This window comes from Sinorhizobium sp. B11 (genome assembly GCA_039725955.1).
Taxonomy (GTDB): Bacteria; Pseudomonadota; Alphaproteobacteria; order Rhizobiales; family Rhizobiaceae; genus Rhizobium.
The window spans coordinates 2977125-3438497 of sequence record CP091034.1 but is presented as its reverse complement, the minus strand read 5'-3'; the positions used below and the strand labels follow the sequence as shown (position 1 = coordinate 3438497).

The following is a 461373-nucleotide window of genomic DNA, read 5'->3' as shown; positions in this document are numbered from 1 at the left end:
ATTCTGGATGCTCACAAAACGATGGGGCTACCTATTGAGCTGCACGACCTCGCTGAGAGGCTGCATGAACTGAATGTAAGAGGGATATTGCGCTATTCGCCTCCCTCAGGGTTCTTCCATGGCGGCTACAGTCCGACCCGGGCATATTTCGAGATCATTGATGCGGTCGCGGACACGGTGAAGAAAACGAACGGGCCGTAATCTGAGGGGCTGACAAATTCTGTTTTCGTGTCCGAAAGCTGACGCCGATTTGTCCAGAAGGCCGCGCCGCGCCACAGACTGGAACTCTTCTTCCGTTAAATCAGCTTTTGTAATGGTATTTTTCTGCATCGCCACATAAGTGCGGATTCAGAATCATTGAATTTGCAGCTAAAAATCCCGCTTAAGCAAACCGTATTCGCGAACTGATACCGCAAAAGCGTGGACTGCCTATGGTTCTGAAAGCATAAGCGTGGACTGGAATTCCGACCTTCTAAACCGATCGGGCTCCACCCCTAAATGAGGCGCCTAAAACGATATTTTGACAACAAAAAAGGCGCGACATATTCGGTCGCGCCTTTTTTGTTGGTAGCCCAGAGCTACGGCATCTTATGCCGGAAGTGCTCGTTCAATCGTCCGAGTGCCTTCGTGATCCTGTCGACGTCTTCCAAGTTGGAAGCTCTCGTTTCGATACGGACGACATCGTCACCGATTTCCACGGAGAAGGATTCGAATATCCACTGGAAGCTTTCACGACGCGTCTGGAACGTTTTCCAGATGCGTCGGAAGTGTGGCCTAAACTCGCATTCGAGGCGGAAGCCGTCGTCGTCGAGCACGATGAAGAACGAGATTATGCGAGTGGTAGGGAAGACCGCGAACATGCCATCGCCCGGTACCTCCGGGATTATGAACGAGGGGCAGTTCTTGGATCCCAGCTCGACGAATTCACGATAAAGCTTCAGTGCAACGTCCGGGGGCGTGGCAACACGCCCCGCCAAGGATTCAAACACAGACCGCTCAACGATTTTCACTCCTACTTCAAGCTGATCGAATACCGCCACCATGTTCCTTACAATGGGCACCGCATCGGAAAAGGCCATGCCGCGTCCCTTGAGGCACCGTAGGGGACTGACAAATCGCCGGCAGAAGGCGAGGGCGCTCTCGCGAACCAGCCAGCTCCGCTTTCCGGGATGGCGTTGAAGGTGGCCGCTTTGAACCAGGAACTCTATTCCCATGTGATGGACGCCGATCATCGCATTGAATTCGCTCCATAGCATCGCGTCGTCGGGAACCCGTGTCCTTCCCTTAGGCGTTGGCAGACCGCCGACGGCGGCATAGACCTTGAGGCCGGAAAGCCCGGACTTCTCGGGGTTCGTGAAACCGGGCCTCTGTCCGAGAAGCACGTCCGACATCAGCTTAGTGGCACTCCATAGCTTTCGCCTCCTGTAGACGCTGACCACCTTGAGGTGCTTGGCGGCTGCCGGCAAGGAATTCAAAATTTCCGTCATCTTCTCCAGTTCGCCTCTTAGAAAATGACGCTCGATCTCCTTTCCGTTCCGCTTCTGGATGCCTACGGTCCATCCGCGGTGAGCTAGGTTCGAAGCGATTATATCGGCCTCCGCCGCAGTACAGCCGAGACGAACTGCCGCCTCCGTTACAGGTACGGCCGCATCAACCTCCAGCTTTGCCTTCGCTACGACATTGTCCGGGATCTCCACGAGCTTCCCGGAAAGAAGCTGCGGATCGAATCCCAGACGCAATAGGAGAACGTTCGCACTGTGTACCGTCACTCCCAGCTTCCTAGGAAGGACGCTGCGAAGAACTGGCGCATTCACACCGTCAATGTGGCGTGCCCGTCCGTTGAGCAGGCCATGGCGGGCTGAAGCAGCGAGCTGGGCCAACTGTACCTTGGCCTTCAACGAGGACGTAAAGCGATGCGTGCTCTCGGTGATGCCGAAGTGGCTAAGCCCGACACGACCGAGCTCGTCCCTCCGATAGTTGGCGACAAGCCACTCTGAAAAGGCGTCCTCCAGCTCGACGGAAGTGAACCGCATTGCCTGGAAGCCGGCTTCTGCGTCACCTTTCGAGGCGGAGGGAATCCTCTGCAGGACAGGATTCCTGATGAGCATGCCTAGATACTCGACCGCCGTCACGACCGCGCTTAGAGGTTCGTCGTCGAGAAGCGGACACGTCATGACCTGGTCGAGCGCTCCAAGGCGCTGCATGATGTAGCCCTCGAGAGAGTGGGCACCTTGCTCCGAAAGGATCGGTCGCCCTTCGAATTTCTCCACGCAGTGGCCGTACACCGGCCAACGTTCGTCGCCATCTGGTGCGATATTTCGTTCCATGGCGACGTCGTGAACAGGGCAGCGTTCGAAGCCCTTGATGTCCCACCAGACCCGATGGAAGGCTGCTTCTTTGACACAGATAGGGCACCTTCTGACACCGGGCCTGAAGTGGCTCATGCTGATCTCCTGATCTGCGAGCGACCAGTAGCGGCTCGTGGCGGCCTCTACGGGCGTCCACCTGCGCAGGCTCGCCTTCTCCCCCTCATCGAGGGGGAGGCACAGGACGGCCTGGAGGAGCCTGGAGTTTCGCTGCTCGCCAACCCAATGGCCGGAGCGAATGGCAAAGGTTTGCGCCGAGCATGCTTCGGAATCCGCGACAAGCCGCGCGAAGTAGGAGTAGTTCGGCTCCCCCCAGCAGGGCCGGATCCGCCACCGCGAGAACAACCTTTCCGCTCGAAAACGATCATGCAGCATCGCGGTCGATCCCGAAGTAAGAGAAGGTGTCGCCCTTCCGCATGCGTGTCGACACGGCGGTGCGAAGGTGTTCGAGCATCACGTGCGACGAGCCGTCGTTCAGCGCTTCGAAGGCCGCCGGCCTGATGACGTTCATCACCCGCCCGATCATGCCACCGCTGAATCTGTAGAGATGCTCGGCAATGTAGGAGTCCTCCAGTCCGCTCAAGTTTGCAAAGGGGAGGCGCCGATCGATCGAACCCAGCAGCTTCCCGAACTTCTCCATGTCCTTTCTGCCGGCCGTCAGAGGCTTGATCGGCACCCAGTTGTAGCCCCGGTTCGCGAATGCGTCGATCGAGTAGACGTAGTCGTTGATCTTCTCCTCTCCCACCAGGACGATGCTCAGAGCGTTGAAGTCGGCGATCCTCTTAACGAGCTTGAACATGTCCGTGGCGGTCTTGTCGGTGCGATCGAAGAACAGGTACTGGGCGTCGTCGATGATCAGCAGCTCGGTTCTTACCCGTAGGAGCCTGAGGATCGCATTGTCGACATAGGCGCCGATCCCGCCTCTCGTCGGCATATGGCGTGCGGCAGTGAGCCGGTTGATCTCGTGTGCGAATTCCACGGGCGTCATGCGTAGGCTCGCGGTCATATGGACTACAGAAAAGACCTCCCCTTCGTCGTCATAGGTCGGCGGGTGCATCGCCGCATAGAAGGCGCAAACCGCCGACTTGCCCGCTCTGGATTCACCGAGCATCGCACCGACGGTTCCCCTTGCGTGGGTGCCGCCCGCGACGGGCATGTGGTTGGAGGCGATCTGTTGGAACGCGGTATTGAACACCTTGTACTTGACGATCAGGTTGTCGATCATCCACTGCCTGCGGTCCGCTGGGAGGCGGGAGGCCGCCGTCCGCTCCTCCGGCGTCGCGAAGGGTTCCGTATGGAAGCGGGCGGCTACTCCGACAGCGGAATTCGGCGCCGCTGCGGGAAGGCCCTTGAGGGTGTCGCTAGGTACATTTACGGTCATTTGTCTGGTCCTTTGGTGAGTTTCAGGCGCTGGAAGATCACAGGTCGTATTCGTCGATGTCGTCTGGCGCGCCGTCGACGTTGAGGTCGCGTGCCGACAGGCGCGGATCGTTCCTCACGGTTCGGCTGACGACGGTCGCAGTGGCGACGGGACCTGAGTCAAAGGATTCGTCCTCGTCGTCACGTCGTTCGGGCATGACGCCGATCGCGCGCCTGCTGAGCTTTGTCGGCGCCGCGCGTTCCGGTACGCTTGCCAGGTCGAGCCTCCCTCCGGAATACTCGACGCGACCCATGCTGACGCGTCGGCTCCGCTCGAACTTGGTCACGTTCCGGGCATAGAACTGGGCTAGCTTGGTCGCCGTCTTGTGCTTCCGGCGGCGATCGTGCAGCTCCACGAGGGAGGCTTGCAGTTCCTCCTTGGCCTCCAGAAGCTGCAGGTCGCGATCCGCCTCCTTTGCCTGGGCGCGCATGTACTTCACGACGGCCTTGTGGACGTAAAGCTTGAGGCCGGTCGCGTAGTCGGCCAGGGCGTCGACGACGGGAACTCGGATCCACTGTTCCTTCTTCGAGTAGGGATTCTTGACCTGGATGGACCCGAGATCGTTCGGATCGCGGCGGGCTTCGTACTGTCTCCCCGCGTGGCCCGCCTGCGTCGTAAACATGGCGAACTCAGCGCAGTCGTAGTAGAGGTACTCCCACCGGAATCCTTTCGAAGAAATCACGCCTGTCTTCTCCTCGCCCGCGAGCCGGACAAAGATGTCCGGGTCGATCATAGGAGGCTCGGGAGCGTCCTTGATGCCTTCCTCCCAGATCTCGGCAGGAATGCCCTTGAGCGTCGCCAGTTCGTTCAGGCCCTCGGTCGGCTTGTAGTGATGGATGTACGCGAAGTAGTAGTCGAGAAACCCCTTCATCTCCCCGAGCGTCAGGACAGGCATGGCCTTCTGACGCTCCTCGTCGTACTTCTTGCGCTCGTCGGGTCCCATTTCGGTCGAACCCGGCATTCGATGAATGAGCTTCATGCCGAGGATTCCGTAGAGATGCTCGGTGGCGCCTTTCTCCCAGCCCCGAGCGGGACGGTAGGCGACGGTTGCGAAGCCGAACTCGCGGGCTGCCGCCTTGATGTTGAGGCCAGCCAGATGCTTGGCGTTGTCCGCTCCAAGCGCGATAGGCTTGCCGAACCACGGATACGCGACCCCGTTCATCAGGTCGGCGTCCTTCTCGAAGAGCGCGTGCTTCAGGCCGTCCAGGAAGGTGGCGAAGGACGGCGCGTTGAAAGACATCGAATAACCGATAACCACGCCGCTCTTTCTTTCGCGGAAGGTCAGGAGGTCGGGACGGCCGAAGGCGATCGGATGCTCGTCGTCGAAGACCACGACGTCGAGCGTGGTGTGGTCGATGTCGACCACCTCCAGAATGGTGTCCGGCCTGATCTGCCGCAAGGCGCGCATATGTCTGCGCTCGGCGTAGTCGGGACCGAATACCAGGAAGTCGCGCACGAATTCGTTCATCTTCCCGAGAACACGCTGGATCTTTCGATCGGGAATCTTGCAGACGCCGTCTTCGTCCACGACCAGGTCCCGGAGATGGTGGTATTCGCCACCTGGCTTCACCAGGCGGGTCATGATGCCTCGGGTGCTTTCCCAGTCGCCACTGTTCGATACCGCGAGCTGCGCGGCGTCCTCGATCAGCTTGCTGACCGCGGTTCCGTACCGCTCGCTACGGTTTCCCTTCAGGTCGGTGTTGTCGACGAACCGAAGCAACGGGTCGAACTGGTTGCCGGTACGGCTCATATTGATGAGGTTGTACCACTGGGATCGTTTCGGCGGGTTCGGATCGTTCAGCCTAGCCGCGACCTCGTCGACCACGGACTGCTTCTGCTCGTCGGTCAGCCTCCAGACGCCCAGCTCATCCAGGCGCCGTTCGAAGCCCTCGGCATATTCCATTCGTCTTAGAGCGGCATCGCGCCTGGGGCCGCTGGCGAGAAAGCTGCCGCCCGGCAGGCTCTTCGCGCCGTCCGGAGAACCGAAGACCGGCCGGATCCGCCCGCGAGGCTGCAATGCGTTGATCTGGCCCACCGACAGCATGACGAGGTCGTTCGTGTCGACGTGCAGAAACTGGTACTTGCGTGCCGCGTCGGCGGCCGGTTGGAAGACGCCCGTGTAGACGAAGATTCCGTACTTCGTCAGTGTCGGGTTTAGAAGGATCCACTGCGACCTGTTCTCGAAGTGGTGGCCCTGTACCGCGTGCGAGTGGCCGGAATCATCCGGCAGCTCCAGTTCGTGGTACTTCTTGATCTTGCGCCAGATGATGTCAGAGCCGGACATTGGACTTCTCCTTCAGGGTTACGGTGGTCGAGGGCGAGAAGGGGGCGTCGAGGTCCACCTCGACCAATCCCGCGATGGCGAGCTGCATCACGGCCGAGAAGACCGGATTGTTCTCGGTGACGTGGCGGGCAGTGTCCTCCGGCTGGTCGCTCCAGTGCGCGAAGACCGCGTTCACGGGAGATTCGCGCATCAGCTCGCCGATGGTGGTGGGAAACCGGGCGTCGAGAATCCATCGTCGGATCACCTCCATCTCCGGAAGCTCGTGGTCGCTCTTCTTGTGCTTCCACATCCGCTTCAGGTTTCCGAGAAGCGGCTCGAGGTGAAGCGACGTCTCGTCGAGCAGAAGGTAGGTGGCCCCCTGATCGAAATAGGCCGACTTCAGATCGATCGTCCGCTGCCGGATGAAAGGGATGGTGGGCTGAACGTTGAGAGGCATGACGTCGACCACGAAGACGGCGCCGTCGCGACGAAGGACTGCGAGCTCCGGGATGTGTTCGCGCACCTTGAACCCTGTCGGGGTCTTGGAGCGGTAGGTCGTCGTGACCGGGAAGTCGGCGATCGAGACGATCTCGTGGTCCGTGTCCAGATGGAACATGAGGTCTCGCGTAAGCGGCGACGACGTCCGGATCAAACCGCGCGGGTTCTTCCTCGTAGGGAACCATCCGGGCAGCGAGATGTATCGCGTACCTGGCTTGATCTCCTTCTTCGGTTCGCCGTTCTGAAAGACGTCGCGCCAAAAGGCCTCGTTTCCCATCCGTTTGGACAGGTCGTGATTGAGGAAGGGCGGCGGAGCCACAGGGGCCGGCGCTACGCGGCGGGAATTGAGCGAAGCGTTCATCGGCGATCCCCCCGCGGGCCCTCGACCACTTCCCCGGTCCGGAGATCGACGAGGGGCCTGCCGAAGCTGCCGTCCTCGTACTGGACGATGACGTTAACCTGCGCGAGGTCGTGAAGGTCGTCCCACAGCACGGACGGCGTCTCGCCGTTCCGGAGTACTGCTGCATTCCCGGCAGAGCGTTGGTGGTCTTCGAGCGCTCCGGTAAATAGGGACGTGGATGTTTTTAGGTTGGTTTTCATAGGCATAGCTTTCCTGTTCGCGCTCCAGCTCGGCCGGCGGCGCGTCGGTTTTAGATCGTTTTTAAGGGGGCCGTGGCGCTGACGGCCCACGGCCGTCAGCGGGTCTTCATATGAGCGTCAGGACGGTCGCTCGAAGAACCGGGAGGGTCATGGTCGTCTTCCTGACGAAGCCGCGGCCTCGCGTTCAAGCTGGGAGGTCAGGTGAGGGCGAGGCCCGCGGTCAGGCGACCGCAACACGCGCGAGAGCCCTTTTGCGTAGACCCAGGAGACATCCTCCTGCCACAGGATGGCGGGTGTTCGGCCGGGCGTCGTTACGATCATGTGATCCTCTCCGTACGACAGGACGGAGGCGGCCCCGGTCGCCAAGGCGCGGAAGCGGCCCTCCACGGTTCTTGCGTTCATTCTGCGAGTACTGTCTCGATATGTGCTGCTCATCGACATGCCTTTCCCGTTCGCGGCCCCGATGCTTTCTCGGGACGCCGCGTTGTTTGGATCTGTTTCCGTATGCTTGCCCCGGAGACTTCCTCGGGACGAAAGGGAGCGAAACACAGAGAGATCGAGTTGCCAAGCCGCGCCCCGGTCCGGTTAGAGAGGAGCGATGCAGACGAATCCTTTGCTTTTTCTGCGCCTTTTGGCTTTCACGGCCTGCCCTTCACCTCAAGGACTCGTAGTGAATCCGCTTGGCGAGCGTCCCTGGCTCAAGCATCATTTCAGAAGAATGGGGATGTCGAATCCTGTGCCATAGCAGAACGCCGCGACCGCGTACGATCGCAAATCATACCTCCTTAGCAGACGCGCGAAGGACTCGCGGAATGCCTCCGCGTGTGATCGATAAAGAATGGCAAAGGATTCGATGCGGCCCGACCATGCCCGATGGCTCGGGAGGACGGCCGTCAGTAGCGGCGTATTCGTCTCATCGCTGTCATGTCCGTCTCCGTCATGGACCGGGTGCCGTCGTTCGGCGCGCGCACATATGTTCACGATACGTTCGAGGCGTCAAGGGGCTCGTCAAGGTTGATTTCAGGAAAGATGCTGACGCCCTGGGCGCCTTGACGCCCTTCCGGGGGCGTCGGAAGGTGCCTTCCTATCGGATTCGTGAGAGCGGCGGAAAGAAGCGGAATAGATGACGAAGACGGACAAGGGGTACGAACTCGACGGCCTGAACATCTGGTATCACCCGTTCAGACTGGACATGTATCCCGGCCTTGCGAAGAAGCAGCGACAGAGGCTGCGGACGGCCACGATCGCGGCCCAGCCGCTAGGCGCAGACCCCCAGCCGGCCGTGTCGGCCGCCTTCAGAGAAGACGACGCCCAGAGGCGGGAGGGCGCTAGCTACGCGGTGAACCACCTCAAGCTCATCCGCGGGCATCACATCCAGAACGGTGGCGTCGTCTTCGACATGGCGAAGCTTGCACCGCACCTCGAGGCCACCTGGGCCGACGAGATCGTCCTCGATCACGTCGAGATGACAAAGGGCATCTACGTCCATTTCGGCGACACCCTCGAATACGACAGGGACAACCCCGCGTCGCTCATAGAAGGCGTGTACATCACGCACGTCGACGGCGAGGAGAGGGGCTGGATGCTCACTTTCGTCACGAACTACCCGGACTGGCAGGATGCGGAGACGCATGCTCCCTGGTTCATCGAGAGCAGGTTCGGTAGCAGCTTCTCCTTCGTCATTCCGGAAGGCTTCGACGTCGCTCAGGGCGACTACTCGAGGCTTCAGATCATCGGCGATCGCGAACTCGCTTCGAAGTCCAGCCTGTGGCACCTGGGGCGGCTGGCGACGAACGCGATGCTTTACCTCAACAGGCCGCGTCCCGACGTGTGGGGGAGCGTCACCACCTACAACATGGCGCTCGACGGCACGAACAGGACGCAGATCTACGACTGCGGCTGCGACGAGGTCGACTGGAGCGTCGACTGGAACGACGCGGTGCTGCGCCCTGGCCGGTGGCGTGTTGTCGAGCCGGGCGGCGATGGAAGACCGCCACTACTTGTGGAATGGGTGCCGCCGAAGGTCGTCTATGCTCCGGAACGGTCGTCTCTGGAAAGAGGAGCCGCGATCCTGCAGTTCAAGGCACGCCAGCGGGTCTCAGAAAGTCCCGTGTCGCCATCATGACTGCTAACGGTGGGGCGATCCCGTCATAACCGATGACGGAGACGACTGCGATCAACCGTATGCACAGCCTGGTGTTCTGGTGTCTATGCGCAGCAGGTCGACGTCTTCCCGCAACACGAGGACGCCGTCCGGGCCTGCTCCTCCAGCCAGCGGTCGCGGGGCTTGCAGCTTGCCGGTCGCGGCGATAGCTCGATCCGGACAACGCCGCCCTGCACCGAAGGCGTCGAAGCGCAGTAGAGCGCCATCGGCGCGACGCCGTCGCTGACCTCGAAGGTCAGACGCGCCGACTTCGGAAGCCCTACATGCTCGGAAACCTTCCGGACGATCGCGGAGAACTTACCCGAGGGCATGTGCGTCCGCCCGTCCTCGTCGACGTCCCAGAGCTGCACGAAGATTTCGGTCCACGATTCCGGGTTCGCGCCGCAGTCGAGCGCGTCGAACCGGCCGCTCTTTACCTCGGTGACGTGGTAGCCCGGCTTTACGTCGCGGCCGTCGTACTTGACGACGAGCGGGAGGTCTGGGTGTGCGTCCAGCGCCGCAAGGAGGACGCCCAGGTCGATGTCGTGAGATATGGTCTTGTCGATGACGTTCATATCGGCTATCCCTGAATTCAACGTTTCAAGGATTGTTGAAATATGGAAGAACGTCAAGCCCTAATGTCGTTCGCGGCGCTCTCCCAGGAGACCCGCCTGCAGATCGTCCGCATGCTCGTCGTCGCCGGCCCGGAAGGAATGGCGGCGGGAGCAGTCGCCGACAAGGCGGGCGTCTCCCCCTCGAACGTGTCGTTCCATCTCAAGGAACTGGAGCGCTCCGGACTGATCGCGCAGCGGCGGGAGTCCCGCTCGATCGTCTACAGCGCGAACTACGAAGCCCTTTCCGGTCTCGTGCAGTTCCTGATGATGGACTGCTGCGCCGGACATCCGAGGGTGGTCGGCAAGTCGGCCGAGGAGGACGGCTGCTGCGTGCCGCACGCGGAGAAGCAGGATGCGTAATGCGACGGGTTCGGCTTCCTTCGGGACGGTATCGGCACTCGGCCTGACACAGATCATCGGCTACGGCACCCTCTACTACTCCTTCTCGATCCTCGCGCCGGGAATGGCCAAGGATCTGGGCGTGACGCTCGAGCAGGTGTTCGGCGTCTTCTCCGTCTCCCTGTTCGTCGGCGGGCTGTCGGCAACCGTGATCGGCAGGCAGATGGACAGGATCGGCGCGGCGACCGTCCTCACCGCAGGGTCGGTGCTGGCGGCCGCCACGCTCGTGCTCTGTGCATGGTCGCCCTCGCTCGTCGTCTTCGCGCTCGCTGTCGCACTCCTCGAGATATCCTCGGGAATGGTACAGTACCAGGCGGCGTTCGCGGCCCTGGTGGAAATCGATCCGCGGACGGCGCCCCGGAGCATCACCTATCTCACGCTCATCGGAGGCTTCGCCTCGACGATCTTCTGGCCCATATCGGCCGTCCTGTTGGACGTCCTCACATGGCGCGAGATCTACCTCGTGTTCGCCGCGCTCAACCTGTTCCTCTGCGCGCCGCTGCACCTCTGGCTGATGCGGAAGCGGAAGGCGGCGAGGGCGGATGGCATGGCGCGGCAGCGGGAGCATGTAGTCGGGGCCGTTCCTCCGGAGAGGCGGCGCTACGCGATGATCGTCACGTCGGCTGCTTTCGCCATTCTGGGATTCACGCTGGCTTCGATCCTCGCACACATGGTTCCGATGCTCGGGACGCTGGGGTTGGGGCCGGCCGCGGTCGTGATCGGCTCGCTCTTCGGCCCGGCACAGGTCATGAGCCGTCTGATCAACATGATCTTCGGAACCTCGCTCTCGCCGCCGATGCTGGCGGTCATCTCGTCGGCACTAATGGTCGCCGGGATCGTCGTCCTCGCGCTGAGAGGAAGCTGGCTTCCGGGCGCGGTCGCATTCGCGGTCTGCCTGGGCCTAGGATCGGGCATCAACTCGATCGCGCAGGGAAGCCTGCCTTTGTACCTGTTCGGAAGCGACGGATACGGAGCAGTCACCGGCAGGATGGCGGCAGCCCGACTGGCATTGGGCGCCGCCGCTCCAGTCGCGTTCGCGATCGCTATGGAGCGGCTGGGGCTCGTGCCGTCGCTTTACGCCACGGCAGCGCTCGGGGCCGTCGGAATGGCGGCCTTCGTCAGCGTGGCGACGTCCGCCCGACGGGAAATCGTCGCCGCCTAAAAGTCAGATCGACTTCAGATTCACCCGCTGCTCCAGCTTGGTTGCGTCTTCCTTGCGCTCGCTATAGCGGTCGGTCAGGTAGTCGGAGGCGTCGCGGGTCAGCAGCGTGAACTTCACGAGCTCTTCGCAGACGTCGACGACCCGGTCGTAGTAGGACGACGGCTTCATGCGGCCGTCGGCGTCGAACTCCTGGAAGGCCTTCGCGACGCTGCTCTGGTTGGGAATCGTGATCATGCGCATCCAGCGGCCCAGGATGCGGAGCTGACCGACTGCGTTGAACGACTGGCTGCCTCCCGACACCTGCATCACCGCGAGCGTCTTGCCCTGCGTCGGCCGGACGGATCCGACCGAAAGCGGGATCCAGTCGATCTGGGACTTCATGACGCCCGTCATCGAGCCATGACGCTCCGGACTGATCCATACCTGTCCTTCCGACCACTCCGACAGTTCACGCAGCTCCTGCACCTTCGGATGGCCGACCGGCGCGTCGTCGGGCAGGGGAAGGCCCTTCGGATCGAAGATCCTGACCTCGCACCCGAGGCGCTCGAGCAGACGGCGGGACTCGTAGGCGAGCAGCCGGCTGTACGAGACCTCGCGGATCGATCCGTACAAGATCAGGATGCGCGGCTTGTGCGTGGAGAGCGCAGGGCGCAGCGCGTCGAGGTCCGGCTGGCGCAGATGGCCTTCGTCGAGAGCGGGGAATCCTTCAGACAATGCGCTTTCCCTCCGTGTCGAGAACACGTTCGCCGTCTTCCTTGGTGAAGGCACCCTTGTGCGTATCCGGGAGGATGTCGAGAACGAGCTCGGACGGACGGCTCAGGCGCGTGCCCAGCGGCGTGACGACGAACGGACGGTTGATCAGGATCGGGTCCTTCACCATCGCGGCCAGCAACTGGTCGTCGGTCAGTGCAGGATCGTCGAGGCCCAGTTCGGCATATGGCGTTCCTTTCTCGCGGATCGCCTGCCGGACTGTCAGGCCGGCGTCGGCGATCATCCTGGTCAGCTCCTCCCGCGACGGCGGCGTTTTAAGATACTCGATGACGGTCGGCTCGATCCCGGCATTGCGGATCATCTCCAGCGTATTGCGCGACGTCCCGCAGGCGGGGTTGTGGTAGATGGTGACGTCCATGATCAGTTCCTTTCTGTGGCGGTGTTTCGGGAGACGGCGGGCGCGGCCTCATACCAGCCTTTGGAGCGGTTCACGATCCAGACGACGGACAGCATGACCGGAACCTCGATGAGGACGCCGACGACCGTCGCCAGCGCCGCTCCGGACTGGAAGCCGAACAGAGCGATGGCGGCAGCGACCGCCAGCTCGAAGAAGTTGCTGGCACCGATAAGTGCCGAAGGCCCGGCGACGCAGTGCTGCTCGCCCGACATGCGGTTGAGCAGGTAGGCCAGACCGGAGTTGAAATACACCTGGATCAGGATGGGCACGGCGAGGAGGCCGATGACGGCGGGCTGCGCGATGATCTGCTCGCCCTGGAAGCCGAACAGGAGGACGAGGGTGGCGAGCAGGGCGACGAGCGAGAGCGGCTGCAGTCTCGCCAGCAGGGCGTCGAGCGCGCGCGTCGTTCCGTCGGCCGTGAGCAGCCTACGCACGAGCTGTGCGATGGCGACCGGGATCAGGATGTAAAGTACGACCGAGATGGTCAGGGTGTCCCACGGGACGGTAATGGCTGACAGGCCCAGGAGCAGGCCGACGATAGGGGCAAAGGCGACGATCATGATGGCGTCGTTGAGCGCGACCTGCGACAGAGTGAAGTGCGGTTCGCCGCGGGTCAGATTCGACCACACGAAGACCATGGCGGTGCAGGGCGCGGCGGCTAGGATGATCAGGCCCGCGATGTAGGAGTCGATCTGGTCCGCGGGCAGGAACGGCCGGAACAGCCAGCCGACGAACAGCCAGCCCAGCAGCGCCATAGAGAACGGCTTGACCGCCCAGTTCACGAAGAGCGTGACTCCGATCCCGCGCCAGTAGGATCCGACCTTGGCCAGAGAGCCGAAGTCGATCTTCAGGAGCATCGGGATCACCATCAGCCAGATGAGGACGGCGACCGGAATGTTCACCCTGGCGACCTCGGCCGCGCCGATGGCGTGGAAGACGCCGGGCATGAGATGGCCAAGCGCGACGCCGACGACGATGCAGAGAAAGACCCAGACGGTCAGGTAGCGTTCGAAGATCGACATCTCATTCAGCCTTTGCGGATTTCAGGGACGCGCCTTCGAGCCTGCCGATCTGGCGGACGTGCTGTTCGAGCGCCATGCGGTCGATCGATGCGATGGGCAGGTTGATGAAGGCGGTGATGCGGTTCTTCAGGAAGCGGGCCGCCTGAACGAAGGCCCGCTGGACTTCTACCTCGGTTCCGACGACGGCGGCCGGATCCTCGACGCCCCAATGGGCGGTCATCGGATGACCGATCCAGACGGGGCAGGCCTCGCCGGCCGCGCTGTCGCAGACCGTGAAGATGAAGTCCATCTCCGGAGCGCCGGGTTCGGCGAAGACGTCCCAGCTCTTCGACGAGAAGCCCGTCGACGGATAGCCCAGGGCGGCCAATTCCTTCAGCGCGTGCGGGTTGACCTCTCCCTTCGGCTGGCTGCCGGCCGAGAAGGCGCGAAATCGTCCCGCACCCTCCTTGGCCAGGATGGATTCGGCAAGGATGGAGCGTGCGGAATTGCCCGTGCACAGGAAGAGCACGTTGTAGGTCTTGTCGGTCATGGTCGCGTTCCGCGCTAGGTCGGTGGCCTGTTGAGTTTCATGATTGTCGCCGATGCCGGGCAGAGGCCCGATAGCTGGCGGGTCGAAAGGATCGCCGGCGGTGCGGACTCGCGTTCGATGCGCGCGAAGCCGATGGATTCGAAGAAGGGCGCGGCGTCCGTCGTGGCGAGGTAGACGTCCATTGCGCGCGACGCCTTGGCGATGGTCAGCTCGACGAGAGGACGCCCGAATCCTTGCCCGCGATGCTCCGGGACGACCACCACGGAGCGAAGAAGGACGGCGTCGTCGCCGCAGAACTCGATTCCGGAATATCCCAGGATGCGACGGTCGTCGTCGAGAAGTGCGAAGTAGCTGCGATCCGGCCCGTCCAGATCGTCGACCAGCAGTCGGGCCGAGCGCAGGGTCTCCTTCATGGCGTCGGAAACAAGGACCGGCTCCAGGCTCAGTTCACGCATTGCTGAGTCTCCGGCGGACAGCAGGGCGTGAGATCGGCGATGAGCGGCGCGCAGAGTTCCGCGTTACCACCGCAGCAGTCTTTGAGGAGGAACAGCGTCAGGGCGCGGAACCCTTCGAGATCGGCGCGGTAGATGATCGACCGGCTCTGTCGCTCGCTCTTGACGATGCCCGCGCGCTGCAGCGTCGCGAGGTGGGCGGACATCGTGTTCTGCGGCACGTCGAGCATCCGTGCGAGTTCGCCTGCGGGCACGCCGTCCGGCTCCGCCTTCACGAGCGCGCGGAACGTCTCGAGACGGGTCGACTGGGCGAGGGCGGCCAACGCCGCGATTGCTACCTTTGATTCCATATATCCAGAATGACGGATATGTCGTCGGGTGTCAACGGATTTTGTGCGGGGCTGCGCATTCGAGAGCGTCGACGACGTCTGGCGGCGTTCGGACGTGGCTACCGAGGCGCTTGTCCAGCTAGCAGAGGCTGACGCCTTCCGTCCCTCGTTGAACCTCGAACGCCGCGATGCGCTGTGGGCTATAAAGGCGCTGCGCGACGAACCGCTTCCGCTTTTCGCGGCCGCCGCCGAGCGCGAGGCAGCCGTCATCCCCGAGCAGCAGGAGCCGGAGGTCGAACTGCGCCAGATGACGGAAGGCCACAACGTCGTCGAGGACTACGGCCACATCGGCCTGACGCTGCGCGAGCATCCGATCGCGTTCCTGCGCCGCGACCTTCAGGCACGGAACATCATCACCTGCGGGGAGGCGATGAACGCCCGCGACGGCCTATGGGTCTACGCCGCCGGTCTCGTGCTTGTGCGCCAGAAGCCTGGCTCGGCCAAGGGCGTCATGTTCATCACCATCGAGGACGAGACCGGCCCGGCCAACGTCGTGGTCTGGCCCTCGTTGTTCGAGAAGCGGCGTCGTGTCGTTCTCGGAGCGAGCATGATGGCGATCAACGGCCGCATCCAGCGGGAGGGCGACGTCGTCCATCTCGTCGCCCAGCAGCTCTTCGACCTTTCGGGAGACCTTTCGGGACTCGCCGACCGCGACATCGACTTCAAGCTGCCGACGGGCAGGGGAGACGAGTTCGCCCATGGATCGCCGGGCAGCCCGGATCCTCGGGATCGGCCGAGGCCGGTTTCGGAGGCGAGGGACATCTTCGTCAGGATCTTCACATCGACACGCTGAAGGTCAAGGCACGCAATTTTCACTAGAGGGGCAGAGCGGTCGCTCCTCTAGTGAAAGATGATCAGCTATCTTTTGACGCGACGATGTACGTCGGGCCGTATCCAGACTTGGCGACAGAGACGCTCGACCGCGAAAGAGCCTCCGCCTGTCGTCGCGGCGACGTCCTGAAGTCGTGTGTCACGAGAGGTCCGGACGACGTCGTACGCCATGCACCGAAGCCCTGGTCGAATACGATGGTCGCGTTCGCTCCACCCTCGAAGGCGATGCTCATGTAACGGCCGTGTGGCACCTGAGCGAATTGAATCGTCAGATCGATCCCCTTGAGTCTGGCGTACTCGCTCATGACAGCCTCGGCGTCGGCGCTGTCCCTCCAGTCATCGAAAATGCGCGAAGGCATGTTGAGCTTCCCGCCGGGTGCGCCAGTCGAAAGCTCCACAGCGACCCCCGCTGCCCCCTTCAGCAGACCTGCCACGGTATCGATGAACATCTTCGCAACGAGGGGCGACCTGATGTATGGATCGCTGTAGGAGATGCCTCGAATGGCTTGCGCCTTTGGTACTCCGACGCTCTCCAGACGAGCCCTCAGCCGGTTTGCCATGCCTCCACCGAAGAGGGGGAGGCTTCGGTCAAGTTCTGTAGTGATCCGCTCGAAATGAGACGACGCGGCAGGCAGAAGGCTTCCCAGCTCGAGAATGATCGTTTGGATTTCAGTGGTAGCCGAACCCGCGATTATCGGTGCCGACATGGGTTGGCCCCACCCTAGATTAGCTTCCCAGGATGACGGATCTCGTGTCGCCCAGACCTTGATGCCAGACTGCGAGGCAACCGCGATACCAACGGTAAGTCCATTGATCTCTGGTGCCGCGCCAGTTCGAAGAGGGCTGCCACCCGCCTGCGCAAACCGTTGTCCGAGATCGTAGAGCGCCAGGCGGCCTGCGGTATCGCAACGCGAAGCAAAGCCGCCGGGTATGACGATCACCACGCGGTTCCCGAGGAACCGCCAACGGTCGAGATACGCGGTTGCGGACCATTCGGATAGCCGTCCAGGGTCGGTAATTTCGGGGAGAAATACGTACACGGTGGGCTTTGCCGTCTCGCGGAGGTTCCGCTCGACCTCGTCCACCACCGATATCGAAATTGCGGCGTCCGGCGATAGGCGGTCCTCTTCTTCCAACGCATCTTGAAAGGCAAGGTGGTTCATCAGGAAGCGAAGTGCTGCCGAGCGGTCCAAGCCCCCGTCTTCGAAGGGCGCATCCGAGACAAGCACGCATGCCGCGCATCCCGTAACGCAACCAGGATTCCGGCACTCAAGCACCTTGCGGGCTTCACCGAGAACTGCAGGGAGACGGCTGGCGATGGAGGCTGAAAAACCTGCGCCACCCGTAGCCCGGTCGAAAATCAATACCGACCGTGCATGTTGAGCGAGAAGCCCCTCCGATGTCTGGGTGGCGTAGCCCATTTCGTCCGCCTCGATACCCAGGAGCCGCGCGATACCCTCGCGCATCGCGATCACGAGGGCGGTCGCCGCCGGCTTCTTTAGCGATGCGGACGGTTGAAGCTCGAATACGTCGGTGGAGATCTCGTAGCCGAGTTCCAAGTTTCGCCGCACCGCCCAGGCATTGTCATTTCCCTGGCATCGGGATGCATCCTCGCCCCGTTTCCAGCGGAGGGGTGGATGCTGCGCCAGCGGCGAGCCTAGCGTGGGGTCGGCATCGCCATTATCGAGAGCCTGATGATCCGGGGCCGCGCGGCCGCAATGCAAGCATAGCGCATAGCCGTTCTTCGTCTGCCCCCTGTTGCTATAGTAGACCGCGCCTTCACGGCTGCTCCGGAAACGTCCCATCTCCGGAACCGGAAGGGAAATCCATGGACTTGCTCGTACGGAAACACTCGGTTCCCCTGGAGCGACGTACGAAATGATATCCGTTTCCGCGTGAACCTTGTCGCGGACGTCGACCGAGAACCCGGCCGGCCGGATGTACGAGCGGTTCCAGACGGTCGCCGCACAGACAGGGCACTCCGCCATACGGCTGCGGGCTGTATCGCTCGTGCCGCAACGGTCGCAAGACCAATGATACTTGAGACTCTGGACATCACGGATGTGTTCCTCGCTGGCAGGGCGCTTCCAATTCAGGAGGACGCCTGCCGACTTGTGAACGAGACCGTCGAGCACGATCTCCGACCCTGGCGCATAGTCTCTGATTGCCAGATCCAACGATCTTTGCGGCCCCGTGAGTCTCTTCATCCGCCCTCCGTCTACCGCGTCTTCCTTCCGCGGCTTGTGAGGAAGGAACGTGACCACGCCGGTCGGGAAGCCGTGGCCGGGGAGGAACCCGCGATCTGCAAGCGCGCTAAGAAGGAACTCGTCGCAAAGGCGTTTAAGCTCCATTCCCATGCGGCTCTTACCGGCTTCCTTGACACCTTCGTCCTTTGCAAGTGCGAGCAGGCCGTCCCACTCGTTTTCGAAGTTTCCCTGCAGCTCGTCGATGATGGTTCGCGAGGCATCTGTAAGGAGCGTCTCGCCTTCGAGCACGGAGTGCAGCACGAGCTTTTCGAGATCGTCCGCTACGCCGGTCGCTGTGGTCGGAGCAGCCAGCCAGTCCTTGAACATCGAGACAGGCCGTTCGCCGACTAGCGGTCGTGGATCACCAAGCCTCGCCGGCGTTCCCATGAAGGAGCCGATTGTCATTCGAAGTGCATCGCCACCGCGTTCAACCATGAAGCGGCGCAGAAGATAGGCGTTGACATGCCGTTGGACGATGGGGCGGCTGCTCAGGGCAACCTTCGGTGCCGCCATGCTCCTGTTGAGGTAACTGATCGGCGACGTGAACGCTTCGCGATCTAGTGGACGATCCCGACAGAACGTAAAGGCGAGCGAGTACGGCTGGCCGCGGCGGCCGGCACGTCCCACACGCTGCTTGTAGCTGGCCACCGACGGCGGGACGTTCGTCATCATCACCGTCGACACGGAGCCGATGTCCACGCCCATTTCCATGGTCGTCGAGCAGTTCAGAATGTTGATCTGGCCGTCCTTAAACATCTGCTCATAGCGACGCAGCAGTGAGCTGTCCTGCTGGGCGGAATGCTCCGCCGAGCGGGCGTAGTCCGCGAACATCGAGACGCGGTCGGTGATGTTGTTCCACGCGCCTCTGTTCCGAAGCGATGCAATGACGTCGGATTCTTCGAGCCATTTCTTTGTGGACGCGCGATCCCTGGTCAGATCGGGGCTTCCGATCAATGGGTGGGGATGACGCGGGAGTTCGATGGCTTCGACCTGCCGACGGGCGCCATGTCGCGCGGTCCTTCCGAGAGGAGTGATCCCGAAAGGGGCGGCGTCGAGAACCCGCCGTGTTAGAGGGCAGAGATAAGCCTGAACTACCGGAGCGATATATGCCTTGCGAAGATCGAGAGCGCGATGTGTCGGGTCGTTGCTGAATAACGGTTGGAGCTGCTGCCACGCGCGGTCGAAGCATTCGAGGATGTCCGCTCGATGTTCGGGATTCGAGACGTCAAGACCGAGGCCGGTTACGAGAAGAAACTGCGGCGTCGATATCGCCTTGCCAGGTATCCCAGGCCATGTCTGACGTCGCCTATCGCCATCGGCAGACACCCCAGGCGCTAGTAGAGACCGAAGTTTTGCGCGGGGCGTTATCCAACGCATGACGCCCTGCTGTACGTCGACGACCGCGTTGGCGCGGAGGAAGAAGGTGGTCATGGCGTATAGGAAGGCCCGCCAGTCCTCTATAGATTTTCCATACCGCGAGAACGCGGACGGCATCGTCGTCAGGTCGTCGATCTCTTTAAAACGAAGGCGGGCCAGTCCCAAAGTCTCAACTGAAAGAGCGGTTCTTGGACGCCTCGCGAATTCCCGCATTAGCAGGAAGTCTGCGAGCCGAGCGTTATCATGGAAAAGAGCGTCGTCGTCGCGCGGCTCCCAGACGTCCTTCAGCCAGTTGCTGACTTCTCTCGTCCGGCTCAGGCGTTCGACCATCTCCCCCCAACGGATGCCTTCCATGTTAGGTCCGCTCGCGTCGGCAAGCTTCTTGCGCGCGTCGTCCAGCATGGACTGTAGCGTTGGGATAGGCGTCGCGGCGACCGCGGTCTCAAGAGCCTTGATCTGCGTTTCGAGCCCGACCTTGTCTACGGGGGTGCCCGATCTCATGGAATCCTGCACAGAGTGGTAGACGAAAGAGCGCAGGAAGTTTCGTTCAGCTTCAGCCTGAACTTTAGCAGACATCCGCGCCGTGCCCTGTCGGCTGTCTGTAAACGACAGCAGGCGGCGGCCTTCGGATGGAACTGCTGCAGCGTTGCCGGAGGCGTCGACACCCTCGAGAAGGATCGGCGCGGCATTGGCGATCATGAAGGGCGCCCCGAAGCGCATGGGGCGAAGCAGCTTGTCGATACCGTTCCTGGATGGAGTGCTGCAGCAAGGGCAGGCATCGCCTTTGAGGTCAGAACCGACGGTGACCGTTTCGCTCGTCGCTGTTGCTTCGATCGTCCATGTGGTGGTCGACAGATGCAAAGGTCGAAACCGTCCGGCCGTGGAAGGACCGATTAGAATCCTCCGTCGAAGTGCCACCTCTGCCGCCTCGTCAGACTCCGCGTTTTCGTCGGCGTCGGCCTCGTCCTGCTCGCGACCAGCTTCGAATTCGAACTCGTCCCTCTCCGCCACGCGGCGCGTCGGCAGGATCCGGTCGTTGGCAGCATCTTCCTCTGCTTCCAGGACCACGTCGCCGCAGTCGACACAGCTTATGACCTCGAGGACCGGAGCTTTGCAGGTTTGACACGTATCGCATCGGTCCAGGAAGATCTTGCCGAACAGCCATCCGTCGGGGGAATCCTTGCAGGCCGGGTTAATGCAACTCCATACGCCGGGCACCGCTCGCTCGAAGCTGTGTATGCGCATCGGCGCTAGTCGCTCCTCTTCGCCTGTCCTGGGGTGAGGCCGAGCCGCGGTAGAAAGCAAGGCAAGGAATTCGTCAGCATCGAGGCCGGCTGAACGGGCAACGCGTTCGAACTCCGAAAGGTTTTGGGGGGCCACGAAAAGTTGCTTTTCGATGAAATTCCAAACCGCTTCGTCGGCGGACATCGCATCGAACAGCGACGACGGTGGCAAGTTCCTCAAGGTATCTGCAGATGGCAGCTTTCCTCGTGCACCAGGACGGACAGGGAGCTGCCTTTTTCCTTCGACTACGTGAACGTTGGCATCCTTGATCCCTGCGACGTCCGCGAGGAAACGCTTCAACTGATTCTGAACGTCGTCGCCGCTACCGATGGTCGCGGAGGTGGCTACGAAATGGACATCCTCCGGCTTGCAATCGAAGGCAAGCAGGACGCGCCGAAGGAGGAGCGCGATCTCTGCGGCCGCTGCTCCGACAAGCGAATGTGCCTCGTCCAGAACGATCCACTTCAGTTTCCCCTTGGACTTCTCGATTATAGGCTGGTCCTCGGAACGCGCCAGCATGTATTCGAGCATCGTGATGTTTGTCACGAGTACGGGTGGCGGACTTTCCCGAAGCTGCTCACGGTCGACCTGCTGCTCGGGGGTGGCTCGGTGTAGACTTGCAGGCTGCGAGTTCGGCAGGTCGCCGTTGTATAGGCAGTATCGGACCTTGCCGTCGAAAGGCCGCGTCCACGCGGATAGGCGCTCCCGCTGGCTCTCGATAAGGGCGTTGAGCGGATAGAGCATGATCGCCTGCACGCCCTCGAGCGGCGCCGACCGACCCTTCGCTTGCGAGACGAGGTCGCTGAGGATGGGGAAGAGAAAGCATTCCGTCTTGCCTGAGCCGGTACCAGAAGTGACGAGGACAGATTGAGGATTCCCCGTGCTCGACAGATGTCTCCATGCCTCCAACTGGTGCTTGAACGGCTGGCGCTTCTTCGGGAAGCGGTAGTCGCTGCCATTTGGAAGGGCGTCTATTGCAGCAACGAAATCGGGATGAAGGACCGATGGATCCACTCCGCCCATGTCGACGTCCGCCGGAACGAACGGATGCGCGCCTTCAACGATGGGCTGCTGAAGCAGGCCTCCCTCTGCCGTGGACGGCGAATTGAACATCGACCGCAGGTGGCCGAGCAACGCCGTGTTTCGTACGCTGGACTGAGAGAGGATAGCTTCTGCTGATCTGGCGCGGATGTCGGAGAGAGTGTTGAAGGGCTTCACGCCTGGACCTCATAGAATTTCAATAGATGCGGGTAGGCGCACGACACAAAGTGCGCATGTTCTCTCAGCGTTTTTCGCACGATGAGTTCTGTCGTCGCTGACAGGCTCAACCTTCCTGCCGCGATGGCGGCTAGCGCTGCAGGTGCGGCCATGCACTCGAACTCCTCGAAGCTGAAGCGGTGGAAGTCCTCAGGAAGGCTGATAGCCGACTTCTTGAGGTCTTCTAGGACGGGATTTCTCCTTACGGGCGTCTGTGTTTCGTCATCATGCATCCTCTGGCTTTGAACAAACCCCTGAAGTACGACATCAAGCGACTGCTTTTCCAGCGGAGGGAACCCGGCGCGAACGAAAACCGAGTCGAGAGCGGGCTCGATTTCAACCAGCTTTTCCCTCAATCCCGTGAGGTGCGTCATGATCATTGGCAAGCGCACGTCGTCCGGCACTTCGGAGAGGGCCGCGTGGAGAGCGTCAGACTCTGACATCAACACCTGCGACCAGGCTGTTGACGGGAGAGCAAGCCACAAAAATGGAAGCTCCTGCTGTAGGGCCCATAAGGCCTGGCGATCTTGCGCTGGTGCGCTAAGAAGAAGTCGCAGGAGAGCCTTCGGTCGCGAAGCAAGTTCCTGCAAAGCGACAAAGCCGGTAGCTGGCATGCCGTTCAAGTTGATGGCCATATCAACGAGCAGACGAACGTCGCTTGATGGAAGATTTCCCTCCGACAGGTCGTCCAAGGCCGCGCCTACCTCCACCTTCAATCGAATATATTCGGTCTGGGCTAGAGCTGCCTGTAGCGGCGTCGTGGGATTGTCGCGCATCGGGCGGTTCACTACGAGCGGCCGGGCCACGATATCTGGCCCATCACGCAGATAGACCAGGCAAGGGCCATGGCACCAATCTGGAATCTCAAAGCTCCCATCGGGTTTTCGCTGAAGTAGGTGCTCTTTGGCCGGTTGAAGAATCATCTTCGCGACGGGAAGGGCGCTGAAATTCTCGCTGAACACGACGGCCCCTCCGACCATGATCGGGCGAGCGTATCGGTACTTCCGGAGCCGTATCGGAATCCTTGTCTCGCCGAGAAACTCGAGTTCGAGCATGGCATCCTGATCGTTCATCGGCGCCATCATCTCCTGGACGGCCGGTTTCAAGGCGGCCAGAGGAAACTCCCCAGCAAATCGAAACTGCATGGAGTTCGAACGGTCGGTTCGAGAGGAAAGTGTCAGGGTCGTGGCGTGCGGAGACGCAGCGACGGCACCTCGGAGCGCGGTTACGTCAACCGTCTGCCCGCCGCTCACCACAGAGCCGTCTGCAAGGATGATGGCGGCTTCCGCGAACCTTCATAGGGACGCTGATCCTGAACGGGCGACCCATGGGAGGATGAAGAAGCGCCTCAATGCGATATCTGGGTTTTCCCGACATCGTAAATTGCAGTTCTCCCTCCGTTTTCTTCAGAGCGGTCATCTCACTCGTGACGTCGACCCGCCATCCGGGAAGCTGCTCGTGAACAATTCGCCCTTCCTGCGCGCCGATCATCTCCCCGACTATACGACCTCCCGATGGAACAATCGCTATCCTTCGGCGCTCAAGCTGGATGTCCGCTTCTGGATCCCGCCAGGAAATTTCATACGCCCCAGGCGCAGTTATCTTTCGATCCGTGATCGGCCTCCATCGATCGTCCACCGAGCGGATCAGAAGTTCTTCCGGCGCCGGGGCTCGCGTAGCACCTTCGGACAGGATGCCGAGCGTGACTGGACCTGCCAAAGTTTCGATCCCGTCTTCCGAGTGTATCGATACCTCGCCGGCGGACGACAGGATCAGGGACTCCTGACGGGCGTCCATGTTGGCCTCGATCCGGTAGCGCTCTCCCGCAGCGGCGCCCGGCTTCATGAAGTAAATGGTGCCGGTGACCTCGTGCAGAACCCCACCATCTTCGGCATTCCAAATCGGACCGGGTTCTGTTCCCTCCGCAGGAACGGCTCGCCACTCCCTGGGGACGAGTACGTAAATCTTGCTCGCAGGCAAGCTCGTGGAGCCCGTCTTGATCAGGCGCAGAGTCTTCGGCGCATCGCCCTCCGCGACTTCTATCGGTAAGAACGACAAGACTGGTGAGGTGACCCCGGCACCACCTGGCCAGGCGATCGGGGAAACCTCAGAGCCGCTCGTCAGATTGACCGTCACGGTATGCGCCAGAGGCATTCCAACAAGAAGCCTGTCGAGCGGCGTTAGCGACCTGACGCGCCATTTCTGCTGATCTTCCGTCGGAGGCTCGAAGAGCGCGATCTGGCTGGGAAGATAGTTGGCAAGTTGTCCGGAAGGGATTGCCTTCCACCGCCTGGCACTGGAGACGCCTGGCAGCTTGCCTGGCGAGACCTCGCCGTCTGCGGTAAGGGCAATCGCCGGCCGCCAGGTGCCGGCCTCAAACTTTAAGTATCGGTCCACGGTGATTCCCGAACCGCCCACCGGGCCTGCCTTTTCGACAAGGAGTCCGCTCAGCAGGCGCCTCGCGATCCGGTCGTCGTCGGCCGGCATGTAGATCGGGAGCGAATCTTTCCAGTCTGGGTGCCGGGCGTCGAGAAACGAAAGCGGATCGACGCCCGGCGGCCCCTGATCCGCGATGCGCTTCCATTCGACGAGCTTCAGGATGAGTTCACAACAGAGATCGATGAAGCCGTCTTGCCGAAACGAAATCCGAATCTCGTTCGACATGTCGCCGGCGAAGCCTCGTACATGGTCACGGTTGCCGTCCGCTAGAGCGAACCTCATCAGTTTTCGGAGATATTCTGCCAGCCACGATGAACCATATTCCGAGATCACGTGAGCCGAGATGCCGCCTTCGATCGCAATAGTAAGCAAGAACTCTGTTGCCGTCTCCGATTTGATCAGCGAGCGCTTCCAATAGTTGAGCCCAACCTCTACGAGGTTCCGACGGCGGCTATGGGGAATGGTGCTGAATACGTCCGGCGCAAGCGCATCCCAGCGGAGGAAGAATGATGTCGCTTCGCGCCGAAACCACTCCGCGCAGAAGGCCACAAACAGACTTGCCGCCGGACCATCGTCCCGATCAAGTCTGGATCTCGACGCCTTGAGAAGTAAGCGCGCGCTCTCGTACTCGGCATCCGACGTTCGATATTGATGGAGAGGACGCCCGTCGGCTGCGGACATGCGGCGGCTTAGGAGAAAAGCCTTCAGCCAGGCAGCAACAGCGTCTCCTCTCGTGTTGGTCTGCGCGGCTTTTCGGAGGTTGGTGAGGACTTGCACCACCTCTATCTGGAGGTCGAACGCCTCGTCTGTGTCGCGGCTATTAAGTTCGCGGTTCAAGGCATCGAGCTGGACTAGATCGTCTCTGTGCCGCGCGAACTCGGTCCTCAGCTCCGCGTCGGTATACCCCCTCAGACGCAACATCTTCCCCCCGGTTGCATCGTAGTTTCCTCAACAATAGTTATCTTAAGTTGAATCAGTTTCGCAATATCTTGCATCACCAATAGTTTGCGGCGTCGATCGGCCGGCGGAAAGTCGGAGAATGGGCTTAGGGGACGGAAATTCGGACTGATAATTTAGAGGGCTACGGCTGTCAGACAGACTCTCGGTTCAATATCCGCAGCGTTCTGATCTGGCCCGCCAGCGCCAGCAACGCCTTCGCCACCGTCTCGTCCGATATCTCGTCGATGTGCTGCGCGATGTCCTCGATGACCCGCTCGGCAGACTCGTCGACGGGCGAAACCTTGCCCGTCTTGACAATCAGACCTCGCAGAGCGCCGGATGCGGTCACGCCTCGTTCGAGGAGACGCCGCCGGTCGGAGAGGGCCAGCGTCTGAACGCGGTTCGCCGCACGCACGAATTCCGAAATCATGTCAGTCGTCACAGTCACAGGGAATTGACCTCCGGAGCGGGCTTGCCATCGAACTTCGAGGAGTTCACATCCCGCAATACGCGGTGGAATTCCACCTTGTCGTCCAGGTTCGCCTGCAGCAGTTCCTTTGCACGAGCAGGAGCCGTGCCAGCGTCGAGCCACTCCTTGTAAGCTTCCGGATCGAGGATGACCGGCTGCCTGTCGTGAAGCGTCTTCATCGGATCGTCGGCGGGCATCGTGACGATCGTGCAGCTCGTGACACCCAGCTTGTCGTTCCGCGCCCAGACTCCTGCGAACGAGAAAGGCTCGTCGCCCGGAAGATGGATGTGCCACGGATCCTTCTTGCCGTCAGCCTGGTTGACGGTCCATTCGTAGAAGGCCGATGCCGGGATGAGACATCGCTTGCTCTTGAACGCATCGCGAAAGGCAGGCGCGGTATCGACCGTCTCGATCCTTGCATTGAACATCGCGGCCTTCGGAAGCTCCTTCGCCCAGAACGGAACCAGCCACCATCGCGCCTCCTCGGCCATCTGCCGCCCTTCGGCGTCGTTGTGCACCACAAGCACTGTCTGGGTGGGAGCGATGTTGAAGCGCGCCGCCGTGTTGCGGCCGCGCTCGATGTCCCACGGCAAGTCGTAAAGATCGACGAAAGCCGGCCACTCGTGTTCGAACGTGAACCGTCCGCACATGTCACCGTCTCCTGAGCAGGGCGAGATCGCGTTCGACGTCTCGGTTTGCGAGAACCGCCAGCATGGCGTTGTCCGCCAGTTCGACGAGCGCCGCAGCTACCTCCTCGGGACGCCAGCCGGCGGCCATCCCGGCGAGCGCGACTTCCGACACGCCGTCGGCGCTTCCTGGCATCGGAGGAAGCGATCCGGATGGACTCCGGGCGGAGGGGGTGCGACAGCCTTCATGACAAGGAGAATGGTGCCGCTTGAGCCGTCGTCAAGGCGCGGCCCGAGACCATCCTTCGGCTTTCAGGAAATCTAGGAAGGCGCGCATGCCCGAACCGAGGTGTCGATGCCGCGGGTAGTAGAGGCATAAGCCGGGGTAGGGCGGCGTCCAGTCGTCCAGCACCTGCCGCAGCTTCCCGTCGGCGAGCGCATCGCCCGCCATCCATCGCGTCACGTAGGCAAGGCCGGCGCCGTCCAGCGCCGCCGCAAGAAGAAGTCTGGACTGGTCGACGACGAGATTGCCGGTCGTCGACACGACGACATCCTCGCCGCGGCGCTGGAACTCCCATCGATAGATCGACCCGCCCGCCATTCGAAGCTGGACGCATGGGTGAAGCGCGAGGTCCGACGGCGTCGTGATCGCAGGAGCACCATCGAGATAGGCAGGCGACGCCACGACAATGTGCTGCTGATCCGGACCGATCGGGATGGCAACCATTTCGTCAGGAACGAGTTCGGCCGCGCGGACGCCGCAGTCGAATCCTCCTTCGGCGATGTCGACCAACCTTCCCTCGGATCTGATCTCGAACCGCATTGCGGGCTGAAGCTTCATGAAGCGGGTGAGCAGCGGCATCAGCACCTGCTCGGCGGCGCTGGCGTCGCAGTTGATCCGCACGAGCCCGGACAACGACGTAGCCTGTTCGTGCAGTTCCTCGACTGCGAGGCCGATTTCCGCAAGCGCCGGCATCAGTCGCTCCGCAAGTCTACGCCCCGGTTCGGTCAGCGATACGTTCCGGGTCGAACGGTGGAAGAGCTTCACCTTGAGACGTCTCTCAAGTCCGGCGACTGCATGGCTCAACGCGGACGCCGTCTGGCCGAGCGTTCTTGATGCGGCACGAAACCCACCATGCTCGGAAACGGCAAGAAAGGCCGCAAGCTCGCCGGGCGGAAGCAAGCTCACTGTACGGATTATCTCATCATTGCGTGTAGCGTTGGTCATCTAGTTCACGAATGCCACGCGCTTATCTTCCGGGCAAGTCGAATGTCTGAAGGAGCATGATCATGACTTCACCCATCCCATTCGGGTTTTCATCGACCGCCGCCGACGTTCTGGAAGGCGTCGACCTTGCCGGGCGAAACGTTGTTGTCACCGGAGGTGCTGCGGGCATCGGACTGGAGACGAGCCGCGCTCTCGCGGCCGCAGGCGCGGCTGTGACGATTGCGGCCCGCCGCCCGGACGAGGCCGAGAGAGCTGTCGCCGAGCTACAGCGCGCAATGCCCGAGGCTCGGCTGCGCGTTCGCCGCCTCGATCTCTCCGATCTTTCTTCCGTAACGGAATTTACGGAAAGCTGGGACGAACCCCTGCACGTCCTCGTCAACAACGCAGGCGTCATGGCCATCCCGGAGCTGCAGAGGAGTGCGGAAGGGCGGGAGATGCAATTCGCAACCAATTACGTAGGCCACTTCGCGCTCGCACTCGGCCTGCGGAAGCATCTGGCCAGAGCGAACGGCGCCCGCGTCGTTTCCGTCGCCTCGACCGGCAACCTGTTTGCGCCCGTGTTCTGGGACGATCCGGACTTCCGCTTCATTCCATACGATCCGCTGCTCGCCTATGGCCAGTCGAAGACGGCCTGCATCCTCATGTCCGTTGGGATCAAGCGGGCGTGGGCATGCGACGGCATCACGTCGAACGCTCTCAACCCCGGAGCGATCGCCACGGGGCTACAGAAGCACACCGGCGGCCTTCGGACGCCCGAACACCTGCGCAAGACGATAGAGCAGGGGGCGGCCACGTCAGCTTTGCTCGCGGGATCGCCGCTCGTGGAGGGAATTTCCGGCAGATATTTTGACGACTGCCAGGAGGCGCCGGTCGTCGATGAGCGCGGAGCCGGGCCGTTCAAAGGTGTAGCAAGATACGCGGTCGATCCAGAGAATGCTTTTCGTCTCTGGGAGATGGCGACGCGGATGGTCTTATCGCCGCTGTAGTTGAAGTAACTGCCGGACCGCGAACGGACCGGCAGGTCGGCTTTTTCGGAGCGTTGCGACGCGATCAGGCCTTTGCCGCCACCGGAAGACGGAACGGCGCACCAAGCCGGTTGAAGGCGTTCATCGCGGCGATCGTGATCGTCAGATCGACGAGGTCCTTGGGTTCGAAGGCGGCCGCGGCGGCGGCATAGGCCTCGTCCGACGCATGGGTCTGGCTGACATTGGTCACTTCCTCCGCCCAGGCGAGTGCGGCCCGCTCCTGGTCGTTGAACAGGTGAGGCACCTCGTCCCACACCGGAACCAGCGTGATCTTGTCGACGGACATCGTCTTGCGCAGATCGCGGCTATGCATGTCGATGCAGTGGGCGCAGCCATTGATCTGCGACACGCGCAAAAAGACGAGGTGGATCAGCTCGGTCGGCAGGTTGGTCTTGGCTGTGACATAGTGGTGGACACCGAAAAGCGCCTTGGCACCGTCGGGGGCGACTTCGGACCAGTTCAAGCGAGACATGTATCTTTCTCCTTCATTGAGGGCACGGTTTTCCGTTCGCCGGAGAACCGCCGTTAGGTGATGTATGGTTTAGCGAATGGTTGCCGGAGGACGCGCTACGGCTTGCGCGGCGTCGTCAGGACGGTGTCGTCGGTATCGACGACGAAGACGGCGAGCAGCTTCGCCGGCTCGGTCTTGCTGGCATTGGCGCTGACGTCGTGGCGGTCGCCCGGCAGCTCGGTGAAGTTCTGGCCGGCGGTAAAGGTCTTCGTCTCGCCACCGTTTACAGCGCTCTGGATCGCTCCCTCGAGAACTGTGGCGTAGATCAGCGCGGACTTCGCATGCGTGTGAGCCGAGCTGTAGCCGCCGGGGCCGTATTCGACGAGCACGCCCTTGACGCTCTTGCCGGTGACGTCGGGCAGGGGGTGCTCGTAGACGAGCGTCACCTTGGCATCCTTCGTGTCGTATGCGAGTCCCGGCTTTGCAACGTCATGAGCTGACGCGGTGGCAAGGGAGGCCGCAAATGCCGCAGCCGCGTATGAAATGGTCTTCATGTTCGTAGGCTCCTTCTATGCCTTTAGCCATTCGGCGACCGTGACCCGGCCCTTGATGTAGTCTCCGCCGGGAACCAGGGAGCCTGTCACGACTGGAGCTCCGAAGTAGTCGACGGCGGCGTCGGCGGCCACAGGTCGGGCATCGCTCTTGGAGCCGAGATACGTCCGGATGAAGGATTCGAAGGGAGCCCGCTCCGGCCCGGCAAGATCAACTGTTCCGTTCTTAGGCTCGCCCAGCGCGGCCTCCACCAGGGCGGCGGCGACGTCGTCGGCAGCGATCGGCTGGAAGTCGATATCCGGCACCTTCACCACGCCGTCGGCTGCATATGCGCCGGCCAGGGTTTCGATAAACTCGTGGAACTGCGTTGCTCGGACGATTGTATAGGCCTGACCCGACGACGCGACGGCCTGTTCCTGCGCCAGCTTGCCGGCCATGTAAGGATTGGCCGCGAGCTGGTCGGCATTGACGATCGAGAGCGCGACGTGATGGCGCACGCCCGCGGCCCGTTCGGCGCTCGTCAAGTTCCGGCTCGACTTCCCGAAGAAGTCGGTAATCTCGGCCTTGTCGAAGGACATCATGTTCGACACGTCGATGACAGCGTCGGTGCCCGCCAGTGCGGCTTCCAGTCCTTCGCCCGTGTAAGCGTTGATCCCGTTGCGGGAGCTTGCAACGACGGCTTCGTGGCCGGCATCCTGCAGCAGCTTCACTGCCTTCGAGCCGATGAGGCCCGTGCCGCCGATGACGACGACCTTCTTCATCTTGGTCATGGTGCTCTCCTATGACGAGGCGCGATTGCCCGTCTTGCGTTCGTGGAGTTCGAGGAAGGCGCATCCGCGGGCGGCGATACCGCCGTCGTCGTCTGCGCCGAGGTCCGCCAGAAGGTCCGCGACGGACACCTTGGCGAGTTCTGCGCGATAGGCTTTTTCAGCCTTCAGCATCGCGGCGTTGATCTGGCAGGGTTTCGTGAAATAGCGCTGCGGCAGAGGGTTCGGGCCGCGCTGCCGGATCTCGGCACACCGGAAGGCGGGCGACGGCCCTTCGACAGCAAGGACGATGTCGAGGAGGCTGATGTCCTTTGGCGCTTTCGCCAGCCGATAGCCACCCTTCGGCCCCGACGTCGTCGCAACGATGCCCGCGCCGGACAGCGCCTGCAGATGCTTCAGCAGGTAGCTGGTGGATACGCCGTGCAATTCCGCAAGGGCTGCCGCCGACAGCACGCCGTCTTCCGACAGACCCGCCAGGAATGCCGTGCAGTGTATCGCTTGCTCGACGCCTTCGCTCAGTTTCATGTTGCATCTCCTAATCGTGGATATAAAATGTCTACGATTTGGATCGGTGTCAATCCCTGATCACGTAGACTGTTCGAAAATCGGGATATGAGATCAGAAAACGGAGTTTCGACGCCTTGGTGCCTCGCCATAGTCAAGACGCTCGCAGGAGCAGAACAACAACGAAGGACATCGAATGACCACCAAGCTCGCACTCTCCTCGACGCCGGAAGGCATCGTCCCGGCGCTTCTCGCCCATCTGAACTCGCTCGACGTCGAGACCATGCTCGGCTTCTACGACCCTGAAGGCTTGATCGTCGATGCCGCGGGCGTTGCTCACGTTGGCAAAGACGCGATCGGCAAGGAGCTTGCCAAGTACTTCAGCCTGGGCCTGCAGATGTCGATCACCCAGCGTCACTTGTTCGTCGCCGGCGACGTCGCCTCTCTCATCCTCGACTGGTCGTACATCGGCACCGCGAAGGATGGAACCGAGATCAACATGGTGGCCACCGCGACGGACATCGCCCGCCGCGGTCCGGACGGTCTGTGGCGTTACCTCATCGACAACCCGTTTGGCTCGATGCAGAGGAATGCAGCCTGATGGCGGAAGCGGCGGACATCGGAAATGCAGCGACAGGGCTCGTGTTCCGCGGCGTCGTCACGACGGGCGTCTACTGCCGGGCGAACTGCATCTCGCGTCCGCCTAGGCCGGAGAACATGCGCCGGTTCGTCTGCGTGGCGGAGGCGGAAGCCGCCGGCTTCCGCCCTTGCCGGAGGTGCCGCCCGAATGAGGAGGAGTTTGCGAAGAGGAATACGACCCTGGTAGCCGAGGCCTGCAGGCTGATCGATGCCGGAGACGGCTCGCCAACGGTGGCGGCTCTTGCGCACGCCCTTGGGATCAGCGAGGGGCACTTCCATAGGATATTCCGCAAGTGCACTGGAATGACCCCGCGCGCTTACAAGCAGGAAAAGCGTGCTGCCCTTCTGCGCGATGGCCTGAAGCCAGGCAAGACGATCACGTCGACGTTCTACGATGCGGGGTATGGTTCGAGCGGGCGCTTCTATGCCGTTTCGAACAAGGCGCTCGGCATGGTCGCGACCGCCTACAGGGCGGGGGGCCGTCAGGAGAGGATCAGGTTCGCTATCGGCCAGACCTCCCTGGGCTCGATCCTCGTCGCGTCGAGCGACAAGGGCGTCGTCGCGATCCTGCTCGGCGACGATCCGGGCGCCCTTCTCGTCGACCTGCAGGAGCGGTTTTCGAAAGCCGATCTGGTCGGAGGCGACGCCGAATACGAGCGGGTTGTCGCACGGGTCGTCGGCATGGTGGAGGCGCCGCAGGTCGGGCTCGACCTCCCGCTCGACCTGCGAGGCACCGCTTTTCAACGACGGGTTTGGCTGGCGCTGAGCGAAGTCCCGCCGGGCCAGACTGTAAGCTATGAGGAACTTGCCCGTAGGATTGGCAGCAGGAAGGGAGGAAAAGCGGTCGCCAGCGCCTGCGCTAGCAATCCTCTCGCCGTCGCCATCCCTTGCCATCGTGTTACGAAGAACGACGGATCTTTCTTCCGCTACACGTGGGGGCTAGACCGCAAGAGCGAGCTTCTACGGCGAGAGGGAGTGGCGGCTTCGCAGGATGGATCCGAAAACTCTTCAGCGGGTTCAAGCGCATGTAAGTCAATGTGCCGGTCGGACTGGCGGCGGCTCTAGTCAGGCTCGGCACCGCCTTCTGGGGTTTGCACGCGTGTTCTATGGGCCCTTTCGATATCGATGTGATCCATTTTTTGCTCCGATGTGCTGCGAAGACGGTCCATTACGTTCGGGCTGCTGCAGCGGTTCATTCTGAAGATGTGTTGGCCGCCGCCAGCCGGAGCTTCCGGAGGCGCTCGTTCTTCTCTTCGCGAAGCCGCCGCTCTTCGTCCGCCGCGTCGGCCGCAATCTTGTTCGTGTGTTCGAAAGCCGCCGCGCGTTGTTGCACGGTCAAGGTCTTCCTGACCCTGCTTACCATGACAATCATCCTTGAGGGTTTCCTCATATATGGGATGATTGCGAAGGCGCTTCAATGGCTTGAGGCCTCCTGTCCAGTAGCGTACGGCCGACCTGTACTCCTTGCGAAGGCCCTCCCTGCACACCATTTACTGTGAGCCACCCCATCATCACGTGAGCTTCCGCAGCGGCGTCCGCCGGCATCTGCGTGACGGCTTGCGTGTGGGGTGAGACGGCCGCTCCCTTCCTCAGGTCGAGCGCCGTCGGGCCATTTCGAAACCTTCAGGATCGTCATGTTATCTCGCGACCACCTCGTTATCTTCCTGCATGGCATCGGAGCCTCCGGCGCCCAGCTCATGCCGCTGGCATCGTCCTGGCGCAGCAGTTTGCCGAACACTCGGTTCGCCGCGCCGGATGCCCCGATGCATCACCGTTACGGCCACCAGTGGTTTTCGACGGAAGGCAACCCGCTCGATCCCGCGAAGATCGCGGCCGCCCGTGAAGCATTCGACGGACTGATAAACGATGTCATCCGTCGCGAAGGGTTCGCCGATGCTCCCGACAGGATTGCCTTCGTCGGCGTCTCGCAGGGAGCTATCGTCGCCCTGGATGCGGTCGCGTCCGGTCGCTGGAGAGTCGGGGCTCTCGTCTCCTTCGCCGGGCTTCTTCCTCCGCAGCCGATCTCGCCGACAAGCAAGGACACGCCGATCCTTCTCGTGCACGGTCAGGCCGATACGACCATTCCCGCTGCCGCATCGACGCTCGCCGCGGCGCAGCTTGGAGCCACCGGCTTCGCGGTCGAGCTGGACGTGGAGCCCGGTGTTGGACACACGATTTCGAGCGCCGGCGCAGCGAAAGCGTTATCCTTCCTGAAGAAGTCGCTCCTCTGAAAGAAACCCCGCGAGCTCCCGACCGTTTCCCTGCCATGACCGATGATCGCCACGATGAGATCGAAGCAGTCGACCCGCCTCAGGAGACGGTGTCCTTCGCCTTCGACCGGATGACCGTCGCAAGGTTCCGGGAAGTCTTCCCGAACGCCCGATGGTCGGACACGCTTCAGGCATGGACGGTGCCCGGCAAAACCGCTCGAAAGCGCATCGACCGATGGCTTGCGTCCGAGGCCGACCGCAGGACGCCCTACGAGGAGGAACGTGGCCGCGACGCGTATGAGTTTAAGCCCATCCTCAGTCCTTACCTGCAGGTCCACGACCGCGGGTTCCGCGTGAAGACCCCGTTCTCAAGGACGGTCGTCGACGAACTCCGGCATATACCCTTTGCTCAATGGAACGGAGACCACAAGGTCTGGGAGATTCCCTACGCCTCGTACGACGACCTCCAGCACCGATGGGAAGCCATCGAGGAGGCGGCGAAGAGGGCGGAGCCCGAGGAGCGTCGGAAACGTGCCGAGGCTCGGAAGGGGACCGACGAGGAGGCGAAGGCGAAGCGACGGACGACGGAGCGGAGGAAGAAGCGCTTGCCTCTCCCAAGCGACGATCTTCCGCCGCTGGGAACGCCTGTGGCGACAACCGCCTTCGGGATCGTCGTCATTACCGAGATCACAGGTGAATTCGTCAATCCGGAAGAGATCGCCGAACACCATCCGGACGCCGACGACGAACATGTCTGGGCAGGTTGGCGCGCCGCGACGCTGGACGAACTCGTTCATACATGGCCGGCGCGAGCAGACCCCGGCGACTACGAGCGGCTCCGGGGGTGGTGGCAGCCGACGCTCCAGGAGCTGAGAGAAGCTAGAAGCATCGCGAAGGGACGCGAAAGGCGGAGACGACGCTCAGCAGATAATGCGAACGAGAGTTCATCAAGTTTGAAGTAGCAGTGGCCGAATATCCGAAGAGAGGCCAGATTTCGCTTGCATTGGGGACCGCTTGGTTCCATATTCCCATCATGGCACAGCGCACTAAGACATCACCATCAGTTGGACGGCCCCGCGAGTTTGAACTCGACGATGCTGTTCGCAAGGCGATGAGCGTTTTCTGGGACCGCGGATACCACGATGCATCTCTTCCCGACCTGCTCGAAGGTATGGAGTTGTCGAGAGGTAGTTTCTACAAGGCTTTCGTTGACAAGCGAGGAGTATACCTGCGAGCGCTTGATATCTACATCGAGGATGCCATTCGCAAGACTGGCGAAATCCTCCATTCCAATTCATCGCCCAAGGCCGCAATCAAACAGGCATTTTCGCGGCACGTTGAAGAGTCCTCCGGCAACGAGGGACTGCGTGGATGTTTTGCCGTGTTGTCGGCCGTCGAAATGCTTCCTGCGGACGAAGAGGTTTCCAAACGGATCGCACGCCTGTTTCGGCGTCTGGAGGACCTTTATGCGGCGGCGGTTATTCGAGCTCAAACCCTGGGCGAGATCGATTCCGCGCTCGACGAGCGAACACTCGCGAAATTCCTCGTGTGCCAGGTCCAAGGAATGAGAGTGCTCGGGAAGGCGGGAGCTGATCCCGGCGCCACCAAAGCGATGGTCGACTTCGCGCTGAAGGCGCTCGACTGAGCTTAAATAGGAACCAAATAGTTCCAAAATACGACTATTTTTCACAAGCTGATCGATCGGTTCTGCCGATCGACATGAGAGATCCATGGAACATGTCCGTACCCTTGAGCAAGTCCCCGATCCGCGCAGATGGACCGCGTTGGCAGTCCTGTTGACAGGAGCGTTCCTCCCGCCACTCGACTTTTTCATCGTCAACGTGGCGTTGCCTTCCATAAGCGAGGACTTCCATGCCTCCGCTTCGACGATGCAACTGATAATCTCCGGCTACGCCACCACCTACGCGGTCATGCTGATCACCGGTGGGAGGCTTGGAGACCTCTATGGTCGGCGAAATGTCTTCCTTGCTGGAATGATGGCGTTTGCAGCCGCCTCCGCCCTCTGCGGTTTCGCCTGGTCTCCACTGGTTCTGGTCGTCGGCCGGATACTTCAGGGCTTCGCCGCCGCGATTATGGCGCCCCAGGCTCTGGCATCGATAAATGCCATATTTCCCGATCGAGAGAAATCGAAGGCATTGAGCTTCTACGCCCTCACGTTCGGGGTGGCGTCGATGGCCGGGCTGTTCCTGGGCGGAGCGCTGATCGCGCTAAATGTCCTTGGTCTCGGGTGGAGAGCCATATTTCTTGTCAATCTTCCCGTGATCGCCGTAGCCGCACCGTCCGCGATAATGACCCTGCGCGAAACCCGCTCGGACCATCCTAGCAAGCTGGATCTGGGAGGAGCCGTACTCATCGCGCTCGCGCTTTTCGCGCTGATCTCGCCGCTGATCGAGGGCCGGGAACAAGGGTGGCCGATCTGGTCGCTTTTAATGCTTGCCGCATCCCCGCCACTTCTCCTCCTGTTCTGGCAACATGAGCGGCGACTCGAGGCGGCAGGAAGAGATCCGATCCTGGCACCGCGCCTACTGCGGGCGCCCGGATTGAAGCGCGGCCTGCTCGCCGCCTTGTTCTTCTACGCCTTCGCCGCATTCTGGCTGACGTTCTCGGTCTTTGAACAAGCGGGCCTGGGCCGTACGCCTTTCGAGGCCGGACTAGCAGTACTTCCCGCAGCCGTCGGCTTCGTCCTCGGCCCATTCGCTAGCGGACAGATATTCCGGGTCTTTGGCAGATACTCCACTGCCGCGGGCATGTCCCTGGAAGCGGCAGGTCTAGTCGGAACGGCCGCTCTTGTCTCATTCGGAGCGCCGACGCTCCTCTCTATCGCGCTGTTTGTCGTCGGCGCCGGGCAGGGCATCGCGTTGCCGAACCTTGTTCGGACAGTCGTGCAGCGTGTCGGCCCGACGCAGTCTGGTTTGGCCTCCGGGCTGGTGAATTCGATGCTTCAGATCGGTGGAGCCTTGGCGACGGCTCTTATCGGTGGATTGTTCTTCTCGATCATAGGCTCGTCCACCTATGCGACATCCATCGGTCACGCCTACAGCATCGCAGCGATCGCTATTGCTATCTGTCTACTTGTCGCAGCTTGGCTTTCCGTCAGCCCACCAATGGATGATGACGCTCGCAGCCAGAGCGATACGCTCGATTCCTCCGGTCGGACCCATTAGGAATACCCCTGCAGGTCCAGCATAGAAATGAGGTACACCACGATGCTCAAGATAAATAACTCTCTACTCGCCGGTAAGCGAGCACTCGTGACGGGTGCCGCTCGGGGAATCGGTGCCGCCGTGGCCCAATCGACACCGACTTGAACCCTGCCGACGGCGCTCTGGCTCCCGCTATTCTGCCAAGCTTGTCGATCGCGCGATACGGTCGACCTCGGGAAGTGGCGAAGGCCGTCGCGTTCCTCGCGGGACCCGGTGCAGGCTACATCACCGGATCGGGAATCCTCGTCGACGGCGGCGTAAGTGCCTAAAAGGACTTTTGGCTGATACCGGCAGCGCCAAGGAGAGCTTCTTGGGCGACCACCCGAAAAAGCGACTGCCGGCTTGACGCCCGTGCTCTCGTTCCCTATCTGTTCCCGCATCATGTATCAGATCGCTCGCTACGCCTCGTCACGAATACGCTGACCGACTGCCGGACCTGCTCGTCCGGTGTCCGCCCATCCGTATTGTGTTCACGAGGGTGCCATGAAGAGCATTCCCTACGAGAGGCCGCCGGGCGATGTCGTCCCGCGAAATGAGCCTCCTCGCTTCTACTACCCGCTTGCCACGGTCAAATGCTTCGGGTCTCCCGTCTTCCGGAGCCAGGACGCCCGCGACTTCGCGTGTCTTCTCGATGTCGATCCGGACATCTTGCGGTGGACGTGCGAAGGCGTCGAGCTATCCTACGGCGGCGAGACCTACCGCGTCGACTTCGTCGTCACTGGCACGGACGACCGCACCTTCATGGTCGACGTCGCCGAGGACGCACCGAAGCCGCCCGAGTGGATCGAGCTTGCCGTCGGCAGGCTGGGTCACGCCTACCGGCCGGTCTCGATGCACGACTTCGTCGACAGCAACCGCCTCGCCAACGCCAAAGACCTCCTTCGATACGGCTTCTACAGATGCCCGCTCGGCGACCGCGTGCGAATCCTCGCCGCGCTCGACGAGATGGGATCGCTTACCGTGGCCGAAGCGCTTTCCGCCTTCCGGGAGGGTAGGCCCATGGCCTGCCTCGCCGCACTGATCCTGCAAGGATTCCTGGAGGTCGATCTGGACGACGCCCTGATCGGCCCCGAGACGGCCGTCCGCCGGATACGGGACTGAGACCGCCCATGTCGTCTCATCTCGTAATTCAGGACAAGTCCATGAAGAACCACATCACTCCGCGGAAGCGCTTCGGCCTTCCCGAACAGCTCGCGTACGCATCGCTCAGGAGCGCCATCAGGCCGCTGCTCAGGGCGGACGGATTCGTCGCCGTCGTCGTCGTCCCGCCCGGTGCCGACATCGGCCCATACTTCCGCGCGGCCGACGCCATGCTCAGCAGCGGCAACCGCTACAGGAAGATCACAGCCATCGTCGACTTCGACCCGAAGAGGCCGCTGAACTCCGCGAAGGAGATCGCGGGGGCGCTCGACGAGAAGAAGGTCGTCCTCCTCTTTCCGGACGAGGCCTCGATCACGGTGGCCGCCCGGCTCGCCGCGGACGTCGTCGTTCACCTGAAGCCGCCGACCATCGATCAGGCGAAGGGCGTCTTTCGTTCGCTCTACGGCGGCAGGCTGACAGACCAGCAGGCGGAAATCTTCCTGCTCCTCGACGAGGAGATGCAGCGGGCCGTCGTGCGTCCGGGACGAAGCGTCGGCCGCATGCTGGCCCAGCTCGTCATGCGTCCTGAAGCGCCGCGCGACGCCAGCAAACCGCCGCCCGGACGAGGATTCGAAGACGAGGAGGAGCTTCGCCTCGAATCCATGAGCGGCTACGGCGAAGCCCGCCAGTGGGGACTGCAGTTGAAGCAGGACCTGAAGGACTGGAAGGACGGCCGCATCCCGTGGAGCGACGTCGACCGGGGCCTCCTCCTGTCCGGGCCGCCGGGTGTCGGCAAGACCATCTATGCAGAGGCGCTGGCTAACACGTGCGGCGCGAAGCTCGTCGTCGGCTCCGCCGCCCGCTGGCAGGCGAAGGGCCATCTCGGCGACATGCAGCGGGCGATGTTCAAGGCTTTCGAGGATGCCCGAAAGGCCGCCCCGGCAATCCTGTTCATCGACGAGATCGATGGATTCACCGACCGCGAGAGCGACCACGGCCACAACAGCAGCTACGTCCGGCAGGTGATCAACTCCTTCCTGGAATGCCTCGACGGAACGGTCGACCGGGAAGGCGTCGTGGTCGTCGGCGCCTGCAACAATCCTGCCGTCATCGATCCCGCGATCCTTCGGCCCGGCCGGCTGGACAACCACGTTCGGCTGCCTCTGCCGGACGCCGAGGCTCGGGTCGGAATCCTTCGCCACCATCTGCGCGGCGACCTTCCGGACGAGGACTTCGCCCAGTTCGCCGATGACAGCTTCGGCCTGACCGGCGCGGACATCGCCCGGATCGTCCGGCTGGCCCGCCGCGTCGCCCGGCGCGACCGGAGGGCGGTCACCGGTGCGGACGTCATGGGGAGCCTGCCGGGACGCGTCCCGCTCTCGGAGAAGTTTCGCTGGGCGCTTGCTATCCATGAACTCGGCCATGCCGTCGTCGCGGTGGCCACGGGCGCCCGGAAAGTCTGGGGCGTCTCCATCGAGAGCAGGGCGTCCGCTTCGCTGGAGCGTCAGATCCTCGGCGGCGCCGTGCTCGAAGGCGGAGACCTCGCCAACAACGGCAAGCAGTTCTACCTCGACAACATCGCGATCCACATGGGCGGCATGGCAGCCGAGCAGGTCTTCGTCGGTCATCACGGCGACGGCGTCGCGTCCGACCTCGACGGGGCGACGCGTATCGCGATCATCCTCGACCGCCACCTCGGCATGAACGGCATGCTCGCCTCGTGGCCGGCGGGAGTCGACGAGAGGCTAATCGACGGCGCCCGCCGGGACGACGGCCCGCTGCTCAAGAGGATCGAACCCGTCCTGCAGGAGCAGCTAGCCCGCGCGAAGACCATCATCGAATCCTATCGCACCTCGGTCGAGGGCCTCTGGCTAGAGCTGATCGGGGCAGGGCATCTGACAGGAAAGCAGATCGTCGACGGCCTGAAGCCGGACCACAACAAGGACATGCCGACGCCGAAGACGCGCCGCAAAATCAGACAGCGGCTGCACGGGTAAAGGAGAGACAGCATGAGCATCGAATCCATGACGACGGTCGAGCCGCAGAAGGTCAGCGGCTGGAAGGGACTGAGCGACGCTGCACACTTCGAGAGGCTGAAGACGGCCCTGTCCCGATCGAAGGGCCGCGCCCGCTTCGACCGGGCGGCTGCCGACCGTATCCTGGACGACCTCCGGCACGTTGCCTATCGGCGCGGTCGCCGGGCCGCAGAGGTCTTCCAGTTCCTCGATCAGGACTTCATCGACGCGGATGAAGACCTGTCGATGGCGCAGGACGACCTGAACCGGATGTCGAGAAATCTGCCGTTCCTGCGGGAGGTTACGGCCGTTGTTGAAGAGATCGAATCCATACGGGATGAGATGACTGAGGAGGCGCGACTCTTCTTCGGGTGGAGGCCATATGCTGATAAATGGGCGTTCCCGAATCCTGTATGGATCGAGCTGCGGACGGCGTTTCAGGAGGGGCGGGATGATATCGAACCGGGATTCGCCACAAGTCATTGCCTAATATTCTGCTCATAAGGCGACCTTGATCTCCGCGACATCTTGCGACTCATCCAAGCGTTGTGGTGTTCTCTGAACACTTGCGCTGGAGGTTATATGGGCGACTTCGCTTACACAAATGTTCCGGGAAAGATTAAACCACTTCTGGATAAGATTCGAACCATTGGAATTCCTCCAAAAGTCGGCACGCCGTGGCTTAAGACGATTGGTTACACCTCCAGCAACGACAAGTCTCTTGTCGGTGTCTTGAAATTTGTAGGACTGATCGACAGCTCCGGCACGCCTACTCCGATCTGGAACGGTTTGCGTGGTTCCCATCATAAAAAAGTCCTCGGCGAGGCGATCATGAAAGGATACGCGGAATTATACGCGATCTATCCCGATGCTCACACGCGAACCAACACTGAAATCGGCCACGTCTTCACGACCAGTTCGACGGCGGGCCAGCAGGTGATTTCAAAAACAGTTGCGACCTTCAAAGCGCTGGTTGCGGAGGCTGATTTCTCGGCCGATGCGGCTAGCGCCGATACTGCCATCCATACCGGGCCACTGCATACCGCACCGGTGCAATCAGCTCCGACTTCGCCGACAATGCCGAATATGCAGAACGGGCCAGCCGTTCATATTGATATACAGATTCATATTTCGCCTGAGTCTACCGCTGAGCAGATCGACAAGATTTTTGAGAGCATGGCAAAGCATCTATACGGTCGCAAGGACGACTGATGGATGCATTAAAAAACATCATTCTGACCGGCAAGGCTATCCATTCAGAACTGACGGACGATCTTAAGCCGCCGGAAGAAGGGCTGCATGCGAAAACTCAGTCGGTCATCAACATGTCGCTGGTCCGAGGTACTCGCGGCTACATCGAGCGGATTGCAAACCAGGTGAACGGCGCCTACGAGAACGGGTGGTACGACGCAGCAGCGGTCATGCTTCGGCGACTGATTGAGACTTTGATAATCGAGGCGTTCGAAAAGCATTCGATTGCGGACCGGATCAAAAATCCGGCTGGAGACTTCTTCTTCCTGCGCGATCTCATCAACGCCACACTGGCTGAAGCGACCTGGAACTTGGGGAGGAACACCAAGCAGGCGTTGCCGAAGTTGAAGGATATCGGCGACAAGTCCGCGCACAGTCGCCGATATGTGGCGCACCGTAGCGACATTGAACAACTCGTCCCGGATGTTCGAACTGTCGTGCAAGAACTGCTATTCCTCGCAGGCTTGAAGTAGTCTCATCACTCTTACGGTCGTCCATGGTCGATAAACCTGACAACGTCGGCGAGTATTTCGAGCAGTTCCGTCCCGCCATCGTGCGATCAGAAGGGTCGACGGAGTCCGAACGATACTTGGCGACGCTCGCGGATCGAACGTTCCTGAACCTATGGTCCTACCCTAATCCCTATCGATCGCAAAAGCTGGGCGGCGCCGGAGACGGCAAGGAGATCTGCGACCTGCTGGTGGTGTGCGATCCGCACATCCTAATCTTCTCCGAGAAGGACATAACCTGGACCGACAAGCCCGTCGACGTGGCATGGTCAAGATGGTGCCGACGCGCTGTCTTCGATGCTGCCGCCCAGCTCAAGGGCGCCGAACGATGGCTCAGCGAATTCCCGGACCGTATGTTCCTGGACAAGCTTTGCGAGGTTCCGTTCCCGCTTGAGCTTCCTGCACCCGAACGCCGTCGGGTACATAGGATCGTCGTTGCGCGAGGTGCGAAGGAGGCCGGTCGTCAGTTCTTCGGCGGCGGCCTTGGGACCTTCGTCGTGCTGCCATCTCTCAAGGGAAATGATCACCACAGGCCCGACGCCGAAAACTTCATGCCGTTCTCCATAGGCGACATCGACCCTGCAGGGGACTTCGTGCACGTCTTCGACGACGTCTCGCTCGACATCGTCATGCGCGAGCTGGACACGATTTCCGATTTCACCGAATACCTCGATAAACGGGCGGCCTTCATCCGGTCGGGTCGGCTGGCGAGCGCGCATGGCGAAGAGGACCTGCTGGCCTACTACGCAATCCGTATCAACGACGAGGGCGATCATGACTTCACGCCACCCGAGGGCCGTACCTGGGACGAGATCGGAAGCCTTGCGATCGAGCACGGCAACTGGGCGCGGTTCATCAACGACCCGCGATACAAGGCGAAGAAGCTCGCCGACGAGGTTTCGTACACGTGGGATCGGCTGATCGAAACGTTTACGGGCCATCTTCTGGCGGGGACGTCCATCGTGCTCGAGGGGCACAGCTACTCGCTGACCAACAGCGAGATCGCCGTCCGACACATGGCGTTCCAGAACCGATTCCTTCGCAGGAGCCATAGTCAGGCTATTCTCGGCGCATTGGAGATCGGCCGAACCACCGACGTCTTCTTCCGCGCGATGTTGTCTCCCGCTGGTTCGAAACACAACGAGACTGGCTTCTTCTTCATGACGCTGAAGTACCTCCGCTGGATGGACGAGCGTGGAGGCTACGAACAGTACCGTCAGATGCGCACGTTCTACATTCAGACCTACGCGCAGGCATTACTCATGAAGCATCCGCATCTGCGGCAGGTCGTCGGTATCGCGATGGAACCGCCAGGACAGGGGCGGGGATCTTCAGAGGACATCATCTTCGCGCAGCAGACCGATTGGACAGAGGAAGACCGAAAGCAGAACCAGGACGACTGCGCGAACCTCAACATCATGGGGCGGGTGAGGGAGACGCCCCATCACGGGGAAGAATTTCCGGATGTGGCTTTCGCTCGCCCGAAGCGGTTCGAGGGTAACCGCAAGCAGCGGCGGGCAATGGCAGCGAAATCCAGACGACGGAGGTGATGTAAGCTGCCACGAGCGTCAGCCGCAGTCCTTCGGCGGCGTGTACTAAGGGTTCAGGGGGTCGCGCCGGTCCCGGACAGCCTTTTCATCCATCGCAAGGACTCGTGACTGGTGCTTGTGCTCTGAGACCGCCGTTTCATGCTTGGCCGCGAGCAAGATACACGCGAATCTGACATCAAGACGAATGGCGCCCCCGAGCGCTCGAACCGCGACGAGTCCTTCTCCAACTCGTGCGCGGAACTGCGGTTTTCGAGCGACTGATGCGGAATAGACGCACAGTCGCTCTGCCTACGCCACGAATACACGCATGAGAAGAGCTTCCCCGCACTGGCTCGGACCCTCGTGTCGCCCTTGAAAAACTCCGCCTGATTTAAGAACTCGTTACATTTCAGTCGGTTAAATTGTTGACAAGAGATTTCGGTCCGTTAACCAACTTCCTCTGTGGCGTGACTTAAGCTTGACAAAGTACAGCATTGTAGGAAGCTTACACTCTCTCGGTTATTACGTCAGTACACTACATACGAATAGCGATCCTGAAGACAACACCTTAAATCGGCAAGCTGTCCAAAGCATTGGCGTTAACGCTCTGTGTCGACCGGGGGCATCCGATGGAAAACGTCCATCAACTTTGGCGGGATTCCTTCTGAAACTCGGATGCCGTTTTCGAAATCCCATGGTCAACAGACAGTTAAGGAAGCCGTCCGCGAACGGGCGCAGCGGAAGCTTGAACCGGTTTCGGTTCCGAATGCGTAGGGCGAGGCACCATCAACACGATGCCGCTGCGGACGGATCGCTGATCAAAAAAGAGCTTACAGGAGGCTCGTCCGGGCGCTTTGAGCGTCGGACGCCATCTGAATCCACGGTTATGGGTTCACAGTCCACGCTTAGCGGCATCCAGTCCGCGCTTATGTGGCGATGCAGAATTTTGAAGCGGTGGCGCACCCGACAGGATTCGAACCTGTGACCTTTGGAATCGGAATCCAACACTCTATCCAGCTGAGCTACGGGTGCATGCCTGACGATGTGACTCGTCGTCCGATGACGTGGTTCTTAGCCTAGCTTTGGCTCTGCTTCAATCGCGAAGTTCGCGGAATTTCGGCTCGTTGCTGTTATCCGGGATTTTCAAGGCGATGGGGCGTGGCTAAAAGCTTCCTCTGATGGTTAGGTTTTCATTGGGGATGAGATGGGCGAAGCGGTTTTCGATCTGGCGCGGCGGGCGCGGTTTGCGGGGCTTTCCGGGAATTTTTCGCTGGGGCATGAGATCCTGGATGGAGCCGTGGCGCAGGCCGACGAGGATGCCGGGGCGCGGGCGTGGATAGCGATCGAGCGGGGGCGGCTTTTCAACAGTGCCGGGGAGCCGGCGCGGGCGCTGCCGTTCTTTAGTGAGGCATGGGAACTAGCGCAGCGGGCAGGGGACCATGATCTGGCTGTCGATGCGGCGCATATGCTGGCGATCGCGTCCGATGTCGAGGCGGCAGAACGGTGGGTGGCGGTGGCGCTCGATTATATCGAGGCGCAACGCGCAAGCCCGCATTGGCGAGGCATGCTGCATCACAATCTCGGCTGGACCTATTTCGAGGCGGGGCGCTTCGAGGATGCGCTTGGCGCCTTCCGGCGGGATGAGGCGATCCGGGAGACCTCCGGCAACGCACAGACGCTGAAGGTGGCGCGGTATGCGGTCGTGCGTACGCTCCGGGCATTGTCGCGGGTGGATGAGGCGATTGCGCTTGGCGAGAGGGTCGTGGCGCTTGCGGATGCGGCCAATGATGCGGCGCCTTATGTCGATGAAGAGTTGGCCGAGTGTTATGCGGTGAAGGGCGAGATGGAGGAAGCGCAGCGCTTTGCGGCGCGGGCGCATGCGATTCTCTCGGAGAATGCGTCCTTCGTGCGGGATGAGCCTGTCAGGCTGGCGCGGCTTGCGACCCTTGCCGCGGGTGCTGCGGCTGCGGGCTGATGCCACAAATGAAAACTCCGCCGGGCCTTTCGGGCGGCGGAGTTTCCTTGCTGGATGCTGCTTGTATCAGACTTGCATGGCGCCGGGCCCGGGGATGGCCTTCGGCGGCACCTTGCCGAGGATGATCATGCCGAGCACCTCGTCCTTGGTCACATCCTCGGTGCGGGCGTGGCCGACGACCTGGCCGTTCTTCATCACCGAGACACGGTCGGCGAGGTCGAAGACGTCGTGGATGTCGTGGCTGATGAGGAAGATGCCGATGCCTTCCTTTTTCAGCTGCTTGATGAGCTCGCCCACCTGGGCCGTTTCCTGGGGGCCAAGGGCTGCCGTCGGCTCGTCCATGATCAGGATGCGGGCGTTGAACAGGATGGCGCGGGCAATGGCGACGGACTGGCGCTGGCCGCCCGACAGTGCCTTGACCGGCTCCTTGAAGCGCTTGAAGTTGGGGTTCAGGCGGCCCATCACCTCGCGGGCGGAATGTTCCATCGCGACGTCGTCGAGCGTGCCCCAGCGGGTCTTCAGCTCGCGGCCGAGATAGAGGTTGGCGGCGGCGTCGACATTATCGGCGACGGCGAGCGTCTGGTAGATCGTCTCGATGCCGAACTTCTTGGCATCGCGCGGATTGCGGATGTCGGCCGGTTCGCCATTGATCAGGATCTCGCCGCTATCACGCTTGTAGGCGCCGGAGAGGATCTTGATCAGGGTCGACTTGCCGGCGCCGTTATGGCCGAGAAGGGCCACGACTTCACCGGGGTAGAGATCGACGGAGGCATTGTCGACGGCGTGGATACCGCCGAAGGAGATCGAGATATTCTTCAGTTCGACAAGGGGAGTGCGTTGTTCAGCCATGGTTCGTACTCCTCTTACTTCGCACGGGAGCGATAGACAGTGTCGAGCCAGACGGCAATGACGAGCACCGCGCCGACGACGACGTTCTGGATGGGCGTGTCGACATTGGCGAGACCCATGCCCGACTGCAGAGACTGCATGACGAGCGCGCCGAGCATGGCGCCGGCGATCGTGCCGGTGCCGCCTGCCAGAGACGTGCCGCCGATAACGGCTGCTGCGATCGTATAGAGTTCGTAGGTCGTGCCCTGCGAGTTGGCGGCGGCGTTGAGGCGTGCCGTGGAGATCGCGGCGGCGACGGCTGCGAGGAAGCCCATCAGCGCGAAGATGCGCACGGTGACCCAGCGGGTCTTGATACCGGCGAGCTCGGCTGCTTCCGGGTTGCCGCCGATCGCGAAGACATAGCGGCCGAAGCGGAGACGCGTGGCGATGAAGGTCATGACGATGCCGACGAGGATGGCGATCAGCACCGGCACGGCAATGCCGTAGGGGATCATCAGCCCGCCTTCCGGCATGGTGATGTTGTTGGCCTCGGCATAGCGCTTGGCGATCGCCGGCGGCCAGTAATAGATCGTCGATACCCAGATCGCGCCGAGCACCATGGCACAGCCGAGGATGCCGAGGACATATTCCGCCCAGAGCGGACGGCGCGGGAAGTTGAAGCGCCGGCGCTGGTGGCGCGAGCCGATGATCGAGACGACGATCAGCACGCAGGCAGCTGCACCGATGATCCAGCTCCAGGTGGCGCCGATCGCGCCTTCGGCACCGCCGCCCATGATGCGGAAGGTGGTGTCGAGGGGAGCGACCGTCTGGCCGCTCGTGACATACCAGGCAAGGCCGCGCCAGGCGAGGAAGCCGCCGAGCGTGACGATGAAGGACGGCACGCCGAGGAAGGCGATGATGACGCCCTGAAGCAGGCCGATGGCCGAGCCGACGAGGAGGCCGGCGACGAGCGTGATCACCCAGGTGAAGGAATTGTCGAAGCCGAGATATTGCGGCAGGAATTTCGCCTGGACCACGCCCATGATCATGGCGACGAAGCCAAGGATCGAGCCGATCGACAGGTCGATGTTTCTGGTGACGATGACCAGCACCATGCCGGTCGCGAGAACCGCGATTTCGGTGGTCTGGACAGAGAGGTTCCAGAGGTTTCGGGGCGTGAGGAACAGGCCGCCGGTATAGAAGTGGAAGCCGACCCAGATGACCAGCAATGCGCCGATCATGCCGAGAAGGCGGGTGTCTATTTCCGTTGCCCGCAGGAAGCGCGTGAAGGGGCCTTCAACTGCCGTGCGTGGGCCGGACGAGGTCGATTGGGTGATGTCTGCCATGGGTTTGCCGTTTCCCCCATTTGTTTGGGCGCAGGCCTGCTCCTGATGGGAATAGCTGGCCGATGACCGCCCTGTTCTTGTTGTGACCACCGGGACGCTTCCGAAAATAGCCGATCACAACGGCACTATTCTGGCAGGGAATCAAAGCATCCGCGATGTGCGCGAGAACGGAGAAGCGCCATCCGACGGCTTCATCCGGCATCCGGCGCCGCAGCGGAGGCCGCTGCGGCGCCGATAGTTCAGATCGTCAGGCGAGGATTAGTCGCAAGCCTTGACGGAGCCGGCCTTGACGCCCTGGCAGGCTTCAGCCTTGGAGATCCAGCCGGCGTCGATGACGACGTTCAGGTTGTCCTTGGTGATGGCAAGCGGGGTCAGGAAGATCGACTGCATCTTCACCTTCTTCGGGCCGCCTTCGAAGGTCTGCACGCCTGCAACCTTGTCGAGGGCAGTGCCGCCGGCGAGATCGAGAGCGATTTCAGCAGCGCGCTTGCCGAGTTCACGGCTGTCCTTCCAGACCGAAACCGTCTGCGTGCCGAGAGCGATGCGGTTCAGAGCAGCCTTGTCGGCGTCCTGGCCGGAAACCGGAACGGAGCCGGCGAGGCCCTGTGCGTCGAGAGCGGCGACGGCGCCACCGGCCGTACCGTCGTTGGAAGCAACAACCGCGTCAACCTTGTTGTTGTTGGCGGTCAGGAACTGCTCCATGTTGCGCTGGGCATTCTGCGGCAGCCAGCCGTCGGTATAGGCTTCGCCGACATTCTTGATCTTGCCGGCGTCGATTGCAGCCTTCAGGACTTCCTGCTGACCTGCGAAGAGGAAGTCAGCGTTCGGGTCGGAGGACGAGCCCTTGATGAATACGTAGTTGCCTTCCGGCTTGACCTTGAAGACTTCCTGAGCCTGCAGGCGGCCGACTTCCTTGTTGTCGAAGGTGATGTAGAAGGCAGACGGGTTTTCGATCAGGCGGTCGTAACCGACGACCGGGATACCTTCGCTGGCGGCCTTTTCAACTGCCGGGCCGATTGCGTCGGAGTCCTGAGCGAGAATGATGAGGGCGTTTGCGCCCTGGGAGATCAGCGACTCGACGTCGGTGAGCTGCTTTGCAGCCGAAGACTGTGCGTCAGCGGAAATGTACTTTGCGCCCTTGGCTTCCAGAGCCTTCTTGATTGCTGCTTCGTCCGTCTTCCAACGCTCTTCCTGGAAGTTCGACCAGGAAACGCCAACGACGAGGTCGGCAGCCATGGCAGCCGACTGCAGCGAAACGAGGATGGCAGCGCCTGCCATCAGCTTATAAATAGACTTCATAATGTCCTCCCGAGTGAATTGCAGCCGGCCCAGCCATTGCTCCTCCGGCCACCGCGAAAGCCTGTCCAGAAAGGTTCGGATTTTTTTCTCGACAGTCGAGAAATTTAGTGTCAGAGATTTTTTCAACTGTCAACACCGCACTACCGGCTTAATTTCCTTTGACGAAAGCGGCCGGAGATGCTGTGGCAATGAGGGGCGGAACGAACGGGGAAGAGGGCGGCGATAGATGCTGACCAAGTCGAGCACGGAGCTCGTACGGCAGAGAAACAGCGTGCTCGTGCTCGCCACTCTCCGCCGCCACGGGGCGCTTGCTCATACTGAAATATCCGATTTTACGCGGCTGTCGTCCGCGACCGTTTCTGCGATCACGGCCGATCTCGAAAAGGCACAGGTGATCGAAAAATCCGAGCAGCAGGCGGCCAGCGGGCGAGGGCGCCCGCGCGTGCTTTTGCGCCAGCGGCGCGACTGCGGCTATCTGATCGTCGTCATCATCTCCTCGGATGCCGTGCAATATTCGCTGGTCGATTATTCGGGCAAGCTGATCGATCGTTTCAGCGAAGACAGGTCGCATGATCCCGCAGGCGCAGGCCGGTTCGTGAACGGGGTGCGGCAGGGGCTCGAGCGCATCCTGTCACGCTCGCGCATCGAGCGGGACAAGGTGCTGCTCATCTCGATCAGCAGCAAGGGGCTGGTCAATTCCTCCGAGCCGGTTCTCGTCTGGTCGCCGATCTTCGGCAGCGACCAGATCGATTTCGAACTGGCGCTCAAGCCGGGGTGGAAGGCCAAGGTCATTCTCGACAACGAGACGCTGCTGGTCGCCGCGGCGCTGGGCGCGCATGAGGAGAATGTGAAGGGCGGCGATTTCCGCTCGCTGGCGGCCCTTTCGCTCGGCCACAGCATCGGGCTCGGCATTATCAGGCGAACCAACCATGGCGGGCATGACGTCTCGGCGCCCAATTTCGGGCACATGCTGCATATGGCCAATGGCGGGCTTTGCCGCTGCGGCACGCGCGGCTGCATCGAGGCCTATGCCGGTTTCTACGCCATCCTGCGTACCGCCTTCGAAGTGCCGCTCGATACGATCCCGGCAAAGTTCGTGCCGCTTGCCGAGCTCGACAAGATCGCATCCAGGGCGCGGCAGGGCCACCGTATTTCGGGCTTCGCCTTCCGGCAGGCGGGGCTTGCTCTCGGAAACGGCCTGTCGCGGATGCTGAGCCTGACCGAGCGCATGCCGATCGCGATCACCGGGCCAGGCACGCGCTATTACGATCTGCTGCGGCAGGGCATCGAGGAGGGGCTCGGCCAATCCCATGTGGTGCGCATGGAGGGCATGCCGGACCTCAGGGTCGTCGCCGACGAGCAGATTCTCGTCTTCGAAGGACATCTGAACCGCGCACTGGCGGTGATTGATGAGGATATCGTCGTGGCGGGTGTGCAGGGCGGAGATTAGTCGCTCCCCCCTTCGCCCCATCGAGGAGAAGGTGCCCGAAGGGCGGATGAGGGGGCCTAACCGCCGACAGATATTTCTTTAAGCATCCGTTATAATACCGTTTAGGCCTTGGAGCACCCCGCTAGGTTGGACCAGCCCGCCTTTATGCTCGCGGCCCCCTCATCCGACCCTTCGGGCCACCTTCTCCCCGATGGGGCGAAGGGGCAGGCACCGTGGAAATCCCCTTTTCCTTGTGGGGAGGGGGCTTTGAGCCAAACGCTTCAAACGAGAAATGGCCGGGCGGGTGCCCGGCCATTTCTCATGATGGCGACCGTCGGGAGAGGGCGGTCAGCCGATCTTTACGAGCTTGCCTTCCTTGACGGACTGGACGGCGGCGTCCGCGAGCGCGAGAGCGGCCAGGCCGTCGGCGCCCGACGGCGAGATCTTCGAGCCCTTTTCGATCGCGGAGATGAAGCTTGCGATCTCGTTGGCATAGGCTTCAGTGTAGCGGGTCATGAAGAAATCGTGCAGCGGCGGGCGGGTATAGCCTTCGCCATTTGCGACTTCGATCGAGACCGGGCGCTGGTTCTCGGCCGAGACGACGCCCTTGGAACCGTGCGCCTCGATGCGCTGGTCATAGCCATAGGTGGCGCGGCGCGAGTTGGAGATGATGGCCTGCTTGCCCGAGGCGGTCTGCAGGATGACGGAGACGCTGTCATAGTCGCCGGCCTCACCGATCGCCTTGTCGACGAGGACTGCGGCGGTTGCGACGACCGAGACCGGCTCTTCGCCGAGCAGGAAGCGGGCCATGTCGAAATCGTGGATCGTCATGTCGCGGAAGATGCCGCCCGAACGCTTGATGTAATCGACCGGCGGGGCACCCGGATCGCGCGAGGTGATCGTCACCATCTCGACGTCACCGATCTTGCCGTCGTCGATGACCTTGCGCACGGCCATGAAATGCGGGTCGAAGCGGCGATTGAAGCCGACCATCAGCTTGGCGCCGGTCTCTTCCACGACCTTGATGCAAGCCTTGACGCGGGCAACATCGAGATCGATGGGCTTTTCGCAGAAGATCGCCTTGCCGGCGCGGGCGAAGCGCTCGATCAGGTCGGCATGGGTATCGGTCGGCGTGCAGATGACGACGGCGTCGATATCCTTGGCGGCTTCGATCGCTTCGATCGTGCGCACTTCGCAGCCATAGGCGGAAGCGATTGCTTCTGCAGCCTGCGGGAAGGCGTCGGCGACGGCTACGAGCTTTGCATTGGCATCGCCGCTGACGGCCTTTGCATGGACCTTGCCGATGCGGCCGGCGCCGAGAAGACCAAATCTCACTGTCATTTACTGCCTCCCTATATTCGGAACAAATAAACCGAATTGATATAAGTTTGGAATTTTCATTCCATTTTCCATTCGCCGCGTCAAGCCCGCGGCTCTTTCACATTTGTGAATTCCATCCTAAAGACAAGTGATGTCATCGCAACAGCGAGACGGGCGTCATCACAGCAGTGAGGCGCGTTATCACAACAATGAGACGAAGATGCAGCTGATCGATCCCAACCACCCGACCTATCGACACCTTTGGGTTCGTATCCTTATCGTGGTGGTCTGCTTCGGATGGGCGATCTTCGAATTCATCGGCGGCGACCCCTTCTGGGGCGTGCTTGCGGGCGGCGCCGGCGCCTATTCCTTCTATATGCTGATCTGGACCTTCGATCCGAAACCGCCGGAGACGGCGGCGGTGGTCACTTCCGATGATGAGGAAGAGGCAGACAAGTCTGCAACGGAAGAAGAGAAGAAGGGCGAATAAGAAAAGCGCGGCGCGATCTTTCCGATGCGCGCCACGCGTTTCTTTCTTCTATGCATGTCGTCTGGCAAGACCGCTGCGCGGTCTGCGCGACTGAGCTCTCCGGTTTCGAGATGCGCCCCGGCGAGCAAGCCGGCTGCGGATCAGAGCGACAGTTCCCTGGCCTGCGCGTCGATCTTCCTGCAGGCATCCCCGAACGGGTCGCGCGCCGGCACCAGGGGCGAAACGCCAAGGAGGAGGAGCGCTTTCAGGTGCTTCCAGCCACCTTCCTCGCCCAGCACCGGGGCATAGGATGTCATCACGCCGGGCCTTTCGCCATAGAGGCGCTTGAACTCGGCGAAATTGGAGAAGGCCTCGTGGTTGTTGTCCACGAGATGGAAGCTCTCGGCCGCCGCACCTTCGGCCAGGATGGCCTCATGCGTATCGAGCAGAACGGCATAATATTCGAGCGGCATGTCGTCGGCCGGAGTGACCGGTGCAATGGTCGTGCCGTTGACGAGATCCTTCACGCGGATCAGGACGCCGTTCAGAAACAGCGCATGGCCGGATGACAGGTAGAGATCGGAGTGCGGGGTGCGGCCGTCCAGCGCATGGCGGCGAATGCGGACCGGTACGACGGCTTCCTGCCAGCGTGCGCCGTTCTTCCTGAAGGCCTGGCGGCCGACCCACCTGATCGGACGAGTGCTTCCATCCGGAAGGGCAACGCGATCGCCGGCACGCAGATCCTCGACAGGCCTTTCACCGCAATCCGTGAGGATCCCGGTTCCCCGCAGGAAGCACTGCGGACCGCCGCCGCCACCGCCTCCGCCGGAACCACCGCTCCCCCCGGAGCCTCCGTGCCCGCCGGAACCGCCGTGTCCACCCGAGCCACCGTGCCCCCAACGGCGTCCCAATGCACTCGCAGGAGATGTGGAAATTGCCGTGGCCAATGCCGCCACGCCCGCGAGCCGTACACCGGCGGCAGCGGCGACACCTAGAAAATGTCTGCGCGCGGTATTGTGCGGCAGAAGCTTCGGATCTTCCGTGGATGACATGGCGATCTCCTTTGAAAACAATCACATCGAGCCATGTTACAATAGGTTGCATTGCATACAACTTCGCCTAATAGCGCGAGGGTTAATGAAAAGGGAGTAGGGCGTAGTATGGCGGACCTGTAGAAGTTATGCCGTCACACGCACCAAAAGCTGATGAGGTATATGCAATCGCCGCGCGAAAAAATGACGACGCAGCACACCACCTAGATGCGCCGCCCGGGCCATCGGGCGAAGCAGCTTGAAGACCCATCGAAAACGCGTCGAAAGCTCCAGTCTTTCAAACGCTGGAATCTATCATATCCTCCGGTCGGAGGGGGAAGTTTCAGCTGCGCGGCAGACGGCGCGTCGCCTCGTCGATCAAGAGGTTGGCGATCATCATGCGCCTGTTGGCATTGTCGCGGAACGGCTGGGCTACGCTGTCGGGATGATTGGCCTTGGCGAAGGTGCGTCGCTTCTCATTGAGTATCTGCAGCGTGTCGGCGGCGGAAATCGCGAGTTCGGTGGCGATCTGTTCCGGGGCAATGCGGCCCAGATGCGCAGGCATGACCGGTTCGGGTTCGGGCGCCGGCGGCTCTGCGGTCGCGGGTTCGGCGCCGAGATTGTCGAAATAGGCCTCGCCGACCCTTTGCGAAGCGGCCGAGACACCCTCCATTACATCGAAGGCGAGGCCGGTCGAGAAGCCGGAGACGCGATGGACGGCCGGTTCCTGCGCATCGCCGGAGGCTTGGTCTTCCGCCTTCAGCCGTTCGAGAACGGATTGGAATATCGATTGTCCGAACAGCATGCGCCTTCCTTTTCGAGCGGCGCATTAGACGGCGCCAAGTTGGCGCAGGGCTGGATTCGAGGCAGGATCACGGGATCTCTCCGGAGCCGGCGGCGGTAGGAGGCAGATGCGGATGAGAAAATGGGGGCGTGGATGGCAGGTTGGAAGCGGACAGTGCAATGGACCGACTGGAACGGAGACGGACTTGAGACTCTTTCCATCGCCCACAATGACGAGGACGTGCTTGCGGAAGGTATCGTGAGCGGGCATTTCGAAGCCGGCAAATACGATCTGAACTACCGGCTGACGATAGATCCGCAGTGGCGGGTACGCGACGTCAGGGTTCAGATCGTCAACGGTCCGCGACTGCATATTCTGTCCGACGGCCTTGGTCGCTGGGTCAGCGAGGATGGCACGGAGCTTTCCGATCTGGCCGGGTGCCTGGATGTCGATATTGCAGCGACACCATTCACCAACACCCTGCCAATTCGACGGCTAGGGCAAAAAACCGGTGTCGCCGAGGAGATCAGCGTTGCCTATGTTTCCCTTCCGAACCTTATCGTCGAACCTGTCCAGCAGCGATATACCAAACTTGCCGGGAACCGCTTTTTCTATGAAGGCCTGTCAACCGGCTTTGCCGCCGAACTTGAGGTCGATGGCGACGGCATCGTGCTGGACTATCCTGGCGTTTATAGAAGGTTGTCGTAACGGTCGCAGTCTGGGGCTCGGCGCTAGCCCTCGGCCTGCCGGATGCTTTCTTCCAGGATGAGGTCATAGAGGAGCCGAGCGCTCGGCGGGAGGGCGCGTTCGCGGACGGTGATCAGGCTGTAGGGCTTGACGTTGATCTCGAAGTCGATCGGCAGGATGCGCACGTCCGAGGCGTTCGAACTCTGCGAGGCGAGAAACTGGGCGACATCGACGGCGACGGGGGCAATGGCATCCGTCTCGCAGATGATCGCGCAGGTCAGCAGCAGCGAAGAGGTGTTGACGATGTTTTGCGGAAGCCGAACGGCGCGCGACAGGAAGATATCCTCTATCGTGCGGCGCAGCAGCGTGCCCGGCGGCTGGAACACCCAGTCGTAATCCTTGATCTCCGCCAGGCTGCTTGGGCCTGTCTTCTTCTTCAATAGGGGATGGCGGCTGCGGACGATCAGGCAGGCTTTCTCGACGCCGATCTCGCGGACTTCGAAAAGGCGCGGGTTGAGATCGTCGGGGATGCGGCTGATGATGAAGTCGTGGCGGGCGGCGAGAAGTTCGCGCGCCAGGACATTGCTGGTCTCGACCTGGATGTTGACCTCGATGCCGGGAAAGGTCTTGCGCACCGTGTTGATGGCGGGAACGACGAGGCTCATGGCGGGTGCGGTGACCGCGCCGATGAAGACCGATCCGCCCTTGCCGCTCTTTAATTCGCCGATCTCGCGGCTTGCCTCACGAAGCTCCAGAAGGATCTTGCGCGCGCGTCTCGCGAGCGCTTCCCCGAAGGTCGTCAGCACCACGCCACGGGCAACCCGTTCATAGAGTGGAGTCTTCACGATCGACTCCATATCGGACAGCATTCGGGAGGCTGCCGGCTGCGAGATGTTGAGTACTTCCGCGGCAGCCGAAATCTGCCCGCTATCTTCGATTGCGACAATCATACGCAGGTGATTCAGCTTAAGTCCCGCTCGTAGAAAGCTGTCATCGCCAAAATTGTCGCTATGAATGTCGACATGTTCCAATGAAAAGAGCTCGGAGATAATCGTCATGGTTGCAGCCTCCCCACTGCGTTCCATCAAAAGTAATACTTTTTAACGATATACCAAAATTGTTATGCACATTACCAGTTATTCTATTTGACAGTTATAGGAATCCATACCAGTTTGCCGCCGTGTGCTGGTTGGCACTCAACACGTGTGAGATCGTGGAGGAGACCTACTTCGTTTCTCACCATCTGAAGTAACTATCCAATACGGAACCTGCCACAGTTTCGGGGCGGGCGATTTTTCGTCCGTTAATCTTTAACAAGGGAGAGAGAAATGAAATCCATTATCTCATTGATGGCTGCGGCCGCCTTTGGCGTCGCATCGTTCGTTATGCCTGCTCTGGCGGCAGACAAGGGCCTGGTTGGCATCGCAATGCCGACGAAGTCCTCCGCTCGCTGGATCGATGACGGCAACAACATCGTCAAGCAGCTCCAGGAAGCCGGCTACCAGACCGACCTGCAGTATGCTGACGACGATATTCCGAACCAGCTTTCGCAGATCGAAAACATGGTCACGAAGGGCGCCAAGGTTCTCGTCATCGCTTCGATCGACGGCACGACCCTTTCGGACGTTCTCCAGAAGGCCCATGACGCCGGCATCAAGGTCATCGCTTATGACCGCCTGATCCGCGACTCTGCCAACGTTGACTACTACGCCACGTTCGACAACTTCCAGGTTGGCGTTCTCCAGGCTGGTACGATCGTCGACAAGCTCGGCCTCAAGGACGGCAAGGGCCCGTTCAACATCGAACTCTTCGGCGGTTCGCCGGACGACAACAACGCCTTCTTCTTCTATGACGGCGCAATGTCTGTCCTGCAGCCCTACATCGACTCCGGCAAGCTCGTCGTGAAGTCCGGCCAGACCGGCATGGACAAGGTCGGCACGCTGCGTTGGGATCCGGCAACGGCCCAGGCCCGCATGGACAACCTGCTCTCGGCTAACTACACCGACGCCAAGGTTGACGCTGTCCTGTCTCCGTACGACGGTCTGTCGATCGGCATCATCTCGTCGCTGAAGGGCGTCGGCTACGGTTCGGCTGACCAGCCGTTGCCGGTCGTCTCCGGCCAGGACTCGGAAATCCCGTCGATCAAGTCGATCATCGCTGGCGAACAGTATTCGTCGATCTTCAAGGACACCCGCGACCTCGCAAAGGTCACCGTTCAGATGGTTGACGCCGTCATGTCCGGCAAGGAGCCTGAAGTCAACGACACGAAGACCTACGACAACGGCGTCAAGGTCGTTCCGTCCTACCTGCTGAAGCCGGTTACCGTGACCAAGGAGAACTACAAGACGGTTCTCGTTGACAGCGGTTACTACAAGGAAGATCAGCTGAAGTAATTATGAATGGCCGGAACCCGCGTGATTGCGGGTTCCGGTCTTCGATTCTATGATCGCCGGGCCAGTTTCGGTCGCGGCGTTGGGTTTTTAGTCATGGACAATACAATCCTCGAAATGCGGAACATCACCAAGACGTTCCCGGGCGTGAAGGCGCTCGAGAATGTGAACCTCAGGGTTCGCCAGGGTGAGATCCACGCATTGGTGGGCGAAAACGGGGCCGGCAAGTCGACCCTGATGAAAGTGCTCTCCGGCGTCTATCCGGCAGGAAGCTATGAAGGCGAGATCGTCTATGAGGGCGATGTTCGCAATTTCAAAGTCCTGAAGGATTCGGAAGAAATCGGCATCGTCATCATCCATCAGGAACTGGCGCTCGTGCCGCTCCTGTCGATCGGCGAAAACATCTTCCTCGGCAATGAAAACGCCAAGAAGGGCGTCATCAGCTGGGAAGACACATTCAATCGCACCAAGCAGCTTCTGGCGAAGGTAGGCCTTCGCGAATCTCCGAATACGCTCGTGACCGACATCGGCGTCGGCAAGCAGCAGCTCGTCGAGATCGCCAAGGCGCTGTCGAAGAGCGTCAAGCTGCTCATCCTCGACGAGCCGACGGCATCGCTGAACGAAAGCGATTCAGACGCGCTCCTCAACCTGCTGATGGAATTCCGCAGGCAGGGTATCACCTCGATCATCATTTCCCACAAGCTGAACGAGATCCGCAAGGTCGCCGACCAGATCACGGTCCTGCGCGACGGTATGACCGTCAAGACGCTCGACTGTCACAAGGACGAGATCAGCGAAGACATCATCATCAAGAATATGGTGGGCCGCGACCTCGCCGACCGTTATCCGCCGCGCTCCGTGCCGGTGGGCGAGACCATCTTCGAGGTGAAGAACTGGAACGCCTTCCACCAGCAGCATCGCGACCGCCAGGTCCTGCACGACATCAACGTCAATGTCCGCAAGGGCGAGGTCGTTGGCATCGCCGGCCTCATGGGTGCTGGCCGCACCGAATTCGCCATGAGCGTGTTCGGCAAGTCCTATGGCCACAAGATCACCGGCGACGTCTTCGTTGACGGCAAGAAGGTCGATACGTCGACGGTGCGCAAGGCGATCGACGCCGGTCTCGCCTATGTGACGGAAGACCGCAAACATCTCGGCCTCGTGCTGAACGACAACATCCTGCACAACACCACGCTCGCCAATCTGCTCGGCATTTCGAAGAACACCGTCATCGACGACATCAAGGAGATGAAAGTCGCGGCGGACTATCGCTCGAAGCTGCGCATACGGTCATCGGGCATCTTCCAGGAAACGGTCAACCTGTCGGGCGGCAACCAGCAAAAGGTCGTGCTGTCGAAGTGGCTGTTCTCCGATCCCGATGTTTTGATCCTGGACGAGCCCACACGTGGTATCGACGTTGGCGCAAAATACGAAATCTATACTATCATCAACCAGCTTGCCGCCGATGGAAAGGGCGTTCTGATGATCTCGTCAGAAATGCCTGAACTGCTTGGCACATGTGACCGCATCTACGTGATGAACGAAGGACGCATCGTCGCCGAACTGCCGAAAGGAGAAGCAAGCCAGGAAACCATCATGCGCGCTATCATGCGCTCAGGGGAGAAGAAACAATGACTCCTGTCAACCCGACATCCACAGAGGAAAGCAACGTCGTTTCGATTGCCGACTATATCCGCGGCAACATCCGCGAATATGGCATGCTGATCGCACTCGTCGCGATCATGATATTCTTCCAGTTCTACACTGGCGGTATCCTGTTCAAGCCGGTCAATCTGACGAACCTCGTGCTGCAGAACTCCTTCATCATCATCATGGCCCTCGGCATGCTGCTGGTGATCGTTGCTGGGCATATCGACCTGTCGGTCGGCTCCATCGTTGCCTTCGTCGGCGCGCTGGCGGCCATCTTCACCGTTTCCTGGGGCATGAATTTCTGGCTGGCGGGTCTGCTCTGCCTGATCATCGGCGGCTTCATCGGTGCGGCACAGGGCTATTTCATCGCCTATCACCGCATCCCGTCCTTCATCGTGACGCTTGCCGGCATGCTGGTTTTCCGCGGCCTGACGCTCACCGTTCTCGGTGGCAAGAACATCGGCCCGTTCCCGAAGGAATTCCAGGTCATCAGCACCGGCTTCCTGCCGGGCGACATGATCGACATCTTCGGTATTCCGACCCAGCTCACCTCGCTGATCCTGACCGTCATCATGCCGGTCATCCTCTTCTACCTCGCCTGGCGCCGCCGCAAGGTCAATGAGAGCCACGGCATCGACGTCGAGCCGATGGGCTTCTTCATCGGCCAGAATGTCCTCATTTCGCTCGCCATCGTCTGGCTCGGCTGGCTGCTGTCGACCTACAAGGGTCTGCCGAACGTTCTGATCGTCATGCTGGTCCTGATCGCGGCGTACAGCTTCGTCACCCGCCGCACGACGATCGGTCGCCGCATCTACGCCATGGGTGGCAATGAAAAGGCGACCAAGCTTTCCGGTATCAACACCGAGCGCCTGAGCTTTTTCACCTTCGTAAACATGGGTGTGCTTGCGGGTCTCGCCGGCATGATCGTTGCGCTGCGCCTGAACTCGGCAACGCCGAAGGCCGGTGTCGGTTTCGAACTTGACGTCATTGCGGCCTGCTTCATCGGCGGCGCGTCGGCTTCGGGCGGCGTCGGCAAGATCACCGGTGCGGTTATCGGCGCATTCATCATGGGCGTCATGAACAACGGCATGTCGATCGTCGGTCTCGGCATCGACTTCCAGCAGATGGTCAAGGGCGCCGTGCTTCTCGCTGCCGTCTTCTTCGACGTCTACAACAAGAACAAGGGCTGAGGCCTAACTCAGCCTGCGCATTCGCAGTCGTATGAAAACGAATTCCGGCTCCTCGGGGAGCCGGAGCGGCGTAGCTTTGCCGTCGCCGAACGAAAAGGATCAGGACCGTGCTTATTTCGCAGATCAAAGGCTCCAACGGAGAGATCATCGTCGCCGCGCGCGAACCGGGTGCCGCCGCCAAGGCCGTCAAGGGTGCTACGAGCGTCTACGCTCTGGCGATGGAAGCCGCAGATGGCGGCAAGTCGCTCGTCTCCGTTATCGAGGCGCATGGATATGGCGACGCCGTCGATCTTGAAAAGGCTTACGCCGAAGGCCGTTTCCTGCCGCCGATCACGCATCCGGATGCAGCACACCTGCATCTGACCGGCACGGGCCTGACGCATCTGGGTTCGGCCGCAACGCGCGATTCCATGCACAAGAAGACCACGGAAGCGGCAGAGGAAACGCTGACCGACTCCATGAAGATGTTCAGGATGGGTCTCGAAGGCGGAAAGCCGGCGGCTGGCCAGAAGGGCGTGCAGCCCGAATGGTTCTACAAGGGCAACGGCTACGGCGCTGCAGCTCCGGGCGCTCCGCTCGTCTCGCCGTCCTTCGCGCTCGACGGCGGCGAAGAGCCTGAAATGGCCGGCATCTACGTGATCGCCAAGGACGGCACGCCGTTCCGTATCGGCTTTGCGCTATCGAACGAATTTTCCGATCACGTCACCGAGCGGATCAACTATCTCTTCCTCGCCCATTCCAAGCTGCGCCCCGCAAGCTTCGGTCCGGAAATCCGTATCGGCGTAGCCCCCGAGGATATCCGCGGAACGTCGCGCATCAAGCGCGGCGACAAGGTCATCTTCGAAAAGCCGTTCCTGTCGGGCGAAGCGAACATGTCGCACACTTTCGCCAATCTGGAATATCACCATTTCAAATATGGCCTCTTCCGCGTGCCGGGTGATGTGCATGTACATATGTTCGGTACGGCGACGCTTTCCTTTGCCGACGGCATCAAGGCGGAAGAGGGCGATGTCTTTGAAATTGAGGTGGCCGAATTCGGCCTGCCGCTGCGCAATCCGCTGAAGGTTGCCGCCGAAGAAGAGATCGCCGTCAAGCAGCTCTGATTTCAACTGTGATCTCAAGGGGCCGGCCGCCACGAAAGCCGCCGGTCATTTGACATAGAGGAGGCTCCAAGGCCATGACCGTCCATCAGAATCTCATTGCCGGCGAATGGACCGGCACGAATGCCGCCGAGAATATCAACCCGTCCGACACGAACGAAGTCGTCGGTCTCTACGCTCAGGCGAGCGCCGAGGATGCGAAGGCTGCCATCGCTGCCGCGAAGGCTGCCTTTCCGGCCTGGTCGCGTTCCGGCATCTGGGAGCGCCACGTCATCCTGAAGAAGGCCGGCGACGAGATCATGGCGCGCAAGGACGAGCTTGGCGCGCTTCTCGCCCGCGAGGAAGGCAAGACGCTTCCCGAAGCGATCGGCGAAACGATCCGCGCATCGCAAATCTTCGAATTCTTCGCTGGCGAAGCGCTGCGCCTTGCCGGCGAGGTCGTTCCCTCGGTGCGCCCGAACATTGGCGTCGAGATCACCCGCGAGCCGCTCGGTGTCATCGGCATCATCACGCCCTGGAATTTTCCGATCGCCATTCCGGCCTGGAAGATCGCGCCGGCGCTCTGCTACGGCAACACCGTCGTCTTCAAGCCGGCCGATCTGGTTCCCGGCTGTTCGTGGGCGATTGCCGATATCCTGCATCGTGCAGGCCTGCCGAAGGGCGTTCTGAACCTCGTCATGGGTAAGGGCTCGGTCGTCGGCCAGGCCATGCTCGACAGCCCTGACATTGCCGGCATCACTTTTACCGGTTCGACCGGCACGGGCAAACGCGTCGCCACTGCTTCCATCGAGCATAACCGCAAGTTCCAGCTGGAAATGGGCGGCAAGAACCCGATGGTCGTGCTCGACGATGCTGATCTCACCGTTGCCGTCGAGGCCGCCGCCAATTCCGGCTTCTTCTCCACGGGCCAGCGCTGCACCGCTTCGTCGCGCCTGATCGTCACCGAAGGCATTCACGACAAGTTCGTTGCGGCACTCACCGAAAAGCTGAAGACCGTCGTCGTCGACAATGCCATGAAGCCCGGCACCCATATCGGCCCCGTCGTCGATGCCCGCCAGCTTCAGACCGACACCGACTACATCAAGATCGGCAAGGAAGAGGGCGCGAAGCTCGCCTTCGGCGGCGAACTCATCTCGCGCGACACGCCCGGCTTCTACCTGCAGCCGACGCTCTTTACCGAAGCGACGAACCAGATGCGCATCTCGCGCGAAGAGATCTTCGGGCCTGTCGTTTCCGTCATTCGCGTGAAGGATTACGAAGAGGCGCTGGCGACCGCCAACGACACGCCATTCGGCCTGTCGGCGGGCATTGCCACGACGAGCCTCAAGCATGCGACGCATTTCAAGCGCAATTCCGAGGCCGGCATGGTGATGGTGAACCTGCCGACTGCCGGTGTCGACTTCCACGTTCCCTTCGGCGGCCGCAAGGGCTCGTCCTACGGCCCGCGCGAGCAGGGCAAGTACGCCGCCGAATTCTACACAACCGTCAAAACCGCCTATACGCTGGCCTAAGACAAAGCGCGATAACCCTGATCGTACGAGGCGGTCAGGGGATATCCTGAGGGACAGAAATTATGAAGAAGAAAGCAGAATGGCCGCGCAAGTTGCGCTCGCAGGAATGGTACGGCGGCACGAGCCGCGACGTGATCTACCACCGCGGCTGGCTGAAAAACCAGGGTTACCCGCACGACCTGTTCGACGGCCGCCCGGTCATCGGCATCCTCAATACCTGGTCGGACATGACGCCGTGCAACGGTCACCTGCGCGAGCTCGCCGAAAAGGTGAAGGCCGGTGTCTGGGAAGCCGGTGGTTTCCCGCTTGAAGTGCCCGTTTTCTCGGCCTCTGAAAACACCTTCCGTCCGACCGCGATGATGTATCGCAACCTCGCGGCGCTCGCCGTCGAAGAAGCGATCCGTGGCCAGCCGATGGATGGCTGCGTGCTGCTCGTCGGCTGCGACAAGACCACGCCTTCGCTCCTGATGGGTGCTGCCTCCGTGGACCTGCCGTCGATCGTCGTTACCGGCGGTCCGATGCTGAACGGCTATTTCCGCGGCGAGCGCGTCGGTTCGGGCACGCATCTGTGGAAGTTCTCCGAAATGGTGAAGGCCGGCGAGATGACGCAGGCTGAATTCCTCGAGGCTGAAGCTTCGATGAGCCGTTCGTCGGGCACGTGCAACACGATGGGTACCGCTTCCACCATGGCGTCCATGGCTGAAGCGCTCGGCATGGCGCTGTCAGGCAATGCCGCGATCCCGGGCGTCGATTCCCGCCGCAAGGTGATGGCGCAGCTGACCGGCCGCCGTATCGTGCAGATGGTCAAGGACGACCTGAAGCCTTCCGACATCATGACGAAGCAGGCCTTCGAAAACGCCATCCGCACCAATGCGGCCATCGGCGGTTCGACCAATGCCGTCATCCACCTGCTCGCCATGGCCGGCCGTGTCGGCGTCGATCTGACGCTCGACGACTGGGACCGCTGTGGTCGCGACGTGCCGACGATCGTCAACCTGATGCCGTCGGGCAAGTACCTGATGGAAGAGTTCTTCTATGCCGGCGGCCTGCCTGTCGTGCTGAAGCGCCTTGGCGAAGCCGGCCTCCTGCACAAGGATGCAGTGACGGTTTCGGGCGAGACCGTCTGGGACGAAGTCAAGGATGTCGTCAACTGGAACGAAGACGTCATCCTGCCGGCTGAAAAGGCATTGACGCAATCCGGCGGCATCGTCGTGGTACGCGGCAATCTGGCGCCGAAGGGCGCTGTTCTGAAGCCGTCCGCCGCTTCGCCGCATCTGATGGTGCACAAGGGCAGGGCGGTCGTCTTCGAAGACATCGACGACTACAAGGCCAAGATCAACGACGACAATCTCGATATCGACGAGAACTGCGTCATGGTCATGAAGAACTGTGGTCCGAAGGGCTATCCGGGCATGGCCGAAGTCGGCAACATGGGTCTGCCGCCGAAGGTGCTCAAGAAGGGCATCACCGACATGGTGCGCATTTCCGACGCCCGCATGTCCGGTACGGCCTACGGCACCGTCGTTCTGCATACCTCGCCGGAAGCTGCCGTCGGCGGCCCGCTCGCCGTCGTCCGCAACGGCGACATGATCGAGCTCGACGTGCCGAACCGCCGCCTGCATCTCGACATTTCCGAAGAGGAACTGGCGAAGCGTCTGGCCGAATGGCAGCCGAACCATGACCTGCCGACCTCGGGTTACGCCTTCCTGCATCAGCAGCATGTCGAAGGTGCCGATACCGGCGCCGACCTCGACTTCCTGAAGGGATGTCGCGGAAGTGCAGTCGGCAAGGATAGCCACTAACGGGCCCGTCCTCCAGAGATACGCCGATGGAAAGGCGGGGTGAGAACGCCGCTATCGTGAAATACTTCTGTCGCGAAATTCCGCCCCTCGTGGTGTTTCGCGACAGAAATTTGCGGGAAGGTCAGGGCCGGCGGCTTCGTCTTGAAGGTTCCGAGTTCCGCAAAGAAGACGGAACGCGGAAAATGCGAACCGTCAATGTGGCTGCGGATCGCAGTCCCCGATCTGATCATCGATAATCGTCAGCCACGGCCATCGCTGCACGTACTGTGCGCATTTATCCAGAAATAGGCCACGCTGAGGATTGGCAGGGTTCAGGCGCAGGATGCCGTTCCACATGTCATCCAGGCCGTCAGGCGCATAAAGGCTGCCGTCATGAAGGCGGATGCCGACCCTTGTGCAAAGGGTGAGATAACGGTCGATGCCATCCTCCGCCTTTTGTAGCTTTGGGTATTCGGCTCCAAACTTGTCCCTGTACCAGAGATGGACCCGAGCCTGGTTCCTGACCTCCACCTTGACGGGCAGATCGTCGACCGCCTTCTGCACGTTGCGAATAACGAGGTCTTCGGCCTCCCATGACAGGTCGGCGTCATCGAAGTAGAAGACGTCGTAGTCCTTTATCCCGTACTGCGGATCATAACCCGATTTCAGGTTCCAGACCGTCTGCACGAGGCAGCCGGCAGTCAGAATGGCCTCGGGAACCCCCAGGGTGCGCAACCGGCTCAACAACTCGGCGTTTATCGGGTTGCGGCGGACAGACGCCATGAATTGCTGCTCGCTAAGCGACATAGCCTCTCCCTCGTCTATAGCTTCGCCAAACCAATTATCCCGAAAATGCCACCTGTGTTGGCTGAAACGCCGGGCGGAGCGAATTCTAGATTTGATCCAGAGAAGGTCTGAACGCCGATGCTGCTGCGTGAACCAGGGCAGATGATCTTTGGCCCGTTCGCATCAGGCAATCAGCGACGAGCTGGAAACCCATCGAATATCCCAGCTGGCCGGGGAAATCGGCTGTGCCGAAGAACCAGGCCTCATGGTCATAGCTGCGGCTGTCCCACTCCCCAGCTGCATGCGTCACATATTTGCGGATCTGATCCCTCGGCAGTCTTTCCCAGGGCTCAAGCGGACCGCCATAGATTTCCTGCGCAAAATGCCCCGCCAGGCCTTCAGAGACGAATGCTTCCCCCAGTGAATTTCCGTATCCGGGTCCATCCCATCGGGCAGCGTGATGCAGCTCATGCACAAACATCCGCTCCAGGGATGCGTCAGCGTTTGCAGCAAGAACCGGGTTGGCGGGGTCGACCGTGACATAGATCAAGCCGGGCTCCGGCGCATATCCAACATGACCCTTTTCAGGAAGTACGCGGGCTCCGGCTTTCACGACGACATCGACGGGCTCTATGCGCAGTAAAGCGCTCCCCTTATCGAATGCGTCGGACAGCCGGTTGTCCAGCCAATCCCGCAGGTCCGAGAGCGCGCCGCGTGCATCAAGAAAATGAAGGTTCATGCGAGACATGGCTGCACTATAGGCTCATACGGAGGATTTCGGCAATTGGCCGCCGTTACCGGCTCGCCGATCTGTCGGGAAAGCGTCGCGGAACCCGATCGGATGTCAACCGCTGGAGCGCAGGCGGTCTTCTTCCATCTCAAACTGATCGAAGAGCAGACGGATCTCCGGCCATTTGCGGCGGAAAGCCGCCACGCAAGCCGGATCGAAATGCGTGCCGCTGCAGGCGATGATTTCCCGGAAGGCTTCGTCGATCGGCCATGCCCGCTTGTAGGGGCGCTCGGAGCAGAGTGCATCGAAGACGTCAGCAACGGCGACGATACGGGCCTCGATCGGTATCTCTTCGCCCGCAAGGCCCTGCGGGTAGCCGGTGCCGTCCCATTTTTCGTGATGCCCGCCGATGATGGCGGTAGCAACGCGCGAAAGCTCGGCGGAACTGTTGCGCAGGATCGAAACGCCGATCGGCACATGCTCGCGCATCTTCTCGATCTCATCCGGCTCCAGCTTGCCTGGCTTCTGCAGGATGGCGTCGGGAATGCCGATCTTGCCGATATCGTGCAAGGGGGCGGCGAGATAGATGTTGCGGCGCTGGATGCGGTCCATGCCGAGGCCCTCGGCAATCAGTTCGGCAATGTTGGCGACACGCTCGATGTGATCGCCGGTATTGCCGTCACGCGAGGCCATGGCTTGCGCCAGGCACCAGACGATTTCCTGTTCGCGGATATCGGCCCGTTCGGTGGCGCGGCGGAAGGCCTGATCAAGCGAACGGGCACGATCGACGAGGGCAAGCTGGGCGCTGCGCAGGGCGAGAAGGTTCAGGATGCGGGCCTCGAGCTCCAGCGGATCGAAGGGTTTTGCGAGGAAGTCCGTGGCACCGGCCTCCAGCGCTTCCAGCCGCACGGCGCGTTCCGTCTGCGAGGTGATCATCACGATGGGCACGGTCTCATAGCCGCGCTGGCTGCGCAGGCGGCGGATTACGGCGACGCCGTTGAGTTCGGGCATCATATAGTCGACCAGGACAAGATCGAATTCGACGTGCGTCGTGCGCTCGAGGGCTTCCAGCGGATTGGTGAAGCTTTCGATTGCGCAGCCGGCGAAGCGGCGGACGGCGGTTTCAAGGGCAAGCAGGCTGGATTTGCTGTCGTCGATAAGAAGAAGAGACATAAAACGACCTACTGAAATCTCAAAACTGGCCGGCGCTTTGCGCCGGTGCCCACAAATGCGAGCTCATAGCGCACAGCTTCCGCCTGCGGCTTTAACATCGGGTTAGTTTGAAGTAGAGAATTGGTTGCAACAGCAATTATTGCGTGTTTGAACGCGCATAATCTCCTCGGCAACTTCGCCTGCTTTTGTCAGCTCTGGCTTTGGCTCTGCATCTGGTCGCCGTTTTCGACCTTTACCGTGACCGAGAGCTTCTCGCCCGGGGTGCCGATGCGCATGCCCGATACGGGCGCGGCATCGCGGTAGCAGAGGCCAGAGGCCATGCGGACATAGCGGTCATCCGGGCAGATCTTGTTGGCAGGGTCGAAGCCGACCCAGCCGAGGCCGGGAATATGCGCTTCGCCCCAGGCATGAGTGGCGGCCTGATCGACCTTCTCTTCCATCATCAGATAGCCGGAGACATAACGCGCCGGGATCTCCAGTGCGCGGGCGGAGGCAACGAAAATATGGGCATGGTCCTGGCAGACGCCGCTCTTCTTCTCCAGTGCCTGTTCGGCCGTGGTCTCCGTACCGCTGGTGCCGGGCTTGTATTCGACCGCCTCGTGGATTGCCGCCATCAGCGCATGCATGCGGGCAAGGTCGTTCTCACCTGTCACGCCCTTGATCAATTCCTTCACCAGCTTGCCGCTCTTCGTCAGCGGCGTCTCGCGCAGGAAGAGCCAGAGCGGGCAGAAGCCGGTATGCGGGCCGGTGACGCCGTTGCGGTCTTCGGTCTCGATCTCGCCCTCGGCGACGATGCGCGTGACCTGCTGTTCGCCTTCCAGCGAGACGAGGTTCACGTGATTGCCGAACTGGTCGTCATACTCGACTTCCGGCTTGGCGCCTTCGACATGCAGCGACCAGTTGAGCACGGTCTGGCCAACGGCATTCGGCGGCGTCAGGCGCAGCCGCTGCAGCGAAAACTGCGCCGGTTCGTCGTAGCGGTATTCGGTGAGGTGGCTGATCTTCAGTCTCATGATCTGACCCGCTTAAACATAGAACCGGTAGCCATCGGAGATTTCGTTGCCGAGCTTGTTGTTGCGCGAGACGAAATCTTCGAGGAACTCATGCAGGCCCTGATCCATGACATCCTTGATCTTCAGGGTCTGCAGCGTGGCGCGAATGGCATCCGCCGTATCGTGCGCTGCAAGGCGTTCGCCGTAGTCCTTGGCGATATAGCCGAGGTTGCTGACGATCTTCTCGTAGCAATAGGCAAGCGAACGCGGCATCTGACCGTTCAGGATCAGGAAGTCGGCGATGTTCATGGCCCGGTATTCGCCGTCATAGGCCCAGCTGTAGGAGCGGTGGGCAGAGACCGAACGCAGGATCGACTCCCACTGAACGTTGTCGACCGAAGAACCGACCTGCGAGATCGACGGCAGCAGGACGTAATATTTCACGTCGAGGATGCGGCTCGTATTGTCCGCGCGCTCGATGAAGGTGCCGATGCGGGCGAAATTATAGAGTTCGTTGCGCAGCATCGAACCATGGAAGGCGCCGCGGATGAGGCCGGCGCGATGCTTGATGACATCGATGACCTCGGGCAGTTCCGCCGGCTTCAGCTTTTTCGACAGAAGCTCCTTGAGATCGATCCAGCATTCGTTGGTTGCTTCCCAGGTTTCGCGCGTCAGCGCGGTGCGCACCATGCGGGCGTTGTTGCGGCCGAAATCGATGCAGGACATGACGCTCGACGCGTTCTGGCGGTCGCGCAACATGTAGTCGATTACATCAGGACCGGTCAGCTTCGAATGGCTCTCGGCATAGAGTTCGCGCACGCCGGCGCTTTGCAGCACGCCGTCCCAATTGTCATCACCGGCGTCGCTCCGCGTCAGTGACATGCGCAGGCCGGCATCGACAAGGCGAGCGATATTTTCGGCGCGCTCGATATACCGGAACATCCAGTAGAGCCCGTTTGCAGTTCTTCCGAGCATCAGTCCTCCAATACCCAGGTGTCTTTGGTGCCGCCGCCCTGGCTGGAATTGACCACCAGCGAGCCTTGCTTCAGCGCCACGCGGGTAAGCCCGCCCGGAATGATCTGCACCTTGTCGGAGACCAACACATAGGGGCGCAGGTCGACATGGCGGGGTGCGATGCCCTTGTTGACGAGGATCGGAACGGTGGACAGAGAAAGCGTGGGCTGGGCGATGTAATTGCTGGGCTTGGCCTTCAGTTTCTCGGCGAAATCGGCGCGTTCCTTCTTGGAAGCGGTCGGGCCGACAAGCATGCCGTAGCCGCCGGAGCCATGCACTTCCTTGACCACCAGTTCCTCCAGATGCTCCAGCACATATTTCAGGCTGCCGGCTTCCGAACAGCGCCAGGTCGGCACGTTCTCGAGGATCGGCTTGCGGCCGGTATAGAACTCGACGATCTCCGGCATGTAGGAATAGATCGCCTTGTCATCTGAAATGCCGGTGCCGGGCGCATTGGCGATGGTGATATTGCCGGAGCGGTAGACATCCATGATGCCGGGAATGCCGAGGGCCGATTCCGGGCGGAAGGTGAGGGGATCGAGGAAGTCGTCGTCGACCCGGCGATAGAGCACGTCGATCGCCTCGTAACCGCGCGTCGTGCGCATCTTCACCTTGCCGTCGATGACGCGCAGATCAGAGCCTTCGACCAGCTCGACACCCATCGTGTCAGCGAGGAAGGAATGTTCGTAGTAAGCGGAGTTGTAGATGCCGGGGGTCAAAACGGCGACGCGCGGCTTGCCCTTGCAGCCGGGAGGGGCGAGCGAAGCGAGGCTCTGGCGCAGGAGATAGGGGTAGTCCTCGACGCGCTGCACCTTGTTCTCATGGAAGAGTTCCGGGAACATCTGCATCATGGTTTCCCGGTTTTCCAGCATGTAGCTGACGCCGGAGGGTGTGCGGGCATTATCCTCCAGCACATAGAACTGGTCTTCGCCGGTTCGTACGATATCCGTGCCGACGATATGGGTGTAGACGCCGCCCGGCGGCCGGAAGCCGATCATCTCGGGCAGGAAGGCAACGTTCTTCTCAATCAGTTCGCGCGGAATGCGGCCGGCGCGGATGATTTCCTGCTTATGATAGATATCGTCGAGGAAGGCGTTCAGCGCGATCACCCGCTGCTCGATGCCCTGGGCGAGTTTGCGCCATTCGCGGGCCGAGATGATGCGTGGGATGATATCGAAGGGGATGAGTTTTTCGGAACTGTCGGCGTGGCCGTAAACCGCGAAGGTGATGCCGGTTTTGCGGAAGATGTTTTCAGCGTCGCGGGACTTTGAAATCAGGTGTGCCCGGTCTTGGCTGTTGTACCACTCAAAATATTTGTCATATGGCGCTCGGGGACTTTCGTCTCCGGTGATCATTTCATCAAATGCCAAAGGTGTGGCTCCCCTTTTTTGTTCATTTGAATACAATGCAATAGGCAATGCAAGAACCATGCACAGTTCGCATGGAAGATTCATAAAATCTTCTGCAATGCAGAAACGGGTCAAAAACTGGGCATTTATCGGCAGTTGGTGCGAGGTGTGCTTTTGGCAATCCTGACTTGGCGCACAAAAGATGGGCAGGTGATCATTTCATGCCCGGGCGACGGACCAAACTCTGCCCGCGCCTGTGACCGAGACGGTCAAAAGAAAAGGGCCGGATCACTCCGGCCCTTCCTGATATCATTGGCTTAAGCGCGTTCGCGGCGCGGGCCACCACCATTGCGGCCCTTGCGGCGGAGACCGCCATTGCCGTCACGGCGCTGTTCGCCCTGCGGCTGCTGGTCGCCGTGGTTGCGCGGCGGGCGGCCATGAACGTGCTGCTTGTTGCCGCGGTGATGGCCGGTCGCTTCCGTCTGGGCCGGGCGCTGCTGCTGATTGCGGGCCGGGCGGAAATCCGAGGTCGAGGCCAGATCATTGTCAGGGCCGAGATCCGGTGCCTGCTCGTTGCGTCGCTGGCCGCGGAAGTCCTGGTTGCGGTTGTTGCGCTGGGGGCGAGCGCGACGTTCTTCACCGCCACGCGCTTCCGAGACATCACCTTCATGGCGCGGACGGCGGTCGCCATGGCCGGCGGGACGGCCGCTGCCATTGCGGGTTTCGCTGCGGCCGCCTTCACGGCGTTCGCCACGCTGTCCACCTTCACCACGGCCTTCACCGCGACCGCCCTGGCCACGCTGCTGGCCTTGGCCGCCACGACCGCGATTGTTGCTGCGGGGTGCAGCACGCAGGTCAGCCGGCGGTTCGCCGCTGGCAACGGTAATGTCGATGCCCATCAGCTTTTCGATGTCGCGCAGCAGGCGAGCCTCATCGGGCGCGCAGAAGGCAATGGCAATGCCGTCGCGGCCGGCGCGGGCCGTGCGGCCGATGCGATGCACGTAGGCGTCAGGCACTTCCGGCAGGTCGTAGTTGAAGACGTGGCTGACGGCCGGGATATCGATGCCGCGGGCGGCGACGTCGGTGGCGATCAGCGTCTTGATGGCGCCGTCGCGGAAGCCCTTGAGCGCACGCTCGCGCTGGCCCTGGCTCTTGTTGCCGTGAATGGAGGCAACGGAATAGCCGACCTGCTCCAGATGCTTGGCGAGCTTTTCGGCGCCATGCTTGGTGCGCAGGAAGACGATGGAGCGGCCATCGGGGTTTTCGGTCAGCGTCTTCTTGAGCAGAACCGTCTTGTCGTTCTTGCCTGGGACGAAGTGGACATACTGCTCGACCTTGTCGGCAGCCTTGCCCGGAGGCGTCACTTCGACCTTGACCGGATCGGTCAGGTAATCGCCGGCGAGATCGGCAATCGCCTTCGGCATGGTGGCCGAGAAGAGCATGGTCTGGCGGCGCTTCGGCACCATCTTGGCGATCTTGCGCAGGTCATGCACGAAGCCGAGGTCGAGCATCTGGTCGGCTTCATCGAGCACGAGGTAGCGCACGGCCGTCAGCGTGATGGCGTTGCGGTTGCAGAGGTCGAGCAGGCGGCCGGGCGTGGCGACGAGGATGTCGGTGCCCTTCTCGAGCTGAAGCTGCTGCTTGTTGATGGAGACGCCGCCGACGACGACATTGATGCGCAGCGGCGACTTGCGGATGAATTTCCGGAGGTTGTCGGCGATCTGGTTAACCAGTTCGCGGGTCGGGGCCAGGATCAGCGTACGAACGGAGCGGTTGTCGGGACGCTTTTCTTCCTTGAGCAGGCGCTCGATGAGCGGCAGGCCGAAGGCAGCGGTCTTGCCGGTGCCGGTCTGGGCAAGGCCGATCAGGTCGCGGCCCTGGATGAGAAGGGGGATAGCCTGTTCCTGAATGGGCGTCGGCGTTTCGATGCCGAGCTGAAACAGGGTGGCGACGACCGGCTTGGAGACACCGAGCGATTCAAAATTGGTCAAGTCATAACCTTTTAGGGCGCGCCAAACATAAACGCCGGATCGCGACATTGCGGTCCGGTGTCAATCTGGCGTCAAGAACCCCGCGTGAAATGGGAACTTGTAAGTTGGAAAAAGCTTCCTGCGCGTCTTGCCGCTCTTGGGTCGCGGCATTGTCGAATGCGCTCTATCCTTCTTCAGCATCTGTTGCAGTGGCACGCTCACGCGGCGGCCGGAAGGTGAAAGCTGCGGTGCATGTGGTCTATTTCCCGCCGGAAGTCAAGAGCATGCGCCGCCATTCGGTGCCTCAGGGCATGGAGAGGACGAAATGACCCGAGGCCGTTTCGGCACCATTGATGAGAATGACGATGCGATGTTGGCCGGGATAATAGCGCCGCGTGGTGATCGGCCGCATGGCGTGTCGGCGCTGCAGGGCATGGTCTTGGCCTGCGGCCAGCGTGACCGTTTTCCATTTGAAGACCTTCGGCGAGAGCGAGCCGTCCGCCTTCACGTGATGGATGGCATAGTCGATCATCAGGGATTGCGCGATATCGCCGGCATTGCGCAGGCGGATTTCGAAATCCACGCCTTCTCCGAAAAGCACCGATGGATTTGGCAGCCGCAGTTCGCATTCCAGAGCGGCTGCCGCGCCGAAGCCGAAATTGGCAAGCGCCTGAGCATGGCCCTTCTTCAGCAGCGTGCGGGAGGCGTGTTTCAGTAGCCAGCGGCGCTCGGCCGAGGCGCCCTCGATACGCTCGGCGATAAAGGCCGCGACGAGATCGGGATGATCCTTGGCGATGTCGTTCAGGCTGTTTGCGACGGAGCGTCGGACATAATCTTCGGGATCGTCCATCAGCGCGGAAAGGATCGGGATTATCGGCGAGGGGTCCTTGATCAATTGCGGCAGGCGCATCGCCCAGGGCAGGCGCGGGCGGGTACCCTCGCTCGCGAGCCTGCGGACATGGTGGTTGGCGTCGTCGACCCAGCGGATGATCGTCGCCAGCGCGCGATCCTGGTCCTGATGGATGAACGGACGGATGCCGAACTCCGCCGTGAAATGCGGCGTCAGTGCTTTGAGGAGATCAAGCGCGATATCGAAATGCCCAAGGCCGCGCGCGGCGATGAACTGGTTGACGGGCAGGAGCATCCAGCCTGTCAGCCCGGCCTTGCCGGCGGCCGGCAGGCTTGCGCCGAGAATGGCTGCCGCCTCGGGGAAGCTTTCGGGTAGGGTCGCAAAAAGCGCGTCGCGGATCAGTGTTGCGCGCTCCATGAGCTCCAGCGATTCGATGCCATCCGTTGCGAGTGCGGTGAAGCGGTCGCGGTCGAAGGAGGGCGCATTGGCCGAGATAATGTCCGCCATCGCGCGTACGAGCGCTGGATGCAGAAGGTTCTTCAGTGGTTCGGGCATCGGCGCAATCTCCCCTCGGGTCATGCGATGCATGGCCCGATGAAGGCGAGAGGTCAAGCGATGCCTGGAAAGCCCTCAGCGCCTGCAGATTTCGATGCGATAGGGGTGGCCCCAGCGATTATGGCGCCATTCCGGATGGCAGTAGCGCGGGCCGTAATAGGCGGGGTAGGCAGGATAATAAGCATAGGGGCGGGGATAGTAGGCGTAAGGTGCCGGATAGGCCGGACCGGAGGCGATTGCTCCACCCACGAGACCGCCGACGACACCACCGGCAACACCGCCCCAGAAGGCATCGCCGGAGTGAGCGCTTGCGGTATCGGCCGTTGCCAGCGAGGCGCCTGCAAATGTCAGTGCAACCAGGCCCGCCGCCATTGTCTTATGAAGAACGGACATGTCGAATCCCTTTCGTGGTAGGCTCGTCATTGAAGCCATTGCCAGAATCTGCTGCGATCGCGGCGCGCTGATGGTTGCGCAAGCCGTGCCGGGATTAAATTTTCTCCATGCTCGGCCGTCGTCGGATCGCGCGTTCGCCATGTCCGGCCGGGTTTCCCCGTGAATCTTCAAGCCATTTCAGTTTCGTGCAAGCCTTTATTGTCAGTCTGATTCATCAACTTCATGAGCCGGCTTGGAATTTTTGTCAGTGGAATTTTATGGTTAACAGCTTGTTAAAAGCCTTGGCGTTATAGTTGTTGTGGGGGATATTTCGTTTCATTGCGGGAGTGAAGATTTTTTGAACTTTACCGGGGAACTCTTGGAACTGGCCTGCCGCCGGATCGCTGATCTGGATACCCCGGCCTATGTTAAAAACAGCGAACTCCGCTATGTCGCCGTCAACGAGGCCTATGCCCGCTTCTTCGGCCGCGAGATTTCCGATTTCATCGGGCGGCGCAGCCGCGAATTGTTCGATCGACCGGAAGAAGAGGAGCGCGAGGATCGCGAACGTCGTGCGCTTGTGTTCGGTACGGAAGAGAGCGCCATCTCCTTCGATGCCGCCGGCCTCAGCCATGAGCGCGTGCTGATCGAGAGTTTTTCGCCTTCCCAAGACCGGGCTTACGTGCTCGGCATCTTCGATATACGCGAACCGCGCCGCGCCATTCCCGAGGTCGCCGATACGATGGCGACCGATCTTGGCCATATCCGCGAGGCGCTTGAAAATCTCGATCACCCGATCGGCATCTTTGCCAAAGACGGCCGTCCGCTGGTCGTCAATGCCGCCTACCGCGGCGGCAGCAGGTATGCGCCTGAGGGCAGCCAGTTTGCGCCCGAGGGCAGCAGGTTTGCGCCTGAGGGCGCCACTGCCGTGCCGGCAGGTGAAGCCTCCTGGCACGAAAGCGTGCGCGAGCGCGACCTCTTGCGCACCATCATGGAGGATCTTCCGGTCGCGGCTTTCGTGCGCGACGAAGACCACCGGCTGGTCTATGCCAACCAGTATTACGAGACCTTCACCGGTCATGCCCGTTCCAGGGCACTCGGCTTGACCGAGCACGACATGTTCGGACCGGAAGCGGGTGAGGCGATCTATCGGGAAAACCTCCTCGCGCTCGAAAACGGCGTGCTGATCGAGGTCGAGAGCTATCTGCCGAATACGGACGGCGAAATCTTCCAGGTGATCTCCCGCGTCAACCGGGTCGTCACGCCTGACGGCAAGCGTTATGTCGTCGGCTCCTTCTCCGACATCACCCCGCTGAAAGCGCGTGAGAAGGAATTGATAGACGCGCGCCAGCAAGAGGAAATCCTGCATCAGGAAATCGAGAGCATCCTGCGCTCGCTTCCGGTCGGCGTGCTGATCCTCGACAACGATCACACCATTCTCTACGTCAATGATGAGTTCTACAGCATCTGGGAACTGCCGCTCGACGACCGTTTCGACGGGCGGCCGTTCATCGATGTCGTCAAGCGCAATTACGAGCTCGGCCGCTACGGCGATACGCAGACGCCGGACGAAATCTATTCGTTCCGCAAGGGGCTTTTCGAAGATGAAAACCCCGAGCCGATCCAGCTCGATTGGGCTGCCGGCAAGTCCGTCATCTTCGACTCCAGGCGCATTTCCTCCAACCGCATCCTGCTGACCTATTCCGATATTTCCGCCGTGCGCGAGCGCGAGCAGGAAATCCATGAGGCGCGCGCCGCACTGGAAAGCCTCGGCGAGATGATGCGTGACGCGACGCATGCCATGTCGCAGGGGCTCGCGATCGTCCGGGACGGCGTGATTAAGCTTTCCAATGACGGGCTTGCCGAAGTGCTGCGCATCCCGGCCGAGCTGACCGAGACGGGCAGGGAATGGATCGACCTTTTCCAGTTCTGTGCCAATCGTGGCGATTTCCACGACAATGCAGTCGAAACGCTCGAGGAGTGGCGCGCCAACATTGCCGCGCGCCAACCGATCTCGACTGTCTTCCATGTCGGCGGCGAGCGCTGGGTGAATATGGAAGCCACCATCAGCGAACGGCAGCATTGGGTGGCGCTGTTTACCGACGTGACCGAACTCAAGCAGCGCGAAGAGGATCTGACTGAGCTTCTGTCGCGCGCCGAGGCTGCCGACCGCGCCAAGTCCGAGTTCCTCGCCAATATGAGCCATGAGATCCGCACCCCGATGAACGGTGTGCTTGGCATGGCGGAACTGCTCGCCAAGACCAATCTCGATACCCGCCAGAAGACCTTTGTCGATATCATCGTCAAATCGGGCAATGCGCTCTTGACGATCATCAACGATATCCTCGATTTCTCGAAGATCGATGCCGGCCAGATGAAGCTGCGCAAGGCGGCCTTCGATCTCGTCGAGGCCGTCGAGGATGTGGCGACGCTGCTGTCTTCGCCTGCGGCGGAAAAGGATATCGAGCTTCTGGTGCGGGCAGCACCGGATCTGCCGGCTGCCGTCATCGGCGACGCCGGGCGCTTCCGCCAGATCGTCACCAATCTCGTCGGCAATGCCGTGAAATTCACCGAGCGCGGCCATGTCTTCGTCGATATCGGTTTCGAGGCTTCCGGCGGCGACGAGATCATGACCAGCATCCACATCGAGGATACCGGCATCGGCATTCCGCCCGAGAAGGTGGAGTCCGTCTTCGACAAGTTCTCTCAGGTCGATTCCTCATCGACCCGGCGGCATGAAGGCACTGGCCTCGGTCTTGCGATCACGGCGGGTCTCGTCGACCTCTTCGGCGGCTATATCAATGTCGAAAGCGAATGGGGCAGGGGTTCGGTCTTCACCGTCAGGCTGCCCTTTGCGGTCGCTGCCGCCCGGATCGACCCGAAGCCGCTGCCGATCAATGTGCAGGGTGCGCGTATCCTCGTCATCGATGACAACGAGGTCAATCGCCGTATCCTGACCGAACAGTTGGGCCTCTGGGGCTTCGACGGCGTTGCCGCGGAAGGCGGCGCCACCGGTTTTGCCATTCTGGAGGCCGCTGCCGATCTCGGCATCAAGGTCGATGCCGTCGTGCTCGATTATCATATGCCCGACATGAACGGCGCCGAAGTCGCCCGCCGTCTTCGCGCAGACAGTCGTTTCGCGGAGCTGCCGATCATCTTCCTGACCTCGATGGATATTTCGGGTACCGAGAAAGAGTTTGCGGCGCTGAACGGACATGCGCATCTGATGAAACCGGCGCGCGCCAACTTGCTGCGCAATACGGTCGTCGAGGTGGTGCGGGCAAGCCGTGTCAAACAGGCTTCCGAGGCCGAGATCACGCGGCTGCAGAAAGAGGCGGAGGCACCGCCGCCGGCACCTGCGCCTGTTCCGCAAAAGCGGGCTGCCGAATTCGTCGACGTGCTCGTGGCCGAAGACAACGAGGTCAACCAGATCGTCTTCACGCAGATCCTGCAGGGGACCGGGCTTTCCTTCCTCGTCGTCAATAATGGCGAAGAGGCCGTGGAGGCGTGGGAGCGGCATACGCCACGCCTGATCATGATGGATGTCTCAATGCCTGTCATGAACGGCCATCAGGCAACCATGCTGATCCGCGAGAAGGAGCAGGGGCAGGGCCATCGTGTACCTGTTATCGGTGTCACGGCGCATGCGCTGGAAAGCGACAGGGAACTCTGCCTCGATGCCGGCATGGACGACTACATGTCGAAGCCGATCAGCCCGGAACTCCTGGAAGACAAGATCCGCCAATGGCTTGGCGGCGAGTTGAAACCCGGCCGTTCCGGCTATTGAGGCTTTGTGCCGCAGAGCATTTCCCGCTTTCCGGCGAAACCTTGGCGCCGCTCGACAGTGAACCCGGCCGCCGCGAGATTGCGGCGCACGAAGCCTGCTGCGGCATAAGTCGCAAAGCTTCCGCCCGGAACGGTCTTTTCGCAGACGAGGCGCATCAACTCTGCCGACCACATGTCGCCGTTGCGCGACGGAGCGAAGCCATCGAGATACCAGGCGTCGAATTCGGCGGCAGCCCGAGAAACGCCGTCGAAGGCCTGGCCGCAGACGACGCTGAGCTTCGTCTGCTCGTCCAGGGCGAGTGAGACAATGCCTTCGGGATTGTCCGGCCAGAGGGCGGTCAGCGCCTGGCGCTCGGCATCGATCTCGGGCCAATGGGCAAGCGCTCGGTCGATTTCCTCGCGGCGCATCGGATAGAGCTCGAAGGACATGAAATGCAGATGCTGTCCGGGCAGGCGGTGAAGTTTCCATTGGCGCCAGGTTTCCAAGACATTCAGCCCCGTGCCGAAGCCGAGTTCGCCGATGAGAAAGGCCGAGCGGCCGCTCCACCGTTCAGGCAGGCCGTTTCCCGAGAGGAAGACGTGGCCGCATTCCAGCCGCCCGTCGGTCTGGCAATAAAAATGGTCGCCAAAGGCGGTCGAATAGGGCATATCGCCGTCGCGCCATTCGAGAGGCTGCGGCTTGCCCGCGCCGATCTGATCCGGATTGATGTCTGTCATGGAAAAAGCCGATAGTCCTGCCCCGGCCTCGGGTCAATCATCGATCGATGTCATCATCATCGGCGGCGGCATCATGGGCCTGTGGGCGGCCGTGCATGCCGAGCGCCGCGGCATGAAAACGCTGCTTGTCGATGCCGGGCGTCTCGGCGGCGGGGCAAGCGGCGGGCTGCTCGGCGCGCTGATGCCGCACATGCCGGACCGCTGGTCGGAAAAGAAACAGTTCCAGTTTGATGCGCTGGTGTCGTTGGAAGCCGACATTGCCGATATCGAAGCTTCGACCGGGCTTTCGGCCGGATACCGGCGCTCTGGCCGGTTGATCCCGCTGCCGAAGCCGCATTTGTGCAAGATCGCGCTCGGCCATTCCGAAGATGCAAAGGCGCACTGGAGAGCGGGAGGGAAGCGCTTTCACTGGCATGTGCTCGATCGGCCACCGGCTGACGGCTGGATTGATCCGGCTGCAGGCGAAAGCGGTTTCGTGCATGACACGCTCGCAGCCCGCGTCGCGCCGCGCTCGCTGGTCGCGGCACTGGCGGCGTTTCTGCGCACGGCACGGCATGTTCGCATACTCGAAAATACCGAGATAACGTCACTTGACCCGGCGCGGGGAACGGTATCCATAGGCGGCAAAAGTCTCGCCTTCGGCCGCGCCATCCTTGCTGCCGGATATCGGTCCTTTCCGTTACTCGAGTCGCTAACATCGGGGTTGCAGAAACCTCTCGGGCAGGCCGTCAAAGGACAGGCGGCACTGCTTGCCGCTGATGTCGACCCCGGCTTGCCCACGATCTTTCTCGACGGGCTCTATGTCGTTGCCCATGAGGGTGGGCATGTGGCCATCGGCAGCACCAGCGAGAACAGCTTTGCCGATCCCTTTTCCACGGACGAGCAGCTCGATGCGCTGATCGAAGCCGCCCGCGATATGGTTCCCGGCTTGCGCGATGCGCCCGTTATCGAGCGCTGGGCCGGATTGCGCCCCAAGGCGATCGACCGCGATCCGATGGTCGGCGCGCATCCGGAGAATCAAAATCTCATCGCACTGACCGGCGGTTTCAAGGTCAGTTTCGGGCTCGCACATCGGCTGGCGGAAGCGGCGATATGCATTGCAAGCGATGTAAATACAGAATTTTTATTGCCGGAAAGCTTTGCAATTTCAAACCACATTGCAGTCTCTTCACGTTAAACGTGAATTAGAAGGCGCTCCGCTTCGTTATTCTGTCATGCAAATCACCTATCTGCTTGCGCATCGATGGCGCGGGAATTGGTCCGCGCCTACTTCAGTCAGATGGAGGAAATCGCATGCGCTATGCCATTTGCTTCACGCCATCAGCGAGCGATCCGCTCTCGCATGTGGCGGCCAGTTGGCTTGGCCGCAACGTATTTTCAGGCGAGATGGTCGAACCGCCGGCAATCCGCGGGCTTGGCATCCACGAGATCGCCTTTCATACGGCTGTGCCGCGTCGCTATGGATTCCACGGCGTGCTGAAAGCCCCTTTCCACCTTTCGTCCGAGGTCTCCGAACCGCAACTCCTGCGCGACCTCATGCGCTTTTGCGGGACGTTGTCACCCTTCCAGATTCCGCGTCTGGAAGTTGCTCGCCTCGGCACTTTCTACAGTCTGTCACCGATCCGCCCCTGCGATCAGGTTCACTTTCTTTCCTCGGCGATCGTTCAGGAGTTCGACCGTTTTCGTGCGCCACTCTCCGAGGCGGATATCGAGCGGAGCGATCCTGACGGACTTTCGGCGGCGCAATTTGCCAACCTGCATCGCTGGGGCAACCCCTATGTGATGGACGAGTTCCGTTTCCATATGCCGGTTACCGGCCCGGTGAACGCCGTCGATATGCCGCGCATCGAGCAAGCGCTCCGGGCGATGTTCGATCCGGTTCTTGCCGAACCGGTAACGGTCTCGAATGTCGCGCTGATGATCGAGGAAGGGGCCGGCGGCCCGTTCCGGGTGCACTCGCTGCATCCGATGGGCAAGGTGAGCGCGCGCAAGATCGCCTGAGTTACACGCGACAAGTCGAAGGCCAAATACGCACTTTTACGCCTCGACATTCCGGTCACGGATGCTACCGTTTCACCTGTCTTTTCAAAAGGTGATTTGATGGTATCCGAGACCTATCCGCGCAATCTCGTCGGTTACGGGCGCAACACGCCCGACCCGAAATGGCCGGGCGAGGCACGCGTCGCAGTACAGTTCGTCATCAATTACGAAGAGGGTGGCGAGAGCTCCATCCTCGACGGCGATCCGGCTTCGGAGAACCTGCTGTCGGAAATCGTCGGCGCGCAGCCCTGGCCGAACCAGCGCAATCTCAACATGGAATCGATCTATGAATACGGCTCACGCGCCGGCTTCTGGCGGCTCTGGCGTCTTTTCACCGATCTCAAGATGCAGGCGACCGTCTATGGCGTCACGCTCGCCATGGCCCGCAATCCGGAAGCGGTCGCCGCGATGAAGGAGGCGGGCTGGGAGATTGCCAGCCACGGCTATCGCTGGCTGGAATACAAGGATTTCCCGGAGGATCTGGAGCGCAAGCACATCCTCGAAGCCGTGCGCCTGCATACGGAACTGACGGGTGAGCGGCCCTACGGCATGTACCAGGGCAAGCCTTCGGACAATACGCTGCGGCTGGTGCAGGAGGAGGGCGGCTTCCTTTATTCGTCGGATTCTTACGCCGATGATCTGCCCTATTGGGTGAAGAGTGCCGATGAAAATCCGTTCCTCATCATTCCCTATACGCTCGAGACCAACGACATGCGGTTTGCCACGCCGCAGGGCTTCAATTCCGGTGACCAGTTCTTCACCTACCTCAAGGACGCCTTCGATACGCTCTACGAGGAAGGCAAGGAGGGCAGCCCGAAGATGATGTCGGTCGGACTGCATTGCCGCCTCGTCGGCCGTCCGGGACGCGTGGCGTCGCTCAAGCGGTTCATGGAATATGTGCTGAAGCACGACAAGGTGTGGGTCCCGCGCCGGATCGAGATTGCGCAGCACTGGCATGCGAACCACAAGCCGGAAACGATCTGATGATTTCGCGCAACGAATTTGTGTCTCGCTTCGGTGGCGTCTTCGAGCATTCGCCCTTCATCGCCGAGCGGGCCTATGACGATGGCTTTGTCGGTGAGAAGCTGACGGTAGATCGTGTGCATACGGAGCTCGTCGCCATTTTCCGCGCGGCGAGCAGGGAAGAGCGCCTCGGTGTGTTGCGCGCTCATCCCGATCTTGCCGGACGGCTGGCGGTCGCGGGCGAGCTGACGGAAGACAGCAAGAAGGAACAGGCCGGTGCGGGGCTCGACCGGTTGAGCCCTGAAGAGCATGCGCGTTTTACCGACCTTAATTCCGCCTATACGCAGAAATTCGGTTTTCCCTTCATCATCGCGGTGAAGGGGCTGAACAACGACGATATCCTTGCCGCTTTCGAAAAGCGGATCGACAATACCAGCGACGAAGAATTCGTGACTGCGGCAGCCGAGGTCGAAAAGATCGCGCTGCTGCGCCTGACATCCATGCTTCCGGAGACCTGAATGACCGATACGACCGATACCAGCCTGCCAGCTTTCGCCACGGGTGCCATCAATCTTGCCTCGGCCCGTCTCGGCGCCAAGGGTCTCTACGCCACGGACGAATTCTTCGCGCCGCTGGAGCGCATGCTGCAGGACGTGCCGGCAAGCTTCGATCCGGATCTCTACGACGATAACGGCAAGTATATGGACGGCTGGGAAAGCCGCCGCAAGCGCGTGCCTGGCCATGACTGGGCAATCGTGAAGCTTGCCATGCCGGGCCGTATCTTCGGCTTCGATGTCGATACCAGCTATTTCACCGGCAATTATCCGCCGCATTGCTCGATCGAGGCTGCCTTTCTGGAGAGCGGCGATCCTGATGATGCGACGCAGTGGACCGAAATCCTGGCCAAGTCGCCGCTCGGCTCCAGCGCCCATCATTTCTTCGAAAATGCTGACAAGCAGAAGATCTGGACGCATCTTCGCCTGCATATCTATCCGGATGGTGGTGTGGCGCGTCTTCGCGTCTATGGCTCGGCCTATTTCGACTGGTCGAAAGTCGGCGCCGGTGAGGAGGTCGACCTCGCCTATATTTTCAACGGTGCAAAAGCGCTTGCCTGGTCGGATGCGCATTATGGCCATCCGGACAAGCTGCTCGGTCCTGGACGCGGCCTCAACATGGGCGACGGCTGGGAAACCAAGCGCCGCCGTGGTCCAGGTCACGACTGGGCGATCATTCGGCTCGGCCATGCCGGCACGATCAAGCGCGTGATCGTCGATACGGCCTTCTTCAAGGGCAATTTCCCGGACACATGCGAACTCTTCGGCGCCTATCTGCCCGATCTCGGCGATACGCTGTCTGAGGCCGATATCGCGGCTTCGGAAAACTGGAAGCCGATCCTGCCGCGCAGCAAGCTGCAGATGGACCATATCCATGAATATGGCAGCGACGCGATTGCCGATATCGGCCCGATCACGCATGTGCGTTATGCCATGCATCCGGATGGCGGCACGATGCGCCTCAGGCTCTTCGGAGTGAAGGCTTGAGTTCTTTCCTCTTTCAGTCCCGTCCCTTATATTCGCGGCATCAGGAGTGATGCCGCGATGAGACCGTCGGAAGTGCTGGAGAAGAACAGGCAGGCGATCCGCGAAGCGACCAAGCGCTTCAACGCGGCAAACCCGCGTGTGTTCGGCTCGGTTGCCCGCGGCGAGGGTCGGCCGGACAGCCATCTGGATATTCTGGTGGATGCGCTGCCAGGGACAACGCTGTTCGATCTTGGCGGGCTGCTGGAAGAATTGCAGGATATTCTGGGGGTTAAGGTGGATCTGGTTACTGCGGGTGGATTGCCGGAACGCATCAGACACCGTGTTCTGTCGGAAGCCTCCGCCATATGAGCCGCGAGCGCCTTCTTGAACATGTGGATCGCATGCAGGAGGCCGCGCAGCAGGCCTTCGACCTGACAGAGGGCATGAGCCAGGAGCAGTTTCTCCATGATATTCGTACCCAGTTGGCGGTGACGATGTCGCTGGTCCTCGTCGGCGAAGCAGCGGCGCGAATTGCGGCTGGCGACCCCGGCTTTATTCAGGATCATCAGGATATTCCGTGGACCCGGATAAAGGGCATGCGAGACCTGATCGTTCACGATTATTATCGGGCAGAATTGCCCGTCATCTGGCAGACGGCGAGGACCGAACTTCCTGCTCTGGTTTCCCAACTTGAAAATGTTCGCCACTGGCGCGTTCAGGGCGAGTAATTCCGTGTCCAAATATCTCGAAATACAGTCTCTAACAAAATCCGCCTTCGCGTCCTTCGGTGACGTGATCGAAGCCGATCCTGCGAGCATGCGCTATATCAACGGCGGCAATACCGAGCGTTTCCATGCGCTTGCAGCGCCCGAGGCTGCGGGCGAGGGGGCGCGCGTCATCATCAATCTCTTCCGCGGCCAGCCGCGCAGCTTTCCTTACGAGGTCGGCATGATGGAGCGGCACCCGTTCGGTAGCCAGAGCTTCTCGCCGATATCGGGCCGACCCTTCCTCGTCGTCGTTTCCGAAGATGAAGGCGGCCGTCCGGGGCGTCCGCAGGTCTTTCTCGCGGGCGGCGACCAGGGCGTGAATTATCGGCGCAATGTCTGGCATCATCCGCTGATGGCGCTCGGCGAGCCGAGCGACTTTCTCGTTGTCGACCGTGACGGTCCGGGCAACAATCTGGAAGAATTCTTCTTCGACAGCCCCTTCATCATCAGAGAGCCCGCGCCATGACCGGACTGACCACCCATGTTCTCGACACGGCTCTCGGCAAACCGGCCCAAGGGCTGCGAATCGATCTCTTTCACATCGAGGGGGAGCTTCGCCACCTTATCAAGACGGTGGAGACCAATGCCGATGGCCGCGTCGATGGTGGGCCGATCCTGATCGGCGAGAGCTTTCGTGCCGGTACCTACGAACTGCTCTTTCACGCCGGAGATTATCTCAGGGCAAACGGGACGCCTCTGCCGCATCCGGCCTTCCTCGATCTCGTGCCGATCCGCTTCGGCGTTGCCGACACCTCGGCGCATTATCATGTGCCGCTGCTGATCTCGCCCTATGGCTATTCCACCTATCGCGGGAGCTGAGATGCGCTTTGCTGCGATCGCCGATATCCATGGCAACTATCTGGCACTGGAAGCCGTGCTTTCCGACATCGCGGCGCAGGGGATTACTGGCATCGTCAATCTCGGCGATTGTTTCAGCGGTCCGCTGGAGGCGGGCAGGGTGGCGGATCGGCTGCTGTCACTTTCCATTCCGACCGTGCGCGGCAACCACGACCGCTATCTGATCGAGCAGCAGCCGGAAGAAATGCATATTTCGGATGCCGCCGCCTATGTGCAGCTTGGCGCGGCACATCTCGACTGGCTGCGATCGCTGCCGGTCGACCTGATCTACAGGGACGAGGTCTATCTCTGCCACGCGACCCCTGAGGACGACAATCTCTACTGGCTGGATACGGCCGTTGCCGATGGCAGCGTGGTGCTGCGGCCGCAGGCGGAGATCGAGGCGCTGGCGGAAGGCATCAAAAGCCCGTTGATCCTCTGTGGCCACACGCATATTCCGCGCATGGCAGCACTTTCCGACGGTCGTCTGGTGGTCAATCCCGGCAGTGTCGGCGGCCCGGCCTATGACGATGACAAGCCTTATCCGCACAAGGTCGAAACCGGACATGCAATGGCGAGTTACGCGGTGCTGGAAAAATTAGCCAGTGGATGGACGGCGCATTTCCGCAATATCGGCTATGACAACATGGCCATGTCGGCGCTGGCAATGGCCAATGGTCGCCCGGAATGGGCCGTGGCACTCGCGACGGGCCGGATGCCGTAAGTTACTGCCGGCCGGCAATGATCGAGGAATCGATATCCCTGATGTCGCGTTTGCCGCAGAGCGCCATGGTGATGTCCATCTCCTTGCGGATGATCTCGAGTGCCCGCGTAACGCCGTCCTTGCCCATGGCACCGAGGCCATAGAGGAAGGGGCGGCCGATATAGGTGCCACGCGCGCCGAGTGCCACGGCCTTCAGCACATCCTGACCGGAGCGGATACCACCATCGATATGCACTTCGACGCGGTCGGCGACGGCATCGACGATCTTCGGCAGCATGCTGATCGAAGAGGGGGCGCCATCGAGCTGACGGCCGCCGTGATTGGAGACGATAATGGCATCGGCGCCGGTTTCGGCTGCGTGCCTGGCATCCTCGACATCGAGGATACCCTTGATGATCAGCGGGCCGCCCCACTGTTCCTTGATCCAGGCGACATCTCTCCACGATAGCTGCGGGTCGAATTGTTCATTCGCGAAAGTCGTGATCGAGGGAAGATCGGCGAGGCCTTTGGCGTGGCCGACGATGTTGCCGAAGCTGCGGCGCTTCGTCTTCATCATCTCCATGCACCAGTAGGGGCGCGTCGCCATCTGCCAGATATGTTTCGGCGTGAGTTTCGGCGGTGCCGAGAGGCCGTTGCGCAGGTCCTTGTGGCGCTGGCCGATAATCTGCAGGTCGGCGGTCAGCACCAACGCAGAGCATTTGGCGGCCTTGGCGCGGTTGATGAGATCGAGCACGAAGCCTCTGTCGCGCATGACATAGAGCTGAAACCAGAAGGGCTTCGTCGTGACGGAGGCGACATCCTCGATGGAGCAAATGCTCATGGTCGAGAGCGTGAAGGGCACGCCGAATTCTTCCGCCGCGCGCGCCGCCAGCATCTCGCCATCGGCGTGCTGCATGCCGGTCATGCCCGTCGGGGCAAGGGCCACCGGCATCGACACCTTCTGGCCGATCATCGTGGTTTCGAGCGTGCGGTTGGTGATGTCGACAAGCACGCGCTGGCGCAGTTTGATATCGCGAAAATCGGCTTCGTTGGCGGCGTAGGTCGATTCCGTCCAGGCGCCGGAATCCGCGTAGTCGAAGAACATCTTCGGAACGCGGCGCTGAGCCATTTTCTTGAGATCGGCGATGGTCAGCGGCTTGGTCATGAGCGAACTTTCACATCTGATGACGTGGTCGAATACCACGCTTCTTCAGCCTTTGGTATTTGATTTCAGAGGGTTTTGCCGTCAGGCCACCGCCCTGCTAGAGCCCGCTTTTCAGCGCGACGCCCGCGACATAAGTTTCCGCAACGGCGCGGTCGTCACCCATGGTCTGCAGCAGGAACAGTTCCTCCGAAAGCGTCTTTACGACATCCATTTTCAGGGCCATGGCCGGTGTTGCGGCCGCGTTGAGAACGACCAGGTCGGCGTCCGTGCCCGGCTCCAGCGTGCCGATCCTGTCGGCCAGAGATAGCGCCTCGGCATTGCCGAGGGTCATGTAATAGTAGCTGTCGAGCGGGTTCAGCCGTTCGCCGAGAAGCTGCTGGATCTTATAGGCTTCGTCCATGGTCCGCAGCATGGAATAGCTGGAACCACCGCCGATATCGGTGGCAACGCCGATGCGAACGGGCTTCTCGCGGCGGGCGAGCGCCTTCAGCGGGAAGAGGCCGGAGCCGAGGAAAAGGTTGGAGGTCGGGCAATGGACGGCGACCGCTCCGGCCTCGCTCATGGCATCGGCCTCACGGTCTGAAAGATGGATGGCGTGGCCGAAGAGGCTCTTCGGTCCGAGCAGGCCATAGCGGGCATAGATATCGGTGTAGTCGGCCGCATCAGGATAGAGTTCGCATGTGAACTTGATCTCGTCGTGGTTTTCCGACAGATGCGTCTGGATGTGCAGATCGGGGAACTCGCGGGCAAGCGCTGCCGTCGCCTCCATCTGCTCCGGCGTCGAGGTGATTGCGAAGCGCGGCGTGATGGCAACGTGGTTGCGGCCCCTGCCGTGCCAGTCGGCGATCACCTGCCGCGTCTCGTCGTAGCCCATTTCGGGCGTATCGAGCAGGCCTTGCGGCGCATTGCGGTCCATCATCACCTTGCCGCCGACCATGCGCATGTTTCGGCGCATGGCTTCCGCAAAAAAGGCATCTGCCGAGGTCTTGTGGACAGAGCAATAGGCGACGGCCGTGGTCGTGCCGTGACGGATCAGTTCGTCGTAGAAATGCGTGGCAATCTTCTCGGCATGGGCGCTTTCGACGAAGCGGCATTCCTCGGGGAATGTGTAGGTATTCAGCCATTCCAGAAGGTTTGCGGCATAGGAAGCAATGACCTGCATCTGCGGGAAATGAAGGTGCATGTCGATGAGGCCGGGCATGATCAGATGCGGACGGTGATCGATTTCGGCGACCTCGGCAGGCGCCTTGGTCTTGACGTCAGCATAGGCGCCGATAGCAGCGATGATGCCATTCTCGATCAACAGACCACCGTCTGTCTCGTAGAAATAGCTCTCGCTATCGGCGAGGCTGAGCGGAGCGCGGCGGAAGGAGAGCAGGCGCCCGCGCAGGAGTGTCATGGTCATTCTTGTTTGCCTTCGACTGCGCTTTCGAACCAGGCGACGAGCAGCTTGCGCTCATCCGGTGTAATGTCGGTCACGTTCCCCGGCGGCATGGCATGGCTGCGGCCCGCCTGTATATAGATTTCCCGGGCGTGCGCAGCGATTTCTGCGTCATTTTCCAAGATTACGCCCTTCGGCGGCCGGGCGATACCTTCATAGACCGGCTCTGCCGCATGACACATGGAACAGCGCGTGCCGATCAGCTGTTTGACGGCGGGAAAATGTGGATCGCCGGCAAATTGCTGGAAGGCGGGTGCCACGGATCCGCTCTGATCCTCGCCGGTCAGGATCTTCGGTGCAGTCGACAACCACATGATGAGGATGAAGAGCACGACGGTGACGATCCAGGTCCAGGTCGGTCGTCCCTTGCGGGCATGGGTGGTGTTGAACCAGTGGCGTATCGTGACCCCCATCAGGAAGACCAGTGCGGCGATCACCCAGTTGAAGGCGGTGCCGAAGGCCAGCGGATAGTGGTTCGACAGCATGAAGAAGATGACAGGCAGCGTCAGGTAGTTGTTATGCAGCGAGCGCTGCTTGGCCATATAGCCATATTTGGCATCCGGCGTGCGGCCTGCGATCAGGTCGGCCACGACGATCTTCTGGTTGGGAATGATGATCATGAAGACGTTGGCCGACATGATCGTGGCGGTGAAGGCGCCGAGATGCAGGAAGGCGGCACGGCCGGTGAAGACCTGCGTATAGCCCCAGCCCATGAAGACCAGCACGACATAGAGCACCGCCATCAGGCCCCAGGTGTTCTTTCCGAGCGGCGACTTGCAGAGCAGGTCGTAGACGATCCAGCCGAAGCCGAGCGATGCGAGCGAGATCAGGATGGCGACCGGCTTGGAAATATCCAGCACATGGCGATCGATGAGGAAGAGGTCGGCGCCGCCGTAATAGACGATGCAGAGCATCAGGAAGCCTGAGAGCCAGGTGAAATAGCTTTCATATTTGAACCAGGTCAGGTGTTCCGGCATCTCGGCCGGTGCCACCAGATATTTCTGGATGTGATAGAAGCCGCCGCCATGGACCTGCCATTCCTCGCCGTGAACTCCGGCTGGCAGATGCGGGCGCTTCACCAGGCCGAGGTCGAGCGCGATAAAATAGAAGGACGATCCGATCCAGGCGATCGCGGTAACGACGTGGAACCAGCGCGCCGCAAAGGCCAGCCACTCCCAGGCTATTGCATATTCATACATTCAGTTCCCCTGTTCTTTTTCCCGACTCGTGAGATTGCGAGAAATTCAAGCGGGAGGAAAGGGGGAACTTGGGGTTTCTTGCCGCAGTGGACGTTGCAGTAAGAGCTTGCCGGGTGCGGCATATGTGCTAAGGCATCGCAACGACGCTAATAAGGAGCCGCTGAAACATGCAGATCGAAGTCCCTTGCCCGAAGTGCCGCAACACGCGCATGAAATTTCCGCGCCCGCAGCCGATCGACAGCGACATCATCACCTGCTTCAGCTGTAATTTCGAACTCGGCACCTACGGATCGATCAAGACCAAGATGGTGGCGATGCTGAACCGGGTTGCCGCTGCCGAACAGCAGCAGAAGAAACACTGATCTACGGTTTCGGCCGGTGCGGCTGAGCCGGACGAAGCAAAATCCCATACCCGGGGAGCGCTGGCCAATTCGCAAGCTTTTGCGGATGAAGGCAATCATTCCTGCAATCTTCGGATCGGCTGAGGCTCGAACCTCTGGCTCGGCGATGCAGTCGGCAATGTCCTCCAGAAGGCGGGCATCGAATTGGCCGACAGATCGTGGTGCAGGGGCGGGTCTGCCCTGGTCGAGTGACAGTATCATCAAGGGCGATAACATCGAAACCTCCCAAATTGCCGCGCTCCTTGCGCGGTAAGAGGAGATTGCTTCGCGGGCGTGCGCAGGGTCCTTTAGCGGCCCCCTAAAAGATCCAAAAAGTTCCGAAGCGTCCCTAAGCCTCCGGCAGGCCGGCGCTGCGTAGTCCCTCCAGGACAAGGGCCCGGCGTTCGGGAATTTTGGTCGCCTGCCCGGCTGCGATGCTTGCCAGCGTGCTGTCAGGCGCGATGCGCAACAGATGTTGCAGGAAGCGCTTGGCCTCTTCGACACGACCGAGGTTCATATTGTCGGTGATCAGGATCCAGACCGTCGGATCGAAATTCGGGTTCAACGCCAGTGAACGCGATGCCCACAGAAGCGATTGCTCATAATTGCCGCGGATCATCTCAATATCGGCGAGGCCGCAGAAGGTGATGTGAGCGTAGGGATCAAGCGGGCTCAGGCGGTGGGCACGCGTGAGATATTGCTGCCCCCGATCAAGATCGCCGCAATGAACGTGGGCAATTCCGGCTCTTACGACAACGCTCAGGCTGTTGGGATTGAGATCGACGGCGGCCTGCATGATTGCCAGACCCCAATCATATTCGCGCCCGACCTGAATGAGCGACATGCCGCAGGTGGCCATGATCGTGGCGTCGCCTTTCGCCAGTTCGATGCCCCGGCGTGCGAGCGCGACACATTTCTCCGCATCGTCGGGCCCAAAGGGCGGCCAGCCCATCGTTCTGCGGTGTTCGAGCGTATAGGAGGCGAGTGCCAGAATGCGGGCATTATCCGGCTCGCGTTCGAGCGCCTCGGTCAACAGAGCATGGGCTTCTGCATTCTGTCTGGAGGTTTCGGCAAGAATTTTCGGCAGGACCTGCAGGCAGATATCATAGACGGAGATGCTGCCGGGCCGTTCCCGGCGTGCGTGTTCCAGTTCGGCGCGCTGGACATGGGGCTCGATTCCTATGGCGACGGATTCGGTAATGCGGTCCTGAAACTCGAAGACATCTTCGAGGTCGCCGTCAAAGCTTTGCGCCCAGAGCTGCATATTGGCGGCGGCATCCACCAGCCGGGCATAGATGCGTAATCTGTTGCCGGATTTGCGCAGGCTTCCTTCCAGCACATATTTGACGCCGAGTTCTCCGGCGATCTTTCTGACGTCACCCATGCCGCGATAGACGAAGCTGGTATTGCGGGCAATGACCGCAAAGGACCTGAAGCGGCTGAGTGCGGTGATGACATCGTCGACGACGCCATCGGCAAAATATTGCTGCTCGGGGTCGCCGCTGAGGTTTTCGAAAGGCAGTATCGCGAGAGACGGGAATATGTCGTCGCCGATATCAGAGGTCGGCGTCTGGCTCCTGAAGAGGCGATAGCCGAGGCGTGGCAGCGTGACGATCCATTCCTGCCCGTCGGGTCGCTGCCCGAGCGCCTTGCGCAGATGCGCGATCTGTACGGAAAGATTGCCTTCCTCGACCATCAGTCCCGGCCAGCCCGCTTCGATCAAGGCATCCTTTCCGACCGGTCTGCCGTCTGCATTCAGCAGCGCTGTGAGCAGAGCGATTGCGCGCTGGCCAAGCGGGACTGGCTGGCCGTCCCGCCGCAGAATGCCGCTGGCGGGGTCGAGCATGAAACGGCCAAAAGCATATCGCTGGTCTTCCATGGGGATATTTATATCCGCGCAATTTGAGGTGGCAATCTGGTTGTGCATCGTGCTGCCAAGGAGACGTGTGTTTCGCGTGCCTTAAAAAACGGCCGATTTCTGCGACATTTTATCCGCCGTGAATGCGTCAATGTGGAACAGAAGGTTCCTTGAAATGTGCAGATCGAATTACAGTTGTTAAATATTGGGCCGCCGGAACGAGGTGGAAACCGCACGACACTGGCGGCGCATTCATCGACGGAGAAGATGCCCATGCGCAGCATTCTGACATGCGTGATGATTGCATATGCGTCGTTTGCGACGGCCCACGACGCCGCTACGGGTTGGAGTTACGACCCTTACTGTTGCAATGGAGATGCTCATAACGGCGATTGCCAGATGATCCCGTCCAAAACCGTGGCCATTACTCCCAATGGCTATCTTCTGACGTTAAGGCCCGGCGATCACCGGCTTGTGACGCGCGACCATGTTTTTCTGCTGCCGATGACCAAGGCGATGCATTCGGGTGACAGCGACTACCATCTCTGCCTGTTTCCGAACGAGGACACGCCGCGATGTTTCTATGCGCCCGACATGGGATACTGAGCGACGCGCATTTCTTAACGCGCTGTATAGTCAGGCTTGCTCGACGTTGAATTTCTCGAGCAGCCATTTCCGGAAATTCCTGATTTTCGGAACGTTTCGCCTGTTTTCGGGATAGGCGAGCCAATAGTCGCGTCCGTCATTGCCGGTCAGTTCGAAGGGCTGGTAAAGCCTGCCGGCCGCGACATCGTCCTGGAAATGGCCGGGATTGAGCATGGCGACACCGCCGCCGGCGATCGCGATGCTGGCATCGAGGATCTGGGTGCCGAATTCGCTTTTCGGATAGCGGGAGAGATCGGCATCCTTGACGCCGGCGGCCGCGAACCATTCCGCCCACCAGGAATCGCCGGCGCTGATCAGGAACAGTTTCAGGAGATCTGCGGGCTCGTGGATGCCGCCCATTTCGGCAGCGAGCTTGGGGCTCAGCATGGGGGAATAGTCGAGCTTCATCAGCCGGTGGCTGATGAGCCCCGGCCAGTCGCCGCGACCCCAGCGGATCGCTACATCTGCGGCCTCTTTCTGGAAATCGACGATGTTGCCCGAGGTGACCAGCCTGACGGCAATATTGGGGTATTGAAGCTGGAAGGAACCGATATAGCGCGACAGCCATTGCTGGGCGAAAGTCGCCGTCGAATGGATCGTCAGCGTTTCCTCCGTCGTCTTGCGCATCGAGGCCATGGCTTCGATCAGGATGTTGAATGCATCCGAAACTCTCGGCGCCAGGTGTTCGCCTGCTTCGGTCAGCTCGATCTGACGCGGGCGGCGCAGAAAGAGGGGCTCACCGATATTCTCTTCCAGAAGCTTGATCTGGTAGCTGACGGCCGTCTGCGTCATGCCGAGTTCATCCCCGGCCCTGGTGAAGCTGCCGAGCCGGGCCACGGCTTCGAAGACGCGCAGCGCATTCAGCGGGAACTGCTTCGACAGTTTCATGAATAAGTTCTCTTTATGGATGCAGACGATTGTTCGATTGGAATTGCAGCATTTTTCCCGACAAACTGCAATCATCTCATCAAGCCATCGAGGTGATGTCATGGATTGCCAAGCTATCGACGACAGCCGTTCTCCAGCAAGAGAGGCGCTAATCACCACCGTCATTCGCCGGCTGGCCGGCGGAATCGGCAGCCGGATACCGCGGCTGGATATGGATGCCATGCCCGATCGCATCAAGCGCGATCTCGGTTTCCTGGACGGACGCGATCCGCACTACGAGGACGATCGGTCGCGGTAGGAGGCCAGTGCGGTCAGGATCTCGGCGGCCGTCATGGCGGCGATGACGTGAGGGCGCTTGTCCTTCACTGCCGATCCGCCGATCGGCAGTGTAAGGTGATCGAGCCAGGAGCGTTCGCCGCCTGCATCACGGGAAAGCCAGTTCGCGAAGGTCGCCCGCTTGGTGGCTGAGCCGATCATGCCAGTATAGGCAAAGTCTGCGCGGGCGAGTGCTTCCCGCGCGATCAGAAAATCCAGCGCATGGTCATGGGTGAGGATGACGAGTGCCGCACCTGCAGGCATGTCCTTCACCAATGCCTCGGGCATCGGCACCAACAGGCTCTTCGTCGAGACCGGAAGATTGGCGAGTTCGTCTTTCCGGGTCTCGATAACGGTGACCGAAAGCGGCAGCGGCGCGAGTGCCGCGGCAAGCGCGCGGCCGACATGGCCGGCGCCGAAGACGTAGACTTCCAGCAGCTGTTCGGCTTCGCTTTCCCGCTTTTTCTCCAGCTCGTTCCTGACTGCATCCGTCACAGGCCGGAAGCGCAGTTGCGTGCGGCCGCCGCAGCACTGGCCGATTTCCGGGCCGAGCGGAATATCCATGACGTCGGTGCCGCCGGTGCCGGCGAGCAGGTCGCGGGCATTGCCGATCGCGATGAATTCGAACTGGCCGCCTCCGATCGTGCCCCAGAGGCTGCTGCCCGAAACCAGCATGAAGGCGCCGGTCTCGCGCGGTGTCGAGCCCTGCGTGCCCGTTATTTCGACAAGGATCACATCGGGCTGGAGGGCCAGAAAGGCGCGGAAGTCGCTGCCGGGCACAAAACCGGAAAGGATTTCGCGCCGGGTCATGGCTACACCCTCTTCATCCTCTCGACCGCCATCAGCACGCGTTCGGGCGTTGCGGGGGCATCGAGATGGGGGCAGACGCGGTAATTCGCGACGCTGGCGACGGCCATGGAGAGCGCTTCCAGCACGGAGATCGCCAGCATGAAGGGCGGTTCACCGACGGCCTTGGAACGGCCGATCGTGGCTTCCGCATTCTCGGACCATTCGGCGAGCCGCACGTTGAAGATCTTCGGCCGGTCGGAGGCGAGGGGGATCTTGTAGGTGGAGGGGGCGTGCGTGCGCAGGCGGCCCTTTTCATCCCACCAGAGTTCCTCGGTCGTCAGCCAGCCCATTCCCTGGACGAAGGCGCCCTCGACCTGGCCGATATCGATTGCCGGGTTCAGGGAACGGCCGACATCGTGGAGGATATCGGTGCGGTCGATCAGATATTCGCCGGTCAGCGTGTCGATCGTCACCTCGGTGCAGGCGGCGCCATAGGCGAAATAATAGAAGGGCGTGCCGCGGCCGGCCTTGCGGTCCCAATGGATCTTCGGCGTCTTATAGAAGCCGGCGGCCGACAGCTGAACGCGGGCGAAATAGGCCTGCTTGATGAAATCAGGGAAGGGGATTTCGATCTCGCCGACCCGCACGCGGTTCGGCAGGAAGATGACCTCCGAGACCGGCACTTCCCATTTCTCTGCTGCGAATGCGACCAGCCGTTCCCTAAGCTGGCGGGCCGCATCATAGGCGGCCATGCCGTTCAGGTCCGAACCAGAGGAGGCGGCGGTCGCCGATGTGTTTGGCACCTTGCCCGTCGTGGTCGCCGTGATCTTCACGCGGTCTATATCGACCTGGAAGCTGTCGGCCAGAACCTGTGCCACCTTGGTGTAGAGGCCCTGGCCCATTTCCGTGCCGCCATGGTTCAGATGGATCGAGCCATCCTGATAGATATGGACGAGGGCGCCGGCCTGGTTGAAGGCGGTCATGGTGAAGGAGATGCCGAATTTCACTGGCGTCAGCGCAATGCCCTTGCGGATATAGCGGTTGTCGCGATTGAAGGCGACGATGGCGTTGCGCCGGGCACGGTAGTCGGCGCTGTCTTCGAGTTCCTCGACGACGCGGGCGATGATGTTGTCCTCGACCTCCTGATGAAAGGGCGTGGTCGTGCGCCCCGAGCCCGGCTGGCCGTAGAAATTCAGCTTGCGGATATCAAGCGGGTCCTTGCCGACGGCATAGGCGATTTCTTCGATGAAGCGCTCGGCGCCGAGCATGCCCTGCGGGCCACCGAAACCGCGAAAGGCGGTGTTGGAGACGGTATGCGTCTTCAGCGGCTGCGAGATCAGATGCACATGCGGATAAAAATAGCTGGAATCGGCATGGAACAGCGCACGGTCGGTGACCGGGCCGGACAGGTCCGAGGAAAAGCCGCAGCGGGCGGAATAGGTGGCGTCGACCGCATGGATCCGGCCTTCGTCATCGAAACCGAGTTCATAGTCGACACGGAAGTCGTGCCGCTTGCCGGTGGCGCTCATGTCCTCGTCACGGTCCGGGCGAAACTTGATGGCGCGCTTCAGCTTCTTGGCTGCCACTGCGGCCAACGCTGCGAATTGATTGCCCTGCGTTTCCTTGCCGCCGAAGCCACCGCCCATGCGGCGCACGTTGACGGTGACGGCGTTCGAGGGAATGTTCAGCACATGCCCGACGATATGCTGGATTTCGCTCGGATGCTGGGTCGAGGACCAGACGGCGACCTCATCGTCCTCGCCAGGGATCGCCATGGCAATATGGCTCTCAAGGTAGAAATGCTCCTGGCCGCCGATGCGCATCTGGCCCTTCAGCCGGCGCGGAGCATTTTCCATTTCCGCTTTCGCTTCGCCACGCTGCAGCGTCATCGGGGTTATGACGAGCGGGCTGCCATTTTCAATGGCGGCGTCGATGTCGCTCCAATGGGGGAGATCGCGATATTCGATCTTTGCCTTGCGCGCGGCGCGGCGCGCGATCTCGCGGGTTTGCGCGATCACCGCAAAGATCGGCTGGCCGTGGAATTCGACCTTGGTTTCGGCAAGCAGCGGCTCATCGTTGCTGCCATTCGAGCTGACGTCGTTTACGCCGGGAATGTCCTTGCCGGTGAAGACCCAGACGACGCCGGGACAGGCCGCGACCTCGGAGAGATCCATCGAGACGATCTCGGCATGGGCGCGGTCCGACATTCCGAGCGCGCCATGCAGGAGATCTGCGGGTTCTGGAATATCGTCGATATAATCGGCACTTCCGGTGACATGCTTATGCGCTGAATCATGGCGCAGCGAGACATGCATCTGGCCGTTGATGAGCTTGCGATCCTCGAAGGTGGACTTGTCCATCAGATGGCTCCTTCGTGGGCAGATGTGGTGCCGTGTGGCCCCCTCATCCGCCCTTCGGGCACCTTCTCCCCCAGGGGAGAAGGGGGGAAGGAGACGGCGCGGCATCCCCTTCTCCCCAGCGGGGAGAAGGTGGCGGCAGCCGGATGAGGGGGCCACACGGCACCAACAAACACCATCCTTATCATGCCACCTCCTCGAACCGCTTCAGCTCGGCGGGCGCACCGACCGTTTCAAGGTAAAACCGCGTCAGCAGGTTCTTGGCCGTCAGCTGGCGATATTCCGCTGTGGCGCGCCAGTCCGTCAGCGGCTGGAAGTCGGCGTCAAAGGCAGGGCGTGCAGCCTCGATGGTCGCTTCGCTCCAGGGCTTGCCGATCAGCTCGGCCTCGACGCTGCGGGCGCGCTTGGGTATTGCCGCCATGCCGCCAAAGGCAATGTGGATCTCGGTGACGCGCTCGGCTTCGTCCAGCACCAGATAGAAGGCACCGAGCACGGCGGTAATATCCTCGTCTCGGCGTTTGCTGATCTTGTAGGCGGCGAACTTGGCGTCTGCGACCGGGTAGGGCACGAAGACGCTCTCGACGAATTCGCCCGGTTTCCGATCCTGTTTGCCATAGGTGATGAAGTAATCCTCGAGCGGCAGCCTGCGCACACCTTCGATCGAGCGCAGCGTCAGTTGTGCGCCGAGCGCGATCAGGGGCGGCGGGCTGTCGCCGATCGGCGAGCCATTGGCGATGTTGCCGCCGATGGTGCCCATGTTGCGCACCTGATCGCCGCCGATGCGCGTTATGAGGCGGGCAAAGGCAGGTATCTTACGGGCGATGGTCTCAAGCGCACGGGTATAGGTGACGCCGGCGCCGATGGTAATGCCGTATTCGCCTGCAATGATCGACTGAAGCTCCGTCAGATGATTGATGAAGATGACGGGATCTAGCTCACGCATCTGCTTCGTCACCCAGAGGCCGACATCGGTGGAGCCGGCAACGATGGTCGCCGTCGGCTCGGCGGCCAGCACCCGCGCAAGCGCGTCGGCGGAGCGGGGCACAATGAGGCGGCCCTCTTCTGACGCAATCGAGATCGTCTCGGATGCCTGCATGGCCCAGAGACGGGCAATGATTTCGGCGCGGGTCTTTTCAAGCGGATCGAAAAGCGTGCTTGGGCGCTGTAGGCTCACCTGCTCGGCGGCCTTGACGATGGGCTCGTAGCCGGTGCAGCGACAGAGATTGCCTTGCAGCGCCTTTTCGATCTCGGCACGATCCGGCTTATCGTTGGAGAGCCAGAGCCCGTACAGGGACATGACGAAGCCAGGCGTGCAGAAGCCGCATTGGGAGCCGTGGCAATCGACCATGGCCTGCTGCACCGGATGCAGCGTGCCATCCTTTGCAGCCAGGTGCTCGATCGTCACGACGTGGGTCGCGTGCAGCGAGCCGATGAAGCGGATGCAGGCATTGACGGATTCATAGAAGAGCTTGCCATCAATGAGCCGGCCGATCAGCACGGTGCAGGCGCCGCAATCGCCTTCGGCGCAGCCTTCCTTGGTGCCTGTCAGCCGTCGCTTCAGCCGGAGAAAATCGAGAAGAGTCTCCGTCGGCCGGACATTGCCCAAAGTAACGTCCTCGCCATTGAGGATGAAACGGATGCTGTCGTTCATGATATTCCCGGATGTTTTCTAAAATGGTTATGCCGCCGTCCAGCCCCCGTCAATCGAGATATGCGTGCCGGTCACCTGCCGGGCTTCCTCGCTTGCGAGGTAGAGCGCCAGCGCGCCGATTTCCTCGGCCTTGACGAATTCGTGCGTCGGTTGCGCCTTGAGGATGACTTCGGTCTTGACCTGCTCCTCCGTCATGCCGCGCGCCTTTGCTGTATCCGGGATCTGTCTTTCGACCAGCGGGGTCAGCACGTAACCGGGGCAGATCGCGTTTACCGTCACGCCGAATTCGGCGAGTTCGAGGGCGGCCGTCTTTGTCAGGCCCAATATACCATGCTTTGCCGCTACATAGGCAGATTTGAAGGGCGAGGCGACCAGGCCATGCGCCGAAGCGATGTTGATGATGCGGCCGTGTTTTTTCGCCTTCATCAGCGGGATCGCAGCACGCATCGTATGGAAAGAGCTGGACAGATTGATGGCGATGATCTGGTCCCACTTTTCGATCGGGAAATCCTCGATCTTTTCGACATGCTGGATGCCGGCATTGTTGACGAGCACATCGACCGTCCCGAAGGTCCTGGCCGCAGTTTCGATCAGATCGGCAATCTCTGATGGCTTCGTCATATCGGCCGGGTGATAGAGGGCCTTGGCTTTCGACGATGATTCAAGGCGCTCGACTATCGCCTTGATTTCATCTTCTTTTCCGAAGCCGTTGATGACGACGTTGTCGCCCCTGGCGGCAAAGGCAGTGGCAATCGCAAGCCCGATGCCGCTGGTGGACCCGGTGACGACGACTGATCTGCTCATGCTTCTTCCTCCCTGACAATGAGATGCTGCATTGCAGCGTTGGAGCGAGGTTATGCTCAAAGGCGTCGGGCTGGCAATCGGGAAGTGGCTGAGGGACGCCACTGCCAGTTACGCCCTTCCAAGCCGGGCGGACCTGCCCTATTGATTTGCCACGGCAACAGCATGCAGCGGGAGGAATCGCATGGGTGGATATGTTCTGGCGGTCGATCAGGGAACGACCTCGACGCGGGCGATCGTCTTCGATGGCGACATGAAGATCGCCGGCATGGGCCAGAAGGAATTCACGCAGTTCTATCCGCGCTCCGGCTGGGTGGAACATGATCCTGAGGAAATCTGGGATTCGGTCGTTTCCACCGTCCATATGGCGCTGCGCGAAGCCAAGGTCACGGCAAAGGATATTGCAGCACTCGGCATCACCAACCAACGCGAGACCGTCGTTGTCTGGGAGCGCGAGAGCGGCAAGCCGATCCAGAATGCCATCGTCTGGCAGGACCGGCGCACGGCGAGTTATTGCGACAATCTGAAGCGGCAGGATCTGGAGCGCACCTTCACGAAGAAGACCGGGCTCATTCTCGATCCCTATTTCTCGGGCACCAAGCTTTCCTGGATGCTTGCAAACGTGAAGGGCGCGCGGGCGAGAGCAGCGCGCGGCGACCTCTGCTTCGGCACGATCGACACGTTCCTCATCTGGCGACTGACGGGCGGCAAGAGCTTCGTGACCGACGCGACCAATGCCTCGCGCACGCTGATGTTCAATATCGCCACCAACGAATGGGACGAGGATCTGCTCGACATCCTGCGCGTACCGGCCGCCATGCTACCGGAAGTGAAGGATTGCGCCGATGATTTCGGCATCGTCGATCCCGAGCTGTTTGGTGCCGCGATCCCGATCCTCGGCGTTGCCGGCGATCAGCAGGCGGCGACCATTGGTCAGGCCTGCTTCGAGCCGGGCATGCTGAAATCGACTTATGGCACCGGCTGCTTCGCGCTTCTGAATACCGGCAGCGATATGGTGCGATCGAAGAACCGGTTGCTGACGACCATCGCCTATCGCCTTGATGGCGAGACGACCTATGCACTGGAGGGCTCGATCTTCATTGCCGGCGCGGCGGTCCAATGGCTGCGCGATGGTCTCGGGATCATCGACAGGGCATCCGATACCAACGATCTGGCGGAGAAGGCCGATCCGACGCAGGAGGTTTATCTTGTGCCCGCCTTTACCGGGCTCGGCGCACCGCATTGGGATGCCAAGGCACGCGGCGCGATCTATGGCCTGACGCGCAATAGCGGCCCGGCCGAGCTTTCGAGGGCGGCGCTGGAGGCTGTCTGTTACCAGACGCGCGATCTCCTGGAGGCGATGCAAAAGGACTGGAAGAACGGCACGGACGACACGGTGCTGCGTGTCGATGGCGGCATGGTGGCTTCCGACTGGACGATGCAGCGTCTCTCCGACCTGCTGGAAGCGCCGGTCGACCGCCCAGTCATTCTGGAGACGACGGCGCTGGGCGCTGCCTGGCTGGCCGGCAGCAGAGCCGGGGTGTGGCCGGATCGCGAGAAGTTTTCCGCGACCTGGAAGCGTGACCGGCGCTTCGAACCCTCGATGGACGAGAAGACCCGTGCCGTAAAGCTCAGGGGCTGGAAGAATGCGGTGAAGCGGACGTTGAGCGAGCTCTGATCGCTCAACTCACCGGGCTCATGTGTGCATATTGCTTGCGGTATTCCGCAGGCGTGACGCCGAGATGGCGCGTGAAGGCGCGGCGCAAGGTGTCGTCATCGGCAAAGCCGCATTCGCTGGCTACCTGTTTCGGCACATGGCCGCTTTCGAGCAGCCGGCGGGCGGCGGCGATGCGTGTGGATTCGACCCAGGCTGCCGGCGTCATGCCAACCTCGTCGCGGAAGAGCCGGGCGAAATGCCGCGGGCTGAGTTCCATCCGGCGGGCGAGTTCGGCGACGCTATGGTCGGCAGCGGGATTGGCTGCGATCCAGCGCTGTACTTCCTGAAGGGCCGAGCGTCCGGCAGGAGCAGCTTCGCCCTTGCGGCTGAACTGCATCTGGCCACCGGGGCGCTTGAAGAACATGACGAGCTGGGCTGCGATACGCATCGCCACGTCACGGTCGAGGTCCTCTTCGACAAGGGAGAGGGCAAGATCCAGTCCCGCTGTGACGCCGGCAGCGGTTCTCAACTCTCCGTCGGCCACATGGATCGCGTCCTCCTCCACCGTCACGCCGGGATAGGCCTGTCTCAACCTCTCTGCGACAGCCCAGTGCGTGGTTACCCGGCGGCCCTCTAGCAGGCCGGCGGCTGCGAGCAGGAATGCGCCGCTGCAGACCGAGCCGTAACGGCGGGCGCCGGGTCCGGCCTTGCCGAGCCATGCCAACAGCTTTGCATCATGTTCGATCTCCGCTGCATTGGGACAGCCGGCGACAAGCAGCGTATCGAGCGGGCCGGTATCGTCCTCGATCGTATAGTCGGCGATCAGGCGGATGCCGGAGGAACTGCGGATATGCCCGTGCGTGGTGGCGATGACGACGGGGCGATAGACTTGCCTGCCACTCTGCAGATTGGCTTCGGCGAAAACATCGAGCGGACCGGAAACGTCCAGAAGCTGAACGCCGGGAACGGCAAGGATGGCGATGGTCCTGGGCTTCATCTGACGGCCTCATGTCCGCAGCGGAATGGTTTTGGCAGAAAATGACGGATAGCGTCGATTGCTGACATATCCAGCCGCTTTTACGCTCCTTGGCATCCACCATCAAGGAGAAAGACGATGACATTGACGATCGGCGGCATCAGCATTCCCGACAGCAAGCTGGCACGCGACATTACCGAACTTGTCAGGGACACGGAATCGCCGCTGCTCTTTCATCATTCCAGCCGGGTCTATTATTTCGGTGCGCTCTCGGGCCAACGCCGCGGCCTGAACTTTGACCCGGAACTGCTTTATGCCGGAGCCATGTTCCATGACATGGGGCTGATGCACCAGCATAGTTCGGAGCACGAGCGCTTCGAGGTCGACGGCGCCAATGCCGCTCGTGACTTCCTGAAAAGCTACGGCATCTCGCAGGCCGATATCGACACCGTCTGGACGGCAATCGCGCTGCATACGACACCCGGCATTCCGAAGCACATGCATCCGGTCGTGGCCCTGGTGACGGCAGGCGTGGAGATGGATGTGCTCGGCATCGACTATCACGGCTTCGGCGATGCCGACCGTGACGCAGTGGTGCGCGCCCATCCGCGCACGCCGCATTTCAAGGAGGATATCATCCAGACCTTCTATGACGGCATCAAGCACAAGCCGGAAACGACCTTCGGCAATGTGAAGGCGGATGTGATCGCCGACAAGGAACCGCATTTCCACAGGGGTAATTTCTGCAGCGTGATCCGCAATTCGGCGTGGGGCGGCTAAGCCCTAGGGGGCGGTGGCAGGCGGCTTGGTAACCGCCTGCCTGTTATCGTCATTTCTTCAGCCAGGGCGTTGCCGTGCTCCAGAAGATCACGTCGGCGCCGAGATAGTCCTCTGCGAAGGCAGTGAACTCTTCCTTGGTGAAGGGCTTCTTGGTCGCGGGGTTCCTGTAGGTGAGCGTCGGCTCCTGCACGGCGAGGCCGACATAGGAGAGCTTGCCCTTGTACTTGTTGAAGAAGGGGTAGGAGTTCTTCATCTGCGCCTTGCGGTTCGGTACGATGTCAGGGCCGCCGAGGCCGACATTGTGCTTCGCCGCAAAATCGAAGAGGCGGCCCATGTAATTATGGTCGTTCTCCCATTCGCAGGGCCAGAAGTTCACATATTGCACGACGAGCGACTTTTCGAAGGCCTTGCGGGCGAAGGCGAGGTTTTCCATCTCGGCCGAGAAATAGGCATCGCAGGAAAAGCCCTTCGGCTCATGCTTCGGGTCGAGATCGATGGAGGTTTCCGGCAGGTTGATGCCATAGACCTGGCCGTCGAATTTTTCGGCAAGTGCCTTCAACAGCGCCTGATAGCGAGCTCGAACGGCCGGGTTCCATTGCTGGGCGACCCAGCCGGAACCGACCGGCTTGTTTTCGCCGGGATTGTCGAATTGCGGGGTCAGGCCGCCATCATATTCCGGTTCGGTCAGCATATAGTCAGGGATGTTGCGCGCCGTTGGACTGAAGAAGCGATCCTGCACCTGGATGAACATCTTCTTGTTCAGGCTTTTGGCGATGGCCAGGTCCTGCTCGATCGCCGAAAAATCATACTGACCTTTCTCCGTTTCCAGGCTCTTCCAGGCATAGACGACCTGTACGCCGCCGATATCGGGCCGGGCGAGTCTCGCCTTTGCAGCTGCGAGGTCGCCGGCCCCCATATAGAGGAAATTTTCCGGGGCGGACGCGGCATGGGTAGCCTGCGTCGACAATATGAGGGTGGCAAGTGCTGCGAGAAGTTTCTGAGATTTGTTCACGGCGTTCTCGAATGGAAAGGTGATGGAAAGCGCCGACAGCTCTCAGGGTCAAATCAGGCAACTCAATGGCGTGGATTTCGAAGCCCCGTCATAGGCTAACTGCAGCGCTTCGATCAGATTTACTGATTTTCTTATTCGTAATTTTTTGATGCGGCCTGTCGGCCAAACGGTTACTCCTTCGTCATTCGGAAAGAGGAGTTACCGATGCTTTACGCAATCCTTTGCTACGCCAATGAGGAAACCGTTTTTGCCTGGACCGAGGAGGAAGAGGCTGCCGTCATGGGAAATCTGCATGCCGTGATCGAGCCGCTCGCCGCTGCCGGCAAGCTTGGCCCGACCGGCCGGCTGATGCCGACGACGGCCGCAGCAACCGTGCGCAAGGGCAGGGACGAGGCCTTCGTTGTCGATGGTCCGTTTGCGGAAACGAAAGAGGCGCTTCTCGGCTTCTATACGGTTGATTTCGAAACGCTGGATGAGGCGATCGCCTTCTCCAAACAGCTTTCGGCAGTCAATCCGGGTTCCACCTCTTACGAAATTCGGCCGTTCTACACCTTCAGGCCGGGAGAGATCGCATCATGACAGACATTGCCTGGATCGACCTCGCGCTTGCCTCGGCCCGGCCGAAGGCTCTTGGCGCGCTGCTGCGCTATTTCCGCAATCTCGATACTGCGGAAGAGGCGTTTCAGGAGGCGTGCCTGAGGGCGATCCGGACCTGGCCGGAAAAAGGGCCGCCGCGCGACCCGACGGCCTGGCTGATCTTCGTTGGTCGCAACAGCGGCATCGATGCGGTGCGCAAGCGGGCGAAAATCCAGGCGTTGCCGGATGAGGATCAGATTTCAGACAAGGAGGACGCCGAAAGCGATATTGCCGATCGGCTGGACGATTCCCATTATCGCGACGATATCCTCCGGCTGCTCTTCATCTGCTGCCATCCGGACCTGCCGGCCACCCAGCAGATCGCGCTGGCGCTGCGCATCGTTTCTGGCCTGTCGGTGACACAGATCGCGCGTGCGTTCCTCGTCTCCGAAAGCGCCATGGAGCAGCGCATCACACGGGCCAAGGCGCGCGTGGCGAAAGCCGGTGTGCCCTTCGAAACGCCGAGCCCGCAGGAGAGGGCCGAGCGGCTGGTGATCGTCAGTACGATGATCTATCTGATCTTCAACGAGGGCTACAGCCAGGCGGATCCGGAACAAGAGGCGGCTGCCTTCAGCGACGAGGCGATCCGGCTGGCGCGGCTGATGCTGCATATATTCCCCGCCGAACCGGAACTCATGGGGCTGCTTTCTCTCATGCTCTTGCAGATTTCCCGCCGGCAGGCACGCTTCAGCGCCGAAGATGAGATCGTGCTGCTCGAGGATCAGGACCGTTCGCTCTGGAACCAGCCCTTGATCAACGAAGCGCTGGCTCTGCTCGACAAGGCGCTGCGTCATCGCAAGCCCGGCCCCTATCAGCTCCAGGCAGCAATTGCCGCCGTCCATTCCCGTGCAAAACGCGCCGCGGATACCGACTGGGTGGAAATCGACCTGCTCTACCGCGCGCTGGAGCGCGTCCAGCCTTCACCGGTCGTGACGCTCAACCGGGCGGTCGTAGTCTCAAAGCTGAATGGACCGCAGGAGGCGCTCGATCTCATCGAACCGCTGGGCGAGAAGCTCGACGGCTACTTCTATTATCACGGCCTGCGCGGCAACCTGCTGACGCAGCTTGGCCGTATCGCGCCGGCCCGCATTGCCTTCGACCGCGCCATCGCGCTTGCCCATTCCGCAGCGGAAGCTGCCCATATCCGCCGGCAGATCGACAAGATGCAGGAAGAAGCGGCGCAGCCGGCGGCGAAATAAGCTGTACCTTCATGGGATGCCGCCCGTAACTTTCGCGGCACGGGCGTGGAAATCATCGATCCGTGGCGGGCATCGGCCTGACGCAGCCATCAACTTTGTCGAACAATCCGTTCCAGAATTTCCGTTTGCTCCGAGCCCTGCCGGACCTTATCTCAGGCGCAAGTTAAACAGGACACCGACCATGGAACTGGGCCTTTATACATTCGCAGACGTCAACCCCAATCCGTCCCGCAGCAAGGGCGTGGAAGCGGCCGAGCGGATCAAGCATCTGATCGAGGAGATCGAGCTCGCCGATCAGGTCGGGCTCGATGTCTTCGGGCTCGGCGAACATCATCGGCCTGATTATGTGGCATCGGCGCCGGTGGTGGCGCTTGCGGCGGCTGCGGCGAAGACGAAGAACATCCGTCTCAGCAGCGCCGTCACAGTTCTTTCCTCCGACGATCCGGTGCGGGTGTTCCAGCAGTTTGCGACGCTGGACCTGATTTCCAACGGGCGCGCCGAGATCATGGCGGGGCGGGGTTCCTTCATCGAATCCTTCCCGCTCTTCGGCTACAATCTCGAAGATTATGATCAGCTCTTCGAAGAGAAGCTCGATCTTCTTCTGGCTCTGCGCGACAGCGAGATCATCAACTGGCAGGGCGAACTGCGCGCGCCGATCAATGGGCGCGGCGTCTATCCGCGGCCGCTCCAGGATCCGCTGCCTTTATGGATTGCCGTCGGTGGCACGCCGCAGTCCGTGGCGCGCGCCGGCGCGCTTGGTCTGCCGGTCGCGCTTGCCATCATCGGCGGCGAATATCCGCGCTTTGCGCCACTCTTCGACCTCTATCGGGAAGCCGCCCGCCGGGCAGGGCAGGATGCGGCAAAGCTGAAGACCAGCATCAATGTGCATGGTTTCATCGCCGATACGACCGAGGCGGCGGCAGACCAGTTTTACGGTCCGCAGGCTGAAGTGATGAACCGCATCGGCCGCGAGCGCGGCTGGGGTCCGACGAGCCGGGCGCATTTCGACATGTCGCGCGGCCCGACCGGTAATCTCTTCCTCGGTGATCCGGAACTCGTGGCCGAGAAGATCGTTGCTGCACACAAGGCTTTCCGCAATGATCGCTTCCTGCTGCAGATGGCGATCGGCCTGATGCCGCATGATCAGGTCATGCGCGGCATCGAGCTCTACGGGACAAAAGTGGCGCCGATCGTCAGAAAGGCATTGACTGAAACTTCCGAAGGCGCGAAAGCCACCGCCTGACGAAGAGCCTGTCGCTCTCGGCAAAGCCGGAACGTGTCTATGGTTATCGAGAACGACGAAGAACTTTCCAAGCTCAAAGAGATCGGCCGTATATGCGCCAATGCCATCCAGGTCATGGCGGCAGCGATGGAGCCGGGCATGACGACGCTGGAGCTCGACCAGATCGGCCGCAAAGTTCTGGAAGACGCCGGTGCGCGCTCGGCACCCGAATTCTGTTACCAGTTTCCGGGTGCGACCTGCATCAGCGTCAACGAGGAAATCGCCCACGGCATTCCCGGCCCGCGCGTCATTCGTCCAGGTGATCTCGTCAATATCGACGTTTCGGCGGAAAAGGACGGCTTCTTTGCGGATACCGGCGCCTCCTTCGCCGTGCCGCCGGTCGCATCCCGCATCGATAGGCTCTGCCGGGACGGCAGACGGGCGCTCTGGGTGGGTCTGAACCAGATCAAGGCGGGCGAGCCGCTGGCGAAGATCGGCAATGCCGTAGGCGCCTTCGCACAGAAGAACCGCTATACGCTCGTTGCCAATCTCGCGAGCCACGGCGTCGGCCGCTCGCTGCACGAGGAACCGGCCGAACTTTCCACCTGGCCTGATCCTTCAGAACGGCGCATGATGACGGAAGGCCTCGTCTTTACCGTCGAGCCTTTTCTTTCGCTTGGTGCCACGTGGGCTGAAGGCGGCGATGATGCCTGGACGCTTTACGCCGATCCCAAGGCCCCGACAGTGCAATACGAACATACGGTCGTTGCGACCCGTAACGGACCGATCATTCTGACATTGGCGGCTTGAGGGGGATTTCCCCTCGCTGTTGGAGGTCGAGATGGCAGTTGCCTTCACCAAGGAAGAGAGTGCCGAAACCGCAGCGGAAACGCTGCTACCTGACCGCGCGATTTCGCCTCATCCAAATCTCGTGACGGAGGCCGGGCTGAAAGCGCTCGAATTGCAAATGCAGGAAGCGCGCCAGGCCTATGAGGCGGCAAGCACGGTCGAGGACGTCAACGAACGGCGGCGGCAGCAGGCAAATCCTCTGCGTGACCTGCGTTATTTCGTCGAGCGTCTTCGCACGGCCCAGCCTGTTCCGGCCCCGACATCGACGGAGACGGTCGCCTTCGGAAGCACTGTCACCTTCAGCCGTGACGATGGACGCGTCCAGACATATCGTATCGTGGGAGAGGATGAAGCCGATCCGAAAGCCGGATCGATTTCCTATGTCGCGCCGGTCGCCCGGGTTCTCACGGGCAAGGCCGTCGGTGATATCGCTGTCGTCGGCGATCAGGAACTCGAAATCATCAACATTTCCTGATCGCCCCACGCGTTTCCGGCGTCGCGTTCAATTCACTGCTTTTGAGAGGGCCGGTCAGGCAGCCTGAGGAAGGCGAGCAATGACCTTGATTTCGAAATCAAAGCCTGCCAGCCAGTTCACGCCGACGGCCGTCCAGTTCGGATAGGGCGCTTCACCGATCTCCTTGAAGCGAATATCGGAGATCACGGGCCATTGCGCGGCAGGATCGGTGTGGAAGGACGTGATGTCGACAACGTCGTCGAAGCTGCATCCGGCGGCCTTCAGCACGGCTTTCAGATTGTCGAAGGCAAGCTGTACCTGCCTTGCGAAATCGGGCTCGGGCGAGCCGTCTTCACGGCTGCCGACCTGGCCGGAGACGAAGAGAAGGTCACCGGAGCGGATCGCCGCTGAATAGCGGTTGATCTCATAGAGAGCCTGCCGGCCGGCGGGAAAGATTGCTTCGCGTTTGGTCATTGCTTTTCTCCTGTTCAGGCAAAAGGGTGCCTTTCGCCGGGCATTTGCTCGTCGATGGCAACGAGCATTAGTGGGTATGGCCAGCCCATTCCGGAGCAATTGATATACGCCCCGTATGTGGATATAATCAGAGATACGACGCGTATGTCAATACACATACGGTCCGTATGTGTATTTTGGGAGATGGTGATGGTCGCAAAGACCCGGGCGCAAATGATGGAGGAGACGCGGGCGAAGCTCATCCAGGCGGGCCGAAAAGCCTTTGCAGTCAAGGGCTATGCGGCTGCTTCGATGGACGATCTGACCGCCGATGTAGGGCTGACACGCGGCGCGCTCTACCACAATTTTGGTGACAAGAAGGGCTTGCTGCAGGCCGTGATTGACCAGATCGACGGCGAGATGGGAGAGCGGTTGCGTATCGAGCGGGATCGCGCCGAGACGACCTGGCTCGGGTTGTTGGCGGAATATACCGCCTATATCGAAATGGCTCTGGAGCCGGAGATCCAGCGCATCATGCTGCTCGATGGGCCGGCGGTGCTCGGCGATCCCTCGCAGTGGCCCAGTCAGAATGCGTGCCTTCGAACGACAACCCAGACAATTCAGGCGCTGATCGATGAGCGCACCGTCAAGCCCGTCGATGCGGAAGCTGCCGCGCGCTTGCTCAACGGGGCGTCGCTTAGCGCTGCTCTCTGGATCGCCGCCGTGGAAGACCCGCACAGCCTTCTCGCCAAGGTGGTCGAGGCCTTTCGCGATCTTGCGAGTGGCCTGCTGAAGACCTGACACCGACGAGGCGGCGGTTCACGCCGCCAATCGTCGATATGGCCTCAATCCCGTTGCGGTTCGGTCTTGCCGCCCTGCAGAATTTCCATGGCAGCGCGCTCCAAAATTCCGGAAATCCTGGCTGCTTCGCTTGCCGACCAGGGATGGCGCATGCGCAGTGCCGAACGCAGCAATTGACGGGCGGCGCGGACGCTGCCGTCGTCGCGGCCGAAGTCGTCGTCCTCCTCGTCGCGCCGGCGCCGTCCACCGCCACCTCCCTGCTGCTGCTCCGGGTCGAACATGCGGTTGACGAAGGCCATGCCCTCGGCAATGCGCTCCAGCTTGGCAAGTGCCTGGTCGATCATGGCACGGTTTTCTTCCACCTTCTGGCGGCCGGCATCGGTGATCTTGTAGAGCTTCTTTGTCCCGTCGTTCTCTACTTCCGCCAGTCCTGTTTCCTCCAGGTAGGTCAGCGCCGGATAGATGACGCCCGGGCTCGGGACGTAAAAGCCGCCGGAGCGTTCCTCCAGCGTCTTGATCAGTTCATAACCGTGGCTGGGACGCTCTTCCAGCAGCGCCAGCAGGATCGTCTGCAATTCGCCCGCGGAAAACCTGCGGCCCATTCCCATGCGCATGGCCTCGCCGACGAAGCCGCCTCGAAAACCTCTCATAACGAACTCCTTTGTATCAGATGTATCGCTCACTATGTCGTAAAACATATATCGTAAGATATGTCGTTCAAGGGGCGGTGCAAAAAATCTGTTCGTGAAATTGAAGAAGCCATCAGAATTACTCACTTGAGACGACCATGCTGCGGCGCGATAAAAGTGGCATGTTGGCTCCCAATAACGACCGTCCGGTCAATCTCTTCACCACAGCGCTGGCAGGCGCCGTCGCCATGGCGGCGGCCATGGGTTTCGGGCGCTTTTCCTTCACTCCGATCCTGCCGGGCATGATGGCCGGCGTGCCGCTATCGGCGGCCGATGCCGGTTTCATCGCCTCGGCCAATTTTGTCGGTTATCTCGTCGGTGCGGTTCTCGGCGCCTATGGCTGGGCGGCAGGGCGCGAGCGGCTGGTGGCGCTTCTTTCCCTCCTTGCGACTGCGATCCTGCTGGCTGCCATGGCGGCAACGGGCTCTGTCCTGGTCTTTGCGGTCATCCGGTTCCTTGCAGGCGTGGCGAGCGCCTTCACTTTGGTCTTCACGTCTGCAATCGTGCTGAGCCACGGGGCTGTCGCAGGCAACGATCATGTCCAGGCCGCGCATTTCGGCGGGCCGGGGGCGGGGATTGCGATTTCTTCCGTCATGGTGCTTGCGCTCGGCTATGTCTTTGACGACGCAGCCGACGGCTGGCGCGCGGATTGGATCGGTGGCGCGCTCTTCTGCCTCGTCAGCTTAGGTGTGGCCTGGGCCTTGCTGCCGAAGGCGCCGGTGCATACGGGCCAGGCGAAGGAACCAGCGCTTGTCTGGAACCGCCCTATGGTGCTGCTGACGCTGTCTTACGGCTCCTTCGGCTTCGGTTATGTCATCACCGCAACCTTCCTCGTTGCCATCGCCCGCATGAGCGCCTCAGGGCCGATCGTCGAATTTCTCTGCTGGTTCATTGCCGGGGTGACTGCAACGGTCGCGCTGTTCATCTGGAAACCTTTCGTGCGGCTGCTCGGACTTGGCGGCGTCTATGTCGCGGCTCTCATCATCGAAGCGATCGGCGTGCTTGCGACAGTAGCGCTGCCGCATTCGGTGGCGCCGCTCATCGGTGGCGCACTGTTCGGGGCGACCTTCCTTGCCATCACTGCCTATGGTTTGCAGATTGGCCGCAGGCTCTCACCCGATAGCCCGCGCCGCATTCTCGCGCTGATGACAGCCGCCTTCGGTGTCGGCCAGATCATCGGGCCTGTCGTCGCCGGCTGGATCGCGCAGGTAACGGGAAATTTCGTGCTGCCGACCATTATTGCCGCGGTTGTGCTGGTTTTCTGCGCGGCTCTCGTCATGCCTGTGATGAAGAAAATCCCTTAAGTGGTTACAAGTGCGTAACAATGGCTTGAGCCCATTGCCGCTTTCTTCGAACTGCCTTAATTTCCGGGCAATCAGTGGTTCGCCACTCTTCCGTGACTCCAGTTCAGGAAAGCAAAACCTCCCGTGTTTCATTCCTTCTTTCCCCAGCCAAAGGCGTTCTTTACTTCGCTCGTAGTCTGGACGCTGGCCGCAATTTTCGGCTGGTATTTCTTCGCCGCCGGTCTCGGTGCTTCACTTGGTTTTACGGCGGTTCCCGAAGAGCAGCAGCCGATCGATCTCTCGTTCTTTCTGCTGCCGGAAAATCTCTGGTTTTACGGATACTTCCTTTTAGCGGCGCTGACCTTTTGCGGTTTCTGGCATCTGAAGGCACTCAGCCATCCGTGGAAGATGTGGTCCATCTGGGGCTCGGCGCTGATTATCTTCGTGACCTATTTTGGCGTGCAGATCACTGTCGTCATCAACAACTGGCGCCGGCCGTTCGGCGATCTGCTGCAAAATGCGCTGACGAAAAAGCCGGGTATCACCGTCGAGAATTTCTACGACCTATTTCTGATCTTCGCGCAAATCGCCTTCCTCAGCATGCTCGTGTCGATCCTGACCGACTTTTTCACCAGCCACTACATCTTCCGCTGGCGAACGGCGATGAACAATTTCTACATGGCCAATTGGGAAAAGCTTCGTCATATCGAAGGCGCATCTCAGCGCGTACAGGAAGATACGATGCGCTTTTCCCAGACATTGGAAGGGCTCGGCATCAACCTGATCAATTCAGTGATGACGCTGGTCGTCTTCCTGCCGATCATGCTGGCGCTGTCACATTACGTGACGAGCCTGCCGTTTCTCGGTGAAGTGCCGAACTCTCTCTTCTGGTTAGCCATCTTCTGGTCGGCTTTCGGTACCGTTCTGCTGGCTTTCGCGGGTATCAAGCTGCCTGGCTTGAACTTCAAGAACCAGCGCGTAGAGGCGGCCTATCGCAAAGAGTTGGTCTATGGCGAGGATCATGCCGACCGAGCACAGCCGCCGACGATGCAGGAGTTGTTCTCAAGAGTGCGAAGAAATTATTTCACGCTCTATTTTCACTATCTGTATTTCAATGTTGCCCGCTCGTTCTATCTGCAGGCCGACAATCTTTTCGTCTATTTCTTTATGGCACCGACCATCGTTGCCGGCGCCATCACCTACGGTATCTTCCAGCAGATCGCGACGGCTTTTGGACAGGTCAGCAATTCCTTCCAGTATCTCGTCAACTCCTGGACGACGATCATCGAACTGCTGTCCATCCACAAGCGTCTCAAGGCCTTTGAGGCGGCGATCGACGACGAGCCGTTGCCGGATATCGACCAGCGCTATCTGGAGCGCGAGGCCGGTGTCGTACATGTCGACGGCTGATACGAAATGAAAAAGGGCCACCGCTGCGGTGGCCCTTCTCTTTTATCATCCCTTGAAGATCTGTCAGTTCGGGCGCGTGCAGCCCGTATTTTTCCACTCCATAGCCATCAGGGCTTCCACGATATGGTCGGCAACGGCCATGTTGCCCTCCTTGATGGCGATGTCGTAGGCGGCCAGGCAATGATCGAGCAGCGGTGTCGCCGCAGGGGCTTCCTCGGGGAGGGGAAAGATGATTCCGCCGTACAGAGACGGGACGCCGTTCTTGTCGCGGAAGCACCGGCCGAATGCCATGACCTGCTGGAAGACGCCGTTGGCGCGACGGACCCGGTAGCGCTGCTGTTCCGGCTGTTGTGTCAGGACCGTATCGTGGATGACTTTGGCGGCGGCGGGCTGATCGTCCGGATGGATGCGGGCGACATAGGCTTCGAGCGGCAGGCCGCTTGCCGTCTCCGCGGCGTCGAGTCCGAAAATTTCGGCGACTGCTCCGTCGCCATAGAGAAGGTTGGCAACGATATCCCAGGTGAAGAAGCCGGTTTCACAGACCGGAAATTCGTCTTTGTCGGCCAGGCACTCCAGGTTTTCAATAAAGGTCATGACGTCACCTCCCCATGCTTGCAGCACGTTTGAGGCAATGTTTATCGAAGTGTAGCCGCGATGCAATCAATACGTGCGGTGGTTTTTGATATCCAGAGGTTTTAAGCGCAGGAGCTTACAACCCGGATGTCTCCTGCAGCTTGCCACGGGATTTGATCATCGGAATTGCTTCGGAATAGCTGACACAGGCAACATCTGATCTGTGGCAAACGTCGCTGACCAGCCTGTCGAGCGCGCGCCAGTAGGCGCCACCGTTCATTTCCACAAAGTGGAAGCCGAGCTGCAGGGGGATGCGGCTGCCTGCATATTGCTTGTCGAAGGCTTCCTTGAACGCCGCATAGGCGCGCTCTTCGAAAGCGACGCTGTCGGCTGCATCCTCCTCGCCCTTGGAGTGACGCACGAAGAGATTGTAATCCATGCCGATGATCGGCTTCTCGCCCGGGCCCTCCGGAATGAGCGGCAAGCCGAAGCGTATGATGCCGTCTTCATCAACCGGCAGGGCCGGGCCTTTGGTGACGAGGCTTGCGTCATAGGTAAAGCCGGCCTTCTTCTCGGCTGCGATCATGTCGGCGCCGCCGCCTGTCGAAAGGTAGGGGGCGCGAAAGCCGCTGATGCCGCGATCGACGAGATCCTGCCAGCCGGCCGGCTCTTGCAGGCCGACGCTTTTCCAGGCGTTCTTCAGTGTGGTCTTGAAAGTCGCATATTCGGCTGACCAGTCCGCTTCGCTCCATTGGCGGCCGTCGAAATGGCCGCAGGCGTGACTGGAAATATCATGCCCCTCGAGGTGGGCGTGCCAGATATTGCCGAGCCGCTCGCGGATTTCGTCGTCGCTCTGTGCGAAGCCGACATTGGATCTTCCGCGTTTCTGATGAGGCGCCTGGTAGGCCTGCTTCGCTTCCCGATTCATCAAAAAGGTACAGGAGAGGAAATAGGTGAAATGGGCGCCGTTCTTTGCCGCCATCTCGCGGCTCTTTTGCCAGAGCGCGTTGTCGTGTGCGCCGTCAAAGGAAATGATGACAAGCTGCTTCGGCTTGTCGGCGGCGCCCGCGACAGCAGGAAAAATCAGGGAGAGGGCGAGGGACGCAGAAAAAATGGAACGAAACATGGGCACCGCGACAATTTGCATTGCGGTTTTCCTGTTACAGAAATGCGGCGAAGCTGCGGTCTCGCTGGCATTTTTCATCTTGTGCCGGTAATTCATGGCTGACCAAGAAACGGGGAAAACAAGATCACCATGGCTCTGCTCGTCCTCAGTCTTATTCTCTTCCTCGGCCTGCACCTGATCCGCGTCGTCGTGCCGGGCTTCCGGCAGGCGATGATCGACAAGGTCGGCAAGCCGGCCTGGATCGCCTTTCATGCGATCGCGAGCATCCTGACGCTGATCTTCGTGATCTATGCCTTCGGGGCGGCACGCAGAGAGCCGATCGGCATGCTCTACAATCCGCCCATGGGCATGGCGCATCTCACCGTCACCCTGATGCTGATTGCAGTAATCTGTCTCGTCGCTGGTTTCCTGCCGGCCGGTTACATCAAGACGAAGACGAAACATCCGATCGTATTGTCGGTGAAGATCTGGGCGCTGGCCCATCTCCTGTCGAATGGCGAGGCCTATTCGGTTCTGCTCTTTGCGGCATTCCTTGCCTGGGGTGTGGTGCTGCGCATTTCGCTGAAGCGGCGCCAGCGCCGCGGCGAGATAACGCTGCCGGCTTTCGTTTCGGCCAAATATGACGTCTGTGCCGTCATCATCGGCGTGGTGGTCTGGGCGCTGATGATCTGGCGCGTTCACGAATGGCTGATCGGCGTTGCACCACTACCGATGCTTGCTTCGTGACGATTCTGCGATATCCCCCTTACAACGGCCGCAAAATGGAGTAGAAGGCCCGACAATGTGCGTTTTGCACTGTGTATGGGTATCCGCGGCCGGAGACGAGAATGGCATTCAACGACGACAGCTTCATTCGTGAAGTCAACGAGGAACTGCGTTCCGACCAGATGAAGGGCGCAGTGCGCCGGTTTGGCCGCTATATCATTGCCATTGCCGTTCTTATCGTGCTCGGAACCATCGGCAAGGTCGCCTATGAATATTGGGACAATAACGCGTCCTCCGGCGCTGGCGACCAGTTCCTGGCGGCCATGAAGCTTGCCGACGAGAACAAGACCGACGAGGCGCTTGCTGCACTCGATAAACTGGAGAAGGAGGGCCATGGCGCCTATCCGGTTCTGGCGCGTATGCGTGCCGCGACCGTCCAGGCCCAGAAGGGCGACAATGCCGGTGCCATCGCCTCTTTCCAGGAGATTGCCAAGGACAAGTCCGTTCCGGCTGCCGTGCAGGATGCCGCCAAGATGCGCGCCGGCTGGCTGCTGATCGAGAACGGCACCTACGACCAGGTTTCTGCTGCTGTCGAGGAAATGGCCGTCCCGGGCAACGCCTTCCGCCACTCGGCGCGCGAGGCGCTTGGTCTTGCCGCTTACAAGGCCGGCAACATGGCGCAGGCGCGCCAGTGGTTCCAGGCTATCGTTGACGATCCGGACAGCCCGCGCGCTGTTGGCAATCGTGCTCATATGATGCTTGATCTCATCACCGCATCCGGCAAGGCGCCCGCCGCGCAGGGTTAAGGCTTAAGGGAAAAGAATGAGTTTTACGGTCGCCATCGTCGGACGCCCGAATGTCGGCAAGTCGACGCTTTTCAACCGTCTGGTTGGGAAGAAGCTAGCGCTTGTCGATGACACGCCGGGTGTGACGCGTGACCGCCGGCCGGGTGAAGCGCGTCTTGTCGATCTGCGCTTCACGATCATCGATACCGCAGGTCTGGAAGAGGCGACTGATGAAAGCCTGCAGGGCCGCATGCGCCAGCAGACCGAAGCGGCGATCGACGAAGCCGACCTATCGCTCTTCATCGTCGATGCCAAGACGGGACTGACGCCTGTTGATACGGCTCTCGGCGAGATGCTGCGCCGACGCGGAAGGCCCGTCGTGCTCGTTGCCAACAAATCCGAAGCGCGGGGTTCCGATAGCGGTTTCTACGACGCCTTTTCGCTCGGGCTTGGCGAACCGGTGGCGATCTCAGCCGAACACGGGCAGGGCATGCTCGATCTGCGCGATGCCATCGTCGCGGCAGTCGGCGAGGATATTGCCTTTCCGCCGAAAGATGACGTCGCTGTCACCGATGTCGATCTGCCGGAGTCATCAGGCGAGGAGGACGAGGAAGACGAAGAACCCGTCTACGATGACAGCAAGCCGCTGCGTGTCGCGATCGTCGGTCGCCCCAATGCCGGCAAGTCGACGCTCATCAATCGTTTTCTCGGCGAGGACCGGCTGCTGACTGGCCCGGAGGCCGGCATCACGCGTGATTCCATCTCCGTGGAGTGGGAATGGCGCGGTCGCACGATCAAGATGTTCGATACGGCAGGCATGCGCCGCAAGGCCAAGGTGATTGAAAAGCTCGAAAAGCTTTCGGTCGCCGATGCGCTGCGTGCCATTCGTTTTGCCGAGACCGTGGTTATCGTCTTCGACGCGACGATCCCCTTCGAGAAGCAGGATCTCCATATTGTCGACCTCGTGCTGCGCGAAGGACGCGCAGCCGTGCTCGCCTTCAACAAGTGGGACATGATCGAGGATCGTCAGGCGGTGCTGGCGGACCTGCGCGAAAAGACCGACCGGCTCTTGCCACAGGCGCGCGGCATCCGCGCCGTTCCGATCTCCGGCCAGACAGGCTGGGGGCTCGACAAGCTCATGCAGTCGATCATCGATACGGATCGTGTCTGGAACAAGCGCATTTCCACCGCCAAGCTCAATCGCTGGCTGGAGCAGCAGCAGGTGCAGCACCCGCCTCCGGCCGTTTCCGGTCGCCGTATCAAGCTTAGATACATGACGCAGGTAAAGGCCCGTCCGCCGGCCTTCATGGTGTCCTGTACCCGCTCGGATGCCCTGCCGGAATCCTATACGCGCTACCTGATCAACGGGCTGCGGGCGGATTTCGATATGCCGAGCGTACCGATCCGGATCCATTACCGCTCGCCGGACAATCCCTTTGAGGGGAAGAAGAAGCGGACTTAGCGCGTTTTCCAGCGTTGCCGCGGAAGCCGGGATGAGCTGGCCCGAGCGGGCGTGGCGTCAGGATGCGCTCTTGTTCAGTGCTTCCCGCAGCGCGACGATCTCTGCCTGCAGTCGTGCGAGCTGGTCGGCGTTGCGGCCGCTTGCGTCGATGATGCAGCCCGGCACGGTCTCCGCCCTTTCCTTCAGCCGCTTGCCTTCGTCCGTCAGTCGCAACACGACGACGCGCTCGTCCTGCTTGCTGCGTTCGCGGTGGATGTAGCCGGCCATTTCCAGGCGCTTCAGAAGAGGAGTCAGCGTGCTCGATTCCAGGAAGAGCTTTTCGCCAAGGCCGCCGACGGTCTGGCCGTCTTCTTCCCACAGGCAGACCATCGCCAGATATTGCGGGTAGGTGAGGCCGAGCTCGTCGAGCAGAGGCTTGTAGACACGATTGAAGGCGTGGCTGGCCGTATAGACGGCAAAGCAGATGAAAGTGTCGAGTTTCAGCTGGTCTGACATGGCTCAATCTCCGGAACCCGCGGATATTATGTCGTGCGATAAATAATCGTATCCGCTTTTAGTGCATGGCAGCTATGCGATAATTTATATCGTGCGATAAATAATCGTGTGCGATATTAAAAGCGTGTTCAGGACGAACGCAACGAACCAAGAGGATACGACAATGTCTGGCATCAAGACCGCAGTTTCCGCAGCAGCAATCCTTGCAGCTTCCGCTGCCGGAGCGTTTGCCGATCCGGTGCTCGAACCGACAACGCAGAAATTCATCGACAGCCTGGCCGGCTCCAAGCCGATCTACACGTTCTCGCCTGCCGATGCTCGCAACATTCTGGCCGGTGCCCAGAAGGGTGACGTGAAAAAGCTCGCGGCCCAAGAAGAAGACAAGGTTATCAAGGTTGGCCCGACCGGCAGCGTCAAGCTGCGCATCATCCGCCCGGAAGGTGCCAAGGGCACGCTGCCTGTCGTCATGTATTTCCACGGCGGCGGCTGGGTGCTCGGTGATGCCGATACGCATGACCGGTTGGTGCGCGAGATCGCCAATGGCGCACAGGCCGCCGTTGTCTTCGTCGATTATGACCGTTCGCCGGAAGCCCGTTATCCTATTGCCATCGAACAGGCTTACGCCGCGACCAAATATGTTGCCGAGCACGCGAAGGAATTCCGCGTCGATGCCAGCCGCTTCGCCGTCGCCGGCGATAGCGTCGGCGGTAATATGACGGCTGCGGTGACGCTGCTTGCCAAAGAGCGCGGCGGACCTGCCATCGACCAGCAGGTGCTGTTCTACCCCGTCACCGACGCCAATTTCGATACCGGTTCCTACAACCAGTTCGCCAATGGCCCTTGGCTGACCAAGGAAGCGATGAAGTGGTTCTGGAATGCCTATCTGCCTGACGAGGCCAAGCGCAAGGAACCGACCGCTTCACCGCTTCAAGCCTCGCTCGAGCAGCTGAACGGCTTGCCGCCGGCGGTTGTCATCGTCGATGAAAATGACGTGCTTCGTGACGAAGGCGAGGCCTATGCCCGCAGGCTGTCCCAGGCAGGCGTAAAGGTCACATCGATCCGCTTTAATGGCACGATCCACGACTTCGTGCTCTTGAATGCAATTGCCGAAACGCCCGCTGTCCGAAGCGCAATTTCAGTGGCCAACGACACGCTGCGGGCCGCCCTTCACAAGTAAGGCTCAATCAGATGATGGAAGAGGCCCGGCGCTATCGCCGGGCTTTCTGCTTCTTGGAAGGGACTTGGTGGCATATTGCCACGCTTTTTTCCACTTTGGCGTGATGACGCCATTGGCGGCGCGGATGTTGTTGATGAACTGCAGTGTGGCTGCTTCCCAGGAATATTGCATGGCAAGCTCCCGCGCCTTTTCCCGTGAGCCCGACAAAGCGGTCAGGCAGGCAGTCTGCAGGTTCTCGTTGAGCGCGCCGACAAGGCTTTCTTCGCCGATGATGTCCAGCGGGCCAGTGACGGGATAGGCCGCGACGGGGACGCCTGAGGCCAGCGCTTCCAGAATGGTATTGCCGAACGTATCCGTCAGCGACGGGAAGACGAAGACATCGGCCTGGGCATAGGCTTTTGCCAGTTCCTCACCGAATTTCACGCCGGTAAAATGCACATTCGGATAGCGCTCTGCCAGCTCGGCGCGCGCCGGGCCGTCACCGACCACCACCTTCGAACCGGGCAGGTCGAGATCGAGGAAAGCCGGCAGGTTCTTTTCCAGCGCCACGCGGCCGACTGTCATGAAGATCGGGCGGGCAAGGCCGAACGGTTTTTCTTCCAGCGGCATCGGATGGAACTGCGCGGCATCGATGCCACGGCTCCACGGCATGAGGTTCTTGATACCCTTTGCGGAGAGCTCGCGGGCGAGGCTCGGGGTCGCGACCATGCAGCCGGCCCCACCATTGTGAAACCAGCGCACGAAGGCGTAGAGCCAGCTTGAGGGGATGGGCAGCCGGGCCGAGACATATTCGGGAAAACGGGTGTGATAGCTGGTGGAGAAAGGCATGCGCTTGCGAAGGCACCAGCGGCGCGCCGTCAGTCCCAGCGGGCCTTCCGTCGCGATGTGAACATAGGAAGGCTTGTGCTTTTCGATCTCGCGGGCAACGCGGCTGTACCAGGCGATCGACAGGCGGATTTCGGGATAGGTGGGGCAGGGGATGCTGGCGAAACGCTCCGGCGTCACCATCGAGACTTCAACGCCCATCCTGGAGAGTTCCCGATTCGTATTCTCAATCGAGCGGACGACCCCGTTGACCTGCGGGTGCCAGGCGTCAGTCACGATCACCAGCCGCTCCGGCACGGCTCCAGCGGCTGCGGCACTAGCCCAGCTTTCGCCGCTATATGAATTTGACGGACGTTGCAGCATGCTTTCATTTCCATCAGCGTCGCTTGGTTCTGGCAACGCACCACCCCTGGCGGGGTTCCGGAATGGCGATTCCCGCTTATCTATTTTGGCGGAAGTGCATGATGGAAATATTACAGCCCTCTGCGAGTATTTACAGGGCTTTATGGCAGGAGAAACCGGCCAATTATGTCAGCGATGGATCGCCTTTGGGCGCTGTGCCTTGAAAAAGGAACGGCGCCGACGGGGAGGTCGGCGCCGCAGTAAAACTCAGGCTGCAGCCGAAGCGAAGCCGGAGGTCGGAACTTCCGAGATCGTCTTCAGAACCTGCGAGGCGATCTGATAGGGGCAGCCCTGGGAGTTCGGGCGGCGATCTTCGAGATAGCCCTTGTAGTCGTTCTTGACGAACGAGTGCGGAACGCGGATCGAGGCACCACGATCGGCAACGCCGTAGGAGAACTTGTTCCACGGAGCCGTCTCGTGCTTGCCGGTCAGACGCTTGTCGTTGTCAGGGCCGTAAACGTTGATGTGGTCCATCAGGTTCTTGTCGAACTGGGCCATCAGCGCTTCGAAATAGGCCTTGCCGCCAACTTCGCGCATGAACTTTGTCGAGAAGTTGCAATGCATGCCCGAACCGTTCCAGTCGGTGTCGCCGAGCGGCTTGCAATGATACTCGATGTCGATGCCGTACTTTTCGGTCAGGCGCTGCAGGAGGTAGCGCGCCATCCAGATCTGGTCGGCGGCCTTCTTGGAGCCCTTGCCGAAAATCTGGAATTCCCACTGACCCTTGGCCACTTCGGCATTGATGCCTTCGTGGTTGATGCCGGCAGCGAGGCAGAGATCGAGATGCTCTTCGACGATTTCGCGGGCAACCGAGCCGACATTCGAATAGCCGACTCCGGTGTAGTAGGGGCCCTGCGGAGCCGGATAGCCGGTCTCGGGGAAGCCGAGCGGGCGGCCGTTTTCGTAGAAGAAATATTCCTGTTCGAAGCCGAACCACGCGTCCTCATCGTCGAGGATGGTGGCGCGAGCGTTGGACGCATGCGGCGTGACGCCGTCCGGCATCATGACTTCGCACATGACGAGCACGCCGTTGGTGCGGGCCGGATCCGGATAGATGGCAACCGGCTTCAGCACGCAATCAGAGCTGCGGCCTTCGGCCTGCATCGTCGACGAACCGTCGAAGCCCCAGAGCGGGAGCTGTTCGAGCGTCGGGAAATTGTCGAATTCCTTGACCTGAGTCTTGCCACGCAGGTTCGGTACCGGAGTGTACCCATCGAGCCAAATGTACTCGAGCTTATACTTTGTCATCGCGTCTCTCTCTGCTGCGAACTTGAGCAAATCCTGAGGCAAGGGCGCAAGCGCGCGCCCTCTCGCCAGGGGATGCCTATTCTAAAGCACGTAGCGTGCCAGTTCGGACGGCTGACATAAAAAATTTACGAATCACCGTGTTGCAGGCGTTTGCGAGAGAGGTTTCCGGCCCGCGAGGCGATGAGGGTTCGCGGCTATCGTCCTTGGCAGAGGCCATTTTAGAGGCAGGAACCAGTTCAAAATTCCGGCGTTGTCAGCAATGGATGAAGTTTTGACCAAATCAGCAGGACCTTAATCAGCAAATGCCGCATTGAGCGTTCATAATTGCGACATTGCATCTATTTTGTGCAATTTGCATAAACTATGTGCATTGTGCTATTGTAGCGACCGTGAATGTTGATAGGCCGAGCTGAAGAAAGGCTATCTCATGGCAATCGATTTCCATCGCGAATCCGCGACGATCTACCAGTTTCCGATCAAGGCCGTTCAGGCCTCGAACCGCTTCGAGCGCTTTCGGATGATGGAGCGTGAGGCTGCCGGAGTGTGCGATGCGCTCGACAGCTGCTGGTATCACGATGAGGCCGTCCGCACCGACGACAAGAAGCCCAATTCCTGATCTGACGATCGATATGATTGACCGCTGAGGCGGGGGCGAGCCTGCGCGGGCCGCTTGATCAAGCGACATGCGCAGGCTTCAACCTGATGTCAAAGGCCGAGCTTTTCCTTCGGCACCAGTGCGCCATGTTCGCTGACCACGCGAGCGGCGATTTTAGCCCCAAAGCGGGCGGCTGGCGGGGCGTCCCGGTTCTCCAGATAATGGGCAAGGAATGCGCCGTTGAAGCTGTCGCCGGCGCTTGTCGTGTCGACGACTTTTTCGACCTTTTCTGCCGGCACATGGGTTTTCTCGTTGGCGAAGCTCAGCGTTGCACCTTCCGCACCGTTCTTGACGACGACGTGCGAGGCGCCGAGTGCAAGATAGCGTTCAATGGTGGCGTCGATGGAGGCGTCGCCGAAATGGGCAACCTCGTCGTCGAAGCTCGGCATGACCAGCGAGGAAGCGCGGCCGCCTTCGCTGATCGTCGTGTGCATCACATCGTAGCTCGACCAGAGGCGGGGACGGATGTTCGGATCGAAGACGACAAATTTGCCGACTGCCTTGGCGCGACGGATTTCGGCAAGCAGCGTGTCGGCGTCGTCAGGGGAGAGGATGGCGAGCGTAATGCCGGAGAAATAGACGACGTCAGCACTTTCCACTGCCTCACGCAGGCGATCAGGATCGGTGGCAAGGCTGCGGGCGGCGGAACTGTCGCGCCAGTAGCTGAAGGAGCGTTCGCCGTTCCTGAGATTGATCATGTAGAGGCCGGGCGTCTTGCCCTTGATGCGGCGGATGAGACCGGTGCCGACGCCGGCCTTGTCCATGAAAGCTGCCATTTCGTCGGACATCGGATCATCGCCGAGCGCGGTGAAATAGTCGACCGACCAGGCGGGCGGCAGGCAGGCGCGAGCATACCATGCGGTGTTGAAAGTATCGCCGGCAAAGCCCTTGCGCAGCAGGCCTTCACCGGCCTGCGAGAGCTCCACCATGCATTCGCCGATCGATAGAAACCGTCCGCTCAAGCTTTCCTCCCGGATTTTTTCTGCTCTTGCGGATACGCGAAGAGGCGGGAGGAGACAAGTCAAGGAGAGTTGAAAGTCCATCGCCCTGAGGGCCGGGCGATGGAGAATATCATGTCAGGGCCGGTCCATATGATAGCAAGCGGCCGTCTGGCCGGGACGGACCAGTTCCGTCGGCGGCATTTCGGTGCGACAGACGTCGGTCGCCTTCCAGCAGCGCGGCGAGAAGACACAGCCCTTCGGCGGGTTGAGCGGCGAGGGCGGGTCTCCCTGCAGGCGGATGCGGCTGCGCAGGCGCGCGAGCTTCGGATCCGGGATCGGGGCCGCGGAGAACAGCGCCTGCGTATAGGGGTGGGCCGGATGTTCGAAGACGGTGGCGCAATCGCCGGCTTCGACCACCTTGCCCAGATAGAGAACCAGCACGTCGTCGGAGATCAGGCGCACGACCGAGAGGTCGTGGCTGATGAAGATCAGCGTCAGGCCAAACTCCTTGCGCAGCTTGCGAAGCAGCGTGATGACCTGACCCTGGATAGACACGTCGAGAGCCGATACCGGCTCGTCGCAGATGATGAGCTTCGGCTTGGTGACGACGGCGCGGGCAATGCCGATACGTTGCGCCTGACCGCCCGAAAATTCGTGCGGATAGCGGTTGATCATCTCCGGCACCAGGCCGACGGCGGTCATGATCTCACGCACGCGGTCGAGACGCTGGGCCTTCGAAAGCTTCGGTTCGAAAACGGTGAGCGGCTCGGCGATGATGTCGCCGACCGTCATGCGCGGGTCGAGCGAGGCAATCGGATCCTGGAAGATGATCTGCATGTCGCGGCGTGCGGCACGCATTTCCTCATCCGACAGGTCGAGCAGGTTGCGGCCCTGCCAGAGAATACGGCCCTTCTGCGACTTCAGGAGACGCAGGATCGAGCGGCCGAGCGTCGACTTGCCGCACCCGGATTCGCCGACGATGCCAAGCGTGCGGCCTTCGGCGAGATCGAAGCTGACATTGTTGACGGCCGTCAGCATCAGCGGCGGCTTGAAGAAGGATTTCGAGGGAATCTCGAACTGGGTCGTCAGGTTCTCGACCCTCAGAAGCGAGCGTTCAGCCATGGACCAGCAACTCCTCGCGGCGGGGGAAGGGGTGGAAGCAGGCGGCACAGTGGTTTGCCCCCTGCTGTTGAAGCTGCGGCGGGCGGTCGATGCAATCGTCCTGAACCTGCGAGCAGCGCGGCGAGAAATTGCAGCCCTTCGGCAGGTGCTGCAGGTTGGGCGGGCGGCCGGGGATGACGACGAGGTCGTCGACATCCTGATCCGGGCGCGGGATCGAAGCGTGCAGGGCTGCGGTATAGGGGTGCGCCGGGTTCTCGAAGAGTTCGTCGACCGGGGCCTCCTCGACGATACGGCCGGCATACATAACGGCCACCTTGTCGGCGAGACCGGCCACGACGCCAAGGTCGTGGGTGATCATGATCAGCGCCGTGTTCATCTCTGCCGTCAGATCATTGAAGAGATCGAGGATCTGCGCCTGGATCGTCACGTCGAGCGCTGTCGTCGGCTCGTCGGCGATCAGGAGCTTCGGCTTCGTGAGCAGCGCCATGGCAATGACGATACGCTGGCGCATGCCGCCCGAAAGCTCATGCGGATAGAGGCCGAAACGGCGCGTCGGGTCGGGGATGCCGACACGCTTCAGCATGTCGAGAGCCGCCGCCGATGCCGCCTTGGCCGTAAAGCCGCGATGGATTTCGAGCTGTTCCGTCAGCTGTCGGGAAATCCGCAGCGACGGGTTGAGCGCCGTCATCGGATCCTGGAAGACCATGGCCATGTCCTTGCCGCGGACATGGTCGAGCTCGCGCGGTTTCAGCGCCAGCACGTCCTTGCCTTCGAGCAGGGCCTGGCCGGTGGTCCTGCCGTTCTTGGCAAGCAGGCCCATGACGCCGAGGAAGGTCTGGCTCTTGCCCGAACCGGATTCGCCGACGATGGCGATGCGCTCGCCGCGACGGACCGTCAGGTTCATGTTGGAGACCGCCTTCACCTGGCCCTCGGGAGTCTCGAAGGTGATCGAATAGTCCTTCAGCTCAAGGAGGGTATCCTGCTGTTTTTCTCTTTTGTTTTCCTGGGTCATCCTATCGATCCTTCGGGTCGAATGCGTCGCGCAGCCCGTCGCCGATGAACAGCAGGCTGAGGAGCAGGGCCACAAGGAAGCTTGCCGGGAAGACCAGCAGCCAAGGCATGCTTTCCATGGCATCGGTGCCTTCGGCAATCAGGGTGCCGAGCGAGGTCAGCGGTTCCTGCACGCCGAAGCCGAGATAGGAGAGGAAGCTCTCGGTCGCGATGATCTCAGGTACGGTCAGCGCCGCGAAGATGACGACGGGGCCGACGAGATTCGGGATGATGTGCTTGGTGATGATCTTGAAGGGTTTCTGACCGGAGGCGCGCGCGGCTTCCACGAATTCGCGGTGCTTGAGCGACAGGGTCTGGCCGCGCACGATGCGGGCCATGGTCAGCCATTCGAGCGCACCGATCGCCGCAAAGAGCAGGTAAACGTTGCGACCGAAGATCACCATCAGCAGGATGACGAAGAGGATGTAAGGAAGCGCGTACATGATGTCGACGAAGCGCATCATGATCGAGTCCAGCCTGCCGCCGATATAGCCGGAAACGGCGCCATAGAGCACGCCGATGACGACGGAGACGAGCGTGGCCGTCAGCGCGACGGCAAGCGAAACGCGCGTGCCGTAGAGCACACGGGCGAGCAGATCGCGGCCGTTCGGGTCAGTGCCGAAATAATGGCCGCTTTCGAAGGACGGAGGCGCGCGGAAGGCGGCCCAATCCGGGTCTTCATAGTTGAAGGGGATGAAGTTCGGGCCGAGGAAGGCTACGATGATGAGCAGCACCAGCACGCCGATGGAGATGACAGCTGCCTTGTTGCGTGAGAGGCGACGCAGTGCATCCTTGGTCAGCGAGCGGCCTTCCGGAGACAGGCCTTCCGCTTCCAGCAGTTCGGCTGCGAGCAGCTCCCTTTTTGCGGGATTGAGGATCATCTGTTTCTCACTTTCGGGTCCAGCCAGGCATAGGCGATGTCGACCAGAAGGTTCAGGAACACGATCAGTACCATGTAGAAGATGACCGTACCAAGAACCATGCCGTAATCGCGGTTCAGCGCTGCGTTGACGAAATAGCGGCCGATGCCGGGCAATCCGAAGATGCTTTCGACAACCAGCGAGCCGGTGAGAAGATAGCTTGCCGCCGGTCCGAGATAGGAAACGACGGGCATCATGGCGGGTTTCAGCGCGTGACGCATGACCGTCAGACGCGGACCGATACCCTTGGCCTTGGCGGTGCGGATGAAATTCTGGTTCATCACCTCGATCATCGAGCCTCGGGTGATGCGTGAGATGCGGCCGGCATGCGGCAGGGCGAGAACGAAGATCGGCAGGACGAGATATTTGATCGAGCCATCACCCCAGCCGCCGACCGGAAACCACGCGAGATGGATGCCGAAGACAAGCTGCATGATGGGCGCGATCAGGAAGTTCGGCAGCACGACGCCCACCAGAATGAGAGCACTCAGAATATAGTCCGGTGCCTTGTTCTGATAGAGCGCCCCAAGACAGCCGACGGCGACGCCGACGATGATGGCGATCAGGAAGGCAGCCGTACCGATGGTGAAGGTGTAGGGCAGACCGATCGCGATCTGCTGGGCGACAGTGAAATCCTCGCTCGCGAAGGAGGGGCCGAGGTCGCCGTGCAGGAGATCACCAACGTAGATCAGGTACTGCTGGATGAGCGGTTTATCCAGATTGTAGTGAACCGCGAGGTTTTTCAGGATCACCGGCGGCAATGGCCTTTCGCCATCGAAGGGGCCGCCGGGGGCGAGGCGCAAAACGAAAAAGCAAGCTGTGACGGCGATCCACAGGACGGGGATCGTCGACAGCAATCGACGGAGTGCATATTTGATCATGGGCGTGGAGCGGCTCTTCCCGGAGTGACCGGGAAGAGCCTTTCATCCTTATTCCTTGATGGACAGCCAGCGCGTGCGGTGGATATCCTGAACGTTGTCGACGAAGCCCTCGATCTTGGGCGAGACGACGTTCTTGGAGACGTAGTAATAGATCGGAAGTGCTGCGGAATCGTCCAGCGCGAGCTGTTCGGCCTTCTTGAAGATCTCGGCGCGCTTCGTCAGATCGGTCTGAGCGTTGCCGTCCTTGATCAGCTTGTCATAGTCGGCATTCGACCAGCGACCGTAGTTCATCTGAACGCCGGTGACGAGCAGGTTCAGGAAGTTGTCCGGATCGTTGTAGTCGGCGAGCCAGCCGGCACGGCCGATCTGCACTTCACCACGCTGCAGCTGATCGTAGTGGACCTTCGTTTCAGCATTGACGAGCTCGACATTGACGCCAAGCGGCTTCCACATGGAGGCGATCGCGACGGCAATGCGCTTGTGGTTGTCGTTGGTGTTGTACTTGAGCTCGGTGGTCAGCGGGTGATCCGGGCCGAAGCCTGCTTCCTTCAGCAGCTTCTTGGCTTCTTCGACCTTGTCCTTGTAGGAAAGATCCTTCCAGGAGACATAGGCGGGCTCACCGTAGTTTGCCGTGCCCGGCGGGACCCAGGAGTAAGCCGGCAGTTCGCCGGTGCCGAGGATCTGCGGGCCGATGACTTCGCGGTTGATCGCCATGGAGAGAGCCTGGCGGACGCGCTTGTCGTTGAAGGGCGGCTTGGTCGAGTTGATGACGTAGTAGTAAAGACCGGAGAAGGGGGCGACGTGCGCCTGGCCCGGCAGGTTCTTCTTCATCCACTCATACTGGTCGGTCGGGAAGTCGGTGAGAATGTCGAATTCGCCGGCGCGGTAGCGCTTCAGAGCGGCTTCCTGGTCTTCAAGCACGAAGAACTTCGCGCCGTCGATCTTGATATCCTTGGCACCGTAATACTGGTCGTTCTTGACGGTCGTGACGTGCGAACCGGGGACCCATTCGGTCGGCTTGTACGGACCGTTGGTGACGATGTTGCCAATCTTGACCCAGTCCTGACCCTTGGCCTCGACGACATGCTTCGGCAGCGGATAGGCCGTGTAGTGCATCAGGGCGTTGGTGAAGTAGGGGGTCGGGTTCTCGAGGGTGATCTCGAGCGTCTTGTCGTCGATCGCCTTGACGCCGAGTTCGTTGAGATCGGTGATTTCGCCCTTGTTGATCTTTTCCGCGTTCTTGATGGTGAACTGCAGATAGGCGTAGTCGGCCGCGTTCTTCGGGTCGATAAGGCGCTGGAAGGCGAAGACGAAATCGCCTGCCGTTACCGGCTGGCCATCGGACCACTTGATGCCGTCACGCAGCTTGAAAGTGTAGACTTTGCCATCGGGGGAAATGGTCCAGCTTTCGGCCTGGCCGGGAACCGGGTTGTCCTTGGCGTCTTCAGTGACAAGGCCTTCGAAAATGTCGCCGGCAATACGGTTTTCCCAGTCGCCGGAGAGCTTTTGCGGATCCAGCGAGGTGGGGTCGCCACCATTATGGATATTCAGTGTGGCCGCATGGGCCGAAAATGCGAGCAATGAGCCAACCATTGCAGACGCGAGAAATTTTTTCGTGAAAAAGGACATGGAGGGTCCACCTTTCTAGGCTTTTCGCCTTTTCTTTGGTCATTTGTTCCCGGTTTGACCTGTTACGTGCAGGTCAACGGCACCTTAACGCAAAGGTTTGGCGTTGCAACCCCTAAACCAGTGGGTAGCATTCGGGTGTGGACAAGCTTATAAGCGTCTCCCTTTTGTCCGATCGCGACTAGCTGATCTTTGCTCGAGAATGGGCCATTGAACTGTTGTTTTTTGCTTCGCCGCCATTAGTCTTGCGGGCGAAATGAAGCAGGAGACGGCGGCTCATGGCGTTGCAGACAGGCGGGAATGCGGATTGGTGGCGCGGCGCGGTGATCTATCAGGTCTATCCGCGCTCGTTTCAGGATACGAATGGTGACGGGCTCGGCGATCTCAAGGGGATAACCCGGCGCCTCTCCCATATCGCAAGCCTCGGCGTCGACGCGATCTGGCTCTCCCCCTTCTTCAAGTCGCCGATGGCCGACATGGGCTATGACGTCTCCGACTATTGCGATGTCGATCCGATTTTCGGCACGCTCGACGATTTCGACGCAATGATGTTGGAAGCCCACAGGCTCGGCATAAAAGTCATCATCGACCAGGTGATTTCCCATACGTCCGACCGGCATCCATGGTTCGTGGAAAGCCGCTCCAGCCGCACGAACGACAAGGCGGACTGGTATGTCTGGGCCGATCCCAAGCCGGACGGCACGGCGCCGAACAACTGGCTGTCGATCTTCGGCGGGCCGGGATGGGAATGGGATGGCGTGCGCCGGCAATATTACCAGCACAACTTCCTGACCTCGCAGCCGGACCTGAATTTCCACAGCAAGCCGGTTCAGGACGCACTGCTTAAGACGGTAAAGTTCTGGCTCGACCGCGGCGTCGACGGTTTCCGCCTCGACACGGTGAACTATTATTTCTGCGACAAGCTGCTCCGGGACAATCCGCCGCATGTTCCGGATCCGGACCAGGCCGGTCTCGATGCGCCCGACAGCAATCCCTATGGCATGCAGAACCACCTCTATGACAAGACGCAGCCGGAAAACCTCGAATTCCTCAAACGCTTTCGGGCCCTTCTCAATCAATACGAGGGACGCACGACGGTAGGTGAAGTCGGCGATGGCGCGCGCTCGTTGAAGACCGTTGCTGCCTACACGACCGGCGGCGACAAGCTGCATATGTGCTACACTTTCGATCTGCTCGGCCCCGAATTTACCGCCACGCATGTCCGAAGCTGCGTCGAGACCTTCCAGCGCATGGTGAAAGATGGGTGGGTCTGCTGGGCTTTCTCCAATCACGACGTCAACCGCCATGTCAGCCGCTTCGCGCTAACGGAAGAGGAGCGGCCCGTCATCGCCAAGCTGGCGATTTCGGTGTTGGCAGCGCTTCGCGGTTCGATCTGCCTCTATCAGGGCGAGGAGCTGGGCCTGCCGGAGGCAGAGCTTGCCTTCGAAGACCTGCGCGACCCCTATGGCATTCGCTTCTGGCCGGCCTTCAAGGGCCGTGACGGATGCCGTACGCCGATGCCATGGGAAGCCGGCAAGGCGCATGCCGGTTTTACCAGCGCTGAGAAGAGCTGGCTGCCGGTGCCCTATGAACAGGCGGCGCTTTCCGTGGACACCCAGGAAAACGATGACAGGTCCGTGCTGCATCATTACCGGCGTACGCTCGAATTCCGGAAGACCTATCCGGTGCTGATCGACGGCAGCATGGAATTCGTTGGCAGCAATCAGGACCTGCTCGCCTTCATCAGGCAGAAGGGAGACGAGAAACTGCTCTTCGTTTTCAACCTGACGCGTGAGGCCGCGGAGTTTCAGCTTCCTGCCGGCATGGTGCTGGGCGCTCCATTGCCCATGCCCGGGTTCAAAGCCACCGCCAGCGCCAAGACAGTGCAGATCAAGGCGCTTGACGCCTTCTGCGCTCGTATCAGCTGATCAGCGCGAAGCGATCGACGTCCACCATCCCCTTGTCCGAGATCTTCAGATGCGGGATCACGGGCAGGGGCAGAAAGGCGACCTGCAGGAAGGGTTCCTCCAGGGTCGTGCCCAGGGCATAGGCTGCCTTGCGCAGATCATGCAGCGTGTCGCGCACGGTTTCATAGGGTTCCAGGCTCATCAGGCCGGCGACGGGGAGCGCAATCTCACCCGTGACCTTGCCGTCTTCGACGACGACGAAGCCACCCTTGATCTCGCCCAGACGATTGGCCGCAAGCGCCATGTCGTCCTCGTTGACGCCGACGACGCAGATATTGTGGCTGTCATGGCCGACCGTCGAGGCGATGGCGCCCTTCTTCAATCCGAATCCCTGAACGAAGCCGTTGGCGTGATTACCGTTCTTGCCGTGACGCTCGATGACGGCGACCTTGATGATGTCTTTGCCGAGATCGACGGTCGTCTGATTCCCTTTCGCCGGCAGGCGGTAACGGCGATGCTCGGTGATGATCTTGCCGGGCATGACGCCGATGACGGGCGTTTCTCCCTCCGAAACAGGCACGCCGAAATGGGCTGCATTGACGGAGCGAGCCTTGACGCTGTCGAGGCCAACTGGCGACACGGACTTGCGGGTGGCAAAAAGCGCATCGGTGACGTGACGGCCGGCCGAGAAGACCATTTCCGCCCGACAATTCTCCAGGCTGTCGATGACGACGAGATCGGCTCTCCAGCCGGGCGCGACGAGGCCACGGTCGCACAGGCCGAAGGCGCGGGCAGCCGAGATCGAGGCGGCGCGGTAAACCGCCAACGGTTCGACGCCATGGGTGATCGCCGTGCGGATCATGTAGTCGAGATGGCCCTGCTCGGCGATATCGAGCGGATTGCGGTCATCGGTGCAGAGCGCAAGGTAGGGCGAGAGGCGCTCGGTGATGATGGGCATCAGGGCGTGAAGATCCTTCGAGACGGAGCCTTCGCGGACGAGGATGTGCATGCCCTTGCGGATTTTCTCCAGGGCTTCGGCCGCGCTCGTGCATTCGTGCTCGGTGCAGATGCCTGTCGAGAGATAACCGTTCAGATCATTGCCTGAGAGCAGTGGCGCATGGCCGTCGATATGCCCGCCCTGGAAAGCATCGAGCTTTGCCATGCAGACGGGATCCTTATGGATCACCCCCGGGAAATTCATGAATTCGGCAAGCCCGATGACCTTGGGATGGTCGCGGTAGGGCAGGAGGCTTTCGACCGGCAGGTCGGCGCCTGATGTCTCCAGATGGGTAGCCGGCACGCAGGAGGACAGCTGGACGCGGATATCCATGATCGTTTCCAGCGCCGAAGCGAGGAAGAATTCGATGCCTTCCTTGCCGAGCACATTGGCGATCTCGTGGGGGTCGCAGATCACGGTCGTGACGCCATAGGGCAGGACGCAGCGGTCGAATTCGTGCGGCGTGACGAGAGAGGATTCGATATGCAGATGCGTATCGATGAAGCCGGGAACGACGATCTTGCCGGAAATGTCGATCTCGGTTTGGCCGCTGTAGTTGCCACAGGTTCCGACGATGCGGTCGCCGCCGATGGCAATGTCCGACTGGACGAGTTCGCCGGTTACGAGATCGAAGAAGCGTCCGCCTTTCAGCACGATGTCGGCCGGCACACGACCCACACCCTGATCAATAAGACGTTCGAGTTTGGCGGTCATGACTACCCTCGCGATGCAATCGATTCCGCGAGTTATAGCGCATCTGCTTGTGGATTCGATGCCCGCAAACGAAACCGGGCGCCATTGGCGCCCGGTCGCATGTTCCATTCGTTCCGATTACTCGGCAGCAACGATCTTGCCGCCTTCCCACTTGTAGAGCGAGAAGCTCTGCGAGGAGAGGTCGCCGGTCTCGCCATAGGTGAGCTTGCCAATCGCCGTCGGGATCTGCTCGCCGCCCTTCAAGGCAGTAGCAACGGCTTCTGCATCCTCGGCACTGCCGGCCTTCTCGATGCCGGCCTTCAGGACTTCAACGGCAGCATAGGCGTTGAGGGTGAAGGCTTCGGCCGGGATCTTCTTGGCGGCGAGCGCATCAGCTGCAGCCTTGGAGTCCGGGCTCTTGGTGGCGTCGGAGGCATTGGTGAACAGCGTGCCAGCTGCCGCATCGGTGCCGATCGTCCAGAATTCCGTGTTGGAAAGGCCGTCGCCGCCGATGATCTGGGCATTGACCGAAAGGTCATGCAGCTGACGGGCAAGCAGGCCACCTTCCGGGTGGTAGCCGCCGAAATAGATGAGATCGACCTTCTCAGCCTTGACGCGGGTGGTCAGCGCGGAGAAGTCCTTGTCGCCGGGCGTGATGGAGTCGTTGATGACTTCGGTGATGCCACCAGCGTTCAGCGTTGCCTTGAAGGCGTCGGCGAGACCCTTACCGTAAGCGCCCTTGTCGTTGATGATGGCGACTCGCTTGTCCTTGAAATGTTCGAGAACGTATTTGGCGGCGACTTCGGCCTGCTGGTCGTCCCGGCCGCAGGTGCGCAGAACATTGGTCAGGCCGCGCTTGGTGAGGTCAGGCGCCGTGGCGGTCGGGGTGACCATCAGCACGCCGTTTTCGGCCAGAACATCAGAAACCGGGATGGCAACTCCCGAGGTGACCGGGCCGACGACGAAGCGGATGCCTTCGCCGACAACCTTGTTCGCAGCAGAAACGCCCTGCTTCGGCTCACCGGCATCGTCAGCGAGTTCGAGCACGACCTTCTCGCCGAGAATGCCGCCGCTCTTGTTGATTTCATCGACGGCGGTCTGCGCGCCGTTCTTTACCTGGTCGCCATAGGCTGCCACCGGACCGGTCAGCGGCGCGATGAGGCCGATGACGATATCCGCATGCGCGAGCGGGGCAAATGCCAGCGAGGCGACCAGCGTCGCCGTCAGAGTCTTCAGGGTCATGTTCTGTCTCCTTGGGTAGGGTCGTCTTCGACCACCGGTTGCTTGTCGCGCAGGCCATTCTTTTGTCAGCGATCCCGTTGGGAGCGTGCCAAGGACGAGGAAAAGCTGCACGATCAATGAGCCCCGCGGCCATATTTGGCTCGCCCGGCGCATGGCAAGATTTCTAGAAATTTCGGTGAGATTCCGCAAGATGATAACAAGATCGGCGCCGATTTCGCCAAATCTGAAAAGATTGCGCCCGATTTTTTGATTTTTCAGTCCATTTCCCGCAATTTTCGGTCTGTCCTGCCCAGGCTGATCGGCGGATCACGGCACCCCTGTCAGGGCAATCTCAATCCGCAATTGTCAGAGCTGGGTTCTTCCGGCCCGATACGTTCAGTCGTGCGGACTTGTAGGGCGAAGCTGTCCTCGACAGAGCATATCGGCGGCTGAGGATAAGCCCATATCTGGTAATGGCGCCGCTGATCACTGTTTTTGCTTTGCTGTTTTAGCGAGTTAACAATTGATTCTGAGAATCCCAGTATAACTACTATTCCCTAGTATATTGTTGCGGTGCAATAAAATATTCGATTTGTCGATTCAGACATATAGCGGGAACAGATATCTGAATGCTCAAGCGTATTGAAGCTAGGCAAGTGCGGACCGGAATGTTTATCGAGATGGTCGAGGGTGTCTGGGACCATCCTCTTCTATCCCGGCGACGGTTCTTACTGCGGCGTGAGAGCGATACGCTGAAGCTCAACGAATGTGCGGATGCAGGTGTCGTGATCAACACCACCAAGGGCATCGATGTCGGAGGTACCTCCCGCAAGATCGAGATCGACATCAAGGCGGCGCGCGAGACCATTCAGAAATCCGTGGAAGTGCTGGAAAATGTCTTCGGCCGGCTGCGGGGCGGAGATGCGATCTCCGTCGACCAGGTCGAGCCGGTAATTTCCTCTGTTTCCAAATCGATGGATGACCATCCTGCCGTCTTCATCAGCGTTACCCGGCTGAAATCCAAGGATGAAGTCACCTTTCTGCATTCCCTTTCGGTCAGTGCCCTGATGATCCTTTTCAGCCGCCACCTCGGGCTAGATGAGGAAGTGGTGCAGGCGCTCGGCACGGCGGGGCTGTTGCACGATGTCGGCAAGCTCGAAATTCCGCTCGAAGTGCTCAACAAGGAGGGGCGCCTGAACGAAGACGAGATGCAACTGATCCGCGATCATCCGGAAAAGGGGCATGCGATCCTGGCGCGTCAGGAGGGCATGTCGAAAATTGTTCTCGACGTCTGCCTCAATCATCATGAACGGATCGACGGCAAGGGTTATCCGCGCAACCTGTCCCATGGCGAAATCAGCCTTCACGCACGCCTTGCGGCGATTTGCGATGTCTATGACGCGGTCACTTCGGCACGCCCCTACAAGTCAGCGTGGAGCGCGAAAGAGGCGCTGACCTGGATGCTGGCCAACGAAGGGCATTTCGATCGCCGGCTCGTCAAAAAGTTTGCCCTCTGCCTTTCGGTCGCCTCCGTCTCCTGAACGTATCCGTTTCGAGACGCAGGCCCGCGGATCTGATCCGCGGGACTATGTCTTCGTCATTCACTGCTCTCTAAGGCGCGGGGATGAGGGGCCTTGTCTACTGATCCGCGAGCGCGGTTCCCAGGAAATCCGTAACCATGCCGGAAACCTGCCGGTGAATGGCTGCGCGATCGGCGCCGGCGCCATCCCGGCAGACGATGCTCTCGCCGGGCGCCTCCTCCTCGATCAGTTCGGCGGCGCCAGGCTTGCATGTCTGCATGAAGCTGAAATGCAGCGATCCGGGGATCAGGCTGTAGGTAGTGGTTGCTGGCGGCAGATAGCGGGCAATATAGCCGGAATCCTTGTTCGTGGCGGCGATGTCCGCCTTGATTGCCGTCTCCGTATCGACGTCCGCCTGAGCACCCAGCACCATGACGGGGATGTGGATTGCCGCAAGGCTCTCCGGCATCAGCCCGCGGCCGGGGCCGAGGTCGAGTGCCACGACGGCGCGGATTCTCGCATCGCTGTGATCGGCGGCCAGTGTCGCGCTGGAGGCTGCATCGCGCCCGACCCCCAGCGCCTCGAATATCTTGCAATAGATCGGGCTGAATTCAGCCGCGCAATTCCTCGTTACCCTGGCCGCATCGAAGCGTCCGCCCGCCAGTTCGACGACCGTCCAGCCGCCGAGCGAATGGCCGATGGCGGCAATCCGACCGGATGCCACGCCGCCCGTCAGATCGGGATTGCCGAGCAGAGCATCGATCACGCGGCTGAGGTCGCCGGGGCGTTTCCACAGTTCGACGGCATCGGGTTTCCGCATGTCGAATGTCGTCGTACCCGGATGATCGGGTGCGGCAACGACATAGCCTGCGTCAACGAGGTCGGCGGCAAGCCAGGCGAGGTTGCGCCAGCTCCCGCCGTAACCATGGGAGAGGACGACCAGCGGATGCGGGCCGGTCACGGGTGCGGCATCCCGGATCACGGGCTGGCCGACAAAGGCCGGCGTTTCGCCAAGAAGAATCGGCGTGGCGTCCGATGCGGTTGGATACCAGATGCTGACATGAACAGGGCTATCGCTATTCTTGCCGGCCAGGGTGATTTCACGAAAACCGGTTCCGGCATGTGCTGCAGGTGCCAGCAGCAGGACGAGGGAGAGAAGGAAGACGAGTCTCTGCATGGGATCTCCATTGGGGTGATTTGCCCTGTTTGCAGGAAATCCGTCACACCGGAGACCGATAACGCGATCGAGGTCGTCGGCATCAAAAAGAAAGGGCGAAGCCGGAGCCTCGCCCTTGAATTCATCCAGGATGATTGAGCTCAGATGTTGTTCTGCAGGATCGTGCGCAGTTTGCCGAAGAGCTCGTCGATGTGCTTCTTCTCGATGATCAGCGGCGGCGAGAGCGCGATGATGTCGCCTGTCGTGCGGATCAGCAGACCGCTTTCATAGGCCTTGAGGAAGGCCGTGAAGGCGCGCTTGGTTGGCTCGCCGGCAATCGGGTCGAGCTCGATGGCGCCGATGAGACCCGTATTCCTGATGTCGATGACGTTGGGGCAATCCTTCAGCGAATGCAGCGCATCGGCCCAATAGTCGGCGAGCTCGGCTGCGCGTGTCAGCAGGCCTTCTTCCTTGTAGGTGTCGAGCGTTGCAAGGGCTGCGGCCGAAGCGATCGGGTTACCCGAGTAGGTATAACCGTGGAAGAACTCGATCATGTGCTCGGGGCCGTTCATGAAGGCATCGTGGATTTCCGAGGTCACGAAGACGGCGCCCATCGGGATGACGCCGTTGGTCAGGCCCTTGGCGGCGGTGATCATGTCGGGCTTCACGTCGTAATACTGGGCAGCGAAGGGAGCACCGAGGCGGCCGAAGCCGGTGATGACTTCGTCGAAGATCAGCAGGATACCGTGCTTGGTGCAGATTTCGCGCAGTTTCTGCAGGTAACCCTTCGGCGGAATGAGCACGCCGGTGGAGCCGGCGACCGGCTCGACGATGACGGCGGCGACCGTGGAGGCGTCATGCAGCGTGACGATGCGCTCGAGTTCGGTGGCAAGATCGCCGCCAATTTCAGGCTCGCCGCGGGTGAAATTGTTCTTTCCGGGCAGGTGGGTGTGCGGCATGTGGTCGACGCCGGTCAAAAGCGTGCCGAACATCTTGCGATTGGTGACGATGCCGCCGACGGAGATGCCGCCGAAGTTGACGCCGTGATAGCCGCGCTCGCGGCCGATCAGGCGGAAGCGTGAGCCATTGCCCTTCACGCGGTGATAGGCAAGCGCCACCTTGAGCGCCGTTTCCACCGATTCAGAACCGGAATTGGTGTAGAGGACGTGATCCAATCCCTCGGGGGCGATGTCGACCAAGCGGTTGGCGAGTTCAAAGGCCTTGGGGTGACCGAGCTGGAAAGCGGGGGCGTAATCGAGTTCGCCCGCCTGCTCGCGGATCGCTTCGGTGATCTTCGGGCGGCAGTGTCCCGCATTCACGCACCAGAGGCCAGCCGTACCATCCAGAACCTGACGTCCGTCATGGGTCTGGTAGTACATATCCTTCGCACTCACGAAGAGGCGCGGTTCCTTCTTGAACTGGCGGTTCGCGGTAAAGGGCATCCAAAAGGCGCGAAGGTCGTTTGGCGTTGCATTCAGGCGGTTGGACATGCTGTTCTCCTGGCCGTTGGGGAGGCCATCCCGTTCAAGGCTTGGCGCCGTTTGTTTTTACTGCCCGGTCAAATTATCAGCGCCGGGCAAGGCGTCAAGCCGAAGAAGCGCCGCCAAATGCCGTTCCCGAGACGCTTGAAGCGTCATCAATCCTTCGCCGGGCATTGCTACAGAAATCGATGGCCGCAATGGCCAAGGGCATTTCATTCATTTCCTTGAAATTCAACCGTTTTTTACCGGAGGTAGTCATGACGGACCGCCAGAAAACCAGGCCGCGCCCCAATCCGCGGCGTGCATTTGCGCCGAGCTACGGCACCATTCTCGAAGAAGGCGTTCGTCGCCGTACTATTCTGAAAGGCTTCATCGCAGCCATGGGCGCGGCCGCTTTTGCGCCGGCGCTCGAAGCTACCAAGGCAGAGGCCGCCGAGTCGACGCTCACTTTTCCAGAACTGAAGCGCGTGCGCGACACCGCCGACCACTGGCCTGAAGGCTATGAGCGCCAAATCCTCGTTCGCTGGGGCGATGCACTCTTTGCCGACAGCCCGGAATTCGACGTGGCCAAGCTCAACGGCAAGGCCGCCGAACGCCAGTTCGGCTACAATAACGACTTCACGCAGTTCCTGCCATTGCCCTGGGGCGAGAAGAGCTCGGACCACGGCCTGATGGTCGTCAGCCACGAATATGCGACGCCCTTCCTGATGTTCCCGGGCCTGACGGCGGAGAATTATCGCGAGAAGCTGACCGAGGACCAGATCCGTGCGGTCATGGCCGCTGTCGGCGTCTCCGTCTTCGAAGTGCGCAAGGACGGCAATCAGTGGCAGGTGGTCAAAGACGGCAAATATAATCGCCGCATCCACATGAGCACGGAAATCGGCATTTCCGGTCCGGCTGCCGGTGACGACCGCCTCAAGACCAAGGCCGATCCGACCGGCACGGTCGTCTTCGGCACGATCTCGAACTGCAATGGCGGCATCACGCCCTGGGGCACGATGCTCTCAGGTGAAGAAGGCGCAATGGACGTCTTTGCCGGCGACTATAAAAAGCTCCCGAACCAGGAACTGGTCGAGCGCCAGGGCTGGGACGAGGATGAGAACGACATCTATTCCGTCAGCCGCGTCGAACCGCGCTTCAAGTTCGAGGAAGAGCCGAACGAATGGATGCGTTTCGACTGGGTCGTCGAAATCGATCCCTTCGATCCCTCGGCAAAGCCGGTCAAGCGTACATCGCTCGGCCGCATGACGCATGAAGGCGCGCAATGTTGCGTGGCGCCGGATGGCCGCGTCGTGGTCTTCATGGGCGATGATGACGATTTCGAATATATCTATCGCTTCGTCACCCGCGATCCGTGGAACCCTGACGATCGTGCCGCCAACAAGGACCTGCTCGACCACGGCACGCTGTCGGTCGCCAAGTTCGAGAGCGACGGCACGATGCGCTGGATCCCGCTCGTTGCCGGCGAAGGCCCGCTGACGGCGGAAGCCGGTTTCAAGACGCAGGCCGATGTGGTCCTCGCAACGCGCGCTGCGGCCGATCTCGTCAGTGCGACACCGATGGATGGCCCGGAAGGTTTCATCCCGCATCTCGGCACCGGCAAGCTCTATGTTGCCATGACGGAGAATGAGGACCGCCTGCCGAAGGGCCAGGGTGACGACGAGAAGGAACAGGTCAACGTTGCCAATCCGCGTGGCCCCAATCCGCATGGGCACCTGCTGGAACTGGTAACCCCCGGCGGTCCGGACAAGCCTGACTACGCAGCCGAGAGTTTCAAATGGGACGTCTTCGTCCTTTGCGGGGATCCGGCAAAGCCCGAAGACCAGGCGATGTTCCATCCGGCGACCACTTCGGCTGGATGGTTTACTGATCCTGATAATCTTGCCGTCGATCCGGCAGGCCGTCTTTGGGTGACGACCGACGGTCCGCCGCCGGAAGGCATCGCCGATTCCGTCTATGTGATGGATACAGAAGGTCCGGGCCGCGCGCTGCCGAAGCTCATCTATATCGCGCCCGTCGGTTCGGAGACCTGCTCTCCGACCTTCACCTCTGATGGTTCCAGCGTCTTCCTCTCGGTCCAACATCCGGGCGAATTGCGCATGGCGGACAACGAGGATGCGACTTCGATGGAAGATGCCGGCACCAGCTGGCCGGACTTCAAGCCGGGCGTACCGGCCCGTCCGTCGCTTGTCGTGCTGACGCGCAGCAAGAACGGAGTGGTGGGCAGCTAAGCCCGCTTCTCCAACCAAACAAGGCCGGCAATTCTTGCGAATTGCCGGCCTCTAAGGCTTCACGTGCTGAAAATAGCATAAGCAGCGTCCGCGGAAACATCTCCTTGAACGTTGCTCAGACTGACATCATGTCAGCGCTAACATCAGGCTGCAGACCTGCTCCGGTTCTGAGCCACGTAGATATCCTCGAGTGTTGCAAGGATCTTCATGACCGGCTCGGAGTTGCTGGAATAGTAGATCGTCTGTGCATCACGACGGGTCTTGACCAGCTTCTGAGCGCGCAATTTCGACAGATGCTGGGAGAGGGCCGACTGGCTCAGGCCAACCTGGGTAGCGAGAACGCCGACAGGCACTTCTCCCTTTACCAGGCTGGTGAGGATCAGCAAACGCTTGGGGTTGGCCATGGCCGATAATAAAGCTGCCGCCACATTGGTGTGCTCGGCCAAATCAGAGGTTTCCATATTTTCTTCTTCCTAATGCGAAACGTACATCATCCGTACAGGCACAGGCCGTCAGACGGTTCTTTGACTGACGGCGAAAACTAGCAATTGGGTTTGAAGATTGTATATACCTAAATTTAAGGTATCAGGTATGCTATTTTAGATATGTTTGAACAAATGTGATCCAAATCCTCAGCGGGTATATCGAACTCGCAACGCAACAATAAGTCACCTGAAATCATATCAAAACCGGCGGAATCGACACCGCTTATGCGCCAGGGACCTACTTCCGGAGCCTTTAGCCTCAATGTCAGCGCTGACATCAGGTCCGGATGGCGCGCTATTAAATCTTGCACTGCGGCGTCAGCTTTTTCCGCGATGTCATCATTTGCCGCGGAGGGAATCACGAGATCACTGCCGTCCAAAATGTATGCACGACCGAAGCCGCCATTGAGGCTCGCCGATTGCGGGACAAGGCGGAAGAAGCGGAAATCCGGGAAGTCGATATAGAGGTTCGCCTTTGGGTGACGTGCGAGAAAGCGGCTGCGGATGCGCGTATGAAGGAGCGTATCCCGCTCCACCCGTTCCGCACGGCACTGGGTCGTCAACCGCGCATGGGCAAGCGGATCGCCCTTGCCGGGTTCGCCGGTCAGCAGCGAGGCTCTGGTATCGGCGGCAAGTGCTTTCGTGTGGGTCGAGAGCGCGGAAACGAGAATGACCGGAACGCCGTCTATGTCCGTGCCGAGGAGAACCCGGCTTGCGAAGGGAAAGCCGGTTTCAGGATCGAGAACGGCGAGAGCCGCATAGCGGGCAGAACGCAAAAGGGTGCGCGCCAGCTTGCGGGCCTCGTCGTCGGTTTCGCGAAGCGTTGAGGATGGCTCTTTCATATCCGCGTTGTCGCAAAGCGGAGTGGAAGGATCAAGTCTAAAGCGTGGCTCGATCTCCGAGATTTGCTCGCCGCGCTTCAGTGCTTTGTTTTCGGTGCCGTATCGCGAACCTGCTTCAGTCCTTCCGCCTGTGCCGGGTGAGGCCGGTGACGACATCCTGCGCCGAGATCGTGCCAACGATCTGGCCGTTGTCGACGACACCGATACTGCCCGGCTGCCGGGCGAGGGCATCGAGGACATCGACGAGCGGCGTCGTGGGGCGCGCGGTGGCGCTGACCGACATGCCGATTGCCGCATCGCCAAGCCCGGGCTGCATGATGTCAGAGGCCATCAGCATATTGATCGGGTTCATGTTCTGCACGAAATCGGCGACATATTGATCGGCCGGGTTCTTGACGATCTCCTGTGGCGTTCCGCACTGGATGATCCTTCCGCCCTCCATAATGGCGATGCGGTTGCCGATGCGGAAGGCCTCGTCGAGATCATGGCTGACAAAGAGAATGGTCTTCTTCAGTCGCCGCTGGAATTCCAACAATTCGTCCTGCAGTCGCGTGCGGATCAGCGGGTCAAGTGCCGAGAAAGGCTCGTCCATCAGGAGGATCGGGGCGCCGGTGGCAAATGCGCGGGCAAGGCCGACGCGCTGCTGCATGCCGCCGGAGAGTTCGTTGACCTTGCGGTCCGCCCATTTCGTCAGGTTGACGAGTTCGAGTTGCTCGCCGACACGGCTCTTGCGTTCGGCTTCCCGTACGCCCGAGAGCTCGAGGCCGAAGCCGACATTCTCCGCGACGGTGCGCCAGGGCAGAAGGGCGAACTGCTGGAACACCATGGAAACCGTATGCGTGCGCAGGTCGCGCAGCGCCTTGGCATTACATCTGTAGGGGTTTACCGGTCCCGTTGCCGCCGAGACGGCGACATCGCCGCGCACGACGGGGGCGAGCCCGTTGACGGCACGCAAGAGCGTCGATTTGCCGGAGCCTGAAAGGCCCATCAGCACGAGGATTTCGCCTTCCTGGATCGTCAGCGAGGCGTTGGCGACGCCGAGAACGAGGCCAGTCTCGGCGCTGATCTCGTCGCGTGAGCGACCTTGGTCGACCATCGCGAGCCCAATTTCCGGCCGGTCGCCGAAGATGATGCTGACGTCCTTGAAACTGACCGCGGTCATGCGCCGTCTCCTTCGCCTGCGGTGCGGAACATGCGGTCCAGAATGATCGCCAGGATAACGATGCAGAAGCCTGCCTCAAAACCCTTGGCAATGTTGACGGTGTTCAGGGCACGTACCACCGGTACGCCGAGACCGGGGGCGCCAACGAGGGCGGCGATGACGACCATCGAGAGGGAGAGCATGATCGTCTGCGTCAGGCCGGCCATGATCTGCGGTGTCGCGAAGGGCAGCTCTACCTTGCGCAGAACCTGCATCGGCGTTGCGCCGAAGGCGACGGCTGCTTCGACGAGGGAGGGGGGCGTCGAGATGATGCCGAGGCGGGTGAGGCGGATGGGAGCGGGGATGGCGAAGATGACGGTTGCAATCAGGCCCGGCACCATGCCGAGGCCGAAAAGGATAAGCGCTGGAATCAGATAGACGAAAGTCGGAATGGTCTGCATGAGGTCCAGGACGGGCCGCATGGCGGCATAGATCCAGGCGCGGCGGGCAGCCGCAATGCCGAGCGGAATGCCGATCACCATGCTGACGAAAGTCGCGGCGAGCACGAGCGCCAGCGTTTCCGTCGTCTCCTTCCAGTAGCCCTGATTCATGATGAGCAGCAGCCCAAGACAGGTGAAGACCGCTACTGTAATCGACCGGCGCAGCCACCAGGCGAGGAGACTGATGGCAAGGACCGCAATCAGCGGATTGGGCGTCTGCAGCACGAAAAGCAAAGCATTGATGACGTGCGACAACAGGGCGGAGAGTTGGTTGAAAAACCATTCGCCGTTCGATGTCAGCCAATCGACAAAGGACTTAGCCCAGGGGCCAATGGGAATTTTAGCGTCGGTGATCCAATTCACGAGGCGCGCCTGTCTTTTGAGAACGAAGATCGGGATGAAAACGAAAACGGGGCGGCAGACCCGCCCCGTTCATTTCATCAGAGGCCGAGGCCGGACTTGACGGCTGCGAGGCCGTCGCTGCTGCCATCGCGCGTCTTGACGCCGGCGAGCCAGGGCTCGACCGCGGACGGATTGGCCTTCAGCCATTCGCCCGCTGCCTTTTCCGGATCTTCGCCCTCATTCAGGATCTTGTTCATGATCTCGTTTTCCATCTTCAGGGAGAACTTGAGATTCTTGACCAGCGTCCCGACGTTCGGGCACTCGCCGAGATAGCCGGCACGCACGTTGGTATAGACTTCGGCGCCGCCGAAATTCGGTCCGAACGTGTCGTCGCCACCCGACAGATAGGTCATCTTGAAGTTGGTGTTCATCGGATGCGGTTCCCAGCCGAGGAAGACGATCGGCTTGCCTTCCTTCTCGGCGCGGGCGACCTGCGCCAGCATGCCCTGCTCGGAGGATTCGACGAGCTCCATGGCCTTCATGCCGAAGGTGTCCTTGTCGATCATGTCGATGACATGGCGGTTGCCGTCATTGCCGGGCTCGATGCCGTAGATCTTGCCGTCGAGATCGTCCTTGTGAGCCGCGATATCCTTGAAGTCCTTGATGCCGAGTTCGGCGCCCTTGGCATTGGTCGCCAGCGTATATTTGGCGCCGACAAGGTTCGGACCGTAGGATTCGACCGACTTGTCGTCCAGATAGGGCTGGATATCGGCCTTCTGGGACTGCATCCAGTTGCCGAGGAAGACGTCGATGTCCTTGTTCTTCATCGAGGTATAGGTGACCGGCAGGGAGAGAACCTTGATATCGGCCTCATAACCGAGCTTCTTCAGAAGCAGGGAAGCGGTCGCAGTGGTCGAGGTGACGTCCGTCCAGCCGATGTCCGAGAGATGGACAGTGGAGCAGCTTTCAGGATCTGCGGAGAAAGCAGCGGTCGCGACAGAGAGCGCGGCGACTGCAGTTGCGGTGACGAGTTTGAATGCGCTTGTTGTTTTCATTTTAGACTCCCAGTCTTACGTTCCCAAGCCAACCATCAATAGACCAGTTTTACAAGCGATCTCGGCGCGTTTGCGGCGTTCCGGACTATATGATTGCGACGCTCCGGCGTTTTTTGAGAAAGCTTGAATTTCAAGGCTTTTGGCGATTTCGCCGCCTGGATTTCCTGTGATTATCGATTTCTTGGGGCTTTTCTTTGCGTTCTCCAGCTTCCAAGAAGCCAGATAAGGAGAATTCGATGGCAAAGCTCTATTTCAACTACTCGACGATGAATGCCGGCAAGTCGACCATGCTGCTGCAGGCCTCCTACAATTACCACGAGCGCGGCATGCGCACGGTTCTCCTGATCGCGGCCTTCGACGATCGGGTCGGGCGGGGTGTCATCGGTTCGCGCATCGGGCTCGAGGCAGAGGCAATCCCCTTCGAAGGTGACAGCGATCTCTATGCGCTGGTGCGCAAACTCAGCAGTGAAGGGCAGGCGATCTCCTGCGTCTTCGTCGACGAGGCGCATTTCATGACCCGCGATCACATCTGGCAGCTTGCCCGCGTGGTCGACAGGCTTGGCATACCCGTCATGGTCTACGGCCTGAGAACGGATTTCCAGGGCAAGCTCTTCCCGGCCTCTCAGGAACTCCTGGCAATTGCCGACGAGATGCGGGAGGTGCGAACCATTTGCCATTGCGGGCGCAAGGCCACCATGGTGGTGCGGCTCGATGCGGAGGGCAAGGTGCTGCACGAAGGCGCACAGATCGATGTCGGGGGGAACGAGAAATATGTTTCGCTGTGCCGCCGCCATTGGGACGACGCGATGAATGGCGAATGGATTGCCGAGCCGGTCTGAGCAGGCAAAGGCCTGTTTTCTTTGGCGATGCAAATGACTAATCTGCAATCTGCAGATTCCCTGGAGTGCCCGGTGCGCAAGAGCCCGCCCTTCGACAGCCAGTATGATGCCGCCCGAGACCTTGCCGAGGCCATGGGCGGGGAGGCGGACTATTGTGCCGCTTGCATCGCCGGCTTCGATGGTGACGGGCAGCGCTCATCCGATGAGCTTTTCCTGGAGCAGAATGCGCGATTCCAGGCCTTCTTAACCGACAGTTCCACGCTTGATGTGCTGCTTGCGGAACTCGTCTTCTCGCTCGACCAGTTCACCGCCAAGGTCTCTGCGGACCTCGACAGTTTTCGCGGATTGACGCGGCGCGAAAAGATGGCCGGCTGGTTTTCGCGACAGCGCATGTGGCGTATGCACAGCGCGCGGGTGCGCGAGGCACCGGTGGTGGAACAACTGCTCGATCTCCTGGCGAAATCCGATCTGTTGGCAACGCTGCTCAAGGACCAGAGGCAATCGCTTGTCGAGCGTCACAAGAGCGCCGAACTGAGCCTCGTCGACATTGTCGAGCACCGGCGACGACTCGTCGACGAGATTGATATTGCGCGAATGCGGATGAAGGAGCTCAACGCCAAGGCATTGAACGCACAGGGTCGCATCGGCGTCTACGGCAACAAGGCGCATTGGGAGCAGATGGAGGCGGAGCGCCTCGCGCTGAAAGCGGAGGCAGAGCGCATTTCCGTCGAGGAACATGCGATGCGCGACGAAAGCCAGCGGCGCGAACGCTTCATCGGCATGTTCCAGACCTTCGTCGACAGGTTGAACGGCCGTATCGCCGGCTGCAATGCGCTCATCCGCAAGCTATCGGTCGATACGGAGGAGCGGCTCGTCATCTACCAGGCACAGGTCGACACCGACCGTCCGGGCATGAAAGTAAGGATCAAGCCGGAGCTCTTCCCAAATATCGCCGCATCCATAGCGCTTTTCGAAAAGGGCATGCTGGTGCCTCAGGATCTGGTCCAGCGAAAGAGCCGCGCAGACCAGGACTTTGCCCGCAAATTTCCGGCCTATGCCGATGAACCCTCGGATGCACCGTTGATCGACGTGGTACGAAAATCCCCCGTATTCGGCCTCGGCTTTCTGCGTTCGCTGCGTTCCTGACAGGGCGGCGAGGGCAGGCTGCCGTCCCTGACAGATCGCGTGCCACTGGCCGAAATATCCTTGTCTGTTGTTGTACTTGAGCGATCGAGCGCATATGTGGTGGGGAGGGATACCCTCATTTCGCCGCCTGACAGGAGACGACGACGATGTTCGACCGGATTGCCGGTTTTTTCAGACTGATCGGCCAGACGATCGGCCGCTGGGTTCGCCTTTTTGCCGCCTGGGCCTTCTGGCCCTTCCTGGCCGCGCACGGATGGTATGCGCGGCGGACCTGGGCGATCCGGCTGCCGATAATCGGCTTTTTCGCGCTTCTCGTCGTCCTCTATGGCTATTTCATCTGGCAGACGCAGGTCTGGTCGAATTTCAACACGAACTTTGTCGATCAATATCGTCTTTCGGATCGAAAGGTGCCGGCAGGGCAGGAAATTCCGGCGGCGGACGGGACTGCCGCCAAGAGCTGCCAGCGTTCGGCAATCGTCGATGTCGCTGCCGATCTGACGGATTTCAACGTCAACCAGAATGCCTGGATTTCGTCGATGGTGCTCTACAAGATGGGCTTCTTCGGCATCGATTGGGATCACACGCCCTTTCTCGACAACAAGGCATCCTTCCAGCGCGGCATCAATCAGGCCGTTCGCCGTACGTCCGTGGAACTGGTGGATACGCTGGGGCGCGTGCGCGGTACGTCCGGCATAAATAGCGATCTGCAGAATGCGCGCGGCAATCTGCAGTTCGATGAGTACAGCTGGTATTTCGGCCTGAACCCGTTCGGACCGAAGACACCGACGCCGGCCTATTATCGCACCGCGATCGATAGCCTGCGGAAGTTCAATACGGATCTGGCTGGCTGCAATGCCGTTTTCGACGGTCGCGCCGACAACCTCATCCAGTTCATCGACCGTATCGCCAACGATCTCGGCAGCACATCCGACATGCTGGCCGAACGCTCGGAAAATCACGATCGCGGCTGGTTCGACACGCGTGCTGACGACCGATTCTGGTTCGCATATGGTCAGCTCTACGCTTATTACGCGATTTTGTCGGCCGCACAGGCGGACTTCTCTCAGGTTGTGTCGGAGCGAAATCTCGGCGCCATCTGGTCGGGTACGACACGCCAGTTCCAGGCAGCACTTCGCATCCAGCCGGCCATCATTTCCAACGGACGTGAAGACGGCTGGATCATGCCGAGCCACCTCGCCACGATGGGCTTCTATATATTGAGGGTGCGTTCGAATCTCGTTGAAATTCGCTCGGTTTTGGACCGCTAGAGCGCGGAACGTCCATTCGGACGCACGGCAGATGCCCTGGCTTCTTAGCCGCTAGGCAGAATCGCCGTTGTCTTCGAAGCCGAGGATGCGCAGCTTCTCGACGAATTCATAGGTGATGCCGACGATGCCGCCGCCGCTGGCATCGTCGCGGAACTGCCCGACGGAGCGCACCATCTTGTAGCCGCCGAGCCCGTTGTCGACGCGATAGACATAGTGGAAGCCGACACGGTGAAGGCTCGCCTGCTCGAAGGTTTCGGCGATCAGCAGCCGGTCTTCCGGATGGATGCGCGACATGAGTTCGGTCAGGTTGACCGGACCTTCGCTGTAGGGAAGATCGAAAATCTCATGTACGTCTTCGCTGGCGAAGAAATGTCCGGTCTCGATGTTCATCCGCCAGAAGCCGAAGAGGCGGTAGGCCGCGAACATGGTGAGCGCTTCGGCATCTGTGACACCAATGTGGGCACGCGATTGCAGCCGATGTTCGACGGCCGGCTGTTCGAAACGAAGAGGCACGGTTTCCCCCTGATTGGGATGACGCGCTGATTCTCTTCTGATTCCTCAGTTGATCAGCTTCAATCGGATGGCTTTTGCTACCAACTGAGTGCGGTTGACGCAATCGAGTTTTTTAATTGCGTTGGTCATATAGGCATTTACCGTGTGATCCGAGAGCGCCAGGATCTGGCCGATCTCGATCGAGGTCTTGCCTTGCGCGGTCCATCGCACGACCTCGAGCTCGCGTGCCGAGAGCGCGTTGTGGGAACTCTCCTCATTGCGCTTGACCGTATTGTAGGTGTCGAGGGCGTAGAGAATAATCATCGCGAGTTCATTGATCTCGCTCTGTCCGAGGGATGCGCGTTCGCCACCGAACCAGAAGACGAGGCGCTGTCCATCCCCAGAGTTGACGGGCATCGCGATACCGGCGGTCATGCCATGCTGCAGCATCAAATTCCTGATGCCGGCCGGGAAAGACTGGGCATGGGCGGGATCGTTGAGATGCCAGACCTGCGGCACCGCCGATTCTCTCATGCGCGCGGCGAAGGGACATGCCCGCAGCATATGCCCGCGGTCGAAATCCCTGATGTAGGAAACCGGGAGCGAGCTCTCGATGATCAGCGGTTTGAGCAGCAAATCTTCTTTCGCCGGGGCGTTCAGCAGAGTGATATGCTCAAAACCGAATGCGGCTGCCACCCTTCCAAGCGCTTGCCCGAACAGGCCGCGTGTGCGGGCCACTGCCAATTCGCTCGATAGCAATGACTGCCTTTCAGAGGTAGTCATGTAAGACATTATGTGCCCCCGCAGGTCCCCATGTTACCGCTATCAAATACGTAAATACGCGGGCATGCTAGCCCTAATTGACTTAGCACACACTGATTAATTCATTTTCTGAAAAATTAACCAGTGAAAAACGCGCCTAAGTTGATTTACCGCCTATACGGGTAGAAGCGCTGTCCCTTTCACTTCCTCCATGACCGCATAGGTGTGTGTCTCGCGTACGCCGGGGAGGGAAAGAATCACTTCCGAGAGGAATTGGCGATAAGCATCCATCCCCGCCATGCGCGCCTTTACAAGATAGTCGAAGCCTCCCGCGACCATATGACATTCCATCACGTCGTCGCTGCGTTTTACTGCCGCAGCAAATGCGTCGAAAACATCAGGCGTGGTGCGGTCAAGTTTAACCTGTACGAAGACGAGGAGGCTGCGGCCGAGTTTTTCCGGTGAAAGGATTGCCATATAGCCCGTGATATAACCGTCCCGGCTCAGTCGCTTCACGCGCTCGGCAGTGGCCGTTGGAGACAGGTTGACGCGTTCAGCGAGCTCTATGTTGGAAAGCCGCCCTTCCTTCTGCAGTGCGCGGAGAATCTTGCGGTCAAGACGGTCGAGTTCTTTCATTTTTCGCGGCCTTTCAGGCGGTCTGTAGGCGAAGATCGTGTTGGTCAGCCTCAGTTTAGTGAAAAACACCACGAATGAACAGCTATGTTGCCGAAATCACGGAGAACACTACATGCCGACCCAGATTTCCACGCCTTTTGCCCTGTTCAACGCTCCATTTGCCGGTGACGATGACCGCCTGCTGCATGGTTTTGCTGAAGGCCTGCGCTTTTCGGCCTCCCAGGACGGGGCGATCGACAAGCGCGCCGGCGGCATGATCGAGGCGATCCGCAGCAATTCCGGATCGATCGGCGGCGTTGAGGACTTCCTCAGGGAATACGGGCTCTCCACCAAGGAGGGCCTGGCGCTGATGGTGCTTGCCGAAGCGCTGCTGCGCGTACCCGATGCGCTGACGCAGGACAAGCTGATCGAGGACAAGCTGAAGGAAGGCGGCTGGAGCGAGCATGAAGGCAAGGCCGACAGCTGGTTCGTTTCCGCTTCGGCCTGGGCACTTGGCCTTTCGGCCCGCATCATCAGGCCCGGCGAAACGCCTGAAGGTGTGGTGCGGGGTCTTGTCAAACGCATGGGCCTGCCGACCGTCCGCAACGCCACCAAGCAGGCCATGCGTTTCCTCGGTCATCATTTCGTGCTCGGCGAGACGATCAAGGACGCGCTGAACCGCGCTGCCAAGAGTGAGGAAAAGGGCTATCGCCATTCCTTCGACATGCTGGGCGAGGGTGCCCGCACCGCCGAAGACGCCAAGCGTTACTGGCAATCCTATGCGATGGCGATCGAGGCGATCGGCGGCTGGATGGCGAAGAACGGCAAGGGCAAGGAACTGCCCGACCGCATGGGTATTTCCGTCAAGCTTTCGGCGCTGCATCCACGTTACCTAGCCACGCATCGCGACCGGGTGATGAAGGAGCTGGTGCCTGATCTCCTGAAGCTCGCGCAGATGGCGAAGGCACATCAGCTCAATTTCACCATCGACGCCGAAGAGGCCGACCGGCTCGAGCTTTCGCTGGACGTGATCGCCGCGGTCTTTTCCGATCCGTCGCTCGCCGGCTGGGATGGTTTCGGCCTGGCTATCCAAGCCTATCAGAAGCGTGCAGTTGCCGTGATTGACTATATCGACGAACTCTGCGCAAAGCTCGGGCGCCGCATGATGGTGCGTCTCGTCAAGGGCGCCTACTGGGATACCGAGGTGAAGCGCGCCCAGGAGCGCGGGCTTGATGATTATCCGGTCTGGACACGCAAGCAGGCGACGGACCTTTCCTACCTTGCCTGTGCGCAGCACATGCTTGCCAAACGGGCGCGCATCTTTCCGCAATTTGCCACGCATAACGCGCTGACGGTTTCCACCATTCTCGAGCTTGCGGGCAATGATCGCTCCGGCTTCGAGTTCCAGCGCCTGCATGGCATGGGCGAGAGCCTCTACAATCATCTGCTTGATACCAACGACCGCATCGCCTGCCGCATCTATGCGCCGGTCGGCGGTTATCGCGACCTGCTCGCCTATCTCGTCCGACGTCTGCTCGAAAATGGCGCCAACTCTTCCTTCGTCGCCATGGCCGGCGACAAGAACGTGCCGATCAAGGCGCTGCTGGAGCGTCCGGTCGACAAGCTCGAATTCGATGTCGGGGCCAGCGCGCGCAACAGCAAGATTCCCTTGCCATTGCAGCTCTATGGCAAGCGCAAGAACAGTGCGGGGCTGGAATTCGGCCATCGTGCGACGCTCGAGAGGCTGATGGGCAATATCGGCAAGGGCATTGCTGCCATTTCCGCGACGCCGCTGATCCCCGGCGTCGCGGCCAGCGGTTCCGACGTTTCCGTGGTTTCGCCCTCCAATCATTCGAAGACCGTCGGTTCGGTGCGCAATGCCACCGCAGCCGATATCGACAAGGCTTTTGCGATTGCGGCCAAGGGTTTCAAGACATGGTCGCGGCGCTCCGTCGAGGAACGTGCATCGGCACTGGAGCGCATGGCCGACCTCATAGAGGAAAACCGCGACAGGCTGCTGGTGCTTCTGGCAGCTGAGGCCGGCAAGACGCTCGATGACGGTGTGGCCGAAGTACGCGAAGCCGTGGATTTCTGCCGCTACTATGCCGATGAGGCACGCCGGCTGTTTGGCACTGTCACGAAGATGCCGGGGCCGACCGGTGAGGACAATCGCTACCTCTGGCGCGGGCGTGGCGTCTTTGCCTGCATCTCGCCCTGGAACTTCCCTCTGGCGATCTTCCTCGGGCAGGTTTCGGCAGCCCTCGTGTCCGGCAATGCCGTGCTCGCAAAGCCGGCGCCGCAGACCCCTCTCATTGCCTATGAGGCGGTCAAGCTGTTCCACAAGGCCGGCGTGCCGGAAGATGCGCTGCTTTTTGTGCCCGGCGGTCCCGATGTCGGTGCTGCGATCACGGCACATGCAGCCCTTGCCGGTGTGGCTTTCACCGGGTCGACGAAGACGGCCTGGGCGATCAACCGTGCGCTCGCCGCCAAGGATGGGCCGATCGTGCCGCTGATTGCCGAAACCGGTGGGCTCAATGCGATGGTGGTCGATGCGACGGCTCTCGGTGAGCAGGTGGCTGACGACGTGGTCCTCTCGGCCTTCCGTTCTGCCGGTCAGCGCTGCTCGGCACTGCGCCTGCTCTTCCTGCAGGAGGATGTGGCAGAGCACATGACGCAGATGATCGAAGGCGCGGCGCGCGAACTGCAGCTCGGTGACCCCGCACTCGAAACCACCGATGTCGGCCCGATCATCGACGACAAGCAGAAGGCTATGCTGGAGGCCCATATCGCCGACATGCAGAAGACGCAGAAGGTGCGTTTTGCCGGCAAGGCGCCTGCCGGCGGCAGCTTCTTTGCGCCGCATATCGTCGAGCTCGACAAGGCTGCCGCGCTGACCAAGGAGGTCTTCGGTCCGGTTCTGCACATCGTCAGATGGAAGGCGAAGGAATTGCCGAAAGTGTTGCAGGAGATCCAGGCTTCCGGCTACGGCCTGACGCTCGGCATCCACAGCCGTATCGAATCGACGATCCGCACCGTCACCGATGCGCTCGATACCGGCAATATCTATGTCAACCGCAACATGATCGGTGCCGTTGTCGGCACCCAGCCGTTTGGTGGCTCTAGCCTTTCCGGCACCGGCTTCAAGGCTGGCGGTCCGGCCTATCTGCAGCGTTTTGCGCTGGAACAGGTGATCTCGGTAAACACCGCCGCGGCTGGGGGCAATGCTAGCCTGATCGCGATGGGCGAATGAAGTAATGAAATGGCAGCAAGTCTGTGGGAACCCCGCTTGCTGCCGTTCAAATCAATTGCTAAGCGTATGATCGGATGCAACTGAGGCAATCTACTCGTGCGCTTTGCAATTTTCCTTTCCGTAAAATATCTGTTTTCTCGAATAATACTTGCTTTAGTTCTTTCCAGCCTTCCAATTGCGCTTTTGCAGGCCGCAGAGCAGAAGCAGTCGGAACATCCACCGATGAGCTTCGTCATCGTGCATAAATCTGTCTGCAAGCAAGACTGTCCGGAATGGATTTCGGCAGAGGGGCGCATAACCTCCGACACACCTGCCCAAATGAGAAAAATTCTCAAGAAGATCGGGAATCGGAAATTGCCGATCGTGTTCCGTTCCGAAGGTGGGGATGTGAATGCCGCCTATGTAATGGGACGAATGATTCGTAAGGCTGGGCTGGAAACGGCGGTCGGTGGCACGCGGCTGGAAGGCTGTCCGCCTGAGGATTTGCGTTGCGCAGCTGCCATCGGCCGGAATGGCGCTGCAGCTGGATCCACCTATTCGTATGGCGCATATTGCGTTTCTGCGTGCCCGCTGGCTTTGGCGGGCGGCACGACGCGAGTTTCGTCTCAGTGGGCCTATATCGGCGTTCATCAGATCACGACCGTCTACAACAAGATGCGCGTTTCCTATCGCATCGAATACAAGATGGTGAATGGGAAGAAGCAGGAAGTTTCCCGTAAGGAGATTGGCCGCAAAGTTACCGGGCAGAGCAGTTCCACCAAGCTCGGCAAAAAAGCTAGCGCGACTCTGAAGGCGTATCTGAAAGAGATGGGGGTCAGCGATGACATCGTTGACCTGATGATGAGCGCCACACCCGACAGCATGGCGATGGTCGTGCCGACTGAAGCACTTCGGACGGGTCTGATCACGGATATGCTGGCTTACAATGAATGGCCCGGCATGCCGCTCTGCGCGCAGGACGCAGCGGCCGATGCCGCATGCTATCGCCATCCGGCGCCCAAAGCTGCTGTCCCTGAGCCGCCTGTGAAGAGCGCGACCGTATCCCCAGACTATCCTGCGCCTAAAACCCATCCGATGGACTTCCTCCTGATGTACAAAGGCAATTGCCAGGAAGAATGCACGCAGTGGATCTCGGCGGATGGCGACATCATGCCGGATACACCGGCTCAGCTGGAAGCGATCTTGAAGACACTCGGCGACAGAAAGTTGCCGGTCGTCTTTCAGTCCTTTGGTGGCGACAAGGATGCAGCTTTCGCAATGGGACGTATGATCCGCGCTGCGGGCCTCGATACGTCAATTGGCAGAACGCGCCTGCCGAATTGTCCGATGCAGGATCCGCGCTGCACCGCGAGCATGGCCAAAAGCGGGCCGACCGAGGGGGAAGTCTTTGCCGGTGGGGCGTACTGTTTTTCGAGCTGCACCATTGCCTTTATGGGCGGAACGTCGCGGCTCGTGGGACGGACTTCCGCTCTCGGCCTCAGCCAACCGGCGAGCAAGGTTACGGAGACTGAGCGCGGAAAATTCATTGCCTATTTCAGTGAGATGGGCGTCAGTCCCGACACATTCGACACGATGATGATAACGCCGTCTTTCGGGAGAGGAGATATATATCCGCCTCAGGCGCTCAGGCTTGAGATCATCGATGGGGTGATCCCCTACGATGAGGAGCCCGGCCTTCATGTCTGCGGACCGAACGCTAAGGAAAGCGTTCTGTGCCCCAGAAAATCCAAGGCGGCAACCGTTCCGGCGTCTGCTTCAGTTAACTGATGCCGAGTTTCGAAAAGAGGCGCCGCCGCGACACGGCGCTTCTGCTTCACACCGCCGTCTTTTACGGCCTGACGCCGCTTTAGCCCTTGTCCTTCAGGTCGTTCTTCGAGGTCACGCTCATCAACTTTTCTAGGAAGCCGAGCATGACCGCAGACACAACGAAGGCCAGATGCATGAGGGTCAGCCACATGATCTTGCCGTCGGTATATTGATCGACGTTGAGGAAGACCTGCAGCAGGTGGATGGAGGAGATGGCGACGATGGAGGAGGCGACCTTGATCTTCAGGCTGCCGGAATCGAGCTTGCCGAGGAAGGAGACTTCGCCTTCCTTTTCAGCCTCGTCGAAGCGGCTGACGAAATTCTCGTAGCCGGAGATCATGACCATGACGATGAGGCTTGCGACGAGTGCCGCATCGATGAGACCGAGCATGGCGAGGATCATTTCGGCCTCGCCGAGCTCGAACACGCTTCCTGCGACCTTCAGGAATTTGAAAGCGAAGGCCACGGCATAGACGGCCAAGGCAAGGACAAGGCCGATATAGAAGACCACAAGCAGCCAACGGCTGGAAAGGATGATGCGCTCGACCAAAAGTTCGAGTGATTTCACGGTCTACCCCCGTAAGTCTTAGAATCGCTGACCCCTAATAAACAATGGAATAGCCGCAGGGCAAGGCGCGGCGCTATTCACAGTTTGGGCATATTTCGCTATCCGATTGAAATAAGCGCCGAGTCCGTCGCGCATAGAGAAATCGGGCGCGCAGAGAAAACGGGAACACGATCCATGGCTGCCATCAAATCCGATATCGAAATTGCGCGTGAGGCAACAAAGAAGCCGATTTTCGAGATCGGCGCCAAGCTCGGCATCCCGCCGGAGCAGCTCGTTCCCTACGGTCACGACAAGGCGAAGATCAGCGCCGAGTTCATCGCCGCCCAGGAGGACAAGAAGGACGGTAAGCTGATCCTTGTCACTGCCATCAATCCGACGCCGGCAGGCGAGGGCAAGACGACGACCACCGTCGGTCTCGGCGACGGGCTCAACCGCATCGGCAAGAAAGCGATCGTCTGCGTGCGCGAGGCCTCGCTCGGTCCCTGCTTCGGTGTGAAGGGTGGAGCGGCAGGCGGCGGATATGCCCAGGTCGTGCCGATGGAAGACATCAACCTGCATTTCACCGGCGATTTCCACGCGATCACCTCGGCGCATAATCTGCTCGCGGCGATGATCGACAATCACATCTATTGGGGCAACGAAGAGAACATTGATCTGCGCCGCATCACATGGCGACGGGTGATGGACATGAACGACCGGGCACTGCGCAGCATGGTGTCCTCTCTCGGCGGCGTATCCAACGGGTTCCCGCGGCAGAACGGCTTCGATATCACCGTCGCGTCCGAAGTCATGGCGATCCTGTGCCTTGCGACCGATCTCAAGGATCTGGAGCGAAGGCTCGGAGAGATCATCATCGGTTACCGCTTCGACAAGACGCCGGTCTATGCCCGCGATCTCAAGGCCGATGGCGCGATGGCCGTCCTGCTGAAGGATGCCATGCAGCCGAACCTCGTGCAGACGCTCGAAAATAATCCGGCCTTCGTGCATGGCGGTCCATTCGCCAATATCGCCCATGGCTGCAACTCGGTGGTCGCGACGAAGACTGCGTTGAAGCTCGGCGACTATGTCGTGACGGAAGCGGGCTTCGGAGCGGATCTCGGCGCGGAGAAATTCTTCAACATCAAATGCCGCAAGGCCGGCTTGAAACCGAGTGCCGCGGTGATCGTCGCGACAGTCCGGGCGCTGAAGATGAATGGCGGCGTCAAGAAGGACGATCTCGGCGCGGAGAATATTCAGGCGCTGGTTCGCGGCTGCTCCAATCTTGGCCGCCATATCGCCAATGTGCGCAGGTTCGGCGTTCCTGTCGTCGTTGCGATCAATCATTTCGTTTCGGATACCGATGCTGAAATCGCCGCCGTGCAGGAATATGTCGCGCGTCATGGCGCCGAAGCCATCCTTTGCCGTCACTGGGCGGAAGGTTCTGCCGGCATCGAGGACCTTGCCTACAAGGTCGTGGAGCTAGCCGAATCCGGACAGGCAAGGTTCGAGCCGCTCTATGGCGACGACCTGCCGCTCATCGAAAAGATCGAGATCGTCGCTTCGAAGATCTATCATGCCGGCGAGGTGACGGCCGACAAGGCGGTCCGCGACCAGCTGGCGGCCTGGGAAGCACAAGGCTATGGCAAGCTGCCGGTCTGCATGGCGAAGACGCAATATTCCTTCTCGACAGATCCGAACCTGCGCGGTGCGCCGGAGGGGCATGTAGTGTCGGTGCGCGAAGTAAGGCTGTCGGCGGGCGCCGGCTTTGTCGTCGTCATTACCGGCGAGATCATGACCATGCCCGGCCTGCCGAAATCGCCATCGGCGGAACGGATTTTCCTCAACGATCAGGGTTATATCGAGGGGTTGTTCTGATCCCCAGTGGCGTTCGCGCTGCTCGTGATGAGATGGCGTCGACGCTTCTCGTAGTCGGGGTCGATGAATAGCCAAACGAACAGCCGCTGAAAGCTTCCGCCAGCCAATATCGCTATCGGCAGGAGCAAAAAGACATGGCCTGAAAACAGCAAGCCTATGGCCGTAACAAGCAGTCCGAAGATAATGCAGGCTGCGATAGGCTTCATGCCCTTGCGATCCTCGACATCGTCGTCCCGAGACTTTGATCTGGGTATTTGAGGATCTGATTCAAGCTGTCATCTCAAGTGTCTGAAATTTTTAGTGGCAGTAGCGATAACCGCCCTTTCTCTCGATCACGTCAAGATGGAAATGGGTCTCATGGGCGGCATCGCTTTCGGGGTCGAGCACGGTCGTGAAATAGAGGCAGCCTGCGGCGCTGACGGTGCGCTGGAATGCGCCTGTCAGTGTCGAATCCTCGCGTCGTGAGCGGACCTCGACAGGCTCGCCCTTGTTAAAGCTGAAGCTTCCAATGTCGATGGCATTGCCGCGGGCATGTTCGGAAATCTTGCCGGTCTCGGCGCTGTTGCGCAGGCGGCAGATATAGGCCGAGGCCTGATTGATGGTCGTAATGCCACCGTTGGCCGGCAGTGCGACCGAAGCTGCTGGAATGACACTACCCTTCATCCACTGTGCAAGCGCCAGTGCCGTCGGGCAGCGAAGTGTGGCTTCGGGTTTCAACGTAATACCGGGCAAAGCCTGGGAGACAATGATGGGCTTGTCGATGCCGCAGCCGTTGCCGTCGTCGATGCGGGGTGTTTCGCGAAAGACGACGCCAAGGCTCTGCAATTCCTTCACGCATTCGGCATGGTCCGCGTCGCTCTCCGGCTCGATGGTCAGGTGCTGTTCTTCGAGCGTCTGCTCGGCCGGGCTCGGTGGTTTCTGGTCTTCCAGCGGCGGCGGCGGCGGGCCAAATTTTTCAGCCGATGGCGTGGCAGAGGTTTCGCTCGGCTTCGGCTTGGGCTCGGGCGTCGGAATGTCGGAAGCCTGCGGCGGCGTATCGGGTTTTAGCTCCGGTTTGGCTTCAGGAACTGCCTCCGTTTCCGGCTTTTTTTCAGGCTGGACCGAAGGGCTTTCGGTTGCCGTCTCCGGCTTGGGTTCCGGCAAGGGGCCGGTTCGCGGCAATCTTGCACCAGGGAGCAGGGCGAGTGCGGCGAGGAGGACCGCCATCTTCCGAAATTCTCTCACACGTCGTTTCCCGTCGTTGATCGAGCGGAGAGTTAACGCGAAAGGACCGGTTTCGTTGCAATTGCGCAACATTTTGTCGGCATCGGTAAAACTTGATTGTATTATTCAACATAAATTGGCTGAATATATTGACAATAAAACTCATGTTTTTTATGCGGCAAAAAGAAGGCGGAAATCTCCGCCGTCGTCCGCAAGCCTAGCCAGCCCCTCGAGCGCCCGAAACGCCACGACAGCCAGCCCGGTAATTTCCATTTGAGGGTAGGTTATGATCGTCCGGCATTGGCGCTCGGTTCTAATGGTCTGCACAGCAGCCGCACTTGTTTTTCCAGTTTCAAACGCTTTCGCTCAGAGCGCTCCGGCAAGCACGCCGGCCACGAATGCCGAAGGCGCAACGGTCCTTCAGAAAATCGTCGTCAAGGGAAATCGCGCGGCTCCCGGCAGTATTGCCGACACGCCGCTTGCGACTGAGATCGACAAGAAGGAACTGGAACAGAAGCAGGTCACGAATTACGACGATATCGGCCGCAGCGTCGATGCGACGGTGAACTATTCGCGTGCAGACGCGGGCTTCAACCTGCGCGGCCTTTCCGGCCCGCGTATCCTGACGACGATCGACGGGATCCCGATCCCGTACGTGTCCAACAGCTCTCGCCAGGGGGCTTTTGCGACCAGCAACGCCAATGGCGGCGGCGACACCTTCGATTTCGATTCACTCTCCTCTCTCGACATCGTGCGCGGCGCGGATTCGAGCAAGGGTGGTTCCGGCATGCTGGGCGGCGCCTTCGTCCTCAATACGCTCGAGCCCGAAGACCTCATTCCGGAAGACCGCGACTGGGGCGCGATCGTCAAATCGACCTATGACAGCGAAGATCGCAGCATTTCCGGATCCGCTGCCGCCGCCAAGAAGGTCGGCAATACGTCGATCCTCTTCCAAGGCAGCTACCGCAAGGGCCATGAGCGCGACAACAAGGGTGATAATGACAGCTACGGGCGTTTGCGCACTGAGGCGGATCCTGCGGATTTCGATCAGCACAACCTGCTCTTCAAGTTGCGTCAGGATCTCGAAGGCGGTCATCGCATCGGGCTGACGGCTGAGCGTTTCCGGCGTGACCTGAAAACCGATCTCCGGGAGCAGCAGGGCACTGGCCGCACCTACATGATCAACAATTTCGACGGCCGCGACCTGCGAGACCGTGATCGTGTCTCGCTCGATTATGACTATGAAGCGCAGTCTTCCGACGCCTTTTTCAGCAGTGCTCGGGCGACACTCTACTGGCTTGATCTGAAGAAGGAAGCCGGCAGCCACGGCCGAACCGCTGCCAACGTTGCCTACGGTCGCAACAACGAGATCGAAAACGAAACCTGGGGCTTCAGCGGCACGGCGACCAAGGATTTCGAATATTCCGGCCTCAATCACTCGGTTCGCATCGGTCTTGATATCGGTGTTTCCAAGTGGACGCAGTATAGCTCGGCCCTTTGCCCGACCCCAACCACGTGCCCGTCGCTCAACAACCAGGCGGAAGTGCCCGATGTCGACAGCCAGAATCTTGCGCTGACTTTCGAAGACAGGATCGAGATCGGCAATACCGGTTTCGCTTTGACGCCCGGCTTCCGCTTCGACTGGTTCAATTACAATCCTTCGGCCGGCGGTGGCTTCGCGACAAATACCGGTGTTACGCGTTTCGGCACTTTGCATGACCGCACGGAAGCCGCCATGTCGCCGAAGCTGCTTGCGACCTATGATCTGACGCCCGACGTGCAGCTCTACGCACAGCTTGCCGTCGGTTTCCGTGCTCCTACCGTCGATGAACTCTACAGCCGCTTCTACAACCCGACCGGTCGCTACGCACAGCTCGGCAATCCGGATCTGGATCCGGAAATCGGCCGTGGTATCGAGATTGGCGCCAACTTCGACACAGGTGGTCTGCAGGGGCGGGTTGCGGCCTTCCATACCCGCTATCAGAACTTCATCGAGACCGTGACAACCGTTGACGCGGGCGGCTTTACGACGTTCAACTACACGAACGTTTCTTCAGCTTCGATCTCCGGTCTCGAAGCCAACCTCATCAAGACCTTCGACAACGGTATCAACCTTCACACCTCGCTGGCCTACACCTATGGCCGCAATGACGACACGCAGGAGCGGTTGCGTTCCGTGGCGCCGTTCAAGGCGATCATCGGCGGTGGCTGGAGCAATGACGAATACGGGTTCGACCTTTCCTCGACGCTCTCGTCCCAGATGACCGGCAACGACAACGCACTGACGTCGTTTGACGCACCTGGCTATGGTATCGTCGACCTGACGGCATGGTGGACGCCGGAGCAGGTCAAGGGACTGCGCATCCAGGGTGGTGTCTACAACATCTTCGACCAGGAATATTATAGTGCGCTTGCCGTTCGCGACGTGAACCTCAGCGCGACGTCTTCGCAGCCCAAGGAGTGGTATTCGGAGCCGGGCCGTACCTTCAAGATCTCGGTCACCAAGACATTCTGATGAGAAATCAGCCTTCAAGGCTGGGGCAGGGGCGGCTTTCGGGCCGCCCTTTTTCGTGGGCTGATCGCCTCTTGCGCTTGGCTTCATCTCAGGCTAACAATTTCGCCCATGAAGAAGTCCTTGAACATTGCAGTTTGGTGGTGGGCTCGCTGAGGCGGCCTCGACCAATCGTGTCCAAAGACGACGAACGAGCCGCCCGAAACTTCGAGGCGGCTTTTTTGTTTCAAAGGCCGCCTTTCGTCCGGGCCCGATAACGGAGTGGAACTATGGTAACGATCCTGCGGGATGATGGTGCGGAAATCTACGAGACCAAGGGCGGTATTACCGTCACGCGGCAAAGGCGGGCCATTCCCTATGCCGATGCTGTCTCGTCCTATGTCGACAAGCTCGATGAGCGGCGCGGCGCCGTCTTCTCGTCGAACTACGAATATCCGGGCCGCTATACGCGTTGGGATACGGCTGTCGTCGATCCGCCGCTCGGTGTCTCCTCCTTCGGCCGCAATGTCTGGATCGAAGCCTATAACGAGCGCGGCGAGGTCATCCTCGAGTTCATCGTCGAGCGACTGAAGACCGTCAGCGAACTGGAACTCGGCGCACTGACCGCGCGCAGGCTCGATCTGACGGTCAAGATGCCTGACCGCGTTTTCACCGAAGAAGAGCGCTCGAAGATGCCGACGGTGTTTACCGTACTTCGCGCCATCACCGATCTTTTCTATTCGCAAGCCGATGCCAGCATCGGCTTCTATGGCGCTTTCGGCTATGATCTCGCCTTCCAGTTCGACGCGATCAATCTGAAGCTGGAACGACCTTCCGACCAGCGCGACATGGTGCTTTACCTGCCGGATGAAATCCTCGTCGTCGACAACTATGCCGCCAAGGCCTGGGTTGATCGCTACGATTTCTCCAAGAACGGCAAGACGACCGAGGGCAGGGCAGGCGACATCGCAGCCGAGCCGTTTGTCCGCACGGATACGATCCCGCCGAAGAGCGATCATCGTCCGGGCGAATATGCCGAGCTCGTCGTCAAGGCGAAGGAGAGCTTCCGCAAGGGCGATCTCTTCGAAGTGGTGCCCGGGCAGAAGTTCATGGAGCGCTGCGAAAGCAAGCCTTCGGATATTTCCAAGCGGCTGAAGGCGATCAATCCGTCCCCCTATTCCTTCTTCATCAACCTTGGAAACCAGGAATACCTGGTCGGTGCCTCGCCGGAAATGTTCGTGCGTGTTTCCGGTCGCCGCATCGAGACCTGCCCGATCTCGGGCACGATCAAGCGCGGCGACGATCCGATCGCCGACAGCGAGCAGATTCTCAAGCTCCTGAACTCGAAGAAGGACGAGTCCGAACTCACCATGTGCTCGGACGTCGACCGCAACGACAAGAGCCGCGTCTGCGAGCCGGGTTCGGTCAAGGTCATCGGTCGCCGCCAGATCGAGATGTATTCGCGTCTCATCCATACAGTCGACCATATCGAGGGGCGTCTGCGTGACGATATGGACGCCTTTGACGGCTTCCTGAGCCATGCCTGGGCCGTGACTGTAACCGGTGCGCCGAAGCTTTGGGCCATGCGTTTCATCGAAGCGCATGAGAAGAGCCCGCGCGCATGGTATGGTGGGGCGATCGGCATGGTCGGCTTCAATGGCGACATGAATACCGGCCTGACGCTGCGCACCGTGCGCATCAAGGATGGAATTGCCGAAGTGCGCGCCGGTGCGACGCTGCTCAACGATTCCATTCCCGAGGAAGAAGAAGCCGAAACCGAACTGAAGGCCTCTGCCATGCTTTCCGCCATCCGCGATGCCAAGACCGGCAATTCCGGCAAGACCCAGCGCGATGTCGCCTCTGTTGGCAAGGGCGTCAACATCCTGTTGATCGACCACGAAGACAGTTTCGTACATACGCTGGCGAATTACTTCCGCCAGACGGGGGCGACCGTCTCGACTGTGCGTACGCCGGTGCCGGAAGAAATCTTCGATCGGCTGAACCCTGATCTCGTCGTTCTGTCGCCGGGACCTGGGAACCCGAAGGATTTCGACTGCAAGGCGACGATCAAGAAGGCCCGCGCTCGCAACCTTCCGATCTTTGGCGTCTGCCTGGGCCTACAGGCTTTGGCCGAAGCCTATGGTGGAGAGCTTCGTCATCTGGCTCTGCCGATGCATGGCAAACCGTCGCGCATCCGCGTGCTGGAGCCGGGCATCGTCTTCTCGGGGCTTGCCAAGGAAGTCACGGTCGGCCGTTATCACTCGATCTTTGCCGATCCTTCGACGCTGCCGCGGGATTTCATCATCACCGCAGAAAGCGAGGACGGCACGATCATGGGCATCGAGCATGCCAAGGAGCCGATCGCGGCCGTGCAGTTCCATCCGGAATCGATCATGACGCTCGGCGGCGATGCCGGCATGCGCATGATCGAGAATGTGGTGGCGCATCTCGCCCGCCGTGCCAAGACCAAGGCGGCCTGACGGCCGGCGGCCTCTTGAACCCATAAAAAACCCGCCGGAAACGGCGGGTTTTTTATGTTTGGGATGTTCGTCTATACGCGCCGCATGAGCCGGGCGACGATGGATACGACGAACAGCACCAGGAAGATGAAAAACAGGACCTGGGCGATCGAAGCGGATGCGCCGGCAATGCCGCCAAATCCAAGGACGCCTGCAATCAGGGCTACGACGAGAAATACCAGAGCATAATACAGCATCGCGATCTCCTTTATCGGTTGCTGGCAATATAACGGAAACGAGAGCGCTTCGTTCCATTGGGGTCGCGACCAATTGAATTACGTGCTGGACCAATGCTTTTCAGCTGAACTGCAGGTCGGCCTTGAATGACGGATCGCCGTCACGCGGCATCGGCGGTTCTGCAGCTGCCAGATAGGATCTGGCCGGGCCGGTCAGCACGAACCAGAGACTGGCGCCGATCATGAAATAGGCGGCCGTCGGATCATCCGAGCGCGAGACGAAGGGAAGGCAGATGGCAGTGAAGAGGATGGCGAGCCGGACGGCCCATTCCGCCTCTCGCTTCATGAACGCCCTGGTTCTCAGCTTCTTGTAGGCAGCAACGTCGTAGCCGCCCACGTCGCGGCCGGATGTAAAGAGTATCCAGACGGAGGGAAGCGTCAACATGACCAGGCCGCCGTAACATAGAAGCAGCGCCGGCCCGGAGAGGAAATGGCCGGCAGCAAAGAGCAGGAGGCCTGTCACTGCAATATTCCAGAGCGGCTCCAGCCGCTCAGGCGACAGGCCGGTGCGACTATGCCAGGCCCGCAAGGAGCTGGCCGCACCGTCGAGCAACGGTTGGTCGATGTAGCGATTGATCCAATGCATATCCGCGCGGTCCCCAATTGACTGCAGGGCCGTCAACACCATGCAATTGGGTCGCTATCATGGCACAAACGGCAAAAGCAGGAGACCGCGGCGTTTTGGCCGACCTATGCGCCTCGCTTGACGACGCGCAGGTTCATTTCCGACCGCAGTTTGAAGCCGAGCGCCTTGTAGAGCGTGATGGCCGGCGTGTTGGTGTAATAGGCATGCAGGAAAACTGTGTCGCCCCTGGCGGAGATTTCGCCCGCGACATAGCGGAAGAGCAGGGTGCCGAGGCCGCGTCCCTGAAAATCCGGGTGGGTGCAGAGGCCGCTGAGTTCGCCAAACCCCGGGTGGCGCAGGCGCTGTCCAGCCATGGCGACGAGACGACCGTCGATCTTCACGCCCCAGAAGGTGCCCAGGCTCTGGGCGCGGAGCGTGAAGGGACCGGGTTTGGTCAGCGTCGCCAGCGCGAGCATTTCCTCCGCATCGTCAGAGGTCAGTGGCTGCAACCGGCTGTCGGAAATGCGCTCGTAAGGCCGCTCGGCGACCATCTGCACCAGCTTTCCCTCGGCGACGACCGTCAGTCCCTGCGGTATGATGACGGGTCCGGCTTCGACAATCGCCATGGCCTCATCAACGGCAGGAAGGTTCTCCAGCGCTTCGAGGCTTTCGCGCGTATCGTCGGCGGCGGCCGCGAAGGGGACGATTGAGGGCGGGTAGCGCATCGCCCGTTCGCCGCCTTCGGCGAGATCGGCATGTGCGGTGTGGAGCGCGTTCCAGATCGGCCGATCGAGAATATGGCTCATGGGGTCTTCTCCTTCAGGGCGCTCGTCCGGCGGGTAAGCGGTGCTTCGGCGAGGCCGTCTTCGATTGCTGCAAGCTGTTCCAGCAACGGGCCGTTGAGATCCCGGCAGAGATCGGCAACGGCGGCCGCGATATGCGGCCAGACCTGTTGCCTGGAATAATCGACGAGTTCCTGTCCTTTTGGTGTCAGCGACACGACCCTGCGCCGTTGATCCTCGGCGGATGGCTGCATGTCGAGGAAGCCGAGTTCCATCAGCTGGGAGGCGGTTCGGGTCGCGCCGGGCTGGGTGATGCCGACGGCTTGCGCCAGTTCACCTATCGTCAGTGGGCCGAGCCTGTCGATGGCGCCGAGGAAGGGATATTGCGCGGCCTGGATGGAGACGCCCAGTTCCTCGATCACCTGCTGCGTATCGGCCTGCAGACGCTCGCCAATGCGGCGGAAGCGGCTGCCGAGGCAAAGGTAGCCCAGCGATTTCACGACATCTTCCACCAAGGCGGTTTTTCCCAATTGCATTACAGGTTATATAAATGGTTATGAAATTTCCGTCAATCAGATCTGTCTTTGTTCTGACGTGCCAAAGCCTTTGACATTTCGACTGCGATTGCCCATATCACCCGCATCAGCCGCCTGCGCGATTCCCGCGCGGGCGGTTTTGCGTTTCAATGGCTTAAATGCTGCAATTCATTCGCAACCGCAGGGGGACGATATGAGCGACGAGGGCAATCTCACGGTTCGGAAACTGGCGTTCTGGGGCATTCCCATGTCGCTTGGCGTCATGGGACTGAAGATGGTCGCCTGGTGGGTGACGGGCTCTGTGGCTCTACTTTCGGACGGGCTGGAATCGTTCGTCAACGTGGTGGCGGCCTTCATCGCCTTCTTCGTCATCCGTTATGCGCAGAAGCCGGCAGACCATGACCATCCCTTCGGCCATCACAAGGCCGAATATCTTTCGGCCGTCACCGAAGGCGTGATGATTGTCGTTGCCGCGCTGCTGATCGTTCAGCAGGCCGTCGGCCATCTCGCCAACCCGCGCATGCTCGAGGCGCCCGTGCTCGGCCTTGCAATCAATATTGCCGCTGGTGTCATCAATACCGTCTGGGCGCGGCTTTTGATCCGTACCGGGCGACAGCACCGCTCTGCAGCCTTGATGGCGGATGGGCAGCACATCATGTCGGATGTGGTCACTTCGGTTGGCGTTCTCGTTGGCCTGCTTCTGGCGCTTGCGACTGGTTATGCGATCTTCGATCCCATTCTCGCCATTCTCGTTGCGCTCAACATTCTCTATCAAGGCTGGAAAGTGATCTCGCAGTCGATCGGCGGACTGATGGATCAGGCGGTCGAGCCGCAGGAACAGGAGGCGATCAAGCAGGCAATCGCCACCCATGCGACAGGCTCTATCGGTGTGCATGATCTCAAGACCAGGCGTGCCGGCTCGGTGACCTTCGTCGATTTCCATCTCGTCGTGCCCGGCAAGATGACGGTTCGCGAAGCGCATGATATTTGCGACCGCCTTGAAGATGCCATCCGCGCCGTGCATGCGGGCGCGACAATTGCCATTCACGTGGAGCCGGAGGGCGAAAAGGCCCATGGCATCCGCGTCAAAGTGATCAAGGAGGCGTAATGCCCAATACAGACGTTTCCAGCCTTTCGATGCTGGGCCAGCAGACGGAAACCGCCAAGAGCCCCGAAGAGGCGGTTCTGGAAAAGGTGCCATCCAATCATGCCGGCACCGATTACGTCGTGCGCTTCACTGCGCCGGAATTCACCTCGCTCTGCCCAATGACCGGACAACCGGATTTCGCCCATATCGTCATCGATTACATTCCCAATGAATTTCTGGTGGAATCGAAGTCGCTGAAGCTCTTCCTGCATTCCTTCCGCAATCACGGCGCCTTCCACGAGGATTGCTCGATCTATATCGCCAAGCGCATCGTCGAGCTTCTGGATCCGAAGTGGCTGCGCATCGGCGCCTACTGGTATCCGCGCGGCGGCATTCCGATCGACGTCTTCTGGCAGACCGGTAAGCCGCCGGAAGGCGTATGGCTGCCGGATCAGGGTGTCGCCACCTACCGTGGACGTGGGTGAGACGTCGTCGGGCGCAGCCAGCGATCGATCCAGTGAATCGATTGCAACGGCGAACGCCCTGAGCTTAAGGCGAAGGGCCGGGAAACGATGTGGCAATTGAAACCAACTGCCACTCTTTCCTTAAGCTAAATCCTAAACATCCGTCGTGTCGTCACCGGAATCATCCGTGAAGTCATCGTTGTCGTCGTAATCGGCCTGCTGGATGTTGTCGTTGTTATCATTGTTGTCAGCTCTGGAATCATCCGCCTGACTGTTGTCGCCGTAGTAATTGTTGATGACGGTTTCCTCGGTGGGCGCACCGGCATTGCCGAAGGGATTGGCGCCGCCAAAAGGTGAACCCAAGCCGAGCGACGACATGTGGTTGCCGAAAATGCCTGACAGGGAGTTGGCGAGAAGCATGCCGCCGGCCACGCCGGCCGCGGTGCCGAGAGCGCCACGCAGGAAACTGCCGCCGGCAGAGGGTGCAGAGGCCTGCTGGCTCCATGGGCCGGTTGGCTGCTGCGGCATCTGGCGACTGTTGTCATAGCCGCGCGGCGGCTGTTCGTAGCTGTCCCTCGGCGCGCTGCCCCAGGGACCGGGAGCGGGGGCCGGCTGCTGCGTCTGGGTGCTGCCGAAGATCGAGCTCAGGAAGCCGCCCTGCTCGGCCTGGCGGTGATCACCGGCGCCGGCTTCGAACTGCCGGACACGCTCTTCCAGTTCCTTGATGTGGTTGGCCGCCGCCTCCAGGCCCTTTTCCTGCACGATGACGGCCTGCGCCAGATAGTAGGTGGCGGAGGGCTGCGTGCGGGTCGCTTCCGATATCAGCGCTTCGGCTTCCGGATCGCGCGGTGTTGTGCCTGCGGTGCGGACGCGATCGAAAAGGGAGGTCAGCAATTGGCGTTCTTCCGGTGACATGTTCTGTCTCCTTTAAAGTTCTGCGGCCTTAACATTCGGCGGATGGGCCGCGTAAAGCTGAGTTAGGAAGCGATTAGGGCATTTCAAAGCCTTGGCGACTTACATTTCAGTAAGCTCAGGCCTCCTTCAGCCAGATGCGCAGAGGTCCCAGAAGTTCGAAGCCCGCGCGCAGCGCTTCGTCCAGATTGTCGCCGCGTTCGTAACCGACAAGCGGCTCTCGCGGATAGAGCTCGGCCGCCTGCGCAATCAGCCCGCGGCGGATGGTTTCGCCGTGCCGGCCTTCTGCAAACAGGTTCGACAGGCCGACTACTCCGGCATCGAGATTGAGGATGCCGCCGCCAATCGGCTTGTCGTGTTCGAAGCCGAGCAGAAAGGCGATTTCGGGGTCGTGGAGCAAGGGTTCGCTAAAGATCCTCTGCGCTACCGGGCCGTTCGCCTTACTCCATTCCACCTCCCATCGGGCAAGATCGGCAGCGCTTTCCATGCGCTTCCAGGAGATGGGGGATGGCACTGAAACTGGCGTGCGCATTCCGATCCATTCGGCCTCGAACAGCGGCGTGAAACCGAGCGGCTCAAGATCGAGGGCCGCATAGCTATCCTTGATCGCCCAAACGCGTTCCTCGCTGTTGACGAGCGTCGCGATCGCCTCCGTCTGCTCGCCGTCCGCCTCCGTCAGCGTCACGATGTCAGGATAGAAGGGCGGCGTGCCCCGGCGGTGAAACCAGAGTGTGGACGTGAACTCACCTGGTGAGCCCAGCGCATTGCAGACCGCATCGCACCAGAATGCATTGTTGCTGATGGCAGCACGCAGAAAGGAGGAGGCCATTTTATGTTTCTCCCGGGCTTTTCAGATGATGCGATGATATCGTCCGTTTGTCATAAGAATATCTTCACCGCTTCCTGCTTCCTCTTTTTCCCGCATTGTTTTACGCATTGAGTCGCACTATGTGCGAGGAACCGCATTGGACGAGAGAGGTTCGAATGAACGACGAAGAAGAACAGGACGACAAGACGAAGGAACTGCCGCTCGGCAAGGAAACGGAGGCGAACCTTTTCAAGTCGCGTTCGATCTTCATCTACGGGCCGATCACGCAGGAACTGGCGCAGAAGGTCTGCACCCAGCTCGTGGCGCTCGCCGCTGCCAATGACGAAGACATCCGCATCTATGTGAATTCGCCTGGCGGCCACGTCGAATCCGGCGATTCCATTCACGACATGATCAAGTTCATCAAGCCGAAGGTCTGGATGATCGGTACGGGCTGGGTTGCCTCGGCCGGCGCCCTCATCTATGCCGCGGCTCCGAAGGAACGCCGCATCTGCCTGCCGAACACCCGTTTCCTGCTGCACCAGCCGTCCGGCGGCACCCGCGGTATGGCTTCGGATATCGAGATCCAGGCACGCGAGATCATCAAGATGAACGAGCGCCTGATCAAGATCTTCTCGAAGGCTACCGGCCAGTCGGAAGAAAAGATCGCCAAGGATATCGACCGCGATTACTGGCTCTCGGCTGAAGACGCCGTTGCCTATGGTCTCGTCGCTCGCGTCGTGACCTCGCAGAGCGAAATCTGATTTTTTCGCTGATTCTGCCTTGAATTGACGCCCCGTTTGCGATCCGCAGGCGGGGCGTTTCCATGACTGCCGGCATGCTGCCATGCAATCTCGTGGGATTGCCGCGCAAGCGATCATTTCCAGGGGCAATCCGGCTTGCGCGCAATTCGCTTATGCTGCTCCATGCGCAATCTTCGCAGCCGGAGTCGCGCCATGCTCAAAGATTTCTCCGTACAGAGCCTGTTCATGGGGCTTCTGACGGCTTTCGTCGGGTTCACCAGTTCCTTTGCCGTCGTGTTGCATGGGCTTCAAGCGGTGGGTGCGACGGATGCGCAGGCGGCTTCGGGGCTGATGGCGTTGTCGATCTCGATGGGTCTTTGCGCTGTCGTACTCAGCGCCGTCACGCGTCTGCCGGTCAGTATCGCCTGGTCGACCCCAGGGGCGGCGCTGCTTGCGAGCATCGGAACGATTGATGGTGGCTTCAATGCAGCGGTCGGCGCGTTCATTCTTTGCGGTGTGCTGATCGTTGTTGCCGGGCTGTTCAGGCCGCTCGGACGGGCGGTTGCCGCCATTCCTGCGCCGCTTGCCAATGCAATGCTGTCGGGCGTGCTGCTCGGCCTTTGTTTTGCGCCGGTCAAGGCCGTCGCCTTCAATCCGTTGCTCGGTCTGCCGATCATTCTGACCTGGATCGTGGTCGGCGCCTTCAAGCGCCTTTGGGCGGTGCCGGCGGCGCTGGTGGCTTTCGTGCTGGTACTGGCCTTCGGTGTCGATATTCCCGCGGGTGCCTTCTCTTCGCTCGAGCAGTCGCTGGTGCCGGTCATCGATATCGTGCATCCGGTCTTCAATCTCTCGGGTTTCGTGTCGATTGCCCTGCCGCTCTTCATCGTGACCATGGCGTCGCAGAATATTCCTGGCATCGCGGTGCTGAAGGTCAATCACTATGATCCGATGCCGGGGCCGCTCTTTGCCGTGACCGGCGTTTTCTCGCTTCTTGCGGCGCCTTTTGGCGGCCATGCGGTCAACCTGGCGGCGATCACCGCAGCGATGTGCGCCGGGCAGGACGCGCATCCCGATCCCTCGCGGCGGTATTGGGCGGCGTTGATCGCCGGCGTCGGCTACATCATTTTCGGCCTGCTTGCCGGAGCGGTGACGGCCTTTGTCGCGCTGGCGCCACCGATCCTGATCGAGGCCGTGGCCGGTCTGGCGCTTGTCGGCGCCTTCTCCAGTTCGGCCATGGCCGCTTTCCAGGCACCGGAATCGCGTGAGGCAGCGGCAATCACCTTCCTCGTCACTGCGTCGGGCGTTTCCTTCGGCGGCATATCCGGCGCCTTCTGGGGGCTGATCGCGGGCGGGCTGATGCTGGCGCTGTCCCGTATCGTGCAGGCGAGGAAAAAATAGGCGAGGGGTTGCCGGAATTTCCGGCGGAGGCTATAAGCGCGGACATGAAGAGCACAAGCGCACGGATTTCCGAGACGATTGCACGCGGCCGCACGGCCCTGCGTGACAATACGCGCGCCCTGACCTCGCTTCTTCTCCTCGGCCTTACGCGCGGTTGCCGGGTCCTTTGAGGAGCGCCCGGCGGCCGAAAGCCCGCCCGGCCATCGCTCCTCGCGACTCACATTCAAAATTGACCAAACGACCGATCAAAGGTCCGCATTTGCAGTCGCCAAGCCTGATATGATCGGCTAAGACGCGAGGCAAATGCCGGGACGAGGAGACAAGACAATGGACACGACCACCCGCCGATCCTCCGCAGGCGCCAAGGGTATGCCCGACGCCGCCGTCAAATACCGGCCCTATCCGCAGGTGAACATTCCCGACCGCACCTGGCCGACCAAGACCATTTCCAAGGCGCCGATCTGGTGCTCCGTCGACCTGCGAGACGGCAACCAGGCGCTTGTCGATCCGATGGGCCATGATCGCAAGGCGCGCATGTTCCACCTGCTCCTGGAAATGGGCTTCAAGGAAATCGAGATCGGTTTCCCGTCCGCCTCGCAAACCGACTTCGATTTCGCCCGCTGGTGCGTCGAAGAGGGCAATGTGCCCGACGACGTCTCGCTGCAGGTGCTGGTTCAGTGCCGGCCCGAACTGATCACCCGCACCTTCGAGGCGCTGGAAGGCGCAAAGCAGCCGATCGTGCACTTCTACAATTCCACCAGCGAACTGCAGCGCCGCGTGGTCTTCGCCAAGGATGTGCACGGCATCAAGCAGATTGCCGTCGATGCCGCCAAGATGATCAGCGACATGGCGGCCAAGGCCGGAGGCGGCTATCGTTTCGAATATTCGCCCGAGAGTTTCACCGGTACTGAGCTGGATGTGGCGCTGGAAATCTGCAACGCCGTCATCGAGGTGATGAAGCCGACGCCTGATAACAAGCTCATCATCAACCTGCCTTCGACGGTAGAGATGGCGACGCCGAACGTCTACGCCGACCAGATCGAGTGGATGTGCCGCAATCTCGACAACCGTGAGAACCTGATCATCTCTCTGCATCCGCATAATGACCGCGGCACCGGTATCGCCGCTGCCGAGCTCGCTCTGCTGGCTGGTGCCGACCGCGTCGAGGGAACGCTCTTCGGCAATGGCGAGCGCACCGGCAATGTCGATGTCGTCACCATGGCGCTCAACATGTTCACGCAGGGTGTCGATCCGCAGATCGACTGCTCCAATATCGAGCGCATCAAGGAAGTGTTCGAATATTCGAACCAGATGGCGATCACCGAACGTCATCCCTATGTCGGCGAGCTGGTCTACACGGCCTTCTCCGGCTCGCATCAGGATGCGATCAACAAGGGCATGAAGGCAGCGCAGGTTGCCAACCATCCGGTCTGGGAAGTGCCGTACCTGCCGATCGACCCGCGCGACGTCGGCCGCTCCTACGAGGCGATCATCCGCATCAATTCGCAGTCCGGCAAGGGCGGCATCGCCTATATCCTGCAGCAGGACTACGGGCTCAACCTGCCGCGCAACCTGCAGGTCGAATTCCGCGGAGACATCCAGCGCATTACCGATGAAGAAGGTAAGGAGCTTCCGTCAAAGCGTATCCACGACCGCTTCATCGAGCGCTACGTGACCCAGCCGAATGGCCGCCTGAAGTTCGTCGATCATCACACCTACCCTGACACCGAGCGCAAGGGACAGAGGGTCGTGGCGGCCGAAATCACTGACAATGGCGAGATCAAGCGTATCGAAGGCCGCGGCAATGGCCCGATCGATGGCTTCATCAATGCGCTGTCGCATTATCTCGGCATCGAGATGTCGGTCGAGGACTATTCGGAGCATTCGTTGCAGCACGGCTCCAATGCCGCCGCTATCTCCTATGTCGAGACGTCCTACCCGGGCGGCAAGCTCTTTGGTGCCGGCATCAACACCAATATCGTCGCGGCATCGCTCGAAGCGATCGTGTCGGCTGCGAACCGCGTGCTCGACGTGAAGGCCGGCAAGGCCTGAGTATTCCGATCAGGCCGCGATCGCCTCAGGATGACGCGGCCTGACGATGCAATCGGCGAGCTCATCGAGTTCGCCCTGCGCCTCCGCGTGGTTCTGTCCCCATTGGCAGAGAGCAAGAAGGATTGGCTCCAGCCCGAGGCCGAGCTCGGTTGTGCTATATTCCACCCGCGTCGGCACCTCGGCAAAGATCTCCCGGTGTACAAGGCCGTGCTCTTCCATTTCCCGTAACTGCTGGATCAGCACCTTCTGGGTGATGTCAGGCATCATGCGCTTGAGTTCCGAAAGTCGTCTGGGTCCTGAGAAGACGTGGTAGAGGATGACGGGTTTCCATCGCCCGGAAATGACCTTCAAAGCGCGTTCCACAGGCAGTTTCGGTAATCTTTTCATGGGCTCGGCCATGGTCACCTCCTGGTGGGTATGGCACTGATATGTGTGTATTTTGAACTGTAAATCGAGTGCTAAGGCCTGCTTCACGCCATCAAAACGTGAGGTTCGCCATGAAAGCCGTTCAATTCACCCGCTTCGGTCCGCCTGAGGTTCTCGAAACGATCGAGGTGCCCAAACCGGAACCCAAAGGCGGCGAGGTGCTGGTGCGTGTCCATGCTGCCGGTGTCAATTTTTTCGAGGTTCTGATGCGGGCGGATCGTTATGCCGTCACGCCGCCACTGCCTGTCTTTCCCGGTGTGGAAGTGGCAGGCATCGTCGAAGACATTGGGGTGGATGCCGATCCGTCGCTCTCCGGTGCGCGTGTCGCTGTACCGCTCTTCGCAATCGGGCGTGGCTTTGGCGGTTATGCCGAATATGTGGCTGTGGATCCCGGAGCGGCGGTGCGTTTGCCGGACAGCCTTTCCTTTGCAGATGCGGCGGCGTTGATGGTGCAGGGCCTGACGGCTCTGCACATGGTGCGTCGTAGTCCGCCGAAGGGAAAGGTGGTGCTCGTCAACGCTGCCGGCGGCGGGGTGGGATCGCTGTTGCTGCAACTTGCCAGGCTGGAGGGAGCGAGCAAGGTCATTGCCGCAGCAGGCAGCGAGGCCAAGAGGAAAATAGCACTTTCGCTCGGCGCCGACCTGGCGGTCGACTACACCGCCAGAGATTGGGCCGGTCCCGTCAAGGCAGCGACCGGAGGGCAGGGCGCCGATGTCATTTACGAGACGGTTGGCGGTGATGTCGCGAGGGCGTCTCTCGCCGCACTTGCTCCGGCCGGAGAAATGCTCTTGGCGGCCATGGGGCGGTTCTCGCTGGAGCTTTCCGATATCCGCTCCATGCTGGATGCAAACCAGTCATTGAAGGGCTTTTCGCTGCTGCCGTTGATTGCCGCCGACAAATGGAAGGACGATCTCGCTCTCCTCTTCGATCTCGCCGCAACCGCAGCGCTGAAGCTCGTGCACGGCGGGAGTTTTTCACTTGATGAAGCGGCTGAGGCGCATCGCGTGCTCGAAGAGCGCCGGGTCGGCGGAAAAGTCGTTCTGATGCCTTGACCATTAAATGGCGGCGGCGACTTCCATGGCGAGCTGGCCGAGAGAAGCCTCGGCGGAGGGGCCAGCCAATACATAGGACGTGCCCGCATTGTGCCAGGTTACAAGGCCGATTTCGTCGCGGATCGTTTCCTTGAAATCTTCCGTTTCCGGTGGCTGCGCATCCTTGCGGAAACATATCGAGATGATATCGCCATCTGTGTTGGAATAGACAAGCTGGCCGACAGGGCGGTTGTCGCCAAGGATCACGCGCGCGCCCTGGAAGGTCCAGGATCCAGCGGAAAGATCCGGCACGCGGAACGGCACGCCGATCGCCGTTGTGAGCCAGGAGGAGATTTCCTCGGCTTGGGAGGCCGGCACCTCGACGAGGTGACGCGGCTGGCGAACGAGAAGCCGCTGAAAGGCGGTGACGTCGCCCAGCCAGTCATTGGTGTTGATCTGCGCCGCGGCGACCGGTGCAGCGTCATCCGTATCCGGCGCATTGCCGATGAAATAGCCGATGCCACCACCGACGACGAAGAGAATGAGGGCAGCGGCAAGCGCCTGACGGCCGTTCGGCGCGAGCTTCAGCTGCGGGCGCGCGCTGCGCGGGGCGATCGGCGTCTTCGGCGGCTGCGTGCTCTTGATGGATCGGACAAGCGCCAGCGGAACAGGCTCTTTCAGCATGTCGTCGAGCTTGCGACGTCCGAAATCGACGCCGTGGCGGAGCTTGTCGTAGATCTTGCGGGCATTTTCATCCGTTGCCAGTCGGCCTTCCAGCTCCAGCTTCTGTTCCGGTGTGGTTTCGCCATCGAGGAGGGCGGCAAGCTGGGCTTCGAGCGGCTGTTTTTTGAAATCGAGCAAATCAGTCAGTACCTGTGAACGGGCGGATTGTGACCGGACAATGCGGCGAAATGGAGTCGTGCGGTGGAAAGCTGGCCGGCAATATTGCCGATTGCGATGCCCATGATTTCGGCTGCCTGCTGATAGCTGTGGCCTTCCACGTCGATCAGCACGAAAATGCTGGCCACGCCCTCGGGCATCTCCGCAAGCATGCGGTGCAGGGCGTCGGTATCGACGGCGGCCACGCGGTCGCGAATGGCGTCGCGGATATCGGTCACATTGCCTCGCGCGGCCGGACGCGGCTTGCGCTTGCGACTGTCTTCCGCCCATTGCTGGCGGGCCAGCATGTAGATCCAGCTTTCCAGCCGGCCTTCGCCGTTCCACTGATGTCCCTTGGAAATAGCGCGCAGACAGACCGACTGAACCAGCTCATCGGCCGCAGTCGTCTCTCCCGCGAGCGTAATGGCAAAGCGGCGGAGGCGGGGCAAGAGACCGACGAGGTCACGCCGGATATCGGTGGTGGTTGCGGGTTGGCGCATGGTCTTTCCAAGAAGCATTCACATTGGCCGAAACTCATACCAGCATCGAATATGGGCCAGCTTCGCATGCGGGGCTTGCCCGGCGGGCGCGAAGCCATCGTATTCATCCCGGCCATACAGGCGGCTTTTATGGAACAGGTCGCCTGTATTTCGCAAGCGCGGGGTTCATTTCATCCATCCCTTGCCAGGGGATTTCCGCACGATACCCCGCGGAGCTTGTCTCAATATGTCCTGTAGCCGTTCAGGCTCTGCAGCAGAGCGCGATAGGCCCAGGTGTTTTCGCCGCCGCGATCGCGAATCTCGACGAGCTGGACGCGGGCGCCCTGGATGTCGCCCTGCTCGGCAAGCGCCATGCCCATATAAGAGCGTGCGAGGATATAGTTCTCATCCTGCTGCAGCGCCTTCTTGTAGTAGGACATGCCGAGCTCCATGCGGCCGGCCTTGCGGTTGGCATAGCCAAGATAATTCAGGATGCGCGGATCGTTCTGGTTTTTGGCGAGATTGAGCACCGTGATGGCGTTTTCATACTGGCCGGCATAGGCGAATTCGCGGGCGAACTTGTAGAGATCGTCATCGTTGAAGCTCTGCTTCTTCGGGTCGACGCATTCCTTCTTCTTGGCATCCCACACCTTGCCTTTGGTGCAGGTCTTGGTCGTCTGGGTCTTCTGCGGCGGGGAGGTATCGTCATTGTTGTCGCCGACCGCGAAGGCGGACGTGGCGAGGCCTAAAGCAAAGACGGAAACAAGCGAAAGTCTGCACAGGCGACGAAGAGAAGCAGTCATCGGGCGTACTCCGTTTTGAAACGCTGCGGTTGCCGGATTGTACGCCGACGATTGAAAATACCAAGAGCCCCGGCGGCCTTTATTGCTGATGTTGCGACACTGGCAAACGCTCTTCACGCGTTGCTTCAATCGCCGTCGGGACTGATTCCGCAAACGGCGTTAAAATGCGAAAATATCAGCGCTTTCCGGCATCATGCCGTCACCGGTGTCGTTGATGCTGAAGCGCTCGCCCTTCACCTCCCAGGCGCCGGGAGAACCGGAAATGGAGAAGAGATTGTAGGCGGCGCGGGGCTTGATGCCGCCCGGTCCCTGCGAGGCAGAGGCGATGCCGATGACAGGGACGGGACCCGTCTGCCCGCGCAGCCAGTAGAGCGTATTGAGATGCGTGTGGCCATGCAGCACGAGTTCCGCTCCGCCGGTGGAAATGACGGCTGCGAAACGGCGGATGCCGATCATGCGCTTGTAAAAGGAGGTCGCGCCGCGGATGGGCGGATGGTGGATCATGACGACACGGAAGAGACCGGCTTCACCGGCAGCGCGCAGCATGTTGACCGTATCGCGCGCCTGGCGCGCGCCGAAGAAGCCGGAGGCCGCGAAGGGTGGGGTTGCAACGGCCGTCGAGCAGCCGACGATTGCGACCTTGTCGCGGATGCGAAGGTAGGGGAAGATGTGGCGGTCTTCTTCCCATTGCGGCGGAGCGAGGTCGCCGCGCACATAGTCGTACCAGGCGCGCATCGACTTCTCATAGGAGCCTGGCACATAGGCATCGTGGTTGCCGGGAACGACCGAGGTCGCGGCGGGATCGCCGAGTTCGCGCAGCCAGGCTGCGGCGGCGCGGATCTCGATGCCGCTTGCGAGGTTGACGAGGTCGCCGGTCACCGCCAGATGGTCAGCCTTATGCGAACGGATATCGTTCAGCAGCAGATCGAGCGTGCTGCCGAAAAGATGCTTGCGCCGGTTGCGGTGCCAGTTCACAAAGCCCGTAATACGTTTTGAAAAAAGTTCGTGAATGGAAAGGCGGGGCAGGGGTCCGAGATGGACGTCGGAGATATGCGCTAGCTTGAACATGCAACGACACATAGACCAGCTTATTTACAATTCAAACACATCCGCGCGATGAGAGTATGAAAGAGCCCATGGCAGACAAACAAACATGGCCCCTTCACATGAAAGTGTTGGTGCGGCTGCTGCACGTGTATTTTTCCATTGCGCGCGGAATGACGATGGGGGTCCGTGCAGCCTGTTTCGACGAGCAGGGACGCCTCTTTCTCGTTCGTCACGGCTATACCGGCGGATGGCATATGCCAGGCGGCGGGCTGGAGCGAAACGAGACCGCAGAAGAAGCGCTCATCAAGGAATTGCGGGAGGAAGGCAACCTAAGGATCGTCGGCAAGCCGCAACTCTTCCACGTCTATTTCAACACCAGTATCACCCGGCGCGATCATGTGGTCTTCTATCGCGCCACCGTGGAACAGACGGCACCTCGGCCGCCGGACTGGGAAATTGCCGATAGCGGCTTTTTCGAAATCCACAACCTGCCGGCGGAAACGACCGAAGCGACGCATAGGAGGCTGGCCGAGCTCCGCGGCGAGGCGGAGCCGGCGCATTATTGGTAAAGCTCAGGCCGCCGTCGCCAGCTTGTCACGGCCATGCGGCCGGTCGAGATCGAGCGCCGGCCCAACGGGCACGATGCCGGTCGGGTTGATGGTCTTGTGGCTCCGGTAGTAGTGTTCCTTGATGTGTCGCAGGTTCACCGTGTCGGCAACACCAGGGGTCTGATAGAGGTCACGCAGATAGGCCTGCAGGTTGCGGTAGTCCTCAATGCGTCGGATATTGCATTTGAAGTGGCCGACATAAACGGGATCGAAACGTACGAGCGTCGTAAAGAGCCGCCAGTCGGCTTCGGTCTGGCGATCGCCGAAAAGGTAACGGCCCTTGCCAAGGCGCTCATCGAGCCTGTCCAGTGTTTCGAAGAGCTTGACGACATTTTCCTCGTAAGCTGCTTGCGTGGTGGCAAAGCCTGACTTGTAGACGCCGTTGTTGACGGTGTCATAGACCACGTCGTTCAGCGCATCGATGTCTGCCCGCAGGGCTTCCGGGTAATAATCCGCTGTTGAGCCCGTCAGGTGATTGAAGGCGCTGTTGAACATGCGGATGATTTCGGCCGACTCGTTGTTGACGATCGTGCCGGTTTGCTTGTCCCAGAGAACAGGGACAGTGACGCGGCCGGAATAGTGCGGATCGGCCTTCACGTAGATTTCCCAGAGCGCTTTGGAGCCAAAAATATGGTCGCCGGTGGCGCCATTGCCGACTTTGAACTCCCAGCCGTTTTCCACCATCAGCGGATCGACGACCGAAACGGAAATCAAGTCTTCGAGCTTCTTCAGCTTGCGGAAGATCAGCGTGCGATGCGCCCAGGGACAGGCGAGGGAAACATAGAGATGATAGCGACCCGCTTCCGCCTTGAAGCCGCCTTTGCCGCTGGGACCGGCTTCTCCGTCGGCCGTGATCCAGTTGCGGAACTGCGATGGCTGACGCTTGAAATGACCCTTCGTTTCCTTCGTATCGTACCAGACGTCATGCCAGACGCCGTCTACCAGCATGCCCATGTTTTCTACCTCTGAAATTGGTTGTTGCAGCATAGATATTGCAGTGCGCTGCATTTTGCAGGTTGGCAAAGATTGAACACTGCGTCTCGGCCACCCAGCTCTTGACCGAATTTTTGCAATGGACGCCGGAAATTTTTCCTGCTATCCGCCTTCCTCACAAAATTCTGGAATCCTGCTTGATGTCCATTCTCAGAGGCCTGCGACGACGCTGATGTTCCCGAACGCCTGAGGGCGTGTTCGCGAACCCATATATCTGCGTCTATACGGTCTCTGTTCCCATGCTCATGTACAAGCACGATCTCGTCTACCTCACCGAGGATGCGTCTCACGACGCTGCTATCGAACACATCAACGAAGAAGCCTTCGGCCCGGGCCGGCATACGCGCGCCGCTGCACGCATCCGCGAGCAGGGACCGCATGACCTGTCGCTCTCCTTCATCTGCGCCGATGACGGCGAAACGATCGCTTCTGTGCGGATGACGCCGGTTATGGCCGGAACGGTGAAGGGGCACCTGCTCGGACCTCTTGCGGTGCGGCCGTCGCACAAAAGCAAGGGCATTGGCCGGGAGCTGGTGCGCATTGCGGTGGAAGCTGCCAAACGCAAGGGCTCGGAAGCCGTCATACTGGTCGGCGACCCGCCCTACTATTGCCCGCTCGGCTTCGAAAAGGTCGCCTATGGCGCGCTGACCTTTCCCGGTCCGGTCGATCCGGGCCGCGTTCTCGTCGTGCCATTCGCGGAAGATGCGCATGCCCGGCTGAAGGGCAAGATTGCCTGGCGGAAGTAGGGCATTTCCGTCCTTTTTTGCTGGAATTGCTCTCGTCACAGCATCTTCTTGAGGAAGGTCCGCGTTCGGCCGTCGGGAAAATCCGGCAGTTCGCCGAAGACCTCGTAGCCCTGACGCTTGTATGCGCTGAGCGCATTCGGATTGAACGTATCGATCCAGGCCCCGCGGCAGCCGCGGGCAGCGGCTTCTTCTTCCGCCTTTGCAAGGATCTTGCCGGCCATGCCGCTGCCGCGGAGCGTATCGGGAATGTAGAGCAACTGTACGAAGAGCCAGCCCCAGGCAGTGTAGCCGGACAGACCGCCGGAAACCTTGCCGTCGGTATCGCGGATCAGAACGGCAAGCGCCTGCCGCTCGGACGGGCCGACATCCTCGGTGTTGAAAGCCGTCAGGCCATCGGTGATGACAGCGAGCTCTTCCGGTGAAGGGGAAGCGGTGAGCTCGAATTCCGGCATCTTTATCGTCCTTCGCGCCACCACATGGCGCCAAAGGCGAGAAGCAGAATGCCGACACCTGCAAAGCCTGCGAAGAGCGGCAAGGTGTTGATGCCCTTCAACACGGTCTCGTTGGTCATGCGGATCTGCATGCGGTCATTGTCGGTGACGCGTACCTGGCCCCGCACGGGAAGGATCGGCGGGACACTGATGGCGCCGGCATTGTTGACGACACGGGTCACGAGGCCGCGGCTCTTGTCGGTGATAGGCTTAAGAGCCGCCGTCGTCGAGATCATCGCCTTGAATTCCGGGGCATCGACGGCGCCGACATGGGCGAGTGTCGTCAGGTCGCCATTGCGGATTTCGAAAAGGCCGATCTCGTCCATGCGCTTTTCGGCCTTGTAGAGGCCGGGCTCGGTCTGCGTCAGCGGCAGGTTCTCGGTCTTGCCCGAGGGGTAGCGCACGACCGCGTCACCGGGAGCATCGCCGATCGTCTGGCGGGTGATTTCCAGCGTGCGGCCGGAGGTGCGCGCCGTCAGCGCCTCTTCTTCCAGCGCCGGTTCCTTCATCAGCCAGTGGGCGATGCGACGATAGAGCGAGACATGCGGGCCGCCGCCCTCGAAGCCACGCGCCCAGAGCCAGCCCTGATCGGAAAGCAGCATGGCGACACGTCCCTGGCCGGCGCGGTTGAGAACCAGCAGCGGATGGTTGTCGGCGCCAACCATAACGGTCTGGCCCTGTGGCCGGTCGACATCGACGCTGCGGAACCAGCGGCCCCAATGCGGCGGCTCGTCGCCGGAGCCGTCAAGCCCGCGCGTGACAGGGTGCTTGCGGCCCTGTTCTGACAGGCGGGGATAGAAGGCTTGCTCGATCATCCGGCCGGTTGGCTCTGCCGGCAGCACGGACGCGAGCGGCGTCATGGCGATCGATTCCGGGCTTGCATGCTCGGGGCCAGCGGCAATCAGCAGCGCGCCGCCGTTTTCCACGTATTGCGCGATGTTGTCGTAGTAGAGCATCGGCAGCACATTGGCGCGGTCCTGATAGCGGTCGAAGATGATCAGGTCGAAATCCTTGATCTTGTCGACGAAGAGCTCTCGCGTCGGGAAGGCGATCAGCGACAGCTCGTTGATCGGCGTGCCGTCCTGCTTTTCCGGCGGCCGCAGAATGGTGAAATGTACGAGATCGACCGACGCGTCGGATTTCAGGAGGTTACGCCAGGCGCGCTCGCCGGCATGCGGTTCGCCCGAGACGAGGAGGACGCGCAGGTTCTGGCGGATGCCATCGATGATGTGCACGGCGCGGTTATTGGCATCCGTCACCTCGCCGGGAATGCCGGCAACGGAGAATTCCAGCACATTCGGGCCACCGCGGGCCACCTTGAAGGAGAAGGGCGTATCCTGGCCGGGTGTTGCCTGAAGGGTGGCGATCTCGTCGCCATTGAGGCGCACCGTCACATTTGCCACGCCGCCCGGGCTCGGGCCGTCGTCGAACACCCGCAGGACGAGCTGCTGTTCCTCGTTAACGATGCCGAAGCGGGGGGCCTTGATGACTTCGATGCGGCGATCGAACTCGTTCGGCTTGCCGGTGATCAGGCCGTGGATCGGTGCGTCGAAGCCGAGCGCCTGATTGACGCCGGGCACGTCATGCACCTCGCCATCCGTCAGCATGATCGCGCCGCCGACGCGCGAAGGCGGCACATCGGCGATCGAGGCCGAGAGCGCATCGAAGAGACGGGTGGAGGGCACATCGGAATTGCGGTCCTCGTTCACGTCCACGAAACGCGGCTCGATTTGCGGAAAGCGCGCCAGCTGCGTCTTCAGAGAGGCGAGCGCCTCATCGGTCATCGTCATGCGATCGGCCGTCTGCTGGCTCTGGCTGCGGTCGACGATAACGGGGACGATGGTCGACAGTTGATCGCGGTCTTCCTGCAGCAATACCGGATTTGCAAGTGCTGCCAGAAGGGCGAGAGCGGCAAGCGTGCGGATCCACGCGCCGCGAATGCCGCGCCAGATCGCGAATATGGCGATCAGCAGGACGATGCCGGTCAGCACCGCCAGAAAGGGCCAGGGAAGGAAAGGCGAATAATCGATCGTCATGTCACTGCCCCAGCCGTTCGAGCAGGTCGGGCACGTGGACCTGGTCCGTCTTGTAGTTGCCGGTCAGCATGTACATCATGATGTTGACGCCTGCGCGGAAGGCATATTCGCGCTGCGTTTCATCCGGCGGCACGGTGGGCAGGAGCGGTGTGTCATTATCGTCGACGGCCCAGGCACCGGCAAAATCGTTCGCGGTAATCAGGATCGGCGAGACGCCGTCTGCGGCAGCGGCTGGCCTATTGGCATTGCTCTGGTTCTGACCTCCCTGCCGCGCTTCGATCCAGAGCGGGCTGCCGGCGTAGCGGCCTGGGAAGCTGGACAGCAGATAGAAGGACTTGGTCAGCACGTGGTCGTGCGGTACGGGTTCCAGTGGCGGAATATCCAGATTGGCGAGGATCTGCTGCAGGCGCTGACCGTTGGCAGTCGTGTCGCTGCCGCCTTCGAGAGAGTCGATCTGGTCGCGCGTATCGAAAAGCACCGTTCCACCGTTGCGCATGTAGGCGTCGATACGGCTGATGGCGGCGTTGGACGGCATCGGCGCAGTTGCGGAAACAGGCCAGTAGATGATCGGGTAGAAGGACAGCTCGTCCTTGTTCAGGTCAACGCCGACGGGCGGAGCCGGCTCCAGCGTCGTGCGGTAAGTCAGGAATTTCGTGAGGCCGTCGAGCCCCTCTTCGGAAATATTGTCGACATCCTGTTCGCCGGTCACGACATAGGCGAGATGGGTATTGTCCAGCCGCTGCATGATGATGTCATCGCCCGGCTGGGTATCATTGGCATGCGAGATGTCCGGCCGCAGCATCAGGCCGGCCGCAAGCGCCACGGCGATCGTCGCGGCAGCCCTGGCGCGCGGGCGCATGCGGGAGAAGGCGCCGTTCATGAAGAGCACGATCAGGCTGTCGGCGAGGAGCAGCAGGAAGGCGATGAAGAAGAGCAGGGGCTTGGCAGACCAGCTTTCGCCGCCGATGAGACCGGCGCGGACGACATTAACGCCAGCAATGTCGAGTGGTTTCAGGTTCGCGTTTTCGGGCAGCACGTTAAGTGCCGCAAAGCCATCTTCCGAACCGTAGAGGCCGGGCGGGTTGTCAAAATTGGCAAGGGGTGCGGCCTTGGCATTCGGTATCAGCGGACGGGCATTGCCGGTTTCCGTCACCAACGTGCCCTTGGCCGTCAGCATGCGGAAGGGCGGCAGGGTTTCGGCGACACGCGCGCTGCCTGTCGATTCCGAGGTCACGCCGCCAGAACGCGAGATCTGGATGAGGTGTCGCAGCATTTCGACGAACGTGCCTGAAATCGGCAGGTTTGACCAGGTGGCTTCGGCACTGACGTGGAAGAGAACGATCTGGCCGGCATTCATCTTATTCATCGTTACGAGCGGGGTACCATCGGCAAGGCTTGCCCATGTGCGTTCGGCAAGATCAGGCGTCGGCTCCGCCAATACCTGACGGTTGATCGTGACGTCGGTCGGGCGCGGTATGCCGGCAAACGGGCCGAAAGCGGGGAATTCGGCAAGCGCCTGCGGTTCGCTCCAGGACAGGCTGCCGCCAAGCGCCCGTTCGCCTTGTCGCAAGGTGACCGGGATCAGCGGGTCTTCGGCAGGGGCTGCAGCCAGGCGCGGGCCGGCAAAGCGCAGCAGCATGCCGCCATTAGATATCCAGCGCTGCAGAGGCGCGTAGGTATCCTCCGGAAGACGGCCGATATCGGCCATGATGATGACGGAGGGATTGTTGGCGAGCAGTTTCGGGATGGCGACCGAAAGATTGGCATCGGTCGGCCTCACCAGGTCCGCATAGGGTTCAAGCGCCCGCTGGATGTAGTAGAGCGGGGATAGCAGCGGCTGGAATTCATCGCCGCTTTCGCCCGACAGCAGCACGACCCTGCGACGCTTGAAGGCATCGTCGAGCAAATGCACGGCGCCTGCAGTGGCCCCGGTGTTGATGCTGACGCGGGCAAAATCGTTGCGCATCTCGAAAGGAGCGGAAATGCCGGCATTGACGGCTGTCTGGCCGGGGGCGAAATCTGCCCTGCCGGTGGCGATCACGCGGCCCTGTGCGTCCTGTGCGTTGAGCGGGACGGAGATCGCGCCACCGGGGCTGAGGCGGGTCACTTTGACCGTCATCGCGTCAGCCGCATTGGCGGCGCCAGAGATTGCGACCGTCTGGGCCGCATCGCCTTCGATCACGCGTAGTTCGGTGGGCTGAAGGTCGGAGAGTTGATGCACGATGGCGTCATTGTCACTGCTTGCCGCGCCGTCGGTGAGGAAGACAAGCGTACCCGGATGCGTGCCGTTGAGCGCCGAGCGCAGGGCCTCGAATGCCCGTTGGCGATCCGGCACGAGCGGCTTCGGCTGGGCGGCACGCAGCTTTTCGCGGGCGGCCGAGGCCGTCCCGGGTGTCGCGTCGTTTGTGGGCTCTGCGGTGAAGGCGACCGAGACGACGGCACCGGCGGACTCGGCATCGTCGATCAGTGCGTCGGCCGTCTGGACACGGCGCTCCCAGTCGGGTGCCGAAGCCCAGCTATTGTCCACGAAAAGCACGAGCGGACCACCGGATGCAAGCGTGCTGGTCCGCGGATTGAAGACCGGATCGGCGATCGCAAAGATTATCGCGGCGGCCAGAAGCATGCGCAGCAGCGTTAGCCACCAGGGGCTTTTCGCCGGCGTTTCCTCGCGCTTCAGCACGGTCGCGAGGATCTTCAGCGGCGGGAAGACTTCTGCCTGCGGACGCGGCGGCGTGAGCCGGAGCAACCACCAGATAACGGGAAGGGCAATCAACGCGCCAAGGATGGCGGGATAGGCAAAGGCGAAAGGAAGAGCGCTCAAAGCTGTCCTCCATGTGTTGCCTTTGCCGGCATTCCCGAAAGATACATATGGATTGCGACCAGCGCTTCGGACGCCAGGTGATCGGTGCGGTGGCTGACGAATGTCCAGCCGAGATGGCGCAGTGATTGACCGAGGTTTTCGCGCCGGGCGAGATATGCGTTGCGATAGGCTTCGCGCAGGCTCTCGGCTCGTCCGGAGGTCAGCCTTTCGCCGGTTTCCGGATCGGTGAATTCGGTGCGGCCGTTGTAGGGGAAGATTTCCTCGGCCGGATCGGCGATTTCGACCACATGGCCGCGCAGGCCGCGGCGGGCAAGCGGCCCGAGACGGGCCATAATGGCGGGTGCGTCATCAAGAAAATCACCGATGAGGATGAGATCGCTCCAGCCGCGCACCATCGCAGTTTCCGGCAGGCCGCCGGTCAACGGCGTGTGCATCAGGACAGCTGCAAGCCTTTCGGCGGCGTTGCGGGCGGAGACGGGCTCCATCACCCCGGGACAACCGATACGCTCCCCGGAGCGGGCGAGGATCTCGGCCAGCGCCAGCATGATGACCAGCGCACGGCTCTCCTTCGATGCGCTGCCATAGGTCGATTTGTACATCATCGAGGGCGACATATCGGCCCAGAGCCAGATCGTGTGGGCGGCCTCCCATTCTCGGTCGCGCACATAGGTATGGTCGTCGCGGGCGGAGCGGCGCCAGTCGATGCGCGACAGGCTTTCGCCTTCGCTATAGGGGCGGAACTGCCAGAAATTCTCGCCGATGCCGCGTTTGCGGCGCCCATGCCAGCCGGCAATCACGGTATTGGCGATACGCTTGGCTTCAACCAGGCAATCCGGCACGAGAGCGGCCCGCTGCCTTGCGCGGGAAAGGGCATCATTGCCTGACGTCGGGTTGACGATCTGTCCGATGGATGCCACGCGCTACGCTTCCTTATCCCTTTGCCTGCCTGACCAGTCCGGCGATGACGTCGCGCACCGACATGCCCTCGGCACGGGCGGCAAAGGTCAGGGCCATGCGATGCTCGAGAACGGGCTCGGCGAGTGCGTAGATATCGTCGAGCGAGGGTGCCAGACGGCCCTCGTAGAGCGCGCGAGCGCGGGCGCAGAGCATCATCGCCTGGCCGGCGCGCGGGCCGGGGCCCCAGGCGACATGCTTGTCGGTGGAGGCATTGCCCTGGCCCGGGCGGGCTGAGCGCACGAGCGAGAGGATGGCATCGACGACGGTGTCGCTGACCGGCATCTGGCGGACGAGCGTCTGAATTTCGGACAGACGTGCCGCATTGATGACCGGTTCGGGCTTGGCTTCGGTCAGGCCCGTGGTTTCCAGCAGGATCTGGCGTTCGGCGGCAAGTTCAGGATAGTTGACATCGACCTGCAGAAGGAAACGGTCGAGCTGGGCTTCGGGAAGCGGATAGGTGCCTTCCTGCTCCAGCGGGTTCTGCGTTGCGAGAACGTGGAAGGGCGAGGGCAGGTCATAACGCTGGCCGGCAATGGTGATATGGTATTCCTGCATCGCCTGCAGCAGAGCAGACTGGGTGCGTGGCGAGGCGCGGTTGATTTCGTCAGCCATCAGAAGCTGGGCGAAGACGGGACCCTTGACGAAACGGAAGGAGCGGCGGCCACTGTCGTCCTGGTCCATGACTTCAGAGCCGAGAATATCAGATGGCATCAGGTCGGGGGTGAACTGGATGCGGTTTGCAGCGAGGCCGAGGACTTCGCCAAGCGTCGTCACGAGCCTGGTCTTGGCAAGGCCGGGAACGCCGACGAGAAGGGCATGACCACCGGAGAGAACGGCGAGAAGCGTATTTTCAACCACGCTTTCCTGACCGAAGATGACCTTGGAAACTTCCGTGCGGATGGCGGCGATATCGGATAGCGCTCGTTCTGCGGCGGCGACAATCGCCTGTTCATCGAGGCTAGCTTCGGTCTTGATCATACCCACGGGCGTCTCCAACGGCTGAAATCATTCGGCTGCGAATCGTCTGATTTTACTAGGCGTGCCTCATACCCGATACAGTTATGAAGATGTTGCGGGCTGACAAGTTTGTTTCAAATGACTATCTCGTGACTTATTTCGTTAAGAGCAAACCGGGACAGAAGAATGGCAGCCGAGGAAATGAAGCATATGGCGGATGCAGCGGGGCTTGCCGCGCTGATTTCGCGCGCTTCCGAGGCGAAATCCGGAAAAAAGCGCGGGTTGCCGCCTGTCGAGAAATGGAATCCGCCTTTTTGCGGCGATATCGACATGGAAATCAGGGCGGATGGCACCTGGTTCTATATGGGCACCCCGATTGGCCGGCAGCCGCTGGTTCAGCTCTTTTCCACCGTTTTGAGGAAAGATGAAGACGGCAAGACCTACCTCGTAACTCCTGTGGAAAAGGTCGGCATCAGGGTCGTCGACGCGCCCTTTGTCGCCGTCGAGATGAATGCGAGCGAGAAGGACGGAGAGAAGGTTCTGACCTTCCGCACCAACGTCGGCGATGTCATAGAGGCCGGCAAGGATCATCCTCTGCGTTTTCCCGGGCATGGGCCGGGAGATGGGCCAGCACATTTGAAAGACCACGAACTGAAGCCCTATCTGCATGTACGGGGGCGGCTTGAAGCGCTCGTGTCACGCGCCGTGATGTATGAAATGGTAGAACTCGGCGAAGTGGCCGAGGTTGCCGGCCGGGATATGTTCGTCGTTCGCTCCGGCGGCGAGATCTTTCCGATCATGCCGGCGGATGAACTGGAAGCAGCCTCCCGATGAGCGAAGCGATCAGCAGGATCTATCCCCCGTTTTCGGCTGCCGAGTTCCGCCGCCGCGCGCTCAATCAGGTCGGGGCGCCTGTCGACCATGCCTGGCGCGACCATGGCGACCATGTGCTCAATCCCGATATCGTGGCGCTGGCCGAGACCTTGAAGCTGCGCGATGCGGCCGTATTGGTGCCTGTCGTCGACGATGGCGATGAGGCGAAGGTGATCTTCACCAAGCGGACGTCGACGTTGCGCAAGCATTCCGGCCAGATCGCCTTTCCCGGTGGTTCGATCGATCCGGACGATGTCTCGCCCGAGACCGCCGCGATCCGGGAAACCGAAGAGGAGATCGGCCTTGACGGCGGTTTCGTCGAGACGGTCGGGCGGTTGCCGAACTATCTGTCATCCACCGGGTTCCGCATTACGCCCGTCCTCGGCGTGGTGCAGCGCGGCTTCTCACTGCAACTCAATCCGATCGAAGTGGACGATGTTTTCGAGGTGCCGCTTTCCTTCCTGATGAATCCGGCCAATCACAACAGGGACAAGCGCGTTGTTGATGGCATCGACCGGCATTTTTATCGCATGCCATATGAAACATGGATGATCTGGGGCATCACCGCCGGCATCGTCCGCACGCTCTATGAAAGGCTCTATGCATGACCTCAGTGGTCGATCAGCCATGGTTTCAGGATCCGGCGCTCGGCCGCGTCTTTGCGCTCCTGAACGCCGATGGCGGAGAAGGGCGGGTTGTCGGCGGTGCCGTGCGCAACAGCCTGATGGGGCTTGCGGTCGCCGATATTGATATCGCAACAACCCTGTTGCCGGAGACCGTGATGGAACGGGCGGCTGCGGCCGGCATCAAGGCGGTGCCGACAGGCATCGCGCATGGCACCGTGACGCTCGTCATCGACGGACGGCCCTTCGAGGTGACGACGCTGCGCACCGACGTGGAGACGGATGGACGCCGCGCCAAGGTCGCTTTCAGCATGGACTGGCAGTCCGATGCCGAGCGGCGCGACCTCACCATCAACGCGCTTTATGCGAATGCCTCGGGTGAGGTGATCGATCTCGTCGGAGGACTTGCCGATATCGAGAAGCGCAACATCCGCTTCATCGGCAATGCAGCGACGCGGATCGAAGAGGATTATCTGCGCATTCTGCGCTTCTTCCGCTTCTTTGCCTGGTATGGTTCCGGCCGGCCCGATGCGGAGGGACTGAAGGCCTCTTCGGCTGCAAGGTCGAAGCTGAAGACACTGTCGGCCGAACGGGTCTGGTCTGAACTGCGGAAGCTGCTCTCGGCTGAAGATCCAGGCCGGGCGCTTCTCTGGATGCGACAGGTTGCGGTTCTCTCGGAAATCCTGCCGGAAACGGAGAAATGGGGCATCGATGCCATTCCGGCGCTCGTTTCAACCGAAAAAGCGGTGGGCTGGACGCCTGATCCCCTGCTGCGGCTTGCCTCGATCGTCCCGCCCGATGCCGCGCGGCTGGAGGAATTGGCCGCACGGCTGAAATTCTCAAATACGGAAGCGGCCTATTTGCGGGCCTGGGCGAAGGCTGCTCCGGTCAATGACGAGATTTCCGCCGCAGCCTTCGAAAAGCTGCTCTACAGAGACGGCCCAGACGGTATCGTCGTGCGGCTGAAGCTGGCGCTTGGCGTTGCCCGCGGCAAGGCAGAGAATGGCAGTTTTGATGAGATGAGCCGTTCGGCGCGGCTTTCAAAGCTTCTGGATCATGCGCGTATCTGGAAAAAACCGCAGTTTCCGTTGAATGGTGGGGACGTGATGGCCACAGGGATACCGGCCGGCCCGAAGGTCGGCGAAATCCTGTCGACCCTGGAAAACCAGTGGGTGGAAGAGAATTTCGTCTCCGACCGGGCGGCATTGCTCGCCCGGCTCTCGGAGATTGCAGGTTGAGGTCAGGCCGCGTTCGCCTCGTCGCGGATGCGGGCCTTGATATTGTCCACCATGTTTTCGCGAATGGTCGTTTCGCCGTGGGCGGTTCTCATATGTTCGACGGCGCGGCGAACAACTTCAGCATCATTATCGGCCCTTGTGTGCCAATCGCAGCCGGGAACGAGCGTACCGCATTCGAAAAGTCGCATGGTCTTCTCCTGTTTCTGAAATGCAGAACCATCGCGCTTTCGCGCGACTGGGGAATGTGCGGCAATGGAGAAGGTTCCGGCGGAGGAAAACTCCGGCCGACCTGGAAGTCGGCCGAAAGGCTCTGTTATTGGTGGGGCATTGCCCAGGCCATGTAAGTGTCCGAAAGGTGTGCGGGCTTGTTGCTGTTGGCCGCACCTGTTGCCTGCTGTTCAAGTTCTTCCGGGGTCTTGCCGCCTGCGAGCTGCAATTTCACCTGCTCGACAAAGCAGGACAGCGGCAGGTCGGAGCCGCTTTTCGCTCTCAAGTCTTCGGCGATGCGCGTTAGAAACTCGGGCGCTTCGATTGCGCGGGACGTTTCCTGAACACCTGCAGAAGCAGGGGGGCTGCTTTGTACCGTCATGACAATCCTCCTCCGATTGTAACGCACAGAAGCTAATTTAGGACGCACTCAGTTCTGATGAAGGCCTTTCAACGCGATTTTACCGGAATTGTGTTTCAAATTTATCAGCGTGCCGGTCTTTGCCCGCACGCTTGGCGCTGGCTTATGGCCAGCGCACGACGGGTGGCAGCGAAGAGAGAATGGATTCGACATTGCCGCCGGTTTTCAGGCCGAAGATCGTTCCCCGGTCGTAGAGCAGATTAAACTCGACGTAGCGACCACGGCGAATCAATTGTTCGTCACGGTCGGCTTCCGTCCACTCCTTGTTGAAGTTTGAACGGACGATCTTGGGGTAGACCATGGCGAAGGCCCGGCCGACATCCCGCGTGAAGGCGAAATCTGCATTCCAGCCGCCGGCTTCCTCGGCGGAATGCAGCCAGTCGTAGAAGATGCCGCCAACGCCACGCGCTTCGTTGCGATGCTTCAGGAAGAAATAATCGTCGCACCATTTCTTGTAGGCATCGTAATCGGCGACCGCATGGTTGCGGCAGGTGATTTCCATGGCCTTATGGAAGAGCACCGTGTCCTCGTCCTCCTGCGTGCGGCGGCGAGAGAGCACCGGGGTCAGATCAGCGCCGCCGCCGAACCAGCGGCTGGTGGTGACCACCATGCGGGTGTTCATGTGAACGGCCGGCACATTGGGATTGACCGGATGGGCGATCAGCGAAATGCCTGACGCCCAGAAGCGTGGATCCTCACTGGCGCCTGGTATCTGCGCCCGGAAATCCGGTGAGAACTCGCCGTAGACGGTGGAGGTGTGCACGCCGACCTTCTCGAAAACCCGGCCTTCCATCATCGACATGCGGCCACCGCCACCCGCACCGTTTTCGCGCGACCAGTCCTTGGCGACGAAACGGCCTGGCTCCTGATCGGATAGCGGGCCTTCGAGTTCATCTTCCAGTGCCTCGAAGGAAGAGCAGATCGTGTCGCGCAATCCTTCGAACCATGTTCGGGCGGCGGTCTTCTTGACCTCTATGTCTTCGGGCAGGCCGATCGGCAGTTCCGGTCTTTCCATGCGATTCGCTCTTTCCTGATTATGACTATCGTTTAGCAGGTGCAGCAGGCGCCCGCCAGCACAGGGAGGTAGCTGCAAGGGCTTGCAAGATTCGACTCGCAAAGGGGCGATTTCGATACTACCTTTCGTTCAAGAGGTAGGTTTTATGGCGAAAATTCCGGGGCCTCCGCCCTTTGAAGGCTTGAAGCGCAGGATCGCAAAGCATCGGGCAGAAGCGTCCGCCCGTCAGAAAGATCACTTCGTCCGCGAGACCTATCGGATGGGGCTTCTGGAAGCCCGCGCCAAGGCGCGCGAATGGTTCGATGAATATCCCAAAGCTGCCTACTGGACAGAGGTGGAGAGCTGGCGCCAGCTTGAAGGCGACCAGATCGAATTCACCATGCGCCGCCTGCCATCCGCCGACTGACCTTATTCCGCCGCATCGCGCAGACGGCTTTCGATCAGCAAGCCGCTTTCATCGAGGATCGGGTGCGCTACCGAGACGATATGAGCGTTGATACGCTTCAGATCCCGCAGCATGTCGAGATGGAGTGAGCTGGTCTGCAGGCTGTCGGCACGCCCGTCACGAAGCCGCTCGAGATGCCGCTCGGCAGATTGCTTCTCCATGCGGCGGACTTCGACCTTCACTTCCATCATCTGTTTGGCAAGGTTGAAGTCGCGGGTGACGAAGATCGTCTGCGCGACGCGCAAGTTGTCGATCGTCAGGTCAAACAGCTTGTGCAGTTCCCTGTAACCATCCTCCGAGAATTTCAGGCCGAGCGAGACCTTCTTGCCGACCTGTTCCAGCAGGCCCTTCTCGATGATGTCGCCGATGTGCTCGAGATTGATCGCGTAGTCGATAATGACGATCGAGCGCCGTGCATTCTCGTCGCTCAGGCCGACGCGGCCGAGCTTGGAAAGATAGATCTTCACCTCCTGTTGCAGGAGATCGACCCTCTTCTCGAGAGATGGGATCTCGGCCAGCTTCGACATGTCGTTGTGCTGGAAAGCTTCCGAGCTGCGCATCAGCATGCGTTCGATCAGGTCGCCGACACCGAGCACTTCGCGGGTGGCACTCGCAAGCGCCACCACGGGTGTGGACAATTCCTGCATGTCGAGAAACTTCGGCCCCTGATCCGGCTGAACATCGTCGGGCACGAGGCGGCTGGTCAAAGCGGCAAGCATCGGGGAAAAGGGCCACGCGACGGCTGCGAGCAGGATATTGAAGATCAGATGCGTATCGACCGGCAGCTTGGAAGGGCCAAAAGGCAGCATTTCGAGGAGCGGCGCCGCGTAGCCGGCAAGCGGCAACGCCACGAGGCAGCCGGCCGTACGAACGATAAGATTGCCAAGCGTCACCCGCCTTGCCGATGCCGGACCGGAAAGGGTGGCGATGACAGGCGGGATTGCGCCGCCCAGGTTGGCTCCAAGCACGAGAATGACGATCAGTTCAGGCGAGACGATGCCGGTCGAGGCCAATGAGAGGATCAACACGACGACGGCGAGACTAGACGACGAGATGAAGGCGAGGGCCGCCGAAAGGGCCAAAGCTACCGGCCAGGCATCTCCGAGAAGGCCGATGAAGGCGGCCAGCGCCGGAGAGCTGCGCATCGGTTCCGTCGCGTTGCTGAGCAGATGCAGGGAGAGCAGCATCAGGCCGATGCCGATCATGGCCGCACCTCCGCCGTGGCGGGCAGCAGACTTGCCGCGATAGAGCACGATGCCGAGGAGGATGAGAAGCGGCGACAGCCACTCGATGCCGGTTGCGACGATCCAGGCGGTCACAGCCGTTCCGACATTGGCGCCGAGCAACACGATCTGCGCCATGCGCGGCTTGATGAGATCGCGCTCCACGAAAGACGCCGTCATCAGGGCCGTCGCCGTCGAACTCTGAAGGGCGATGGTTGCCAGGAAGCCTGACAGGATCGAGCGTGGGCCGCTCGCCGTGCCGGTTGCAAGCCCGGTCCTCAGACGTGCTCCGAAAGCGCGCGTGACGCCGTCCTTGACCTGTGCCAGGCCGAAGAGCAGCAGCGCGATCGCGCCGAACAGATTGATCATGACGATTGTGGATTCCATGGTCCTGGTCTTTTTCTTCTTCTTGAGAAGCTTTTCCCGATTCTACATTTGCGCAGTCGAGTAAATTATTGGAATCTCACCGCTTGTGCAGATTTATTGATTGCCTGGCTAATTAATATAGGCGATTTTCCGTCGATTCAAAGCGGTGTTTGCGACATCAAGGCCGCCAAGCATCGGCATGGGTGCAGGTTCACGACCAGGCGGTCTGGCGCATTGCCTCGCCTGTTATCATTGCGGCGGAGACGGCGAGGTTGATCGAACGCTGGCCTTCCACCATTGGGATCAGAAGGCGCCCATCGGCACGTTCATGCACGTGATCGGGCACGCCGGCGCTTTCACGGCCGAAGAGCAGGATATCGTCGGTGCGGAAGGCGAAATCCGTGTAGCGCTGCGATGCTTTCGTCGTGGCGAGGATCAGGCGGCGGCCGGTGGCTGCACGCCATTCCTCGAAGCGTTCCCAATTGACATGGCGTGTCAGTGCGGCAGCGGCCAGATAGTCCATGCCCGCGCGCTTCAGGTTGCGATCGGAAATGTCGAAGCCGGCCGGTTCGATGATGTCAACTGCAAAGCCAAGGCAGGCGGCTAGGCGCAGGATTGTGCCGGTATTGCCGGGAATATCGGGCTGGTAGAGCGCAAGCCTGAGGTCTGCCATGGGAAGTTGTCCGTTGCGATGATACAAAAATGGCCTATCCGAACTGTGATTTTGACGCAACAGGACGTTTTTTGACCATTTGATGGTCATTTTCCGATGCTGCGGGGCTGGAAATTTGGGCATTTTCGCGTTATCGGTGCATATCTTCAATCGCCAACAGGGAGCGCCGACATGGATATCTTTGTGCAGATGCGTCTCCCGCCTGTGATGCCGCTGTTGGTGATCTGGCGCGTATAAAGCGCTTTTCTTCCCTAATTGCCCATTTGATTCATTGCGCGGCCGTTATGGCCTCGCCCCTTGAGCCTCCGGTTCCCATATGTGCTTGCATGCGTCCGTGCGGGCGCGAAGACGGGGCCGGAACGCGGAAATTCCGGAGCGATTTTCATGTTTGGCTGGTTCGAGCAGCGACTTAATCCCTTTCCGAGCGAGGAGCCCGTTGCTCCCCCGAAAGGCCTTTTTGCCTTCTGCTGGCACTATACGAAGCCGGCGGCGGGATGGCTTGCGCTCATGGCCGTTCTGACGGCGACGATCGCCATCGGCGAAGTGGCGCTGTTCCAGTTCCTCGGCGATATCGTCGACTGGCTGACGAATGCCGACCGCGCGACCTTCCTGCAGAACGAAGGCCACAAGCTCATCTGGATGGGTGCTCTGGTGCTGATCGGCCTGCCGCTCGTTGCCGGTCTCGATTCGCTTATCATGCATCAGATGATGCTCGGCAATTACCCGATGATCGCGCGCTGGCAGATGCACCGCTTCCTGCTGCGTCACAGCATGACCTTCTTTGCCAACGAGTTCGCCGGACGCGTCGCCACCAAGGTCATGCAGACGTCGCTTGCCGTGCGCGAAACGGTGATGAAGATCCTCGACGTCTTCGTCTATGTCGTGACCTATTTCCTGTCGATGATCGTCATCATCGCGGCCGCCGACTGGCGGTTGATGCTGCCCGTCCTCGCCTGGCTTGGTATCTACATCGGTATCGTTGCCTATTTCGTGCCGCGGCTTCGCAAGATCGCGGCGCAGCAGGCCGATGCACGCTCGCTGATGACTGGTCGCGTGGTGGACAGCTATACGAATATCGCGACCGTGAAGCTGTTTTCCCATGCCGGCCGTGAAGAGGTCTATGCGCGGGAAAGCATGGACGGGTTCCTGGATACGGTTCACCAGCAGATGCGCAAGGTGACGCTCTTTCACATGAGCGTCTATCTGAACAACTGCATCTCGTTGTTCGTCATCTCCAGCCTGTCGATCTATCTGTGGCTGAACGGTACGATCTCGGTCGGCGCGATTTCCATCGCCATTGGTCTTGCGATGCGCGTCAACGGCATGTCGCAATGGATCATGTGGGAAATCTCCGCGCTCTTCGAAAACATCGGTACCGTCTATGACGGCATGGAGATGATGTCGAAGCAGCACGATATCGTCGACAAGCCGGGCGCCGCCCCACTGACGGCGAAGAAGGGTGCGATCCATTACGACCGGATCGGCTTCCACTATGGCAAGGGCAAGGGCATCATCGAGAACCTGTCGCTCGACATCCGAGCCGGCGAAAAGGTCGGTCTCGTCGGTCGATCGGGTGCTGGCAAGACGACGCTGATGAACCTGCTCCTGCGGTTCTACGATCTTGAGTCCGGGCGCATCACCGTTGATGGACAGGATATTTCTGCCGTGTCGCAGGACAGCCTGCGTGCGCTGATCGGCGTGGTGACGCAGGATACCTCGCTCCTGCATCGCTCGATCCGCGACAACATCGCCTATGGTCGCCCGGATGCGAGTGACGAGGACATCATCGAGGCGGCAAGGCGGGCCAACGCCTGGGAGTTCATCGAAGGGCTTGTCGACATGCAGGGCCGCAAGGGGCTGGATGCACAGGTCGGCGAGCGCGGCGTCAAGCTTTCCGGCGGCCAGAGGCAGCGTATCGCGATCGCGCGTGTCTTCCTGAAGGATGCGCCGATCCTGGTGCTCGACGAGGCGACCTCGGCGCTCGATTCCGAAGTGGAAGCGGCGATCCAGGAAAACCTCTTCGCACTGATGGAAGGCAAGACCGTCATCGCGATCGCCCACCGCTTGTCGACGCTGACCGAGATGGACCGGCTGATCGTGCTCGACAAGGGCCGCATCATCGAAAGCGGCACACATGCCGAGTTGGTGAGCCACGGTGGCATTTATGCCGACCTCTGGACCCGCCAGTCCGGCGGCTTCCTCGCCGATCACGAGGAAGAGGCTGAAGTCGCAGCCCAATAAAAAAGCCCTTCCCGCATGAGCGGGGAGGGCTTTTCCTTGTCCGGCCATATCGCTAGAGCGTGCGGACCCGATCTGCGCAGAGACTGTCGGCCCAGTCGATGACGCGATGATGTTCCACTACCATGATTGAGTTCGAGGCAAGCGACTGCAGCGTGAAGATGCGCTGCCGCTCTTCCCGTTCGATCCAGCTCGCGATCGCCTCCGTCACGATGCTGTCGCGTGGCACATCGAGCGCGTCGGCCAGGGCGTCGAGCTTTTCCGCAAGGGGAAGCGGAAGATGCGCATTGAGCGTTTTCGTTTCCATATCCGCGGTCTCCGGTAAGTAGCGATCATGGCACGAGATCGTGGTCGCTGCCACCCGTATCAATGGTGATGACGCCGATATTACCGATCATTACCAAAATATAAGGTTTTGGCGGCCCTATATTCTCTTTGCCACAATTCTGAACGGGCCTATATCGCGGTGATGCTGCTCACTCCGATCCTTCGCCTGTTCGAAACCTGGATAGATCCCTTCCGCGCTCGCGACAATCTTCAGCCGCCGCGCAGTACATTTGGATTCATCGCTTTCTATATCGGCCAGGCCAAGTGGCCGTTTATCGCCATGCTGATCCTCGGGGGCATGTCGGCTGCGATCGAAGCGGCGCTCTTCTGGTTCGTCGGCAGGCTCGTCGACATCCTCAGCACGATCAAGCCGGGAGCCGGTTGGAGCACGCTTCTGGCTGCCCATGGCGGCGAGATCTTCGGCATGCTGGCACTGATCGGCATCGTTCGCTTCGTCGTCGCCTTCCTGATTGCGCTCATCGACCAGCAGGTGATTACGCCCGGTTTCTATAATCTTGCGCGCTGGCAGTCCTATCTGCATGTGTCGCGCCAGTCGCTCGCCTTCTTCCAGAGCGATTTTTCCGGGCGCATCGTTACCAAGGTCTGGTCAGCGGGCCAGGCGACGGGCGATCTCGTGACATCGCTGATGGAAAGCGTCTGGTTCGTCGGCATCTATGCCGTCACCACGCTGGTTCTGGTCGGGCAGCTTGATTTCTCACTGGCTGCGGTGGTGCTCTTCTGGCTGGTGGCTTTCAGCGTGCTTGCCCGCTATTTCGTGCCGCGTATCCGCTATCATTCGCGCGAAACCGCTGAGGCAGCCTCGCTGCTCAATGGCCGGATCGTCGATGCCTACAGCAATATCCAGACGCTGAAGCTCTTTGCTCGCGACGAAGAGAGCGATCGCTACATGCTCAATGGCTTCAATGCATATCAGGACACGGTGCTGCAGTTCACGCGTTTCATCACCGGCGTGCGCGCCTCGATGGCGCTGCTTTCGGGCCTGATGATCGTGACCATGGCCGGAATCAGTGTGGATCTCTGGCTGCGCGGACTGATCAGCTCCGGGGGCGTCGCCTTCTCGCTGACGTTGGTTCTGAGACTGAACTTCCTGCTCGGACGTCTGATGACGCAGTTCAACGGCATTATGCGCAATCTCGGCACCATCCAGAACGCGGCCGAGCTGATCTCCCAACCGCTGCATCTCGTCAACCGCCCCGATGCGAAAGAACTCGTCATCAAGCAGCCAGGCATCCGTTTCGAGAACGTGTCTTTCCATTACGGCAAGGAGAATGCCGTCATCGACAAATTTTCGCTGACGATCCGTCCGGGCGAAAAGGTCGGCATCATCGGCCGCTCCGGTGCAGGCAAATCGACGCTCGTCAACATTCTCCTGCGCCTCTACGATCTCGAAGGCGGTCGCATCCTGATCGACGGGCAGGATATCGCCGGCGTCACCCAGGAATCGCTGCGCATGCAGATCGGCATGGTCAGCCAGGATACGTCGCTGCTGCATCGATCCGTGCGGGACAATATCCTGTTCGGTCGGCCTGATGCCGGTGAAGAACGGCTTGTCGAGGCCGCCAGACGCGCCGAGGCGCTCGATTTCATCGAGCGGCTGCGAGACCAGCAGGGGCGCAAGGGTTTTGACGCCCATGTCGGCGAACGTGGCGTCAAGCTTTCGGGCGGCCAGCGTCAGCGTATCGCCATTGCACGGGTGATGCTGAAGGATGCGCCGATCCTCGTTCTCGACGAGGCGACCTCGGCGCTCGATTCGGAAGTGGAAGAGGCGATCCAGTCGAACCTCAATCGCGTGATGGAAGGCAAGACGGTGCTTGCGATCGCTCACCGGCTTTCGACCATCGCCGCGCTCGACAGGCTTGTCGTGATTGATCGCGGCAAGATCATCGAGGAAGGCACGCATGATGCGCTTCTGAAACAGGGCGGCCTTTATGCCGAGCTCTGGGCACGCCAGTCCGGCGGCTTCCTCGCTTCCGACGACGACGATACGCGTTCAGTGTTCGCGAACGAAATCGCTGACTAGGCCGTAATGGTTCGAGCCGAAGCTGTCTTCCAGCCGGCTCGTCGAGCGGATGAGCAGTGGCGTCCTTGCGAAGATATGGTCGATGCTGATGCCGAAGGAGCCGGCGCTGACGGGCCAGGTGGTTGGTTCCGGGAAATCCGTCTTCAGTCCCGTCCCGCGCAAAAAATGCTGGATGGTCGGCGCCAGGATTGAAGAATTGAAATCTCCGGCAACCACCAGCGCGCCGGTATGAGGCTTCATGAAAGCGGTGAGATCCTCGAGCTCGTCAGCCTGAAAATCATCAAAATACGGCTTGGAGAGATGGGGAAACAGGAGATCGACAGGCGTCCCGTCGAAGTCGATCGAAATCGACACGAGCCGCTGTTTCCAAAGCTCGCCGATGTCGCGGATCTCCTGCCGGGCAAAGGGACGTTTCGACAGCACGAGCGTATCGCATGTCGCGCTCGCATCGCAGCCGATCCGGTAGGGATAGAGCTGCTGAAGCCGTGGCAACTGCGCGAAGACCGGCTCGGCCTCCATGATGTCGACCACGTCGGCGCCCGAGGCCAGAATGGCATCAGCAATCCGCCCGCCGTTTTCAAAATTGTCATTCTCGATATTGAAGGACATGAGCCGGAAAAGGCGAGGGGCGTTCTCCGAAGGCGGCTTGCCGGCGAATTCGCGCAGCATGATGACGCCATGGATATTCAGGAAGGTTGCCACCGCCAGCATCAGGAACCCATACCAGTGCCGCTTGAAAAAGAGGGCAATAACGGCACCGACAGCACAGATGATGCTGAGATGAACCTGGAAGCTGTAAACGAGCGAAAGCAGCCAGAAATCGGTAAGATAACGGAGCGAAACGAGGGCGAGAACAATGGTGATGAGGGCGCTCAATACGCAGAAAACAGTATGCCTCATCGGCGCAAATCCAAATTCGTATGGCAAACTCACCAGCGCCTAACACGCGCCCCAGATTGTTGCAATGCAGCAAAGTTGCAAGCCAGTGATTGCCTTAAAAAATTCACTCAAATTTCCCGCGACATTGTGCCCCCATCCCCTTGTCAAGGCTGGACATAATTTGCGATCAAGCATAGAACGCGCCGGATTGGTGGGGAATCTATGGCCGAAATATGTTCTGATAGATTCGCCGCCTCTGGAGGGGCAGGGCGGAATTCCGCGACAATTGCGCAGAGGATGGTTAAGCCGTGAGCGAACACGTAACGACAAGCGAGGCTTCAGAGCCCACTCGCCGTGATTTCCTTTATCTCACCACTGGCATGGCCGGTGCGGTCGGCGCCGTTGCGGTTGCCTGGCCGTTCATCGACCAGATGCGTCCGGATGCGTCGACGCTCGCGCTGGCTTCCATCGAAGTGGACGTCACAAGCCTTACGCCCGGCATGTCGCTGACCGTCAAGTGGCGCGGCAAACCGATCTTTATCCGCAACCGCACACCGGAAGAAGTTACGGCTGCAGCCGATGTCCAGCTGTCGGACCTCAAGGATCCGATCGCCCGCAATGCAAACCTTCCTGCTGACGCGCCTGCAACGGGCGATGACCGCTCCGGCGGCAAGGGTAAGGAAAACTGGATCGTCATGATCGGCACCTGCACCCATCTCGGCTGCGTTCCGCTCGGTCAGGCCGGCGAATACAATGGTTGGTTCTGTCCCTGCCATGGTTCGGTCTACGACACGGCCGGCCGTATCCGCAAAGGCCCGGCGCCGCAGAACCTGGCGATCCCGACCTTTTCATTCGTGTCCGACACAAAGATCAAGATCGGTTGAGGGGAGACTGATTAATGAGTGGCCATTCCAGCTACGAGCCATCAACCGGCTTGGAAAAATGGGTCGATGCGCGCCTTCCGCTGCCGCGCATGGTCTATGACAGCTTCATTGCCTATCCGGTTCCGCGGAACCTGAACTATGCCTACACGTTCGGCGCCATGCTCGCCGTCATGCTGATCGTGCAGATCCTGACGGGCGTAACGCTCGCCATGCACTATGCCGCCGACACCACGATCGCGTTCAACTCTGTTGAAAAGATCATGCGTGACGTCAATCACGGCTGGCTGCTACGTTACCTGCATGCCAACGGCGCATCCTTCTTCTTCGTCGCCGTATACCTGCACATCGCCCGCGGCCTCTATTACGGTTCGTACAAGGCGCCGCGCGAAATCCTCTGGATCCTCGGCGTCGTCATCTACCTCCTGATGATGGCAACCGGCTTCATGGGCTATGTCCTGCCCTGGGGCCAGATGTCCTTCTGGGGCGCAACCGTCATCACCGGCTTCTTCTCGGCCTTTCCGCTGGTCGGTGAATGGGTCCAGCAGTTCCTGCTCGGCGGCTTTGCCGTCGACCAGCCGACGCTGAACCGCTTCTTCTCGCTGCATTACCTGCTGCCCTTCATGATCGCCGGCGTCGTCGTCCTGCACATCTGGGCGCTGCACGTTACCGGCCAGACCAACCCGACGGGCGTCGAGGTCAAGACCAAGACGGATACGGTTCGTTTTACGCCTTACGCAACGCTCAAGGATGCGCTCGGCGTTTCGGTCTTCCTGATCGTCTATGCCTACTTCGTCTTCTACCTGCCGAACTATCTCGGCCATGCCGACAACTACATCCCGGCCGATCCGCTGAAGACCCCGGCCCACATCGTTCCGGAATGGTACTTCCTGCCGTTCTACGCGATGCTGCGCTCGATCACCTTCAATGTCGGCCCGATCGACTCCAAGCTCGGCGGCGTTTTGGTCATGTTCGGCGCCATCATCGTGCTGTTCTTCCTGCCCTGGCTCGACACTTCAAAGGTGCGCTCGGCAGTCTATCGTCCGTGGTTCAAGCTGTTCTACTGGCTGTTCGTGATCAACGCGATCATCCTCGGCTGGCTCGGCTCGCAGCCTGCGGAAGGCCTGTATACGACGATCTCGCAGTTCTGCACGCTGCTCTACTTCGCATTCTTCCTGGTCGCGATGCCGGTCCTTGGGCTGGTGGAAACACCGCGCCGTATTCCGAACTCGATCACTGAAGCGGTGCTCGAAAAGCGCAACAAGACTGCTGCGATCAAGGCCTGAGCGAGCGGACGGGAAGGAATAGAAATATGAAAAAGCTTGTTGCAAGCATCCTCTCGCTCGCTGTCGCAGCCGGCCTTGGCGGCGTCGCGTTCGCCCAGGAAGCTGCCGCCCCGGCTGCCCATCATGAGGAAAGTGCTACCCCGCACTATCCGCTGAAGGAACCGAAGGAAATCGACTGGACCTTTGCCGGCCCGTTCGGCCATTACGACAAGGGCCAGCTCCAACGCGGCCTGAAGGTGTATACGGAGGTCTGTTCCGCCTGCCACTCGATGAACCTCGTGCCCTTCCGTACGCTGGGCGCACTCGGCTATTCGGATGCACAGGTCAAGACCTTCGCGGCCAATTACGAAGTTCAGGACGGCCCTGACGCCAGTGGTGAAATGTTCACCCGCAAGGCAGTTCCATCCGACCACTTCCCATCGCCCTATCCGAATGCGGAAGCTGCCGCTGCTGCCAACAACGGTGCGGCTCCCCCGGACATGTCGCTGCTTGCCAAGGCCCGCGAAGTCGAACGCGGTTTCCCGCAGTTCGTCTTCGACATCTTCACCCAGTATCAGGAAAGCGGTCCGGACTATATCCACTCGCTGCTGACCGGCTATGAAGAGCCGCCGGCCGGCTTCCAGGTTCCGGCAGGTTCGCATTACAACCCGTATTTCCATGCCGCTGCCGTTCTCGCCATGCCGAAGCCGCTTTCCGACGACCAGGTCACCTATGACGACGGTTCGCCGCAGACGGTCGATCAGTATTCCAAGGATGTCTCGTCGTTCCTGATGTGGGCGTCCGAGCCGCATCTCGAAGAGCGCAAGCGTACCGGCTTCATGGTCATGGTCTTCCTGCTGATCTTCACGGTGCTGGTCTATCTGACCAAGCGCTCGATCTACGGACGCACCGACCACTGAGATATAATCGGTCTCATCGGAAAAGGCGGCTTTTCAGCCGCCTTTTTTATTTGGTTTGACCCGGCGCAATTGATAGTGTGCGGGCGTTTTGTGCCCCTCGCAGATACGGATTTTCGATGAACAACACGCTTTCGGAGCTTGCGGCCAGCATCCGCTCCATTCCGGATTATCCCAAGCCCGGCATCATCTTTCGCGACATCACCACGTTGCTCGGCAATCCCCGTGCCTTCCGCCGCGCGGTTGATGAACTCGTGCAGCCCTATGCTGGTCTGAAGGTCGACAAGATTGCCGGCATGGAAGCGCGGGGCTTCATCCTCGGCGGCGCGGTTGCGCATCAGCTTTCCTCGGGCTTCGTGCCGATCCGCAAGAAGGGCAAGCTGCCGCATGACACGGTGCGCATCGCCTACAGCCTGGAATATGGCGTGGACGAAATGGAGATGCATCGCGATGCCGTTGAGCCAGGCGAAAAAGTGATCCTCGTCGACGATCTGATTGCGACGGGCGGCACGGCTGTGGGGGCGACAAAGCTTCTCCGCCAGATCGGCGCGGAAGTGGTCGGTGCCTGCTTCGTCATCGACCTGCCGGATCTCGGCGGTCGCAAGAAGCTCGAGGATCTCGGGGTCGACGTGCATACGCTCGTCGAGTTTTCCGGCCATTGAACCTGTCAATTCCAGCAGAGCCGTTTTAGGCGTTTGCTGGAATTGCTTCTGCCCGCATCACTCGAATTCGAGCACGCTGCTTTCAAAGCGTATGACGGCAATACCGTCCTGATTGACGCCTTCGCAGAGGATGTTGTTGACATGCCAGCCGGGCCGCGACGCCAGCGGACGGCCGGAGAGAAAGGTCACGGAATAGCTGACCGTCTCGTCGACAAAGACCGGTTTCAGCCATTGCAGCTTCTGGAAGCCGGGTGAGGGGCCGAGGTTCGGCGGGGCCAGGCCCTCGCTCTTCAGCCGGTCGATCTCCGCCATCCAGTACTTGAGGAAACATTGCATCCAGGCGGCCGTCGTATGCCATCCGGAGGCGCAGAGCCCGCCGAACATCGTGTCTCCGGCCGCATCCTTGTCGGTATGGAAGCGCTGCGGATCGTATTTCCGGGCGAAGCTGAGGATCTTTTCTTCGGTGAAGACATAGGTCCCGATCTCACTCTTCTCACCGGCGGCGTAGAGTTCGGTCATTCTCATGCGCTGACCTCCGGGCTGCCACGCATGCCGAAGATGACGGAGTTTTCCGACAGTAGGACCAGTTCGCCGCGATGGTTTTGCACCTCGTGGCGGAATTTAACGATGCCGAGGCCTGGACGCGAGCGCATCGGACGTGCCTCGAGCACCGTCGAATGGCCGGAGAGCGTGTCGCCTGCCAACACCGGTTTGCGCCATTCCATGAAATCGACGCCCGGTGCACCTTCGCAAAGCGAGTTCAGGACGAAACTGTCGGCCATCATGCGCATGAACATCGCCGACGTATGCCAGCCGGAAGCGGCAAGGCCGCCGAGGATGCTGGCACGGCCCGCGGTCTCGTCCAGATGCATGGGCTGAGGGTCGAACTCCGCGGCAAATTCGATGATTTCGGGTGCCGTCACTGCTTTCGGGCCAAGCGGAAAGCGCCGGCCGGGCTGGAAATCCTCATAGGCGAGCTTTTCTGCAGGCATTAGGGCTCCTCATCATAGGCAGGCGTCATTGCTTACAATAGCATCCGCGCGGGCTCAATGATTCCATAGGAACGAACCGGCATGGCTGAACTAAGGTCGATACTCGACGAGGCGGCGCGCGAGGGGCTGATTACCGCCGAGGCTGGCGAGCGGCTGGTGCCGTTCCTGGCTGCACGCGGTGTCGTCGTCGACGCGCGTGCGGCGGGGCCTCTGGAGCCGGCTTGGTCGGATACGGAGACGCCACGCTTCGTCAGGGGCTTTCACGACGTCCTCATCACCATCGGCATCCTGATCGCGCTGGCGGGCCTCTGGGGACTTGCCTCGCTCTATGCGGTGCTGCCGGCAATTCTTGTTCTGGCGGAAATCCTCGTGAAGCGCCAGCGCCTCGCGCTGCCGGCTGTCGTGCTGACGCTGGCGGTTTTTGCCTGGACCTTCCGGATGATGCTGTCGATCTACCCCTCCAATGCCGATCTGTGGCTGACAGGCGATGGCATCGACAGGTTCATCGTCGCATTCCCCGTCATCATGGGACTTTTCTATCTGCGCTACCGTGTGCCGCTTGCGCTTGCGCTCTCCATCTTCTCGGGGTTGGCACTCGTGCTCGCGCTTGTCTTCCGCCTGCTTCAATGGGCGAGCGGCGACGATGCCTTCATCCTCAACCATCCGACTCTTGTGTCGGTCATCCTGTTTGCCTGCGCCGTCGGCCTGTTCGTCGCTGCACTCGGTTTCGATCTCAGCGACAGGCTTCGCCGCACGACGCGATCGGATGTCGCCTTCTGGCTTCATCTCGTTGCCGCACCTGCGCTGCTCTACAGCATCCGGATCTTGCTCTCACTCGACGGCGGCTGGCTGGACATCATGGACGCCAACTCCTTCAAGACCCCGGTTGTCGTCGTAATCGTCGTGCTGTTGATGCTGATCGGCCTGATCATCGACCGGCGCGCTTTCGTCACGTCTGGCCTGCTGACGCTGGGACTGGCGATCTATGGGATATTCCGGCAGGGGAGTGCGACCGTCGATACCTATATTTTCGGAACGCTCATTATCGTCGGCGTGATCGTGCTCGTCATCGGTACGGGCTGGATGCCGCTTCGGCGCATCGTGTTGCGTGCCTTGCCGTCAGGCGTGGTAGAGAGACTGCCGCCCGGCTGAGCGGCAGCTTTGGTTTTTCTGCTTGACGCATGTCGTTATCGCAAAAACGCTGCGGGCTTTTGCGCGACATGCCTATGCATCAGGTATTGAAGCGGAAGTGGATGACGTCGCCGTCCTGGACGACATATTCCTTGCCTTCGTCGCGCGCCTTGCCGGCTTCCTTGGCGCCGACTTCACCATTGAACTGGATGTAGTCGTCGTAGGCGATCGTATTGGCGCGGATGAAGCCGCGTTCGAAATCCGAGTGGATCACGCCGGCTGCCTGCGGCGCCTTGGTGCCGCGCGCGATCGTCCAGGCGCGCGTTTCCTTCGGGCCGACCGTGAAATAGGTGATAAGGTCGAGCAGCTTGTAGCCTGCGCGGATCAAGCGGTCGAGGCCAGCTTCGTCAAGGCCGAGGGCTGAAAGGAACTCCTTGGCTTCCTCATCTGGAAGCTGGGCGACTTCGGATTCGATCGCAGCCGAGATAATGACGGTTTCGGCGCCTTGCGCCTTCGCCATCACGGCGACAGCCTCGGTATGTTGGTTGCCGATCACAGCGTCGCCTTCGGCGACGTTGCAGACATAGAGGACTGGATGCGAGGTCAGGAGGTTAAGGCCCTGGAGGATGCGGATCTCTTCCGCGTCCAGCTTCGCGAGCAGGGTGCGAACCGGCTTGCCGTCCTGCAGCAGGGCGAGCGAGGCTTCCATGATCGGCAGCATGGCCAAGGACTCCTTGTCCTTGCCGGCGGCGCGCTTGCGGGTCTGCTCCGTGCGGCGCTCAAGGCTTTCGAGATCGGCGAGCATCAGTTCGGTCTCGATCGTATCGGCGTCGGCAACCGGATCGATGCGACCTTCCACGTGGGTGATGTCGCCGTCCTCGAAGCAGCGCAGCACATGCACGATGGCATCGACTTCGCGAATATTGGCGAGGAACTGGTTGCCGAGACCTTCACCCTTCGATGCGCCACGCACGAGGCCGGCAATATCGACGAAGTTGATGCGGGTCGGGATGATTTCCTTCGACTTGGCAATATTGGCAAGCTTCTGCATGCGGGCGTCGGGAACGGCCACTTCGCCGGTGTTCGGCTCGATCGTGCAGAAGGGATAGTTCGCCGCCTGCGCTGCCGCCGTCTTGGTGAGTGCGTTGAAGAGGGTCGACTTGCCGACATTCGGCAGACCGACGATACCGCATTTGAAGCCCATGGCTGAAACCTGCTGTTCTCAAGAAATCCTTGGCCGTGGCTATGGGATAAAGGAGGGGAGCGGTCAAGTCTTAGAGCGCTTTTCTCGCCGCTCCCTTGCCGTCGGGGCTTGGCAGCATTATTCTTACTCTCGCGGGATTTCCCCCGGCACCAGGTGTCGAAATTCTGCAATCTAAAAAGCTTAGTTAGATCCAAACCCCTTCCCATGTCATCAACGGGCGGATTTCCGATGGCTGACAACGACATTGCCTTAAAACCCAAGACCAGGGTGAAGCCGAAGCTGGACAAGCCGAAGCTCTACAAGGTCATTCTCGTCAATGACGATTATACGCCACGCGAATTTGTCACCGTGGTTCTTAAGGTCGTTTTTCGCATGAGCGAAGAGGCCGGTTACCGCGTCATGATGACGGCACACAAGCTCGGCTCCTGCGTGGTCGTGGTTTGTACCAAAGATATTGCGGAGACGAAGGCCAAGGAAGCCATCGACCTTGCCAAGGAGATGGGCTTTCCACTGATGTTCACGACGGAGCCTGAGGAATAGCGGCCGGAGGAAAGGACGCGCGTCTCAAGACGGGCGGCGGATTTGGTAACCGGTCTTATCCTGCATGAAACCACAGTTTTCATAGAAACGCAGGGTCGCCGGATTCTTGGATCCGGTGAGCAGCATCACCTTGTAGCAGCCGACGTTCCAGGCCTCTTCAATCGCATGCCGGATGAGTTTGCCGGCATAACCTTGCTTGCGATGATCAGCGTGGGTGACGACGTTTTCGATCAGTGCGTAGGAGGCGCCATTGCGCGTCAGGTTGGGCACGGTGACCAGCGTGACGGTCGCGGCAGCGATCTCGCCGGCAAAGCCGATCAAGACCGTCATGCCGGGCTGCGCCAGAATGGCGCAAAAGCGTTCCATTGCCACATCAGCAGAGAGGACCGGATCGGTCGGGTTGAGGTGCTGGTAGAGCGTGGTCAGGCCCTGTAAATCGCCGACGGCCGCGGGCCGGATGCTGAAGTCCCCGCCTGCCATCGCGTTCAGTCGCCCTTGTTGCCGAACATCTTTTTCAGCATCTCGGCCATGGGGCCAGTCGCCGGAAGCTTCTGCTGGCCGTGATTGCGGGCCTGGTGAATGTGGGACTTTCCTGCCGGCTTCTTCTCCGGCTTCGGCTTTTCCTCTTCCGCCTTGCCGCCGCCGAGCGCGAGTGCAATCTTGTTCATCAGCTGGGAATCTTCATTGCGGACCAGCATGTCGGCGTTGTCGGCGAGCGTGTCGAGCAGCGGTTCCAGCCAATCCCGGTCGACCTTGGCGAAATCACCAAGTACATGGTTGTGCACGAGTTCCTTGGCGCCTGGATGACCGATGCCGAGGCGCAGGCGGCGGTATTCCTTGCCGCAATGGGCGTCGAGCGACTTGATGCCATTGTGGCCGCCATGGCCTCCGCCGGTCTTCAGCCGCGCCTTGCCGGCCGGGAGATCGAGCTCGTCATAGATCGCCACGAGATCGGAAGGCTGCAGTTTGTAGAAGCGCATGGCTTCGCCGACCGCTTCGCCCGACAGGTTCATGAAGGTCTGCGGCTTGATCAGCAGCACCTTCTCACCCGCCAGTTCACCTTCGGAAATCTCGGCCTTGAATTTCCTCGACCAGGGCGAAAAGCTGTGGCGGCGATAGATGGCATCCACCGCCATGAAGCCGATATTGTGCCGGTTGCCGGCATATTTCGCGCCGGGATTGCCGAGACCCGCGATGATCAGCATGGCCTGTCTTCCTTGCAAGAGCTGTTGGCGTTCACCACCGCGAAACGGCGGCAAAGTCAAGTGGCAAAGGCGGGCGTGAACGGCGGGCGGCCGATCAATTCAGCAGATGCAGGCCATATTTCGTGAAGATCTGCTTCTGTTCGCCGCTGGCAATCAGCTTGTCCAGCGAGGCCTGCATGCGGGCAAGGAGATCGTCCGGGAAGTTCTTCTCGCAGGCAATTCCCATCGGCTGCGAGGACAGCACGGTCACCATTTCCAGCGGCTGGTCAGCCTTCAGCTTGTCGAAATAGAGTTCGGAGATCGGCATCATGTCGATACGGCCGCCGAGCAGCTTGCGCAGCGTCGCGTTGAAATCGCTGGCGACGTCGAGCTTGGTAAAGCCCTTCTCCTTGAGTGTCACTTCGGTATAGTCGTCACGCTGTGTGCCGATAACGTATTTCTTTGCCGCCTCGAGGTTGGCGGCAGAGACGCCTGAACCCTGGCGGGTAATCAGGATGTTGCGGTCGACGAGAAGCGGCTCGACCCATTTGAACAGGCCGTCGCGCGAGGCATTGTGGGCGGTCGCGAAGACGCAGGTCATCGATGTCGTGCGTGCGAGACTGAAGGCACGGGCCCAGGGCATGACGTCGAGCGTATAATCGACGCCGATATCGGCCATCACCTTCTGAACCTGTTCCACGGTCGCGCCCTTGATAACCTTTCCGTCGCGGTAGTTGAAAGGGGCGTATTCCTCGGTCACGAAGGCTACCGTCTGGGCTGACGCCGACGCGGAAATGCAGGGCAGGGAAAGAAGTGCAAGAAGCAGCAGCCTTTTCATCGCGATACCTCCCGTATCTCGTCAATTCATGAAGCGCGCGCCACATCCGAGAGCGAGCTGCTCAATTCCTCGATCAGCCTGGCGGCGTTCTGTGGACGGTGGAACAGATAGCCCTGACCATAATCGAGGCCCATCTGGTGCAGGGTGCCGCATTCTTCCTCGGTCTCGATGCCTTCGGCAATCACGGTGCAGTTCATCTTGTGCGACAGCGTCGTGATGCCCTCGATCAGCATGCGGCTCTTCTGGCGCACGTCATCGTCAGCGTCATTGATGGCGCGGGTGAAGGACTGGTCGATCTTGATGATGTCGACCGGAAAACGATTGAGATAACTCAGCGACGAGTACCCGGTACCAAAATCGTCAAGCGCGATGCGGCAACCGAAACGGCGCAGTTCCGTCACGATCATGCGGATCTGCGGGTTGTCGTGCATCAGCACCGCTTCCGTGATCTCGACGACGATACGATCCGGCAGAATGCCGTGGCGGCCGAGGATGGCGGCGAGGCGGGCGGCGAGCGCCGGCTCGAATTGCAGCGGCGAGAAATTGATGGCGAGATAGGTATTCTGCATGCCGGGCAGGCGAGAAATCTTCGCCAGATTGGCGATCGCCTTTTCCATGATGACATTGCCGACGCGAACGATCTTGGCAGTCTCTTCGGCCACGCTGATGATCTCGGCCGGTGGCATAAGACCCTTCTGCGGATGGTTGAGGCGCATCAGCGCCTCGAAGCCCGCGATGCCGCGGCCGTTGAGGTTCACGATCGGCTGGAGATAGGCCTCGAACCAGTCGTCGGCGAGGCCGGCTTCGATATGCGCTTCGATCTCGGCACGCCGGCGGGCATGGTCGAGCATGCCGTTGTCGAAAATCCGTGCGCCGTTCTTGCCGTCACGCTTCTTGGCATACATGGCCATGTCGGACTTCTGCAGCAGTTCGGCTGCCGTCGCAGCATGGCGCGGATAGATGGCGATGCCGACAGAGGCGCTGAGATGCATGTCCGGGCCGAAAGGTGTCTCGAAGATCGAAGCGATCTGGTCGCACATGGCGCGAGCGCGCTTCTCGGCATTCTTGGCGGGCAGCAGGATGGCGAATTCATCGCCGCCGAGACGGGCAGCTTCATCGGAGGGAGCAAGCAACGTCTTCAGCCGCTCGACGAGTTCGATGAGGGCCGCGTCGCCTGCGGCGTGGCCCATATTGTCGTTGATCCACTTGAAGCGGTCGAGGTCGACGAAGAGGCAGGCGAGTTCCTGATCGGCGGCATCGGCGGCTGCGATCTTGCTGTCGAGTACGGCTTCGAAGCCCTGGCGGTTCAACAGACCTGTCAGATGGTCCGATATCGCCTGGCGATGATTGCGGTCTTCGGAGGCCTTCAGTTCCGTCACATCGGTCATGACGGAGAGCGACTGACCTTCCTGTCCTTGGGTCGTCAGCGCCGACTCCATGATCAGGGCGTCCATGATGCGGCCGTCCATGCAGATGAACTTGACGGTGACGTCACCGGTGCCGTTCTCACGTTGGCTCTTGCGATTGACGAACTTGTCGCGGGTGAAGGAGGTCACGAGATCGGAGAAATTCCGGCCGATGACGGCGGCGCGGTGATAACCGGTTGCAAGCAGCCAATAGTCGCTGACGGCGGTGATGCGATCTTCGTCGTCGAGCGAGAAGAGCATGGCGGGCGTCAGGTCATAGATATCGGTGGTGCGGCGATGCGCGAGCTTCAGCTCGGTTTCCTCATTCTCGAGCTTCGTCTGCATTTCGTTGAAGCTCTGGGCGAGGCGGCCCATTTCGTCGTTCGACCGCCAGTCGACATGATGGCGGGAGCCGAGCTGGCGTGTCGCCTCGATTGCGGCCGTCAGGCGCATCAGGGGCTGGATGACGAAGATGCGGTTGCCGATGAGCGCGGTGGCGAAAACGGCCAGCACCGCGAAGATGAAGATCGAGACGAAAACGACCTCTTCCTGCTTCAGGCCGGAAAACAGGCCGAGTGCCGGATAGAAGACGGAAATGCTGCCGAGGTTTTTCGGCCCATCGACGGTGTTGTAGATGATGGCGCGTGATACCTGAACCAGCTTACCGTCGAATGACCTCGGAATGGTCGACTGGCTGACATCGAGCTGGCCGGATTGATCGCGCACTTCCACCTTAACGATGGCACCCTGCGAAACGACCGTCGCGCTGATCTGGGTTACGCTGTCGGCATCAAGATCCCAAAGCGGCTTGGCAAGCGCCTGGGCATTGGCAACAAGAAGAACGGAAATATGGTCGCGTATTTCCTTGTCGGCGCGTTCGGAGGAAAGGAAAAGAAAAAGAACAAAAAGGGGGGCTACAAAAACAAGCAGCGCGCCGCAAACAATCGCAAAAAATCTGTTCTCAACGGAATTATTCATGGTTCCGTTTGCTCCACGGGGTCGGAATATTCTGCGGTCACGCAGCAGGGCGGGGACTTCGCAACCAGCAGGAACATGCTTCCATGAATGTGTTAAATGTTGCTGAAATGGGCCTTTTCCGGAAATGAAAAAGCCCGCTTTCCTCAGGGAAAACGGGCTTATGCTTTACAAATTGGTAGAAGCGATCAGGCTTCTGCTTCGCCTTCGGCAGCGGACTCGTCGATGCCTGCAGCCGGAGCAACGATCGTTGCGATCGTGAAGTCGCGATCGGCGATAGTGGGCGTAACACCCTTCGGCAGCGTGACTTCCGAAATGTGGATGCTGTCGCCGATCTTGTGGCCGGAGAGGTCAACCGTGAAGAATTCCGGGATCGCGTTTGCCGGGCACTGAACTTCGACTTCGTGACGAACGATGTTCAGAACGCCGCCGACCTTGAGGCCCGGGGACTTGTCTTCGTTGACGAAGTGAACCGGGATTTCAACGGTAACCTGGGTGTTGCCAGATACGCGCAGGAAGTCGACGTGCATCGTGAAGTCGCGGACCGGATCGAGCTGGTAGTCCTTCGGCAGAACCTGGTACTTCTTGCCGTCGACGTCGATGGTCGCAACGGTGGTCATGAAGCCACCGGCATGAATGCGCTTCGTCACCTCATTGGTGTTGATAGCGATGGAAATCGGGGCCTGCTTGTCACCATAGATGACAGCGGGAATAAAGCCGTTGCGGCGGAGTTCACGGGCGGACCCCTTACCAACCCGTTCGCGCGCCTCGGCCTTGAGCTCGTAAGTTTCGTGGCTCATGGCTAGTCCTTTCGAGGTTATTTGGAGAGCCCGCGGCGGGCAAAAAGCCTTGTGCCGTCGGACCGGAGGCGGGCGTGCCCGTCCTCATCCGCGTTGCCTCCAAGGGTGTCTACGCGGACGCGTGGCCTATAATATAAGTGTCACGGAAACGCAAGCGGTGACAGGCTCTGTCGAGAAGAGCATGTCGTCGGCCATATCCTGCCCATCGCGTCTTGCCGTAATACACCCGAAAAATCGCGCAATGCAATCGTTGGTATTGCGAGGGTGGCACCAAAACCACTGATAAGCTTTCGTTGTCCGGGCGTTAATCACAAAGTCGAACAGAAGGTTCCACTTTGCCTGCAAAGGCGCCGGATTATCCCTTCTTTAACGCGGTCAGATCGATGTCAGGCTTGAAAAGAATGGGTTTTCTCATGTTTGCGATCGCATACTGCCTGACATACCAACATGACCTGACGCTGGTTCTCCTGGCTGCCGCACTATGCCTTGTGTCCAATCTGGGAACGATCCTGTTCTTGAGAAGCGCTGGCAGGGCAAAAGGTGTGCCGCGCTGGATCTGGCTTTCCGTGGCCGGGGCAGCGGGCGGCTTCGGTATCTGGTCGACGCATTTCGTCGCGATGCTCGCCTATGATCCGGGCATCGTCGTCGGTTTTGATCGCGATCTGACGCTTATTTCACTCGGCGCGGCCTTTGCCTCCACTTTTGTGGCCGGCCTTGCTGCCGTGTCACTTGCGGGCTCCCAGGCCAATATTGCCGCGGGCCTGGCTTTTGGCGTCGGCGTCGCAGCCATGCATTTCATCGGCATGGCCGGACTCCAGGTTCCAGGGACCATCGTCTGGGATCGGTATCTCGTTGTCGTTGCGCTGATCATATCGGCGGCCATGGCGACCTGGGGATTTACGCTCACAAAGAACTGGAAGGGCTCGAACTGGAGCATTCTCTCTGCAGCGTCCGCACTATCACTCGGCATCGTCCTCATGCATTTCACCGCGATGGGGGCGCTGACGATTATCGAAGGAGGCGCAAACGCGATCGAGCCGCAGGCGCTTTCGAAGCCGTTTCTTCTGGCGACCATTCTTGCCGTATCGATCTCAATGCTCGCCTCGGGCATTTCGGCATCGATCATTGCGTTTCGCGCCGCCAGGCAGGCGAGTGCAAGCGAAACCAGGTTCGAGCTGCTCCTGCAGGGCGTGACAGATTACGCAATCTACATGCTCGACCCTTCAGGCATCGTGACGAACTGGAATACCGGGGCGGAACGCGCCAAGGGCTATAGCGCCGCTGAAATCGTCGGCCAGAGCTTCGCACGGTTCTACTCCGAAGAGGATCAGAAGAATGGTCTTCCGCAGCGTGCGCTCCAATCCGCTCTCGCCAACGGCAGATTTGAAGCGGAAGGGCTGCGTTTTCGCAGGGATGGATCCTCGTTCTGGGCACATGTCGTCATCCAACCCGTGTATGATGATGACCATCATCTCATCGGATACGTGAAGATTACCCGCGATATCACGCAGGCAAAGATCGACGGGGATCGGATCAGGGAAGTATCGAGGAACCTCGATCTGGCACTCGAGAACATGAGCCAGGGCATCTCGATGTTCGACCGCAATGAGCGGCTGATCCTCGCAAACGCCAGATATAGCCAGCTCTTCGGGTTTCCCGAGAATTTCATTCGCCCGGGCCTTGCCTATTCCGAGATCGTTCGCAGCGGCTATCAGATCGTCTTTGGCGATGGCGACGCCGCAGATACAAGGGCGACCGATCATTATCGCCGGCATATGGCGACCATGCGCTCCGGCCAGAAAACCCTGGTGCATCAGACGACGAGCGGTCGCTCGATTCTTGCGACATTCAACGTTCTGGCGGATGGCGGCTGGGTTACGACATTCGAAGACATTACCGAACGACTGGCACGCGAAGAGAAAATCGCGTTCATGGCCAAGCACGATGCGTTGACTGGCCTTCCTAACCGTCCCACGTTCAACGACTATCTCTCACATCAGCTGACAATCGCCAAAAGGCTGTCGAGCAAGGTTGCGGTGATTGGCATCGACCTGGACAAGTTCAAAGAAATCAATGACCAGATGGGTCATGTCGCAGGTGATTTCGTGTTGAGCACATTGGCCGCCCGCTTGAACGGAATCCTGCGCGACGAGGAGCTCGTCGCCCGACTTGGCGGCGATGAGTTCGCAGCCGTGAAGCGCTTCAACGACAGGGCAGAGCTTGACGACTTCGTTGCGCGGCTGGAAGCTACGCTCATGGAGAAGATGGATTTCGAGGGACACCATATCATCCCCGGCGCCAGCGTTGGCGTCGCACTTTACCCCGAGGCCGGCGAAAATGCCGAAACGCTTCTCGCAAACGCAGATTTGGCCATGTATCGTGCAAAGCATGAGGTCGGGCGCAATGTCTGCTTCTATGAAGAATCCATGGATGAAGCGTCTCGTGACAGACGAAGGCTGGCGCGTGACCTCTGGACCGCGATCGAGCGTGACCAGATGTACCTTCACTATCAGGTGCAGAAGTCGGTCGCGACCGGCAAGACGACCGGCTACGAGGTACTGCTCAGATGGAACCATCCTGAACGCGGAAACATCTCGCCCGTCGATTTCATTCCGATTGCCGAAGAATGCGGCGCGATCGTGCCCATCGGAGAATGGGTCCTTCGCGAGGCATGCAGGGAAGCGGTCAGCTGGAAGGACGACATCAAGATCGCCGTCAATATTTCGCCCATCCAGATCGCCCATGCAAACATAGCCGAGCTCGTTCGCGCCGTGCTCCAGGAAACCGGCCTGCCGGCATCGCGGCTCGAACTTGAAATAACGGAGTCGTCGATCATCGTCGACAAGAGCAAGGCGCTGGTTGCAATGCGCGCGCTCAAGCAGCAGGGCGTCGCTATCGCCATCGACGATTTTGGAACAGGCTATTCGTCACTCGAGACCCTTCGCTCATTCCCCTTCGACAAGATCAAGCTCGATCGCAGCTTCATGAACGAAGTCGAGACGAGCCAGGAGGCGAAAGCGGTCATTCGGTCCATCCTGGCCCTCGGACGCGGGCTGTCGATTCCGGTGCTGGCGGAAGGCGTGGAAACGCTGAGCCAGCTCGAGCTGCTGACGTCGGAAGGATGCGATGAGGCTCAGGGCTACTACTTTGGCCGCCCGGCACGAATGGAAAAACAAGCCGCTGCACTCAACACTGCGGCTTGACACCGGAAGATATCCGATCTTCCTATGCCGCATTCAAAGCGGCTGAGGAGAGTACGGATGCGTCTCAAACTTGTCACCACGACGAGCATTATTGCCCTATCGCTGTTCGGGGCAGCGAATGCGGCTGAGATCAATCAGGATGGAGCCAACAAGCTTCGCGACAGCCTGACGAAAGTGTTGCCTGACGATTTTGCAAAGAGCGGTTTTCTAACCGTCAACCCGGCGGGTAGCCGATACGAGATCATTTATGATTTCGCCAAGCTGCTCAGCAAGGTCGACACGACCAAGGTCGTGGTGAATGGCCTGACACCATGGTCGGTTTTTGCCACGCCGCTCGACAGCGGTCTGTGGAACCTTGAAGGCAATAACAGCTTCAATATCTCCGGCAACCTCAAGGGGCCGGATGACAAGGCCACGGATTTTACCTACTCGATAGCATCGATGGTCTATGACGGCGTTTTCGATCCTGCGATCGCGTATCTGCGCTCCGGCAATTTCAAGGCCACTGACATTCGCGTCACGTCAAAGTCCGATATGGACCAGGTCGACGCGACATTTGCGGGCATGGACTACCGGCTCGATTCGACCGACAGCGCCAGCGGTAATGGTCGTCTCGATTTCAAGGCCAACGGTTCGCTTTCCGCGCTGTCGGAGACCGTCACGAGCCCGCAGATGCCACCGGTCAACATCAAGGCGGATTCGATAGACTTCAACGCCGATGTCGCCAGCCTGCCGGCGAAGGAAATCCGCGATATCGTCTTCTTCATCCTGGAGCATATGGACGAGAAGGAACTGAGCAAGGAGGATGGCGAAAAGCTGAAATCGGTGCTCAAGGCATCGTTCCCGCTATTTTCCTCGCTCAATGAATCGATCACGGCGAACAACCTGACGGTCGGTACTGCCGCAGGTAACGGTGGCGCCAAGGCGTTCGGCTATAATTTCTCGATCGCCGGGCCGAGCGACGCCGTCCGGTTTGCCTTCGGTATGAACGCTGCAGATGTGACGCTCGATAGCCCTGTCGTGCCGGCGAGCTACCACGCCTTCCTGCCGAAGAGCATCGATATGCAGATCGCCGTCCCCGACATGGATTTTGCCGCTTTCGGCGACGAGTTCATGAAGATCGATTTCTCGGCCGGCAGCAATTCGGAGGAAAGCGGCAAGCAGGCGGCCGAAAAGCTTTTCCATGATGGTATGCTCGTCGTCGACTTGCCGAAGTTTACCGCGGTCTCCGACGTCTACGATATCGACGTCACCGGCAAACTGCTGGGCCGCATCGATACGCAGAAGGACTATTCGGTTCAGGCTTCGGTCCTTGCGCGCGATCTCGACAAGTCGATCGCCGCCATTCAGGAGCTTGCCAAGAGCGATCCGAACCTCCAGCAGGTCTCCTTCGGCATGATGATGGCCAAGGGCTTTGCCAAGACCGATCCGGATGGCCGCTCGCGCTGGGATATCAGCGTTGCCGGCGACGGTTCGGTGGCGGTCAACGGTCAGCAGATCAAGGGACCGGATGCCGAGGAGCCGGATCAGAGCGAGGATCAGGATCAAGGGCAGGAACCCGATCAGGAACAGGAACAAGGTCAGGAGCCGGTACAGCCGCAATAAGGCCTTCGGCTTGCAATCTGAAAATGAAAAGCCGGCTCCGTGCCGGCTTTTTTGAACCGGCACCGAAAGTCGAGGTCAAGTCAGCCTCTGGATGACGGTGGCGAAGGGCTTTACTCAAGAGGGAGACGGCCGTTCATTGTGGGCCGTTGTTCGACATCCGGATGGTTCTGTGACGGTGAATAATCAGCCCTTGATAGGGCTGAGTGAGACCGGACAGTAACAAGCATACAAGCCGAAACAAAAGCGCCGGTCGAATGCCGGCTCTTTTTAGTCGAAGAGGCTCGAGACGGACTCTTCCTGTGCCGTGCGGCTGATGGCTTCGCCGATCAGCGGTGCTGTCGTGACGACGCGGATATTGTGGGCCGAAAGGACGGCCGTCGTCGGCTGGATGGAATCCGTGATGACGAGTTCGCGCAGCTTCGACGAGGTTACGCGGGTGACCGCGCCGCCGGAGAGCACGCCATGGGTGATGTAGGCGGTGACGCTGGAAGCGCCCTTGGCGAGCATGGCATCGGCGGCGTTGCAGAGCGTGCCGCCGGAATCGACGATGTCGTCGATCAACAGGCAATCCTTGCCGGTAATATCGCCGATAATGTTCATGACTTCGGATTCACCGGGCCGATCGCGACGCTTGTCGACGATGGCCAGAAGACAGTCCAGCCGTTTGGCGAGCGCGCGGGCGCGCACCACGCCGCCGACGTCAGGCGAGACGACCATGACGTTGCTGAGGTCATAATGGCTCTTGATGTCGCGCGTCAGAACGGGCAGGGCGAAGAGGTTGTCTGTCGGTATATCGAAGAAGCCCTGGATCTGACCGGCATGGAGGTCGAGCGTCATGACGCGGTCGGCGCCGGCTTCGGTAATCAGGTTTGCAACCAGCTTGGCGGAGATCGGGGTGCGGCCTGAGGCGCGACGATCCTGGCGGGCGTAGCCGAAATACGGCAGCACGGCGGTGATGCGGCGGGCTGACGAACGACGCATGGCGTCGATCATGATCAGCAGCTCCATCAGGTGGTCATTGGCAGGAAAGGCGGTCGGCTGCACGAGGAAGACGTCCTCGCCGCGGACATTTTCCTGGATTTCCACGAAGATTTCCTGGTCGGCAAACCTTCGGACACTGGCTTTCCCTAAGGGAACATTGAGATAGTTGCAGATCGCTTCGGCGAGTTGCCGGTTCGAATTGCCTGCGAAAACCTTCATCTTGGTCCGCCTGTTATGCGCTGATAGCCGCGCTTTTTAGCCAGCTTCCCGGTGAATGCAAGGGCTAAGGCATCACATACTTTTATATTTATAAAAAGCTTGTGACTAACCGCCCTGGCTTTGCCGCCAGGATGTAAATTCCGAAATCGTTTTGGAGGCGATCTGCTGCATCACGGAGGCGGGCACGCCGGCCCAGGGATCGGTTGCCGCCGTCGGCACGCTTTCCTGTCCCTGAATGCGGTGCAGCCGGCCGCCGGCATTGTCCAGCACATCCCAGACATAGACCACGGTGACCTTGCCTTCGTCGCTGAAGGCGGAGAGGTAACCCTTCAGAATATAGTCGCTGCTGGTGTCGTTGGAACTCTTGATGGCAAGGCCATGGGCGCGGGCTTCCGTCCCGAGCTGGCGGGACAGCGGGGTCACGGCCTGCACCGGCGCACCGATGATGGGCAGGAAGCGCACGGTATTGCCGCGCGCCGACGTCGATGAAGAAACGGACGGATCAAGCGCTGCCGTCTGTGTCGGCTGACGCGACGGCGGTTGTTCGGCAGCGACGGTCGGTGGCGCAAGCGACCCGCTTTCGATCGGTCCGGACACAGCGGGCGAAGAGCCGTTGCGGGACAGCGCATCGGCTTGGGCCTGCATGGTCGTCGGCGGAGCGCCGGTGCCGGGCCGGTAGGTCTGCGCCTGATAATCTGGCTGGGTCGGATATGTCTGCTGGCTATAGGCTGGCGTATAACCGTTCCGACGGGGTGCAGTTGGAAATGTCTGCTGCGGCGCTCCGGCCATACGCTCGGCTTCGCCCTGCGTCACCGGTGTGGATGACCGCTGGTCCGCAGAGGAGTCGCCGATTTCCATCGGCGGCGTGAGCGTCAATGCATCGGTCGTGTTGCAAGCAGAAAGCAAGGCAAGACAGATCAGGAGCGTGGGCGCAGTCGCAACTCGCGTCATCCCTCGGTTCGTCCCTTCCCACGTCAGCATCAGCCCCGTGCGAATTTATGGGGGTGGGGGGACCTGTCTGTCAATTCCGGATTCTTGCCGGTGATTGCAGAACTTAGGCGCCGATGAAATCCAGCGGATGGCGTGAAAGCGCACGCGGGCCTTCATCTGTCGTCAGATAGGTCTGTCCGAGCGTCATGGCCGTACCTGTATCGGAATCGGCGATGATCATGTGCACGAAGAGCGACATGTTGGGCTCGATCGGCTGCGGATTGCCTGCATGGAACATCTGATGCTCCATCCAGGAGGGCGAGAAACGGGCTCCCAACGAATAGCCGCAGGCATTGAGGCGATGGCGGGCGAGGCCGCGCTCGTCCATGATCCTTGCATGCATGTCGAAGACATCGCCGAAGGTGTGGTCGGGCTTCAACACGGTCTCGATCGCCTGGATCGTCTCGAGGCAGGCATTGTAGAGCTCGCGGTGGCGGTGTGTCGGCTCGCCGATGACGATCGTGCGCATCATGGCGGCATGATAATGCGCGTAGGCGCCGGCCCATTCGAGTGTCAGCTGGTCATTGGCATCGAGCTTGCGACGGCCAGATTTGTAGCGGCAGAGCAGGGCGTCGGCGCCTGAACCGATGATGAATTCGTTGGCCGGATAGTCGCCACCACCGGTGAAGACCGCGCCTTGCATGGCCGCAAGAATATCGGCTTCATCGGCGCCAGGCTTGGCCAGGCGGATCGCAGCATCCAGCGCGTCGTCGGCCAGCACGGCCGCTTGCTCGACATAGGCGATTTCGGTCGGGCTCTTGATGAGGCGCAGGCGGCTGAGGAGGTAGGAGGCGTCACTGATCTGGCCGAAGGTCGTCAACTGCGCGTCCACCAGCCGGGCGACGCGGCCGGTCATGCCATGCGTGTCATATTCGACGCCGATACGGGCGCCGAGCAGGTCCATTTCGACCAGCAGATTCTTGAGATCCATCGTCGGGTCGGCGTTGACGCGATCGACCCAGACATGGATGTCCTCGATAACGGAGGTGTGCCGGGCCTGGCGCAGGTCGGCCGAGCGGGTAAGGAGCGCCATGGTGCCGTCAGCCTTGACGACCAGCGTCTGGAAGAAGCAGTAGCCGAAGGTGTCGTAGCCGGTCAGCCAGTACATGCTCTCTTGTGCAAAAAGCAGCAGCGCATCGAGCTTTTCTTCCTTCATCTTGTCCGTCAGGCGGGCGAGGCGGCTGGCGAATTCAGCCGGTTCGAAATGAAGTGCCATGCTGCTTACATCTCCCTGATGCTTATCGCCGAAATCTGGCGGCCGTAATCCGGCTCCTTTTTATGTGTGGTCCGGCGATAGGAAAAAAAGCGCTCGCTATCGGGATAAGTGCAGACACCCAGGCTTTCGGCGCGCACGCCGGCGTTTTTCAACCGTTCGACGGTCAGTGCCGGCAGATCGAACATTGCGTGGCCCGCTGACCGGGAGGGGATGAAGTAGCGTTCGTAGGTCGGATCATAGGCAAGGAAGCGCTCGACGAATTCCGGGCCGACCTCGTAACTTGCCTGGCTGATCGAGGGGCCGAGACAGGCGACGATATTGTCCCTGGTCGCGCCAAGGGCCTCCATGGCATCGATGGTGTTTTCAAGCACGCCGGTCAGCGCGCCTTTCCATCCGGCATGGGCCGCGCCGATGACCCGAGTTTCCGGATCGGCAAACAGGATCGGGCCGCAATCGGCCGCAAGCACGCCGAGCGCGATGCCCGGTGTTGCCGTGACCATGGCATCTGCCTGCGGCCGGTCGCCGTCATAGTCCGGTCCGATTGTGACGACATCGGGGGAATGGACCTGATGGACCGTCGCCAGCCGCTCGACCGGCAGGCCGAACCAGGCGGCGACGCGTCTGCGGTTCTCCTGCACATTTTCGCGCTCGTCATGCGAGCCAAGGCCGACATTGAGGCCGCGATAGATTCCCTGGGAAACGCCGCCCGCACGGGTGAAATAGCCGTGGCGGATCGTGCTGCCGGCCGCTTCGTTCAGCAGCGCGCTTTCGATCGGTGCCGGAGAGTCCGCATCTGTCATGTGATATTCCGGTTTTTTGGAGGGGATCGACGTCGTCTCCGCCGGCTCTTGTCCGGCGAAGCACTGTCATTTGCCTGGATGTTGGCGAGCGCGATGTTGTCTGTCAATCCACCGGGCGGAACGGCATCAGGTCGATTGCCGGATGCGAGACGGCCAGCACCTTGAAAAGTTCACCCATGCGGCCTTCCCCAGCTCCTGCCAAACGGTCGACGGCGCTCTGGATAATCTGCTGCGTGTGCGGCTCGCGGTCGCGGCCCAGTGCGGCGGCGCGCTCAAGGATGCCAAGGCCGGTCAGGAAATCGCCCTGATGCAGCGCGCCGTTAATATGGAGACCGGCGGACGCCGCCGTTTCGGCGAGCTGCTGGAAATCGACGTGGCTTGTGAGGTCCGCTTCGCCGGGATGGGCAAGCGGCGGATCAAACTCATGCATGCGCACGGCCTGCAGCGTATCGCCGAAGCCGGTGACGAGGTGTCCGTAGTCGATTGCAAGCGCCGTGCCGCTGAAGGCCCGCAGCCTTTCGCAGACGGCACTCATGACCGCCTGACGGGCAGGCGAAATCTCAAAGAGCGTGCCGACGGGGACATTCTGCGCGGGCTCCGGCAGCAACGCCGGATCGATGCCGGCGACGCCGGCGGCAAACATCAACTCGCCCTCGGCATCGAGACCGACCATACGTTCACGGAAGCCGGTCGGCGTACGGATGAACTGGCGGATCGGGATCGCGTCGAAGAGTTCATTGGCGACCATCAGGGTAAAGCCCGGCGGTACTTCGTCGAAGCCGGCATGCCAGCTGATCTTGCCGGCATAGGCTTCCAGCGCCTGGCTCTGGACATCGCGCAGGCGTTCGCTGGTTTCGACGAGATGGATCGTCATGTTGTCGAAGAGCGGCGGAGCGATGCGTGAAATCACACGCAGCATGTCCGCCATCATCGTACCGCGGCCCGGGCCGATCTCGACCAGGCGAACGCCAGCAGGCGTTGAATGGCGCTGCCAGGCGTGAACGACGAAAACGCCGATCATTTCACCGAAGAGCTGGCTGACTTCAGGCGCGGTGACGAAATCGCCGGAGCGGCCGAAGGGTTCGCGGGTGCGATAATAGCCGTGTTCGGGATCGGCCAGGCAAAGCGAAAAGTAGTCGGTGACGCTGATCGGCCCGTTTGCCTGGATGATCGTCTTGATCTTTTCGCCCAAAGCGGTGGTCATGGCAACAATTCCGGTAGCTTCAGTGCTGCAAGGCAGCGGCCTGTCGGCGGGCGCGGAAGATCGCCCAAAGGCCGAGCAGGATCATCGGGGACGACAGGACCATTCCCATCGTCAGCCAGTTCGTTCCCAGCAGGTAGCCGAGCTGCGCATCCGGCTCGCGAAAGAATTCCACGAAGATACGCGAGAGCGCGTAGCCGCAGACGAAGACGCCGGTGATCAAGCCGGGGCTTTTCAGCGCCTTGGTGCCATAGACGAGTGCGGCAAGGACGAGGAGCAGTACGATACCTTCAAGGCCGGCTTCGTAGAGCTGGCTCGGATGGCGGGCAAAAGGGCCTCCCGTCGGAAAGACCACTGCCCATGGCACATCCGTCAGCCGGCCCCAGAGCTCACCATTGATGAAATTGGCGATACGGCCGAAAAACAGGCCGCAGGGCACGACAGTCGCGACGATATCGAAAAGGTTCCAGATCGGAATGTGGTTGCGGCGAGCAAAGAGGATCATGGCGATCGTCGTGCCGGCCAGGCCGCCATGGAATGACATGCCGCCGTTCCAGATCTGCACGGCGCGGATCGGATTTTCAATAATGGCGCCGAGATCGTAGAAAAGGATGTAGCCGATGCGGCCGCCGAGAACGATGCCGAGTGCGGCCCAGACGATGAAGTCGTCGAGCTGGGCCCTTGTTATTGGCGATTTATTGTGCGGCCAGAGCGCATCGTTTGCCGCGATACGCCGGGCATAGGCCCAGCCAAGCAGGATGCCGGCGACATAGGCCAGGCCGTACCAATGAATCGCCAGCGGGCCGATCGAAAAAGCGATCGGATCGATATCAGGGAAAGGCATTATAGCAAGAAGATCAGCAGCTATCGGCAAGGTTTTCCCACCCGTTGAGATGCGCGGAACATGACCCTGCGATCTCTGGGGGTCAAGTGCATTGTTCGTCACGGCCCTGCGCGCAAGGGCTTATCCCGTGTAAAGCGCTTGCATCCTTAACGGCGAAGCCCTACCTCCATTTCAGAGGCCGCAGGGTCTGACATTCACGTCGTGCGAAGGGAGAAATACGCCATGACGACCGGAACGAACCGCATCATGGATGAATTCGCCAAGCTGATGACCGATGCCGCGGGGGCCGCGCAGGGCGTGCGCAAGGAAGTCGAAACCGCCTTCAACGCCCATGCCGAGCGCTGGCTGAACAGCATGGATGTCGTCAAGCGCGAGGAATTCGAAGCCGTGCGCGAAATGGCTATCAAGGCCCGGGACGAGAACGAGGCGCTCGCCGCCCGCATCGCTGTGCTCGAAGCCAAGCTCGCCGCAAAGGGCAAGTGATCTCAGCTTAAAGAAGATGCTGTATAAGGTGCGGCGTGGCCCATATGTAACATGCCGCATCCTCGATAAAAAAATCGGGTGTGATTTTTCACCTGTGGACACTGCCAAAAAAGCCAATGGGCAGAGTCTTTTACCTCCCCCGCTGAATCTGATTCCATAAGTGCTTTCCACAGCAGGTCCGGCCAAAATTCCGTGAAGGGGGCTGGCAGGCCGCGAGGGCCATTATAGACTGATTTTAAATGATGATTCGAAGCGAATGGTAAGCTCCGGGCAGGTTCACTGCGTTAGTCTGGCAGCGGTTCAACGATCATCCCCAGTGGTTGTTTCCGGTATTGCGTGTGTCTCGTTTTGTGTTTTTCACGAAGTTAGGCCGCATTCATTCCGGTCAAGAAGGTGCTGCATGAGCCTTATGGAATTGGAAGTCGAACGCCAGTCGAACCCGGTCGACATGATCGAGTACGTGGCTTCAAACAATGACTGGGCCTTCGAGCGCTCCGGCGAAGACGAGATCGCGATGACGGTCGAAGGCCGCTGGGCCGACTATCACGTCTCCTTTTCCTGGATGGAGGAATTCGAAGCGCTGCATCTCGGCTGCGCCTTCGACATCAGGGTTCCCGAAATCAGGGTCAACGAGGTGGTGAAGCTGCTCTCGGCGATCAACGGCCAGGTGCTGATGGGTCATTTCGACCTGTGGCGCCAGGAAGATGTCGTCATCTTCCGCCAGTCGCTGCTGCTTGCCGGCGGTGCCGAGCCCACCAATCGTCAGGTCGAGGTGCTGCTTTCGAGTGCACTCGACACCTGCGAAGCCTATTATCAGGCTTTCCAGTTCGTCGTCTGGTCCGGCATGGAAGCCAACAAGGCGATGGAGGCCGTTCTCTTCGAAACTGTCGGCGAGGCGTAACATGCCTGCGATTACCTTTTCCGCCACCAATCCGGTTGTCCTCATCGGGGCCGGCAATATGGGCGGCGCGATGCTTTCGGGCTGGCTGAAGAGCGGAGTTCCGGGCTCTGCTGTCCTCGTTGTCGATCCTGGCCCGTCGCCGGCGATGATGTCGACGATTGCCGATGCCGGCGCCGCGCATGTCACTGCCGCTCCGGCCGATCTTAAAGCCGGCGTCTTATTTCTTGCGGTGAAACCGCAGGTGATGGAGGCCGTGCTTCCCACGGTCAAAAGTGTCGTCGGGCCTCAGACAGTGGTGGTTTCGGTCGCGGCCGGCAAGACACTGGCCTTTCTTGAAAAGCATCTCGGCGAGGCGGCGATGGTGCGCGCCATGCCGAACACGCCTGCCATGATCGGGCGCGGCGTGACGGGCGCCTTTGCCAATGCGCGTGTCAGCGCCGAACAGCGCGACGGCGTCAATGCGCTTCTTCGTGTCTCCGGTCCTGTAGAATGGGTGCCTTCCGAATCCGATATCGATTCCGTGACGGCGGTCTCCGGCAGCGGGCCTGCTTATGTTTTCTATCTCGTCGAGTGCATGGCAGAAGCAGGCCGCAAACTTGGCCTGCAGGCGGACCTTGCCATGCGTCTTGCGCGGGAAACTGTGGCGGGGGCTGGTGAGCTGCTGCACCAGTCCCCCGACGACGCTGCGCGCCTGCGCCAGAACGTGACCTCTCCCGGCGGTACGACCGCTGCCGCTCTTTCCGTGCTGATGGCGGAAGACGGTATGCAGCCGCTGTTCGACCAGGCGCTTGCGGCAGCTCGCAAACGCGCCGAAGAACTTGCCGGCTGAGAGGCGGTCATGGCCGAAGAGATAAGCTTTGGAGATTTCGAGCGCGTCGACATTCGTGTCGGCACGATCATCGAGGCGAATCCATTTCCGGAAGCGCGAAAGCCGGCGATCAAGCTTCTGATCGATTTCGGCCCCGAGATCGGCGTCAAGAAATCTTCGGCGCAGATCACGATTCATTATTCGCCGGAACGGCTCGTCGGGCGACAGGTACTCGCCGTCGTCAATTTTCCACCGCGGCAGATCGGTCCGTTCCGCTCGGAAGTGCTGACACTCGGTTTTGCCGATGAGAAGGGCGATATCGTCCTTGCCGCGGTCGAGCGGCCTGTGCCGAACGGCCAGAAGCTGATGTAGGCCGTCAGACTTCCTTGTCGTCGATCGGCACCTTTGCAAGCAGCCTCAGTGAATGTCGCGCGAGAGCGGATCGCCCAACGTGAAATCGTGAAAGACAGCTTCGAAGCCGGCACGCTGCGGTGAACAGAAGACCGGGCCGACGAGCACCTCCTCAAGGGCCGGATCGAACCAGGCGAGGCGGGCCATGCGCCATTCGTCCATAGTGTCCGTACTGTACTGAATGAACAGGGCGTCGCCGTTGCGGGTGGCGCGGATCGAGATGGCATCGAAATCATGGCCTATGCGGAAAGCCGACCAGTCTGAATTGCCGTTGGTAACCACGGTGCTGAAGTGCCTGGCCCCATCGGTATATTCGATGCCGCATTTCATCCAGTGCTTCTCATCGGCGCGGATCATCAGGCCGGCCTGATCGTAAAGCGCTTCATAATTGCCGGAGAAAGTAACCTCGGCAGTGAAGTCACCCTTGCGGCTTTCATGCAGGAAGTGACCATCGTCGCGATGGAAGCCGTAATAGGTGCCCTGCCAGAAATCGGTCTTTTCGCCGGAGCGGACATGGAGCGCGCCGTCGCGCTCTTCAAAGAAGGGCGGCGGGTTCAGCCAGCTCATATGCTTCATGCTCAGATCTCCTTCAGGAAGGGATTTTCACGGCGTTCGTCACCGATGCGGCTTCCCGGTCCATGGCCGCAGATGAAGCCGACATCGTCGCCGAGCGGCAGCACCTTGTCCCTGATGGAGTCCAGGAGCTGGCGATGATTGCCGCCGGGCAGGTCCGTGCGGCCGATCGAGCCGTTGAAGAGCACATCGCCAAGATGGGCGAATTTCTGCGCACGGTTGAAATAGATGACGTGGCCCGGCGCATGGCCCGGCGTGTGATAGACCTCGAATTCGTGAGAGCCGAAGGAGATCTTGTCTCCATCCTTCAGCCAGCGGTCGGGCACGACGTTCTGCAGGCCCTCGACGCCATATTTCGCGGCCTGAGTTTCGATGCGCTGCAGGAGCGGCAGGTCGTCCTCGTGGGGGCCGACGATATCGACGCCGAGCTTTTCCTTCAGTTCCTTGGCGCCGCCGGCGTGGTCCAGATGGCCGTGGGTCAGCCAGATTTCCTTGATCTTCAGGCCGTGCTCCTCGATTACCCCGACAATAACCGGGACGTCGCCACCGGGATCGACGACCACCCCTTCCTTCGTATCGGGATCGAAGAGAATGGTGCAGTTCTGCTGGAAGGGGGTTACCGGAATGATGCCGGCCTGGAGCATGCCCATGAATGCCTCGTTTCGTCTTTTCAATCGCCTGTCTCTATAGGCGCAATTGCGGTCGAAGGCAGCCGGAATTTTCGGCTGGTTCACGCGGAAACGACAGGTCGCAACAGGAATTTATCGGGTTCGGGAGAGTTGCGCGGCTTCGACTTGTGGACGCTTTATGAAGCGATTTCAAATGTTTGCCACTGTCTTCTTTACGCCATTCTTCCGCCTTGCCTGATGCGGCGGAACAACCACGCAACCCGCGCGTTGTCAGCCCATCGCAACAAGGAGACCTTACAATGACCTTGAAGAGAAACCTTTTGCTGGCAGGCGCCTTTCTGGCTGCGAGTGCCGGCCTTGCTCAGGCGGAGATGGTGGCGACGTCCATCAACGACCTGAACATCCGTTCGGGGCCTGGTCCGCAATATCCGTCCGTCGGTCTTGCCACGCGTGGCTCGACCGCAGTTCTTGATGGCTGCATCGAAGGCAGCCGCTGGTGCCGCGTCGATGTGAATGGCGTGCGCGGCTGGGTCTATGCCGAATATCTGCAGGTCGATCAGGGCGGTTCTCCCGTCATCGTAGAGCAGCATCGCGGCGATCTCGGTGTGCCTGTAGTGACCTATGAGACAACCGCCAGCGTCGTGCCGGCAGAGCCGATGCCTGCGCCAGGCGACGAACTCATTGGTCCGGTTGGCTCGGTCGAGACCATCACGCCACCGGAGGAAGTCCGTACCTATATCGATACGACGCCGGGGCAGGCTGTACAGCTTGGCGGTGATGTGGTCGTCGGCGCCGAAGTGCCTGCGGACGTGACCTTCCAGACGATTCCGGATTACCAGTATCGCTACGTGCGCATCAACGACCGACCGGTGCTGGTCGATCCGGGCACGCGCCGCATCGTCTACGTCTATCAATAAGCGGCAGAAGTGACAGGCGGCCTTCGGGTCGCCTTTCTCATATGTCGCAGCTCCCGCGTGGGTTGTCATGTATCTCTACTTCCTCTCTGGAATATGATAATATTCTAACATGCCATCCGGTGATGGCATGAGTCGGCGATCGGGGAGATCGCCAGAGGAGGAAATGATGGAAGCTCTACTTCCGCTCATCACACAAGTGATTGCAGGGGCAGTCGGCGGCAATGCTGCGAGCGCCGCACTGAAACAGACGGCGATCAACGTCGTTGCTCGAACGATTGCGGGCGCAATTGGCGGTATTGGCGGCGGCATGCTGCTCAGCATGCTCGGCGGTGAAGCTGCAGCGACCGGGCTGATCGCCGACGGTATCGGTGGGCTGATCGGCGGCGGCATCCTTTCGACGCTTGCCGGGCTGGTCATGGCCAAGGCACGCTGAAGGTTCGGCACGCCCGACGCAGGACAACCAAATGGCCCGTGGACGACACGTCTGGCTGGGCTGTCATGATTGGCGAATGATTTATTCGGCAGCGATTGCCGCGGCCGGATAGATTTCCTCCATGGGTTGCTCCTCAAGCGTTCGGAGATGGTCGCCGGCGCGATGCTACAACCGATTTCGGATACGGGAGTAATTTCCGCGGCCGAGCCCGTAGGACGCATCCGGAGAAGCCGCTTGGCTCTTCCGGGAAGATTGATTGTTCGACGGCTTCAATGCCGCGGCGGCCGGTGAACTTGATCACCGTCTGCGGGTGTGCCGGTCCTCAAACAGGCCGGGATGGACCTCGATTGCGGTTCGCCTGACACAAAACGCCATCGCAGCTGCGCCATGCGATCGGCAGCAGATCAGAATGCATCCTTGCCTCTCCCGGCGCTTTTGCGCCATGTCAGTTGATTGTTGTCCCCATTACGTTCTATCCACTGACGTTGGGGGAAATTGCGCGTTGTGTTGGAGATTTGCCAGGCGGGCTTTAGTTTCCGGAAGGAGGAGCCCGTGCGAGGCCTCCTGCAACGTCCGGGGAAACGACCACCGACGTAATGCCAATAAGGCGGGCATGCTTTTGTGCAAGCTTCGCTATATCGCGCCAAGAGGAAGGGAATGCCGAGTGCCACGACAGACCAGCTCGAAAGCAGGCAAACCTGAGCCGCTGGCCACGCCGATGGAAGATACCGGGATCATCGATTTCGAGATCATCGAGCTGTTCTTCTTCGCTTATCGTGACTTCGTATCCGATCCCGACGCCATTCTCGAAAAGAGTGGTTTTGGTCGCGCGCATCACCGCGTCGTACATTTCGTCAACCGAAATCCGGGAATGACGGTCGCCGATCTGCTCGATACGCTGAAGATCACCAAGCAGAGCCTTGCAAGAGTGCTGAAACAACTGATCGATTCAGGCTATATTCGGCAGGTGGCCGGCCCGGAGGATCGCCGACAGCGCAAGCTCTATCCCACCAAATCGGGCAGGGAGCTGGCTCTGGCGCTCGCCGAGCCGCAATCACGCCGTATTGAACGGGCATTCGGGGGAGCTACCCCGGAGGCACGGGAGGGCGTAAAGGCATTCCTCAGAGGCATGCGAGACAGACAGAAGGCGGATTGAATGGCGGTCAAGACAGGCATTTCCGATGACGCGGCGCATCTTCTCGTCGTCGACGACGATACCCGTATCCGTGCGCTCCTGAACCGCTACCTGACGGAAAACGGTTTTCGGGTGACCATTGCCTCTGACGGGGCGGAGGCGCAGCGCAAGCTGGAAGGGCTCGATTTCGACCTGATCATCATGGACGTGATGATGCCCGGCGAATCCGGCATCGAAGTGACACGCGGGCTCAGGGCCGTGAAGAACGTGCCGATCATCATGCTGACGGCGCTTGCAGAATCCGACAGCCGTATTGCGGGGCTTGAAGCCGGAGCCGACGATTATCTTCCCAAGCCCTTCGATCCGCGCGAACTTGTCCTGCGCGTCAACAATATCCTGCGGCGCAACAGCAGTGGCGATACGCCGAAGATCGAGCAGATCATGTTCGGTCCTTACACCTTCTCGCTCACGCGCAAGGAGCTGAAGAAGGCTGCGGAAGTGATCCGCCTGACGGACCGTGAGCAGGAGATCATGCTGCTTTTTGCCCGTCGGGCCGGCGACACGATCCCGCGCCACGAGCTGATCGGAGACGATGCCGAAGTCGGCGAACGTACGATCGACGTGCAGATCAACCGCCTGCGCCGCAAGATCGAGGATGATCCTGCCAATCCGGTCTGGCTGCAAACGGTGCGCGGGATCGGATACAGACTGAGTATCGACTGAAACGACGGGTTCGGGACCGGCGCAGATGGTGACATTCGACAGCTTGCGGCGGGAAGACCGCTCTCCTGCACCCGGCTGGCGCTGGTTCGTCCGCTGGCTGCGCCGGCGATTGCCAACGGGTCTCTATACGCGTTCGTTGCTGATCATCATCATTCCGATGGTGCTCCTGCAGTCGGTCGTCGCAGCCGTCTTCATGGAACGTCACTGGCAGATGGTGACGGAGCGTCTGTCGCTTGCCGTCACCCGCGATATTGCCGCCATCATCGAGGTCATCGACACCTATCCGCAGGATGCCGATTACAGCGACATAACCCGCATCGCCCGCGACCAGCTCAGCCTGCAAATTTCGATCGAGCCGGATGGCGATCTGCCGCCGCCGCGCAACAAGCCGTTTTTCTCGATCCTCGACGGCATTCTGAGCGATGAGATCACCGATGAAATCCGCCGGCCGTTCTGGATCGATACGGTGGGCAATTCCAATCTCATCGAGATCCGTATCAAACTCGACAATCGCATCCTGCGCGTGATCACGAAACGCAGTCAGGCCTATGCATCGAACACGCATATTTTCATTCTCTGGATGGTCGGTGCGTCACTGGTGCTGATCGCCATCTCGATCCTGTTCCTGCGCGGCCAGATCCGGCCGATCCTCAATCTCGCGCGGGCGGCGGAAAGCTTTGGCAAGGGGCAGAAGGCGGACAATTTCTATCCCCGCGGCGCCGATGAAGTGCGGCGCGCCGGTCTTGCCTTCATCCTCATGCGTGAGCGAATCGAGCGGCAGATCGAACAGCGCACGGCGATGCTCTCAGGTGTCAGCCACGACCTTAGGACCATCCTGACACGCTTCAAACTGCAGCTGGCGCTCGCCGGCGAGAATCCCGATCTTGCCGGCCTCAACGAAGACGTCAACGACATGCAGACCATGCTGGAGGCCTACATGGCCTTTGCCAGGGGCGAGGTTGAGGAGGATGTCGGGGAGCTGAAGCTCAGTGAAGTCTTCGAGAAACTCGAGGCCGATTTCGACCTGCACGGCAAGGCGCTGACCTATTCCATCGATGGCGAGGACCATATCGCCGTGCGCCCCAATGCCTTTACGCGGCTTGTTACCAATCTGGCCTCGAATGCAAGGCGTTATGCCGATACGCTTCATATCGAGGCCAAGCATAGCGCAAAGTGGCTGACGATTGTCTTTGACGACGATGGCCCCGGCATCCCCGAGAAGTATCGGGAGGACGTGTTCAAGCCGTTCTTCCGGCTGGACAGTGCACGCAATCTCGATGCCTCGGGTACCGGTCTCGGACTCGCCATCGTGAGAGACATTGCCCGTAGTCACGGCGGTAATATCACACTCGGCGACAGTCCGCTTGGCGGGCTGAGGGCGACGGTACGTATTCCAGCCTAGCGGCTGGCTGCAGGTTTGTCGGCGTCAAACTCATTGAGGTGGACTACGATCCAGCGCCAGAGCGAGACGACCTGCGTCAGCAATTCGCGCCCGAGCGGGGTCAACTCATATTCGACGCGCGGCGGTACCTGCGGATAGAGCGTGCGGATGACGAGGCCGTCGCTTTCGAGCGTGCGCAATGTCTGTGTCAGGACTTTCTGGCTGATATCCTCCACCCGCTCCAGCACTCTTGAAAAGCGTAGAGGCCCGTTCGCTTCCGAAAGCACGTGCAGGACGCGTAGCGGCCATTTTGCAGCGGCACGTTCCAGCATCTGCCGGGCTCGCGCATCCTGCTCATCGCTCATGTTACGACAGAAATCAAAGATGTCGTCTTTCATTACAGTTACCTTCAGGTTTGTATAGATCCATTGGGTACCTTCTTTCTAAAGGAAACAATAGATCCTAAATGGATTGAGAACCGAAAAGGAGGTTTCCCATGTCAAAGATTTGGTTGATTACCGGAAGTTCGCGTGGCCTCGGCCGCGCGCTCGCCAATGCCGTGCTTGAGGCGGGCGACAAGCTGGTCGCGACGGCGCGCGATCCCGCCCAGCTTGCCGATCTTGTTGATGCGTATGGCTCGCGCGTTCTCGCCCTGGCGCTCGATGTGACCGACGAGGCGGCGGCAGAAGCGGCCGTGAAGACCGCGGTCGATACATTCGGCCGGCTCGACGTGCTGGTCAACAATGCCGGTTACGGCAATGTCGCGCCGATCGAGGATACGAGCCTTGCCGAATTCCGGGCGCAGATCGAGACCAATCTCTTTGGCACGATCATCATGACCAAGGCGGCGATCCCGGTCATGCGCGGGCAGGGGGCAGGCCATATCATCCAGTTCTCTTCCGTCGGCGGCAGGATCGGGCCTGTCGGGCGCGCGCCCTACGCGGCAGCGAAATGGGGCGTCGAGGGCTTTTCTGAAGTGCTTTCCAAGGAGGTCGGGCCGCTCGGCATCAAGGTGACGGTGATCGAGCCCGGCGGCTTCCGCACGGATTTTGCGGGCTCGTCGACGGCGATCTACGAAGGCCGTCCGGAATATGCCGAAACGGTCGGCGCCATGGCGGAATATCAGCGCAACTATAATGGCCGCCAGCCCGGCGATCCGGCCAGGGCGGCCGCCGCGGTGCTGCATATCGCTTCGCTCGATACGCCGCCGCTGAGATTGCTGCTCGGCAGCGATGCGGCCGCAGCAGTGGAAAAGGCGGATGCAGCGCGAATGGAGGCCGATCGCAGCTGGCGTGTCGTCAGCCAGTCGACCGATTTCGAACAGAGCGGCGATGCCCGGCCCATGCCTTGGGATAAGAAGGCCGGCTGAGGTGCGGACAAAAGAAAAGCGCCGCACTATTGCGGCGCTTTTCGTCAAAACATCTTCGGCCGATCAGCTTGCGACGCAGAAGTGCTCGCGGCCATCATTGCCGACATAGGTGCCGCTCTGCGGATCGAAGCTGCGATAGCGATAGGAGCAATAGCGTTGCCACTGGGCGCTCCAGGGTTCCATGGCGCTTACCGCGCGCCCATAGACGGGGCGGCCATAGACCGGCTCGGAATAGACGGGTTCGGAGTAGACGGGACGCGCGCGGTAGACCGGCGGGGGAGCATATTCCGGCTCATAGACCGGCGGGTCAATGTAGCGGCGCTCTTCATATACCGGGCCGTTGTTGGCATTGGCGATGGCAGAACCGACGATCAGGCCGGTCGCAAGGCCGACAGCGCCGCCGACCAGTGCATCGTTGCCGTGGTCGTGGCCATGACGCCAGTAGCGATCTCCAGCCGAAGCTTCACCGATGGCTGCGAGGGTCAGAGCAGCTGCGGTTGCTGTCAGAAGAATGGTCTTTGCAAGCCTGTTCATCGCGTAAAATCCCAGTATCGGAAACCGGAAGCGGTCCCTTCTCTATGGTTCCGAAACTAGCCGCGGCATGCTGAATGGAGTCTGAACGACAAAACCCGGCATGGCTGCCGGGCTTCAACTCGATTCCACGCCTATGCGAGGGTTCAGCCTGAAATCTGCAGATTGACGGCCTTCGGGCCCTTGCCACGGCGATCCGGCTCTGTGTCGAAGCTTACTTTCTGGTTTTCCGTCAGACCGGCCAGGCCGGAAGCCTGAACGGCAGAAATGTGAACGAAGATATCGGCGCCGCCCTTGTCCGGCTTGATAAAGCCGAAGCCCTTGTCGGTATTGAAGAATTTTACAGTGCCAGTCTCGGCCATGCCTCAGGTCCTTTTGTCTCCGCCCGCCATCCACACGGGCAGCATTACGCTATTGCCTTCTCGCGAAGACGCTGGCAGGCAGATCTTGAAATGTGAGAAAAAGGTCCCCTCTACCTCCACCGGTTCCAGGCAGGACTTAACGCCCGCTTTCATTGGGACCGGCTGACCGGAATATTAGCGTTTCCGGCTCGCAAATTCTTAAGGACTTCCCATGCTCGCAAAATGCCCGAACGCGCGAAGAGTGCTGCGTTTGAAGGATTTTGGCAAGCAAAAGTTTTTTAACGGGTTCCTAAGAAGACCCCCGCAAATATGGCCTGTTTTCGCAAAAACGCCAAAAAATCCTCGTCGGAAGCAATTGATTAACGTTTTATATCGTCTGCAATATAAGTTCCGGGCAGATTTTACCAAAAATGCAACGCTAGCGCGTCTTGTTGTTGGCTTAAAAAAAATTTCAGATGGTACTAAACGCCCCATAAATGGACGCGTGTTCAGGCCGTCGGGGAGCGGCGGCGGGTCATTTCGGGCACGAGCTCGACTACAAGCATAGCGATAAACATCAGCGCACAACCGATATAGCCGAGTGGCGGCATGCTCTCGCCCAAAAGAAGTGCGGCAAGCGTGGCGCCGAACAGCGCTTCGGCGGAGAGGAAGATCGCCGCTTGTGACGGCGTCGTGTAGCGCTGGGCGACGACCTGCAGCACGAAGGCGACGCCCGAGGAGAAGATACCGACATAGAGGATTTCGGGTGCAGCCACGTGGATATCTGCCAGGCTCACCGGTTCGAAAAGGGCGGCGATGATGAGCGCACAGGCTGCCGTGACCGCAAACTGGGCGCTGGACAGTGCAAGCGGCCGTCCCGTTTCGCCGACTGTCGTTCCGGCAAGCGTGATCTGGATCGACCAGAAGACGGCGCAGACGACCGTCAGCAGATCTCCCACCGTCAGGGCCGAAAGCTGGCCGCCCGACAGCATGTAGATGCCCGACACGGCCATGATGGCGCCCGGCCAGATGATCCAGTGCGGTGAGCGGCGCAGGAAGAAGACTGCGATCAGCGGCACAAAGATTACATAGAGCCCGGTAATGAAACTGGAATTGGTGACAGTCGTCGTCTGCAGGCCGATCTGCTGTGTCGAAGCACCGCCAAAGAGCGCCAGCCCGATCATCAGATAGAGGCCGAGATGCCGGCGGCTGGTTGCGACCTTCGCCTTGCGCGCTTCGATCAGTGTGAAAGGCAGGGTGGCAAATGCGGCGATGGCGAAGCGCAGGCCGATGAACCAGAAGGGGCCGATCGCCTTCATTGCCGTCGACTGCGCGACGAAGCCGCCGCCCCAGATGGCAGCTGCAAGCAATAGAAGGAGGTTCGCCTGAACGCGCGTCATCTCGCCCTCGATGTTCGGGAAGCATTTAAGAGTTGTGCTGCCGGGTTAGCAGGCGCATCTCTTTTCGACAAGGATGGGAATTCCTCAAATGGTTCGGAGGCACGGATGAAGCGGCAACTGATTGCGGCCGTTACGGCAGCTGCCCTGGCTGGGCCTGGGAATGTTTCGGCCGAGGCTTCATCACCCGTCCGGCCGATTGCACACTTTGCCGATTTGCCCGATGCGGTGCGCGCGGATGTCGAGTCCGATGACGGCGACTGCCACATCGAAGAGCAGCGGCTAGCCTATGGCGACGCCTTCGAAGTCACCGGCGAGACCGGGAAGAGACTGATCATCGTGCCTTGCGGCCAGTCCGGCGCCTACAACATGCCTTTCGCGATCTATGGCGGTTACGGCGACCGGATTTCTCGAACGGTCTTTCCGCTGAAGTTTTCGGAAACGACCGGCGATACGGCAGTCAATATACGCTACGACGCTGCGGAAGGACGCTTCACCTCTTTGCTGAAGGGGCGCGGCCTGGGCGATTGCGGCAGCTATTATGCGTGGCGTGCCGCCGGGCTCGATAGCACGGATTTTCTCGTTCTCGAGGAAGTGCGCATCAAGGAAGAATGCGATGCCAGGGCCGACGGCGGTCCGGCAACGTGGCCGCTCGTGTGGAAGCGCCAATGACGTCAGGCTATTCCGGCACGCCGCTCGCAAAGAAGCTGGGGCTTAAAGCGGGGCAGGCGGCTTTGCTTGTCAATGTCCCCGATGGGCTGAAGGAGATCGACGAGTTCGAGGGCTTTGTTTCGGTCGCACGTATCTTATCGCAAGGGTCTCATCGGCAATTCGACTATGTCCATATCTTTGAGACGCAGCGCGCGGTGCTGGAAGACATGGCAGCGGCTTTGTTTTCCGCGATCAAGCCGGATGGCATGGTCTGGATATCCTGGCCGAAGAAGAGTTCGAAAGTCCCGACCAGCATCACCGAGGACGCCCTTAGGGAAGTCCTGTTGCCGACAGGTCTCGTCGACGTCAAAGTCTGCGCCGTCGATGATGTCTGGTCCGGGCTGAAATTCATGATCCGCAAGGAGTTGCGGAACGCGCTCTAGCCGGCCCGGCTTTCAGCGCGGGAAACCCGGAGCAGTTCGCCGTCATTCTCGTCGGTCACCATCAGCAATGCGCCGTCGGGGGCGACGATCACGTCCCGGATGCGGCCATAGTCACCCTCAAACAAGCGCTCCTCAGCGGCGAAGGCGCCGCTCGAATCCCGCTGCATGCGGGACAGCAACTGGAACTTCAGCGCTGCTACGATGAAATTGCCGTTCCATTCCGGAAACATCTTGCCGCGATAGACGACGAGGGCGCCAGGGGCGATCGACGGGTCCCAGTAGTGCAGAGGCTGTTCGAGGCCCTCCTTGGCTGTTCCTTCGCCGATCTTGGCACCGGAATAGTCTCGGCCATAGGTGATAACAGGCCAGCCGTAATTCTTGCCGGGTTCGGGATTGTTGATCTCGTCACCGCCACGCGCGCCATGTTCGACGGTGTAGAGCTTGCCGTCGGCGCTGTCGAAAGTGATGCCCTGCGGGTTGCGATGACCCTTGGACCAGATTTCCGGCAGGGCCTTATTGCTATCCTTGAAGGGATTGTCGGCGGGAATGCTGCCATCGGCGTTGAGATGGACGATGGAGCCGGCATCATCCTTCCAATCCTGCGAGCGGTTGCGGTTGCCGCGGTCGCCGACGCTGATGAACAGCGAGCCGTCTGGGGCGATCGCGATGCGCGACCCATACTGGATGTTGCCGCGGGTAAAGCGCCGCATGGTGAAGATCGGCGTGACGTTCTCGAGGCTCTTTTCATCCGGGGAAAGTGTTGCGCTGAACGCCTCTGTGCCCGAACCCCGGTCGCTGGCGGTTGCAGCGGTCAGATAAAGCTTTCGGCTGGTCGCGAAATCCGGGGCGAGGGCGACATCCATCAGGCCGCCCTGGCCCTGGGCGCTGACTTCTGGCACGCCGCGGATCGGATCGGAAACCCTGCCGTCACGGATGATGCGGAGCCGCCCCGGTCGCTCCGTGACGATATAGCTGCCATCGGGCAGGACCTCGACCGCCCACGGATGCTCGAGCCCTTCGGCGAGCTTTTCGACTCGAACCGAAACTTCCTTTGTCCTGACAATGTCTCCAATCTGGGCAAGGGCTGGCCCCGAAAAAGCCATGGCCCCGCCGAGGAGCAGGATAAAACGGAATGGCGAGATCGTATCCATCATATTCCCCGTCGTCATTTTGAGGGGAAGTTGGCGCGGGGCATGGGGCGCTTCAACCGCAATCGCCGCTCATAACGGTTTTGTGTTCTCGGGTTGAACGAGTGCGGGTCAGTTGATTATGCGGGGAGAGAAGCGGATATCGAAATCGGCATCCTGCAGCTCCGCACTCATCATCCGCTGTGTGATGAAGCCGGTGCGCTTTGCTTCCGCTTTCAGGAAGAGGCCGCAGCCGATCAGGGCCATGCCGTAGAAGGCGAGGCAAACGATGCCGACGGCGACCAGTTTTTCGACGACAGAAAGCCCGGGGAGGCGAGGTCTCGGCGGTGAAGGCGGGGCCTCATGGGCAGACGCCGCGGCCATTGCCAGTTCGAGATAGGTCGGCAGCGGCTCGAACGAGCCCGTTTCCTCGGTCCAGCCGGACCGCTGCGGCTTAACGGACATGGCGCGGCCCCTCCGAGAGACGGCCCTTGATGCGGCGCAGCCAGATGGCAAGTCCGTTTGCGGCGACGAACGCGGCCAAAAGTACGGTTGCGCCATCAAGGATCTTCTGATCGGCATAGGACGTTTTGAGGGAGCTGGAAGCCATGGCCGGCCCTGCTTCGGCGGCCGAAAACAGGCAGAACGTCGCGACGATGCAGCTTGCAAAAGCAATGACTGCCACCATCAGCGATAGGGAAACCCGGATTGCACGCAGGCGTTCTGCCGCGCGTTCGTCTTCCAGAAACATGGTATGCCCTCAATAACCAGTGTCGGATGGTGGAGAATATCGTTTCGATCTCGGCACTCTCACGACCGAATTGCGGCGCGCCACGGCATTTGTTGCGGCTTATTCATGGCAAATGGTAAACGGGCGATAACCTTGATTTTTAGTAATAAATTAGGGCCGACCTCAGAAATTGAATCAACTTCCCGTGTGCGTGGATCGACCACCCGCAGCGCCACTTCAAAGCTCCATTCAAATTTCCAGACGCAGATGCGGCAATTGATCAATAAGAATCATCGCGGCCATCATGCCTTTGCGCTTGAAATGATGTCATACATTGGACATAGAGCTTAGCGCAGAACTCCGGTCCCGGCCTTCTGCCCGTTTCAACCTTGTAGGACCGATATCATGGCCTTCCTTGCCGATGCCCTTTCCCGCGTGAAGCCTTCAGCCACCATCGCCGTTTCTCAGAAAGCGCGCGAACTGAAAGCAAAAGGACGCGACGTGATCGGCCTTGGCGCCGGCGAGCCCGATTTCGATACGCCCGAGAATATCAAGAAAGCGGCGATCGACGCGATCAATCGCGGCGAAACGAAATACACGCCGGTATCCGGTATCCCCGAGTTGCGTAAGGCGATTGCCGCCAAATTCAAGCGCGAGAACGGTCTGGAATATTCCTGGGAGCAGACAATTGTCGGCACGGGTGGCAAGCAGATCCTGTTCAACGCCTTCATGGCGACGTTGAACCCCGGCGATGAAGTCGTGATCCCCGCGCCTTACTGGGTATCCTATCCCGAGATGGTGGCGCTCTGCGGCGGCACACCGGTTTTCGTTTCGGCCACCCAGGAGCATAATTTCAAGCTCCAGCCTGCCGATCTCGAAAAGGCGATCACGCCGAAGACCAAGTGGTTCATCTTCAATTCGCCGTCCAACCCGACGGGCGCTGCCTATACGCATGACGAGCTGAAGGCACTGACGGACGTGCTGATGAAGCATCCTCAGGTCTGGGTGCTGACGGACGACATGTACGAGCACCTGACCTATGGTGACTTCAAATTCGTCACGCCCGTCGAAGTCGAGCCCAAGCTCTACGACCGCACGCTGACGATGAACGGCGTCTCCAAGGCCTATGCGATGACCGGCTGGCGTATTGGTTATGCGGCAGGCCCGATCCAGCTGATCAAGGCCATGGACATGATCCAGGGGCAGCAGACATCGGGTGCGACCTCGATCGCCCAGTGGGCGGCCGTCGAAGCGCTGAACGGCACGCAGGACTTCATCCCCGAGAACAAGAAGATATTCGAAGGCCGCCGTGACCTCGTCGTTTCCATGCTGAACCAGGCCAAGGGCATCGTCTGCCCGGTGCCGGAAGGCGCCTTCTATGTCTATCCGTCCTGCGCCGGTCTCATCGGCAAGACAGCCCCGTCCGGCAAGGTGATCGAGACGGACGAGGATTTCGTTTCCGAACTGCTGGAATCGGAAGGCGTTGCCGTCGTTCATGGCTCGGCCTTCGGCCTCGGCCCGAACTTCCGCATCTCCTATGCGACGTCGGAAGAATTGCTCGAGGAAGCTTGCCGCCGCATCCAGCGCTTCTGCGGCGCCTGCAAGTAATCGGCAGCATCAGCCCTATCGAAAAGCCCGCCAGAGATGGCGGGCTTTTTCTTTGTCTCATTTTTTGATTCAACGTGCTTCGAAGGCGATTCCGCTCTTGGCGCTAAGTCGCTGATTTCAGGTTCAAAGTCCGATCGCCGTCAGCATGATGAACGTGGCGAAGAGGATGAAATGTGTCATGCCTTCGATGGCATTCGTTTCGCCGTCGTTGAGGTTGATTGCCGCGGCGATCAGCGTGACCATGACCATCACCGTCTGGACCGGCGACATGGCCATGATGAAGGGCTGGCCGGTATAGAGCGCGATCGCTTCCATGACCGGCACTGTGAGGATCACTGTCGAGAGAGAGGCGCCCATGGCGATGTTGACGGTTGCCTGCATGCGGTTGCGGAGTGCGGCCCTCAGGGCCGTCAAAATTTCAGGAGCGGCGGAGATGGCGGCGACCACGATTGCGGTCACGGCCACAGGAGCACCGCTATCCCGCAGGCCCTCATTCATGAAGCCCGACATGAATTCGGCGAGCGCACCGATGATGACGACGCCGATCAGGATGATGGTGATCGAGGTCGCGACCGACCCTTCGTCGTGGTGTTCTTCGGGATGCTCCTTCTGCCGTTCCGAGCGTGGATAGCTGTAGGAAAAGAAATAGCTGTGCTGGCCGACCTGCATGCGCAGGAAGAGGCCGTAGAGGGCGATCATGGCAATGATGGTGAAGCCGGAATAATAGTGCCACTTGTCGTCGGGCACGAATTCCGGAACGATCATCGAGATGCCCATGGCGGTCAGGATCATCACGCCATAGGTCTTGCCGGAATTGTCGTTATAGGGTTGCTCGCCATGTTTCAGGCCGCCAAGCAGGGCGGCCAGGCCGAGGATGCCGTTGATATCGAGCATGAGCGCTGAATAGATCGTATCGCGCACGAGCGTTGGCGACGTTTCCTCGCCGCTCATCATGATGGCGAGGATGATGACTTCAACGGCGACGGCCGAGAGCGTCAGGATCATGGTGCCGTAGGGATCGCCGACCTTGACGGCCAACAGTTCGGCGTGATGGGCGACGCGCATGGAGGCGAGCACAATGGTCGCGATCAGAGCGGCGGCCGCGACAAGCGCCATGGCCCGGCCGGCCTCCATGACCGAATGTTCCAGCATGTAGGCGATGATCGCGACCACGACCGCCACGATCAAGAATTTTTCTTCCTTAAGATGCAATGCCATGTCTACCGCCAGCGCCGAGTTTGATTCCCTCCGGGAATCTAAGCCGGTGATTTTTCTAGGCAAGCGGACTCGTAGCTGATGAAATTTGCAGTCTGTGACGATTAATGAAATACTGCTTTTCATACGGCAGCCGAACCCAGATCGCGGCGTCCTCGAAATCTTCTCAAGCGGCCCGCGCTGAACCGGACATGATCCGGGAGCCTACGGATGCGCAACGAGAAGAAAGAGGAGACACATGCATGGTCAAGGTGGTCTATGAGGTCGTACCGCATGACGGCGGCTGGGCCTACAAGCTTGGAGACGTCTATTCCGAGGCATTTCCGAGCCACTCCGAGGCGCTAGAAGCTGCCCGCATCGTTGCGGCCGAGCAGCAGGTCGGCGGCGACTCCGCCGAGATCAGCTGGCAGGACGCGCAGGGCAAGTGGCACGAGGAATATGCCGAAGGTGGCGATCGTCCCGAAACCGAGGTTGTGGACGGGTTCACCAAGAGCCGTTCGCCCGAGGTTTCCCCCGAGCCCTGATCTCCCGCCGATTATCTGACGTCTTTCAGCGCGTCATCAGGCGCGCGTTTCCCCTGCATGACTTGATGTAGCTCAGCAGACCATCAACCAGCGCGTCGAAGGTTACGCGGCAGCGCGGCGAGGTCCTGAGGCTCTCGTGCATGACAACCCATGTGCCAAGCCGCATCTCGAATTCATCCGACAGAATGTGGACGAGATCATGGTTCGGGCGGGCGAGCCCCGTCTGGCAGATGCCGATGCCTATCCCGGCGCGGATCGCGGCCAGATGGGCGAGATGATTGCTGGTGCGAAAGGCGGCCGCGAGTTCGTCAACTGCCGGATAGAGCTTGCGCATCATGCGGATATAGGCCGTCTGCCGGTCGAAGCCGATGATACGATGACCAGTGAGATCGGCCATTGTCTGCGGTGTGCCGTGGCGTTCAAGATAGCGGCGATGGGCGTGGAAGCCGAGCGGGATATCGCCGATCCGCCGCGCCAGCAGCACATCCTGCTGCGGCTCGGTCATACGCACGGCAATATCCGCCTCCCGGTTCATGAGGTCTTCCAGCGCATCCGATGCCGACAGCTCCACCTGCAAACCCGGATAGGCCTCCTGCAGATCGGCGATGATCGGCGGCAGCACTTCGATGCCGATCACTTCGCTGGCGCTGATGCGCACGGTGCCTTCCACCTTGTCGCGCCGGCTGGATGCCGTGCGCAGGAAGGCGTCGGCCGTCGTTGCGAGCGTCTCGGCATAGGGTTTCAGGTCGAGCGCCATATCGGTCGGCAACAGGCCATTCGAAGAGCGGGTAAAAAGCTCCGCACCGACAGCCTGCTCCAGCGCGTCGATATGACGGCCGATCGTCGGCTGGGTCAGGCCGAGTTCACGCGCGGCAGCCGAGAGCGATCCCTGACGCAGGACAGTGAGGAAAGAGCGATAGAAATCCCAGCTTGGTTCGGTATCCATATAATTATGTATAGCGACGGAACTTATTTCGTCAATTTTGTTTATCGTGGATAGAAGGCATAGTCGTCTCATCGAACAAGGAGATGATCATGAGCAGTGAATATCAGGATAAGAAACTGGCGCTGGTTCTCGGCGCTACCGGCGGCATCGGCGGTGCGGTGGCCCGCAAGCTGCAGGCCCGCGGCTGGACGGTGAGGGCGCTGAACCGCAACGCCGCGAAAGCATCGGCGAGCGGGCAGGGTTTCGACTGGATGCAGGGGGACGCGATGAATGCGGCGGATGTGCGCAAGGCGGCCGAAGGTGCAAGCCTTATCGTGCATGCCGTCAATCCGCCCGGTTATCGCGACTGGGAGAAGCTGGTTCTGCCGATGCTTGATAATACGATTGCCGCAGCTCGTGCCGTTGGCGCCCGCATCGTACTGCCAGGCACCGTCTATAATTTCGGGCCGGATGCGTTTCCCGTTGTGACGGAGGATAGTCCGCAGCATCCGGTGACGAAGAAGGGCAAGATACGTGTCGAGATGGAGAAGCGTCTGAAGGCGGCTTCAGAGACCGGCACAGGTGTGATCATCGTTCGCGCCGGCGATTTCTTCGGGCCGGGCGCGACGAGCAACAGCTGGTTCTCCGCCGCCTTCGCCACGCCGGGCAAGCCTGTTGGTACGATCAAGAATCCGGCGAGACCGGGCATTGGTCACCAATGGGCCTATTTGCCCGATGTTGCCGAGACGATGGTGCAACTCGTCGAGCGGGCAGCGCGCCTGCCAGCTTTCGCTTGTTATCACCTGAACGGCTTCTGGGATGGTGACGGCCAGCAGATGGCGGAGGCTGTCCGGCGTGTTGCCGGCGGCGCGGCAAAGATCGGTCGCTTCCCCTGGTTCATTGTACCGCTGCTCGCTCCTTTCATGACCGTCATGCATGAGCTGAAGGAGATGCGTTACCTGTGGAAGGTGACGGTGCGTATGAGGAACGACAAGCTGGTGGCCGAACTCGGAACCGAGCCACATACGCCGATCGACGAGGCCGTGCGCGCGACGCTCATCGCGCAGGGATCTCTGCCGGAACCGCATTCTGCAGCGACGCCAGCGCACTCTCTCACGATCGGAAATTAAGCTAGCCCAGTTCCGCGAGGGCGATACGGGCAACCGTCAGAGGTTTTTCCGCCGAGGCTTGGTCGCCATCTTCAAGAAACCAGGCAGCGGAAAGACCGGAATAGGCAGCGATCCATTTGAGCAGCCTTGATGGTTCGATATCTGCCTCTTTGGAGACAATCGGAAGCTGGCGCTGGAGCCGCTTGGGATCCGTCGTGGTCGGCAGGTCTTCATTGGCGAAGATATTGGCAAAGTCATAGCCGCGTTCGCCGTAGATCCGCTTGGGATCGATCGCCAGCCAGCCGCGTTCGCCGAAATCGAGGATGTTGCGGTGGTGGATGTCGCCGTGGAGAATGCTGAGCTGTTGCGGTGCAGCGAGCAGGCTGTTGGCAATCCTCCAGCTATCAACAAACGTGCCGCCATGGGCGCGCGCTGCCGGTTCCAGACTGCGGAACCAGCGCTCGAGTGTCGGGGAACCGGAGAGAGGCACGGGGCGCGGCGCATGCAGCCTTGCTGCAGTGCGCACCATGATGCGGCTTGCTTCATCATCCTCGCCGTTCAGGGCCATTTCCAGCAGCGAATACTTGTCGGCCGCGCGCTCCAGAAGAATGGCGTCGTCCTGCTGCGCATAGACCTTGGCCGCACCGTCACCATCCCACCATTTCATCAGCAATGCGCCTTCGCGCTCACTGCTGTCGGTTGCGACTTTCAGCATCGCGGGTTTGTCCCGCCAGGTGACCGGCAGGAGGCGGCTCGAATGGGTGATGATGGGCTCGCCGTCCGAGGTAAGCGACCAGCGTTCGAGATAGGGTGAGAACATGCGCGCATGCTAGCGGCAATGGTCACGAATGGAAATCCCGCCGGATGGCGGGATTTCGCTTCGGCGAAAAGGATCAGGCGACCTTTTCAAGCAACGGATAGTCGATATAGCCCCTGGCATCGCCACCATAGAAGGTCGATTGGTCCGGTGGGTTCAGCGGCAGGTTCTTCTCCAGGCGTTCGACAAGATCGGGATTGGAGATGAAGGGCTTGCCGAGGGCGACGAGGTCGGCCGTACCGTTTTCCACGGCTTCAATCGCCATGTCTCTGACATAGCCGTTGTTGACCATCCAGGCAGCCTTGCCGCCAGCCCTTTCATAGGCAGCGCGCAGTGCCTTGTAGTCGAAGGACGGGTTGTCGCCCTGGCGATAATCACGCTCGCCGCCGGTCTGGCCTTCGATGACGTGGATATAGGCGAGGTCGTACCTGGCAAGGCCTTCAACGACATGGGTGAAGAGTGTCTGCGGGTTGGAATCATAGGATTCACCCGACGGCGTCACCGGCGAGATGCGGATCGCGGTGCGGCGCGCGCCGATTTCCCTGGTCACTGTTTCAACGACTTCGAAGAGGAAACGGGCGCGGTTTTCGATCGAGCCGCCATATTGATCGGTGCGGTCGTTGACGCCATCACGCATGAACTGGTCGAGCAGATAGCCGTTGGCGCCGTGGATTTCGACACCATCGAAGCCGGCGTCGATCGCAGCACGGGCGGCCTTGCGGTAATCCTCGATGATGCCGGGGATTTCGGAGGTTTCGAGTGCACGCGGTTCGGACGTTTCGGCGAAGGCGCCGGTGCCGTCTGCATTAACGAGATAGGTCTTGGCCTTGGCGATGCGGTTGGTCGAGGAGACCGGCTTGGCATTGTCGGGTTGCAGCGTGTTGTGGGAGATGCGTCCGACATGCCACATCTGCACGACGATCTTGCCGCCTTCGGCGTGGACCGCATCCGTCACACGCTTCCAGCCGTCGAGCGCTTCCTTGCTGTAGAGGCCGGGAACGTTGGCATAGCCCTGGCCTTGATGCGTGATGGCGGTCGCTTCGGTGATGATGAGGCCGGCCGAGGCGCGCTGGCGGTAATATTCGACGTTGAGATCGTTCGGGACTGCGCCCGGCGAGCGGTTACGGGTGAGCGGCGCCATGACGATATGGTTCCTGAGGGAAATATCGCCGACCTGCGTCGGCTGGAAAAGCTTGGCCATGGAAGGTCCTTTCTGCTTGGGGGATCACTCGGCGGTAGCGGGGTTAGTCTGTGCCCGGCCGGAGAGATAGGTGAGCGCCGTCGCTGCGAGGCCGATCAGGGCCATGGCGGCAGCGGCGAGGGGAACATGAACGAAGTCGAGACCGGCATTGATGACCATGCCGCCGACCCAGGCGCCCAGCGCATTGCCGGTGTTGAAGGCGCCGATATTGATGGTCGAGACGAGGTTTGGCGCATCCTTGCCGAAGCCGACGACACCGACCTGCAGGGCAGGGACCGCAGCGAAGGTTGCGGCAGCCCAAAGGAAGAGCGTTATCTCGGCCGGGATAACGAAGCGGCTGGTGTAGAAAAAGACGGCGGAGGTGAGTGCGATTACAGCAAAGACGCTGGCAAGCGTGGCTCCAAGCCGCCAATCGGCAAGCTTGCCGCCGATGAGATTACCGACTGTCAGTCCGATGCCGATCAGGAACAGGGTCCACGTGACGCCTTCCGGCGAGATGCCGGTCACGTTACGCAACAGCGGGGCGATGTAGGTGAAGAGCGTGAACATCGAGGCCGCGAAGAAGACGGTCACCGAGAGCGCCATCCAGAGGCGGACGTTCTTCAATGCCGCGATCTCGCGCAGGATGCTGCTCTGCGTTTCCTGCTTGTCGCGCGGCAGGATGGCGATCAGGCCGGCAATGGTGACGACGCCGATGGCGGTAACGACCCAGAAGGTGGAGCGCCACCCGAAAGCCTGGCCGATGGCAGTGCCGGTTGGAACGCCGAGAACGTTTGCCAGCGTCAGGCCGGTAAACATCAGGGCGACGGCGCGGGCCTTGCGGTCTTCGCTCACAAGATTGGCGGCGACCACCGAGCCGATGCCGAAGAAGGCGCCGTGGCAAAGCGCGGTGACGATGCGGGCGATCATCAGCACCCAGTAATTGGGCGCGATGGCGCAGAGCAGGTTACCGGCGATGAAGAAAGCCATCAGCATGATGAGCGTCGAGCGTCGCTTCAGCTTGGCGGTGGAGACCGCCATGATCGGCGCACCGAGCGCGACGGCCAGGGCATAGCCCGTCACGAGCCAGCCAGCCTGGGGGATCGTCACGGAAAGATCGGCGGCGACTTCGGGCAGGAGGCCCATGATGACGAATTCGGTGGTGCCAATCGCAAATGAACTCAAGGCAAGGACGAGCAGGGCAAGGGGCATGACTAGAGATCCTGCGTTAGCTGCTGGAGAAAGGCAGCGATCGTTTCTTCATTGCGCTTGTAGAAGATCCACTGGCCGACACGCTTGCTGGTAACGAGGCCGGCGCGGTGAAGGGTACCAAGATGGGCGGAAACAGTGGATTGGGAAAGGCCGCAGCGTTCGAACTGGCTGGCGCAGACGCCCATTTCAAACGGGTGTTCCTGCGTCGGAAAGTGTTCTTCCGGTTTCTTCAGCCAGTTGAGGATGTCCATTCGGGCAGGATTGGCCAGTGCCTTGAGAATCTCGTCTTTGTCCATCGTCGTTCATCGAACTATAAATCGGATTTTCCCGATATATGGATCGATGATTTTCGATATGCAAATCACGGAGGCGTGAGCGATTGATTTCCTGGCTCTGCTTAAATCTTAAGCAAAAAAAGAGGGCCACCGGAAAACCAGGGCCCTTTATAAGTGTGAAGGTCAAAAACCTCCAGAGGGGAACAGCCAACGCGGTGGCACTGGGAGAGAACCACGAATTGCATCGGCTATGAGCGATATGGTGGTTCTTTGTGCAGCTTTCAATAGCCTTTTGTGCATGCCAGCTATGCGCTGCACAAAATTTTTCCGCACTGCGGTATCTTCCGATAAAAATTCAGGCAAAAAGCAAAAATCGGGCAAAAAAAAGAGGGCCACCGGAAAACCAGGGCCCTTTATAAGTGTGAAGGTCAAAAACCTCCAGAGGGGAACAGCTAATGCGGTGGAACTGGGAGGAAAAGCCACCGTGTGCATCAGCTATGTGCGATATGGTGCTTTAATGAGCAAACAACAACCCTTTTTTGTGCATGTCAGTCATGCGTGGGTTGCATGATTTGAGATTCATTCCACAAAAGTGGAAATCAGAAGTTCCAGTTGCGGGCCTTGCTGACGATGAAATCGCGGAAGGCTTTCAGCTTGGCGGCGTTCTTGATCTCGTCCGGATAGCAGAAATAGGTATCGAAAGAGGGGACGTCGGCATTGATCGCCAGCTGGATCAGGCCAGGGTCGCGGCCAACGATATAATCCGGCAGGCAGGCGATGCCGATACCGAGCAGGCAGGCCCGCTTGATGGAAGTCTGGCTGTTGATCTGCAGATGCGGAATGCGCTTGTTGTCCGACGAGCGGCCGGCGATTTCCAGCCAGTTCACGTCGAGCAGGTAGTTCGGCGCCGGCTCGCCGAACGTGATGATGCGGTGGTTATCGAGATCCTCGATCGTCTGCGGCTCGCCGTGACGATTGATGTAGGAGGGGGCCGCATAGACGTGCATATGCACAGTGAAAAGCTTGCGCTGGATCAGGTCCGATTGCTGCGGCTGACGAAGGCGGATGGCGCAATCGGCATGGCGCATGTTCACGTCCACTTCCTCGTTGTCGAGGATGAGCTGGATCTGGACGTCCGGATAGAGCTGCAGGAATTCCTGGATCTTGTCGGTCAGCCAACCCTGGCCGAGACCGACTGTCGTCGTGACGCGCAGCTTGCCGGACGGCGTTTCCGTCGTCTCGGTCAGCTGCATCTTGACGGTTTCGAGCTTGAGCAGCACGTCGTGGGCGGTGCGGTAAAGCAGCTCGCCCTGTTCGGTGAGGATCAGGCCGCGCGCATGGCGGTGGAACAGCTTGGTGCCCACGTCCTGCTCGAGCGCACTTACTTGACGGCTGATGGCCGACTGGGACAGATGCAGCTTGTCAGCCGCATGCGTAAACGATCCGGCTTCGGCAGCTGCGTGGAAAATACGCAGCTTGTCCCAGTCCAATGGCATTCCCCCACCCCTCATGCCACTATTACTCCGCTGCTACGGCAACGGGCATATGGCCCGTCAGATAACGTTCTGCCTCGAGGGCGGCCATGCATCCCAAGCCTGCGGCGGTGATTGCCTGGCGGAAGGTGTCGTCCGTCACGTCGCCTGCGGCATAGACTCCCTCCAGGCTGGTCGCAGTCGAATCCGGTGCGGTCCAGAGGTAGCCATTGTCCTTGAGCTTCAGCTTGCCCTTGAACAGTTCCGTTGCGGGCGCGTGACCGATTGCCACGAAGACACCGTCAACGGCGACATCGGTAATAGTGCCGGTGCGGGTATCGCGCAGGCGAGCACCGGATACGGACGGCGGCATGGGGGGCTTTGCCGGCGTGCCCGTGATCTCGGCGACCTCGGTATTCCAGAGAACCTTGACGTTCTCCTTGGAGAAGAGACGCTCCTGCAGGATTTTTTCTGCGCGGAAGCTGTCGCGGCGGTGCACGACAGTGACCGACTTCGCGATATTGGAGAGATAGAGCGCCTCTTCGACGGCGCTGTTGCCGCCACCGACTACGATCACATCCTTGTTGCGATAGAAGAAGCCGTCGCAGGTGGCGCAGGCAGACACGCCGAAGCCCTGGAAATGCTGCTCGCTCTCAATGCCAAGCCACTTGGCCTTGGCGCCGGTCGCGATAACGAGCGTGTCGGCAGTCCAGACCTGGCCGCTATCGGTGCGGGCAACGAAGGGGCGCTGGTTGAGGTCGACTTCGGTCACGAGGTCGTTAACGATTTCGGCGCCGACATGCTGAGCCTGCTGCAGCATCTGGTCCATCAGCCAGGGACCCTGGATGGGATCTGCAAAGCCCGGATAGTTCTCGACATCCGTGGTGATCATGAGCTGGCCGCCCTGTTCCAGACCGGCGATCAAAACCGGTTTCAGCATGGCGCGCGCGGCATAGACCGCTGCCGTATAACCGGCAGGTCCGGAACCGATAATGAGCACCTTGGTATGGCGGGCAGACATGGAATTTCCTTTCGATAGCAGGATGCGGCGGCTAAGAGGCGAATAAGGCCGTTTCGCGATCCCTGCGCCATTTATGAACGACCAATGCTTTTATTCAAGGGCAGCCTTGCATTACCAACAAGGCAAATGCAGGCGCCGTGCAAGATTCCGTCATCGGACTGAAACTTTCTTGCGTATTCCGTCGCTTTATATAGAAGCTGCCCACGGGGAATTAAAGAAAGGCCTGAGCGTGGTTCGCGCTGAACTTGACGTTATCGACATAAAGATATTGCGGGAACTGCAGGCCGACGGCCGCATGACCAATGTGGAACTTGCCGACAGGGTGGGAATTTCAGCGCCGCCCTGCCTGCGTCGGGTGCGCAAACTCGAAGAAGCGGGCGTCATCGAAGGCTATCACGCGATGTTGAACAGCCCGAGGCTCGGGCTCGATCTCGTCGCGTTCTGCATGGTCGGCCTCAAGCACCAGTCCGAAGCCAATCTGAAGGCCTTCGCTGCCGCCACCGCCGAGTGGCCGCTGGTGCGCCAGGCCTGGATGGTTTCCGGTGACAGCGATTTCCTGCTGCATTGCGTGGCCCAGAACCTCACCCGTTTCCAGGATTTCGTCATCGAAGTGCTGACGGCCAACGAGCATGTCGATACTGTTCGCACCATGCTGACGATCCGACAGGTGAAGAAGCTCGGGCTGGTCGAGCTATAGTCCGAAGCGCGTCGCGATCTTTCAGATCCGCTTGCCACGCTTCAGGCTCTTGTTTTCACGTGTCGTTTCTATTTGCGGTCGACATCTCCGTCTCGCCGCCTTCCTGATATGTCCATAACCTGGCTCGGCTTAAGCGCCGAGAAGCTGCCGGTAAATCCGGTTGATGGCTGTTGCTTCCTTTTCCAGCGCGAAGTTTTCACGCACATGCCGGAGTGCTGTTTCGCCTTGAGCTGAAGTCAGCGCAGGATCGGCAAGATAGGTGGCGATGGCCGCCGTTAGTGCGTCGCCGTCGCCGGGCGGTACGATGACGCCGTTTTCGCCGGGTACGATCATTTCGGCGTAAGCGCCGGCGTCGGATGCCACGACCGGCGTCTTCGAAGCCATGGCCTCCAGTGGCGTCAGCCCGAAACCTTCGTTGCGGGATGGGGCGACATAGAGGCTCAGGCGGCGATACCAGACCTTGATATCAGGCACTTCGCCGATGAAGACGATGCGGTCGGTCAGACCGGCTGCGGCGATATCGGCCTTCAGCTTGTCGGCAAACGCCGTATGCTCCGGCGTGACGCGGCCAGAAATGACGGCCGTCCAGTCCGGATGCTGCGGCAGCAGCGCAATCATCGCCTGGACGAAAAGATCGGTGCCCTTCTGGTGGCGCACGCGGCCGAAACAGCCGACGAGATAGCGGCCGGGCAGGCCGCTGGCGGCGATCGTATCGTCAGCCCCCTCGGGTGGATGGAAAAGCGTCAGATCGACGCCATGCTGGATGATCACATGCGGCACCTTGAGGAAGGAGCCGGAGCGGCTGCTGGTGGCGATGACGGCATCCATCCGGCGGATCAGCCAGCGGGTATAGGAGGTGTGGCGGCGCTGGGCGGCGGAGGTGAAGACGAGCTTCATCGGCATGCGCAGGACGTGGCGCATGAGGATGCCGACGGCCATTTCGTTGTTGCGGCGCGCATGCCAGACGCGCTGCCGGCGCCCGGCAGGCGGGCGCCAGAGGCCGGCAAGTTGCGGCCATTTCAACCGCGGAAGTTCCGGCGGAAGACCAGGGCCGAGCGCGGCGATCTTGATCCCCAGCCGGATCTGGCAGGGGATGAGCTGAACGATAGTGGACGTGACGCCGGAGAGCCGGCGTTTCAGGTTGGGCGCGATGATCTCGACGTCACTGATGTCCGGCACTGGCTGCTCGTGCGAAGAAAGGCGAGGGCGATCAGCCCCAGGAAACGGAAAGGATTTCGTAGGCCTTCGAGCCGCCCGGCGCATTGACTTCAATGGAGTCGCCGACTTCCTTGCCGATCAGCGCGCGGGCGATCGGGGAGGAGATGGAGATGCGACCCTGCTTCACATCGGCTTCCTGATCGCCGACGATCTGGTAGGTCTTTTCTTCCTCGGTGTCCTCGTCGACGAGCTTCACCCTGGCGCCGAACTTGATCTTGTCGCCCGACATCTTGGAGAGGTCGATGACTTCGGCGCGCGCCGTCAGGTCTTCGAGCTCGGTGATGCGGCCTTCATTATGGCTCTGTGCTTCCTTGGCCGCATGGTACTCGGCATTTTCCGAAAGGTCGCCATGGGCGCGCGCTTCCGCAATTGCCTCGATGATTCGCGGGCGCTCCTCCTGCTGACGCCAGCGCAGTTCTTCCTGCAGCTTGACGAAACCACCCTGTGTCATCGGTACCTTATCAACCATTTTTTCGTCCTTCTCTCCCCGCATCCGCAGTTCGCGCAGACACAAAAGAAAACAGGTCCCGAAGGGGACTTCGGAACCGTGTTACAAACCTAGTTCATTGCTTATAGCAGATCGGCACGCGCAATTTCCATAAAATTCGTATCGGCGCTTTTTATCGTCAGCAGAAGTGCCTGCTTTTGAAGGGAACTTGCAGGGAAGCTCATTTCTTCGTCTTGATTTCGCCACCGTGAACATTTAGTGAACAAGATGATGAAGAAATCGCTTAGAGAACGGTTGGCGATCCTCTCCGACGCCGCCAAATATGATGCATCCTGCGCCTCCAGCGGCACGGTCAAACGGGATTCGGCTGCCTCCGGCGGGCTCGGCTCAACCGAAGGCGCCGGCATCTGCCATGCTTATGCGCCGGATGGGCGCTGCATTTCGCTGCTCAAAATCCTGCTTACCAATTTCTGCATCTACGATTGCGCCTATTGCATCAACCGCTCGTCCAGCAATGTCGAGCGCGCCCGTTTCACGCCGGAAGAGGTCGTCTGGCTGACGCTGGAATTCTATCGGCGCAACTATATCGAGGGCCTGTTCCTCTCCTCGGGCATTATACGCTCTTCCGACCATACGATGGAGGAGATGGTACGCATCGTGCGCGAACTGCGCGTCACGCATCATTTTCGCGGCTACATCCACCTGAAATCCATCCCGGAGGCGTCTCCACATCTGATCGAGGAGGCGGGGCTCTATGCCGATCGCCTGTCGCTCAATATCGAGCTGCCGACCGATAGCGGCATCAGCCGTTTTGCGCCGGAGAAGAAGCCCGCCAGCATCCGCCGCTCGATGGGCGATCTCAGGCTGAAGATCGAGGCGGCGGGAGAGCCGACGCTGCAGACCAAGCGGCGCAAGCGCTTCGTGCCGGCCGGGCAGAGTACCCAGATGATCGTCGGCGCTGACGGCGCCAATGATGCGACGATCCTGTCGACCAGCGGTCAGCTTTACAGCAGCTATGGTCTCAAACGTGTCTATTATTCCGCATTCAGCCCGATCCCCGACAGTTCGAAGAACCTGCCGCTCATCAAGCCGCCGCTGATGCGAGAGCACCGGCTCTATCAGGCGGATTGGCTCTATCGCTTCTATGGTTTCGGCATCGACGAGATCACCTCGACACAGCAGGGCGGCATGCTGGATCTCAATCTCGATCCCAAGCTTGCCTGGGCGCTCGGCCATCGCGAGGACTTCCCTGTCGATATCAATCGCGCCGATCGCGAGAAGCTCCTGCGCGTTCCGGGGCTCGGTACCAAAACGGTGAAGGCGATCCTGACGGAGAGGCGGCAGCGCCGGTTGCGGCTCGAGGATCTGCCGCGGCTTGGTGTCTCCCTTCGCAAGGTGCAGGCCTTCATCACTGCCGAGGGCTGGACGCCGCGTCGCCTGGCCGATCGACCGGACCTGCGCGCCATGTTCGAACCGCAACCCGAACAATTGTCGCTGCTATGATGCGCCGTGTCGTTCTGGAGGGCAGGGGGAATTTCGAGGAGTGGCGCAAGGCGGCTCGCGCCTTTGCCGCAGCTGGAATTCTGCCTGATGAAATCGACTGGCATGAAAGAAGCAGCGAACCGGGTTTTGCCTTCCAGCGTGATGCCTTGCCGCCCGATCCGCCCGTCGATGCCAGGACGATGAGCGTACCGCCGGCCTTCATGGCTTTGGCCGAGGCGGTGATCTGCCATAGCGATGCCAGGCGCTTCTCACTGCTTTACAGCCTGCTCTGGCGAACGCAGGAAAACCGGAACCTGCTGGAGCTGGCATCCGATGAAGAGGTGTCGCGCGCCCGGCTGATGCAGAAGAGCGTGCATCGCGACGCCCACAAGATGACGGCCTTCGTCCGCTTCAAGGAGGTGGCGGCCGCTGCCGGCGGGCGGCGTAAATTCATCGCCTGGTTCGAGCCCGATCATTACATTGTCGCGCGCAAGGCTCCGTTCTTCCAGCGCCGCTTCACCGACATGGACTGGCTGATCGCAACGCCAAAGGGATCGGCCGCCTGGGATGGCGAGCGGCTGACGACGAGCGATGCGCCTTGCGAAAAGCCTGATATCAGTGACGCGACCGACGATCTCTGGCGCACCTACTATGCCAGCATCTTCAATCCGGCGCGGCTGAAGGTGAAGGCCATGCAGGCGGAGATGCCGAAAAAATACTGGAAGAACCTGCCGGAGGCCGATCTCATTCCCGGCCTGATTGCCGATGCGGAAGCAAAGGTACTCGCGATGGCCGAGCGCGAGGCGACGATGCCGCTCCCCTATCACAACCGAATTCAGGAAGCGGCGGCTCGTCTGCCGATGCCGGAGACGGCGCCGGCCGGGACGCTGGAGGCGTTGCGCGAGGAAGCTGCGGTCTGCAATCGCTGCCCGCTGCATGCCAGGGCGACTCAGACCGTCTTCGGCGAAGGACCTGTCGATGCAGACATCATGTTCGTCGGCGAGCAGCCGGGCGATCAGGAGGATCTTGCCGGCCGACCCTTCGTCGGACCGGCCGGCAAGGTCTTCGACGAGGCCATTGCGCAGGCCGGTATCGATCGGTCACGGCTTTACGTCACCAATGCCGTCAAGCATTTCAAATATGAGCCGCGTGGCAAGCGGCGGATCCATCAGAAGCCCAATCTTGGCGAGGTGCAGCATTGCCGCTGGTGGCTGAAGCTGGAACTCGATCTCGTCAAGCCGAAGCTGATCGTGGCGATGGGCGCAACCGCCTTTTACTCGCTGACCGGCGACAAGCAGAAACTGGAAGACGTGCGCGGTCGGTCGATTGCGATGGAGGAAGGACGGCTGCTTTTCGTGACGGTGCATCCTTCCTACTTGTTGCGGCTTCCGGACGAGGACAGGAAGGCGCACGAGCTTGCCCGTTTCCGGCAAGACATGAATCAGATCAAGGCTCTGGCTCACTGAGCGTAGAATTCGATTCAGGGAACGAAGACCGGATCCTTCGGCAGGTTGAGCGGATTGTATCCGGTCACCATGCGCACTCTCACGGATTCATGCAGGTTTGCGCGATCGGGGATGAATCGCCGGTCCTCGAGGGGCAGATAAATGCCTCCTCTGTTGCCATGTTTGCGCCAGGAGTTTTCAGGGACTCGCCGAGGAATATATTCGAGCAGTTTCCAGCCCGCACTCATCGAGTCGTGCAGCGGTGCGGCGGCGTTGAGTTCGACATAGCTGTTGTCGCTCCTGCCAAGGACGATATTGTTGACCGTGCGCGAAACGTAAAGCAGGCCCGCAGGCCCGGTTTCCCGGATCATCCACTCGAGCGGTATCTTGATCTGAGCGCTTTCAGCCTCCGGATAGCCGCCGCCGATATCGCCATGGACACCGGCAAACCAGACTTCCTTGAAGTCCTGCTTTGCGGTTGCGGACTTGAAAGGATTGCCGCGATAATCCTGATCCGGCGTCCACAATTCCGGCTGGAACATCGTTCGTCGTTCGTCGATTGCCATGGCGTGACGCACATATTCGACACTGGGGTTCTTTCTGGTGAAGGGGTGCGTCTTGAACTGGATTCGCCCTTTGCCCTTTTCGATGACCGAGGCAACGGTATCGAACAGCCCGAGCAGCTTGATCGGCGGACGATCGTTGCGCAGCATGCGCTCATAGAGCCGCATGCTCTTGAAGGCAGATGAAGGATCTCCGCCATCTGCGTGCTGTTCCTGTTCGGGAATGCCCTTATAGGTTCTGTAAGCGTAGTCGAGCAGGTTCAGGTGATATCTGCTGCAGAGCCCGAAGGCATGGATGAAACCTGCGAGAACCCGGGCCGTATAGGCGCCGCGGCTGAAACCGAAAATATAGATGCGGTCCCTGTCGGGATGGCCGCCGTGATCATCGGGCATGCCGGCATCATAATTTTCGACGAGGAAACGGTAGGCACCTTTGACGTTCTCATCGAGACCCCATCCGGTGGCAAGGCCCCAGACCTCAATGGACTTGCGGTAGAGGGGCAACCAGGCATCTGCCGCGCCAAGCGTGCCGACCCCGGGGTCGTAATAGACGATCTGCTCGTCGGAGCGCTTCAGCGTTCCGAACAGCCGGAGAATGTTGGTGCGGTCTGCGGATATCTCGTTCGACGTGCCGTCGAACAGGATGACGATGTTCTTCGACATGCTGCTCCCCCGATACAGCTCGGGAGCAGGCTAACATCAAGTTCGCATGTCTGCAATTTGGGGTCGCAGATTGCGAACGCTATCAATGTCTAGGAATTGGTAGCGATGAATTCGTCAGGTTTGAAATTGTCTTCGATACTTATTGCGTCAGCACTCAAAAACGAGAGGTTGATCATAGCGCGACGCGCCAAGACCTGTAAAAAGGGCTGCAAATCTCCAATCCGAATGGGTTTTTGAGGCGCTGCTACCTTTTCGTATTTCCCGGAGTAATCGCGCTTTATCCGATGAACATCTGCCCAATCGTAGGCGAAAAGCCCTCGCTCTGCCGTTGCTACGAAGTCATCAGGCCGCGGATAACTTACCAGCAGGTTGACTTCGGAGACGACAGGCAGCTGTAAAAATGCTGCCTCCAAATCACTGGATGCAGCATGCATGTTTGGGAGCGCGGCCAGGGGAATTGCTCCAGCGCCGCCGGTAAAAAAGGTGGCAAGGAAGCCATCCTTGTCGGTCGCGACCCAAGGGTAATCAATATCGAACGGATATTCAGTCATTTTCGGCCATCCGATTTAAGCGGCGTATCAACTCCTAGGCCATTTGGCTTGGCTTTGGAATTGGAACCGCTTCGAAGATACCAAGTTCCGGGCCGTATTCCGGGCGATGGATGAAGATGAATGCGAAGAGGCGATGCCTCTTCACGGTATTATCAGAAGTAGCTCTGCAGCGGGCGGACTTCGAGATTTCCAGCCTTGAGCGCCTTGATCGCCTGGGCGGCGGCTTCGGCGCCGGCCATCGTCGTGTAGTAAGGCACCTTCTGCATCAGCGTGGCGCGGCGGAGCGACTTCGAATCCGAGATCGCCTTGTTGCCGTCGGTCGTGTTGATGACGAGTTGGACCTGGCGGTTGCGGATGGCGTCCTCGATATGCGGGCGGCCTTCCAGAACCTTGTTGATCTTCGTCGCCTCGATGCCATTTTCAGCAAGGAAACGGGCCGTGCCGCCGGTTGCCAGCACCTTGAAGCCTTGTTCAACAAGGATGCGGATCGCGGGGAGAACGCGCGGTTTGTCGGCATCGCGCACGGATACGAAGACCGTGCCTTCACGTGGCAGTTCGACGCCGGCGCCGAGCTGCGACTTGGCAAAGGCCAGCGCGAAATCGCTGTCGAGGCCGATGACTTCGCCGGTCGAGCGCATTTCCGGACCGAGCAGCGTATCGACGCCCGGGAAGCGGGCGAAGGGGAAGACGGCTTCCTTGACGGCAATGTGCTTCAGCGCGCGGGGATCCGGCTTCTCGCCATAGGCGGCGAAGGTCGCATCGAGCTTCTCGCCGGCCATGACGCGGGCGGCGATCTTGGCGATCGGCGCGCCGATGGTCTTGGCGACAAAGGGCACGGTACGGGAGGCGCGCGGGTTGACTTCGAGTACGTAGACGGTGTCGTCCTTGATGGCGAACTGCACGTTCATCAGGCCGCCGACGTTCAGCGCCTTCGCCATGGCCTTGGCCTGGCGCTCCAGCTCATCGAGCATCTCGCGAGACAATGTGCGTGGCGGCAGCGAGCAGGCGCTATCGCCGGAGTGGATCCCGGCTTCTTCGATATGTTCCATGATGCCGGCGACATAAACGTCGGTGCCGTCGGAGAGGCAATCGACGTCGACTTCGATGGCGTTCGTCAAGTAGCTGTCGAAGAGGAGCGGGTTCTTGCCGAGCAGCGTGTTGATCTGGCCGGTCTTGTCGTTCGGGTAGCGCGCCTTGATATCCTCAGGCACCAGTTCCGGAACCGTATCGAGCAGGTAGCTCTGCAGCTGGCTCTCGGCATGGATGATCTGCATGGCGCGGCCGCCGAGCACGTAGGACGGGCGAACGACCAGCGGGAAGCCGATTTCGGCAGCGACCAGGCGGGCCTGTTCGACGGAATAGGCGATGCCGTTGTTCGGCTGGTTGAGGTCGAGCTTCATCAGAAGCTTCTGGAAGCGGTCGCGGTCTTCGGCAAGGTCGATCATGTCGGGCGCGGTGCCGAGGATCGGGATGCCGTTCTTTTCGAGTGCTTCGGCAAGCTTGAGCGGGGTCTGGCCGCCGAACTGGACGATGACGCCGACGACTTCGCCCTTTTCCTGCTCGGCGCGCAGGATTTCGATCACGTCTTCGGCCGTCAGCGGCTCGAAATAGAGGCGATCGGAGGTATCGTAGTCGGTCGAGACCGTTTCCGGGTTGCAGTTGATCATGATCGCTTCATAGCCGGAATCCTTCAGCGCGAAGGCGGCATGGCAGCAGCAATAGTCGAATTCGATGCCCTGGCCGATACGGTTCGGACCGCCGCCGAGGATGACGACCTTCTTGCGGTCGGAGACCAGCGCCTCGGAGCGCGCAGCGCCGACGAAGGGCGTCTCATAGGTCGAGTACATGTAGGCGGTCGGCGAGGCGAATTCGGCAGCGCAGGTGTCGATGCGCTTGAAGACCGGGCGGACGTTCAGCGAGTTGCGCAGCTCTGCCACTTCCTTCGGGCGCTTGCCGGTCAGCGTCGCGAGGCGGGCATCTGAGAAGCCCATGGCCTTCAGCATGCGAAGGTTGGTCTCGTCGGTCGGCAGGCCATGCTCGCGGATGCGGGCTTCCATGTCGACGATGTTCTTCAGCTGGGCGATGAACCATGGGTCGATTTTGCAGCCTTCGTGAACCTCTTCGATGGTGAGGCCCATGCGCAGCGCCTGGGCGACCATGCGCAGGCGATCCGGCGTCGGCGTGCCGATCGCGGCGCGGATGGCGTTCAGGCTGGATTCGCCTTCTTCGGCATCGGGGATCTCGATTTCGTCGAGGCCGGTCAGACCGGTTTCGAGGCCGCGCAGCGCCTTCTGCAGCGATTCTGCAAAAGTACGGCCGATCGCCATGACTTCGCCGACGGACTTCATGGCTGTGGTCAGAACCGGGGAAGCGCCTGGGAATTTCTCGAAGGCGAAACGCGGGATCTTGGTGACGACATAGTCGATCGACGGTTCGAACGAGGCAGGGGTCGCGCCGCCGGTGATGTCGTTTTCGAGTTCATCGAGCGTATAGCCGATGGCGAGCTTGGCGGCGATCTTGGCAATCGGGAACCCAGTAGCCTTGGAGGCGAGCGCCGAGGAGCGCGATACGCGCGGGTTCATTTCGATGACGACGAGGCGGCCGTCCTTCGGATTGACGGCGAACTGCACGTTCGAGCCGCCGGTCTCGACGCCGATCTCGCGCAGCACCGCAATCGAAGCGTTGCGCATGATCTGGTATTCCTTGTCCGTCAGCGTCAGCGCCGGGGCGACGGTGATCGAATCGCCGGTATGGACGCCCATCGGGTCGATGTTCTCGATCGAGCAGATGATGATGCAGTTGTCCGCCTTGTCGCGGACGACCTCCATCTCATACTCCTTCCAGCCGAGGACGGATTCTTCGACCAGCACTTCGGTGGTCGGCGAAGCATCGAGGCCGCTGCCGACGATTTCGAAGAATTCAGAGCGGTTATAGGCAATGCCGCCGCCAGTGCCGCCGAGGGTGAAGGACGGGCGGATGATGGCCGGCAGGCCGACATGGTCGATCGCCTGGGCGGCAATCGCCATCGCATGGCTCATGTAGCGCTGCTTGCGGTCGCTCTCGCCGAGGTTCCACTGGTTTTCCAGTTCGTCGAGCGCCTTGTCGAGATCGGCGCCGGAGAGGCTTTCGCGCAGCTTGGTGCGCTCGGCTTCATGGGTCTTGCGATCGGCGTCCTTGATGTCGGTGGCGTTTGCCAGCATCGAGCGCGGTGTTTCAAGGCCGATGCGGGCCATCGCCTCGCGGAACAGCGCGCGGTCCTCGGCCATGTCGATGGCGGCGGGCTTGGCGCCGATCATCTCGACATTATAGCGGTCGAGCACGCCCATGCGCTTCAGCGAGAGCGCGGTGTTCAGCGCCGTCTGGCCGCCCATGGTCGGCAGCAGCGCGTCGGGGCGTTCCTTGGCGATGATCTTGGCGACGACTTCAGGCGTGATCGGCTCGACATAGGTTGCATCGGCGAGCCCCGGGTCGGTCATGATCGTGGCCGGGTTGGAGTTGACGAGGATGACGCGGTAGCCTTCCTCCTTCAGCGCCTTGCAGGCCTGGGTGCCGGAATAGTCGAATTCGCAAGCCTGGCCAATCACGATCGGTCCTGCGCCGATGATGAGAATCGATTTGATGTCTTGGCGCTTCGGCATGGGCGATATCCATTTCTAGCTGCGCAAAAAGCCGGCCAGGGTGGGAGGTCACCGGGTCGGGTCGCGCATTGAGGGTCTTTTCAGGCTAGAAGCGGCTTATAGGCAAATGTTTTTGCAAACGGAACCCCATAAATCAAGGAATCGACAGGAATCCGGACCGCCCTTTGGAAGCCTATTGCTGACCGGGCACGACGAGCGCGCGAATCTCGCCGCCGAGCGCCGGATTGGCGATCGCTTCGGGCGCCTGTTCCAGCGTGATCCGACGCGAAATCAGCTGCTCGACCCTGATTGCGCCCGACGCGATAAGATCGGCCGCACGCCCGTGTGTGAAAGGGTTGAGGAAGGAAGTGACGAGGCTCACCTCGCGGAACAGCAGATCGAAGGGCTCGACCTCGATCTTTGCGCCTTGCGGCATGACGCCGAGGATGAGGGCCGTGCCGCCACGCCTTGCGAGCTTCGGCGCCTGCATCATGGTTTCCGGCACGCCAGCGCATTCGAAGACGACGTCGGCACCGCCTGGCAGCAATCCGCCTTCGCCGGTAATGCCGCTGATTGGATCCTTCCACGATGGATCGAAGGTGGCCGTTGCGCCAAGTGTTTCAGCGAGCGTCCGTTTATCTGAATTTCGGGTGACGAGGAGGACATGCGTCGCGCCGGCGAGCCGGGCAAGCTGGACGGTGAGAAGGCCGATTACACCGCCGCCGAGCACGATGACGGAAGCGCCGGTCTTAATATTGGCGAGATCGACGCCGTGGAGGCAGCAGGCGAGCGGCTCGCAAAAGGCGCCGTGCAGTGGATCGAGACCAGGCGGAAGGGCGAAGGCCTGTTTCTGCGGCAGGATGACATAGTCGGCAAAACCGCCGTCTTTGTGGATGCCGATCGCCTGCAGGTTCCGGCAGAGATTGACCCGGCCGTTGTGGCATTCTTCGCAGCGACCGCAGGCGATATTGGGATCACCCGTTACGCGCATACCGGGGCGGAAACCGCTGACCTCGGAGCCGACCGCTTCGATGATGCCGGCGAATTCGTGGCCAAGGGTCACCGGTGGATGGGAGGGGAACTCGCCGAGGAAAAGATGTCGGTCGGTGCCGCAGATGCCGCAGGCTTCGACGCGCACCAGCAGGTCATCCGGTCCGGGAACGGGCCTTTCGACCTCGCGCAGGAACAGCTTTCCGGTCGCTTCCAGGCGCACGGCTTTCATCGGCATTCTCCTCCAGGTCTCCTCATCATGAGGAAGCGGGAAAGCAGGAGTCGCGTCAAGCAGTTGCCGGCATTTCTTCAGCCGAAGCGCCGGCGGGCTTCCTCGGCAAAACTCCGGCTGACGGGAATCTGCGTGCCGTCGCGCGTGAGGATCAGGATCTTGCCGTTATCGCGTTTCAGGGCTTCAACATGAGCGTCGGCCACCCAATGTGACCTATGCACCTGGAGGCCTGGTGTCCCGCCGATCTCGCGCAGCGCGTCGGAAAAACGCAGCAGCACCAGCTCGCGACCGCGGCTGGTAACGACCTCGGTGTAGTGATCCTGCACGGATAGACGCAGCAGGGCGCCGCGATTCTGCGGCTTCAACCGATCGAGGATCGAGGTTGATGAGGATATTTCCGCCTTTGCCTGTTCGATCTGGCGATGCATGGTGAGATAGGTCAGGAAGCAGAAGAGGGCGCAGAGCGGCAGCGCGAAGAAGGCCCTGTAGAGGCTGCTTTCCAGCAGGACCGGATCGCCGCTGAAAATGTAGTCGACGAGACCGATCGCAAAGCCGATCGGCAAGGCTGCGACCAGCGAGCCGATCATCATGCGCCAGAACATGCGATCCAGCACCTTGCGCAGCAGAGTATCGGCAAGCACCGAAAACAGGATCGCGATCGACCATGCGGCAGCGTGCAGGATCAGCCAATAGGCGAAGCGCTTGCCGGCCGGCATGCTTTCCATCGTGCCGTAGGGGCCGGTCACCGCGAAGATCAAAACGACGGCGAGGAAGGTTCCCCAGAAGCGCGGAGAGCGCCAGAAAACCTGCAATTCGCGAAGCGTGGATTGCAAGGACGGGTGATCCACGAAGTTTCCTCGCCGTTTACGCCATCTTTGTTGAGAGGAACGCAGTCATGCCGGAAACAGGGGGCGATTTCAACCGGAGCCGACCATGACCCTCGAGCCACTGTTCAATGCGCCCCTTGCCATTCAGATCCACGTCCTTGCCGTCGTGCCGGCAGCAATCCTTGGCGCCTATCTGCTGGCCCGGCCGAAGGGCACGCCAAGGCACCGGCTGCTCGGCAAGGTCTGGATGGCGCTGATGGTCATCACGGCGCTCTCGAGCTTCTTCATCCACAGGATCAATCTGTTCCATGGCTTCAGCCCGATCCACCTTCTTTCCATCGCGGTGCTTGCTGGAAGCTGGCGGGCTATTCTGGCTGCACGGCGGCACGATATCCGTACGCATCGCCGGGTCGTATCGGGCATGTATTTCGGCGGCATCGTCGTTGCCGGCCTTGCCACTCTGCTGCCGGGCCGGTTGATGAATGCCGTCGCCTTTTCCGGCGACAGCTGGATGGCGGTAGCGGTGCTCGTGCTGGTCGCCGTTGCGGTCGTCGGTGCCATCCGGTTCGCGCCGCGCCGCAGCCGGGCGGCGTAAGGAGGCGGCTGGAATTCGTTCTCGCACCGGATATATAACTGACTCCTAAGAGCATGCTTCAATGCATAGCCGGGGAGATCGAAGATGGAATGGAAAGGCCGGCGTCAATCCGACAATATCGAGGATCGCCGCAGCGATCCGTCCGGTGGCGGCAATCCCTTTGGCCGCGGTGGCGGTTTCAGTTTTCCGTCGGGCGGCGGGGTTGGCCGTCGCGGTGGCGGGCTCAGCATCGGCACGATCATCTTTCTCGTCGTCATCTACCTGATCTTCAAGGCGATGGGTATCGACCTGATGCAGGTGATGGATGGCGGCGGTTCGGTCGGAGGTCCCGGTTACGAGCAAAGCCAATCGTCTCCGCAGGCGCCTGCCAATGACGAGATGACCGCCTTCGTGCGCACGGTTCTCGCCGAAACCGAAGATACATGGCATGGCATTTTCCAGTCGCAGGGCAAGGATTACGAAGAGCCGCGGCTTGTTCTCTTCTCCGGCCAGACGCAATCGGCCTGTGGTTTCGCATCGGCTGCGACCGGTCCGTTCTATTGCCCCGGCGATCATAAAGTCTATCTGGACACTGCCTTCTTCCAGCAGCTTTCCGATCAGTTCGGCGCTTCAGGCGATTTTGCGGAGGCCTATGTGATCGCCCACGAGGTCGGCCATCATGTGCAGAACCTGCTCGGCATCCTGCCGAAATTCAATCAGGCACGCCAGAGCATGAGCGAGGCGGATGCGAACAAGATGTCGGTCCGCGTCGAGCTGCAGGCGGATTGCTTTGCCGGCATCTGGGGCAAGTTCACACAGCAGAAGGGCATTCTCGATGCCGGCGATCTCGAAGAGGCCTTGAACGCTGCGCAGCAGATCGGCGACGATACGCTGCAGAAGCGTTCGCAGGGCTATGTCGTGCCGGAGAGCTTCAACCACGGCACGTCGGCGCAGCGCGTGCGCTGGTTCAAGCGGGGCTTCGACAGCGGGCAGCTTTCGGCCTGCGATACTTTCTCCAACCCGATTTGAGCGGAATATCCGGCACCCTGCCTCCAGGCGGGGTGCCGGTACGCCGGGCAGCTTACTTTTCGCTGTCCATATGCTTGAGCTGGGCCTCCGGGTAGCGGGCGCCCTTGGCAGCCCCCTTCGGTACGGCGCGTTCGATGGCGGAGAGATCATCCTTGGTGAGCTCGACGGCACGCGAACCGAGTGCTTCCGTCAGCCGGTCGCGGCGGCGGGCGCCGACCACCGGCACGATATCCGTGCCCTGCGCCGCCACCCAGGCGATTGCCACCTGCGCAACCGAGGCGCCCTTGAGGGTGGCGATCTTTCTCAGTTCCTCGACCAGAGCGAGATTTTCATCGATATTGCCTTCCTGGAAGCGCGGGCTGACGGCGCGGAAGTCACCTGCACCCTGCTGGCCTTTCTGCCAGTGGCCGCTGATGAGGCCGCGCGAGAGCACGCCATAAGCGGTGATGGAGATGCCGAGCTCGCGGGTAGCAGGCAGGATCTCATCCTCGATGTCGCGGGAGATCAGCGAATATTCGATCTGCAGGTCGGCAATCGGTGCGACGGCCGCAGCCCGGCGGATCGTATCGGCGCCGACTTCGGAGAGGCCGACATGGCGGACGTAGCCGGCCTTGATGAGATCGGAGATGGCACCCACCGTGTCCTCGATCGCCACGTTGGGATCGAGGCGGGCAGGGCGGTAGATATCGATATAGTCGACGCCCAGGCGCTGCAGCGTATAGGCAAGGAAGTTCTTCACGGCGATCGGGCGGGCGTCGTAGCCATTCCAGCCGCTGGAGGGATCGCGCAAGGCGCCGAACTTGACGCTGATGACGGCGTCTTCGCGCTTGCGGCCCTTGAGCGCTTCCCCAATCAGCATCTCATTATGGCCCATGCCATAGAAATCGCCTGTGTCGAGCAGATTGACGCCGGCATCGAGTGCTGCGTGGATGGTTGCTATGCTTTCGGCACGGTCGGACGGGCCGTACATGCCCGACATGCCCATGCAGCCGAGACCGATGGCCGAAACATCAGGACCGGTTTTTCCCAAACGATAGGTCTGCATCTTCTTCTCCTTCAGCGACGCCCCGATGGCGTCTTCGGATGCCGTTTTATAGCAGCCATGTTTGTGCGATAATCCGGATGGTATCGAACGGGCCGTACGGAAAAATGCACAATGGATGATCTTCCCCTCAGTGATCTGGATGCCTTTGCCGCGATTGCAAGAGAGCGCAGCTTCCGCTCCGCAGCCCGCAAGCGCGGGGTTTCCGCATCGTCGCTGAGCGATTCTCTGCGACGCCTCGAAGAGCGGCTCGGCGTCAGGCTTCTCAATCGCACGACGCGTTCCGTCACGCCGACGGCGGCGGGCCAGCGATTGCTTGAGAAGCTCTCTCCGGCGCTTTCGGAAGTGGCTGCCGCGCTCGGTCAGCTCGACAGTTTTCGCGATAGTCCGGCGGGCACGCTCAGGCTCAACGTGCCGAGTATTGTCGTCAAACTTTTCATGGCGGAACTCGCCGCCCGGTTTCTGACGCTCTACCCACAGATCACCCTGGAAATCATTGGCGAAGATACATTCATCGACGTGCTGGCCGCCGGCTTCGATGCCGGCATTCGCTATGACGAGCGGCTGGAACGGGACATGATTGCCGTGCCGATCGGTCCGCGCCGGCAGCGCTATGTGACGGCGGTCGCTCCCGCTTACCTGGAAAGGCGGGGCACACCGCAGCATCCACGGGATCTGCTGGAACATAGCTGCATTCGCCATCGCTTCATCAGCGGCGCTTCGCTTGCCTGGGAATTCGAAAGGGGTGACGAAACGCTCGTGATCGCGCCGTCCGGTCCCGTCATCGCCAATGCCGTGGAGATGGAAATCGAGGCCGCGCTTGCAGGTCTTGGTGTCATCCGCACCTTTGAAGAACTGCTCGCGCCGAGGATTGCGGAAGGCCGGCTGGTGCGGATCCTGAGTGAGTGGGACAGCGAATTTTCCGGCCCGTTTCTCTACTATCCGAGCCGCCGCCACATGCCCGCGCCATTGCGGGCCTTTGTGGACTTCGTGCGGGTGGAGCAGCGAAAAAGCGCGTGAATGATCTGTTTTGGCGGATTCTCCATCAAAAACATTGAAATGTTCACGGATTGTTTCGCTCAATTCAATCGGCTATGTCATATATTCGGCGACGAGATCGTCTTTCCAGAAAATATCGGCTGTAGAGATGTCTTATGCTTGATCCGAAATTCGTTCGCCGCGGCCTTTTCCTGGTCTTCATCATTCTCTTTCTGGATGTTATCGGCATCGCGATCATCATGCCGGTCCTGCCTGTCTATCTGGAGGAACTGACGGGCGGCACGGTCAGCGATGCAGCCGTCGACGGCGGCTGGCTGATGCTGATCTATTCGCTGATGCAGTTCCTGTTTGCGCCGCTGCTCGGAAACCTGAGCGACCGTTTCGGGCGACGGCCGATCCTGCTGCTCTCGGTGCTGACCTTCGCGTTCGACAATTTCATCTGCGCCATCGCCACCAGTTACTGGATGCTCTTCGTCGGCCGTGTGCTCGCCGGCATCAGCGGCGGCAGCTTCGCCACCTGCTCGGCCTATATTGCCGACATCAGCAATGAAGAGAACCGCGCCAAGAATTTCGGCCTGATCGGTATCGCCTTCGGTGTCGGTTTCACTGTCGGTCCCGTCATCGGCGGTTTCCTCGGCGAGTTCGGGCCGCGCGTGCCATTCTATGGTGCGGCCGCGCTTTCCTTCGTCAATTTCGTTGCCGCCTGTTTCCTGCTGCCGGAAACGCTCGAAGCGAAGAACCGCCGTACCTTCGAGTGGAAGCGCGCAAACCCGCTCGGCGCTTTGCGGCAGATGCGGCACTATCCCGGGATCGGCTGGGTTTGCCTCGTGATGTTCCTGTTCTTCCTCGCCCATGCCGTCTATCCCTCGGTCTGGCCCTTCGTCTCGACCTTCCGCTATGGCTGGAGCGAAGGGCAGATCGGCCTGTCGCTCGGCATCTACGGCATCGGTGCGGCTGTCGTCATGGGGCTTGTCCTGCCGCGTGTCGTGCCCGTTCTCGGCGAATGGAAGACGGCGGTTCTCGGCCTCTGCTTCTCGATGGCGGCGCTTTCGGGCTACGCTTTCGCCTGGGAGGGCTGGGTCGTCTACACGGTGATCGTATTGACCGTCATGGAGAATGTCGCCGACCCGCCGTTGCGCAGCATCGCCGCCGGCAAGGTGCCGCCATCGGCACAAGGAGAGTTGCAGGGCGCGCTCACGAGTATCAGCAGCATCACGACGATCATCGGCCCGCTGATCTTCACGCAGATGTTCGGCTATTTCACCAAGCCGGATGCGCCGATCACCTTTGCCGGTGCGCCTTATCTGCTGGCCGCTTTCTTCATCATGGTTGCGGCGGTTGTATTTCTGACGCGTGTGAGGATAGCGAAAGCGCCGGCACAAGCCTTCAACGCGGCGGAATGATCCATCAAAAACAATGAAGCTGTGATGAATTTTTCAGCATCTGCTTGTTTTGGGGTAGTTCTTTGCGCTGCCTTGCTTTAAGCCAGCGTGATATTTTGCCGCACTGCGGCTCTCAATAATTCAATCTCAGGAACAGTGTCATGGACACGCCGATCGATGTGCGCGCCGTCGCGCCTGCAAAGGACAACCGTTGGTCTGCGCATTTTCGCGCCACGCTGATGCTCGGCGTGCCGCTGATCGGCGCCCAGCTCGCGCAGTTCGGCATCGGCATGACCGACGTAATGATCGTCGGTCAGCTCGGAGCCGAGCATCTTGCCGCCATGGTGCTTTCTGCGCAGTTCCTGTTCACGATCCTGATTTTCGGTTCGGGCTTTGCGATTGCCGTTATCCCGATGGTGGCCCAGGCCTATGGCCGCGGCGATGTCGTGACCGTGCGCCGGTCGCTGCGCATGGGCATCTGGGTCGTCATCTGCTACTGGCTGCTGATGCAGCCTGCCTTCTATAATTCCGAGAGGATCCTGCGCTATTTCGGGCAGGAGCCTGAAGTGGCGAAGCTTGCCCACGGTTATATCATCATCGGCCAGCTCGGCGTGCTGCCGGGGCTGCTCTACAACGTCATGCGTGCCCTCGTCAGCGCCATCGGCAAGGCCGGCGTCATCCTCAACGTCACCATCGCCATGCTGGTGCTGAATGCGATCGGCGCCTATATCCTCGTGCTCGGCCATTTCGGCTTTCCGGTCATGGGGCTGGAGGGGGCCGCAATCGTGTCCGTCGTGGTGCAGACGGCGGGCTTCCTCTTCATCCTCTCCTATGTGCAGGGCAGGGAAGAGACGCGCCGCTACGAGATCTTCGTGCGCTTCTGGAAGCCGGACTGGCATGCCTTCTTCGAGGTCGTTCGCCTCGGTCTGCCGATCAGCATCACCATCCTGGCCGAAGTCAGCCTCTTCACGGCAGCCTCGCTGCTGATGGGCCGTATCGGTACGATCGAACTTGCCGCGCATGGTATCGCCCTGCAATGGGCTTCGATGGCCTTCATGATCCCGCTCGGCCTCGGCCAGGCAGCAACCGTTCGTGTCGGCGTTGCGCACGGGCAGGGCGATCATGCCGGGCTGGTGCGGGCGGCTATCACAGTGCTCATCATTGCCGCCGCCGCGTCCATCATCGGCAGCATCATCTTTGCGGCCATACCCCAGGTTCTGGCGCGGCTCTTCCTTGATGTCAGCCTGCCGGAGGCACCCGAGGTGCTGGCTTATGCCGGCCCGCTGATCGTCGTTGCCGGTCTCTTCCAGTTCGTCGATGGCCTGCAGGCAATCGCCAGCGGACTGCTGCGTGGGCTGAAGGATGCGCGCGTGCCGATGGTCATGGCGCTGATCGCCTATTGGCCGATCGGCTTTTTCCTCGCCTGGGCCTTTGCCTTCCCGCTCGGCTTCGGCGGGCTTGGAATCTGGTATGGCTTTCTCGTCGGGCTGGCGGCCGCTGCCGCCATGCTCTGCGCCCGCTTCTATATTCTCGTACGCCGCGAGGGCGCGACGGCCGGGGCTTAAGCCGGCCGTCATATCTCAGCTGTCAGGCCGCAACCGGTTTGTAGCTGGCGATATCGGCGCGAATTCCGAGCCGCGCGAACATTTCCTGAGGATCGAAATTGGCCGCCTTGTGGGCTGCGGCAATGACTGCCCGAACGCGTTCGACGACATCGGCGCTTTCCCATTCGGCAACAGTCACGAAATTGAATTCGCCGGGACCGGCAATCTGTTCCAGCACCGTATGATTGATGAAGCCGTCCTGTGCCTCCAGCACCTTATGGGTCATCATCACATTGACGAGAAATTCTTCGCGCGCCGCAGCCGGCACGATGAATTTGTCTATCCTGTAGAAAGCTCCGCTCATCCAGTCTTCTCCTGCATATGATGTGTTGCAGGCAGTTCTGTAATTCCTCAAGTTAAGTTGAGGTCAATACGCGGGCAAAGAAAAAGGCCCGCATTGTGCGGGCCTTGATCTGATGTCAGCGTTCGGCGAGTGCCGGTTCGCCCTTCTTCTCGCGCACCATGTTGACGAAGCGGCGGAAGAGGTAGTGGCTGTCCTGCGGGCCGGGAGAGGCTTCCGGGTGGTGCTGGACGGAGAAGACCGACTTGCCGAGGACGCGCAACCCGCAATTGGTGCCGTCGAACAGCGATACGTGAGTCTCTTCAACACCTTCGGGCAGCGACTTCGTGTCGACTGCAAAGCCGTGGTTCATGGAGACGATCTCGACCTTGCCGGTCGTGTGATCCTTGACCGGATGGTTCGCGCCGTGGTGGCCCTGGTGCATCTTCTCGGTCTTGGCACCGAGCGCAAGGCCCAGCATCTGGTGGCCGAGGCAGATGCCGAAGACGGGGATATCGGTCTTGATCAGATCCTTGATGACGGGAACGGCATATTCGCCTGTAGCTGCCGGATCGCCGGGGCCATTCGACAGGAAGATGCCGTCGGGCTGCAGGGCAAGCACGTCCTCGGCGCTCGTCGTTGCCGGCATGACGGTGACCTTGCAATCGAGACCGGCGAAGAGGCGCAGGATATTGCGCTTCACGCCGTAATCCAGGCAGACGACATGGTACTTCGTGTCGGCAGCGCCGAGTTCGCCATAGCCCTCGTCCCAAACCCAGGGGGTCTGCGACCACTGCGAGGACTGGCCAGACGAAGCGATTTTGGCGAGGTCGAGGCCTTCGAGGCCGCTCCAGGCCTTGGCCTCTGCCTTCAGCGCTTCGACGTCGAAATTGCCGGAGGGCTCGTGAGCGATGACGGCGTTGGGCGAGCCGTTTTCGCGGATCCAGGCGGTCAGTGCGCGGGTGTCGATGCCGCAAAGGCCGATGATGCCGCGGGCTTTCAGCCAGGAATCGAGATGCTTTGCCGCGCGGTAATTCGAAGGTTCGGTGATATCGGCCTTGAAGATGACGCCGACCGCGCCATGGCGTGCTGCCGGCGTCAGGTCTTCGATATCTTCGTCATTGGTGCCGATATTGCCGATATGCGGGAAGGTGAAGGTGACGATCTGGCCGAGATAGGAGGGGTCGGTGAGGATTTCCTCGTAGCCGGTCAGTGCCGTGTTGAAGACGGCCTCCGCCTGGATCTTGCCGGTTGCGCCGATACCCTTGCCTTCGATGACGGTGCCGTCGGCAAGAACGAGCAGGGCGGTCGGCTTTTCGGTTGTCCAGGGTGCTGTCGCGGTCATCTTCATCCCGTTTCCGGCGGGCTTGGCGTTCTGGCAACGCGAGCCGGCCATTTGATCTCGCAGGTGCAGGCGCGCGGCTTTGGCCGCGTTTGACGCCTGATCACGAATTTTGGTGCAGGTGGCGGTAGATAGCCACGCTCTCTGCCTAGGTCAATCTTTGTACTGCAGATTGCGGCACTTTTCCTGCCGATATTGCCGGGATTCTCGCAATTTATTTGATCCCACACATCGACGTGGTTTATGAAAGCGCCATTCCAGAGCGGCGGGCCGGGAAACGGATTCGCCGCTTGAAGTTTTTGTTCAAGCATCGGCCTATCGGAAAAGCTCTCTCACACTTTTCGGCCCGGTGCTTCAGAAGGAGTAAAGATATGCTGCGCGATCAACTCGCCACCCAGCTCAAGGAAGCCATGAAGGCGAAGCAGATGGACCGTCTCGGCACCATCCGCCTCATCCAGGCCGCGATCAAGGATCGCGACATCGCCAATCGTGGCATCGGCAAGGAAGAGGCGGGCGATGACGAAGTGCTGCAGATCCTCGCCAAGATGGTGAAGCAGCGCGATGAGTCGGCGAAGATTTACGAAGAGAACGCCCGTCCCGAGCTTGCAGCCAAGGAGCGCGCAGAAATTGTCGTTATCCAGGATTTCATGCCGAAGCAGCTTTCCGACGATCAGGTGCGTGCCAATATCGCCGCCATCATCAAGGAAGTCGGCGCTGAAGGGCCGAAGGACATGGGCAAGATCATGGCTGCTCTGAAGGAGCGCTATGCGGGCCAGATGGATTTCGCCAAGGCTTCCGGTACGGTCAAAGAGCTCTTGAAGTAAGACGTCTTGCCTGCGGTTGTTCTTCGACTGCAGGCCCAAGCACGGCTTCGGCGGCAGAATCGATGATGGCAAATTTCGCCGCCTGATAGTTCCAATATTCGAGTACGAAACCGCGCGAGAGCCAGAAATCGCCCTTTCTCGGCGGCTCGGTCCAGCCCACGCTTCCCATCTCGGCGGCCTGTGTGAGCAGGCGTTTCAGATGCGTGTTGGAAATCATGAACTGGTCGCGAATCTCGCGCAGCGACACCGGACCGACGATGATGCGGTCGGCAGAACGCGGAAAGCCTGGCAGGCGCGATATCAGATAATCCATCACGAGGCCGCCGGAATTGGCCCAGTTGAAGAGATTGAAGGTAGCGCCCGGATCGCGCACAGCTTCGGTTTCGATGATCTTCTTGGCGATGAGCGGCTGCAGGCGGGCGATCAACGTGGGATCGGCCGTCAGATTTTCTGCGCGGCTGCCGCCATCCAGGCTATCCAGAATCATCAGGTGGGCGACCAGCCATTTGGTGAAATGGTGCTCCGCCGTTTCCGTCGGCTCAAGAAAGCGGGTGCGTTTGTCATCGCCCGGAATGGGGCGCAGAAAACGGTAGGCCAGCATTTCCTGCACGAAGGCGGCTGCCGTGTTGCGGCTGGCGATCTTGTTCTGCATGACAAAATCGATGAAGCGGCCGGAATAGAGGCCGCGCTTCTCATCACCAGGATAGCCGTAGTAGAGAGCAAAACCTGTATGCGCCATCAGCCAGCGCTGCTGTGCTGCGAATATCGACGCAATACGCGGGCTGTCGCGATAAATCGCGAGCATTTCATTGGCACAATGAAGAATTGCAGCAAGAAAATTATCGTTGGCTGCAAGATTTTCTGCGGTGTAGGCCATAGCGCTGTCCAGGATTTCCGCGCATTCATTTGCCACGCCTATTGGAAGTGTCAATGCTTTTGTATTTCAGGGGTTAATTGGTAAGGTAAAGCTCAATAAAAGCTGCAGCGCATAAGCCCAAAATAAAGAAGGCAGGAGCTGGGGGCGCTCCTGCCTTCTTGCTCTTTGCTTCCGTCAGCGACGCAGGGTCGAAACCCAAGCCGGCGGGTATTTGCAAAGGCACCCTTGCGAGGCGGCGCCGGGGGTAGGGATGGTGCCTCGCTTGGGGATCGCTTTGTTGAGATCGAACTTATGGCCAGCCCCCGGCTTATTCAAATTACAAAAATATAATAATCCTGGATTCGGCCTTTCCGGACGCGACAATGTGGTTAGGCCACGCATGCCGAGAAAGCCTGTTCAATCCCGCAATGTTTCTTTTAACATATTGTTTCTAACTGTTATTTTGTTGTTACAGCTTTCGGCAAAATTGATATCGGCGACCTCTCCCGACTTGGAAAATGTCAAAAATGTCGCACCCCCTGTGAGGGTCCGATAACAGGTTGTTGAGTGGCATTGGCAGGCATTTGTGACAATCTCTCGCGCCCTGTGAAAAGCGGGATTTACGGCAGAAGTTTCGTGGCGCGGCGCGGCAAAGCTGCTTATATGGATGTTCTGCAAGAGGTAGAGATGCGCTTTTCCCCCACCTTCCTGGACGATATCCGCGACCGCGTTCCCATTTCGAACGTGATTGCGCGGCGTGTGAGCTGGGACAAGCGCAAGACCAATGTGTCGCGTGGCGACTATTGGGCCTGCTGTCCGTTCCATGGCGAGAAATCGCCGAGCTTCCATTGCGAAGATCGCAAGGGCCGCTACCATTGCTTCGGCTGCGGCGTTACCGGCGATCATTTCCGATTCCTCACCGAGCTCGAGGGCCAGAGTTTTCCCGAGGCGGTGCAGACGATTGCCGATATGGCCGGCGTGCCGATGCCGGTTGCCGATCCGCAGATGGAAAGGCGGGAGAAGGAGCGCACCTCGCTTCTCGATGTCATGGAAATGGCAACGCAGTTCTTTCAGGATCAGTTGCAGACGGCCAATGGCGCCCGTGCTCGCGCCTATCTGCGCGATCGCGGCCTGACGGGGCGTACGATCGAGACATTCCGGCTCGGTTTTGCGCCTGACAGCCGCAATGCGCTGAAGGAATTCCTGGCCGGCAAGGGTGTCAGCAAGGAGCAGATCGAGGCTTGCGGCCTTGTCGTGCACGAGAACGTGCCTGTTTCCTATGACCGGTTCCGCGACCGCATCATGTTCCCGATCCTGTCTTCGCGCGAAAAGGTCATCGCCTTCGGCGGGCGCGCCATGTCGCCGGATGCGCCGGCGAAATATCTCAATTCCAATGAGACCGAGCTCTTCCACAAGGGCAACGTGCTCTACAATTTCGCGCGGGCGCGCCGCTCGATGCAGGGCGCGAATGGCGAAGGCACGATCATTGCCGTCGAAGGCTATATGGACGTTATCGCGCTGCATCAGGCAGGCGTCGAAAACGCCGTCGCGCCGCTCGGCACGGCGCTGACCGAAAACCAGCTCGATCTGCTCTGGAAGATGACGTCGCAGCCGGTGCTCTGCTTCGATGGCGACGGCGCCGGCATTCGTGCGGCCAACCGCGCTGCCGATCTGGCGTTGCCGCACCTGAAACCCGGACGCAGCGTGCGTTTTGCCCTGCTGCCCGATGGCAAGGATCCGGACGATCTCGTCAAGCACGAGGGCAGGGCCCCGTTCGACAAGGTCATGGCGCAGGCCAAGCCGCTCTCGGAAATGCTCTGGGATCGTGAAGCCCGCAGCGGAAAGTTCGATACTCCGGAAGCGCGCGCCGAGCTGGAAGCGCGGCTGAGACAGCTCGTCGCGGTGATTGCCGACGAGAATGTGCGCCGCCACTACCAGCAGGACATGCGCGACCGGCTGAACAGCTTCTTCCAGCCGCAGTTCCAGAATCGCGGAGGCGGCGAACGGCGCAATTTCGGCGGCGGCAATTTCCGTGGACAGAAGGGCAGTGCTCCTGCAGGGCCTCGTACCCCCGTTGCTGCATCGGATCGCCTGACCCGCTCGGGCCTCGTGCGCGGCCATCAGGACAATGCGGCGCTGAGAGAATGCGTGCTCGCGCTGACCGTGATCAATCATCCGTCGCTGATGCTCGACGACTACGACGAGATTGCCGCCATCGACTACGACAATCGCGAGCTTCAGAAGCTGTGGTCGGCGATGCTGGGCGCGGCCGCCGTCGTTGCCGGGCCGCATTTGACGCGCGACTATCTCCTGGAATGCCTCGACGTTGCGGGTTTTGCGCCGCTCCTGAAAAACCTCGACCAGCAGGTGCGCAATGCCCGGCTCTGGACGGCAACGGAGGAGGCAGCGATGGAAGACGCGCGCGAGGGTTACCGCCAGGCGCTTGCGTTCCACAAGCGCGCCAAGGATCTGCGCTGGCAGAAGATCGAGCTGGAGCGCGACATTGCCCAGGCGACCGAAGCTGGGGATGATTCCGAGATAGACCGCCTGATGCGCGCCTCGCAGGAAGTGCATTATGAGGCGTTGCGGCTGGAAAACCAGGAAGCCATCATCGACGGTTTCGGTGTGCTCTCGGGCCGCGTCAAGGGCGCTGCGAGCCACTGATGTCGCAGGCCGAGCAAAGCGAAACATCCTTCTCCGCATCCGATGCGCTGTTTTCAAGTGCGGCCAAGCCGCTCGACGTGCTGAAGCGCGTTTATGGCTATTCGGCCTTTCGTGGCAGGCAGCAGGAAGTGGTGGAGCATGTCGTTGCTGGCGGCGATGCGGTTGTGCTCTTTCCGACAGGTGCGGGCAAATCGCTCTGCTTCCAGATCCCGGCGCTTTGCCGCGCGGGTCTCGGCATCGTCGTTTCGCCGCTGATTGCGCTGATGCGCGATCAGGTGGAGGCGATGAAGCAGCTCGGCATTCGGGCCGCGGCGCTGAACTCCTCCATTTCGCGTGAAGAATATGTCGCCATCCGTCGCGGTATTTCCTCCGGTGATCTTGACCTGCTCTATGTCACGCCCGAGCGCATCCTCATGGATGGGTTCCGCGAACTGATCGGTAGCGCGAAGATTGCGCTCTTTGCCATCGATGAGGCCCATTGCGTTTCGCAATGGGGTCATGATTTCCGGCCGGAATATCGCGAACTCGGCAAGCTCGCCGAGCAATATCCAGGCGTCCCGCGTATTGCGCTGACGGCGACGGCCGATCCGCATACGCGGGAAGACATTATCGAGCGGCTGATGCTCGATAATGCCGCGGTCTTCACCACAAGCTTCGACCGACCGAATATCTCCTATGAAATCGTCGAGCGGGACCAGCCGCGCCAGCAGCTCCTGCGCTTTCTCTCCGGCCACAAGGGCAATAGCGGTATCGTCTATTGCCTGTCGCGAGCCAAGGTGGAGGAGACGGCGGACTGGCTGAACACGCAAGGTATCCGGGCGCGGCCCTATCATGCCGGCATGGATCGGGCGCTGCGCGATGCCAACCAGGATGCGTTTCTGAAGGAAGAAGAGCTCTGCCTGGTTGCGACCGTCGCCTTCGGCATGGGCATCGACAAGCCGAACGTGCGTTATGTCGCCCATCTCGATCTGCCGGGCTCGGTCGAGGCCTATTATCAGGAGACGGGCCGCGCCGGGCGTGACGGCCTGCCGTCCGAGGTGTGGATGGCCTATGGCATGGCCGATGTGATCCAGCGCCGGCGGATGATCGACGAGGGTAGCGCGGCCGACGAGATCAAGCGCATCGAACGCGGCAAGCTGAATGCGCTGCTGGCGATCTGCGAGACGGCCTCCTGCCGGCGGCAGGCAATCCTGGCGCATTTCGGCGAAGCGCATGGCGGCAAATGCGGCGGCTGCGATACTTGCCTGAAGCCGGTCGAGACCTGGGATGGGACGGAAGCGGCGATCAAGGCGCTGGCGGCGATCTACCGCACCGGCGAGCGTTTCGGCGCCGGCCATGTCATCGATGTGCTTGTCGGCAACGTCAACGAGAAGACGGAACGCTTCCGCCATGTCGATATGCCGGTTTTCGGCGCAGGCAAGGACATTGCTGTTCGTACCTGGCAATCGGTCTATCGCCAGCTGATGGCGATGGGGCTGATCCGCGTCGATCATGAAGCCTTCGGCGCCCTGAAACTCGAACCCGAGGCGGGGGCCGTTTTCAAACGCGAGCGCGAAGTCTTTTTCCGCAAGGACCGCGCTCCCTCGGAGCGAAGAGCAAAGAAAACCGAGCGCGCGGAGCGCAGGACCGGGCTTTCGGGGGCGGATGGTTCGCTCTTCGAAGCGCTGAGAACCGAGCGTATGTCGATTGCCAAGTCGCTCGGCGTGCCGCCCTATGTCGTCTTCCCGGATACGACGCTGATTGCCTTTGCCACCGAGCGGCCGCGCAGCCGCAAGGAGTTGCTTGGCATTTCCGGTGTCGGCCAGTCGAAGCTCGAGCGCTACGGCGACGCCTTCCTCGATATTATTCTCTCCCACGACGAATAGTCCGGTTGCACGTACCTTCCGCTGCAATCTGCACGGATCTCTGCTAGGGTCGTTTCAGAGTTTGGGGGAACTTCAATGGCACATTTCAACAGAGCAGTCGCATCACTGCCCGGGCGCGAGCGGATTGCCAGACATCCGCATGGTGGGCAGGTGTTCATTCATGCAACGGCGGAGGAAACCGCCGGTGCTTACGGCATATGGGAGACCTTTTCGGCACCAGGCACCGGCCCGTCGCGGCATATGCACACACGGGAGACGGAGGTTTTTCGCGTCATCGAAGGGAACTACCGTTTCTGGTGCGGCAACGAGATGATCGAGGCGCCCGTCGGCTCCGTCGTCGTGCTGCCGCCGAATGTTCCGCATCATTGGCGCAATGTCAGCGATGGCATGGGCCGGATGATGGGCTTCGTCACGCCTGGTGGGTTCGAGCATTTCTTCGTTGAGCTCGAACGGGCTGGTGCGGCGACCCCTGAAGCGATCTTGCCGATCCAGAACAGGTTCGGCCTCGTTGAGATCGGCGACGGTCCTGATCCTTAAGATGCCCGATCCTTGAGATCATGATGGGTGGTATCCTATAAGTACCGTCCGGAGGATTATCATGAGCCAGAATATCTATGATACGGCGGAGTTCTTCGCCGGATATAGCACCATGCGCCGCTCGATCGAGGGGTTGGAGGGCGCCGCCGAATGGCCGGCGGTCCGCACTCAATTGCCGGAGCTCGCAGGGAAACGCGTTGTCGATCTCGGCTGTGGCTTCGGCTGGTTTGCGCGCTATGCCCGCTCGGTGGGTGCTGCAAGCGTCCTCGGCCTCGACATATCCGAGAACATGATCGGCCGCGCGAGGGCGGATACGCATGATGAGGCGATCACCTATGGGATCGGTGATCTCGAAGAGCTGGAACTGCCGGAAACCTCATTCGATTTCGCGCATAGTTCGCTCGCCTTTCACTATGTCAAAAATTTCGAGCGGCTTGTCGCCACGGTTTATCGGGCGCTCGTTCCCGGTTCACGTTTCGTCTTTACGATCGAGCATCCGATCTTCATGGCGCCGCGCAATGCCGGCTGGAGCACGGATGCCAATGGGCAGCGCATATGGCCGCTGGACAGCTATGCTATCGAAGGAAGCCGCACGACGGATTGGCTCGCCAAGGGTGTCGTCAAGCAGCACCGTCGTCTCGGCACCACGCTCAATACGCTGATATCTTCGGGTTTCACCATTCGCCATGTCGAGGAATGGGCGCCGAGCGAGCAGGATCTGGCCGAGCATCCGGAATGGGTGGAAGAACTCGACCGGCCGATGTTTCTGCTTGTCGTGGCCGAGCGTTGAACAAGACAAGCCGGTGGCGATGTGCTAACCGACGCTTAGACGGGAAACATCAAGAGAAGGGCTCTCAATGACCTCGAATTTCCTCTCGCATCTGCGCGGCGAACTGGCTGCGCTGAAGGATGCTGGCCTCTACAAGTCCGAACGTGTCATCACCTCCAAGCAGGCCGGCGAGATCGCCATTGCCTCGGGCGAGCGGGTGCTGAATTTCTGCGCCAACAACTATCTCGGCCTCGCCGATAATGAGGAGCTCGCGGAAGCCGGCAAGAAGGCGCTCGACCACTATGGCTACGGCATGGCCTCGGTTCGCTTCATCTGCGGAACGCAGGAAGAGCATAAAGAACTCGAGGCGCGCATTTCCTCCTTCCTCGGCATGGAAGACACGATCCTCTATTCCTCCTGTTTCGACGCCAACGGCGGCCTGTTCGAGACGTTACTCGGTGAAGAGGACGCGATCATTTCCGATGCATTGAACCATGCCTCGATCATCGATGGCGTGCGTCTCTCCAAGGCCAAGCGGTTCCGTTACGCCAACAATGACATGGCGGCTCTGGAAGAAGAACTGAAGAAGGCCGAAGGCAGCCGCTTCAAGATGATTGCGACCGATGGTGTCTTCTCGATGGATGGCATCATCGCCAACCTGCAGGGCGTCTGCGATCTCGCCGAAAAATATGGTGCGATGGTCATGGTGGATGACAGCCACGCCGTAGGCTTCGTCGGTAAGCATGGTCGTGGCTCGCCGGAATATTGTGGCGTCGAAGGCCGTGTCGATATCATCACGGGTACGCTCGGCAAGGCGCTTGGCGGTGCATCGGGCGGTTATACGTCGGCCAAAGCCGAGATTGTCGAGTGGCTGCGGCAGCGCTCGCGCCCCTATCTATTCTCCAACACGCTGGCGCCTGTTATCGCGGCGGCCTCGCTCAAAGTCTTCGACCTCATCGACAATGGCGATGCGCTGCGTGAGCGGCTCTCTGCCAATGCAGCGCTGTTTCGCACCGAAATGACCAAACTCGGCTTCACGCTTGCCGGCGAGGGGCATCCGATCATCCCGGTCATGTTGGGAGATGCGAAACTCGCACAGGATATGGCAGCGCTCATGCTGAAGAAGGGCGTCTATGTGATCGGCTTCTCCTTCCCGGTCGTGCCGAAGGGGCAGGCGCGTATCCGCACGCAGATGTCGGCGGCGCATTCGAAGGCGGATGTCGAGCGGGTGATTGCGGCCTTTGCCGAAACCGGCCGCGAACTCGGTGTTATCTGAGAGCCTTGAGGAGAAAAAGATCATGTCCAACATGATGAAAGCGCTGGTCAAGGCGAGGCCGGAAGTCGGCCTCTGGATGGAGAATGTGCCGGTGCCGGAGGTCGGCCCGAACGACGTGCTGATCCGGGTGAAGAAATCGGCGATCTGCGGCACGGACGTGCACATCTGGAACTGGGACCAGTGGGCGCAGAAGACCATCCCGGTGCCGATGGTCGTCGGCCATGAATTCTGCGGCGAGATAGCGGAGATCGGCTCTGCCGTCACAAAATATCATGTCGGTGAACGTGTCTCGGGTGAAGGGCATATCGTCTGCGGCAAGTGCCGCAACTGCCGCGCGGGCAGGGGGCATCTCTGCCGCAATACGCTCGGCGTCGGTGTCAACCGCCCGGGCTCCTTTGGCGAATTCGTCTGCATCCCGGAAGCCAATGTCGTACCGATCCCGGACGATATTCCGGATGAAATTGCGGCGATCTTCGATCCGTTCGGCAATGCCGTCCATACCGCTCTCTCCTTCGATCTCGTCGGCGAAGATGTGCTGGTCACCGGTGCGGGGCCGATCGGCATCATGGGCGCGCTCGTTGCCAAGCGTTCCGGCGCACGCAAGGTCGTCATCACAGACATCAATCCGAACCGGCTCGATCTCGCCCGCAAGCTCGGCATCGACTATGTCGTCGATGCATCCAAGGAAAACCTTGCCGATGTGATGAAGGCGATCGGCATGACCGAAGGTTTCGATGTCGGCCTCGAAATGTCGGGTGCGGCACCCGCCTTCCGCGACATGATCGACAAGATGAACAATGGCGGCAAGATCGCCATTCTCGGCATTGCGCCTGCTGGTTTCGAGATCGACTGGAACAAGGTCATCTTCAAGATGCTGAACCTCAAGGGCATCTATGGACGCGAAATGTTCGAGACCTGGTACAAGATGATCGCCTTCGTACAGGGCGGCCTCGATCTTTCGCCGGTCATTACCCATCGCATCAAGATCGACGAATTCCGCGACGGGTTCGAGGCGATGCGCTCGGGCAATTCCGGCAAGGTCGTGATGGATTGGATGTGAGGGGACAGGAATGAAATACGAGGGAAGCTGTCACTGCGGCAATATCGCCTTTACGGTCGAAGGCGCGTTTACGGAAGCGGTCGACTGTAACTGCTCGCTCTGCCGTCGGCGCGGCGGATTGCTGGGTTTCGTGCCGCGGGAGAAGCTGCATCTGGCGGTGCCGGAAGAAAACCTCTCGACCTATACGTTCAACAGTCATGCCATCAAACATCACTTCTGCGCCAAGTGCGGCATCGCGCCCTTCGGGGAAGCAACGGCGCCCAATGGCATGGAGATGGCATCCGTCAATCTGCGCTGCATTCCAGCGCTCGATCTGTCTGCCCTGACGGTGAATGCATACGATGGGCTGTCGCGTTAGGTCGGCGGTTCAGGGCGTGATCTCTATGGGCGTATGATCGGGGACGCGTGCCCAGATATCGCGCATCTCCTGGTCGGTGACGGCAATGCAGCCATCCGTCCAATCCCAAAGCAGGTGCATTGTCTGAAGGAAGCCCCAGCCATTGGGAAGGCCGTGGATCATGATATCGCCGCCGGGAGGATTGCCCTTCAACTCGGCATTCTGTCGATCGGCCGGATTGGGGTAGGAGATATGCAGACTGAGATGCGCCATGGACCGGGGATTTCGCCAGTCGATCTCATAGCGGCCTTCCGGTGTCTTCTCGTCGCCTTCCCGTTGCTTTGGGCCCTCATCGGCAGCGCTTCCAAGAGAAATCCGATATGTCGAAAGAGGAGTCTCATCTCGGAGGAGAACCATGCGGCGTTCGGATTTATAAACGCGAATGAGGTCGGCTCGTTGCTCCAAGGGCGCATCCGGGGGCGGCGAACCTGAACCGATCTTGGCCATGACTTTCATATAGGCGAGCACGCCGAGGGCGACGGTGGCTGAAATGATCAACTTTCTTCTGAACATCACGATCCCAATCCTTGAGCTGACGAAATCGCCACACCGCTTTAGCCGAATGCCACGTCAGTAGTTGAGCAGGATCTGCCCGATGGGATCGCGTATTCTGATGACCAGCAGCTTCGCGGTATATGTGTCGGACCCGTTGAAGAAGTGAAATTTACGCTCACGGCCTATTTCCGTGCTGAATTGCTGATTGCCGAAGGAGCAATCGGAGGCGCATTCGATTTTCAGCTGACTTCCGCGATCGGGTGATTTCGAGAAGTCCGTAATGCTCAGCGAATGTATTGGTCCGATGTCCTTGACCAGTTCGCAGGTCTTGCCGTTATAGCAAGTGGCGGACCCAGCTATCGGATCGCGATCTGCGAACAAAATCCCGAAGCTGATTGTGCTGCTGGTATCCTCGGGATAGCCGCTTGCCGGGAAGACGGCGAACAACGCGATAAGTGCAAGCAGAACCGGAGCGGAATTCGCCATAATCGTGCGCGCCTCTTTTTTGCAACTCATGTTGGCGATTTGCGAAGAATCTATGGCGTACTGTTGGAGCGAGTTGCGGTTCTTCCAGTGTTTGCGCAAAAGCCCTTGTCTTTTGCCGGTGACATACTAGATAAGCTTCGCAATCGCTGGCGCGGTTCAAAGCCTGTGGATAAGGCTTTTTCCGGGTTTTCGGTGGCTTTTTTTCTGGAAAAGCTTGACGAGAACAAATTTTGTGGGAATCACCGTTCCACTTGAGCGGTGAACTGGGTCAAGGCGGATCGCACAACCATGGCCGGAAATCCAATGGCAATGAAGTTTTGCTGTCCGATGCCGGCAATCGTGGTTAATCAGGCTTTAAATGTCATCCCGTTAGGTGGGGTATAGGTGATTCGAGGCCGGCGCGCACGTGCCAGGCCACGACAGGGCCATTCACCGCAGCGAGTATGAATAGCGTCAGGAAGGCGACGATATAAATGGCAACGAAGGTCAAAGAGAACGAAGAAGCGGAAGTCGAACGCGACGGCGCAAGCGACGGCCCTCTTCTCGATCTTTCCGATGACGCGGTCAAGAAGATGATCAAGGCCGCCAAGAAGCGCGGCTATGTGACGATGGACGAGCTGAACGCCGTCCTCCCTTCCGAAGAAGTGACGTCCGAACAGATCGAAGACACGATGTCTATGCTGTCGGACATGGGCATCAACGTCATCGAAGACGAAGAAGCCGAGGAAGCCGGCGCTTCCGGTAGCGATGACGACGACAGCTCCGACAGCGAAGACGGCGAGGGCGGCGAGCTTGCGCCTTCCAGCGGCACCGCGCTTGCGACCGCCAAGAAGAAAGAGCCGACCGACCGTACCGACGACCCGGTGCGCATGTATCTGCGCGAAATGGGTTCCGTCGAGCTTCTGTCGCGCGAAGGCGAAATCGCCATCGCAAAGCGCATCGAGGCCGGCCGCGAAACGATGATCGCAGGCCTCTGCGAGAGCCCGCTGACGTTCCAGGCGCTGATCATCTGGCGCGACGAACTGAACGAAGGCACGACGCTGCTGCGCGAGATCATCGATCTCGAAACCACCTATTCCGGTCCGGAAGCCAAGGCTGCCCCGCAGTTCCAGAGCCCCGAGAAGATCGAGGCCGACCGCAAGGCTGCCGAGGAAAAGGAAAAGACCCGGCGCGCCCGCTCTGGTGACGACGACATCACCGATGTCGGCGGCGAAGGCATGCCTCCTGAAGAGGAAGAAGAGGACGAGGACGAATCCAACCTCTCTCTTGCCGCGATGGAAGCCGAGCTGCGCCCGCAGGTCATGGAAACGCTCGACATCATCGCCGAGACCTACAAGAAGCTGCGCAAGCTGCAGGACCAGCAGGTCGAGCAGCGCCTTGCCGCCACCGGCACGCTGTCTTCCGCCCAGGAGCGCCGCTACAAGGAGCTCAAGGACGAACTGATCAAGGCCGTGAAGTCGCTGTCGCTCAACCAGAACCGCATCGATGCGCTGGTCGAGCAGCTCTACGACATCAACAAGCGCCTCGTTCAGAACGAAGGCCGCCTGCTGCGTCTGGCTGAATCCTACGGTGTCAAGCGCGACAGCTTCCTGGAACAATACCAGGGCGCTGAACTTGATCCGAACTGGATGAAGTCGATCGGCAATCTGGCCGCTCGCGGCTGGAAGGAATTCGCCAAGAGCGAAAACACGACGATCCGCGACATCCGCCAGGAGATCCAGAATCTCGCGACGGAAACCGGCATCTCGATCTCGGAATTCCGCCGCATCGTGCACATGGTGCAGAAGGGCGAGCGCGAAGCGCGTATCGCCAAGAAGGAAATGGTCGAAGCGAACCTTCGCCTCGTCATCTCCATCGCCAAGAAGTACACGAACCGCGGTCTGCAGTTCCTCGACCTCATTCAGGAAGGCAATATCGGCCTGATGAAGGCGGTCGACAAGTTCGAATACCGTCGCGGTTACAAGTTCTCGACCTATGCGACGTGGTGGATCCGCCAGGCGATCACCCGCTCGATCGCCGACCAGGCCCGCACGATCCGTATTCCGGTGCATATGATCGAAACGATCAACAAGATCGTTCGTACCTCGCGTCAGATGCTGCATGAAATCGGCCGCGAGCCGACGCCGGAAGAACTGGCCGAAAAGCTCGCCATGCCGCTCGAAAAGGTCCGCAAGGTCCTGAAAATCGCCAAGGAGCCGATCTCGCTCGAAACCCCCGTGGGTGACGAAGAGGATTCGCACCTCGGCGATTTCATCGAAGACAAGAACGCGCTGCTGCCGATCGACGCCGCCATCCAGGCGAACCTGCGCGAGACGACGACCCGCGTTCTGGCATCGCTGACGCCGCGCGAAGAGCGCGTCCTGCGCATGCGCTTCGGCATCGGCATGAACACCGACCACACGCTCGAAGAGGTCGGCCAGCAGTTCTCGGTCACCCGCGAACGTATCCGACAGATCGAGGCGAAGGCGCTGCGCAAGCTCAAGCATCCGAGCCGCTCGCGCAAGCTGCGCTCGTTCCTGGACAGCTGAGCGTTTTCACGCATCCAACGACCGATACCAGAACCCGGCCAGCCTTGCTGACCGGGTTTTTCTTTGGTTTCAGTCACTACAAATGAGCCTTTCGGGCTATTGCTAAGCCGGATTGATGGCTCGCTTTTTGTTGTCGCCCTGTGGTGATGGGCCTATAATTTCCCTCGCGGGGGAATTGAGCGGTCGCAGCATGCGAACGGTTTCGCAAGCCTGCTTGGATGACCATGGCCTCCGCCGGGAGGTGTAACATGACCACTTACATTCTCATGATAAACTGGACGGATCAGGGCATCCGCAATGTGAAGGAATCTGCCAAACGGCTCGATGCGGCAAAAGCTCTGATGGGCAGCTTGGGCGGCTCCTTCGAGCGCTTTTATCTCACCATGGGCGAATATGACATGGTGGCTATTTGCGAGGCACCCGACGACCGGGTGATAGCGCGATTTACGCTATCGCTTGGCATGGGCGGCAATGTGCGCACGAAAACCTTGAAGGCATTTTCGGAAGTGAATTATCGCGACATCATCGCGTCGCTCGCATAGATCAGGATGGTCGATAAGTGGTGATGAGCCAGATATGGCGTTGTGGCTGGTCCGCAGCGCTGGCAGTGTCGCTGCGCCTTGAACCCAGAGCATGGACTTGCCTTCGATGGAACATGCCGGCCTGTTGCAGAGAGGAAGATTCGATCCGGCCTGGCCGGCATCGCTCGCACTGCATCTTGCCATCATCGCAATCCTGCTGGCATTCCTGCCCGACGTGAAGCCGCTCAGGGCGCCGCCGGAGGAGAGTGTCGACGTCGAGGTCGTATCACCGCCGCCTGCCACCGCAATTCCCGTTCCGCAGCCTGCGGCCCTGTCGCCGCCGCAAAGCCGTGGGGACAGCGGAAGTCCGGCGGATGGGGACATCCTGCCGTTGATGCCCGAGACGGCGTCCAGAGAGGTGCTTCCGTCTGCGCCGGCGCTGGCGAAGCCGGCGGTATCAGGTCCACCGCCGCTGATGCAGGCGACGGAACTCTTTTCCGCAAAAACACTCGGCAGCCCGCGCAGCCGCAACGCACGTCAGCTGCTTGGCACGCTGTCCGGTGAGGAGCGCAATCTGCAGCTCTGCAACCTCGAAGCGCTGGAGCAGGTCAACCGTTCCCGTCCGGGATCGGTGCCCGATCTCGTGGCACCTTACGCCATGAAGCCGGAGAAGGTGAGGGGCAACAGCATCGAGGTGGATGGCGGGGCTTTCCGAAGCAAGCGGAACTGGTTCAATATCCGCTTCCATTGCGAGGTGGATCCCGCGGGAAAGACTGTCACCGCCTTTGCCTTTGCGATTGGCGATGCCATTCCGAAGGACCTGTGGCAGGAGCACAATCTGGTGGCCGAGGATGGCGAGGCCGATCAGTGAGTCCGCTGCCAACAGTCACGAAGGTCATCATCACAAGGTTTTTTCCATTTGTGGCTTGATGCTGCCGGTTTTAAAGGCCACATCGCTGCTGTGACAGAAGAAGAAGTCGAACCGGCAGATACCGATCACGAGACGGAACACCAGGAGCCCCGCGCTCGCTGGGGTGTTATCGCGTCCGTGCTGGTGCATGTGCCCATCGTCGCGCTGTTGATTTTCGGCCTCCCTAAGATCCAGGCGCAACCCGCCGAGGACGAGAGCGTGAAGGTCGAGCTCGTGCCGCCGCCGGAAGAGAAGAAGGAAGACGAGAAAAAGCCGGAGGAAAAGCCAAAAGAGGAAAAGAAACCACAGGAACAGGCAAAGGCCGAACCACCGCCACCACCACCGCCACCAGCACCGCCTCCTTCTCCGTCGCCACCGAGTCTGCCTCCACCTTCGTCCGAGAAGCGGGCGGGCGGGAGTTCACCTGTTTTCGAATTTGGAGACAAGAACACCGGCCCGATGAAGTCCGTGAATGGAAACGCCTCGGAAGGAGAGAAAAAGGATACACCGGTTCCTCCACCGCCTTCGCCTCCGCAGCCACCGGAAGAGCAGACAGCGGAAGCTACCAGTACGTCTCAGCCGCTTGAGCAGCCCGCCGGAAATCCGGTTCCAAAAGAAATAGAACCGCCGCAGATCGCTGCTGCCGATACACATTCGGAACGCGACGCGCCTGCCGCTGCGACAACCGAAGAGGTGAAGACCAGTTTCGAACCCGAAAAGCCTTCGGTGCCCAAGAAGCCCGCACTGCAAAAAGATCAAGTGTCGAAGGCGCCATTGCCCGAGGTAAAAACGTTGTTTTCGCAGAATATGACGGACGATCAGATTGCGCAGACGGCAATGGGTAACATGCAGCGCGGCGAGCGCATGAACCAATTATGCAGGTCAGAACTCGATCAGCAGATAATTCATGAGAATCCGAGATTTCGGGGTGCCGAGCTACCGTCATATTCGCTAACCAACGAAACTGTTATCGAAACGAGGAAGGGGGCCTTTTTCAAGAGCGGAAAATGGTACAACGTACAGTTCCGATGTGAAGTGGATCCCGACGCAAAGAGGATACTGTCGTTTGCATTTAAGTTCGGTGGGCCGCTTCCCGAGAGCCAGTATCCGATTTACAACTCTCGCCGATAGCTGTTCGCTAGCCTTGCTTCATTCGCGCAACAGCCACACGCAAGGCATCATCTCTATCGTTTCCCCATAGCCGTTATGGTACGGTAGCGAAGGGACACATGATATGTCGAACGAGATCGAGCACTTCTTCGAGCGCCAGGAAGAAGCTGTCAGCCTGTTGTTTCTGGAAAACAAGGCAGACGAGCTGACCGATATTCTGGTCGCGGCTCTGGAAGAAGCTTTCGAAATTCTCGCTGAAAGCGCGCCGGTCGGAACCTTTCACTAAGGCCGTCACCCAAGCTCCCGACGGAGCCTTTTCCCCCAGGGATCATCATGGTCGTTCGGCTTCAGGAAGATGGCAGGCTGCCGGCCTCGCTCCGGAACCGTCTCGGCGGCTATGAATGGCGGCGGGACGCTCTCGGGCGGTCCTCGGCCTGTGTTTTTCGTCTGGAGGGCGAAGGGCGTCCGGGGCTTTACCTGAAGGTCGAAGAGGCCGGACCGTTTTGCGAGCTCGCCGACGAAGCCGAGAGACTTGTCTGGCTTCGCAGCCAGGGCCTCGATTGCCCTGAAGTCATTGCCCATGAGAGCGACGGAGAGCGCAATTTTCTTCTGATGACGGCGCTGCCGGGCGTGGATCTCGTCACTGCCGCAACGCTGTTGCCTGAAGAGCGCATCGAGATCCTCGCCTCTGCGCTCAGTGCGCTCCATAGCTTCGATATCAATGCCTGTCCGTTCGATCATCGGCTGGAGAAGCGCCTCGCGGCCGCTGCAGCGCGCATGCGCGCCGGCGTCGTCGACGAAACGGATTTCGACGAGGAGCGGCTCGGCAAGAGCGCCTTCTTCCTCTTCGGCGAATTACAGCGGCTGCGGCCGGAAAGCGAAAATCTCGTTATAACGCATGGCGATGCGTGCCTGCCGAATTTCATGGCGGCGGGCGGTCGATTCGCCGGTTACATCGATTGCTGCCGCCTCGGTGTTGCCGACCGCTATCAGGATGTCGCGCTCGCCTGCCATAGCATCGGCTATAATTTTGGCGAGGAATTCGTGCGGCTGTTTCTCAATGCCTATGGCCTTTCGATCATCGATCCTGTGAAGATGGACTATTATCAGCTCCTCGATGAGTTCTTTTAGAACTCCTGTTTTGGCGCAATTCCGCACGCGAAACTGCTGCCCATTCTGGGCTTGCTAGGCTCGCTGCCGGCTGGCACAGTCGGGCGCGAAGGAGTTTGCCATGGCCGCCAGCCAGTTCAGGATGCTGCGTTCGTCCGTGCCCGGCGTGGAGGCGGTGGTGGCGACATCAGGCCATCGTTTCGCGCGCCACACGCATGAGCAGTTCGGCATTGGCCTCATCTTTTCCGGGGCGCAGAAATCGTTGAGCGGGCGCGGCATGGTCGAGGCGGAGGCCGGCGATCTTATCACCGTCAACCCGAACGAGATTCATGACGGCGCGCCGATCGGCGAGGCGCGCTCCTGGAGCATTCTCTATTTTGATCCTGCGGTGATGGAGGGGCTTGCGCGCGAGGTTGCAGGAGGCGGGACCAATCGGTCGGAAATTCCGCGCCCTGTCATTCACGACAGGCTGCTCGCTGATCGATTTCGCGTGCTGTTTTCCGCTGTGACCGGGGATGGGGAAGGGATGCGCTGCGAGGAGCTGCTCCTGTCGGTCATTGCCGATGCCTTGCGGGAAACCGCGATGACGGAGGGGCTGGCCATTGCACCGCATTCCATTGTCCATGCGCGTAACATGATCGATGATGATCCGGCGGGCGAGATCTCGCTTTCCGATCTGGCACGGGAGAGCGGCCTCAGCCGGTTTCAGGTGCTGCGCGCCTTTGCGCGGGCAACGGGTTTCACGCCGCATGCCTATCACGTTCAGGCCCGCGTGCACCTTGCCCGGCGGCTGATCGCCGGTGGTGCGGCCCTGGCGGAGGCCGCAGCGGAAAGCGGCTTTGCCGACCAGAGCCATATGACGCGCGCCTTCGTTTCCCGCTATGGCCTGACGCCCGGCACCTATGCGCGCGGGCATTCCTGATCGCTTGCCTGTTCCCTTGCAATTTCGTTCAAGACCCCTGGCCTTTCAGCCTGTTTGCTTGCCCCGTCTCGAAAGGAGCGGCAGATGAGCAGGGAATTTCAAGGTTATATCTATCTCACATTGGCCATGACGACGGTCGGCAGTACCGTTGTCGCCAGCAAGGTCATTGCTTCCGGATTGCCGCCTTTTACGGCGACGGCCCTGCGTTTTGCGGTGGCCTTTCCCTTCTTCCTCTTCCTGATGCGATGGACAGGATCGCGGCTGTTACGGCTTTCCGGACGGGATTGGCTGATCCTCGTCACGCAGGCCGGTGCTGGGAGCGTGGGCTACACGACGCTGTTGATTTCGGGCCTGTCGCTGACATCGGCGGCCAATGCCGGCGTCATCATCGGCACGCTGCCGGTCGTCTCGGCGGCAATCTCCATTCTCGTGCTTGGCGAGAGGCCGCAGCGCTTCCTGCTTCTGGCAATCGGGCTGGCTGCAGCCGGCGTCTTTTCCATTGCCTTCTCGCCGGCTGCCGGCAGCGGGTCTCTCGTCGGTGACATGCTGATTTTCGGCGCGGTCATCTGCGAGGGGCTGTTCATCCTGCTCAACAAGCGGCTTGGCACGTCGATCCCGCCATTGACGCAGTCGGCGCTGATGACGGCCATCGGCTTCGTCGTTGCGGGTGTGCCCGCCTTGTTTGAGCATCATGATATCGGCATCGCCTCGCAGCCCGCTCTGCTTGCGGTCGTCTATTACGCGCTGGTGCCGACTGTCGGCGGCTTCATCCTCTGGTATGCGGGAGCGGAGCGCGTCAGTGGCGCGGAGGCCTCTCTGTTTACGGCTGTTGCGCCGGCAACAGCCGTCATTTTTGCCTTCCTGGTTCTTGGAGAGGCGGTTGGTTCCAACCAGATTTTCGGGATTGCCTGCGTTCTGGCCGCGGTCATAGGCCTTGGCCTCGCCAGCCTGCGGCGAACGGCCAAGGTTTAAGCGGGGCGGAAGACGTTGCGGTATTGCCGCGGCGTCATTCCGGTTTGCGTCCTGAACTGCCTGTTGAAATTGGCAAGCGAACTATAGCCGACGGCATCGGCGATATGGCCGACGGGCTGGACCGTGGCCGAAAGGCGGGCGCAGGCATCGCCGATGCGCATGCGGATCAGGTAGTCCGAGAAGGTGGTGCCGGTATGGCGGCGGAAGAGCCTGTGCAGGCCCGAGACGCTGAGGGCAGCTATATCGGCAAGTTCTTCCAGCGCGATCGTGCGGGCATAGTTCAGATGCACATGAGTAAGCACCCTGTCGATCCGTTCACGGCTCTCCTGCAACTCACGGCTTTGGCCGGGTGTACTGGCAAGCGGAGATGCCTGCCGGTCTGCGGCAATGGCGCCGAGGATGTTAAAGAGCAAGAGCAGCCGTTCGGCCGGGGGCTTTGCGAAGATGGCTTCGATATTGCTGCGGACGGCAGCGGCCGCTTCCTTCGAGAAGTGCAAGCCGCGATCTGCACGAGCAAGCATTGCTTCGACGGGGCGCAGTTCCACCGCGCCTGATGTCATTTGCCGCATCCAGTCCGGGTGGAACCAGAGCACGAGGGCGATATGCGGGTTTGCCTCGTCGTATTTGGCCCGCGATACCCAGGTGTGTGGCAGGTTCGGCCCGACGAGCACGAGGTCGCCGTCCTCATATTCCCCCGTGTGATCGCCGATGAAGCGCTGGCCGATGGAGTTCAGCGTCAGCGTCAGCTCGAATTCGGGGTGGTGGTGCCACTGGAAGGGGATCGCGTCATCCAGCCGCCGGTTCAGCATGCTCCAGGAGCTGTCGGCGTGGCGTGGCAGGATTTCGAGATACGGCCTCATCAAGCGCCTCTCAGATAATTGACGCCAGAATAGTATCATATTTTGCCAAGCTGACACAACATGAGTTGCGACGAGCCGCTACACTCTCTCCATCGCCTGAAACAACAGGAATGGATCAAATGATGGGAGGATCTCATGGAACTGGCAGTGAAACGCGACGCTCATCCGACGGCCTCGTCGGTCACCACGCAGCTCAAGGACATCAAGAAGAGACTGCCGCTGCGCGTGCTCTCGGAAGCGGACTGGCAGCACTGGACGACGAAGGGCTATGTCATCGTTCGCCAGGCCGTTCCTGCAGCCAATGTCGAGCGGCTTGCGGAGGTGCTCTGGCGTTTTGACGAGAAGGATCCGAACGATTCCTCCACCTGGTATGCGCCGCAGCGCCGTGAGCACAAGATGAAAGAGCTCAACAATACCGGCATGCTGGAAATCTATAATCACCAGGCAATGTGGGATAACCGGATGGAGAAGCGCGTCTATGACGTCTTCGTCGATATCTGGGACCGCGAAGACCTGTGGGTGACGATCGACCGCGCCAATCTCAACCCGCCGAAGAAGGTCAAGGGCAATCCCAACGGCTTCATCCACTGGGATGTCGATACGTCCATCCGACCGATGCCGATCGGCGTGCAGGCAGTCCTGAGCCTGAAGAAGCAGGACGGCGATGTCGGCGGCTTCCAGTGCGTACCCTATCTCTTCGAACATTTCGACGAATGGGTGAAGACGCAGCCCGAGGACCGCGATCCGATGCATCCTGATATGACCGGCCTTTCAACTGTCAATATCGACATGGAGCCGGGTGACCTGATGATCTTCAACTCGCTGCTCGCCCATGGCGTTCGCCCGAACCATGCGGAGAACCGTGTGCGCATGGCGCAATATATCTCCATGCATCCGGCCGAATACGATAACGCCGAAGAGCGCGAAGAGCGCATCCGCCTGTGGCGGGAGCTCGATCATCCGAAGCGCGATGCCTTCCCCGGCGATCCGCGCGAATGGGAAAAGCACAATGCCAAGACCGCCGAGCTGACGCCGCTCGGCCGCAAGCTGCTCGGCCTCGACCGCTGGTAAGCAGATAGCAGATCACAAGCCGCGGAGGTCAACGTCTCCGCGGCTCTTTCCGCATCGTCGATGCGCACATCTGCGGCTTATGAAATCGGCCGAACGAGAATGGTCGCGCAGCCTCTTGGGATGGTCGCTTGCACACCCTATCTCTTTCGGAGAGATATCAATCCGGAGATGACGTCCATGTCAGGCAAGCCGATTAAGATTCCCGGGCCGGATCATCCGATCACCGTCGAACACAATCCCTCCCGTGTCGTCGTCAAGCTCGGCGGGCGCGTGATCGCGGATACGCATGATGCGCTGACCCTGCGCGAGGCTTCCTATCCGCCGGTGCAGTATATTCCACGCAAGGATGTGGATATGTCGCTGCTGGAGCGCACCGAGCACGAGAGCCATTGCCCCTATAAGGGAGATGCCTCCTATTACAGCATTCGTGATGGCGGCGAGCGTTCGAAGAATGCGATCTGGACCTACGAGGCGCCCAATCCCGCCGTAGCCAACATCAAGGACCATTTGGCCTTTTACCCTGACAGGGTCGATTCCATTGAAGAGCTGCCGTCGCCCGAAGCAGGCCAGTTCTAAGGTATAACCAGACTTCCACCTATGACCTACGCATCAGTCAAATGACGATGGATGCGTAAGCGTATTGGGTTAATATGAATACCCTTCAGGTTGCAGTATCTTTGCCGCGCGCGGGGTATTGCAGACCCGGGGGCCTTATGAAACTCGACCAGGTGGAGCTTCGTTCCGAAGTATTGGATATCCGCATCGTAGAGAGCATCGGCGATGGTTCTTTCAATTTTGAGTTCGATGTCTTTCGCAGTGACGGATATGTTCTGATCCTGCTGGAAATACTGGCGGGAAGGGGTGATTTCCTTGTTCAGGGTTTCAGTGAAGAAAATAGCGCCGCCACATCCCTCCGGAGCCGGCAAAGGGTCTACATATTAAGACCGGTCGACGCTACTCGCAGGATTGCTGTAGGCATGTTTGCAGCCGTCAACAGCAAGGTCCGGGCGACGATCGCCTGCTTCAAGCGGAAGATCGTCGATACATCCGAGGAATTGTCCTGTCCTCTGTGCCGAGCGCTTTCCAAGCTGCTGGTCGCATCCGCACTTTCCTGGATGGGCATTCCATCTCCCGACATTCTGGATAGGGTCGAGATTTCGACGGCCCCCACTGTCGAGCAGATGAGGAATCTTCTTGGTGGTGCAGCGACCTTAGGCAGTTCGCAAAATGAGCTGCTCGCTCTCATTGGTCCGGATTTGCGTATGGCAATCCTTGACGTCATGGAAGAGACCATGTGGCTGCTCGATATGCGCGACCAGCTCCATACTGCGGCGTGCCAGATGGTCGGCTGCTGTCCGCGCTCGACTTGATGCGGCAATTGCGCATCGGAGCTTATTGCGGTTGACATGGATCACTTTCAGGCAGAACACCGTTCCGCTCTTATAAGATTCCTATAGGCGCCTGTGGCTTGGCCGCAGGCCGGTGACTGAACCATGGACATACCAGTGAAAGAGCGGGAAAGCGTTCTGCGCCATCCCGGCTATCTGAACTTCGCCGCCTCCCGGGTCTTTTCCTCACTTTCCTTCCAGTCCGTGGCGATCGCCATGGGATGGATGATCTACGATCAGACGCATAGCGCCTTCGCGCTCGCGCTCGTCGGTTTCTGCCAGTTTCTGCCGATGGCCGTGCTGACCTTTGTCGTCGGTCATGTCGCCGACCGGTTCGATCGCCGGCGGATCGGGCTTGCCTGTCAGTTGATCGAGGCTGTTACCTCGCTGGTTCTGGCTATCGCAACCTGGCAGCAATGGCTGACACCGGCCGGAATTTTGGTCGCGGTCACCATCATGGGCGCCGTTGTCGCCTTCGAGCGGCCGACCATGGCGGCGCTCCTGCCCAGTATCGTGCCGGTTTCGATGCTGCAGAGAGCCGTTGCCACGTCGACCTCGATGATGCAGACGGCGCTGATCATCGGCCCCTCGCTCGGTGGCCTTCTCTATGGCGTGAGCCCCATTGCGCCCTTCGCGGTCGCAGCCGTGCTTTTTGCAGTGGCGAGCTTCAATGTGATTTCGATCCGCATGCAGTGGACGCCTTCGAAACGCGAGCCGGTAACACTTACGTCCGTCTTCGCCGGCGTTTCCTTCATCCGCAGCCGACCGGTGATGCTCGGCACCATCTCACTTGATCTGTTCGCAGTGCTGCTCGGGGGCGCGACGGCCCTGCTGCCGATGTTTGCACGCGATATTCTCCATGCCGGCCCGTGGGGCCTTGGCCTGCTGCGGGCGGCACCAGCGATCGGTGCGCTTGCCATGTCCATCGTGCTGGCCCGCCGGCCGCTGACATCGGATGTCGGCCGCAAGATGATGATGGCAGTGGCAGTCTTTGGTGTCGCCACAATCGTCTTCTCGCTCTCGACCAATATAGCGGTCTCCGTCATCGCGCTGCTCGTCGTCGGTGCGTCCGACACGGTCAGCGTCGTCGTGCGAAGCTCTCTCGTGCAGCTTCTGACGCCTGACGAGATGCGTGGCCGCGTCAATGCCGTGAATTCGCTCTTCATAGGCACATCCAACCAGCTCGGTGAATTCGAGTCCGGCATGCTTGCCGGCGTGATCGGCCCGGTGGTGGCCGGCATCGTTGGCGGGGTCGGTACGATTGCCGTCGTGCTCCTGTGGACGCGGCTTTTCCCGGATCTCCTCAAGGTGAAGACCCTTCAGGGTTAGGCCCTGTCTCCTTGCCGCATAGGCCGTGGGCATTAATTGACGCGCCCATGTCGGATGCCGCCGGCGTCGAACGTCCTTCGGACGTTAAAACGAAGGGAGATCTGCAATGTCCTATGTTGATGGTTTCATCGTCGCCGTTCCCCGCGGGAATGTCGATGCCTACAAGGAATTCTCTGCCTATGCCGGATCGATCTGGAAGGAATACGGCGCGCTTGAATATGTCGAATGCCTCGGCAACGACGTGCCCTATGGTGAGCTGACCTCGTTTCCACGCGCCGTGATGGCCAAGGATGACGAGGTCGTGGTCTTTTCCTGGATCCTCTACAAGTCCAAACAGCAGCGCGACGAGGTCAATGCCAAGGTAATGGCCGATCCACGCCTTTCCAGCGACAAGTGGCAGATGCCTTTTGACGGCAAGCGCATGATCTATGGCGGCTTCGAGGAACTGCTGCGGCTGTAACCTCAGAGATGCGGCATTGACTTCGGGGGCAAGGCACGCCACCTCGCGAGAGACAATCTGCGACGGAGACCGCCTTGCCCCAGACGATGCTTACACTATCCACCCGCGGTCAGGGCCTCTACGAATTCACCGATCAGGCTAATGCCTTCGTGCGACAGTCCGGCATGGACGAGGGGTTGCTGACTGTCTTCGTGCGCCATACCTCCTGTTCGCTGCTCGTGCAGGAAAATGCCGACCCTGACGTGAAGACGGACCTCAACAATTTTTTCCGCCGCCTCGTGCCGCCATCATCCGACCCATCGATGCGATGGGTCATCCATACGAGCGAGGGGCCGGACGACATGCCGGCCCACATAAAGGCGGCGCTGAACCAGGTTTCGATCGGCATTCCCGTCGGCAACGGCCGGCTGATGCTAGGCACCTGGCAAGGCATCTATCTCTTCGAACACCGTGATCGCCCGCATCGGCGCGACGTGATCCTGCATCTCGGCCCGTAGATTGGCTTGCGCATTCCGGGACGAAAGCGACGGCGCCGCTTTGCCGGGCATTGGTTCTGCGCCGTTAACCGTCCTGAATGCCAACTGAATGGCCGGTTCGAACAGCATTCAGCTTCATGCGTTTAGTCTCGAGACAATCCCAAAAGGGAGATTGAGGAAACACCACGAGGAGACAAACCCGAATGTCGCATTTCCTTGCCAAGGCTTCGCTTGCCGCACTGCTTGCCCTGAGTTCCATTCCTTTTGCCGGCTCCGCCGCTTTCGCCGCGCCGCAGTCCGATTTCATCGTCAAGGCGCAGTATAATCGCCCGCCGGTTCGCGGCTGCTCGCCGATGCAGGCTATCCGCAAAGCCCGCTATTCCGGTTTGCGCGATGTGCGCATTTCAACCATAACACCGCGCCGGGTCGTCGTTGCCGGTCGTGACCGCCGTGGCTGGGATCGCATGACCTTCGCCAACGTGCGCGGCTGCCCGCTCATGTATCGCTGATCGGTGGACCGGGGGCAGGGGAACTTGAAGCAGGAAAACCTCGCCTCCGCCTGTTTTGCCTTGACCGCGATGCTTTCGCCCGTCTTCTCTCGGAACTGTATGCAAGTGATTCCGAAATAGGCTCCGGCAGTTGCCAGCGTGGCTATCAACCATGAGGATCTTTTTTATGATGCAGTTTATGGCGAAGGCCGGGCTTGCCGCCCTTCTTGCCGCCGCTGCGCTGGCCGGCACCGTTGCGCCGGCTGCAGCACAGGTAAATATCATTATCGGTGAACCGGACCGTGGGCCGCCCCCGCCGGATTGGCGTCGTCCGCCGCCACCGCCGCCGGGTTATGGCCGTCCGCCTCTGCCTCCGCCGGGTTACGGGCGTCCGCCCCGCGGCGGCTGCGATCCGCGCATCGCTGCAAACATCGCCGAGGATTACGGCCTGCGCCGTACGCGCGTCGTTGATATCACGCCGCGCCGTGTCATCGTGCAGGGCTGGAGCCGCCGCGGCCCGAGCGAGATGACTTTCGGCAACGTTCGCGGCTGCCCGCTCCTGCGCCGCTGACGCCAGGCGCGACCGTTCAGTGCGTAAAAAACCGCCCTTGCAGATAGCAGGGGCGGTTTTCTTTTGAGCGGCTTTCCCGTCGGGGCAGGGCGCCGAAGCGCCCTGCGGAGACTTACTGTTCGATTGCGAAAGTCACGCTGACGGTGACATTGTAGCTGTTCTCGCCGCCCTGAACGGGAACGGCAGCGGCGTCGGAAGCTTCCTTCATCATCGCTGCGCGATAAACCGGCTGCGGCATCGGGCGCACGACATTTTCGCTGATTTCGACGATGCGGCCTACCTTCACGCCGGCGGCTTCACTCAGTGTCTTCGCCTTCTTGATCGCATTGGCGACAGCGTTCTTGCGGGCTGCCTCCAGGGCTGCTTCCGGCTTGTCGTTGGTGAACTGGATATCACCGCCCTGATTGATGCCGAGGGTGACGGACTGGTCGATGATCTCGCCCAGCTTGGAAAGGTCACGGACGCGAACGGTGACCGAATTGCTGGTCTGGTAGCCGATCAACTGCGGCGGCTGTGGCTGATTGTCGACCGGCTGCGGGTAATTGTACTGCGGCTGGATCGAAAAGCCGGACGTCTGCAGGTCACGGTCGGCGATGCCGCTCTTCTTCAGTGCGGCCAGCACCTCGTTCATCGCCTTGTTGTTTTCATCGAGCGCTTCGCGGGCAGTCTTGGCCTGCTTGACCACGGACAGATTGACGACGGCCATATCGGGAGCCAATGCCGATTCGCCCTCTCCGGACACGTTGATGACCGCTTCGCGCGGCTGATTCTCCTGCGCAAGAAGTGGAGCGGATGCCGCGAGCGGCAGGCTCAGAAAGGCTGTCAGAAGGGCAGTCTTGGTATAATTCGGCGCCATGTTTGTTCCTCGGCTGTTTGCGTCCCTGCGAGCTTTGTGTCTGCGGATTGTGAAGCTATTGCGGCAGAAATCGATGCGGGAACTGCTTTATCATGATGGTTGCTTTCGACCAAAGAGTGTGAGGGCAATCAACGCATGGTAGACAATCTGAACCTCTCGCTGCTCCTGCGGACGATGACCATCACGGTCTATCCCTTCGATGTGGCGTTAGAGCGCGGGTGGTTGACCGAGGTTAATGTCTTTACGGTCAAGAACAATCTGATAGAGCTAGGGCCGAACAGCCACGACACGGCAATTGCGACGAAGCTCGACTACAGGCGGCAGTAATTCAAGGGAATACGCCGCTCCGTCACCCAACTGCTTCGTGCTGCCGACTATGCTAGAAGGGTGCAATATTCTCCATGGTAGCGAGCGAAGAGCCCACCGCCACGCCCTCCCGCCTCAAGCCTGTACTCATCATCCTGTGGCTGCTGCTGATTTCGGCACCCATTCTGGAAAGCGACAGCTATCGCTATGCGGCGCTGCTGCTGATCGGGACGATCTTTGTCTGGTTCAAGCCGAATTTGAGCCTGCTGAAGCGAGACTGGCTGGCCAACGCCTGTGTTGCCTGGGGCGCCTATGCACTGCTGCGCTTCCTCTTCGGCCTGATCGTCTACGGCGAGAAGGGTGCGTCCGACTGGCTCTACGCCTTTCCGCTGTTTTTCCCAGCCGTCGGCATCGCGCTTTATTCCAGCCGGAAAGAGGTCGGGACGGTCCTGGCGATCTATTTCCCGATCGCACTTGCAGCGCTGCTGATCTCCACCGACTACCAACCGATTCTTGCAGGCGACGACCGTATTTCGCCGCTCTTCCATAACAACCTGATCCATGGCGCCATCGGCTGCGGTTTTCTGATGATCGGCGCCTTCTACTGGCTGTTGCACGCCTGGGAGACCGGCAAGCTCGAGCGCCGTTCCGGCAGCTGGATCATTGCCGTCGCGACGCTCATCATCGCGCTCTGCCTTTTCAACATTTACGGCTCGAAGGCGAAAGGCGTCTGGCTGAGCCTTGTCCTCGTCGGGCCTCTCATGCTGGCCTCGATGCTGCTTTATGCAAACAGACGCCGGGCTGCGCTGGTAGGAGCTGCTGTCGTTGCTCTCGTGGCAGCAGCGCTTTTTGTCGGCGGCGATGATATCTGGAGGTTTGCCGGCCCCACTTATGAGGCCACCGTTCGGATCGAGACCGAAATCTCCGCACATGGCGTTGGGGATGCCGTCGCTGCTGCGATCGCGTCAAGAGCTACGCCGGAATCGATGAGTGAACGGCTGCAGCTCTGGGCGAATGCTTCGGAAGTGATTGCCCAGGCGCCTCTCTTTGGTGCCGGCAACCATTGGCTCACCCTCTGGAATTCGACCACCTATGCCAGCGTGCCCTATACTCTGCTCCATAACGGCTACTTCGAGATGCTTGTTCGCCACGGGCTGTTCGGCATCATCGTTTTCGCCATATTGGCAACAGCCATGTATAGGCGGGTTTTCGCTGCCTGGAGGGCCGGGCTGATCAGCCTCAGCGCGCTGCTGGCCTATAGCATGGTGACGCTATTCTTCCTCGGAACGATCCTGTCCAACTCCAACAACCGGCTGGCTATCGGCGAATCGTTCTTCTTCGTATTCTCCGCCGTCGCGTTTGCCTGCGGGATCATGCTGAAGAAGGGGGAGATCGGGCAGGATACCGGGATGATATCCCGGGATCAGAAGGCTGCCTGAGAGGGCGATGGAAGCCCGCCTGGAAGGGATTCGAGCGCTCTCAAGCTGAGCGCGCCCGTCTGGTCAGATACCGAAATCGTCAAGAAACGAAGGATGGATCGCGGTCTTCCTTGCCTCGCGCGCATCACGATAGCGCTGCTGGGCAGAACCAAGACCATTGACGATCCGTCGCATGAGGCCGCTTCTGCGGCGTTTGAAAATCGAGGGCATATCAAGCTCACTTTTTTTATTTTTGTTAGCCGGCGAGCATATAATTTGTGCGCGATGCTCCAACAATGGGCATTTTGGCATGCCACCTATGCATAATATGACAGTTATATGACAATGGCTCCGTCTGCCGTCCCGTCACGGGCCGGCGACCTTCCTCTCGCCGTCGATGGTATCGGCTATGGCGGTGCTGTAAGATGCTTCCCGCTGTCGTCCTTTCGGGGGAAGAGACTGACATGGAGCGCCGCCTTGCCGCTGTCCTGATTGCCGATGTCGTGGGCTACGGCCGTTTGAGCCAGGTCGACGAGGAGGGGACGCGTCTGCGTTTCCAGGCAGACCTGAGGGAGATCGTCGAACCTTCGATAGCCGAGCATAGCGGACGATTGGTCAAGACCATGGGCGACGGGCTGCTGGTCGAGTTTCACAGCGTCGTTGATGCCATGCGCTGCGCAGTGGATGTGCAGAGGCTGAAGGCAAGGCACAATGCGGAGATGCCGGACGACCGTCGTCTCGATTTCCGCATCGGCATCAATCTCGGTGATATCATCGTCGAGGGAGACGATATCCACGGTGATGGCGTCAACCTCGCCGACCGCATGCAGTCGCTCGCCGAACCTGGCGGAATAGCGATCACGGGCCCAGCCTACGACCAGGTGAGATCGAAGCTCGATGTCGGTTTCATCTCGCTTGGCGAGCAGAAGGTCAAAAGCCTTGCCGAGCCCGTGCGAGTCTACCGTGTGGTACTCAGCCCATTGGCAGCAAAGAGAGCTGCCAATGCGCGCCGATATCCGGGCCGCCGGAGCATCGTGGCAATGGCTGCTGGCGCCTTCCTGCTCATTTTTGCCGGAGCTGCGCTATGGTGGCAGCCATGGGCGTTGCTGGAAAGCCCTTCGGTTGCCGGGCGGTTTGCCTATCCGCTGCCGGACAAGCCGTCCGTCGCCGTGTTGCCGTTCATCAATGTCAGCGGCGACGTCGAGCACGATCATCTTGCCGAGGGCCTTACCGACGACCTGATTACCGAGCTCTCCAAAGTCTCCGGCCTCTTCGTTATCGCGCGCCACTCCGTCTTCGCGGTGGGTGACGATGGCGGCAAGATACAGGATGTGGCAGCCGAGCTCGGTGTTCACTACGTTCTCGAAGGCACGCTGCAGCGCGCAGGCTCGCGATTGCGCATCAATGTCAAACTGATCGACGCCCTGACCGGGCTCTCCCTCTGGGCCGAGCGCTACGATCGCGAATATGCCGACCTTTTCGCGGTCCAGGATGATGTCATCAGCAAGATCATCGCAGCACTTGCCATTCGGCTCAGCGAGGGCGAGCGCACGCAATTGGCGCAGATCCCGACGGAGAATCTCGAGGCCTACGACTATTATATGCGCGCCGAGCAGGCGGGCCTCACCTATGGAGACGTCGCGACCTACCGCGAGGCGCTGTCCTATTACCAGAAGGCGATCGACCTCGATCCGAATTTTGCCGATGCGCATGCGGGGATCGCGCGGATCGCCGTCGATGTCTGGCGCAACGACTATAATATCCTCTGGTCGGCGGCAGTCGCCCGCAAGATCGCCTATGACGCGGCAGGGCAGGCATTGAAGATCGATCCGAACAATGCGCGGGCGCATACGGTCCTTGCCCTCCTGCAATTGGTCGATGGTCGCCAGACGGAGGCGCTGATATCGGCGAACCGTGCCGTGCAGGCGCAGCCGAGCAACGCTGAAGCCAATGGCAATCTGGCCCTCGTGCTCGCTCATATCGGCAATCATGACGAGGCAACCACGGAAATTGAAAAGGCGCTGCGCTTCGATCCTTCGCCATCGCCCGGCTTCCAATTGCTTGCGGGTATCGTCTTCTACATCATCGGCGATGACGACCGGTCGATTTCGCTGATGGAGGCGGCCCGCGACGCGCTTCCCAATGCGGAGGCTGCGCGCGAATTCCTGACCGCGGCCTATATCGAGGATGGCGACAGGAAACGCAGCCTGCAGGAGAAGACGAAGCTGCTGGCGCTCTTTCCCGAAAGCAATCTGACCTATTACAGCTATCTCTACGATTACTGGCGCAAGGACGATCTGAACCTGCATTTGAGCAGGCTGCAGAAGGCGGGCATTCCCGAATGGCCCTTCGGATTTCAGGGCGAGAAGACCGATCAGGTCACCGGCGAGCAGTTGCGCGATCTCATCAGCGACAAAAGCTGGACCGGCAAACACCGCAACGGCACACAGTTCGTTCAGTTCTTCGACAAAGCGGGCAATACCGCCTATCGCAGCGCCAACACGAATATTACCGGCACCGTCGAGATCAGGGGAGACTGGCTCTGCGAGAAATTCCCGGGCTATTTCCTCGACAGGATGGTCTGCGGCAACGTCTATCGCAACCGCGCCGCCGACGAACCCGGCGCGACATACGTGCATGTCACGCCGCAGGCGCTGAAATTCTTCTCGATCGGGGGCTGACCGCCGATCGGACAGCTACTGGGCAGAGGGGTGCTGCCAGTCTTTCTGTGTCTTTTCCGAGATCAGGATGTTCTGCACCTCCGACCAGTGCTTTTTGGAGTCGACCACCTTGGTAGGGTTCTTCACCAACCCTTCGGCAGCACCCGGATCATAGCTGATGTAGAGCTTGCCTTCGATAATGCGCCAGGCATTCGGATCAATATTGGTGGTCACCGTTCCAAAGGACACGCCGTCAGCGCAGTAGCCGCCATATTGCGGGGCATATTTGCCGGGATCCTTGACGAACATGTCACGATGCTCGGCACTGGCGAAATACCAGGTGGCGCCAAGCCAGTGGTGGGAATATTGCGGCGATCCTTCCACGGCCTTGTCATCAGTGAAATAGGCGACAGGGTCATAGCCCTTGATCGCTACATCGCCGAAATAGCCGGTGTTGACGAAGTCTTCCGCCGTGGCCTCGTTCGCCAGCAGCAGGACGGCGATGCCGCCTATCGCTGCAGCCTTCACAAATCCATTCCAGTGAGACATTTCAATGCTCCCGTTTTTCAGGCGCGCACGCTCATTTTCGCTTCGTGCATTCGTCATAGAGCCACTGACCCGTGAGGTCGGCTCCCTGGCAGGCGGCGCCTGCTTTCAACAAAAGAGTGACGGCGTCCCAGTGTGATCGCCACCCGGCCTGGGTCACCGGCGTGTAGCCGTTTCTTTCCTTAGGCTCGATATCGGCCTTCTGCGCGAGCAGGAAAGCAATGACATCGGCATGACCTTCCTCGGATGCCGCATGCAGCGGGGTCATATTGTAGAAGTTCTCGTGGTCGTTGACGGAGGCACCTCTTGCCACCAGCAGCTCCACGATATCGAGATGGCCGCCATAGGCGGCCGCATGCAGCGCCGTGAGCCCGCCCTTGTTGCGGATCTCGATGTCGCAACCGCGATCGAGAAGAAGGGTAACGACATCGGCCTTGCCTGATAGCGCCGCAATCAGCAGCGCCGGCTCGCCGGTATTATCAAGTTCAGCGAGGTTCGCGCCCTGATCGGCAAGCTGCTTGACGCGCTCGACATTGCCTTCGCGCGCGGCATCGTGCAGTGGGCCCGCGGACGCTGCGGAAATCCCAAGACCGAAACAGATGAAGCTGACCCAAAAGACATTCATCGCGCACCCCCGTCTTGCCATCACTGGCTTCACAGCGCGAAAGTATAGTTAAGCTATCATGAATATGAGGAGGCGGCAATGAATGGCGACGTCATCAGCTATATTGAGTCCCTTAAGGTCCGGGGGAACCTTTCACTGGGACTACGGCGAGCATCCGCGTGCCTTCACATCAACGCACATTAAGACTGACTGCAAGAGATGGTTGAAAAAACCCTGCCTGGAGTCCTAGTCTTCGGGCAACTGGGGATTTCACTGTGCCATCCGTGTCTCGCGTAGTCCTAAGCGCTGTCTTTTCCGCCATTCTGGCCTCCACCTGTCTTGCTGAAAACCGACGTCATCGGGGACAGGTTTTGCCGTGACAGCCGACAGGTGGTTGTTGGCCAACGCGCACGTTGTCCAGGGATGTCAGCGGATCGAGGTGAAGGGTAAGGCGCCTGAAGGATCGATTTCTCATGTCCATCAACGACCGCCCCGATATCCGAGACATTTTCACAGGCTTCCGCTATGAAAACGTAGAGTTGAATTACTCTGTGGCTGGCGGAGAAGGTGTACCGGCGCGAGAGCTGATCGTGAGTAGCTTTGATATTTAAGGACTGGGGATGAGTCACATTACCGACGGCTTGATGCAGGCGATCACTGAGATGCTAAGCGAACTCAGTGAAATGCGAGCCTCTGAGTTCAAGGACGATGCAACGCTGGCAGAGTTCATCGATGGGATCATATCGATCAGAGACTCGATGATGGAAAGTGGGGATATTTCTCAAGATCCTAATCGCATCAATAAAGGTTTGCGTGAGCTTGAGAGGCTGCAGAGTTTCCCGACACCCAGCGAACTTCTGCAATTGCATATACCGCGCGCCGACGGAGTTTCCTCGTCAGTCGACGCGAGGTTAAATGCGATAATTAATCGAGCGAGATCTACCCGAGACGACCTATCCCTATCTCGGCCTAATACGCTCCAGAGCCAGCTGGAGGCGGCGCTGAAGCAAATGTCGGACTGGACCGCACAGCTCGGCAGGATCCAATCGAATAATCCGAACGACCGAGCTGCGCAGGATGCGTTTGAACTCTATCGTCAAGCAAACATGTACGCCGAGCAAGCCCGATCCATTGGAGTATATGAGCAGCCGGGTGGGGGCTACCTTCAGAGTGCTGTCGGCGAGCTCGCGATCTTGATCCAAGATTCGAAATTTGAGGAGCTTCGATCTCAACCACTCATGACGAACCAAGGACGTGCGATAGCGGTCGACGAAGCAGTTGGAGTTACTTACGAGCGACTGAATGGAATTTTGAATTCGATCTTGGCTCAAGAAGGGGCTGATCGAGAGACTGCCGCCTACCATGTTTTGGGAACGCCGATTCCTGCTCCGAAGATCGCTCCATTTCGCTTCGAGTTGTCGGGGACCAGAGTCGTCGTCTCGAAGACTTACAGTTTTCCCGAAAGTCCGGATGCGGCCAGCGTCGAAGCGGCTTTGGATTACCTTGAAGAAACAGCCGCACAGCTCAAAGAGTGGCTGGCTGGCAGCAATTCCCCGCGTGTGCAACAGACTTTCGAAGCCGTTGTCCGTCGTCTGCTTCCTGGCGCCAGCGCGATCCAGTTGGGTCTTGCATCCGAAGCTTATCGCACAAGCGTGATTGCCGCTCAGGAGGAATTGGCAGCCGATCTCCACGCTCGCCTCCTTTCCTTCAGCCAGGCGGTGAGCGACTATGCTGCTCAGTTTCCCGACTGGCAGCGCTTCTCGGAAAATGCAGCGCAACTGTCGATCGAAGACGCGCCAGTCCGTGAGCTTGCAGCAGGGTTCGAGGAGTTGGGGTCCAGACTGAGAGCGGTCGATCCTGAGAACGAAGACCTCGCCTCGACCGTGGAAGAAGTAGCAAGTTGGGGTCGAATCAAAAAACTCACCGGGAAGATAAAGCTTGCAATAGCGCGGACCTGGGAAAATATCCTCATCCCTGCGATTGGTCGCTATGTGCGAACCGTCGTCGACGGCATTGTGGATATTGCAGCCGAAGCCACCATCGCCACGATCCTTGTCCTCGCGATAGGCTTTTTTGAGCCTCTATCGATGTTGCCCGGTAACGGATGGATGATCGCTGCGCTGACAGTTTTGCAAAAAGCTTACAAGAAGTAACTTTTACCGACCGCGAAGCTCTATCGGTTTATCGTGATACTGCTCGGCCTTCATGAAGCCTCGCGTGCAGTCTCTTCCCCGCTCTGCTGCGGGATCATGCGCTTGCGAAACGATGGCTGGAAGCGCGATCCACCTCCAGGCGTCGTTCTTGCGCGAAGTGGCCTCTTCTTTGGGCGGAATGAGAGCACCGTGCCGCGGGAACGTCTAACCGTCGGATAGGAGGGCATCTGGATGCCCATCATGCCTAGTGCCATTTTTACCTAACATTGGCTTGAACGTGTGAGTCGATGGCGCGAGACAGCAATTTCTTGAGCTCGGCGGATCCGGGGTGAACGAGATGAGTTTCGGAGGTGACGGAATTCCTGGCATCGAGCCAGGAGTCCAAATAATTTCTGACGGCTGGACGGACCTCGGGTTTGTTCCACGAAGGTTTCGCGTGGGCGGTCGGTTTGAAGTGGAAGACGGTCCAAGAGCAAAGGCCATTCCATTACACACTTGTGTCCTGTGCGGGGGCCTCATTTTGCACGACGATGAGTGGGACTACGAACACCCGTTCCCGAAATGGGTTCACCGCCTTGCAGGCGACGTCGGTGAGAATCGCTCTGCTTTCATTCACCTGCGCGGGAATATTCCGACCTGGCGTCAGCTTGAGCTAGCCGCCCACCGCACCTGCAATCAACTATTTGCCCGGTACATAGAGGATCCAGCGCGGAACGCGGTCAAAACCATGGTTGAGGGCGGCCAGGTAGCTGGACAGCAAATCGACGCAGTGTTGGACTGGCTTGATAAGGTGAGGACTTCGTCAGCCCATTTGGCGACTGCATTCATGGGCCACGGGCTCGTGTTGAACTACGAAAAATGGCATTTTCCAAACTGGCGAATAGGTCTCTTTGACAGAGCGGCGTTCTTCTTTCGAATCGACAAGTACACCGAGGCACTAGATCTTTGGGAATGTGGATTCGAAGCATTTCTGACCACACCAGGAGCACTCATACTCCGTATCAAAGATCTTGTTATCGTCACGATCAGCAATAACTTCCTACTATCGTCAACGTTCGGGCTTCCAACGGGTGCGCTTATAAAAGGCGAGCCAGTTATGACAGACGGGACGGGAATTAACGCAGTTGGTTTCGGATCAAGGCGTACGAGATTGGAAGCATCTTTGATCGTCGCCCAACCGATGCGGCGTCAACATGTCAAAGGAGGGGATCATCCAGCTGCTCCGGAGTTGACGGGGGCGGGGGACGGTCATGTTTATCATTTGGAGAACGGCAATTGGCGGCGAACAAGAAGTCTCAATTTCTCACAGCTGCCAATCCTGAACGCGGATATCGGTCTTGAACTTGCAGGGTTGGAGACGGTCGAGTGGCTCATTCTTCAGAAAGAGGAAGACCACCAGAGAAGAGAAAGCCCTGCAGTGAACCTTGCCATGAGATCGATGCCCGAACTGTGGGTCACAAAGTTGAATTTGATCGATCATATCGGCGATCTTAGGGCTGGGCTGTTGCCCTTACAGAATGACCGACTGTGAAAAGAATCCTCAAGTCGCATTCAAGGTCGCTTCAAGCCGGCTTTACGAACCGACTGCCGCGTTTAAAAAATCCGGTTTCTGCTGTCAAAATTCCGGTTTTTCGCGTCCGGCTACAGCTACACGAAACGGCCGCTCGGTTCTAGAATGAATGGTGGGCCCGGAGGGACTCGAACCCCCAACCAAGCGGTTATGAGCCGCCGGCTCTAACCATTGAGCTACAGGCCCGGCACCCAGGGTGCGGTCAGCCGGGGCAATGGCACCCGCGGCTTTTGTCCGCTTAACCCAAATCCGGGACAGTCACAAGCCATGAGCGCAAGCATCTGTGGACGATGCATATTTCCGGTTTGCCCTCTGGAACCTTCGCAGGCGGGCTACATTTACTCCCGTCAGACTGGATCTGAAGAGGGCAATCGCAGAATGGTGGCTTCCCAGGGTGCCGTGGTGCTCATCGTCGAGGATGAGCCGCTGATCAGGTTCAATATTCTGGATGTGCTTGAAGACGTGGGGCACGTGGCGCTCGAGGCCGGGAATGCGGATGAGGCGATGGTGCTCCTGAAGGCTCGTAACGATGTCGATATTCTCTTTACCGACGTCAATATGGCCGGCTCGATGGACGGCATACAACTGGCCAAGCGGGTGAGGGCGATGCGGCCGAATATCGGCATCATCATCACCTCGGGCATGGTGCGGCTCGATCCCATGTCGCTGCCGGCCAACACGGCCTTCCTGCCGAAACCCTACCAGCACGAGGCGCTGATTTCGGCGATTGATTCCATGACGCGGTAGCAAGGCGAGAGCGGTCAATCCGGGCTCGACAAAGACGGCGGCGGGATGGGAACGTCGGTTGCCCCGGTCGCGGCCTCGGTTTCTTCGATCTGTCTGCGAGCCTGTTTGTTGACCCTCGTCGCTTCGCCGTGCAGTTCGGCCTCGGCATCGCTCCAATGGCGCAGATCCTGGCCGTCCGGCCTGCCTTCCTTTTCCCAGATTGCGTAGGCGCGCTCGCGCACGCTGTCCTCGTTCCGGTCCGTCATGGCTATCTCCAGTGGTTTCGTTCATCGCAAAACCGGCAAGGGAGCCGAATGTTCCGGCGAGGTGCCTGAGATCGGGAGGTGCGGCCGAGCCTGAAGGGAGGTCTGCTTCAAGCCCGGCCGCTGGCCCCGGGGGGCCTTAGTTATAGCTGCTCTTCAGCAGGTCGTTTTCCTGATGCGCCTTCTTCTCATAGATCGTGAAGAGAGCCATCGAGAGGAGATAGGAGAGGAAGGGGTCTCCCATCTGCGTTGCGATATCGCGGGATGCGAGGATATGTCGTTCCAGCGCACCGATGTCTTTTTGTACGGTGGTTTCGCTCAAGCGGTTCATGCTGCCATCTCCAGAAATTGAGTCACGACGGAACGTGTCGGGACGTAGCGGGTGTAGAGGGGTGTATCGATGCCGAGGGATGCGCGCATCCTGGTGAGCACATGTTCGGAAACTTCAAAGGCGCCGCAGCAAACCGGATATTTGCCGTAGCCGTCGGCGCGGCCGAGTTCCTCGACTTCGGCGCCGGCGCGCTTGTAGACGCGCTTCAGGTGCGGTTCGTAATTGGAGATCATGGTGTGGATGCCGTGATCGAGGGCGCATTCGCAGAGTGCGAGCAGCAGCATCGAGAAGGCGCGGCCTGCATCGACTTCGGGAAAATCGTCGGCGATTGCCTCCTCGTCGATGCACATGCGGGTGCCCTCCCAGATGCCGGGGGCGACGAGATTGGCTGCCTGCGGGAAGGTTGCGCGGAAGACGTCATAGAGGAGGGTCGGTCCGGTCGTCGGCATCAGGCGCATGCCGCCGTAAAGGCGAGTGCGGGTTTCGTCGCACCAGACGAGATAGGCCGGGCAGAGCGAGTCATAGCTGTCGCGCTCGAAGGGGCCGATTACCGGAACGTTCCAGCCAAGGATGTCCGCAAAGACTTTCTTGCGCAGGCGGAACATCTGGTCGAGTATGAAAGCGTATTTCTGATACTCATGTGCCTGAATGATAACGAACATTTTTCCCTCCAGCGTGTTGGGTTCGTGAGAGCAGAATGGTTCAGGACGGCGGGATCGGAAATTCCCTCATATGGGCGCCTACAGATGAGCCCCCGCATATGGGGGGATCGCTCAAGCATCTTGCGGGCAGCCGGAAGCATGCCGCGGAGCGGGTTTCGTCAGTGTGGAAAAGATTGGCGAAGGCCATGCCCTCAGGCACGTCCGACATTTGACCAGGTTTCGATCCGGCCGAAAGGAAAGGCTAGGGATTGATGATGCGCAGCTGCACGGCCCGCGAGGCGGCCGCGGAAATGGTGGCACAGCCGAGCTTGAAGCGGGCGGTTTTCAGATAATCGCGGGTCGTATGCTCGGAAATGCCGAGGATGACGGCGATATCCTTATAGTCCTTGCCGAGTGCGGTCCAATGCAGGCATTCGATTTCGCGCGGGGAGAGCGTCGGTACCGGGTCGTTCTCGCCGTGAAGCTCGTAGATGGCCTTCCGGTGGATGACATGGGCGAGCTCGATCCATTCATTGCGATAGAGCTTGACCATGGTGTTCCAATCATCAAGTGGAACGCGGGCATTGATCGACAGCAGCGCCCGGCGCTGGGCCTTGTCGGCGACAGGGATCGAATAGCCGTTGCCGCCGATCCCGTGCTTCTGGGCATCGACGAGCATGGCATAGGCTTCCGGCGTCGGCTCCACCTCGCTCCAGTCAAAAGGTAGCTGGCGCTCGAAGCCCTGTTTGACGATGGGATCGACCTTCACATAGCTGTTGAGCAGATAGCGCGATACCCAGGCATCCGGATAGGTGGTGCGCACGAAAGGAGCGTCGATCTTTGCCGCAATGGTTTGAGCGAGGTGATAGGTGACATAGTCAACGGCATAGCCTGCCTGGAAAATGCGGATGGAAGCATCGACATTGGCCGCGGCCTTGATCTGTTCGAAAACGGGTTCGAACTTTTGGGAATAATTGTTTTCCGTCATCGTGTCGCCTGCCTTAAACCATTCAATCCTACCGCGAGGAATGTCGAAAATACAAGGCATCCCCACATATGCGGGGAATGACTTTTCCAGGTCCGTCTGTTAGCGCCTTTTTCGGGGAGGCTCCAGATGGACAGCAAGAGAACGTTCGATATCGCCGAATGCCATCAGGCAGCAAAAGGGCTGAGATCGAGTTGGCAGGACATGGCTGGCTCCGAGGCGCTGATCCGCGCGCTCGTTGCCGAGCGCAACGGCGATACGTTGCTCGCCTTGTTCTGGACAGAGGTTCACCGGGCGCTCTGCGAAGAGAAGTAGTCGCTTCTTTACCGTTGCTTCGGTCTCGAAATTTCTTCGATATCGACGTCCGTACACCGGATGGATCGCGGCTTTATCCCGATGGCACGCAACTGCCTTCGGAGAGGCGCGCCCGGATACGGCCGTGCCGACATTTCCCAGCAGAATTGCACGCGGGACAAGGCGTTCGTTCGCCTGATCGGAACGTGCGGCACGGACGGTGAGTTCGATCATGAAGATGCCATTGGCGAAGGTCCCGGCTATGTCGTGTAAAGCAGCAAGATGACAGGTGTATCGCGCGTGCATCGCCATGGTCAGTCAGGTTAATGGCGTATGAACACGTTTTCACATTTTGTCGTCACTTAAGTTGCGTTGCCTGCTGGAGGCAAGATGGCCGAAGTCTCGGTCGGCGAAATATCCAGTGTATTCGGGGTTCCTCCAGCAAATATGCTTGACGGATCGTTACCGTGAAGCGCAAAGGTGTTTGTGGAAACGATTACACAAAATGCCATTGTGCCATATTGGGAGGGGATCAGGATTGCGTGTCGTGCGCAAAATCATTTGCGTTGTGTCTCGCAAGAGCTGCTTGACGACGGCAGGACTGATCTAGCGGAATGCAGATGACAGAAAAGCGCGTGCACCTTGTCTTCAAGACCCATCTCGATATCGGTTTTACCGACCATGCCGAGAAGGTCCGCCGTCAATATCACGAGCGCTTCATCCCGCAGGCGATCGAGACCGGTGCGCATTTCCATGCCGAAAACCCCGAGGAGCCGAAGTTCATCTGGACAACGGGCGCCTGGCTGATCTGGGATCATCTGAATTCCCGTTCGCCCGCCGAAGTCGCGGCACTGGAACAGACAATCGAACGCGGGCTCATCCGCTGGCACGGCCTGCCGTTCACCACCCATACCGAGCTGATGTCGCATGAGCTTTTCCGAGCGGGTCTTTCCTATTCACAGGAACTCGACCGCCGTTTCGGCAAGCAGACGATTGCGGCGAAGATGACCGACGTTCCCGGCCACACGCTCGGCATGGTGCCCTTGCTGGCCGAGGCCGGCATCCGCTTCCTGCATCTCGGTGTCAACACGGCTTCCCCGCCGCCCGAGGTGCCGGACATTTTCCGCTGGCGCGCGCCTGATGGCGCGGAAGTCGTCGTCATGTACCAGCGCTCGTATGGCGAGACCTATTTCCCGGAAGGTTTCGACGATGGACTGAGCTTTGCGCATACGCAGGACAATATCGGCCCCCAGAGCGTGCCGCAGACGGCTGAAGCCTATCGCGACATTCGCCGCATCGAGCCCGATGCCGTCATCCGCGGCGCGACGCTGGAGGATTATGGTGCGATCCTCTGGGAAAAGCGCGAGCGTTTCCCGGTGCTGGAGCTGGAACTGGGCGATAGCTGGATCCATGGCAGCGCCACCGATCCATTGAAGACCGCGAAATTCCTCGCTTTGCAACGGCTCTATGATCGCTTTGCGGGCGAGGGGCTCAATGGGCGCAGGCTTGCCTTCGGCCGCGGGCTCGCCATGGTGGCGGAGCATACCTGCGGAGTGGATATCAAATCTTATCTGCGCGACGACAAGGCCTGGGCGAGAGCCGATTTCGATGCCGCCCGAAAGACGGATTACCGTTTTGCCTATACCGAAGCGTCATGGGATGAGCAGCGCGGGTATGTCGACCAGGCTGTCGCCGAACTCGATGCCGACGACCAGCAGCAGGCACAGGCAGCGCTCGCGGAACTCTTTGCGCCAGCGCTCGTCGGAACTGCGAGCCGCGAGACGCAGCTCGCCATCGGCGGCTGGTCGATCGAGCTCAATGAGGTGACGGGCGATATCGCTACGCTTACATCGCCGCAAGGGCGCCGGATTGCCGGCCGCAGTGGTTCGCTGATCGCCTATCGCTACGAGAGCTACGATGCTGCCGACATCAACAGGCATATGGACACCTATCTGACGCATCGGCAGGAATGGGCCGTGCTTGATCACGACAAGCCGGGGCTTGGCGCTTCGGGGGCGGCGCTTTCGAAGGTTTTTGTGCCGAGCCTCGAAAGCGCGGGCGATGGCGGCGTTCTCTTGTCGATGCCGGCCGAAGCAGTCGAGCGATTTGGGGCTCCGAGGCAACTGGCTCTGGAGTTTTTGCCGGATGACGGTGTGCTGCAATTGCGGCTCTCGCTGCGCGACAAGCCGGCCAATCGCATGCCGGAGGCGAGTTTCCTGTCGTTTACGCCTGCCGGTGCAAAGGACTGGCTCTTCAGGAAGATGGGGCTGTGGCACCCGGCCGGCAGTTTCGCCAGATCCGGGGGTGCACAGCTGCAGGCGGTTAACGCCGTCAGCGGCGAAATCGCCGATGTCGGAGCCGTCGTCGTTCAGCCGCTCGACACGCCGCTGGTTGCCCCGCAGAGCTGGGATTTCATGACATTCTGCAGGGGATTGCCGGATTTTGAAGAGGGAATCCGTTTCAACCTGCATAACAACAAGTGGGGAACCAACTTCCCCATGTGGTGGGAAGGCGATTTTTCCGCACGTTTCCGACTCAGCCTGGATTAGACGGCCTCGTCACACCGCTCGCGGAAGCTTGTGGCGTTCGCCGATCTGGGCGGCAGGTTTGCGGGCTTCTGGGGCTTTCGGGCGGAATTTGACAAGAACCTCGTTGCCATCGGTTGAAGCGCGCGTCCGCTCCAGCCTGTCGCGTTCGGCAGTTGCCTGAAGCCAATGCTCAGCGTCGCGGCCATTCGGCCTTCCTTCCGCTTCCCAAATCGCGTAGGCGCGCTTGCATATCCAGTCGTGCCGGGAGGTATTGCTCATCGTTGCGTCCTTCTTGAGCCGCTGTTTGACCTCATCGAATCCACACGGCTGACCTCCCGTCGAAGACGGTACCTCAAGCTCACCTTGTAGATGGACCCGGCAATGCGCCGGGATTTCGATGGGCGGCATGGCTTTTCGTCATGCTCGCGGTAGGAACGGTTTTCACCCGGCGTGTGTTCCAGATATATTTTGTGAAATTTTGCCCTGAGATCGGGCGATCATTCGGACCGGGACCGCTCGCTATTGGCCTCGTCGTGTTTGACGGCCCAATCCTTGCGCGGCTTCTCGCCGGGCGGCGTGCGGTGAACGGTCGCGTCGTCGGAATGCGTGATATCGCGCGGCTTGGCGCTGGAGACGCCGCTGTTGCGGCGGCCCTCGTTAGAACGTGCGAACTGTCCTTCGGCGTCCTTGCGGATCTTGTCCTTGCCATCGCTCATCATGGCTAATCGCTCATGTGGTCTGGCAATACCGGCGGCCGGCGCTTGGCGGCCATCAGCAGGTCCAGTTCGATGGAAGAGGGTCCGAAGCGGGTAAAGAGGCTTTCTGCCTGTTCGTTTTTCAAGCCATATTTGGCGGCGAACTCGTGAAGGCTGTAAGGGCGGCCACGCAGGGTCCGACTACGGCGTTCAGGTTGGTGAATTTCCGTCATTACTAATCTCCCCAGGCTTTATGCCTAGGAAAAACCGGTCAGTCCGTTAAAAGTTCCGAAACCGGATTCGGTGCCGGTTTACAGAGAAAAGTTCGCTTGCGTCGCTTCCCGCAGCAAAAAAATGCTCTTGAGTGTGCATGAATTTCAATCGGTTAGATCCTCGCGCCGGCCGGACAGCCAGAAATGGCTTTATCACACGTGTGTTACTCTATAAAATGAATCGTGTATCCGGTCCGAAGGGAGGAGCCGAGCTGTTGTTTCCGCGTCGATCCGGGCCGGGTCTTGAGGAAGCTGGCTTAATCCATCAGAGGAGACAGACATGATGAATGCACTGCCGCCACTTCACAACGGACATGCCCCGTTTACCCTGCAACAGCTGTTCCGTGAGGCCCTCTATGCCTACGAGGAATGGGACAGCGAACTGACGGAGCCTATTGTCACCCATGAAGGCAGGGTCATTCCGATCAGCTTCGTTTTCGAAGCCATGCGTGAATGCACTGATATCGTCCCGGCCAATATCGTCGGCGCCGTTACCGAACGGCTGACCAAGCCCTGGGAGGGCGAGGGGCCGCTGGACCAGATGACTTTCTCTACGGCGGCGCGCGTGATGCGCGTTCTGGTGCGCAAGCGCCTTCTTGCCAATGGCACGCCTGATATCGTCGCGCTGTCGACGCGCGGATCCGAAGCGGAACCCCGCGATTAGGCATTCGGGATCGCGGCACTGGCCGCGATCCTGTTCCCCTCAGGGAACCCAGCTCATTTCCAGCCGTTGAAACAGGCAGAAAAGGAATGAGCACCATGTTGAGATCCATTCTTCACGAAATCATGGGAACAGGCGTTCACGAGGCCGGTCTGCCGCGGTCGCTGGAACAGTTCCTCGGCCAAAAGAACGTGCTGATCGTCTTCGCGGATGCAGAGGACGACAGGCCGATCATTCAGGACGAATTGCTGCGCAAATCACAGATGCGGCTCATCGAAGAAGATATCGAAGTTTTCACGATTGCCGGCGGCGGCGCATTTTCTCTGTTCGAAGACGGACATGATCTCGATGCCGACGATGTGCGCGATGAACTTCAGGGGCCGCTCAGCGGTGAATTCGGGCTGGTGCTTGTCGGCACTGACGGCAAAGTGAAGCTGCGTTCCAGCGAGCCGATGAGCGTGGAGGATATCAGCCGCGCCGCCGATATCCCTTCGCCGAACCACTAGAGTTCGAATGCTTCCTTGAGGCCGAGGCTCTTGCGTTCGCGCAGGTCGAGGTCGGCCTCGATATGGGCGATGTGGTGGAGCATCAGATGGCAGGCTCGATCGAGTTCCCTGCTTTCGATCGCCTCGATAATGTCCCCATGTTCGGAATGGCCACAGCTCGAAACGGTCGATTGCCCGTAAAGCGCGATCACAAGCGATGAACGGGCGACAAGTTCTTCCATGAAGCGCTGCATGATCGCATTGCCCGATATGACTGCAAGCGTCAGGTGGAAATCGCCCGATGCCTTGATCTTGGCCCGCCTTGCCGTCTGGCCGCGCTCGCTCATCAGCCGGCCCTCTTCCAAAAGCAATTGCTTCAGGTGCTGGATATCCGATGGCGTGATGCGGGCGGCGGCTTCGCGAAGAATGCCGGGCTCGACCAGGCGGCGGGCGGCAAATATCTGCCGGGCTTCATCGGGAGAGGGATAGGCGACGAAGGCGCCACGGTTTTTCTCGACGCTGACGAGACCTTCGTAGGACAGTGCCTGCAAGGCGGCGCGTGCCAGCGTGCGGCTGACACTGAAGAGATTGCCGACATCGCTTTCCGACAGTTTCGTTCCGGGTGACAGGCGCCGCTCGACGATGGCTTCCCTGATTGCATCGCGAATCTGCGGGACGCCCGTTTCCTGGGTATCGTCTTGGCTCATGGCGCTGGCGGCGGATTTCATGAAATCGGTTTCCTTGATGTCACCAAATCATAGCTGCCTTCGTCTCAAAAGTTAAATGAATTTGTACGCACTGCATCGGCCAAATTGTATACGATTTTCTGCACGAATTGAGGACGAAAGCCCATTTTGTGTGCAATGCGAAAAGTGCGAGAAATTTCGTCAGTCCAGATGAAGCTATTAAAAATTCTTGGTTTGCAAGGGTTTAAGATACGCCCACCAAACTGGCACGGCAGATGCATTGTCTTTCTCGAACAGGGGAAGACACGATGTCGAAAGCGGCAGAGATCGATATAGCATCCGTTTCCAAGGTCTATGGCGCGACCACGGCGGTCCATGCCATCAGCCTGAAAATCCCGGCTGGCTCCTATTGCTGCTTCCTGGGGCCGTCCGGCTGCGGCAAGACCTCGACGCTGCGCATGATCGCCGGTCACGAGACGATTTCATCGGGCGATATCCGCCTCGGCAATGTCGTCGTCACCGATTTCCCGCCGGCCAAGCGAGGCACGGCGATGATGTTCCAGTCCTACGCACTGTTTCCGCATCTCGACCTCGTCGATAACGTTGCCTTCAGCCTGAAGATGAAGGGGGTCGACAAGGACGAGCGCCGCGCCAAAGCGCTGGACATGCTGAAGCTGATGCAGATGGAGGCCTACGCCAGCAGGCGGCCGGCACAGCTTTCCGGCGGCCAGCAGCAGCGTGTCGCCCTGGCCCGCGCACTGATTACCGATCCGGAAGCGCTGCTGCTCGACGAACCGCTATCCGCACTCGACCCGTTCCTGAAGATCCGCATGCGGGCAGAGCTGAAGAAGCTGCAGAAGACGCTCGGCATTACCTTCGTGCATGTGACGCACAGCCAGGAAGAGGCGATGGCGCTCGCCGACATCATCGTCATCATGAATGACGGCAAGATCGAGCAGGCGGCTTCGCCCCGGCAGGTTTTCGAAAAGCCGGCAACCGCCTTCGTCGCGCGCTTCATGGGCGATCACAATGTGCTTTCCGGCCGCGTCACTTCGAGCGAGAACGGCGTGATGGTGATGACTGTGCCGGAAGGGCAGAGTTTTTCCGTACGAGGGACGGGCAGGGAGGTCGGCGAAGCCGTCGATATCGGCATCCGCACCGACCGCGTACGCCTTCAGGTGGCGACCGAATGGACCCTCGGCTTCAACGGGGTCGTCTCCAATATCGAATATCGCGGCTCCTCGGTGAAGATCACCGTTTTGGGGGCTGGCAGCGACGATTTCACCGTCATCGCAAGCGACAGCGATTACTTCGCCAGCCCGGTCTCGGTCGGCGATGCGGTGTCTTTGAGTTGGGCTTTGGAGGATGCCGTCCTCCTTGGCCGCGTTTCCGCATGACCTTCAATATCAAGAAAAGGGGAACTGCCATGACGACTGAAACGAAAACCACCAAGGCGGAAAAGGGAATTTCCCGCCGCTCGCTTCTGAAGACCGGTGCCGCCGCCGTCGGCGCCATCGCCGGCTCGGGCGCCATCACCGGCTTCCCGACGATCTGGGCGCAGTCCAACATCACGCTTCGCCAGTTCGGCACCGGCGTCTCGAACATCAATGCGATCGCCGAGAAGTGCAAGCAGGACCTCGGCATCACGCTCGAGATGACCGCGACCGATTCCGATGCCGCCGCCCAGCGCGCCGTCACCCAGCCCGACAGCTACGACATTGCCGATATCGAATACTGGATCTGCAAGAAGGTGTTCCCGACCGGCGTTCTGCAGCCGATGGACGTCAAGAAGCTCAAATATTTTGACAAGGTCGTGCCGATCTTCACGAGTGGCAAGCTGAAGGCGGACAGCACGATCGCGCAGGGCACGGCGCCGCACACGGTCGGCTTCGTCGAGGCGCAGGACTCCAAGAAGTTCGCCAAGGAGCAGACCCAGTGGTTCACGATGATGCCGACGATCTACAATGCCGATACGCTCGGCATTCGTCCTGACCTGACCGGCCGCGACATCACCTCCTGGGCCGATATTCTCGATCCGGCCTACAAGGGCAAGACGGCGATCATCAACGTGCCGTCGATCGGCATCATGGATGCGGCGATGATCGCCGAAGCCTCCGGCAAGATCAAATATGCCGACAAGGGCAATATGACCAAGGAAGAGATCGACAAGACGATCGAATTCCTGATCAAGACCAAGGGCGACGGCCAGTTCCGCGCCTTCTGGAAGAGCTTCGACGAGTCGGTCAACCTGATGGCCTCGGGCGAAGTGGTCATCCAGTCCATGTGGTCGCCGGCCGTTGCCGCCGTCCGCTCCAAGGGCATTGCGTGCCGCTTCCAGCCGCTCAAGGAAGGCTATCGCGCATGGGGCGGTGGTCTCGGCCTTGCCGCGCATCTGAAGGGTGCGCAGCTCGATGCAGCCTATGAATATATCAACTGGTACACGTCCGGCTGGGTCGGCGCCTATCTCAACCGCCAGGGCTATTACTCGGCCTGCCTCGAAACCGCCAAGGGTTTCATGACCGCCGACGAGTGGGGCTACTGGATGGAAGGCAAGGCGGCTCAGGGCGATATCCTTTCGCCCGAAGGCAAGGTTATGGAGAAGGCCGGCTCGGTACGCGACGGTGGTTCCTTCGAAGACCGTATCGGCCATATCGCTTGCTGGAACTCCGTCATGGACGAAGACCGCTACATGGTCCGCCGCTGGAACGAGTTCATCGCGGCGTAAGCGTCTGCGATTTTCCCCTCCCTAACCCTCCCCACAAGGGGGAGGGAACGTGGGTGAGGGTGCCGCAGAAAACTCCCTCCCCCTTGTGGGGAGGGTTGGGGAGGGGTCTTCATCGACCTCTCCTTTCTCACCTCGATGAAGGAAAGGACCAGGCATGGCCACGATCGCTTCAGAGCAGACGATACCGGCAGCGGAAATGCCCAGACGCGCCTTGCGGCTTGCGCCATCTGCGATCTCCTATCTGCAGGCCACACCGCTGATCGCCATCCTCGGCTTCTTCTTCGTCCTGCCGATCGCCATGATCGCGGTCGTCAGTTTCTGGGATTACGATTTCGCCGGCATCTATCCCGACTTCCTGACGATGAACTATACCGACACGCTCGGTTCATGGGTCACGTGGAAGACCTATCTCAATACGTTGAAATTCACCGTCATCGTCTGGGCGCTGACGCTCTTCATCGGCTTCTGGGTCGCCTATTTCCTGGCCTTTCATATCCGCAAGACCTCGATGCAGATGATCCTTTTCCTCGTCTGCACCGTGCCCTTCATGACGTCGAACATCATCCGCATGATCTCGTGGATCCCGGTGCTCGGGCGCAACGGGCTCGTCAATTCGGCGCTGGTGGAATTGGGCCTCGTGCCGCAGCCGGTGGAATGGCTGCTCTATTCGGATTTCGCCGTGGTGCTCGCCATGGTGCATCTCTACACGCTCTTCATGGTCACGCCGATCTTCAACACGCTGATGCGCATCGACCGCTCGCTGTTCGAAGCAGCACGCGATGCCGGAGCCTCGGGCTGGCAGGTCCTGTGGAACGTGGTGATCCCGCTTGCCAAGCCCGGCATGGCGATCGGCACGATCTTCGTCGTCACGCTTGTGATGGCCGATTTCTCGACCGTGCAGGTCATGTCCGGAGGGCAGAGCGCCTCGGTGGCGCTGATGATGAAGAACCAGATGTCGCTGCTGCAATATCCGGCTGCAGCCGCAAATGCCGTCGTCTTGCTCGTCGTCGTGCTGATGATGGTCGCCGCGATCCTGCGTGTCGTCGATATCCGCAAGGAGCTTTAGGATGAACCGCGAAAAACGCTCCCTCGAATTCTACGTGCTTGCCGCCTTTTTCGGTCTTTTCGTGCTCTTTCTCTACGGGCCGCTCTCGGCGATCGTCATCCTCTCCTTCCAGGGGCCGGATGGTGGCCTGACCTTTCCGTTGAACGGCGTCTCGACGCATTGGTTCTTCAATCTCTTCGAGAAGCAGGCGGTCGGCGATTTCGGCGCGTCCTTCCAGCGTTCGTTCATTCTTGGCCTGATGGTGATGATTGTGACCGTCGTCGTCTCGCTGATGGCGGGCCTTGCCTTCCGCCGGCGCTTCCGCGGCTCGTCGGTGCTGTTTTATGCGACGGTCGCGAGCCTCGTCGTGCCGTCGATCATCATCTCGCTCGGCATCGGCGTCGTCTTCCAGCAGGGCGGCTTGCGACCTGCCTGGTATTCCTCAGCCTTCGGCGCGCATCTAACCTGGACGCTGCCCTTCGGCGTGCTGATCATGTTTGCCGTCTTCAACCGCTTCTCGCCGGCGTACGAGGAGGCCGCGCGCGATCTCGGCGCGACGTCGTGGCAAACCTTCCGCCATGTCGTTCTGCCGATGATCGCTCCAAGTCTCATCGGCGTCGGCCTCTTCGGCTTCACGCTTTCCTATGATGAATTTGCCCGCACGCTGATGACGTCGGGCACCTATAATACGCTGCCGCTCGAAATCTACGGCATGACCACCAACGTCACGACGCCGGTGCTCTATGCGCTCGGCACGGTCACGACGCTCTTCTCCTTCACCATCATTCTCGTCGCGCTCGGCATCATGACGATGCTCGGCCGGCGGCAGGCAAAGACACGCTGACATGCGCATATTGATCGTCAATCCCAACACGACCGCTTCCATGACCGAGAAGGCGGCAACCGCCGCCCGTGCGGTCGCCGCCGCCGGCACCGAGATCATCGCCGCCACCTCGCGCATGGGGCCGGTCTCGATCGAGGGGCACTACGACGGCGCGCTCGCCATCCCCGGACTGCTGACGGAGCTGAAGGAGCGACAGGACGCCGGTTACGATGCGGCGATCGTCGCCTGCTTCGACGATACCGGGCTTGATGCGGCACGCACCTTTGCTGATGTGCCCGTCCTCGGGCTCTGCGAATCCGCTGTCGCTACAGCGGGTTTCCTCGCCCAGCGTTTCACCGTGGTGACGACGCTGGAGCGGTCCCGGGTGCTGATCGACAATCTCGTGCGCCGGTATGGCATGGGCGATCGTGCGAAGGTGAGGGCATCGGATATTCCGGTGCTGGAGCTGGAAGATGCTGCATCTGGCGCGATCGGCAGGCTGAAGGCGGAAATCGAACGGGCGCTTTCGGAAGATGGAGCGGAGGCGATCGTGCTCGGCTGCGCCGGCATGACGGATCTGGCGCGCGAACTGCAGGATGTCTACGGCGTACCTGTCATCGATGGGGTTGCCGCTGCCGTGAAGCAGGCGGAAGCGCTGGTTTCGCTCGGTCTTTCGACCAGCAAACGCGGCTCCTATGCCTCGCCGCTGCCGAAACATTTCACGGGCGCGATGAGCGGTTTTGCGCCGATCCGGGCGGCAGGCTGAACATAAGGCGAAAACTCTTGATGGTGCATAGCGCCAAGTTTTGACTTTACTTTTTCCCCTCGCGTGAGAATTGTCGCAGCCGATTATCACGTTAGAGGAGAGCCGTGCCATGTCGATCGACGAGGATCTGATCCGTATTGCGGAACAGGAAAAGGCGTTAAGCTTCGATGCCTTCGATCTGACGACCGCATGGCAGCTCGGCAAGCTCTTGCAGGAGCTTGCCACCGAACGCGGGCTCGGCATCGCGATTGATATCACGCTGCATTCCATGCCGGTCTTCTACGCGGCCTTGCCGGGCGTGACGCCTGATAACGTCAATTGGGTGCGCCGCAAGCGCAACATGGTGTTCCGCTATTTCCGCAGCAGCTACGCTTCCGGCCTCAAGCTGCAGAAGGAAGGCAAGACGGTCGAGGACAACGGTCTTTCCGGCACCGACTACGCGCCGCATGGCGGCAGTTTCCCGATCAACGTCAGAGGCACTGGCTGCATCGGCGCCGTCACCGTATCGGGCCTGCCGCAGCGGGACGATCACAACCTCGCGGTCGAAGCCTTGGCGCTGATTCTGGCGAAGGATCTCGACACGCTGCGGCTGGCGTAAATGCTGCCGCATTTCTGACAAATAAAAGCCACGAAAAGCACAAGATCGCGATCCGTTCCCGGTGACTGACGTATTTCGTGACGATAAGGTGCGCCCGGTTTTGTAAGTTATTGCCGGGACGCCATGTTACGTTTGCTCTTTGCCTTTCTTGCCATTGGTTTCAGCCTTTTCCTCGCCTCCTGCAATACGCTCTCGAAGGAAGAATGCGTCGCCGCCGACTGGCGGGTGATCGGTGAATCCGACGGGGCTGCCGGTTACGAGCCGCAGGAGCGTTTTGCCGCGCATGCCAAGTCCTGCGAGCGGGTGAAGATCGTACCCGACCAGACCATCTGGTATCAGGGCTATCAGGCAGGTCTCGTGCGCTATTGCACGCCGATGAGCGGGCTGATGCACGGGCAGGCGGGTCACGGCTATTCCAATGTCTGCCCGCCGGAGACAGCGCCCGGTTTTCTGCGTGGCTACACGCTCGGCAATCGCCAGAATTCACAGCAGTCGCGGCTGAGTTCGCTTCAGAGCGACTACGGATCGAAGGAAGCCGAGATCGACGACCTGTCGCGCAAGCTCAAGGATGCGCCGGATGCAGACCGGCGCGATATCCGCCGCCGGATGGACGATCTCGAAGACGATATGCGCCGCATCCGCAGAGAGCAGCGTGACGCTCAGGACGAACTCGACGATACCAGCGCGGAAGTGCAGTGGTTCCAGCAGAATCCGAACGCAGCGCCGCCGGCCATGCCTGGCTACTGAGGCTTTCGCCTCAGAGCTTGCCGCCGGCTTCGCCAATGCCCTTGGTCAGGCTCCCCGTTGCCGGGAAGAGCGGGATGAGGCAGGCCTGCAGGGCGTGGTAGATGTCGCCCTTGCCGGGGAAGAGCGAGTGTGAGGGAACGAGGTCTTCCGTCAGTTCTTCGTGCCAGCCGCCATTCTCATGGTCGATGAAGCTGCGCTCGATCACGTTCCAAATCTTGCGGTAGCATTCTTCATGATAATCGCTCGGCAGGTGCTCGTTGAGGAAGTGCGCGGCGGCAGCGCCCTCGCAGGCCGGCCACCAGAGCTTGTTGCGCTTGGCCGGCTTGTCGGCCCAGTCGAGCGTATAGAAGAAGCCGCCCTTGTCGTTATCCCAGCCAAGCACCATGGACTGCTCGAAGAGGGCTTTGGCCGCATCCGGCATCCAGTCGATCTTCTTGCCGCCGAGCGCCCAGAGCTGCAGGATGAGGCGGGTCCATTCCAGCCAATGCCCCGGCGTCGTGCCGGCCGGGCGGAACATTTCGTTCGGATGATAGTAATCCTTATCGAGGTTCCATTCGGCATCGAAATGCTCGGCGACACGCCAGTCGACGGAACCGGCCGAACGGCGGATGACGAGATCGGCGATGCTTTCGGCCTTGGTGAGGTAATCGCGGTCACCTGTCGCCTCGAAAGCGGCCATCAGCGCTTCGGTCAGATGCATGTTGGAATTCTGGCCGCGATAGGTGCCGCCATCGAGCGGCTGCCAGTCGGCGGTGAATTCTTCGGCAATGGCGCCGTGCCTGGTTTCCCAGAACTTCGTGTTGAGGACCTCGGTAATATCGGTGAGCATGCCATCGGCAAGCGGATGGCCGATCGTCTTTGCCGAAGAGGCGGCGAGAAGGACGAATGCGTGGCCGTAGCCCTGCTTGTTGGAATCGACGGGACCGTTGTTGTCCAGTGACCAGAAGTAACCGCCGTTCTTGCGGTCACGATGCTGGTTCCAGATGTAGTTCATGCCGTGATCGACGACATCTGCGGCGCCGGGGCGGCCGAGTAGCGTGCCGATCGAGAAGCAGTGGACGGCGCGCGAGGCAATATGGAGTGGCCGTACCTGGCCTTCGGCATTGAGCGGCTTGCCGGCGTCGTCGAGATCGTAGAAGCCGCCTTTGTGATTGATGGAATTGTGTTGGAAGAAATCGAAGAGACCGTTGGCCTGCGAAAGCAGCCAGCCTCGGTGGTAGGCGCGGGTAGACCAGTTGCCGAGTGCAGGTGCCATGATACTCCTCCGAATTCGTGCACAATGCCTTTAGGAAAACGCCTATATAGAGGTCGTGCGAGTCTGTCATCCGCCAAGGCTCGTAATGTCCCTAAAGCAACAGGCATATGTTGACATAAAGATATCTTTATGTGATTGGTCGTTTTCGATCTTGTGATATCAAGGAGCCTTCCCGTGTTCGATAATCTCTTTGGCCCCGAAGGGGGCAAGCGTGATGGCAGTGAAGTATTCGCGGCGCTGAAGAAGGCCGCCAGCGAACGCATTCTCGTCCTTGACGGTGCCATGGGCACGCAGATCCAGGGTCTGGGCTTCGATGAAGACCATTTCCGTGGTTCGCGTTTCATCGGCTGTGCCTGCCATCAGAAGGGCAATAATGACCTGCTGATCCTGTCGCAGCCGGACGCCATTGAAGAAATCCATTACAAATACGCCAAGGCCGGCGCCGATATCCTTGAGACCAATACCTTCTCCTCGACCCGCATCGCGCAGGCTGATTATGCGATGGAAGGCGAGGTCTATGCGTTGAACAAGGAAGGTGCCGAGATCGTGCGCCGCGCCGCGCAGCGTGCAGAGCGCGAGGATGGCAAGCGCCGTTTTGTCGCCGGCGCTATCGGCCCGACGAACCGCACGGCGTCCATCTCGCCTGACGTCAACAATCCTGGTTTCCGCGCCGTCACCTTTGACGATCTGCGTGATGCCTATGCCGAGCAGATCGATGGCCTGATCGATGGTGGCGCCGATATCATCCTGATCGAGACGATCTTCGACACGCTGAACGCCAAGGCCGCGATATTTGCCTGCGAAGAGCGTTTCGAGGCCAAGGGCATCCGTCTGCCGGTCATGATCTCCGGTACGATCACCGACCTTTCGGGCCGTACGCTTTCGGGCCAGACGCCGACTGCCTTCTGGAATTCGGTGCGCCACGCCAATCCCTTTACGATCGGCCTCAACTGCGCGCTCGGTGCCAATGCGATGCGCCCGCATCTGCAGGAGCTTTCTGGCGTTGCCGACACGTTCGTCTGCGCCTATCCGAATGCCGGGCTGCCGAACGAATTCGGCCAGTATGACGAGACGCCGGAACTGATGGCTGCGCAGATCGACAGCTTCGCCCGCGAAGGCCTCGTCAATATCGTCGGCGGCTGCTGCGGCTCGACGCCCGAACATATCCGCGTCATCGCCGAAACGGTGGCCAAGTACAAGCCGCGGCCGATCCCCGAGCATCGCCCCTTCATGTCGCTGTCGGGCCTCGAGCCCTTCGAGCTCACCAAGGACATTCCTTTCGTCAATGTCGGCGAGCGCACCAACGTCACCGGTTCGGCCAAGTTCCGCAAGCTGATCACCAATGCCGATTTCACGGCAGCGCTCGATGTCGCCCGCGACCAGGTCGAAAACGGCGCTCAGGTAATCGACATCAACATGGACGAAGGCCTGATCGATTCCGAAAAGGCGATGGTCGAGTTCCTGAACCTGATCGCCGCCGAGCCTGACATCGCCCGCGTGCCTGTGATGATCGACTCGTCGAAGTTCTCGATTATCGAATCCGGCCTGAAGCGCGTCCAGGGCAAGGCGATCGTCAATTCGATCTCGCTCAAGGAAGGCGAGGAGAATTTCCTTGCCCAGGCGCGCCTCCTGCATAATTACGGCGCTGCCGTCGTTGTCATGGCCTTCGACGAGACAGGGCAGGCGGACAGCTACGAACGCAAGGTCGATATCTGCACGCGCGCCTACAAGCTGCTCACCGAGAAGGTCGGTTTCCCGCCCGAGGACATCATCTTCGACCCGAACATCTTCGCGGTCGCGACTGGTATCGAAGAACACAATAATTACGGCGTCGACTTCATCGAGGCGACGCGCACGATCCGCAAGACCATGCCGCTCGTCCATATCTCAGGTGGTGTGTCGAACCTGTCCTTCTCCTTCCGCGGCAACGAGCCGGTGCGCGAAGCGATGCATGCCGTGTTCCTCTACCACGCCATCCAGGCGGGCATGGACATGGGTATCGTCAATGCCGGCCAGCTTGCCGTCTATGACCAGATCGATCCGGAATTGCGCGAGGCCTGCGAAGACGTGGTGCTGAACCGCCGTCCTGACGGAACAGAGCGGCTGCTGGAAGTGGCCGAGCGTTTCCGTGGGGCTGCCGGCAAGGAAGGCAAGGTGCAGGATCTCTCCTGGCGCGAATGGAGCGTGGCGAAACGCCTCGAACATGCGCTGGTCAACGGCATCACCGAATATATCGAGGCCGATACCGACGAAGCCCGCCAGCAGGCGGCGCGTCCGCTGCACGTCATCGAAGGGCCGCTGATGGCCGGCATGAACGTCGTCGGCGATCTCTTCGGGTCGGGCAAGATGTTCCTGCCGCAGGTGGTCAAGTCCGCCCGAGTCATGAAGCAGGCCGTAGCCGTTCTCCTTCCCTATATGGAAGAGGAGAAGCGGTTGAATGGCGGCGAGGAACGCAAGTCCGCCGGCAAGATCCTGATGGCGACCGTCAAGGGCGACGTGCACGATATCGGCAAGAACATCGTCGGCGTCGTGCTCGCCTGCAACAATTACGAGATCATCGACCTCGGCGTCATGGTGCCGGCGACGAAGATCCTGGAGACGGCTGTTGCCGAGAAGGTCGATGTCATCGGTCTTTCCGGCCTCATCACGCCGTCGCTTGACGAGATGGTGCATGTGGCTGCTGAGATGGAGCGGGAGGGCTTCGATATCCCGCTGCTGATCGGCGGGGCCACGACTAGCCGCGTGCATACGGCGGTCAAGATCCATCCGGGCTACAACAAGGGCCAGTCCATTTACGTGACGGATGCCAGCCGTGCTGTCGGCGTCGTGTCCTCGCTGCTCTCGCCGGACGCCCGTCAGGGCTATATCGACGATATCAGGGCCGAATATGCCAAGGTCGCCGCGGCCCATGCGCGCAGCGAAGCCGAGAAGGTGCGTCTGCCGCTCACACGTGCCCGCGAGAACGCACAGAAGGTCGACTGGGCGGCCTACAAGCCGACCAAGCCGAGCTTCCTCGGAACCAAGGTATTCGAAGATTACGATCTGGCCGACCTTGCCAAGTACATTGACTGGACGCCGTTCTTCCAGACCTGGGAGTTGCGCGGCCGCTACCCGGCGATCCTCGAAGACGAGAAGCAGGGCGAAGCAGCCCGCGCACTCTGGGCCGACGCCCAGGCGATGCTGAAGAAGATCATCGACGAGAAGTGGTTCCGCCCGCGCGCCGTCATCGGCTTCTGGCCGGCCGGTACGGTCGGCGACGATATCCGCCTATTCAAGGACGATGCGCGCAAGGAGGAGTTGGCGACGTTCTACACGCTGCGCCAGCAGCTTTCGAAACGCGATGGCCGTCCGAACGTGGCGTTGTCGGATTTCGTCGCGCCCGTGGATAGCGGCGTGCAGGACTATGTCGGCGGCTTCGTGGTGACGGCGGGCTTCGAGGAGATCGCCATCGCCGAACGTTTCGAGCGTTCGAACGACGACTATTCCTCGATCCTCGTGAAGGCGCTTGCCGACCGCTTCGCCGAAGCTTTCGCCGAGTGCATGCATGAGCGCGTGCGCCGCGAATATTGGGGCTACGCCAAGGACGAGCATCTCTCCAACGAGGATCTCATTACCGAGGCCTATGCCGGTATCCGCCCGGCACCCGGTTACCCGGCCCAGCCCGATCACACCGAGAAGAAGACCTTGTTCGGTCTTCTCGATGCGGAGAACACTGCCGGCGTGAAGCTGACCGAGAGTTATGCGATGTGGCCGGGCTCGTCAGTATCCGGCATCTATATCGGCCACCCGGACTCCTACTATTTCGGTGTCGCCAAGGTGGAGCGCGATCAGGTCGAAGACTATGCCAAGCGCAAGGGCATGGATGTCACCGAAGTCGAGCGCTGGCTCGGACCGGTGCTCAACTACGTGCCGCGCAAGACTGCTGAAGAGATCGAAGACGCTGCCTGATTGCGGAGTCTTTTCCGTCGCTTGAGGTGGCGTGCTCAGTCGTTGATTCAATGAGCGATAAAGCCGGGAAGTGATTCACTTCCCGGCTTTATCTTTTTGAATTCGAAGAAAAATCAGGTCGCGCCTATCGTCAGCTCGGCGACGAAGTCATAGGCGTCGCCCCGATAGAGCGAGCGAGTGAATTCCACCGCGCGGCCAGAGCCGAGATAGGAAATACGCTCGATGGAAAGTCCGGCCTGGCCGACGGGCACGCCAAGAAGATGGGCGTCGGCTTCCTTCATGTTGGTCGCAGATATGCGCTGCACGGCGCGGACGGGGCGCACGCCGAGCCGTTCCAGCTCGGCATAGAGCGAATTGGTGACAGCAGAGGGATCGGGCAGGAATTCGCCCGATACGCTTGCATGTTCGATCGCCAGAGGCTGGTCGTCGGCGATGCGCAGGCGTGACAGGCGTGAAACCTTGATGTCCGTGCCTAGGCCGAGGATCATCATCTCGTCGGGCGAGGGTGTGTGCACGCCCTTGTGCAGCCATTCGGAGCGGGCGGTCATGCCGCGCCGGGCCATGTCTTCCGTAAAGGAGGTGAGCTGGGACAGGCGCTGTTCGACCCTGGACACCGGCTTGGCGACGAAGGTGCCGGAGCCGTGACGGCGCACGAGCAGGCCGTCGGCTACCAGTTCGTCGATCGCCTTGCGCACGGTCACGCGGCTGACGGCCGCAAATTCGGCAATGTCGCGTTCCGGGGGCAGGGCATCGCCATGGGCGAGCGTGCCGGTGCGGACGGCCTCTTCCAGAGTACGGCGGAGCTTTACATAGAGGGGGCCAGTGCCGCCGGCCTGCAGGCGCTCGGGAGACAGAATGGAGGCGAGATCATCAGTCATGCCACACCTCCCTGCCGGTCGTTCATCAGTTTGACGGCGAGATCGACCGCACCCTGCAGCGCATCGGCTTTCGGCTCTGCCAGCAACGTCTTGTGCCGATCCGCAAGCCAGGGATGGTAGGCTCTGGCAAGGCCGCCGAGCAGGCAGATCGTCGGGCATTCGGGCCATGAGAGCGCGTCGAGGCTGGCATCGATCGCATCAGCCGCGTCCCTGACGATCTCGATTGCGGTCGCATCACCGGCCTCTACGGCCTCGAATACTGTCGGTGCATATCGTGCGAAATCCCGGGGGCGGGCGGTATGGGCGAATTCGACGATCCGCTCGGGATCATTGCCATATTCGGCCATGATCTTTTCCGTCAGCGGTGACGTGGGGCGAACCTTGTCATAGGCAAGCAGGGCCCTTTCCAGGAGGTCGCGGCCAAGGCGTGCGCCGCTTGCCTGATCGCCAACTATCGAACCCCAGCCGCCGATGCCGTGCAGCTTGCCCTCTCGGCGCGCATTGTAGACGGAGCCGGTTCCGACGGCGCCGACTATGCCGTCGGCATCGCCGAGTGCCCCTTGCAACGATATCAGCGCATCGGTGACAACCCGGCCGTCATCAAAGGGCAAGGCCTTTTCGATGCGCTTGCCGTAATCGCCGACATTGGCGCCGGCAACACCTACGACCGCGGAGATTGTGGAAGCGGTTTCAACCCCAAATCCGGCGTCACGCAGGGCCTGGCGCGCGGATTCGACGATATTGACGAGAGAGTTTTCCAGATCGGAAAGGATGTTGGCAGGGCCAGCCTTGCCGAGGCCTATGACATTGCCCATTCTGTCCGCAACTGCTGCCCGGCAGCTTGTTCCGCCACCATCTATGCCGATTGCAAGTTCCGTCATCGGACCTCCGGTTAAGCCGTTCCCTTATGTTTTCTTATACAATACCAAAAAAATACCATTTACCAAGCGGAAATGACCGCGAATTCTTCCGTTTTTATCTTATTGATTTTAAAAGATAAAAATTTTTAATGAATTTTCTCGGGTCCAGAAGTTAATTTTGGCTGGACAATTGGTATTTTTTTGGCCTTAATTCCGGAAAAGGGAACAGCGTATCGAGGCATGTGAAAACCGGCAAAGAAAACAGCGCCGGCCAGGTTTCGAGAAAGGTGCAGACGGTGATCGCAGGAGCCGGAATGGCTCGCGGAGGCGTGCGGCATCTTTCCAAGTTTTCCCTTATTTCAAGCGCCCGGTTCAGCGTATCGGGAGGGCGCACCGTTCGGCCGGAGGCTAGCGTCCTTCGTGTCGGCAGAGCTTCAGGGCCGCCAGTTTTGGCGGCTCTAAAAGGGGCGTTGGGTGTTTCCTCAGGCACGCCAACCGCTTGTTTCAGACCGAAAACAGCGCCTAGCGGCGCGTAAAACAGGAGAGGGAAATGAAAAACACTGCTCTGAAAAGTTTGCTGCTTGCCTCCAGCCTGCTGTCGTCAGCCGGCCTCGTTCATGCCGCCGACGTGACGCTCACCGTCGAAAGCTGGCGTAACGACGACCTGCAGATCTGGCAGGAAAAGATCATCCCGGCTTTCGAAGCCAAGAACCCGGGCATCAAGATCGTCTTCTCGCCGACCGCTCCGACTGAATACAACGCTTCGCTGAATGCCAAGCTCGATGCCGGTTCCGCAGGCGACATCATCACCTGCCGTCCGTTCGACGCTTCGCTCGAACTCTTCAACAAGAAGCAGCTCGTCGATCTCACCAGCCTTTCCGGCATGGAAAACTTCTCGCCGGTCGCCAAGGCTGCATGGTCTACGGACGACGGCAAGTCGACCTTCTGCGTGCCGATGGCTTCGGTCATCCATGGCTTCATCTACAACAAGGATGCCTTCGACAAGCTCGGCATCGCTATTCCGAAGACGGAAGACGAGTTCTTCGCAGCCCTCGACAAGATCAAGGCTGACGGCACCTACATCCCGCTCGCCATGGGCACGAAGGATCTCTGGGAAGCCGCAACCATGGGCTACCAGAACATCGGCCCGAACTACTGGAAGGGTGAAGAGGGCCGCGAAGCCCTGATCTCTGGCAAGCAGAAGCTCACCGACGCCGACTGGGTCAAGCCCTATGAAGAGCTTGCCAAGTGGAAGCCCTATCTCGGCGACGGTTTCGAAGCCCAGACCTACTCGGACAGCCAGAACCTCTTCACGCTCGGCCGCGCCGCCATCTACCCGGCCGGTTCGTGGGAAATCGCGCTGTTCAACACGCAGGCTCAGTTCAAGATGGGCGCCTTCCCGCCGCCGGTTCCGAAGTCCGGCGACCAGGGCTACATCTCCGACCATCCGGATATCGGCGTTGCCCTGAATGCCAAGAGCACGCACCAGGAAGAAGCCAAGAAGTTCCTCACCTGGGTTGCTTCGCCTGAGTTTGCTGACATCTACGCAAACTCCCTGCCGGGTTTCTTCAGCCTGAACTCCAACCCGGTCAAGATGAGCGATCCGCTCGCTCAGGAATTCGTTTCCTGGCGCGGCCCGTACAAGTCGACCGTCCGCTCGACCTATCAGATCCTGTCGCGCGGTACGCCGAACCTCGAAAACGAGACCTGGGTTGAATCGGCCAACGTCATCAACGGCACGGACACTCCGGCCGTCGCTGCCGAAAAGCTCCAGAAGGGCCTCGACAGCTGGTACAAGCCGGGCAAGTAAGGTTTTGAAGGTGAGGGGCGGCCTGTTGGACCGCCCCTTATCGGCCTGCCGGCCATCTTGTCCCGCGAGGGGCAAGAGACTCGCAGCCGCCTCCTGGCCCGTGGTTTTCAGGTATGGGCATGGTCCGACTCTCCGAATAAGGAGAGGGGAATGAGGGGCAAGATTTCCACCTGCGCTGCGCCTGATGGTCCAGCCAATAAAAACAGGCAAAAGCCATGAGCGAAGCCGACACCGCAGTCGACGTGATCCCGATCAAGCGTCCCATTCGCTGGCATATCGGAATCTTCCTTCTTCCGGCCTTCATCGTCTATACGGCGATAATGATCCTGCCGCTGATCGAAACGCTCCGGCTTTCCTTCTACAATACGGTCGATGGCGCACCGGCCTTCGTTGGCTTTGCCAATTACAAGGTTCTCTTCGGCGATGCCCGCTGGGTGCATGACTTCTGGAATGCGCTGCGCAACAACGTCATCTTCTTCATCATCCATATGTGCGTGCAGAACCCGATCGGGATTGCGCTTGCCGCACTTCTGTCGACGCCCCGGCTTCGCTTCGTCGCCTTCTATCGCACGGCTATCTTCCTGCCGACGCTGCTCTCCTTCGTCATCGTCGGCTTCATCTGGAAGCTGATCCTTTCGCCGATCTGGGGTGTCGCACCGTGGCTGATGAGCCTCGTCGGCCTCAAGTGGGCTTTTGCGCCCTGGCTCGGCCAGTCCGGCCCGGCGCTGATCGCGGTGTCGCTGATCTCGAACTGGCAATATATCGGTATCCCGATGATGCTGATCTATGCGGCACTTCTGAGCATTCCCGAGGAAGTGATCGAGGCTGCCGAATGCGACGGCATTACCGGCTGGGCGCAGTTCTGGAAGATCAAGCTGCCGCTGATCCTGCCGGCGATCGGCATCATCTCGATCCTGACTTTCGTCGGCAATTTCAACGCGTTCGACTTGATTTATACGGTGCAGGGTGCGCTTGCAGGCCCTGACATGTCGACCGATATTCTGGGTACGCTGCTCTATCGCACCTTCTTCGGTTTCCAGCTGCAGCTTGGCGACCGCTCCATGGGCGCGACGATTGCGACGGTCATGTTCCTGATCATCCTCGCCGGCGTCTCCTTCTATCTTTTCGCCATCCAGCGGCGCATGCGCCGCTATCAGTTCTGAGGAGTGTGAGCCCATGTCGAACAGAGCGCGCACATCCCCCATCCGTGCCGGCCTCGTGCATCTGGCGCTGATCGGCTACACGCTGATTGCGATCTTCCCGGTGTTCCTGACGATCGTGAATTCGTTCAAGGACCGCAACTCGATCTTCCGGTCGCCGCTGCAGGTGCCGACCCCCTCGACCTTCAGCCTCGTCGGTTACCAGACGGTGCTGGGGCAGGGGGACTTCGCCACCTATTTCCAGAACAGCTTCATCGTGACGATCGTTGCGATCTTCCTTGTGCTGCTGTTCGGAGCGATGGCCGCCTTTGCGCTGTCCGAATACCGTTTCAAGGGCAATACCCTTGTTGGCCTCTATATGGCGATCGGGATCATGATCCCGATCCGCCTTGGCACGGTCGCCATCCTGCAGGGCATGGTCGCGACCGGTCTCGTCAACACGCTGACGGCACTGATCCTCGTCTATACGGCGCAGGGCATTCCGCTCGCGATCTTCATTCTCTCGGAATTCATGCGCACCGTGTCCGACGACCTGAAGAATGCCGGGCGTATCGACGGGCTTTCGGAATATGCGATCTTCTTCCGCCTCGTGCTGCCGCTGGTGCGGCCGGCCATGGCGACGGTCGCCGTCTTCACGATGATCCCGATCTGGAACGACCTGTGGTTCCCGCTGATCCTGGCGCCATCCGAAGCCACAAAGACTGTGACGCTCGGCTCGCAGATCTTCATCGGCCAGTTCGTCACCAACTGGAACGCGGTTCTGGCGGCGCTTTCGCTCGCGATCCTGCCGATCCTCGTTCTCTATGTCATCTTCTCGCGGCAGCTGATCCGCGGCATTACTTCGGGAGCCGTCAAGTGAGCCAATCCGACAAGCCGATCCGCGTCCTCGTCGCCGGCCTCGGCAATATGGGCCGAAGCCATGCGCTCGCCTATCACAACAATCCGGGCTACGAGATCGTTGGCCTCGTCAACCGCTCCAAGCCGAGCCAGCTTGCGCCGGAGCTGGAGCAGTACACGATCCATCCCGACTTCATGACGGCGCTTGCCGAGCTGAAGCCGGATCTCTGCTCGATCAATACTTATTCCGACAGCCATGCCGATTATGCCGTCGCCGCCTTCGAGGCCGGCTGCGACGTCTTCGTCGAAAAGCCACTGGCAACGACCGTTGCCGATGCGGAGCGCGTCGTGGCCGCGGCAAAGAAGGCGGGCAAGAAGCTGGTCATCGGCTATATCCTGCGTCATCACCCGTCCTGGAAGAAGCTGATCGAGGAGGCGCGGAAGCTCGGTGGTCCCTATGTCTTCCGCATGAACCTCAATCAGCAGTCCAGCGGGCCGACCTGGGCGACGCACAAGTCGCTGATGCAGACGACCTCGCCGATCGTCGATTGCGGCGTCCACTATGTCGATGTCATGTGCCAGATCACCGATGCAAGGGCGGTCGAAGTGCGCGGCATGGGCCTGCGCCTGTCGAACGAGATCGCGCCGGACATGTATAATTACGGCCATCTGCAGGTGCTCTACGAGGACGGTTCCGTCGGCTGGTACGAGGCCGGCTGGGGGCCGATGATTTCCGAGACGGCCTTCTTCGTGAAGGATGTGATGTCGCCGAACGGCGCCGTCTCGATCGTCATGGATCCGAACGCGAAGTCCGACGATATCGACACGCATACAAAAACCTCCGTCATCCGCCTCCATACGGCAGAGACCGGGCCCGACGGCAAGTTCATTCGTCCCGATCAGGACATGACGATGGAAGGCGAGCCCGGCCATCAGGCGCTTTGCGACCTGGAGCAGGCCTTCGTGCTGCGCGCCATCAACGAGGATCTGGACCTCAACCGCCATATGGATGATGCGGTGGCCTCGCTGCGCATCTGCCTTGCCGCTGACGAAAGCGTGCGCACCGGCCGACCGGTTAGACTATAAGGAAAGACTAGTGGGATCGCTTCAACTCAAATCCATCCGCAAGGCCTATGGCAAGCACGAAGTGCTGAAGGGCATCGACCTTGAGGTCAAGGACGGCGAATTCGTCATCTTCGTCGGTCCGTCAGGCTGCGGGAAATCGACCCTGCTGCGCAGCATTGCCGGCCTGGAAGACGTCACTTCGGGCGCCGTCATCATCAATGGTCGCGACGAGACGCTGACGCCGCCGGCCAAGCGTGGCATCGCCATGGTGTTCCAGTCCTATGCGCTTTATCCGCACCTGACGGTCAAGGACAATATGGGCCTCGGTCTGAAACAGGCGGGGGCGGCGAAGGATGAAATCGAGACGCGCGTGACGAAAGCCTCGTCCATGCTGTCGCTCGAGCAATATCTGGCGCGCCGCCCGGCCGAGCTTTCGGGTGGCCAGCGCCAGCGTGTGGCGATCGGCCGGGCGATCGTGCGCGAGCCGGAACTCTTCCTCTTCGATGAGCCTCTTTCCAACCTCGATGCGGCTCTGCGCGTGCAGACGCGCCTCGAAATCGCACGCCTGCACCGCAGCCTGAAGGCGACGATGATCTATGTCACCCACGATCAAGTGGAAGCCATGACGCTTGCCGACAAGATCGTGGTGCTAAATGCCGGCGCGATCGAGCAGATCGGCTCGCCGATGGAATTGTATAATCGCCCGGCCAACACGTTCGTCGCGGGTTTCATCGGCTCGCCGCAAATGAACTTCATCCCCGCCGACAAGGTCGGCGATGCGCAGGCCAAGACGGTCGGCATTCGTCCGGAGCATCTGACGCTCTCGCGCGACAGCGGCAGCTGGAAGGCCAAGACCGTGCATGTCGAGCATCTCGGCGCCGATACGATCGTCTATCTGGAATCGGATCAGTGCGGTCTCTTGACTGCACGTCTCTTCGGCGAACACAAATACGAGCCGGATGAGATCGTCTATGCGACCCCGGATGGAAGCCATATCCACCGCTTCGATGGGAACGACAGGGCAATCCGCTGATTGCAACCGGAATGAAAAGGCCCCGCCATGGAGCGGGGCTTTTTTGTTTAAGGCGGTATTGAAGGCAAGTCAGCGCCGGAAAAGCCGTCCATCGATGATGATCAGGCTGGTCATGATCAGGCTCATCCCGCCAAGCTCGAACGCCTCCAGTCTTTCGCCGAGAAAGACCGTGCCGAGCAGGATCGCGCTGACGGGCACCAGCAGCGTCACCAGCGATGCATTGGTCGCCCCGGCCGAGGCGATGAGATTGAAATACAGAATGAAGGCGAAGGCGGTCGTCAGGATCGCGAGAAAAAGCACGGCCATCCATATCGCAGCAGACGATGTGACGATGTCGGCCGGGCTGTAGAAAATGAAGACGATCGGCAGCATGAGGATGGCAGCACCTGTCAGCTGGCCGGTGGCAACGACTGTCGGGCTTATGCCTTTGAAGCGTTTGGCGTAGACGACGGCGAAAGCGTAGGAGACGGCGGCTCCGATGACTGCGAGCTTTGCCCAGGTGGGGCCGCCGAGATTGGACAGAAGTCCCGGGCCGATCATGACGGCGGCGCCCGCGATGCCGATGACGACGCCTGCGATCTTCGCGGTTGAGATCTTTTCATCCGGCGTCAGCGCGTTTGCTACGAGGATCGTCCAAAGAGGTGTCGTTGCATAGAAGACCGAGGCGAGGCCGGCGCCGATCTCCGTTTGGCCGGTGAAGATCAGCGAGAACGGAATGACGTTGTTGAGAAGAGCGAGACACAGGAAAGAGCCGGGCCGGGCGAGAACGGGTGCGAAGGAAATGCCGCGCAGCCTTAACCAGAGATGCAGGACCAGCGCGGCGATCGCCACGCGATAAAGCACGAGGGCCAACGGCGGAATCTCAGACACCGCGACGCGGGCGAGGAAGAAGGACCCGCCCCAAAGTGCGCCCAGGAGCGTTAGTTGGCCCCAATCCTTCGCTGACATTGACTGTGTCATCGCTTCGGTGCGCAAAGCCTCATCCAATGAATGGAGACAGGCCCTGCAGTCTATCTCCCGTGCGGGCGGGCAACAGCGACGGAACGATCCCGATATCCGAATTCTATGGAATCTGGTGCTGTCCTAACCCGATCGGCGGGATTGATATGCCTGGACTAAATTCCGGGGCTCTCAGCCGAGAACCGGGCGCATGAAACTGCGCTCATAGCTGATGATGCTGCGGTTGCGCCTGTCGAGCTCGAAGGCGGCTTGACATTCCGGGTCGCTTGCCATTCGGGTGCGGTAGTCCTCGTAAGCGGCAAGGCTAGGGAAGGAAAACAGCGCAATAGCAATGTTGTTGGCGCCTTCCGATGGCAGGAAGTAGCCGTGATGGGCGCCTCCCATCCTGTTGACGATGGGGATCCAGAGCCGGGCGTATTGTTCGAATTCTGCAAGCTTGTAGGGGTCGATGACGTATCGCAGATGGCAGGTGATCATTGAAAGACCCCGTTGTGGAACGACCGAGCGGATGTCCGTCCGGTCTGTATTGCTTGCCCGGATTCGAGGCAAGCCGTTTGGTCTTTACGCTGCCTTCCGTTTCGATGCTATCTCCCCGATCTGGATATTCGGAGGGGCAGGGCTCATGAAAAATAGGTAGCAGGCATGCAAAAGGCGCCGCGTTGCGGCGCCTTCGTTTGTTTCAGTCCGTCTCGATCAGTCGCGGATGACGAGCAGGTCGGCGGCCATGAAGCGGAGCGTCACGGTCTCGCCAGCGGCCGGCGGCCTGACGCCGGGGCTGTTGAACATGTCGAAGGAGATCACGTTGCCGCCGACATTCATGCGGGTGCGGATGACCGAACCCAGGAAGTGGGCAGATACGACCTCGCCGGTCAGGGCGGTGTCGCTCTGGGCGCCTTCGGCGAGCGAACCGGCTTCCGGACGGAGCGCAAGCTGAACGGTGTCGCCAGCCTTGTAGGTCTGGACCGACTGTTTCAGCGTGATGCCCTGATCGCCGATCTGGATGCGGTTGCTGTCGGGATCGACGACCTTGGCTTCGATGAGGTTCAGCGTGCCGACGAAGGAGGCGACGAAGCGCGTTGCCGGCGTGTTGTAGATTTCGAAGGGCGTGCCGATCTGGTCGGCCTTGCCGCCGTTCATGACGACGATGCGGTCGGAGATCGAGAGCGCTTCTTCCTGGTCGTGCGTGACGAAAACCGTGGTGATGCCAAGCGACTGCTGGATCTGGCGGATTTCCTCGCGCAGCGACACGCGGATCTTGGCATCGAGCGCCGAGAGCGGTTCGTCGAGCAGCAGAACCTGCGGCTTGACCGCAAGGGCGCGGGCAAGTGCGACGCGCTGCTGCTGGCCGCCCGACATCTGGTAGGGGAAGCGGTCCGCCAGGTGATCGAGCTTGATCAGGCCGAGCATTTCCTTGACGCGCTTGTCAATCTCCGGCTTCGCAGCGCCCGCGACCTTCATGCCGAAAGCGACGTTGTCATGCACCGTCATGTTCGGAAAAAGGGCGTAGGCCTGGAAGACCATGCCGATGTTGCGCTGGTTCGGCTTCAGGGCGCGCTGGTCCTTGCCGTTGATCGTCAGCGTGCCGCCGGTCGGCGTCTCGAAACCGGCGATCATGCGCAGCACGGTCGTCTTGCCGCAGCCCGACGGGCCGAGGAAGGAAACGAATTCCCCTTTCTCGATGTTCATGTTGAAGTTCTTGACGACCTGGGTCTGGCCGAAGGATTTCTGAATGTTGGTCAGCGTAAGAAAGGACATGAGCCAAATACCTTATGCTTTAGCCGGGCGGGCTTTGCCAAAGCGCGAAACGAGATTGAGCAGGCCCATGCTGAGCCAGGTGATCGAAAATGCGATAACGGCGAGCGCAGAAGGCTCATAAGCCTTGTTGGCGCCGACGAGCTGCAGGTAGGGGCCAAAGGCCGGACGGTTGAGGAGCGCGGCGAAGGTGAATTCGCCCATGACGATCGCGAGCGTGATGAAAGCGCCCGAGAGCACGCCGCTCATGACATTCGGGAAAATGCACTTGAACATGATGGTGGTCCAGCGAGCGCCGAGGCTTTCAGCCGCCTCCGTCAGCGTGCGGACGTCGATGGCGCGCATGGCTGTATCGACCGCGCGGTACATGTAGGGCAGCGACAAGGTGATGTAAGAGAAAACCAGCAGGACGTTGGTGCCCATCGACGAATTCGTCAGCGGCAGATAGGACGACGAATTGTACATCCTGAGGTAGCCGAAAACGATGACAATCGCCGGAATGACGAGCGGTAGCAGCGTGATGAATTCGACGACCGGACGCATCTGCGGTAGGCGCAGTCGCACCCAGTAGGCTGTCGGCACGACGAGCAGCATGCCGAAGATGATGGTCAGAAACGCCATTCCCATGGAGTAGCCGAAGGTCTCGCGGAACTGAGCGTCCGAGAAGACTGACTGATAGGCATCGAAGCTATAGGTGCCGCGGCGCATGCGCAGCGAGAATTCGATCGTGCCGATCAGCGGGATGATGAAATAGGACGCGCCGAGAATGATGGCGATCCAGGCTCCGAGACGTTGAGCTTTCATTTCTGCCACCGTTCGGCGCGCATGCGCAGCATGAGATAAAGGACATTGGATACGCCAGTTATGACGATCATGCCGAGCGCGATCGCGTAACCGAGGTTGGCATTGTGCAGAACGTCGCCGCGGATCTGCGCATAGAGCAGGATCGGCACGATGTTCAGTGAACTGCCGGTCAGCGCGAAGGCGGTGGCGATGGCGCCGAAAGCGTTGGCAAAGAGCAGCAGCGTGGTACCGAGCAGGCTCGGCCAGAGGATCGGCAGGGCAACCATCGTCCAATATTGACGGTTGGTAGCGCCGAGAATTTCAGAGGCTTCGCGCCATTCCTTCTTCATACCGTCCAACGCCGGCGTCAGGATCAGCACCATCAGCGGGATCTGGAAATACATGTAGGTGATGGTGAGGCCGAAGAACGAGAGGAGGTTGAAGCCGGTGCCGTAAAGGTTGAAGCCAAACCAGTCGCGCAGGAAGAGGGTCACAAGGCCGGTGCGGCCGAGCGTTGCGAGAAAGGCGAAGGCGAGCGGTACCCCGGCGAAATTCGAGGCTACGCCGGAGAATGTCAGAAGCGTCGAGCGCACCGAGTTCGGCAGGCCGCCGAGCACGACGGCCCAGGCGAGGAAAAAACCGATCAGGGCGCCGCCAAGGGCGGACGCCACCGAGACGCGGATACTGATCCAGTAAGCGCTCAAAATGGATGGCGTAAAGAGATCGCCGATATTCTTCAGCGTGAGTTCGCCCTCGGGCGTCAAGAACGCGCCCGCCACGAGATAAAGCGTGGGGATAATCAGGAACAGTAGTGAAAAAATAATGAAGGGTGCAATGCCCAGCCAGTCGATCACGCGGTCTTTGTTGATCAAGGGGGCGCTGCTTACCATAGGTGTTGAAACGGTACTCATGGAAAGCTCATCCTGGGGCGTCGGAGTGAGAAAACCTCCCCGCCCTGAGGCGAGGAGGCAGGATCAGGTGTTACTTGACGATGGCGCCGACGACAGAATCCCAGTTCTTGCTGATGGCTTCCTTGCCGGCAGCCTGTTCCTCAAGAGTCGGGAAAACAGCCTTTTCATAGGCCGCTGCCGGCGGCAGCTTGTCGAGGAGTTCCTTCGGGATCTTGTTGTTCTTGGCAAGATCGTTGAAGCGGATCGGGTGGCAATAGCCCTTCAGCCAGCCGATCTGACCTTCGTCCGAGTAAAGATATTCCATCCAGAGCTTGGCAGCGTTCGGATGCGGTGCGAAGGCGGAGATCGCCTGAACGTACACGCCTGCGACAACGCCCGTCTTCGGAACGACGACTTCAAACGGAGGGTTGCCCTTCAGGCTCTCACCCCAGGACAGAGCATTGTAGTCCCAAGAGATGATGATCGGCGTCGAGCCCTGTGCAAACGGTGCGGCTTTACCCGTAACCGGTACGAAGTTGCCGGCCTTGTTCAGTTCGGCGAAGAACTTGAGACCTTCGTCGCCAGCCTTTGCCGCATCGCCATTGCTGCGCGACAGACCGGCCGCATAAACGCCCTGAACTGCCTGGTTGGCGGTGCGCGGGTCGCCGGCGAGGGCAACCGAGTTTGCGTAATCGCTCTTCAGAAGGTCAGCCCAATCAGCCGGGGATTCCTTGACGAGATCCTTGTTGATGAGGAAGGAGAGAACGCCGTAATAATCGCCATACCAGAAGCCGTCGGCGTCCTTGGCGGTGTCCGGGATAGAGTCCCAGGTGGAAACCTTGTAGGGCTGGATCAGGCCTTCAGCCTTTGCAGACGGGCCGAAGGAGAGGCCAACGTCGATCACGTCAGGAGCCTGCGGGCCGGTGTTGCCCTTGTTGGCCTTGATGGCTTCGATTTCGTCGCCCGAACCGGCGTCCGGGTTCAGTTCGTTGACTTCGATACCGTACTTCGCCTTGAAGCCTGCGATAACATCGCCGTAGCCGCACCAGTCATGCGGGAGAGCGATCGTCGTCAGCGTGCCTTCCTTCTTGGCGGCAGCGATAAGATCGGCGCTCGGTTCAGCGGCTGCGATCGCAGTCGAAGCTACGATCATCGCAGTAGAAAGCGAAAGCAGTCGAGAAATGTTAGAGATCACTGTTGTTCTCCTTCAGGTTTTCAGTGTCCGATGTGCTGTTACTGTCGTTAGATGAAGCTTGTGTGACAGTTGCATGACGTTAATTTTTCTATGAATAGCAGTCGCTTGCGGCAAATGTTTCATTTGCGACAGGCTGTCCTGTTTCCGCGAAAGCCGCCATTGTTTTTGCCCTTTTTTTAGCTGTCCCTCCTAACCGGGTTTGCGGAAAAGCCGGGTTTGTTCGAACAGGCCTTCCAGCGTTTTCATGCGTTCCTTCGTTTCGTCCCAGGTCGAGTTCTGCACCGCTTCGATGAGCGCCTCGACAATGAAGAGTGTCACGACGGAGGAATCCCAGGCCGACGGCGCCTCGATCTGCACGCGGAAGACGTGCCGTGCGAGCTTGGCGGCGGGTGAGGCCCATTGGTCGGTGAAAACTATGATTTCGGCGCCGCGCTTGCGGGCGGCGGTGGCCAGGCTCACCATCTCCTGCTCGTAGCGGCGGATATCGAAGATGATGAGCAGATCGCCGGGGTTCATGTTGAGGACGTATTGGGGCCAGCTCGACGAATTGGACGACAGCAGCGCCGTGTTCGGGCGAATGACCTGCATATGGGTAAAGAAGTATTCGGCCAGCGCGCCGGTGATGCGTCCGCCGACGAAATAGAGCGTGCGCTTGCGATCCGAGAGCAGGGTGGCGACATTGTCGAAGGTCGCTGTATCGAGATCGGAGAGCGTCTGCCGCAGATTGCCCATGATGGCATCGGCGAAGCGGTTCAATATATGGGTGCCCGGCGCGTTCTGGGCCCAGCGGTCGTGCTTGGCGATGGGGTTGGAGATCGTCGCCTCGACTTCCTGATGCAGATGCTGCTGGAAATCCGGATAGCCCTTGTAGCCGAGCTTCTGGACCATGCGCACGACTGTCGGCGTGGAAACGCCGGCATTTTCAGCGATGGTGGTGATGCTGCCGAGACCTGAGACGGGATAGTTGTCGAGAAGGCTTTCAGCCAATTGCTTCTCGGCGCGCGTGAGCACGCCGAAATGCGAATGAATGACGTCCGAAACGGTCTTTGCCGCGACACTCACGTGATTTTGCTCCCCGGGATGGTCTAGTGCCACTTTCCCACTGAAAGTTAACAACGCTGTCACAATCCATGTCAATAACTGTCATGAAAAGAAATTTTCAGAGTGCGCTTGACACTGCGGTGAAGCTGAAGAATTCTTTTCTTGTAAAGAGTTTATTAAGCGATGGGGGAAGCGCCGTTGGTGCTGGCTCAGGCCAAAATTCTCAGCGAGGCGGACGGCGATTGCGTTGCAATCGAGCGTGTCCACGGCAAGAGCCCCGTGCTGCTTATCTGCGAGCATGCATCGCGCACGCTTCCTGAACATTTCGGCGATCTGGGCCTCTCCGAGGAAGCGCTTTCCAGCCATATCGCCTGGGATCCAGGCGCCCTTGCCGTTGCGCGCGCCATTTCCGCAGCGCTCGATGCAACGCTCATCTACCAGCGCTTCTCGCGCCTGATCTATGACTGCAACCGGCCGCCGAGCTCGCCGGGCGCCATGCCCGAGGTCAGCGAGATCTATGCGATTCCGGGCAACAAGGATTTGAGTGAGGGCGAGCGCCTGGCCCGCACGGAGGCTCTTTACCTGCCGTTCCATGATGGCGTGCGCGCCTTGATCCGGGATCGGCAGGTGAGGGGGCAGGATAGCGTCATCGTGACGATCCACAGCTTCACTCCGGTCTACAATGGAAAGCAGCGCGCCGTCGAACTCGGCATCCTCCATGACGAGGACAGCCGTCTCGCCGACCGCATGCTGGATTTTGCGGCCGAGGCGCCGCTTTATCGTACAGAACGCAACGAACCCTACGGGCCTGCTGACGGCGTGACCCACACGCTGATCCTGCACGGCATTTCCAACGGGCTTCGCAATGTCATGATCGAGGTCCGCAACGACCTTATCAGTGAAGATACCGGCCAAGGGGTCGTGGCCGACTATCTCACAAGGCTTCTCCAGCAAAGCCTGGATGCCTGAATAAAAGAAGACCCCGGGGAGCAGTTTAACTGCGAACAGCCCGCAAGGCGAAAAGCCACGGGCACTTTTGGCACAGGATCGGCCGCAATTCCGCGGGCGATTGTCAACAGGGGGAAGTCATGTCGGACTATTCCGAAAATGATAAGAAGCAGGATATGAGCATCCTGCATTCCATGGGCTATGCCCAGGAACTTGAACGACGCATGAGCTCGTTTTCGAACTTTGCCGTATCCTTCTCGATTATCTGCATCCTGTCGGGCGGCATCAACTCGCTGGCGCAGGCAACCGCGGGTGCAGGCGGTGCCGCGATCGGTATCGGCTGGCCGCTGGGCTGCTTCGTCTCGCTGGTGTTCGCCGTTGCGATGGCGCAGATCAGCTCCGCCTATCCGACGGCAGGCGGGCTCTATCACTGGGGTTCGATCCTCGGCAACCGCTTCACCGGCTGGCTGACCGCCTGGTTCAACCTGCTCGGCCTCGTCACCGTTCTCGGCGCCATCAATGTCGGTACCTATTATTTCTTCATGGGCACGTTCGGCACGAGCTATCTCGGCCTGACGGACACGACGACGGTGCGCATCGTCTTCCTGGTGATCATCACCGGCGCGCAGGCCCTCGTGAACCATATGGGTATCGGCCTCACGGCCAAGCTCACCGATTTCTCGGGCTATCTCATCTTCGCGACCTCTATCGCGCTTGCCGCGGTGTGCCTGATTTCGGCGCCGTCTTACGAGTTCGGCCGGCTCTTCACCTTCGCCAACTATTCGGGCGAAGCGGGCGGCAATGTCTGGCCCTCGACCTCGGGCCTCTGGGTCTTCCTGCTCGGCCTGCTGCTGCCGATCTATACGATCACCGGCTATGACGCCTCGGCCCATACGTCCGAAGAAACGGTCAAGGCGGCGCATTCCGTTCCGCGCGGTATGGTCTCTTCCGTCCTCTGGTCAGCGCTCTTCGGCTACATCATGCTGTGCTCCTTCGTGCTCATGCTGCCAAACATGGACGATGCTGCAAAGCAGGGCTGGAACGTGTTCTTCTGGGCGATGGACACGCAGGTCAATTCGACCGTGAAGGACATTCTCTACTTCGCGATCCTCATCAGCCAGTGGCTGTGCGGTCTTGCGACCGTCACTTCGGTCTCGCGCATGATCTTCGCCTTCTCGCGTGACGGCGGCCTGCCGGCATCGAAGGGACTGTCGAAGGTCAGCCCGAACTACCGCACGCCGGTTGCCGCCATCTGGACGGGCTCGATCCTCTCGGTGCTCTTCGTCTGGGGCTCGTCGCTCGTTTCGATCGGCGAGACGCCGGTTTACACGATCGTCGTATCCTGCACGGTCATCTTCCTGTTCTTCTCCTTCGCGATCCCGATCGCGCTCGGCCTCTTTGCCTGGGGCACGTCGAAGTGGGACAAGATGGGTCCGTGGAACCTCGGCGAAGGCATGTTCAAGCTCTTCGCGGTTCTCTCGATCCTCGCGATGATCCTGATCTTCGTGCTCGGCATTCAACCGCCGAACGGACCGGCACTCTATGTGACGGTCGGCTTCCTGGTTCTGACCGGCATTGTCTGGTTCGGCTTCGAAAGCCGCCGCTTCAAGGGGCCGCCGATCGGCGAGGAAGTGGCGCGACGCCAGGCCGAAATCGCAGCGGCCGAAAAGGCTGTCGGCGAACACTGATAGTTCAAGGCTTCCCTCTCACATGGCGGGGCCGCGTCACGCGGCCCCCTCACGGTTCAACGAAAAGGCATCGGGTGGGTTGATCCCGGCGGTCGCATGCCGTTTCGTTGTCCCGATTTCCAAGTTCAATTTCAGGCGGATACATCATGAGCAACTATACTCTCGACGATCTCAGACAGGACGTTGCCGACGGGCGCATCGATACGGTGCTGGCCTGCCAGGTGGACATGCAGGGGCGCCTGATGGGCAAGCGTTTCCAGGCCGAATTCTTCCTCGAAAGCGCCTGGAAGGAAACGCACAGCTGCAACTACCTCCAGGCGACGGATATGGAGATGGAAACCGTTTCCGGCTACAAGGCGACCAGCTGGGAAAAGGGCTATGGCGACTACACGATGAAGCCCGATCTTTCGACGCTGCGGGTCATTCCCTGGCTCGAAGGCACGGCCCTCGTTCTCTGCGACGTGCTGGATCATCATACGCATGAGGAAGTGGCCCACTCACCGCGCGCGATCCTGAAGAAGCAGGTCAAGCGGCTCGAAGACATGGGGATGAAGGCCTACATGGCCTCCGAACTCGAATTCTTCCTCTTCGACCAGACCTATGAGGCGGCGCAGGCGTCGGGTTACCGCGACCTGAAACTCGCCAGCGCCTATAATGAGGATTACCACATCTTCCAGACGACCAAGGAAGAAGAGGTCATGCGGGCGATCCGCAAGGGCCTGCAGGGCGCCGGCATTCCGGTCGAAAATTCCAAGGGCGAGGCGTCCGCCGGCCAGGAAGAAATCAACGTGCGTTATGCCGATGCACTCGCCATGGCCGATCGCCATGCGATCATCAAGAACGGCTGCAAGGAAATCGCCTGGTCGAAGGGCAAGGCGATCACCTTCCTCGCCAAGTGGCACTACAATGCCGCCGGCAGCTCATCGCATATCCATCAGTCACTCTGGAGTCTCGAAGAAAAGCCGCTCTTCTTCGATCATACCGGCCATCACGGCATGTCGCCGCTGATGCAGAACTATATTGCCGGGCTCTTGAGCCACGCGAGCGAGATCACCTATTTCCTGGCGCCCTATATCAATTCCTACAAGCGCTTCATGGCCGGCACGTTCGCGCCCACCAAGGCCGTCTGGAGCAAGGACAATCGTACGGCCGGCTACCGCCTCTGCGGCGAGGAGACCAAGGGGATCCGTATCGAATGCCGTGTCGGCGGCTCCGACCTCAATCCTTACCTTGCCTTCGCGGCCCTGCTTGCCGCCGGCATCGACGGCATCGAGAAGAAGCTGGAACTGGAGGCGCCCTATGTGGGTGACGCCTATTTCGGCAAGGATATCCGCGAAATCCCGCGTACGCTGCGGGCTGCGACCAAGGCGATGACGGAATCGGAAATGCTGCGCACAGCCTTCGGCGATGATGTCATCGATCACTATACCCGCGCTGCCGAATGGGAGCAGGAAGAATACGACCGACGCATCACGGATTGGGAAGTGGCGCGCGGCTTCGAGAGAGCTTAAGAACATATCCGAAGCGGAAAACCGCGTGACCGGATTCCTTGTGGGGGATCGGTCATGGCGTCTTTCCCTGCGGCTCAGAAGAAAACAGGAAACAGATCATGACAATGGTCCAATGCATTTCGCCGATCGACGGCTCTGTTTATGCGGAGCGTCCGGCGCTTTCGCTTGAAGCGGCGAAGGAAGCCGTTGCGCGTGCGCGCAAGGCGCAGAAGGCCTGGGCCAGGCGCCCGCTAGAAGATCGTGTCCAGTTGGTGCTGAAAGGTGTCGCCCGTCTCAACGAGATGTCGGATGTCGTCGTGCCCGAGCTTGCCTGGCAGATGGGCCGGCCGATCAAGTATGGCGGCGAATATCGCGGCTTCAACGAGCGTTCCAACTATGTCGCCTCGATCGCAGCGGATGCCTTGGCGCCGCTCGTCGTCGAAGAGAGCGACAAGTTCGAGCGCCGCATCGAGCGCGAAGCGCATGGCGTCGTCTTCGTTGTCGCTCCCTGGAACTATCCTTACATGACGGCGATCAACACGATCGCGCCGGCGCTGATGGCCGGCAATACCGTCGTGCTCAAGCATGCTTCGCAGACTCTGTTGGTCGGCGAACGTCTGGTGCAGGCCTTCATTGAGGCCGGTGTTCCCGAGGATGTGTTTCAGAATGTCTTCCTCGGCCATGAGACGACCTCGGCGCTGATCGCCGCCGGCAGCTTCAACTTCGTCAATTTCACCGGTTCGGTCGAAGGCGGCCGTTCGATGGAGCGCGCTGCGGCCGGCACCTTTACCGGTCTCGGCCTCGAACTCGGCGGCAAGGATCCGGGTTATGTGATGGAAGATGCGGATCTCGACGCTGCCGTCGATACGCTGATGGATGGCGCGACCTATAATTCCGGCCAGTGCTGCTGCGGCATCGAGCGCATCTATGTGCATGAATCGCTCTACGACGCCTTCGTCGAGAAGTCGGTCGCCTGGGTTTCGAACTACAAGCTCGGCAATCCGCTCGACCCGGAGACATCGCTCGGCCCGATGGCGCACAAGCGCTTCGCCAAGGTAGTGCGCGAGCAGATCGCCGATGCCGTCGGCAAGGGCGCCAAGGCGCTCGTCGATCCCAAGCTCTTCCCGGCCGATGACGGCGGTGCCTATCTCGCACCGCAGATCCTCGTCAATGTCGATCATTCCATGGCCTTCATGCGCGAAGAAACCTTCGGCCCGGCCGTCGGCATCATGAAGGTCAAGAACGACGATGAGGCGCTGGCGCTGATGAATGACAGCCAGTACGGGCTGACGGCCTCGCTCTGGACCAAGGACGCGGAGCGTGCAGGGCGGCTCGGCCGCGACATCGAAACCGGCACTGTCTTCATGAACCGCGCCGATTATCTCGATCCGGCTCTGTGCTGGACCGGCGTCAAGGAAACCGGCCGCGGCGGCTCGTTGTCGATCATCGGCTTCCACAATCTGACGCGCCCGAAATCCTACCACCTGAAGAAAGTCACAGCATGAGCAGCGCCAACATCACCGCCAACTGGAGCTACCCGACATCCGTCAAGCTCGGCCGCGGACGCATCAAGGAACTCGCAGACGCCTGCAAGAGCCTCGGCATGAAGAAGCCGCTGCTCGTCACCGACCGCGGCCTCGCCGCGATGGCGATCACCAAGAACGCGCTCGACATTCTCGAAGATGCCGGCCTCGGCCGGGCGATCTTTGCCGATGTCGATCCGAATCCGAACGAGAAGAACCTCGAAGCCGGTATCAAGGCCTGCCGTGACGGTGGCCATGACGGCGTCGTCGCCTTCGGCGGCGGTTCGGGCCTCGATCTCGGCAAGTGCGTGGCCTTCATGGTCGGCCAGACGCGTCCCGTCTGGGATTTCGAGGATATCGGTGACTGGTGGACGCGGGCTGATGTTGCAGGCATCGCGCCGATCGTTGCCGTGCCGACGACGGCCGGCACAGGTTCGGAAGTCGGCCGTGCCAGCGTCATCACCAATTCCGCAACGCATGTGAAGAAGATCATCTTCCATCCGAAGTTCCTGCCGGGCGTCGTCATCGCCGATCCGGAACTGACGGTTGGCATGCCGAAGATCATCACCGCCGGCACCGGCATGGACGCCTTCGCCCACTGCCTGGAAGCCTATTCTTCGCCTTTCTATCACCCGATGTCAGCCGGCATCGCGCTGGAAGGCATGCGCCTCGTCAAGGAATTCCTGCCGCGCGCCTACAAGGAAGGTACGGATCTGGAAGCCCGCGCCAACATGATGTCGGCAGCTGCCATGGGCGCTGTTGCGTTCCAGAAGGGGCTTGGCGCCATTCACGCGCTCTCGCATCCGATCGGCGCGGTTTACAACACCCATCACGGCATGACCAATGCCGTCGTCATGCCCGCGGTGCTGCGCTTCAACCGCTCGGCCATTGAAGAGAAGATTGCGCGTGCGGCTGCCTATCTCGGCATATCCGGCGGTTTCGACGGCTTCTACGACTACGTGCTGAAGCTGCGCTCCGAACTCGGCGTGCCCGAAAATCTCACTGCGATGGGAATCACCCCCGACCGGATCGACGAACTGGCCGCAATGGCGATCGAAGATCCGAGTGCTGGTGGCAATCCGGTTGCATTGACGCTCGAAAATACGAAGACCCTGTTTAAGGATTGCTTCTGAACAGATAAAGGCGGACCTCTAAACTGGCCCGGAAAACCTCGGTTTTCCGGGCTTTTTTGTTGTTTTTCGCGCTTCGGGCCATCCCAATTTTTGATGATGTGAAAAATGCGGACCGCAATTTCGGCGGGCGCGTTTAGAATTTGTTAACCACGATTGGAAAGGATGGGTTAACCGCACGATGCTCCGACTGTGCGATCAACAAGAGCGATGCCGGCTCACGCCCATTCCGTTCGAGGACTAAGAATATGCCAGTCATCACATTCGCAAATACCAAGGGCGGCGCCGGCAAGACCACAGCCGTGTTGCTGCTTGCAACCGAATTGGCCCGTCAGGGCTACCGTGTCACCATCCTCGATGCCGACCCGCAGCACTGGATTTCGCGCTGGCACGAAATCTCCGGTCATGTGCCCAACATCAGCGTCATCGACTTCGTAACAACCGCCTCGCTGCCGCAGCACATCAGCGAAAACAAACATAATACCGATTATTTCATCATCGACCTGCCCGGCGCGCGCAACCCGCTGCTGGCAACGGCAGTCGGCCTTTCCGATCATGTGCTGATCCCGATCCAGGGCTGCGCCATGGATGCTCGTGGCGGCGCCCAGGTTCTCGAACTGCTGCAGTATCTGGAGGAGAAGGCCGGCATCAAGATCGGGCATTCGGTCGTGCTGACCCGCGTTAACTCCATGGTCACGACCCGCGCACTGCAGCTGGTCAAGGCCCTGTTGAACGAACGCCACGTGTCGGTTCTGGATACGGCGATCATCGAACGCTCCGCCTTCCGTGACATCTTCGATTGTGGCGGCACGCTGCATACGATGGATCCAACGCGTGTCAGCAATCTCGACAAGGCCCGTGAAAACGCTCTCTGTTTCGCAGAGGAAATCATTCGCAAGGTGCCCGGCCGGCTGCCGGTTGCGATTCGCTTGGCGAATGCCATGGGCCGGGCTGCCTGATCAGAATAGACAGGGGTAGGGAAATTGATGCCTCGGCTTCGGCCGGGGCATTTTCTATTTGAAATTACATTTGCTCACTGCTGTAATGATGATCAGGTTGTAAAAATCTCTTCACGCGCGAAGCAACGCATGAGCATAAGCCAGCAAGTCGACGACAAACTTATCGATTCTATTTACGGGATCGTTTTTGGTGAAGCGCGATGGGATACGTTTCTGACGGAGTTGAACGGGCTGCTGCCAGGGGCGGGAACCAGCCTTTTCTATCATGATGCGGCGCGGGCGGAAGGTTCGTCGCAATTCCACATCAATATGGATCAGGCGTGGATCGACACCTACACACGCTATTACTGCCGGCTGAACCCCTGGATATCGGGCCTGAACAGAACGCCCCCTGGGCAGGGGGCAATCGGTGAGGATTTCATATCCTATGCAGAGCTTTCCAGGACCGAGTTCTTCAACGACTTCTGGCATCGGCATGAAGGTCACGGCGCCGTCGGCATGGCGATCCTGCGGGAGGGCAGCCGGTCGTTCAATCTTTCGATCACCACGACCCGCTGGACCGACCCGGATGATAGCCGGGCCTGCGCTGCGCTTCTGACACGGATCGGTCCTCATCTGAGGCGCGCCTTCATCGCGGTCGAATCCGGCGGCCGACAGAAGAATGTTTCGGAGATCAACGGGAGGCTGTTCGATGCTATTGGCGTCGGTGTGCTGCTGCTGAATTCGGAGCGGCGACTGGTCTCCACTTCTGTCTTCGGAGAGGCGGTGCTCGAACAGGGGGCGGGTGTCTGGCTTTCACCGCTCGGAATGCTGCATCTTGCCGACCAGGATGCCGACGACCGTCTCACTCTGATGCTGCGGCATGAGGAGGAGGCAGAGCGTCAGCAGACGGTTCTGGACGATGGCCGGAAGATCACCTTGCTCAAGCTTGAGAAGAGCCACCAGCCACGCTTCTTCGAGCGACCTGTCGTCGCCATCCTGATCGAGCCGAAACAAAGCTCCGCAGGGCTGAGCGATGAGAAACTGCGCAGAGATTTCGGTCTCACGCAGGCTGAAATCAGGGTCGTGAGGGCGCTGGTTTCGGGAGGCTCGGTTTCGGGCCTGGCTGCCGAAACCAGCCGCTCGCGCGAGACGATCCGCTCGCAGGTGCGGTCCGTCTATCTGAAGACCGGTGCCAGGAAGCAGGTGGAGCTCCTGCGTCTGATCCAGTTCGGCGAGCGCCCGCCAGAAACACCGGGCGAATAGATTTCCTCAGTCGACGAATTCGACCGTCACGCCGGGCTTGACCATCTTGGCAAGCTCCGTCGCATCCCAGTTCGTCAGGCGGATGCAGCCGTGGCTCTGGGTGCGGCCGATCCTGGAAGGGTCCGGCGTGCCGTGAATGCCATAGGTGGGCTTGGAAAGCGCCATCCAGACCGTACCAACCGGGCCATTCGGGCCTGGCGGAATATCGAGGATCTTGTCGTTGGCGCCCTGCTGGAAATTGATCTTCGGATTGTAAGTGTAGCCCGGATTGAAGGCGACACGCTCGACGGTCACGGTGCCTGACGGAGAAGGCGTGTCGGTGGAGCCGATCGAGGCCGGGTAGGCGGCAACAAGATTGCCGGCGTCGTCATAGGCAAAGACCTGCTTGCGGCCCTTATCGGCGAGGATCTTTGAAACAGCGCCGGTCTTGTTCGCGCCGGGATTGACGACCTTGATGACTGTGCCCGGGATCGTGAAATCCGCGCCGGGGTTCATTTCCTTCAGGAAGTTCTCGTCCATGTGGAAGCGCTCGGCGAGCGCTTCCGTGACCGTGGTATAGGCAAGCGACGGCAGGAGTGCCTTCTGTGAATAATCTTCCGGTATCTGCGCCACATAGGGACCGGCCGCATCCGCGTCCGTGATCGTATAGTTGACGACCGGCAGGCCGCCATTCATGCGCAATTCTTCGAGGATCGCATCCGTATTGTTCGGATCAAGCTTCGTGCCGGTCATCTGTTCATAGGCGTAGATCGCCTTGGTGACGTTGGAGCCCATGTGGCCGTCGATGACACCAGGAGAAACGCCGGCGCGATCCAGAAACACCTGAAGGGCGACGATCTCAGGCTTGGACTTGTCCTTGAGCGTGATCACAGGATCCTGTGGCGCCGCGCGCGGCTCGTCGGCGGGTGGAATCTGCTGGTCGGGCTCGACCGCTGCATAGTCATCCTGGCCCTGCGGATCGCCGGGATAGGCCTGATCGAGTGGCCGGCGCTCTATGGAGGCGTCCTGCGGGATGGACCCCGTTACCGGGCCGCGCTCGGAATAGCGCGTATCGCCATAGCGGTTGTCGTCGGAATAATAGGGATCGTTATTGTAGGCGTCGTTATAGACTTCCCGATTGGTGCGCGGCGAATAGTAGCCGCGAGCACGCATCTCGGTCGCGACGATGTTGCCGTAGCGGTCGATCAGCACACGATTGCCGCGATAGTCGTGGGCATAAACGAAGCCGCGGCCGGGCGGGACGTATTCGAGGATTTCGCCGGTCGGCGTCACCAGTACGATATCGCTTCTGTTGCGACCGTATTGCTGCGCGTCGGCCTGCTGCGGCGTGAAGGCGGCAAGCGCCAAAAGTAGGGCCGAAAGGGAAAGGGCCGATTTCATAAAGCGATTCACGTCTCACACCTCGATCAGTGGCTCGGCAGACACACACCTGCGAATTTTGACGCTAGTGTGGAATTTCTTAAGCCGTGCTGAACAAAAGATAAAAACAACGGTGTTTTGCGTTTACTCATAAACGCTTGCGCGAAGATGGCGTTCCCGTGAAGGCGATGGTTGCGGTGCTGCCGATCGCCGTTCCTGTCCTTGATTGACTAGGGTGACGGCACCCCCTAACCCTACCGCAGCCAAGATTCCCGGGAGGATAAGCCGATGATCGAATTTGCCGCCGCACGCGGACCGCGCCTGATGCTGGACGAAAGATCGGTGCTGGATATCGGCGGCTGCATCGTCGAGGGCATCGATATCGCGCCTAAGCGCGCCATCCCCGACGATGGCGATCCGCGAATCGATCATTCCTTGGAAGGCTTTCTCTTCACCTGCGGCCCCGATCACATTCGTCATCGCCAGCCTGTTCCCGGGACGGACGGCAAGATCTATCCCCTGCACGGGTCTGCCTCCGGCCATGCCGCCAAAGTGCTGTGGACGAGATTCGAAGATGGCAATGCCGAATGCCGCGCCGATATCGACATCATCACCGTCGAAGGCCTGCCCCAGCGCATCGAGCGCCTGTGGCGGATCGACGGGGAAACGGGCGAGGTCTCGCTTGAGGATCGCGTCGTCAATACGAGCGACCAAACGGTGCCGACCTTTCTGATGTACCATATGAATATCGGCGGCAAATGGCTGGACGCGGGCACGCGGCTCGAGGGGAGGATGCTCGAAGGGGGCGGTTTTCCCTGGACCTTCGGCGAGGAGCCGGGCGGCATCTTCTGCGTCGAGGCTCCGGCAACGGAGGATGGTCTTGCCGAAGTCCGGCTCGGGCCGGTTGCGGTGATCGGCGGCAAGACGCTCAGGGTGCGCGTGCGTGCCGACACGCTGCCGCATCTGCAGATCTGGCGGAACCAGAAGGCGCCGGCTGATATTATCGGTATCGAGCCGGTGTCGCACCGCTGGGTGCTGCGCCATGAGCTGGAGGCGGCCGGTGAGTTCAACTGGCTGAAGCCGGGCGAAAGCCGCAGCTACGGCCTTCGTTTCGGCTTCGTCTAAGCTTACTAGCCTAATCCGGGGCGTTCGGCGAAGACGTGTTGACGCCCAAGGGGACGCGTCGTAGACCTTCAGCCCACCATTTTAGAGGAGATTGAGACGATGGATATCCGCCAGATCGACGATGAATACTCCGTTTCCGGCCAGATCACGGTTGACGAACTCGACCAGATCAAGGCACTCGGCTTCAAGTCCATCGTCTGCCATCGTCCGGATGGCGAAAGCCCTGACCAGACGCCCTTTGCCGTCATCGAAGCCCGCGCCAAGGAAATCGGCCTGCAGATCACCCATGTGCCGGTCGGGCCGATGGGCGTGACCGAGGAGGCCGTGCAGGGCATGGTCGACGCGCTCGACGAATTCGAGCGCCCGATGCTCGGCTATTGCCGCTCCGGCGCACGCTCGACGGCGATCTATCAGAAGACGCACCACATCCGCGCCTGAGCCGGTTTTACCCGAACCAGTCCTGCGCCGCGCTAACGCGGCGCTTTTATTTGATGAACAGGAGAACACGATGAGCATCAAGCGTATCGACATCGGTGCCCGCATGAGCGGCGCCGTCATCCACGGCAACACCGTATACCTCGCAGGCCAGGTCGGCGAAGGCGAAAGCGTTGCCGATCAGTGCAAGTCTGCACTCGGCGAAGTCGACCGTCTGCTCGCCGCTTCCGGCAGCAACAAGTCGAAGATCCTGCAGACGATCATCTATCTCTCCGATATCGCCTATTTCGCAGAGATGAACGCCGTCTGGGAAGGCTGGATCGACCCGGCAAACCCGCCGGCCCGTGCCACCAGCGAAGCCAAGCTGGCTGCGCCGAAGTACAAGGTGGAATTCATCGTCACCGCGGCGATCTGATCTTAAGGACACGGAATGTCAACGAGGCGCCTGCTGACGGTGTGTTTTGCCGGTTGCCTCGTTGCTTCCGTGGCTTTTACGGAAGAGCTTCCGCCCATTCCCAAGGGCGATGGGCTTGGCGTCGCCTCCATGAGCATGACCATCGCATTGATCTGCGACATGAATTACAAGCGCCCGCAGCTCGTTCGGAATGCAAAAGCGCTGTTTCTGAAGTTTGCTCGAAAGGAACTGCAAGATCCGCAAGCTGCAACGGAACGGGCCTTCAGCACGGCTCGCCGCGGCGTTACGCAGCAATCGACCCGGCAATATTCCAAAGAGAGCTGCGATCAGCTGGATAGAATGCTGAAACGCGAGCTTGCGCGCTGAGTTCTCGTTCTCTCATGCACTGATTTTTCAATTAGGATTTCTCGCGGATCTGCGTCAGTGTCCGCGCCGGCGTGATGGCTTCAGGATCGAGCTTGACCTCGATGATCGCTGGCTTGCCGCTGTCGCGTGCGCGCTCGAAAGCCGGCGCGAAATCCTCCGTTTTTTCCACCGTCTCGCCGTGACCACCATAAGCGCGGGCAAGGGCTGCAAAGTCCGGATTGGTGAGGTCGGTCGCGCTGACGCGGCCGGGATATTCCCGCTCCTGGTGCATGCGGATCGTGCCGTAGATGCCGTTATTGACCACGACCGTGATGATCGGCAGGCCGTAGCGCACGGCGGTCGCAAATTCCTGTCCGTGCATCAGGAAGCAGCCGTCGCCAGCAAAGCAGATGACGTCCCTGTCGGGGAAGAGCTGTTTGGCACCGACTGCTGCCGGCAGGCCGTAACCCATGGAGCCTGAGGTCGGGGCCGCCTGTGTATTGAAACGGCGGAAGCGATGGAAGCGGTGCACCCAAGTGGCGTAATTGCCGGCGCCGTTGGTGAAGATCGTGTCCGGCCCGGTATTGGCCTCCAACCATTCCATGATCGGCCCCATATGAACGGCGCCCGGACCTGTCGCCGGCGGCTTGGACCATGAGAGATAGGCCTGGTGCATGCGCTCGGTGCGTTCGACCCAGCGCGGCTCGACAGGAGCTTCGAGATCGGCGAGTGCCGCGATGAAATCGGCGGGGCTGGCGCAGATCGCGAGATCGGGGCGATAGACGCGGCCAAGCTCCGACGGATCCGGATGGATGTGGACGAGCGACTGCGCCGGGTAGGGGATATCGATGAGCGTATAGCCCGAGGAGGGCATTTCCGACATGCGGCCACCGAGCAGGATCAGGAGGTCGCTCTCCTTGATCTCCTTTGCCAGCGCCGGATTGATGCCGATGCCGACATCGCCGGCGTAGCAGGGATGCAGGTGGTCGAACAGCATCTGCCGGCGGAAGGAACAGCCGACCGGCAGGCGGAAGCGCTCGGCAAAGGTCTGGAAATCGGCGACCGCATCAGCATCCCAGCGGGTGCCGCCAAGGATGACTATCGGCCGCTCGGCCTTCAGCAGGCGCAGATAGAGATCGTCGATCTGGCTGCGGCCGGGATGGGCTTCGACGCGCGCGTAGCGCCTTGCTTTCGGGGCCTCGACCTCGTCGCGCAACATATCTTCAGGAAGCGTCAGCACGACCGGACCTGGACGACCCGACGTTGCGATCGCGAAGGCGCGGGTGACGAATTCCGGGATGCGGGCGGCATCATCGATCTCGCCGACCCATTTGGCGAATTCGGTGAAGGCGCGGCGGAATTCGACCTCCTGGAAAGCTTCGCGCTCGCGCGCCTCCCGCTGGACCTGGCCGATGAAGAGGATCATCGGGATCGAATCCTGCCTTGCAATATGCAGACCGGCAGAGGCATTGGTCGCACCGGGGCCGCGGGTGACCATGCAGATGCCGGGCTCGCCGGTCAGCCGGCCCCAGCAATCCGCCATCATCGCCGCCCCGCCTTCCTGGCGGCAGACGATCACGTCGATGTCGCTGTCGTGCAGCGCGTCGAGCACCGCGAGAAAGCTTTCCCCGGGCACGCAGGAGAGGCGTTTGACGCCGTTTGCCTTCAGCGCCTCGACGACCAATTGTCCGCCTGTCCTCTTCATGGCCTCTTCCTCCTCATGGCCCCATTCTCCTCATGGCGATGTCTTCCTCTCCCGTTGCAGAAGTTCGGCCAGGATCTCTTCATTGTGCTCGCCGAGCCGCGGGCTAGGCCGTTCGTAACGCAGTGGCGTTTCCGACAGAACAACCGGCGTGCGTACACCCGGGATCACCGTGCCTGCGGCATCCGGCAGGTCGATGCGCAGGCCGCGCGCGGCAATCTGCGGATCGGCGAACATTTCCTCGATCGTGTTGATGGCGCCTGCCGGAACGGCATTGTCTTCGCAGGCTTTCAGGAGATCGGCTTTTTGCCATTTCAGCGTTTCGGTCGAGACAATCCGGCGCACCGCGTCTCTATTGGCAACGCGTGCCTTGTTTGTCGCGAAATTCTCGTCATCGCCGATGACGAGGCCGAGGATGGTGCAAAGCCGGCGGAACTGACCGTCATTGCCGACGGCAAGGATGAGATAGCCGTCAGTCGTCGGCACGACTTCATAGGGCGAGATATTCGGGTGGGCGTTGCCGAGCCGCACGGGCGCGCGGCCGGAGACCAGGTAATTCATGTTCTGGTTGGCAAGCACTGCCGATTGCACATCGAGCAGCGCCATGTCGATCAACTGGCCCTCACCCGTCTTCAGCGCATGGATGAGGGCGGCTTCGATCGCCGAGACTGCATAGATGCCGGTGAAGATATCGGCGATTGCCACCCCCGCTTTCATGGGCTGGCCATCCCGCTCGCCGGTGATCGACATGAAGCCTGACATGCCCTGAACGATATAATCGTAGCCGGCGAGATTGGCATAGGGGCCGGTCTGGCCGAAGCCGGTGATGGAGCAGTAGACGAGACGGGGATTGATCGCTCTCAGGCTGTCATAGTCGAGCCCATATTTGACGAGGCCACCGAGCTTGAAATTCTCGATCAGCACATCGGCGGTGGCGACGAGGCGGCGCACCAGCGACTGGCCTTCCTCGCTCTTGAGATCGGCGGTGATGGATCGCTTGCCGCGATTGGTGGAATGGTAATAGGCGGCCGAGAGATTTTCGCCATCCGCTCCTTCGACGAAGGGCGGCCCCCAATGTCTGGTGTCGTCACCGCCGTCGGGGTTTTCCACCTTGATCACGTCGGCGCCGAGATCAGCCAGCATCTGTCCGGCCCAGGGGCCGGCAAGCACGCGTGCGAGTTCGATGACCCGGATGCCCGCAAGCGGCGGCCTCTTCTTTTCGTCCTGCGTCATGTTCCTCCCAGTTTCCTCCCGGGCTTCTCCCATGGCTGTCGGATTTCAGGGCGCCCGCGTTGCCTCAGATGTATCGGATACGGGTTTGGAAGCAAAGCGCTGCTCACGCCAGATGATGTAGAGGCCCGACGCGATGACGATGAGGATGCCGAGCCATTTCAGTGCATCCGGGAAATCGCCGAAGACCAGCCAGGCAAAGGCGGTGGCCGAAACGATTTCCAGATATTGCAGCGGTGCCAGCGTCGAAGCCGGTGCGGCGCGATAGGCATAGGCGGCGAGGATGCCGGTGATGGCGGCGGCGATGCCCGTACCCAGCAGGTAGCCGAAGGCGGGGAGATCGGGCATGGTGATGTCGATGATGTTGGAACCGCTGCCATAACCGAAGAACAGGATGACGGCGCAGAAGAAGATGCCCCAGAGGCCGGTCTGGAACTGCATGGCCCAGGGATCTTCCCGGTGCGAGAGCACGCGTGTCATCAGCGCGAAGACGGCGATACAGAAGGCGCTGACGACAGGAAGAAGCGCGATATAGCCGACCTCTTCGAAGCTCGGCTGGATGATCAGCATGGCGCCGAGGAAGCCGACGGCGCAGGCGCTGTAGCGGCGCCAGCCGATGGTCTCCTTCAGGAAGATGCTGCCGAGGATCGTCAGAATGATCGGCTCGACGAAGAAGATGGCGATCGCATCGGCAACCGCCATGACCTTCAGCGTGGTGACGAAGCTTATCATCGACGTCGTGACCATGGCGCCGCGGATTGCATGATACCAGCTCTGCTTCAGTGAGAACTGGATCTTGGCGCCGCGGAGAAAGACGATAGGCAGCATGGTGAGCGACTGGATGACAAAGCGGAAGGCGGCGACCTCGGTGGACGAGATCGTTGCCGTTGCGAGCTTCGAGAAGATGTCGATCAGCGGCGAAATCAGCACCGAGAGCAGCATGAAAAGCAGGCCGAAGGTCACTTCGGAGGAGGCTTGATGGGGAGTATAGCTCGGGCTTGTCATCTCAGTCCTTTCGCTCCGGACCGTTGCGGATCGCCTCGTCGCACCAGTCGGCCAAATCCGCTATTGCCGCGCCGGCGCCGATTTCGTTCAGCGTCTCATGCCGCATGTCCTGATATATCTCAGTGCTGATACGGGAGAAGCCCTGGCTTTTCAAACGCTCTGACAGCCAGAGCACAGCTTTTCCATTGTTGGTAGCCGGGTCCTTTCCACCGCCGACCAGGTGGATCGGTATGTCCTTCGGCAGTCTGGCGAGTTGTTCCTTCGCGATGCCGCGGAAGGTGAGGGCGAAGACGTCCAACCACAGCGATACCGAAGCATCGAAACCGCAAAGCGGATCGGCGATATAGGCATCGACCTCGGCCGGATCGCGCGACAGCCAGTCGAACTCCGTCCGATGATTGGGGACGGACTTGCCCCAGGCGGAAAATGTCAACCTTGGCAGCATGTCACTCGGCACGTCGGAGCCCTTCAGCGCGCGCTCGGCAAGCAGGATCGCCTGCGCGGCGCGGCCGGAAAGGCCGACGGCGAAATTCGAATTCCAGATGGCGACGGCGGCGAAACGGCCGGCAAGATCGGCTGCGGCATTGAGTGCGATCAGGCCGCCCATCGAGTGGCCGAACAGAATGACGGGCAGGCCGGGGTGACGGCCCGTGGCGAAGCTGTGCACGGCGGCGATATCGCTGACGACGTGTTCGATGCCGTTGCGTCTCGCAAAGCGGCCGAGCGGCGCATCGGATGCGGTTGTCTCGCCATGGCCGCGATGGTCATGCGCATAAACGTGATAGCCTCTTGCCGCCATGGCCTCGGCAAAGCGCTGGTAGCGACGCGAATGTTCGGCAAGCCCGTGTGAAATCATCAGGATAGCTTGCACTCGTCCTTCTGCAGGCTGGTAGTGGCAGGCAAGCGAAGCCCCGGCGTTTTGAAGCCGCAATGTCTCGGAAAACATGCATTCCTCCCGGGCCCAAAAGACCAGATATCAAGGCAAATGCAATATTGCGGCGTCGCTCATACACGAGAAAGCGTGCTTCCTGCTGCGATTCAGGGTTGCGCAAGTCACGGCTTCGTGCTTGTTTGTTCTTGTATTGTTCTTTGTCGGAACTATTTCGGGGCTAATAATGGTCAAGTTTCTACTCTCGGTTTCCATCCTGTTCCTCTCGCTGTCGTCTGTCGGCTCCGTATCCGCCGAAGAAAGCGGGCGAACGCGCTTCATTCTCGCCGCAAGCTGGCAGCCGGCATTCTGCCAGACCAATCAGAAGAAGGCCGAATGCGCCACGCAGAGCGGCGAGCGCTATGATGCCACCAACTTTTCTCTCCACGGTCTGTGGCCGATGCGCCAGGATTATTGCGGCGTGCCTGCCGAGCAGAAGGCCGCCGACAAGGACGGCCAGTGGACGGACCTGCCGGCAGTAGACCTTACGGCCGAGACGAAGACCGCTCTCGACAAGGCAATGCCCGGCACGCAATCCGGGCTCGAACGACATGAATGGATCAAACACGGCACGTGCACCAAGATGAGTGCCGATGATTATTTTGCGACTGCTATCCACCTGATGGGCGATCTCAATGCTTCGGCCGTGCGCGATCTCTTTGCCGCCAATGTCGGCAAGACGCTGAAATCCGAAGCGATCAAGGCGGCTTTCGACAAGAGCTTTGGGGCCGGTGCCAGCGACCGCGTGAAGATGAGCTGCCGGCGCGTCGGCAACAAGCGCGTGATCAGCGAACTGACGATCGGACTTTCGCAGGATGCCGTTTCGGCCCAAGCGAAGGAGAAGGGTCTCGGTGGGCTGATCCAAGGGGCAGGGCAGACGTCCTTCGGCTGTGACGAAGGCCTTGTGGATGCAGCCGGCTTCTGACGGAAACATGCCGAAATCCTGACGAAACAGGGTTTCGGCGTTGCCCGCGGGCGTGGTTTCGCCTACATAGCGGCCACGATTTCAAGTTTCCGCCCGGAGCATCCCAGCATGGCACGTCAGTTCATCTATCATATGTCCGGCCTCAACAAGGCCTATGGCAATAAGAAGATCCTCGAGAACATCCATCTTTCCTTCTATCCCGATGCAAAGATCGGTATTCTCGGCCCGAACGGCGCCGGTAAGTCCACTGTGCTGCGCATCATTGCCGGCCAGGACAAGGAATATACTGGCGAAGCCTGGCTCGCCGAAGGTGCGACGGTCGGCTACCTGGAGCAGGAGCCGAAGCTCGATCCGAACAAGACGGTGTTCGAAAACGTCATGGAAGGCGTTGCTTCCAAGACGGCGATCGTCGATCGCTACAACGAACTGATGATGAACTATTCCGACGAGACGGCGGAAGAGGGCGCCAAGCTTCAGGACATCATCGACAGCCAGAATCTCTGGGATCTGGAAAGCCAGGTCGAGATGGCGATGGAAGCGCTGCGCTGCCCGCCGCGCGACGCCGAAGTCACCAGCCTGTCGGGTGGTGAACGCCGTCGTATCGCGCTCTGCCGCCTTCTGCTCTCGCAGCCGGACCTGCTGCTGCTCGACGAACCGACCAACCATCTGGACGCCGAAACCATCGCCTGGCTCGAAAAGCACCTGCGCGACTATCCGGGCGCCGTGATGATGATTACCCACGACCGCTACTTCCTGGACAACGTTACCGGCTGGATCCTCGAACTCGACCGCGGCCGCGGCATTCCCTACGAAGGCAACTACTCGGCCTACCTGCAGGCGAAGGCTAAGCGCATGCTGCAGGAAAACCGCGAAGAAGCCGGCCGCCAGAAGGCGATCAGCCGCGAACAGGAATGGATTGCTTCCAGCCCGAAGGCCCGTCAGGCCAAGTCGAAGGCGCGTATCAAGTCCTACGAGCAGCTGGTTGAGGCCGCCGAAAAGCAGCGTCCGGGCGACGCGCAGATCATCATCCCGGTCAGCGAACGCCTCGGCCAGGTCGTCATCGAGATGGAAGGCATCACCAAGGGCTTCGAAGGCCGCACGCTGATCAACGATCTGTCGATCAAGCTGCCGCCGGGCGGCATCGTCGGTATCATCGGTCCGAACGGCGCCGGCAAGACGACGCTGTTCAAGATGATCACCGGTCAGGAAAAGCCGGATGCCGGTTCGGTCCGCATCGGCGAAACCGTACATCTCGGTTATGTCGACCAGAGCCGCGACGCGCTCGACGGCAACAAGACCGTCTGGGAGGAAATCTCCGGCGGCGCCGAAATCATCAAGCTCGGCAAGTTCGACATGAATTCGCGTGCCTATTGCGGCGCCTTCAACTTCAAGGGCGGTGATCAGCAGCAGAAGGTCGGCAATCTCTCGGGTGGTCAGCGCAACCGCGTTCACCTTGCCAAGATGCTGAAGGCCGGCGGCAACGTGCTGCTGCTCGACGAACCGACCAACGACCTCGACACGGAAACGCTCGGTGCGCTGGAAAGCGCGCTGGAAGCATTTGCCGGTTGCGCCATCATCATCAGCCACGATCGCATGTTCCTCGACCGTCTGGCGACACACATCCTCGCCTTTGAAGGCGAGGGCCATGTCGAATGGTTCGAAGGCAACTTCGAGGACTACGAGCAGGACAAGGTTCGCCGCCTCGGCCCTGATGCCTTGAACCCGGGCAGCCAGGCTCACAAGCGCCTGACGCGCTGATCGGTTCTTCACCGCTTTCAAAAGCCCCGGCTGTTCCGGGGCTTTTTTGATGCCTCGCGATCTTCCCTTCTGTTGGCGCGATCAGCACAGGCAAGTTCGCAATTCGGTGAAATGCCGCTTGCCTCAGCTGCCCAAATCACATAAAGATATCTTTATATCTTGATTGGGTAGAATATGAGCGAACCCCTGAGGCTTGGACTGGATGCGCTGGTGGACGTCTTGAAGGCGGCCGGCGAACCGACGCGCCTGCGGCTGCTGGCGCTGCTGGCGGCAGGTGATCTCACCGTTACCGATCTTACGGAAATCCTGGGCCAATCCCAACCCCGCATCTCGCGGCACCTGAAGCTGCTCGGCGAGGCAGAGCTCATCGATCGCTATCAGGAGGGCGCCTGGGCCTATTTCCGGCTGGCGCATGAGGGCAAGGCCGCAGCGCTGGTGCGTAACCTCCTGAAGCATGTCTCCGAAAACGATCCGGTCGTACAGCGGGACGGCGAGCGTCTTGCCTCCGTCAAACGCCACCGCGCCGAGCGTGCGCAGGCCTATTTCAGCCGTAACGCTGCCGAATGGGACGAGCTTCGCCGCCTGCATGCGGCGGATGAAGAGGTGGATGCCGCCGTCATCAAGCTGCTCGGCAGCAATCCGATCGATTCCCTGCTCGATCTCGGCACCGGCACCGGCCGCATGCTGGAGCTTCTCTCCGGCCGCTATCGCCGGGCAATTGGCGTCGATGCCAGCCGCGACATGCTGAGTGTGGCACGCGCCAATCTCGACAAGTCCCGCATCACCACGGCTTCGGTACGCCACGCCGATATCCTCAATCTGCCTTTCGAGGGGCAGGACTTCGATCTGGTGACGATCCACCAGGTGCTGCATTTTTTCGACCAGCCCGAGATCGCGATCACCGAAGCTGCGCGCATGCTGCGGCCGGGCGGTCGCCTTGTCATCATCGACCTGGCGCCGCACGGCCTTGAATATCTTCGCGACGAGCATGCCCATGTCCGTCTCGGCTTCTCGCATCAGGCCATGTCGGAATGGGTGCGCAAGGCGGGGCTGGATGTCGAGCAGGTCGTCGATCTTCATCCGGGTCAGCAGGGCGAGAAGGGCCTCACGGTCACGATCTGGCTCGCGCGCGACCCGAGGCGCCTGATGGCCTCGCTGGAGAGCGAAGGCGCCATACCTACATTTGCCGGGAGAGAATAAATGACCCAGAACAACGACGCTCGCCGCCGCGATATCGCGATCTCCTTCGAGTTCTTCCCGCCGAAGTCCGAGGAGATGGAGGGCCAGCTCTGGAACACGGTCCGCGAGCTGCAGGACTGGAACCCGGAATTCGTATCCGTGACCTATGGTGCCGGCGGCACCACCAAGGCGCCGACGCTTTCCACGGTCACGCGCTTCCTGACCGACACACCGCTTGCAACAGCCTCGCACCTGACCTGCGTCAGCGCCACCAAGGAAGAGACGCATCAGGTGGTCGACAGCTTCCGCAAGGCAGGCGTTACGCACTTCGTGGCACTGCGCGGTGATGCGCCTGGCGGCGTTGGTGCGCCGTACCAGCCGCATCCGGGTGGTTACGCCAACGCAGCCGAACTGGTGGCCGGCCTCAAGCAGATCGGCGATTTCGAGATCTCCGTCTCGGCCTATCCGGAAAAGCACCCTGAAAGCCGCGACCAGGCGGCCGATATCGAGATGCTGAAGCGGAAGGCCGACAATGGCGCCGATCGCGCTCTGACGCAGTTCTTCTTCGACAATGACAATTTCGAGCGCTACCTTGAAAAGGTGCGTGCGGCCGGCGTCAAGATCCCTGTCGTACCTGGTATCATGCCGATCCAGAACCTGACGCAGCTGAAGCGCTTTGCCGGCGCCTGCGGCACGATCATCCCGGCCTTCCTCGACGAGCGCTTTGACGGGTATGAGGAGAAGCCGGAGGAGCGGGCCAAGGTTGCCGCCGATGTCGCAGCCGAGCAGATCGAAGATCTCGTGCGTCGCGGTCTGCACGAATTCCATCTTTATACGATGAACCGCGCTCCGCTGGTCTCTGCCGTTCTAGACAATCTCGGCCTCTCGCGCCAGACGGCCAGAAGCGCCGGGGCGGCCGCCTGATCCGACAGTCGCCCGTGGCAAAGGAAAAGCGCATGCCGGGCGGGGCATGCGCTTTTCAATATCTGGGGCTGATTGTTTCAGGAGTTCGGTATTTCAGTCTTTACGCTTCGCACCCGCTCAAATGAAGAGCATGGATACGACGAATGCGAACGCTGCACTGACCAACAGGACATTCAAGGATTGCGTAAGTCCCATGTCTGCCTCCTCGCGTTAACCAGCTAATAATATGTCGGAAATGTGTTAGTTGGGAAGCGCTTCTTGTGCTGCACTGCCGAAGAGGGCAGTGGATAAGTCTAGAGCCGATCCGGTAAGTTTCTGAAATTTAATCGGAAAATCACGCTCTCAAAATTTAACACTTTGTTACATACCGCGCATCGGGATTCATGCTTTTGGCGGAAGAATGGCGCGCTGCAGCATAGTCCTTTCAGGCGAGGGCGCGTGAGCGGCTATAGATGCGCCCATCGAGTATGATTAGCCCGAGGCCGATCAGCGCCATGCCGGCGATCTCGGTTGTCTCCAGCCGTTCCCCAAGGAACAGGAAGCCGAGGAGGATCGCGCTCGGGGGTACGAGCAGTGTCACCAGCGACGTATTGGTCGCGCCCGCTACTGCCATGATGCGGAAATAGAGAATATAGCCCAGGGCCGTCGACAGGAGGGCGATTGCCAGGATCGCGGCGATCGCGTTGCCCGATGGGATGGCGAGCGTCCAGGGGTGATCCATGACGAGCGATAGCGGCAACGCGACCAGCGAGGAGGCCGTCATCTGCCCGGCGGCAATAACCGGCGGTGCGATGCCCCGGAACCGCTTGCCGTAGGTTGCAGCAAATCCGTAGGAGATTGCGGCGATCACCGGCAGAAGCAGTGCCCACACTGGCAGATCGCCACGAGCGGCGACACTGGGGCCGATCAGCACGGCCGTGCCGAGCAGGCCGGTCAGGCAGCCGATGATCTTGGCCGAAGAGAGCTTCTCATCCGATGTCAGGTAATTGGCGATCAACACCGTCCAGATCGGCGTCGTGGCATTGAGAATGGAGGCGAGGCCGGCGCCGATGCGCGTCTGGCCGAAGAATATCAGCGCATGAGGCAGGGCGTTGTTGAGGATGCCGAGGACGAGGAATTCGCGCCAGCGGCTCCTCAAGAGCGGGTAGATGCCGAAACGGCCGGCGATATAGATATGCAGCGCAAGGGCTGCAATCGAAAGGCGCAGGAAGACGAGCGTGAGCGGCGGCACCTCGATGACGGCAATGCGCGCGAAGAAGAAGGAGCCGCCCCAGATGAGACCGAGCAGGGCAAGCAGGCCCCAGGTCAATGCGGTCATTCTCTGTTCCATGCCGATGCCTCCCGATGTTGGAGTACTGATATCCGATCGGCAGGAGACCGCCACCCGATTCATGCGGCCGGGTGGCAGGAGGTCGTCTCGTTACTCAGAGCGCGTTGAGCAGGGTGGGGGTGGCCCAGCCGTCTGCCGGCATGCCTAGGCGCTGCTGTTCCTTCTGGATCGCGACACGGGTGCCGGAGCCGAGGATGCCGTCGATTTCGCCGACGTCATGGCCGAGCGAGTCGAGCTTGGTCTGCAGCTGTTTCATCTCTTCGTTGGACAGGCCCTGTTCCGGCGTACCCTTCTGATAGGTCGGGGCACCGGAGAGGCGGGTCGCGAAATAGGCGGCCGACGTCGTGTAGATGAACGACTTGTTCCATTCCAGATAGATCTTGAAATTGGGATAGGCGATGAAGGCCGGCCCGAGGCGGCCCTGCGGCAGCACGAGATCGCCTTCGAGATTGGCAAAGGCAGTGTTGCCGTCGCGCGGCTTGACGCCGAGGTTGAACCATTCGCCTGCCGTCATCGTGCCGCCGAGGCCCGATTTTTCCCAGGGAAGATTATCCGGCACGGTGACTTCCTGCAGCCAGGGCTGGCCGCGCTCGAAACCAAGATGTTGGATGAACTTGGCAGCCGTCAGGATCGCGTCCGGGCTGCTCTGCTTGAGGCGAACATGGCCGTCGCCGTCGCCGTCCATGCCATAAGCGATGATATCGCGCGGCAGCATCTGGACCTGGCCGATTTCGCCGGCCCAGGCGCCTGTATTGGTCTGCGGGTCGAGGTCGCCGTGCTGCACCATCTCGATGAGGGAGATCAGCTGCGGGCGGAAGAGCTCCGGCCGGCGGCAGTCATGCGAGAGCGTCACCAGCGCGTTGCGGGTGTTGAAATCGCCCTGCACGGCGCCAAAATCCGTTTCCATCGCCCAGAAGGCGGTGATGATGCCGGCGGGAACGCCGAATTCCTGCTCGGCACGGGCAAAGACATCGGCGTATTGCTTCATCTTCTGGCGGCCGATGTCGAGGCGTGCCTGACTAACGGTGCGCTGCGAGAATTCCAGGAAGGTCTGGCGGAAGACGCCCTGGGCGCGGTCGCGGCTCAGAACCTTGGGGTCGATCTGAGCACCGGCGAGCGCCTGGTCTGCAGCTTCGGCGCTGGCACCGGCTGCAATTGCGTCCTTCTTGACGCCCTCGAGGAAGGCAGAGAGATCGCCGCCGCAGGGTGCTGCAGGGGCCGAAGCTGCCGCATTCGGAGCCTGCTGGGCGGCAGCGCCTGTTGCAATGGCGCAGGCAAACAGAAGGGCAAGTGCAGAGCGGCCTTTAAGCGAGCGGTGCATGAAATGATCCTCGTAAAAACACATGGAATTCCGTCGCTTTCCCAGAGGAATGTGACGGAAGCAAGAAAGATTAGGGTACGTTACTAAGAATTTCTATCCTTGGAAACGTCAGCCACCCAGTTGTTCCAGTTTTTCGCAGAACCGGCGAAGACATTGATATCCGTCGGACCCCGGATGCCGGGGATGACGCCCGTCGACGTATATTGCCAGAAGGCCCAGCGGCGGTCGGCATAGGTCACGTCGGGATGTTTGGCGGTGGAGCGGACCCAGAAATGATAGTCCTGGAAATAGCCGGCGAGGTTCTCGCGGTGAAAATCGACAGAGGTATAGATGATCGGCCGCTTGCCGTAATAGGCTTCCAGGCGATTCATGAAGCGCTGCATTTCGGATCGCACCGTGGCCGGATCGGGGCGGAAGCGGCAGGTCTTCGATTCTGCATTCCACTCAACATCCAGCACCGGCGGCAGGCGCATCGATTCCTTCGGGACGTTACGGATGAACCAGTCGGCCTGGTCGTCGGCGGAGGAGCAGAAATAATAGAAGTGATAGGGCGCATGCGGAATGCCTGACGCAGCTGCCTCGCGCCAATATTCGTCGAAGCGCGGGTCGATCCTGTCCTTGCCTTCGGTCGCCTTGATGAAGGCAAAGGCAACGCCTGATTTGCGCACCGTCTGCCAGTCGATATCGCCCTGCCATTTGGAGATGTCGATGCCGTGGACTGCGTTTTGCTGCGGGCGCTTGGGGCCGAAATCCTGCGGATCGGTATCCTTGAAGCGGGTCTTCGGCTTTATGGAAGCGGTCTCGAGGTAATCGTAACCCGTGGAGCTGCAACCGGCGAGCAGCAGGGCAAGCGGCACGACGCAAAACAGAAGCCGACGCATGAATGTCCCGTCGTGATGATGGATCTGCCCCACAGCCTGACCTTCGAATACACGCGCCCAGCAGAGGGTATAACCCTCTTTTCTAATATCAACGTAAAAAATTAGTTATTTACAAGCGAATTATGAGCGCTTGCTGATAATAGCGGCTCGCCACGCATAACCGCCGCCGATCCTATCGAACGACAATGTCGCGCTGTTTTCAGCTGCCTGCGCTTCCAGAACCTCGCGCAGATTGGAGCGCGGTGTGACGTGGAACTTGGCGAGCCATGCCTGCAGCAGGCGGCGGAACCAGGCAGGCAGGCCTTCCTGCTGGCCGAAATCGACGATGTGCAACTGGCCGCCGGGATTGAGCGCGGCGATCGACGCATCCACCGCGCGTTCCCAATCCGGGATCATCGACAGCGCGTAGGAAATCAGAATGCGGTCGAAACCGGCAGCGCCGAATTCGCGCGGCGTATAGGCCGTGGCATCCGCGACCCGGAAATCCGGTATCGTCGCCTTGGTGGCGAAGGTCTTGCGGGCGGAGATCAGCATTTCCTGGGAAATATCGAGACCGTAGAGCTTGGCCGTCGGAAAATGCTTGTGGGCGAGCGCCATGTTGCGACCGGTTCCGCAGCCGACTTCAAGCAGCGTGCCGCCCTGGGGAACGTCGAGGTTGCGGATCGTACGGTCGCGGCCGAGAAGATAGTATTTGCGGGTGAGATCGTAGAAATGGCGCTGGTAGCGATACATGCCGTCCATCAGGTCGGCATGTTCCTCGCTCTTGACGGTCATCTCGCTGACTTTGCTCACGCCTTCTTCCCGTAGATATGGAAGCCGCCGTAGATTGCCGAGCGGTCCTGGCTGGTCATTTCACGTGACTGCTCTTCGAAATAGTGCCACTGGTCGCGGATTACAGGGGCGAGGCGGCCTTCGATGATGCTCTTTTCGGCCGCCGTGCGGAAGATCACGCGGGCGCCGTCGCGGGCGGTGCGGGTAATCTCGCGCCAGACATCGTTGAGCTGCTGGTCGGTCATCCAGTCCTGTGCGTCGAGCAGGATGTAACGGTCGCGCGAGGCAGCGGGTTCGCCGGCCAGAAGCTCGGTGAAGCTTGCATGATGGACGTTGACGCGGTCGACATTGGCGCGGATCACGTCGTAATGCTCGGGCTTCAGATAGGTCGGGAGCGGGCCTTCCTCGCCATCCGCATAGCGGCGTGCGAAAGCCTGCCAGGCGAAGTAGTTGTCGCGCATGGGGAAATGGCAGGCGAGTTTTTCAAGGCGGTGCTTCAGAACCGGCGCGATGGAATTGTCGGCGGCAAGACTTGCCAGCTCGTCATATTGCTGCGGCGGAATGCCAAGGCCGAAAAGCGAGCTCTTGCGGTTGGTGATCCAGCGAACGATGGGCTTTTCGAAGAGGGGAGCGATCTGGTCGTCGAAGAACTGGCGCTGCTCGCGGATCGTACGGGCCTTGATCATTTCCTGCAGCTTTACGCCATGCAGTCGGGCAAGAAGGTGGGCGGCGCCGATGAAGCGGCCGAGCAGGCCGGTTTCATAGATGTTGCGATCGAAGACCGTGACGCGGCGGCGGCCGAACTTGCGGGTGTTCCAGTAGGCGCGCGTCGTATCGTCGAGATTGGATGACAGATAGCGGTCGAAAACCCGGCTGTTCGACTTCTCGTTCGGCATGGCCAGGAAACGGACGAGATCAGAATGGCCTGGCAGGTTCTTGAAGGCCGCAAGCTTCAGCCTGTTCAGCGCGATGTGGTGCGGATTGAGGTCGACAACGTCGATCGAAGCCGGCGCCTTGGAGAGGTAGGCCAGCATGTTGCAGCCGCCGGAACCGATCGTGACGATGCGGTGATTGGGCTTCAGGTCCATTGCCTGCATGTCGAGGTCCGGGTCTTCCCAGATCTGCGGATAGACGAGGCCCGAGAAGAGCATGCCGAAGAGACGCTCCGAGAAGCCGTCCTTGGAAAAAGCCTTGTGGCGGAGAAGCGCTGCCTTGAGTTTCCGGTTCTTGCGGAAGCCGGTATCCGGTGCAAATTCCGACATGAGTCTGTCACCTTTTTAGCGTTCAGGGCGTGTAACCCGCCTCTGCTACAGTTTGATGACGCGCCCTGTGGGCCAGGGTTTCAACGGCGCTCCGCGAAGACCTCAGCGAAAATTGAAGGCGATTGAAACACTTCTTTTCGCTTCGCCCTTTTCGCGGGGAGCGTTTCCTGCTTCTCTCCCTTCCGTGGAGGATTGCATGCGAGTTGTTCCGCGTATCTTCAAGGGCTTGGCCCTGCTCGTCATTCTCGTCGCCGTAGGCGCAGTCGCGTGGCTCTCCATAGCTCCGCCGGAACTCCTGAAGGTGGGTAATGGCTATGCCGCCAAGATCGTCTGCTCCAATGTCTTCATCGCGGGGCGCGATCCCGACACAGTTCTCCACGATGATGTCCAGGCACCAGGAAATCCGTTGCTCAGGCTGATGCGCGTCGAGATCGACCGCGACGGCGGGCGGGTGACTTCGCGTTTCATGGGCCTGTTTGCGCCAAGCTACGCGCTTTATCGCGGCGCTCTCGGCTGCACGAGTGTGCCTGACGGCAATTTCGATGCCGCCGCCAGAGCCGTGCCACTGGCGCCGGCGCTGCGGGCGGGGGCGAACGATGCATCATGGCCGGACGGTGAGGGTGTCGATCCTGCGACAGGCAATGCCAAGGTCGCCGCCCTTCTGGCCGATGCCGCGCTTGCCGGGCCTGCCATGCGGGCGATGGTCGTCATCCAGGATGGCCGCGTTATTGCCGAGAATTATGGGCCGGGTTTCGGCGTCGATACGCCGCTCATCGGCTGGTCGATGACGAAGACCGTGAATGCGGCGCTGATCGGCCGGCTGATGCTGTCAGGCAAGATCTCCTTCGATGACACACATCTCCTGCCGCAATGGGCGAGTGATTCGCGCGGAGACATCAAACTCTCCGACCTGCTCGGCATGGAAAGTGGGCTCGCCTTCAACGAAGATTATGGCGCCGTCGCCGATGTGACGCGCATGCTCTATCTCGACCCCGATATGGTTTCCCTGCCGGCGGGCGCACCTCTGGTGGCCGCGCCGGGTACGGATTTCCATTATTCCAGTGGAACGGCGGTGCTTCTGTCCCGTATCTGGATGGATAAGGTCGGTGATCCGCGGGCAGCCTTCGATTATCCCCGCGATGCGCTGTTTTCTCCGCTCGGCATGACGAGCGCGGTCTTCGAAGCCGATGAGCGCGGGACGTTTACCGGCAGTTCCTATATTTATGCCACGGCGCATGACTGGGCACGTTTCGGCCAGTTCCTGCTGCAGGACGGTGTGTGGAACGGACAGAGGCTTCTGCCGGAAGGCTTTGTTGCGACGATGCGGACACCGACAGCAAGTTCGGGGGGCAAATATACGCAAGGCCAGGCCTGGCTTGCCGGACCTGGCGGCGGCACGAGCGCGGAATTCGGCCTGCCTCAGGATACGTTCTGGCTGCAGGGGCATGACGGCCAGACGATGGCAATCGTTCCCTCGGCAAATCTCGTCTTCGTTCGCATGGGACTGACCCCGAGCTGGCTGCGCTACAGGCCGCAGATCGTGCTGAAGGAAATCCTCAATACGCTTCAGGCGGCGAAAGCCGGCTGAGGCCCGTCACAGACAGTCTGTATCAATTATTGGACGATCAGTAATTGCCCTGGGCGATGTCGGTCATGCCCTTGCGCTTGGCGTCATAATAGTAACCGCGGGCGTAAAGACGAACGGCGTCGTCTTCCTTCCTGTCGGCAACCTGCCAGGCGCCCTGCAGGTACTTGCCTGCATATTTGATATTGGTTTCGGCATCGAAAAGGCCGGCGGGATTACCGTCGTAACCCATCGACTTTGCGGTGTTGTACTTGATCTGCATGAGACCGAAGTAGCCGCGCTTGTTATAGGCCTTGGAATTGTAGCGGCTCTCGCGATGGACGACGCGGTGGAGCAGCGATTCCGGAATTGCGTAAAGCTTGGAATATTTGCTGATGAGCTTGCTGACGAGGCTCTTTTCGACGGTCGGAGCATCGTCGCCGTCGTCATCGCTGAACATCGGCGGAGCGGCCGGCGGATCGATCGGGCCGGATTCGTCAAAGCCGTAGTCCATGGCGAAGCGCGGCGTGGTATCGACGGCGGCAAGCGCTGCGAGCGCGCCGTTCTGCGGTGTCGTTGCAGCGAAGGCAAGCTGTGTGGAGGGGCTTGCGGGCGAGCCCGGACGCGGCGTCGGAATGACGGACTGGATTGCCGTCATCTCTGGTGTCAGCTGGATCGGAGCATAGCCATTGACGGCAACCTGCTGTACGCCGCTCTGCATGGCGAAATCGCCGGCCTGCTGCTGAACGGGGGAGACCACATTCGGCATGGCTGCTGCGGTCAGAACAGGTGCGGCAGTTGCTGCCTGCGGATTGAGCGTGGCGACGGCCGGAGCAGTTGCGCCTTCGGCAGTCGGGATAGCAGCCAGCGTTGCGTCTTCACCCGGCTTCGGCATGGGAATCACGGTCTGTGCGGCGGTCAGTTCCGCCTGAGAGGTATATTCAACGCTCGCGCATCCGGAAATGACGCCGCAGAGCATGGTCGAGACCACGAGACTGCGTTTCAGGCCGGAAAATCCGATCGCTACCATTCTCTCACTTTCGTGAATCGCGCCGCCCCGGCAGCGTCTTAAAAGTTATCAAATACCTTAAGCCCGGGGATAGCCATTAACCTATTCGTGGCTTTCCAGCAACCACGGAAAATTATTAGAGCCTTTCCCGGTCCGATTGCAGCATTCTGTTGGCTCAAACGGAGTTGGATGGTCGACCGGCAGGCGCGCGTCGTAGCCCAGATCTACGGCCAAGCCGGCCGGTCGATCAGGCGGCCCGATTCAGCCAACCCGAAGGGCCGGGCATCTTGCCCTGTCGAAAACCTGCTCCGGCAGAATGCTGCAATCTGACCGGGAAAGGCTCTAAGCTGCAATACGGCGATACCCGGCGGTTACGGCGCCTGCTGCGATGAGCAGAGTGCCGCCGGTGCGGTTAACAGCACGCTGCACGCTCGCCTTGCGAATCAGGCCGCGGGCGGCGTGAGCGGCAAGGGCGTAACAGGAGGCATTGATGGTGGCGAGCACGAGGAAGGTCGCTTCCATGATCAGCATCTGATCAAAGAAGGGAAGGGCAGGGTTGAGGAACTGCGGTACGAAGGCGACGAAGAAGACGATGCTCTTCGGATTCAGCGCCGTCACCACGTAGGCATGCAGGAAGATCCGCAAGGACTTTTCTTCCGGCAGGTTATCGTTGTCAGCGATGTGCTCGCCAATGATCGGTGCCCGCCAGAGCTTGATTCCGAGCCAGATGAGGTAGGCGCCGCCGACCCACTTCAGCACGGTAAACAGCGTCGCGGATGCGGCGAGCAGGGCGCCCAATCCGAAAAGCGATGCCGTCATGGCCGTGAAATCGCCGAGAGCCACGCCTGAAACGGTCGCCAGCGCCGTTTTCCGGCCATGACCAAGCGCATAGGAAACGACCAGAAGAATGGTCGGTCCCGGTATGGCCAGCATGATGGCGGATGCGGCTGCAAAAGCGAGCCAAGCTTCAAGCGACATGGAATCTCCTCCTATTCCTAGAGAACAAGCAAAGACATCATATTAGCCATCCGTCAATCATGCCCCGGTGTATTTTTGCCCGATCTGGTTCATTACTTCACCAAACCATGCAGTTGAAAGATCAAACGGCTTGCCACCCTTGATGCGGGGAAATTCTATTGTGCGCAACTTGCCGTTCTGCGCTTCATCATGGCCGGTTACACCCGAAATCTTGTTGAGGGCGCTTTCGACGGCGAGGTCGACCATGCTCTGGATCAGCCGCAGATCTTCGCCGTTTGCCGGTGCGGAGCGGGCGAAATAGCCGGATTTCTGGACGAGAGAGCGCTCGGCGTCGAGCAGGCTCGCGAACTGTTTCTGGAACCAGGCGCCGACATTGATCGTGTCGATCTTCACGTGGCCGAAGGCATCGCGCTTGACCGTCTCGCCCGCGGCTTCGCGCTCGGCGACGATGGCGTCGAGGCAGGCGCCTTCCGAAACGAAGACGGTGGCATGGCCGGTCCTGTCCATGATCTCCTTCAGGCGCGCGGCTTCGGCATCAAGGTCGAAGGCCATTTCCGGCAGGTAGACGGCGTCGATGCTCTTCATATGCGCGTTCATCATCAGGCCGTCGACATATTCGTTGCCCTTGGTGCGCTGCAGGTAGGCACGGGCGGTCGCAGCCGTCAGCCAGCCACAGTGGCGGCCCATGACCTCGTGGATGACGAGCGTGCGCGGTGCGGCGGTCTGTTCGTTGCTGACATTGTCGAAGAAATGGGCGCCGACTTCGGCCGCCGTCCAGGCGCCGAGCGACTGGCGGATCGGCACGACGTCGTTGTCGACGGTCTTCGGCAGGCCGACGACCGTCAGGTCATAGCCATTGGCCGAGAGATAGGCGGCGAGATCGGCGGCGGTCGTGTTGGTATCGTCGCCGCCGATCGTGTGCAGAATGGTGACGCCGTCATTGGCAAGACGTTCGGCGGCGACCCGCAGTGGATTTTCGCCTTCCTTGACAAGGCCACGCTTCACGCAGTCTGCAGCATTGGTGAGCTTCACGCGGCTGTTGCCGATCGGCGAACCGCCATAACGGTGCAGGAGCGGCGCCTTCTCCCGCATCTCCTTGGCGATCACAACGCTGTCGCCGAGCAGCACGCCCTGATAGCCGGACTTGTAGGCGATGAGTTCGATATCGGGTGCGATGTCGCTATAGCGCTCGATCAGGCCGCCGACGGCGGATGAGAGGCAGGGCGCCAGGCCTCCGGCGGTCAGCATTGCGACTTTCTGTTTGGCCATAGATCCCTCCTTTGGCGCCCGATGCGCGCGATTGCGGCGGCTCAAGTCTCTGTTTTACGCATGCCGGTATCGCAAACCGCTGCACGTTTTTGCGCGACATGCTTCCGGTAACGCATGGATGCGGCAGGGAAAGTGCCCTGTAAAGTAAAGAATTTACGAAAAACGGACCATTCTGCAGTGCAGGTGCCGGAACCGTCGATATAATCGGTTCAATGCCGGTCCACCTATCCATAAGTGTTGTGGAAATCGCCGGGCGTTGTGCGAATAATACAGAAAATAGCGGACACAGCGGATGGTCGCGGGATCAGCGACAATTACCGAATTGTGAAAACTGTTTTCAAACCTACGACCAATAGCCGCCTTGCAATGGCAACGATTATTTGGTCAAGGTGTTTCTTCTAGAACTTGCTGCATTGCGAGAAGATGACGATGTCTTTCTGGGAAAAACTGGTGAATGCCATTGGCAATACCGCGGGCAATGCGCTCTTTGCGGTGGTCGAGGCTATTCGAACAGTTTTCGAAGGCGATCCGGAGACGCGCCGCAAGGTCGCCTTTTCCGTAGCCGTCATCGCGCTTTCGGCCAAGATGGCAAAAGCCGATGGCATTGTCAGCGAAAAGGAAGTTCAGGCTTTCCGCGATATTTTCGAGTTTCCGCCGAGCGAAGCAAAGAATGTCGCGCGCCTCTATAATCTCGCCCGCCAGGACGTTGCCGGTTACGAAGCCTATGCGGCCAAGCTGTCGACGCTCTGCTCGACCTGCGCTGCCAATTGCCCGGTTCTGGAAGACGTGCTCGATGGCCTGTTCCATATTGCCAAGGCGGACGGGCTGATCCACGAGAATGAAATGTATTTCCTGCGCCATATCGCGGAAATCTTCCAGATGAGCGACGCCCGCTTCGATCAGATCGCCGCCCGCCACGTCTCCGATGGGCGCGACCCCTACAAGGTTCTCGGCGTTTCGCCGGCAGACGATTTCCCGACCATCCGCCGCCACTACCATGTGCTCGTCAGCGAGCATCATCCGGATCGGCTGATCTCGCGCGGCGTGCCGGAAGAGTTTCATGCGATTGCCAATGAACGGATGGCAGCGCTGAACGACGCTTATGCGGCGATCGAAAAGGAACGCCGCGCCGCATGACCTCATTCGAGGCCGATTACAGCCGAGCGCGCGTCCAGCCTTCGCCGAACCATGGCGAACGTGCCGATGGCCAAAAACCCGATATGATCCTGCTGCATTATACCGGCATGCCGAGCGCTGAAGGAGCGCTCGACTGGCTCTGTCGGGATGAAAGCCAGGTTTCCAGCCATTATTTCGTGCAGCCTGACGGTGAGGTCCTGCAACTCGTGCCGGAGAGCCGCCGCGCGTGGCATGCGGGCAAGAGCTTCTGGCACGGCGAGACGGATATCAATTCGCGGTCGATCGGCATCGAGATCGCCAATGCCGGCCATCCGGGCGGGCTTCCAGATTACCCGAATGAGCAGATTGCTGCCGTGATCGAATTATGTCGTGATTGCGGCGATCGCTGGTCAATCGTGCCTGAAAGGGTGCTTGGGCACTCCGATGTCGCCCCCGTTCGCAAGGTCGATCCCGGCGAAAAATTCCCCTGGCGCGAACTCTACGAGGCTGGCGTCGGCCATTGGGTGGAACCGGCCGCTATTACCGGCGGCCGCTTCTTCCAGCGCGGTGACCGCGGGCAACCGATCGAGGCGCTGCAATCCATGCTCTCGCTTTATGGTTACGGCACTGAGATCACGGGCGAATTCAGTGATAGGACGGCGGGTGACGTGGAGGCCTTCCAGCGGCATTTCCGCCCCGAACAGGTGGACGGAATCGCCGATTTCTCGACGATCGACACGCTGCATCGCCTGCTCTCGGCGCTGCCGCGTTACTCCTGATTTTTCACTGTTTCCAACATTACCGATTTTCCATGTTTGGGCGCGAAATTCGGACTGCCACATCATTTCCCTATTATCTCCTCATTGCGATGGTCTAAGGGCTTCCGCTAAGCGACGCCGATGGTTGTTCCCAAGCTAAATCGAAGGCGTCATGTGAAACGATAAGAATTGCTGCGAGGCCTGATCAGTTATTGGTCAGGAATACATCAGGACCGCGAGGCGCGCAGTCCGGTAATTCTTTGGGTCGGAGTGATCAAGACTACATGAGAAAACTGATTGTTGTTGCTGCAGCATGCGTTGGCATGGTGCTGGCAGGAAATAGCTTTGCCTTTGCGAATGACTGGGGTGTGCGGGCCGATGCGCCTGTGAAGAAAATCGAGCGTCCGCAGAAGACTGCGGAGCGCGTGCACGAGAAAGAACGCCCGCAGAAGACGGCGCAGCGCGTGCAGAAGAAAGCGCAGCGTCCGCTGAAGACGGTCGAGCGCCAGAGCGGCTATCCCGTCGCCGAAGTTTCCGGCGATTCCTATTCCGCACTGATCAGCAAATATGCCAATCAATATGATGTGCCGGTGGCTCTTGCGACTGCCGTCATCCGTGTCGAAAGCAATTTCAATCCGATGGCGCGCGGTACCCACGGCGAGATCGGCCTGATGCAGATCAAGCCGGCAACAGCCCGCATGATGGGCTATTCCGGCAGCGCCAAGGGCCTGTTCGATCCGGAAACCAACATCAAGTACGGCATGAAGTACCTGGCGGCCGCCCATGATCTCGGTGGTGGGCAGACCTGCAATACCATCCTCAAGTACAATGCCGGCCACGGCGCGACGCGCATGAACCCTGTCTCCAAATCCTATTGCGGCAAGGTTCTTGCGATGCTCTGAACCGCAGGCGCCCGTCTCTGACAGGAGCTTGATGCTTCACGGCGATTGCCATGCTATCGCTACCTCCAAAAGAGGTGAGATATGGCAGTCGACTTCAGGTTCATCGTTATCGGCCGCGGCATGATGGGTGCCGCGGCCGCAAAATATCTGGCCCGCCGGACCGACGGCGTTGCCGTCATCGGCCCGGATGAGCCTGAAGACCGCAAGGCGCATGAAGGCGTCTTCGCCAGTCACTATGACGAAGGCCGCATCACCCGCACCATCGATCCGGACCGCGACTGGGCCTTGCTCGCCAACCGCTCCATCGCCCGCTATGGCGAGATTGCCGAAGAAAGTGGCGTTGATTTCTATACGCAAGCCGGCTGCCTCGCTGTGGGGCCTCCGGCCAGCGATTATCTTGCCGCCACGCGACGGGCTGCAACCTCGCTCGGTGTCGACACGGCTTCTTTCGAGGAAGCCGGGCTGAGGAGGCAATTTCCCTACTTTGATTTTCCTGCCGGCAGCACCGGCATTTTCCAAGCAAAGGGCGCAGGCCATATCAGTCCGCGCAAGCTGGTAAAGGCGCAGTCGCTGCTCTTGGAAAAGGCAGGTGCGACTGTCATCCGCGATCACGCCACCTCGATCCGGGAGGAGGGTGGGGTGGCTGTCGTCACGACTGATGGCGGCGAGGTTTGGCGAGCCGAGAAAGTGCTGCTTGCGGCCGGTGGTTTTTCCATTTCGCAGAATCTCTTGCCGCAATCCGTTGATATGACGGTTTACGGGCGCACCGTGACCCTTTTCGAGGTGGCGGAAGAGGATGCACACCGCTTTGCCGGCATGCCGTCGCTAATCCTCGATGCACCCGGCATCGATATCTATCTGCTGCCGCCAATCCGTTACTCCGATGGCAAGATCTATCTGAAGATCGGTGGTGATCCGGACAATCTCGTGCTGAACAACGACAAGGACATGCGTGCCTGGTTCCGCACCGACGGGAGGGAGGTTGCCCGCGAACACTTCAAGAGCATTGTCGCACGCATATTGCCCGAACTCGAGGCGCGGTCCATTTCCAGTGCATCCTGCGTCGTCTCCTATACCAGGAGCCGCTACCCGATGATCGGCTATACCGCTTCGCCGCATATCGCTGTTCTGACCGGCTGCATGGGAACGTCAGCCAAGAGCTCCGACGAGATCGGCAGGCTGGGGGCCGAGCTCATTCTGGCAGGCGGAATCAAGGATCAGGGCTACGCCACGGATTTCGCACCTTATTTCCGTTAAGCCTGCCCCCGATATTTCGTTGGCTTTTGCGGGCTTCCTCGTTTAAGGGAGCCCCTGCCAGTTGGCCGGGCAGCCGCGCTTTACCAATGCCGAAAGGCGGTAGGGTGAGGAAAGTCCGGGCTCCACGGAAACACGGTGCCGGATAACGTCCGGCGAGGGCGACCTCAGGGAAAGTGCCACAGAAAGCAAACCGCCTGTCATGACAGGTAAGGGTGAAAGGGTGGGGTAAGAGCCCACCGCATCTCCGGCAACGGATATGGCACGGTAAACCCCACCGGGAGCAAAACCGAATAGGGATGACGCGGTTGGCGAAAGCCTTCCGGCCTGTTTCTGGGTCAGTCATCCGGGTGGGTTGCGTGAGGCAGCGTGCAAGCGCTGTCCCAGATGAATGGCTGCCACGTTCCGGTTCGCCGGAGCCATACAGAACCCGGCTTACAGGCCAACTGGCGATTAACACCGCGGCGTTTCCATTGCCGCAAAATCCGATTTCTTTCCTGACAAGTCATTGAAATGCCTGAAACCGAGGCGAGGTCTCACGGGTCTTGCGCGGCCGATTTTCTCGTTCGGCTGCGGTACTTCAGGCGGCGTCGGAGAATCGCTTTCCTAACCCTTTGTTAAACTTAACAGCTTATAAATGTTCGATACTGCGCCCACCTTAAAAGGGGCTCATCCCATTGACGCCCATATGGTCCCATGCTATCCCAAATGCGCACTGCATCAGGGCAATCATCTGCCCATTCATCGCAAAGCAAAGGCGCCTTCCGGACCGGAAGCGTCGGGAGGATCCTGGTTCTTCCGGCTTGCGAAGCTGTGCCTGACTTAAGGGGTTTCGGGCGGCAAAATGCTTTCCGGGCTCTTTCGGAAACGGATGTTTCGTGTCATGAGCCGCTTCCTTTCGAATGCGACCAACAGGATCGATACCAAGGGCCGGGTTTCTGTGCCGGCGGCGTTTCGTTCCGTGCTGGCGCAGCGCAATATCCCGGAGCTTTACTGCTTCCAGGATTTTGTGTTTCCGGCGATCAGCGTCGGCGGCCCGGATCTTCTGGAGAGGTTCGAGCGGCAGATTGCGGCGGAAGATCCGTTTTCGCCGGAGGCAAGCGAGATGTCGCTTCTCATTCATGGGGGCGGGGTCTTCATGAAGCTCGACGCCGAGGGGCGGTTGATGGTCACGGATTTCATTCGCGACTTCACCGGCGTTTCGGACGAGGTGACCTTCGTGGGTCGGGCGGATCACTTTCAGCTCTGGCAGCCGCAAGCATTCGCGGCCGCGCAGGCGCAGGCACGAGGGGAGCGCAAGCTGGCGGGCAAGCGTTCCTGAGAGGACGAGGGAACGGAATGGTGGCGAATCCTGGCGGAGGTTCAACTGAAGCCGGTGGCGGACCGGTTCGCCACATTCCGGTTCTTCTCAAGGAAGTGCTTGCGGCGCTGGAGCCTTCTTCCGGCAAGGTCATTCTTGACGGTACTTTTGGTGCGGGCGGATACACTTCCGCCATTCTTGGCGTCGGCGCCGATGTGATCGCGCTCGATCGCGACCCGACGGCGATTGCCGCGGGCCAGGCGCTTGTCTCGGCTCATGGCGGTCATCTCAAGCTCATCCATTCGCAGTTTTCGCAACTTGCCGATCATGCGCCGGAAGGTGGGCTCGACGGCGTGGTGCTCGATATCGGCGTTTCCTCCATGCAGATCGACGAGGCCGAGCGCGGCTTCTCCTTTCAAAAGAGCGGCCCGCTCGACATGCGCATGTCGGTTTCAGGCGTTTCTGCCGCCGATGTCGTCAATCGCGCCAAGGTCGCCGATCTCATCAGGATCTTCCATTATCTCGGCGAGGAAAGCCAGGCGCCGCGCATCGCCCATGCCATCGAGAAGCATCGCGCCGAGAAGCCCTTCGAGACGACGCGGGATCTCGCCGGCCTTATCGAGCTGGTGACGCCGCGCAAGATGAAGGACAAGATCCATCCGGCAACGCGCGTCTTTCAGGCGCTGCGCATCTTCGTCAATGACGAACTCGGCGAATTGGCGCAGGCACTGTTTGCCGCCGAGCGGGCTCTGAAGCCCGGCGGTCGTCTCGTTGTCGTCACGTTCCATTCGCTGGAAGACCGGGTCGTCAAGAAATTCTTCTCCGACCGGGCCGGCAAGGCCTCCGGCTCCCGCCACCTGCCCATTGCGCATGAGCGCGCCGCAACCTTCGAGCCGGTCGGCAAGCCGATGGTTTCTGCCAGCGAAGAGGAGGCCCAGGTCAATCCGCGCGCCCGTTCCGCCAAGCTGCGCGCCGGCCAGCGCACCAGCGCTCCCGCTGAAGCCGAAGACATGTCGCTCTTCGGATTCCCCAATCTTGCCAGCCTCGGAAAGCTTGGAGCTTGATATGCTGAGAACGTTCGATCTTGTCCTCATCGGCATCATGACGGCGGCAGCCGCTGTCACCTATACGATCAAGCACCGCGCCGAGCTGAAGCTCGAGGAGGTTCACCGCCTCGAGGCGGAGATCAAGCTGGAGAAGGACACGATCGATCTCCTGAAGGCCGACTGGGCGCTGCAGTCGCAGCCGAACCGGCTGGAGCGGCTGGTCAATGCCTATAATAGCGAGTTGCAGTTGCAGCCGACGGATTCGACATCGCTTGCCCATGCGCGCGAGTTGCCGATGCTGAAATCGCAGGTTCCGCCGCCAGACATTACCGAAGCAAAGGCCGGCGCCAAGCCGGGTGCCGTCGCCAAGTCTCAGCCGGTCCCAACGCGGGCGCCACGCGAAGCCGAAGACGCGGACCAGATCGAGACGGGGGCGCTGGAATAATGTCCTTTCTTTCCCGCATCATGGTGCTGAAGAGCCAGGCGCATTTTTCCGCCGGCGTTTACAATCGTTTCGGCGCTCCCTCGGGTATGGCGATCGAAGGCTCGCGCAAACGCAAGTCGGGGCAGGCCAGAAGCCGTGTCGGCCTGCTGATCGTCGGGTTTACCGCGCTTTATGCCGTCATCGGCGCCCGCATGGTCGAATATGCGATGAAGGAGCCGGAATCGGTCTCGTCTATCCTGCCGCCCGACCGGCTGATGGCATCGCGCCCCGATATTGTCGATCGCAACGGCGAAGTGCTGGCGACCGATATCCGCACCGTTTCGCTGTTTGCCGAGCCGAACAAGATCGTCGATGCCGACGAGGCAGTCGAGAAGCTGCAGACGGTGCTTTCCGACCTCGACGTCAAGGACACATACAAGAAGCTCTCGAACCGCACCTCGCATTTCGCCTGGCTGCGCCGTCAGCTGACGCCGAAGCAGCAGAGCCAGATCCTGGCACTCGGCATTCCCGGCATCGGCTTCCGTCCGGAAAAGCGCCGCTTCTATCCGGGCGGCGCGACGGCCGCGCATATCCTTGGTTACGTCAATATCGACAACCGCGGCGTTGCCGGTATGGAAAAATATATAGACGATCAGGGGCTCGCCGATCTCGCCTCGGTCGGCATGACGAGCAACCAGCCGTTGGAGCCGGTGCGGCTTTCGATCGACGTGCGCGTGCAGGCAATCCTGCGCGATGTCGTTGCCAATGCGGTGGTCAATTACAAGGCCAAGGGGGCAGGGGCAGTCGTGCTGGATGCGCATACGGGCGAAGTGATTGCCATGGCATCCGCGCCGGATTTCGACCCCAACAATCCGCAGGAAGGCTCCAAGGACGGCTGGCTGAACCGCATGTCGAACGGCACGTTCGAAATGGGCTCGACTTTCAAGACCTTTTCCACCGCCATGGCGATCGACAGCGGCAAGGTCTCGCTGAAGGACAGTTTCGACGCCACCAACCCGATCCGCATCGGCGGCTTCACCATTCACGACTTCCATGGCCAGCGCCGCTGGCTGACCGTGCCCGAAATCTTCGAATATTCTTCCAATATCGGGACGGCAAGAATGATCGATATCGTCGGCATGGAGATGCAGAAGGATTATCTGACGCGCCTCGGCCTGCTGACCAAGATGCAGACGGAACTTCCCGAAGTGAAGATGCCGAGCCAGCCGCGTGTCTGGAAGAAGATCAACTCGATCACGATCTCCTTCGGCCATGGCGTGGCCACGACGCCGCTGCAGACGGCGGTCGCCGGTGCCGCGCTCATCAATGGCGGCAAGCTGATCGAGCCGACCTTTTTGCCGCGCAATCGCGAGCAGGCCGATGAAGTCGCCGAAATGGTCGTCAAGAAAAGCACCAGCGACGATATCCGCTATCTCTTCAAGCTGAATGGCGTAAAGGGCTCCGGCCGCAACGCCGATGTGCCGGGATTCCATGTCGGTGGCAAGACCGGTACGGCCGACAAGGTCGTCAACGGCCGCTACGCCAGCAACCTGAATTTCAACGCTTTTCTGGCGGCGTTCCCGATCGACAATCCGAAATATGTGGTGCTGACCTTCTGCGACGAGCCGCTTGACGGCGAGCAGCATCAGCGTATCGCCGCCTATACGGCAGCCCCCATGGTCAAGAACATCGTTCGCCGCGCCGCCCCCATCCTTGGTGTCGAGCCGGAATTTGGCGAAGACGGCTCGGCCTTGTTGGTGTCTTATTGAGTGTGAATCAATGTCGGCGTCGATTCGTAAGGGGCGGTCGACCTGAACCAGAGAAGTGCATTCGATGAAATTGCGGGACCTCGCCGGAAATGCGTTTCCGGAAATCAAAGGTGAACTCGAAGGGCCGGCCGGCGCGCTGGATGTAACGGGATTGTCTTCCGACAGCCGGAAGATCGTACCCGGGATGGCTTTCGTGGCGATTGCGGGCTCCAAGGCGGATGGCGCGGGCTTCATCGCCGATGCGGTGTCAAAGGGTGCGGCCGTCGTCATCGCATCGCATGCGGCTCAGACTTCCGTACCGGTTCTGGTTGTTTCCGAGCCGCGCCGTTTTCTCTCCGTTGCCGCTTCGCATTTCTACGGCCGTCAGCCGGCGACGATGGTTGCCGTGACGGGCACGGCCGGCAAGACCTCTGTTGCTTCTTTCGTCAGGCAGATCTGGGCGCATGCCGGCCATGCCGCCGCGATGATCGGTACGACCGGCGTCATCTCGCCGACGCGCAATGAATATGGCTCGCTGACGACGCCCGATACAGTATCGCTGCACGAGCTGCTCGCCGAACTCGCCGATGAAGGCGTCACGCATGCCTCGATGGAGGCTTCCAGCCATGGCCTCGACCAGTATCGCCTCGATGGCGTGAAGCTCGCGGCAGCCGCCTTCACCAATCTCGGCCGCGACCACATGGATTACCATCCGACGGTCGAAGACTATATGGCGGCGAAGATGCACCTGTTCGACCGGGTGCTGCCGAAGGGTTCGCCCGCGATCATCTTCGCCGACGATCCATGGTCGGAGCAGGCGATCAAGGCGGCAACCGCCGCCGGCCACGATGTTCGCACGGTCGGGCGCAAGGGTGCCTATCTGGCGTTGAAGCGCGTCGAGCATTTTCGTCACAAGCAGGTCGCGGAAATTCACGCCGAGGGTGAGATTTTCGAGGTCGATATTCCACTGGCTGGTGATTTCCAGATCGCCAATGCGCTGGTTGCGGCTGCTCTTGCCATGTCTACAGGCGTTCCGGCAAAAGTCGCAATGGCGGCACTCGAAAAGCTGCAGGGCGCTTCCGGCCGTCTTGAGCTGGTCGGCCATACCAAAGACGGCGCGCTTGCCTATGTCGACTATGCGCACAAGCCCGACGCCCTGGAAAATGTGCTAAGCTCGGTGCGTCCGTTCACGACGGGTCGGGTGATCGTCGTGTTCGGCTGCGGCGGCGACCGAGACCGCGGCAAGCGGCCGATCATGGGCGAGATCGCCTGCCGGCTCGCTGATGTCGTCATCGTCACCGATGACAATCCGCGTTCGGAAGAACCAGCGGCGATCCGTGCCGAGATCATGACGGCGGCGACATGCGCTTCGGAGATCGGCGACCGTGCCAAGGCCATCCGCGAAGCGGTTCTGCAGCTGAAATCCGGCGATACGCTGATTGTTGCCGGCAAGGGACATGAAGAAGGGCAGACGGTCGGCAGCGTCACGCTGCCGTTTTCCGATCACGCCGAAGTGCGCAAGGCTTTGGAGGAGCGGGTACCATGAACTGGCTCTGGACCACCGAAGACATGATTGCTGCGATGGCGGGCCGTCCGTTCGGCTCGCTGCCGCAGGGCATCACCGGCATTTCCATCGACAGCCGCTCGATCGCGCCCGGTGAGGCCTTCTTCGCGATCAAGGGCGACCGCGTGGATGGCCACGATTATGCTTCGATGGCGATGGCAAACGGTGCATCGCTGCTTGTCGTGAGCGAAGCCCGCCTGCCGGCCATGGGGCGCCTGACCGTGCCGATGATTGTGGTCGAGGACGTGCTTGCCGCGCTCGGCAAGCTGGGACTGGCTTCGCGCGAGCGCTCGCGGGCCAAGATCATCGCCGTCACCGGTTCGGTCGGCAAGACGACGACGAAGGAGATGCTGCGCCATGTGCTCTCTCCCTCCGGCAAGGTCCACGCATCCGTTGCGTCCTTCAACAATCACTGGGGTGTGCCGCTGACCTTGGCACGCATGCCGATCGACACCTATTTCGGGGTCTTCGAGGTCGGCATGAACCATCCGGACGAGATCCGGCCGCTGGTAAAGATGATCCGCCCGCATGTGGCCGTCATCACGACGATCGCGCCAGCCCATCTCGGCAATTTCCAGAACGTTCAGGAAATCGCCGCCGCCAAGGCGGAGATCTTCGAGGGACTGGAGCCAAACGGCGACGTCATCCTCAACCGCGACAACGATCAGTTCAATTTCCTGGAGCAAACCGCCCAGGCGCTCGGCATCACGAAGATCCATTCCTTCGGTCAGCATGCCAAGGCCGAGTTCCGGCTGGCTGAATTCAACGGCTCGGACGAAAGCTCGACGCTCTGGATGACCGTCGGAGGGGATACCAAGGAGGTGCGCATCGGCGCACCCGGGCGCCACATCGCTGAAAACGCCCTGGCCGCGTTGGGCGTGGTGGCGATCGTCGGCGCCAGCCTCGACAAGGCAATCGAGGCGCTCGCGACGCTGAAGCCGGAGAAGGGCAGGGGCAAGCGCCACAGGCTTCCGATCGGCAATGGCAGCTTCACGCTGATCGACGAGAGCTACAACGCCAATCCGGCCTCCATGCGCGCGGCGATCGCGCTGCTTGCGGATGCCGAACCGACCGGTCGCGGACGCCGCATTGCCGTGCTCGGCGACATGCTGGAAATGGGCGAATTTGCCGAGCAGGTCCATACGGAACTTGCCGGCCCGCTGCTGGCTGCCGGTCTCGAACATGTCTGGCTCGCCGGGCCCGAGATGGTGGCGCTGAAAGAATCGCTTCCCGACAGCGTCGCGGTCGAGCACCGCGAGACGACGGAAGAATTGCTGGAATTCGTACTGAACTCGGTCGCACCAGGCGACGTGTTGATGGTGAAGTCGTCTCTGGGGATCGGTTTCGGCAAGATTGTCGCCGCGCTCCTTGACAAGTACCCACCAGTTTCAGACACGCAACGCGAACTATGATCGGGTAAAAGGGGCCTTGAATGCTGATTTGGCTAGTCGAACTGTCGGAATATTTCAAATTTCTGAATTTGTTCAGGTACATTACCTTCCGAGCTGGTGCTGCTCTCTTCACCTCCGCTTTGATCGTCTTCCTTTTCGGCCCGGCCATCATCAATTCGCTGCGCATCCGACAGGGCAAAGGCCAGCCGATCCGCGCCGACGGGCCGCAGACGCATTTCAAGAAGGCCGGCACGCCGACCATGGGCGGCCTGATGATCCTGGCCGGCATTGTCGGCGCATCGTTGCTCTGGGCCGATCTGTCCAACGTCTACGTGGTGGCGACGCTGCTCGTGACGCTCGGCTTCGGCGCGATCGGCTTCTATGACGACTATCTCAAGGTCACCAAGCAGAGCCACAAGGGCTTTTCCGGCAAGGCGCGCCTCGGCATCGAGTTTATCATTGCGGGTATTGCCGTCTATTTCATGATGCGCGCGGCCCTTGCCTCCGGCCCCGCCGGCTCGACCTTCGGCTCCTCGATCGCTTTCCCCTTCTTCAAGGACTTCATGATTAATATCGGCATCATGTTCGTTGTCTTCGGCGGTTTCGTCATCGTCGGCGCCGGCAATGCCGTGAACCTGACCGACGGCCTCGATGGGCTTGCCATCGTCCCGGTCATGATTGCCGCGGCAGCTTTCGGCATCATCGCCTATCTCGCCGGTAACGCCGTCTTTGCAAATTACCTGCAGATCAATTTCGTGCCCGGTACCGGCGAACTTGCCGTCGTGCTGGGCGCCGTCATCGGTGCCGGCCTCGGCTTCCTGTGGTTTAACGCGCCGCCGGCCGCCATCTTCATGGGCGATACCGGGTCGCTCGCGCTCGGCGGCACGATCGGTACCGTCGCCGTTGCCACGAAGCATGAGATCGTCATGGCGATCGTCGGCGGCCTGTTCGTCATGGAGACGCTCTCGGTCATCATCCAGGTCGGCTTTTTCAAGATGACCGGCCGGCGCGTCTTCCTCATGGCGCCGATCCACCATCACTTCGAAAAGAAGGGCTGGACGGAAAGCCAGGTGGTGATCCGCTTCTGGATCATCGCCGTCGGCCTCGCCATGCTCGGCCTTTCCACCCTGAAGCTCCGGTGAGGCCGTCATGATCCCCGTCACGACGCTTGCAGGAAAGAAGGTCGCGCTCTTCGGTCTCGGCGGTTCCGGCTTCGCGACCGCCAAGGCGCTCGTTGCCGGTGGTGCCGACGTCATTGCCTGGGACGACAATCCTGACAGCGTCGCCAAGGCCGCGGCCGAGGGCATCACCACTGCCGATCTGCATGGGATCGACTGGAGCGCTCAGGCGCTCTTCGTGCTTTCGCCCGGCGTGCCGCTCACCCATCCGAAGCCTCATTGGACGGTTGACCTCGCGCGTGCCGCCGGCGTCGATATTGTCGGTGACGTCGAACTCTTTGTGCGCGAGCGGCGGGCGCATGCTCCCGATTGCCCTTTCATCGCGATCACAGGAACCAACGGTAAATCGACCACGACGGCTCTGATTGCCCATATCCTGAAATCGAGCGGCCGTGACACGCAGCTCGGCGGCAATATCGGCACGGCCGTGCTGACACTCGATCCCCCGAAGGCCGAGCGCTACTTCGTCGTCGAATGCTCCTCCTATCAGATCGATCTTGCGCCAACGCTCAACCCGTCCGCCGGCATCCTTCTCAACCTGACGCCCGATCATCTCGATCGCCACGGCACGATGCAGCATTATGCCGATGTCAAGGAACGGTTGGTCGCCGGCAGCGGCGTCGCTGTTGTCGGCGTCGACGACAGCCATTCGGCGCTGATTGCCGATCGCATCGAGCGGGCAGGGGTAAAGGTTATCAGGATCTCGCGCCGCAATGTTCTGGCCGACGGCGTCTACGCCGAGGGCACGAAACTCATCCAGGCCACGAGCGGCGCCATGCTGCCCTTCGTCGATCTCGATGGCATCCAGACGCTGCGCGGCAGCCATAATGCGCAGAACGCGGCTGCTGCAGTCGCGGCCTGCCTTGCCGTCGGCGTTTCCGCCGAAGAGATCCGCGCCGGCCTTGCATCCTTCCCCGGTCTCAAACATCGCATGCAGCCCGTTGGCCAGCGCGGCAATGTCGTCTTCGTCAACGATTCCAAGGCGACGAATGCCGATGCTGCGGCTCCGGCACTTTCGAGCTACAGCAGGATCTACTGGATTGCCGGCGGATTGCCGAAAGCCGGTGGCATCACGACACTTGCGCCCTATTTTCCGCGCATCGCCAAGGCCTATCTGATCGGCGAGGCGGCGGCGGAATTTGCCGCGACGCTAGGCGAGGCAGCACCCTACGAGATATCCGGCACGCTGGAACGGGCCGTAGCGCATGCGGCAGCTGATGCGGACAAGGATGAGACCGGTCCCGTGGCCGTGATGTTATCCCCGGCTTGCGCAAGCTTCGACCAGTACAAGAATTTTGAAGTCAGGGGCGATGCCTTTGTCGGCCATGTGGCCGCCCTTGACGGCGTGACCATGCTGATCAATTCGGCAACAGGAGGCAAATGACATGGTGAGCCGCGCGGAACGTGGAGCATTGGCCGATTGGTTCTGGACCATCGACCGCTTTTTCCTGGCATTGTTCCTCTTCCTGATGGGGATCGGCTTCATGCTCTCGTTTGCGGCGTCGCCCGCGGTTGCCGAGCGCATCGGCCTCGAACCCTTCCACTTCGTCAAGCGCCACGCCGCGTTCATGATCCCGTCGATCGCGGTCATGCTCGGCCTTTCCTTCCTGACGCCGCGCCAGATACGGCGCACCGCCATCATCCTGCTGATCGTTGCACTCGCGATGATGCTGCTGGTGCTGTTCTTCGGCCAGGAGGTCAAGGGCGGCAGGCGCTGGATCTGGATCGCCGGACTTTCCATTCAGCCGTCGGAATTCATGAAGCCGGCCTTCGTCGTCGTTTGCGCTTGGCTCTTTGCCGAACATGCGCGCCAGCCGGAGATACCGGGCAATCTCTTCGCCATCATCCTGTTTGGCATTGTCGTCGCTCTTCTTGTCGCTCAGCCAGACCTTGGTCAGACGATCCTGACGACGGCCGTCTGGGGCGGCATGTTCTTCATGGCTGGAATGCCGTGGCTATGGATCATCGTGCTGGGCGCAGGCGGTGCCGGTGGCCTCGTGACCGCCTATTACGTCTTCCCGCACGTGGCGGGCCGAATAAACAAGTTCCTCACCGGCGAAGGCGACACCTTCCAGATCGATACCGCCCGCGAAGCGATCATTCGCGGCGACTGGTTCGGGCAGGGGCCGGGCGAAGGTATCGTCAAGCGCATCATCCCGGACGCCCATACCGACTTCATCTTCTCGGTCGCGGCCGAGGAGTTCGGCATCGTCTTCTGCATCGCGCTCGTTGCCATCTTCACCGTGCTGGTGTTGCGCGGCCTGTCTCATGCCTATCGCGAACGCAACGACTTCAACCGCTTTGCGGTCGCTGGCCTCGTGCTGCAGATGGGTATCCAGTCAATCATCAATATCGGCGTCAATCTCGAACTTTTGCCGGCCAAGGGCATGACGCTGCCGCTGATTTCCTATGGCGGCTCGTCCATGGTGGCAATCTGCGTGACGGCAGGCTTCATTCTGGCGCTGACACGCCATCGCCCGGAAAAACGTGCGCAGGACCGGAGCCTCTTCCGCGTGCCGCACGGCATGCCGGCGGAGTAAGGGTATTATGAGCAGGGGCATCGTCCTTCTTGCCGCCGGGGGCACCGGTGGCCACGTCTTTCCGGCAGAGGCGCTGGCCTTCAAGCTGAGGGAGCGTGGCTATTCCGTGCATCTCGTTACCGACAGCCGTGCCGAGCGTTATGCCGGCAAGTTCCCGGCAGACGAGATCCATGTCGTGCCGTCGGCAACGATCGGTTCCAAGAACCCCGTGGCCGTTGCCCGTTCTCTGTGGAAGCTCTGGACCGGAATGCGCAGCGCAAAGCGGCTGATCCAGCGGCTGAAGCCCGTGATCGTCGTCGGCTTCGGCGGCTATCCGACCGTGCCTCCGCTGCTTGCCGCCACGCGCCTCGGCGTGCCTTCCATGCTGCATGAGCAGAATGCCGTGATGGGGCGCGCCAACAAGGCGCTTGCGCCGCGCGTCAGGGCGATTGCCGGCGGTTTCCTCTCTGAAAGCGGCGGCACTTTTTCCGACAAGACGGTTGCGACCGGCAATCCCGTCCGGCCGGCCATCCTTGCCGCGGCCGAACAGCCTTACAAGCCTTCGCATCCGGGCGAGGATTTCAACCTCGTGGTCTTCGGCGGCAGCCAGGGCGCGCAATATTTCTCCAAGGCGATGCCGACGGCCATCAGCCTGATCGATGATGCGCTGCGCGCGCGGCTGAAGGTGACGCAGCAGGTTCGGCCTGAAGACATGGATATGGTGAGCGGCTGTGTGGCGCAGTTGCAGATGGGCGCGGATATCGCGCCGTTTTTCAACGACATGGCGGAGCGCCTTGCCAAAGCGCATCTCGTCATCTGCCGTTCCGGCGCCTCGACGGTTTCGGAAATTTCGGTGATAGGGCGTCCGGCGGTGCTGGTGCCTTATCCGCATGCGCTCGACCACGATCAGGCGGCCAATGCGGCGGCGCTCGCGGCAACCGGTGGGGCCAAGGTGATCGCACAGTCGGAGTTGTCTCCGGAGCGTATCGCCTCCATCCTGACGCATGTGATGAACGACCCGGAAAAACTTGCCAACATGGCGGCGGCCGCCAAGCTCGCGGGAAAACCGGATGCAGCAAACTTGCTTGCCGACATGGTTGAGGCTATTGCGGCCGGCAAGACAGTTGCAGAATTCAAGGGGGCACGCGCATGAAGCTGCCGAAGGCAATAGGCCTTGTCCATTTCATCGGCATTGGCGGTATCGGCATGAGCGGTATCGCAGAGGTGCTGCACAATCTCGGCCACAGGGTGCAGGGATCGGATCAGTCCGACAGCGCCAATGTCCAGCGCCTGCGTGACAAGGGCATCGAGGTCTTCGTCGGCCACAAGGCGGAAAACCTCGGCGATGCCGAAGTCGTCGTCGTCTCGACCGCGATCAAGAAGAGCAATCCGGAACTCGTCGCCGCGCGCGAGAAGTTGCTGCCGGTCGTGCGCCGTGCCGAAATGCTGGCTGAGCTGATGCGCTTCCGAAATGCGATCGCGATTGGCGGTACGCATGGCAAGACGACGACGACCTCGCTGGTCGCTACGCTTCTCGAAGCTGGCGGGCTGGATCCGACCGTCATCAACGGCGGCATCATCAATGCCTATGGCACGAATGCGCGCATGGGCGAGGGTGAGTGGATGGTGGTCGAGGCCGACGAGTCCGATGGCACCTTCCTGAAACTGCCAGCCGATGTCGCCGTTATCACCAATATCGACCCCGAGCATCTCGACCATTACGGCAATTTCGATGCCGTCCGCGCCGCGTTTCGCCAGTTCGTCGAGAACGTGCCTTTCTACGGTTTCGGCGTCATGTGTCTCGATCATCCGGAGGTTCAGGCGCTGGTCGGCCGGATCGAAGACCGCAAGGTCATTACCTACGGCGAAAACCCGCAGGCCGACGTTCGCTTCATGAACGTCCGCATTGATGGCACGCGCTCGATCTTCGATGTGGAGATCCGCCGTCGCCGCACGGGACAGGTCACACGGCTCGACAATCTTGTCATGCCAATGCCTGGCCGTCACAATATCTCGAATGCCACCGCGGCCATTGCCGTTGCCAACCGGCTTGGCATTTCCCGTGAGGATATCGCCAAGGGGCTTGCCTCCTTCGGCGGCGTGAAGCGTCGCTTCACGCTGACGGGCGAGTGGAACGGCGTGCAGATCTTCGATGACTACGGCCACCATCCGGTCGAGATCAAGGCAGTGCTGCGCGCTGCCCGCGAGGCCTGCAAGGGCCGGATCATCGCCGTGCACCAGCCGCACCGTTACACCCGCCTGTCGAGCCTGTTCGAGGAATTTGCGGCCTGCTTCAACGATGCCGACAGCATTTTCATCGCACCCGTCTATGCCGCGGGTGAGGATGCGATCGAGGGCGCGGATTCGGAATCGCTGATTTCCCGCATCAAATCGGGTGGCCATCGCGACGCGCGCTTCCTTCCTTCGGCGGAAGCTCTACCGCAGATGGTAGCAGAGATTGCAAAACCCGGGGACTTTGTAGTTTTGTTGGGTGCTGGTAGCATTACATATTGGGCAGCAGCGCTGCCGAAGCAGTTGCAAGACCTTTCAGGAAAATCCGCATGAAACAGGTTAACGGAGAAAAGCTACTTGCCTCTCTTGGAGAGGGCGTAAAGGACATTCGTGGCCGGCTGACGCCGGATGCTCCAATGGATCGCGTCACCTGGTTCCGCGCCGGCGGTCTGGCCGAGCTGATGTTCCAGCCGCATGACGAGGAAGACCTGATCGCCTTCCTGAAGATCCTGCCGGATGAAGTGCCGCTGACGGTGGTTGGTGTCGGCTCGAACATCCTGGTGCGTGACGGCGGTATCCCGGGCGTGGTGCTGCGCCTCTCGGCCAAGGGCTTCGGCTTTGTCGAGCTCGCCGGTGAAAACCGCATCGTTGCCGGCGCGATCTGCCCGGACAAGCATGTGGCGGCCATGGCGATGGATAATGGCATCGGTGGTTTTGCCTTCTATTACGGCATTCCGGGCGGTATCGGCGGCGCTGCCCGCATGAATGCCGGCGCCAATGGATCCGAGACGAAGGATCGTGTGGTCGAGGTCCGTGCGATCGACCGCAAGGGCAACAAGCATGTGCTGACGAATGCCGAGATGGGCTATTCCTATCGCCATTCGGATGCTGCCGATGATCTGATCTTCACCTCGGTGCTGTTCGAAGGCTATCCGGATGATCGCGCGAAGATCCGCGCCGAAATGGATGCGGTGCGCAATCACCGCGAGACGGTGCAGCCTATTCGTGAAAAGACCGGTGGTTCGACCTTCAAGAATCCCGAGGGTCATTCCGCGTGGAAGCTGATCGACGAGGCGGACTGCCGCGGTCTCGTTATCGGCAGCGCTCAGATGTCGTCGCTTCACTGCAACTTCATGATCAACATGGGGCAGGCTACGGGCTACGATCTCGAATATCTTGGCGAAGAAGTGCGTCGCAAGGTTTTCGAAACGTCCGGCATCAAACTCGAGTGGGAAATCAAGCGTCTCGGCCTCTTCATGCCGGGCCGCGAGGTTCGCCCCTTCCATGGCATTGCATCAGAATAGGCTTCACTTCACCGCGAGCTTGAGGCCTTCACGCGGCGTGACGACGGGCGACCAGCCCAGAACGTCGCGTGCGTGGGATATGTCGACTTGCAATGAGCCGCAGAGGCGCTGAAAGACGGCTTCCTTTCCCGTAATCCTCGCTGCCATGTGCATCAGCGACGGCGGGAAGGGAAGGAGTGCTGGCTTTACGCCAAGCCCTGCGGCGATCCCTTCGATCAATCCTCGTGTCGAAAGATCCTCCCCATCTCCTGCAAGGAAGGTTTCTCCTGCAGCGGCGGGGTGCTGCATGCAGGTGATGATCAGATCGACAAGGTTTTGCACAGCGACCAGTGTGCGACGGTTCTTCAGCGACGCAAAGGGCAGCGGCAGCTTCTTGCGGACAAGGCCGACGAGCAGGGCGAAGTTACCGCGTGCACCGGGGCCGTAGACCAGCGGCGGGCGGACGATGACGACCTCCATGCCGGTGAGCGCGGCGATCTCGCGCAGGCCGATTTCGCTTTCCATTTTCGAAATGCCATAGGGATCGATGGGCTTCGGTTGGTCGTCGTGCCGGAAGGGGCGGTCGTTCTCTTCACCATTGACCTTGATCGTGCTGATGAAGACGAAGCGCTTCACGCCGGCGCGGGCGGCCTGTCCGGCGAGATTGAGGGTAGAGGCAGTGTTGACGCGGCGAAAATCCGCCAATGGATCGCTCGACTTGTCGTTCATAATGTGAACGCGGGCGGCGAGATGGACGATAACGTCGATGCCTTGGAGGGCAGCGGTCCACTCGGTCGTCTCGGTGATGTCGACGGGAACATGCCTGACATCCAATGGGAAGGCAGAATTTGCGGATCGTGTCGTGGCAGTCACGTCCCAAATCCGTTCCCTGTGCAAACGCTCGACGAGAGGGGCGCCGACGAAGCCGGCAGCGCCGGTGACGAGGCATCGCATGATCTTCTCCCTGTTTGCCGATGGAGGCTCTCGCTAGCCGGAACTGCCGATCGCATCAATAAAAAAAGCCGCGACGGCGACCGTCGCGGCTTTTTGTCCAGACAGTCAGTAGCTCAGACTTCTTCGCGACCCGACAGCAGGATGCAGATCAGGGAGATCGCAGCCGAGGCGGTGAGATAGTAGCCGACGTAATTGAGGCTGTAGGTAGTCGCAAGCCAGGTGGCGATATAGGGAGCAAGCGAAGCGCCGAAGATGCCGCCGAGGTTGAAGGTCATCGAGGCGCCGGTGTAGCGCACCATGGTCGGGAAGGGGGCGGCAAGGGCCGCACCGATCGGGCCATAGGTGAAGCCCATCAGGCCGAGGCCGATGATCGAGCACAGGAAGGCGCCGGTCAGGCCAGCCGTCAAAAGGCTTGCATAGAAGAAGCCGAAGATGGCGATGGCGATCGTCGTCAGAGTCAGGATCATGCGACGCGAGTAGCGGTCAGACAGCCAGCCGGAGAGCGGGATCGTCAGGCCGAAGAAGACGACGCCGACGAGCTGGACGACCAGGAACTGCTCACGCGTGTAGCCGAGTTTCGTGGTACCCCAGGACAGTGTGAAGACCGTCATCAGGTAGAAGAGGACGAAAGTGGCAACGGCGATGAACGTGCCGAGGATCAGGCTGCGCAGATGACCGCGGAAGACGGTCGCGACCGGAACGGCGACACGCTCGTGTTTTTCGACAGCCTTCTGGAATTCCGGGGTTTCGGCGATCTTCAGGCGAACATAAAGTCCGACGGCGACGAGCGCGAGGCTGGCGATGAAGGGAATGCGCCAGCCATAGGCGAGGAAGTCCTCGTTGCTCATGGTTTCCGCCAGGATCAGGAAGAAGCCGGAAGAAAGAATGAAGCCGATCGGCGCGCCGAGCTGCGGGAACATGGCGTACCAGCTGCGCTTGCCGGGAGGAGCATTTTCGGTTGCGAGCAGCACAGCGCCGCCCCATTCGCCGCCGAGGCCAAGGCCCTGGCCAAAGCGGCACAGCGCAAGCAGCAGCGGCGCGGCGATGCCGATCGCATCGTAGCCGGGCAGGATACCGATCACGACAGTCGACAGGCCCATGGTCATGAGGGCCGCCACGAGTGTCGCCTTGCGGCCGACCTTGTCGCCGAAATGGCCGAAGACCACGGCGCCGAAGGGGCGGGCGAAGAAGGCGATCGAGAAGGTCACCAGCGACTGCAGGAGCGCAGAGGTCGGGTCGCTCGACGGGAAGAACAGGTGTGGGAAGACGATGACCGCTGCCGTTGCATAGACATAAAAGTCAAAGAATTCGATGGTGGTGCCGATGAGGCTCGCGATCAGAACACGAGCCGGGGAATTGACTTGCGTGCTGTTCGAAGCGGGAGTCGGCGATACGGATACCGCGTCAGACATTATTATTCCATTCAGTTTACAGATTGCCTCGGGAAGGCCCCACGGGTCTTAACGCAATTTTCATCACGCGCAACGCCAAAAGACGCAAGAATATAACGGAAATTGTACTATTTTTTCGCCGCTGCCTCCGCCGGTCAGAGCATCCCCTTTCAGTAGGCGGATCTGTTTCGATCCAGGTCATTTTGCTTCTCTTGTGTTGACCTCAACGGGTGCGGACAGGCACGCGAGCGGCGACTCGCATTAATTAATGACGTCGCCGTGTCTTGTCGGCGTTCCCGCAAGTCGACGGTTCAAACAGGCTCGCCGCTTCGCTCGCCTTATTCCGGTGCGGATGAGCGCGACTCCATATCTCCTTGAAGGCATGGGTTTTTCCGGTGCTTTTCAAGCTTGCGTATCACGTGAGGCCGCGAAGCCTGCAAATGTGCAGAAGGCAAAAAATTGCAGAGGGTAGGAGCCAACAGTTAACGAAAGTAAACGGTTCGTTAACCATAATGATGCTCTAATGCACCCAAGTCAGACAAAGGCCACGAACCGCGCAGACCAGCTCCGCGCAAGCCTTGGTCCGGCAGAGTGAAAGTTATTTTTGGGGGTGTTGATGAGTCGCGAGCACGTAGCTGTCCTGATGGGCGGATTTTCCTCGGAGAGGCCTGTCAGCCTTTCCTCGGGAAAGGCGTGCGCCGATGCTCTCGAAGGTGAAGGCTTCAAGGTGACGCGCATCGATGTCGAGCGCGACATTTCCGAGAAGCTCTCTGCCGTGAAGCCCGATGTTGTCTTCAATGCCTTGCATGGGCCGTTCGGCGAGGATGGCACCATACAGGGCATTCTCGAATATCTGCAGATCCCCTATACGCATTCTGGCGTGCTTGCCTCGGCGCTTGCCATGGACAAGAGCCGGGCAAAGCGTGTGGCGGCTGCCGCCGGTGTTCCTGTTGCCGAATCGCAGGTGCTGAACCGCTTCTCGTTCCCGTCGGAGCATCCGATGAAGGCGCCCTATGTGGTCAAGCCGGTGCGCGAGGGCTCCAGTTTCGGCGTCGTCATCGTCGGCGAGGATCAGGCGCGCCCGCCTCAGGTCATCGGTTCGGCCGAGTGGCGCTATGGCGAGGAAGTCATCGTCGAGCGTTATATTCATGGTCGCGAATTGACCTGCGGCGTCATGGGCGATCAACCCATGGATGTCATCGAGGTGGTGCCGCAGGGCCACAATTTCTATGATTACGACTCCAAGTATGCGGCAGGTGGTTCAAAACATGTCTTGCCGGCTAAAATTTCACCGAAAATTTACCAAAAAATACAAACATTGGCGTTAAGGGCGCATCAAGCAATTGGTTGCCGCGGCGTCAGTCGGTCCGACTTTCGTTACGACGATCGTTTCTCCGAAGACGGCGAGCTCATCTGGCTGGAGGTTAATACCCAGCCAGGCATGACGCCAACCTCCCTTGTGCCCGAAATGGCCGGCCATGCCGGATATTCCTTTGGTGCATTTCTCCGGTGGATGGTGGAGGACGCGTCTTGTTTGCGCTGACGGTCAAAAAAATAGGACGCCCCAGCCGTCATGCCGAGCTTCCCTATGTGGAAGCCGATGACCGCCGCGTGCTGCCGCGCCCGCTGCGTCGCGTCGTCCGCTTCCTTGTAAGTCTCGGAAGTGGCCGTATCGACATTCCGGCCCATACGGGTACGGTTTCCGCGCTCGGCTTTCTGGCTGCGACTGGTCTCTACGGCATGTCGCTTGGCGGCCATACGGAAGCGGTCGCCCAAGCGACGACCAGCGCTGTCGGATTTGCCATCGAGGATGTGAAGGTTTCCGGCAATAACCAGACCTCGGAAATCGAGATTCTTCAGCTTCTCGGCCTCGATGGCGCGACATCGCTCGTCGCGCTCGATGTCGATGCTGCGCGCCAGAAGATTGCGCGCCTTCCCTGGGTCGAGAATGTCGAAGTCCGCAAGGTTTATCCGAAGACGATCGAGGTGAAGCTCTCGGAGCGCGCTGCCTACGCTATCTGGCAACACGGCCAGGAGCTTTCGCTGATCGAGAAGAGCGGCAGCGTGATCGCGCCGCTTCGTGACAATAAATTTTCTACCCTGCCGCTGGTCGTCGGCCGTGACGCTGAAACGGCTGCGGCTTCCATCGAGGACGCGTTCTCCAAGTGGCCTGATGTCAAAGCTCGCGTGAAGGCGTTCGTTTGGGTTTCCGGTCGTCGCTGGGACCTGCACATGGATAATGGCGTCGTCGTCAAGCTGCCGGAAGATGATATCGACCAGGCGCTCGCGACGCTTTCGAAATTCGACAGGGATCAGCAGCTTCTGGAGCGCGATATCGCCGCAGTCGATCTCAGGCTGCCGGATCGCACGACGATCCAGCTGACACCGGAGGCGGCAGCGCGCCGGGAGGCGGCGGTCGCAACGCGTACCAAGGAATTGAAGAAGGCGGGGCAGAATATATGAGCTTGTTCGGTTCATCCCACTTTGGATTGCCGCGCCTGAAGCCGCTTTCGTCGAAGCGGTCGCATATCGTTTCGGTCCTCGATATCGGCTCGACCAAGGTCGTCTGCATGATCGGCCGGCTGACGCCGCGCGAGGAAAGCCAGATCCTGCCGGGCCGCACGCACAATATCGAGATTATCGGTATCGGCCATCAGCGTTCGCGCGGCATCAAGACCGGCGTGATCGCCGATCTCGACGCGCTTGAAGGCGTCATTCGTCTCGCTGTCGATGCGGCCGAGCGCATGGCGGGCCTGACCGTCGAGAGCCTGATCGTCAATCTGACGGCCGGCCGTCTCGGCAGCGACATCTACACGGCAACCATCGATCTCGGCGGCCAGGAAGTCGAACTGAACGACCTGAAGAAGGTGCTTTCGGCAGCCTGCCAGCAGTCGCTGCGCCAAGACCGCGCCGTGCTGCATTCGCTGGCCACCGGCTTTTCGCTGGATGGCGAGCGTGGCATCCGCGATCCGCTGGCGATGTACGGCGATGCGCTCGGAGTCGACATGCATGTCGTGACGGCGGAGCGCTCTGCGCTCAAAAATCTCGAACTGAGCGTCAACAGGGCGCATCTTTCGGTGGAAGGAATCGTTGCAACACCTTATGCATCCGGTCTTGCCGCACTGGTCGACGATGAAGTCGAACTTGGCTGTGCGGCCATCGACATGGGCGGCGGCACGACGACGATTTCGGTCTTTGCCGAAGGCAAGCTTGTCCATACCGATGCTGTCGGCCTCGGCGGTCATCATGTGACGACCGACCTCGCACGCGGCCTTTCCACACGGATCGAGGATGCTGAACGTTTGAAGGTGGTCCACGCTTCGGCGCTGACCAATTCTTCCGATGAGCGCGAGCTGATCTCCATTCCGCCGATCGGTGAGGATGATCGTGATCAGCCGACGCAGGTGCCGCGGGCTCTCGTCTCGCGCATCGTTTCGGCGCGCATCGAAGAGACGATGGAGCTCATCCGCGACCGGATCCAGCGTTCGGGCTTCAGCCCGATCGTCGGCAAGCGTGTCGTGCTGACGGGCGGAGCCAGCCAGCTGACCGGCCTTGCCGAAGTGGCGCGGCGCATTCTGGCCCGCAACGTTCGCATCGGCCGTCCGATGGGTGTCTCGGGTCTGCCGACGGCAGCCAAGGGGCCGGCCTTTTCGACGGCCGTCGGGCTGATGATCTATCCGCAGGTCGCGGACATGGAGACACATGCGTCACAGAGCAATCTGCTCATGTCGCTTGGGGGTAATAACAGCCGTATCGCCCGCATGGGCCAGTGGCTGAAGGAAAGCTTTTGAAATTGAGTGAATTGGCCGGCGTGGCGATGCGGCCAGAGAGAGAAGGAACGGGTACCATGACTATCAAGCTGCAAAAGCCTGACATCACTGAGCTGAAGCCGCGCATCACTGTATTCGGCGTCGGCGGCGGCGGCGGCAATGCCGTCAACAACATGATTTCAGCAGGCCTCCAGGGCGTCGACTTCGTCGTCGCCAACACGGATGCCCAGGCGTTGACCATGACGAAGGCCGAACGGATTATCCAGCTCGGCGCCAACGTCACCGAAGGCCTCGGCGCCGGTTCGCAGCCTGAAGTTGGTCGTGCGGCCGCCGAAGAATGCATCGATGAGATCATCGACCACCTGAACGGCACGCATATGTGCTTCGTCACAGCCGGCATGGGCGGCGGCACCGGCACGGGTGCTGCTCCTGTCGTCGCGCAGGCGGCCCGCAACAAGGGCATCCTGACGGTCGGCGTCGTCACCAAGCCGTTCCACTTCGAAGGCGGACGCCGCATGCGTCTGGCCGAATCCGGTATTCAGGAACTGCAGAAGTCTGTCGATACGCTTATCGTCATTCCGAACCAGAACCTCTTCCGCATCGCCAACGACAAGACGACCTTCGCCGACGCTTTCGCCATGGCTGACCAGGTTCTCTACTCGGGCGTTGCCTGCATCACCGACCTGATGGTGAAGGAAGGTCTCATCAACCTCGACTTCGCCGACGTCCGCTCGGTCATGCGCGAAATGGGCCGCGCGATGATGGGTACCGGCGAAGCTTCCGGTTCGGGCCGCGCCATGCAGGCCGCCGAAGCGGCAATTGCCAATCCGCTGCTCGACGAAACCTCGATGAAGGGTGCGCAGGGCCTCCTGATCTCCATCACCGGCGGTCGCGACCTGACGCTCTTCGAAGTCGACGAAGCTGCGACCCGCATCCGCGAAGAAGTCGATCCGGACGCCAACATCATCCTCGGCGCAACCTTCGACGAATCGCTCGAGGGCATCATCCGCGTCTCCGTCGTCGCGACCGGCATCGACCGCGCCATGGGCGAGGGCACCGACCGCGTATTCCAGCCGACAGCAAAGCCGGTTGTCCGCCCCTCCGCGGCCGTTGCTCCTGCACCGGCCGCAATTCAGCCTGCTCCGGTAATGCAGGCACCGAAGGCCGACCAGATTGCGCAGACCATCCGCGAGGCTGAAGTCGCGATGGAACGCGAACTGGAAATCCCGGCCCCGCGTGCCGCCGCTCCCGTGCAGCAGCCTGTGATGCAGGAAACCTTCCGTCCGCAGAGCAAGATCTTCGCTTCTGCGCCGGAAGCAGCCCCGGTTCTCCGTCAGGCTCCGGTCCAGCAGCAGGCTCCCGTCATGCATCAGCCGGCTCCGCAGCCGGTCATGCAGCAGCCGATGCACCAGCCAGTTCGCCATGAGCCGGTGATTCGCCAGGCTCCCGAGCAGGTCCGCATGCCGAAGGTCGAGGACTTCCCGCCGGTCGTCCAGGCTGAGATCGATCATCGCACGCAGCCTGCTGCCGCGCATGTCCAGGAAGAGCGCGGTCCGATGGGCCTGCTCAAGCGAATCACCAATTCGCTCGGCCGTCGCGAAGAGGAAGTCGCTCCGGAAATGACCTCTGCGCCGGCTGCTTCTTCGCAGCAGCGCCGTCCGCTGTCGCCGGAAGCAAGCCTCTACGCACCGCGTCGCGGCAACCTTGACGACCAGGGCCGTGCGGTTCCGCAGGCCCGCATGATGCAGGAAGACGACCAGCTGGAAATCCCGGCCTTCCTGCGCCGCCAGTCGAACTGAGAAAGCACTTCTCCACAGAAAACGCCCGGGACAGAAACCCCGGGCGTTTGCATTTCTACATGCTTGAATTCTAAATGCTTTTGCCGCTGCGGATTTCGTAACAAATCGAAACGAACAGTGATTTGGATTGCAGCGCCGCTCCACGTAAGTATGAGGCAAGCGAACTGCTCCAAGAGTCCGCTTCGAGCGCTGCGGGCAGTATAGAAGAAAGATCCGACCGGTTGGCAACGACGGGTATGGAAGAATAAGGGCATAATTTTATGGGACTTGGCTTGCTGGGCTTTCAGACGACGGTATCGCGTCCGGTGACACTTTCGGGAATCGGCGTGCATTCGGGTGCCGATGTTTCGATCACCTTCAATCCGGCCGAAGCCGGCACCGGCGTCGTCTTCCAGCGCGTGCATGAAAATGGCGATGTCACTGAACTGAAGGCTGTTTCCTCACAGGTCGGCAATACTGATCTCTGCACCGTTCTCGGCTTCTCGCCTGCTCATTCCGTCGCGACGATCGAACATGTCATGGCGGCCGTTTACGCTCTCGGCCTCGACAATGTCGTCATTGAAGTCAGCGGCGCCGAAATGCCGATCATGGACGGCAGCTCGGTTCCCTTCGTCGAAGCCATCGAACAGGTCGGTCTCGTTTCTCTCGGCGTCAAGCGCCGCTACATCCGCATCACCAAGCCGGTTCGTATCGAGCATGGCGGTTCCTGGAGCGAGTTCCGTCCCTATGACGGCACGCGCTTCGAAGTCGAGATCGATTTCGAATGCCCGCTGATCGGCCGCCAGAAGTGGGAAGGCGATCTCACTGCTTCCGTCTTCAAGACCGAATTGTCGCGCGCGCGCGCACCTTCGGCTTCATGCGTGATGTCGAGCGTCTCTGGGCTTCGGGCCATGCTCTCGGCTCCTCGCTCGAAAACTCTGTCGTCATTTCCGACGACAACACCGTCATCAATGTCGAAGGCCTGCGCTACGCCAAGGACGAGTTCGTGCGTCACAAGACGCTCGATGCCGTTGGCGATCTGGCGCTTGCCGGCGCACAGTTCATCGGCTGCTACCGTTCCTATCGTGGCGGCCACAAGATGAACGCCAACGCTCTCAAGGCTCTGCTCAGCGATCCCTCGGCCTATGAAGTGGTCGAGACATCGACGCCGCGCCAGCGCGTTGCCGTTCGCGAATTCATTGCAGTCAGCGCTCCGGAATTCGCCCCCTGGTCGGCATGACCTCCAGTATACCAATTAAGGCCAGGGCCGCCTCCTAACGGGGGCGGTTTTTTTTATGGGGAAGGGGCAGACAGCGCGTCGATAGATGTTTCGCGGCATATATTTAGCCGCTCCTCATGTGAATGGCGGTGAAAAGCCCGACATTCTCGGCAATGCTGCCACAAAAATGCGTTAATGCGTGATCATTGCGTTGCTCTCGATAGGTATTTGTGGCTAGAAACGCCAGCTAGGCGTGGCTGCTGTGGAGTGGACGGCGGCGGTGGGATTCTTTCGAATGGCTTATGCAAGGTCTGACATGATGATGAAGACAGCGCGTGCTTTGCTCGCATCCTTGATGGTGCTGAGCGCAGGTGCCTTGATTTCCGGCTGCCAGTCGGACCCTGATATCGACATCACCAAGCTCGGCCTCGAAACCGATCCGCCGGACGTGCTCTACACACAGGGCCTCGCCAACATGAAGGCCGGCAACATGGCCGAGGCGGCGCGCAAGTTCGACGCGATCGATGCGCAGAATCCCTTCTCCGAATGGGCGCGCAAGGCACTTGTCATGAGCACCTTCGTCAAGTACCGCCAGGGCCGCTTCGACGATGCGCTGGCATCGGGCAACAAGTATATGGCGCAATATCCGAAGTCCAAGGATGCCGCCTACGTCCAGTATCTGGTAGGCCTGACCTATTCCAAGCAGATCGTCGACGTGACGCAGGACCAGCGCGCCTCGCAGAAGACGATCGAGGCGATGCAGGCTGTCGTCGACAATTATCCTGACTCCGAATATGTCGACGATGCGCAGGCCAAGATGCGCTTTGCGCGCGACCAGCTCGCCGGCAAGGAGATGCAGGTCGGCCGCTACTACATGGAACGCAAGGAATATCTCGCGGCGATCTCGCGCTTCCGCATCGTCGTCGAGAAGTATCCGAACACGAATCAGGTCGAGGAGGCGCTCGCCCGTCTCGTCGAAGCCTATTACGCGATGGGTGTCGTCGAGGAGGCGCAGACCGCTGCTGCCGTTCTCGGTCACAATTATCCCGACAGCCAGTGGTATGCTGATTCTTACAAGCTGCTGCAGTCGGGTGGCGCGGAGCCGCGTGAAAACAAGGGTTCGTGGATCGCCGCAGCGGGCAAGAAACTCCTTCTCGGTTCCTGAGGCCAATGCTGATCCAGCTTTCGATCCGCGATATCGTTCTGATCGAGCGGCTGGATCTTGCCTTCGAGACCGGCCTCTCCGTGCTGACGGGCGAGACGGGCGCGGGCAAATCCATCCTGCTTGACAGTCTGTCGCTGGCCCTTGGCGGGCGCGGCGATGGCGGTCTTGTGCGCCACGGCGAGGACAAGGGGCAGGTGACGGCCGTCTTCGATGTCGGCATGGATCACGGCGCCCGCAAGCTCCTGCGCGAAAACGGCATCGATGACGAAGGCGACCTGATCTTTCGCCGCCAGCAATCCTCCGACGGGCGCACCAAGGCCTATGTGAACGATCAGCCGATCAGCGTTCAGCTGATGCGTCAGGCGGGCCAGATGCTGGTCGAGATCCACGGCCAGCACGACGACCGCGCGCTTGTCGATACAAATGCACACAGGACGTTGCTGGACGCCTTTGCGGGTATCAGCGATGACGTGCAGGGTGTCGGCGCACTTTACCGCCAGTGGCGCGATACCGAGCGCACGCTGAAGAAACACCGCGAGAAGGTTGAAGCCGCTGCCCGCGAGGCGGATTATCTGCGCTCCTCCGTCGAGGAGCTTGAAAAGCTGTCACCGCGCGACGGCGAAGAAGACGAGCTTGCCGATCGCCGCCAGAAGATGATGAAGGCGGAGCGCATTGCCGGCGATATTGCCGAGGCTTCCGAGTTCCTCAACGGCAATGCCTCTCCCGTGCCCCATATCGCCTCGCTGGTGCGCCGTCTCGAGCGCAAGAGCCACGAGGCGCCGGGATTGCTGGAAGACACCGTAGCGCTGCTCGATGCGGCGCTGGACCAGCTTTCCAACGCGCAGATGGAAGTCGAGGCGGCACTGCGCAAGACGGAATATGATCCGAAGGAACTGGAGCGTGTCGAGGAGCGGCTGTTTGCGCTGCGCGCTGCCTCTCGCAAATATTCCGTTCCGGTCACCGAGCTTCCTGCTCTTGCCGTGCGCATGATCAACGATCTTGCCGATCTCGATGCCGGCGAAGAGCGGCTGTCGAAGCTCGATGCGGAAGTGGGGGTCGCCAAGGCGAATTACGATACGGCTGCCCGCTCGCTTTCGGAGAAGCGTCATCATGCCGGCGATGCGCTGGCGCAGGCCGTCATGGCCGAGCTGCCGGCACTGAAGCTTGAGCGCGCCCGCTTCATGGTGGAGATCACCACCGATGGAGGGGAGGCGACGGCCGAGGGTATCGATGTCGTCGAATTCCATGTCCAGACCAATCCCGGCACGCGTCCCGGCTCGATCATGAAGGTCGCTTCGGGCGGCGAACTCTCGCGCTTCCTGCTGGCGCTCAAGGTGGCGCTTGCCGATCGCGGTTCGGCGCCGACCCTCGTCTTTGACGAAATCGACACCGGTGTGGGGGGCGCGGTGGCGGATGCGATCGGACAGCGGCTGAAGCGGCTTTCCGAAAAGGTGCAGGTTCTTTCCGTCACTCATGCGCCGCAGGTAGCGGCCCGTGCGGCCACGCATCTTCTGATCTCCAAGGGACCATCAGGCGAGGGGGCCGACAAGATCGCCACGCGCGTCGCCACCATGGCGCAGAAGGACCGCACAGAAGAGATCGCCCGCATGCTTGCCGGTGCCTCCGTGACGGAAGAGGCGAGGGCTGCTGCCGCGCGGCTGCTGGCAGGTAACGGGTAGGTTTCCCCATCGGTGACAAGCGCAAGGCGTTGCGCTATCTGACCTCAGCTACCGGTGAGGTCTATCCATGCGGCTTTTCCATTTCAGCGACGATCCCACGATCGATGTTTTCGAGCCGCGTCCGGTTCGCATTTCTTCCGAACGGCGGCCGGGCCGGGCGTGGCTGAACGGGCCGCTCGTCTGGGCGATCGATGAAGTCCACGACTTCATGTATCTCTTCCCGCGTGATTGCCCGCGCATCCTTGTTTGGGCAAAGCCGGAGACATCGCAGGAGGATCGCCGCCTGCTCGGGAACTGGCGGGGTGCCGCCTATGTCGAGCGAGGCTGGCTGGAGCGACTGCAGGCCGGGACCATCCATCGCTACGAGATGCCGACGGAGAGTTTCGAGGATCTGGAGGACGCGGGAATGTGGGTATCGCGGAGGAATGTCGTGCCGCTCGCGCTCACGACCCATTCCGGGCTCGACCAGGAATTTGCACCGCGCGGTATCGAGCTCAAGGTGGTCGACAGTCTTCTGCCGATGAAGGCCTTGCAGCATACGACATTACATGTGAGCGCCATCAGACTCCGCAACGCCCGGCCGTAAATTCCAAACCTCGGTACTATTTCAATCGCCGAATTTTGCTCTAAAACCATTGCAGATTCTCTGGAGTGAAGCTGCATGTCGACCGAATCTGTCGCTGTTGAGGACTTGACGCTTGAAGACGCCGCCGCCGAACTGGAGCGGCTTGCCAAGGAGATTGCGCGCAATGACGCGCTCTATCACGGCAAGGATCAGCCGGAGATTTCGGATGCGGATTACGACGCGCTGAAGCGCCGCAACGATGCGATCGAGGCGCGCTTTCCGGAGCTCATCCGCGAGGACAGTCCGTCGCGCCGCGTGGGGGCCGAACCGTCCAACACCTTTGCGCCCGTCGTTCATTCCCGGCCGATGCTGTCGCTCGACAACACCTTTTCACAGGAGGATGTGCGCGACTTCGTTGCCAGTGTCTATCGCTTCCTCGGCCGCCTGCCGGACAATTCCATCGCCTTCACGGCCGAACCGAAGATCGACGGGCTTTCCATGTCGATACGCTACGAGAACGGCAAGCTGGTGACGGGCGCGACCCGCGGCGACGGCACGACCGGCGAGAATGTCACGGCCAATATCCGCACCATCAAGGAAATTCCGAACGAACTGCCGAAGGGTGTTCCCTCCGTCGTGGAAGTGCGCGGCGAGGTCTACATGGCCAAGAGCGATTTCATGGCGCTCAATGCGCAGATGGAAGCCGAAGGCAAGCAGACCTATGTCAATCCGCGCAATACCGCTGCAGGCTCTCTGCGCCAGCTCGATGCGAAGGTGACGGCGAGCCGTAAGCTGAGGTTCTTCGCCTATGCATGGGGCGAGATGTCGGAGATGCCCGCGGATACGCAGCTGGGCATGGTCGAGAAGTTCAGGGAGTGGGGTTTCCCGGTGAATCCGCTGATGAAGCGGCTGAGCTCGGTGGACGATATCCTCGCCCACTATGCCGAGATCGGCCTCGAACGGCCGGAGCTCGATTACGATATCGACGGCGTCGTCTACAAGGTCGACAGCCTCGAGCTGCAGCAGCGCCTCGGTTTCCGCTCGCGCAGCCCTCGCTGGGCGACGGCGCATAAGTTCCCGGCCGAACAAGCCTTCACCGTCGTGGAGAATATCGACATCCAGGTCGGCCGCACCGGTGCGCTGACGCCGGTCGCGCGGCTGACGCCGATTACCGTCGGCGGCGTGGTCGTCACCAATGCGACGCTGCACAATGAGGACTATATCAAGGGCATCGGCAATAGCGGCGAGCGCATCCGCGAGGAGGAGCACGATATCCGCATCGGCGATACCGTTGTCGTGCAGCGCGCCGGCGACGTGATCCCGCAGGTGCTCGACGTCGTCATGGAAAAGCGGCCGGCGGACGCCACGCCCTACCAGTTTCCGAAGGTGTGCCCGGTCTGTGGTTCGCACGCGGTGCGTGAGCGGCACGAGAAGACAGGCAAGCTCGATTCCGTCACGCGGTGCACGGGCGGTTTCATCTGCCGGGCGCAGGCGACGGAAGAGCTGAAGCACTTCGTCTCGCGCAATGCCTTCGATATCGAGGGGCTCGGCTCCAAGCAGATCGACTTCTTCTTCGAGAGCGACGACGCTGCGCTGCAGATCCGCACCGCGCCCGATATCTTCACGCTGGAAAAGCGCCAGCAGCAGTCGATCACCAAGCTGGAGAATATCGACGGCTTCGGCAAGGTCAGCGTCGGCAAGCTCTATGCGGCGATCAACGACCGGCGCAGCATTGCCCTTCATCGCTTCATCTACGCGCTCGGCATCCGCCATGTGGGCGAGACGACGGCAAAGCTGCTCGCGCGCTCCTACAACAGCTATGAGGCCTTTGCGACGGCCATGAAGGAAGCGGCAACGCTTTCCGGCGATGCCTGGAATGACCTCAACGCCATCGAAGGCATCGGCGAGGTGGTGGCGCGCGCCATTGTCGAATTCTACAAGGAGCCGCGCAATATCGAGGTGATCGGCCGCCTGCTCGACGAGGTGACGCCACAGGAGGCCGAACAGCCGGTGACGACCGGGAGCCCGGTCATCGGCAAGACCGTGGTCTTTACCGGTTCGCTGGAGAAATTCACCCGCGAAGAGGCGAAGGCCAGGGCCGAAAGCCTTGGTGCCAAGGTTGCAGGCTCCGTCTCCAAGAAGACCGATATCGTTGTAGCCGGCCCCGGCGCCGGCTCCAAGCTCGAGAAGGCCCGCGAACTCGGCGTCCAGACGATGGACGAGGATGAGTGGCTGGCGTTGATCGGCGGGTAAGGAAGCTCTGTGCCAGACACTGCGTTTCTGTTTTCGGCGCGCCTGCCTCCTCCTCGGTGTCATCCTCTGCGACACGAACCCGAGCATGACGTGCGAGCGGTTCACGCCCTCAGCCGCGCCATCGTATAGGCATCGACATATTGCCCGTCGCGATAGCCGAAGGAGCGGAGCAGGCCCTCCTTCTCGAAGCCGAATTTCTCGTAAAGGTGGATGGCTGTCTCGTTATCCGTATAGACGGTCAATTCCACCCGCTTGATATCGTGCCAGTTGTCGGCGGCGTCGAGCATGGCGGCCATCAGGAAGGTTCCGATGCCGCGACCGGTGAAATCATCGTGTACGCCCATGCCGAGACTGGCGGCGTGCTGGCGCCGTCCTTCAAAGCGGTTCATGCCGCCGTTGGCGACGAGCTTGCCATCGAGTTCGACGACGAGGTTGAGTGCGCCGGGTGAGGGGTTCTCCATGCGCTTGCGCACTGCGTCGATGCCTTGAAAAGGCGGGCGCAGCGTGCCGGCGCGGTAGCCCGGCAGGTTTATCAGTTCGGTGACGGCTTCGGCGTCGCTCATGCGCAGGGCACGAACGCTAAGGCTCTTCAGAGAAGGCTTTTCGGGCGGGGTATCCTGACTGGCTTGACTGGTCGACATAGTGCTCTCCTTGGGTTTCAAAAGGAGGAGAGCGGAGTTTCAGAAAACCCTGCTCGCCTCGGCAGGGTTCTCGGGGATGATCAGACGGCTAGTGACGCACCATCTCTCCCGCGCACCCTGCAAGGGTCGTGGCGATAAGATGCATATTGTGGGTCACGGAGTTGATCATGAGCGGAAGTTTCGCCATTTGCGTGCAGATGTCAACAGGTCAAAATTTGCCTTCGGATGCGGCAGTCTTTATTCCGGTAGGACAGACGATTCGGATGTTTGCCCGTGAAGACCATCGCCATCGATTTCGAGACAGCCAACGAACAGCGCGGCAGTGCCTGCTCGGTCGGTCTTGCCTGGATCGAGGACGGGCAGGTGACGCGGGTCGAGGAGCGGCTGATCCGACCGCGGGACATGCGCTTTTCCGGCATGAATATCGCGATCCACGGCATTCGCCCCGAACATGTCGAAGACGCACCTGAGTTTCCCGAGGTGATGGACGAATTCCATGAGGATTTCCGGGGCGCGACGATGATCGCCCACAATGCCGCCTTCGATTTCAGCGTGTGGCGGGCGAGCCTCGATCTTTACCGGCAGTCCTATCCGGAGCTCACCTATCTCTGCAGCCTGAAGATGGCGCAGCGCATCTGGCCGCATTTCCTGTCGCATCGGCTGAACCTGATTGCCGAACATCTCGGTCTGCGCTTCGTCCACCATAATGCAGCCGAGGATGCTGCCGTCTGCGCGGCAGCGGCGATCGAGATGGCGAGGGCCGTCAAGGCTGCGACGGTTGCCGCCATTCCCGCTGCGATCGGCATGAAACCCGGTCGGCTGACCTCTGCCGGCTATGAGCCCTGCACCTGCCGCAAGGCGTGATTTTTGCTTTCCTGCAAAGGCTCGGGCGCTTTCTTGCAAAGGGTCCGCCCATTCTTATCTTAGCTTCCGGATCAACACGGGAGTTGCCATGTCCGCTTTGCGCAATCTTTTCCTCTCTGCAGCGTTCCTGACCATTTCCGCAGGCGCGACTTCTGCGGAAGTCGTCGGCAAGGTCGGGGTCGACTGGATCGGTAACGACATCATCATCGAGGCGGTTTCCGACCCTGAGGTGAAGGGGGTGACCTGCCATGTCACCTATTTCGACCGCAGCCTGATCGACCGGTTCAAGAACGGCAACTGGTTCGAAGACCCGTCAAACAATTCCATCGCCTGCCGTCAGACGGGGCCGATCGAGATCGGCAATATCGATATGTCCAAGGATGGCAGCGAGGTATTTCGTCAGGGCATGTCGCTGATCTGGAAGACGCTTGCCGTCAACAGGATCTACGACAAGACAAACAATACGCTGATCTATCTCGCTCATTCGCGGCAGGTGACGGACGGGTCGGCGAAGATGTCGATTTCAACGATCCCGCTCTATGGCCAGGATGTGGTTTGGAAGAATGGCAAGCCTTGAGGATCTAAGACGGTGTTAGGTCGCTTTAAGCCCTGAGGTTTCCGCAGGGCGCCTTCAGGTACGGCTGAAACGCAATTGACGCCTAGCGATCAATTCAGGCGGTAGGAAATGTATGTTTAGACCAACAATGGTAACGATCTGCGAGCCTAAGCGACTGCTGGTCGAACTGAGAAAAGACCTGCGATCAGAGGACTTAGTCGATCTCGGTTTCAAGAAGATTGACACCTACGAGAATGTCTATGCATTCCGCTCTGAAGAGCCTGAGAAGATTCACCTAATGTGTGAAACTCTGCGTGATATGAGCATTCCCTATGCCACCCATCGACATGGAGGTGCAGATCTCCATCTCGAGTGGTTTCGCGACAGAGGCTACGTTCACGGAAATTTCAAACGGATAAACTTTTTCGGCAACGACTTCGATGATGATGCGCCGTTCACCATTGAGGAATTTTGAACGAGAAAGCCTGAGCCAGCCGAGCGCAGGCCGGATGTGTCAGGAATCGGTGTCTGTCCTAATCAAAAAGGCCCGGACAAGCCGGGCCTTCGCATTCGAGATATCGAAACGTATCAGGCAGCTTCGCGCGCCAGTTCGTCGGCAATGACCGTGTCGAGGTTGAGGAAGCAGACCATGGTCTTTTCCAGCGCGACGATACCGCGGCAGAAGGCGCGCTGGGCTTCCGGAATGATTTCTGGCGCCGGCTGCAGGTCTTCGCTCTTGATGGTCATCATGTCGGAGACCTGTTCGACCAGCAGGCCGACCAGCTTGCCGGCGATATCGGTTACGATGATGGCGGAGCGCTCGGATGGTTCCGTCATCTTCATGCCGAGGCGGCAGGCCATGTCGATGACCGGGATCACGGCGCCGCGAAGGTTGATCAGTCCGAGGACGTAGGGCGGGGTGTGCGGCATCGGGGTCACCGGCGCCCAGCCGCGGATTTCGCGGATGGCCATGATATCGATGCAGAATTCCTGATCGCCGAGGTGGAACGAAACGATTTCCAGATAGGCGCCCGACTGCTTGATGGCGTTGTTGTTGCTCATGATCAGAATTCTTCCCAGTTGTCTCCGGCCGGAGAGGAGGCGAGTTTCTTGGCGGCGGAGCCGCCCGTGAAGGCGCCCGCGACCTTGCCAATCAGGCTCCGTGCGGGTGAGGTTTTCGGATGCGAGGCTGCGGAGGCTTCTCGCGGCGTTTGACGGGCGTTCATGCCCTCGCCGATATTGAACTGCCGTACCAGTTGCGTCAGGTTTTCCGCATCGGTTGCGAGAGTGTGGCTGGCGGCATTCGTTTCTTCCACCATGGCCGCATTCTTCTGCGTCGCCTGATCCATCTGGCTGATGGCTGTATTGATCTCGTTCAGTCCGACTGATTGTTCGCGCGCAGAGGTTACGATTGATTTAACATGACCGTCGATACGCAGAACATCTTCGCCGATCTGGCGCAGAGCCTCGCCGGCAGCGGTCACCAGTTCGCCACCGGTTTTGACTTCGGCGCCGGATTTGCTGATCAAGGCCTTGATATCCTTGGCTGCTCCGGCCGCGCGACCGGCCAGTTCGCGCACTTCCTGGGCGACGACCGCAAAACCCTTGCCGGCTTCACCCGCACGTGCGGCCTCGACGCCGGCGTTGAGTGCCAGCAGGTTCGTCTGGAAAGCGATCTCGTCGATGACGTTGATGATGGTGCCGATCTCGCGGGAAGCACCTTCGATTCGCTCCATCGCCGCCATGGCATCGCCGACGATGGCATCGGATTTCTCGGTATTCTGGCGGGTATGGGCAACCATGTTGCCGACTTCTTCGGCGCGGCTTGTGGCGTTGCGCACGGTCGCGGTGATCTCGTCCAGCGCCGCTGAGGTTTCTTCCAGCGAGGCGGCCTGCTGCTCCGTGCGCTTGGCGAGATCATCGGCGGCGGCGCGCATCTGATGGCTGTTGGCCTGGATCGAGGTGCTGTTCAGGGCAATGTCGCTCATCGCCCTGCGCAGGCGCACGGCCGTCTGGTTGAAGTCCTGACGCAGCCTTTCCAGCTCGTCGCGGAAGGGTTGATCGATGCTTGCGGTCAGGTCGCCGTTGGCAAGGCGGGTCAGGCCCTGTCCGAGAGCGGTGACCGCGTTGTTCAGCGCTTCCGTATCGGCAAGCTTGGCAGTTTCGCGCTCGCGGCGTTCGGCATCGCTGCGCTTGCGGTCGGTCTCGGTGCGGGCTTCCAGATCGATCTTTTCGATGGCTGCGAGGCGGAAGCTTTCGGCAGCGCGGGCCATTTCGCCGATCTCGTCGCCACGCTCCTTGCCGGCGACATTGGTTGTCAGGTCGCCGTTCATAATGCGCAGCATGCTTTCCCGCACGGAAGCAATGCCGCGGCTGATGGAGCCGCCATGGATGTATTGCAGGGCGGCCATGGTGAGGATGGCGATCAGGCCGAGCGCGATCTGGATGATCAGCGAGTTGTGGGAGGTGTCGTTGGCGCTTTCGATGCGATTGCGGGCAATAGCGGTGCCGTCATTGGCCAATTTGTCGAGGGTGCCTGTGAGCTTGTCGCCGGCGCTGTCGATCCGGTCGTCGATCTTGTCGAATTCGTCATCGGCGGCGCCCTGTTCGACGAGCGCCTTGAGATCCACCTGGATGGCCTGGCGAAGCGCGTCGACATCGGCATCGTAGCTCTTCAGGAGGTCGCCGGCTTTCAGCTCCTCGGCGAGCGCGCCTATTCCCTTCGAGCCGCTGGACAGCGTTGCGAGCGAGTCGGTAATGAGCTTCAGGCGGCCCGGCTGGATGGTCTTCTCGTCCTTGTCGACGATCATGTCCATGGCGGTAAGGACCAGCGTCAGATTGGCAACGCGCATGTCGTTGACGGTGTCGATACTCTGCTGGATTTCGTCCGTGCGGCGCAGGCCGGCATCGACCTGCGTATTCTCGTACCAGCCGATAGCGATCATCGAGCTGAAGCCGATGAAAGCCGCGCCGCCGAGCGTCCAGAGCCGCTGGCCGACCGAAAGGCTTCTGCGAACCGTCGAATTTGTCATAAAGCCACCCTCCGCCTCAGGCGGTTTTCAGTTCCCTCGATTTTTATGCTGATCCGGTCCGTGTTCCGGCCGACATCATGTCGGAACAGCGACGAAGCGCTGTGTGCATTACTAAATATAGATATGCGCTATTAAGCCTTTCCTAACGATGTATTTCTTGGGGTTGCTTGGAGGTCTTCGCGGCAAGCCTTTAGAAAGGCGTGATAATTCGTCTTTGTACGACCTTTTCGCGGGGCAGTTGCCCGCATTTGGCATTCATCAAGGTGGGGCAATTAATCACGGGTGAGAAAACGCATTCTTGAATTGCGTGGCTGCGATCGCGACTATAATCACACGGGCGGGACGGATGGGGCATCCGCACTTTTGTTTTTAGGCAATTCCGGACGCAAAACCGCTGCGCACTTTTGCTGGAGTTGCTAGTAAGGAAAGTATCATGAAGAATTTCCGTATCGCCGTCTGGATCGCCGTGCTTGCGCTTGCGGGCGTGCTCGGCTGGTTCACGCTGGACCAGAGCCGGACGAGGGAGGTGGTGGCCGAGGGCCCGTTCGGCGTGCCGTTCACGCTGGTATCGCAGAGCGGCCAGCCGATTACGGAGCAGGCGCTGCGCGGCAAGCCTACCGCCCTGTTCTTCGGCTTCACGCATTGCCCCGAAGTGTGCCCGACGACGCTCTTCGAGCTCAACGGCTGGATGGAGAAGGTCGATCCGCAGGGTAACAAGCTGCAGGCCTATTTCGTGACCGTCGATCCCGAGCGCGATACGCCCGAGATCATGAACCAGTATGTCTCCAACGTCTCCAAACGTATTACCGGCATTTCCGGCGCGCCGGACAAGGTCGCCGACGTCATCAAGGGCTTCCGCGTCTATGCCAAGAAAGTGCCGGTGGACGAGAACAATCCTGATGGTGACTACACGATGGACCACACGGCCTCGGTCTTCCTGCTGGATTCAGCCGGGCGTTTTTCGGGAACGATCTCCTATGGCGAAAACCCGGATACGGCGATAAAGAAGCTGGAGAATCTCGTCGCCAAGGGATGATCGGCAGCTTGAAGCATCGCGCCGGTCGCGAGCGACGCAACCGGAAAGATTGCCTATCGTGAGTGAAATCCGCCTTTACGTGTCGACAAGTGAAAAGCAGGCCGAAGAGATCCTCGACCTTCTGAGCGAGGTCTTCGGCGAAGAAGATTTCGCCATCGGCACCACCGAGATCGACGAAAAGAAAGATATCTGGGAAGCCTCCGTCTACATGATGGCGGAGGACGAGGCGGATGTGCGCAGTCGCATCGAGGAGGCGCTGGGACCGGCATTTCCCGATGCCGTGCTGTCGCGTGAAGTCATTCCGGATGTGGACTGGGTCGTCAAATCGCTGGAAGGGCTGAAGCCCGTCAGGGCAGGGCGCTTCCTCGTGCATGGCTCGCATGACCGGGACAAGGTGCGATCAAGCGATATCGCCATCGAGATCGATGCCGGCCAGGCGTTCGGCACGGGTCATCACGGCACGACCGCCGGCTGCCTTGAAGTGATCGACCGGGTTGTCAGGGCGCGCAAGGTGCGCAATGCGCTCGATCTCGGGACCGGCAGCGGCGTTCTGGCGATTGCCGTACGCAAGCTCAAGGATATTCCGGTGCTGGCAACGGATATTGATCCGATCGCTGTTGGTGTTGCGGCCGAGAATGTTCGCCGCAATGGCATTGCCAGCGGCATCCGCACGGTGACGGCGCCCGGCTTTCATTCGACGGCTTTTTCGGAGAACGGGCCCTTCGATCTCATCATCGCAAATATTCTGGCGCGGCCGCTGATCAAGATGGCGCCGCAGCTCGTCGCCAACCTGGCGCCGGGCGGATCGGTCGTCCTGTCCGGAATTCTCGCCAGTCAGCGCTGGAAGGTGTTGGCCGCCTATAATGGCGCGAGGCTGCGGCATGTGCGCACCATCTGGCGCAATGGCTGGGTGACGATCCATCTGGATCGTCCCTGACGCGTCCGCGAGGGTTTTCCGGAAAGAGAGACAAGAAAAAAGGCGGTGCCAGTGGCACCGCCTTGGACCGGCATTTAAATCCGGTCTTGCCCGCGAGCTCGAAGGAGGAGGATGCTCAAGCGGGCACTACTGCATTCCGATAGGCCTGTCCGGTGGAGGGGAGGAGGATCGGAAAGGCTTTAAGCTCAGAATGCGTAGCTCGGTGCGCCCTTGTGGCGCGTGGAACGCTGGCCTGCTGCGAGCACCTTGAGGCTGTCCTCATGCTGCGGGCGGCGGGCGCCGATGATATGACGCACAGTCTGGCGTTCGCCAGCCTGTACCGGGCTGCTGTAAGCGAAGCGCGAGAGAGAGGCGGTCATTTCAAAAAATCCTTTGTTTGTGGTTCGTCGTGAACCGTTCGATGCGCCCTATGTAGCTATTCCGGCATGCGGTGGTAGAGGGTTTGTTTCATTGCAGCCATGCGTGCAATGCATGAAGCGTGCCAGTTTCCCACATCGAGACACATTTCTGCCAAATTATTGGGCAGCCGAGCCTTTCCGGGTGCTTCGCGTCGCTTTTTCTCCCTAATGACTGAAATTTCGCTAACATGGCCGCTATCCCATTAACCGGATTCGTTTCATTCATTCGGGTTTCCAGCATGTTTCAGTCTTTCGAAGTCACCTCCACGCCACAGTTCGGCAGGGAACGGGTTTCCGCATTGCGCGCCAGTTTCGACGCGCTTGGCATCGATGCCTTCCTCGTGCCGCGCGCCGATGAGTTCAACGGCGAATATGTGCCTGCCTGTGCGGAACGGCTCTCCTGGCTGACGGGCTTTACCGGCTCGGCGGGTATTGCGCTGATCACCCGCACGGAAGCGATCGTCTATGTCGACGGCCGCTACGTGACGCAGCTTGCGGAGCAGGTGGACGGCTCGGTCTTTACCGGCGGCGATCTCGTCAACGAGCCGCCGCATGTCTGGCTTCCGGCGCATGGCAAAAAGGGGCTGAAGCTCGGCATCGATCCATGGCTGCATTCGGGTGCGGACGTTCGCAAGCTCGAAAAGGCACTGTCGGAGATCGGCGGCGCACTGGTGTTCCTGCCGCATAATCCGCTCGACAAGCTGTGGGCCGACCGGCCTGCGGAGCCGCTCGGGGCGGTCACGATCCAGAACGTCGCCCAGGCGGGTGTCCTTGCAAAAGACAAGATCGCAACGATCGCCGCCGATCTTGGAAGCAAGAACCTCAAGGCGGTGCTGATCGCCGATCCCTCTTCCATTGCCTGGATCTTCAATATTCGTGGCGCCGATGTGCCGCACACGCCGCATCCGCTGGCGCGCGCCATCATCCATGCCGACGGCAAGGCCGAGATCTTCCTCGACAAGCGCAAGACCGGCATCGAGCCGGAAGCCTATCTCGCACAGATCGCCACCCAGCTTGCGCCTTCGCTGCTTGACGAGAAGCTCGCTGCGGTCGCCAAGGAAGGCGGGCGTATCCTCATCGATCCCGATATCGCTTCCTATGCGCTTGCCGAGATCATCCGCAAGGCGGGCGGCGAGGTGGTCGAGGGGACCGATCCGGCGAAGCTGCCGCGGGCGGTGAAGAACGGCACCGAGATCAACGGCTCGGCCGCAGCCCATCTGCAGGATGGTGCTGCCATGGTGGAATTCCTCTACTGGCTGTCGCAGAGCAAACCCGGCACGATCACCGAAATCGGTGCTGCCGAGCGGCTGGAGGCGGCTCGCGCCCGCATGGGCCAGAGCATGCAGAATCCGCTGAAGGATATTTCCTTCGACACGATCTCGGGTGCTGGCGAACATGCGGCCATCATGCATTACCGGGTGACGACGGCTACCGACCGTCATATCCAGCCTGGCGAGCTCTTCCTGATCGATTCCGGCGCGCAATATATCAACGGCACGACCGATATCACCCGCACGGTCGGCATCGGTACCGTCAGCGAGGAGCACAAGCGCTTCTTCACGCTGGTGCTGAAGGGCATGATCCAGATCAGCACGGCGCGTTTCCCGAAGGGCACCCGTGGCTGCGATCTCGATCCGCTGGCGCGCATCGCGCTATGGCGGGCAGGGGCTGATTTCGCGCATGGCACCGGCCATGGCGTGGGCTCCTATCTCTCGGTTCACGAGGGGCCGCAGCGCATTTCGCGGCTTTCGACGCAGGAACTGCTGCCGGGCATGATCCTGTCAAACGAGCCGGGTTATTACCGGCCGGGCCATTTCGGCATCCGCATCGAGAACCTGATCTATGTGCGGGAGGCGGAAGCCGTCGAGGGCGGCGACATGCCGATGCTCGGCTTCGAAACGCTGACCTTCTGCCCGATCGACCGCAGCATCGTCATTCCTGAATTGCTGACGCATGACGAGCTGCACTGGTTCAATGACTATCACCATCGCACGCGCGAAGCGCTGATGCCGCTGATCCATGACCATGACGTCAAGGCATGGCTGGAAAATGCGACGCTGCCGCTGGAATACTGAGCCTCAGGTTTAAAGACCGATCGTGTGCCGCCAGGTCATGACGATGATCCAGGCGGCCACGAGCATCCAGGTATGCGAGAAGCGCAGGCCGATGACGAGGGCGACCGCAAGCGCCAGCTTCGAATCCCAGCCGCCGATGAAGAAGGCGGGCGCCACGAGCGTCGTCAGCACTGCCGCCGGTACGGCATTGAGTGCTGCTTCCATGCGCGGCGGAATGCGCTTCATCTTGGTGATCAGGATGTACCCGCCGATGCGCGTCGCATAGGTCGCGGCTGCGGCGGCCAGGATCACGAGAGCCATGTGGAGATCGAATTGCATCTCAGACCTCGTGATTTTCGGTGTTGAGGGCGTCGGCTTCGAGATCCGGCTCCTCGGCAGGCAGAGGCATCAGCGCAGCAAGGATGATGCCGGCTGCAGCCCCCAGGCTCACATGCCAGGGCGAGCCCACGAAATGATAGGCAATGACCGAGGCGACGGCGCTCGTCAGCGCCACCGGCAGGAAATTGTCGCGTTTGCGGAAGCCGAGCACGATGCCGAGGAAATATGTCGGCAGCAGGATATCGAGGCCGATCGTCTTGGGATCGCCGATAAGGGTACCGAGCATACCACCGATGAGGCTGATCAGAACCCAGGGTATGTAGATGATGATACCGAAGCCGAGATACCAGGTGAAGGTAACCGGCGTCCCTGCCTCGCCGCGCTTGACGGTTTCGGCAAATTGCGGATCGACCAGCAGGAAGAAGGTGAAGAACTTCTGCAGCGCGGTGAAGTGCCTGATGTAGCGGGCAATCGCTGCCGAATAGAGCACGTGGCGGAAATTGACGGCGAGGATGGAGAGAACGATCACCCAAGCCTGCACATTGTGGCCGAAAAGCTCGATACCGACCAGCTGGCTGGCGCCTGCATAGACGGAGGCGCTCATGAAAGTAAGTTCTGATAGCGACATGCCCTGCTCGGCGGCAAGGGCGCCGAACAACGCTCCGAACGGGGCAGAGGCGAGCGCCACGGGAAAGCCGCCCCGCAACCCTTCGACAAAGTCGGCGCGATTCATGGGAATACGTCCTGTTGGAATTGAAATTTCCCTCTATGGTGTCTCACCTGCGGCGGCAATTGAATTTCCTTGATTCACCAATCGATTTTGCTGAAGCGTTACCGGTTTACGTCACCGGCAAGGCGAGGGAGACAATGAAGAAGATCGAATTTTCCAAGGAAGAAAAGGCGGAGATCGTTTCGCAGATCCGCCAATATTTCGATCGCGAACTCGACCCGATCGGCGTGCTGCCGGCCGAATTCCTGCTGGAATTCTTCGCCGAGAAGATCGGACCCTATTTCTATAATCGCGGGCTCAGAGATGCGCACGCGGCCTTCGTGAAGAAGATGGAGGATTTCGGCGAAGAGATTTATCTGCTGGAGCGTGAGGAAGGGACGAAAGACTGAACAAGCCATAGTTTGCGCATGTCTTTATCGCAAAAGCTTTGCGCGGCCTGCGTCAGGCGAGAATATCCGCGCTCTTGACGATATCGATGCCGTGCCCGCGCATCTCGTCGATCGCAGCAGCCACACCCTCGGGCGAGATGCCACGGCTCGCGTCCTCGATGAGACGGACCTTGACGCCGGGAATGAGTTCCAGCGCATCGAGCGCAGAGAATTTGACGCAATAGTCGGTTGCCAGCCCGCAGACATCGAGCTCCGTCACACCCTGATCGACCAGGAAGTCGGCCAGACCGGTCAGAGCATGCTGATCGTTGTCGCGGAAGGCGGAATAGCTGTCGACGTTCCTGTTTTCGCCCTTCTGCTGGATAAGGTCGATTTGAGCCGAGTGGAGTTTGGGATGCAGCTCGGCGTCGCGCGTATATTGCACGCAGTGATCTGGCCACAACATCTGCGGCTTGCCGGAGAGTTCGCCTATCTCGAAAGGTTGCTTGTCAGGATGCGAGGAGGCGAAACTTCCGTGATCGGCGGGATGCCAATCCTGCGAGGCGACGATAAGATCGTATTTGCCGCTGTCGATGAGGCTGTTGGCGACGGGGACGACTTCGTCGCCTTCGAGAACCGGCAGGTTGCCTCCGGGGCAGAAGCCATTCTGAATATCGACAAGCAGCAGCGCCTTCATCAAGCTATCCCTTACGCATATCGCATCGCAAAATGCCAATCACATTCGGCGCAATCAACTAGTGGATTTCCGGGGGGCCGGGCGCAAGTCCTATTTCTAGTATGAAGAGTGGCAAATCGCTGCATCAACGTATTTTTCTGTTGCCGTTCGCGCTTTACGCGAAAGCGGCAAGTACTTCGCGTTTTATATTAGGATTTATGCATGCGATGATGGGGCCGGATGCCTGAAAACCAGATCATCGGGATCTCCGTCCTGACGCGCTGCCGTTGCATCCGGCACGGCGCCCAGCCGCTCGGCCAGCCGGATCGACCTCACATTGGGGCGGGCGATATAGCTCACCAGTGTCGTCAGGCCGCGCACAGCAAAAGCCCAATCGCGCAAGGCGACGGCTGCCTCATAGGCATAACCTTTACCCTCGGCCTGTGGATAGACGAGCCAGCCGAGTTCCTTTTCAGGAAACAGCGGGCCGTGATTGATGCCGACCTGGCCGAGGCATTGCCCCGTAACCCGATCCTCCATCATCAGGGCGCCGTGGCCTTCGAGCGTCCAGAGCGCGACATCGTGGCAGAACATGCCCCAGGCCGCCTTGGTCGAATGCGGACCGCCCATGTAGAGGGCGCGGTCGGAGATCATCAGCGCATGATAGTCCGGCCAGTCCGCCATGACGGGAGCCCGCAGGATCAATCGGTCGGTGTGAAGGGTCGGTATGGTCGTCATCGGATGTCTTGTGCCTGCGTGGACCTGGATTGAAGGTAAGTCGCAATTGCATCCACGGTTTGAATCGCGGCATCTTGAATCACGTCATTAACAGGTCCGAGGCCCATTTTGATGACGACGATCTCTTCTAGGTAAGCAGCGACTGCCGCGGGCATCGAGCCGTGAAGGAGCATATTGGCAGCGTGTAGAAGATAGGAATCGTATTCGCTGGTGGCGATGGTTCGCCATGCCGGATCATCTACTTGCCTGATGCCGATCGGATCCCAGTGATCCCAGCCAATCCGGCGCAGTATTTTCATATCAACTGTTGAATGATCAGCCATTTCTGCAGCCTCTCCGATAAATCGGGCCCGCGCAAGCAGCGGCGAAGGGAGAAGTCTGCGACCTCGTAAAGCGTTTGGCCCAATCAGCGAGGCTCCCCCGGCGGAGCCTCATTGCATCAGGCCGTCTTGTCGCTCTCGCCGGTGGCTACGGGCGAGTTACCATAGGTCGTCTGGTATGCGCGAAGCGCGGTCTGCATGTCGGTCAGGACTTTGGCCATCAGGCCGCCGTCCTGATCGTCACCGCCGGCGGCGGCAATCTTCTGCGGGTCGGCGGAAAGAAGTTCCGATGTGGTCAACTTGCCGTCGCCATTCGCATCCAGGGCAGCGAGCGCACCCTTGGAGTCATCACCGTTGTCATCGGTGCCGGCCTTGCTGTCGTCGTCCGTCTTCTGGAGCGAGAGCATGAGCGCCAGAATATCGGCTGCGATCTTCTGAACGACATCGGAGCCGGACGAATCGTCATCACCGGCGGACGAGGGGTTGGTGGACGAGGACTTTGAAGCGGCGGCAAGCTCGTCCGCAGAGACGACGCCGTCACCGTTCTTGTCGAGAGGATTGAGAGGGGCTTGGTACTGGGTCAGCGTGCTGCCCAGAGCTGAAACACTGGTCACTTGAACCTCCTTTGAAGGTCTTGTGAAGCCTGCCTTTCATGGGCGGGCAATGACCGGGCTAAGCCTGTTCGCGAGTCGGGTCAAAGCGGCGTTTTGTCATCTGGAGAAGCGCGTTTGGCTGCGCGTGTGATTCCCCACACGCCAAGGAAGGCGAGCGGTCAGACCCGCTCCACAAATCCGTCGAGCACCCGCTTCTGGCCGGCGCGATCGAAATCGATCGTCAGCTTGTTGCCTTCGATGCCGGATATGGAGCCGTTGCCGAATTTGATGTGGAAGACGCGGTCGCCGAGGGCGAAGCGTGAGGGTTCGGTGGCTGTGGATTTCGCCACCAGTTCGCCCTCGATCGTGCGGCCGCGCGGGCCGCTTTCGCCGTAACCGATGCGCTCCACCGCATGGCCGGAGCGTGTGCCCCAGTTGTCGCGGGTGGCGTCGGTCTTGTTGGCCTGGGCGCGTTTCCAGCCCGGCGTCGAATAGGAATTGGCGAAGGGATCGGCCTTGTCGAATCGCGACTGACCGTAACCGCCACCGCGGCCGTAGCCACCGTAATTCTGCTCCATCTCGGCCACTTCCACATGGGTTTCCGGCAGTTCGTCGAGGAAACGCGAGGGGATGGTCGATTGCCAGAGGCCGTGGATGCGGCGGTTGGAGACGAACCAGATGTGGCAGCGGTGCTTGGCGCGGGTGATGCCGACATAGGCGAGGCGGCGTTCTTCCTCGAGGCCGGCGCGGCCGGACTCATCGAGGGAGCGCTGATGCGGGAAGAGGCCTTCCTCCCAGCCGGGCAGGAAGACGGTGTCGAATTCCAGACCCTTGGCCGAGTGCAGCGTCATGATGGAGACGGCGTCGAGATTTTCGTTGGTCTCGGCATCCATGACGAGGGAGACGTGCTCGAGGAAGCCGCGCATGGATTCGAAGCTGTCCATCGAGCGGATGAGTTCCTTGAGGTTTTCAAGGCGACCCGGCGCTTCGGCGCTCTTGTCGTTCTTCCACATGTCGGTATAGCCCGACTCTTCGAGGATCTGCTCGGCAAGCTCGGTATGCGGTGTGTTTTCAAGCAGTTCCTGCCAGCGGCGGAAAGATTGAATCACGTCGAAAAGGGCCTTGCGGGCCTTCGGCTTCAGCTCGTCCGTTTCGATCATGTCGGCAGCGGCGGCCAGCATCGGGATATCGCGGGCGCGGGCATAATCATGAAGCGCGCGTACCGTCGTATCGCCGAGGCCGCGTTTGGGCGTGTTGATGATGCGCTCGAAGGCGAGGTCGTCGGCCGACTGCGAGACCAGGCGGAAATAGGCCATGGCATCGCGGATCTCGAGGCGCTCGTAGAAGCGCGGGCCCCCGATGACGCGGTAGTTCAGCCCGAGGGTGACAAAGCGGTCTTCGAATTCGCGCATCTGGAAGGAGGCGCGCACCAGGATCGCCATGTCGTTCAGCAGATGCTTCTTGCCGTCGGCATCGCCGCGCTGCAGGCGCTCGATTTCCTCGCCGATGGCACGCGCTTCCTCTTCGGAATCCCAGGAGGCATGGACCTGCACCTTGACGTCGTCAGGATCGGAGCGGTCGGTGAAGAGTGTCTTGCCGAGGCGGCCTTCATTATGGGTGATGAGATGGGCGGCGGCACCGAGGATATGGGCCGTCGAGCGGTAGTTGCGCTCCAGCTTGATCACCTTGGCGCCTGGAAAATCCTTTTCGAAGCGCAGGATATTGTCCACCTCAGCGCCACGCCAGCCATAGATCGACTGGTCGTCGTCGCCGACGCAGCAGACATTCTGTGGCTCGCTCTTGGCGCGCTGGGCGAGAAGCCGCAGCCACATGTACTGGGCGGTGTTGGTGTCCTGGTACTCGTCAACGAGGATGTAGCGGAACTTCTGGTGATATTCCTTCAAGAGGTCCGGTTGCTTGCGGAAGATCGCGATCGGATGCATCAGGAGATCGCCGAAATCGCAGGCGTTCAGCGTCGACAGGCGGTTCTGATAGGCGAAATAGAGATCGCGGCCGCGGCCATTGGCAAAAGCGCGCGCATCTCCCTCAGGAATATCGGCAGGGCCGAGGCCCTTGTTTTTCCAGGTATCGATCATGCCGGCGAACTGCTTGGCCGGCCAGCGTTTGTCGTCGAGGCCTTCGGCCTGGATCAGCTGCTTGATGAGGCGGACCACATCATCTGTATCGAGGATGGTGAAATCGGAGCGCAGGCCGACGAGCTCGGCATGGCGGCGCAGGAGCTTGACGCCGATCGAGTGGAAGGTACCGAGCCAGGGCATGCCTTCAACGGCGCCGCCGACGAGAAGCGCGATGCGCTCCTTCATCTCGCGGGCGGCCTTGTTGGTGAAGGTCACGGCGAGGATCTGCGAGGGGAAGGCGCGGCCGGTCTGGAGAATATGGGCGATGCGGGTGGTGAGCACGCGCGTCTTGCCGGTGCCGGCGCCGGCGAGCACGAGAACAGGGCCTTCCAGCGTCTCGACTGCTTCGCGCTGTTCCGGGTTCAGGCCGGTGAGATAATCGGGGCGGCCGCCGTCGCGGGCTGCCATGGCGCGGGCGGCAATGCCGCCGCCGGCGGCGGGCGCCCTTGCTGGAGCGGCAGGCTGTTGCGGCTTGCGCGGCGCATCGCCCGGTTCCTCGTCGAAGAAGGGCATATCGTCGAAACTATTGCTCATGGCGCGTAATGTAGTGATTCGGGAAGGAAAGACCAGAAAAGATGTTCTGCTTTCATTCCCAGCGGCTGCGCTATCCTCAGCAGGTTTGGTTGCCCGGTCGGGAAGCCTGCGCAGGAGTTGTGGTCCTCCTGGACCTCAACTATGGTTTCGCGCCAGCCATCGGGAGAGCCATATGCATGTCATCGCCATTCTTGCCAATCTGATCCTGCTGATCGCCGTTGTCGCGCTGATCGCGGCGAATGGTTTGCCGGACAGTGGTGAAGGCCTCGGAACCGTCCTCGCCGCCATCGTGTCTCCCGTGTTGAGCACGATCGCCTTGCTGCGCCGTAATGGATCGGTTGCTGAACTCATTTCGCTTGAGATTCGGGCACGCAAGGCGACACTGCGACAGCGCATTGCCGTGGCTGAGGCTGCGACCGCCGGCAGCGGCATCGGCGGCTAAGCGCTGTTCTCAGGCGGCCTTCGGCCCGGCAAAGGCCAGGCAGACCGACATCAGGGCAAAGAGCGGCGGTAGCGCCAGGCACCAGATGCCGACGGTAGCAAAGAGCAGGGCGGCCAGGCCGCAGCCGAGCGCGAACGCGGCCACTGCAATTGCCATGCGCGACAGGCGGCCTTTCACTGTCTTTGCCTGATCTCCTGACATGCCATGGGCGAGATCGCCGAGATCGATCATGATCTGCGTCGTCGTGCCGGTCATCAGCGTGCTCGGCGGTGACGCGCCGAGATGGATGCGGTGAGCGGCGTTCTGGACCGCCATGGCGATGACGAGCAGCATGCCGGTTGCGACCAGCGGCAGGCCATCCGGATTGGTGAAGGGCGAAAGCCAGATGGCGCAGGCGCCGCCGGCGATCAGGAACAATAGCTTGATGACGAGCAGGATGCGCAAACCCTTCTCGTCACCGGCGGGTACCTTGTAGGTGAGGTAGCGCAGCAGGAGGATCGTCAGGCAGAAGACGGGCAGCGCCATAAGCTTGGCGATGATGCCCGACGTGCCGTGGGTCAGCGCTGCACCGAGGGTGACGAAGTTGCCGGTTACATGGGCGGGAAAGAGACCTCCAAGTGCCAGGAAGCCTGCTGTATCGACATAACCACCGGTAAAGCTCAGAAGCACGGGCAGGGCTGGGCGCATCGGTCTTTTCCCCCTCTGTATATTCGTTCGTCAGTGTGCCGCGACGGCGTGGATTTCGGCAATATAGCCGCCCGGAAATTCCACCATGGCTGCACGGCGTTCGCCGGACTGATAGGGCTCGACGAGGATTTCAGCACCGCTCTCCCTGGCTTTCTGGAGCGTCGCATCAAGATCGGCCGTCTCATAGCCGGTCGTCTCGCGGCCGTAGGGGAAGGGCAGATGGCCGTCGGTGACGAGCACGGTCATGCGGCCGAAGACGGATTCGATGCGCAGGCGGTGAAAGGTCTGATCCGGAAGGCCGATATCGATACCCGGCGCCTTCTCTTCATCGGAAACGACCCTGCCGTGCGAGAAGGCAAGGAAGGCGTGGGTGAAAGCCGCGGCGCGATCAGCCGACATGTAGACCCGGTTTTCGGGGATGGTCGTGAAGGCCGGATAATTTGGCGCGGTCGTGTGCCAGTAAAGCTGCATGTTGACGCCGCCCGGCCACTGGATGACGGCGTCGCGGCCGATCGGGTCGGGGAAGGCTGAGACGATCACATCGGCGCCGGCAGCCTTGGCGGCGGCTACGGCCTTGTCGAGGTCGGTGACGAGGTAGCCGGTGCGCTCGGCGCCGAACGGGTAGGGGATCGGCGTCTTGAAGCCGAAGAGCGAGACGGTGCCAACCGGTGTCTGCAGGAGCTGCGACGTGGTGCTGCTTGGCGTCGGCGTCACCGTTGCCGTCACCTGCCTGGTGCTGGTGCCGCCGAAGGTGGCGAGGAAGCTCCTGGCGAAGGCGTCCACGTCGCCAGGGGCGACATAGACATGGGTCGTATCATATTGCGGGCCGACGCCTGACTGTGGCGAGGTGGCAAGGGCCGGAGCGCCGGTCAGACCGAGAAGGGCAACAAGGGCTAACGATAGACGAAGCATGTATGATCTCCTTCGGCCCGGCCGGCCGCTCTCATGGATTACGCCTTGATGAAGGCGAGAACGTCGGCGTTGAACTTGTCGGCTTCGGTCTGGGCAAGACCGTGCGGGGCGCCCGGATAGACCTTCAGCGTGCCGTTCTTCAGAAGCTTGATGCCCTTTTCGGCGGCGGCCTTGATCGGCACGATCTGGTCGGCATCGCCGTGAATGAGCAGCGCCGGGACGTCGATCTTCCTGAGGTCGTCGCTGTAATCGACCTCGGAGAATTCATGGATGCAGTCGTAATGGCCCTTGATGCCGCCGGCCATGCCCATCAGCCAGAAGGTTTCGCGCAGGCCCTCATTGACCTTCGCGCCGTCGCGGTTGAAGCCGTAGAAGGGCATGGTCAGATCGCGGTAGAACTGCGAACGGTCGCCGGCCGTGCCCTTGCGGATGCCGTCGAAGACTTCGATCGGCGTGCCCTCGGGATTGGCAGGGGTCTTCAGCATCAGCGGCGGCACGGCGCCGACGAGCACGACCTTGGCGACGCGGCTCGTGCCATGGCGGCCGATATAGTGGGCGACTTCGCCGCCGCCGGTGGAGTGGCCGATCATGACGAGGTTCTTCAGATCGAGCTTCTCGATGAGCTCGGCGAGGTCATCGGCATATTGATCCATATTGTTGCCGTTCCACGGCTGGGAGGAACGGCCATGGCCGCGGCGGTCATGAGCGATGACACGGTAGCCCTGCTGGGCGAAATATAGCATCTGCACTTCCCAGGCATCGCCCGAGAGCGGCCAGCCATGGGAGAAGAGGATCGGCTGGCCGTTGCCCCAATCCTGATAATAGATCGTCGTTCCATCCTTGGTGGTGATCGTCGGCATCGTCTCTGTCCTATGCTTGGGGTTGGGAGGTATTCGCCTGCTGGCGCGATTTTCTGCACCGTGGTGCGTGACGCGATCAGGAAACATGTTTCAAATGGCCGTGTAAGCGATCCTTTGGTGTAGGTTGCCTATGCCTTTTGCCCGAGATCGAGCCAGGCGACGAGCAGGAAGCCGCCGACGAGGCCGAGATGCTCGAAGAAGGAATTGGCGGCCATGAAGCGCTCCATTCCCACGGGCAATTCCCAGAAACGCAGGGCGAGGAAAGTGGCCATCAGCGTGAAGCCGCCGAGCGCGAGAGCGCCGAGCCAGCGCAGGAATCCGGCGAGAATCATGAGCGAGGCGGCAAGTTCCATGATGATGACGATCGCCGCAAAGACCGGTGCCGGCGACAGGCCGAAATGGGTCATTTCGCCAATCGCGCCCGGAAAATCCGTGAGCTTGTTGAGGCCGCCCTGCAGATAGGCGGCGCAGAGACCGAGATAGGCGATGAAGCGCATCCACGCTGCCCCGAAAAGAGGGCGGACGAAGGATGCAAGCCGGATTTCAAAGGCATGCATGCATCTATCCTCAAACGGCCCAGCAGGCGCAGCCGAGCGCACCCCAGAAGCTCTTGAGATCGGAGACGGGGCGCCTTCGAACCCCAGGCGTCGGCGTGGGCATGGCCATGGACATTGCAATCATTGGCGCAGCCGCAGGCGGAGATCAGGCGGCGGTGCAGCGAGTTCTTGCCGGCACCTTCGGGTTCGCCCCAGGCAGCATATCCCTTGAAACTTCGCACCGGCGACCAGTCGGGCATGGCCGGCGGAACCGGGTTTTCGTCGAGACTGGCGAAAGTGCCTGATCCATACACGATCTTGCCGCCGACCATGGTGAGCTCCGAGGTGAGGAAGGAGATTTCCTCTTCGGCACAGGCGAAGAAATCCTTATCCGGCACGATGAGGTCGGCGAACTGGCCCTTTTCGATGCGGCCCTTCTTGCCTTCCTCATTGGAAAACCAGGTGACGTTTTCCGTCCACATGCGCAGGGCCGTTTCACGGTCCAGGCAATTGCGGCGGGGATAGATCGCCAAACCGCCGACGGTGCGGCCCGTGATCATCCAGGAGAGCGAGACCCAGGGATTATAGGAGGCAACGCGCGTGGCATCGGTGCCGGCCGAAACCTTCACACCCTTTTCCAGCATGCGGGCAACGGGCGGGGTGGCTTCGGCTGCGCCCACACCGTAGCGCTCGACGAAATATTCGCCCTGATAAGCCATGCGGTGTTGCACCGCGATGCCGCCGCCAAGGGCTGCGATGCGGTCGATCGACTGTTCGGAAATGGTCTCGGCATGGTCGAAGAACCAGTTGAGGCCTTCGAGCGGGATATCCTGATTGACCTTCTCGAACACATCGAGCGCGCGGCTGATCGTCTCGTCATAGGTGGCGTGCAGGCGCCAGGGCCAGCGGTTTTCCGCAAGTACGCGCACGACCTCTTCCAGCTCGCCTTCCATTTCCGGCGGCATATCGGGACGCGGCTGACGGAAATCCTCGAAATCGGCGGCGGAAAAGACCAGCATTTCGCCGGCGCCGTTATGCCGGAAATAGTCGTTGCCCTGCTTGTATTTCACCGACGCCGTCCAGTTCAGGAAATCCTCCTTCTCCGCTTTCGGCTTCTGGGTGAAGAGATTGTAGGCGAGACGGACGGTCATCTGGCCGTCATCGGCAAGTTTCTGGATGACGGTATAGTCATCGGGATAGTTCTGGAAACCGCCGCCGGCATCGATCACGCCTGTGACGCCCAGGCGGTTCAGCTCGCGCATGAAATGGCGGGTGGAATTGACCTGATAGTCGAAGGGCAGTTTCGGCCCCTTTGAGAGCGTCGAATAGAGAATGCCGGCATTGGGCTTGGCAAGGAGCAGACCGGTCGGATTGCCTTGGGAATCGCGGGTGATCTCGCCGCCGGGCGGGTTCGGCGTGTCCCTGGTATAGCCGACGGCGCGCAGCGCGGCGCCATTCAGAAGGGCGCGGTCATAAAGATGCAGGATGAAGACCGGGGTATCGGGCGCGACGGCGTTGATTTCGTCGATGGTCGGCAGACGCTTCTCAGCGAACTGATGTTCGGTGAAACCGCCGACGATTCGCACCCATTGCGGCGCAGGTGTGATGGCCACCTGGCGCTTCAGCATGTTCATCGCGTCGGCGAGCGAGCGCACGCCGTCCCAGCGCAGCTCCATGTTGAAATTCAGGCCGCCTCTGACGACGTGGGTGTGATTGTCGATCAGGCCGGGAAGGACGCGTTTGCCCTTGAGATCGACGACTCTGGTCTCCGGTCCCTTGAGCGCCATGATCTCGGCGTCGTGGCCGACGGCGAGGAACCTGCCGTCTTTCACGGCAACGGCGGTCGCGGCCGGGTTGGAGCGGTCGAGCGTGGTGATCAGCCCGTGATGCAGGATGAGGTCAGCGGTCGTGTTTTCCATGGTCTTCGTCCTTGAGCGCGAGCGCTATCAGGCCTTGTCGGAGGGCTTGGCGTCGGAAGGCGTGCTGCCCTTGGGCATGTGGCCGAACATGTGCGGCTTGATCTGATGCAACCACGAGACCGCTGCCGGTTCCTTGTTGATCAGCGTTTTGGCGAAAGGAATGACCTGCTCGCCGACAAGGATGCCGAGCAGGCCGACAAGGGCCACGACCGGCGGCGCCGGCGAACGGACATTGAGAAGGCTATAGACAATGCCGACGAGCAGGCCGGCGCCGAGGGAGAGGAGATAGATTTTCATTTGGGGGCTCGATTCATTTCGGCATGCGGCAATGGGGAAGCGGCGATGAAGCCGCTCCCCGAAGAGAACTCACCTGGCCGGGTTCGGGCCGATGCGCTTGCCATGCGCGATGCGCTCGGGCGCCTTGTGGACATGGGTATAGGCATAATCGACGCCCATGCCGTAAGCGCCGGAATGTTCCTTCACGATAGCCGTCACCGCATCATAGGTTTCGCGGCGCGCCCAGTCGCGCTGCCATTCGAGCAGCACCTGCTGCCAGGTGACGGGCACGCAGCCGGCCTGGACCATGCGGTCCATGGCGTATTTATGGGCCTCGGCGGAGGTGCCGCCCGAAGCATCGGCGACCATATAGATCTCGTAATCGGTGTCGTGCATGCAGGAGAGCGCGAAGGTAGTGTTGCAGACTTCCGTCCAGAGGCCTGAGACGACGACCTTCTTGCGGCCGCCGGCGGCGTTCTTCGCCAATGCGTCGCGAACGTTCTGATCGTCCCAGGAATTCATCGAAGTGCGTTCGAGGATCGTGTTTTCGGGGAAGACGGCGAGCAGCTCCGGATAGGTGTGGCCCGAGAAGGCTTCGGTCTCGACCGTGGTGATGGTGGTCGGAACCTTGAAGGTCTTGGCTGCCTTGGCGAGGCCGACGACGTTGTTCTTCAGCGCCTGGCGGTCGATGGACTGGACGCCGAAGGCCATTTGCGGCTGCTGGTCGATGAAGATCAGCTGGCTGTTCTGCGGCGTCAGGACTTCGAGATATCTGGACATTGAGCGTTCTCCCTGGTCGTGGGGCCTTGCGGCCAATAAACGGGCTGCCGGGCTGTCGCCAAAAGAGGCTGGCGGGCGTCGGTCGGCATCGCTTCCCCGCAAGGGCGAGGTTGCGAATTGACGGCGAACCTACTTGGCAAACGGCAAATCCGATTGTCGGTTCTGACCCTCTTTTGTCGAAAATTGCTCTCGGCTGAAGAGGCTCCGCGGAAGGCCCCGGAGACGTTGAAAAATCGCCATTCGAGAAAAAATTGCGCCGTCCTGTCGGGAGAGGCCATGCCCATGCGTCCTAGGGCCATAGTGACCAACAGCTCAAGGAGGACAGTTCATGGTCAAGGTCATTTCCTTTCTCTGGTTTGCCGAACAGGCGCGCGAAGCGGTCGAATTCTATGTCTCGCTGGTTCCCGATTCTTCGATCGGCGATATCACGACAGTGCCATCTGAAACCCCGAGCGGGCCTCCCGGCAGCGTCGAGATCGTGGAATTCACGCTCGGCAATCAGAATTTCATCGCCATGCAGGCCGGGCCGTTCGAGCAGTTCAACCATGCCTTCTCGGTGCAGGTCGTCTGCGAGAATCAGGCGGAGCTCGACCGCATCTGGGATGGCTTCCTCGCCAATGGCGGAACGGCCGAACATTGCGGCTGGCTGAGGGATCGCTGGGGTCTTTCCTGGCAGATCGTACCCAAGGCGCTGGCCGAGATGATGAGCGGCACACGCAAGGGCAATGCCAAGAAGATGACCGAAGCAATGCTGAAGATGATCAAGATCGACGTCGCTACCCTGGAACAGGCGTTTCAGGAAGCCGCCTGACATCGGGAAGCGGTGCGACGCGAGCGGACGGCAGCCTCGAAGGGGCTGCCGTTTCGATTTCACCAGGTGGATTTCGAAAGCAAACAATGCGATTATGACAGTGGGAGGCAATTCGAAAACGGGGGTGATTGAATTGGCATCTCGGCCAAAGGTTTCATTGTTGCAAGCCGGTGCAGTCTCGATCGTGCGCATGCGCAGCACCAGCGCCGACCATGACGAAAGCGGGCCGATTCCCCAAGCGGAGGCTTTCAGCGTCATCGCCCAGTTGAAACCTTTCGACAACCATCGTCTCTGGCGCGGCGGCAAGCTCGTTCACGACGGCGGCCATTCGGCAGGCGCGCTGGCGATCACCGATCTCGGGGAGGAATGGCGCTGCCACCATCGCTCCTCGTTCGACAATATGCGCTTCAATATTTCCCGGCAGGGGCTTTCCGATTTCAGCTACGAGGCGGGACGGTCGGGCTTCAATGGGCTCGATTGCGGGCAGGGCCAGCTTGATCCTGTCGTGCAGGCCCTTGCGACGGCGTTGCTCCCGGCGCTCAGCCAGCCGGCGCATGCGAGCGCGCTCTTCATCGATCACATCCTGCTGGCGCTGCAGGCGCATCTTGTGACGCGTTACGGCAAGATCAACCTGCCGGCAGAACGCAGCGGCGGGCTCTCGGGGCGTCAGCTCAACCTGGCGACGGCATTCCTTGCTTCGCTGACGGCGCGGGAGGCGACGATCTCGGATGTCGCGGCGCAATGCGGGCTGTCGACCAGCTATTTCATTCGCGCCTTCAAGAAATCGACCGGCCGCACGCCGCACCGGTGGCTGCTCGAATATCGGGCGGAGAAAGCGCGACAGATGCTGCTTGGCACCGCCTCCATTGCCGAGATCGCGGTTACCTGCGGTTTTGCCGACCAGAGCCACCTGACGCGTATCTTCACCGCACTCCACGGGGTTTCGCCCGGAACATGGCGACGGGAGAGGCGCATCTGAAGCCTGGCGCGGTGCCGGACGGAAAATCGGTAAGCGTTTTGCCGGCACTGCTTTAGCGTTGTTCAAGTAAAAGTGAGCGCACGGGTTATTTTCAAAGTTTGCTGATATTACAAATCGGTAATGACGGGTGGTTGTGCTTGCTGCCGGCCGGGGAAAGGTGCGATATTGTCGCACCAGGTGAGACTTTTTGTCTCGCGCGCCTCTTTCGACCGACCCTGGACAACCTCGAGTCCCTCCGGAGACGTGAATGCCCTTTTGGAAGCAATTTGTACTTTGCCTTGTCGTCATTATCGCCGGCTTTGCCGCGTGGGTCTATTTTGTGCCCGGCGCTGGCGAGACGATGCGCAATGCCGGTATTCCCGACAGCATCGTTTCCAGGATCGCACCGAAGAGCGAAGAGGCAGCCGATGCCGGCGCGGGGCAGACTCAAGGTGGCCAAGCGCAAGGGCAGGGACAGGGGCAGAACCGCCGCAATGGCGGCGGTGGCGGCGGACGCAATGGCGCGGTGCTTGTCGTCACCCAGGCGGTGGTGCAGGGCGTCGTCAACGACCGGCTGAATGCGATCGGCACGGGTGACGCGATCCGCTCCGTTGCGGTCACGCCGCAGGCGACGGGTACGATCCGCGAGATTCTGATCAAGTCAGGCGATATGGTGAAGCAGGGGCAGGTTCTCGCCAAGCTCGACAGCGAGGAGCAGGTCATCGCCCAGGGGCAGGCGCAGGTGGCGCTGAACAGCGCGCTCGAGAAATCCAGCCTCTACCACAATATCAAGTCCAGCGTTTCGCGCATGGATGTCTTCGATTCCGAGATCGCCGAGCAGAATGCGCGGCTGCAATTGCAGGCCGCCGATCTCAATCTCCAGCGCCGTAATATCGTGGCCCCCATCGACGGCATCGTCGGCATCGTGCCCGTCAATATCGGTGACAATGTCACCACCTCGACGCCGATCGTGACATTGGACGATCGCACCGAAATCCTCGTCGATTACTGGGTGCCGGAGCGTTTCGCCAATACGGTTTCCGTTGGCCAGGTGGTCGAGGCAACCTCCGTGGCGCGGCCGGGCAAAATCTTTTCGGGCGTGCTTGAAGCGGTCGACAATCGTATCGACGCGGCAAGCCGGACGCTGCGTCTGCGCGGCCGGATCGACAACAGCTCGGACGAGTTGCGCGCCGGCATGTCCTTCGCGGTCAGCATGAAGTTTGCCGGCGATAAATATCCAGCCGTCAACCCGCTCTCCGTACAGTGGGATGCCCAGGGTTCCTTCGTCTGGCGGGTGACCGACGACAAGTCGCACAAGGTGCGGGTCACGGTCGTGCAGCGCAATCCGGACTATGTGCTGGTCAAGGCTGACCTGAAGGATGGCGATCAGATCGTCACCCAGGGCCTGCAGCGCGTGCGCGAGAACGGCGCTGTGCGCACGGCGACCGATGTCGCCGCCAACGACAAGGTCGCCGCCCAATGAGCGTGACCGAGATCCACCAGGACAAACCGGAATCCGGCAAGGCGACCTTCACCGCACTCTTCGTGCGCCGGCCGATCCTGGCGCTGGTCTTCAATACGCTGATGGTGGTGGCGGGCCTTGCGGCCTATGTGGGCGTCGAAGTGCGCGAGCTGCCCGATGTCGACCGGCCGGTCGTGACCGTGCGCACGACATTCGACGGCGCTTCGCCGCAGACGATCGACCAGGAACTGACCAAGGTCATCGAAGGCGCGGTTGCGCGCGTCAGCGGTCTCAAATCCATCTCTTCCAGTTCCCAGTTCGGTCAGAGCCGTGTCACGCTGGAGTTTTCCGATTCCATCGATCTGGCCGTTGCCGCCAATGACGTGCGTGACGCAATCGGCCGCATCGCCCAGAACCTGCCCGATGAGGCGGATGCGCCGCAGATCGTCAAGGCGGATTCGGATTCCTCGGCGATCATGCGCCTCGCGGTCACGTCGGATACACTCAACATGGACGATCTGACGCTCCTCGTCGAGAACGAGGTGGTCGATCGCCTGGCCTCCGTCGATGGCGTTGCCGATGTCGAAGAATACGGCGATCAGGAAAAGGTCTTCCGTGTCGACGTCGATCAGGGGGCACTTGCAAGCCGCGGGCTGACCATCGGCGATCTCACCAAGGCGCTCGACAATGCCGCGCTCGACGTGCCGGCCGGTTCGCTGAAGAGCCCGATGCAGGATATCGTGGTGCGCGCAACCGCCAGCCTGCAGACGCCTGAAGACTTCCAGAACGTCATCCTGCAGCACAATGTGCGTCTCGGCGATGTTGCGACCGTGACGCTCGGGCCGCGCGACGGCGAGACGGCGCTGCGCTCCAATGGCAAACCGGGCATCGGTCTTGGCATCATCCGCCAGGCGCAGTCGAATACGCTGAATATTTCCACCGGCATTCATGCTGCCGTCGACCAGCTTTCGAAGACGCTGCCGAAGGGCACGACGATCGCAATCACCAGCGACGATGCCGTGTTCATCGAGGGCGCGATCCATGAAGTGGTGCTGGCGCTGTTGCTTTCGGCCGTCATCGTCACCGTCGTCATCTATCTCTTCCTTCGCGACTGGCGCGCAACGCTGATCCCGTCCGTCTCGATGCCGGTGGCGCTGATCGGCACGCTGGCGGCGATCTATATGGTCGGCTTCTCGATCAACATCCTGACGCTGCTTGCGATCGTGCTGGCGACCGGTCTCGTGGTCGACGACGCCATCGTCGTGCTGGAAAACATCGTGCGTCGACGCTCGGAGGGCATGGGGCCGCGCGCTGCCGCCGTGCTCGGCACGCGTGAAGTCTTCTTCGCCGTCATCGCGACAACGGCCACACTTGCCGCCGTCTTCATTCCGCTCTCCTTCCTGCCGGGGCAGGTGGGTGGTCTTTTCCGCGAATTCGGTTTCGTGCTTGCCTTCTCGGTCGGCCTGTCGTCGATCGTGGCGCTGACGCTGTGTCCGATGCTCGCCTCTCGCATGCTGACCAAGCCGATGATCGAGGATCACGGATTGCTCGGCCGCTTCGGCGAGGCTTTCGCCGGCCTCTACAAATGGGCGCTGCATGCCTGCCTGAACGCGCCTGTCGTCGTCATCGTCTTCTCACTTATCTTCGGCGGTGCAGCAGTTGTCGCTTTCGGCACGGTCAAGAGCGAACTGACGCCGGAAGAAGACCGCGCCATGGTGATGATGCGGCTGACGACGCCGCAGGGTTCCAGCCTCGAATATACGCGCGACAAGCTGCAGCTCGTGGAGGAATATCTGCAGCCGCTTGTCGACAGCGGCGATATCAGGAACGTCTTCTCGATCTCCGGTCAGGGCGGCGCTTCCAACAGCGGCTTCATGGTGCTGACGCTGGCGCCCTGGGGCGAGCGCCACCGCACGCAGGCTGATATCGTCCGCGACATCAACCAGGCTGCGTCAAAGGTGCCGGCGCTGCGCGGCAATGCGATCTCGTCGAACAGCCTGCGTATTCGCGGCGCCGGCAGCGGCCTGCAGATGGCGCTGATCGGCAATGACCACGAGGCGCTGACGGCGGCTGCCGCCAAGCTCGTGCAGCAGCTCGATGCCAGTGGCCAGTACGATACGCCACGCCTGACCAACGAACCGTCGCAGGCGCAAGTCTCCGTCGCAATCGATCGTGAACGCGCCTCCGATCTCGGTATCGATATCACCGGCCTTTCGACCGCCATCCAGTCGCTGCTCGAAGGAAGATCGGTGGTCGACGTCTTCGTCAATGGCGAATCCTATCCGGTGCTTCTGACCTCGACGATGCGGCCGATCGACGACCCGACCGATCTTGAAAACGTCTTCCTGAAGACCGGTGACGGCAAGATCGTGCCGATGTCGGTCATCGCTTCGCTGAAGGAAGGCTCGGTCGCCCCGCAGCTCAACCGTGAACAGCAGCTCGCCTCGGTGGCGATCACCGCAGGCCTGAAGGACGGTATGTCGCTTGGCGACGCCGTGAAGAGCGTCACGCAAATGGCAGCACCGCTGTTGCCGGCCGGCGCGCGCCTGCTGCCGCTCGCAGAAGCTGCGACGCTGGAGGAGAATTCCAGCGGCATGGCGCTGACTTTCGGCTTTGCGATCGTCATCATCTTCCTGGTGCTCGCGGCACAGTTCGAAAGCGTGCTCTCGTCGCTGATCATCATGTCGACGGTGCCGCTCGGTCTTGCCTGCGCCGTCTTCGCGCTTGTCATCACCGGCTCCAGTCTCAACATCTACAGCCAGATCGGCCTGGTGCTGCTTGTCGGCGTCATGGCGAAGAACGGCATCCTGATCGTGGAATTCGCCAACCAGCTGCGTGACCGCGGCGAGGACGTGCGCTCGTCCATCGAGAAGGCCTGCGCGCTTCGCCTGCGCCCGGTCATGATGACGATGATCGCGACCATTCTTGGGGGCGTTCCGCTGGTCTTCGCGCATGGTGCGGGCGCGGAAGCGCGCGTGGCGCTCGGCTGGGTCATCGTCGGCGGTCTCGGCTTCGCGACGCTGGTGACGTTGTTCATCACGCCGGTTGCCTATCTCCTGATTGCCCGGTTCGCCAAGCCGCATGCCCATGAGGAAGCGCGCCTGCACGAGGAAATGACGCATGCGACGCGTCCGAAGCCGGATCCGCAGCAGCTTCAGGCTGCCGAGTAAGAGGGCGAACAAGCTTTTTTAATACTTTCGAAAACGCCTGCCGTATCTCTCCGGCAGGCGTTTTTATGGTGTATGAAGTCTTGTGAAATAAGATAAATTACTTCTGAACTTTAGCCGTTTATTAAGCATAAGCGGCAATGATCGCGATCAGTAACCGGCCGGTCTTCCCCAGTTTTTCCGAAGGCCACTGCGCTGATTTTCCAGCGACGGCGGACATGAGCGTCCGCTTGATTTCGGTACATCCTGTTGTGTTGCGTCTTGTTGTGTTTTTGGAGTTCGTACCGTGAGTATTTATCAGCGCACCTCCGTGGATGCGGCGCTTAATGTGCTGCGTGATATCAATCGGAACATGACGGTGACGCAGAACCATGTCACGACAGGTCTGCGCGTCGAAAAATCAAAAGATAATGCCGCCTATTGGTCGGTTGCGACGACAGCTCGCCACGACAACAAGGCGCTTTCCGCCATTCAGGATGCCCTCGGCATGGCGGCTGCCACCATGGGTACAGCATCGGCGGGCGTCGACAGCGTCGTCGACGTCGTCACCGAGATCAAGGCAAAGCTTGTCGCGGCAACCGAGCAGGGCGTCGACAAGACAAAGATCGGTGAAGAGCTCGATCAGTTGAAGGCGCAGCTGCGCAGCGTTTCCGAGGGTGCAGGCTTCAACAACGACAACTGGATCATCCTCGACAATACGACGACGCCGACGCAGCCGCGCCAGATCCCGGCCTCCTTCATCCGCAATTCGGACGGGACGGTATCGGTCGGCATGCTAAGCTATCATATCGATATCCCGCCGAGCGGCGCGACATCCTCCAAGGATGCACGTTATGTGATCGACGACCGGGCAGGCGGCACCGGCGAATATGGCGTTCTGACTTCCAGCTTCTTCGCAAGCGAACTGGGCGCGGCGCAGAATTGGGTGCTGACGAAGAGCAAGAACGGCAATACGGCCGGCCAGGTGGAAATTGGCCTGACGGCAAGCACCAGCAAACAGGACCTGAACGAGATGATCAGTGTCGTCGATGCCGCGCTCGGACAGTTGACGACCGTCGGCTCGGCTTTCGGCGCACTGGAAAAGCGCATCAGCATCCAGGACGAATTCGCCAAGAACCTGTCCGACAATCTCACCACGGGTATCGGCCGCCTCGTCGATGCCGACATGGAGACCGAATCGAGCAAGCTCAAGGCGTTACAGACCCAGCAGCAGCTCGGCCTGCAATCGCTGAATATCGCCAACGCATCCTACGACAAGGTTCGTCAGCTCTTCCAGAATTTCTGATTTCGGTTTTGTAATACCGGCCGCGCGGCAAGCGATGCTCGCCGCGCGGTTTTCTTTGGCTTCAGGCAGCCTTGGCAGCCATCGTTGCCTTGGCCCACCAGACCAGTTCGTCGAGGGCTGCCTTTGCCGTCGGCAGCAGGTTCGCCTCGATCTCATCGATCGGCTTGTTGCCGAAGGCCGGGTGGATCGACATGAAGTCGCTGCCGCCGATATGCACGGCACTGCGGGTCGAGACCATATGGAGCTCGACGCCGATCCCACGCAGATGTTCGACCGCGCGCGTGGCACCCGTGCCACCATAGCCGATCGCGGTGAACGGCTTGCGCATCCATTCCTTGTAGGCCTGGTCGAGCGCGTTCTTAAGAACGCCGGTGATCGAATGGTTGTATTCGGCGACGACGAAGATATAGCCGTCGAAACGCCCGATCGTTTCCTGCCAGCGCACCGCTTCCGGATTCTGGCTTGGCATCCAGAAGTTCGATGCCATTTCCTCGAAGAAGGGGAGCGGGTGATCGCGCAGGTCGACCAGCTCGACGTCGAAGTCGTCGCGTGCCTGAGCTTGCTTCAATATCCATTGTGCCGGGGCATCGGCGAAACGGGTGGGGCGGGTAGAGCCGACAATAACGGCGATACGGGGCTTAGAATTCATAGTAACCTCCTGTATGCTGGTTTCCAACGGTAACCAGATTACGGATGGTTCGTGGAGCAGCACAAGGAGGCACTTTATTGAAACCAGATAACCACGAGGAAACCGCCGCCTGCGAGGGCGCCGAAGACTGCGGGCAGGTTCACGCCTGCGATCACATCAGCCGCATGCTGGCGCGCATCAGCGACAAGTGGAGCTTGCTGGTGGTGCGTGTGCTGGGTCACGGGCCGCTCCGCTTCAATGCTTTGCGCCGTGAGGTCGGCGAGATCAGCCAGAAGGTACTGGCATCGACATTGCGGGAGCTGGAGGAGAACGGCTTCGTTTCCCGGACCGTCACGCCCACCACACCGCCGCAGGTCGAGTATGCGCTGACGGATCTCGGCCGGGAGTTCCTGGATCCGGTTCGGGGGCTTGCCGAGTGGGTCGTTACAAACTCCGCACGCATGGACGAGGCACGGGCGGCCTATGCCAAACGTCGCGGCCTCGACTGAAGTCCTGCGGTTTGCCAATAAAGCTGGTGATATCGGTGCGCGGCTGCAACAGACCGATGTTTCCCATGGGGAATTTGGCTTATCAGATTGGCATCTTCATCTTGTTGCCGCATTCCCTAATATCTGCTCGCACCAGCTTCGAACGGAGAACCTCCTGTCCATGATCAAGAAATTCATCCTTCTGGCCGTTGCGGCGAGTTACCTCTCAGCTTGCACGACGACCGATCCCTATACTGGTGAGCAGAAGGTATCCAATACCGCTGGCGGTGCTGCCCTTGGCGCGCTTGGCGGTGCTCTCGTCGGCGTCGCCGTCGGCGGCGGCGGCCATGGCAAGCGCAACGCGGCGCTGATCGGCGCCGGCATCGGCGCACTCGCCGGCGGCGCGATCGGCAACTACATGGACCAGCAGGAAGCCGAGCTTCGCGCCCAGCTCGAAGGTACCGGCATTTCGGTCACCCGCCAGGGCGACAACATCATTCTCAACATGCCGTCGAACATCACCTTCGACGTCGACCAGGATGCGGTGAAGGCGGGCTTCTATCCGACGCTGAATTCGGTGGCGATCGTGCTGCGCAAGTTCAACCGGACGCTCATCGACATCAACGGTCATACGGACTCTACCGGCAGCCTCCAGCATAACCAGGACCTGTCGCAGCGCCGCGCGCTGTCCGTCGCTGATTATCTCGGCAGCCAGGGCATCGACCAGCGCCGCGTTTCAGCCGTCGGCTTCGGCCCGTCGCAGCCGGTTGCTTCCAACGCGACCGAAGCCGGCCGCGCGCAGAACCGCCGCGTCGAAATCCAGATCGCGCCGATCACGCAGGGCTGATCGGTCGCCTTCAGACGACAAAAAGGCCGGGTCATCGCCCGGCCTTTTTTCGTTTCCGCCGTTTGCCTCAATGCTGCATCGTTGCGCCCTTGGTGATCTTGTCGACGATCTTCTTGTCGGCTCGCAGGGCGATGCCGACCACCTTGGCGTCATCGGGGGCGTATTCGGCGAAGACGGCGCGATTGGCCGTGTCATGGCCGGTTGCAAACATTTCTTCGATGAAGACGGAAGAGGTCACGTCGCGCTCCAGCGCGCGGCGATGGATCGTCGACATCGTCGCTTCGTCGGCCGACAGGACGATGATCGGCTGGATGGATAGCGGGTTGTAGAGGTTGCCGGCGCGGTCCTTGTAAGGCTCGCCGATGATCTCAGGATACTGCCCGGCAATGCCTGTCGAGAGGAAGGCTGTGACATTCAGCTTCTGCCAGCCGGCAAGATTGTTTCGCAGGACGATCGCAATTTTGGTATCAAACATCTCAGTCTCTCTCATCAGGGTATCGAAACGCGTTGAGCCAGGATCTAACGCCGCAGGTCTTTGAGGGTCTTGAACGTTTGTGCGCGCCCGCGGACAGCGGCATTCTGACCGCGCCGGCCTTTCCGGGCATCGAGCGTATCGAGGCGCAGTTTTCGGGCAATGTTTTTGAGCCGCATCGGCACGATACCTATGCCCTTGGCGTCACGCTTCATGGCGTGCAAACCTTCACCTATCGCGGCGAGCGGCGCTTCAGCATGCCAGGCCAGGTGATCGTCTTGCATCCGGACGAGGAACATGACGGCGGGGCAGCGACCGAGGCAGGCCTTCATTACCGCATGCTTTACATGGAGCCGGCGCTCTTGATGGAGTGTCTGGCGGCAGAGAAGATCGGCCTTCCCTTCGTCGACCAGCCGGTCATTGCCGATGGGGCGCTGGCGCAGGTGTTGCTTGCCGCACTCGGCGAGCTCGACCGGGAGCTGGACGAACTCTTCGTCGACGATTTCGTCAGCCGCGTGGCGGGTGGCCTGTCGCGGCATTCGCAGGTGCGCCGCCGTGCGCTGGGCGCGGTTGCGTGGAAACAGGTGCGGGCAGCGCGCGACTATCTGGAGGCACATGCACTGCGGCCGGTGCGCTCCGGCGAGCTGGAGACCGTTACCGGCCTCGACCGCTTCACGCTGTCACGGCATTTTCGCACGGCCTTTGCCACCAGTCCGCATCGTTACATGCTGATGCGGCGGCTGCAGCAGGCAAAGACGCTGATGGGCGAGGGCGAGGGTTTTGCCGATGTGGCGGCGGCTACCGGCTTTGCCGACCAGGCGCATTTCATCCGGCATTTCAAGAAGGCCTATGGGGTGACGCCCGGGCGATGGGCGGGGCTTCAACGTCTTTATACGACAGAGACCGGACCGTTCAGCCGCTGATACTGACGTGTGAAGCCGTGGCATTTATCCAGAAAACGGCATTATCATATGCATTGCGCATGCCTACAGCAAGAAAACCTGATGAGATAACTTGCTCCCGAGTTGGAGCTAGCGGCATCAGCCGAATGCTCTCCCCGAAATGACGCTTGGCTACGCAGTCTGCAGCCAGCGACAGGGAAAAGGTTCAAAGCGCAACTATGTCTGTAAATGATAAGCCACTTATCGCAATTGTCGGTGCAACCAGCAAACAGGGTCGCAGCGTCGCAGCGACGCTCCTTCGCAGCGGGCGTTTCCGCGTGCGCGCCCTGACCCGACAAAAGGATTCACCGGAGGCTTCGAGCCTGGAGAAGCTTGGAGCTGAAATTGTAACCGTCCCTCTCCAGATTGGCTTCCAGAAGGATCTCGTCGCTGCCTTCGAAGGCGCGGACGGCGCGTTTCTGATGACGCCGCCCGTTACACCGCCAGCAACGATAGAGGCTCCTATCGGCCGCCAGCTGGCGGATGCCGCGGTTGAGGCAGGCGTCGGACATATCGTGTTCAGCACGCTCGAAAATGTCGATGCGATCTCGGGCGGGACGAAGTTTGCTCCGCACTTCACCGATAAAGCGCGCGTTGCAGATTATATTCGCGGTCTGCCGATCGCGCATTCCTTCGTCATGCTGGCATTCTTCTACACGAACCTTCTCGAATATTATCCGCCGCGCATGGAAGGCGACACGCTCGTGCTGCCGATCTATCTGCCGGAAGATTTCCGGGCGCCTTTCGTCGATCCACTGACGGCGACCGGGCCGGCCGTGCTCGAAATCTTCTCAAATCCCGAGCGATACAACGGGAAAACGCTGCCTGTTGTCGGCGATATCATCTCGCCCCGGGAGATGGTCGAGACTTTCCGAGCGGTAACCGGCCTCAGGGCAGAATATCGAAACGCTTTCACCAGGGATGGCCTGCTGCAGTATTTTCCGGAGTTTGCCGCCAACGAATTCCTCGCGCGAGAGCTTGTCGGTATGGTCGAGTATGCTGTCGAATACGGTTATTTCGGCAAAGAGCATGACCTGGAATGGAGCCGCCGACTGGATCCCGATACACTCGACTGGGAGCAGTATCTTCGCACCACGGGCTGGCGCGGCGACAAGAAATCTTTCGGGCTCTGAGTCATGACGGGCGGATTCCCGGCAGTCTGGGAATCTCGGCGACAAGAAAGTCGGTGAGAAGGCGGACGCGGGCAATAGCTGAACGCTCGGGCACGATGAGCAGGCTCAGCGGCGCCGGCGCCGGACGGTAGTCTTCGAGCACGACCTCGAGCCGACCGCTATCCAGGAGATCATGGACCAGCCAAAGGTGAGCGGGGCCGATGCCACGTCCTGCGGCCAAGGCTTCGCGCGCCGCAAGCCCGTGATCGACGCGCAGCTTCCCGTTGACTGGAACCGTCACATTCGCGCCATCGCGGGAGGAGAGAGCAATCTGATCGCTCCCGGCCACATTGGACATTATGACGGTTTCGTATCGCGAGAGATCGTCCGGTCGCTCCGGCCGTCCGTGGATGGAGAAATAAGCGGGAGCGCCGACCATCAGCCGGTGGCTTTTTCCGAGCGCATGAAGCTTCATGGAGCTGTCGGTGAGAGGTCCGAGCCGCAGTGCCACGTCAACGCCCTCGCGAACCAGATCGATGCGCTCGTCGGTCAGGTTGAGATCGACGCTGATATCAGGATGCCGGTCCTGAAATTCGAAGATGAGGCGGGTGATGTGCATCACGCCAAGCGCTGCAGTGCATGAAAGCCTGACAGCGCCTGCGGCCGCCCGACGGGCATTCCTGGCTTCCTCGGCAGCCTGCTCGACCAGGCGTAACACCTGAAGGCAGCTGCTATAATAGCGGCTGCCTTCGTCGGTTAGGATGACCCGACGCGTGGTTCGGCTGAGGAGAGGTACGCCGACTGCGTCCTCGAGTTCATTGAGGTGCCGCGTCACGGTTGATTGACCGATGCCGAGCTCCCTTGCCACAGAAGACAGATTGCCGCGCTCGGCAACGCGAACAAAGGTGCGCATTCGGTCGAGAGACAGTCCGGTGTTATCCATTTTTCAGCACAGTGATGTTCATTAAGTTCAGTCTAGGGAATAACCGGACCTGCGGCTAGTCAGGCATAAGCAGGACAATTCAGAGGCTGTTTCGAAGGCCACGCAGTTTGATGGGTCCCCGCATTTAGACGGCGTTTTCCGCAGACCGCCAGTCACGGAGCAGCGCGCAAACGGGATAGTTCGGTTTCACGCCAGTGCAGCCATTGCTGTCTCAACCTGCCTCTGGATACGCCGATAGTCTCTTCGAGAACCTCGAAGTCGAGGATGCGTTCGGTGCGAAAATGGCGGAAGGCCTGCTTTGATTCACACCACGCGATCAGGAGGCAATGCGTGTCTGCATAGCCTAGAAGCACCGGCCACACGATGCGGTGGCTTACCTCGCCACTGGCCGCGCGATATTCGAGATCGATCTTTCGCCCCTCCCTGATCGCCCGCCTGACCGGGCGGGTGTCGAACGTCAAGCTGTTGGTGACCTCCTCGGGCTTCAGGCCGACTGCGGGTTCGGCAATGAACGGAAGGAGGTCGTCGGGTACCGTATCGGTAATCTTGGCGATGACATCTCTGGCGGCATTGGTGATCGCCGGGTCACCCAGTTTTGCAACCATCTGGACGCCGAGCAGAACGGCTTCGATTTCCTCTGGTGTCAGCATTAGTGGCGGCATGTCGTATTGCGGATCGAGGACGTAACCGTACCCCGCTTCCCCTTCTATGGGAACACGCTGGCCGATCAGATGAGCGATGTCGCGATAGACGGTGCGTCGCGCGACCTCGAGTTCATCGGCAAGCTGTGCCGAGGTGACCGGACGGTTTGATCTTCGAAGTATCTGGATGATTTGAAAAAGCCGTTCCGCTTTTCGCATGCTGGTGACTCCTGCTGCCACAACGCTGGCAGGATGACTATGTCACAAGAGCGGGCAAAGAGATCGTTACGCCTGAAGGAGAAAATGATGAAGCTCGCATCCACCCGTCTTGTCGCCTCGGATATTAAAAGCTTGGTGGCCTTCTATGAGCTCGTGACGGGCTATCGCGCGGAGTGGCTTGCTCCCGTCTTTGCCGAGATCGTCACACCCGGTGCCGTCGTGGCGATAGGGAGCGCGGAGACGGTCGCCCTGTTCAAAGAGGGCAGTGCGGAGCCAGGCGCCAACAGAACCGCCATTCTTGAATTCATCGTATCGGATGTCGACGCTGAATTCGCTCGGCTCAAGGACTATATCGAGGTCGTGCATGAGCCCAGGGATATGCCGTGGGGAAATCGCACGGTCCAGTTTTCGGACCCGGAGGGAACCCGCGTGGCGCTTTATACACCCGTTACGGAGGCCGCGAGGCAACGCTTCAGCGGTCGTTGAGTGGCTGCGGGCTGCCGAGGGTTTTGATGCTCAAGCAGCGTTTTCCGCAAGCCCGGAGCGGCGGGCGACGAAGCGGGCGACTGCCGGGCCGATCAACAGGATCATCATGAAGCGGCCGGTCTGCATGGCCATGACGAAGGGCACGTCGACATCGCTCGACGCGGCGATGATGGCGACGGAATCGGCGCCGCCGGGGCTGGTGGCGAGATAGGCCGTCAGCGGGTCGATGCCGGCGAATTTGTGGAGGGCGACGGCCATGCAGCCGCAGAGCGCCATCAGGATGATGATGGAGGCGGAAACGCGGGGCAGGGCGCGGGCGGCGTGTTCGAGAATCGAGCGGGTAAAGCGCAGGCCGATGCTCCAGCCGATCAGCGCGTAGCTGAGCGCCAGGATCCAGGTCGGCAGTTCGATCTTCAGCAGGCCGAAACCCTGCAAAACGGCGCCGCCGATCAGCGGGATGACGATATTGCCGCCCTGGATGCGAAAGCGGAAGACGCCGTAGCAGCAAAGGGCGGCGAAGGTGATCGTGATCGCGAAGGCCGGCCGGTCGACCGGCAGGAAGAAGATGACCGGCGGCGGCTCTTGCCCATCGGCGGCGGCCCAGAGACGGGAGATGACGGAGGCGCCGACGGCGACGAAGACAACGCGCAGATATTGCATGAAGGCGACGAGGCGGGCATCCGCCCCATAGGCCTCGGACATGATGACCATCGCCGAGGCGCCGCCGGGCGTGGAGCCCCAGACAGCCGTCGTGCCGGGCAGAACCTGCCAACGTGTCAAAAGCCAGCCGAGACCGGCGGCAATGGCGACCACAGAGACGATGAAGATGAAGAAGAGCGGCGCATCCTTGGCCATGGTTCCGAGGATATCGGGCGTGATGTTGCGCGCCATCAGGAGGCCGACCAGCACCTGGCCGAATTGCAGCGGCCAGTAGGGGACGCGCAACTGCCCCTTGCTGACGGTAAGGGCCAGCACGATTGCCGCGACCATCGGGCCGATCAGCAGCGAGGCGGGCAGGGCGAAGAGTTCGAGGAACAGCACAAGAATGGCGGACATGGCGAGCAGCAATGCCCATTTGGGCAGGCTCGCTTTCTGCTGGAAGCTGCTTGCGTCCAAAATTGTCATCCCCGAACTTTTCGACCGGAGCGAGCCCGAAGGCGGAGGTGGGAGAAGGCCCCGGCAGCATGAAGAGGCCGGCTGAGGGCCGGCAAGCGCAGACTCGGTATAGGCACGGGGCGGCCAAAGGGTCAATTGCGGAATCTGGCCCTTTTGCTCCTAAAGGCGGGTGTGTTTCGCGAGAAAATCGAGCAGAGCGCGAACACGGGCCGGCAGTGGCCCGCCCTGGCCGATATAAACTGCGTAGAATTCCTCGACATCGCCGGGATTGAGGTCTTCCAGCAGCGGAACGAGCCGTCCAGCGGCGATATCGGCGCGCACGGTGAATTCCGTCATGCGGGCAAGGCCGGCGCCCGAGAGCGCCAGATGACGCATGGCCTCGCCATCGCCGACCTGCAGGCCCGGGGTAAGGGGAATGGTGATTTCCCCGCCGTTCTCCAGGATCGGCCAGCCTTCCAGCGCCCGAGCATAGGAAAAGCCGATGCGGCGATGGTTTTGTAGTTCGCCGGCTGAATGCGGTTCGCCATATTGCGCGAGATAATCGGGGGAGGCGACGATGATCTTCCTGGCGGCGCCGAGCTTGCGGGCGATCAGGCTCGATGTCTTCAGCGGTCCAGCGCGGATCGCCACATCGGCACGCTCTTCCAGCAGATCGACGACTTTGTCGGTGTGGGTGATATCGAGTGTCACGCCCGGATGCCCGGCCATGAAGGCGGGGACGAGCGGGGCCAGAACATGATTGCCGAAGGAACCGCTGGTGTTGATGCTGATGCGGCCGGCCGCCTGTTCTCCTGCCGAAGCGAAACGCTCCGCCTCCGATATGTTGGCAAGGATCGCCACGCTGCGCTCATAGAAGGCGCATCCCTCCGGTGTCAGCTGCAGCTTGCGCGTCGAGCGGTTGACGAGGCGGGCGCCGAGCCTTGTCTCCAGCCGGGCGACCAGCTTGCTGACGGCCGATGGCGTCATGCGCCGCGCCTGCGCGGCAGCGGAAAAACCGCCGCGTTCGACGACGCTGACGAAGACTTCCATTTCGCCCGATCGATTGATGTCCTGACGGCTCATGATGAATTCAAATCACAGATGATATGCTCTGAGGCAATCTATATCATCGTTCCAGCCGGGTCTATCTCTTTGGGAAACAGGAGATTGAGCCATGGAATACAGAAATCTGGGCGCATCGGGCTTGAAAGTGCCGGTGCTGAGCTTCGGGGCCGGTACCTTTGGCGGCAGCGGTCCGCTCTTCGGTGCCTGGGGCACGACGGATGCGCAAGAGGCGCGACGGATGGTGGATATCTGCCTGGAGGCAGGTGTGACGCTGTTCGATACGGCGGACGTCTATTCGGCCGGTGCGTCCGAAGAGGTGCTGGGGCAGGCAATCTCCGGAAGGCGCGAGACGGTGCTGATCTCGACCAAGATGGCGCTGCCTATGGGCGAGGGGCCAAATGACTGGGGCACCTCGCGGGCGCGGTTGATCCGCGCGACCGAGGATGCGCTCCGCCGGCTCGGCACTGACTATATCGACCTGTTGCAGCTTCATGCCTTCGATGCCTCGACGCCTGTCGAAGAGGTGCTTGCGACGCTCGATGGGCTCGTGGCTGCCGGCAAGGTTCGCTACATCGGTGTTTCCAATTTCTCCGGCTGGCAACTGATGAAATCGCTTGGGCTGTCGGAGAAATATGGATATCCGCGCTACGTTGCCCACCAGATCTATTATTCGCTTGCCGGGCGGGATTACGAGTGGGAACTGATGCCGCTTGCGGCCGATCAGCAGGTCGGTGCACTCGTCTGGAGTCCGCTCGCCTGGGGACGGCTGACCGGCAAGATCCGCCGCGGTGCGCCTTTGCCCGAGGGAAGCCGCCTGCATCAGACGGCGGAATACGGCCCGCCTGTCGATGACGAAAGGCTCTTCGATATCGTCGACGTGCTGGACGAGATTGCCGCCGAGACCGGCAGGACGGTGCCGCAGATCGCCATCAACTGGCTGATCGGCCGGCCGACGGTTTCAAGCGTCATCATCGGCGCACGCAACGAGGAACAGCTTCGCCAAAACCTCGGTGCCGTAGGCTGGAGCCTGACGCCGGAACAGATCGGGCGGCTGGATGCGGTCAGTGCCGTGACACCGCCCTATCCCTATTTTCCCTATTACCGGCAGGAGGGCTTTGCGCGGCTGAACCCGCCCGCGATCCCCACAACAAGGATGGGATGAAATCTTCCCTGAATCTTGGCTGGACAGCCGCTTTGACTTGCCTCATACCCGGCCTGCTACAGATGCTGTAGCAGGCTGTGGAATGCAGGGAGATCAAGGGCATGGCACTGCGCGACGCGAAGGCTGGGATGCGAAACGAGGCAGGTATCGAGGCCGTCACCGGTATCCTGAAACAGCGCTTCGGAGAGCGCTTCCAGACCGGCCAGGCTTTTCGCGCCCAGCATGCGCACACGACCACCTACATTCCCGCCCAGCTGCCCGACGGCGTGCTCTTTGCCGAGACGGCCGACGATGTGAAGACCGCTGTGCGGGCCTGCGCCGATCATAAGGTGCCGGTCATCGGGTTCGGCACCGGCTCTTCGCTCGAAGGGCAGGTCAACGCGCCGAACGGCGGCATTTCCATTGATTTCAACCGCATGAATCGAGTGCTTGAAGTCAATCCTGAGGATCTCGACTGCACGGTCGAACCGGGCGTCACGCGCGAGGCGCTGAACACCCATCTGCGCGATACCGGCCTGTTCTTCCCGATAGATCCCGGCGCCAATGCTTCGATCGGCGGAATGACCTCGACGCGAGCCTCCGGCACCAATGCCGTGCGCTATGGAACGATGAAGGACAATGTGCTTGCAGTGACGGCAGTGACGGCCTCCGGCGAGGAAATTCGCACGGCGCGCCGCGCTCGCAAGTCGTCGGCGGGTTACGATCTGACGCGGCTCTTCGTCGGGGCGGAAGGTACGCTCGGCATTCTGACCTCGGTGACGCTGCGGCTGCACGGCATTCCGCAGAAGATCGCCGGCGGTGTCTGTGCCTTCCCGAGCGTGAAAGCGGCGTGCGACGCCGTGATCATGACGATCCAGATGGGCATTCCGGTGGCGCGTATCGAGCTTGTCGATGCGCTGCAGATGCGCGCCAGCATTGCCTATGCCAATCTTCCCTATGAGGAGAGCCCGGCGCTCTTCCTCGAATTCCATGGCACGGACGAGACGGTGGCGCTGCAATCGACCGCCTTTGCCGAGATTGCGGCCGAATGCGGCGGCGGTGAATTCAAGTGGACGTCGAGCCCGGAGGAGCGCACGAAGCTCTGGAAGGCGCGTCACGATGCCTATTGGTCGGTGCGGGCGCTGGCGCCCGGGCTTGCCGTACTTTCGACCGATGTTTGTGTTCCGATATCCCGGCTTGCGGATTGCGTTGCCGAAACGCAGGCCGATATCGAGGCAAATGGTTTGCTGGCGCCGATCGTCGGCCATGCGGGCGACGGGAACTTCCATGTGCAGCTTTTGTTCGACGACAAGAGCGCCGCGGACATCGCGACGGCCGAGGAATTCGTCGCCCGGTTGAATGCGCGGGCACTGGCAATGGACGGAACATGCACCGGCGAACACGGGATCGGGCAGGGGAAAATGGCATTTCTGGAGCAGGAGCTCGGGGGTACGGTGGATCTGATGCGCCAGATCAAGCGCTCGCTCGACCCGGACAATATCCTCAATCCCGGCAAGATTTTTCATCTGGGCTGAAAATGGAACAATCTCATGATCTTGGCCCTTGCCCCCGGCATGAATAGCGCTAGTGTCGGCAACAGAATCCCGAATGGAGAATCCCTGACTTGATAGGCCGGTTCCTCGTCTTTCTAGGAGGAGTGATCGTCGTAGTGCTCTTCGTGGCGCTGCTGGCACCGCTATTCATCGACTGGACGGATTTCCGGAAGAATTTCGAGGATCAGGCAAGCCGCATCATCGGCAAGAAGGTGACGGTGCATGGCACGGTCGATGCCCGGCTGCTGCCGTTTCCCTCCGTGACGCTGCATGACGTGCGCGTCGGCCAGGAGGAAGACGGCACGCCTGTGGTGCAGGTCGAGCAGTTCTCCATGGATGCCGAGCTTGCGCCCTTCCTTTCGGGCGAAGCGCTGATCTTCGACATGCGCGTGGTCAATCCCAAGGTGCAGCTGCGGCTCCTGAAGGACGGTTCGCTGGACTGGATGCGCGGCAGCCAGCCGGAAATTCCAGCCAAGACGGTGGTTCTGGAAAATGTGCATGTCAGCGGCGGCGAGATCGAGTTCATCGATGATCAATCCGGTCGTTCGCGCCACGTAACGGGGCTGAATGCCGAGATGTCGGCAAAGTCGCTCGCCGGTCCATGGCGCATCGAGGGCGACGGCGCGCTTGACGGCGAGCATGGCAGCTTCTCGATTGCCAGCAATCAGCCGGACGAAAACGGTGTGCTGCGCGTGCGCACCCGACTTGCGCCCGACAAACATCCCGTCAGCATCGATCTCGACGGTGAACTCAAGCTCGTCGACAGCCGGCCGAATTACCAGGGCACGCTCTCGGCCGCGATCGAGAGCAGCGAGGGCAAGACTGAAAAAGGGGAGGCGCCGCCGCGCCTCAAGGGTCGTTTCGAGCTTACCAACGACCGCATCCGCATTCCCGAATACCGCATGGAGGTCGGCTCCACGAGTGACCCTTATGTGATCACCGGCGAGGCGACGCTCGATACCGGAAAGGCGCCGGAATTCCTGCTGACCGCCGATGGCCAGCAGATCGACGTCAACCGTATCGGCAATCAGGGTGCCGCCGGCAAGACCAACCGCGACCCAGCGGTTTCGGCACGTCAGCGATTGAATTCGCTGCTTGAAATTGTCGGCCAGGTACCGATCCCGCAGGTGCCGGGCAAGGCGACCGTGCGCCTGCCGGCGATCGTTGCGGGCGATACGACGATCCGCGACGTGGCTCTGGAACTGGAGCCTGCCGGCAACGGCTGGATGATCGACAGTGCCGTCGGCACGCTGCCCGGCCGCACGCAGGTGGAAGGCAAGGGCAAGCTGACGCTTACGGGCGAACCGTCCTTCAACGGTCAGATGGTGGTTGCCTCCAACCAGCCGACCGGGCTTGCTTCCTGGCTGGCAGGTTCGGTCGATCCGGCGATCCGCCAACTAAGGCAGGCGGGTTTCTCCGCCAATGTCAGCCTGACGCACGATCTGCAGCGTTTCGAGAATCTGGAGATCGCGATCGGTGCCGCGACGCTGAGGGGGCGTCTGGAGCGGCAGGCGACCAACGGCCAGACACCGTCGCTTTCCGTTGCGCTCAACGGTGATTCACTCGATCTCGATGCGTTGAGGGCGCTGACCGGCCTCTTTACGGGCCAGGATGCCGGTGACAACGTGCTCGATCACAGGATCGCCGCGCAGCTCAAGGCCGATAAGTTCACCGCCTTCGGCGTGCAGGCCGACAATGTCGAAACGACTTTCACGCTCGCAGACGGGGCACTTTCAGTCGATCGGCTGGCGATCAAGAACCTTGCTGGCGCCGAACTGACGGCGACGGGCAAGGCGGAGGGATCGCTGCTCGATTATAAGGGCACCGGCGAGATCACCTTCAAGGCTGCCGATCCCGGCGCCTTCTTCGCCATGCTGCGCGAGCATCTGCCGCATCATCCGGTCATGGACCGGCTGGTGCGCAATGCGGGCTGGTATGGCAATACGGCGCTGCGCGGTGCGCTGACGCTCGGCGGCGATGATGGCGATGCGCTGGCGGTGACGCTCGCGGGCGTTTCGAACGGCAGCCGCGTCAATCTCGATTACCGCATGTCCGACCTGCTGGCGCTGACCGGCAACGGCACGACGACGCTCGAGGCAACGCTCGACAATGCCGTGCCGTCGATCCTGTTCGGGCAGGCGGGCCTCGATCCGCTGCCGGTCGATGCCGGCGCCAATGGCCGCATGACGCTGAAGGTCACGGCGACCGACAATGATCCCGCCGACGCCGCGCTGACCTTTGCGACCGACCGGACCTCGTTTACGGCAAACGGCAAGGTCGACGTGCGGCCCGATACTTTCATGAACGGCAAGGTCGCCGTGTCGCTCGAAAGTGCCGATCTCGACCCGTATCTGGTCATGAACGGCATTGCGCTGCCCGAGCTTGGCACCGGGCTGCCCTTCAAGCTGCAGACCAATGCGACCATCGATGCCGACAAGGTGGTGCTCGCCGATCTCAACGGGCATGCGGCCGACAACGAATTTGCCGGTGCGCTGACCTTCGACCGCAAGGCGGCAAAGACGACGGCGAGCGGCGCGCTTGCGCTTGCCACGGCCGATCTCGGCTGGCTCGGGGAGGCCGTGTTCGGGCAGATCAATGATCCCGCCAATGGCCAGCTGACGACGGCAGCCCTTGGCATGCCGCTCTTCCGCGATCTCGACGTCAATCTGAAGCTCACAGCCAAGCAGTTTTGGCCGAGTGTTTTCAACACGGCGGTGAACGATTTCAGCTCGAATGTTGCCTACAAGGGTGATGAGCTGCAGCTCAACGACATTGCGGGCAACTGGGACGGCGGCACACTCTCCGGCAACCTGCTTTTCACCAATGCCAATGGCACGGGCTTCCTGCAGTCGCGACTGGCACTTGCCGATTCCGATCTCGGTGGCGTCATCTGGCCGCGCGACGGCGCACCTGTCGCCAACGGAAAATTCGGCATGTCGCTGGCGCTCGAAGCCTCCGGCAAGACGGTTTCGGAGATTGCGAGCTCGCTGAACGGCTCGGGTGAAATCCGGCTTGGCGAAACGAGCGTTCGCGGGCTGAACCTTGCGATCCTGGCGCCGCTTCTGGCCGCGACCGATCCGATGCAGGACCAGATCAATGCGGGCAAGGTGCATCCGATCGTCGAGACGCTGCTGAACAACGGCGAGGCAAAACTGCCGCCACTCGGTATTCCCTTCAACGTGACCGACGGTACGCTGCGTATCCAGAACGTCAGTGTCTCCAACGATCTGGCGCATCTGAGCGCCGATGCGCAGATCGAGCTGCCGCAGCAGCGTATCAGCGCAACGCTCGGCATCGGTTTCAACCCTGGCGCCGAGGCGCTTTCAGGCGCGGAGCCGGGTATCCGCCTGAACTTCTCGGGCCTGCTGGCCTCGCCCGGCAAGACGATGGATGTGACCGACATCACCAGCTATCTTTCGCTGCGTGCCTTCGAGCGCGAGCGGCGTCGCGTCGAGCGCCTGCAGGCCAACGTGCTGGAGAAGCAGCGGCTGCGGCGCGAGGTGGCGCTCTATCGCTTCAATGACGCCCAGCGGGTCGCGGCTGCCGAGATCGAGCGGCAGCGGCAGGCAGAAGAACAGCGGCTGCGGGGTCTGGCGCAGGATGCGGCTCAGCGCAAGGCCGAAGCCGAAGCGAAGGCAGCGGCTGAAGCAGAGGCGCGTGCCAAGGCTGAGGCGGAGGCGAGGGCCGCGTCGGAGGCCGAGGCTGCGCGCCGGACTGAACGGCCGTCACCGCCCGGCCAGCTCAATTTCGATCAGCTGCCAGGCGTTCAGGCGCAGTAAAAAGGGCGGCGGTCAAACACGCCCAATCAGGCGTTCGCCGCGGCTTTTTTCAGCCAGCACAGGACGTGCAGCCGCAATGCTGAGGAGAGGTTGCTGTCGGGCATGCGGTTATCGTCGATCTCTGATATCAGTGCCGCGAGCGGCATGGAGCGGCTCGCGGCAATCGCCTTCAACTCGGTCCAGAATTCATCTTCCAGCGAAAAACTGGTGCGGTGCCCGTGCAACGTCGCCGAATGTTTGCGGATCATCGGCCCTGCTTCGTCTTGATTGAGAAAGTGATTCAGTAAGGAATCGCATCTGCTTGATCGCCCAAGCCTTTCAGACGTCGGCGATCAGGTCTTGTCGTCTTCGATCCGGCCCTGATCGAGCACCTTTTCGGCTTTCTCGTTGAGGGCACGGGTCAATTGCTTTTCAGCTTTGGTACGGCCGTGCGAGATACGGTTCTGCTCTGCCTGCTTCTCCTTTTCGGAGCGAGCCTGCTGCTTGCGGAACTGGCGCAGGTTGACGATTTCGGCGCTCATGCGGTTGTCTCCGTCATGAAAGAAAAAGGGAGGCTTTCGCCTCCCTTGGCATTACTGCTTCTTGCGGAAAGAATCGAGTGAAACGACCGAGCCCGGTTTCTTTTCCTCGCCTTCCACGGCAGGTTTTGCCGCCGCATCCTCGGATTTGGCTGCATCGACAGGATAGGCGGTGATCTCGGCTGCCGGCAGTTCCTCGCCATCGCTCAGCGGCACATCGAACTCCAGCTCGAAATTGACCGAGGGGTCGTAGAAGCCTCTGATGGCATTGAAGGGAATGACGAGCTTTTCCGGCACGTCCGAGAAGGACAGACCGATCTCGAAGTGGGATTCCGTAATTTTCAGTTCCCAGAACTGGTGCTGGATGACGATGGTCATCTGCTCAGGATATTTGGACTTCAGGTGCTGCGAGATGCGCACGCCGGGAGCACCGGTCAGAAACGTAATGAAGAAGTGATGGTCGCCGGGCAGACGGCCCGTCGTTGCGACTTCGGTCAAGACCTTGCGGATGACACCGCGCAACGCGTCCTGTGCCAGAATGTCGTAGCGGATATGATCCTGCCCCATGCTTTTCCTGTCTTTCGTCGGTTTGGAAGTCTTTTCACGAACTTCTATGGCACGTCCGGCCGCTTTGGGAAAGGCGCAAGCCGATTCATGCACCCATCAGCATACATGATTTCGTCGAAAAAGGGGAGAAGGTGAAGGCTTCTGTTGCCAGGTGCCTTCGGACCCCGCCTTACGGGGCTAACCGTAAGGGCTTAGTTCGGAATTCTCACACCGCCATTAGGCAGCGAGAGCGTATTCCTTAGCGTTGTTGTCGTTTGCAACTACACTTGTGACCCGATAACGGCGGTATCATGCCGAGCAAAAAGTCGATCTTTACACCCTTGTCGATCCTATTTCGCCCCCATCAAAAGCAGTCCTTTTCCCATCAGGGAAGCCGTCTGTTTTTGGTGGAGGCGCCGGGTACCGCCCCCGGGTCCAATAGGCTTATTCCATCGCCCGTTTATCGCCATAGCCGGCCCGAAAGCCGGCACGGGTGATATAGTGTTTTTGTGATCGCAAGGAAAGGGGATACGTCACAAAAGCTTCGTGCTCTCCAGCGATTTTGCTTGGATAATCAGCAAGGCGCATTGGTTTGCGGCCGTTTTCCCCTTAAATTAGGCGCAAAAGGAATCGGTGGCGACCATGAAGCAATATCTCGACCTCTTGAGCCATGTGATGGAAAACGGCACCGACCGCGGCGACCGTACGGGTACCGGCACGCGCTCGGTCTTCGGTCACCAGATGCGCTTCGATCTCGATGCCGGCTTTCCGGTGCTGACGACGAAGAAGCTGCATCTGCGCTCGATCATCCACGAGCTCCTGTGGTTCCTCAAGGGCGAGACCAATATCCGCTACCTGCATGAAAACGGCGTCAGCATCTGGGACGAATGGGCCGACGAGAACGGTGATCTCGGACCGGTCTACGGTGCCCAGTGGCGCTCCTGGCCGGCGCCGGATGGCGGCCATATCGACCAGATCGACAATCTCGTCAAAGGCCTCGTGAAGAATCCGAACTCGCGCCGTCACATCGTCTCGGCCTGGAACCCGGCCGAAGTGGACGAGATGGCGCTGCCGCCCTGTCACTGCCTGTTCCAGTTCTATGTGGCCGACGGCAAGCTTTCCTGCCAGCTCTACCAACGCTCGGCCGATATCTTCCTTGGCGTCCCCTTCAACATCGCTTCCTATGCGCTGCTGACGATGATGGTGGCGCAGGTGACAGGGCTGAAATATGGCGAATTCGTCCATACGCTCGGCGATGCACATCTCTACCACAACCATTTCGAACAGGCGAAACTGCAGCTGACGCGCCAGCCGCATGCGCTGCCGCGCATGGCGATCAAGCGCGACGTCAAGGATATATTCGGCTTCGTCTACGAGGATTTCGAGCTCGTCGGCTATGAGGCCGATGCCAGTATCAAGGCGCCGATCGCCGTCTAAAGCGTGTCGCGATCTTTCAGATCGCCTGCTTCAGGTTTCTGTTTCGCATGTCGTTACCGCAGACCGCTTCACAGGTTTGCGTGGCGTGCTCCAAGCCGGGAAGGCCGATGTCCGATATCCGCAAGACCATCTTCGTCGCCGTTGCCCGCAACGGCATCATCGGCCGCGACGGTGACATGCCCTGGCGGCTTTCGACAGACCTCAAGCGCTTCAAGGCGATGACGGTGGGCAAGCCCGTCGTCGTCGGCCGCAAGACCTTCGAGAGTTTCGGCGGAAAGCCGCTGCCGGGACGCCAGCACGTGGTGATCTCGCGGGATGCCGATATCGACCATCCCGATGTTCATATGGCCCGCTCGCTCGACGAAGCGATCACAATGGCCGAGGCGCTCGCCCGCAAGCAGGGCGAAAACGAAATCTCCATCCTTGGCGGCGGGCAGATCTACGCGCAGGCCATGGCTTTCGTCGATCGCATGTGCATCACGCATGTCGAGGCCGATGTGGATGGCGATACTGTTTTTCCGGCCATCGATCCGGCCGCCTGGGTGGCGACCGAAAGTCTTGATGTTCCGGCAGGGGAGAGGGATACCTATCCCACGCGTTTCGTCGTTTATGAACGTCGAGATGCCTGAAAAGGAACTATTTTCCAATTATATTGACCAAGTTTCTGACGCCGCGTTGAAAGCAGATGCGGTGATACCTATAACGGTCCCATCGCATCCGCCGGTAGCCCCCACGGCGGTCGGATGTGTATGACGTAACGAACAACGAGGTTTTGATGCCCTGGAGCAATCAGAATGGCGGCGGCGGCCCTTGGGGCGGCGGCGGCGGAAATAACAATCAGGGACCATGGGGGCAGGGGCCGAACCGTCCACGCGGCGGTGGCGGCGGCAAGGGCGGTCCGCCCGATCTGGAAGATATCATCCGTCGCGGACAAGATCAGTTGCGGGGCATCGTTCCCGGCGGTTTCAACGGCGGTGTCGTTGCGATCATCGTCGCGGTCATTGCGATCTTCTGGCTTTTCCAGTGCATTTACGTCGTCCAGCCGGACGAGCGCGGCGTGGAACTGCGCTTCGGCAAGCCCAAGGAAGAAATTTCCATGCCGGGCCTGCATTTCCACTTCTGGCCGTTCGAAACCGTCGAGATGGTCAAGGTGACGGTGCAGCAGCAGAATATCGGCGCCACCACGGCCGGCTCTTCGAGCGGGCTGATGCTGTCGGGTGACAGGAGCGTCATCAACGTACAGTTTGCCGTCTTCTACACGATCAGCGATCCGAAGGCCTACCTCTTCGGCGTCGAGAATCCAGCCGAGACGCTGCAGCAGGTTTCCGACAGCGCCATGCGCGAGATCGTCGGCCGCCGTCCGGCACAGGATGCGTTCCGCAGCAATCGTCAGCCGATCGAGACACAGGTCCTCAACATCGTTCAGGATACGATGAACCGCTACGGCGCGGGCATCACCGTCACCGGTGTGACGATCCAGAACGTGGCGCCGCCGCGTGAAGTCGCCGATGCCTTCGAAGAAGTGCAGCGTGCCGGCCGCGACCGCGACAGCACGATCGAGGACGCCAACCGCTATACGAACCAGAAGCTCGGCCAGGCGCGAGGCGATGCCGCCCGTATCCGCGAAGACGCAGCCGCCTACAAGGATCGCGTCGTCAAGGAAGCCGAAGGTGAGGCCCAGCGCTTTACCGCCATCAATGACGAATATTCGAAAGCTCCCGACGTGACGCGCAAGCGCCTGTTCCTGGAAACGATGGAACAGGTCTTGAAGAACTCCAAGAAGGTCGTGATCGACGACAAGCAGGGCGTCGTGCCCTACCTGCCGCTCAACGAGATCAATCGACCGGCGGCACCGGCACGGCAGGGAGGTTGAACCATGCTATCGAACAGACTTCCCGTAATCCTCATCGCACTCGCGATCCTTCTGGCCATTCTTTATTCGTCGATCTTCGTGGTCAACGCGGGTCAACAGGCGATCGTCGTGCGCTTCGGTCAGATCCAGTCGGTGAAGACCGAGCCGGGCCTCTATTTCAAGCTGCCGTTCGGCTTCATGGATGCCGACCGGGTGCAATATGTCGAAAAGCGCGCACTCAGGCTCGACCTCGACAATATCCGCGTTCAGGTTCAGGACGGCCAGACCTTCGATGTCGATGCCTTCGTGATCTACAACATCTCGGATGTGCGCCGTTTCCGCGAAACGGTGTCGGGTGATCGTGACGCTGCCGAGGCACGTCTGCGCGCGCAGCTCGATTCCTCGCTTCGCCGCGTCTACGGTCTGCGCGACTACAATGCCGCGCTTTCGGAAGAGCGCGTGGCGATGATGCTCGAAATCCGGGACGATCTGCGCACCGACGCCGAAAATCTCGGCCTGCATATCGACGATGTCCGCATTCGCCGGACCGACCTGTCGCCGGAAGTGGCTCCGAATACCTATAACGCCATGCGCTCAGAGCGTCTGGCCGAGGCGGAGCGTATTCGCGCCGAGGGTAACGAAGAAGGCCAGCGCCGCCGGGCCATCGCCGACCGTCAGGTCGTCGAGATCACCGCTGATGCCCAGCGCGACTCGGAAATCCTGCGTGGTCAGGGTGACGCAGATCGTAACCGCATCTTCGCAGAGTCCTTCGGCAAGGATCCGGCCTTCTTCGAGTTCTATCGCTCGATGTCGGCCTATTCCACGGCCCTGTCCTCGCAGGATACGACGCTGGTTCTGTCGCCGAGCTCGGAGTTCTTCCGCTACTTCGAAAATTCGAACGGCAATCAGCCTGCAGTACCCGGCCAGACGGGCGGCCTCGTGCCGCCGCCGGCCGCGCAGCCTGCGCCTGCTCCGGCGGCGAACTGACGATATAGAGAATGCAGGATTTCCTGACGGGACTTGCATTCTTCCTCATCATCGAGGGGCTGGTCTATGCACTGGCCCCTCGTTTTCTTGTCGGGATGGCGAAGCTTCTTCCCAGCATTCCAGAGTGGCAATTGAGAGCCTTCGGCCTGGCAGCGACGGCGCTTGGCGTCGGAGGAGTCTGGCTTTTGCGAGGGTAGGTCACATTCGGAAGGGGATTTCGCGAAAAGGTGATTTCGCCCTCCATCATTCCGCCGTATGCTGATGCTGTATGTGCGCCTTTACCCCAGCAGAGGAAGCTTGATGGCCCCCACGAATCGCTCGCCCTTCAGACGAACGCTCGCGCTCCTGGCCGGCACCGCCCTTCTGGCAAATGTCGGCGCAAGCGGTGTTGCGCATGCGCAAACCGCTCCCGCACCAGCGACACCTGAACAGGCAGCACCGGCCCCTGCGGCGCCTCAAGCACCAGCGGTTTCTCCTGCTGCGGTCGCACCCGCGGCTCCGCCGGTGCAGATGACGGCGCCGGGCAACGGGCCGGCTTCCGTTGCCGATCTCGCCGAGGGACTGCTCGATGCCGTGGTCAATATTTCGACCTCGCAGAACGTGAAGGATGACGAGGGTGCAGGGCCGGCTCCGCGCGCGCCGGATGGCTCGCCGTTCCAGGAATTCTTCAACGATTTCTTCAATAAGCAGCAGGGCAATCGCGGTCCCAACCACAATGTCAGTTCGCTCGGTTCCGGCTTCGTCATCGATCCCAGCGGCTATATCGTCACCAACAACCACGTGATCGAAGGCGCCGACGACATCGAGGTCAATTTCGCCAACGGCTCCAAGCTCAAGGCCAAGCTGATCGGCACGGATACCAAGACCGATCTTTCGGTGTTGAAGGTCGAGCCGAAGCAGCCGCTGAAATCCGTCAAGTTCGGCGATTCCAGCGTCATGCGCATCGGCGACTGGGTCATGGCGATCGGCAACCCGTTCGGCTTCGGCGGATCGGTCACGGTCGGCATCATTTCGGGCCGCGGCCGCAACATCAATGCCGGCCCCTATGACAATTTCATCCAGACGGATGCGGCGATCAACAAGGGCAATTCGGGCGGTCCGCTCTTCAACATGAAGGGTGAGGTGATCGGCATCAATACGGCGATCATTTCTCCCTCGGGCGGCTCGATCGGCATCGGCTTCTCGGTGCCGTCGGAGCTTGCTTCCGGCGTCGTCGATCAGCTTCGCGAATATGGCGAGACGCGCCGCGGCTGGCTCGGCGTGCGCATCCAGCCCGTCACCGACGAGGTGGCCGACAGCCTCGGCCTCGACAGCGCCAAGGGCGCGCTGGTTGCGGGGGTCATCAAGGGCGGACCTGTCGATGATGGTTCGATCAAGGCGGGCGATGTCATCCTGAAATTCGACGGCAAGGTCGTCAGCGAGATGCGCGACCTGCCGCGCGTGGTCGCCGAAAGCCCTGTCGGCAAGGAGGTCGATGTCATCGTGCTGCGCGACGGCAAGGAGCAGACCGTGAAGGTGACGCTCGGCCGTCTCGAAGACAGCGACCAGGCGGCTGCTGCCGGCGACAATTCCGGCGATGGCGGCGTCATCAATCCCGATCCCGGCGAAAACAACGATATGGACGAACCGGATCAGGGCGGCGATCAGGGACAGACCGCGCCGGACGGCCAGGATCCGCATCAGCAGGATCAAGGACAGGATCAGAAGGGCCCAGATCAAAAGGGGCAGGATCAGGCGACACCAGGCCAGGTTACGCCAAAGCACGTGCTCGGCCTGTCGCTCTCGCTGCTTAGCCCCGAAACCCGCAAGGCCTTCGGCATCGCCGAAAGCGTCGACGGTGTCGTCGTGACCGAGGTCGCGCCGGGTTCTGCTGCGGCCGAAAAGGGTCTCAAGCCCGGCGACGTGATCGTCGAAGTGGCGCAGGAATTCATGAAGTCGCCGGATGCGGTTGCCACGAAAGTGCAGACGCTGAAGCAGGAAGGCCGGCGCAATGCGCAGATGATGGTCGCCGCTGCCAATGGCGATCTGCGCTTCGTAGCCGTGCCGATGGAGTAAGGGCTTCGAATACGGTTCCGAAGATCAAAAAGGAGCGGCTAGCCGCTCCTTTTCTGTTTTCAGATGTGGTTCGCTGCGCTCAAGCCGTGACGAAATCCGTCTTGCGGTAGCCCTGGATATAGAGCAGCGCCGTCAGGTCGCCGTGGTTGATCCGCATGCCTGCTTCAGCGGCGACAGCCGGTTTGGCGTGCAAGGCGACACCGGAGCCGGCCAGATGCAGCATGCCGAGATCGTTGGCGCCGTCGCCGACGGCAATGGCGTCTTCAGGGGAGATGCCGAGACGGGCGGCGATGTCGTTCAGGGCGTCGACCTTGGCCTGCTTGCCAAGAATGGGTTCGGCGACGTAGCCGGAGAGGACGCCGCCTTCCTCAAGCAGGATATTGGCGCGGTTTTCGTCGAAGCCGAGGGTCGCGGCGATTTTGCTGGTAAAGACCGTGAAGCCGCCGGAGACGAGGGCGGTGTAATAGCCCTTCGATTTCATGGTGGCGATCAGTTCCGGGCCGCCCGGGGTCAGCGTGATGCGCTTGGCAATGACTTCATCGACGACCGATATCGGCAGGCCCTTCAGGAGCGCGACGCGTTCGCGCAATGCCGGCTCGAAGGCGATCTCGCCGTTCATGGCGCGGGCGGTGATGGCCGCGACCCTGTCCTTGAGGCCGACTTCGGCGGCGAGTTCATCGATACATTCCTGGCCGATCATGGTGGAATCCATATCGGCGATCAAAAGCTTCTTGCGGCGGGTTTCCTGTTCCTGGATGACGAGATCGATCGGGTTGCCGGCGATTACGGCGTGCAGGCTGGCCTCGGCCGCCTGGCCGTCGGAGCCGTCCGCGAGCACGATATCGCAGGCAACACCGTCCGCCAGCCAGTAGAGCCCCGATGACTTGACGGCGTCGGCGGCGCGCTCGGCGATCGCGGGCGAAAGAACGGGGTTTGACGGATTGGCAACAAGCGTGGCAACGAGGGCCATGATGGAAAACCTTCTGAGCACTTTGAATGCGATCCTGATAACCGGGCCGACTGCCAGCGGCAAGTCCGCGCTCGCTGTGGAACTGGCCAAACAGCATGGCGGCGTGGTGATCAACGCCGACAGCATGCAGGTCTATGACACGCTGAGGGTGCTGACTGCGCGGCCTTCGGAAGAAGATATGGAAGGCGTGCCGCACCATCTCTACGGTCACGTGCCGGCGGGGCAGGCCTATTCGACGGGCGCCTGGCTGCGGGATGTGACGGCGCTCTTGCCGCGCATCCG

General features: G+C 60.4%; 441 protein-coding genes, 2 tRNA genes, 2 other RNA genes and 6 pseudogenes (2 of these 451 running past the window's edge). 234 read left to right on the top strand and 217 right to left on the bottom strand.

Translation table 11 applies throughout. The features are described 5' to 3' along the window. On the top strand, positions 1-201 hold the end of the coding sequence (locus LVY75_27110; protein XAZ22449.1) for a hypothetical protein. Its footprint begins 534 nt before the window's first position; 201 of the gene's 735 nt are visible here — the last part of the coding sequence; the start codon falls outside the window, past its left edge; the stop codon is at positions 199-201. 377 nt (positions 202-578) lie between these two features. Here the strand turns inward: LVY75_27110 and LVY75_27105 are convergent, their stop codons facing one another. The 5 genes from LVY75_27105 to LVY75_27085 all read right to left on the bottom strand — a co-directional run bounded on the left by LVY75_27105 (position 579) and on the right by LVY75_27085 (position 7147). Beyond that, entirely contained in the window at positions 579-2741 is a 2163-nt protein-coding gene (locus tag LVY75_27105) for a TniQ family protein (protein ID XAZ22448.1), read from the bottom strand. Beyond that, positions 2731-3591 carry an ATP-binding protein gene (locus LVY75_27100; GenBank protein ID XAZ22447.1) on the bottom strand — a complete coding sequence of 287 codons (861 nt, stop codon included), beginning with the start codon at positions 3589-3591 and terminating at the stop codon, positions 2731-2733. The genes LVY75_27105 and LVY75_27100 overlap by 11 nt, the downstream gene beginning before the upstream one ends. Before the next feature lie 193 nt (positions 3592-3784). Next, entirely contained in the window at positions 3785-6070 is a 2286-nt protein-coding gene (locus LVY75_27095; GenBank protein ID XAZ22446.1) for a hypothetical protein, read from the bottom strand. Further along, complete coding sequence (locus LVY75_27090) at positions 6057-6908, bottom strand: hypothetical protein (protein ID XAZ22445.1); 852 nt, start codon at positions 6906-6908, stop codon at positions 6057-6059. The genes LVY75_27095 and LVY75_27090 overlap by 14 nt, the downstream gene beginning before the upstream one ends. Next, the gene (locus LVY75_27085) at positions 6905-7147 is read right to left on the bottom strand and encodes a hypothetical protein (GenBank protein ID XAZ22444.1); all 243 of its coding nucleotides are present in this window, start codon (positions 7145-7147) and stop codon (positions 6905-6907) included. Before LVY75_27085 ends, LVY75_27090 begins: the two co-directional genes overlap by 4 nt. A 1123-nt stretch (positions 7148-8270) precedes the next feature. Here LVY75_27085 and LVY75_27080 point away from each other — a divergent pair. Continuing rightward, on the top strand, positions 8271-9272 hold the full coding sequence (locus tag LVY75_27080; GenBank protein ID XAZ22443.1) for a hypothetical protein: 1002 nt from the start codon (positions 8271-8273) through the stop codon (positions 9270-9272). An 83-nt stretch (positions 9273-9355) separates the two neighbouring features. Here the strand turns inward: LVY75_27080 and LVY75_27075 are convergent, their stop codons facing one another. After that, complete coding sequence (locus LVY75_27075) at positions 9356-9865, bottom strand: DUF6428 family protein (GenBank protein XAZ22442.1); 510 nt, start codon at positions 9863-9865, stop codon at positions 9356-9358. Positions 9866-9907: 42 nt separating this feature from the next. Between LVY75_27075 and LVY75_27070 the strand changes: the two genes are divergently transcribed. After that, complete coding sequence (locus LVY75_27070; GenBank protein ID XAZ22441.1) at positions 9908-10264, top strand: metalloregulator ArsR/SmtB family transcription factor; 357 nt, start codon at positions 9908-9910, stop codon at positions 10262-10264. Beyond that, positions 10257-11465 carry an arsenite efflux MFS transporter ArsK gene (gene arsK / locus LVY75_27065; protein ID XAZ22440.1) on the top strand — a complete coding sequence of 403 codons (1209 nt, stop codon included), beginning with the start codon at positions 10257-10259 and terminating at the stop codon, positions 11463-11465. Before LVY75_27070 ends, arsK begins: the two co-directional genes overlap by 8 nt. 3 nt (positions 11466-11468) lie before the next feature. Here arsK and arsH read toward each other — a convergent pair whose 3' ends face one another. Genes arsH through LVY75_27035 form a run of 6 tightly spaced genes read right to left on the bottom strand, consistent with a single transcriptional unit; the run spans position 11469 to position 14986 of the window. Further along, complete coding sequence (gene arsH / locus LVY75_27060) at positions 11469-12143, bottom strand: arsenical resistance protein ArsH (protein XAZ25843.1); 675 nt, start codon at positions 12141-12143, stop codon at positions 11469-11471. Between the two features lie 28 nt (positions 12144-12171). After that, positions 12172-12594 (bottom strand): arsenate reductase (glutaredoxin), encoded by a 423-nt coding sequence (gene arsC / locus LVY75_27055; GenBank protein ID XAZ22439.1) that lies wholly within the window; start codon positions 12592-12594, stop codon positions 12172-12174. A 2-nt stretch (positions 12595-12596) separates the two neighbouring features. Next, positions 12597-13655 carry an ACR3 family arsenite efflux transporter gene (arsB, locus tag LVY75_27050; protein XAZ22438.1) on the bottom strand — a complete coding sequence of 353 codons (1059 nt, stop codon included), beginning with the start codon at positions 13653-13655 and terminating at the stop codon, positions 12597-12599. A 1-nt stretch (position 13656) separates the two neighbouring features. Further along, complete coding sequence (locus tag LVY75_27045; protein XAZ22437.1) at positions 13657-14184, bottom strand: arsenate reductase ArsC; 528 nt, start codon at positions 14182-14184, stop codon at positions 13657-13659. Between the two features lie 14 nt (positions 14185-14198). Beyond that, complete coding sequence (arsN2, locus tag LVY75_27040) at positions 14199-14639, bottom strand: arsenic resistance N-acetyltransferase ArsN2 (GenBank protein ID XAZ22436.1); 441 nt, start codon at positions 14637-14639, stop codon at positions 14199-14201. Continuing rightward, positions 14627-14986, bottom strand: a complete 360-nt coding sequence (locus LVY75_27035) for an ArsR family transcriptional regulator (protein XAZ22435.1) — start codon at positions 14984-14986, stop codon at positions 14627-14629. Before LVY75_27035 ends, arsN2 begins: the two co-directional genes overlap by 13 nt. Positions 14987-15044: 58 nt before the next feature. Here LVY75_27035 and LVY75_27030 point away from each other — a divergent pair. Further along, a pseudogene (locus LVY75_27030) lies at positions 15045-15844 on the top strand (OB-fold nucleic acid binding domain-containing protein). A gap of 35 nt (positions 15845-15879) precedes the next feature. Here the strand turns inward: LVY75_27030 and LVY75_27025 are convergent. From LVY75_27025 to LVY75_27000, 6 genes and pseudogenes are all read right to left on the bottom strand, one after another. Further along, positions 15880-21981, bottom strand: a complete 6102-nt coding sequence (locus LVY75_27025) for a DEAD/DEAH box helicase (GenBank protein XAZ22434.1) — start codon at positions 21979-21981, stop codon at positions 15880-15882. After that, positions 21978-25140 (bottom strand): annotated as a pseudogene (locus LVY75_27020) (STY4851/ECs_5259 family protein). The gene LVY75_27025 and the pseudogene LVY75_27020 overlap by 4 nt, the downstream one beginning before the upstream one ends. Before the next feature lie 409 nt (positions 25141-25549). After that, entirely contained in the window at positions 25550-25828 is a 279-nt protein-coding gene (locus LVY75_27015) for a hypothetical protein (GenBank protein XAZ22433.1), read from the bottom strand. Between the two features lie 14 nt (positions 25829-25842). After that, positions 25843-26517, bottom strand: a complete 675-nt coding sequence (locus tag LVY75_27010) for an SOS response-associated peptidase (GenBank protein ID XAZ22432.1) — start codon at positions 26515-26517, stop codon at positions 25843-25845. A gap of 1 nt (position 26518) precedes the next feature. After that, positions 26519-26689 carry a hypothetical protein gene (locus LVY75_27005; GenBank protein ID XAZ22431.1) on the bottom strand — a complete coding sequence of 57 codons (171 nt, stop codon included), beginning with the start codon at positions 26687-26689 and terminating at the stop codon, positions 26519-26521. Positions 26690-26773: 84 nt separating this feature from the next. Beyond that, a complete protein-coding gene (locus LVY75_27000) occupies positions 26774-27682 on the bottom strand; it encodes a LysR family transcriptional regulator (GenBank protein ID XAZ22430.1) in 909 nt (302 codons plus the stop codon). Between the two features lie 101 nt (positions 27683-27783). On the opposite strand from LVY75_27000, the gene LVY75_26995 reads away from it, so the two are divergent. Then, complete coding sequence (locus LVY75_26995; protein XAZ22429.1) at positions 27784-28707, top strand: SDR family NAD(P)-dependent oxidoreductase; 924 nt, start codon at positions 27784-27786, stop codon at positions 28705-28707. Positions 28708-28771: 64 nt separating this feature from the next. On the opposite strand, the gene LVY75_26990 is transcribed toward LVY75_26995, so the two are convergent. From LVY75_26990 to LVY75_26975, 4 genes are all read right to left on the bottom strand, one after another. Continuing rightward, on the bottom strand, positions 28772-29218 hold the full coding sequence (locus LVY75_26990) for a carboxymuconolactone decarboxylase family protein (protein XAZ22428.1): 447 nt from the start codon (positions 29216-29218) through the stop codon (positions 28772-28774). Between the two features lie 95 nt (positions 29219-29313). Further along, entirely contained in the window at positions 29314-29751 is a 438-nt protein-coding gene (locus LVY75_26985; GenBank protein XAZ22427.1) for a cupin domain-containing protein, read from the bottom strand. Between the two features lie 15 nt (positions 29752-29766). Next, positions 29767-30519: an NAD(P)H-binding protein gene (locus LVY75_26980; GenBank protein XAZ22426.1), complete on the bottom strand. Its 753-nt coding sequence runs from the start codon at positions 30517-30519 to the stop codon at positions 29767-29769. A gap of 9 nt (positions 30520-30528) precedes the next feature. Continuing rightward, on the bottom strand, positions 30529-31041 hold the full coding sequence (locus LVY75_26975; GenBank protein ID XAZ22425.1) for an Rrf2 family transcriptional regulator: 513 nt from the start codon (positions 31039-31041) through the stop codon (positions 30529-30531). Between the two features lie 175 nt (positions 31042-31216). Here LVY75_26975 and LVY75_26970 point away from each other — a divergent pair, with 175 nt between their 5' ends. Both LVY75_26970 and ada read left to right on the top strand, forming a co-directional pair. After that, positions 31217-31621 (top strand): nuclear transport factor 2 family protein, encoded by a 405-nt coding sequence (locus LVY75_26970; protein XAZ22424.1) that lies wholly within the window; start codon positions 31217-31219, stop codon positions 31619-31621. Further along, positions 31621-32724: a bifunctional DNA-binding transcriptional regulator/O6-methylguanine-DNA methyltransferase Ada gene (ada, locus tag LVY75_26965; GenBank protein ID XAZ22423.1), complete on the top strand. Its 1104-nt coding sequence runs from the start codon at positions 31621-31623 to the stop codon at positions 32722-32724. Before LVY75_26970 ends, ada begins: the two co-directional genes overlap by 1 nt. A 127-nt stretch (positions 32725-32851) precedes the next feature. Here ada and LVY75_26960 read toward each other — a convergent pair whose 3' ends face one another. Next, a complete protein-coding gene (locus tag LVY75_26960; GenBank protein ID XAZ22422.1) occupies positions 32852-32992 on the bottom strand; it encodes a hypothetical protein in 141 nt (46 codons plus the stop codon). A gap of 301 nt (positions 32993-33293) precedes the next feature. Between LVY75_26960 and LVY75_26955 the strand changes: the two genes are divergently transcribed. From LVY75_26955 to LVY75_26905, 11 genes are all read left to right on the top strand, one after another. Continuing rightward, positions 33294-33890 carry a prolyl oligopeptidase family serine peptidase gene (locus LVY75_26955; protein XAZ22421.1) on the top strand — a complete coding sequence of 199 codons (597 nt, stop codon included), beginning with the start codon at positions 33294-33296 and terminating at the stop codon, positions 33888-33890. A gap of 35 nt (positions 33891-33925) precedes the next feature. Beyond that, positions 33926-34831, top strand: a complete 906-nt coding sequence (locus LVY75_26950; GenBank protein XAZ22420.1) for a hypothetical protein — start codon at positions 33926-33928, stop codon at positions 34829-34831. 2 nt (positions 34832-34833) lie between these two features. Beyond that, positions 34834-35514, top strand: coding sequence for a TetR/AcrR family transcriptional regulator (locus LVY75_26945; protein ID XAZ22419.1), 681 nt, complete (start codon positions 34834-34836; stop codon positions 35512-35514). A gap of 85 nt (positions 35515-35599) precedes the next feature. After that, entirely contained in the window at positions 35600-37054 is a 1455-nt protein-coding gene (locus LVY75_26940) for an MFS transporter (protein ID XAZ22418.1), read from the top strand. A 140-nt stretch (positions 37055-37194) separates the two neighbouring features. Then, the gene (locus LVY75_26935; protein ID XAZ22417.1) at positions 37195-37362 is read left to right on the top strand and encodes an SDR family oxidoreductase; all 168 of its coding nucleotides are present in this window, start codon (positions 37195-37197) and stop codon (positions 37360-37362) included. Positions 37363-37576: 214 nt separating this feature from the next. After that, positions 37577-38194 (top strand): hypothetical protein, encoded by a 618-nt coding sequence (locus LVY75_26930; protein ID XAZ22416.1) that lies wholly within the window; start codon positions 37577-37579, stop codon positions 38192-38194. Between the two features lie 41 nt (positions 38195-38235). Further along, positions 38236-40170 (top strand): AAA family ATPase, encoded by a 1935-nt coding sequence (locus LVY75_26925; GenBank protein ID XAZ22415.1) that lies wholly within the window; start codon positions 38236-38238, stop codon positions 40168-40170. Positions 40171-40182: 12 nt separating this feature from the next. After that, positions 40183-40692: a hypothetical protein gene (locus LVY75_26920; protein XAZ22414.1), complete on the top strand. Its 510-nt coding sequence runs from the start codon at positions 40183-40185 to the stop codon at positions 40690-40692. A gap of 78 nt (positions 40693-40770) precedes the next feature. Beyond that, positions 40771-41400, top strand: coding sequence for a DUF5343 domain-containing protein (locus LVY75_26915; protein ID XAZ22413.1), 630 nt, complete (start codon positions 40771-40773; stop codon positions 41398-41400). Continuing rightward, positions 41400-41912 carry a DUF4145 domain-containing protein gene (locus LVY75_26910; protein XAZ22412.1) on the top strand — a complete coding sequence of 171 codons (513 nt, stop codon included), beginning with the start codon at positions 41400-41402 and terminating at the stop codon, positions 41910-41912. Before LVY75_26915 ends, LVY75_26910 begins: the two co-directional genes overlap by 1 nt. 23 nt (positions 41913-41935) lie before the next feature. Then, positions 41936-43498 carry a hypothetical protein gene (locus tag LVY75_26905; protein XAZ22411.1) on the top strand — a complete coding sequence of 521 codons (1563 nt, stop codon included), beginning with the start codon at positions 41936-41938 and terminating at the stop codon, positions 43496-43498. A gap of 934 nt (positions 43499-44432) precedes the next feature. Here the strand turns inward: LVY75_26905 and LVY75_26900 are convergent. Then, positions 44433-44509, bottom strand: a tRNA-Arg gene (locus LVY75_26900). A gap of 172 nt (positions 44510-44681) precedes the next feature. Here LVY75_26900 and LVY75_26895 point away from each other — a divergent pair. Beyond that, a complete protein-coding gene (locus tag LVY75_26895) occupies positions 44682-45452 on the top strand; it encodes a hypothetical protein (GenBank protein ID XAZ22410.1) in 771 nt (256 codons plus the stop codon). 66 nt (positions 45453-45518) lie between these two features. Here LVY75_26895 and LVY75_26890 read toward each other — a convergent pair whose 3' ends face one another. The 3 genes from LVY75_26890 to xylF all read right to left on the bottom strand — a co-directional run bounded on the left by LVY75_26890 (position 45519) and on the right by xylF (position 48925). Continuing rightward, positions 45519-46301 carry an ATP-binding cassette domain-containing protein gene (locus tag LVY75_26890; GenBank protein ID XAZ22409.1) on the bottom strand — a complete coding sequence of 261 codons (783 nt, stop codon included), beginning with the start codon at positions 46299-46301 and terminating at the stop codon, positions 45519-45521. Positions 46302-46315: 14 nt separating this feature from the next. Continuing rightward, positions 46316-47626, bottom strand: a complete 1311-nt coding sequence (locus tag LVY75_26885) for a sugar ABC transporter permease (GenBank protein ID XAZ22408.1) — start codon at positions 47624-47626, stop codon at positions 46316-46318. Between the two features lie 258 nt (positions 47627-47884). Beyond that, positions 47885-48925 carry a D-xylose ABC transporter substrate-binding protein gene (gene xylF, locus LVY75_26880; protein ID XAZ22407.1) on the bottom strand — a complete coding sequence of 347 codons (1041 nt, stop codon included), beginning with the start codon at positions 48923-48925 and terminating at the stop codon, positions 47885-47887. Between the two features lie 226 nt (positions 48926-49151). Here xylF and LVY75_26875 point away from each other — a divergent pair, with 226 nt between their 5' ends. Continuing rightward, entirely contained in the window at positions 49152-50375 is a 1224-nt protein-coding gene (locus tag LVY75_26875; GenBank protein XAZ22406.1) for an ROK family protein, read from the top strand. Positions 50376-50702: 327 nt separating this feature from the next. On the opposite strand, the gene iolG is transcribed toward LVY75_26875, so the two are convergent. Further along, positions 50703-51695, bottom strand: coding sequence for an inositol 2-dehydrogenase (gene iolG, locus LVY75_26870; GenBank protein ID XAZ22405.1), 993 nt, complete (start codon positions 51693-51695; stop codon positions 50703-50705). 199 nt (positions 51696-51894) lie between these two features. Here iolG and LVY75_26865 point away from each other — a divergent pair, with 199 nt between their 5' ends. Further along, positions 51895-52164: a hypothetical protein gene (locus LVY75_26865; GenBank protein XAZ25842.1), complete on the top strand. Its 270-nt coding sequence runs from the start codon at positions 51895-51897 to the stop codon at positions 52162-52164. A 140-nt stretch (positions 52165-52304) separates the two neighbouring features. Here LVY75_26865 and LVY75_26860 read toward each other — a convergent pair whose 3' ends face one another. Then, positions 52305-53195, bottom strand: coding sequence for a Hint domain-containing protein (locus LVY75_26860; protein XAZ22404.1), 891 nt, complete (start codon positions 53193-53195; stop codon positions 52305-52307). A 322-nt stretch (positions 53196-53517) separates the two neighbouring features. Continuing rightward, entirely contained in the window at positions 53518-53979 is a 462-nt protein-coding gene (locus LVY75_26855; GenBank protein ID XAZ22403.1) for a hypothetical protein, read from the bottom strand. Between the two features lie 132 nt (positions 53980-54111). On the opposite strand from LVY75_26855, the gene LVY75_26850 reads away from it, so the two are divergent. Further along, complete coding sequence (locus LVY75_26850) at positions 54112-54666, top strand: putative glycolipid-binding domain-containing protein (GenBank protein XAZ22402.1); 555 nt, start codon at positions 54112-54114, stop codon at positions 54664-54666. 23 nt (positions 54667-54689) lie between these two features. On the opposite strand, the gene LVY75_26845 is transcribed toward LVY75_26850, so the two are convergent. Continuing rightward, positions 54690-55703, bottom strand: a complete 1014-nt coding sequence (locus LVY75_26845) for a LysR family transcriptional regulator (protein ID XAZ22401.1) — start codon at positions 55701-55703, stop codon at positions 54690-54692. 270 nt (positions 55704-55973) lie between these two features. On the opposite strand from LVY75_26845, the gene LVY75_26840 reads away from it, so the two are divergent. From LVY75_26840 to LVY75_26815, 6 genes are all read left to right on the top strand, one after another. After that, complete coding sequence (locus LVY75_26840; GenBank protein XAZ22400.1) at positions 55974-57038, top strand: sugar-binding protein; 1065 nt, start codon at positions 55974-55976, stop codon at positions 57036-57038. Positions 57039-57131: 93 nt separating this feature from the next. Continuing rightward, on the top strand, positions 57132-58670 hold the full coding sequence (locus LVY75_26835; GenBank protein XAZ22399.1) for a sugar ABC transporter ATP-binding protein: 1539 nt from the start codon (positions 57132-57134) through the stop codon (positions 58668-58670). Continuing rightward, entirely contained in the window at positions 58667-59875 is a 1209-nt protein-coding gene (locus LVY75_26830) for a sugar ABC transporter permease (GenBank protein XAZ22398.1), read from the top strand. The genes LVY75_26835 and LVY75_26830 overlap by 4 nt, the downstream gene beginning before the upstream one ends. Before the next feature lie 107 nt (positions 59876-59982). After that, a complete protein-coding gene (locus LVY75_26825; GenBank protein ID XAZ22397.1) occupies positions 59983-60978 on the top strand; it encodes a GguC protein in 996 nt (331 codons plus the stop codon). Positions 60979-61052: 74 nt separating this feature from the next. Next, a complete protein-coding gene (locus tag LVY75_26820; GenBank protein XAZ22396.1) occupies positions 61053-62486 on the top strand; it encodes an aldehyde dehydrogenase family protein in 1434 nt (477 codons plus the stop codon). A gap of 62 nt (positions 62487-62548) precedes the next feature. Beyond that, positions 62549-64288, top strand: coding sequence for a dihydroxy-acid dehydratase (locus LVY75_26815; GenBank protein ID XAZ22395.1), 1740 nt, complete (start codon positions 62549-62551; stop codon positions 64286-64288). Between the two features lie 192 nt (positions 64289-64480). Here the strand turns inward: LVY75_26815 and LVY75_26810 are convergent, their stop codons facing one another. The 9 genes from LVY75_26810 to LVY75_26770 all read right to left on the bottom strand — a co-directional run bounded on the left by LVY75_26810 (position 64481) and on the right by LVY75_26770 (position 74079). Beyond that, on the bottom strand, positions 64481-65074 hold the full coding sequence (locus LVY75_26810) for a nucleotidyltransferase family protein (GenBank protein ID XAZ22394.1): 594 nt from the start codon (positions 65072-65074) through the stop codon (positions 64481-64483). 85 nt (positions 65075-65159) lie between these two features. Further along, complete coding sequence (locus LVY75_26805) at positions 65160-65792, bottom strand: DUF2268 domain-containing protein (GenBank protein ID XAZ22393.1); 633 nt, start codon at positions 65790-65792, stop codon at positions 65160-65162. Between the two features lie 105 nt (positions 65793-65897). Beyond that, positions 65898-66956 (bottom strand): response regulator, encoded by a 1059-nt coding sequence (locus LVY75_26800; protein ID XAZ22392.1) that lies wholly within the window; start codon positions 66954-66956, stop codon positions 65898-65900. A 188-nt stretch (positions 66957-67144) separates the two neighbouring features. After that, entirely contained in the window at positions 67145-67969 is an 825-nt protein-coding gene (locus LVY75_26795) for a transglutaminase family protein (GenBank protein XAZ22391.1), read from the bottom strand. 12 nt (positions 67970-67981) lie between these two features. After that, the gene (locus LVY75_26790; GenBank protein XAZ22390.1) at positions 67982-68923 is read right to left on the bottom strand and encodes an alpha-E domain-containing protein; all 942 of its coding nucleotides are present in this window, start codon (positions 68921-68923) and stop codon (positions 67982-67984) included. Next, positions 68923-70332 (bottom strand): circularly permuted type 2 ATP-grasp protein, encoded by a 1410-nt coding sequence (locus tag LVY75_26785; GenBank protein XAZ22389.1) that lies wholly within the window; start codon positions 70330-70332, stop codon positions 68923-68925. Before LVY75_26785 ends, LVY75_26790 begins: the two co-directional genes overlap by 1 nt. A gap of 296 nt (positions 70333-70628) precedes the next feature. Then, positions 70629-72350, bottom strand: a complete 1722-nt coding sequence (locus tag LVY75_26780; GenBank protein XAZ22388.1) for a DEAD/DEAH box helicase — start codon at positions 72348-72350, stop codon at positions 70629-70631. A gap of 235 nt (positions 72351-72585) precedes the next feature. Beyond that, positions 72586-73686 carry a DNA alkylation repair protein gene (locus tag LVY75_26775; GenBank protein XAZ22387.1) on the bottom strand — a complete coding sequence of 367 codons (1101 nt, stop codon included), beginning with the start codon at positions 73684-73686 and terminating at the stop codon, positions 72586-72588. Positions 73687-73761: 75 nt separating this feature from the next. Next, the gene (locus LVY75_26770) at positions 73762-74079 is read right to left on the bottom strand and encodes a hypothetical protein (protein XAZ22386.1); all 318 of its coding nucleotides are present in this window, start codon (positions 74077-74079) and stop codon (positions 73762-73764) included. A gap of 337 nt (positions 74080-74416) precedes the next feature. Between LVY75_26770 and LVY75_26765 the strand changes: the two genes are divergently transcribed. Next, complete coding sequence (locus LVY75_26765) at positions 74417-77845, top strand: response regulator (GenBank protein XAZ22385.1); 3429 nt, start codon at positions 74417-74419, stop codon at positions 77843-77845. Here the strand turns inward: LVY75_26765 and mnmD are convergent. Beyond that, entirely contained in the window at positions 77839-78561 is a 723-nt protein-coding gene (gene mnmD, locus LVY75_26760; GenBank protein XAZ22384.1) for a tRNA (5-methylaminomethyl-2-thiouridine)(34)-methyltransferase MnmD, read from the bottom strand. The two genes, LVY75_26765 and mnmD, sit on opposite strands and share 7 nt — an antisense overlap. On the opposite strand from mnmD, the gene LVY75_26755 reads away from it, so the two are divergent. The 10 genes from LVY75_26755 to LVY75_26710 all read left to right on the top strand — a co-directional run bounded on the left by LVY75_26755 (position 78560) and on the right by LVY75_26710 (position 85412). Next, positions 78560-79738: an FAD-dependent oxidoreductase gene (locus LVY75_26755; protein XAZ22383.1), complete on the top strand. Its 1179-nt coding sequence runs from the start codon at positions 78560-78562 to the stop codon at positions 79736-79738. The two genes, mnmD and LVY75_26755, sit on opposite strands and share 2 nt — an antisense overlap. A 116-nt stretch (positions 79739-79854) precedes the next feature. Then, a complete protein-coding gene (locus tag LVY75_26750; protein ID XAZ22382.1) occupies positions 79855-80562 on the top strand; it encodes a DUF1045 domain-containing protein in 708 nt (235 codons plus the stop codon). Positions 80563-80661: 99 nt separating this feature from the next. Then, a complete protein-coding gene (puuE, locus tag LVY75_26745; GenBank protein XAZ22381.1) occupies positions 80662-81585 on the top strand; it encodes an allantoinase PuuE in 924 nt (307 codons plus the stop codon). Continuing rightward, positions 81585-82082, top strand: a complete 498-nt coding sequence (gene uraD, locus LVY75_26740; GenBank protein XAZ22380.1) for a 2-oxo-4-hydroxy-4-carboxy-5-ureidoimidazoline decarboxylase — start codon at positions 81585-81587, stop codon at positions 82080-82082. The genes puuE and uraD overlap by 1 nt, the downstream gene beginning before the upstream one ends. Next, positions 82083-83105, top strand: a complete 1023-nt coding sequence (alc, locus tag LVY75_26735) for an allantoicase (GenBank protein ID XAZ22379.1) — start codon at positions 82083-82085, stop codon at positions 83103-83105. It abuts the gene before it with no gap. Positions 83106-83162: 57 nt separating this feature from the next. Continuing rightward, a complete protein-coding gene (locus LVY75_26730) occupies positions 83163-83453 on the top strand; it encodes a nucleotidyltransferase family protein (protein XAZ22378.1) in 291 nt (96 codons plus the stop codon). Further along, positions 83450-83812, top strand: coding sequence for a DUF86 domain-containing protein (locus tag LVY75_26725; GenBank protein XAZ22377.1), 363 nt, complete (start codon positions 83450-83452; stop codon positions 83810-83812). Before LVY75_26730 ends, LVY75_26725 begins: the two co-directional genes overlap by 4 nt. Further along, positions 83781-84317: an ureidoglycolate lyase gene (locus LVY75_26720; GenBank protein ID XAZ25841.1), complete on the top strand. Its 537-nt coding sequence runs from the start codon at positions 83781-83783 to the stop codon at positions 84315-84317. Before LVY75_26725 ends, LVY75_26720 begins: the two co-directional genes overlap by 32 nt. Beyond that, complete coding sequence (gene uraH, locus LVY75_26715) at positions 84314-84670, top strand: hydroxyisourate hydrolase (protein ID XAZ22376.1); 357 nt, start codon at positions 84314-84316, stop codon at positions 84668-84670. Before LVY75_26720 ends, uraH begins: the two co-directional genes overlap by 4 nt. 1 nt (position 84671) lies before the next feature. Continuing rightward, the gene (locus tag LVY75_26710) at positions 84672-85412 is read left to right on the top strand and encodes a metallophosphatase family protein (protein XAZ22375.1); all 741 of its coding nucleotides are present in this window, start codon (positions 84672-84674) and stop codon (positions 85410-85412) included. A gap of 1 nt (position 85413) precedes the next feature. Here the strand turns inward: LVY75_26710 and LVY75_26705 are convergent, their stop codons facing one another. The 3 genes from LVY75_26705 to LVY75_26695 form a co-directional block, all read right to left on the bottom strand. Continuing rightward, positions 85414-86556 (bottom strand): alpha-hydroxy-acid oxidizing protein, encoded by a 1143-nt coding sequence (locus tag LVY75_26705; GenBank protein XAZ22374.1) that lies wholly within the window; start codon positions 86554-86556, stop codon positions 85414-85416. Between the two features lie 97 nt (positions 86557-86653). Continuing rightward, complete coding sequence (guaD, locus tag LVY75_26700; protein ID XAZ22373.1) at positions 86654-87961, bottom strand: guanine deaminase; 1308 nt, start codon at positions 87959-87961, stop codon at positions 86654-86656. Continuing rightward, positions 87958-89196, bottom strand: a complete 1239-nt coding sequence (locus LVY75_26695; protein XAZ22372.1) for a urate hydroxylase PuuD — start codon at positions 89194-89196, stop codon at positions 87958-87960. Before LVY75_26695 ends, guaD begins: the two co-directional genes overlap by 4 nt. Positions 89197-89363: 167 nt before the next feature. On the opposite strand from LVY75_26695, the gene LVY75_26690 reads away from it, so the two are divergent. After that, positions 89364-89558 carry a hypothetical protein gene (locus LVY75_26690; protein ID XAZ22371.1) on the top strand — a complete coding sequence of 65 codons (195 nt, stop codon included), beginning with the start codon at positions 89364-89366 and terminating at the stop codon, positions 89556-89558. Positions 89559-89925: 367 nt separating this feature from the next. Here the strand turns inward: LVY75_26690 and LVY75_26685 are convergent, their stop codons facing one another. Then, positions 89926-91455 (bottom strand): winged helix-turn-helix domain-containing protein, encoded by a 1530-nt coding sequence (locus LVY75_26685; protein XAZ22370.1) that lies wholly within the window; start codon positions 91453-91455, stop codon positions 89926-89928. 252 nt (positions 91456-91707) lie between these two features. Between LVY75_26685 and LVY75_26680 the strand changes: the two genes are divergently transcribed. Beyond that, positions 91708-92040, top strand: a complete 333-nt coding sequence (locus LVY75_26680) for a hypothetical protein (protein ID XAZ22369.1) — start codon at positions 91708-91710, stop codon at positions 92038-92040. Positions 92041-92070: 30 nt separating this feature from the next. On the opposite strand, the gene LVY75_26675 is transcribed toward LVY75_26680, so the two are convergent. Continuing rightward, positions 92071-92967, bottom strand: a complete 897-nt coding sequence (locus LVY75_26675) for a LysR substrate-binding domain-containing protein (protein XAZ22368.1) — start codon at positions 92965-92967, stop codon at positions 92071-92073. Positions 92968-93067: 100 nt separating this feature from the next. Here LVY75_26675 and LVY75_26670 point away from each other — a divergent pair, with 100 nt between their 5' ends. Continuing rightward, on the top strand, positions 93068-93265 hold the full coding sequence (locus LVY75_26670) for a hypothetical protein (GenBank protein XAZ25840.1): 198 nt from the start codon (positions 93068-93070) through the stop codon (positions 93263-93265). Here LVY75_26670 and xdhC read toward each other — a convergent pair. The 4 genes from xdhC to LVY75_26650 form a co-directional block, all read right to left on the bottom strand. Continuing rightward, positions 93241-94092, bottom strand: a complete 852-nt coding sequence (gene xdhC, locus LVY75_26665) for a xanthine dehydrogenase accessory protein XdhC (protein XAZ22367.1) — start codon at positions 94090-94092, stop codon at positions 93241-93243. The genes LVY75_26670 and xdhC overlap by 25 nt on opposite strands. Positions 94093-94094: 2 nt before the next feature. Further along, on the bottom strand, positions 94095-96431 hold the full coding sequence (gene xdhB / locus LVY75_26660; GenBank protein XAZ22366.1) for a xanthine dehydrogenase molybdopterin binding subunit: 2337 nt from the start codon (positions 96429-96431) through the stop codon (positions 94095-94097). A gap of 181 nt (positions 96432-96612) precedes the next feature. Then, the gene (gene xdhA / locus LVY75_26655; GenBank protein ID XAZ22365.1) at positions 96613-98079 is read right to left on the bottom strand and encodes a xanthine dehydrogenase small subunit; all 1467 of its coding nucleotides are present in this window, start codon (positions 98077-98079) and stop codon (positions 96613-96615) included. A gap of 27 nt (positions 98080-98106) precedes the next feature. Continuing rightward, the gene (locus LVY75_26650) at positions 98107-98883 is read right to left on the bottom strand and encodes a 3-hydroxybutyrate dehydrogenase (protein XAZ22364.1); all 777 of its coding nucleotides are present in this window, start codon (positions 98881-98883) and stop codon (positions 98107-98109) included. Positions 98884-99064: 181 nt separating this feature from the next. Here LVY75_26650 and glpK point away from each other — a divergent pair, with 181 nt between their 5' ends. After that, complete coding sequence (gene glpK / locus LVY75_26645) at positions 99065-100558, top strand: glycerol kinase GlpK (GenBank protein ID XAZ22363.1); 1494 nt, start codon at positions 99065-99067, stop codon at positions 100556-100558. 4 nt (positions 100559-100562) lie between these two features. Here glpK and LVY75_26640 read toward each other — a convergent pair whose 3' ends face one another. Continuing rightward, positions 100563-101534 carry a DJ-1/PfpI family protein gene (locus LVY75_26640; protein ID XAZ22362.1) on the bottom strand — a complete coding sequence of 324 codons (972 nt, stop codon included), beginning with the start codon at positions 101532-101534 and terminating at the stop codon, positions 100563-100565. A 117-nt stretch (positions 101535-101651) separates the two neighbouring features. On the opposite strand from LVY75_26640, the gene LVY75_26635 reads away from it, so the two are divergent. Further along, entirely contained in the window at positions 101652-102293 is a 642-nt protein-coding gene (locus LVY75_26635; protein ID XAZ22361.1) for an HD domain-containing protein, read from the top strand. 49 nt (positions 102294-102342) lie between these two features. On the opposite strand, the gene LVY75_26630 is transcribed toward LVY75_26635, so the two are convergent. Beyond that, positions 102343-103305 carry a hypothetical protein gene (locus LVY75_26630; GenBank protein ID XAZ22360.1) on the bottom strand — a complete coding sequence of 321 codons (963 nt, stop codon included), beginning with the start codon at positions 103303-103305 and terminating at the stop codon, positions 102343-102345. 204 nt (positions 103306-103509) lie between these two features. On the opposite strand from LVY75_26630, the gene LVY75_26625 reads away from it, so the two are divergent. From LVY75_26625 to greA (LVY75_26605), 5 genes are all read left to right on the top strand, one after another. Further along, on the top strand, positions 103510-103884 hold the full coding sequence (locus LVY75_26625; GenBank protein ID XAZ22359.1) for a YciI family protein: 375 nt from the start codon (positions 103510-103512) through the stop codon (positions 103882-103884). Beyond that, complete coding sequence (locus tag LVY75_26620; protein XAZ22358.1) at positions 103881-105140, top strand: RNA polymerase sigma factor; 1260 nt, start codon at positions 103881-103883, stop codon at positions 105138-105140. Before LVY75_26625 ends, LVY75_26620 begins: the two co-directional genes overlap by 4 nt. A 181-nt stretch (positions 105141-105321) precedes the next feature. Then, positions 105322-106383 (top strand): LLM class flavin-dependent oxidoreductase, encoded by a 1062-nt coding sequence (locus LVY75_26615; protein ID XAZ22357.1) that lies wholly within the window; start codon positions 105322-105324, stop codon positions 106381-106383. A gap of 39 nt (positions 106384-106422) precedes the next feature. Beyond that, entirely contained in the window at positions 106423-107172 is a 750-nt protein-coding gene (map, locus tag LVY75_26610) for a type I methionyl aminopeptidase (GenBank protein ID XAZ22356.1), read from the top strand. A gap of 31 nt (positions 107173-107203) precedes the next feature. After that, a complete protein-coding gene (greA, locus tag LVY75_26605) occupies positions 107204-107686 on the top strand; it encodes a transcription elongation factor GreA (protein ID XAZ22355.1) in 483 nt (160 codons plus the stop codon). A 54-nt stretch (positions 107687-107740) separates the two neighbouring features. Here the strand turns inward: greA (LVY75_26605) and LVY75_26600 are convergent, their stop codons facing one another. Further along, positions 107741-108139: a RidA family protein gene (locus LVY75_26600; protein ID XAZ22354.1), complete on the bottom strand. Its 399-nt coding sequence runs from the start codon at positions 108137-108139 to the stop codon at positions 107741-107743. Between the two features lie 189 nt (positions 108140-108328). Here LVY75_26600 and LVY75_26595 point away from each other — a divergent pair, with 189 nt between their 5' ends. Then, positions 108329-108919 carry a TetR/AcrR family transcriptional regulator gene (locus LVY75_26595; protein XAZ22353.1) on the top strand — a complete coding sequence of 197 codons (591 nt, stop codon included), beginning with the start codon at positions 108329-108331 and terminating at the stop codon, positions 108917-108919. A gap of 44 nt (positions 108920-108963) precedes the next feature. On the opposite strand, the gene LVY75_26590 is transcribed toward LVY75_26595, so the two are convergent. After that, the gene (locus LVY75_26590) at positions 108964-109569 is read right to left on the bottom strand and encodes a PadR family transcriptional regulator (protein XAZ22352.1); all 606 of its coding nucleotides are present in this window, start codon (positions 109567-109569) and stop codon (positions 108964-108966) included. 161 nt (positions 109570-109730) lie between these two features. Between LVY75_26590 and LVY75_26585 the strand changes: the two genes are divergently transcribed. Both LVY75_26585 and sbmA read left to right on the top strand, forming a co-directional pair. Next, on the top strand, positions 109731-110912 hold the full coding sequence (locus LVY75_26585) for an MFS transporter (protein ID XAZ22351.1): 1182 nt from the start codon (positions 109731-109733) through the stop codon (positions 110910-110912). A gap of 123 nt (positions 110913-111035) precedes the next feature. After that, positions 111036-112301, top strand: coding sequence for a peptide antibiotic transporter SbmA (gene sbmA, locus LVY75_26580; protein XAZ22350.1), 1266 nt, complete (start codon positions 111036-111038; stop codon positions 112299-112301). A gap of 63 nt (positions 112302-112364) precedes the next feature. Here sbmA and LVY75_26575 read toward each other — a convergent pair whose 3' ends face one another. Together LVY75_26575 and LVY75_26570 are read right to left on the bottom strand one after the other, a co-directional pair. After that, on the bottom strand, positions 112365-112895 hold the full coding sequence (locus LVY75_26575; protein ID XAZ22349.1) for a PAS domain-containing protein: 531 nt from the start codon (positions 112893-112895) through the stop codon (positions 112365-112367). A gap of 115 nt (positions 112896-113010) precedes the next feature. Continuing rightward, entirely contained in the window at positions 113011-114000 is a 990-nt protein-coding gene (locus LVY75_26570; GenBank protein ID XAZ25839.1) for a polysaccharide deacetylase, read from the bottom strand. Positions 114001-114129: 129 nt separating this feature from the next. Here LVY75_26570 and LVY75_26565 point away from each other — a divergent pair, with 129 nt between their 5' ends. The 3 genes from LVY75_26565 to der all read left to right on the top strand — a co-directional run bounded on the left by LVY75_26565 (position 114130) and on the right by der (position 116952). Next, a complete protein-coding gene (locus LVY75_26565; GenBank protein ID XAZ22348.1) occupies positions 114130-114726 on the top strand; it encodes an NnrU family protein in 597 nt (198 codons plus the stop codon). Between the two features lie 101 nt (positions 114727-114827). Continuing rightward, the gene (locus LVY75_26560) at positions 114828-115511 is read left to right on the top strand and encodes a tetratricopeptide repeat protein (GenBank protein ID XAZ22347.1); all 684 of its coding nucleotides are present in this window, start codon (positions 114828-114830) and stop codon (positions 115509-115511) included. Between the two features lie 16 nt (positions 115512-115527). Then, complete coding sequence (gene der, locus LVY75_26555) at positions 115528-116952, top strand: ribosome biogenesis GTPase Der (protein ID XAZ22346.1); 1425 nt, start codon at positions 115528-115530, stop codon at positions 116950-116952. A 57-nt stretch (positions 116953-117009) separates the two neighbouring features. Here the strand turns inward: der and LVY75_26550 are convergent, their stop codons facing one another. Next, the gene (locus LVY75_26550) at positions 117010-117447 is read right to left on the bottom strand and encodes a MarR family transcriptional regulator (protein XAZ22345.1); all 438 of its coding nucleotides are present in this window, start codon (positions 117445-117447) and stop codon (positions 117010-117012) included. Between the two features lie 163 nt (positions 117448-117610). Here LVY75_26550 and LVY75_26545 point away from each other — a divergent pair, with 163 nt between their 5' ends. Further along, the gene (locus tag LVY75_26545) at positions 117611-118624 is read left to right on the top strand and encodes an alpha/beta hydrolase (protein ID XAZ22344.1); all 1014 of its coding nucleotides are present in this window, start codon (positions 117611-117613) and stop codon (positions 118622-118624) included. Positions 118625-118627: 3 nt separating this feature from the next. Here the strand turns inward: LVY75_26545 and LVY75_26540 are convergent, their stop codons facing one another. Both LVY75_26540 and LVY75_26535 read right to left on the bottom strand, forming a co-directional pair. Further along, positions 118628-119812: a glycosyltransferase family 1 protein gene (locus tag LVY75_26540; protein ID XAZ22343.1), complete on the bottom strand. Its 1185-nt coding sequence runs from the start codon at positions 119810-119812 to the stop codon at positions 118628-118630. A 246-nt stretch (positions 119813-120058) separates the two neighbouring features. Then, the gene (locus LVY75_26535) at positions 120059-121099 is read right to left on the bottom strand and encodes a glutamine synthetase beta-grasp domain-containing protein (protein ID XAZ22342.1); all 1041 of its coding nucleotides are present in this window, start codon (positions 121097-121099) and stop codon (positions 120059-120061) included. Positions 121100-121526: 427 nt separating this feature from the next. Here LVY75_26535 and LVY75_26530 point away from each other — a divergent pair, with 427 nt between their 5' ends. After that, positions 121527-121715: a DUF2735 domain-containing protein gene (locus tag LVY75_26530; GenBank protein XAZ22341.1), complete on the top strand. Its 189-nt coding sequence runs from the start codon at positions 121527-121529 to the stop codon at positions 121713-121715. An 89-nt stretch (positions 121716-121804) separates the two neighbouring features. Here the strand turns inward: LVY75_26530 and LVY75_26525 are convergent, their stop codons facing one another. From LVY75_26525 to LVY75_26500, 6 genes are all read right to left on the bottom strand, one after another. After that, entirely contained in the window at positions 121805-122716 is a 912-nt protein-coding gene (locus LVY75_26525; protein ID XAZ22340.1) for a sugar kinase, read from the bottom strand. Between the two features lie 114 nt (positions 122717-122830). Next, positions 122831-123817 carry an ATP-binding cassette domain-containing protein gene (locus LVY75_26520; protein ID XAZ22339.1) on the bottom strand — a complete coding sequence of 329 codons (987 nt, stop codon included), beginning with the start codon at positions 123815-123817 and terminating at the stop codon, positions 122831-122833. Beyond that, positions 123810-124829: an ABC transporter ATP-binding protein gene (locus LVY75_26515; GenBank protein XAZ22338.1), complete on the bottom strand. Its 1020-nt coding sequence runs from the start codon at positions 124827-124829 to the stop codon at positions 123810-123812. The genes LVY75_26520 and LVY75_26515 overlap by 8 nt, the downstream gene beginning before the upstream one ends. A gap of 1 nt (position 124830) precedes the next feature. Continuing rightward, positions 124831-125748 carry an ABC transporter permease subunit gene (locus LVY75_26510; protein ID XAZ22337.1) on the bottom strand — a complete coding sequence of 306 codons (918 nt, stop codon included), beginning with the start codon at positions 125746-125748 and terminating at the stop codon, positions 124831-124833. Next, a complete protein-coding gene (locus LVY75_26505; protein XAZ22336.1) occupies positions 125745-126668 on the bottom strand; it encodes an ABC transporter permease subunit in 924 nt (307 codons plus the stop codon). Before LVY75_26505 ends, LVY75_26510 begins: the two co-directional genes overlap by 4 nt. Positions 126669-126716: 48 nt before the next feature. Next, the gene (locus LVY75_26500; protein ID XAZ22335.1) at positions 126717-128297 is read right to left on the bottom strand and encodes a peptide ABC transporter substrate-binding protein; all 1581 of its coding nucleotides are present in this window, start codon (positions 128295-128297) and stop codon (positions 126717-126719) included. A gap of 275 nt (positions 128298-128572) precedes the next feature. On the opposite strand from LVY75_26500, the gene LVY75_26495 reads away from it, so the two are divergent. After that, the gene (locus LVY75_26495) at positions 128573-130222 is read left to right on the top strand and encodes an alpha-glucosidase family protein (GenBank protein XAZ22334.1); all 1650 of its coding nucleotides are present in this window, start codon (positions 128573-128575) and stop codon (positions 130220-130222) included. On the opposite strand, the gene ade is transcribed toward LVY75_26495, so the two are convergent. Next, positions 130215-131912 (bottom strand): adenine deaminase, encoded by a 1698-nt coding sequence (gene ade / locus LVY75_26490; GenBank protein XAZ22333.1) that lies wholly within the window; start codon positions 131910-131912, stop codon positions 130215-130217. The genes LVY75_26495 and ade overlap by 8 nt on opposite strands. A gap of 117 nt (positions 131913-132029) precedes the next feature. Next, positions 132030-133133 carry a branched-chain amino acid ABC transporter substrate-binding protein gene (locus LVY75_26485; protein ID XAZ22332.1) on the bottom strand — a complete coding sequence of 368 codons (1104 nt, stop codon included), beginning with the start codon at positions 133131-133133 and terminating at the stop codon, positions 132030-132032. A gap of 608 nt (positions 133134-133741) precedes the next feature. On the opposite strand from LVY75_26485, the gene LVY75_26480 reads away from it, so the two are divergent. Further along, positions 133742-134653, top strand: coding sequence for an HD-GYP domain-containing protein (locus LVY75_26480; GenBank protein XAZ22331.1), 912 nt, complete (start codon positions 133742-133744; stop codon positions 134651-134653). Positions 134654-134750: 97 nt separating this feature from the next. Here LVY75_26480 and LVY75_26475 read toward each other — a convergent pair whose 3' ends face one another. The 3 genes from LVY75_26475 to LVY75_26465 all read right to left on the bottom strand — a co-directional run bounded on the left by LVY75_26475 (position 134751) and on the right by LVY75_26465 (position 137528). Further along, positions 134751-135809, bottom strand: coding sequence for an alpha/beta hydrolase (locus LVY75_26475; GenBank protein XAZ22330.1), 1059 nt, complete (start codon positions 135807-135809; stop codon positions 134751-134753). 140 nt (positions 135810-135949) lie between these two features. Next, the gene (locus LVY75_26470) at positions 135950-137278 is read right to left on the bottom strand and encodes an aspartate aminotransferase family protein (GenBank protein XAZ22329.1); all 1329 of its coding nucleotides are present in this window, start codon (positions 137276-137278) and stop codon (positions 135950-135952) included. A gap of 94 nt (positions 137279-137372) precedes the next feature. Next, entirely contained in the window at positions 137373-137528 is a 156-nt protein-coding gene (locus tag LVY75_26465; protein ID XAZ22328.1) for a hypothetical protein, read from the bottom strand. Between LVY75_26465 and LVY75_26460 the strand changes: the two genes are divergently transcribed. Continuing rightward, positions 137527-139500, top strand: coding sequence for a PhoX family phosphatase (locus tag LVY75_26460; protein XAZ22327.1), 1974 nt, complete (start codon positions 137527-137529; stop codon positions 139498-139500). The two genes, LVY75_26465 and LVY75_26460, sit on opposite strands and share 2 nt — an antisense overlap. Positions 139501-139643: 143 nt before the next feature. Here LVY75_26460 and LVY75_26455 read toward each other — a convergent pair whose 3' ends face one another. From LVY75_26455 to LVY75_26435, 5 genes are all read right to left on the bottom strand, one after another. Beyond that, positions 139644-139961 (bottom strand): metalloregulator ArsR/SmtB family transcription factor, encoded by a 318-nt coding sequence (locus LVY75_26455; GenBank protein XAZ22326.1) that lies wholly within the window; start codon positions 139959-139961, stop codon positions 139644-139646. A gap of 116 nt (positions 139962-140077) precedes the next feature. Next, positions 140078-140827 carry a pyridoxamine 5'-phosphate oxidase family protein gene (locus LVY75_26450; protein ID XAZ25838.1) on the bottom strand — a complete coding sequence of 250 codons (750 nt, stop codon included), beginning with the start codon at positions 140825-140827 and terminating at the stop codon, positions 140078-140080. A gap of 115 nt (positions 140828-140942) precedes the next feature. Continuing rightward, positions 140943-141989: a choline ABC transporter ATP-binding protein gene (gene choV, locus LVY75_26445; GenBank protein ID XAZ22325.1), complete on the bottom strand. Its 1047-nt coding sequence runs from the start codon at positions 141987-141989 to the stop codon at positions 140943-140945. After that, the gene (choW, locus tag LVY75_26440; protein XAZ22324.1) at positions 141986-142831 is read right to left on the bottom strand and encodes a choline ABC transporter permease subunit; all 846 of its coding nucleotides are present in this window, start codon (positions 142829-142831) and stop codon (positions 141986-141988) included. Before choW ends, choV begins: the two co-directional genes overlap by 4 nt. A gap of 77 nt (positions 142832-142908) precedes the next feature. Then, entirely contained in the window at positions 142909-143865 is a 957-nt protein-coding gene (locus LVY75_26435; protein XAZ22323.1) for a choline ABC transporter substrate-binding protein, read from the bottom strand. A 236-nt stretch (positions 143866-144101) separates the two neighbouring features. Here LVY75_26435 and LVY75_26430 point away from each other — a divergent pair, with 236 nt between their 5' ends. The 3 genes from LVY75_26430 to LVY75_26420 all read left to right on the top strand — a co-directional run bounded on the left by LVY75_26430 (position 144102) and on the right by LVY75_26420 (position 147118). Then, positions 144102-144704 carry a thymidine kinase gene (locus tag LVY75_26430; GenBank protein ID XAZ22322.1) on the top strand — a complete coding sequence of 201 codons (603 nt, stop codon included), beginning with the start codon at positions 144102-144104 and terminating at the stop codon, positions 144702-144704. A 72-nt stretch (positions 144705-144776) separates the two neighbouring features. Continuing rightward, positions 144777-145850, top strand: a complete 1074-nt coding sequence (locus LVY75_26425) for a hypothetical protein (GenBank protein XAZ25837.1) — start codon at positions 144777-144779, stop codon at positions 145848-145850. A gap of 146 nt (positions 145851-145996) precedes the next feature. Next, on the top strand, positions 145997-147118 hold the full coding sequence (locus tag LVY75_26420; protein ID XAZ22321.1) for a DUF2333 family protein: 1122 nt from the start codon (positions 145997-145999) through the stop codon (positions 147116-147118). A gap of 51 nt (positions 147119-147169) precedes the next feature. Here the strand turns inward: LVY75_26420 and LVY75_26415 are convergent, their stop codons facing one another. The 3 genes from LVY75_26415 to LVY75_26405 all read right to left on the bottom strand — a co-directional run bounded on the left by LVY75_26415 (position 147170) and on the right by LVY75_26405 (position 149008). Continuing rightward, positions 147170-147631 carry a PAS domain-containing protein gene (locus LVY75_26415; GenBank protein XAZ22320.1) on the bottom strand — a complete coding sequence of 154 codons (462 nt, stop codon included), beginning with the start codon at positions 147629-147631 and terminating at the stop codon, positions 147170-147172. Positions 147632-147676: 45 nt separating this feature from the next. Beyond that, the gene (locus LVY75_26410; GenBank protein XAZ22319.1) at positions 147677-148402 is read right to left on the bottom strand and encodes a LuxR family transcriptional regulator; all 726 of its coding nucleotides are present in this window, start codon (positions 148400-148402) and stop codon (positions 147677-147679) included. Positions 148403-148546: 144 nt separating this feature from the next. Beyond that, positions 148547-149008, bottom strand: a complete 462-nt coding sequence (locus LVY75_26405; GenBank protein XAZ22318.1) for an Lrp/AsnC ligand binding domain-containing protein — start codon at positions 149006-149008, stop codon at positions 148547-148549. Positions 149009-149120: 112 nt separating this feature from the next. Here LVY75_26405 and putA point away from each other — a divergent pair, with 112 nt between their 5' ends. Together putA and LVY75_26395 are read left to right on the top strand one after the other, a co-directional pair. Beyond that, positions 149121-152237 (top strand): bifunctional proline dehydrogenase/L-glutamate gamma-semialdehyde dehydrogenase PutA, encoded by a 3117-nt coding sequence (gene putA, locus LVY75_26400; GenBank protein XAZ22317.1) that lies wholly within the window; start codon positions 149121-149123, stop codon positions 152235-152237. Positions 152238-152333: 96 nt separating this feature from the next. After that, positions 152334-154004: a hypothetical protein gene (locus LVY75_26395; GenBank protein XAZ22316.1), complete on the top strand. Its 1671-nt coding sequence runs from the start codon at positions 152334-152336 to the stop codon at positions 154002-154004. A 79-nt stretch (positions 154005-154083) separates the two neighbouring features. On the opposite strand, the gene LVY75_26390 is transcribed toward LVY75_26395, so the two are convergent. Then, a complete protein-coding gene (locus LVY75_26390; protein XAZ22315.1) occupies positions 154084-154611 on the bottom strand; it encodes a TIGR00645 family protein in 528 nt (175 codons plus the stop codon). 174 nt (positions 154612-154785) lie between these two features. Between LVY75_26390 and LVY75_26385 the strand changes: the two genes are divergently transcribed. Further along, positions 154786-156465, top strand: a complete 1680-nt coding sequence (locus tag LVY75_26385) for a formate--tetrahydrofolate ligase (GenBank protein XAZ22314.1) — start codon at positions 154786-154788, stop codon at positions 156463-156465. Here LVY75_26385 and LVY75_26380 read toward each other — a convergent pair. Together LVY75_26380 and LVY75_26375 are read right to left on the bottom strand one after the other, a co-directional pair. After that, the gene (locus LVY75_26380) at positions 156444-156671 is read right to left on the bottom strand and encodes a hypothetical protein (GenBank protein XAZ22313.1); all 228 of its coding nucleotides are present in this window, start codon (positions 156669-156671) and stop codon (positions 156444-156446) included. The genes LVY75_26385 and LVY75_26380 overlap by 22 nt on opposite strands. 91 nt (positions 156672-156762) lie before the next feature. Continuing rightward, positions 156763-157671 carry an extensin family protein gene (locus LVY75_26375; GenBank protein XAZ22312.1) on the bottom strand — a complete coding sequence of 303 codons (909 nt, stop codon included), beginning with the start codon at positions 157669-157671 and terminating at the stop codon, positions 156763-156765. A gap of 283 nt (positions 157672-157954) precedes the next feature. Between LVY75_26375 and LVY75_26370 the strand changes: the two genes are divergently transcribed. Both LVY75_26370 and LVY75_26365 read left to right on the top strand, forming a co-directional pair. Further along, the gene (locus LVY75_26370) at positions 157955-160183 is read left to right on the top strand and encodes a TonB-dependent hemoglobin/transferrin/lactoferrin family receptor (protein XAZ22311.1); all 2229 of its coding nucleotides are present in this window, start codon (positions 157955-157957) and stop codon (positions 160181-160183) included. A gap of 266 nt (positions 160184-160449) precedes the next feature. Then, the gene (locus LVY75_26365; GenBank protein XAZ22310.1) at positions 160450-162639 is read left to right on the top strand and encodes an anthranilate synthase; all 2190 of its coding nucleotides are present in this window, start codon (positions 160450-160452) and stop codon (positions 162637-162639) included. Positions 162640-162710: 71 nt separating this feature from the next. On the opposite strand, the gene LVY75_26360 is transcribed toward LVY75_26365, so the two are convergent. The 4 genes from LVY75_26360 to LVY75_26345 all read right to left on the bottom strand — a co-directional run bounded on the left by LVY75_26360 (position 162711) and on the right by LVY75_26345 (position 164776). Beyond that, complete coding sequence (locus LVY75_26360) at positions 162711-162875, bottom strand: DUF1328 domain-containing protein (GenBank protein XAZ22309.1); 165 nt, start codon at positions 162873-162875, stop codon at positions 162711-162713. A gap of 100 nt (positions 162876-162975) precedes the next feature. Then, positions 162976-163500: a hypothetical protein gene (locus LVY75_26355; protein ID XAZ22308.1), complete on the bottom strand. Its 525-nt coding sequence runs from the start codon at positions 163498-163500 to the stop codon at positions 162976-162978. A gap of 104 nt (positions 163501-163604) precedes the next feature. Next, entirely contained in the window at positions 163605-164285 is a 681-nt protein-coding gene (locus tag LVY75_26350) for a GNAT family N-acetyltransferase (GenBank protein XAZ22307.1), read from the bottom strand. Beyond that, on the bottom strand, positions 164282-164776 hold the full coding sequence (locus tag LVY75_26345) for a MarR family transcriptional regulator (GenBank protein ID XAZ22306.1): 495 nt from the start codon (positions 164774-164776) through the stop codon (positions 164282-164284). The genes LVY75_26350 and LVY75_26345 overlap by 4 nt, the downstream gene beginning before the upstream one ends. A 214-nt stretch (positions 164777-164990) precedes the next feature. On the opposite strand from LVY75_26345, the gene emfA reads away from it, so the two are divergent. Together emfA and queF are read left to right on the top strand one after the other, a co-directional pair. Further along, positions 164991-165905: a CDF family cation efflux transporter EmfA gene (gene emfA / locus LVY75_26340; GenBank protein ID XAZ22305.1), complete on the top strand. Its 915-nt coding sequence runs from the start codon at positions 164991-164993 to the stop codon at positions 165903-165905. Next, entirely contained in the window at positions 165905-166369 is a 465-nt protein-coding gene (gene queF, locus LVY75_26335) for a preQ(1) synthase (protein XAZ22304.1), read from the top strand. Before emfA ends, queF begins: the two co-directional genes overlap by 1 nt. Before the next feature lie 132 nt (positions 166370-166501). Here queF and LVY75_26330 read toward each other — a convergent pair whose 3' ends face one another. Together LVY75_26330 and LVY75_26325 are read right to left on the bottom strand one after the other, a co-directional pair. Then, positions 166502-167263 carry a DUF2076 domain-containing protein gene (locus LVY75_26330; protein XAZ22303.1) on the bottom strand — a complete coding sequence of 254 codons (762 nt, stop codon included), beginning with the start codon at positions 167261-167263 and terminating at the stop codon, positions 166502-166504. 115 nt (positions 167264-167378) lie between these two features. Then, a complete protein-coding gene (locus LVY75_26325) occupies positions 167379-168089 on the bottom strand; it encodes a hypothetical protein (GenBank protein ID XAZ22302.1) in 711 nt (236 codons plus the stop codon). 155 nt (positions 168090-168244) lie between these two features. Here LVY75_26325 and LVY75_26320 point away from each other — a divergent pair, with 155 nt between their 5' ends. The 3 genes from LVY75_26320 (at position 168245) to leuA (ending at position 172261) form a co-directional block, all read left to right on the top strand. Further along, positions 168245-168832, top strand: coding sequence for an ATP-dependent Clp protease proteolytic subunit (locus LVY75_26320; protein XAZ22301.1), 588 nt, complete (start codon positions 168245-168247; stop codon positions 168830-168832). A gap of 162 nt (positions 168833-168994) precedes the next feature. Next, the gene (locus LVY75_26315) at positions 168995-170209 is read left to right on the top strand and encodes a benzoate/H(+) symporter BenE family transporter (protein XAZ22300.1); all 1215 of its coding nucleotides are present in this window, start codon (positions 168995-168997) and stop codon (positions 170207-170209) included. Positions 170210-170536: 327 nt separating this feature from the next. Next, the gene (gene leuA, locus LVY75_26310; protein XAZ22299.1) at positions 170537-172261 is read left to right on the top strand and encodes a 2-isopropylmalate synthase; all 1725 of its coding nucleotides are present in this window, start codon (positions 170537-170539) and stop codon (positions 172259-172261) included. Between the two features lie 9 nt (positions 172262-172270). Here leuA and LVY75_26305 read toward each other — a convergent pair whose 3' ends face one another. Beyond that, positions 172271-172660, bottom strand: coding sequence for a helix-turn-helix transcriptional regulator (locus LVY75_26305; protein ID XAZ22298.1), 390 nt, complete (start codon positions 172658-172660; stop codon positions 172271-172273). 98 nt (positions 172661-172758) lie between these two features. On the opposite strand from LVY75_26305, the gene LVY75_26300 reads away from it, so the two are divergent. Next, a complete protein-coding gene (locus tag LVY75_26300) occupies positions 172759-173739 on the top strand; it encodes a zinc-binding dehydrogenase (GenBank protein ID XAZ22297.1) in 981 nt (326 codons plus the stop codon). 3 nt (positions 173740-173742) lie between these two features. On the opposite strand, the gene LVY75_26295 is transcribed toward LVY75_26300, so the two are convergent. From LVY75_26295 to LVY75_26280, 4 genes are all read right to left on the bottom strand, one after another. Continuing rightward, positions 173743-174579 (bottom strand): anti-sigma factor, encoded by an 837-nt coding sequence (locus tag LVY75_26295; protein XAZ22296.1) that lies wholly within the window; start codon positions 174577-174579, stop codon positions 173743-173745. Between the two features lie 5 nt (positions 174580-174584). Beyond that, the gene (locus LVY75_26290) at positions 174585-175097 is read right to left on the bottom strand and encodes an RNA polymerase sigma factor (protein ID XAZ22295.1); all 513 of its coding nucleotides are present in this window, start codon (positions 175095-175097) and stop codon (positions 174585-174587) included. Between the two features lie 221 nt (positions 175098-175318). Beyond that, positions 175319-175879, bottom strand: a complete 561-nt coding sequence (locus tag LVY75_26285) for a hypothetical protein (protein ID XAZ22294.1) — start codon at positions 175877-175879, stop codon at positions 175319-175321. Between the two features lie 159 nt (positions 175880-176038). Then, a complete protein-coding gene (locus LVY75_26280) occupies positions 176039-176947 on the bottom strand; it encodes a metallophosphoesterase (GenBank protein ID XAZ22293.1) in 909 nt (302 codons plus the stop codon). A 68-nt stretch (positions 176948-177015) separates the two neighbouring features. Here LVY75_26280 and LVY75_26275 point away from each other — a divergent pair, with 68 nt between their 5' ends. Then, positions 177016-177495 carry an NUDIX domain-containing protein gene (locus tag LVY75_26275; protein ID XAZ22292.1) on the top strand — a complete coding sequence of 160 codons (480 nt, stop codon included), beginning with the start codon at positions 177016-177018 and terminating at the stop codon, positions 177493-177495. Between the two features lie 3 nt (positions 177496-177498). On the opposite strand, the gene LVY75_26270 is transcribed toward LVY75_26275, so the two are convergent. Further along, positions 177499-178488: a glutathione S-transferase family protein gene (locus LVY75_26270; GenBank protein ID XAZ22291.1), complete on the bottom strand. Its 990-nt coding sequence runs from the start codon at positions 178486-178488 to the stop codon at positions 177499-177501. Positions 178489-178772: 284 nt separating this feature from the next. On the opposite strand from LVY75_26270, the gene LVY75_26265 reads away from it, so the two are divergent. Further along, complete coding sequence (locus tag LVY75_26265) at positions 178773-179273, top strand: N-acetyltransferase (protein XAZ25836.1); 501 nt, start codon at positions 178773-178775, stop codon at positions 179271-179273. A gap of 35 nt (positions 179274-179308) precedes the next feature. On the opposite strand, the gene LVY75_26260 is transcribed toward LVY75_26265, so the two are convergent. From LVY75_26260 to LVY75_26240, 5 genes are read right to left on the bottom strand one after another with little or no spacing between them, the layout of a single operon-like run. Next, on the bottom strand, positions 179309-179725 hold the full coding sequence (locus tag LVY75_26260; protein ID XAZ22290.1) for a GNAT family N-acetyltransferase: 417 nt from the start codon (positions 179723-179725) through the stop codon (positions 179309-179311). Positions 179726-179727: 2 nt separating this feature from the next. Continuing rightward, complete coding sequence (locus LVY75_26255) at positions 179728-181800, bottom strand: hypothetical protein (GenBank protein ID XAZ22289.1); 2073 nt, start codon at positions 181798-181800, stop codon at positions 179728-179730. 1 nt (position 181801) lies between these two features. Then, positions 181802-184621 carry a DUF4159 domain-containing protein gene (locus LVY75_26250; GenBank protein ID XAZ22288.1) on the bottom strand — a complete coding sequence of 940 codons (2820 nt, stop codon included), beginning with the start codon at positions 184619-184621 and terminating at the stop codon, positions 181802-181804. After that, entirely contained in the window at positions 184618-185538 is a 921-nt protein-coding gene (locus tag LVY75_26245; GenBank protein ID XAZ22287.1) for a DUF58 domain-containing protein, read from the bottom strand. Before LVY75_26245 ends, LVY75_26250 begins: the two co-directional genes overlap by 4 nt. A 13-nt stretch (positions 185539-185551) precedes the next feature. Beyond that, positions 185552-186562: a MoxR family ATPase gene (locus LVY75_26240; GenBank protein ID XAZ22286.1), complete on the bottom strand. Its 1011-nt coding sequence runs from the start codon at positions 186560-186562 to the stop codon at positions 185552-185554. A gap of 159 nt (positions 186563-186721) precedes the next feature. On the opposite strand from LVY75_26240, the gene LVY75_26235 reads away from it, so the two are divergent. From LVY75_26235 to LVY75_26225, 3 genes are read left to right on the top strand one after another with little or no spacing between them, the layout of a single operon-like run. After that, positions 186722-187369 carry a DUF1285 domain-containing protein gene (locus LVY75_26235; GenBank protein ID XAZ22285.1) on the top strand — a complete coding sequence of 216 codons (648 nt, stop codon included), beginning with the start codon at positions 186722-186724 and terminating at the stop codon, positions 187367-187369. Next, a complete protein-coding gene (locus LVY75_26230) occupies positions 187366-188016 on the top strand; it encodes a CoA pyrophosphatase (protein ID XAZ22284.1) in 651 nt (216 codons plus the stop codon). The genes LVY75_26235 and LVY75_26230 overlap by 4 nt, the downstream gene beginning before the upstream one ends. Next, positions 188013-189269: a CCA tRNA nucleotidyltransferase gene (locus LVY75_26225; GenBank protein ID XAZ22283.1), complete on the top strand. Its 1257-nt coding sequence runs from the start codon at positions 188013-188015 to the stop codon at positions 189267-189269. Before LVY75_26230 ends, LVY75_26225 begins: the two co-directional genes overlap by 4 nt. 2 nt (positions 189270-189271) lie before the next feature. On the opposite strand, the gene LVY75_26220 is transcribed toward LVY75_26225, so the two are convergent. The 3 genes from LVY75_26220 to hemF all read right to left on the bottom strand — a co-directional run bounded on the left by LVY75_26220 (position 189272) and on the right by hemF (position 190912). Further along, positions 189272-189457 (bottom strand): DUF1059 domain-containing protein, encoded by a 186-nt coding sequence (locus tag LVY75_26220; GenBank protein XAZ22282.1) that lies wholly within the window; start codon positions 189455-189457, stop codon positions 189272-189274. Positions 189458-189582: 125 nt separating this feature from the next. Continuing rightward, the gene (locus tag LVY75_26215; GenBank protein ID XAZ22281.1) at positions 189583-189858 is read right to left on the bottom strand and encodes a hypothetical protein; all 276 of its coding nucleotides are present in this window, start codon (positions 189856-189858) and stop codon (positions 189583-189585) included. 142 nt (positions 189859-190000) lie between these two features. Next, on the bottom strand, positions 190001-190912 hold the full coding sequence (gene hemF, locus LVY75_26210) for an oxygen-dependent coproporphyrinogen oxidase (GenBank protein ID XAZ22280.1): 912 nt from the start codon (positions 190910-190912) through the stop codon (positions 190001-190003). 145 nt (positions 190913-191057) lie between these two features. On the opposite strand from hemF, the gene LVY75_26205 reads away from it, so the two are divergent. Next, entirely contained in the window at positions 191058-191318 is a 261-nt protein-coding gene (locus LVY75_26205; GenBank protein XAZ22279.1) for a hypothetical protein, read from the top strand. Between the two features lie 2 nt (positions 191319-191320). Here the strand turns inward: LVY75_26205 and LVY75_26200 are convergent, their stop codons facing one another. Then, positions 191321-192967 (bottom strand): Na/Pi cotransporter family protein, encoded by a 1647-nt coding sequence (locus LVY75_26200; protein XAZ22278.1) that lies wholly within the window; start codon positions 192965-192967, stop codon positions 191321-191323. A gap of 190 nt (positions 192968-193157) precedes the next feature. Further along, positions 193158-193619 carry a tRNA (cytidine(34)-2'-O)-methyltransferase gene (locus LVY75_26195; protein ID XAZ22277.1) on the bottom strand — a complete coding sequence of 154 codons (462 nt, stop codon included), beginning with the start codon at positions 193617-193619 and terminating at the stop codon, positions 193158-193160. A 384-nt stretch (positions 193620-194003) separates the two neighbouring features. On the opposite strand from LVY75_26195, the gene LVY75_26190 reads away from it, so the two are divergent. Then, positions 194004-195860: an ABC transporter ATP-binding protein/permease gene (locus LVY75_26190; protein XAZ22276.1), complete on the top strand. Its 1857-nt coding sequence runs from the start codon at positions 194004-194006 to the stop codon at positions 195858-195860. 52 nt (positions 195861-195912) lie between these two features. On the opposite strand, the gene LVY75_26185 is transcribed toward LVY75_26190, so the two are convergent. Next, positions 195913-196164: a ribbon-helix-helix domain-containing protein gene (locus LVY75_26185; GenBank protein ID XAZ22275.1), complete on the bottom strand. Its 252-nt coding sequence runs from the start codon at positions 196162-196164 to the stop codon at positions 195913-195915. A 162-nt stretch (positions 196165-196326) separates the two neighbouring features. On the opposite strand from LVY75_26185, the gene LVY75_26180 reads away from it, so the two are divergent. After that, positions 196327-198225: an ABC transporter ATP-binding protein/permease gene (locus LVY75_26180; protein XAZ25835.1), complete on the top strand. Its 1899-nt coding sequence runs from the start codon at positions 196327-196329 to the stop codon at positions 198223-198225. Here the strand turns inward: LVY75_26180 and LVY75_26175 are convergent. Beyond that, the gene (locus LVY75_26175; protein ID XAZ22274.1) at positions 198196-199125 is read right to left on the bottom strand and encodes an endonuclease/exonuclease/phosphatase family protein; all 930 of its coding nucleotides are present in this window, start codon (positions 199123-199125) and stop codon (positions 198196-198198) included. The genes LVY75_26180 and LVY75_26175 overlap by 30 nt on opposite strands. A gap of 287 nt (positions 199126-199412) precedes the next feature. On the opposite strand from LVY75_26175, the gene petA reads away from it, so the two are divergent. The 4 genes from petA (at position 199413) to LVY75_26155 (ending at position 202829) form a co-directional block, all read left to right on the top strand. After that, on the top strand, positions 199413-199988 hold the full coding sequence (petA, locus tag LVY75_26170) for a ubiquinol-cytochrome c reductase iron-sulfur subunit (protein XAZ22273.1): 576 nt from the start codon (positions 199413-199415) through the stop codon (positions 199986-199988). A gap of 14 nt (positions 199989-200002) precedes the next feature. Continuing rightward, positions 200003-201271: a cytochrome b N-terminal domain-containing protein gene (locus LVY75_26165; protein ID XAZ22272.1), complete on the top strand. Its 1269-nt coding sequence runs from the start codon at positions 200003-200005 to the stop codon at positions 201269-201271. 26 nt (positions 201272-201297) lie between these two features. Then, positions 201298-202170, top strand: coding sequence for a cytochrome c1 (locus LVY75_26160; GenBank protein ID XAZ22271.1), 873 nt, complete (start codon positions 201298-201300; stop codon positions 202168-202170). Positions 202171-202286: 116 nt separating this feature from the next. After that, entirely contained in the window at positions 202287-202829 is a 543-nt protein-coding gene (locus tag LVY75_26155; GenBank protein XAZ22270.1) for an adenine phosphoribosyltransferase, read from the top strand. A gap of 57 nt (positions 202830-202886) precedes the next feature. On the opposite strand, the gene LVY75_26150 is transcribed toward LVY75_26155, so the two are convergent. Then, positions 202887-203354: a dehydratase gene (locus LVY75_26150; GenBank protein ID XAZ22269.1), complete on the bottom strand. Its 468-nt coding sequence runs from the start codon at positions 203352-203354 to the stop codon at positions 202887-202889. Further along, positions 203351-203821 carry a MaoC family dehydratase gene (locus LVY75_26145; protein XAZ22268.1) on the bottom strand — a complete coding sequence of 157 codons (471 nt, stop codon included), beginning with the start codon at positions 203819-203821 and terminating at the stop codon, positions 203351-203353. The genes LVY75_26150 and LVY75_26145 overlap by 4 nt, the downstream gene beginning before the upstream one ends. A gap of 81 nt (positions 203822-203902) precedes the next feature. On the opposite strand from LVY75_26145, the gene LVY75_26140 reads away from it, so the two are divergent. Next, a complete protein-coding gene (locus LVY75_26140; protein XAZ22267.1) occupies positions 203903-204973 on the top strand; it encodes a hypothetical protein in 1071 nt (356 codons plus the stop codon). A 79-nt stretch (positions 204974-205052) separates the two neighbouring features. Here LVY75_26140 and ychF read toward each other — a convergent pair whose 3' ends face one another. Beyond that, on the bottom strand, positions 205053-206156 hold the full coding sequence (gene ychF, locus LVY75_26135; protein ID XAZ22266.1) for a redox-regulated ATPase YchF: 1104 nt from the start codon (positions 206154-206156) through the stop codon (positions 205053-205055). A gap of 228 nt (positions 206157-206384) precedes the next feature. Between ychF and clpS the strand changes: the two genes are divergently transcribed. Then, complete coding sequence (gene clpS, locus LVY75_26130; GenBank protein ID XAZ22265.1) at positions 206385-206696, top strand: ATP-dependent Clp protease adapter ClpS; 312 nt, start codon at positions 206385-206387, stop codon at positions 206694-206696. A gap of 24 nt (positions 206697-206720) precedes the next feature. Here clpS and LVY75_26125 read toward each other — a convergent pair whose 3' ends face one another. From LVY75_26125 to LVY75_26105, 5 genes are all read right to left on the bottom strand, one after another. Beyond that, complete coding sequence (locus LVY75_26125) at positions 206721-207176, bottom strand: GNAT family N-acetyltransferase (GenBank protein XAZ22264.1); 456 nt, start codon at positions 207174-207176, stop codon at positions 206721-206723. 5 nt (positions 207177-207181) lie between these two features. Further along, positions 207182-207901, bottom strand: a complete 720-nt coding sequence (gene pth / locus LVY75_26120; GenBank protein ID XAZ22263.1) for an aminoacyl-tRNA hydrolase — start codon at positions 207899-207901, stop codon at positions 207182-207184. Positions 207902-207995: 94 nt separating this feature from the next. Then, the gene (locus LVY75_26115) at positions 207996-208718 is read right to left on the bottom strand and encodes a transporter substrate-binding domain-containing protein (protein ID XAZ22262.1); all 723 of its coding nucleotides are present in this window, start codon (positions 208716-208718) and stop codon (positions 207996-207998) included. A gap of 26 nt (positions 208719-208744) precedes the next feature. Next, entirely contained in the window at positions 208745-211102 is a 2358-nt protein-coding gene (locus LVY75_26110) for an EAL domain-containing protein (protein XAZ22261.1), read from the bottom strand. A 185-nt stretch (positions 211103-211287) separates the two neighbouring features. Next, the gene (locus tag LVY75_26105; GenBank protein XAZ22260.1) at positions 211288-211899 is read right to left on the bottom strand and encodes a 50S ribosomal protein L25/general stress protein Ctc; all 612 of its coding nucleotides are present in this window, start codon (positions 211897-211899) and stop codon (positions 211288-211290) included. A 413-nt stretch (positions 211900-212312) separates the two neighbouring features. Between LVY75_26105 and LVY75_26100 the strand changes: the two genes are divergently transcribed. Both LVY75_26100 and LVY75_26095 read left to right on the top strand, forming a co-directional pair. Further along, a complete protein-coding gene (locus LVY75_26100) occupies positions 212313-215102 on the top strand; it encodes an EAL domain-containing protein (protein XAZ22259.1) in 2790 nt (929 codons plus the stop codon). 57 nt (positions 215103-215159) lie between these two features. Then, on the top strand, positions 215160-216707 hold the full coding sequence (locus LVY75_26095) for a hypothetical protein (protein XAZ22258.1): 1548 nt from the start codon (positions 215160-215162) through the stop codon (positions 216705-216707). A 267-nt stretch (positions 216708-216974) separates the two neighbouring features. Here the strand turns inward: LVY75_26095 and LVY75_26090 are convergent, their stop codons facing one another. From LVY75_26090 to lgt, 6 genes are all read right to left on the bottom strand, one after another. Beyond that, positions 216975-217907 (bottom strand): ribose-phosphate pyrophosphokinase, encoded by a 933-nt coding sequence (locus LVY75_26090; protein XAZ22257.1) that lies wholly within the window; start codon positions 217905-217907, stop codon positions 216975-216977. 105 nt (positions 217908-218012) lie between these two features. Beyond that, positions 218013-218858 carry a hypothetical protein gene (locus LVY75_26085; protein XAZ22256.1) on the bottom strand — a complete coding sequence of 282 codons (846 nt, stop codon included), beginning with the start codon at positions 218856-218858 and terminating at the stop codon, positions 218013-218015. A gap of 103 nt (positions 218859-218961) precedes the next feature. Continuing rightward, a complete protein-coding gene (locus LVY75_26080; protein XAZ22255.1) occupies positions 218962-220113 on the bottom strand; it encodes a Xaa-Pro peptidase family protein in 1152 nt (383 codons plus the stop codon). Positions 220114-220118: 5 nt separating this feature from the next. After that, on the bottom strand, positions 220119-220913 hold the full coding sequence (pgeF, locus tag LVY75_26075; protein ID XAZ22254.1) for a peptidoglycan editing factor PgeF: 795 nt from the start codon (positions 220911-220913) through the stop codon (positions 220119-220121). Positions 220914-221016: 103 nt separating this feature from the next. After that, a complete protein-coding gene (locus tag LVY75_26070) occupies positions 221017-222117 on the bottom strand; it encodes a class I SAM-dependent methyltransferase (GenBank protein XAZ22253.1) in 1101 nt (366 codons plus the stop codon). Between the two features lie 19 nt (positions 222118-222136). Next, positions 222137-222988: a prolipoprotein diacylglyceryl transferase gene (gene lgt / locus LVY75_26065; GenBank protein XAZ22252.1), complete on the bottom strand. Its 852-nt coding sequence runs from the start codon at positions 222986-222988 to the stop codon at positions 222137-222139. A gap of 192 nt (positions 222989-223180) precedes the next feature. Between lgt and LVY75_26060 the strand changes: the two genes are divergently transcribed. From LVY75_26060 to LVY75_26045, 4 genes are all read left to right on the top strand, one after another. Then, a complete protein-coding gene (locus tag LVY75_26060; protein ID XAZ22251.1) occupies positions 223181-223441 on the top strand; it encodes an accessory factor UbiK family protein in 261 nt (86 codons plus the stop codon). Between the two features lie 400 nt (positions 223442-223841). Then, a complete protein-coding gene (locus LVY75_26055; protein ID XAZ22250.1) occupies positions 223842-224342 on the top strand; it encodes a YbjN domain-containing protein in 501 nt (166 codons plus the stop codon). 1 nt (position 224343) lies between these two features. Further along, positions 224344-225171 (top strand): pyrroline-5-carboxylate reductase, encoded by an 828-nt coding sequence (gene proC / locus LVY75_26050; GenBank protein XAZ22249.1) that lies wholly within the window; start codon positions 224344-224346, stop codon positions 225169-225171. A gap of 9 nt (positions 225172-225180) precedes the next feature. Beyond that, positions 225181-225522, top strand: a complete 342-nt coding sequence (locus LVY75_26045; GenBank protein ID XAZ22248.1) for a tRNA-binding protein — start codon at positions 225181-225183, stop codon at positions 225520-225522. Between the two features lie 45 nt (positions 225523-225567). On the opposite strand, the gene LVY75_26040 is transcribed toward LVY75_26045, so the two are convergent. Then, the gene (locus tag LVY75_26040; GenBank protein ID XAZ22247.1) at positions 225568-226137 is read right to left on the bottom strand and encodes a DUF1349 domain-containing protein; all 570 of its coding nucleotides are present in this window, start codon (positions 226135-226137) and stop codon (positions 225568-225570) included. Between the two features lie 2 nt (positions 226138-226139). Beyond that, entirely contained in the window at positions 226140-226784 is a 645-nt protein-coding gene (locus tag LVY75_26035) for an MBL fold metallo-hydrolase (GenBank protein XAZ22246.1), read from the bottom strand. A 278-nt stretch (positions 226785-227062) separates the two neighbouring features. Between LVY75_26035 and LVY75_26030 the strand changes: the two genes are divergently transcribed. Beyond that, positions 227063-227680, top strand: a complete 618-nt coding sequence (locus LVY75_26030; GenBank protein XAZ22245.1) for a DUF1236 domain-containing protein — start codon at positions 227063-227065, stop codon at positions 227678-227680. Between the two features lie 166 nt (positions 227681-227846). After that, a complete protein-coding gene (locus tag LVY75_26025; protein ID XAZ25834.1) occupies positions 227847-228113 on the top strand; it encodes a hypothetical protein in 267 nt (88 codons plus the stop codon). Positions 228114-228283: 170 nt separating this feature from the next. Here LVY75_26025 and LVY75_26020 read toward each other — a convergent pair. Then, a pseudogene (locus tag LVY75_26020) lies at positions 228284-228420 on the bottom strand (branched-chain amino acid aminotransferase). Positions 228421-228777: 357 nt separating this feature from the next. On the opposite strand from LVY75_26020, the gene LVY75_26015 reads away from it, so the two are divergent. The 3 genes from LVY75_26015 to LVY75_26005 are packed head-to-tail and all read left to right on the top strand — an operon-like array spanning position 228778 to position 231373. Further along, a complete protein-coding gene (locus tag LVY75_26015) occupies positions 228778-229269 on the top strand; it encodes a MarR family transcriptional regulator (protein XAZ22244.1) in 492 nt (163 codons plus the stop codon). After that, the gene (locus tag LVY75_26010) at positions 229270-229971 is read left to right on the top strand and encodes a response regulator transcription factor (GenBank protein XAZ22243.1); all 702 of its coding nucleotides are present in this window, start codon (positions 229270-229272) and stop codon (positions 229969-229971) included. 25 nt (positions 229972-229996) lie between these two features. Further along, positions 229997-231373, top strand: a complete 1377-nt coding sequence (locus LVY75_26005; protein XAZ22242.1) for an ATP-binding protein — start codon at positions 229997-229999, stop codon at positions 231371-231373. On the opposite strand, the gene LVY75_26000 is transcribed toward LVY75_26005, so the two are convergent. Next, positions 231370-231777, bottom strand: a complete 408-nt coding sequence (locus LVY75_26000; GenBank protein XAZ25833.1) for a helix-turn-helix transcriptional regulator — start codon at positions 231775-231777, stop codon at positions 231370-231372. The genes LVY75_26005 and LVY75_26000 overlap by 4 nt on opposite strands. 71 nt (positions 231778-231848) lie before the next feature. On the opposite strand from LVY75_26000, the gene LVY75_25995 reads away from it, so the two are divergent. Then, positions 231849-232721, top strand: coding sequence for an oxidoreductase (locus LVY75_25995; GenBank protein ID XAZ22241.1), 873 nt, complete (start codon positions 231849-231851; stop codon positions 232719-232721). 63 nt (positions 232722-232784) lie between these two features. On the opposite strand, the gene LVY75_25990 is transcribed toward LVY75_25995, so the two are convergent. The 3 genes from LVY75_25990 to LVY75_25980 form a co-directional block, all read right to left on the bottom strand. Beyond that, positions 232785-233255, bottom strand: coding sequence for a BA14K family protein (locus LVY75_25990; protein ID XAZ22240.1), 471 nt, complete (start codon positions 233253-233255; stop codon positions 232785-232787). Between the two features lie 143 nt (positions 233256-233398). Next, the gene (locus LVY75_25985; protein XAZ22239.1) at positions 233399-233614 is read right to left on the bottom strand and encodes a cold-shock protein; all 216 of its coding nucleotides are present in this window, start codon (positions 233612-233614) and stop codon (positions 233399-233401) included. 488 nt (positions 233615-234102) lie between these two features. Then, positions 234103-234993, bottom strand: a complete 891-nt coding sequence (locus LVY75_25980; protein XAZ22238.1) for a DMT family transporter — start codon at positions 234991-234993, stop codon at positions 234103-234105. 105 nt (positions 234994-235098) lie between these two features. Between LVY75_25980 and LVY75_25975 the strand changes: the two genes are divergently transcribed. Together LVY75_25975 and LVY75_25970 are read left to right on the top strand one after the other, a co-directional pair. Then, positions 235099-235662, top strand: a complete 564-nt coding sequence (locus LVY75_25975; GenBank protein XAZ22237.1) for a DUF1176 domain-containing protein — start codon at positions 235099-235101, stop codon at positions 235660-235662. After that, a complete protein-coding gene (locus tag LVY75_25970; GenBank protein ID XAZ22236.1) occupies positions 235602-236084 on the top strand; it encodes a DUF3052 domain-containing protein in 483 nt (160 codons plus the stop codon). Before LVY75_25975 ends, LVY75_25970 begins: the two co-directional genes overlap by 61 nt. On the opposite strand, the gene LVY75_25965 is transcribed toward LVY75_25970, so the two are convergent. The 3 genes from LVY75_25965 to LVY75_25955 all read right to left on the bottom strand — a co-directional run bounded on the left by LVY75_25965 (position 236081) and on the right by LVY75_25955 (position 237962). Next, positions 236081-237235 carry a PQQ-dependent sugar dehydrogenase gene (locus LVY75_25965; protein ID XAZ25832.1) on the bottom strand — a complete coding sequence of 385 codons (1155 nt, stop codon included), beginning with the start codon at positions 237233-237235 and terminating at the stop codon, positions 236081-236083. The two genes, LVY75_25970 and LVY75_25965, sit on opposite strands and share 4 nt — an antisense overlap. Positions 237236-237343: 108 nt before the next feature. After that, positions 237344-237676, bottom strand: coding sequence for a sortase (locus LVY75_25960; GenBank protein XAZ22235.1), 333 nt, complete (start codon positions 237674-237676; stop codon positions 237344-237346). Beyond that, positions 237666-237962 (bottom strand): hypothetical protein, encoded by a 297-nt coding sequence (locus LVY75_25955; GenBank protein ID XAZ22234.1) that lies wholly within the window; start codon positions 237960-237962, stop codon positions 237666-237668. Before LVY75_25955 ends, LVY75_25960 begins: the two co-directional genes overlap by 11 nt. A 384-nt stretch (positions 237963-238346) precedes the next feature. Between LVY75_25955 and LVY75_25950 the strand changes: the two genes are divergently transcribed. Further along, positions 238347-239549, top strand: a complete 1203-nt coding sequence (locus LVY75_25950) for a pyridoxal phosphate-dependent aminotransferase (GenBank protein ID XAZ22233.1) — start codon at positions 238347-238349, stop codon at positions 239547-239549. A gap of 123 nt (positions 239550-239672) precedes the next feature. Here the strand turns inward: LVY75_25950 and LVY75_25945 are convergent, their stop codons facing one another. Beyond that, positions 239673-240767, bottom strand: a complete 1095-nt coding sequence (locus LVY75_25945; GenBank protein XAZ22232.1) for a calcium:proton antiporter — start codon at positions 240765-240767, stop codon at positions 239673-239675. A 239-nt stretch (positions 240768-241006) separates the two neighbouring features. Here LVY75_25945 and LVY75_25940 point away from each other — a divergent pair, with 239 nt between their 5' ends. Then, the gene (locus LVY75_25940; protein XAZ22231.1) at positions 241007-241288 is read left to right on the top strand and encodes a DUF2188 domain-containing protein; all 282 of its coding nucleotides are present in this window, start codon (positions 241007-241009) and stop codon (positions 241286-241288) included. A gap of 25 nt (positions 241289-241313) precedes the next feature. On the opposite strand, the gene LVY75_25935 is transcribed toward LVY75_25940, so the two are convergent. Next, positions 241314-242234 carry a LysR family transcriptional regulator gene (locus LVY75_25935; GenBank protein ID XAZ22230.1) on the bottom strand — a complete coding sequence of 307 codons (921 nt, stop codon included), beginning with the start codon at positions 242232-242234 and terminating at the stop codon, positions 241314-241316. An 89-nt stretch (positions 242235-242323) separates the two neighbouring features. Between LVY75_25935 and LVY75_25930 the strand changes: the two genes are divergently transcribed. Then, positions 242324-243343 (top strand): NAD(P)H-binding protein, encoded by a 1020-nt coding sequence (locus LVY75_25930; GenBank protein XAZ22229.1) that lies wholly within the window; start codon positions 242324-242326, stop codon positions 243341-243343. A gap of 1 nt (position 243344) precedes the next feature. On the opposite strand, the gene LVY75_25925 is transcribed toward LVY75_25930, so the two are convergent. The 4 genes from LVY75_25925 to LVY75_25910 form a co-directional block, all read right to left on the bottom strand. Further along, entirely contained in the window at positions 243345-244142 is a 798-nt protein-coding gene (locus LVY75_25925) for a 3'-kinase (GenBank protein XAZ22228.1), read from the bottom strand. Positions 244143-244215: 73 nt separating this feature from the next. After that, positions 244216-245340, bottom strand: coding sequence for an alkene reductase (locus tag LVY75_25920; GenBank protein ID XAZ22227.1), 1125 nt, complete (start codon positions 245338-245340; stop codon positions 244216-244218). Positions 245341-245364: 24 nt separating this feature from the next. After that, on the bottom strand, positions 245365-246531 hold the full coding sequence (locus tag LVY75_25915; protein ID XAZ22226.1) for an MFS transporter: 1167 nt from the start codon (positions 246529-246531) through the stop codon (positions 245365-245367). Positions 246532-246533: 2 nt separating this feature from the next. Then, positions 246534-246827, bottom strand: coding sequence for a helix-turn-helix domain-containing protein (locus LVY75_25910; GenBank protein ID XAZ22225.1), 294 nt, complete (start codon positions 246825-246827; stop codon positions 246534-246536). Between the two features lie 229 nt (positions 246828-247056). On the opposite strand from LVY75_25910, the gene LVY75_25905 reads away from it, so the two are divergent. After that, on the top strand, positions 247057-247377 hold the full coding sequence (locus tag LVY75_25905) for a hypothetical protein (protein ID XAZ22224.1): 321 nt from the start codon (positions 247057-247059) through the stop codon (positions 247375-247377). Between the two features lie 28 nt (positions 247378-247405). Here LVY75_25905 and LVY75_25900 read toward each other — a convergent pair whose 3' ends face one another. Continuing rightward, positions 247406-248302 carry a LysR family transcriptional regulator gene (locus LVY75_25900; GenBank protein ID XAZ22223.1) on the bottom strand — a complete coding sequence of 299 codons (897 nt, stop codon included), beginning with the start codon at positions 248300-248302 and terminating at the stop codon, positions 247406-247408. A 22-nt stretch (positions 248303-248324) separates the two neighbouring features. Then, positions 248325-249299 carry a thioredoxin-disulfide reductase gene (gene trxB, locus LVY75_25895; GenBank protein XAZ22222.1) on the bottom strand — a complete coding sequence of 325 codons (975 nt, stop codon included), beginning with the start codon at positions 249297-249299 and terminating at the stop codon, positions 248325-248327. 229 nt (positions 249300-249528) lie between these two features. Between trxB and LVY75_25890 the strand changes: the two genes are divergently transcribed. Then, positions 249529-249996 (top strand): Lrp/AsnC family transcriptional regulator, encoded by a 468-nt coding sequence (locus LVY75_25890; GenBank protein ID XAZ22221.1) that lies wholly within the window; start codon positions 249529-249531, stop codon positions 249994-249996. Between the two features lie 129 nt (positions 249997-250125). On the opposite strand, the gene LVY75_25885 is transcribed toward LVY75_25890, so the two are convergent. Beyond that, a complete protein-coding gene (locus tag LVY75_25885; protein ID XAZ22220.1) occupies positions 250126-251175 on the bottom strand; it encodes a glycosyltransferase family 4 protein in 1050 nt (349 codons plus the stop codon). Positions 251176-251206: 31 nt separating this feature from the next. Next, complete coding sequence (greA, locus tag LVY75_25880; GenBank protein ID XAZ22219.1) at positions 251207-251683, bottom strand: transcription elongation factor GreA; 477 nt, start codon at positions 251681-251683, stop codon at positions 251207-251209. 249 nt (positions 251684-251932) lie between these two features. Between greA (LVY75_25880) and LVY75_25875 the strand changes: the two genes are divergently transcribed. Then, on the top strand, positions 251933-253165 hold the full coding sequence (locus tag LVY75_25875) for a putative DNA modification/repair radical SAM protein (protein XAZ25831.1): 1233 nt from the start codon (positions 251933-251935) through the stop codon (positions 253163-253165). Further along, positions 253165-254610 carry a UdgX family uracil-DNA binding protein gene (locus LVY75_25870; GenBank protein XAZ25830.1) on the top strand — a complete coding sequence of 482 codons (1446 nt, stop codon included), beginning with the start codon at positions 253165-253167 and terminating at the stop codon, positions 254608-254610. Before LVY75_25875 ends, LVY75_25870 begins: the two co-directional genes overlap by 1 nt. 14 nt (positions 254611-254624) lie before the next feature. Here the strand turns inward: LVY75_25870 and LVY75_25865 are convergent, their stop codons facing one another. The 5 genes from LVY75_25865 to LVY75_25845 all read right to left on the bottom strand — a co-directional run bounded on the left by LVY75_25865 (position 254625) and on the right by LVY75_25845 (position 262053). Beyond that, complete coding sequence (locus LVY75_25865; GenBank protein ID XAZ22218.1) at positions 254625-255815, bottom strand: DUF2235 domain-containing protein; 1191 nt, start codon at positions 255813-255815, stop codon at positions 254625-254627. Positions 255816-255904: 89 nt separating this feature from the next. Further along, positions 255905-256366 (bottom strand): hypothetical protein, encoded by a 462-nt coding sequence (locus tag LVY75_25860; GenBank protein ID XAZ22217.1) that lies wholly within the window; start codon positions 256364-256366, stop codon positions 255905-255907. A 152-nt stretch (positions 256367-256518) separates the two neighbouring features. Beyond that, positions 256519-260004, bottom strand: coding sequence for a carbamoyl-phosphate synthase large subunit (carB, locus tag LVY75_25855; protein XAZ22216.1), 3486 nt, complete (start codon positions 260002-260004; stop codon positions 256519-256521). A 172-nt stretch (positions 260005-260176) separates the two neighbouring features. Continuing rightward, positions 260177-261205: a zinc-dependent alcohol dehydrogenase family protein gene (locus LVY75_25850; protein XAZ22215.1), complete on the bottom strand. Its 1029-nt coding sequence runs from the start codon at positions 261203-261205 to the stop codon at positions 260177-260179. Positions 261206-261282: 77 nt separating this feature from the next. Then, positions 261283-262053 (bottom strand): LytTR family DNA-binding domain-containing protein, encoded by a 771-nt coding sequence (locus LVY75_25845; GenBank protein ID XAZ22214.1) that lies wholly within the window; start codon positions 262051-262053, stop codon positions 261283-261285. Positions 262054-262138: 85 nt separating this feature from the next. Here LVY75_25845 and LVY75_25840 point away from each other — a divergent pair, with 85 nt between their 5' ends. Both LVY75_25840 and LVY75_25835 read left to right on the top strand, forming a co-directional pair. Beyond that, a complete protein-coding gene (locus LVY75_25840; protein XAZ22213.1) occupies positions 262139-262627 on the top strand; it encodes a DUF2306 domain-containing protein in 489 nt (162 codons plus the stop codon). 84 nt (positions 262628-262711) lie between these two features. After that, complete coding sequence (locus LVY75_25835; protein XAZ22212.1) at positions 262712-263635, top strand: zinc metallopeptidase; 924 nt, start codon at positions 262712-262714, stop codon at positions 263633-263635. Between the two features lie 52 nt (positions 263636-263687). Here LVY75_25835 and LVY75_25830 read toward each other — a convergent pair whose 3' ends face one another. Further along, positions 263688-264680: an aldo/keto reductase gene (locus tag LVY75_25830; protein ID XAZ22211.1), complete on the bottom strand. Its 993-nt coding sequence runs from the start codon at positions 264678-264680 to the stop codon at positions 263688-263690. A gap of 111 nt (positions 264681-264791) precedes the next feature. Here LVY75_25830 and LVY75_25825 point away from each other — a divergent pair, with 111 nt between their 5' ends. The 3 genes from LVY75_25825 to LVY75_25815 all read left to right on the top strand — a co-directional run bounded on the left by LVY75_25825 (position 264792) and on the right by LVY75_25815 (position 268623). Next, complete coding sequence (locus LVY75_25825) at positions 264792-265697, top strand: LysR family transcriptional regulator (GenBank protein ID XAZ22210.1); 906 nt, start codon at positions 264792-264794, stop codon at positions 265695-265697. Between the two features lie 134 nt (positions 265698-265831). Beyond that, positions 265832-267079 (top strand): TCR/Tet family MFS transporter, encoded by a 1248-nt coding sequence (locus LVY75_25820; GenBank protein XAZ22209.1) that lies wholly within the window; start codon positions 265832-265834, stop codon positions 267077-267079. Between the two features lie 140 nt (positions 267080-267219). Then, positions 267220-268623 (top strand): MATE family efflux transporter, encoded by a 1404-nt coding sequence (locus tag LVY75_25815; protein XAZ22208.1) that lies wholly within the window; start codon positions 267220-267222, stop codon positions 268621-268623. 22 nt (positions 268624-268645) lie between these two features. On the opposite strand, the gene LVY75_25810 is transcribed toward LVY75_25815, so the two are convergent. Next, the gene (locus LVY75_25810) at positions 268646-268966 is read right to left on the bottom strand and encodes an antibiotic biosynthesis monooxygenase (protein XAZ22207.1); all 321 of its coding nucleotides are present in this window, start codon (positions 268964-268966) and stop codon (positions 268646-268648) included. A gap of 115 nt (positions 268967-269081) precedes the next feature. Beyond that, the gene (gene carA, locus LVY75_25805) at positions 269082-270287 is read right to left on the bottom strand and encodes a glutamine-hydrolyzing carbamoyl-phosphate synthase small subunit (protein XAZ22206.1); all 1206 of its coding nucleotides are present in this window, start codon (positions 270285-270287) and stop codon (positions 269082-269084) included. 368 nt (positions 270288-270655) lie between these two features. Between carA and LVY75_25800 the strand changes: the two genes are divergently transcribed. Further along, the gene (locus LVY75_25800) at positions 270656-271108 is read left to right on the top strand and encodes a GatB/YqeY domain-containing protein (GenBank protein XAZ22205.1); all 453 of its coding nucleotides are present in this window, start codon (positions 270656-270658) and stop codon (positions 271106-271108) included. Here LVY75_25800 and LVY75_25795 read toward each other — a convergent pair. After that, positions 271089-271985, bottom strand: a complete 897-nt coding sequence (locus LVY75_25795) for a hypothetical protein (GenBank protein ID XAZ22204.1) — start codon at positions 271983-271985, stop codon at positions 271089-271091. The genes LVY75_25800 and LVY75_25795 overlap by 20 nt on opposite strands. 666 nt (positions 271986-272651) lie before the next feature. On the opposite strand from LVY75_25795, the gene dnaG reads away from it, so the two are divergent. The 7 genes from dnaG to LVY75_25760 all read left to right on the top strand — a co-directional run bounded on the left by dnaG (position 272652) and on the right by LVY75_25760 (position 280493). Beyond that, positions 272652-274628, top strand: a complete 1977-nt coding sequence (dnaG, locus tag LVY75_25790) for a DNA primase (GenBank protein XAZ22203.1) — start codon at positions 272652-272654, stop codon at positions 274626-274628. Beyond that, positions 274628-276493: a DNA helicase RecQ gene (gene recQ / locus LVY75_25785; GenBank protein XAZ22202.1), complete on the top strand. Its 1866-nt coding sequence runs from the start codon at positions 274628-274630 to the stop codon at positions 276491-276493. The genes dnaG and recQ overlap by 1 nt, the downstream gene beginning before the upstream one ends. 75 nt (positions 276494-276568) lie before the next feature. After that, entirely contained in the window at positions 276569-277030 is a 462-nt protein-coding gene (locus LVY75_25780; protein ID XAZ22201.1) for a cupin domain-containing protein, read from the top strand. 61 nt (positions 277031-277091) lie between these two features. Beyond that, the gene (locus LVY75_25775; protein ID XAZ22200.1) at positions 277092-277820 is read left to right on the top strand and encodes a class I SAM-dependent methyltransferase; all 729 of its coding nucleotides are present in this window, start codon (positions 277092-277094) and stop codon (positions 277818-277820) included. 67 nt (positions 277821-277887) lie between these two features. Next, on the top strand, positions 277888-279075 hold the full coding sequence (locus LVY75_25770; GenBank protein ID XAZ22199.1) for a glycine C-acetyltransferase: 1188 nt from the start codon (positions 277888-277890) through the stop codon (positions 279073-279075). 22 nt (positions 279076-279097) lie between these two features. Further along, positions 279098-280135, top strand: a complete 1038-nt coding sequence (gene tdh, locus LVY75_25765) for an L-threonine 3-dehydrogenase (GenBank protein XAZ22198.1) — start codon at positions 279098-279100, stop codon at positions 280133-280135. Positions 280136-280145: 10 nt separating this feature from the next. Further along, on the top strand, positions 280146-280493 hold the full coding sequence (locus tag LVY75_25760) for a GFA family protein (GenBank protein ID XAZ22197.1): 348 nt from the start codon (positions 280146-280148) through the stop codon (positions 280491-280493). Positions 280494-280502: 9 nt separating this feature from the next. Here the strand turns inward: LVY75_25760 and LVY75_25755 are convergent, their stop codons facing one another. Next, the gene (locus LVY75_25755; GenBank protein ID XAZ25829.1) at positions 280503-281045 is read right to left on the bottom strand and encodes a L,D-transpeptidase family protein; all 543 of its coding nucleotides are present in this window, start codon (positions 281043-281045) and stop codon (positions 280503-280505) included. A 57-nt stretch (positions 281046-281102) separates the two neighbouring features. After that, complete coding sequence (locus tag LVY75_25750) at positions 281103-281612, bottom strand: hypothetical protein (GenBank protein XAZ22196.1); 510 nt, start codon at positions 281610-281612, stop codon at positions 281103-281105. A 374-nt stretch (positions 281613-281986) separates the two neighbouring features. On the opposite strand from LVY75_25750, the gene rpoD reads away from it, so the two are divergent. The 8 genes from rpoD (at position 281987) to LVY75_25710 (ending at position 289586) form a co-directional block, all read left to right on the top strand. Continuing rightward, positions 281987-284041 carry an RNA polymerase sigma factor RpoD gene (gene rpoD, locus LVY75_25745; GenBank protein XAZ22195.1) on the top strand — a complete coding sequence of 685 codons (2055 nt, stop codon included), beginning with the start codon at positions 281987-281989 and terminating at the stop codon, positions 284039-284041. Between the two features lie 248 nt (positions 284042-284289). Next, a complete protein-coding gene (locus tag LVY75_25740) occupies positions 284290-284583 on the top strand; it encodes a GYD domain-containing protein (protein ID XAZ22194.1) in 294 nt (97 codons plus the stop codon). 91 nt (positions 284584-284674) lie between these two features. After that, positions 284675-285433 carry a DUF930 domain-containing protein gene (locus LVY75_25735; protein ID XAZ22193.1) on the top strand — a complete coding sequence of 253 codons (759 nt, stop codon included), beginning with the start codon at positions 284675-284677 and terminating at the stop codon, positions 285431-285433. A gap of 48 nt (positions 285434-285481) precedes the next feature. Further along, on the top strand, positions 285482-286603 hold the full coding sequence (locus tag LVY75_25730; protein XAZ22192.1) for a DUF930 domain-containing protein: 1122 nt from the start codon (positions 285482-285484) through the stop codon (positions 286601-286603). A gap of 103 nt (positions 286604-286706) precedes the next feature. Further along, positions 286707-286868: a hypothetical protein gene (locus LVY75_25725; GenBank protein XAZ22191.1), complete on the top strand. Its 162-nt coding sequence runs from the start codon at positions 286707-286709 to the stop codon at positions 286866-286868. Between the two features lie 47 nt (positions 286869-286915). Next, on the top strand, positions 286916-287713 hold the full coding sequence (locus LVY75_25720; protein XAZ22190.1) for an aminoglycoside 3'-phosphotransferase: 798 nt from the start codon (positions 286916-286918) through the stop codon (positions 287711-287713). A gap of 100 nt (positions 287714-287813) precedes the next feature. After that, positions 287814-288614 carry an AraC family transcriptional regulator gene (locus LVY75_25715; protein ID XAZ22189.1) on the top strand — a complete coding sequence of 267 codons (801 nt, stop codon included), beginning with the start codon at positions 287814-287816 and terminating at the stop codon, positions 288612-288614. Positions 288615-288698: 84 nt separating this feature from the next. After that, entirely contained in the window at positions 288699-289586 is an 888-nt protein-coding gene (locus tag LVY75_25710; GenBank protein ID XAZ22188.1) for a DMT family transporter, read from the top strand. Here LVY75_25710 and LVY75_25705 read toward each other — a convergent pair. Continuing rightward, positions 289583-290446, bottom strand: a complete 864-nt coding sequence (locus LVY75_25705; protein XAZ22187.1) for an AraC family transcriptional regulator — start codon at positions 290444-290446, stop codon at positions 289583-289585. The two genes, LVY75_25710 and LVY75_25705, sit on opposite strands and share 4 nt — an antisense overlap. Before the next feature lie 135 nt (positions 290447-290581). On the opposite strand from LVY75_25705, the gene LVY75_25700 reads away from it, so the two are divergent. From LVY75_25700 to LVY75_25665, 8 genes are all read left to right on the top strand, one after another. Further along, positions 290582-291517: a phytanoyl-CoA dioxygenase family protein gene (locus tag LVY75_25700; protein ID XAZ22186.1), complete on the top strand. Its 936-nt coding sequence runs from the start codon at positions 290582-290584 to the stop codon at positions 291515-291517. A 177-nt stretch (positions 291518-291694) separates the two neighbouring features. Then, entirely contained in the window at positions 291695-292093 is a 399-nt protein-coding gene (locus tag LVY75_25695) for a DUF427 domain-containing protein (protein ID XAZ22185.1), read from the top strand. Positions 292094-292230: 137 nt separating this feature from the next. Next, on the top strand, positions 292231-292887 hold the full coding sequence (locus LVY75_25690; GenBank protein XAZ22184.1) for a hypothetical protein: 657 nt from the start codon (positions 292231-292233) through the stop codon (positions 292885-292887). 123 nt (positions 292888-293010) lie between these two features. After that, positions 293011-294234 (top strand): MFS transporter, encoded by a 1224-nt coding sequence (locus LVY75_25685; GenBank protein XAZ22183.1) that lies wholly within the window; start codon positions 293011-293013, stop codon positions 294232-294234. Positions 294235-294340: 106 nt separating this feature from the next. Continuing rightward, positions 294341-294694, top strand: coding sequence for a DUF1428 family protein (locus LVY75_25680; GenBank protein XAZ22182.1), 354 nt, complete (start codon positions 294341-294343; stop codon positions 294692-294694). Between the two features lie 74 nt (positions 294695-294768). After that, positions 294769-295191, top strand: coding sequence for a secondary thiamine-phosphate synthase enzyme YjbQ (locus tag LVY75_25675; GenBank protein ID XAZ22181.1), 423 nt, complete (start codon positions 294769-294771; stop codon positions 295189-295191). Positions 295192-295373: 182 nt separating this feature from the next. Continuing rightward, positions 295374-295679 (top strand): hypothetical protein, encoded by a 306-nt coding sequence (locus LVY75_25670; protein XAZ22180.1) that lies wholly within the window; start codon positions 295374-295376, stop codon positions 295677-295679. Positions 295680-295845: 166 nt separating this feature from the next. Continuing rightward, positions 295846-296229 carry a hypothetical protein gene (locus LVY75_25665; protein ID XAZ22179.1) on the top strand — a complete coding sequence of 128 codons (384 nt, stop codon included), beginning with the start codon at positions 295846-295848 and terminating at the stop codon, positions 296227-296229. Between the two features lie 112 nt (positions 296230-296341). Here the strand turns inward: LVY75_25665 and LVY75_25660 are convergent, their stop codons facing one another. Then, the gene (locus tag LVY75_25660; GenBank protein XAZ22178.1) at positions 296342-297085 is read right to left on the bottom strand and encodes an SIMPL domain-containing protein; all 744 of its coding nucleotides are present in this window, start codon (positions 297083-297085) and stop codon (positions 296342-296344) included. Positions 297086-297220: 135 nt separating this feature from the next. Here LVY75_25660 and LVY75_25655 point away from each other — a divergent pair, with 135 nt between their 5' ends. From LVY75_25655 to LVY75_25645, 3 genes are all read left to right on the top strand, one after another. Further along, entirely contained in the window at positions 297221-297412 is a 192-nt protein-coding gene (locus LVY75_25655; GenBank protein ID XAZ22177.1) for a hypothetical protein, read from the top strand. Positions 297413-297486: 74 nt separating this feature from the next. After that, the gene (locus LVY75_25650) at positions 297487-298830 is read left to right on the top strand and encodes an O-antigen ligase family protein (GenBank protein ID XAZ22176.1); all 1344 of its coding nucleotides are present in this window, start codon (positions 297487-297489) and stop codon (positions 298828-298830) included. Between the two features lie 443 nt (positions 298831-299273). Further along, on the top strand, positions 299274-301490 hold the full coding sequence (locus LVY75_25645) for a tetratricopeptide repeat protein (GenBank protein XAZ22175.1): 2217 nt from the start codon (positions 299274-299276) through the stop codon (positions 301488-301490). Positions 301491-301505: 15 nt separating this feature from the next. Here LVY75_25645 and LVY75_25640 read toward each other — a convergent pair whose 3' ends face one another. Then, positions 301506-302018 carry a hypothetical protein gene (locus LVY75_25640; GenBank protein XAZ22174.1) on the bottom strand — a complete coding sequence of 171 codons (513 nt, stop codon included), beginning with the start codon at positions 302016-302018 and terminating at the stop codon, positions 301506-301508. Between the two features lie 31 nt (positions 302019-302049). Continuing rightward, the gene (locus tag LVY75_25635; GenBank protein XAZ22173.1) at positions 302050-302640 is read right to left on the bottom strand and encodes an ankyrin repeat domain-containing protein; all 591 of its coding nucleotides are present in this window, start codon (positions 302638-302640) and stop codon (positions 302050-302052) included. Positions 302641-302894: 254 nt separating this feature from the next. On the opposite strand from LVY75_25635, the pseudogene LVY75_25630 reads away from it, so the two are divergent. The 4 genes and pseudogenes from LVY75_25630 to LVY75_25615 all read left to right on the top strand — a co-directional run bounded on the left by LVY75_25630 (position 302895) and on the right by LVY75_25615 (position 306303). Then, positions 302895-303070 (top strand): annotated as a pseudogene (locus LVY75_25630) (serine protease). Positions 303071-303092: 22 nt separating this feature from the next. Further along, positions 303093-303230 (top strand): hypothetical protein, encoded by a 138-nt coding sequence (locus LVY75_25625; protein XAZ25887.1) that lies wholly within the window; start codon positions 303093-303095, stop codon positions 303228-303230. 9 nt (positions 303231-303239) lie between these two features. Then, positions 303240-304772: a hypothetical protein gene (locus tag LVY75_25620; protein ID XAZ22172.1), complete on the top strand. Its 1533-nt coding sequence runs from the start codon at positions 303240-303242 to the stop codon at positions 304770-304772. Positions 304773-305292: 520 nt separating this feature from the next. After that, entirely contained in the window at positions 305293-306303 is a 1011-nt protein-coding gene (locus LVY75_25615) for a hypothetical protein (protein ID XAZ22171.1), read from the top strand. Between the two features lie 149 nt (positions 306304-306452). Here the strand turns inward: LVY75_25615 and LVY75_25610 are convergent. Then, positions 306453-306528: transfer RNA gene (locus LVY75_25610), tRNA-Ile, on the bottom strand. Positions 306529-306720: 192 nt separating this feature from the next. Here LVY75_25610 and LVY75_25605 point away from each other — a divergent pair. Further along, on the top strand, positions 306721-307089 hold the full coding sequence (locus LVY75_25605) for a response regulator (protein XAZ22170.1): 369 nt from the start codon (positions 306721-306723) through the stop codon (positions 307087-307089). A gap of 14 nt (positions 307090-307103) precedes the next feature. On the opposite strand, the gene LVY75_25600 is transcribed toward LVY75_25605, so the two are convergent. From LVY75_25600 to LVY75_25585, 4 genes are all read right to left on the bottom strand, one after another. After that, positions 307104-307334 carry a DUF2934 domain-containing protein gene (locus LVY75_25600; protein ID XAZ22169.1) on the bottom strand — a complete coding sequence of 77 codons (231 nt, stop codon included), beginning with the start codon at positions 307332-307334 and terminating at the stop codon, positions 307104-307106. 136 nt (positions 307335-307470) lie between these two features. After that, positions 307471-307662 (bottom strand): hypothetical protein, encoded by a 192-nt coding sequence (locus LVY75_25595; protein ID XAZ22168.1) that lies wholly within the window; start codon positions 307660-307662, stop codon positions 307471-307473. Then, a complete protein-coding gene (locus tag LVY75_25590) occupies positions 307659-308324 on the bottom strand; it encodes an N-acyl-L-homoserine lactone (AHL) synthase (GenBank protein XAZ22167.1) in 666 nt (221 codons plus the stop codon). The genes LVY75_25595 and LVY75_25590 overlap by 4 nt, the downstream gene beginning before the upstream one ends. A gap of 241 nt (positions 308325-308565) precedes the next feature. Beyond that, entirely contained in the window at positions 308566-309291 is a 726-nt protein-coding gene (locus LVY75_25585) for a LuxR family transcriptional regulator (GenBank protein ID XAZ22166.1), read from the bottom strand. A 126-nt stretch (positions 309292-309417) separates the two neighbouring features. On the opposite strand from LVY75_25585, the gene LVY75_25580 reads away from it, so the two are divergent. Both LVY75_25580 and LVY75_25575 read left to right on the top strand, forming a co-directional pair. Further along, positions 309418-309603 (top strand): hypothetical protein, encoded by a 186-nt coding sequence (locus tag LVY75_25580; protein ID XAZ22165.1) that lies wholly within the window; start codon positions 309418-309420, stop codon positions 309601-309603. A 599-nt stretch (positions 309604-310202) separates the two neighbouring features. After that, positions 310203-312131, top strand: coding sequence for a DUF5054 domain-containing protein (locus LVY75_25575; protein XAZ22164.1), 1929 nt, complete (start codon positions 310203-310205; stop codon positions 312129-312131). A 9-nt stretch (positions 312132-312140) separates the two neighbouring features. On the opposite strand, the gene LVY75_25570 is transcribed toward LVY75_25575, so the two are convergent. From LVY75_25570 to LVY75_25560, 3 genes are all read right to left on the bottom strand, one after another. Next, complete coding sequence (locus tag LVY75_25570; protein ID XAZ25828.1) at positions 312141-312389, bottom strand: DUF2934 domain-containing protein; 249 nt, start codon at positions 312387-312389, stop codon at positions 312141-312143. 218 nt (positions 312390-312607) lie between these two features. Beyond that, complete coding sequence (locus LVY75_25565; GenBank protein XAZ25827.1) at positions 312608-312826, bottom strand: hypothetical protein; 219 nt, start codon at positions 312824-312826, stop codon at positions 312608-312610. Between the two features lie 5 nt (positions 312827-312831). Then, a complete protein-coding gene (locus LVY75_25560) occupies positions 312832-313038 on the bottom strand; it encodes a hypothetical protein (protein ID XAZ22163.1) in 207 nt (68 codons plus the stop codon). Between the two features lie 319 nt (positions 313039-313357). Between LVY75_25560 and LVY75_25555 the strand changes: the two genes are divergently transcribed. Both LVY75_25555 and LVY75_25550 read left to right on the top strand, forming a co-directional pair. Further along, complete coding sequence (locus tag LVY75_25555) at positions 313358-313741, top strand: hypothetical protein (GenBank protein XAZ22162.1); 384 nt, start codon at positions 313358-313360, stop codon at positions 313739-313741. Between the two features lie 95 nt (positions 313742-313836). Continuing rightward, on the top strand, positions 313837-314244 hold the full coding sequence (locus LVY75_25550) for a DUF4174 domain-containing protein (protein XAZ22161.1): 408 nt from the start codon (positions 313837-313839) through the stop codon (positions 314242-314244). Here the strand turns inward: LVY75_25550 and LVY75_25545 are convergent. After that, complete coding sequence (locus LVY75_25545) at positions 314241-314951, bottom strand: GntR family transcriptional regulator (protein XAZ22160.1); 711 nt, start codon at positions 314949-314951, stop codon at positions 314241-314243. The genes LVY75_25550 and LVY75_25545 overlap by 4 nt on opposite strands. Before the next feature lie 266 nt (positions 314952-315217). Between LVY75_25545 and LVY75_25540 the strand changes: the two genes are divergently transcribed. The 7 genes from LVY75_25540 (at position 315218) to LVY75_25510 (ending at position 321613) form a co-directional block, all read left to right on the top strand. After that, positions 315218-316306: an ABC transporter ATP-binding protein gene (locus LVY75_25540; GenBank protein XAZ22159.1), complete on the top strand. Its 1089-nt coding sequence runs from the start codon at positions 315218-315220 to the stop codon at positions 316304-316306. 29 nt (positions 316307-316335) lie between these two features. After that, positions 316336-317634: a PotD/PotF family extracellular solute-binding protein gene (locus LVY75_25535; GenBank protein ID XAZ22158.1), complete on the top strand. Its 1299-nt coding sequence runs from the start codon at positions 316336-316338 to the stop codon at positions 317632-317634. A 154-nt stretch (positions 317635-317788) separates the two neighbouring features. Then, complete coding sequence (locus LVY75_25530) at positions 317789-318700, top strand: ABC transporter permease (GenBank protein XAZ22157.1); 912 nt, start codon at positions 317789-317791, stop codon at positions 318698-318700. A gap of 1 nt (position 318701) precedes the next feature. Continuing rightward, entirely contained in the window at positions 318702-319523 is an 822-nt protein-coding gene (locus tag LVY75_25525; protein XAZ22156.1) for an ABC transporter permease, read from the top strand. Position 319524: 1 nt separating this feature from the next. Beyond that, positions 319525-320268 (top strand): aspartate/glutamate racemase family protein, encoded by a 744-nt coding sequence (locus LVY75_25520; protein ID XAZ22155.1) that lies wholly within the window; start codon positions 319525-319527, stop codon positions 320266-320268. A gap of 109 nt (positions 320269-320377) precedes the next feature. Next, entirely contained in the window at positions 320378-320866 is a 489-nt protein-coding gene (locus LVY75_25515) for a heme-degrading domain-containing protein (protein XAZ22154.1), read from the top strand. A gap of 123 nt (positions 320867-320989) precedes the next feature. Continuing rightward, positions 320990-321613 (top strand): DUF2799 domain-containing protein, encoded by a 624-nt coding sequence (locus LVY75_25510; protein XAZ22153.1) that lies wholly within the window; start codon positions 320990-320992, stop codon positions 321611-321613. A gap of 10 nt (positions 321614-321623) precedes the next feature. On the opposite strand, the gene LVY75_25505 is transcribed toward LVY75_25510, so the two are convergent. Beyond that, on the bottom strand, positions 321624-322868 hold the full coding sequence (locus LVY75_25505; GenBank protein ID XAZ22152.1) for an AGE family epimerase/isomerase: 1245 nt from the start codon (positions 322866-322868) through the stop codon (positions 321624-321626). A gap of 174 nt (positions 322869-323042) precedes the next feature. Between LVY75_25505 and metH the strand changes: the two genes are divergently transcribed. Beyond that, on the top strand, positions 323043-326816 hold the full coding sequence (gene metH / locus LVY75_25500) for a methionine synthase (protein XAZ22151.1): 3774 nt from the start codon (positions 323043-323045) through the stop codon (positions 326814-326816). 113 nt (positions 326817-326929) lie between these two features. On the opposite strand, the gene LVY75_25495 is transcribed toward metH, so the two are convergent. Beyond that, complete coding sequence (locus tag LVY75_25495) at positions 326930-327694, bottom strand: GntR family transcriptional regulator (protein XAZ22150.1); 765 nt, start codon at positions 327692-327694, stop codon at positions 326930-326932. Next, positions 327691-328575, bottom strand: coding sequence for an N-acetylglucosamine kinase (locus LVY75_25490; GenBank protein ID XAZ22149.1), 885 nt, complete (start codon positions 328573-328575; stop codon positions 327691-327693). Before LVY75_25490 ends, LVY75_25495 begins: the two co-directional genes overlap by 4 nt. Positions 328576-329104: 529 nt before the next feature. On the opposite strand from LVY75_25490, the gene LVY75_25485 reads away from it, so the two are divergent. From LVY75_25485 to LVY75_25465, 5 genes are all read left to right on the top strand, one after another. Next, complete coding sequence (locus LVY75_25485; protein XAZ22148.1) at positions 329105-330364, top strand: ABC transporter substrate-binding protein; 1260 nt, start codon at positions 329105-329107, stop codon at positions 330362-330364. Between the two features lie 215 nt (positions 330365-330579). Further along, positions 330580-331527 carry a sugar ABC transporter permease gene (locus LVY75_25480; GenBank protein XAZ22147.1) on the top strand — a complete coding sequence of 316 codons (948 nt, stop codon included), beginning with the start codon at positions 330580-330582 and terminating at the stop codon, positions 331525-331527. Between the two features lie 13 nt (positions 331528-331540). Further along, on the top strand, positions 331541-332383 hold the full coding sequence (locus LVY75_25475) for a carbohydrate ABC transporter permease (protein XAZ22146.1): 843 nt from the start codon (positions 331541-331543) through the stop codon (positions 332381-332383). A gap of 47 nt (positions 332384-332430) precedes the next feature. Further along, positions 332431-333447, top strand: coding sequence for a Gfo/Idh/MocA family oxidoreductase (locus LVY75_25470; GenBank protein XAZ25826.1), 1017 nt, complete (start codon positions 332431-332433; stop codon positions 333445-333447). Between the two features lie 10 nt (positions 333448-333457). Continuing rightward, positions 333458-334459 (top strand): ABC transporter ATP-binding protein, encoded by a 1002-nt coding sequence (locus LVY75_25465; GenBank protein ID XAZ22145.1) that lies wholly within the window; start codon positions 333458-333460, stop codon positions 334457-334459. Positions 334460-334528: 69 nt separating this feature from the next. On the opposite strand, the gene LVY75_25460 is transcribed toward LVY75_25465, so the two are convergent. The 7 genes from LVY75_25460 to LVY75_25430 all read right to left on the bottom strand — a co-directional run bounded on the left by LVY75_25460 (position 334529) and on the right by LVY75_25430 (position 341101). Beyond that, positions 334529-335407 carry a DMT family transporter gene (locus tag LVY75_25460; GenBank protein XAZ22144.1) on the bottom strand — a complete coding sequence of 293 codons (879 nt, stop codon included), beginning with the start codon at positions 335405-335407 and terminating at the stop codon, positions 334529-334531. A 183-nt stretch (positions 335408-335590) separates the two neighbouring features. Beyond that, entirely contained in the window at positions 335591-335896 is a 306-nt protein-coding gene (locus LVY75_25455; protein ID XAZ22143.1) for an NIPSNAP family protein, read from the bottom strand. Positions 335897-336112: 216 nt separating this feature from the next. Beyond that, positions 336113-337174, bottom strand: a complete 1062-nt coding sequence (locus tag LVY75_25450; protein XAZ22142.1) for an ABC transporter ATP-binding protein — start codon at positions 337172-337174, stop codon at positions 336113-336115. Between the two features lie 12 nt (positions 337175-337186). Next, positions 337187-337975: an ABC transporter permease gene (locus LVY75_25445; GenBank protein XAZ22141.1), complete on the bottom strand. Its 789-nt coding sequence runs from the start codon at positions 337973-337975 to the stop codon at positions 337187-337189. Continuing rightward, on the bottom strand, positions 337972-338865 hold the full coding sequence (locus LVY75_25440; protein ID XAZ22140.1) for an ABC transporter permease subunit: 894 nt from the start codon (positions 338863-338865) through the stop codon (positions 337972-337974). Before LVY75_25440 ends, LVY75_25445 begins: the two co-directional genes overlap by 4 nt. A gap of 70 nt (positions 338866-338935) precedes the next feature. Next, positions 338936-340039, bottom strand: a complete 1104-nt coding sequence (locus LVY75_25435; GenBank protein XAZ22139.1) for an ABC transporter substrate-binding protein — start codon at positions 340037-340039, stop codon at positions 338936-338938. Between the two features lie 189 nt (positions 340040-340228). After that, entirely contained in the window at positions 340229-341101 is an 873-nt protein-coding gene (locus LVY75_25430; protein XAZ22138.1) for a MurR/RpiR family transcriptional regulator, read from the bottom strand. A 177-nt stretch (positions 341102-341278) separates the two neighbouring features. Between LVY75_25430 and LVY75_25425 the strand changes: the two genes are divergently transcribed. The 7 genes from LVY75_25425 (at position 341279) to LVY75_25395 (ending at position 350063) form a co-directional block, all read left to right on the top strand. Continuing rightward, the gene (locus LVY75_25425) at positions 341279-342049 is read left to right on the top strand and encodes an N-formylglutamate amidohydrolase (GenBank protein XAZ22137.1); all 771 of its coding nucleotides are present in this window, start codon (positions 341279-341281) and stop codon (positions 342047-342049) included. Positions 342050-342168: 119 nt separating this feature from the next. Next, on the top strand, positions 342169-343716 hold the full coding sequence (locus LVY75_25420) for an amino acid permease (protein XAZ22136.1): 1548 nt from the start codon (positions 342169-342171) through the stop codon (positions 343714-343716). A gap of 146 nt (positions 343717-343862) precedes the next feature. Next, entirely contained in the window at positions 343863-345227 is a 1365-nt protein-coding gene (locus LVY75_25415) for a glutamine synthetase family protein (GenBank protein ID XAZ22135.1), read from the top strand. 98 nt (positions 345228-345325) lie between these two features. After that, complete coding sequence (locus LVY75_25410; protein ID XAZ22134.1) at positions 345326-346711, top strand: aldehyde dehydrogenase family protein; 1386 nt, start codon at positions 345326-345328, stop codon at positions 346709-346711. Further along, complete coding sequence (locus LVY75_25405) at positions 346708-347862, top strand: iron-containing alcohol dehydrogenase (protein ID XAZ22133.1); 1155 nt, start codon at positions 346708-346710, stop codon at positions 347860-347862. Before LVY75_25410 ends, LVY75_25405 begins: the two co-directional genes overlap by 4 nt. 245 nt (positions 347863-348107) lie before the next feature. Continuing rightward, positions 348108-348818, top strand: a complete 711-nt coding sequence (locus tag LVY75_25400; GenBank protein XAZ22132.1) for a ParA family protein — start codon at positions 348108-348110, stop codon at positions 348816-348818. Between the two features lie 129 nt (positions 348819-348947). Further along, complete coding sequence (locus tag LVY75_25395; GenBank protein ID XAZ22131.1) at positions 348948-350063, top strand: hypothetical protein; 1116 nt, start codon at positions 348948-348950, stop codon at positions 350061-350063. A gap of 6 nt (positions 350064-350069) precedes the next feature. Here LVY75_25395 and LVY75_25390 read toward each other — a convergent pair whose 3' ends face one another. Then, the gene (locus tag LVY75_25390; GenBank protein XAZ22130.1) at positions 350070-351455 is read right to left on the bottom strand and encodes a L,D-transpeptidase; all 1386 of its coding nucleotides are present in this window, start codon (positions 351453-351455) and stop codon (positions 350070-350072) included. Between the two features lie 255 nt (positions 351456-351710). On the opposite strand from LVY75_25390, the gene LVY75_25385 reads away from it, so the two are divergent. The 4 genes from LVY75_25385 (at position 351711) to LVY75_25370 (ending at position 353763) form a co-directional block, all read left to right on the top strand. Beyond that, positions 351711-352547, top strand: a complete 837-nt coding sequence (locus LVY75_25385) for a DUF4432 family protein (protein XAZ22129.1) — start codon at positions 351711-351713, stop codon at positions 352545-352547. A gap of 99 nt (positions 352548-352646) precedes the next feature. Continuing rightward, positions 352647-352985 carry a TIGR01244 family sulfur transferase gene (locus LVY75_25380; GenBank protein ID XAZ22128.1) on the top strand — a complete coding sequence of 113 codons (339 nt, stop codon included), beginning with the start codon at positions 352647-352649 and terminating at the stop codon, positions 352983-352985. A 70-nt stretch (positions 352986-353055) separates the two neighbouring features. Next, positions 353056-353397 carry a RidA family protein gene (locus LVY75_25375; protein XAZ22127.1) on the top strand — a complete coding sequence of 114 codons (342 nt, stop codon included), beginning with the start codon at positions 353056-353058 and terminating at the stop codon, positions 353395-353397. 15 nt (positions 353398-353412) lie between these two features. Next, positions 353413-353763 carry a hypothetical protein gene (locus LVY75_25370; protein XAZ22126.1) on the top strand — a complete coding sequence of 117 codons (351 nt, stop codon included), beginning with the start codon at positions 353413-353415 and terminating at the stop codon, positions 353761-353763. Between the two features lie 31 nt (positions 353764-353794). Here LVY75_25370 and LVY75_25365 read toward each other — a convergent pair whose 3' ends face one another. Genes LVY75_25365 through LVY75_25350 form a run of 4 tightly spaced genes read right to left on the bottom strand, consistent with a single transcriptional unit; the run spans position 353795 to position 358625 of the window. Beyond that, entirely contained in the window at positions 353795-355447 is a 1653-nt protein-coding gene (locus LVY75_25365) for a thiamine pyrophosphate-binding protein (protein XAZ22125.1), read from the bottom strand. 30 nt (positions 355448-355477) lie between these two features. Then, on the bottom strand, positions 355478-356677 hold the full coding sequence (locus LVY75_25360; protein ID XAZ22124.1) for a CoA transferase: 1200 nt from the start codon (positions 356675-356677) through the stop codon (positions 355478-355480). Between the two features lie 45 nt (positions 356678-356722). Further along, complete coding sequence (locus tag LVY75_25355) at positions 356723-357679, bottom strand: DMT family transporter (GenBank protein ID XAZ22123.1); 957 nt, start codon at positions 357677-357679, stop codon at positions 356723-356725. 1 nt (position 357680) lies between these two features. Beyond that, a complete protein-coding gene (locus LVY75_25350; protein XAZ22122.1) occupies positions 357681-358625 on the bottom strand; it encodes an alpha/beta hydrolase in 945 nt (314 codons plus the stop codon). Between the two features lie 169 nt (positions 358626-358794). Here LVY75_25350 and LVY75_25345 point away from each other — a divergent pair, with 169 nt between their 5' ends. From LVY75_25345 to metF, 4 genes are all read left to right on the top strand, one after another. Continuing rightward, on the top strand, positions 358795-359532 hold the full coding sequence (locus LVY75_25345; protein XAZ22121.1) for a ribonuclease: 738 nt from the start codon (positions 358795-358797) through the stop codon (positions 359530-359532). 108 nt (positions 359533-359640) lie between these two features. Next, positions 359641-361290 (top strand): energy-dependent translational throttle protein EttA, encoded by a 1650-nt coding sequence (gene ettA / locus LVY75_25340; protein XAZ22120.1) that lies wholly within the window; start codon positions 359641-359643, stop codon positions 361288-361290. 174 nt (positions 361291-361464) lie between these two features. Continuing rightward, positions 361465-362490 (top strand): metalloregulator ArsR/SmtB family transcription factor, encoded by a 1026-nt coding sequence (locus LVY75_25335; protein XAZ22119.1) that lies wholly within the window; start codon positions 361465-361467, stop codon positions 362488-362490. Continuing rightward, positions 362491-363393 (top strand): methylenetetrahydrofolate reductase [NAD(P)H], encoded by a 903-nt coding sequence (gene metF, locus LVY75_25330; protein ID XAZ22118.1) that lies wholly within the window; start codon positions 362491-362493, stop codon positions 363391-363393. It begins immediately after the preceding gene. 424 nt (positions 363394-363817) lie between these two features. Here metF and LVY75_25325 read toward each other — a convergent pair whose 3' ends face one another. The 5 genes from LVY75_25325 to LVY75_25305 all read right to left on the bottom strand — a co-directional run bounded on the left by LVY75_25325 (position 363818) and on the right by LVY75_25305 (position 368958). Beyond that, the gene (locus tag LVY75_25325) at positions 363818-364723 is read right to left on the bottom strand and encodes a DMT family transporter (GenBank protein ID XAZ22117.1); all 906 of its coding nucleotides are present in this window, start codon (positions 364721-364723) and stop codon (positions 363818-363820) included. A gap of 94 nt (positions 364724-364817) precedes the next feature. Further along, the gene (locus LVY75_25320; protein ID XAZ22116.1) at positions 364818-366044 is read right to left on the bottom strand and encodes a lytic murein transglycosylase; all 1227 of its coding nucleotides are present in this window, start codon (positions 366042-366044) and stop codon (positions 364818-364820) included. Between the two features lie 83 nt (positions 366045-366127). After that, complete coding sequence (locus LVY75_25315; protein ID XAZ22115.1) at positions 366128-366925, bottom strand: glycoside hydrolase family 25 protein; 798 nt, start codon at positions 366923-366925, stop codon at positions 366128-366130. A 120-nt stretch (positions 366926-367045) separates the two neighbouring features. Next, positions 367046-367717, bottom strand: a complete 672-nt coding sequence (locus LVY75_25310) for a class I SAM-dependent methyltransferase (protein ID XAZ22114.1) — start codon at positions 367715-367717, stop codon at positions 367046-367048. Then, entirely contained in the window at positions 367714-368958 is a 1245-nt protein-coding gene (locus LVY75_25305; GenBank protein XAZ22113.1) for a DUF3419 family protein, read from the bottom strand. The genes LVY75_25310 and LVY75_25305 overlap by 4 nt, the downstream gene beginning before the upstream one ends. 196 nt (positions 368959-369154) lie before the next feature. Here LVY75_25305 and LVY75_25300 point away from each other — a divergent pair, with 196 nt between their 5' ends. Then, positions 369155-370546 carry a beta-lactamase family protein gene (locus tag LVY75_25300; GenBank protein XAZ22112.1) on the top strand — a complete coding sequence of 464 codons (1392 nt, stop codon included), beginning with the start codon at positions 369155-369157 and terminating at the stop codon, positions 370544-370546. Positions 370547-370583: 37 nt separating this feature from the next. Here the strand turns inward: LVY75_25300 and LVY75_25295 are convergent, their stop codons facing one another. The 3 genes from LVY75_25295 to LVY75_25285 all read right to left on the bottom strand — a co-directional run bounded on the left by LVY75_25295 (position 370584) and on the right by LVY75_25285 (position 373778). Continuing rightward, the gene (locus LVY75_25295; protein XAZ22111.1) at positions 370584-371552 is read right to left on the bottom strand and encodes a transglycosylase SLT domain-containing protein; all 969 of its coding nucleotides are present in this window, start codon (positions 371550-371552) and stop codon (positions 370584-370586) included. A 321-nt stretch (positions 371553-371873) separates the two neighbouring features. Then, positions 371874-372509 carry a LysE family translocator gene (locus tag LVY75_25290; protein XAZ22110.1) on the bottom strand — a complete coding sequence of 212 codons (636 nt, stop codon included), beginning with the start codon at positions 372507-372509 and terminating at the stop codon, positions 371874-371876. Positions 372510-372566: 57 nt separating this feature from the next. Beyond that, positions 372567-373778: a pyrophosphate--fructose-6-phosphate 1-phosphotransferase gene (locus tag LVY75_25285; GenBank protein XAZ22109.1), complete on the bottom strand. Its 1212-nt coding sequence runs from the start codon at positions 373776-373778 to the stop codon at positions 372567-372569. Between the two features lie 429 nt (positions 373779-374207). Here LVY75_25285 and LVY75_25280 point away from each other — a divergent pair, with 429 nt between their 5' ends. From LVY75_25280 to murB, 17 genes are all read left to right on the top strand, one after another. Further along, positions 374208-374915, top strand: coding sequence for a DnaJ family molecular chaperone (locus tag LVY75_25280; protein ID XAZ22108.1), 708 nt, complete (start codon positions 374208-374210; stop codon positions 374913-374915). Next, entirely contained in the window at positions 374912-375673 is a 762-nt protein-coding gene (locus LVY75_25275) for an N-acetylmuramoyl-L-alanine amidase (protein XAZ22107.1), read from the top strand. The genes LVY75_25280 and LVY75_25275 overlap by 4 nt, the downstream gene beginning before the upstream one ends. A gap of 263 nt (positions 375674-375936) precedes the next feature. Then, positions 375937-376554 (top strand): lytic transglycosylase domain-containing protein, encoded by a 618-nt coding sequence (locus LVY75_25270; protein XAZ22106.1) that lies wholly within the window; start codon positions 375937-375939, stop codon positions 376552-376554. An 81-nt stretch (positions 376555-376635) separates the two neighbouring features. Further along, positions 376636-377811, top strand: a complete 1176-nt coding sequence (locus LVY75_25265; protein XAZ22105.1) for an FAD-dependent oxidoreductase — start codon at positions 376636-376638, stop codon at positions 377809-377811. A 57-nt stretch (positions 377812-377868) separates the two neighbouring features. Further along, positions 377869-378262, top strand: an RNA gene (gene rnpB, locus LVY75_25260) — RNase P RNA component class A. A gap of 429 nt (positions 378263-378691) precedes the next feature. Then, positions 378692-379129 (top strand): division/cell wall cluster transcriptional repressor MraZ, encoded by a 438-nt coding sequence (gene mraZ / locus LVY75_25255; protein XAZ22104.1) that lies wholly within the window; start codon positions 378692-378694, stop codon positions 379127-379129. 17 nt (positions 379130-379146) lie between these two features. Beyond that, positions 379147-380172: a 16S rRNA (cytosine(1402)-N(4))-methyltransferase RsmH gene (gene rsmH / locus LVY75_25250; GenBank protein ID XAZ22103.1), complete on the top strand. Its 1026-nt coding sequence runs from the start codon at positions 379147-379149 to the stop codon at positions 380170-380172. Between the two features lies 1 nt (position 380173). After that, positions 380174-380599, top strand: a complete 426-nt coding sequence (locus LVY75_25245) for a hypothetical protein (GenBank protein XAZ22102.1) — start codon at positions 380174-380176, stop codon at positions 380597-380599. Further along, positions 380599-382347 carry a penicillin-binding protein 2 gene (locus LVY75_25240; protein ID XAZ22101.1) on the top strand — a complete coding sequence of 583 codons (1749 nt, stop codon included), beginning with the start codon at positions 380599-380601 and terminating at the stop codon, positions 382345-382347. Before LVY75_25245 ends, LVY75_25240 begins: the two co-directional genes overlap by 1 nt. Positions 382348-382411: 64 nt before the next feature. Continuing rightward, positions 382412-383872 carry a UDP-N-acetylmuramoyl-L-alanyl-D-glutamate--2,6-diaminopimelate ligase gene (locus LVY75_25235; protein ID XAZ22100.1) on the top strand — a complete coding sequence of 487 codons (1461 nt, stop codon included), beginning with the start codon at positions 382412-382414 and terminating at the stop codon, positions 383870-383872. Beyond that, the gene (locus LVY75_25230) at positions 383869-385302 is read left to right on the top strand and encodes a UDP-N-acetylmuramoylalanyl-D-glutamyl-2,6-diaminopimelate--D-alanyl-D-alanine ligase (protein XAZ22099.1); all 1434 of its coding nucleotides are present in this window, start codon (positions 383869-383871) and stop codon (positions 385300-385302) included. Before LVY75_25235 ends, LVY75_25230 begins: the two co-directional genes overlap by 4 nt. Positions 385303-385322: 20 nt before the next feature. Further along, complete coding sequence (gene mraY, locus LVY75_25225) at positions 385323-386423, top strand: phospho-N-acetylmuramoyl-pentapeptide-transferase (GenBank protein ID XAZ22098.1); 1101 nt, start codon at positions 385323-385325, stop codon at positions 386421-386423. A 7-nt stretch (positions 386424-386430) separates the two neighbouring features. Then, positions 386431-387843, top strand: coding sequence for a UDP-N-acetylmuramoyl-L-alanine--D-glutamate ligase (gene murD, locus LVY75_25220; GenBank protein XAZ22097.1), 1413 nt, complete (start codon positions 386431-386433; stop codon positions 387841-387843). A 1-nt stretch (position 387844) separates the two neighbouring features. Beyond that, positions 387845-388999 (top strand): putative lipid II flippase FtsW, encoded by a 1155-nt coding sequence (gene ftsW, locus LVY75_25215; GenBank protein ID XAZ22096.1) that lies wholly within the window; start codon positions 387845-387847, stop codon positions 388997-388999. A gap of 7 nt (positions 389000-389006) precedes the next feature. Further along, a complete protein-coding gene (gene murG, locus LVY75_25210) occupies positions 389007-390131 on the top strand; it encodes an undecaprenyldiphospho-muramoylpentapeptide beta-N-acetylglucosaminyltransferase (GenBank protein XAZ22095.1) in 1125 nt (374 codons plus the stop codon). Further along, positions 390128-391543, top strand: coding sequence for a UDP-N-acetylmuramate--L-alanine ligase (gene murC / locus LVY75_25205; protein ID XAZ22094.1), 1416 nt, complete (start codon positions 390128-390130; stop codon positions 391541-391543). The genes murG and murC overlap by 4 nt, the downstream gene beginning before the upstream one ends. Beyond that, positions 391540-392514 (top strand): UDP-N-acetylmuramate dehydrogenase, encoded by a 975-nt coding sequence (gene murB / locus LVY75_25200; GenBank protein XAZ22093.1) that lies wholly within the window; start codon positions 391540-391542, stop codon positions 392512-392514. The genes murC and murB overlap by 4 nt, the downstream gene beginning before the upstream one ends. Positions 392515-392517: 3 nt before the next feature. Here murB and LVY75_25195 read toward each other — a convergent pair whose 3' ends face one another. Beyond that, entirely contained in the window at positions 392518-393447 is a 930-nt protein-coding gene (locus tag LVY75_25195; GenBank protein XAZ22092.1) for an SDR family oxidoreductase, read from the bottom strand. Positions 393448-393560: 113 nt separating this feature from the next. Further along, positions 393561-394859 carry an MHS family MFS transporter gene (locus LVY75_25190; GenBank protein ID XAZ22091.1) on the bottom strand — a complete coding sequence of 433 codons (1299 nt, stop codon included), beginning with the start codon at positions 394857-394859 and terminating at the stop codon, positions 393561-393563. A gap of 595 nt (positions 394860-395454) precedes the next feature. On the opposite strand from LVY75_25190, the gene LVY75_25185 reads away from it, so the two are divergent. The 9 genes and pseudogenes from LVY75_25185 (at position 395455) to ligA (ending at position 407267) form a co-directional block, all read left to right on the top strand. Next, positions 395455-396381, top strand: coding sequence for a D-alanine--D-alanine ligase (locus LVY75_25185; protein XAZ22090.1), 927 nt, complete (start codon positions 395455-395457; stop codon positions 396379-396381). Then, complete coding sequence (locus tag LVY75_25180) at positions 396378-397301, top strand: cell division protein FtsQ/DivIB (GenBank protein ID XAZ25825.1); 924 nt, start codon at positions 396378-396380, stop codon at positions 397299-397301. The genes LVY75_25185 and LVY75_25180 overlap by 4 nt, the downstream gene beginning before the upstream one ends. Then, positions 397298-398629 carry a cell division protein FtsA gene (ftsA, locus tag LVY75_25175; protein ID XAZ22089.1) on the top strand — a complete coding sequence of 444 codons (1332 nt, stop codon included), beginning with the start codon at positions 397298-397300 and terminating at the stop codon, positions 398627-398629. Before LVY75_25180 ends, ftsA begins: the two co-directional genes overlap by 4 nt. 56 nt (positions 398630-398685) lie before the next feature. Beyond that, positions 398686-400407, top strand: a complete 1722-nt coding sequence (gene ftsZ, locus LVY75_25170; GenBank protein XAZ22088.1) for a cell division protein FtsZ — start codon at positions 398686-398688, stop codon at positions 400405-400407. A gap of 260 nt (positions 400408-400667) precedes the next feature. Next, a pseudogene (lpxC, locus tag LVY75_25165) lies at positions 400668-401626 on the top strand (UDP-3-O-acyl-N-acetylglucosamine deacetylase). A 274-nt stretch (positions 401627-401900) separates the two neighbouring features. Continuing rightward, on the top strand, positions 401901-402770 hold the full coding sequence (locus LVY75_25160) for an outer membrane protein assembly factor BamD (GenBank protein XAZ22087.1): 870 nt from the start codon (positions 401901-401903) through the stop codon (positions 402768-402770). A 5-nt stretch (positions 402771-402775) separates the two neighbouring features. Continuing rightward, positions 402776-404449, top strand: a complete 1674-nt coding sequence (gene recN / locus LVY75_25155; protein ID XAZ22086.1) for a DNA repair protein RecN — start codon at positions 402776-402778, stop codon at positions 404447-404449. 67 nt (positions 404450-404516) lie between these two features. Then, entirely contained in the window at positions 404517-405035 is a 519-nt protein-coding gene (locus tag LVY75_25150) for a hypothetical protein (GenBank protein ID XAZ22085.1), read from the top strand. Positions 405036-405110: 75 nt separating this feature from the next. Beyond that, entirely contained in the window at positions 405111-407267 is a 2157-nt protein-coding gene (gene ligA, locus LVY75_25145) for an NAD-dependent DNA ligase LigA (GenBank protein XAZ22084.1), read from the top strand. Between the two features lie 101 nt (positions 407268-407368). Here ligA and LVY75_25140 read toward each other — a convergent pair whose 3' ends face one another. Next, positions 407369-407830 (bottom strand): GNAT family N-acetyltransferase, encoded by a 462-nt coding sequence (locus tag LVY75_25140; protein XAZ25824.1) that lies wholly within the window; start codon positions 407828-407830, stop codon positions 407369-407371. Between the two features lie 351 nt (positions 407831-408181). Here LVY75_25140 and LVY75_25135 point away from each other — a divergent pair, with 351 nt between their 5' ends. The 3 genes from LVY75_25135 to LVY75_25125 all read left to right on the top strand — a co-directional run bounded on the left by LVY75_25135 (position 408182) and on the right by LVY75_25125 (position 409803). After that, complete coding sequence (locus LVY75_25135) at positions 408182-408772, top strand: 3'-5' exonuclease (GenBank protein ID XAZ22083.1); 591 nt, start codon at positions 408182-408184, stop codon at positions 408770-408772. An 88-nt stretch (positions 408773-408860) separates the two neighbouring features. Further along, positions 408861-409349: a CreA family protein gene (locus LVY75_25130; GenBank protein ID XAZ22082.1), complete on the top strand. Its 489-nt coding sequence runs from the start codon at positions 408861-408863 to the stop codon at positions 409347-409349. Between the two features lie 127 nt (positions 409350-409476). Continuing rightward, the gene (locus LVY75_25125) at positions 409477-409803 is read left to right on the top strand and encodes a hypothetical protein (protein XAZ22081.1); all 327 of its coding nucleotides are present in this window, start codon (positions 409477-409479) and stop codon (positions 409801-409803) included. Positions 409804-409916: 113 nt separating this feature from the next. On the opposite strand, the gene LVY75_25120 is transcribed toward LVY75_25125, so the two are convergent. Both LVY75_25120 and LVY75_25115 read right to left on the bottom strand, forming a co-directional pair. Continuing rightward, positions 409917-410390 carry a chemotaxis protein CheW gene (locus LVY75_25120; GenBank protein XAZ22080.1) on the bottom strand — a complete coding sequence of 158 codons (474 nt, stop codon included), beginning with the start codon at positions 410388-410390 and terminating at the stop codon, positions 409917-409919. 2 nt (positions 410391-410392) lie between these two features. Next, positions 410393-412360 carry a methyl-accepting chemotaxis protein gene (locus tag LVY75_25115; GenBank protein ID XAZ22079.1) on the bottom strand — a complete coding sequence of 656 codons (1968 nt, stop codon included), beginning with the start codon at positions 412358-412360 and terminating at the stop codon, positions 410393-410395. A 433-nt stretch (positions 412361-412793) separates the two neighbouring features. Here LVY75_25115 and LVY75_25110 point away from each other — a divergent pair, with 433 nt between their 5' ends. Then, positions 412794-413396: an SCO family protein gene (locus LVY75_25110; protein ID XAZ22078.1), complete on the top strand. Its 603-nt coding sequence runs from the start codon at positions 412794-412796 to the stop codon at positions 413394-413396. A 58-nt stretch (positions 413397-413454) separates the two neighbouring features. Then, complete coding sequence (locus LVY75_25105) at positions 413455-414333, top strand: 50S ribosomal protein L11 methyltransferase (protein ID XAZ22077.1); 879 nt, start codon at positions 413455-413457, stop codon at positions 414331-414333. A gap of 185 nt (positions 414334-414518) precedes the next feature. On the opposite strand, the gene LVY75_25100 is transcribed toward LVY75_25105, so the two are convergent. Continuing rightward, the gene (locus tag LVY75_25100) at positions 414519-414692 is read right to left on the bottom strand and encodes a hypothetical protein (GenBank protein ID XAZ22076.1); all 174 of its coding nucleotides are present in this window, start codon (positions 414690-414692) and stop codon (positions 414519-414521) included. A 278-nt stretch (positions 414693-414970) separates the two neighbouring features. On the opposite strand from LVY75_25100, the gene LVY75_25095 reads away from it, so the two are divergent. After that, a complete protein-coding gene (locus tag LVY75_25095) occupies positions 414971-416806 on the top strand; it encodes an aminopeptidase P family protein (GenBank protein XAZ22075.1) in 1836 nt (611 codons plus the stop codon). 9 nt (positions 416807-416815) lie between these two features. On the opposite strand, the gene LVY75_25090 is transcribed toward LVY75_25095, so the two are convergent. Next, on the bottom strand, positions 416816-417124 hold the full coding sequence (locus LVY75_25090) for an AzlD family protein (protein ID XAZ22074.1): 309 nt from the start codon (positions 417122-417124) through the stop codon (positions 416816-416818). Position 417125: 1 nt separating this feature from the next. After that, positions 417126-417857 carry an AzlC family ABC transporter permease gene (locus LVY75_25085; protein ID XAZ22073.1) on the bottom strand — a complete coding sequence of 244 codons (732 nt, stop codon included), beginning with the start codon at positions 417855-417857 and terminating at the stop codon, positions 417126-417128. 134 nt (positions 417858-417991) lie between these two features. On the opposite strand from LVY75_25085, the gene LVY75_25080 reads away from it, so the two are divergent. Then, complete coding sequence (locus LVY75_25080) at positions 417992-418243, top strand: DUF2164 domain-containing protein (protein XAZ22072.1); 252 nt, start codon at positions 417992-417994, stop codon at positions 418241-418243. Between the two features lie 52 nt (positions 418244-418295). Here the strand turns inward: LVY75_25080 and pncA are convergent, their stop codons facing one another. The 5 genes from pncA to LVY75_25055 all read right to left on the bottom strand — a co-directional run bounded on the left by pncA (position 418296) and on the right by LVY75_25055 (position 423221). Then, positions 418296-418919, bottom strand: a complete 624-nt coding sequence (pncA, locus tag LVY75_25075) for a bifunctional nicotinamidase/pyrazinamidase (protein XAZ22071.1) — start codon at positions 418917-418919, stop codon at positions 418296-418298. Between the two features lie 195 nt (positions 418920-419114). Beyond that, positions 419115-419636 carry a GNAT family N-acetyltransferase gene (locus tag LVY75_25070; GenBank protein XAZ22070.1) on the bottom strand — a complete coding sequence of 174 codons (522 nt, stop codon included), beginning with the start codon at positions 419634-419636 and terminating at the stop codon, positions 419115-419117. Beyond that, positions 419633-419959 (bottom strand): hypothetical protein, encoded by a 327-nt coding sequence (locus LVY75_25065; protein XAZ22069.1) that lies wholly within the window; start codon positions 419957-419959, stop codon positions 419633-419635. Before LVY75_25065 ends, LVY75_25070 begins: the two co-directional genes overlap by 4 nt. Positions 419960-420075: 116 nt before the next feature. Beyond that, a complete protein-coding gene (locus tag LVY75_25060; GenBank protein ID XAZ22068.1) occupies positions 420076-420570 on the bottom strand; it encodes a hypothetical protein in 495 nt (164 codons plus the stop codon). Between the two features lie 158 nt (positions 420571-420728). After that, a complete protein-coding gene (locus LVY75_25055) occupies positions 420729-423221 on the bottom strand; it encodes a UvrD-helicase domain-containing protein (protein XAZ22067.1) in 2493 nt (830 codons plus the stop codon). Between the two features lie 172 nt (positions 423222-423393). Between LVY75_25055 and LVY75_25050 the strand changes: the two genes are divergently transcribed. Beyond that, positions 423394-423663 carry a hypothetical protein gene (locus LVY75_25050; GenBank protein XAZ22066.1) on the top strand — a complete coding sequence of 90 codons (270 nt, stop codon included), beginning with the start codon at positions 423394-423396 and terminating at the stop codon, positions 423661-423663. Between the two features lie 9 nt (positions 423664-423672). Here the strand turns inward: LVY75_25050 and LVY75_25045 are convergent, their stop codons facing one another. The 7 genes and pseudogenes from LVY75_25045 to LVY75_25015 all read right to left on the bottom strand — a co-directional run bounded on the left by LVY75_25045 (position 423673) and on the right by LVY75_25015 (position 429633). Further along, positions 423673-424350: a DUF1275 domain-containing protein gene (locus LVY75_25045; GenBank protein ID XAZ22065.1), complete on the bottom strand. Its 678-nt coding sequence runs from the start codon at positions 424348-424350 to the stop codon at positions 423673-423675. 30 nt (positions 424351-424380) lie between these two features. Further along, positions 424381-425262, bottom strand: coding sequence for a glyoxalase (locus LVY75_25040; protein ID XAZ22064.1), 882 nt, complete (start codon positions 425260-425262; stop codon positions 424381-424383). Between the two features lie 38 nt (positions 425263-425300). Further along, positions 425301-426122: an alpha/beta hydrolase gene (locus tag LVY75_25035; protein ID XAZ22063.1), complete on the bottom strand. Its 822-nt coding sequence runs from the start codon at positions 426120-426122 to the stop codon at positions 425301-425303. A gap of 128 nt (positions 426123-426250) precedes the next feature. Next, positions 426251-426619: a DoxX family protein gene (locus LVY75_25030; GenBank protein ID XAZ25823.1), complete on the bottom strand. Its 369-nt coding sequence runs from the start codon at positions 426617-426619 to the stop codon at positions 426251-426253. A 70-nt stretch (positions 426620-426689) separates the two neighbouring features. Continuing rightward, positions 426690-428577, bottom strand: a pseudogene (locus LVY75_25025) (amidohydrolase). Positions 428578-428604: 27 nt separating this feature from the next. Then, positions 428605-428874 (bottom strand): XapX domain-containing protein, encoded by a 270-nt coding sequence (locus LVY75_25020; GenBank protein ID XAZ22062.1) that lies wholly within the window; start codon positions 428872-428874, stop codon positions 428605-428607. A 69-nt stretch (positions 428875-428943) separates the two neighbouring features. Then, positions 428944-429633, bottom strand: a complete 690-nt coding sequence (locus LVY75_25015) for a hydrolase (protein ID XAZ22061.1) — start codon at positions 429631-429633, stop codon at positions 428944-428946. A gap of 328 nt (positions 429634-429961) precedes the next feature. On the opposite strand from LVY75_25015, the gene LVY75_25010 reads away from it, so the two are divergent. From LVY75_25010 to LVY75_24990, 5 genes are all read left to right on the top strand, one after another. Beyond that, on the top strand, positions 429962-430444 hold the full coding sequence (locus LVY75_25010; GenBank protein XAZ22060.1) for a VOC family protein: 483 nt from the start codon (positions 429962-429964) through the stop codon (positions 430442-430444). 160 nt (positions 430445-430604) lie between these two features. Beyond that, positions 430605-431423 carry an AraC family transcriptional regulator gene (locus LVY75_25005; protein XAZ22059.1) on the top strand — a complete coding sequence of 273 codons (819 nt, stop codon included), beginning with the start codon at positions 430605-430607 and terminating at the stop codon, positions 431421-431423. A gap of 247 nt (positions 431424-431670) precedes the next feature. Further along, a complete protein-coding gene (locus LVY75_25000) occupies positions 431671-432885 on the top strand; it encodes an efflux RND transporter periplasmic adaptor subunit (GenBank protein XAZ22058.1) in 1215 nt (404 codons plus the stop codon). Then, a complete protein-coding gene (locus LVY75_24995) occupies positions 432882-436034 on the top strand; it encodes an efflux RND transporter permease subunit (protein ID XAZ22057.1) in 3153 nt (1050 codons plus the stop codon). The genes LVY75_25000 and LVY75_24995 overlap by 4 nt, the downstream gene beginning before the upstream one ends. A 283-nt stretch (positions 436035-436317) precedes the next feature. Further along, the gene (locus LVY75_24990) at positions 436318-437316 is read left to right on the top strand and encodes a flagellin C (GenBank protein ID XAZ22056.1); all 999 of its coding nucleotides are present in this window, start codon (positions 436318-436320) and stop codon (positions 437314-437316) included. 61 nt (positions 437317-437377) lie between these two features. Here the strand turns inward: LVY75_24990 and LVY75_24985 are convergent, their stop codons facing one another. Continuing rightward, positions 437378-437965 (bottom strand): NAD(P)H-dependent oxidoreductase, encoded by a 588-nt coding sequence (locus LVY75_24985; GenBank protein XAZ22055.1) that lies wholly within the window; start codon positions 437963-437965, stop codon positions 437378-437380. A 77-nt stretch (positions 437966-438042) separates the two neighbouring features. Here LVY75_24985 and LVY75_24980 point away from each other — a divergent pair, with 77 nt between their 5' ends. Both LVY75_24980 and LVY75_24975 read left to right on the top strand, forming a co-directional pair. Beyond that, complete coding sequence (locus LVY75_24980) at positions 438043-438453, top strand: helix-turn-helix transcriptional regulator (GenBank protein XAZ22054.1); 411 nt, start codon at positions 438043-438045, stop codon at positions 438451-438453. Positions 438454-438613: 160 nt separating this feature from the next. Further along, a complete protein-coding gene (locus tag LVY75_24975; protein ID XAZ22053.1) occupies positions 438614-439279 on the top strand; it encodes an OmpA family protein in 666 nt (221 codons plus the stop codon). Positions 439280-439346: 67 nt separating this feature from the next. Here the strand turns inward: LVY75_24975 and LVY75_24970 are convergent, their stop codons facing one another. Then, entirely contained in the window at positions 439347-439754 is a 408-nt protein-coding gene (locus LVY75_24970) for a DUF2000 family protein (protein XAZ22052.1), read from the bottom strand. A gap of 32 nt (positions 439755-439786) precedes the next feature. Between LVY75_24970 and LVY75_24965 the strand changes: the two genes are divergently transcribed. Further along, on the top strand, positions 439787-440674 hold the full coding sequence (locus LVY75_24965; protein XAZ22051.1) for an AraC family transcriptional regulator: 888 nt from the start codon (positions 439787-439789) through the stop codon (positions 440672-440674). Between the two features lie 197 nt (positions 440675-440871). Continuing rightward, positions 440872-441825 carry an NmrA/HSCARG family protein gene (locus LVY75_24960; protein XAZ22050.1) on the top strand — a complete coding sequence of 318 codons (954 nt, stop codon included), beginning with the start codon at positions 440872-440874 and terminating at the stop codon, positions 441823-441825. Between the two features lies 1 nt (position 441826). Here the strand turns inward: LVY75_24960 and LVY75_24955 are convergent, their stop codons facing one another. After that, positions 441827-442747: a LysR family transcriptional regulator gene (locus tag LVY75_24955; protein XAZ22049.1), complete on the bottom strand. Its 921-nt coding sequence runs from the start codon at positions 442745-442747 to the stop codon at positions 441827-441829. A 152-nt stretch (positions 442748-442899) separates the two neighbouring features. Continuing rightward, positions 442900-443607, bottom strand: coding sequence for a YafY family transcriptional regulator (locus LVY75_24950; GenBank protein XAZ22048.1), 708 nt, complete (start codon positions 443605-443607; stop codon positions 442900-442902). A gap of 87 nt (positions 443608-443694) precedes the next feature. On the opposite strand from LVY75_24950, the gene LVY75_24945 reads away from it, so the two are divergent. Then, positions 443695-444093 carry a VOC family protein gene (locus LVY75_24945; GenBank protein XAZ25822.1) on the top strand — a complete coding sequence of 133 codons (399 nt, stop codon included), beginning with the start codon at positions 443695-443697 and terminating at the stop codon, positions 444091-444093. A 30-nt stretch (positions 444094-444123) separates the two neighbouring features. On the opposite strand, the gene LVY75_24940 is transcribed toward LVY75_24945, so the two are convergent. Next, positions 444124-445218: an AbrB family transcriptional regulator gene (locus LVY75_24940; GenBank protein XAZ22047.1), complete on the bottom strand. Its 1095-nt coding sequence runs from the start codon at positions 445216-445218 to the stop codon at positions 444124-444126. A gap of 150 nt (positions 445219-445368) precedes the next feature. After that, entirely contained in the window at positions 445369-446271 is a 903-nt protein-coding gene (locus LVY75_24935) for a LysR family transcriptional regulator (protein XAZ22046.1), read from the bottom strand. 91 nt (positions 446272-446362) lie between these two features. Between LVY75_24935 and LVY75_24930 the strand changes: the two genes are divergently transcribed. The 3 genes from LVY75_24930 to LVY75_24920 all read left to right on the top strand — a co-directional run bounded on the left by LVY75_24930 (position 446363) and on the right by LVY75_24920 (position 452726). Next, positions 446363-447415, top strand: coding sequence for an aldo/keto reductase (locus LVY75_24930; protein XAZ22045.1), 1053 nt, complete (start codon positions 446363-446365; stop codon positions 447413-447415). 101 nt (positions 447416-447516) lie between these two features. Next, complete coding sequence (locus tag LVY75_24925) at positions 447517-448929, top strand: FAD-binding protein (protein ID XAZ22044.1); 1413 nt, start codon at positions 447517-447519, stop codon at positions 448927-448929. Between the two features lie 89 nt (positions 448930-449018). Continuing rightward, entirely contained in the window at positions 449019-452726 is a 3708-nt protein-coding gene (locus LVY75_24920) for an AsmA family protein (protein ID XAZ22043.1), read from the top strand. A 26-nt stretch (positions 452727-452752) separates the two neighbouring features. Here LVY75_24920 and LVY75_24915 read toward each other — a convergent pair whose 3' ends face one another. The 4 genes from LVY75_24915 to ssrA all read right to left on the bottom strand — a co-directional run bounded on the left by LVY75_24915 (position 452753) and on the right by ssrA (position 454318). Then, positions 452753-452974, bottom strand: coding sequence for a ribbon-helix-helix domain-containing protein (locus LVY75_24915; GenBank protein ID XAZ22042.1), 222 nt, complete (start codon positions 452972-452974; stop codon positions 452753-452755). A gap of 84 nt (positions 452975-453058) precedes the next feature. Beyond that, positions 453059-453247, bottom strand: a complete 189-nt coding sequence (locus LVY75_24910) for a DUF4169 family protein (protein XAZ22041.1) — start codon at positions 453245-453247, stop codon at positions 453059-453061. 51 nt (positions 453248-453298) lie between these two features. After that, entirely contained in the window at positions 453299-453811 is a 513-nt protein-coding gene (locus LVY75_24905) for an SspB family protein (GenBank protein ID XAZ22040.1), read from the bottom strand. Between the two features lie 130 nt (positions 453812-453941). After that, positions 453942-454318: a transfer-messenger RNA gene (ssrA, locus tag LVY75_24900) on the bottom strand. 114 nt (positions 454319-454432) lie between these two features. Between ssrA and LVY75_24895 the strand changes: the two genes are divergently transcribed. The 6 genes from LVY75_24895 to LVY75_24870 all read left to right on the top strand — a co-directional run bounded on the left by LVY75_24895 (position 454433) and on the right by LVY75_24870 (position 460121). After that, positions 454433-455227 (top strand): thymidylate synthase, encoded by a 795-nt coding sequence (locus LVY75_24895; protein XAZ22039.1) that lies wholly within the window; start codon positions 454433-454435, stop codon positions 455225-455227. Positions 455228-455334: 107 nt separating this feature from the next. Beyond that, positions 455335-455856: a dihydrofolate reductase gene (locus LVY75_24890; GenBank protein ID XAZ22038.1), complete on the top strand. Its 522-nt coding sequence runs from the start codon at positions 455335-455337 to the stop codon at positions 455854-455856. Positions 455857-456002: 146 nt separating this feature from the next. Then, a complete protein-coding gene (gene hflK, locus LVY75_24885) occupies positions 456003-457100 on the top strand; it encodes an FtsH protease activity modulator HflK (GenBank protein XAZ22037.1) in 1098 nt (365 codons plus the stop codon). Positions 457101-457103: 3 nt separating this feature from the next. After that, positions 457104-458066: a protease modulator HflC gene (locus tag LVY75_24880; GenBank protein XAZ22036.1), complete on the top strand. Its 963-nt coding sequence runs from the start codon at positions 457104-457106 to the stop codon at positions 458064-458066. 11 nt (positions 458067-458077) lie between these two features. Further along, complete coding sequence (locus tag LVY75_24875; protein ID XAZ22035.1) at positions 458078-458263, top strand: DUF2065 domain-containing protein; 186 nt, start codon at positions 458078-458080, stop codon at positions 458261-458263. 103 nt (positions 458264-458366) lie between these two features. After that, on the top strand, positions 458367-460121 hold the full coding sequence (locus LVY75_24870) for a Do family serine endopeptidase (protein ID XAZ22034.1): 1755 nt from the start codon (positions 458367-458369) through the stop codon (positions 460119-460121). 79 nt (positions 460122-460200) lie between these two features. Here the strand turns inward: LVY75_24870 and serB are convergent, their stop codons facing one another. Continuing rightward, positions 460201-461091, bottom strand: a complete 891-nt coding sequence (gene serB, locus LVY75_24865) for a phosphoserine phosphatase SerB (protein XAZ22033.1) — start codon at positions 461089-461091, stop codon at positions 460201-460203. Between serB and miaA the strand changes: the two genes are divergently transcribed. Further along, on the top strand, positions 461090-461373 hold the beginning of the coding sequence (gene miaA, locus LVY75_24860; GenBank protein XAZ22032.1) for a tRNA (adenosine(37)-N6)-dimethylallyltransferase MiaA. Its footprint extends 610 nt past the window's final position; 284 of the gene's 894 nt are visible here — the first part of the coding sequence; it begins with the start codon at positions 461090-461092; its stop codon lies off the right edge, out of view. The genes serB and miaA overlap by 2 nt on opposite strands.

Coding starts and splice junctions, on each gene's coding strand:
- LVY75_26570 (XAZ25839.1), bottom strand. CDS start 114,000: ATGTTTCGTTCCATTTTTTCTGCGTCCCTCGCCCTCTCCCTGATTTTT.
- LVY75_25550 (XAZ22161.1), top strand. CDS start 313,837: ATGTTGAGATCCATTCTTCACGAAATCATGGGAACAGGCGTTCACGAG.
- LVY75_25385 (XAZ22129.1), top strand. CDS start 351,711: ATGATCGAATTTGCCGCCGCACGCGGACCGCGCCTGATGCTGGACGAA.
- LVY75_25100 (XAZ22076.1), bottom strand. CDS start 414,692: ATGACCGCCTCTCTCTCGCGCTTCGCTTACAGCAGCCCGGTACAGGCT.
- LVY75_25375 (XAZ22127.1), top strand. CDS start 353,056: ATGAGCATCAAGCGTATCGACATCGGTGCCCGCATGAGCGGCGCCGTC.
- arsN2 (XAZ22436.1), bottom strand. CDS start 14,639: ATGCGTGAACTGAGCCTGGAGCCGGTCCTTGTTTCCGACGCCATGAAG.
- LVY75_26500 (XAZ22335.1), bottom strand. CDS start 128,297: ATGTCCTTTTTCACGAAAAAATTTCTCGCGTCTGCAATGGTTGGCTCA.
- LVY75_25875 (XAZ25831.1), top strand. CDS start 251,933: ATGAAGAAATCGCTTAGAGAACGGTTGGCGATCCTCTCCGACGCCGCC.
- ftsA (XAZ22089.1), top strand. CDS start 397,298: ATGAGCTTGTTCGGTTCATCCCACTTTGGATTGCCGCGCCTGAAGCCG.
- LVY75_25270 (XAZ22106.1), top strand. CDS start 375,937: ATGAGAAAACTGATTGTTGTTGCTGCAGCATGCGTTGGCATGGTGCTG.
- LVY75_25650 (XAZ22176.1), top strand. CDS start 297,487: ATGGTAGCGAGCGAAGAGCCCACCGCCACGCCCTCCCGCCTCAAGCCT.
- LVY75_26530 (XAZ22341.1), top strand. CDS start 121,527: ATGGCAATCGATTTCCATCGCGAATCCGCGACGATCTACCAGTTTCCG.
- LVY75_25185 (XAZ22090.1), top strand. CDS start 395,455: ATGAGTCGCGAGCACGTAGCTGTCCTGATGGGCGGATTTTCCTCGGAG.
- LVY75_25910 (XAZ22225.1), bottom strand. CDS start 246,827: ATGGACAAAGACGAGATTCTCAAGGCACTGGCCAATCCTGCCCGAATG.
- LVY75_26100 (XAZ22259.1), top strand. CDS start 212,313: ATGTTTGCGATCGCATACTGCCTGACATACCAACATGACCTGACGCTG.
- LVY75_25870 (XAZ25830.1), top strand. CDS start 253,165: ATGCGCCGTGTCGTTCTGGAGGGCAGGGGGAATTTCGAGGAGTGGCGC.
- LVY75_26370 (XAZ22311.1), top strand. CDS start 157,955: ATGATCGTCCGGCATTGGCGCTCGGTTCTAATGGTCTGCACAGCAGCC.
- LVY75_25570 (XAZ25828.1), bottom strand. CDS start 312,389: ATGAGCAATACCTCCCGGCACGACTGGATATGCAAGCGCGCCTACGCG.
- greA (XAZ22219.1), bottom strand. CDS start 251,683: ATGGTTGATAAGGTACCGATGACACAGGGTGGTTTCGTCAAGCTGCAG.
- LVY75_26480 (XAZ22331.1), top strand. CDS start 133,742: ATGCTCAAGCGTATTGAAGCTAGGCAAGTGCGGACCGGAATGTTTATC.
- LVY75_26585 (XAZ22351.1), top strand. CDS start 109,731: ATGTTGGCTCCCAATAACGACCGTCCGGTCAATCTCTTCACCACAGCG.
- LVY75_25995 (XAZ22241.1), top strand. CDS start 231,849: ATGTCAAAGATTTGGTTGATTACCGGAAGTTCGCGTGGCCTCGGCCGC.
- LVY75_26755 (XAZ22383.1), top strand. CDS start 78,560: ATGGAAAAAGCCGATAGTCCTGCCCCGGCCTCGGGTCAATCATCGATC.
- LVY75_25160 (XAZ22087.1), top strand. CDS start 401,901: ATGGCTTATGCAAGGTCTGACATGATGATGAAGACAGCGCGTGCTTTG.
- LVY75_26995 (XAZ22429.1), top strand. CDS start 27,784: ATGACTTCACCCATCCCATTCGGGTTTTCATCGACCGCCGCCGACGTT.
- LVY75_25695 (XAZ22185.1), top strand. CDS start 291,695: ATGTCAGGCAAGCCGATTAAGATTCCCGGGCCGGATCATCCGATCACC.
- LVY75_26750 (XAZ22382.1), top strand. CDS start 79,855: ATGCGCTATGCCATTTGCTTCACGCCATCAGCGAGCGATCCGCTCTCG.
- LVY75_26850 (XAZ22402.1), top strand. CDS start 54,112: ATGGCAGGTTGGAAGCGGACAGTGCAATGGACCGACTGGAACGGAGAC.
- LVY75_26460 (XAZ22327.1), top strand. CDS start 137,527: ATGACGGACCGCCAGAAAACCAGGCCGCGCCCCAATCCGCGGCGTGCA.
- LVY75_25535 (XAZ22158.1), top strand. CDS start 316,336: ATGACGACTGAAACGAAAACCACCAAGGCGGAAAAGGGAATTTCCCGC.
- LVY75_26365 (XAZ22310.1), top strand. CDS start 160,450: ATGGTAACGATCCTGCGGGATGATGGTGCGGAAATCTACGAGACCAAG.
- tdh (XAZ22198.1), top strand. CDS start 279,098: ATGTCCAACATGATGAAAGCGCTGGTCAAGGCGAGGCCGGAAGTCGGC.
- LVY75_26010 (XAZ22243.1), top strand. CDS start 229,270: ATGGCGGTCAAGACAGGCATTTCCGATGACGCGGCGCATCTTCTCGTC.
- LVY75_25035 (XAZ22063.1), bottom strand. CDS start 426,122: ATGCCGACGATCACCACCAAGGATGGAACGACGATCTATTATCAGGAT.
- LVY75_24935 (XAZ22046.1), bottom strand. CDS start 446,271: ATGAGCCGTCAGGACATCAATCGATCGGGCGAAATGGAAGTCTTCGTC.
- LVY75_24970 (XAZ22052.1), bottom strand. CDS start 439,754: ATGTTTGATACCAAAATTGCGATCGTCCTGCGAAACAATCTTGCCGGC.
- LVY75_25965 (XAZ25832.1), bottom strand. CDS start 237,235: ATGGATACGATCTCGCCATTCCGTTTTATCCTGCTCCTCGGCGGGGCC.
- LVY75_26450 (XAZ25838.1), bottom strand. CDS start 140,827: ATGAAAGAGCCATCCTCAACGCTTCGCGAAACCGACGACGAGGCCCGC.
- LVY75_25950 (XAZ22233.1), top strand. CDS start 238,347: ATGGCCTTCCTTGCCGATGCCCTTTCCCGCGTGAAGCCTTCAGCCACC.
- choV (XAZ22325.1), bottom strand. CDS start 141,989: ATGACCGCGGTCAGTTTCAAGGACGTCAGCATCATCTTCGGCGACCGG.
- LVY75_25640 (XAZ22174.1), bottom strand. CDS start 302,018: ATGTCTCACTGGAATGGATTTGTGAAGGCTGCAGCGATAGGCGGCATC.
- glpK (XAZ22363.1), top strand. CDS start 99,065: ATGGGTGGATATGTTCTGGCGGTCGATCAGGGAACGACCTCGACGCGG.
- LVY75_24995 (XAZ22057.1), top strand. CDS start 432,882: ATGAGCGTGACCGAGATCCACCAGGACAAACCGGAATCCGGCAAGGCG.
- LVY75_25530 (XAZ22157.1), top strand. CDS start 317,789: ATGGCCACGATCGCTTCAGAGCAGACGATACCGGCAGCGGAAATGCCC.
- LVY75_25285 (XAZ22109.1), bottom strand. CDS start 373,778: ATGGCCAAACAGAAAGTCGCAATGCTGACCGCCGGAGGCCTGGCGCCC.
- LVY75_24955 (XAZ22049.1), bottom strand. CDS start 442,747: ATGGATAACACCGGACTGTCTCTCGACCGAATGCGCACCTTTGTTCGC.
- LVY75_25265 (XAZ22105.1), top strand. CDS start 376,636: ATGGCAGTCGACTTCAGGTTCATCGTTATCGGCCGCGGCATGATGGGT.
- iolG (XAZ22405.1), bottom strand. CDS start 51,695: ATGACAGTGAGATTTGGTCTTCTCGGCGCCGGCCGCATCGGCAAGGTC.
- LVY75_26940 (XAZ22418.1), top strand. CDS start 35,600: ATGGAACATGTCCGTACCCTTGAGCAAGTCCCCGATCCGCGCAGATGG.
- LVY75_26270 (XAZ22291.1), bottom strand. CDS start 178,488: ATGGGCATGCTGGTAGACGGCGTCTGGCATGACGTCTGGTACGATACG.
- LVY75_26285 (XAZ22294.1), bottom strand. CDS start 175,879: ATGACTGCTTCTCTTCGTCGCCTGTGCAGACTTTCGCTTGTTTCCGTC.
- LVY75_26970 (XAZ22424.1), top strand. CDS start 31,217: ATGACCACCAAGCTCGCACTCTCCTCGACGCCGGAAGGCATCGTCCCG.
- LVY75_24910 (XAZ22041.1), bottom strand. CDS start 453,247: ATGAGCGCCGAAATCGTCAACCTGCGCCAGTTCCGCAAGCAGCAGGCT.
- LVY75_25565 (XAZ25827.1), bottom strand. CDS start 312,826: ATGAGCGATGGCAAGGACAAGATCCGCAAGGACGCCGAAGGACAGTTC.
- LVY75_25125 (XAZ22081.1), top strand. CDS start 409,477: ATGGTAACGATCTGCGAGCCTAAGCGACTGCTGGTCGAACTGAGAAAA.
- rpoD (XAZ22195.1), top strand. CDS start 281,987: ATGGCAACGAAGGTCAAAGAGAACGAAGAAGCGGAAGTCGAACGCGAC.
- alc (XAZ22379.1), top strand. CDS start 82,083: ATGACCGATACGACCGATACCAGCCTGCCAGCTTTCGCCACGGGTGCC.
- LVY75_26070 (XAZ22253.1), bottom strand. CDS start 222,117: ATGACCACCGCTTTGGGCGAAAAGATCAAGACGATCATCCAGGCAAAC.
- LVY75_26105 (XAZ22260.1), bottom strand. CDS start 211,899: ATGAGCCACGAAACTTACGAGCTCAAGGCCGAGGCGCGCGAACGGGTT.
- mnmD (XAZ22384.1), bottom strand. CDS start 78,561: ATGACAGACATCAATCCGGATCAGATCGGCGCGGGCAAGCCGCAGCCT.
- LVY75_27010 (XAZ22432.1), bottom strand. CDS start 26,517: ATGTGCGGACGGTTCACGTTCGAACACGAGTGGCCGGCTTTCGTCGAT.
- LVY75_26510 (XAZ22337.1), bottom strand. CDS start 125,748: ATGATCCTCAATCCCGCAAAAAGGGAGCTGCTCGCAGCCGAACTGCTG.
- LVY75_24950 (XAZ22048.1), bottom strand. CDS start 443,607: ATGCGAAAAGCGGAACGGCTTTTTCAAATCATCCAGATACTTCGAAGA.
- LVY75_25665 (XAZ22179.1), top strand. CDS start 295,846: ATGATGCAGTTTATGGCGAAGGCCGGGCTTGCCGCCCTTCTTGCCGCC.
- mraZ (XAZ22104.1), top strand. CDS start 378,692: ATGAGCCGCTTCCTTTCGAATGCGACCAACAGGATCGATACCAAGGGC.
- LVY75_25080 (XAZ22072.1), top strand. CDS start 417,992: ATGAAGAAGATCGAATTTTCCAAGGAAGAAAAGGCGGAGATCGTTTCG.
- LVY75_25865 (XAZ22218.1), bottom strand. CDS start 255,815: ATGTCGAAGAACATCGTCATCCTGTTCGACGGCACGTCGAACGAGATA.
- LVY75_26275 (XAZ22292.1), top strand. CDS start 177,016: ATGGCAGACAAACAAACATGGCCCCTTCACATGAAAGTGTTGGTGCGG.
- LVY75_26175 (XAZ22274.1), bottom strand. CDS start 199,125: ATGAGGCATACTGTTTTCTGCGTATTGAGCGCCCTCATCACCATTGTT.
- xdhA (XAZ22365.1), bottom strand. CDS start 98,079: ATGAACGACAGCATCCGTTTCATCCTCAATGGCGAGGACGTTACTTTG.
- LVY75_25320 (XAZ22116.1), bottom strand. CDS start 366,044: ATGCACCGCTCGCTTAAAGGCCGCTCTGCACTTGCCCTTCTGTTTGCC.
- LVY75_26150 (XAZ22269.1), bottom strand. CDS start 203,354: ATGAGAATGACCGAACTCTACGCCGCCGGTGAGAAGAGTGAGATCGGG.
- LVY75_25900 (XAZ22223.1), bottom strand. CDS start 248,302: ATGCCATTGGACTGGGACAAGCTGCGTATTTTCCACGCAGCTGCCGAA.
- LVY75_26140 (XAZ22267.1), top strand. CDS start 203,903: ATGGCTGAACTAAGGTCGATACTCGACGAGGCGGCGCGCGAGGGGCTG.
- LVY75_26185 (XAZ22275.1), bottom strand. CDS start 196,164: ATGGAAACGAAAACGCTCAATGCGCATCTTCCGCTTCCCCTTGCGGAA.
- LVY75_26465 (XAZ22328.1), bottom strand. CDS start 137,528: ATGACTACCTCCGGTAAAAAACGGTTGAATTTCAAGGAAATGAATGAA.
- LVY75_26930 (XAZ22416.1), top strand. CDS start 37,577: ATGAAGAGCATTCCCTACGAGAGGCCGCCGGGCGATGTCGTCCCGCGA.
- LVY75_26790 (XAZ22390.1), bottom strand. CDS start 68,923: ATGCTCGGAAGAACTGCAAACGGGCTCTACTGGATGTTCCGGTATATC.
- LVY75_27015 (XAZ22433.1), bottom strand. CDS start 25,828: ATGATTTCGGAATTCGTGCGTGCGGCGAACCGCGTTCAGACGCTGGCC.
- LVY75_25990 (XAZ22240.1), bottom strand. CDS start 233,255: ATGAACAGGCTTGCAAAGACCATTCTTCTGACAGCAACCGCAGCTGCT.
- LVY75_26635 (XAZ22361.1), top strand. CDS start 101,652: ATGACATTGACGATCGGCGGCATCAGCATTCCCGACAGCAAGCTGGCA.
- LVY75_25325 (XAZ22117.1), bottom strand. CDS start 364,723: ATGGAACAGAGAATGACCGCATTGACCTGGGGCCTGCTTGCCCTGCTC.
- LVY75_25445 (XAZ22141.1), bottom strand. CDS start 337,975: ATGAAAGCTCAACGTCTCGGAGCCTGGATCGCCATCATTCTCGGCGCG.
- LVY75_25030 (XAZ25823.1), bottom strand. CDS start 426,619: ATGCGCTTCATCGCCTATCTCGGTCTCTGCGCCGCCTATCTGCAGGGC.
- LVY75_26670 (XAZ25840.1), top strand. CDS start 93,068: ATGGATTGCCAAGCTATCGACGACAGCCGTTCTCCAGCAAGAGAGGCG.
- LVY75_25580 (XAZ22165.1), top strand. CDS start 309,418: ATGGACAGCAAGAGAACGTTCGATATCGCCGAATGCCATCAGGCAGCA.
- LVY75_27070 (XAZ22441.1), top strand. CDS start 9,908: ATGGAAGAACGTCAAGCCCTAATGTCGTTCGCGGCGCTCTCCCAGGAG.
- LVY75_25760 (XAZ22197.1), top strand. CDS start 280,146: ATGAAATACGAGGGAAGCTGTCACTGCGGCAATATCGCCTTTACGGTC.
- LVY75_26845 (XAZ22401.1), bottom strand. CDS start 55,703: ATGACGATTATCTCCGAGCTCTTTTCATTGGAACATGTCGACATTCAT.
- LVY75_25515 (XAZ22154.1), top strand. CDS start 320,378: ATGTCGATCGACGAGGATCTGATCCGTATTGCGGAACAGGAAAAGGCG.
- LVY75_25120 (XAZ22080.1), bottom strand. CDS start 410,390: ATGAGCAACAACAACGCCATCAAGCAGTCGGGCGCCTATCTGGAAATC.
- LVY75_25140 (XAZ25824.1), bottom strand. CDS start 407,830: ATGAGCGACGCCGAAGCCGTCACCGAACTGATAAACCTGCCGGGCTAC.
- LVY75_26355 (XAZ22308.1), bottom strand. CDS start 163,500: ATGCATTGGATCAATCGCTACATCGACCAACCGTTGCTCGACGGTGCG.
- leuA (XAZ22299.1), top strand. CDS start 170,537: ATGGACACGACCACCCGCCGATCCTCCGCAGGCGCCAAGGGTATGCCC.
- LVY75_25070 (XAZ22070.1), bottom strand. CDS start 419,636: ATGACGACCATACCGACCCTTCACACCGACCGATTGATCCTGCGGGCT.
- LVY75_26885 (XAZ22408.1), bottom strand. CDS start 47,626: ATGGCAGACATCACCCAATCGACCTCGTCCGGCCCACGCACGGCAGTT.
- mraY (XAZ22098.1), top strand. CDS start 385,323: ATGCTGATTTGGCTAGTCGAACTGTCGGAATATTTCAAATTTCTGAAT.
- carA (XAZ22206.1), bottom strand. CDS start 270,287: ATGACCGCGACAGCACCCTGGACAACCGAAAAGCCGACCGCCCTGCTC.
- LVY75_25820 (XAZ22209.1), top strand. CDS start 265,832: ATGCTTGATCCGAAATTCGTTCGCCGCGGCCTTTTCCTGGTCTTCATC.
- LVY75_26710 (XAZ22375.1), top strand. CDS start 84,672: ATGCGCTTTGCTGCGATCGCCGATATCCATGGCAACTATCTGGCACTG.
- LVY75_25050 (XAZ22066.1), top strand. CDS start 423,394: ATGCATGTCATCGCCATTCTTGCCAATCTGATCCTGCTGATCGCCGTT.
- LVY75_27100 (XAZ22447.1), bottom strand. CDS start 3,591: ATGATCGACAACCTGATCGTCAAGTACAAGGTGTTCAATACCGCGTTC.
- ade (XAZ22333.1), bottom strand. CDS start 131,912: ATGACCGCCAAACTCGAACGTCTTATTGATCAGGGTGTGGGTCGTGTG.
- LVY75_26520 (XAZ22339.1), bottom strand. CDS start 123,817: ATGGCTGAACGCTCGCTTCTGAGGGTCGAGAACCTGACGACCCAGTTC.
- map (XAZ22356.1), top strand. CDS start 106,423: ATGGTTATCGAGAACGACGAAGAACTTTCCAAGCTCAAAGAGATCGGC.
- xdhC (XAZ22367.1), bottom strand. CDS start 94,092: ATGACCCGGCGCGAAATCCTTTCCGGTTTTGTGCCCGGCAGCGACTTC.
- LVY75_25860 (XAZ22217.1), bottom strand. CDS start 256,366: ATGACTGAATATCCGTTCGATATTGATTACCCTTGGGTCGCGACCGAC.
- LVY75_26235 (XAZ22285.1), top strand. CDS start 186,722: ATGGCAGCCGAGGAAATGAAGCATATGGCGGATGCAGCGGGGCTTGCC.
- LVY75_26455 (XAZ22326.1), bottom strand. CDS start 139,961: ATGGAAACCTCTGATTTGGCCGAGCACACCAATGTGGCGGCAGCTTTA.
- LVY75_26650 (XAZ22364.1), bottom strand. CDS start 98,883: ATGAGCAGATCAGTCGTCGTCACCGGGTCCACCAGCGGCATCGGGCTT.
- LVY75_25090 (XAZ22074.1), bottom strand. CDS start 417,124: ATGCAATTCGATCTCCACATGGCTCTCGTGATCCTGGCCGCCGCAGCC.
- LVY75_26685 (XAZ22370.1), bottom strand. CDS start 91,455: ATGGAAGACCAGCGATATGCTTTTGGCCGTTTCATGCTCGACCCCGCC.
- LVY75_26695 (XAZ22372.1), bottom strand. CDS start 89,196: ATGTATGAATATGCAATAGCCTGGGAGTGGCTGGCCTTTGCGGCGCGC.
- LVY75_26290 (XAZ22295.1), bottom strand. CDS start 175,097: ATGCGCCAACCCGCAACCACCACCGATATCCGGCGTGACCTCGTCGGT.
- LVY75_26815 (XAZ22395.1), top strand. CDS start 62,549: ATGAAGAAGAAAGCAGAATGGCCGCGCAAGTTGCGCTCGCAGGAATGG.
- LVY75_25130 (XAZ22082.1), top strand. CDS start 408,861: ATGTCCGCTTTGCGCAATCTTTTCCTCTCTGCAGCGTTCCTGACCATT.
- LVY75_24985 (XAZ22055.1), bottom strand. CDS start 437,965: ATGAATTCTAAGCCCCGTATCGCCGTTATTGTCGGCTCTACCCGCCCC.
- LVY75_26230 (XAZ22284.1), top strand. CDS start 187,366: ATGAGCGAAGCGATCAGCAGGATCTATCCCCCGTTTTCGGCTGCCGAG.
- LVY75_25410 (XAZ22134.1), top strand. CDS start 345,326: ATGACAATGGTCCAATGCATTTCGCCGATCGACGGCTCTGTTTATGCG.
- LVY75_25420 (XAZ22136.1), top strand. CDS start 342,169: ATGTCGGACTATTCCGAAAATGATAAGAAGCAGGATATGAGCATCCTG.
- LVY75_26535 (XAZ22342.1), bottom strand. CDS start 121,099: ATGACAAAGTATAAGCTCGAGTACATTTGGCTCGATGGGTACACTCCG.
- LVY75_26225 (XAZ22283.1), top strand. CDS start 188,013: ATGACCTCAGTGGTCGATCAGCCATGGTTTCAGGATCCGGCGCTCGGC.
- LVY75_25775 (XAZ22200.1), top strand. CDS start 277,092: ATGAGCCAGAATATCTATGATACGGCGGAGTTCTTCGCCGGATATAGC.
- LVY75_25780 (XAZ22201.1), top strand. CDS start 276,569: ATGGCACATTTCAACAGAGCAGTCGCATCACTGCCCGGGCGCGAGCGG.
- LVY75_26195 (XAZ22277.1), bottom strand. CDS start 193,619: ATGGCAGACCTCAGGCTTGCGCTCTACCAGCCCGATATTCCCGGCAAT.
- LVY75_26915 (XAZ22413.1), top strand. CDS start 40,771: ATGGGCGACTTCGCTTACACAAATGTTCCGGGAAAGATTAAACCACTT.
- LVY75_26155 (XAZ22270.1), top strand. CDS start 202,287: ATGAACAACACGCTTTCGGAGCTTGCGGCCAGCATCCGCTCCATTCCG.
- LVY75_26560 (XAZ22347.1), top strand. CDS start 114,828: ATGGCATTCAACGACGACAGCTTCATTCGTGAAGTCAACGAGGAACTG.
- LVY75_25240 (XAZ22101.1), top strand. CDS start 380,599: ATGTCCTTTCTTTCCCGCATCATGGTGCTGAAGAGCCAGGCGCATTTT.
- LVY75_26055 (XAZ22250.1), top strand. CDS start 223,842: ATGAGCCTTATGGAATTGGAAGTCGAACGCCAGTCGAACCCGGTCGAC.
- LVY75_26955 (XAZ22421.1), top strand. CDS start 33,294: ATGTTATCTCGCGACCACCTCGTTATCTTCCTGCATGGCATCGGAGCC.
- LVY75_25595 (XAZ22168.1), bottom strand. CDS start 307,662: ATGAACCGCTTGAGCGAAACCACCGTACAAAAAGACATCGGTGCGCTG.
- LVY75_26705 (XAZ22374.1), bottom strand. CDS start 86,556: ATGACCAAGCCGCTGACCATCGCCGATCTCAAGAAAATGGCTCAGCGC.
- LVY75_25725 (XAZ22191.1), top strand. CDS start 286,707: ATGTCGAACGAGATCGAGCACTTCTTCGAGCGCCAGGAAGAAGCTGTC.
- LVY75_25235 (XAZ22100.1), top strand. CDS start 382,412: ATGAAATTGCGGGACCTCGCCGGAAATGCGTTTCCGGAAATCAAAGGT.
- LVY75_26985 (XAZ22427.1), bottom strand. CDS start 29,751: ATGAAGACCATTTCATACGCGGCTGCGGCATTTGCGGCCTCCCTTGCC.
- LVY75_25370 (XAZ22126.1), top strand. CDS start 353,413: ATGTCAACGAGGCGCCTGCTGACGGTGTGTTTTGCCGGTTGCCTCGTT.
- LVY75_25495 (XAZ22150.1), bottom strand. CDS start 327,694: ATGACTGATGATCTCGCCTCCATTCTGTCTCCCGAGCGCCTGCAGGCC.
- LVY75_25350 (XAZ22122.1), bottom strand. CDS start 358,625: ATGTTTTCCGAGACATTGCGGCTTCAAAACGCCGGGGCTTCGCTTGCC.
- LVY75_25600 (XAZ22169.1), bottom strand. CDS start 307,334: ATGACGGACCGGAACGAGGACAGCGTGCGCGAGCGCGCCTACGCAATC.
- LVY75_25740 (XAZ22194.1), top strand. CDS start 284,290: ATGACCACTTACATTCTCATGATAAACTGGACGGATCAGGGCATCCGC.
- LVY75_26090 (XAZ22257.1), bottom strand. CDS start 217,907: ATGAAGGTTTTCGCAGGCAATTCGAACCGGCAACTCGCCGAAGCGATC.
- LVY75_25525 (XAZ22156.1), top strand. CDS start 318,702: ATGAACCGCGAAAAACGCTCCCTCGAATTCTACGTGCTTGCCGCCTTT.
- LVY75_27075 (XAZ22442.1), bottom strand. CDS start 9,865: ATGAACGTCATCGACAAGACCATATCTCACGACATCGACCTGGGCGTC.
- LVY75_26320 (XAZ22301.1), top strand. CDS start 168,245: ATGAACGACGAAGAAGAACAGGACGACAAGACGAAGGAACTGCCGCTC.
- LVY75_26160 (XAZ22271.1), top strand. CDS start 201,298: ATGAAAAAGCTTGTTGCAAGCATCCTCTCGCTCGCTGTCGCAGCCGGC.
- LVY75_26925 (XAZ22415.1), top strand. CDS start 38,236: ATGAAGAACCACATCACTCCGCGGAAGCGCTTCGGCCTTCCCGAACAG.
- LVY75_26855 (XAZ22403.1), bottom strand. CDS start 53,979: ATGCTGTTCGGACAATCGATATTCCAATCCGTTCTCGAACGGCTGAAG.
- LVY75_25015 (XAZ22061.1), bottom strand. CDS start 429,633: ATGTCCAGATATCTCGAAGTCCTGACGCCGCAGAACAGCCAGCTGATC.
- LVY75_25245 (XAZ22102.1), top strand. CDS start 380,174: ATGCTGAGAACGTTCGATCTTGTCCTCATCGGCATCATGACGGCGGCA.
- LVY75_24875 (XAZ22035.1), top strand. CDS start 458,078: ATGCAGGATTTCCTGACGGGACTTGCATTCTTCCTCATCATCGAGGGG.
- LVY75_26110 (XAZ22261.1), bottom strand. CDS start 211,102: ATGAATAATTCCGTTGAGAACAGATTTTTTGCGATTGTTTGCGGCGCG.
- LVY75_27105 (XAZ22448.1), bottom strand. CDS start 2,741: ATGCTGCATGATCGTTTTCGAGCGGAAAGGTTGTTCTCGCGGTGGCGG.
- LVY75_26410 (XAZ22319.1), bottom strand. CDS start 148,402: ATGTCTTACATGACTACCTCTGAAAGGCAGTCATTGCTATCGAGCGAA.
- LVY75_25985 (XAZ22239.1), bottom strand. CDS start 233,614: ATGGCCGAGACTGGCACTGTAAAATTCTTCAATACCGACAAGGGCTTC.
- LVY75_25230 (XAZ22099.1), top strand. CDS start 383,869: ATGAACTGGCTCTGGACCACCGAAGACATGATTGCTGCGATGGCGGGC.
- LVY75_26380 (XAZ22313.1), bottom strand. CDS start 156,671: ATGAAGCCTATCGCAGCCTGCATTATCTTCGGACTGCTTGTTACGGCC.
- LVY75_26805 (XAZ22393.1), bottom strand. CDS start 65,792: ATGAACCTTCATTTTCTTGATGCACGCGGCGCGCTCTCGGACCTGCGG.
- LVY75_26360 (XAZ22309.1), bottom strand. CDS start 162,875: ATGCTGTATTATGCTCTGGTATTTCTCGTCGTAGCCCTGATTGCAGGC.
- LVY75_25450 (XAZ22142.1), bottom strand. CDS start 337,174: ATGTCCTTTCTTACGCTGACCAACATTCAGAAATCCTTCGGCCAGACC.
- LVY75_25635 (XAZ22173.1), bottom strand. CDS start 302,640: ATGAATGTCTTTTGGGTCAGCTTCATCTGTTTCGGTCTTGGGATTTCC.
- LVY75_25960 (XAZ22235.1), bottom strand. CDS start 237,676: ATGTCCGTTAAGCCGCAGCGGTCCGGCTGGACCGAGGAAACGGGCTCG.
- guaD (XAZ22373.1), bottom strand. CDS start 87,961: ATGACCATGACACTCCTGCGCGGGCGCCTGCTCTCCTTCCGCCGCGCT.
- LVY75_25505 (XAZ22152.1), bottom strand. CDS start 322,868: ATGGCACCTGCACTCGGCAACTGGTCTACCCGCGCCTACCACCGAGGC.
- murG (XAZ22095.1), top strand. CDS start 389,007: ATGAGCAGGGGCATCGTCCTTCTTGCCGCCGGGGGCACCGGTGGCCAC.
- LVY75_26980 (XAZ22426.1), bottom strand. CDS start 30,519: ATGACCAAGATGAAGAAGGTCGTCGTCATCGGCGGCACGGGCCTCATC.
- LVY75_26145 (XAZ22268.1), bottom strand. CDS start 203,821: ATGCCTGCAGAAAAGCTCGCCTATGAGGATTTCCAGCCCGGCCGGCGC.
- LVY75_26600 (XAZ22354.1), bottom strand. CDS start 108,139: ATGACCAAACGCGAAGCAATCTTTCCCGCCGGCCGGCAGGCTCTCTAT.
- LVY75_26680 (XAZ22369.1), top strand. CDS start 91,708: ATGCGCAGCATTCTGACATGCGTGATGATTGCATATGCGTCGTTTGCG.
- LVY75_25690 (XAZ22184.1), top strand. CDS start 292,231: ATGAAACTCGACCAGGTGGAGCTTCGTTCCGAAGTATTGGATATCCGC.
- LVY75_26265 (XAZ25836.1), top strand. CDS start 178,773: ATGTACAAGCACGATCTCGTCTACCTCACCGAGGATGCGTCTCACGAC.
- LVY75_25735 (XAZ22193.1), top strand. CDS start 284,675: ATGGACTTGCCTTCGATGGAACATGCCGGCCTGTTGCAGAGAGGAAGA.
- LVY75_25355 (XAZ22123.1), bottom strand. CDS start 357,679: ATGACAAGCCCGAGCTATACTCCCCATCAAGCCTCCTCCGAAGTGACC.
- LVY75_25975 (XAZ22237.1), top strand. CDS start 235,099: ATGAAGCGGCAACTGATTGCGGCCGTTACGGCAGCTGCCCTGGCTGGG.
- LVY75_26375 (XAZ22312.1), bottom strand. CDS start 157,671: ATGGCGGTCCTCCTCGCCGCACTCGCCCTGCTCCCTGGTGCAAGATTG.
- LVY75_26435 (XAZ22323.1), bottom strand. CDS start 143,865: ATGAAAACAACAAGCGCATTCAAACTCGTCACCGCAACTGCAGTCGCC.
- LVY75_26205 (XAZ22279.1), top strand. CDS start 191,058: ATGGCGAAAATTCCGGGGCCTCCGCCCTTTGAAGGCTTGAAGCGCAGG.
- LVY75_26280 (XAZ22293.1), bottom strand. CDS start 176,947: ATGTTCAAGCTAGCGCATATCTCCGACGTCCATCTCGGACCCCTGCCC.
- LVY75_26095 (XAZ22258.1), top strand. CDS start 215,160: ATGCGTCTCAAACTTGTCACCACGACGAGCATTATTGCCCTATCGCTG.
- LVY75_25485 (XAZ22148.1), top strand. CDS start 329,105: ATGAAAAACACTGCTCTGAAAAGTTTGCTGCTTGCCTCCAGCCTGCTG.
- pth (XAZ22263.1), bottom strand. CDS start 207,901: ATGCTGATCATCGCGGGTCTCGGCAATCCCGGCGCGAAATATGCCGGC.
- LVY75_25380 (XAZ22128.1), top strand. CDS start 352,647: ATGGATATCCGCCAGATCGACGATGAATACTCCGTTTCCGGCCAGATC.
- LVY75_26810 (XAZ22394.1), bottom strand. CDS start 65,074: ATGTCGCTTAGCGAGCAGCAATTCATGGCGTCTGTCCGCCGCAACCCG.
- LVY75_26350 (XAZ22307.1), bottom strand. CDS start 164,285: ATGAGCCATATTCTCGATCGGCCGATCTGGAACGCGCTCCACACCGCA.
- LVY75_26975 (XAZ22425.1), bottom strand. CDS start 31,041: ATGAAACTGAGCGAAGGCGTCGAGCAAGCGATACACTGCACGGCATTC.
- LVY75_25815 (XAZ22208.1), top strand. CDS start 267,220: ATGGACACGCCGATCGATGTGCGCGCCGTCGCGCCTGCAAAGGACAAC.
- LVY75_25010 (XAZ22060.1), top strand. CDS start 429,962: ATGGTCAAGGTCATTTCCTTTCTCTGGTTTGCCGAACAGGCGCGCGAA.
- LVY75_26385 (XAZ22314.1), top strand. CDS start 154,786: ATGGCTGCCATCAAATCCGATATCGAAATTGCGCGTGAGGCAACAAAG.
- LVY75_26775 (XAZ22387.1), bottom strand. CDS start 73,686: ATGCCCGAACCACTGAAGAACCTTCTGCATCCAGCGCTCGTACGCGCG.
- LVY75_27045 (XAZ22437.1), bottom strand. CDS start 14,184: ATGACCGACAAGACCTACAACGTGCTCTTCCTGTGCACGGGCAATTCC.
- LVY75_25710 (XAZ22188.1), top strand. CDS start 288,699: ATGAGCAGGGAATTTCAAGGTTATATCTATCTCACATTGGCCATGACG.
- LVY75_26035 (XAZ22246.1), bottom strand. CDS start 226,784: ATGGGCATGCTCCAGGCCGGCATCATTCCGGTAACCCCCTTCCAGCAG.
- LVY75_25935 (XAZ22230.1), bottom strand. CDS start 242,234: ATGGATACCGAACCAAGCTGGGATTTCTATCGCTCTTTCCTCACTGTC.
- LVY75_24930 (XAZ22045.1), top strand. CDS start 446,363: ATGGAATACAGAAATCTGGGCGCATCGGGCTTGAAAGTGCCGGTGCTG.
- ychF (XAZ22266.1), bottom strand. CDS start 206,156: ATGGGCTTCAAATGCGGTATCGTCGGTCTGCCGAATGTCGGCAAGTCG.
- LVY75_26920 (XAZ22414.1), top strand. CDS start 40,183: ATGAGCATCGAATCCATGACGACGGTCGAGCCGCAGAAGGTCAGCGGC.
- LVY75_25840 (XAZ22213.1), top strand. CDS start 262,139: ATGACCCTCGAGCCACTGTTCAATGCGCCCCTTGCCATTCAGATCCAC.
- LVY75_26260 (XAZ22290.1), bottom strand. CDS start 179,725: ATGCCGGAATTCGAGCTCACCGCTTCCCCTTCACCGGAAGAGCTCGCT.
- LVY75_24915 (XAZ22042.1), bottom strand. CDS start 452,974: ATGATCCGCAAACATTCGGCGACGTTGCACGGGCACCGCACCAGTTTT.
- LVY75_26690 (XAZ22371.1), top strand. CDS start 89,364: ATGCAGATCGAAGTCCCTTGCCCGAAGTGCCGCAACACGCGCATGAAA.
- LVY75_25715 (XAZ22189.1), top strand. CDS start 287,814: ATGGCCGCCAGCCAGTTCAGGATGCTGCGTTCGTCCGTGCCCGGCGTG.
- putA (XAZ22317.1), top strand. CDS start 149,121: ATGCCGACCCAGATTTCCACGCCTTTTGCCCTGTTCAACGCTCCATTT.
- recN (XAZ22086.1), top strand. CDS start 402,776: ATGCTGATCCAGCTTTCGATCCGCGATATCGTTCTGATCGAGCGGCTG.
- hflK (XAZ22037.1), top strand. CDS start 456,003: ATGCCCTGGAGCAATCAGAATGGCGGCGGCGGCCCTTGGGGCGGCGGC.
- LVY75_26430 (XAZ22322.1), top strand. CDS start 144,102: ATGGCAAAGCTCTATTTCAACTACTCGACGATGAATGCCGGCAAGTCG.
- ada (XAZ22423.1), top strand. CDS start 31,621: ATGGCGGAAGCGGCGGACATCGGAAATGCAGCGACAGGGCTCGTGTTC.
- LVY75_25930 (XAZ22229.1), top strand. CDS start 242,324: ATGAGCAGTGAATATCAGGATAAGAAACTGGCGCTGGTTCTCGGCGCT.
- LVY75_25400 (XAZ22132.1), top strand. CDS start 348,108: ATGCCAGTCATCACATTCGCAAATACCAAGGGCGGCGCCGGCAAGACC.
- greA (XAZ22355.1), top strand. CDS start 107,204: ATGGCAGTTGCCTTCACCAAGGAAGAGAGTGCCGAAACCGCAGCGGAA.
- LVY75_26305 (XAZ22298.1), bottom strand. CDS start 172,660: ATGGCCGAGCCCATGAAAAGATTACCGAAACTGCCTGTGGAACGCGCT.
- LVY75_24975 (XAZ22053.1), top strand. CDS start 438,614: ATGATCAAGAAATTCATCCTTCTGGCCGTTGCGGCGAGTTACCTCTCA.
- LVY75_25360 (XAZ22124.1), bottom strand. CDS start 356,677: ATGACGCAGGACGAAAAGAAGAGGCCGCCGCTTGCGGGCATCCGGGTC.
- LVY75_24945 (XAZ25822.1), top strand. CDS start 443,695: ATGAAGCTCGCATCCACCCGTCTTGTCGCCTCGGATATTAAAAGCTTG.
- LVY75_25150 (XAZ22085.1), top strand. CDS start 404,517: ATGCGGCTTTTCCATTTCAGCGACGATCCCACGATCGATGTTTTCGAG.
- LVY75_25560 (XAZ22163.1), bottom strand. CDS start 313,038: ATGACGGAAATTCACCAACCTGAACGCCGTAGTCGGACCCTGCGTGGC.
- LVY75_27080 (XAZ22443.1), top strand. CDS start 8,271: ATGACGAAGACGGACAAGGGGTACGAACTCGACGGCCTGAACATCTGG.
- LVY75_25065 (XAZ22069.1), bottom strand. CDS start 419,959: ATGGCTGATCATTCAACAGTTGATATGAAAATACTGCGCCGGATTGGC.
- LVY75_25555 (XAZ22162.1), top strand. CDS start 313,358: ATGATGAATGCACTGCCGCCACTTCACAACGGACATGCCCCGTTTACC.
- LVY75_25545 (XAZ22160.1), bottom strand. CDS start 314,951: ATGAAATCCGCCGCCAGCGCCATGAGCCAAGACGATACCCAGGAAACG.
- arsC (XAZ22439.1), bottom strand. CDS start 12,594: ATGGACGTCACCATCTACCACAACCCCGCCTGCGGGACGTCGCGCAAT.
- ftsZ (XAZ22088.1), top strand. CDS start 398,686: ATGACTATCAAGCTGCAAAAGCCTGACATCACTGAGCTGAAGCCGCGC.
- LVY75_25540 (XAZ22159.1), top strand. CDS start 315,218: ATGTCGAAAGCGGCAGAGATCGATATAGCATCCGTTTCCAAGGTCTAT.
- LVY75_26730 (XAZ22378.1), top strand. CDS start 83,163: ATGAGACCGTCGGAAGTGCTGGAGAAGAACAGGCAGGCGATCCGCGAA.
- murD (XAZ22097.1), top strand. CDS start 386,431: ATGATCCCCGTCACGACGCTTGCAGGAAAGAAGGTCGCGCTCTTCGGT.
- LVY75_26540 (XAZ22343.1), bottom strand. CDS start 119,812: ATGCTGCAACGTCCGTCAAATTCATATAGCGGCGAAAGCTGGGCTAGT.
- LVY75_26875 (XAZ22406.1), top strand. CDS start 49,152: ATGCTGACCAAGTCGAGCACGGAGCTCGTACGGCAGAGAAACAGCGTG.
- LVY75_25705 (XAZ22187.1), bottom strand. CDS start 290,446: ATGAGGCCGTATCTCGAAATCCTGCCACGCCACGCCGACAGCTCCTGG.
- LVY75_26085 (XAZ22256.1), bottom strand. CDS start 218,858: ATGACGCGAGTTGCGACTGCGCCCACGCTCCTGATCTGTCTTGCCTTG.
- LVY75_26125 (XAZ22264.1), bottom strand. CDS start 207,176: ATGGCAGGCGGGGACTTCAGCATCCGGCCCGCGGCCGTCGGCGATTTA.
- LVY75_26220 (XAZ22282.1), bottom strand. CDS start 189,457: ATGCGACTTTTCGAATGCGGTACGCTCGTTCCCGGCTGCGATTGGCAC.
- serB (XAZ22033.1), bottom strand. CDS start 461,091: ATGGCCCTCGTTGCCACGCTTGTTGCCAATCCGTCAAACCCCGTTCTT.
- uraH (XAZ22376.1), top strand. CDS start 84,314: ATGACCGGACTGACCACCCATGTTCTCGACACGGCTCTCGGCAAACCG.
- LVY75_26615 (XAZ22357.1), top strand. CDS start 105,322: ATGGAACTGGGCCTTTATACATTCGCAGACGTCAACCCCAATCCGTCC.
- LVY75_26300 (XAZ22297.1), top strand. CDS start 172,759: ATGAAAGCCGTTCAATTCACCCGCTTCGGTCCGCCTGAGGTTCTCGAA.
- pncA (XAZ22071.1), bottom strand. CDS start 418,919: ATGAAGGCGCTGCTGCTTGTCGATATTCAGAATGGCTTCTGCCCCGGA.
- LVY75_26990 (XAZ22428.1), bottom strand. CDS start 29,218: ATGTCTCGCTTGAACTGGTCCGAAGTCGCCCCCGACGGTGCCAAGGCG.
- LVY75_25915 (XAZ22226.1), bottom strand. CDS start 246,531: ATGCCCCTTGCCCTGCTCGTCCTTGCCTTGAGTTCATTTGCGATTGGC.
- LVY75_25835 (XAZ22212.1), top strand. CDS start 262,712: ATGGAATGGAAAGGCCGGCGTCAATCCGACAATATCGAGGATCGCCGC.
- LVY75_25655 (XAZ22177.1), top strand. CDS start 297,221: ATGGTAGACAATCTGAACCTCTCGCTGCTCCTGCGGACGATGACCATC.
- LVY75_26595 (XAZ22353.1), top strand. CDS start 108,329: ATGGTCGCAAAGACCCGGGCGCAAATGATGGAGGAGACGCGGGCGAAG.
- LVY75_25490 (XAZ22149.1), bottom strand. CDS start 328,575: ATGACGGAACTTGCAATCGGCATAGATGGTGGCGGAACAAGCTGCCGG.
- LVY75_26420 (XAZ22321.1), top strand. CDS start 145,997: ATGTTCGACCGGATTGCCGGTTTTTTCAGACTGATCGGCCAGACGATC.
- queF (XAZ22304.1), top strand. CDS start 165,905: ATGCCCAATACAGACGTTTCCAGCCTTTCGATGCTGGGCCAGCAGACG.
- LVY75_26330 (XAZ22303.1), bottom strand. CDS start 167,263: ATGTCACCGGAAGAACGCCAATTGCTGACCTCCCTTTTCGATCGCGTC.
- LVY75_25365 (XAZ22125.1), bottom strand. CDS start 355,447: ATGAAGAGGACAGGCGGACAATTGGTCGTCGAGGCGCTGAAGGCAAAC.
- LVY75_25055 (XAZ22067.1), bottom strand. CDS start 423,221: ATGAGCAATAGTTTCGACGATATGCCCTTCTTCGACGAGGAACCGGGC.
- LVY75_25085 (XAZ22073.1), bottom strand. CDS start 417,857: ATGAATCGCGCCGACTTTGTCGAAGGGTTGCGGGGCGGCTTTCCCGTG.
- LVY75_26725 (XAZ22377.1), top strand. CDS start 83,450: ATGAGCCGCGAGCGCCTTCTTGAACATGTGGATCGCATGCAGGAGGCC.
- LVY75_24940 (XAZ22047.1), bottom strand. CDS start 445,218: ATGACAATTTTGGACGCAAGCAGCTTCCAGCAGAAAGCGAGCCTGCCC.
- recQ (XAZ22202.1), top strand. CDS start 274,628: ATGTCGCAGGCCGAGCAAAGCGAAACATCCTTCTCCGCATCCGATGCG.
- LVY75_27095 (XAZ22446.1), bottom strand. CDS start 6,070: ATGTCCGGCTCTGACATCATCTGGCGCAAGATCAAGAAGTACCACGAA.
- LVY75_25670 (XAZ22180.1), top strand. CDS start 295,374: ATGTCGCATTTCCTTGCCAAGGCTTCGCTTGCCGCACTGCTTGCCCTG.
- LVY75_25110 (XAZ22078.1), top strand. CDS start 412,794: ATGAAGAATTTCCGTATCGCCGTCTGGATCGCCGTGCTTGCGCTTGCG.
- LVY75_25440 (XAZ22140.1), bottom strand. CDS start 338,865: ATGAGTACCGTTTCAACACCTATGGTAAGCAGCGCCCCCTTGATCAAC.
- LVY75_25905 (XAZ22224.1), top strand. CDS start 247,057: ATGAGCGATATGGTGGTTCTTTGTGCAGCTTTCAATAGCCTTTTGTGC.
- LVY75_25045 (XAZ22065.1), bottom strand. CDS start 424,350: ATGCGCCCAGCCCTGCCCGTGCTTCTGAGCTTTACCGGTGGTTATGTC.
- LVY75_26890 (XAZ22409.1), bottom strand. CDS start 46,301: ATGGCTGAACAACGCACTCCCCTTGTCGAACTGAAGAATATCTCGATC.
- LVY75_26860 (XAZ22404.1), bottom strand. CDS start 53,195: ATGTCATCCACGGAAGATCCGAAGCTTCTGCCGCACAATACCGCGCGC.
- trxB (XAZ22222.1), bottom strand. CDS start 249,299: ATGTCTGCCCGCCATACCAAGGTGCTCATTATCGGTTCCGGACCTGCC.
- emfA (XAZ22305.1), top strand. CDS start 164,991: ATGAGCGACGAGGGCAATCTCACGGTTCGGAAACTGGCGTTCTGGGGC.
- LVY75_26770 (XAZ22386.1), bottom strand. CDS start 74,079: ATGTCCGTTCTTCATAAGACAATGGCGGCGGGCCTGGTTGCACTGACA.
- LVY75_25040 (XAZ22064.1), bottom strand. CDS start 425,262: ATGCTTCGTCTATCGTTAGCCCTTGTTGCCCTTCTCGGTCTGACCGGC.
- LVY75_26820 (XAZ22396.1), top strand. CDS start 61,053: ATGACCGTCCATCAGAATCTCATTGCCGGCGAATGGACCGGCACGAAT.
- LVY75_25620 (XAZ22172.1), top strand. CDS start 303,240: ATGAGTCACATTACCGACGGCTTGATGCAGGCGATCACTGAGATGCTA.
- LVY75_25460 (XAZ22144.1), bottom strand. CDS start 335,407: ATGTCAGCGAAGGATTGGGGCCAACTAACGCTCCTGGGCGCACTTTGG.
- LVY75_26795 (XAZ22391.1), bottom strand. CDS start 67,969: ATGAGACTGAAGATCAGCCACCTCACCGAATACCGCTACGACGAACCG.
- LVY75_26550 (XAZ22345.1), bottom strand. CDS start 117,447: ATGTCAGACCAGCTGAAACTCGACACTTTCATCTGCTTTGCCGTCTAT.
- LVY75_24925 (XAZ22044.1), top strand. CDS start 447,517: ATGGCACTGCGCGACGCGAAGGCTGGGATGCGAAACGAGGCAGGTATC.
- pgeF (XAZ22254.1), bottom strand. CDS start 220,913: ATGACAGATGCGGACTCTCCGGCACCGATCGAAAGCGCGCTGCTGAAC.
- LVY75_25720 (XAZ22190.1), top strand. CDS start 286,916: ATGGTCGTTCGGCTTCAGGAAGATGGCAGGCTGCCGGCCTCGCTCCGG.
- LVY75_25920 (XAZ22227.1), bottom strand. CDS start 245,340: ATGGCCAAGCTTTTCCAGCCGACGCAGGTCGGCGATATTTCCCTCAGG.
- LVY75_25700 (XAZ22186.1), top strand. CDS start 290,582: ATGGAACTGGCAGTGAAACGCGACGCTCATCCGACGGCCTCGTCGGTC.
- LVY75_26835 (XAZ22399.1), top strand. CDS start 57,132: ATGGACAATACAATCCTCGAAATGCGGAACATCACCAAGACGTTCCCG.
- proC (XAZ22249.1), top strand. CDS start 224,344: ATGCCTGCGATTACCTTTTCCGCCACCAATCCGGTTGTCCTCATCGGG.
- LVY75_26590 (XAZ22352.1), bottom strand. CDS start 109,569: ATGAGAGGTTTTCGAGGCGGCTTCGTCGGCGAGGCCATGCGCATGGGA.
- LVY75_24905 (XAZ22040.1), bottom strand. CDS start 453,811: ATGGGGCAGGATCATATCCGCTACGACATTCTGGCACAGGACGCGTTG.
- LVY75_26840 (XAZ22400.1), top strand. CDS start 55,974: ATGAAATCCATTATCTCATTGATGGCTGCGGCCGCCTTTGGCGTCGCA.
- LVY75_25020 (XAZ22062.1), bottom strand. CDS start 428,874: ATGAAAATCTATCTCCTCTCCCTCGGCGCCGGCCTGCTCGTCGGCATT.
- LVY75_26045 (XAZ22248.1), top strand. CDS start 225,181: ATGGCCGAAGAGATAAGCTTTGGAGATTTCGAGCGCGTCGACATTCGT.
- LVY75_26545 (XAZ22344.1), top strand. CDS start 117,611: ATGTCTGGCATCAAGACCGCAGTTTCCGCAGCAGCAATCCTTGCAGCT.
- LVY75_26515 (XAZ22338.1), bottom strand. CDS start 124,829: ATGACCCAGGAAAACAAAAGAGAAAAACAGCAGGATACCCTCCTTGAG.
- LVY75_26640 (XAZ22362.1), bottom strand. CDS start 101,534: ATGAAGCCCAGGACCATCGCCATCCTTGCCGTTCCCGGCGTTCAGCTT.
- LVY75_26865 (XAZ25842.1), top strand. CDS start 51,895: ATGCAGCTGATCGATCCCAACCACCCGACCTATCGACACCTTTGGGTT.
- LVY75_25850 (XAZ22215.1), bottom strand. CDS start 261,205: ATGAAAGCCGTGCGCCTGGAAGCGACCGGAAAGCTGTTCCTGCGCGAG.
- LVY75_25290 (XAZ22110.1), bottom strand. CDS start 372,509: ATGTCGCTTGAAGCTTGGCTCGCTTTTGCAGCCGCATCCGCCATCATG.
- LVY75_26905 (XAZ22411.1), top strand. CDS start 41,936: ATGGTCGATAAACCTGACAACGTCGGCGAGTATTTCGAGCAGTTCCGT.
- carB (XAZ22216.1), bottom strand. CDS start 260,004: ATGCCGAAGCGCCAAGACATCAAATCGATTCTCATCATCGGCGCAGGA.
- ligA (XAZ22084.1), top strand. CDS start 405,111: ATGTCGACCGAATCTGTCGCTGTTGAGGACTTGACGCTTGAAGACGCC.
- LVY75_26620 (XAZ22358.1), top strand. CDS start 103,881: ATGACAGACATTGCCTGGATCGACCTCGCGCTTGCCTCGGCCCGGCCG.
- LVY75_25295 (XAZ22111.1), bottom strand. CDS start 371,552: ATGGTAGCGATCGGATTTTCCGGCCTGAAACGCAGTCTCGTGGTCTCG.
- LVY75_25645 (XAZ22175.1), top strand. CDS start 299,274: ATGGAGCGCCGCCTTGCCGCTGTCCTGATTGCCGATGTCGTGGGCTAC.
- LVY75_25415 (XAZ22135.1), top strand. CDS start 343,863: ATGAGCAACTATACTCTCGACGATCTCAGACAGGACGTTGCCGACGGG.
- dnaG (XAZ22203.1), top strand. CDS start 272,652: ATGCGCTTTTCCCCCACCTTCCTGGACGATATCCGCGACCGCGTTCCC.
- LVY75_26950 (XAZ22420.1), top strand. CDS start 33,926: ATGACCGATGATCGCCACGATGAGATCGAAGCAGTCGACCCGCCTCAG.
- LVY75_25115 (XAZ22079.1), bottom strand. CDS start 412,360: ATGACAAATTCGACGGTTCGCAGAAGCCTTTCGGTCGGCCAGCGGCTC.
- LVY75_25800 (XAZ22205.1), top strand. CDS start 270,656: ATGCTGCGCGATCAACTCGCCACCCAGCTCAAGGAAGCCATGAAGGCG.
- LVY75_26025 (XAZ25834.1), top strand. CDS start 227,847: ATGGAAGCTCTACTTCCGCTCATCACACAAGTGATTGCAGGGGCAGTC.
- LVY75_25475 (XAZ22146.1), top strand. CDS start 331,541: ATGTCGAACAGAGCGCGCACATCCCCCATCCGTGCCGGCCTCGTGCAT.
- LVY75_24890 (XAZ22038.1), top strand. CDS start 455,335: ATGTCCGATATCCGCAAGACCATCTTCGTCGCCGTTGCCCGCAACGGC.
- LVY75_25585 (XAZ22166.1), bottom strand. CDS start 309,291: ATGACGGAAAACAATTATTCCCAAAAGTTCGAACCCGTTTTCGAACAG.
- LVY75_26200 (XAZ22278.1), bottom strand. CDS start 192,967: ATGGAATCCACAATCGTCATGATCAATCTGTTCGGCGCGATCGCGCTG.
- LVY75_26910 (XAZ22412.1), top strand. CDS start 41,400: ATGGATGCATTAAAAAACATCATTCTGACCGGCAAGGCTATCCATTCA.
- LVY75_26625 (XAZ22359.1), top strand. CDS start 103,510: ATGCTTTACGCAATCCTTTGCTACGCCAATGAGGAAACCGTTTTTGCC.
- der (XAZ22346.1), top strand. CDS start 115,528: ATGAGTTTTACGGTCGCCATCGTCGGACGCCCGAATGTCGGCAAGTCG.
- LVY75_25455 (XAZ22143.1), bottom strand. CDS start 335,896: ATGATCACCTGCCATCTGCGATACGTCATCGACCCCTACAAGCTTGCA.
- LVY75_25520 (XAZ22155.1), top strand. CDS start 319,525: ATGCGCATATTGATCGTCAATCCCAACACGACCGCTTCCATGACCGAG.
- LVY75_26080 (XAZ22255.1), bottom strand. CDS start 220,113: ATGGCACTTCATTTCGAACCGGCTGAATTCGCCAGCCGCCTCGCCCGC.
- LVY75_25770 (XAZ22199.1), top strand. CDS start 277,888: ATGACCTCGAATTTCCTCTCGCATCTGCGCGGCGAACTGGCTGCGCTG.
- arsK (XAZ22440.1), top strand. CDS start 10,257: ATGCGTAATGCGACGGGTTCGGCTTCCTTCGGGACGGTATCGGCACTC.
- LVY75_24870 (XAZ22034.1), top strand. CDS start 458,367: ATGGCCCCCACGAATCGCTCGCCCTTCAGACGAACGCTCGCGCTCCTG.
- LVY75_26720 (XAZ25841.1), top strand. CDS start 83,781: ATGTTCGCCACTGGCGCGTTCAGGGCGAGTAATTCCGTGTCCAAATAT.
- LVY75_25480 (XAZ22147.1), top strand. CDS start 330,580: ATGAGCGAAGCCGACACCGCAGTCGACGTGATCCCGATCAAGCGTCCC.
- uraD (XAZ22380.1), top strand. CDS start 81,585: ATGATTTCGCGCAACGAATTTGTGTCTCGCTTCGGTGGCGTCTTCGAG.
- ftsW (XAZ22096.1), top strand. CDS start 387,845: ATGGTGAGCCGCGCGGAACGTGGAGCATTGGCCGATTGGTTCTGGACC.
- LVY75_26495 (XAZ22334.1), top strand. CDS start 128,573: ATGGCGTTGCAGACAGGCGGGAATGCGGATTGGTGGCGCGGCGCGGTG.
- LVY75_25395 (XAZ22131.1), top strand. CDS start 348,948: ATGAGCATAAGCCAGCAAGTCGACGACAAACTTATCGATTCTATTTAC.
- LVY75_26030 (XAZ22245.1), top strand. CDS start 227,063: ATGACCTTGAAGAGAAACCTTTTGCTGGCAGGCGCCTTTCTGGCTGCG.
- LVY75_26180 (XAZ25835.1), top strand. CDS start 196,327: ATGCTGCTCACTCCGATCCTTCGCCTGTTCGAAACCTGGATAGATCCC.
- LVY75_25275 (XAZ22107.1), top strand. CDS start 374,912: ATGACCTCATTCGAGGCCGATTACAGCCGAGCGCGCGTCCAGCCTTCG.
- LVY75_25945 (XAZ22232.1), bottom strand. CDS start 240,767: ATGGCATTGCATCTTAAGGAAGAAAAATTCTTGATCGTGGCGGTCGTG.
- LVY75_25660 (XAZ22178.1), bottom strand. CDS start 297,085: ATGGCGCCGAATTATACCAAGACTGCCCTTCTGACAGCCTTTCTGAGC.
- LVY75_25315 (XAZ22115.1), bottom strand. CDS start 366,925: ATGCGTCGGCTTCTGTTTTGCGTCGTGCCGCTTGCCCTGCTGCTCGCC.
- LVY75_25830 (XAZ22211.1), bottom strand. CDS start 264,680: ATGCAGACCTATCGTTTGGGAAAAACCGGTCCTGATGTTTCGGCCATC.
- LVY75_26800 (XAZ22392.1), bottom strand. CDS start 66,956: ATGTCTCTTCTTCTTATCGACGACAGCAAATCCAGCCTGCTTGCCCTT.
- LVY75_26040 (XAZ22247.1), bottom strand. CDS start 226,137: ATGAAGCATATGAGCTGGCTGAACCCGCCGCCCTTCTTTGAAGAGCGC.
- LVY75_25000 (XAZ22058.1), top strand. CDS start 431,671: ATGCCCTTTTGGAAGCAATTTGTACTTTGCCTTGTCGTCATTATCGCC.
- LVY75_26215 (XAZ22281.1), bottom strand. CDS start 189,858: ATGACGGTACAAAGCAGCCCCCCTGCTTCTGCAGGTGTTCAGGAAACG.
- LVY75_25605 (XAZ22170.1), top strand. CDS start 306,721: ATGGTGGCTTCCCAGGGTGCCGTGGTGCTCATCGTCGAGGATGAGCCG.
- LVY75_25980 (XAZ22238.1), bottom strand. CDS start 234,993: ATGACGCGCGTTCAGGCGAACCTCCTTCTATTGCTTGCAGCTGCCATC.
- LVY75_25940 (XAZ22231.1), top strand. CDS start 241,007: ATGGTCAAGGTGGTCTATGAGGTCGTACCGCATGACGGCGGCTGGGCC.
- LVY75_25305 (XAZ22113.1), bottom strand. CDS start 368,958: ATGTCGGAATTTGCACCGGATACCGGCTTCCGCAAGAACCGGAAACTC.
- LVY75_25970 (XAZ22236.1), top strand. CDS start 235,602: ATGCGATGCCAGGGCCGACGGCGGTCCGGCAACGTGGCCGCTCGTGTG.
- LVY75_26470 (XAZ22329.1), bottom strand. CDS start 137,278: ATGTCCAACCGCCTGAATGCAACGCCAAACGACCTTCGCGCCTTTTGG.
- LVY75_24960 (XAZ22050.1), top strand. CDS start 440,872: ATGTCTGTAAATGATAAGCCACTTATCGCAATTGTCGGTGCAACCAGC.
- LVY75_26485 (XAZ22332.1), bottom strand. CDS start 133,133: ATGACCCTGAAGACTCTGACGGCGACGCTGGTCGCCTCGCTGGCATTT.
- LVY75_25470 (XAZ25826.1), top strand. CDS start 332,431: ATGGGCCGAAGCCATGCGCTCGCCTATCACAACAATCCGGGCTACGAG.
- LVY75_25680 (XAZ22182.1), top strand. CDS start 294,341: ATGTCCTATGTTGATGGTTTCATCGTCGCCGTTCCCCGCGGGAATGTC.
- LVY75_26675 (XAZ22368.1), bottom strand. CDS start 92,967: ATGAAACTGTCGAAGCAGTTCCCGCTGAATGCGCTGCGCGTCTTCGAA.
- LVY75_25575 (XAZ22164.1), top strand. CDS start 310,203: ATGACAGAAAAGCGCGTGCACCTTGTCTTCAAGACCCATCTCGATATC.
- LVY75_24895 (XAZ22039.1), top strand. CDS start 454,433: ATGAAGCAATATCTCGACCTCTTGAGCCATGTGATGGAAAACGGCACC.
- hemF (XAZ22280.1), bottom strand. CDS start 190,912: ATGGAAAGACCGGAACTGCCGATCGGCCTGCCCGAAGACATAGAGGTC.
- LVY75_25405 (XAZ22133.1), top strand. CDS start 346,708: ATGAGCAGCGCCAACATCACCGCCAACTGGAGCTACCCGACATCCGTC.
- LVY75_25755 (XAZ25829.1), bottom strand. CDS start 281,045: ATGTTCAGAAGAAAGTTGATCATTTCAGCCACCGTCGCCCTCGGCGTG.
- LVY75_25195 (XAZ22092.1), bottom strand. CDS start 393,447: ATGCGATGCCTCGTCACCGGCGCTGCCGGCTTCGTCGGCGCCCCTCTC.
- LVY75_25825 (XAZ22210.1), top strand. CDS start 264,792: ATGGATGATCTTCCCCTCAGTGATCTGGATGCCTTTGCCGCGATTGCA.
- LVY75_24880 (XAZ22036.1), top strand. CDS start 457,104: ATGCTATCGAACAGACTTCCCGTAATCCTCATCGCACTCGCGATCCTT.
- LVY75_26325 (XAZ22302.1), bottom strand. CDS start 168,089: ATGGCCTCCTCCTTTCTGCGTGCTGCCATCAGCAACAATGCATTCTGG.
- LVY75_26115 (XAZ22262.1), bottom strand. CDS start 208,718: ATGAAAAGGCTGCTGCTTCTTGCACTTCTTTCCCTGCCCTGCATTTCC.
- LVY75_25795 (XAZ22204.1), bottom strand. CDS start 271,985: ATGGCCTACACCGCAGAAAATCTTGCAGCCAACGATAATTTTCTTGCT.
- LVY75_27035 (XAZ22435.1), bottom strand. CDS start 14,986: ATGGAATCAAAGGTAGCAATCGCGGCGTTGGCCGCCCTCGCCCAGTCG.
- LVY75_25335 (XAZ22119.1), top strand. CDS start 361,465: ATGAGCGAACCCCTGAGGCTTGGACTGGATGCGCTGGTGGACGTCTTG.
- LVY75_27005 (XAZ22431.1), bottom strand. CDS start 26,689: ATGCCAGGAAGCGCCGACGGCGTGTCGGAAGTCGCGCTCGCCGGGATG.
- rsmH (XAZ22103.1), top strand. CDS start 379,147: ATGGTGGCGAATCCTGGCGGAGGTTCAACTGAAGCCGGTGGCGGACCG.
- LVY75_26565 (XAZ22348.1), top strand. CDS start 114,130: ATGGCTCTGCTCGTCCTCAGTCTTATTCTCTTCCTCGGCCTGCACCTG.
- LVY75_27090 (XAZ22445.1), bottom strand. CDS start 6,908: ATGAACGCTTCGCTCAATTCCCGCCGCGTAGCGCCGGCCCCTGTGGCT.
- LVY75_25925 (XAZ22228.1), bottom strand. CDS start 244,142: ATGTTCTCACCCTATCTCGAACGCTGGTCGCTTACCTCGGACGGCGAG.
- LVY75_27085 (XAZ22444.1), bottom strand. CDS start 7,147: ATGAAAACCAACCTAAAAACATCCACGTCCCTATTTACCGGAGCGCTC.
- LVY75_26190 (XAZ22276.1), top strand. CDS start 194,004: ATGTTTGGCTGGTTCGAGCAGCGACTTAATCCCTTTCCGAGCGAGGAG.
- metF (XAZ22118.1), top strand. CDS start 362,491: ATGACCCAGAACAACGACGCTCGCCGCCGCGATATCGCGATCTCCTTC.
- LVY75_26165 (XAZ22272.1), top strand. CDS start 200,003: ATGAGTGGCCATTCCAGCTACGAGCCATCAACCGGCTTGGAAAAATGG.
- LVY75_25590 (XAZ22167.1), bottom strand. CDS start 308,324: ATGTTCGTTATCATTCAGGCACATGAGTATCAGAAATACGCTTTCATA.
- puuE (XAZ22381.1), top strand. CDS start 80,662: ATGGTATCCGAGACCTATCCGCGCAATCTCGTCGGTTACGGGCGCAAC.
- LVY75_26060 (XAZ22251.1), top strand. CDS start 223,181: ATGACGACCGGAACGAACCGCATCATGGATGAATTCGCCAAGCTGATG.
- LVY75_26830 (XAZ22398.1), top strand. CDS start 58,667: ATGACTCCTGTCAACCCGACATCCACAGAGGAAAGCAACGTCGTTTCG.
- LVY75_25300 (XAZ22112.1), top strand. CDS start 369,155: ATGCGAGTTGTTCCGCGTATCTTCAAGGGCTTGGCCCTGCTCGTCATT.
- LVY75_25955 (XAZ22234.1), bottom strand. CDS start 237,962: ATGTTTCTGGAAGACGAACGCGCGGCAGAACGCCTGCGTGCAATCCGG.
- murB (XAZ22093.1), top strand. CDS start 391,540: ATGAAACAGGTTAACGGAGAAAAGCTACTTGCCTCTCTTGGAGAGGGC.
- LVY75_26575 (XAZ22349.1), bottom strand. CDS start 112,895: ATGACCTTTATTGAAAACCTGGAGTGCCTGGCCGACAAAGACGAATTT.
- xylF (XAZ22407.1), bottom strand. CDS start 48,925: ATGAAGTCTATTTATAAGCTGATGGCAGGCGCTGCCATCCTCGTTTCG.
- LVY75_25345 (XAZ22121.1), top strand. CDS start 358,795: ATGGTCAAGTTTCTACTCTCGGTTTCCATCCTGTTCCTCTCGCTGTCG.
- LVY75_25095 (XAZ22075.1), top strand. CDS start 414,971: ATGTTTCAGTCTTTCGAAGTCACCTCCACGCCACAGTTCGGCAGGGAA.
- LVY75_26475 (XAZ22330.1), bottom strand. CDS start 135,809: ATGCAGAGACTCGTCTTCCTTCTCTCCCTCGTCCTGCTGCTGGCACCT.
- LVY75_26005 (XAZ22242.1), top strand. CDS start 229,997: ATGGTGACATTCGACAGCTTGCGGCGGGAAGACCGCTCTCCTGCACCC.
- clpS (XAZ22265.1), top strand. CDS start 206,385: ATGGCTGACAACGACATTGCCTTAAAACCCAAGACCAGGGTGAAGCCG.
- arsB (XAZ22438.1), bottom strand. CDS start 13,655: ATGTCGATCTTCGAACGCTACCTGACCGTCTGGGTCTTTCTCTGCATC.
- LVY75_26315 (XAZ22300.1), top strand. CDS start 168,995: ATGCGCAATCTTCGCAGCCGGAGTCGCGCCATGCTCAAAGATTTCTCC.
- LVY75_25810 (XAZ22207.1), bottom strand. CDS start 268,966: ATGAGCGGAGCTTTCTACAGGATAGACAAATTCATCGTGCCGGCTGCG.
- LVY75_26505 (XAZ22336.1), bottom strand. CDS start 126,668: ATGATCAAATATGCACTCCGTCGATTGCTGTCGACGATCCCCGTCCTG.
- xdhB (XAZ22366.1), bottom strand. CDS start 96,431: ATGGACAAGTCCACCTTCGAGGATCGCAAGCTCATCAACGGCCAGATG.
- LVY75_26405 (XAZ22318.1), bottom strand. CDS start 149,008: ATGAAAGAACTCGACCGTCTTGACCGCAAGATTCTCCGCGCACTGCAG.
- LVY75_26255 (XAZ22289.1), bottom strand. CDS start 181,800: ATGACGATCGATTATTCGCCTTTCCTTCCCTGGCCCTTTCTGGCGGTG.
- LVY75_25625 (XAZ25887.1), top strand. CDS start 303,093: ATGTCCATCAACGACCGCCCCGATATCCGAGACATTTTCACAGGCTTC.
- LVY75_25280 (XAZ22108.1), top strand. CDS start 374,208: ATGTCTTTCTGGGAAAAACTGGTGAATGCCATTGGCAATACCGCGGGC.
- murC (XAZ22094.1), top strand. CDS start 390,128: ATGAAGCTGCCGAAGGCAATAGGCCTTGTCCATTTCATCGGCATTGGC.
- LVY75_25510 (XAZ22153.1), top strand. CDS start 320,990: ATGTTACGTTTGCTCTTTGCCTTTCTTGCCATTGGTTTCAGCCTTTTC.
- LVY75_25685 (XAZ22183.1), top strand. CDS start 293,011: ATGGACATACCAGTGAAAGAGCGGGAAAGCGTTCTGCGCCATCCCGGC.
- LVY75_26895 (XAZ22410.1), top strand. CDS start 44,682: ATGGGCGAAGCGGTTTTCGATCTGGCGCGGCGGGCGCGGTTTGCGGGG.
- LVY75_25190 (XAZ22091.1), bottom strand. CDS start 394,859: ATGTCTGACGCGGTATCCGTATCGCCGACTCCCGCTTCGAACAGCACG.
- LVY75_26780 (XAZ22388.1), bottom strand. CDS start 72,350: ATGTCGCGATCCGGCGTTTATGTTTGGCGCGCCCTAAAAGGTTATGAC.
- ettA (XAZ22120.1), top strand. CDS start 359,641: ATGGCACGTCAGTTCATCTATCATATGTCCGGCCTCAACAAGGCCTAT.